Source organism: Cupriavidus sp. PB-02 (assembly GCF_058252315.1).
The window spans coordinates 111,376-556,056 of sequence record NZ_CM177694.1; the positions used below are offsets into that span (position 1 = coordinate 111,376).

Below are 444,681 nucleotides of genomic sequence, written 5' to 3' on the forward strand. Positions count from 1 at the left end.
GCAGGTCCTCGGGCACGCTGACCCCGGTTTCCCAGTTGTTGCGCGCGCCTACTTCCTCCACCAGCTGGCACACCGCCGCGCGCAGACCCAGGTTGAGCAGCACCGTCGGGCGCAGGTCCTCGATCAGGCGGCGCTTGATCTGGATGCCCTGGTCCACGTGCAGCATCACGCGCGTGAGCCGCTCGGCGGCCACCGCGTGTTCCTGCTGTATCTGACGGCGCACCCAGTGCAGGTCCAGCTTGATCGCGGTCAGGATCGCGCCCAGCTCGTCGTGCAGCTCGCGCGCCAGGCGCGTTTTCTCGTCTTCGGTCACGCGCTGCAGGTGGCCCGCCAGTGCCGACAGCTGGCGCGTGCGCGCGCGCACCTTGCGGTCCAGCTTCACGCTTTCCTCTTCCAGCTGGGTGCGCGCCGCCTCGGCCATCGACAGCCGCTTGGCATGGCCCACGCCCACGGCCATCAGCAGGATGATGTTGATCGCCGTCAGCAGGCCGATGCCGTAGCGCGACAGCTGCACATCGTTCTCGGCGCCTTCGAGCCGGTGCGAAACCGAGCCCGCCTCGCGCGCCTGCAGCTGGTCCAGCCCGCGGCGCGCGTTGTCCATGGTCTGCTTGCCGTAGTCGGTGCGGATCAGCTCCAGCGCCACTTCCAGGTCGCGCTTGCCGTACACCAGCGTCAGCGCCATTTCGTTGAGCTTGCTGTTGATCAGCTTGGAGGTGTCGCCGAAGAGCTTCAGCGCCTCCGGGTCGTTGGCGTAGTCGGCGCGGACCTGCGCCATCAGCTCGGCAATGCGGGGCAGGGCCTTGTAGTACGGCTCCAGGTAGCTTTCCTTGCCGGTCAGCAGGAAGCCGCGCTGACCCGCCTCGGCGTTGACCAGCTCGCCGTTGAGCGCGGCCAGCTCGGTCTGCACGCGCTGCGAACGAATCACGTCGGTATAGCTTTCGCGCAGGCGGATATTGCCGGTCTCGGACGCCACCAGCACTACCAGCGTCAGGACGATGCCGCCCGCGAGCAGCAGCGTGTGGGGAAGGAAGGACTGCTTGAACATAGGGCAATTCCTGTAGTGGAGGCGCGCCGCCTGCCCGCGCAGCGCCAGGGAGCGCTTATGGAATCACATCGATTGCCATGGGGCAACAGCGGCGCCGTGGTTGCGCGGCCACGGCGCTGTCGGGGCTATAGGGTGGTTGTAGGACTCGGCTGACAGCGGAATCGGCTCCCTGTCGGTATTGGCGCGCCGGCTGGCTTCCTACGATGAGGCTATGAGCTTGCACCGCTTGGCGCAAGCCCTCACATGGGCCCGGCCAGTGCGCTGGCGTGGTCCGACATTTTCCGGAGCCTAGCCATGCTGCAGTATGCACTCGTATTTTTCGTCATTGCCCTGATCGCCGCGATCTTCGGCTTCGGCGGTATTGCCGCCGGTGCAGTGGAAATCGCCAAGATCCTGTTCTTCATCTTCCTGGTCGTGGCGCTGGTTGCGGCCGTGATGGGCCTGGTCCGCAGAGGACGCTAAGTACCGGCCGCGAGCCGGTTTCTCCCCGCCGACCGACACCTGAGGAGCCCGTATGCTGACGCAGAACCCGAAAGTCCGAAAGGAACTGAACCACTTGTCCGACAGTGCCGACAGCGCTATCAGCCATATCAAGCACGCCGCGCGCGACACGCGCGAAGCGGCGGCGCCGGTATCGGGCGAGGTCAAGGCCCTGATCACCCAGCTGGAGCACACCATTCAAGTGCTGGCGCACGAAGGCTCGGCCGAGAGCCTGCGTGCGGGGCAGCGCCTGCGCGAACGGGCCTCGGAAATGGCCCAGCGCCTGCGCGCCCAGACCACCGACGGCGTGATGCGCGCACGCGAACGCATGGACGGTGCCGTGGAGCACTCGCGCCAGCGTGTGGCTGAATCCCCTCTCAAGGCAGTGGCGCTCGCCGCTGCCGTGGGGGCGCTGATCGGTTTGCTGCTGGCCAACGGCCGCCACCATAGCGATGAGGAATAGGCCCGGCCAGCGATAAGACGAATGACTGGGGGCCGACGGCTCCCGGCAGGAATCCCCCTTTCCGGAACCCTCGTCCGGAAGCCCGGCAACCCTACTGCGGAGCCGGGCGTTTTTTTGTGCGCGCGGCAATCCGTGCCGGGCGCAACCGGGCGTCTTATCCCGTCACACACCCCACATCACGTTGGTCCCCTCACGCTGCGAGGCGCGCAGCATGTCCAGGAACGGGTAGGCGCGCTGGCCCAGGTGCAGCGGTTCTTCCTCTTCTTCGTCCTTGCCAGTTTCCGCTGCGACGGCCGAGTCGGCGGGATGGGGCTTGCGGGCATCGGCGACCGCGGCTTCCAGCTTGTGGATCGCGGTTGGAAGCTCTTCAACGGTGATCACCCCTCGTTCCCCGAGACGCTTGCCGATGATGCCCAGCAGCGTCATCGCCAGATCCTTCATCATGATCAGGTCCTGCGCGGCATGGGATTTGAAGGTGATCAGCATGATGTGTATTCCTTTCACGGAAGTGCGGCGCGCGGCGGTCCCGGGGGCGGGATGCCACGCCGATAGTGGCCCCGAATGTGGCCCGGATTGTGGCCCGGGGCCATCATCGCGCATGATGTCAGCATAGCACCTGATAAAATTCGGCGTTCCCGATTCCAATGCCTGTCACGCGGCGCGGCGCGGCGTTCACTGTTCCTTTGCCGTCACTTGCCGCCTTCCTGGCGACGGCGCCGCCCAAGGCGGCGCCTGAATACCTAGCCCACAGGGCTTCCGACATCCATGCTGCCTGTTCAGACCTCCAATCTCGCCGCTGCGTTCACCGATGCCGTGCGCGCGCTCGCCCCGGCCGATGCCACCCTGCCCGCCGTCACCTTCGAGCGGCCCAAGGTGGCCGCCCATGGCGACCTCGCCTGCAATGTCGCCATGCAGGTCGCGCGTGCGCTCAAGAGCAACCCGCGCGAGCTGGCGCAGCGTATCGTCGCCGCCGTGCAGGCCGACGCGCGCGCGCAGGGCCTGGTCGAGGGCCTGGAGATCGCCGGCCCCGGCTTCATCAACCTGCGCCTGACGCCCGCGGCCAAGGCCGACGTGCTGCGCGCGGTGCTGACCGAGGGCGACCACTACGGCGCGCGCGAACGCGGCGTGCACGGCCAGGTGCTGGTGGAGTTCGTCTCGGCCAACCCGACCGGCCCGCTGCACGTCGGCCACGGCCGCCAGGCGGCGCTGGGCGATGCGCTGGCCAACCTGCTGTCCTGGCAGGGCTTCCACGTGCACCGCGAGTTCTACTACAACGACGCCGGCGTGCAGATCCAGACCCTGGCGCTGTCGGTGCAGGCGCGCGCGCGCGGCCTGAAGCCGGGCGACGCCGACTGGCCCGAGGCCGCCTACAACGGCGACTACATCGCCGATATCGCCGCTGACTTCCTCGCTGGCAAGACCGTCAGCGCCTCCGATGGCGAGCCGGTCACCGCCTCGGGCAACGTCGAGGACATCGACTCGATCCGCAAGTTTGCCGTCACCTACCTGCGCAACGAGCAGGACATCGATCTGCAGGCCTTCGGCGTCAAGTTCGACCGCTACTACCTGGAGTCGTCGCTGTACAGCGACGGCCGCGTCGAAGCCGCGGTGCAGTCGCTGGTTGCCAAGGGCAAGACCTACGAGAGCGAGGGCGCGCTGTGGCTGCGCACCACCGACGACGGCGACGACAAGGACCGCGTGATGAAGAAGAGCGACGGCACCTATACGTACTTCGTGCCGGATGTGGCCTACCACACCACCAAGTGGGAGCGCGGCTTCACCAAGGTCATCAACGTGCAGGGCAGCGACCACCACGGCACCATCGCGCGCGTGCGCGCTGGCCTGCAGGGCCTGGACATGGGCATCCCGCAGGGCTACCCCGACTACGTGCTGCACAAGATGGTCACCGTGATGAAGGACGGCGAGGAGGTCAAGATCTCCAAACGCGCCGGCTCCTATGTCACCGTGCGCGACCTGATCGAATGGTCCAACGGCGGCGACGAGACTATCCGCGGCTGCCTGGAGCAGGGCGTCGCCGACTGGGCGGAGCACTTCACCCGCGGCCGCGACGCAGTGCGCTTCTTCCTGCTGTCGCGCAAGGCCGATACCGAGTTCGTGTTCGACGTCGACCTGGCGCTCAAGCAGAACGACGAGAACCCGGTGTACTACGTGCAGTACGCGCATGCCCGGATCTGCTCGATCTTCGAGTCGTGGGGTGGCGCGGACTGGGAAGGCTGCCTGGCCGAACTGGCCGGCGCCGACCTGTCGGCCGTGACCGGTCCCGAGGCCAGCGCGCAGGCGCAGGCGCTGGGCCGCCGCCTGGCGGAATTCCCGGACATGCTGTCGGCCGCCGCCGCCGAGCTGGCGCCGCACGCGGTCGCCTTCTACCTGCGCGACCTGGCTGGCGACTTCCACGCCTTCTACAACGCCGACCGCGTGCTGGTGGACGACGAGGCCGTCAAGCGCGCCCGGCTGGCGCTGCTGGCCGCCACGCGCCAGGTGCTGCGCAACGGCCTGGCGGTGATCGGCGTCTCGGCGCCGCGCCGCATGTAAGGAAGCGCCCGGCGCCACGCCGGGTGCGCAAATGGGGCCGCGCGGAGCGCGCAGCCCCGGGGAAACAGCCGGTGCTGCCCGTGGCGGCACTGGCCCTATAATCCCGGCATCACCAAAGAGGACTTCATGCAACAGCAACGCAAGCGCGACGCGCGCAAGGTCCGCCGCAGCCAGCAGCGCGGCGGTACGTTCCTGGGCCTGGTGCTCGGGCTGATCGTCGGGCTGGCCATCGCCGTGGTGGTCGCCCTGTACATCACCAAGTCGCCGACGCCGTTCCAGCAGAAGAGCGCCCCGCGGCCGAGCGAGCCCGGCAATGTCGCCAGCCAGCTCCCGCCGCCGGCCCAGCGTGCCGACGAGGGCCCGAGCGACCCCAACAAGCCGCTGTGGAGCAAGACGCCGGCCAAGCCGGTGGGCCAGGCGCCCGAGCCGGAACCGAAGCAGAACGGCCAGCAACCCCCGGTGGCCGTCGCCCGTCCGCCCGAGAAGCCGGTGGAAAAGCCCGTGGAGAAGCCGGCTGACAAGCCCGTCGCCACCAAGCCGGCCGAGAAGCCGGTGGCCGACCCGATCGCCGAGATCGCCCAGGCCGACGCCAACAAGGTGGGCTACCTGCTGCAGGTGGGCGCGTTTCGCTCGTCGGACGACGCCGACCGCCAGAAAGCCAATCTGGCGATGCAGGGCTTTGAAGCCAGGATCACCGAGCGCGACGTCAACGGCGTCAAGATGTACCGCGTGCGCATGGGGCCGTTCAATCGCATCGAGGACATGAACAAGACGCGCGAGCGGCTGCAGTCGTCGGGCTTCGAGGCCTCCGTGATCCGCTTTACCAAGCAGTAAGCCGGACCGCAGGGTCAGGCGTTATCCCGGGTGGCTGTGGCGGATTGCCGCAGCGCCTGGTGGCTGATTAATACCCGGTAACCACCGCAACACCTTGTCACGGCCGCGGCCGGCGTCCCGCTGAACCGGACGCCGCCGCCGCTGTCATACGCTCATCGTCCAAACCGCAAGGCCGCACCAAATGAAGAAACTCGCCGCACTATTCGCCATGTTCGCCGCCGTGGGCGGCCTGCTGATGTCCGCCCCGTCCCAGGCGGCGCCCGCCGAGGGCAAGGAATACCAGGTCCTGAAGACGGCCCAGCCGGTCACGCCGGGCAAGATCGAGGTCACCGAGTTCTTCTGGTACGGCTGCCCGCACTGCTTTGAATTCGAGCCCGACCTGGAAGCCTGGGTCAAGAAGCAGGGCAACAACGTGGTGTTCAAGCGCGTGCCGGTCGCCTTCCGCGACGACCTGATGCCGCACACCAAGATCTTCTATGCGCTGGAAGCCATCGGCAAGCTCGACGCGATGCACCTCAAGGTCTTCAACGCCATCCACGTCGACCGCAAGCGCATGCTCGACCCCAACGAGATCGCCGACTTCATGGCCAAGAACGGCGTGGACCGCAAGGCCTTCCTGGACGCGTACAACTCGTTCACGGTGACCACCAACTCGCAGCGCGCCAACAAGATCGCCGACGCCTACAAGATCGACGGCGTGCCGACCGTGGTGGTGCAGGGCAAGTACGTGACCTCGCCGTCGATCGCCGGCAACAAGACCAGCGCGGTCCAGGCCATGGATTACCTGGTGGAGCAGGTCAAGGCCAAGAAGATGTAATGGTTGCCGGCGGCCTCCCGCAGGCCGCTGGTTTTCTCCTCTCTCCCGCTTGCGTCGCTTGCGGGAGAGGGAGCCCACCAGTGGTATTGTCAGGGTAACCGAAACTCCCCGCACCCCGACGATGCGTCCCCTGAAAGTCTTCCTCACCGGCGCCTCCAGCGGACTAGGCCAGGCCCTCGCGCGCGAATACGCGTCGCAAGGCGCCATCCTCGGCCTGGTGGCGCGCCGCGAGGACGCGTTGCGCGAGTTCGTCGCCACGCTGCCCAACCCGGGCGCGGTGCGCGTCTATGGTGCCGATGTGCGCGACGCCGACGCCATGGCGCGCGCGGCGGAAGACTTCCTCGGCCATTTCGGCTGCCCTGACGTGGTGATTGCCAATGCCGGCGTCTCGGTCGGCACGGTCGCCAGCGAGCGCGAAGATCTCGACGCCTTCCGCCAGGTGATGGACACCAACTGGTTCGGCCTGCTGACCACCTTCCAGCCCTTCATGCATGCGATGCAGGCGCGCGAGCCCGGGCACTTCGGGCGGCGCGGCACGCTGGTGGGCATCGCCAGCGTCGCCGGCGTGCGCGGCTTGCCGGGCGCTGGCGCATACAGCGCCTCCAAGTCGGCGGTGATCAAGCTGCTGGAGAGCCTGCGCCTGGAGCAACGCGAGCACGGCATCCGCGTGGTCACGATCGCGCCGGGCTATATCCGTACGCCGATGACCGCGCACAACCCCTACCGGATGCCGTTCCTGACCGATGCCGACGTGTTCGCGCGCAAGGCGGTCCGCGTCATTGCCGCCGGACGGCGCTTCCGTGTGATTCCGTGGCCGATGGGTGTGGTGGCGGCGCTGCTGCACGTGATGCCGCGTTGGCTGTATGACGCGCTGGCCGCGGGCGCACCGCGCAAGCCCCGGCGCGCAGAAAGCCAGGAGCCCTGACCATGTGGCGCGACGCCATCGGCCAACAGCACGCCGCCGCCAGCGGCGAGGTGCGCATCGCCTCGCTGGTGCCGTCAGTGACCGAGCTGCTGTTTGCGCTCGGGCTGGGCGAGCAGATGGTGGCGCGCACCGGCTTCTGCATCCACCCGGAGCCGGCCGTGCGCGCGGTGCCCAAGGTGGGCGGCACCAAGGACGTGAAAATGGCGCGGCTGCGCGAGCTGGCGCCCACGCACGTGGTGGTCAATATCGACGAGAACCGGCGCGAGACCGTGGATGAGATCCGCAGCTTCGTGCCCAACGTGATCGTCACCCATCCGTGCGCGCCGGAAGACAACCTCGGCCTGTACCGGCTGCTCGGCAGCATCTTCGGACGCCACACCCAGGCCGAGGCGCTCTGCACCGCGCTGCAAGCCGAGCTGGATGCGATCCGCGCACGCCCCTGGCCGCCGCGCCGCGTACTGTACGCAATCTGGCAGGACCCGTGGATGACGGTGTCGCGCGACACCTATATCAGCCGCATGCTGGCGCTGGCCAACTGGCAGACCTGGCCGGAGCCCGCCGACGGCACGCCGCAGGCGTGCGTCGATGGCGATTGCAGCCGCCCCAACACGCCCGGCGAACGCTATCCCACCTTCCGCTGGAGCGACGCCCTGGTGCGCGAGCTCGACCTGGTGATGCTGTCGACCGAGCCCTACCGCTTTACCGAAGACCACGCCGACGCGCTCGAGCGCCAGCTCGGCAAGCCGGTGCTGCTGGTCGATGGCGAGATGCTGTCGTGGTACGGCAGCCGCGCCGTGGACGGCGTGCACTACCTGGCGGCGCTGGCCGCCGCCAACTAGGGTCCCGGCTCAGGTTCAGGCCGCGCGGAAGCGGATCACGCCGTCATCGCCCGTTTCCCTTACCAGTTCGCCGCGGTGCCACAGGCAATGCAGGTGCGCCAGCGACTCGCCCATGGCGAAGGTCATCTGGTGGATATCGAACTGGCGCTTGAAGATCACGCTGACGATGTCGTGCGCGCTGCAGGCTTTCTCGCGGCACGCTTCCAGTGTCTCGGCGAGCCGGTCGACATGGTGCTCGCGCAGCTGGGTGATACGGGTATGCAGGTTGCGGAAGGGGCGGCCGTGCGAGGGCAGGATCAGCACGTCCTGCGGCAGCGGCTCGTACTTGCCGAGCGAATCCAGGTAGAGCTGCAGCGAATTGCCTTCGGGCTCCATGTCGAACACGCTGACGTTGGTCGAGATGCGCGGCAGCACCATGTCGCCGGAGATCAGCACGTTGGTGGCTTCGTTATACAGCGCCACGTGCTCGGGCGAATGGCCGAAGCCGGTGATCACGCGCCAGCCGGACGTGGCCGCATCGGTGCCGATGCGCACCGTGTCGCCCGCCATCATCCGGCGGTACTGCGCCGGCAGGTCGGGCACCAGCGACGGGTAGTAGGTCTTGCGCGCGCGCAGCTTTTCCTGGCTGTCTGGATCGGTCAGGCCGTGCAGCGCGAAGTGCGCGGCGGCTGCTTCGCCGCCCGCGCTGGAGCCGGCGCCGGTGCCGCTGCCCATCACGCGCGCGCTCATGTAGTCGCCCAGGCTCATCCACAGCCGCACGCCGAAGCGCTTGCACAGCCAGTGCGCCAGGCCGACGTGGTCGGGGTGGCTGTGCGTGACCAGCACGCGCACCACCGGCAGGCCATCCAGCTCATTGGCGAAAATGGTCTCCCAGTGGCCCTTGATGACATCGTTGGTGATGCCGCAATCGATGATGGTCCAGCCCTCGCGGCCGTCCAGGCGGTCGCGCACCAGCCACAGGTTGATATGGTCGAGCGCGAACGGCAGCGGCATGCGCAGCCAGTAGACGCCGGGGGCGACCTGTTGTTTGGTGCCGGGCTCGGGCATGGTGTCGCCGAACGGGTATTGGAGCTGGTGTTCGAGTGCGTTCATGAGGAGTCTCTTGGTCGAAGCCTTGTGCCGGAGGATCGGGGATCGGGGGCAGGCGGGCTTTCTCGTTGCTGCGTCAGGCCCTGGGGGCGTATAAGCGCTAGTTGCCAGTCGCCGGAGTTGACGCTAACGTAAACGTCAATTCAAGCGGTTCGTCTCCATCTTAAGCGAAAACTTGATTCCGCAACGAACGACCGTTCACTTCCTGGGCGCACCATGGCAGTCACGCAATCCCCCGGCTCCGCCACCTACACCATCACCGATCTCGCCCGCGAGTTCGACGTCACGCCCCGCGCCATTCGTTTCTACGAGGACCAGGGCCTGCTGTCGCCGGAGCGCGAGGGTCCGGGCGGGCGCAAGCGCGTCTACAACGGCCGTGAGCGCACCAGGCTGAAGCTGACGCTGCGCGGCAAGCGGTTAGGGCTCACTCTCAATGAGATCCGTGAGATCCTTGATCTTTACGAGTCGCCGCGCGACACCGCCCCGCAACTGGAGCGCTTCCTGCACTCGCTGGCTGACCACCGCCGCGCGCTCGAGCGCCAGTTGGAAGACCTGCAGGCACAATTGGCCGAGATCGACCAGCACGAGCGCCAGTGCAGGGCGCTGCTGGCCGCGCAGACCGGCGGCAAGACCTCGCCGGCGGAGGGCGGCGATGCGCCGGCCCGCAACCGATCGGCCTGATACAGCACTTCGTCCGGCATCCGTGCCGGACGGGATTGACGTTTACGTAAACGTAAATAGAATACCCGGACAGCCCGCCACTACGGCGGCGCGCCGTGCCTTAACGCCTTCATCGGCCTTCACACCGGAAACCCGCCATGACGTCCTCCAACGCCTGTGCCGTCCCCGCTGAACCCGAAGCACTGTCCGCCACGCGCGCCGACGCCATCGCCACCAGTTTCTCGCGCCAGGGGCTGATGACCAGCTTCGGCGCCACGCTGCAGCGGGTGGAGCGCGGCGAGGTCGAGATCGCGATGCCGTGGTCCGAGGGCGTGACCCAGCAGCACGGCTTCTTCCACGGCGGCGCGGTGGGCGCGCTGGCCGACAGCGCCTGCGGCTACGCCGCGCTGTCGATGGTGGGCGAGGGCGAGGCGGGCCTGACCGCCGAATACAAGATCAACCTGCTGTCCCCCGCCCAGGGCGAACGCCTGGTGGCGGTGGGCCGCGTCCTCAAGCCCGGGCGCACGCTGATCGTGGCGCAGGGCGAGGTCTACGTCGAGCAGGCCGGCCGCCGCAAGCAGGTGGCCACCATGCTGATGACGCTTTGCGTGGTCCGCACCCTGGACCACGTCTGAACCGCCTATCCGGCGACAAAAACACGACACACACCGAATCCAACAGGAGACCATCATGACCGAACTGCCAGGCCTGAAATTCGATCTGGGCGAAGACATCGAGATGCTGCGCGATTCCGTGCGCGCCTGGGCCCAGGCCGAACTGGCCCCGCGCGCTGCCGAGATCGACCGCACCGACCAGTTCCCGATGGACGCCTGGAAGAAGATGGGCGACCTCGGCGTGCTCGGCATCACCGTGGCCGAGGAATACGGCGGCGCCAACATGGGCTACCTGGCGCACATGATCGCGATGGAAGAAATCAGCCGCGCCTCGGCCTCGGTCGGCCTGTCCTACGGCGCGCACTCCAACCTGTGCGTGAACCAGATCCACCGCAACGGCACGCCGGCGCAGAAGGCCAAGTACCTGCCCAAGCTGGTGTCGGGCGAATGGATCGGCGCGCTGGCGATGAGCGAGCCCAACGCCGGCTCGGACGTGGTCAGCATGAAGCTGCGCGCGGAGCTCAAGGGCGACCGCTACGTGCTCAACGGCACCAAGATGTGGATCACCAACGGCCCGGACTGCGATGTGCTGGTGGTTTACGCCAAGACCGAGCCCGACCTGGGCGCGCGCGGCATGACCGCGTTTATCGTCGAGAAGGGCATGAAGGGCTTCTCGGTGGCGCAAAAGCTGGACAAGCTGGGCATGCGCGGCTCGCATACCGGCGAGCTGGTGTTCCAGGACGTGGAAGTGCCGGTCGAGAACATCCTGGGCGCCGAGAATGGCGGCGCCAAGGTGCTGATGAGCGGGCTGGACTATGAGCGCGCGGTGTTGTCGGGCGGCCCGGTCGGCATCATGCAGGCCTGCATGGACGTGGTTACGCCGTATATCCATGACCGCAAGCAGTTCGGCCAGAGCATCGGCGAGTTCCAGCTGATCCAGGGCAAGGTGGCGGACATGTACACCACGCTGCAGGCCGCGCGCAGCTACCTGTACACGGTCGGCAAGAACCTGGACGGACTCGGCAGCGACCACGTGCGCCAGGTGCGCAAGGACTGCGCCGCGGTGATCCTGTACACGGCCGAGAAGGCCACCTGGATGGCGGGTGAGACCGTACAAATCCTGGGCGGCAACGGCTATATCAATGAGTACCCCGCCGGCCGGCTGTGGCGCGACGCCAAGCTGTACGAGATCGGCGCCGGTACCTCGGAGATCCGCCGGATGCTGATCGGCCGCGAACTGTTCGCCGAAACGATGTAAGCCAGGCCAGTCATACGGCGCGGGGCGCCGAAATCACCCGGAGCCCCCGCCCGAACCCATTTACAATCTCACTACCCGTCGCAAGACCGCCGCGCCAGCCGCCCCCCGTCGACCCATGTCCCACTTCCCCAAACTGCTTTCCTCGCAGATTGCCTACGATGTGGCGAGAACGATGCTCGACGGGTTCGACAAGCACTACCGTTTGTTCCGCGAGGTCAGCCACCAGGCCAAGATCAAGTTCGAGGCCGGCGACTGGCACGGGCTGCAGCAGATCCAGCGCGACCGCATCGCGTTCTACAACGAGCGCGTGCGCGAGTCGAGCGTCATCCTCGAAGACGAATACGACGCCGAGAATATCGAGGACGAGATCTGGCAGCAGATCAAGCTGCACTACATCGGCCTGCTGACCAACCATCACCAGCCCGAACTGGCCGAGACCTTCTTCAACTCGGTCTGTACGCGCATCCTGCACCGCTCGTACTTCAACAACGGTTTCATCTTCGTGCGCCCGGCGATCTCGACCGAATACATCGAGAACGAGGAATCGCCCACGCGCCCGACTTTCCGTGCCTACTATCCGGGCAGCCGCGAGGGCATGGCGGCGTGCTTCGAGCGCATCGTGCACAACTTCCAGCTCGAGCGCCCGTTCGAAGACCTTCAGCGCGACATCAGCTACGTGGTGCGCGCGGTCGGCGAGCATTTCGGCGACCTGCGCATCGCGCCGAATTTCCAGATCCATACGCTGTCGTCGCTGTTCTTCCGCAACAAGGCGGCCTTCATCATCGGCCGCATCCTGAACGGCGACCGCACTTTCCCGCTGGCGATTCCGGTGCTGCATGGCCCCTCGGGCAAGCTGATGCTGGACACGGTGCTGCTGAAAAAGGAACAGCTGCTGATCCTGTTTTCGTTCACGCATTCCTACTTCATGGTCGACATGGAGATCCCGTCGGCCTACGTGACCTTCCTGCGCGACATCATGCCGCGCAAGCCGCGCGCGGAGATCTATACCTCGCTGGGTCTGCAGAAGCAGGGCAAGAACCTGTTCTACCGCGACTTCCTGCACCACCTGCAGCATTCGTCGGACAAGTTCATCGTCGCGCCCGGCATCCGCGGGCTGGTGATGCTGGTGTTCACGCTGCCGTCGTACCCGTACGTGTTCAAGGTCATCAAGGACTTTTTCCCGGCGCCCAAGGAAACCACGCGCGAGCTGGTCAAGTCCAAGTACCAGCTGGTCAAGCAGCACGACCGCGTCGGCCGCATGGCGGATACGCTGGAGTACTCCGACGTGGCCTTCCCGCGGTCGCGCTTCGACGATGCGCTGGTGCGCGAGTTCGAGCAGCACGCGCCGTCGATGATCGAATACCAGCGCGGCAAGGACGGCGGCGAGGAGATCGTGGTGCGCCACGTCTATATCGAGCGTCGCATGACGCCGTTGAACATCTACCTGCAGGAGGGCACCGACGAGCAGGTCGAGCACGGCGTGCTCGAATACGGCAACGCCATCAAGGAGCTGATGGACGCGAACATCTTCCCCGGCGACATGCTGTACAAGAACTTCGGCGTCACGCGCCACGGGCGCGTGGTGTTCTACGACTACGACGAGATCGAGTACCTGACCGACTGCAATATCCGCCACGTGCCGCAGCCGCGCAACGAGGAAGAGGAGATGTCGGGCGAAGTCTGGTACACGGTGCGTCCGCACGATATTTTCCCAGAGACCTTCCGCACCTTCCTGCTGGGCGATCCGCGCGTGCGCGCGGCGTTCCTGCGCCATCATGCGGATTTTTTCGAGCCTGCCATGTGGCAGGGCCACAAGGACCGGCTGCTGGCCGGACATGTTCATGACTTCTTTGCCTATCAGAGTACAGAGCGATTCATCCACCGTTACGGCGACACTGGCGGCGCACCTGGTGCCGCAGCTGACGCCGGTCCTGCAAGGAGAGTCGCATGATTGACGCCATTGCCCAGCTGTTCCGCAACAACCGTGAGTGGGTCGACCGTGTCAACGCGGAGGACCCGACGTTCTTCACCCGGCTGGCCAACCAGCAGGCGCCGGAATACCTGTGGATCGGCTGCTCCGATTCGCGCGTGCCGGCCAACCAGATCCTGGGGCTCGCTCCGGGCGAAGTGTTCGTCCACCGCAATATCGCCAACGTGGTCGCGCACAGTGACCTGAACGCGCTGTCGGTGATCCAGTTCGCGGTGGAAGTGCTGAAGGTGCGCCACATCACCGTGGTCGGCCACTACGGCTGCGGTGGCGTCAAGGTAGCGCTCAAGCGCGAGCGCATCGGGCTGGCCGACAACTGGCTGCGCCATGTGCGCGACGTCGCCGACAAGCACGAGGCTTACCTCGGCACGCTGCTGCGCGAAGACGACGCCCATACCCGGCTGTGCGAGCTCAACGTGATCGAGCAGGTCAACAACGTCTGCCAGACCACGGTGATCCAGGACGCCTGGTCGCGCGGCCAGGCCGTGACCGTGCATGGCTGGGTCTACGGCGTGTCCGATGGCCTGCTGCGCGACCTGGGCATGGCCGCCAGCAACAACGACGAACTGCACGCGCAACTGGCCGCGGCTTACCGCCAGTACGGCGACCCGCCGCAGGCATCGATCCGCTGACCGCTGCCGCAACGAATACCGCTTCATCAACACCGATCCAGGAGACCCGACATGGAAGAGATCGTCATCGTTTCAGCCGCCCGCACGCCAATGGCTGCGTTCCAGGGCGAATTCGCCAGCGTCACCGCGCCGCAACTGGGCGCCGTGGCCATCCGCGCCGCCGTCGAGCGCGCCGGCCTGAAGCCCGAGCAGGTGGAAGAAGTGGTGTTCGGCTGCGTGCTGCCCGCCGGCCAGGGCCAGGCGCCGGCGCGTCAGGCGGCGCTGGGCGCGGGCCTGCCGCTGGGCGTGGGCTGCACCACCGTCAACAAGATGTGCGGCTCGGGCATGCGCGCGGCGATGACCGTCTTTGACGGCCTCATTGCAGGCTCGTTCGAGGTCGCCGTCGCCGGCGGCATGGAGAGCATGACCAACGCCCCGTACCTGATTCCGAAGGGGCGCGGCGGCTACCGCATCGGCCACGGCATGATCTATGACCACATGATGCTGGACGGCCTGGAAGACGCCTATGAGAAGGGCCGCGCCATGGGCACCTTCGGCGAGGACTGCGCCGCCAAGTACGGTTTCACGCGCGAGCAGCAGGACACCTTTGCGATGGAAAGCGTGCGCCGCGCGCAGCAGGCTACCGAGAACGGCGACTTCCGCTGGGAGATCGCGCCGGTGACCGTGTCCGGCAAGGGCGGCGACACCGTGATCGACACCGACGAAGGCCCGCGCCGCATTAAGCTGGACAAGATCCCGTCGCTGAAGCCTGCCTTCGCCAAAGACGGCACCATCACCGCCGCCTCGTCGTCGTCCATCAACGACGGCGCCTCGGCGCTGGTGATGATGCGCGCCTCCACCGCGAAAAAGCTCGGCCTGCAGCCGATCGCCCGCATGCTCGGCCACACCACCCATGCGCAGGCACCGGGCTTGTTTGCCACCGCACCGGTGGAGGCCATCGCCAAGCTGTACCGCAAGCTGGACTGGACCACCGACAGCGTCGACCTGTTCGAGATCAACGAGGCTTTCGCCGTGGTGCCGATGGCCGCCATGCAGGACCTCAAGATCCCGCGCGACAAGGTCAATATCAACGGCGGCGCCTGCGCGCTGGGCCACCCGATCGGCGCCTCCGGCGCGCGCATCATGACCACGCTGATCGGCGCGCTGCGCAAGACGGGTGGCAAGCGTGGTGTGGCGAGCTTGTGCATTGGTGGTGGTGAAGCGACCGCGGTGGGGATCGAAATCCTCTAACACGCCCTCTCCCGCTTGTATTCTCCCCTCTCCCGCTCGCGGGAGAGGGGTGCAAAGACCCAGGCAGTCCGCTGAACCTACGCACCCAGACAAAGGAGCACAGCCTTGCCAACCGTCCTGATCCTCGGTGCCTCGCGCGGCATCGGCCTTGAATTCGTGCGCCAGTACCGTGCCGACGGCTGGCGCGTCATTGCGGCGGCACGCACGCCCGAAGGCGTCGGCGCGCTGCAGGCGCTCGGCGCCGAAGCCCACCAGGTCGACCTGTCCGATGCCGGCGCGGTCGCGGGCCTGGGCTGGAAGCTCGACGGCGAAGCCCTCGACGTGGCGATCTACAACGCCGGCGTGCTGGGTCCGCGCACGGAAGGCGCGCAACCGGTCACGCCGCAGGAGTTCGACCAGGTGATGCACGTCAACGTGCTGGGCCCGATGATGGCGCTGCCGCTGCTGCTGCCTTATGTCGAAGCCGGCCAGTCCGGCCATGGCGGCGTGCTGGCGGTGCTGTCCTCGCGCATGGGCAGCATCGGCGCGATGGAGCACAACACCAGCTGGCTGTACCGCGTCAGCAAGGCCGGCGCCAATGCGGCGCTGCGCGCGGTGTCGCTGGATGCGCGCCACGCCACCTGCGTCGCGCTGCACCCGGGCTGGGTCAAGACCGACATGGGCGGCCAGGAAGCCGACCTGACCGTGCAGCAGAGCGTCAAAGGCATGCGCCAGGTGCTGGCCGGCGTCAAGCGGCGCGATAACGGCACTTTCCATAACTACGACGGCACGCCCATCCCCTGGTAAGCGCGCCCGCATACCGATCACCGAACCGACATGCTGCTGACCCCCGAACAGGAAATGATCCGCGACGCCGTGCGCCAGTTCGCGCAGGAGGTGATCGCGCCGCAGGCCGCGCAATGGGACCGCGACAAGACCTTCCCCAAGGATGTCCACCGCGAGCTGGCCGCGCTCGGAGCGTACGGCGTGGCCGTGCCCGAGGAATACGGCGGTGCCGGTCTCGACTACCTGTCACTGGCGCTGATCCTGGAAGAGATCGCGGCCGGCGACGGCGGCACCTCCACCGTGATCAGCGTCAACAACTGCCCCGTGTGCAGCATGCTGATGTCGTTCGCCAGCGAGGCGCAGAAGCAGCAATGGCTGGTGCCGCTGGCGCGCGGCGAGATGCTGGGCGCGTTCTGCCTGACCGAGCCGCACGTCGGCTCGGACGCGTCGGCGCTGCGTACTACCGCCGTCCGCGACGGCGGCGATTACGTGCTCAACGGCGTCAAGCAGTTCATCACCAGCGGCAAGAACGCCGATGTGGCGATCGTTCTGGCCGTGACCGACAAGGCCGCCGGCAAGCGCGGCATCAGCGCCTTTATCGTGCCGACTACCACGCCCGGCTACGTGGTGGCGCGCCTGGAAGACAAGCTCGGCCAGCATTCGTCGGACACCGCGCAGATCCTGCTCGAGGATTGCCGCGTGCCGGCGGCCAACTTGCTGGGCGACGAGGGCGGCGGCTACAAGATGGCGCTGTCCGGGCTGGAAGGCGGGCGCATCGGCATCGCCTCGCAAAGCATCGGCATGGCGCGCGCCGCGTTCGAGGCGGCGCTGGCGTATGCCAAGGAACGCGAGAGTTTCGGTCAGCCGCTGTTCCAGCACCAGGCGGTGCAGTTCCGCCTGGCCGAGATGGCGACCCGCATCGACGTGGCGCGCCAGATGGTGTGGCACGCCGCCGCGCTGCGCGATGGCGGCCGGCCCTGCCTGAAAGAGGCCGCGATGGCCAAGTTGTTTGCCAGCGAGATGGCCGAGCGGGTGTGCTCGGATGCGATCCAGGTGTTCGGCGGCTATGGCTATGTCAGCGACTTCCCGGTGGAGCGCATCTACCGCGACGTGCGCGTTTGCCAGATCTATGAGGGCACCAGCGATATCCAGAAGATCCTGATCGCACGAGCGCTCGCCTAGTCCACAGATAAGCGCGTACGATGGGGGCATGCCGTGAAAGCGGCACACCTCCCTGACCCGAGTACCGGCAACCCCAACAAGAAGGGCCCCCGACATGACCGCAGCGATCGACTTCTATTTCGACTTCTCATCGCCCTACGGCTATTTCGCCAGTACCCGCATCGACGAGCTGGCGCAGAAGTACGGACGCATCGTCGCCTGGCATCCGATCTTGCTGGGCGTGGTGTTCAAGACCACCGGCGCCTCGCCGCTGCCGCAGCTGCCGCTCAAGGGCGACTACTCGTGGCGCGACTTCGAGCGCACCGCGCGCTTCCATGGCATCGAATACAAGCGCCCCACGCATTTCCCGCTGCCGACCACGCACGCCGCGCGCGCGATGCTGTGGCTGCAGAACCATCACGGCGACGACATCGCGGCGGCGTTCGCCAAGTCGGTGTACCGCGCGCTGTTCGCCGACGACATCAATATCGCCGAGCCGGCCGAGATCATGAAGCTGGCCGAGCCGCTGGGCGTCGATGTGCAGGCGCTGGACGCCGGCGCCACCAGCTACCAGATCAAGGACCAGCTCAAGGCCGAGATCGAGGTGGCGATGGCCAAGGGCGTGTTCGGTTCGCCCTTCGTCATTGTCGACGGCGAGCCGTTCTGGGGCTTCGACCGCTTCGACCAGGTCGAGGCGCACCTGAAGAGCCGCCGTCAGACTGAACTCCGGGCCGTACCCAGTGTCGGGAGCCTGGACAACATGGAAAAGAAACCCGCATGACTGCAGTAACCCGTGGCCATTCCGGCCGATTCGATTGCGTGATCTTCGACTGCGACGGCGTGCTTGTCGACAGCGAGCCCATCGTCAACCGCGTGCTCAACCAGATGCTGAACGAACTCGGCATCGAGATCTCGCTGGAAGACTCCACGCGCCTGTTCCTCGGCCGCGCCGTGCGCGAGGAACTGGAGATGATCGAACGCATGCGCGGCGCGCCGCTCCCCGAGAACTGGCTGTCGACCTGGCTCGCCCGCCGCAACGCGGTGCTGGAAGCCGAGGTCGCCGCGGTGGCGCACGTGCGCGACGCCATCGGCAAGATCGCGGCCACCGGCATGCCGGTGTGCGTGGCCTCGGGCGCGGACCGCATCAAGGTCAAGCTGCAACTGACCAAGACCGGCCTGGTCGAGCTGTTCCAGCAGGATGAGCGCGAGCATATCTTCTCCGCCACCGAAGTGGCGCGCAGCAAGCCCGCGCCCGATGTTTACCTGCTGGCGGCGCGCACCATGGGCGTGGCGCCGGGGCGCTGCGCCGTGGTGGAAGACAGTCCGACCGGCGTGACCGCTGGCGTGGCCGCCGGCATGACGGTGTTGGGCTACGCCGAGCGCAACGATGCCGCGCTGCTGCGCGGGGCCGGCGCGCACACCATCTTTACCGACATGCGCGACCTGCCGGAGCTGGTGGGATGACCAGGGGAAAGGCGGCAGAGAACGCGGTACGCCGGCTGCCTAAGGCCGGACCGGTGCCGTGCCCGTGCGGCAGCGCGGACTATGCCGCCTGCTGCGGCCGCTTTCACCGCGGCGAAGCGCTGCCGCCCAACGCCGAGGCGCTGATGCGCTCGCGCTACAGCGCCTATGTGCTGAGCGATATGGACTGGCTGCAGCAGACCTGGCATCCGTCCACCTGCCCGGCCGATCTCTTGCCGGACACCGCCACGCGCTGGCTCGGGTTGGCGGTCAAGTCGCATGCGCAGCAGGACGACACGCATGCCGAAGTGGAATTCGTGGCGCGCTACAAGGTAGGCGGGCGCGCCATGCGGCTGCATGAACGCAGCCGCTTTGTGCGCGAGCCGCGCGCGCCTGGCGAGGCGCCGCGCTGGCTCTATGTGGATGGCGACATGATCGGGGAGACATCATGAGCACCGAAAAGCAGAACCAGCCGGAGTACCTGCTGTATTGCTTCGCCCAGTCCGGCAACGCCTACAAGGTGGCGCTGCTGCTGGAGACGGTCGGCGTGCAGCGCGGCCAGCGCCTGTGGCAGCCGCGCTTCGTCGACTTCTTCAACGGCGAGACCCGCACCCCCGAGTACCGGGCCATCAACGTGATGGGCGAGGTGCCGGTGCTGGAGTTCGGCGGCCAGCGCCTGTCGCAGTCCGGCGTCATCCTGGAATCACTGGCCGCGCGGCTCGATGCCTACGGTCCGCGCGACGACGCTGAACGTGCCGAGGTGCTGCGCTGGCTGCTGTTCGACAACCACAAGTTCACCTCCTACACCGCTACCTACCGCTTCATGCGCAACTTCGCCAGGACGCCGGACCCGGCCGTGCTGGAGTTTTTCCGCGCGCGCTGCGAAGGCGCGTGGAACGTGCTCAATGCGCATCTGGCGGGGCGTGCCTTCGTGGTGGGCGAGCGCACCACCATCGCCGACTTCTCGCTGGCGGGCTATGTGTTCTTCGACGACGAGATCGGCGTGCACTGGCGCAAGGAGTATCCGCATATCCATGCCTGGGCGGAGCGCATGCGCGCGTTGCCGGGCTGGAAGCACCCCTATGACCTGATGCCGGGACATCCTCTCAATCGGCGGTAAAAAGAAGCAGGAAGGGACAAACCATGCCCACGCTGGAAACCAAGCTCAACGCCCGCTCCGAATCGTTCAAGACCAACGCCGAGGCCATGCAGGCCGTGGTGGCCGACCTCAAGGCGAAGATCGCGAAGCTCGCGGAGGGCGGCGGCGAAGACGCGCGCAACAAGCACCTGTCGCGCGGCAAGCTGCTGCCGCGCGACCGGGTGCAGCAACTGCTCGATCCGGGCACGCCGTTCCTGGAGCTGTCGCAGCTCGCGGCCTATGACATGTACGACGATGCCGCGCCCGGCGCGGGCATCATCACCGGCATCGGCCGCGTGGCCGGGCAGGAATGCGTGATCGTCTGCAACGACGCCACCGTCAAGGGCGGCACCTACTACCCGATGACGGTCAAGAAGCACGTGCGCGCGCAGGAGATCGCCGAGCAGAACAACCTGCCCTGCATCTACTTGGTCGATTCCGGCGGCGCCAACCTGCCCAACCAGGACGACGTGTTTCCCGACCGCGACCACTTCGGCCGCATCTTCTACAACCAGGCCAACCTGTCCAGGCAGGGTATTCCGCAGATCGCGGTGGTGATGGGTTCGTGCACCGCCGGCGGCGCCTACGTGCCGGCGATGAGCGACGAGTCCATCATCGTCAAGAACCAGGGCACCATCTTCCTGGGCGGCCCGCCGCTGGTGAAGGCCGCCACCGGCGAGGAAGTCAGCGCCGAGGACCTGGGCGGCGCCGACGTGCATACGCGCCTGTCGGGCGTGGCCGACTACTTCGCGCAGAACGACCACCATGCGCTGTCGCTGGCGCGCAATATCGTGCAGCACCTGAACCGCCGCAAGCCGGACCAGATCCGCCTGCACGAGCCGGTGGAGCCGCTGTACCCGGTGCAAGAGCTGTACGGTGTGATCCCCACCGACACGCGCAAGCCCTATGACGTGCGCGAGGTGATCGCGCGCCTGGTCGACGGCTCCGAGTTCGACGAGTTCAAGGCACGCTACGGCACCACGCTGGTGTGCGGCTTCGCGCGCATCTGGGGCTACCCGGTCGGCATCATCGCCAACAACGGCATCCTGTTCTCGGAGTCGGCGCTCAAGGGCGCCCACTTTATCGAGCTGTGCTGCCAGCGCAAGATCCCGCTGGTGTTCCTGCAGAACATCACCGGCTTCATGGTCGGCCGCAAGTACGAGAACGAAGGCATCGCCCGCAACGGCGCCAAGATGGTGACTGCGGTCGCGACCGCGCAGGTGCCCAAGTTTACCGTGATCATCGGCGGCTCGTTCGGCGCCGGCAACTACGGCATGTGCGGACGCGCCTATTCGCCGCGCTTCCTGTGGATGTGGCCGAACGCGCGCATCTCGGTGATGGGCGGCGAGCAGGCCGCGAGCGTGCTGGCGACGGTGCGCCGCGACGGCATCGAGGCCAAGGGCGGCAAGTGGAGCGCGGAGGAGGAAGACGCCTTCAAGCAGCCGATCCGCGACCAGTACGAACACCAGGGCCATCCCTATTACGCCAGTGCGCGCCTGTGGGACGACGGCGTGATCGATCCCGCGCAGACCCGCACTGTGCTGGGCCTGGGCCTGTCCGCGAGCCTGAACGCGCCGATCGAGGACATGAAGTTCGGCGTGTTCCGCATGTAATCACCACGCCGTCGCAGCCGTACCCATCACCATGCGCAGTGTCGCCCGCCTGTTTCGCAGTCTTGCCCTGGTAGCGGTGCTCGCCGTGCTGCAGCCGCCGGCGGGCCATGCGCAGTACGCCAACGGCGATGGCACGGGCAAGGCGGCGCCGCGCATGCGTTTCACCGAGCAGGTGATGATGCTGCCCAAGGCGGCGATCCCGTCGCGCATCGACCTGGAAGCCACGGTGTTCAAGCCTTCGGGCGAGGGGCCGTTCCCGCTGGTGGTGATCAACCACGGCAAGGCGCCGGGCCGGCCGTTCATGCAGGGGCGCGCGCGCTTTGCGGCGCAGAGCGCCGAGTTCCTGCGGCGCGGCTATGTGGTGGTGCTGCCGATGCGGCAGGGCTTTGCGCGCTCGGGCGGCGCCTATGTGGGCGGCAGCTGTGACATCGAGACCAACGGCCTGATGCAGGCCGACGATGTCGTCGCCACGCTCGACTACATGGCCACGCTGCCTTACGTGGACATGGAGCGCATCGTCGTGATCGGCCAGTCGCAGGGCGGGCTGACCACGATGGCGTTCAGCACCATCGGCTATCCCGGCGTGCGCGGCGTGGTCAACTTTGCCGGCGGGCTGCGCAACCTGAACTGCCCGGACTGGGAAGAGCGGCTGGTCGATGTCTTTGCCAGCTATGGCAGCCTGGCCCGGTACCCGTCGCTATGGGTGTACGGCGACAACGACAGCTACTGGCCGGTGCCCTTGCCCGGCCGCTTGTTCAACGCCTTCAAGTCGCGCGCCACCGGCCCCGGGGCCAATGCGCGGATGTTCGATGTGGGCGAGTTCGGCATGGACTCGCACCGCCTGTTCAGCCAGCGCGAGGGCATCCCAGTGTGGCTGCCGGAAGTCGGCGACTTCTTCCGCTCGCTGGGGCTGCCGTTCGATAGTGGCACCTGAGCGGCACCCCCGATAACTATCTGTCTACGGAGACGAACCATGGAATTCACCACCCTGACTGTCAATATCGCCAGCCACGTCGCCACCGTCACGCTGAACCGGCCTGACGTGCGCAATGCGTTCAACGAGACCGTGATCGCCGAGCTGACCGGGGCCTTCCGCGCCCTCGGCGACATGGACGAAGTGCGCGCCGTCGTGCTAGCCGGAAATGGTCCCGCCTTCTGTGCCGGCGCCGACCTGAACTGGATGAAGAAGATGGCCGGCTACTCCGACGACCAGAACCGCGCCGATGCGCTGACGCTGGCGCAGATGCTGCACACCATCTGGTCCTGCCCGCGTCCCGTGATCGCACGCATCCAGGGCGACACCTACGCCGGCGGCATGGGGCTGGTGGCCGCGTGCGATATCGCGGTGGCGGCCGAGCACGCGCATTTCTGCCTGTCCGAGGCGCGCTTGGGCCTGCTGCCCGCCACCATCAGCCCGTATGTGATCCGTGCGATGGGCGAGCAGGCGGCGCGCCGCTATTTCATCACTGCGGAGCGCTTCGATGCGGCCGAGGCGCTGCGGCTGGGGTTCGTGCATGCGGTGGTGCCGGCGGAGGGGCTCGATGCCAAGGTCAGCGAGCTGGCTACGGCGCTGGTCGCCAACAGTCCCAATGCCGTGCGCGAGAGCAAGCGGCTGGTGCAGGACGTGTCGGGGCGGGTGATCGACAACGACCTGCTGGCGGATACGGCGGACCGGATTGCGAAGATCCGGGCGTCGGCAGAGGGGCGGGAAGGAGTGAAGTCGTTTTTGGAGAAGCGTACGCCGTCGTGGCGGCCGGCTTGAGGATGGCGCTTAGCTTGCGGGGTGTTTGCTCCCCTCGCCCGCGCGCGGGAGAGGGGAGTCCCGCAGCAGCATGCGAAAGCGTGCCGCACTGAAAAAAAGACTTGCGTGGAGATCGCAGCACGCTAGCGACAAGAGGGCCGCTTCACCCCCGTAACATCCATCAAGTCCAGCTAAACCACCGCTAACGCAAAAATCCCGCCGCCATTGCCAACATCCAGGAGACATTCCTAACATGACCCTCCCCAACCAGTCCGCCTTCGTCGCACTGCCCGGCCCAGCCGGCAGCGCCACGCACACGGACGGTCAACAAAGGAGGGCTACCTTGGATCACCTGTCCCTTTCCCCAGGCAGCGACGCGCAGGCCCTGGGCCAGCGCAGCCGCAACGCGGTCTGGCACCCCTGCACGCGCCTGCGCCCCGACGACGACGCCGTACCGCTGGCGATCGTGCGCGGCGAAGGCCCGTGGCTGCATGACGCCAGCGGCCGCCGTTATTTCGACGCCACCAGCTCGTGGTGGGTCAACCTGTTTGGCCACGCCAACCCGCGCATCAACGCCGCGCTGGCAAGCCAGCTGGAGACGCTCGAACACGTGATGCTCGCCGGCTGCACCCACGCACCAGCGGTCGAACTGGCCGAGCGCCTGTCCGCACTGACCGGCGGCGCGCTCGGTAATGTCTTCTATGCCTCGGACGGGGCCTCGGCCGTCGAGATCGCGCTGAAGATGAGCTTTCACTACTGGCGCAACACCGGCCTGCCGGCCAAGCGCGAGTTTGTCTGCCTGCGCCACGGCTACCACGGTGAAACCGTGGGCGCGCTCGCCGTGACCGACGTGGAGGTCTTCCGCGACGCCTACGACGCGCTGATCCGCCGCGCGCACGTGGTGATGTCGCCCGACGCACGCCAGGCCGCGCCCGGCGAGTCGGCGGCGGATGTTGCCGCCCGTGCGCTGGCGGAACTGGAAGCGCTGCTGCGAGAACGCGCCGGCCAGATTGCCGCGCTGATCGTCGAGCCGCTGGTGCAGGGCGCCGCCGGCATGGCGATGTATGATCCGTCCTACCTCGACGGCGCACGCGCGCTGTGCGACCGCTACCGGGTCCACCTGATTGCCGACGAGATCGCGGTCGGCTGCGGCCGCACCGGCACCTTCTTCGCGTGGGAACAGTCGCGCGCCGCGGCCGAGGACATGGCGGTGCTGCCCGCGCACCTGTGGCCCGACTTCCTGTGCCTGTCCAAGGGCATCAGCGGCGGCTACCTGCCGCTGTCGCTGGTGTTGTCGCGCCCGGAGATCCAGCGCGCCTTCGTCGCCGACGAGCTGGCGCGCAGCTTCCTGCATTCGCATTCCTATACCGGTAACCCGCTGGCCTGCCGCGCCGCGCTGGCCACGCTCGACCTGTTCGCGCAGGACGACGTGCTCGCGCGCAACCGCGAACGTGCGCAGTGGCTGGCGGAGGCGATGTCCACCCTGGCCGCCGACCCGCGCCTGCGGCACGTGCGCCAGCGGGGCCTGATCTGGGCCGCCGATGTGCGCGATGACGCCGCGGGCGCTGACTTTGCCTCGCGCTTCCACCACGCCGCGCGTGCGCGCGAGCTGCTGGTGCGCCCGATCGGCAATACGCTGTACGTGATGCCGCCCTACGTTTTCGATGCCGCGCAGGCGCGCTGGCTGGGCGAGCAACTGCTGGCCGCGCTCGACGATGTGACCACGCTGGTGAACGGGGAGGTGCGCCATGCTGCTTGAACAACTGAAGCGGGCTGCCGAGCAACGCCACGCGCTGGCCCTGACGCGCCGCCGCCGCATCGCGCACACCGCGTGCGCGCCGCACCAGGCCGTGGGCGAAGTGGAAGAGACGCGGCCGGAATCGCTGCTGACCTTCTGCAGCAACGACTACATGGGGCTGGCCAACCATCCCGACGTGATCGCCGCGCTGGCCGAAGGCGCGCATCGCTATGGCGCGGGCAGCGGCGCCTCGCACCTGGTCAGCGGCCATTCGCTGGCGCATGCGCAGCTCGAAGCGGAACTGGCGCGCTGGTTCGCGCCGCATATCCCGCACGCGCGCACGCTGTATTTCTGCACCGGCTACATGGCCAACATGGCGGTGCTGACCGCGCTGGGCGCGGCGGACGCGACGCTGTTCTGCGAATCGCTCAACCATGCCTCGCTGATCGACGGCGCCCGGCTGGCGCGCGCGGACGTGCAGCGCTACCCGCACTGCGATACCGCCGCGCTGGAAGCCCTGCTGGCGGCCAGCACCAGCGAACGCAAGCTGATCGTCACCGACAGCGTGTTCAGCATGGACGGCGACGTCGCACCGCTGCGCGAACTGCTGGCGCTGGCCGACCGCTATGACGCGTGGATCATCGTCGACGATGCGCACGGCTTCGGCGTGCTGGGCGAGCAGGGCCGCGGCGTGCTGGAGGCGCTGGGGCTCTCGTCCGAGCGCTTTATCTATATCGGCACGCTCGGCAAGGCCGCGGGCGTGGCGGGGGCGTTCGTCGCCGCGCACGAGACCATCATCGAGCACCTGGTCAACACCGCGCGGCCATATATCTACACCACGGCCGCGCCGCCGGCGGTCGCGCATGCATTGCTGACCAGCCTGGCGATCATCGAAGGCGAAGAGGGCAGGCAACGCCGCGCCCAACTGACGCGCTGCATCGCCATGCTGCGCGGCGGGCTGGCGCAACTGGCCGCGATCGCGGGCTGGACGCTCGGCGACAGCGAGACTGCGATCCAGCCGCTGATCGTCGGCGACAACGGCGCCGCGCTCGCGCTGTCGGCAACGCTGGAGGGCGACGGCATCCGCGTCGGCGCGATCCGCCCGCCGACGGTGCCCGAGGGCACGGCGCGGCTGCGTATCACGCTGTCGGCCTCGCACACCGAAGCCGACGTGCAGCGCCTGCTGGATGTACTGAGCGCCGCGGTGGCGCAGCGGGAGGCGGCATGACAGCACGCCAGCCTTTCGCCTGCTTTGTCACTGGCACCGATACCGGCGTCGGCAAGACCCACGCCAGCGCCACGCTGCTGCACGCGTTGAACGCCGCCGGCTACCGCACCGCGGGCATGAAGCCCGTGGCCAGCGGCAGCGAATGGCGCGACGGCCACTGGCACAACGATGACGTGGCGCAGCTGCGCGCCGCCAGCTCGGTGACGGTGCCGCTTGGCCATACCTGTCCGTTCCTGCTGCGCACGCCGTGCTCGCCGCACCTCGCCGCCGCGCAGGAGGGTGTGCGCATTACACGCGCACCGATCCGCGAAGCGTTCGACGCGCTGCGCCACCAGGCCGAGGCCGTGGTGGTGGAGGGCGTGGGCGGTTTCCACGTGCCACTGGATGTCGGCGCGGTGCGCTGGAGCACCGCCGACCTGGCGGTCATGCTCGGCCTGCCGGTCGTGATGGTGGTCGGCATCCGGCTTGGCTGCCTGAACCACGCCGTGCTGACCGCCCAGGCCATCCGAGCGCGCGGCCTCAACCTGGCCGGCTGGATCGCCAACCGGGTCGACCCGGACATGCTGCTCGCCGACGAGAACATCGCCACTTTGCATGCGTCGCTGGACGCGCCATGCCTGGGTGAACTGCCCTGGCAACAGGAACCCGCCGCTGCCGCTTCCAGGCTCGATCTCGCGCCGCTGCTTGCCGCCAATCAATACCAAGCCGAGGCCGCTGGCCTCGCCGCCTGAACCAGAATTCGAATCCAATCATGACCCAAGCTCACACCGTTACCACCGTTTCCGTTGACGCCCTGCGCCAGACCGCGCGCTCGCATGCCCTGCCCGATGACGCCGAGTGGCGCGTCGATGACGTGGCCGCACTGTTCGCGCTGCCGTTCAACGACCTGCTGTTCCGCGCCCAGCAAGTGCATCGCGAGAACTTCGACGCTAACACCGTGCAGCTGTCCACGCTGCTGTCGATCAAGACCGGCGGCTGCGAGGAGGATTGTGGCTACTGCCCGCAGAGCGCGCACCACGATGCCGGCGTCAAGGCCGAGAAGCTGATGGCGCTGGACGAGGTGCTCGACGCCGCGCGTGCGGCCAAGGCCAACGGCGCCACGCGCTTCTGCATGGGCGCCGCCTGGCGCAGCCCGAAGGACCGCCACCTGGAACCTGTGATGGACATGGTGCGCGAGGTGAAGGCCATGGGCCTGGAAACCTGCGTGACGCTGGGCATGCTCAAGGCCGAACAGGCGCAGCAACTCAAGGAAGCCGGCCTCGACTACTACAACCACAACCTGGATACCTCGCCGGAGTTTTACGGGAAGATCATCACCACGCGCACCTACCAGGACCGGCTCGACACCATCGGCCATGTGCGTGACGCCGGCATCAACGTCTGCTGCGGCGGCATCGTCGGCATGGGCGAGGCGCGCGAGGCGCGCGCCGGGCTGATCGCGCAGCTGGCCAATATGGACCCGTACCCGGAGTCGGTACCCATCAACAACCTGGTGCAGGTCGAAGGCACGCCGCTGGCCGGCACCGAAGCGCTGGACCCGTTCGAGTTCGTCCGCACGATCGCCGTGGCCCGCATCACCATGCCGCGTGCGATGGTGCGCCTGTCCGCCGGCCGCGAGGCCATGGACGAAGCGTTGCAGGCGCTGTGCTTCATGGCCGGCGCCAATTCTATTTTCTACGGCGAAAAGCTGCTGACCACCGGCAATCCGCAGGCCGACCGCGATCGCGCCCTGCTGGCCCGCCTCGATATCCGCGCAGAGGGTTACGCGGGATGACAAGGTAGGAGATAGCCCGCTGGACAGCTCGCCGCCGTAAGATCCCAATAACAGGGATAACAAGGAGGGAGCCATGTTCAACAAGATCCTGATCGCTAACCGCGGTGAAATCGCCTGCCGCGTGGCCGCCACCTGCCGCCGGCTCGGCATCCGCACCGTCGCGGTGTACTCGGACGCCGACGCCGACGCGCGCCACGTCGCCTTCTGCGACGAGGCCGTGCATATCGGCGGCGCGGCCGCGCGCGACAGCTACCTGCGCGCCGACCACATCATCGAGATGGCGAAGGAGACCGGCGCCCAGGCCATCCACCCGGGCTACGGCTTCCTTTCCGAGAACGAGGCCTTTGCCGAGGCCTGCGCCGCGGCCGGGCTGGTCTTTATCGGCCCGCCCGCGTCGGCCATCAATGCGATGGGCAGCAAGAGCGCGGCCAAGCAGCTGATGGAGAAGGCTTCGGTGCCGCTGGTGCCGGGCTACCATGGCGAGGACCAGGATCCGGCCCTGCTGCGCCGCGAGTCCGATCGCATCGGCTACCCGGTGCTGCTCAAGGCCAGCGCGGGCGGCGGCGGCAAGGGCATGCGCGTGGTCGAGTCTGGCGATGGCTTCGAGGCCGCGCTGGCCTCGGTCAAGCGCGAGGCGTCGGCCAGCTTCGGCGACGACAAGGTGCTGGTGGAGAAATACCTGACCCGCCCGCGCCACATCGAGATCCAGGTGTTCGCCGATACCCACGGCAACTGCGTCTACCTGTTCGAGCGCGACTGCTCGGTGCAGCGCCGCCACCAGAAGGTGCTGGAAGAAGCGCCGGCACCGGGCATGACCGAAGCACGCCGCCGCGCCATGGGCGAGGCCGCGGTCGCCGCGGCCAAAGCCGTAGGCTATGTCGGCGCCGGCACGGTGGAGTTCATCGCCAACCAGGACGGCTCCTTCTACTTCATGGAGATGAACACGCGCCTGCAGGTCGAGCATCCGGTCACCGAGATGATCACCGGGCAGGACCTGGTCGAGTGGCAGCTGCGCGTCGCCGCCGGCGAGCCGCTGCCGCTGACGCAGGAGCAATTGCGCATCGACGGCCACGCGCTGGAAGCGCGTATCTACGCCGAGAATCCCGACAAGCAGTTCCTGCCCTCCACCGGCACGCTGCGCTTCCTGCGCACGCCGCCGGCGGTGCAGTTCATGCGCGGCGGTGATACGCACGGCCCGGCCGGCATCCGCATCGATGCCGGCGTGCGCGAGGGCGACACCATCAGCCCGTTCTACGACCCGATGATCGCCAAGCTGATCGTCTGGGGCAAGGATCGCGACGAAGCGCTGGCACGCATGCGCCAGGCGCTGGCGTCGTATCACGTGGTGGGGCTGTCGACCAACGTCGCCTTCCTGCAGAGGCTGGTGTCGTCGCAGGCGTTTCGCACCGCCGATCTCGATACCGGCCTGATCGAGCGCAACGAGAAGGTCCTGTTCCCGGCGCCGGCGCCGGTCGGCATGGAGATCATCGCGCTGGCCGTGGCCGCGCTGATGGATCGCGAGAACCGCGAGCGCCGCATCGACGCCGCCGACCAGCATTCGCCGTGGACCCACGGCGGCGCGTGGCGGCTGAACGGTGGCGCGACGCGCCAGTTGCGCTTCGGCTATGGCGAGCAGGTGCTCGACGTCACGCTGCACATCAATGAGCACCGCAGCACGCTGATCTATGCCGACCAGGCCGCGCCATTCGCCTGCACCTGCCAGGCGGGCGATATCCGCGTCGACCTCGGCACGCGCCGCGCGCATGGGCAGGTACATGTCGATGGCGAGGCGTTCCATGTCTTCAATGCCGGGCGGCATGTCAGCCTGACCTGGCTCGATCCGCTCGCGCACGCGGGCGAAGCCGAGAGCGAAGGCGGCAAGCTGACCGCGCCGATGCCGGGCAAGGTCATCGCGGTGATGGTCGAGGCCGGCAGCACCGTCACGCGCGGCGCGCCGCTGCTGGTGATGGAAGCGATGAAGATGGAGCACACCATCAGCGCACCGGCCGACGGCGTGGTCAGCGAAGTGCTGTACGGCGTCGGCGAGCAGGTGGCCGAAGGGGCGCAGCTGCTGGCGTTCGAAGGGAAGTAAGTCTGCCCATGGGGGCCGGGATCGCCGAGCGCGGTCCCGCGCCGTCCATGGCGGTTGGCGTGCGTCAACGCCAACCCCATTACTCTGCCAGAATAGCTGTTTACCCCACCACCAGAATCCCCCTGGAGACAAAATGAAGTTGCAGTTGTACGTCCCTGACGGCCGCTATGATCCGTGGATCGAAGGCTTCGCCGAAGCACTCCCCGAAGCCGAATGCGTGACGTGGGAGGGCAGCCGTGGCGAACCAGCCGACTACGCCGTGGTCTGGCGCCCGCCGGTGGAAATGCTGCGTGGCCGTACCGACCTGAAGGCGGTATTCAACCTCGGGGCCGGTGTCGACGGCATCCTGCGCCTGCGCGACGAAGCGCCGGATGCGTTGCCTGCCGGCGTACCGATCGTGCGGCTCGACGATGCCGGCATGGCCGCGCAGATGGCCGAGTACGTCACCCACGCCGCGCTGCGCTATTTCCGCAAGCTCGATGCCTATGAAGCGCAGCAACGCGCCGGCACCTGGAAATTCCTCAAGCCGCACCGCCGCGCCGACTTCACCATCGGCGTGATGGGCGTGGGCACGCTGGGCACGCATATCGCCCGCGCGCTGGCGGGCTTCGGCTTCCCGGTGCGTGGCTGGAGCCGCACCGCGCGCGCCATCGAAGGCGTAAGCGGTTTCTATGGCGATGCCGGCCAGGCGCCGTTCCTCGACGGCCTGCGCGTGCTGGTCAATGTGCTGCCGCTGACACCGCAGACCGAGAACATCCTGAACGCAGGGCTGTTCGCGCGGCTGGCGCAGGGCGCGTATGTGATCAACGTGGCGCGCGGCCAGCACCTGGTCGAAGAGGACCTGTTGGCCGCGGTCCAATCGGGACAGATCGGTGGTGCCACGCTCGACGTGTTCCGCACCGAGCCGCTGCCGGCGGAGCACCCGTTCTGGCAGGAGCCGCGCATCACCATCACGCCGCATATCTCGGCGCTGACGCTGCGCGAGGACAGCATCACCCAGATCGCCGGCAAGATTCGCGCAATGCGCGCGGGCCAGCCGATCGCGGGCGTGGTCGACGTGCAGCGCGGCTACTGACGCCGCCACTGCGCGCCACCAACATAACGAACAACGGACAGGAGACAGCCATGACCATCCCGAACTACGTGAAGATCGTTGAAGTCGGCCCGCGCGACGGCCTGCAGAACGAAAAGGCGATGGTGCCGACCGACGTCAAGGTCGCGCTGATCAACCAGCTCACCGACGCCGGCTTCGTCAATATCGAGGCGGCGTCGTTCGTCTCGCCCAAGTGGGTGCCGCAGATGGCCGACGGTGCCGAGGTGATGGCGCGCATCCAGCGCCGGCCGGGCACGCTGTACTCGGCGCTGACGCCGAACATGAAGGGCTTCGAGGGCGCGATCGCCGCCGGTGCCGACGAGGTGGTGATCTTTGGCGCGGCCAGTGAGGCGTTCTCGCAGAAGAACATCAACTGCTCGATCGCGGAATCGATCGCGCGCTTCGAGCCCGTTGCCGCCGCGGCGAAAGACAAGGGCGTGCGCCTGCGCGGCAGCATCTCGTGCGCGCTGGGCTGCCCGTACCAGGGCGAAGTGCCGGTACACGCGGTGGTCGACGTGGTGCGCCGCATGCGCGAGCTGGGCTGCGACGAGATCGACATTGCCGACACCATCGGCGTGGGTACCCCCGTGCGCGTGCAGGAAGTGATGCGCGCAGCCGCGGCGGAGTTTGCGCTCGACCGGCTGTCGGGCCATTTCCACGACACCTACGGACAGGCGCTGTCCAACATCCTGGCCAGCCTGGAAGTGGGCATCTCGATCTTCCACGCCTCGGTGGCGGGGCTGGGCGGCTGCCCCTACGCCAAGGGCGCGACCGGAAACGTGGCGACCGAGGACGTGCTGTACATGCTGCACGGCATGGGTATCCACACCGGCATCGACCTGGAAGCGATGGTGCGCACCGGCGACTACATCTCGCAGGCGATCGGCCGCGCCAACAGTTCGCGCGTGGGCCGCGCCATGCTGACCAAATGGGCCGCCGCCAGCGATGCGGCGCCCGCCTGCGTCTGACTGTTGGACACAGCACAAGGAGAATGCATGACGGCAAGTAACGAAGCACTGCCGGAGTCCGCGCAGCGCGTCGCGGACCTGCTGGCCGAACTTGGCCACGATCGCCCGGTAGTGTTGCTGCCCGCGACCGGTAAGACTTCCGCGGAAGCCGCGGCGGGCCTGGGCTGCAGCGTGGCCGAGATCGCCAAGTCCATCATCTTCCGGCGCGTGGCCGACGATGTGCCGGTGCTGGTGATCGCCAGCGGCAGCAACCGCGTCGACGAGGCCAAGGTGGCCGCCCGCGTGGGCGCGCTGGGCAAGGCTGACGCGCGCTTCGTGCGCGAGAAGACCGGCTATGCCATCGGCGGCGTCTGCCCGATCGGCCATGCGGTGGCGCCGGTGATGCTGCTGGACCAGGACCTGTTCCGCTATGACAGCCTGTGGGCGGCGGCGGGGCATCCGCACGCGGTGTTCAACCTGACGCCGCATCAGCTGCAGCAGATGACCGGTGCGGAAGTGGCCGACGTGGCCGCGGGATCCGCGGCATGAGCCCCGAACTTCGCCCCGGCCTGACCTTCCGGTGGCAGTACACAGTGCCGCCCAAGGCCACGGTGCCGCAGCTGTATGACGACATCCCTTGCTGCCCGGAGATGCCCGACGTGCTGGCCACCGGCTATATGGTCGGCATCATGGAATGCGCCTGCCTGCAGATGCTGCGCGATCACCTGGACTGGCCGCGCGAGCAGTCGCTCGGCACGCTGGTCAGCTTCTCGCACCTGGCGCTGACGCCGCCGGGCATGACTGTGACGGTGAAGGGCGAACTGGTCGAGGTGGACGGGCGCCGGTTGCGCTTTGAACTGAGCGCGTGGGACGGCGAGGACAAGATCTCCGAAGGCGTGCATGAGCGCCACCTGATCGACGCCGGCCGCTTTAATCAGAAGGTGGCGGCCAAGGCCGCCCACGCGGCGGCCTGAGTGCCGCCTGACTGCATCGACATGGCTGACATGCCCGCGCCCGTGACGTCCGCTGCAGAGATAGCCGTGCAGGCCGACGCGGCGCTGCGGGCCGCGCCCGTGCCGTCGCCGTGCCGCAACGTCTGCCGCATGGACGCGGCCAGCGGCTTCTGCGAGGGCTGCCTGCGCACCATCGAAGAGATCGCCGGCTGGTCGTCAGCCAGCGACGAAGACAAGCGCCGCATCTGGGCGCAACTGCCCCAGCGCGCCGCATGGCTGGCAGGCGAGGAGGCATCCCCTTGAGCGAAGCACCCGTTCCGCAGCTGCCAGCCACGATGCGCGTGTTCGAGCGCGGCTGGCTGTCGGCCAACAATATCCTGTTTGTCGACGGTGAAGACACGGTGCTGGTGGACACCGGCTACGTCACGCACGCGCCGCAGACCGTGGCACTGGTGGCGGCCGCGCTGCAAGGCCGCCCGCTCGCGCGCATCTTCAACACGCACCTGCATTCCGACCACTGCGGCGGCAACGCCGCGCTGCAGGCGCGCTGGCAGCCGCGAACCGCGATCCCCGCGGCCGAGGCTGAAGCCGTGGCCGCCTGGGATATCGATGCGCTGAGCTATATTGCCACGGGGCAGCAGTGCGACCGCTTTACCTTCGACAGCGTGCTGCAGGATGGCGACACGCTGCGCCTCGGCGGCATCGACTGGCAGGTGGTGGCCGCGCCCGGGCACGATCCGCATGCGGTGATGTTGTTCGCGCCGGCGCAGCGCATCTTGATTTCGGGCGATGCGCTGTGGGAGAACGGCTTCGGCGTGATCTTTCCCGAGCTCGAAGGCGAGAGCGGGTTTGCCGAGCAGGCGGCGGTGCTGGAGCGGATCGCGGAGCTCGATGCGAGGGTGGTGATCCCGGGGCATGGGCGGATGTTTGACGATGTGGCAGCCGCGGTGGAACGCGCGAAAGGGCGTCTTGGCTACCTCAGTGCCGACCCGGCGCGCAATGCCAGCCATGCGGTCAAGGTGCTGGTGAAGTTCAAGCTGCTCGAGCAGCAGCGCATGGCGCAGGCTGAGCTGGTGGCATGGATGGAGGCGGCGCCGTTGATGGTGCGGATCCGGGAGCGGTTCATGCCGGGGCAGGCGATGGCGGAGATTTATGCGCAGACGGTGCGGGCGCTGGCGGGTGTGGGAGCGCTGCAGGTTGATGGGGAGTGGGTGGTGAATCGGGATTGAGCTGGTTCGGACGGCCCCGGGATGGACGTGCCTGCCCTCTCCCCCCGCCCCTCTCCCGCCTGCGGGAGAGGGGCCGGGGGAGAGGGCAGGCGCTGCAACGAAGTAGCGCCGCCGCCATGCCGAGCTCACCTCAGAACGTCGTCCTGAACCCCACCTTCACACTGCGCCCGGCCAGCGGCGCGATATCCCGCAAAATCGACGCCGCATTGCGCGCATCCTGGTTGGTCAGGTTGTCCCCGCGCAGGTACACCAGCGTCTGCGTGCCCGCCGTCTTGAACTTGTAGGTCAGCGCCAGGCTCAGCAGCGTATAGGCATCGGTCGGTGTGTCATTCACCGGCACCCGTGTCTGCTTTGCCGCATAGGTGACATCCACGCGCGCGCCCCACGGCCCGGCGCCATACACCAGCGCGCCGCCCAGGCGCAGCGGCGCCAGCCGCGGCAGCGGCTCGCCGGTATCGCGGTTCTCGCCGCGCACGTAGTCGGCACGCGCTTCGAAGTCGAGCGTATCGCTGGTCGTCAGCATCTTCTGCCACAGCCGCGTCTTGCCTTCGGCCTCGAAGCCATACAGCGTGGCCGGCACGCCCAGGTACTGGAACTCAGGCAGCGAGTCGGGACTGCCGGCGGCGACCACGTCGCCCGCTTCATCGCGCGCGCGGCCGGTCGAGGTCAGCGCCAGGTAGTTGGCAAAGCGGCTGTAGTAGCCCGACAAGCTTGCGCTGTGCGCCCCGGACTTGAAACGCACGCCGAGGTCGATCGAGGTGGCGCGCTCCTTGTTGGCGTTGGGGTCGCCCAACTCCCACGCGCCGGTGGCGACGTGCGGGCCGTTGGCGTACAACTCATAGAACGTCGGCGCGCGCTCGGTGTACGACAGGTTGCTGGTCAGCGACCACAGCGGATTGACCTTGTACAGCAGGCCCGCCGAGGCACTGGTGGCATTGAAGCTGCGGTTGGCATCGGCAAAGCGGTCGTTGCCGTTGGCGCTGGCCTTGATGCTGCTGTGGTCGAGGCGCCCGCCCAGGTTGAGCTTGAGGTCGCCGGAGGCCGTCAGCGGCAGTTCCTCGAACACGAACAGCGCAGCGTTGTCGGTGTTGGTGCTGGGCACGAACGCCTCTTCGCCCAGCGCCGAGAAATCGGTGTGGCCAAACTGCGTGCCGATCACGCCGGTCATGTTGCCGATCCTGGCGTGCTTGGCCTCGAAGCGCGCGTCCCAGCCGCGGTTCTTGAAGATCGTGCCGGTCTCGCCGTCTTCGATCTCCTTGTGTTCGTAGTCGGTGTAGCTGAACTTGCCCTTGACCGATTCGATCCAGCCGCCTGTGTTGCCGGCGAGGTTGCGCGCCTCGCTTTCCAGCGCAAAGCGGTCCTGGCGCATCTTCAGCCGCACGTTGTCTTCGGCGGGGGTGCCGTACTCGTTGCGGTAGGCACTGTAGTTGGCGCCGATAAAGCCGTCGGCCCAGGTGTAGGAGCCGCCCAGCGAGCCGCCTTCCTGCTGCGCGCTGGTGTTGGGCAGGCGGCCGTAGGCTTCGCTTTCGCCCTCGGGCAGCGGTTCAGCGGCGCGCAGGCGGTCGCTGCGGGCGAAGCCGGGGATGCGCAGGTCGCTGGTCTTGCGGGCAAAGGCGTCGGCGTGCACGGCGAACTTGCCGTTGCCGGCCTCGATCAGCGCACTGGCATTGCGCGCCTGGTCACCGCCCGCGGTGGCGCTGGCGTCCACCGCGCCGCCGATGCCTTCGATCGGCTCCTTGGGAATGCGGTTGTCGATCACGTTGACCACGCCGCCGATGGCGTTGCCGCCGTATATCAGCGCGGCGGGGCCGCGCACGACTTCGATGCGCTCGGCCACCAGCGGATCGACGGGCACGGCGTGGTCGTAGGATAGCGTGGAGGCGTCGACGGTGGTGCCGCCGTTCTGCAGCACCTTGATACGGTCGCCATCCAGGCCGCGGATCACCGGCCGGCTGGCGTTGGGCCCGAAGTAAGTGGACGAGACCCCGGGCAGCTTGTCGAGGGTCTCGCCCAGCGTGCTGGCCTGGCGCACGGCAAGGGCGTCGCCGCCCAGCGTCGATACGGGCGCCACCATGTCGTTGAGGTCGCTGCCGAGCGGGTTGGCGGTGACCACGACTTCGCGCAGGGTTGCGCCGGCAGGCGCGGTGGCAGGCGCCGCAGGCGTGGCAGGAGCGGTGTCGGCAGCGGGCGCCGCGGGCGGCGTGGCATTCTGCGCCAGCGCGGCGGGCGCCACGAAGGCGGTCGCCATGGTGGCGGTGAGCGAAGCGGCAAGGGCTGCCAGCGGGGTCAGGCGCGGTGCGCTGGTTTGCGGGTGTGAGCGGTTAGACATGGCGCGCGGAGAGAGGCAGTGGCAATCGGCCCGGCTGGCACGGCGGTCGCCCAGCGCCGGCCGGCCCGCAATGGGCGTGGCCGCGCAGCCGGAGTGGCAGGCGTTCAGCACGGATATTCATGGGCCGGGCGCGCGGCGAGGGCCGCGTCCCGGATCAGGCGAGGGCGATGGCCGGCGCCGGTGGCGCGCGCGAATGGAAGGGTTGTGCAGCGGGCAGGTCGGGCCAGCGCCAGGCCAGGTTGGCCGGCTTGACCGGTTTGCCGAAGGCGAGATCCGGCAGCGGCAGCTTGCCGCACAGGGTGTCGGCAACGGTGGCGCCGTCGAACAGCACGCACGAGTGGCCGGTGAAGGTCTGCGCCTGCGAGTGCGGGTCGGTATCGGCCGCTGGCGCGGTGTCAGTTGCCGTGGCCGTGGCGGCCAGGGCGGCCGCCGGCGGCAGCACGCCGCCGTGCACGATACGGTGGGTCAGCCCGGCATGCTGCGCGAGCAGCAGGCACAGCGCCAGCCACAGCGCGGAGAAGAGGCCCGGGCCGTGCGTGCGCAGGCGGGCGAACCAGTCAGTGCGCATGCCGATGGCCGCCGTGGCTGCCGTGGTCATGGTCGGGGTCGCCGCAGCCGCAGTCATCGCCATGGTCATGGTCATGGCTGTGGCCGTCTTCGTCGTCGAAGTCGTCGACCCAGGCAGGGAAGGGGTCCGGGTAAGCCGCCCAGGCGTCCGCGCCCGCCGCCATCTCGGCGTCGGTCAGCAGGCAGGCATCGAGCCGTGCCCACAGCGCGGCAGGGTCCAGTTCCACGCCGGTCAGCACCAGTTCCTGGCGGCGGTCGCCGAACGGCGCCAGGGCGCCGTCGACCAACATGTCGGCTTCCACTTCGGCGCGCTGCGCCGGGTCGCTCGGCCATTCGGCCGGGTCCAGCGCGGCCCACCAGGCGCCGGCGCCACCGTGGCGGCAGACGCCGCCGGCCTGGTTCCAGTCGCCGGCGGTTTCCATGCGGCTGGCCAGCCAGAACAGGCCCTTGGAGCGCAGCACGCTGCCGTGTTCGCGCAGCCACTCGGTGTGGATCAGGTCCGCGAAGCGTTGCGGATGGAACGGGCGCCGTCGCCGGTAGACCAGGGTGGACACACCGGTGGCGGCGTCGGCAGCGGGCACCTCGCCACGCAGCGCGGCGAGCCAGCCCGGGGCGTCGGCGGCGGCCTCGAAGTCGAAGCGGCCGGTGCCTTGCACGCGCTGCGGTGGCACCTTGCCGAAGCTGGCCTCGATGATGTCGGCACGCGGGTTGAGCGCATGCAGCACCGCATGCAGGCGCGCCAGTTCGGCGGCTTCGGCCAGGTCGGCCTTGTTCAGCACGATCACGTCGCAGAACTCGACCTGCGCGAGCAGCACTTCGGCCACGGTGCGGTCGTCGCCACCACCTTGCGCCAGCCCGCGGTCGCCGAGGAACTCGGCCTCGTTGAGGTCGCGCAGGAAGGTGGCGGCATCGATGACCGTCACCAGCGTGTCGGGCTGCACTGCGGCATCAGGCCCCGCGCCATGCTCGGCCTCGAACAGGAAGCCTTCGGCGATGGCCAGTGGCTCGTCCAGGCCGTCGGCTTCCACCAGCAGCGCGTCGAAGCGGCCTTCGGCGGCGAGCCGCGCCGCTTCGGCGAGCATGGCGTCACCCGACGGCAGAACGGTGGCCTCGCAGCCCGGCGGCAGCGGCGCCAGCGTCTGCCCGTCCTGCGCGCCGCAGACCAGCACGGCCACGCGGCTGCCCGCGCTATGCGCAAGCAGGTGGTTCAGCAGCGTGGTCTTGCCGGCGCCGGGGAAACCGGACAGCACGGCGACGGGCAGGCGATCGGCCATGGCAGGAGGGCAGAAAGACAGAAAATACGGCAGGCAGCGGGCGCACCTCGGCGGCCGTTGCCTCGTTGTTGCAACAAAGTTGCGAATTTACCAGAAAGGCCGGGCCGGCGACAGCCGGAGGATTCTGACAATGGTAGGCCGTGGCGACGCCACGACAAAGCGCCGCCAGGCCGTGAGTAAGCGCAAACACAAACGGCCCGGAGAACCGGGCCGTCACGTCGCGCCTGCCGCGCCGGCGTTGCCGGCGCGCGGCGTCTCAGTCGCCGAACAGCTTCTGGCGCAGTTCGCGGCGTTGCTGGGCTTCCAGCGATAGCGTGGCGGTGGGCCGGGCCAGCAGGCGCGGCACGCCGATCGGCTCGCCGGTTTCCTCGCACCAGCCGTAGTCGCCCGATTCGATGCGCTGCAGCGATTGCTCGACCTTCTTCAGCAGCTTGCGCTCGCGGTCGCGCGTGCGCAGTTCCAGCGCATGCTCTTCCTCGATGGTGGCGCGGTCGGCCGGATCCGGCACGATGACCGTTTCGCGCAGGTGTTCCGTGGTCTGGTCAGCGTTCTTCAGGATTTCGTCGCGCAGCTGCTCCAGGCGATGCTTGAAGAAGGCGAGCTGCGCTTCGTTCATGTAATCCTTGTCGCTCATCTTCAGGATTTCAGCTTCAGTCAGAAGTTTGTTGCTGCTCATGGTTGCTGCTGATTCTCTTGTTGATGCGGCCGGCGGCGTCTGGGTCCGCTCGGGTGCGCTGTCCGCGGGCTTGCGCGCCACGGTTGTTTCACTCTGGCTGGCTGCAGTCTTGCTGCTTCGCAGGCCTCCCTTCGTTGCGCCCGCTTCGGCGTTCGCCGTACTGCCGCGGGGAGCGGGCGCGGCCTTCACAGGCTGCGCCTTGAGCGTCTCTGCCGCTGCACTACCAGTCTTGCTGCGGCTTTCTTTTGTCTTCGTTGCGGCTGTCATGGGGACACCTCTCTCTCGCGTCAGTCAGTGACGGCGCGTGCCGGGGTACCCCAAGCGGAAAGGCGGTCTCCGCACGAAGCACTGCGACCGCACCTGCCCGGCGGCCTGCCTCATGCTGACGACAACCGCCGCCCTGCAAGATATCGGTAGCGGAAAAAAGGTGCGCCACCGGTATCAAATCCGGCCTATTGTACTTGAACAAATTTTTCCGAGATACGGGGGAAAGCCAGCCAGCACTTCGGTATTTCCCCGGTACCCCGAATGAGAGGGCCGCCGCAGGGCGGTATCTGGAGGCAGCCGCCCCGAGGGGCGGCTGGTGCACTCAGGCCAGGCAGTTCTCCAGGCCCTTGAGGATGGCTTCGCGGGGCAGGTCCACGCCGATGAACACCATCCGGGTGCCCGGGGTCTCGTCTTCCCACTTGCCGCCGATATCGCTGCCCATCAGTTGGTGGACCCCCTGGAATACCACTTTGCGGTCCACGCCCTCCATATATAGTACGCCCTTGTAGCGCAGTAGTTTTTCCCCGTACACCGCCAGGATTCCGGACAGGAATTCCTCCAGCTTGCCGTAGTGGAAGGGCTTGTCGCTGCGGAAGACAAACGACGCGATGCGGTCGGTATGGTGGTGGTGATGGTGGTGGTCGTGCTCGTGGCCATGATCGTGGTCGTGATCGTGGCCGCAGTCGGTGCCGCAGTGCTCGCCGTGGTCGTGATCATGGTCGTGGTCGTGATCCTCCGCGCGCAGGAACTCCGGGTCCAGCTCCAGCTTGGCGTTCAGGTTGAAACCGCGCAGGTCGAAGATGGTGTCGATCGGCGCCTCGCCGAAGTTGACCAGGCGGATCGGCGCGCGCGGGTTCATACGCACCAGCCGGTGGCGCAGCCCGGTCACGTCGTCCTTGCCGACCAGGTCGGACTTGGTGATGAAGATGGCGTCGGCAAAGCCCACCTGGCGCTGCGCTTCCTCCTGCTTGTCGAGTTGCATATGCGCATGCTTGGCGTCGACCAGCGTGATCACCGCATCCAGCAGGTAGCGCGAGGCGATTTCCTCGTCCATGAAGAAGGTCTGCGCCACCGGGCCGGGGTTGGCCACGCCGGTGGTCTCGATCACCACGCGGTCGAAGTCGATCTCGCCGGCGTCGCGCCGCGTCAGCAGCCCGGACAGCGCCTGCACCAGGTCGCCGCGGATGGTGCAGCAGATGCAGCCGTTGCTCATCTGCACGATCTGCTCGCGGCCGTCCTGTACCAGGATCTCGTTGTCGATGTTCTCTTCGCCGAACTCGTTCTCGATCACGGCGATCTTCATGCCGTGCGGCTCGTTCAGGATGCGCTTGAGCAGGGTGGTCTTGCCGCTGCCGAGGAAGCCCGTCAGGATCGTGACCGGGGTCAGTTTGGACATTTGTTGTTCTCCGGGAATTTGAGAAGGCCGTGTTCAGTGCGCGGGCGCGCGCTTGCCGCACTCGGCGCAGACGCCGTTCACGGTCAGTTCGACATGTTCGATGGCAAAGCCGCTGGGCACGCGCGGCGCGACCGGCTGCGCCGGCGCACTGGCATCGTCCAGGCAAAAGGTGCGGTCGCAGCGGGTGCAGTGGAAATGACTGTGCTGGCGATGCTCCTGCGCGCGCGCGGCCTCGTGCTCGACCAAGCTGAAGCGGAACACGCGGTCGTTGCCGGCGCGCTTCTGCGCCACGCCCTGTTCCACCAGCCAGTCCAGCACGCGGTAAACGGTGACGCGGTCGACGGTCTCGCCTTGCTCGGGCAGGCGGTCGATCACGGCCTGGTGCGTCAGCGCCTCGTCGCTGCCGATCAGGCAGGCCAGGATGCACAGCCGCGGCTGCGTCACGCGCGCGCCCAACTGGCGCAGGCGCTCGTGGGCGGCCTCCAGGGGCGGGGGGATCGCCGGTTCCGGCGCAAGGGCCGGCCGGTCCGGGCTGGGACGGGTCATGGGGCGATTTAACCATAGGGCCCCGGTTGATGCAATTCAGTTGCGTCAGCGGGACTTCCCGGGGGCGGCGTTGTATTGCCGGCTCCACCTCCGTGCGACCAAGCCGAAGGTGCTGTTTGTCGCCTATGATCGGCACAGAGATGTCCGTCAAACAGAGCAGACACACATGGAGACACCCATGCTGAACGACGCCAGCGCGCTGCTGTTCCCCAATTTCGAGCCCTTCCGGCGCCACGTCGGCGAAATCGAGATCGCCGGCGTGCAGGGCGGCTCGGGCCCGCCGCTGCTGCTGTTGCACGGCCATCCGCAGAGCCACCTGATCTGGCACCGCGTGGCGCCGGCGCTGGCCGACCACTTCACCGTGATCGCCACCGACCTGCGCGGCTACGGTAGCAGTTCCGCGCCGCCGGGCAACCCCGGGCACGAGGGGTACAGCAAGCGCAACATGGCGCAGGACCAGGTCGCGCTGATGGCCGCGTTCGGCTTCGAGCGCTTTGCGCTGTGCGGCCACGACCGCGGCGCGCGCGTGGCACACCGGCTGTGCGCCGACCATCCCGAGGCGGTCAGCCGGGCGATGCTGCTGGACATCGCGCCCACGCTGGCGATGTACGAACGCACCAGCATGGCCTTCGCCGCCGCCTACTGGCACTGGTTCTTCCTGATCCAGCCGGCGCCCTTTCCCGAGACGCTGATCAACGCCGAGCCGGAGTTCTACCTGCAGAAACTGATGGGCCTGCGCCAGGCCGGCCCAAGCCCGTTCGCCCCCGATGCCATGGCCGCCTACGTCGCCGCCATGCGCGACCCCGCGCACGTGCATGCCATGTGCGAGGACTACCGCGCCGCCGCCACCATCGACCTGGAACACGACCGCGCCGACCGCGAGGCCGGGCGCCGGCTGGAGCTGCCGCTGCGCGTGCTGTGGGGCGAGCACGGCGTGGTGGCGCGCTGCTTCGAGCCGATGGCGCTGTGGCAGGAGGTGGCTGCCGACGTCAGCGGCCGCGCGCTCCCGTGCGGGCATTACATTCCGGAGGAAGCCCCCGAGCCGCTGCTTGAAGAAATGCTCGGTTTTTTCCGCTAGCGCCCCGCCGCTGCGAACCCCGCGTTTTTCCGTGCATTCCTCCCATATCTTCGGCGTATCTCGCCATATGTGCAGCGTTGCAGGCGGGTTAGCCCCTATACCTGCACATTGTCTGGCGTTGCTAACATCATCCCCCCGCCCATGCCGCTGCGTGCGGCGGGGCGGCGGTGCCTGCCGGCATGGTCAAAGCGCGGCCAAAGAGCCTGCGCAATCAGCGCCCCCACAGCCGGGGCCGGGCCGGCGGCAACGCCTTGCAGACGGGTATTTGAAGGGAACCAGGAGAAGAGAGCATGAAACGAGTGGCAAAGATGGTCGCGGCAGCGCTGGCAGTCAGCGCAATGGGTGTGGTGTCGGGCGCGTACGCCCAGGAATATCCCGGCAGCAAGCCGGTGTCGGCGGTGGTGCCGTTTGCCGCAGGTGGTCCGACCGACAAGCTCTCGCGCGAGCTGACCGCGATCATGTCCAAGCATCTGGGCGCGACCATCATCATCGAGAACCTTGGCGGCGCCGGCGGCACCATCGGGGCCAAGAAGGTGGTGCAGGCCAAGAACGACGGCCACACCGTGCTGATCCACCATATCGGCATGTCCACCGCGCCGGCGCTGTACCGCAACCTGGGCTTCGATCCCCTGAAGGACTTCGAGATGGTGGGCGAGATCGCCGACGTGCCGATGATCCTGGTGGGCAACAAGTCGCTGCCGCCGAACAACTTCAAGGATCTGCTGCCGTACATCAAGGCCAACGCCAGCAAGCTGTCGCTGGCCAACGCCGGCATCGGCTCGGCCTCGCACCTGTGCGGCCTGCTGTTCCAGAGCGCGATCCAGACCGAGCTGACCACCGTGCCGTACAAGGGCACCGCGCCGGCGCTGACCGACATCCTGGGCGGCCAGGTCAACCTGATGTGCGACCAGACCACCAATATCGCCGGCCAGCTCAAGGCCAACGCGCTCAAGCCGTACGCGGCCATGCAGTCGCGCCGCGTGGAAGCGTTCAAGGACATTCCGACCGCGGCCGAGCAGGGCCTGCCGGGCGTGGAAGTCAAGATCTGGCACGCCATGTATGCCCCCAAGGGCACGCCCAAGCCGGTGATCGACAAGCTGTCGGCGGCACTGCAGAAGGCCGTGACCGACCCGACCTTCCGCGCCAAGATGGCCGAGCTGGGCGCCGAGGCCGTGCCGGCGCAGCGCGCCACGCCGGATTCGCTGCGCACCTTCCTGACCGCCGAAATCAACAAGTGGACCCCGGTGATCAAGAAAGCCGGCGTGTACGCGGACTGATCTGATGGAGTGATGTGCGAGGCGCGCGGGCCGCTGGCCCCGCGCGTTGCGGACAAGGGCCATGCGGCAACGCATGGCCCTTTTTGTTTGGGCGCGGCGCCGGGCAACGTGGCGGCAGGCATCCTATATTGGTCAGACCGCGCCCGGCGCACGCGAGGGCCTTGAAACCGGCCGGAGGCGTCGCCAACTACGGTCCTGACATATTCACGGAAGCCACCATGGAACAGTATCACGGCACTACCATCGTCAGCGTCCGCCGCGGCAATCAGGTCGCACTCGGCGGTGATGGTCAGGTCACTCTCGGCAATATCGTGATGAAGGGCACCGCGCGCAAGGTGCGCCGCATCTACAACGGCAAGGTGCTGGTCGGGTTTGCCGGCAGCACGGCCGATGCCTTCTCGCTGCTGGATCGCTTCGAGGCCAAGCTGGAGAAGTACCAGGGCAACCTGACCCGCGCCGCGGTCGACCTCGCCAAGGACTGGCGCTCGGACCGCGCGCTGCGCCGGCTGGAAGCCATGCTGATCACCGCCGACCGCGACACCACGCTGGTCATCACCGGTAACGGCGACGTGCTCGACCCCGAGGGCGGCATCGCCGCCATCGGCTCGGGCGGCGCGTATGCGCAGTCCGCCGCCAAGGCGCTGGTGGAAAACACCGAACTGCCGCCGAAGGACGTGGTCGAGAAGGCGCTGACCATTGCCGGTGAACTCTGCATCTATACCAACACCAACTTCGTCATCGAGACGCTGGAATAAGCGAAGGCCAGCCACTGCCAGCTTTTGCCACGCCCGGCTGGCCGCACGCCCCACCGCGCCCCAACTGAACGGATACCATGTCGCACACCATGACCCCGTCGGAAATCGTTTCCGAACTCGACAAGCACATCATCGGCCAGAACAAGGCCAAGAAGGCCGTGGCCGTGGCGCTGCGCAACCGCTGGCGCCGCCAGCAGGTGGCCGAGCCCCTGCGCCAGGAAATCACTCCCAAGAACATCCTGATGATCGGCCCGACCGGGGTCGGCAAGACCGAGATCGCACGTCGCCTGGCCAAGCTGGCCGACGCGCCGTTCATCAAGATCGAGGCGACCAAGTTCACTGAGGTGGGCTATGTGGGCCGCGACGTCGACACCATCGTGCGCGACCTGGCCGAGATGGCGATCAAGCAGACCCGCGAATCCGAGATGAAGAAGGTGCGCACCAAGGCCGAGGACGCGGCCGAGGACCGCCTGCTCGACGTGTTGCTGCCGCCGCCGCGCGATATCGGCTTTACGCAGCCGGAAGAAAAGGATTCCAACACGCGCCAGGTGTTCCGCAAGAAGCTGCGCGAAGGCCAGCTCGACGACAAGGAAATCGAGCTGGAGCTGGCCGCCGGCATGCCGAGCATGGACATCATGGGCCCGCCGGGCATGGAAGACATGACCGAGCAGATCCGCTCGATGTTCGCCGGCCTGGGCCAGGGCAAGAAGGCGCGCCGCAAGATGAAGGTCAAGGAAGCCTTCAAGCTGCTGATCGACGAAGAGGCCGCCAAGCTCGTCAATGACGATGAGCTCAAGCACAAGGCCATTACCAACGTCGAGCAGAACGGCATCGTGTTCCTGGACGAGATCGATAAGATCGCCAGCCGCAGCGATATCGGCGGCGGCGAGGTGTCGCGCCAGGGCGTGCAGCGCGACCTGCTACCGCTGGTGGAAGGCACCACGGTGAGCACCAAGTACGGCATGATCAAGACGGACCATATCCTGTTCATTGCCTCGGGTGCGTTCCACCTGTCCAAGCCGAGCGACCTGATCCCCGAACTGCAGGGCCGCTTCCCGATCCGCGTGGAGCTGGACTCGCTGTCCGTGCAAGACTTCGAGGCCATCCTGACGCAGACCGACGCGAGCCTGACCAAGCAGTACCAGGCGCTGCTGAGCACGGAAGCGGTCGAACTGGTGTTTGCCGATGACGGCATCCGCCGGCTGGCGGAGATCGCCTTCTCGGTCAATGAAAAGGTGGAGAACATCGGCGCGCGCCGGCTGTACACGGTGATGGAGCGGTTGCTGGAAGACCTGTCGTTCCATGCGACCAAGTCGTCGGGCGAGACCGTGACCATCAATGCCGCGTATGTCGATGAGCGCCTGGGCGACCTGGCCGGCAATGAGGATCTGTCGCGCTACGTGCTGTAAGTCGGTACTGTCGGCAAGCGGGAAGGGCGCACCACGGTGCGCCCTTTTTGCATCTGTGGGTCAGTTTCCGTCCCCTGGCGGGAACGGATTTCTCATATCCGTGCGTATCCGGCTGCCACATGCCGGTAAGGCGCGTAAGCATTGGTAAGCACGCTGGCGCGCGAAGGCGCGTCAATGCGACCCTTCGTCACCTTGACGGTCGATTGACCGGTGCGGGAGCCACCGCATCCCACTCAACTCACTGGCAGGAGAAATCCAATGATCCAATACAAGACCCGCCGTGTGGTGCTCGCCACAGGAGGCCTGCTGGCCGCGCTGGCCGCCGCGACGGCCTTTCTCTGCATCCGTCCCGCCGTGCCCGCCGCCGAGGCGGCGCAATCGGGTTCGCGCGGCGCGGCCACTGCCGCGGCAGCGACGCTGGCGCTGGATTCGGGCGCGCTGTTCACGCTGGCCGACCGGCATGCCGGCGACGCCATGCGCATCGTCGCGCAAGGCAGCACGCCGCAGGACAGCGCCGACGGGCTGGACTGGGACTACGTCCAGTTGCGCCTGTAAAACACCGGCAGCATTTGTCACCGGAAAGGCCGCGCAATACGCGCGGCCTTTTCCTTTAGCCCGAAGTTCCCCAACCCCCTGGGCGAGTTTCCCCTTGTACGACAGGCACTTGGCGTAATTCCCGGGTTCCGATTTCTGTCTACACGCGGATTTGCTGAAGCAATTCCAGAGCCTGCTTCTGTTTCGCGTTGGCCGTGGTGACGAGTTCGAACGTCGGCACTTCAGCGCCAGCGCTGGGTGTGCGGCAGGTGTTACGCACGATCGTGGCGAGTTCGGCCATCAGGCTCGAGAAGCTGTGCACGGGCGTGCCGTCGTCAAGTGTGTGGCGCGCCGCCTTGGCCAGCGCTGCCGCAGAGCGCACGGCAGGCGCCACCGGATCACGCGTGGCCTTGGCGGCCTGATCCGGGTCGGCGAACATCAGTTCGCGCCAAGCCTCACGCATGTGCCATTCGACGTAGTAGGCCAGCATGCACAGCAGGATATGCGCACGCACCCGATCGGCCGTGCGGTGATGGATTGGCCGCACCTTCAGGTCCACCGTTTTTAGCGAACGGAACGCGCGCTCCACGTTGGCCAGCGCCTTGTAGTTGCGCACGCACTCGGCCGAGTCCATCTGCGCCGCACTCACCGAAGTGCGGATGATGTAGAGGCCGTCGAGCGCCGCCTCGCGGGCGATGCCCTCGCTGTTGCGGCTGAACGTGAAGGCCGCGTCGTCGATGCTTAGCGCAAAGTGCTTGGCCACCTTGTACTTGTCGATCACCTTGCCCACGCGCAGGCCGATCTGATCGCGCCCGGCAAGCTTGCCCGCCTGCACGCGGGCAACGATCGGCTGCAGGCACGCCTCGGTGGCCGCCAGCAACTCTTCTCGCTTGTGGGCACGTAGCCTGGCCAGTTCCGGATTGCGGCACGCCACCAGCCGCTCGCCCGGATAGTCCGGTGAACTCAGCTCCAGCAGATTGCGCTCGTCGAACAGGCCAAGCTGCAGTTGCCCTTGCTCGAGCAGCGGGCGGATCGAGGCGCTCTTGAGCGCGGTGATCCAGCCCAGGTCACCGCCCTCACGCATCTGGTCGATGGCCTTGCTGGAGATCATGCCGCGATCGCCCACCATGACCAATCGGGAGAGACCAAATTCCTCTTGCAGGCGCCGCACCTCGGGCATGAAGGTCTGGCTGTCGGCCACGTTGCCCTCATGCACCGACACCGCCACTGGGCAGCCGCGCGCATCGGTGAGCAAGCCGTAGTTGACCTGTAGCAGCCCCTTCTTGCCATCGCGGCTATAGCCAAGCTTGGCCAGCGGACAGGTGCTGCCCTCGAAGTAGCTGGAGCTCAGGTCATACAGCACCAGGCCACCGTCGCTCAAGTGGCGCGCGGCGAGCTTCTTCTGGATCGTGTCTTGGCGTGCGAGCAGCCAGTCCATCGCCGCGTACAGGTCATCCTCGTTGGCCTCGGCCACACCGAAGTCCTCCGCCAGGGTGCTGGTGTGCCACCAGCGTGTGGTGGCCAGCTTCGTGTGCGGCGCCGCGATGCGCGCGGCCACCATCGCCAGTACCAGGTCGCGCTCGCGCGAAGGCTTGGTGGCGATCAGCGAGGCAAAGCCCAAGCGCTGCATGGCCGTGGTCACCGCCTGCACGTGGCCGTGAGCGCGCGAGCGCGTCACCTCGAATGCCTCGCCCAGCGGCACGAAGGTCTCGCCCTTGAGCGAGCGGCGGATGATCTCGATCAGTGCCTCGGGCAAGTGGGACAGGTTGCCCAGCGTCTCGTTCTTGACCACGCCGTCCTCGCGGTAACTGCGCCGCAACAGGTGGGTGCGATAGACCTGGTCCTTGTACTTGCGGGTCGTCGTAACGACGTGAGCGGTTCCGGTTCGTGCTGGCATAGCCAGAAGAATAGGAGAAAACACGCCTATGTCAAGTATTTTTAGTGACTACAAAATGAAGACATCGAACACCCCCTGATGAGCCGATTCCTCAATCAGGAAAAGGGATTCGCGACGCCGCAGCCGCGGCGTCGGCATGGAACTTCGGTTTAGCGTGACACCGGCCGCTTGCCCAGCTTGCGCTGCAAGGTGCGCCGGTGCATGTTCAGCGCCCGCGCCGTGGCGGAGATATTTCCGCCGTGCTCGGCCAGCACGCGCTGGATGTGTTCCCACTCGAGCCGCGCCACCGACAGCGGCACCGGCTCTTCCATTGCGGCCTGCGCCGCCTCTTCCGACACGCCCGCCATCAGCGCGGTCAGGATCGAATCGACATTGGCCGGTTTGGCCAGGTACTCGTCCGCGCCCTGCTTGACCGCCGCCACCGCGGTGGCAATGCTGGCGTAGCCGGTCAGGATCAGGATGCGCGCGTCGGGCAGCGCCTGGCGCAGCGGCGATACCAGTTGCAGGCCCGATTCGGCCGGCGCGGTGCTGCCGGCTTCGGGCGGCGGTTCCAGGTGCAGGTCCAGCGTGACGTAGGCAAAGGCCGTGCGCGACGCCAGCGCGAGCGCGCTGCGGCCGTCGTGCGCGACCTGCACCGAATAGCCGCGGCGCGTGAGCGCGCGCGCCAGCGTGCCGGCGAAGACTTCATCGTCGTCGATGAGCAGGAAGGACGTGCCTGCGGGTGCGGTGGCTTCAGGTACCGGGTGGAAGGTGTCGGTCATGTTCAGTGGTGGCGCGATGGTTCCGGATGCGCGGCAGGCGCGGAAAACGTCGATAGCGCGGACAGCGCGGGCAGGCGCAGCTCGGCCACGGTGCCGCCGCCGGGGCGGTCGTGCCAGGCCAGTTCGCCGCCCATCTGGCGGGCGGCGCTTTGCGCCAGGTACAGGCCGATACCCTGGCCGCCGTGCTGGCTGGCCACCGGCGTTTCGCCGAGCTGGCCGCGCAGGGATTCGGGGATGCCGTCGCCGTGGTCGGCCACGCGGAAGGACAGCCACGGCGCGGTGTAGCCGGGCTCCATCGCGATCTGCAGCTGCAGCGGTTCGTTGCCGCGGCCGGCGGCCTGCTGGCTGCGCGCGGCGTTGTCGAGCAGGATGGTCAGGATCTGGCCGACGCGGGCAGTTTCTACCGCTTGCGCGCCGGCGCCCGGGGTGGTGCCGGCCTGCAGGCCGGCGCCGGGATGGCGCAGCTGCCAGCGTTCGGCAAAGGCCGGCAGCCAGCCGTCGATGCGCTGTGGCGCCAGTGTGGCGGGATCTTCGCGCAGCCTTGCCAGCGTGGTGCGGCACAGCCCGAGCTGCTGCTCCATGGTCTGCAGGTCGGGCAGATAGGCGTTGATCGCGGTGGCGCCGCGGCCGGGGTCGGAGGCATCCGCGCGCAGTTCGCCGGCGATCACCGCGAGCGTGGCCAGCGGCGTGCCGATCTCATGTGCCACGGCGGCCGCCTGGCCGTTGAGGTCTTCCACGCGCGCCTCGCGCAGCAACTGCTCGCGCGCCAGGTTGAGCTGCGCCTCGCGCTGGCGCAGCACGCCCGACAGGCGCGCGACGAACAGCGCGATCATCACCGCGCTGGCGACGAAATTCAGCCACATGCCCGCCAGGTGGTAGTTCACCGCGTTGTCGGGGTTGTGCAGGTCCAGCGGCACGTACTCGAACAGCAGCACCGTGTAGCAGGCCAGCGCGTACAGCGCCAGCGCGATCACCTGGCGCCAGGGCAGGATCGCCGCGGCAATGGCGAGGCCGGGCAGGTAGAACGAGACGAAGGGGTTGGTGGCGCCGCCGGTAAAGAACAGGATCGCCGACAGCGCGGTCAGGTCCACCAGCAACTGGCCCATCAGTTCGGCCTCGCCGGGCGCGCTGTTGCGCCGCGTGTGCTGGCGCAGGCGCAGGCCGGTGAGCAGGTTGAACAGCGCCTGCAGCCCGAACACCACCAGCAGCGGCCCGTAGGGCAGCCGGATGCCGGCCATCGGGTCGCAGCTCAGCATGGTCAGCGCCTGCCCGGCCAGCAGCGCCCAGCGCAGCCAGAACAGCCGGCGCAGCGTCACCTGGCCGTGGCGGGCGGAGGAGCCGGCCGGCAGCGGCGTCAGGAAGGGGAGTTCGGGCAGGCTTGGCACGACGGCGCGGGTGGTCATGGCGCGAGTGTATCAATGCCGCCGCGGGGCACCTGCGCGTGCGACACCTTGCCGCATTGGCGGCGCGCCGCGCGGCCTGCCAGACTAGCCGGCTATGCGCCGCGCCGGCGCTCCCCGGCCTGCCGCGCCGGCGCCCCCCTTGCCGGGCACGGCCAGGCATCGGCATGGTCTAATGTCTGCTTTCAGGAGAGCCTTACATGCAAGCCAAGATCCGCGCGGCCACGGTGGCCGCATCGTTCGCCGCGCTCGCCGCCACGCTGGCTTCGGGCGCCGTGCTGGCCCAGGTCGATGTCAGCAATGCCTGGGTGCGCGGCACCGTGCCGACCCAGGCCGCATCGGGCGCCTTCATGGTGCTGCACGCGCACGAGAACGCGAAGCTGGTCGGCGTATCGTCGCCGGTGGGCACGGCCGAGCTGCACGAGATGAAGATGGAAGGCAACGTGATGCGCATGCGGCAGATCAAGTCGCTGGACCTGCCAAAGATGAAGGACGTCGAGCTGAAGCCCGGCGGCTACCATGTGATGCTGATGGACCTGAAGTCGCAGCTGAAGAAGGGCGACACCGTGCCCATCACGCTGAAGATCGAGCAGGGCGGCAAGGTGACCGAGCAGAAGGTCACGGCAGAAGTGCGCGACATGGTGCCCGCTGCCGCCGGCGCGAGCGGCGGCCACGGCGAGCACAAGCACTGATCGCCTGACGGGCCCGGCCTCGTCCATCCACTCATCCAGCCAACATGGCCAACAAGCAGCACGGCACCCGGCAGAAGCTGGTCTTTCGCGGGGACACGCGGCCCGCCAGGCCAGCCACCGGCGCCACCCAGCGTCGTGATGCCAGACCGCAGCCACCGAATCCGGGTGGCGGCAAGCCCGCCAAGCCCGCACTCCGCCGTCAGCCGCGCAAGCTGATCGGCTCTTCCGATTCCTGATTGGCAGCCGCCGCCAGTACGCGCTCGCGCAGCCACGCGTGGGCCGGATCGGCCTCGGTGCGCTCGTGCCAGATCATGCTGAAGGTGAAGTCGTCCAACGCAAACGGCGGCGTGAATACGGCATAGCGGGGGTCGTCTTCCAGCGCGGCCAGGCTGCGTCGCGCGGTGGTGAGCACCAGGTTGGTCCCGGCGATCAGCGCCGGCGCCACGCTCCAGTGCGGCACCACGCAGGCGATCTTGCGGCGCCCGCCGAGCTTGGCGACGGCCGTGTCGATCGCATCCATGCGTTCGCTGTGCGTGGCCACCAGCACGTGCGAGCGCGCCAGGTAAGCCACCTGGTCGAGCCGGCCGGAATCGCGCACGGTCGCCGCATCCACCGCGCAGGCGTAGCTCTCCCGGAACAGCTCGGCGGATTTGACGCCTTCGGGCTGGTAGGTGAACACGCCCAGCGCCATGTCGATCTCGCCGTCGGCCACCTGCGCGGTCATGCCCTCGCGGCTGGCCTGCGACACCACCAGGTCGATATTGGGCGCGGCCTTGCGCACCGCGCGCAGCAGCCGCGGCAGCACCACCAGCGCGCCATAGTCGGACATCGCCAGGCGGAAGGTACGGCGCGTGGTGGCGGGCTGGAAGCCGCTCGGCCCCAGCAGGATGCGCACCTGCGCCAGCGCCTCGGCCAGCGGGCCGGTCAGTTCATGGGCGCGCGCGCTCAGCACCAGTCCACCCTTGCCGCGCACCAGGATAGGATCGTCGAGCAGCTGCCGCAGGCGGCCCAGCGCGTGGCTCACCGCCGGCTGGCTCAGGTGCAGCCGCAGCGCGGCGCGGGAGATATGGCGCTCGGCCAGCAGTGCTTCCAGCACCACCAGCAGGTTGAGGTCGATTCCGCGTAGGCTATTCATTCGGCGAATATTAAACGTACGAAAGCAGAATTGGGAATTCGCTTTGCGATATTTCACACTGGCAGGCATCGCATATTGCCTCACGGAGCGCACCATGTCAGTCACTCAGGTCCCGTTTTCGATCCCCGTTTCGCTGTTGCTGCCGCTTGCCACGGCGGTACTGGCCGGTGCCGTGATCCCGTTCCAGGCGGGTGCCAACGCCACGCTGGGGCGCACGCTGGGCCATCCGCTGTCGGCCACGCTGGTGTCGTTGCTGGTCAGCCTGGCAGCAATCCTGCCGGTGCTGTGCCTGCTGCGGGTGCCGCTGCCGGCGCCGTCGCAGCTGGCGCGCGCGCCGGGCTGGATCTGGATCGGCGGGGTGCTGGGGGTGTTTTATATCTCGGCCGCGCTGATGATGGCGCCGAAACTGGGCGCCGCCGGCTTTATCGCCGCGGTGGTGGCGGGGCAGGTGCTGGCGGCGCTGCTCGTGGACCAGTTCGGGCTGGCCGGGTTTGCCGTGCGTGTGCTGACGCCGGCGCGGCTGGCGGGCGCGGTGCTGATCGTGGCCGGGATGCTGGTGATGCAGTGGGGCAGTGCGCCGGCTCAGCCGGCCGGCGTGCCCACGGCCGGGGCCGGCGCCTGATCCTCGCTCCGGCGCGCCGCCAGGCAGGCGGGGCACAGGCAGTGCTGGCCGGGCACGATCTGCCGCGCCGGCAGCAGCGGCTGGCTGGCGCACCAGCACTCGGGCAGCCCGGCCACGTAGCCACAGACGAAACCGGCGCCACAGCGGCTGCAATGCTCGACCGGGCGCAGCTGGCCGGTGAGGACCGTGCGAGCGTCGCTCATCGGCGGCACGCCGGCGCCGGGGCCGGGATCGGAGGGGGCAACGCGGGGTTGGTTTCTGGCATGGTGGGAACTGGTGCGCGGAGTGGCTTGCCAAATGGGCACAGTGATCGGGGCACAGTGATCGGGCTCAGGTGACCGAGTGCGGGGCGGCTGTTGCGCGGACGGAACGCCGGCGCGCTGTCTGGTGCCCCGTGGGGCGCTTGCCGGCGGCTTGCGCGCGCAGCTTGGGCCGGCAGGCTCGCGCCCCGCGCGGTTTCTTGTAAAATCGGCGCCTGCCGTGGCCGGATGGCGCACTTTCGGGCGATCCCCGTTGGTTTCCCCCGGGTACGCGGCCGATTAGCCATCATACCTGTTGAATCTCACGGATGTCCCCCATGAACGCCGACAACCCCGGGCCTGCCGCAACGACGGTGGCCGCCATTGCCCCCGCGCTGAAAGCCGAGATCCTCGCCGAGGCGCTGCCGTATATCCGCAAGTTCCACGGCAAGACCATCGTGGTCAAGTACGGCGGCAATGCCATGACCGAAGAGAAGCTCAAGCACGGCTTCGCGCGCGACGTGATCCTGCTGAAGCTGGTCGGCATGAATCCGGTGGTGGTGCACGGCGGCGGCCCGCAGATCGATGAGGCGCTGAAGAAGGTCGGCAAGGTCGGCACCTTCGTGCAGGGCATGCGCGTCACCGACGAAGAGACCATGGAAGTGGTCGAGTGGGTGCTGGGCGGCGAAGTCCAGCAGGACATCGTGATGCTGATCAACCAGTACGGCGGCCAGGCCGTGGGCCTGACCGGCAAGGACGGCGGCCTGATCCGCGCCAAGCGCCTGCAGATGCCGGATCGCGAGAACCCGGGCGCCTTCATCGATATCGGCTACGTGGGCGATATCGAGGCGATCAACCCGGCGGTGGTCAAGGCGCTGCAGGACGATGCCTTTATCCCGGTGATCTCGCCGATCGGCTTCTCCGACGATGGCCAGGCCTACAACATCAACGCCGACGTGGTCGCCGGCAAGATGGCCGAGATCCTGAAGGCCGAGAAGCTGGTGATGATGACCAACATCCCCGGCGTGATGGACAAGAAGGGCAACCTGCTGACCGACCTGACCGCGCGCGAGATCGAAGAGCTGTTCGCCGACGGCACCATCTCGGGCGGCATGCTGCCGAAGATCTCGTCGGCGCTGGATGCGGCCAAGAGCGGTGTGCATTCGGTGCACATCGTGGACGGCCGCATCGAGCATTCGCTGCTGCTGGAAATCCTGACCGAGCAGGCGTTCGGCACCATGATCCGCTCGCACTGAGCGGAGCCGCCGGGGCGGCCCTGGCCACAACCAGCCGCCCCGGAACACCCCCATATCCTCCGAGTCGTCCGGCGTGCCTTCCAGTCTTCCTCCTCCGCGCCGTGTCCGCGCTCGCCTGCGCCGCCGCCCGGCGGGCGACAACTCAGGCCGCACGGTCTGGCTGTTCGACCTCGACAACACGCTGCACGACGCGTCGCACGCGATCTTCCCGGCCATCAACCGGCTGATGACCGCCTACGTGGCGCGCGTGCTCGGTTGCGACGAGGCCACCGCCAGCCGCGTGCGCGTGGACTACTGGCAGCGCTACGGCGCCACGCTGCTCGGCATGATCCGCCACCATGGCGTCGATCCCGCGGACTTCCTGCGCGCCGCGCATGAATTCCCGGCGCTGGCCGAGATGGTGCGCGTGCGGCGTGGGCTGGCCGCGCACCTGCGGAGCCTGCCCGGGCGCAAGATCCTGGTCACCAATGCGCCGCAGGACTATGCGCATGCGGTGATGGAGATTGCCGGCATCCGCCATTGCTTCGAGCGCGTGGTGGCGATCGAGCAGATGTGGGTGCACGGCCACCTGCGGCCCAAGCCGGACCGGCGCATGCTGCGCCGGTTGCTGGTGCAGACGGGCATCGCGCCCCATCGCGCGGTGCTGGTGGAAGACACCGTGTCGCACCTGAAGCGCTATGCGGGCACCGGTATCCGCACGGCATGGGTGACCGGCTACCTGCGCACGATCGCGCCGTCGCGCCCGCACGAGGCGCTTGCTGTGTCCACTGCGGCGCGCGACGACGGCAGCCGGCGCGATGCCGCGGTACGCTCCACGCTGGAGGCCGAGGACCGGCGCCATGTCGGCCACGCCGCGCAGGAGCAGTCGGTCACGCTGGTGGCGGCAGAGACCCAGGCGCCGCAGGCGCAGCCCGACAACGTGCCGCGCGTACGTGCCCGCGTGCCGAACCGGCCGGCCTATGTGGACATAAAAGTACAATCCATGCATCAACTCAAACGACGAATGCGGAGAACCGGGTCATGACGCAGAGCAACGGGGACCAGCCGGAGGCTGTCATTTCAGGCAGGGCCGAGGACATCGACATGCCGGCGGGCGAACAGGCGCCGGCCGCGCCCGTGCGCAAGCGCCCGCGCCCGGGCGAGCGCCGCGTGCAGATCCTGCAGACGCTGGCCACCATGCTGGAACACCCGCGCGGGGAAAAGATCACCACCGCCGCGCTGGCCGCGCGCCTGAACGTGTCCGAGGCGGCCCTGTATCGCCACTTCGCCAGCAAGGCGCAGATGTACGAGGGCCTGATCGGCTTTATCGAGCAGACCGTGTTCGGCCTGATCAACCAGATCGCCGACAAGGAAGAGCATGGCCTGCGCCAGGTCCATGCGATTGTGCGCATGCTGCTGTCGTTCGCCGAGAAGAACCCGGGCATGACGCGCGTGCTGACCGGCGAGGCGCTGGTGGGTGAGCACGAACGCCTGCAGGAACGCATCAACCAGGTGGTGGACCGCATCGAGGCCTCGCTGCGCCAGTGCCTGAAGGTGGCGGTGACACAGGCCGCGTTCCCCGCGGACGCCGATATCCCGGCACGCGCCGCGCTGATCATGGCGGCGGTGCAGGGCCAGTGGCACCGCTATGCCAAGAGCGGCTTCCGCAAGTCGCCGTCGGACCATGTCGAGGCGCACCTGAGGGTCTTGCTGGGCTGAAAACAACATGCCGGGCCGATTGCTCTATAATTGCCCGGTCGCGCCGATTTGATGACTGGCTTGCGGGCGCGCGGCAGCCAAGGGACCAAGGTCCGGGTTGCCACTATAAATGCGGCTAAAGAGGTTGGGTCGGCGCCCCATGTCACCACTGCAATGGATGGCGCCGGCACGCGGAATCCCGCAAGGAATCCAGTGAATCCCGACTTGGCTGCGATGCTGCATACGCAAATGCCGGTCGGGTTTTTTTATGCCCGTTCGCCACGGGCCCGGATTCCATGACTGATGTCGCCCTGCCGTCTGCCGCGCCCAGCGCGCTCGCCCTGCCGCCCGATTCGGTCGGCGTGGTCACGCCGCAGCGCATGCATTTCGCCGAGCCGCTGAAGCTGCGCAACGGCACGTCCATCGCCGGCTACGACCTGATGGTCGAGACCTACGGCACGCTCAATGCGGCCCGCTCCAACGCGGTGCTGGTCTGCCACGCGCTCAATGCCTCGCACCATGTGGCCGGCGTCTATGCTGACGACCCGCGCGACGTGGGCTGGTGGGACAACATGGTCGGCCCCGGCAAGCCGCTCGATACCAACCGCTTCTTCGTCATCGGCGTCAACAACCTGGGCTCGTGTTTTGGCTCGACCGGACCGATGAGCGTGAACCCCGCCACCGGCCAGCCCTATGGCGCGAGCTTCCCGGTGGTGACGGTGGAAGACTGGGTCAACGCGCAGGCGCGCGTGGCCGACGCGTTCGGCATCACGCAGTTCGCCGCAGTGATGGGCGGCAGCCTCGGCGGCATGCAGGCGGTGGCCTGGAGCCTGATGTACCCGGACCGGCTGCGCCACTGCATCGTGGTCGCATCCACGCCCAAGCTGTCGGCGCAGAACATTGCCTTCAACGAGGTCGCGCGCAGCGCCATCCTGTCCGACCCCGACTTCCACGGCGGCAACTACTACGCGCATGGCGTCAAGCCCAAGCGCGGCCTGCGCGTGGCCCGCATGATCGGCCATATCACCTACCTGTCGGACGAGGACATGGCCGAGAAATTCGGCCGCGAGCTCAAGACCGACGACATCCGCTTCTCGTTCGATGTCGAGTTCCAGGTGGAGAGCTACCTGCGCTACCAGGGCGACAAGTTCGCCGAGTACTTCGACGCCAACACCTACCTGCTGATTACGCGAGCGCTCGACTACTTCGACCCGGCGCTGGCCTACGGCGGCGACCTGACGCGCGCCATCGCGCAGACCCAGGCCAGCTTCCTGGTGGCGAGCTTTGGCACCGACTGGCGCTTCGCGCCCAGCCGCAGCCGCGAACTGGTCAAGGCGCTGCTGGACAACAAGCGCCCGGTCTCGTACGCCGAGATCGACGCGCCGCATGGTCACGACGCCTTCCTGCTCGACGACCCGCGCTATCACAACCTGATGCGCGCCTATTACGACCGTATCGCAGAGGAGATCGGCGCATGAACGCCCTGGCCAATCCCAATATCCTGGCGCTGCGCCCCGACTTCCGCGCGATCGCGCGCTGGATCGAACCCAATTCCACGGTGCTCGACCTGGGCTGCGGCGACGGCAGCCTGCTGCGCGTGCTGCAGGACGAACTCGATGTGCAGGCCTACGGCATCGAGATCCGCGACGAAGGCGTGCTGGCGTGCGCGCAGAAGGGCGTGCATGTCATCCAGCAAAACCTGGAGGGCGGGCTGGCGCTGTTCGAGGACAAGAGCTTCGACACCGTGATCCTGTCGCAGACGCTGCAGACCATCCACAACACCGCGCAGGTGCTGCGCGACACGCTGCGGGTGGGGCGCGAGTGCATCGTCTCGTTCCCGAACTTTGGCTACTGGCCGCACCGGCTGTCGGTGTTCCGCGGGCGCATGCCGGTGTCGGAGTCGCTGCCTTACCAGTGGTACAACACGCCCAACGTGCGCGTGCTGACCATCAGCGACTTCGAGGCGCTCGCGCCCAAGGTCGGGCTGCGCGTGATCGACCGCGTGGTGATGCACGAGGGCGTGACCGTCAGCTGGGGCGTCAACTGGCGCGGCAGCCTGGCGGTGTACCGGGTCTGCGCGGCCTGAGCGGGGCCCATCGGCTTCAGCCCGGCAGCGCGCCGGCCTCGTACTGCGCCGCAAATTCTCCCGACGGCGGGATCGGCTTGATGATGTCGATCAGCACGCCGTTGGGGTCGGCGGTGATGAAATGGCGCTGCCCGAAAGCCTCGTCGCGCAGCGGCAGCAGGATTGGCAGCCCGGCCGCCCGCAGGCGGTCATGGATCGCATCGGGGTCTTCCACTTCAAAATTCAGCAGCAAGCCCTTCGCGCACTGGCCGCGCGCCAGAGCGGGGATGGTCTCGTGGCTGCCGTCCAGCACCGCCAGGTTGACCGCCGGGTCGTCCGCTAGCTGCAGGTGTACGTACCAGTCGCTGGTGAAGAGGGCCACGAAGCCGAAGTGGCGCTGGTAGAACGCGGCCGTGCCGGCAACGTCGCCGGTCATGATGACGGGGTAGTAGCTGGTGACTTTCACGATGCCGCTCCTTTCGGTTGTTAGATACATGCAGACTGTATGTAAATTGATATTAAGATACAGGCTGCATGTATGCAAGGAGGAAATGCGTGGCCCGCTCGAACCGAGAACGTACCGAGGCAACCCGGCAGGCGCTGCTCGATGCCGCGCGCACGCTGTTCGTCAGCCGCGGCTATGGCGAGACTTCGACGCCTGACGTCTGCGCCGCCGCCGGCATCACGCGCGGCGCGCTGTACCACCATTTCGCCGACAAGCGCGACCTGTTCCGGCACGTGCTGGCCGAGGAAGCGGCGGCGGTCGCCGCCGATATCGAGGCGGCCACGCCCGATGGGCAGGACCCTGCCGAGGCCCTGATCGCCGGCGCGCAGGCCTACCTGGATGCGATGACCGTGCCGGGCCGCACGCGGCTGCTGCTGGTGGAGGGGCCGGCGGCGCTGGGGCTGCGCGAAACGCTGGCGCTGGACGAGGCCAACGCCGCCCGCACGCTGCGCGAGGGGCTGGATACCGCGGGTGTCGGCCAGCGGTGCGACATGGCAGTGCGCGCGCTAGCGCCGCTGCTGTCGGCGGCGTTCGACCGCGCGGCATTGGAGATCGAGGCGGGCGCCGATGCAGCACGCGTGCGCGAGGCCATGCTGTGGTTGCTGCGGCGGGTCCTCGGCAAGGGGTGAGGCTCAGCTAGACCGGCGCGTCGCCGGCGGTCGCGGCGAGGTGGTCGACAAAGGCCCGCGCCTTGGGCGGCACGTGCCGCGTCGGCGTATACACCGCGTAGGCGGTGCCGATGTAGGGCTCGAGGATGTCCCAGTCCGGCAGCACTGTCACCACGCGGCCATCCTCGAGGGCGCTGCCCAGCGAGAAGTCCGGCACCAGCCCGATGCCGGCATCGCGCTCCACCATGGTCATGATCGCCAGGCTGTTGTTCAGCGTCAGGCGCGGCGGGATGCGCACCACCACGGTCTCGCCGCCGGCCTGGCGGCGCATGGTCCAGCGTTCGCCGAAGTTGCCGTAGCCGAGGTAGAGGCAGCGCGCGGCCGCCAGTTCGGCGGGCGTGGCCGGGGTGCCGTGGCGGTCCAGGTGGCCGGGCGAGGCCACCAGCCGGTAGCGCACCTCGCGCAGCGGCCGCGCGGCCAGCCCTGGCGCCAGTTCGCGGGCGATGCGCACGGCCACGTCCAGGCCTTCCTCGACCAGGTCGACCATGCGGTCGGCCAGCGTCAGCTGCAGGTCCAGCCCCGGGTACCTGGCAAGCAGCGCCGGCAACCGCGGCGCCAGCCAGGCTTGCCCGAACGAAACCGGGGCGCTGACGCGCAGCACTCCGTGCGGCGTACCGCCGTGCTCGCCGGCCAGCGCGGTGACCTCGCGCGCGGCGGCGGTCATGCGTGCGCAGGCGGCATAGACCGACTGGCCCAGCTCGGTCAGCGCAAAGGCGCGCGTGGTCCGCTGCAGCAGGCTCGCGCCCAGCGTCGCTTCCAGCCGCGACACGTGGCGGCTGACCGCCGACGGGGTCATGCCGAGGTCCTGCGCGGCGGCCGAGAAGCTGCCGCACTCGACCACGCGCGCAAATACGGCCATCGCATTAAGTGGTGCATCCAGCATCGCACGTCCTCATTCTTTGACTTCAGATCAAATACTAATTGAGCTGAGACGGGATTGTTGAGCGGATTGCATGGTGGAACAATGCGGCCATCACTCTGAGCGGAGTCCCTCATGCCCTCCCAACAACCCTTGCCAGGCGGCGCCTGGCGCATGGTCGCGGCCATGCTGCTGTCCGGCACCATCGGCTGGTTCGTGGTCACCAGCGGCCAGGCGCCGCTCGATGTGGTGTTCTTCCGCTGCCTGTTCGGCGGCGCGGCGCTGCTGGGCGTGCTGACGCTGCAGCGCGGCTGGGTGCGGATGACCCGCGCGCAGCTCGGCTGGCTGGTGCTGGGCGGTGTCACGCTGGTGCTCAACTGGCTGGCGCTGTTCTCGGCGTACGCTTACAGCGGCATCGCCATTGCCACCGTGGTCTATCACACCCAGCCGTTCTTCCTGCTGTTGCTGACCTCGGTGGTCCAGCGCGAGCCGTTCCCGTTCGCGCGGCTGCCGTGGCTGGTGCTGGCCTTTGCCGGTGTAATGCTGATCACCGGGCTCGAGCACGGCGCCACCGGCGCGGCGATGCTGGCCGGCATCGGCCTGGGCCTGCTGGCCGCGCTGCTGTACGCGGTGACGACCCTGGCCACGCGCCGGCTGCAGGCGATCCCTCCTGGCCAGATCGCCGGGCTGCAGATGGTGCTGGGCGTGATGATGCTGGCGCCGCTGGCCCATCCCGCGGCAGGCAGCTACGACGCTGGCACCTGGGCCGCGCTGCTGGCGCTGGGGCTGGTCCATACCGGCGTGATGTACACACTGCTGTATGGCGCCTTCCAGCGGCTCAACGTGGTGTCGATCGCGACGCTGTCCTTCATCTACCCGCTGGTGGCGATCGTGATCGACGTGCTGGTGTTCGACGTGGTGCTGGGCCCGCTGCAGGTCGCCGGCATGGCGCTGGTGCTGCTGGGCGTGATCGCCAACCAGTTGGGCTGGAGCCTGCCGCTGCGGCGGCGGGCGGAGGGCTGATGCGGCACCCCGAGGACGCTGGACGGGCGCCTGATGCATGATCGTGTTGACCAAATGTCTGACTACGGCTAGTGTAGGCAGCTCATCGAACGATCGTGCTATTCGCCCCCATCGCCATGTCAGCTATCGCTCCCCAGACTGCCGCCGCTCCTGCTGCGCTCCATTCCTTTGACGATGCGATCGCGCTGGAGGCCGCCGGCGAGCACCGTTTCCTCGGCCGCACCACGCCGGCGTACTGGAACATGATCGGTCCGTTCGGCGGCATCACCGCCGCCACGCTGCTGCAGGCGGCGCTGGACCATCCGCAGCGGCTGGGCGACCCGGTTTCGCTGACCGTCAACTTTGCCGGACCGATCGCCGAAGGACCGTTCGAGATCGAGGCGCGCCCGGTGCGCACCAACCGCTCGACTCAGCACTGGACCCTGGAACTGCGCCAGGGCGATGGTGTGGCCACCACCGCCACCGCCATGTTTGCCGTGCGCCGCGAGACCTGGGACTGCGGCGAGGCGGTGATGCCGGAGGTCCCGGCCGCCGACACGCTGCCGGCCATGGGCGGGTTTGCGCCGGTGCGCTGGCTCAAATCCTACGACATGCGCCCGGTGCGCGGCGCCAAGCCGACCGCCGAGCCCGGCACCGAGCACCCGGACAGCCTGACGCAGTTCTGGTTGCGCGATGCGCCGGCACGCACGCCAGACTTCGCCGCGGTGGCGGCGTGGGCGGACAGCTTCTACCCGCGCATCTTCCTCAAGCGCGCGGGCTTCGTGCCGGCCGGCACGGTGTCGATGACCACCTATTTCCATGCCGATGCGCAGACGCTGGCGGCGCTGGGCGACAGCCACGTGCTGGCCAGCGCGCAGGCGCAGGTGTTCCGCCAGGGCTTCTTCGACCAGCGCGCGCAGCTGTGGAGCCCGGCCGGCGAGCTGATCGCCAGTTCGCACCAGATCGTCTACTACAAGGAATAAGGCTCAGGCGATCGCTTCGCGCGCCTGGGCCTCGTAGCGGTGCACGGTGTTGCGCATGACCCAGAGCAGCATCACGCCCGGCAGCGCCACCGCCACCGTGCCGAGGTAGAACGGCGCCCAGCCCCAGGCCTCGACCATATAGCCGGAGGTGGGGCCCACATAGACCCGGCCCACCGAAGCCAATGCCGACAGCAGCGCGTACTGCGTCGCCGAGAACGAGCGGTTGCACAGCGTCATCAGCAGCGCCACGAAGGCCGCCGTGCCCATGCCGCCGCACAGGTTCTCCACGGCGATGGTCGCGCCCATGGTCCACAGGTGCGCCGGCGTCACCGCCAGGATCCAGTAGCCCAGGTTCGACACCGCCTGCAGCATGCCGAACAGCATCAGCGAGCGGTACAGCCCCAGCCGCACCATCAGCGTGCCGCCGAACAGCGCGCCGATGATGGTGGCGGCCAGCCCGAGGGTCTTGTTGACGATGCCGACCTCGCCCGCCGAGAAGCCCACGCCGCGGATCAGGAAGGTGGTCGACAGGCTGCCGGCAAAGGCGTCGCCGAGCTTGTACAGCACGATCAGCAGCAGCAGCCACCATGCGCCCGGGCGCGCAAAGAAGTCGCGCAGCGGGCCGAGTATGGCCTCTTCCAGCGTGCGCGGCGCGCGCGCCGGCACGTCCGGTTCGGGGGCCCACAGCAGGGTGACGATACCCACGCCCATCAGCGCCGCCATCAGCAGGTAGGTCTGCTGCCAGCCGAGCACGCGGTCGGCCAGCCACAGCGCCAGGCCGCCCGAGACCAGCATCGCCAGCCGGTAGCCCAGCACCTTGACCGCCGCACCGGCGCCGCGCTCGGCGGGGCGCAGCACGTCGGTGCTGTAGGCATCGAAGACGATGTCCTGCGAGGCCGACAGGAAGGCCACCAGCGTGGCCAACGCCGCCAGTGTCCACAACGCCTCGCGCGGCGGGCAGAAGGCCATGGCGGCAATGCCCAGCACCAGGCCCACCTGCGTCACCAGCAGCCAGCCGCGCCGGCGCCCCATCAGCGGCGGCGTGTAGCGGTCCATCAGCGGCGCCCACAGGAACTTGAAGATATAGGCCTGCCCGACCAGCGAGAAGAAGCCGATGGTCTTGATATCCAGCCCCTCGACCGTCATCCACGCCTGCAAGGTGCCGGAAGTCAGCGCCAGCGGCAGCCCGGAGGCGAAGCCCAGCGCCAGCATGGCGCCAATGCGGCGGTTGCGGAAGATGTCGAGATACGATTGGAAAGTCATGAACGGGGCAGGCGTGTGGCGCCGCGCGGCTGCGCGGGCGCCGTGTATTATTGCATCACCCGTCCGCCTCGCCGCCACATGCGGCACTGCGCGGCGGGCTTTTCCGCTTCCTGACTGCGCCCGAGGAACCGCACATGCTCCGCCGCTTGCAAGGTGTTCAGCGTCCCGCCCGTACCCGGCTGGCCCGCGCGCTGGCGCTGGCCGCGGTGGCGTTGCCCATGGCCTGGAGCCAGCCCGCGCCGGCGCAGGAAGGCGATGCCGACGGCATCCGGCTCAACCGCGGCGGCTCGGCGGTGCGCAACATCGTGCCGGCCGAGGCCATCGAGCAGCAGGCCACGCAGGAGTACGAACAGCTCAAGCAGGAGGCCATCGCCAAGCATGCACTGGCCGCCGACAACAACCCGCAGCTGATCCGCCTGCGCGCCATCGGCAAGCGGCTGCTGCCGCATACCGTGCGCTGGAACGAGCGCGCGCGCCAGTGGCAGTGGGAGGTCAACCTGATCGGCTCCAAGCAGGTCAATGCCTTTTGCATGCCCGGCGGCAAGATCGCCGTCTATACCGGGCTGCTCGACCAGCTCAAGCTCACCGACGACGAGGTCGCGATGGTGATGGGCCACGAGATCGCCCACGCGCTGCAGGAGCACGCGCGCGAGCGCGCCGCCAAGTCCGAGATCACCAACCTGGGCGCCAACGTGATTTCCCAGCTGTTCGGCTTCGGCAACCTGGGCAATATGGCGCTGGGCACCGGCGCGCACCTGCTGACGCTGCGCTTCTCGCGCGCGGATGAATCCGAAGCGGACCTGATCGGCATGGATGTTGCCGCGCGGGCAGGCTTCGACCCGCGCGCAGCGATCACGCTGTGGCAGAAAATGGGCAAGGTGTCGCAGTCCGGCGCCGAGTTCCTGTCCACGCACCCTTCCGGGCGCAGCCGCATCGCCGACCTGGAAAAGCACCTGCCCGAGGTGCTCCCGCTCTACGCGCGCGCGATCAACTCGACGGTGGACAAGCTGCCGCCGTACCGCGCCAATATGGCGGGCCTGGGCGATGCGCCAGTGGACAGCGGCGACGACGACCGGCAGAAGCCGCTGAAGCGCTGAGGCGCATTCCGCTGCAAAAGAAAAAAGCCGGCATTGCCGGCTTTTCTCGTTCAGGGTTGCCGCCGCTTCAGGCGCTCAGACCCGTGGCCTCATCGGCGCCCACATGCACGTTCATGCACTGCACCGCCGCACCGGCCGCGCCCTTGCCCAGGTTGTCCAGGCGGGCAACCAGGTTCAGGCGCTCGGGCGTGCCGAACACGAACAGGTCGACACGGTTGGTGTCGTTGTTGGCCTGCACGTCGAAGAAGCCGTCGTCGAGGTTCTCTTCGCTGTTGTACGGCAGCACGCGCACGAACTGCTCGCCCTCATAGTGCTTGCGGTAGATCTCGACGATCTGCTCCGGGCTTACCTTGCGCGCCAGGCGCTCGCCGAAGACCGGCACCGTCACCGCCAGGCCCTTGAGGAAGTTGCCGACGATCGGGTTGAAGATCGGGTCCTGCGACAGGCCGCCCTGCACGCGCATCTCGGGCAGGTGCTTGTGCTGCAGCGCGAGCGCGTAGGGGCGCGGGCTGTGCAGCTTCGGGTTACCGCCGGCTTCGAAGTCGGCAATCATCTTCTTGCCGCCGCCGCTGTAGCCGGTCAGGGAGAACGCCGACACCGGGTAGTCCGGCGGCAGCACGCCGGCATCCACCAGCGGGCGCACCGCCATCACGAAGGCGCTGGCGTGGCAGCCCGGCACCGCGATGCGCTTGCTGGCGCGGATCTTCTCGCGCTGGCCGCGCACCAGTTCGGGCAGGCCGTAGGCCCAGTTGTCGGAGGTGCGGAACGCCGTGCTGGCGTCGATCACGCAGGTATTCGGGTTGGTCACCAGCGACACCGCCTCGCGCGAGGCCACGTCGGGCAGGCACAGGAAGGCAACGTCGGCGGCGTTCAGGAAGCGTGCTCGCTCGGCCGGGTCCTTGCGCTTGTCATCGGCAATGCGCAGCAGTTCCACGTCGGGACGACCGGAAAGATAGTCAAGCAGCCGGAGACCGGTGGTGCCTTCCTGACCATCGACGAACACTTTGAAAACCATGGCGGACTCGCTCAATGAAATGCGGGATATGCGCGGGATATGCGAAATGTCCCCTGCCGGACCCGGTGGGGACCCTGCATTGTAGCGGGGATGGGGGCGGGTCGCAGGGTTTGCACCGGTTGGAATATTGCGATCTGGCACAGTTCGGCGCTTGCAGAATATAACCAAGTAGGTTAATTTGCATGGAGAAGGGGACGGCGCATTACTCGCTGTGGCGGGTGCGGGAGCTTCTGGCAGCACGGCGGGTCACGGTCACGCGAACCGCCCGCGATGGGGCCGTGGCGCTGGGGCTGGACATGGCAGGGCTGGCCGAGGTAATCGGCGCGCTGCGTCCGGCCCACTTACGCCGACCACACCGTCTGGCAGGACGTCTACCGTCCGGTTACGCGGTATGGCGGGGTGTACCTGAAGCTGACGGTGACCGAAGGCCTGCTGGTCGTGTCGTTCAAGGCGCGATGAAAGGAGCTGTGCAGTGAAATGCCCCGAATGCGGCGCGGCCGAACTGCTGGCCGATGTCCGCGACATCCCTTACACCTATCGCGGCGAAACCACCGTGCTAGAAAAAGTGCGCGGACAGTCCTGCCCGGCCTGCGGTGAGTCCGTGACCGACTGGCAGGAAAGCGACCGGGTGATGAAACTGATGAACGCGTTCAGCCGGCAGGTGAATGCCGCGTTCGTCGATCCGGCCTACATCACCGGCGTGCGCAAGAAGCTCCGCCTCGACCAGCGCGAAGCCGCCGAGATCTTTGGCGGCGGCGTCAACGCGTTCTCGCGCTATGAAACCGGCAAGACCAAGCCGCCGCTGGCGCTGGTCAAGCTGCTGAAGCTGCTCGACCGCCACCCGGAGCTGCTTGAAGAAGTCCGGGCGGCTTGATGGCAACCGCTCAGAGCGGATAGTCGTAATCGATCGACAGCGGCGCGTGATCGCTGAACTTTTCGTCCTTGTAGATCGAGCAGATATGCGCGGTCTCGGCGAGCTTCGGCGTGGCCAGGTGATAGTCGATGCGCCACCCCACGTTCTTGGCATAGGCCTGCCCGCGGTTGCTCCACCACGTGTACTGGTCCGGGCGCGGGTCCAGCCTGCGGAACACGTCGACATAGCCGTGGGTGTCGAACAGCTCGCCGATCCATGCACGCTCTTCCGGCAGGAAGCCTGAGTTCTTCAGGTTGCCCTTCCAGTTCTTGATATCGATTTCCTTGTGCGCGATGTTGACGTCGCCGCACAGCACGATCTCGCGCCCGCTCGCCTTCAGTTGCAGCAGGTGTGGCAGGAACGATTCCATGAAGCGGAACTTGGCCTGCTGGCGCTCCTCGCTGCTGGAGCCGGACGGCACGTACACCGATATCACCGCCAGGTGCGGATACTGCACTTCGACATAGCGGCCTTCGCTGTCGAATTCCGTATTGCCGAAGCCGGTGACCACACGCTCAGGCTTGTGGCGCGTATATAGGCCCACGCCGCTGTAGCCCTTCTTCTCGGCGTAGTGGAAATAACCGTGGTAGCCATGTGGCGCAAGGAACGCTTCGGTCATGTCGGCGGCCTGCGCCTTCAGTTCCTGCACGCAGACCATGTCCGCGTCCTGCTTGCCCATCCAGTCGAAAAAGCCCTTCTTGGACGCGGAGCGGATGCCGTTGAGGTTGGCGCTGATAATCCGTAACATCTCGGGAAATTTTGAATTCAGAGAGAAATGATGACGCAGAACACGCCTGCAAGCACGCAAGAGGGCGCCGACCTCAGCCAGACCTTTATCCGCTTTGCGCTCGATGCCGGCGTGCTGTCGTTTGGCGAGTTCGTCACCAAGGCTGGCCGCAAGTCGCCGTACTTCTTCAACGCCGGCCTGTTCAACCAGGGCGCGATGCTCGGCCAGGTGGCGCAATTCTATGCGAAAACCCTGCTGGGCTCGGGCGTGCAGTTCGACGTGCTGTTCGGGCCGGCCTACAAGGGCATCACGCTGGCGTCGGCCACCGCAGTGGCGCTGGCGGGCATGGGACGTGACGTCGGCTTCGCCTACAACCGCAAGGAAGCCAAGGACCATGGCGAAGGCGGCACGCTGGTGGGCGCGAAGCTGCAGGGCAAGGTCGTCATCGTCGACGACGTGATTTCGGCCGGCACCTCGGTGCGCGAGTCCGTCAACATGATCCGGGCCGCCGGTGCCGAGCCCGCCGCGGTGCTGATCGCGCTGGACCGCATGGAGAAGAGCGGCACCGCCGAGCAGGTCGGCACGCATTCCGCCGTGCAGGACGTGCAGCGTGAATTCGGCATCCCGGTGATCGCGATCGCCAGCCTGAAGGACTTGCTGGCCTACCTCGATGCGTCGCAGGATCCGGCGCTGTCCGCCTCGCGCGAGGCGGTGGCGGCCTACCGTCAGCGCTACGGCGTCTGAAGCCGTTGATGGCGGTGGGCGCTGACAGCAGCGTCCCATCATCGGATAGCGGGGCAGGCGGACTTTCTAACTGGCAGGGAGCGCGGCGTGGCGGCAAAAGAGCGGCAGGAACGGCAAGAGCAACAAGAAAAGGCAGGGCAGGCGGCAACGCCATCCGCCCAGGCTGAAAACGGCAACCAGGCCGATTCCCTCGCCGAGCGCGGCGCCCAAGTGCGCCCGCGCAAGCCGGTGCGCCAGGCCGCCAAGGCCCCGGACCGTCCCGCGCATGAAGCCTATGCCGTGCGCGCGCTGGTGCTGCAGGGTGGCGGGGCGCTGGGCGCCTACCAGGCCGGCGTGTACCAGGGACTGGCCGAGGGCGGCATCTACCCGAACTGGGTCGCCGGCATCTCCATCGGCGCGCTCAATGCCGCGGTGATCGCCGGCAATCCGCCGGAGCGCCGGGTCGAGCAGCTGTGCGCCTTCTGGGAGCACATCTGCGCGCAGCCGTGGCTGCCGAGCCTGTCGCATACCTGGCTGATCGATCATGCAGAAACCTGGCCGGAGCCGCTGCGCATCTGGTTCGACGGCCTGCACGCCGCGCGCGCGATGTTCGAAGGCCAGCGCGGCTTCTTCCAGCCGCGCAGCTGGCCGGAGCTGTTGTCGCGCTATGCCGAGCCAACCCGCGCCAGCTTCTACGACACTACGCCGCTGAAGGCGACGCTGGAGCGCTTTGCCGACTTCGACCTGATCAACCACCGCCCCGACCTGATGCGTGTTTCGGTGGGCGCGGTCAATGTGCGCACCGGCAATTTCGCCTATTTCGACAACACCCGCGACAAACTCCGCCCCGAGCATTTCATGGCTTCGGGCGCGCTGCCACCAGGCTTCCCGGCGGTGGAAATCGATGGCGAGTACTACTGGGACGGCGGCCTGGTCTCCAACACACCGCTGGCCGAGGTGCTGACCGCGCAGCCGCGGCGCGACGCGCTGATCTTCCAGGTAGACTTGTGGAGCGCGCGCGGCAAGCTGCCGCACGACCTGATCGACGTGGCCGAGCGCGAGAAGGACATCCGCTATTCCAGCCGCACGCGCGCCATTACGGACTACATGCGCGAGCAGCAGAACATGCGCCGCATGCTCAATGAAGTGATGGCGCTGGTGCCGCAGGCAAAGCGCGACAACGCGTGGTACCGGCGCGCCGCCGAGCAGGCCTGCGACGCGCGCCGCAACGTGATCCAGCTGATCTACCGCGACAAGTCGTTCGAGAACATGGCCAAGGATTACCAGTTCGGCTCGCTGACCATGCATGAGCACTGGACCAGCGGGCTGGACGATATCCGCCAGACGCTGCGCCACCCGCAATGGCTGGCCATGCCCAGCCGCGAGCATCCCTTCGTCACCCACGACGTGCACCGCGGCAACGGCGGCTGAGCCGCGCCGGCGCCGGCCGCGCTACTCGACCTTCACCTGCGCCAGTTCGGGCCGCGGCGGCGGATAGGCGGGTTTCAGTTCTGCGAACACCTGTGTCAGGATTTCCGCCACCATCAGGTTGCGGTGAGTCTTGGAGTCGGCCGGCACCACGTACCATGGGCATTCGGGCGTGCTGGTCGCCAGGATCGCCGCCTCGTAGGCGTCCATGTAGGCCTTCCAGCGCTTGCGCTCGGCCAGGTCGGTGGTATCGAACTTCCAGTGCTTCTCCGGATCCGCCAGGCGAGCCTCCAACCGCGCCTTCTGCTCGTCGCGCGAAATATGCAGGAAGCACTTGACGATGGTGGTACCGGTCTCGGTCAGCATGGCCTCAAACGCGCGGATCTGGCGGAAGCGGCGCTCGCATTCGGCATTGTCGATCCAGCCGTGCACGCGCGTGATCAGCACGTCTTCGTAATGGCTGCGGTTGAACACCACGATTTCGCCCGCCTTGGGCACTTGCAGGTGGATGCGCCACAGGTAGTCGCGCGCCAGTTCTTCCGGCGACGGGGCCTTGAAGCCCACCACGCGGATGCCCAGCGGATCGAAGCTGCGGAACACGCCGCGCACGGTGCCGTCCTTGCCGCTGGTGTCCATGCCCTGCAGCACCACCAGCAGCTTGCGGCGGTGCTCGGCATAGAAGATGTCCTGCTGCGCGTCGAGCGCGTTGCTCAGTTCGATGATGCGGGCGAGATCTTCCTCTTTCTTGCCGCACGAGAGCGGCTTGCTGCCCGGGTCGAAGTCAGCAAGGCGGAATCGCTTGCCTGAAGTAATTCGGAAATCGTCCAGCGGCATGGGGCGCTCCATCGGTCTGACCTGCAAGATCAAAAGGACTGGGCGCGCCGCCGGCTGCCGTCGGCGGTAAGGCGGAAGAGAGGACGGAAAGGGGCGCGCAGCCCCTATGGTCAGGCCGGCAGGGCTGCCAGGTCAATGCTGCCTTCGAACACGGTGGTCGCCGGACCGGTCATGCGCACCGGCTCCGAACCGCCATCCCAGGCGATGGTCAGTTCGCCGCCGTGGGTGTGCACCCGCACCGGCGAGTCCAGCAGCCCGCGCCGGATGCCGGCCACCACCGCCGCGCAGGCGCCGGTGCCGCAGGCCAGCGTCTCGCCGGCGCCGCGCTCGTAGACGCGCAGCCGGATGGTGTGGCGGTCTTCCACCTGCATGAAGCCGGCGTTGACGCGGTTGGGGAAGGCGGAGTGGTATTCCAACACCGGGCCGTCCTGCAGCACCGGGAAGTTCTCCACGTCGTCCACCGCCTGCACCGCGTGCGGATTGCCCATCGACACGGCCGAGATCCATTCGGTGCGGCCGTTGACTTCCAGGCCGTAGAGCGTGTCGGCGCCTTGGCTGCGGGTCGGCAGGCCTTCGGCACGGAACGGCACGCGCGCCGGTTCCAGCTCGGGCGCACCCATGTCGACCGTGACCTGGCCGTCGTCCTGCAGCGTCAGCGTAATCACGCCGTTCATCACCTCCACGCGCACCGAGCGCTTGTCGGTCATGCCCTTGTCGGTGACAAAGCGCACGAAGCAGCGCGCGCCGTTGCCGCAGTGCTCGACCTCGCTGCCGTCGGCATTGAAGATGCGGTAGCGGAAGTCGACATCCGCGCGCGAGGGTTTCTCGACCACCAGCATCTGGTCGGCGCCCACGCCGAAGTGCCGGCTGGCGAGCGCGCGCCACTGCGCGGGGGTCAGGTCGATCTGCTGGCCGATGCCGTCGAGCACGACAAAGTCGTTGCCGGCGCCATGCATCTTGGTGAACTGGAGTTTCATGAGGGGGATTGTAGTCGTGGGGCGCAGGGCGTGCCGGCGCGCTCAGTAGATCTCGGGCTCGCCCGGCAGGCGGTGCTTGAAGCGCTTGTGCACCCAGTAGTACTCGGGCACGCGCGGGCGGATGCAGTCCTCGAAGAAGGTGTTCATGCGGCGCGTGTCGTCGGTGACGCTTTCGCCGGGGTAGTCTTGCCAGGCCGGCAGGATGCGCAGCACGTAGCCCTGGTAGTCGGGCAGCATCTCGGTATAGATCGGCACCACCCTGGCCCCGGTCAGCCGTGCCAGCCGCGACACCGAGGTCAGCGTCAGCGCCTGCACGCCGAAGAACGGCACGAACTCCGAATCGCGCTCGCCGAAGTCCATGTCGGCGATCAGTTGCAGCGCCTCGCCCTTCTTCAGGCAGCGCAGGATGTCGCGCGCGCTGTCATTGCGCGCAATCATGTTGGCGCCGAAGCGCCCGCGCGCGTGCTTCAGGAAGCCGTCGAACAGGGCGTTCTTCTGCTTGGTATAGAGCGATGCGCCGGAGCGCCCCACGTGCTCGCGCAGGTGGATGGTCAGCCGTATCGCGCCGGCCTCCACGCCCGACAGGTGTAGCGTCACCAGGATATGGGGAGTGCCGTCCAGCGCCACCAGGTCGGCCTGGTCGTCGATCTGCACCCAGCGGCGCATCTGCGCCTCGTTGCCGGTCCAGAAGATGCCGCGCTCGGCAAAGCTGCGGAACAGGATGCGAAAGCCTTCGCGCGACAGCGCGTCGATCTCGGCCTCGGTCTTGTCCGGGAAGCACAGGCGCAGGTTGGCCTGCACCACGCGCCGGCGGCTGCTCGGGACCACGTACAGCAGGCTGCCCAGCGCTTCGCCAAAGCGGGCAACGAGTGGATATGGCAGTTTGCCCAGCACCGTCAGCAGGCCGATGCCGAGCCAGGTGAACACGCGGCTCATGAAAGGGATGGATCAGTGGTCGTCTTGGTCGCGGTGCTGGTGGTGGGGTCAGGCGGCAGTTCGGCCCCGGCCGGATGCTTGTAGCGGTTGTAGCCCCACAGGTACTGCGTGGGCGCCATGGCCACCAGTTGCTCGATATTGCGGTTGATCACGGCGGCGGCCTGGGTCGGATCCTCGGGCAGCAGGCCGCCGTCGTTGAGCACGCGGAAATGGCCGCGGTAGCCGGCGCCGCGCGGCAGCCGCTCGGCGAACACCGCCACCACCGGCGCCTGGGTCAGCTGTTGCATCCGGTGCACCAGCGCCATGGTGTAGGCCGGCTTGCCGAAGAATGGCGCCCAGTGACCCTCGCCGCCGGTCGGCACCTGGTCGGGCAGGATGCCCACCGCCTGGCCGCGCTTGAGGGCCTTGACCAGCATGCGCACCCCGCGCGGCGTGGCCGGCGCCATATGCAGGTTCGGGCGGGTGCGCATCTTTTCGATCCAGTCGCGCAGCCAGGGCTGGTGCGGCGGCTTGAACAACGCGGTGACCGGGCGCAGCAATGCGTGGGACTGCGGCAGCACTTCAAAGCAGCCCAGGTGCGGCGTCAGGATGATGAGGCCTTTGCCGCGCGCTTGCAGCGCCTCCAAGGCCGGCCACATGTCGTCGTCAAAGCCGTACAGCTTCGCGCCGATCTTGCGGCGACTCCAGAAGTAGGGCATCTCGACGATCATGCGCCCCGCCGAGCGGGCGGCTTCGTCGATCATCGCGTCGGTGGCGTCCGGAAACGCCAGGCGGAAGTTTTCTCTGAGGCGCTGGCGGTAGCGGCCGGGCAGGCGCCCCGCCAGAAGCCCGAGTGCGCCGCCCACGGCTTGCAGCAGGCGTAGGGGAAGGCGGGAGATCAGCCAGAAAAGAAAGGTCATCAGGCGCGAAAAGGAAGCCTGTGCCAGGTCTGCGCCGGGGAACAGACGGGAAACAGGCGATTTTTTCGATTGCGGTGTTCAGTTCCGCGCGCAGCGTGCCGTCATCGGGAGACCAGCACGGGGGCCAGCGGCGAAGTGTTGCTTTGGTCCCGTTGGTGCGCTGCAAGAGCCCGGCAGGCGCGTATAATAGCGTGTATCGCCGAGTTAACTGACAACTTGCGGGGCGATGCGGCTCTAACCGGGCTGCTTGAAATACCGCTAAAGCGTCGCCGCCATGGACCGAACGGGCTGGCACGCAATAGCCAACCTGGAGAATAAGTTCGTGGCAAACGACTTCCTTTTTACTTCGGAATCCGTCTCCGAAGGCCATCCCGATAAGGTCGCCGACCAGATTTCCGACGCCGTCCTCGACGCCATCCTGGCGCAGGACAAGTATGCGCGTGTGGCGGCCGAGACGCTTTGCAACACCGGTCTGGTGGTGCTGGCGGGGGAAATCACCACGACCGCCAACGTCGACTACATCCAGATCGCGCGCGACACGATCAAGCGCATCGGCTACGACAATACCGAGTACGGGATCGACTACAAGGGCTGCGCAGTGCTGGTCGCCTATGACAAGCAATCGCCCGACATCGCCCAGGGCGTTGACCGCGCCTCCGATGACTACCTGAACCAGGGTGCCGGCGACCAGGGCCTGATGTTCGGCTACGCCTGCGACGAGACCCCGGAACTGATGCCGTTCCCGATCTACTACGCCCACCGCCTGGTCGAGCGCCAGTCGCTGCTGCGCCGCGACGGCCGCCTGCCCTGGCTGCGCCCGGACGCCAAGTCGCAGGTCACGGTGCGCTATGTCGACGGCAAGCCGCACAGCGTGGATACCGTGGTGCTGTCGACCCAGCATGCGCCGGACATCACCCAGGCCCAGATCCGTGAAGCGGTGATCGAGGAGATCATCAAGGCGGTGCTGCCGGCCGAGATGCTGAAGGAAACCAAGTACCTGGTGAACCCGACCGGGCGCTTCGTCATCGGCGGCCCGCAGGGCGATTGCGGCCTGACCGGCCGCAAGATCATCGTCGATACCTACGGCGGCGCTTCGCCGCACGGCGGTGGCGCGTTCTCGGGCAAGGACCCGTCCAAGGTCGACCGCTCGGCCGCCTATGCCGCGCGCTACGTGGCCAAGAACGTGGTGGCCTCGGGCCTGGCGCGCCAGTGCCAGGTGCAGGTCAGCTACGCCATCGGCGTGGCCCGCCCGATCAACGTGACGGTCTACACCGAAGGCACCGGCAAGATCCCCGACGCCAAGATCGCCGAGCTGGTGCAGGAACACTTCGACCTGCGCCCGAAGGGCATCGTGCAGATGCTGGACCTGCTGCGCCCGATCTACGAGAAGACCGCTGCCTACGGCCACTTCGGCCGCGAAGAGCCGGAATTCTCGTGGGAAGCCACCGACAAGGCGGCTGCCCTGCGCGCCGCGGCCGGTCTGTAAGCCGTACCCGCCTTCACTGCAAGCCCCGCCGGCCCGCCAGGGCCCGCGGGGTTTTTTCATGTGGGTTTGATCCCGGTCGGCTCCATGTGTGGCGCCGCCGCCACTGCGGGCCGCAGGGAGTAAAATCCAGCCATTCCCGACCCGCCGCCGCAGGCGGCCGATCCCCTTGCTGGTGACCGTTCCCAGAGGATGCCATGTCTGAAGCGCCTGTCCTTGCCACTGCCACATCGCCGAGCCGCCCGGCTGCCGCCGGCACGCTCAACCTGATCCGCCCGCAGCCTTACACCGACTGGGCGCCGCAGGTCACGGCCGAGGAGCGTGCCACGCTGCGCCGCGAGCTGGAGCAGGGCGCCGTGCTGTACTTCCCGAACCTGAATTTCCGCTTCGAGCCGGGCGAAGAGCGCTTTCTCGACAGCCGCTATTCCGACGGCAAGTCCAAGAACATCAACCTGCGCGCCGACGACACCGCGGTGCGCGGCGCCCAGGGCAGCCAGCAGGACCTGGCGGACCTGTACAAGCTGATTCGCCGCTACGCCGACAGCAGCGAGGCGCTGGTGAGTACGCTCTTCCCCGAGTACGTGCCGCACATGACGCGCGCCGGCACCTCGCTGCGCCCGAGCGAGATCGCCGGCCGCCCGGTCAGCTGGCGCAAGGACGACACCCGGCTGCACGTCGATTCCTTCCCGTCCAACCCGATGCTGGGCAAGCGCCTGCTGCGCGTATTCCACAACATCGACCCGGCCGCGCCGCGGGTGTGGCGCGTGGGCGAGCCGTTCGCCGACTTTGCGCAGAAGTTCGTGCCCAAGACGCACAGCTTGTGGCCGGGGCAGGCAGCGCTGATGAAGCTGCTGCATATCACCAAGCGCACGCGCTCGGAATACGACCACCGCATGCTGCAGCTGCATGACCTGGCCAAGGCCGACCTGGACTACCAGGCCAATGTGCCGCAGCAGGAATTCCACTTCCCGCCGGGCTCGACCTGGATCGTGTTCAGCGACCAGCTGCTGCACGCCGCCATGCGCGGGCGCGCGATGATGGAGCAGACCATCTACCTCGAACCGCAGGCGATCTCCGACCACACCCATTCGCCCGAGGCGGTGCTGTCGCGCATGCTCGGGCGTCCGATGCTGGTGTCCTGATCAGGCGTGATCAACGCCTGATCAACGCAGAAGCAGCTTCAGCATCGTCTCGAAGGTCTTGCCATAGGGCGGCTTGAGCAGGCCGGCGCCATTCAGCGCCGCCTGGTGGAACACCGGCTTCACCTTGGAAAAGGTGTCGAAGCCCGCCTGGCCGTGATAGGCCCCCATGCCGCTGGCGCCGACGCCGCCGAACGGCAGCCCGTCCTGGGCGATATGGAACAACGTGTCGTTGACGGTGACGCCGCCGGCAACGGTCTGGCGCATCACATGGCCGATCGCGCCGCGGTCGCGCTCGAACAGATAAAGCGCAAGCGGGCGCGGGCGCGCATTGATGTAGTCGACCGCTTCATCCAGCGTGCGGTACGTCACCACCGGCAGCACCGGCCCGAAGATCTCCTCGCGCATCGCCGTCACGCCCTCGGGCGCATCCAGCAGCAGCACCGGCGGCAGGCGGCGCGCCTGCGCGTCGGGTTGCGCGTCCGAGAGCGGCACCACGATCGCGCCCTGCGCCGCCGCTTCGTCAACCAGCCCTGCCAGCCGCGCAAAGTGGCGCGGGCTGATGATGCTGGTGTAGTCCGGGTTGCACGCCAGGTCGGGATAGAGCCGGTTCACGCACTGCCGCGCGGCTTGCACCAGGCCATCGCGCAGGTCTTCCGGCACCAGCACATAGTCCGGCGCGATGCAGGTCTGGCCCGCGTTCATCAGCTTGCCCACCAGGATGCGCTCCACCGCACGCGCCAGGTCCGCGCCGGCGCCGACGATGGCCGGCGACTTGCCGCCCAGTTCCAGCGTCACCGGCGTCAGGTTGGCGGCCGCCGCGCGCATCACATGGTGGCCGACCGCGGTCGAGCCGGTGAACAGGAGGTGGTCGAAGGGCAGCGCGGTAAAGGCGCTGGCGACCTCGGCATCGCCGTTGACCACCACGATCTCGTCCGGCGCGAATTCCTGCTGTGCCAGTTGCGCAAACAGCGCCGCGAAGCGAGGTGTGTATTCCGACAGCTTCACCATGGCGCGGTTGCCCGCGGCCAGCGCGCCCGCCAGCGGCCCCACCGTCAGGTACAGCGGATAGTTCCAGGGCACCATGATGCCCACCACACCCAGCGGCTGCGGCACCAGGCGCGAGCGGCCCGGGCGGAACCAGAAGCCGGTGGCGGCGCGGCGCACGCGCATCCAGCGCTTGCCGTGGCGCAGTGCATCATCGATGGCGGCCACGCTCGGGAACACTTCCAGCAGCGCGGTTTCCTGCCGCGGCCGGTTGGTGAAGTCTTCATTGATCGCGGCGGCAATCGCGGCCTGGTTCGCGGTCACCAGGCGCCGCAGCCGTTGCAGGCGATCGGCGCGCAGGGTCCAGGCCGGCAGCTGGTCACGCCGTGACGCGGCCGTGCATGGCGCCAAAGACGGACGACAGGTCGGGAACTTCTCGCATTGCTGCGCTCCTGGGCAATCGGTGTACGGGAAATGGAAACGGATCGCGGCAGCCGGCCAGGCAGACGCTCGCGCCTTTGGCTGCGCAATTGGATCCGATCCGCGTGCGCCCGCGCAAGATAAGGTAGCGCGCCAGCGGTGGCAATGGAAGTTTGCCACCGGACGGACGATTCAAACGGCCGTCTGCATCGCGCCGCGGGTCATCCCTACTGTCCTTCTCCACCCCTGCGGCCAGCGTCTACACTGAATCTCACGGCTTGCCATCCGCTGGACGGACAGGGCGCGCGCGGCCGGTCAGTCCGGCCCCGCCCGGCTCACGCATGCGCGCCGCCTGCGGACTCGCGGGGAGACAGATGGAAACCACCTATGACTTCGTCATCGTCGGCGCGGGCTCGGCGGGCTGTGCGCTGGCCGGACGGCTCGCCGACAGCGGCGACGACACCATTGCCCTCCTCGAGGCCGGGCACCACGATCACCATGTGCTGGTACGAACACCCGCCGCGGCAGCCGCGATGCTGCCGCGCGCCGGCGCGCGCAATTATGGGTACCAGACCGTGCCGCAGCCCGGCCTGAACGGCCGCCGCGGCTACCAGCCGCGCGGGCGCGGGCTGGGCGGCTCGTCGTCGATCAACGCCATGATCTACACGCGCGGCCGGCCCGCCGACTATGACGCGTGGGCCGACGCCGGCTGCGACGGCTGGTCATGGGACGACGTGCTGCCGTACTTCCGCCGGGCCGAATGCAACCAGCGCCTGGCCGGCAGCGACGACGACCCGCTGCACGGCGGCAACGGCCCGCTGCACGTTTCCGACCTGCGCAGCCCCAACCCCTTCGGCGAACGCTTTATCGAAGCCGCGCAGCAGGCTGGCTTCCCGCGCAACGACGACTTCAACGGCGAAGAGCAAGAAGGCGTGGGCTGGTACCAGGTCACGCAGCACGCGGGCGAGCGCTGGAACGCGGCGCGCGCCTACCTGCACGGCGGCAACGTGCGCGACAAGGCCTGCAACGGCGGTCGCGCGCGGCTGCATGTGCTGACCGGCACGCAGGCACTGCGTATCGTGTTCGAAGGCCGCCATGCGGCCGGCGTGCTGGTCGCGCGCGACGGTCGCCAGCACCTGCTGCGCGCGCGCCGCGACGTGATCGTCTGCGCCGGCACGTTCGGCTCTCCGCAATTGCTGATGGTGTCGGGCGTCGGCCCCGCGGCGCAGCTGCGCGAACTCGGCATCGGCGTCGTGCACGACCTGCCCGGCGTGGGCACCAACCTGCAGGACCATCTCGACGTCATCCTGCACAAGCGCGTGGCGGCGCCCGAACTGTTCGGCGTGTCGTTCGGCGGGCTGGCGCGGCTGTTCTCGGAAATCCTGCGCTACCGGCGCGAGCGCACCGGCATGCTGTCGAGCAACTTCGCCGAGGCGGGCGGCTTTTTGCGCAGCCGCCCGGACCTGCCCGAGCCCGATTTGCAGCTGCATTTCGTGGTCGGCATGGCCGACGACCACATGCGCAAGCTCAACAGCGGCCACGGCTATTCCTGTCACGTCTGCGTGCTGCGCCCGCGCAGCCGCGGCGAGGTGCGCCTGGCATCGGGCGATATCCGGCGCGCGCCATTGATCGACCCGCGCTACCTGAGCGATGTGCGCGACCTGGACGACATGGTGGCCGGCGTGCGCATCGTGCGCAGGATCTTCGCGCAGCCGCAGCTGGCGTGCTTCGGCGGACGCGAACTGTATTCCGCCCACCTGCGTGCCGATGGCAGCGACGACGCCGACGTGCGCGAGATGATCCGCGAGCATGCCGATACCATCTACCACCCGGTGGGTACCTGCCGCATGGGCATGGACGCGATGGCGGTGGTCGATCCGCAGCTGCGCGTGCGCGGCGTGGAGGGTTTGCGCGTGGTCGACGCCTCGATCATGCCGACGCTGATCGGCGGCAATACCAATGCGCCGGCGATCATGATCGGTGAGCGCGCGCACGACTTGATCCGCTACGCGCCGCGGGTGATGTTGCGGGTACTGGAGTCGATGGAGGCGTGAATACCCGCGTGCAGCGCTAACCTTCGAAGCCGCGCGAGAACACTCGCTTAAGCGTATCGGCGTCGCTGTCGAGCGTGCCGAACACGCGCCCATGCTGCCGCCCCAGCCGGCTGGCGACAAACAGCTCAGCGTTCTCCGTATCGGCATGCGCCAGCATCAGCGCCGCCTGCGCGGTCAGCACCAGGCCCTGCGCAAAGCGGCGCGCATGCGTTTCGAGATGCTCCGGCGCCTCGCGCAGCATTGCCTGCAGCGAGGCCAGCTCCGCGCGCACTGCGGGATGGCCGCCGGCGCGGCGCGACAGGTCGTGCAGCAGCCGCGCCGCATCGTCGGGATTGCGCTGAATCGCGCGCATCACGTCCAGGCACATGATGTTTCCCGAGCCTTCCCAGATCGAATTGACCGGCGCCTCGCGATAGAGCCGCGCCATCGGGCCTTCCTCGACATAACCGTTGCCGCCCCACACCTCCATCGCTTCGCCGGTGGCTTCGAGGGTGCGCTTGCACACCCAGAACTTGGCCGCGGGCGTGACCACGCGCTTCCACGCGGCGGCGAGCGGATCGTCGTCGGCGTGCTCGAAGGCGTGGCCCAGTTCCATCATCATCAGCGTGGCTGCTTCCGCTTCCAGCGCCAGATCGGCCAGCACATTGCGCATCAGCGGCTGGTCGGCCAGCAGGCGCCCGAAGGCGCTGCGGTGGCGCGTGTGGTGCAACGCCTGCACGAAGGCCGCGCGCAGGATCGCGGCGCTGCCGATCACGCAGTCTAGCCGCGTGCTGGTGGCCATTTCGATAATGGTCGGGATGCCGCGGCCTTCCTCGCCGATCAGGATGCCGGTGGCGTCGCGGAATTCGACCTCGCTGCTCGCGTTGGAGCGATTGCCCAGCTTGTCCTTCAGGCGCTGGATCAGGATCGGGTTCTTGCTGCCGTCATCGCGAAAGCGCGGCACGAAGAAGCACGACAGCGGCCCGTCTTCGGCGCCCATGCGCGCGACCACCAGGTGCGCATCGCACATCGGCGCGGAGAAGAACCACTTGTGGCCGGTCAGCGCATATTCCGCGCCGCGGCCCTCGCCGCCCACCGGGCGCGCCACGGTGGTATTGGCGCGCACGTCGGACCCGCCCTGTTTCTCAGTCATGCCCATGCCGATCATGATCGCCGTCTTGTCGCGCCAGGGCAGGTCGCGCGCATCGTGTTCGGCCGAATACAGCCGCGGCTCCAGTTCGGCAAACAGCGCGGTTTCCTTGCGCAGCACGGGGATGCTCGCCAGGGTCATGGTGGGCGGGCACAGCGAGCCTGATTCCACCTGCGCCTGCAGGAAGTAGCCTGCCGTGCGCGCCGCCCACGCGCCCGCGCGCGGCTGCGCGAAGGGCAGCGACTGCAACTGCTGGCTGCGCAGCAGCGACAGCAGCGCATGCCAGCTCGGGTGGAAGCTCACCACGTCGATGCGCTCGCCCGTGCGGCTGTGCGTATGCAGCTCGGGCGTGTAGCGGTTGGCGTCCGCCGCCCATTGCTGGACCTCCGGCTCGCCCAGGCGCGCGCCGAACTGGCCGAGCGCATCGGCGTGCCAGTCGCCGCCGAGCCGCGCCAGCGCACCGCGCAGGGCGGGATCGGTGGCGAACAGGTTGTAGTGCACGAGATCGGGCACCTGGTTGAACACGCGGTGGGTGGCAGCTTCGGTCATGGCGGCATGGAAGATGGACACGGTCTTACTGCATGGTAGAGCACGTAACAAGCGTTTGAGTGCCGGGGGATGCCCTTGGCTGCGGCGCAAGCCGCATGACGCGTTGCAGCATGGCGCATTGGATACGTTGGCGCACGTCAGTTGCGACCGAATTAGGGGTGGCGCCTGCCGGGGGCTTGTGCTTAAATTCACCCCGTTGGATGAAACAGGGGTGCCGTACGGATGGGCCGTGCGGCTGAGAGAGTCCCTTCGAACCCGATCCGGTTAGTACCGGCGTGGGAAGTTTCACAAGACCAAGTCTCTTGTCCCTCCGGGACTCGCTACACCGGCCCCAGGCCGAGGCAGCGCTCACAGGGCTCCTGGTTTCGTCCACCCCGCAAGAGAGAGGACGACACCCATGGCCCGTACTGCCCCCGCAGCTTCCTTCGAATCGCTCGAAAGCGACCTCGACCAGAAATTCGCCTACCCGGCTTCCAGCAAGACCTACCTGACGGGCAGCCGCCCCGATATCCGCGTGCCGCTGCGCACCATCCTGCAGACCTCCACGCGCACCGACAAGGGCGAGATGCAGAATCCGCCGATCCCGGTGTACGACACCTCGGGTCCGTACAGCGATCCGGACGTGCACATCGACCTGAAGGCCGGCCTGCCTGCGCTGCGCGCCAAGTGGATCGACGAGCGCGGCGACACCGAAGTGCTGCCGGGCCTGTCGTCGGAATACGGCCGCGACCGTGCCAACGATCCCGCCACCGCGCACCTGCGCTTTGCCCAGCTGACCAACCCGCGCCGCGCCAAGGCCGGCGCCAACGTGTCGCAGATGCACTATGCGCGCAAGGGCATCATCACGCCGGAAATGGAGTATGTGGCGCTGCGCGAGTCGCTGAACCTGCAGGCGCTGTACGACAAGCCCGAATACAAGGCGCTGCTGCGCCAGCACCCCGGCAACGCGCTGGGCGCCGGCCTGCCGCTGCGTCCGGAAGACATCACGCCGGAATTCGTGCGCCAGGAAATCGCCTCGGGCCGCGCCATCATTCCGGCCAACATCAACCACACCGAACTGGAGCCGATGGCGATCGGGCGCAATTTCCGCGTCAAGATCAACGGCAACCTGGGCAACTCGGCGGTGACCTCGTCGCTGGCCGAGGAAGTGGAAAAGATGGTGTGGTCGATCCGCTGGGGCGCCGACACCATCATGGACCTGTCCACCGGCAAGCACATCCACGAAACGCGTGAATGGATCCTGCGCAATTCGCCGGTGCCCATCGGCACGGTGCCAATCTACCAGGCGCTGGACAAGACCGGCGGCATCGCCGAGGACCTGACCTGGGAAATGTTCCGCGACACGCTGATCGAGCAGGCGGAGCAGGGCGTGGACTACTTCACCATCCACGCCGGCGTGCTGCTGCGCTATGTGCCGATGACCGCCGACCGCGTCACGGGCATCGTCTCGCGTGGCGGTTCGATCATGGCCAAGTGGTGCCTGGCGCACCACAAGGAAAACTTCCTGTACACGCACTTCGACGAGATCTGCGAGATCATGAAGGCCTATGACGTGTCGTTCAGCCTCGGCGACGGCCTGCGTCCGGGTTGCATCGCCGACTCGAACGACGATGCCCAGTTCGGCGAACTGCGCACGCTCGGCGAGCTGACCGCCAAGGCCTGGAAGCACGACGTGCAGGTGATGATCGAAGGCCCGGGCCATGTGCCGCTGCAGCGCATCCAGGCCAATATGGACGAAGAACTCAAGCATTGCTACGAGGCGCCGTTCTATACCCTGGGACCGCTGGTGACGGACATCGCCCCCGGCTACGACCACATCACCAGCGGCATCGGCGCGGCCAATATCGGCTGGATGGGCACCGCCATGCTGTGCTACGTCACGCCCAAGGAGCATCTGGGCCTGCCGGACAAGGAAGACGTGCGCGAAGGCATCATCACCTACAAGATCGCGGCCCACGCTGCCGACCTTGCCAAGGGCTGGCCCGGCGCGCAACTGCGCGACAACGCGCTGTCCAAGGCACGCTTCGAGTTCCGCTGGGAAGACCAGTTCAACCTGGGCCTCGATCCGGAACGCGCGCGCTCGTACCACGACGCAACGCTGCCGGCCGAGGGCGCCAAGATCGCCCACTTCTGCTCGATGTGCGGGCCGAAGTTCTGCTCGATGAAGATCACGCAGGAAGTGCGCGACTACGCGGCCTCGCTGCCCAAGGAAGCGAAGCAGGGCATGGAAGAGAAGTCGATCGAGTTCCTGAAGAAAGGCAGCAAGATCTACTCGTAAGGCAGTGACAGGCAGTACGGGCATGGCTTCGCACCCATGCCCGCTCGTGTTTCGCCGCCGCGCAGCGCCTCGCGCGGCGGCACCGACAACAAGGAGGCCGGCGCGGCCGCACGCCCCGTCCGGCACAAACACCCCTCATGACAGCAGTGCAGTCGTTTGACGTCGCCATCCTCGGGGCCGGTCTAGCCGGCCGCCTGGCCGCCTGGCAACTGGTACGCAGCGGCGCCCGCGTGGCGCTGGTGGAGCGGGCCGGTCCGGACGGCGCGGGCTCGGCCGCCTATGTGGCAGCGGCCATGCTCGCGCCGCTGGCGGAGTCGGCCATTGCCGAGCGCCGCATCGTCGACCTGGGTATCGCCAGCGTCGACCTGTGGCGCGCGTGGCTGGCCGAGTTGCCGGAGCCGGTCTTCTTCCAGGAGGACGGCACGCTAGTGGTCTGGCATGCGCGCGACCGCGGCGAGATGTCGCTGTTCACCAGCCGCATGCGCGCGGTGGCGCCGCCGGAACTGGTGGCGCAGCGGCTACGCGTGCTGGATGGCAAGGGTGTGGGCGAGGTCGAGCCCGCGCTGGCGGGCCGTTTCCCGCAGGGCTTGCTGCTCGCGGGCGAAGGCCAGCTCGACAACCGCGGCGTGCTGCGCGCGCTGCTGTCGTGCGCGGTCAGCGAAGGCGTCCACTGCGTCTGGGAAGCCGGCGAAGTCGATGCCGCGACGCTGCCCACGCTCGGTATCCGTGCCGACGTGGTGCTGGATTGCCGCGGCCTGGGCGCGCGCTCGGCCTGGCCTGCGCAGCCGGGCGGCGACAAGCCGGGCCTGCGCGGCCTGCGTGGCGAAGTGGTGCGCGTGCATGCGCCCGACGTCAAGCTGCACCGGCCGGTGCGGCTGCTGCATCCGCGCTATCCGATCTATATCGCGCCCAAGCCCAACGACCTGTACGTGATCGGCGCCACCGAACTGGAAAGCGAGGACGAATCGCCGATGAGCGTGCGTTCCGCGCTGGAACTGCTGTCGGCGGCGCATTCGTTGCATCCCGCCTTTGGCGAGGCGCGCGTGCTGGAACTGAACGTGCAGCGGCGCCCGACACGGCCCGACCACCTGCCGGCGATCCGCGTCGACCAGCGTGCGCGCGTGGTGCGCGTCAACGGCCTGTACCGCCACGGCTTCCTGATCGCGCCGGCGGTGACCGAGGCCGCGTGCGCGGTGGTCGGTGCGCTGCTCAAGGGCGATCCCGCCGCGCATGCGGTGCCGGCGGCGCTGCGCTGGCCCGGCATGATCGAGGCGGTCACCGAAGCGCCCGCAGCCACCATGGTCGCGCCCGCCGGGCTGCTGCACTAACGCATGACTGACATGGAAATCCTGCTCAACGGCCGACCGCTCGCGCTTACCGAATCCGCCACGCTGGCGGACGCGGTGACCGCGGCGCAGATCGCGCCCCCCTTTGCCGCGGCGGTCAACGGCCAGTTCGTGCCGCGCGCCGCGCACGCCAACACCCCCCTTGCGGCCGGCGACCGCATCGACCTCGTGCAACCCGTAACGGGAGGCTGACCCATGACATTCGAACCTTCCGAAACCTTGCGCGACCCGTTCGTGCTGTATGGCGAGTCGTTCGGCTCGCGCCTGCTGCTGGGCACCGCGCGCTATCCGTCGCCGGCCACGCTTGAAGCGGCCGTGCAGGCGTCGACGCCCGCCATGATCACCGTCGCGCTGCGCCGCCAGGGCGCGGTCGGCAATGGCGAAGGCGGCCAGGCCTTCTGGCAGATGCTCAAGGCGCTCAACGTGCCGGTGCTGCCCAACACCGCCGGCTGCTTCACCGCGCAGGAGGTCATCGCCACCGCGATGATGGCGCGCGAGGTCTTCGAAACGCCGTGGATCAAGCTCGAGCTGATCGGCGACGACTACACGCTGCAGCCCGACACGCTGAACCTGCCCGCCGTGGCCGAGACCCTGATCAAGGAAGGCTTCAAGGTGCTGCCGTACTGCACCGAAGACCTGGTGCTGTGCCGCCGCCTGCTCGACGTTGGCTGCCAGGCGCTGATGCCCTGGGCCGCCCCGATCGGCACCGGCCGCGGCGCGGTCAACCCGCATGCTATGCGCGTGCTGCGTGAGCGGCTGCCGGACACGCCGCTGATCGTTGACGCCGGCCTGGGCCTGCCGTCGCATGCGGCGCAGGTGATGGAGTGGGGCTACGACGGCGTGCTGCTGAACACTGCCGTGGCGCAGGCCGCTTATCCGGTCAACATGGCGCGCGCCTTCGCGCAGGCCGTGGAAGCGGGTCGCACTGCTTATCTGGCCGGGCCGATGCCCGAGCGCGAGGTCGCGCAGGCCAGCACGCCGGTGGTCGGCATGCCGTTCTGGCATGCGGATACGGAGCAGCGGGCATGACGCGCCGCCCCGTGCATGCCGCCAGTGACGGCCCGCTGCGTGCGGCGGTGCTCGAACACTATGGCGAGACCTTCGGCGTCGACGACAAGCCCTGGCAGGCTTGGCGTCTGGAAGATGCCCCGGCGCAGCCGGGCGCGCATGACGTGCTGCTGTCCGACGGCGAAGCCACCGAGGACGTGATCGCACGCGTCGCCGCCAGCGGCGCCACGCTGCTCGAGACCGACCGCGAAGGCGGCCAGTGGATCGACACGGTGCGCTCGCCGATGGGCACATGGGTGTTCTCTGTCACCGCGGACACCGACCAGCCGCATTCGCCCGCGTTCGTCGCGGTGCTGCTGGCGAGCCTGTCGCTGCATTTCCCCGCGCATGACGCACTGTGCCTGGCGCGCGCCTGGGAGCCAGGCTCGGCCGATTGGCCGTCGGACTTTGCCCGCTTCCCGCACGTGCGGCATGCCGCGCTGGTGGCGCCGGAGCAAACGGCCGCCCCGTTCGTGCCGTGTCCCGCGCTGGGTCTGTACGTGGTGGTGCCGACTGCCGAGTGGATCGAGCGGCTGGCACCGCTGAACGTGCCGACGGTGCAGCTTCGCTTCAAGTCGGATGACTCCGCCGCAGTGCGCGCCGAGATCGCGCGCGCTGCCAAGGCCATGCGGGGGTCGACCTCGCGCCTGTTCATCAACGACCACTGGCAGGCCGCGATCGACTACCGCGCGGCCAACGGCGGCGACCAGAGCGGCATCTACGGCATCCACCTCGGCCAGGAAGACCTGGACGACGCCGACCTGGACGCGATCCGTGCCTCCGGCCTGCGGCTGGGCGTCTCCACCCACGGCTACGCCGAGATGCTGCGCGTGGCCGCGATCCGCCCGAGCTACCTGGCGCTGGGCGCGATCTTCCCGACCACTACCAAGGTGATGCCGACCCAGCCGCAAGGCATGGGCCGCTTCCGCGCCTATGTGAAGCTGATGCAGCCGGTGATCCCGTCGCTGGTCGGGATCGGCGGCGTCAACGCGACCAATATGCGCGAAGTGCTGGCGGTGGGCGTCGGCAGTGCGGCGGTGGTGCGCGCCGTGACCGAAGCCGACGACGTGCCGGCCGCGGTGGCTCACCTGGTCAGCTTGTTCCCGGCCGCCTGAGCGCCGCCCCGCGATGGCGCCGACCGCCGCCGCGCCCCGCATTCGCCTGGCGGTGGAAGACGACCTGCCGCGCCTGCCCGAGATCGAGCTGGCCGCGGCGGCGCTGTTCCCGGATGCCGACCTGCCGGCGCTGCTGCGGTTGGTCAGCACACCGGCTTCGGCACTTGCAGCCGCGCAGCGCGAACGCCGCCTGTGGGTGGCCGAGCGCGGCGGCGCACTGGCCGGCTTTGCGCTGGCCAGCAGCAAAGGCGAGTGCGGTTATCTCGATGAAATGGATGTCCACCCGGAGCACGGGCGCCGCGGCATCGGGCGCTCGCTGGTTGGGGCGGTGCAGGTCTGGGCGCGGGCGGGTGGCTTGCGCTCGCTGAACCTGACCACGTTTGCGCATTTGCCGTGGAATGCGCCGTTCTATGCATCGCTGGGGTTTCGCCAGTTGCGCGATGAGGAGCTTTGTCCGCTGCTGGCGTATGCACTGGCGGCGCAACGGGCGGCGGGATTGCGGCAGCGGGTGGCGATGCGGCAGGTATTCTGACGGCATGACCCCATCGTTGCTATACTTGTATAGCAATCACTTTGGAGGGGCTGCGATGCTCGCCATCCGACTACCCGAGGACATCGAAGAACGCCTGGAAGTCCTTGCCAAACGCACCGGCCGCACCAAGACGTTTTATGCGCGTGAGGCCATCATGCAGCACCTGGATGACCTTGAAGACCTGTATCTGGCAGACAAGGTTGCCGCGCGTGTTCGCTCCGGCGAGGAATCCACGGTAACGCTGGATGAGCTGGAGGCGCGGCTTGGCCTGGCGGATTGAAATCACGCAAACGGCAGAGAAACAACTTGCCAAACTGGACCGCCCGGTCGCCAGGCGTATTGTTACGTTCTTGCGCGAGCGGGTCGCGGCATCCGCCGACCCCCGCTCGCTTGGCGAAGCCCTGAAGGGCAGCGAGCTTGGCGAATACCGGAAATACCGGGTCGGCGACTGGCGCTTGATTTGCCAGATCGAAGACGCGCGCATCACTGTTGTCGTGCTGCGTCTTGGGAACCGCAGGAACGTGTATCGCTAGCGCCAAGATTTGTGCGACATTCGCCCAGCCGCCAAAACCGAGCGGCAGCCCGCCGCTATGATGGCAGGCAGCATTCCCCGCCCACCATCCCCGCCATCCCGACCATGTCCTCCCAGCCCTCCGCCGAAATCATCCCCGCCGCGCCCGGCACGCTCGAGAAGCCCTACTTCGGCATCGACGTCCCGCTGATGCGTTATTTCGGCCTGCAGCCGGAGCTTATCGAGGAGGGCTATTGCCGCACGCGGCTGCCGGCGCACCCGCAGCTGGTGAACAGCCGTGGCGATGTGCATGGCGGGACGCTGATGGCGACGCTGGACTTCACGCTGAGTGGTGCCGCGCGCTCACATGCGCCCACGGAAACCGGCGTGATCACCATCGACATGTCGACCCACTTCCTGGCCGCCGCGCGCGGCGAGCTGACGCTGGAGGCGCGCTGCCTGCGCCGTGGCGCACGCATCGCATTCTGCGAGGGGGAAGTGAAGGATGCGGCCGGCACCGTGGTGTGCGTGGCGCGGGCCGCGTTCAAGCTGGTGCCGCTGTCCAGCGGCGGCAACTGATCCCTTCCTGAAGGCCGGCCGCTCAGTCCTGCAGCGGCCGGTACACCTGTTCGAACCTTGCGCGCTCGGTGATGCCAAAGTCGCCGGGCGCGTATTGCATCAGCCAGTCGCCCGGCTTGCCATGGAGCACGTCGCCACCGGCACTACGTTCGATGCTGAAGGCATCGTGCATCTCGCGCGCCAGCACCGGGATCGGCTTGTTGCGGTAGGCGCCGTCCTGGCCGTGCGCGAGCGGCGGCACGGCTTCGTACTTGGGGTCGAAGCGGTCGCGCGACACGCACCAGCGATCGCCGGTGCGGCTGGTGATCAGCGCGTCGCCCGGCCGGTAGCGGTTGGGGCCTTCGCGGCTGATCAGCTCGCCGGCTTCGGAGGCGAACACCACGTCGACGACTTCATGCTTGAGGTAGAAGGCGGCTTCGGGATCGCTGCGCAGGTCGATATCGGTCAGCATCGTCATGTGGCCCTCAACCCAGCGCCCGCGGCGCGAAAGCGTGGTTCAGCGGACCGTTCCCGCTGCCCAGCCGCAGCCCGGCGCCGGCCGCGATAGCCTGCGCCACGTAGTCCAGCGCCTTGCCGGCCGCCACTTCCAGCGCATCGCCGCGCGCCAGCTGCGACGCGATCGCCGCCGCGAGCGTGCAGCCGGTGCCATGCAGGTTGCGGGTATCGATGCGTGGATGCGTGAACACGCGCACCGTGCCGTCCTTCAGCATCAACAAGTCGTCCAGCCCGCCGGCACCGCTGGCCGGGCCATCGTCTTCCAGATGGCCGCCCTTGAGCAGCACGGCGGGGCAGCCCATCGCGATCAGGTCGGCGGCAGCCTGCTCCATCTCGGCGCGGCGGGTGATCTTGCGGCCCAGCAGGTAGGAGGCCTCGGGCAGGTTGGGCGTGACCAGCAACGCGCGCGGGAACAGCAGCCGCACCATCGCCTGCGTGGTGGCGTCGTCCGACAGCGTCGCGCCCGAGGTCGAGATCATCACCGGATCCACCACCAGCTTGCGGATGCCATGCCGGTCCGCCGCCGCGGCCACGGCCTCGACGATGGCGGCGGTGCCGAGCATGCCGGTCTTGGCCGCGTCGACGCCGATATCGCTGGCCACCGCGTCGATCTGCGCGGCCACCATGTCGGCCGGAATGGCGTGCACGCCGGTCACGCCCAGCGTGTTCTGCGCGGTGATCGCGGTGATGGCGCTCATGCCGAAGCAGCCCAGCGCGGAAAAGGTCTTCAGGTCGGCCTGGATGCCGGCGCCGCCGCCGGAGTCGGAACCGGCGATGGTCAGGGTGCGGGGTGGCGTTGAGATCATCTGGGAAGGGAATCGGGGAGCCGGCGCAGGCGCGCAGGCAAATCGCCGGTGCGCAAGGCAGCCGGGCACGCTACAATACCGCCACTCCGAGGAGCGTTGCAACGGATGGGGCCAGGGCAGAGCACATTGCCCGGCCGGCGGGAAAGCCGCCCCATGCCATCCGCCAGGCTCGGACTGTCTTCAACGGCGCTCGCTGATCCGTGGTTTCGCACGGAGGCGAGTCGACCTATCCGCCCGCCATGCATGCTTTTTGTCATGCAATTGGCGCGGCCCATCTCCCGTACTCGTCACCTGCGTGCCACTCTTCACCGGAGTGAAACATGAACGCTGTGACCGACCTGAAGCAAGACTACATCGTCGCCGATATCGGCCTGGCCGCCTGGGGCCACAAGGAAATCGCCATTGCCGAGACCGAAATGCCCGGCCTGATGGCGATCCGCGATGAATTCGCCGCCGCGCAGCCGCTCAAGGGCGCACGCATCGCCGGCTCGCTGCACATGACGATCCAGACCGCGGTGCTGATCGATACGCTCAAGGCACTGGGCGCCGACGTGCGCTGGGCCTCGTGCAACATCTTCTCGACGCAGGACCACGCCGCTGCCGCCATCGCTGCCGGCGGTACGCCCGTGTTCGCTTTCAAGGGCGAATCGCTGAAGGAATACTGGGACTTCACCCACCGCATCTTCGACTGGTCTGACGGCGGCACGCCCAACATGATCCTCGACGACGGCGGCGACGCCACGCTGCTGTTGCACCTGGGGGCGCGCGCCGAGAAAGACGAGTCCGTCATCGCCAAGGCGACCAGCGAGGAAGAAACCTACCTGTTCGCCGCGATCAAGGAAAAGCTGGCCAAGGACCCGAGCTGGTACAGCCGCAACCTGGAAGCCATCCGCGGCGTGACCGAGGAAACCACCACCGGCGTGCACCGCCTGTACCAGATGGCGCAAAAGGGTGAACTCCGTTTTCCGGCGATCAACGTCAACGACTCGGTCACCAAGAGCAAGTTCGACAACCTGTACGGCTGCCGCGAGTCGCTGGTGGACGGCATCAAGCGCGCCACCGACGTGATGATCGCCGGCAAGGTTGCCATCGTGGCCGGCTACGGCGACGTGGGCAAGGGCAGCGCGCAGGCGCTGCGCGCGCTGTCGGCCCAGGTGTGGGTGACCGAGATCGACCCGATCTGCGCGCTGCAGGCCGCGATGGAAGGCTACCGCGTGGTGACCATGGACTACGCTGCCGAGCACGGCGATATCTTCGTCACCTGCACCGGCAACTACCACGTCATCACCCATGACCACATGGCCAAGATGAAGGACCAGGCCATCGTCTGCAATATCGGCCACTTCGACAACGAGATCGACATCGCCTCGATCGAGAAGTACGAGTGGGACGAGATCAAGCCGCAGGTCGACCACGTCAAGTTCCCGGACGGCAAGAAGCTGATCATCCTGGCCAAGGGCCGCCTCGTGAACCTGGGCTGCGCCACTGGCCACCCGTCGTACGTGATGAGCAGCTCGTTTGCCAACCAGACCATCGCCCAGATCGAACTCTGGCAGGAACGCGACAGCGGCAAATACCCGGTCGGCGTCTACACGCTGCCCAAGCACCTGGACGAGAAGGTGGCGCGCCTGCAGCTGCGCAAGCTGAACGCGCAGCTGACCGAGCTGACCGACCAGCAGGCCGCGTATATCGGCGTGAAGAAGGAAGGCCCGTACAAGGCGGATCACTACCGCTACTGATACGGTTCACCGTTCGCAGCTTGCCGGACTCCCCTCTCCCGCTTGTGGGAGAGGGGAGGAACCACCTTCAAGGAGCCGTCATGAGACTACTGGTCGTCTGGGTCATCAACGCCGTTGCGCTGTTCGTGCTGCCGTACATCATCTCGTCGATCCACATCAAGAGCTTCGGCTCGGCGATGCTGGCGGCGCTGGTGCTGGGCCTGGTCAACACGCTGATCCGTCCGATCCTGGTGATCCTGACGCTGCCGGTGACACTGCTGACGCTGGGGCTGTTTATCTTCGTCATCAACGCGCTGCTGTTCCTGTTTGTCGGCAACCTGCTCTCGGGCTTTACGGTCGGCGGCTTCTGGGCGGCCCTGCTGGGCTCCATCCTGTACAGCGTGATCTCGTGGCTGCTGTCCAGTCTGCTGCTGGGCGACCGCAACGACTGAAGCGGACCACGAATCCATACCGCGCGCCGCGCCAACGCGGCGCGCCACCATCATGCAAGACCGCTACTTCAGCTTTGAATTCTTCCCGCCCAAGACGGCGGAGGGCACGGAAAAACTGCGCAACACGCGTGCGCAGCTGGCCCCGCTCAAGCCCAAGTACATCTCGGTGACGTTCGGCGCCGGCGGCACCACGCAGCAAGGCACGCTCGACGCGGTGCTGGAAATCCAGCGCGAAGGCATCGAGGCCGCGCCGCACCTGTCGTGCGTGGGCTCGTCGCGCGACAGCATCCGCGAGATCCTGAAAAAATACCGCGAGGGCGGAATCCGCCACATCGTCGCGCTGCGCGGCGACATGCCCTCGGGCATGGGCGAGATCGGCGAGTTCCGCTACGCCAACGAACTGGTCGAGTTCATCCGCGCCGAGACCGGCGACTGGTTCAACATCGAAGTCGCGGCCTACCCCGAGTACCACCCGCAGGCCAAGTCCCCGCGCCACGACCTGGAGAACTTCGTGCGCAAGGTCAATGCCGGCGCCAACTCCGCCATCACGCAGTACTTCTACAACGCCGACGCGTACTTCCGCTTCGTCGACGATGTGCGTGCGATGGGCGTGGAGGTACCGATCGTGGCGGGCATCATGCCGATCACCAACTACTCGCAGCTGATGCGCTTCTCCGATATGTGCGGCGCCGAAGTGCCGCGCTGGGTGGCCAAGCGGCTGGAGAGCTTCGGCGACGACCGCGAATCGATCCGCGCCTTCGGCCTGGACGTGGTCACCGCCCTGTGCGAGCGGCTGCTGGCCGCGGGCGTGCCGGGGCTGCATTTCTACACGCTCAACGCGGCCGGTGCGACCAAGGCGATCTGGCAGCGGCTGAAGCTGTAAGGCGCAACATGGCCACGCGCCGCCCGGATCCCTTCATCGAACACCTGCTCGAACTGATGGGCCCGCTGGCGGCGCGCATCGGGCCTGTCACGGCGAAGCGGATGTTCGGCGGGCACGGGCTGTTCTATGACGGGCTGATGTTTGCACTGGTGTCGGATGGCACTTGCTACCTGAAGGCCGATGACGCGACGCTGGCGAAGTTCGAGGCCGAGGGCAGCGAGCCGTTCCGCTACCAGTCGGCGAAGCGCGTGGTCACCATGCGGCACTACCTGAGCCTGCCGCCCGCGGCGCTGGAATCGCCGGCGGCGATGACGCCGTGGGCGAAGCTGGCGGTGGAGGCGGCGCTGCGGTTGGGGAACCAGGCCGGCTGAGTCCGCGCACGCAGCGCGAAAACGGTGCCATACTCGCCCCCATGGTCACCGCCACCTTCCGCTTCTACGAGGAACTGAACGACTTCCTCGCGCCGGACCAGCGCCGGCGTGACCTCCCCTGCGCCTGCGCACGCGCCGCCACCGTCAAGCACATGATCGAAGCACTGGGCGTGCCGCACACCGAGGTCGAGCTGATCCTGGTCAACGGCGAATCCTCCGGCTTCGAGCGGCTGCTGCAAGACGGCGACCGCGTCTCCGTCTATCCCAAGTTCGAACGCCTCGACGTCTCGCCGCTGCTGCGGGTCCGCGAGCAGCCGCTGCGCGTGATGTGCTTTGTCGCCGATGCCCACCTGGGCGGACTGGCGCACCTGCTGCGCATGACCGGCTTCGACACCCTCTACGACAACCACTTCGAAGACAGCGAGATCGAGCGCATCGCCGTCGACGAAGGCCGCGTCGTGCTGACGCGCGACCGCGAGCTGCTCAAGCGCCGCGGCATCACACACGGCTGCTATGTGCGCGCGATCAAATCCAGGCAGCAGGTGCGCGAGATCTTTGCGCGGCTGGACCTGGCGCGCAGCGCGCGGCCGTTCTCGCTGTGCCTGGACTGCAACGCGCCGCTGCGCACGCTCGATGCCACCGCCGCCGCGGGACGCGTGCCGGATGGCGTGCTCGAGCGCCATCGCAGCTTTTCCACCTGCGACCACTGCCGGCGCGTGTTCTGGGAGGGCTCGCACTGGCGCTGCATGCGCGCGCTGGTGGACGAGCTGGTGCAGGGGGGCTGAGCGCCGCCCGGGCTCCCGTCAGCCTGCCAGGCTAGAACGTCCCCGTTTCCGTCACGATCCAGTCCATCGCGATGTCATGCGGCTGCGCCAGCAGCGCGATGCGGCAGGACTCGTAGCCGATGCCGATCGCCACCGGACGCTGCGGCATGGCCGCCAGCGTGCGGTCGTAGAAGCCGCCGCCGTAGCCCAGGCGGAACTTGTCCGGGCTGAAACCGACACAGGGAATGACCAGCGCATCGGGCGTCACGGCCTCGGTGCCGTCGGGCACCGGGATGCCGTAGTGGCCGGTGGCCATCGGCGTATCGGGCGCCCACAGGTGGAAGTCCAGCGGCGCGCCCGGGCGGCTGACCGCGGGCAGGGCGGCCTGGCGGCCCGGTACGGCGGCGAGCCAGCGCGCGACGGCGTCGCGGGCGTCGAATTCCTGCTGGATCGGCCAGTAGAAGCCCAGGCAGCGCACGGCCAGCCCGGCCAGCAGTTTGGCCAGCGCGGCGGCGATGCGGGCATCGGCCTCGGCGCGCGACGCCAGGCCGGCGCGCAGGGCCAGCAGCCGCGAGCGCAGCGCGCGGCGGTCGCCGTCGGCGGTGTCCGGGGAAGGGATGGCAGGAGTGGAAGACATGGCGTGGGATAATGCCTGCGTCCGAACCAACACGGACGGTGGATGCGGTAGCCTTGCACGACGTTGCGGGCGCCGGCGCCGCCGTCATCGACAAGGAAGCAAAGAATGCTGAAGGGAGTATATCTGCAGCGTGCAGGGCGGGCCGCCTGGATCGCCCTTGCATGTGCACTGCTTGTCACGCCGGTCCACGCGCAGAAGCGCCCGCAGCCCGTGGCACGCCAGCAGCCCGCGGCGATCCCGGGCGATCCCGACGACGCCTTCGCGCAGTTGCGCGAAGCCGCGCGCAAGAACGACGTGGAGCGTGCCTATGCGATCTCGGCCACGCTGGTCGATTACCCGATCCCGTCCTATGTCGAGTACTTCCGCATCAAGCCGCAGCTGTTCGACGCCAGCGGCCTGGCGCGCATCGACGCGCCCGACGACCAGGTGCGCGCATTCCTGCAGCGCTACAAGGGCGAGGCCATTGCCGACCGCATGCGCAACGACTGGCTGCTGGTGCTGGGCAAGAAGCGCGACTGGGCCAACTTCGATGTCGAGTACCCGCAGTTCGCGCTGAAGGACGACACCCAGGTCGAGTGCTATGCGCTGCTGTCGCGCGCGCTCAAGGGCCAGAACGTGGCCGCCGAGGCACGCAGCGTGCTGAGCGACCCCAGGTACTACGGCGAAGGCTGCGTCGACCTGATCGGCTACCTGGTGCAGAGCCGGCAGATCCAGCCCAGCGACGCCGCCTTCCAGGCGCGCCTGGCGCTGGAGCAGAACTTCATCACGCTGGCCGGCAGGATTGCCGCGCTGGTGCCCGACGCACGCGCCGACGGCGACACGCTCGCCACCATCGTCAAGATGGCGCGCAGCGACCCGTCGCAGGCGGCAGCCTACCTCAGCACCGCGCAGGGAACGCTCTCGCGCGACGAGCAGGGCGCGGCCTGGGGCGTGATCGGTCAGTTCGCGGCCAAGAAGCTGCTGCCCGAGGCGGCCGGCTACTACCGCCGCCAGATGGAGCAGGGCGGTAACCAGTGGCTGTCCGATGACACGCAGGAATGGCGCGTGCGCGCCGCGCTGCGCCAGGGCGACTGGAAGCAGGTGCGCCAGGCGGTCGAGCTGATGCGTCCGGAGCTGCGCGCCAAGGATCCGGCCTGGCTCTACTGGTACGGCCGCGCGCTCAAGGCCGAGGGCCGCGATACCGAGGCGCAGCAGAACTTCCAGCAGATCGCCGGCCAGTTCAACTTCTACGGCCAGCTCGCCAGCGAAGAACTGGGCAACCGCATCACGCTGCCCGCGCGTACCAGCGTCAGCGACGCCGAGGCCATGGCCATGCGCACGCGCCCGGGTTTCCAGCGCGCGCAGAAGTTCTATGCGATGAACCTGCGCTTCGAGGGCAACCGGGAGTGGAACTGGGAGCTGCGCGGCATGAACGACCGCGAGCTGCTGGCCGCGGCCGAGTACGCGCGCCGCATCGAACTGCTGGATCGCACCGTCAACACCGCCGACCGCACTCGCAACGAGCATGACTTCACGTTGCGCTTCCTGATGCCGTACCGCGACATCATGCAGCGCGCCACCGACGACGTTGGCCTGGACATGGCGTGGGTGTACGGCCTGATCCGCCAGGAATCGCGCTTCCTGATGAGCGCACGCTCCTCCGCCGGCGCGCACGGCCTGATGCAGGTGATGCCGGCTACGGCCAAGTACGTGGCGCGCAAGATCGGCATGAACGATTTCTCGCCAACGATGATGGGCGATCCCAATATCAACATCCTGCTCGGCACCAACTACCTGAGCATGGTGCTGACCGACCTTGACAGCTCCTGGACGCTGGCTTCGGCCGCGTACAACGCCGGTCCGGGCCGGCCCAAGGCCTGGCGCAGCACGCTGGCGAAGCCGGTGGAAGGCGCGATCTTTGCAGAGACCATCCCGTTCAATGAAACGCGCGGCTATGTGAAGAATGTGCTTTCCAACGCTACGTACTATGCTGCATTGATGAGTGGCCGGCCGCAGTCGCTGAAATCGCGCCTGGGCACGGTTGCGCCGTCGCCGGTGACCACCACCAGCCTGCCCTGACGGGGCCGGCGCCGGGATGCGTTCCCGGCGCAGGGCCTTGCTGGCGCGGGTGCCGCGGCGTGCAGTTCTCTTGGCACGGAGGCATTCATGCAGACCAGCAACGTCCTTGTCATCGGTGGTGCCGGCTTTATCGGCAGCCACCTTGTCTCGCGCCTGGCCGGGGCTGCCTCGGCCTCGGGCGCGCCGCTGGAGCCGGGCAGCAACCCGGATTCCCCGATCGCCCCGCAGCGCATCGTGGCCGGCACGCGCAATGTCGAGCACGCGCAGCACCTGCTGCTACTGCCGCGCGTGGAGGTGGTCGAACTGGGCCTGGCCGACAATGCCGCGCTCGATGACGCGATCGGCTCGCTGGGCGTCGACGGCATCGTCGTCAACCTGGTGGGCGTCCTGCACGGCGAGCGCGCCGAACCCTACGGCGAAGCCTTCGCCAGCGCGCATGTGGAAATGGTGCGGCAGATCGTGGCCTCGTGCCTGTCTACCGGCGTGCGCCGGCTATTGCATATGAGCGCGCTGGGCGCGGACAGCCAGGGCCCGTCGATGTACCTGCGCAGCAAGGGTGACGGCGAGCGCATCGTGCGCGCCAGCGGCCTGGATTGGACCATATTCCGGCCCTCGGTGGTGTTCGGCCCCGACGACCACTTCCTGAACCTGTTCGCCCATATGCAGCAGATGGCACCGGTGGTGCCGCTGGCATGCGCGCATGCGCGCTTCCAGCCGATATTCGTGCAGGACGTGGTGCAGGCCTACCTGAATGCAATGGTGAACCCCGCTACGATTGGCCATGGCTATGAGCTGGGTGGGCCGCAGGTCTACACGCTGGAAGAGCTGGTGCGCTTTGCCGGCCGTGCCTCGGGCCATCCGCGCCCGGTGATCGCGCTGCCCGATGCGCTGGCGCGCGTGCAGGCCACCATCATGGAGCACATGCCGGGCGATCCGCTGCTGTCGCGCGACAACCTGGACTCGATGCAGCTCGACAACGTGCTGGAACGCCCGCTCGCGCCCGAACTGAACCTGCATCCCGCCAGCCTGGAGTCGGTGATGACCGACGCGCTGGCCGGGCGCAATCGCGACAAGGCGCTGACGCATATGCGCGCCAGCGTGCATCGCTGACGTCGCGGGATCGGCCTGTCCGGCCTGTCCGCTATGTGACCGGAATTCATATCGGTTGCGAGTGCAATTCACTTTGATACGCGCGGCCGGGCTGGCAAAATGACCGATCCGGCGCGCGGCTGCCACGCCGACCGTGCGCAGGGGCACCGCCCCGTGCGCAGGCCGCTGGCGCCGCGCCTGCGCCGTCTCCCTCCGTCTCCTCCCCCAAGGATCCCACGATGAAGCTCATCATCGGCAACAAGAACTATTCTTCCTGGTCGCTGCGCCCGTGGCTGCTGCTGCGCCAGGCCGGCATCGAATTCGAAGAGGTGCAGGTGCGCCTGTTCACCGGGAACTTCGCCGCCGAGATCGCGCGCTATTCGCCCGCGGGCAAGGTGCCGGTGCTGATCGATGGCGAGGTCACCGTGTGGGACTCGCTGGCGATCGCCGAATACCTGGCCGAGCGCTTCCCGGAAAAAAACCTGTGGCCGGCCGACCGCGCCGCGCGCGCGGTGGCGCGCGCGGTCTGCGCCGAGATGCATTCGGGGTTCGGCAACCTGCGCAACCAGTTGCCGATGAACGTGACCGCGGTGCTGCCCGGGTGCGGCTGGAACGTCGCCGTGCAGCGCGACGTCGACCGCATCGCCGCGATCTGGGGCGGGCTGCGCGCGCAGCATGGCGCCGCCGGCCCGTTCCTGTTCGGCGAGTTCACGGTGGCGGATGCGTTCTTCGCGCCGGTAGTGAGCCGTTTTGCCACCTACGGCATCCATCTTCCCGATGAAGCGGAGGAGGCCAAGGCCTATGCCGACTTCATGCTGGCGCTGCCGACCATGCAGGAATGGATCGTCGCCGCGCGCGAGGAACGCGACTTCCTCGCCGACGACGAGCCCTACCGCCTGGCCCCCGATCGCCCCGATGCGATAATCGTCAACCACTAGCAACACCGCCGGCGCCGGGGCTGTGCCCCGCGCGCCCGGCACTTGACGAGGCCAGAACGATGCAGGTGTATGCCGTCGGCGGCGCGATCCGCGACGAATTGCTGGGCAAGCCCAGCCAGGACCGCGACTACGTAGTCGTCGGCGCGACCCCGCACGAGATGGAAGCCGCGGGCTATCGCCCGGTCGGCAAGGATTTCCCGGTCTTCCTGCATCCTGAGACCCATGAGGAATACGCGCTGGCGCGCACCGAGCGCAAGACCGCAATGGGCTACAAGGGCTTTGCCTTCTATTGCGAGCCCGATGTCACGCTCGAGGACGACCTGGTCCGGCGCGACCTGACCATCAACGCGATGGCGCGCGCCGTCGATGCCGACGGCAACCTGGTCGGGCCGGTGATCGATCCGCATGGCGGCCAGCGCGACCTGCAGGCCCGGCTGTTCCGCCATGTCTCCGACGCCTTTGCCGAAGACCCCGTGCGCATCCTGCGGCTGGCACGCTTCGCCGCGCGCTTCCACGATTTCACCGTCGCTGCCGAAACCATGCGGCTGATGCGCGAGATGGTCGCCGCCGGCGAAGTCGACGCGCTGGTGGCCGAACGCGTGTGGCAGGAGCTGGCGCGCGGACTGATGGAAGCGCGCCCGTCGCGCATGTTCGAGGTGCTGCGCGAATGCGGCGCGCTGGCGCGGCTGCTGCCCGAGCTCGATCGCCTGTGGGGCGTGCCGCAGCGCGCCGACTACCACCCCGAGGTCGATACCGGCGTGCATGTGATGATGGTGATCGACTGCGCCGCCGCGATGGGCACGCCGCTGCCGGTGCGCTTTGCCGCGCTGGTGCACGACCTGGGCAAGGGCACCACGCCCGAGGACGTGCTGCCGCGCCATACCGGCCACGAGATGCGCAGCGTGAAATTGCTGGAGGACGTCTGCACGCGCCTGCGCGTGCCCAACGAGTGCCGCGACCTGGCGCTGGTGGTGGCGCGCGAGCACGGCAATATCCACCGCTCGCTGGAGATCGGCGCGGCGGCCGTGATGCGCCTGCTCGAACGCTGCGATGCATTGCGCAAGCCGGCCCGCTTTGCCGAAGCGCTGCAGGCCTGCGAGGCCGACATGCGCGGACGCAAGGGCTTTGAATCGAGCGCGTACCCCCAGGCGGCGCGCTTGCTGACCGCGCTGGACGCAGCGGCGGCCGTCGACGCCGGCGCGATCGCGCGCGCATGCGCCGACGATGTCAGCCAGATCCGCGACCGCGTTCATGCGGCGCGCGTAGCGGCGGTGGCGCAGCGGCTCGGGAGCTAGCGATAAACCAGCACCGGAATCTTCGTATGCGTCAGCACCTTTTGCGTTTCGCTGCCGAGGACCAGTGCCTGCACCCCGCGGCGCCCGTGCGATGCCATCACGATCAGGTCGCAGCCCCTGGCCCCGGCCGTATCGATGATGGTCTCGTAGACGTGGTCGCCAGTGACGCAGGTGGTTTCACACTTCACGCCCGCCGCAGCTGATTCCTCTGCGATCTTCGCCAGGTATGCCTCGGCCTGGCTGTACATCTCCTTCATGTAGTGCTCCGCGATTTCCCGCCGCGTAGGGGTTTGCAGGCGGAACGTGTCGTAGTGGCTCACGACCTGTATCGCCGTGATGCTGGCGTGGATTCCCTGGGCCAGCGCGATCGCTTTGCGGTAGGTCGCCTCGGACAGTTCTGAGCCGTCGACCGCCAGCAGCATATGCTTGAACATTTGGGTCTCCTTGCAAACCGGCGCCTGCCATCCCGTCCGGGTCAGGCACCGAGAAACAGCCGGCCGACCTCCGGGTCCCGGCTCACTTCGCCTCCGGTGCCGGCCATGGCCAGCTGCCCGGCCACCAGGACATAGCCGAGGTCGGCGAAGGCGAGCCCTTTGCGGGCGTTCTGCTCGACGAGGAGGATGGTCTTGCCCTCGTCTTGCTGCAGTTGGCGCAGGAGTTCGAACACCAGATCGACATAGCGCGGCTCCAGCCCGATCGAGGGCTCGTCCACCAGCAGCACGGCGGGGTCCATCATCAGCGCGCGCGAGATTTCCAGCAGCCTGCGCTCCCCACCGGAGAGCACGCTGGCGCGCTGGCCGCGCCGTTGCGCGAGCGCGCCATGGCGCTGGAAGATGCGCTCGGCGGCGGCCGCGGCGTCTCGCGGGTGCCGCATCAGGTACCCGCCCATCAGCAGGTTTTCTTCCACCGTCATGTCGGGGAAGATCGAACCCTCCTGCAGCACATAGGCCACGCCTGCCTGCCGCAGCTTCTGCTCGGCACGCAGGTGGGTGACCGGCGCGCCGGCCACGGCGATGGTCCCCGACATGACCCGGGCCAGGCCGTAGATGGCGCGCAGCACCGTTGACTTGCCCGCGCCGTTCGGGCCGATCAGGCACAGCGAACTGCCGCGCGCCACGCGCAGGCTGAAGCCGTGCAGGATCTCCATGCCGCCATAGCCGGCGACCAGGTTGTCCACGGCGACCATCGGCGTGCCGCCGGCCAGTCGTTCGAGTTGCGCGACGGTTGGCCGGGGGCGCGAGAGGGCGGCGGCGAGCGTGGCGGCGGGCGCGTGGGCAACCGGCCGGGCCGCGGTGCGCGCGGTGATCATGGCTGTCCTCCCAGGTAGGCCTCGATCACTGCGCGGTTGGCGGTGATCTGCGCCGGCGAACCCTGCGCCAGCATCTCGCCATGCGCCAGGCAATAGACGTGGCCGGCCAACTGCATCATGACCCGCATATTGTGTTCGATCACCAGCAGTGCGATGCCGAGCCGCGCATTGATGTCCCTGAGCAGCGCGATCAGGCTGTCGATCATCACCGGGTTCACGCCAGCGGTCGGCTCATCGAGCAGCAGCAGCCTGGGCTCGTTCATCAGGGCCATGGCGATCTCGAGCAGCTTCTGCTGTCCGAACGAGAGGTCGGCACCGCGCTGGTCCAGGTGGTCCTCCAGGCCGGCAAAGCGCAGGATCTGCCGGGCCCGTTCCGTCACCGCCGGCGTCTGCCGCGTGCACATCGCGCCGAGTCCTTCATGCACATGGGGCACGCTGACCAACAGGTTCTGCAGGCAGTTCATCTTGCCGAACACCCGGGTCTGCTGGAAGGTGCGCACCAGGCCCAGGCGGGCGATCTCGGGGACGCGCAGGCGCGAGATCTCGCGCCCGTCGAACATGATCGATCCGCCATCGATCGGGTGGTAACCGACGATGGAATTGAACAGGGTCGTCTTGCCCGAACCGTTCGGCCCGATCAGGCCCACGATGCTGCCGTGCGGCACCTGCAGGGAGATCTCATGGTTGGCGACGACACCGCCGAAGCGCTTGGTGACGTCGCGCACCGCAAGCAGGTCGGTCATGGCGCGGCGCTCCCCGTCATGTGGCGGCGCTTTGCACTGGGTTCGCGCAGCCAGCCCATGATGCCGGTCGGGAACAGCACCACGATCAGCACGATCAGCACGCCCAGCGCAACGCGCTGCCAGTTCAGCAGGTAAGTCCAGAACAGCTCCTGGGTGAGGTGGAACAGCGCGGCGCCGATCACCGGCCCCCACAGCGTGCCCTTGCCGCCCAGGATTGCCATCACCACCATCCACACGCCGAAAGTAGCGCCGGCAAAGGCCAGCTCGCGCGGATCGATGAAGCCCACCAGGTTGCCCGTCAGGGCGCCCGCCATGCCGAGGAAGACGGCGCAGACGCACCAGGCCAGGATCTTGTAGCGCGTCGTGTGCAGGCCGAGCGCCTCGGCCTTGTCCTCGTCGTCGCGAATGGCATTGAGCGCGAGCCCGAACGGGCGCGCGTAGAGCCAGCGCAGTGACAGCAGGGTCGCCACGGCCAGCACCAGCATCGCGTAGTAGAAGAACGGCTCGCGGCTGCCTGCCGCGCCCGGGAATAGCGGCAGCGTCATGCCCGATCCCGCGCCGATGAAATCCCAGCCGGCGGCGGCATCGGCGCAGGCGATGCCCAGGCCCAGCGTTCCGATGGCGAAGTAGTGGCCGCGCAAGCCCAGCATGGCCGGACCCAGCGCAAGCGCCGCAGCCACAGCCGCCAGCGCCGCCAGGCCGGTACCCGCGGCCAGGCCGGCGAAGTATCCCAGCCCGAAGTCGCGCTGCGCCACCGCGCAGACATAGGCGCCCACGCCGAAGAATACGATGTTGCCGAAGGAGTTGTAGCCCATCTGCCCGCCCATCACGTCCCACGTCAGCGCGAACAGCACCATCAGCCAGAGAAAGGTCAGTTGCGTGGTGATACCGGCGAACAGCCACGGCGCGATCAGCGCGCCCAGGCTGCCCGCCAGCAGCGCCAGCCAGGCAGCCCGGGCGGCCGGGGTGACCGGGACCTCCGATGCGGGCCGGCGCGCGCCGCGCAGGTGCGGGTTCATCTCAGGTAGCCGCGCCGCCGGCGCAGCATCAGGTTGCGGCTCACCAGGATCGCCACCAGCAGGGCATACAGGAAGGCGGTCTGGTATTCGGTACCGAGCAGGAAGCCGGCGTAGTTCTCGGCAATGCCCAGCCCACCCCCGGCGCCGAGCACCGGCAGCATGCTGCCAAGCCCGGCCACCACCACGATCATGAAGGCGCGCACGGTATAGGGCAGGCCCAGGTAGGGGTGGATGATCCAGGTCATTGCCACCAGTCCGCCGGCCGCGCCGCAGATGGCGGCATTGAGGGCGAAGGTCGAGGCGTAGATACGATCGGCGTCCACCCCCAGCACACGGGCAGCGCGCGCGTTCTGGGCGATTGCCCGGATCGCCTGGCCGCGGCGGGAATGCCTGAGGAACAGCATCAGGCTGGCGCCCAGCGCCAGGGCTGCGGCGAACGCCGCCAGCTTGATCTTCGGCACCACCAGTCCGCCCGGCAGCAGCAGGCTGCCCAGCCCCGCATCGACCGTGCGCACATTGGCGCCGAATACCAGGTTGGCGAGCTGCTGCAGCACGATGCTCAGGCCGAAGGTGGCCAGCACCGAGACAAAGAGATCGCGCTCGACCAGGCGGAAGATGACGATGCGATAGAGTCCCCAGCCCACGCAGTACATCACCGCCGCGGCAACCGGCACGGCCAGCATCGGGGGCACGCCCTTGCCGACCAGCCAGATCACGATATAGCCGCCCAGCATCACCAGCTCGCCCTGGGCCACGTTGATGAGGTTCATCACGCCCCATACCAGCGCCATGCCGTAGGCGGCCAGCGCGAAGATCGCGCCGGCCAGCAGGCCATCCACCACGAGCTGCAGGTTAAGCTCGGGGCTCTGGACGAGGACCGCGAGATTGGTCATCTGCGTCAGGCCGCGCAGCAGCCCCTTATTTGCGCCGCGCCCAGGCAGGTGCCGGATAGATGACCTTCGACGACGCCCACTTGGCCGGCGCGACCACCTTGAACTTGCCGTCCTGTACCTGGTACAGCACCATCGACTTGGCGATGTTCTTGCCGCTCTGGTCGAACTTGAGCGGGCCGTAGAACGTCATCAGGTCGGAGGCGGCAAGCGCGTCGCGGACCTTTTCCGTATCGAACGAGCCGGCGCGCTCGAAGGCATCGGCGAAAGCCAGCACCGCGGCGCTGGATTCGGCCGCCTGGTAGGGTGCCTCGTAGCGAAACTCCTGCTCGAAGCGCCGCGCATACTGGTCGGCCGTGCCGAACCAGCGGTCCTTGTAGCTCAGCGAGCGGTCCCATTGCGAGCCGCACACCGCGAATTCCGCGCTCTTGCCGAACTTCTCGATGATTTGCGCGGAGTCGCAGTGGGTCAGGGCCAGCATCGGCACGTCGATGCGCATCTCCGCCACTTGCCGCACCGCCAGCACCGCGCCCTTTTCATGGCCGGATACCACCAGGATGTCCGGCTTGAGCGCCTTTACCTTGGCCAGCGTGGCCGACATGTCGTTCAGCTCGGGCGGCAGCTTGTCGTCTATTACCACCTGCATGCCAAGGCGTTTCGCATCCTCTGCCACGCCGTCGCGCACGTCCTGCGAGAAGTTGTCGTTCTCGATGGCGATGGCTACCTTCAGGTTCTTCGGCGCCTTGCCCGCCCGCTGCGCTTCTTCGGCGGCAAGGTTGATGGCCGCACGCAGGTAATAGTCGGATGTGTTGAGCACGGCGAACATATAGCGGTAGCCCTGCGTGAACAGGTTGCGGTCCGCGCCGTTGCCCTCGACCATCGGAATCCTGTACTTCTCAGTGACCGGGGCGATGGCCTTGGTCAACCCGGAACTGTAGGGCCCCAGGACGAACTTCACGCCGTCCTGGCCGATCAGCCGCTCGGCCAGTTGCGCGCCGCGTGCCGAGGTGGATTCGTCGTCGTAGTAGAGGACCTTCAACTGATAGGCCTTGCCTCCGACCTTGACGCCCCCCATCTCATTGACGCGCTTCACGGCAAGGTTGTAGCCGTCCTGGGTGTTCTTGCCATTGGTGGAGTACTTGCCGGTCAGGGAGACCGCGGCACCGAGGATGATGGTGTTGCCCTCCACCTTGGCGGCGGCGGGGACCGACACGGCCAGGCCAAGACCGGCCAGGGCGCAGACGGTGGCATGGCGTAAATGGATAGCGTGCCTGGGATCGCCTGGCGAGCTTCGTGCAGATGCGTTTTTCATGGCACCTCCTCACTCTCTCCAACGTAGGACTCATTTCTGAAAGCGGAAGTGCCGTATGTCACGGGTCCATCACTCCATGAGGTGTTCCCGGGATTCCCTAATCATGAAATGAGGCCTACGCTTGAGTTGATCAGGTAGATCGTTGCTCGACCGGGATGGGAGCCGACCGCTTTCTCGCATAAGGAGATAGCCATGGCCAAGACAGCGCATCCAGGTGGTACCCACGTGGCAGTCGCCACCAGCCCCAATCCGCATACCAATACCGGCCGGCGCAGATTCATTCGGACCGCAGGGGCCGCTAGCCTCGTTGCCGGCGTCGGCCCCTTCCTGATCCCGCACTACGCCCGCGCGGCAAAGCACACGCTCAAGATCCTGCAGTGGAACCACTTCGTGCCGGGCTACGACAAGTGGTTCGATGACACCTATGTGAAGGAGTGGGGCCAGAAGAACGACACCGAGGTGGTGGTCGACCACGTCGGCATTCCGGCGCTGGCCACGCGCGCGGCGGCCGAAGTGTCGGCGCAGAAGGGGCATGACCTGTTCATGTTCCTGTCGCCGCCGCCGGTCTACGAGGAGCAGGTGATCGACCATCGCGAGCTTTATGAGGAATGCCAGCGCAAGCATGGCAAGCCGATGGAGCTGGCGATCAAGAGCACGTACAACCCGAAGACGAAGAAGTACTTCGGCTTCTCGGACAGCTTCGTGCCGGACCCGATCAACTACCGCAAGGACCTCTGGGACGACGTCGGCATGAAGCCGCCGGACACCTGGCTGGACGTCCTCGCCGCCGGCCGCAAGATCAAGGCCAAGCGCGGCATTCCGGTTGGCGTCGGGCTGTCCGCGGAACTCGACACCGCGATGGCGATGCGCGCCATCCTTTATGCCTTCGGCGGCTCGATCCAGGATGACCGGCACACCGTGGTGCTGAACTCGAAGAACACCCTGGAAGCGGTGAAGTTCGTCAAGGCGCTGTTCCAGGAGACCATGACGCCGGAAGTGCTGGCATGGGACCCGTCGTCCAACAACCGCGCCATGCTGGCGGGCAAGATCTCGCTCTGCCTGAACGCCATCTCCATCACCCGCGAGGCCGAGAACAAGAACCTGCCGATCGGGCGGGACATCTGGCTCACGCAGGCCCTGCAGGGGCCGGTGCGGCGCATCGCGCTGGAGCACGTGATGGACTGCTACGTGATCTGGAAATTCGCCGAGAACATCGCCGGCGCGAAGAAGTTCCTGGTCGACTATATCGACAACTTCCGGCAGGGCTTCCTGGGCAGCGAGTTCTACAACTTCCCCTGCTTCCTCAGCACCGTGCCCGACCTGCAGAAGCTGATCGCCGACGACCAGAAGGCCACGCCGCGCGACAAGTACAAGGTGCTCGGCGCGCTGATGAACCAGGCGACCAATGTCGGCTACCCCGGCTACGCCAACGCGGCCGTCGACGAGATCTTCAATACCTGGGTCCTCAACACCATGTTCGCCAAGGCAGCCACGGGCGACGAGACGCCGGAGAACGCGGTCCGGATCGCCGATGCCGCGTGCAAGCGCATCTTCTCCAAGTGGCGAGACAAGGGCATGGTGTAGCGCGCGGCTGGATATGGCTTCAGTAGAAGTTCGCTCGCTCACCAAGCATTTCGACGGTGCCAACGCGGTCGATAACGTCGACCTTGGCGCCCGCGATGCCGAGTTCCTGGTCCTGCTGGGGCCGTCCGGCTCCGGCAAGACCACGCTGCTGCGCCTGATTGCCGGGCTCGAGGCGCCGAGCCGCGGCGACATCCTGGTGGACGGCCGCGTCGTCACGGCGCTGCCGCCCAGGCTGCGCAACATGGCGATGGTGTTCCAGAGCTACGCCCTGTACCCGCACCTCAATGTGTTCGACAACATCGCCTTTCCGCTGCGGGCCAGGCACATGTCGCGCGACGAGGTCGGGCGCAAGGTGGACTGGGCCGCGCAATTGTTCGGCATCGGCCATCTGCTGCAGCGCAAGCCGCGCCAGCTGTCCGGCGGCGAGCGCCAGCGGGTGGCGCTGGCGCGCGCGGTGGTGCGCGAGCCGGTGGCGTTCCTGCTCGACGAGCCCTTGTCCAATCTCGACGCCAAGCTCCGGACCTCGGCGCGCGACGAGCTGCAGCGCTTCCAGCGCCGGCTGGCCATCACCACCATCTATGTCACCCACGACCAGATCGAGGCGCTGGGCCTGGGGGACCGCATCGCCATCCTCGACCATGGCAGGATTCACCAGATCGGCACGCCGCAGGAGGTCTATGAACATCCCGCCAATCTCTTCGTCGCCACCTTTATCGGCTCGCCGCCGATGAACCTGATGGAGGCCGACGGGGTCGTGACCGGATTCCGGCCTGAGCATTTCCTGCCGCGCGAAGCCTATCCCGCAGGGGATGCGCTGCGAGCCTTTGTTGTGGACGTGACGCGCATCGAGAACCTGGGCTCGGACCGCCTGGTGTACGGCAAGCTGGAAGCGCCGCTGCCGACGGCCAGCGTGGTCTCGCGCATTCCCTGCACGGTGACGGTCCCGATCGAGGCCGGCACCGGCCACCGGTTCGTGGTGCGCGAGCGCGACCTGCGCCGCTTCGATGCGAAATCCGGAGCCAGCCTGGGAGCCGCGCCGTGAAGCCGCAGCACATCGCCACTGGGCAGCCTGCGCAGGACGTAGCGCGACAGCCCGCGCAGCGCCTGGCCGACGACGACCGCTGGCTCGGCCGCGCCATGCTCGCCCCGGCGGTGATCTACATCGCCTTGCTGGTCGGCTTTCCGTTCATGCTGTCGATCTACTACAGCCTTTCGGATGCCACGGTAGGCAGCCAGGTGCTGCACTTCGTCGGCCTGGAGAACTTCCGGCGCGTGCTGGAAAGCAATACGTTCTGGCGTTCGCTGCGCAATGCGCTGGTCTTCACGCTGGTGTCGCAGGCGCTGGTGGTGGTGCTGGCCAAGATACTGGCAATGGCCCTGTACCAGGACTTCCGCGGCAAATGGCTGGTGCGCCTGCTGATCCTGCTCCCGTGGGTGGCGCCGATCTCGCTCGGCACCATCGGCTGGCTGTGGATCTTCGATCCGGTCTACAGCATCATCAACTGGACCCTGGCCGCGGTCGGGGTTCTGGGGCCGCACAACTGGCCGGTGTGGCTCGGCCAGCCGGAACTGGCGATGGCCTCGGTCATCGTGGTGGACGTCTGGCGCCTGCTGCCGCTGGCCACGGTGATCATCCTCGCCGGGCTGAGCGGCATCCCGCAGGACATCCACGACGCCGCCGCCATGGATGGCGCCGGCTTCTGGAGGCACCTGTTCCTCATCAACATTCCGCTGTTGATGCCCATCATGCTGGTGGCGCTGCTGTTCGGCATCGTGTTCACCTTCACCGACATGATCATCATCTACGTGCTGACCCGCGGCGGGCCATACGACACCACCCAGGTGCTGGCCAGCCTGGCCTTCTTCACCGGCATCCAGGGCGGCGACCTGGCGGAAGGGGCCGCCATCTCGCTGTTCCTGTTCCCGGTGCTGGTGGCGGTCGTGATCGTGCTGCTGACCGTGGCGCGCCGCACCGAGGTGACCTGAAATGCGCCCCGCTGCCATCACCTGGCGACGCTGGGCCGCGCGCGGCGCCCATTTCGGCGTCATCGCCGCATTTGCGACGTTCTGCGCGTTTCCCTTCTACTGGATGCTGATCACGACCTTCAAGGATGTGCACGACCTGATCAACACCGCCAACAACCCGTTCCTGTTCAACCTGCCGCCGACGATGGAGAACCTGCGGATACTGTTCGGCGAGACCCGCTATTTGCGCTGGGTGTTCAATACCCTGGTCGTGTCCGTAGGTGTAGTGCTGATCACGCTGCTCCTGGCCGTGCCCGCCGGCTACAGCCTGGCCCGGCTGTCGGGGCGATGGGGCCGGCAGTGGGCCATCGGCATCTTCCTGACCTACCTGATTCCGCCCACCATCCTGTTCATCCCGTTTTCGCGCATCATCGGCACACTGGGCCTGCAGGATTCGCTGTGGTCGCTGGTGCTGGTGTACCCCAGCTTCACGGTGCCGTTCTGCAGCTGGCTGATGATGGGGTTTTTCAAGGCTGTGCCGCGCGACATCGAGGAAGCCGCGATGATGGACGGCCTGAGCCGCTTCGGCGCGTTCCTGAAGGTGGTGGTGCCGCTGTCGTCGAGCGGGATACTGACCGTGGTCATCTTCAGCGCCACGCTGGCGATGCAGGAATTCGTCTATGCGCTGACCTTCATCACCAGTTCGTCGCAGTACACGGTGAGCGTCGGCGTGCCGACCTTCCTGGTGCGGGGCGATGTCTATTTCTGGGGTTCCCTGATGGGCGCCTGCCTGATCGTCAGCGTGCCGGTCGCTGCGCTCTGCAACAGTTTCCTTGACCGTTTCGTTGCCGGGTTTACCGTCGGCGCGATCAAGTGATTCCGTAAAACTAAAGCAGCTTGCCGATCACCAGCGCGATCAGCGAAATCAGGATCGTCGATGCAAACGGCAGCACGAATTCGCGTCCGAACACGCGGAAGCGCACGTCGCCGGGCAGTTTTCCCAGCCCGATCTTCTGCAGCCACGGCAGCGCCGCGGACAACACGATCACGCTCAGGAAGATGGTGAGGGTCCAGCGCAGCATGGCGGCCTCCGGTGCCGTTACAGCGTGTGGCAGCGGTCGCCGCGGGCAAAGCCGTCCATCGGCTCACTGTCATCCAGGCCGCGCGTGAGCGCGATCACCTTGAACAGCTCGCCCATTTCGGCTTCGGACAGCAGCTTCTGCACGGCGTTGGCCTGCGGCAGGAAGGCGCGCGCGTCGGACGGATCCAGTGCCGTCAGCAGCTCGGTGATGCCGGCGTTCATCAGGAAGCGCGCCTGCGAGGCAAAGCCCGACACTGTCAGGCCCGCATCCACGGCGGCCAGGGCGATGCCGCTGAAGTTCACGTGCGCGGTGATGTCCTGCAAGCCGGGGTAGAGGAACGGATCCGGGTGCGCATGATGGCGGTAGTGGCACATCAGCGTGCCGCCGGCGCGCTGCGGGTGGTAGTACTCGCCGGCCGGGAAACCGTAGTCGATGAAGAAGGCGGCGCCACTTGCCAGCATGGCGCCCACCGCGCGCGTGAAGCCCTCGGCTTCGGCGTGGGTCTCGGTGACCAGGTCGTGGTTGCCTGGGATGGCGCGCAGGGTCTCCGGCACGTCGGCGTCGGCCAGCGAGCGGTCCTCGAAGCGGAAGGCGCGTTCGCCATCGTCGCTGCGCACCACGCCGCGCTCATGCCAGCGGCCGCCGTTGCGCGCGTAGAGCTGCACCGGCATCGCATCCAGCACTTCATTGCCGACGATCACGCCTGCGAAAGTGTCCGGCAGCGTGTCGAGCCAGGTGACCCGGTCCGCCAGGTGCGGTGCGCGCTGCGCCAGCGTGGCCTGCTGGCGCGCGCGCAGTTCGCCCGACAGCTCGACGATGGCGTACGACTCCGGCAACCGGCCTTCCTGCTCCAGCCCCAGCAGCAAATCCGCCGCCAGCCGCCCGGTGCCGGCACCGAATTCCATCACGCCCGGCAGGCCCCGGGCCAGCAGCGGCGCGAACTGGCGCGCCAGCGTGCGCGCGAAGAAGGGGCTCAGTTCGGGGGCGGTGATGAAGTCGCTGCCGTCGCGGGCGTCGCGCCCGAACTTGGCCGAGCCGCCGCTGTAATAGCCCAGGCCCGGCGCGTACAGCGCCAGCGCCATGTAGCGGTCAAAGCCGATCCAGCCGCCGGCTGTATCGATGGTTTCGCCAATACGGGCCGTAAGGGTATCGGAGGCGGCCTGCGCGTCGGCGGGGGGAAGGGGTAAACTAGCGGCTTTCTGCATCCCGCGATTGTAGCAATGCCCGCATCCAATACTCCGGCCGGCCAACCGCCCGCCCAGCCAGGCCAGCCCGCCACGCGCGGCGTGGCGCTCGTGACCGGCGGCGCGCGCCGTCTGGGCCGCGCCATCGCGCTCGAACTGGCCGCGCAGGGCTGGGACGTGGCCGTGCACTGCCATCGCTCGGTGGACGAGGCCGAGGCCCTGGCCACGCAGATCCGCGCCCTCGGCCGCCGCGCCGCGGTGCTGCGCGCCGACCTGGCCGACGAAGCCGCCACCGGCCGCCTGGTGGCCGACTGCACGGCCGTGCTGGGCGTGCCCACCTGCCTGGTCAACAATGCCTCGTTGTTCCAGTACGACGTGGCGACCAGTTTCTCGTATGCGTCGCTCGATACGCATATGCGCACCAATGTGGCGGCGCCGTTGCTGCTGGCGCGCGAACTGCACAAGGCCCTCACTGCCGCAGCCGGCTCTGACAAGGCCGCCGAGCCGCGCGGCGTGGTGATCAACCTGCTCGACCAGAAGCTGGATAACCTGAACCCCGATTTCCTGTCGTACACGCTGTCCAAGGCCGCGCTGCAGACCGCCACGGTGCAGCTGGCGCAGGCGCTGGCGCCGCGCCTGCGCGTGGTCGGCGTGGCACCGGGCATCACGCTGGTGTCGGGCGAGCAGTCCGAGCAGAGCTTCCGCCGCGCGCACCGGGTGACGCCGCTGGGCCAGTCGTCCACGCCCGAGGATATCGCCCAGGCGGTGGCCTACCTGGCGCAGGCGCGCGCCGTGACCGGCACCACGCTTTACGTGGACGGCGGCCAGCACCTGATGCCGCTCGCGCGCGACGTGATGTTCCTGACCGAGTAAGCTGGAAGCCAGCCTTCCACCGAAATTCGGGATTGCCGAAGTACCGATCGATGTGCCGCGCCCGCCGGGCGCGGTTTACTTTTTTTCTCCCTCCGCTGCCGCCATGACCATGCTCGCCGCCCTTTCCCACCCCAGCCTGCAAGACTGCCGACGCATGTTCCTGCGCAACTACGAAGTGCAGATCAATATCGGCGTGCACGAGTTCGAAAAGAAGGGCGAACAGCGGGTGCTGATCAATATCGACCTGTTCGTGCCGCTGGCGCAGAGCACGCCCCAGGCGGACAAGCTCGAAGAAGTGGTCGACTACGACTTCATGCGCAACACCGTGGCCGAGCGCATGGCGCAAGGCCACGTGCACCTGCAGGAAACCTTGTGCGACGACGTCGCGCGCGCCATGCTCAAGCATCCCAAGGTGCGCGCGGTGCGTGTCTCGACCGAAAAGCCCGACGTGTACCCGGACTGCGATTCGGTCGGCGTCGAGGTCTTCCATATCAAGCAGGCCTGAGCCGCGGCCAACTGGCGCCAGCATCGTGCGGGCGCCTAAAGTAAAATGTTGCCCCTTCGCGCCGCGCCGGCCATTCCATCCGGCGGGCGCCACGCAACAGGATGCTCCATGAGCCACTCGAACAACTTCTACCGCCTCGAGACGAGGCTGCAATCGCAAACCGGCAAGGCCATTGGCGACTTCGGCATGATCGAGGACGGCGACACCGTGCTCGTCTGCATGAGTGGCGGCAAGGACTCGTACACCATGCTGTCGGTCCTGATGGCGCTGCAGAAGCGCGCGCCGATCAAGTTCAAGCTGATCGCGATGAACCTGGACCAGAAGCAGCCCGGCTTCCCGGAGCACGTGCTGCCGGAGTACCTGAAGTCGGTGGGGGTGGAATACCTGATCGTCGAGGCGGACACCTACTCGATCGTCAAGGAGAAGGTGCCCGAGGGCAAGACCACCTGCTCGCTTTGCTCGCGCCTGCGCCGCGGCGTGATCTACCGCACCGCCAAGGAGCTGGGCGCCAACAAGATCGCGCTGGGCCACCACCGTGACGACATCGTCCAGACCTTCTTCCTGAACATGTTCTTCGGCGGCAAGATGAAGGCGATGCCGCCCAAGCTGTCGACCGACGACGGCCAGCACATCGTGATCCGCCCGCTGGCCTACTGCTCGGAGAAGGACATCGCCGCGTATGCGCGTGCGATGGAATTCCCGATCATCCCGTGCAACCTGTGCGGCTCGCAGGAGAACCTGCAGCGCAAGAAGGTCAGCGAGATGCTGCAGCAGTGGGAGCGCGAGAACCCGGGGCGCATCGACAATATCTTCTCGGCGCTGCGCAACGTGGTGCCGTCGCACCTGGCCGATACCGAGTTGTTCCCGTTCACGGGCCTGGCCACCGGGCTGGCCAAGGTGGACGAGGCCTCCCTGTTCGGCGAGACCACCTTCCAGCAGCAGCCGCTGGTGTTCGCCGGCAGCGTGGAAGAGAACCGGATGGAGTTCGTGCGCTTCGAGCGCCCGGCCGCGGCAGCAACGCCCGCGGCGGAGCAGGCCGGCACGCAGTAACGCTGCGCCAGCCCCCCGCTTGCGCGGACCGCTTGCGCGGGCGTTTTGCCTTGGGCGAGGCCGTGGCTTAGTTGGCCGCTGCCGCCCGCACCGGCCCGCTCGCCTTATCGCGCATCAGCGCATGCGTATCGTCGATCCACTTCTGGAAGCGGTCTTCGGCGTGCGCCTTCTGCTTGGGCGTGGTCATGTTGGCGATAGCCACGGTCAGCGCAACGCCGGCGTTGTTGGTGGCCTCGTGGCTGACGGCGCGCCTGCCCGGCGGGTTTTGCCAGTATTCGCGGAAGCGCCGCAGCAGGTCCATCACCTGCGCCTTGGGCGGTTGCGTAGTCTGCACGTAGCGCACCAGCTTGATCCATTCCTGCTGCCGGGCCACGCGCTCGGCATAGCGGGCGTCGGCGTTCTGCACCACCGGGGCGAGCGCGGCGCGGATCGCCTTCTCCTGTTCGTTGGAAAAGCTGCCGTAGACCAGCTTGGCGTATTCCATCACCTTGTCAAAGCGCGCCTCTTCGCGCTCGGCCGGCTTGGAACTCAGGAATGTCTTGCGGTACTTGGCATTGCCGTCGGCGAACTTCTTCTCCATCCGGCTGATCTGCTCAGGCGTCAGCGTCAGCAGCAGGTCGGCCATGTCGGGCATCGCATAGTCAAATGACTGGCGCGCGAGCCGCTGCGAAGCGTCCTGGAAGTGCTCGACCATGGCCGGGGTGACCGGCTGGCGCACCTCGGCCTTGGCGTGCTGCAGCAGGCTGGCGATCTCCGGAAGCTGCGCCTTGCGGTGCCAGGCGAAGAAGCGCGCGATGGCCTCGCGCGTGTGCGGTTCCTGCTCGGAACTGACGTCGACATAGTTGTCGATCCACCAGTACGCCAGGTGGTCGCCCTGCTGGTATCCCAGCTTCATGGCGCTGCATGCGCACAGTGCCGCCGCACCCAGAAACACGAAAATCCGCCGTGCCCAGCGATTGTGAGTTTCAGAAACAGCGGCGCGTTGCGCAGAATGCGCCATGTTAAAATCGGCGCGCATCGCCCCGGGCTTGTTTCGCTGGCCGCCAGCCCAGTGCTGGCAAGGGTTTGCGGGATTTTTCGCGGACCCGGCGGCGCTGTTCCGCCAACCCTGGCGGTACATTCCGCGAAACACCCGGCCGGCGTTTTCCAGAATATTTTTGGACACACTCACTTAGGGGTCTCCTTGTGAATATCGTCATTCTCGCCGCGGGCATGGGCAAGCGGATGTATTCCGATTTGCCCAAGGTGCTGCACCCGGTTGCGGGGCGGCCCATGCTGGCCCACGTCCTGGATACGGCTCGTGCGCTGTCGCCGTCGCGGCTGGTCGTCGTCGTCGGTCACGGTGCCGCGCGCGTGCGCGAGGCCGTTGCCGCAGACGATGTCGCCTTCGCCGAGCAGGCCCAGCAGCTCGGCACGGGCCATGCGGTGATGCAGGCACTTCCATTGTTGGACGACAGCCAGCCTACATTGGTTCTGTATGGTGACGTGCCGCTCACTACCGCCGCCACGCTCAAGGCACTGGTGGCCGAAGCCGGCGCACGGCGCTTCGGGGTGCTGACGGTGGAAATGCCCGATCCGACCGGCTATGGTCGCATCGTGCGCGACGCCGCCGGCAACGTCGTCCGCATTGTCGAGCAAAAGGACGCCAGCGACGCGGTCAAGGCGATCCGCGAGATCAACACCGGCATTATCGTGTGCCCGACCGGCCACCTGCGCAAGTGGCTTTCCACACTGCGCAACGACAACGCCCAGGGCGAGTACTATCTGACGGACACCGTCGAGCGCGCCGCCACCGAAGGCGTGGAGATCGTCTCGGCCCAGCCTGCGGCGATCTGGGAGACGCTTGGCGTCAACAGCAAGCTGCAACTGGCGGAGGTCGAGCGCATCCACCAGGGCAACCAGGCCCGCCGCCTGCTGGAAGCCGGCGTGACGCTGCTGGATCCGGCCCGCATCGACGTGCGCGGCGAGCTGACCTGCGGCCGCGACGTCACCATCGACGTCGGCTGCGTGTTCGAAGGCCGCGTGCACCTGGAGGACGGTGCCCGGATCGGCGCCAATTGCGTGATCCGCAACAGCACCGTGGGTGCCGGCGCGCTGGTGCACCCGTTCTGCCATATCGACGAGGCCAGGATCGGCCCGGCCGGCCGCATCGGCCCGTACGCGCGCCTGCGCCCCGGCACCGAGCTGGGCGAGGACGTGCATATCGGCAATTTCGTCGAAGTCAAGAACGCACAGGTGGCTGCGCACAGCAAGGCCAACCACCTGGCCTATGTGGGCGACGCCACAGTGGGGTCGCGCGTCAACATTGGCGCGGGTACCATCACCTGCAACTATGACGGTGTGAACAAGCACCGCACGGTGATCGAGGACGATGTCTTTATCGGGTCCGACACGCAGCTGGTGGCGCCGGTGACGGTGCGCCGCGGCGCCACGTTGGGCGCCGGCACCACGCTGACCAAGGAGGCGCCCGCCGACAAGCTGACGCTGTCGCGGGCCAAGCAGCTGACCATCGACGCCTGGCAGCGTCCGGTCAAGCAGCCGAAGAAGTAATCGTCAGGCCGCCGCTTGAGCGGCCAGGGAAACGCCGCCTCCGCCTCGCCGGGGCGGCGTCAGTGGTTTGATACCGGCGCCGCACAGGCGGCGCCTGAAACGGGGGTTCACCATGTGTGGCATCGTCGGCGCGGTTTCAACGCGCAATATCGTTCCGGTCCTGATCGAAGGGCTGCGCCGCCTGGAGTATCGCGGCTATGACTCGTGCGGCGTCGCCGTCGTGCGCGACGATGCGGTCGAGCGCGCGCGCACCGTGTCGCGCGTGGCCGACCTGGACGCGCAGACCCAGGCCTCGGGCCTGTCCGGCTTTACCGGCGTCGCGCATACCCGCTGGGCCACCCACGGCAAGCCCGATACCGTCAACGCGCACCCGCACCTGTCGGGCGAGACCATCGCGCTGGTGCACAACGGCATCATCGAGAACTACGAGCCGCTGCGCGAGGAACTGCGCGCGGTCGGCTACGGCTTCGAGTCGCAGACTGACTCGGAAGTGGTCGCCCACCTGATCCACCAGGCCTACACCTACCCGAGCAGCGCCACGCGCGGCGACCTGTTCGGCTCGGTGCGCGCGGTGACCAAGCGCCTGCACGGCGCCTACGCCATCGCCGTATTCGCCAAGGACCTGCCCGGCGTCGTGGTCGGCGCGCGCGCCGGTTCGCCGCTGGTGGTGGCGCTGGGCGAGAACGAGGCCTTCCTCGCCTCCGACGCGCTTGCCGTGGCCGGCACCGCCAACCGCATCATCTACCTGGAAGAGGGTGATGTGGTCGAGATCTCGCTGGATGGCGTGGCCATCCACGACGCACAAGACCACGCGGTCGAGCGCGAGGCGCACTTGGTCGAAGCCCACGCCGCGTCGGTCGAACTGGGCCCATACCGCCACTTCATGCAGAAGGAAATCTTCGAGCAGCCGCGCGCGCTGGGCGACACGCTGGAAGGCATCGATACCATCTCGCCGGCACTGTTCGGCCCAGGCGCCGCCGAGGTCTTTGCCGGCATCGACAGCATCCTGATCCTGGCCTGCGGCACCAGCTACTACTCCGGCTGCACCGCCAAGTACTGGCTGGAAAGCATCGCCAAGATCCCGACCCAGGTCGAGGTTGCCAGCGAATACCGCTACCGCGACACCGTGCCGAATCCGCGCGCGCTGGTGGTGGTGATCTCGCAGTCCGGCGAGACCGCGGACACCATGGCCGCGCTGCGCCACGCACGCGCGCTCGGCCATGTCCATACGCTGGCGGTGTGCAACGTCGCCACCAGCGCGATGGTGCGCGAAACCGAACTGCGCTTCCTGACCCGCGCCGGCACCGAGATCGGCGTGGCCTCGACCAAGGCCTTCACCACGCAGCTGGCCGCGCTGTACATGCTGACGCTGGCGCTGGCCAAGACGCGCGGCCTGCTGACCGATGAGGCCGAGGCTCGCGACCTGGCCAACCTGCGCCACCTGCCCGCCGCGCTGCACGGCGTGCTGGCGCTGGAGCCGCAGATCATCGCCTGGTCGGAAGACTTCGCGCGCCGCGAGAACGCGCTGTTCCTGGGCCGTGGCCTGCACTACCCGATCGCGCTGGAAGGCGCGCTCAAGCTCAAGGAAATCTCGTATATCCATGCCGAGGCCTATCCGGCGGGCGAACTGAAGCACGGGCCGCTGGCGCTGGTGACCGAGGCGATGCCGGTGGTCACGGTCGCGCCCAATGACGCGCTGCTGGAAAAGCTCAAGTCCAATATCCAGGAAGTGCGCGCGCGCGGTGGCCGGCTCTATGTGTTTGCCGACAGCGATACGCAGATCCAGTCGTCGGACGGCATCCAGGTGATCCGCATGCCTGAGCACTATGGCGACCTGTCGCCGATCCTGCATGTGGTGCCGCTGCAGCTGCTGGCGTATCACACGGCGTGTGCGCGGGGAACGGATGTGGACAAGCCGCGCAACCTGGCGAAGTCGGTGACGGTGGAGTAAGTCGGCGCATCATCATGCAAAAGAGGCCCTTCCGGGCCTCTTTGCTTTGGTGCGCAGGCTCACGCCACATACAGCAGGCACGCCCGCGCTGTCAGCGGATACACCAAGCTTGTGCCAGTGAGCCACGGGCGGGTCAGCCTGCATGCGGCGGCGCACCTTGGCTTTGCGCCAGCACTTCATGCACCAGCGCCGCGAACGCGCGTACGGCCGGCGAGGGCGAGTGCCCGGCCAGCGACACGATGCCGTACTGCGCCCTGAGTTCGCTGGGCGGGCGCATCGGCAGGGCCACCGCCGCGCCTTGCGCACAGGCGTCGGCCATCATCGCCGCCGGTACCAGCGCCACGGCGTCGGTGCCCAGCATCAGCGTGCGCAGCGCGTGCATGTCGTTGCAGGTGACGGTCAACAGGGCGGGGGCGTCTTCGCCGGCCGGGCCGGCATTCTCACCAGCATCGTGCAGCGCTTGCCGGAAGAAATCGCGGATATGCGGCGGCAGCCGCGGCCCCGCCACCGGGAAGGCCGTCAGCGCGGGGAGGCTGACTTCGCGCAACTGCGCCAGCGGATGCGCGCGGCGCACGAAGAACCCGGTCTCGAGCGCCGGCAGCCGCTCGATCTGCAGGTGGCCGAGCGCCGCCAGGCTGCGGCTTTCTCCGACGAAGATGTCGAGCCGCTCGGCTTCCAGCGCGCGCAGCATGGCCGGGGTGTCGGCGGTCTCCACGTCGATGCGCAGGCGCGGGTAGCGCCGCACCAGCGCCTCCAGCACCGGATCGAGCAGGAACGACGCGGCGAACGGCCCGAAACCGGCGCGGATCTCGCCGATCTCCACGTCCTCCAGCAGCTGCAGGTCGCGCCGCAGCTCGCGGCCCTCGCGCAGCATGCGCCGCGCGCGTTCCAGCACCAGCGCGCCGGCTGCGGTCGGGCGCACTTTGCCGTAGCTGCGGTCGATCAGCTGGCCCAGGTCGGCTTCCAGCGCCTGGATGCTGCGCGTCAGTGCCGGCTGCGACAGGTGCAGTGCGGTGGCGGCGCGGGCAAAGCTGCCCTGTTCGACCAGGGTGACGAAGTGATGCAGCTGCCTTATTCCCATCAAGCCCATGAACTTAACCGTTTCTGCATGGAAATATGAAAAATATTGCATTGGACGTGGTTTCTCAAGCCCGCTACCGTTGTCCTCCAAAACCATAAAGACGACCTGGAGACGACGACATGAACCGACGCGCAATGCTCGCGCTCGCACTCGGCGGGCTTACGCTCAGCCTGGCCCTGCCGGCCGCGGCGCAAACCTATCCCGTCAAGCCCATCCGCATCGTGGTGCCCTATGTGGCCGGCGGCGGCACCGACACCATTGCCCGCGCCATGGGTGAGAAGCTCAGCAAGCGGCTGGGCCAGCCCGTGGTGGTGGACAACAAGGCCGGCGCCTCCGGCATCATCGGCACCGACGCCGTGGCCAAGGCCGCGCCCGACGGCTACACGCTGCTGCTGACGATCACGCAGTCGGTGCTGACCAACCAGTTCCTGTACGAGAAGCTGCCCTACGCCCCGCGCAAGGACCTGACCATGATCAGCGTGCTGGCCGATGCGCAACTGGTGCTGGTGGTGCATCCGTCGGTGCCGGCGCGCACGGTGCGTGAGCTGGGCGACTACGCGCGCGCCCGGCCGGGCAAGGTCACCTATGCCTCGTGGGGCGTGGGCTCGCTGTCGCATCTGAGCGGCGCCTACTTCAGCAAGCTCACGCGCGGCGATGCCACGCACGTGCCGTACAAGGGCGAGGCGCCAATGATGCAGGACCTGCTGGGCGGCCAGGTGCAGTTCGGCTTTGCCAGCATCCTGACGGCCAAGCCGTATATCCAGAGCGGCAAGCTCAAGGCCCTGGCAGTCACCGGCACGCAGCGTAGCAGCGCGCTGCCGGAGATGCCGACCTTTGCCGAATCCGGCATGCAGGACAGCGCCTTCAAGACGCTGGGATGGATCGGCCTGCTGGCGCCGGTGGGGGTGCCCGCGCCGGTGGTCGCAAAGCTGGAAGGCGAGGTGCGCGCAATCCTGCAGACGCCGGATATGCAGGCGCGGCTGGTGGCGCTGGGACTGCGCACCGTGGGCAGTTCGCCGGCCGAGGCGCAGGCGCTTTATGCGCGCGACTGGCCGGTGCTGAAAACGCTGGTGGCGGATTCGGGCGCGAAGCTGGACTGATTATTCCTGCCTGAATCCCGAGGACGGGCGGCGCGGCGGATACCGCGTCCGCCCGTTTTTCATTTGGTTATCGTGTGCGAATCGGACGAATAGAGGGCGAATAGAAACTATTGCCATTCGCATCCTCAATTAGCCCGGGGAAACTGGAAAACCCGCCGAATTCGCTTGATGTACGCCTTGGCCGGACTACCATGAAAGCCACGACGGGAGATTCCCTGCGGATATTCCGTGTGCATGAAAATAATAATTGATCCACCCGTATCGAGGGGTCGTTAGGGGTTGCCATGAAAAGCGACAAAAAGGTGATCCAGTTGCTCAATGGCCAGCTCAGGCATGAGCTCACCGCGATCAACCAGTATTTCCTGCATGCCCGCATGTACGGGCATTGGGGGCTCAATGCCCTGGGCAAGCACGAATACGAGGAATCGATCGAGGAAATGAAGCATGCCGACAAGCTGATCGAGCGCATCCTGCTGCTTGACGGCCTGCCCAACCTGCAGGACCTGAACAAGCTGCTGATCGGCGAAAACACCGAGGAAATGCTCGGCTGCGACCTGAAGCTGGAGCAGGTCTCGCAGGCAAGCTGCAAGGATGCGATCAAGTATTTCGAATCGGTCGGCGACTACGTGTCGCGCAAGGTCGTGGTCGATATCCTGGAGGCCACCGAAGAGCATATCGACTGGCTTGAAGCGCAGCTCGAACTGATTGGCAAGGTCGGCGCGCAGAACTATATCCAGTCCGCCATGGGCGACATCGGCTAGCCGCTCCGGGGCAGCGCCTGCGCGGTGCCCTGCAGACTTTTCCATTTCCCGCTACACTGCGGCCCGCAACCCGACGCGCCTGTATGACGCGTCGTCCACGGCGGGGTGGCAGAGTGGTGATGCAACGGCCTGCAAAGCCGTGTACGACGGTTCGATTCCGTATCCCCGCCTCCAGTATTCTCTTGCCGGCGCATTGCCGCCGGGCGTGAACGGCATCCCGTTCCTTTGCGCTGCGCGACGCTCCTGCAACGCTCTCATCTCTCAGCGTTTTCCCGCATACCACTCCGGCCGCGTGAACGCGCAGCCATGCGCGCGCCTGCGCCAAAATAACCTACGTATTTCCGTACACCCCCCTTATTCGGTTTCATCCCTGATAGATCAAAGCGGGCGGATCGAGTAGTGTTGCGCGTCAGGCCAAAACGGCCTGCGTGCATAGCGCGCCGCCTGCCGGCAGCGCAACCATGACCGGGCTTCCATGGTGTTCCCGTCGCTAAGTGATGTGAAGAAGAGAGGCTCCAGATGATCAAGGACCTGCGGATCCGGGCGGCCATGCCCTCGGACGCGCCAGCCGTGGGCGCAGTGCTCGAGCGTTGCGGCCTGCCGACAGACGATGTGTTCCGCTTGCTGGAGCACTTCCACGTCGCCATTCTCGAATCGCAGATCATCGGCTGCGCTGCCGGTGAGCTGTTCGGTCAGACCGTGGTCATCCGCTCGGTCGCCGTGCTGCCAGAGCACCGCGACCAGGGCGTGGCCACGCACGTGGTGCATGCCGCGCTGATGCGCGCGCGTGCCAACGGCGCGCGGCGCGCGGTGCTGCTGGCCTCGAGTTGCCCCAGCTATTTCGCCCGCTACGGCTTTACGCTGGTGCCGGCCGCCAAGCTGCCGCAGGAGGTGATGTCCTCCAGCGAATTCCATCGCCATACGGATACGCCGCCGCTGTGCATGTGGTGCGAGTTGAGCTGAGCCCGCACCAGGTGGAGTGAGCGGGAGATGCGCGCGTCAGTGCGCGCCATCCTCGCAGCGGCTGATCTCCACCGTCACGTGCACCAGTTCCTCGTGCACGGACAGCGCCTGCCGCACGCGTTGCGGCGTCAGCGCCTGGTCATGCGTCACCAGGCTGACGATGCAGGCGAACTTCTGCCGGCCTACGCGCCATACATGCAGGTCGGTCACGCTGGTAGGTTGCTCACCCTGGTTGTGGCCATGGTCGAGGCTCGCCAGCACCTCGCGCACTTCTTCCACCACTGGGTGGTCCATCTCGCGGTCCAGCAGCACCGTGCCGCTCTGGCGCAGCAGGCCGATCGCCCACTTGCCCACCAGCGCCGCGCCCACCAGCCCCATCACCGGGTCCAGCCAGGCCAAGCCCAGCCACCAGCCGCCGGCCAGCGCGACGAGCGCGAGCACCGAGGTCGCGGCATCGGCCAGCACGTGCATATAGGCGGCGCGCAGGTTGATGTCGTGGTGGTGCTGGCCGTCGTGGTCATGGTGATGGTGGCCATGCCCGTGATCGTGGCCATGATCGTGCCCGTGTGAATGCCCGCCGAGGATCAGCGCGCAGCCCAGGTTGACCAGCAGTCCCAGCGCGGTCACGGCCATGGCCTCGCGGTAGTGGATTGCCTGCGGGCTGAACAGCCGCTCGACCGAGCCCGCCGCCATCAGCGCCGCGATGCCCAGCAGGAACACCGCGCTGGCAAAGCCGGCCAGCACCTCGATCTTCCAGGTGCCGAAGGCAAAGCGCCAGTCGCCGGCATAGCGCCGCGCGGCCGCATAGGCAAAGGCCGACAGGCCGATGGCAAGGGCGTGCGAACTCATGTGCCAGCCATCGGCCAGCAGCGCCATCGAGTTGAACCAGAGGCCAGCGGCGATTTCCACCACCATGGTGACGGCGGTGATCGCCATCACCAGGCGCGTGCCGCGCTCGGCGGCGCGGTTGCCGGTGTCGAAGGCGTGGCTGTGGGTCCACGCTGACAGGTCGTGGGTGTGCATCGTCAGGTCCTGCTCAGAGCTTGAAGTCGGTCAGTCGCGACCCTGCGGGGCGGCCATTCACTCAGGCAAGGGTAGCAGAGCACCAGTGCGCCAACGGCTACATCCCTGACGGGCGCAGGGGCGGGTAGCCGGCCCAGATTGATGAATGCCTGGAACGAATGAGTGTCGCCAGAGGAAATCATTTCCATGGATTTCGTGATTACACTTAGCCATCGGACGCCAATGCCAGCGGCCAGCACAGGAGACAGACGATGTTCGAAGGATTCACGCCGCACCGGATCGATTGCGGCGAGGTAGCCATACACGCGGTGGCGGGCGGGCAGGGCCCGGGTTTGCTGCTGCTGCACGGCCACCCGCAGACGCATGTGATCTGGCACAAGGTGGTGCCGGTGCTGGCGCAGCACTTCACCGTGGTGGCGGCCGACCTGCGCGGCTATGGCGACAGCGACAAGCCCGCCGGCCTGCCTGACCACGCCAACTACAGCAAGCGCACCATGGCCGCCGACCAGCTCGCGGTAATGCGCGCGCTGGGTTTCGACCAGTTCAGCGTGCTGGCGCACGATCGCGGCGCGCGCGTGGCGCACCGGCTGGCGGTCGACCATCCCGAGGCCGTGCAAAAGCTGGTGACGCTCGACATCGCGCCCACGCTGGCCATGTACGAGCAGACCCACGAGGCCTTTGCCCGCGCCTACTGGCACTGGTTCTTCCTGATCCGCCCGGCGCCGTTCCCCGAGACCCTGATCGAGGCCGATCCCGCGCTCTACCTGCGCCAGACCATGGGCAGCCGCAGCGCCGGGCTGGCGCCGTTCACCGACGCCGCCATGGCCGAGTACCTGCGCTGCCTGAGCCTGCCTGGCGCCGCCCACGGCCTGTGCGAGGACTACCGCGCCAGCGCCTCGATCGACCTGGAACATGACCGCGCGGACCTCGCTGCGGGGCGCATGGTCGAGTGCGAGATGCTGGCGCTGTGGGGCGAGCACGGCGCGGTGGGCCAGTGTTTCCGGCCGCTGGAAGCGTGGCGCGAGGTGGCGCGCCGGGTGCGCGGCCATGCGCTGCCGAGCGGGCACTACATCGCCGAAGAGATTCCTGAGCGCCTGCTCGAGGAAGTGCTGCCTTTCCTGCGCGGCTGACGGCGCCGCCGGCTGCTGCTGCCTTGCGGCGCAGCCGGTTTCCTCATGCCGGGTAGGCCCGGCACCTTTCCAAGCGCCCGGTTTCTGGAAGCGGTGTGTTTTCCACGTTGTGAAATATCCCAGTGTTTTGCTGGGATATTTCCGACGCCCTTACATACATTCATGAATGGATGTATGATTCGGCGAAGAATTCACATTGCCACAACATCTTTGTTGTCGTTTCCGAGATGAGCTACCGATTCATTGCCATTTGCCTCACCTCCTGGGTGGCCGTCTGCGCCACCGCGGGCTGGGTCGTCGAGCGCCTCTGGAGCTGACGCCGCGCCGGGGAGCGGCGCCGGTCATGCTCCCGCCAGAATAAAAAAAGCAGCACCCGAATCAGAAGAAGACGGCTCGCATGCGTACCCTCACCGCCTTGCTCGACCGGCTGGCCAGTAAGGCTGCCATTGCCGTGGCTGCGGCATTTACCCTGTGCGGCACCGCCTACGCCGACCCCGCCGTGTACGTCGCCTTCGGGCGCGACCCTGGCCACGACATCAACAAGTACGAGATCGGGCTGAACTGAGATTCCGGCTTTGCCTGGGGCAATCCACAGGGGTGGCTGGCCAGGCTGCAGTGGGAAGTGGAACTGGCCGAGTGGAACACGCGCAGCGGCACCAACCGCCGCAACATCACCGAGCTGGGCTTCTCGCCGATCTTGCGCGTGGAAAAGCGCGGCGGCGCGCTGGTGCCGTTCCTGGAGGCGTCGGTGGGCGCGCGCGTGCTCAGCCATACCAGCACCTCCGGCGAGCACCAGTTCAGCACCGCCTTCCAGTTCTCGGACATGATCGGCGTGGGCGTGGCCTTCGGCCCCAAGCAGGCGGCCGAGGCCGGCTTCCGCTTCCAGCACATCTCCAATGCCGGTATCAAGAATCCCAACCCGGGCTCCAACTTCTACACCGGCTACCTGCGCTATCGCTTCTGATTCTTTCCGTTGACATCCTCCCCGACCTGAAGGCCGGAGATTCCTACGGCGCTCAGACGCGGCATTGAGCCGCCCCTGAGTCGCTTCGGTGGGTTCCTGCTGCTGACGCCGTTACCGCAGCGTTCACTTCACAGGCTAACCGGGCGTGTCCCGCCCTTAGAACATTGATCGCGCCGACCACATCGGCATTTTCCTCGAAACCGCATTCCACGCACTCGAACCGGGCTTGCGTCTGGCGGTTGTCTGCCGAGACATGGCCGCAGCATGGACAGGTGCGGCTCGTGTTCTGCGGTGGCACGGCGATGAGATAGCCACCGTTCCAAGCCAGCTTGTAGTCCAGTTGGCGGCGGAACTCGAACCAGCCTTGATCGAGGATGGCTTTGTTCAGGCCGGACTTGGCCTGAACCTGCTTACCCGGCTGTTCGGTGCTGCCTGCCGCCGACCTGGACATGTTCCGTACCTGCAAGTCCTCGATACACACCATCGCGTGGTTTTGGCTGATCGTGGTGGAGCACTTGTGGAGGTAGTCGCGGCGGGCATTGCCGAGGCGGGAATGGATGCGCTGGACGCGGGCTTTCGCCTTCTTCCAGTTGCTGCTGAACTTCTGTTTGCGGCTCATCGCCTGCTGCGCTTTGCGCAGCGCGGCCTCTTGCCGCTTGAAACTATTGAGCGGGGCGTAGAACGTCCCGTCCGAAAGCGTGGCGAACCGGGCAACACCCATGTCGATGCCAACCGCGCTCGCGGCCCGTGCCACCGGCTGTTCGACCTCACGCTCGGTCTGGATCGACACGAACCACTTGCCGCAGGACTGCCTGACTGTGACGTTCTTCACCACCCCCAGCACCTTCCGGCTGTTGCGGTATCGCAGCCAGCCCAGCTTGGGCAAAAACAGGCGGCTGCTGGCCTGGTCGAGCTTGATTTGCTTGGGGTCGGGATAGCGGAAACTGTCGCCCTGGCCCTTCTTCTTGAAGCGCGGAAAGTCGGCCCGCTTGGCAAAGAAGTTGCCGTAGGCCCGCTCCAAATCTTTGAGCGTCTGTTGCAGCGGATGAACCGGCGCATCGGCCAGCCATGCGGTTTCCGTGCTGTTGCGCCACTCGGTGAGCAGCTTGCACAGTCCGGCGTAGCCGTGCTTCTTCTCGCCTTGCTCGTAACGAGCCTTCTGCAACGCCAGTGCCTTGTTGAAGACGAACCGGCACGAACCAGAAAAGCGACGCATGTTGCGTTGCTGCTCGCCGGTCGGCATCAGTTCGTACTTGTAGGCTTGAAGTCGCTGCATGGCTCAATCATACTCTTGGCCTATGAGCGATGACAACGATATTAGACACGGAAGACACTGTGTTTTCAAGATGCACGTCCATTTGGTCTTCGTGGCGAAATACCGCCGCAGAGTGTTCGACGGCGACGCCATCAAACGGCTGCACGCCATCTTCGACAAGGTATGCGCCGACTTCGAGGCGAACTTGATCGAGATGGACGGCGAGGACGATCACGTTCACCTGCTGGTGGAGTACCCGCCAAAGGTCGCGGTGTCGAATCTGGTGAACAGCCTCAAGGGCGTGTCCAGCCGCCTGCTGCGCAAGGAAAGACCCGACATCCAGAAACGCTACTGGAAGGGCGTGCTGTGGTCGCCTTCCTACTTCGCATCATCCTGTGGCGGCGCACCGATCGCCATCGTGCGCCAGTACATCGAACAACAGCAGACCCCACACTGAAAAACCAACAGCAAGGACGGCTACGCCGTCCGCGCTATCCTTCCCCACCATGAATGGCGGGGCTTGCCGCGCACTGGGTCAGGCCGCCGCCGCGCGCGGCGCCTGCGCCAGGCTGTCGAAGAACTGCCATAGCTGCGGCGCATCGCCGGTGGCCACGTTGAAGCGGATCCACGGCGAATCGGTCTCGTCCGGCTCGAAGTACGAGCCCGGGGCCAGCCAGATGCCGTGTTCCAGCGCCAGCGTCGCCAGCCGGTTGCCGTGCAGCGGCTCGCCGCGCCTGCTGGCCTGCAGCCGCGCCTGTACCGCCTCGCTCAGCCGCGCCCACGCGAACATCCCGCCTTCCGGGCGCAGCAGCACTTCCAGCCCGTGGGCTTCCATCTTCTCGGTCACACGGTCCTGCTGCGCGCGCAGCCGTTCGGCCAGCGCCGCCACGTGGCGGCCGTAGTGGCCGCTGGTCAGCACCGAATAGACCAGCCGCTCCGTCACCTCCGACGAGGTCAGGCCGACCGCCATCTTGGTGCGCGCGAAGGCCTTGGCCAGGTCCGGGCTGGCGGCGAGATAGCCGACGCGCAGCGAAGGCGTGATGGTCTTGGAGAACCCGTTGACGTAGACCACCTGCGACAGTCCGTCCATGGCCGCCAGCATCGGCGAGCCGGCGGGCGCCAGTTCGCGATAGATGTCGTCTTCCACCACCAGCAGCCGGTGTTGCTCGGCCAGTTGCAGCACGCGGAAGGCGTTCATGCTGCTCAGGCTGGCGCCGGTCGGGTTCTGCAGCACGGTGTTGACGAACAGCGCGCGCGGCGCGTGCGCGCGGATGGCATCGTCCAGCGCATCGGTATCGAGCCCCGCCGCCGAGCGCGGCACGCCGACCACGCGCAAGCCAGCCAGCCGCAGGATCTGCAAGAGATTGCAGTAGCAGGGGGATTCCACCAGCACCGTGTCGCCGGCGCGCAGCAGCGTGCGCACCACCAGGTCCAGCGCCTGCGTCGCGCCCTGCGTCAGCACCACCTGCTGCGCCTGCAGCGGGATGCCGTACTGGCCCAGGCTGGTGGCGATATGCTCGCGCAGCGGCGCGAAACCGTACGGGTGGCCATAGCCCGATAGTTGCGCCGCCGGTACCCGCGCCGAGGCGCGCATGGCCTGGTGCAGCCCTTCCTCGTTGAGCCAGTCGCCGGGCAGCCAGCCCGCGCCCGCCTTGATCGGCACGGAGTGGTCGGCAAACACATCGGAGAGCAGCCACGCCGCGTTCAGCCCCGGTGCTTCCCATTGCGGCGCGCGTGCGTGGCCGGTGGGCGCATGGCGGTGCGCCACGGTATAGCCCGAGCCGGCACGCGCCGCCAGGTAGCCCAGCGCGGTCAGCCGGCCATAGGCCTCGGCCACGGTGAAGGTGCTGACGTGATGGTGCTGCGCAAAGCGGCGCACCGAGGGCAGCGCGGTGCCGGCGCGCAGCGCGCGCTGCTCCACCAGCTCGGCGATACCGGCCACGATCTGCTCGGTCAGGGTTTCGCCGCCGCGGCGGCTGCGGGTCAGGTTCAGGGTCAGCATCAGGCACTCTGGCAGGCACGAACCTGTACAGTTTAGCGGCCCGCACCGGGGCTCGCTCAGGCCCGCGTTCCGCCACGCGAAATTTGCCGCAGTGCAGCGTGGGATGCCGCACGGCGGTCCGGTGCGGCATGTGGCACGGTGGTGGGCCGGCCACACCCCGGCAACGCTTGCCTGTACGGTTGCGCGTGAGCAAACTGTACGGTAAGGCAGTGCTGTCAGGACTGTATATTTTGTCGGCCAGAGGCCGCCGGTAGAGTGGCCGTCATTGCCGCCGTTTCCTTGCCTGCACCTTTTTACGAGCAAGGCGGCACAAGATCGCCGCTGCGCAACCAGCCAGCGCGCCAACCAGATTTCCCCGAGGAGGACGTATGGACGCCGCCAAGACCGTGATTCCCGATCTCGATGCCCTGTGGATGCCCTTTACCGCCAACCGCCAGTACAAGGCGGCGCCACGCCTGCTGGCGTCGGCCAGCGGCATGTACTACACCACCCACGACGGCCGCCAGATCCTGGACGGATGCGCGGGCCTGTGGTGCGTCGCCGCCGGTCACTGCCGCAAGGAGATCGCAGAGGCCGTGGCGCGCCAGGCCGCCACGCTGGACTATGCACCGCCGTTCCAGATGGGCCACCCGCTGTCGTTCGAGGCTGCCTCCAAGGTCGCCGCGATCATGCCGCAGGGGCTGGACCGCATCTTCTTCACCAACTCGGGCTCCGAGTCGGTCGACACCGCACTGAAGATCGCGCTGGCCTACCACCGCGCGCGCGGCGAAGGCCAGCGCACGCGCTTTATTGGCCGCGAGCGCGGCTACCACGGCGTGGGCTTCGGCGGCATGGCGGTGGGCGGCATCGGCCCCAACCGCAAGGCCTACTCGGCCAATCTGATGCCGGGCACCGACCACCTGCCGGCCACGCTCAACATCGCCGAGGCAGCCTTCTCCAAGGGCCAGCCGCAATGGGGCGCGCACCTGGCCGACGAGCTGGAACGCATCCTGGCGCTGCATGACCCGGCCAACGTCGCCGCCGTGATCGTCGAGCCGCTGGCCGGCTCCGCTGGCGTGCTGGTGCCGCCGGTCGGCTACCTGGAAAAGCTGCGCGAGATCACCAGCAAGCACGGCATCCTGCTGATCTTCGACGAGGTGATCACCGCCTTCGGCCGCCTGGGCGCCGCCACCGCGGCCGAGCGCTTCAACGTGACGCCGGACCTGATCACCATGGCCAAGGCGATCAACAACGCCGCCGTGCCGATGGGCGCCGTGGCCGTGCGCCGCGAAGTCCATGACACTGTGGTCAACGCCGCCGCGCCGGGCACGATCGAACTGATGCATGGCTACACCTACTCCGGCCACCCGCTGGCTGCCGCGGCCACGATCGCGACGCTCGACCTGTACGAGCGCGAGAACCTGTTCGGCCGCGCCGCCGAACTGGCGCCGGTGTTCGAAGCGGCGGTGCACGGCGTGCGTGGCGCGCCGCACGTGAAGGACATCCGCAATTACGGGCTGGTGGCAGGCATCGAGCTGGAGTCGCGTCCGGGCCAGCCCGGCGCGCGCGCCTACGAGGCCTTCCTGAAATGCCTGGAGCGCGGCGTGCTGGTGCGCTACACCGGCGACATCCTGGCGTTCTCGCCGCCGCTGATCATCTCGGAAGCGCAGATCGCCGAGCTGTTCGATACCGTCAAGCTGGCGCTGCAGGACGTCAAGTAAGCGGCCCGGGCCGCCATGCATCCTTGCCGGGCCTGAGGGCCCGGCAGTCTCTCGTTTTCAAGGGCCCGTAGGCGTCGCACGCCTGCGGCCATCGAGGAAAAATCCAGTGAATATCGCAGAAAACCGGCAGCTGGCCGAGATCCACCATTACATCGGCGGCGCCGTGCGCCGCGCCGGCGGGCAGCGCCTGGCCGACGTCTTCAATCCCGCCACCGGCGAGGTCAGCGCTCGCGTCGCGCTCGGCACCACGCAGGATGTGGCCGACGCCGTGGCTGCCGCCAAGGCCGCCTTCCCGGCATGGTCGGAAACCCCGCCGCTGCGCCGCGCGCGCATCCTGTTCAAGTTCAAGGAGTTGCTCGACCAGCACCACGACGACCTGGCCGCGCTGATCACGCGCGAGCACGGCAAGGTGTTCTCGGACGCCAAGGGCGAAGTCACGCGCGGCGTCGAGGTGGTGGAGTTCGCCTGCGGCATCCCCAACCTGCTCAAGACCGACTTCACCGACAACATCGGCGGCGGCATCGACAACTGGAACCTGCGCCAGCCGCTGGGCGTGGTGGCCGGCATCACGCCGTTCAACTTCCCGGTGATGGTGCCGATGTGGATGTTCCCGGTGGCGATCGCCTGCGGCAATACCTTCGTGCTGAAGCCTTCGGAACGCGATCCGTCGCCGAGCCTGCTGATTGCCGATCTGCTGCGCCAGGCCGGCTTGCCCGATGGCGTGTTCAACGTGGTGCAGGGCGACAAGGAAGCGGTCGATGCGCTGCTGGCGCATCCGGATGTGCAGGCGCTGTCGTTCGTCGGTTCGACGCCGATTGCGGAGTACATCTATACGGAAGGCACCAGGCACGGCAAGCGCGTGCAGGCGCTGGGCGGTGCCAAGAACCACCTGGTGGTGATGCCCGATGCGGATCTCGACCAGGCGGTGGATGCGCTGATCGGCGCGGCCTACGGCTCCGCCGGCGAGCGCTGCATGGCGATCTCGGTGGCGGTGGCGGTTGGCGACGTGGCCGACAAGCTCGTGCCGCGACTCGCCGAACGCGCCAGCTCGCTGAAGATCCGCAACGGCATGGAGACGGACGCCGAAATGGGTCCGCTGGTGACCGCTGCGCACAAGGCGAAGGTGGAGGGCTATATCGCCAAGGGCGTGGAAGAGGGCGCGACGCTGGTGACCGATGGCCGCGGCCACAAGGTCGAAGGGCATGAGAACGGCTTCTATGTCGGCGGCACGCTGTTCGACAACGTCAAGCCGGACATGACGATCTACAAGGAAGAGATCTTCGGCCCAGTGCTGTCGGTGGTGCGCGTGCATGACTTTGCCGATGCCGTGGCGCTGATCAATGCGCATGAATACGGCAACGGCGTATCTTGCTACACCAGCGATGGCGGCATCGCCCGCGCCTTTGCGCGGCAGATCCAGGTGGGCATGGTCGGCATCAACGTGCCGATCCCGGTGCCGATGGCCTGGCATTCGTTCGGCGGCTGGAAGCGCTCGCTGTTCGGTGATCACCACGCCTATGGCGAAGAAGGCGTGCGCTTCTACACGCGCTACAAGAGCGTGATGCAGCGCTGGCCGGATTCGATTGCCAAAGGCGCTGAGTTCACGATGCCGGTGGCCAAGTAACCGGCGCGCGGGCATGAGGGTCAACCGGATCGTTGCCAACATTGCCGCCGCCGACCCGGCCGGTGCCCGCGCTTTCTACCAGGACATCCTGGGCCTGGACGTGTTGATGGACCACGGCTGGCTCCAGACCTACGGCAGCACCGCGACCATGACCGTCCAGCTCAGTGTCGCCACGGAAGGTGGCAACGGCACGCCGGTGCCGGACCTGTCGATCGAAGTCGATGACGTCGACGAGGCGCACCGGCGCATGCTGGCCGCCGGCATTGCCATCGAGTACGGTCCCGCCGACGAGCCGTGGGGCGTGCGCCGCTTCTACGTGCGCGATCCGTTCGGCCGGCTGGTCAATATCCTGATGCACACCTGAGCGCAGTCATTCCGCGCTGCCGGCGCGGGCTTGCCGGTATGCCTTAGGCGTGGACGGCTCGGCTTTGTTCCAGCAGGCGCGGAAGGCCTGCACGCTACCGAAGCCGCTTTTCAGCGCAATCTCTTCTACCGGCAATGTCGATGCCGCCAGCAGCTTGCGCGCGCGCGCCATGCGTAGCGTGAGTTGGTACTGCTTGGGCGTGAGGCCGGTTTCTTCATGGAACATGCGGGACAGGTGCCGCACGCTGATGGCGAAGCGGTCGGCGAAGCGCGGGTCGGCAACATTGGTGTCGAGCTCCCGCGAGATCGCGTCCTGTACCGCATGCACCAGCGCGTTGCCATGCGAGCGCGCGCGGAACTGCGGAGCGAGCTGCGGATCGCCGCTGAAGCGGCGGAAGGGCACCACGTTGTCGCGTGCCACGGCGATGGCGGCTTCGTCGCCGTAGGCGTCGGCCACCAGACGCAGCGCCAGGTCGATGCCCGAAGCCACGCCGGCTGACGTCCACACATTGCCATCGCGAACGAACACCCGGTTGTCGACGACCGAGGCGGCGGGGTGCCGCGTGCGCAGGCGGCGGGTGTGGGCATGGTGGGTGGTGCACAGGCGGCCGTCGAGCAGGCCGGCGGCGCCCAGCAGGAAGGCACCGGTGCAGACGGCGGCGACTTGTACGTCGGCGTTCCTGCCGTCGCCGAAAGACGCCTTCAGCCAACTCGCGGTATCGTGCCATGCGGGCGAGGTAGTCAGCGTGTCCAGAAGTTTGCTGCCGATGGCCAGCACCACGTCGCCGGGGGAGAGTCGTGCAGGCAGGCGTTCGACCTGGCCCAGTGCCGGCCCCTGGAACGAAGTGACGCTCGAATGCGGCCCGACGCAGCGCACCTTGAGCGGCGCAACGCCCAGCTCCGATACGCTCGACAGGATCTGCAGCGGGCCGCCAAGGTCGAGCATGTGGACGTTGGGCAGCACCAGGAGATAGGCGGTAGTCATCGCGGCAAGGGAAGAGCGAGCGATACGATGCCGTCATTCTCGCGCGATTCCAGCGCAACGCAACAGTGATGGCCGAAAATTTGCTTTTCTGGTCCAGGCGGTTGCCGTGGCGAGGGGGCGGGCTTGCTTAGCATGCCACCAAGCCTCGCACGACTGAGAGATCGACATGCCCCGCACCCGCATCCCCGCCATCACCCTTGCCCTGGTCGCTATCGGCTTTGCCGCGATGTTCGTCTCGACCGCGGTCAAGGGCCTCTACCAGGTGTATTTCGTCGACCTAGCGGCGCACTTCGGCCAGGGCCGGGCGCAGTTCGCCTGGTCCGGCAGCGTATTCATGCTGGCCACCGGGCTGATGTCGCCGGTGGTCGGCGCGCTCAGCGACCGGATCGGTCCGTTGCGCACCTCGGCGGCCGGTGCGCTGGCGGCGGGGCTGGCGCTCGCCGGGGTGGCGCTATGGCAGCAGTCGCTGGCGTTCTTCGTGCTGATGTTCGGACTCGCCGGTGCCTTCGGTCTGGCGGCGATGACCTTCGTGCCGATGGGCATCCTGGTCGACCGCCTGTTCGAGGAACGCAAGAAGGGGCTGGCCTATGCGGTCGTCACCAACGGCACCGCGATCGGCTTTATTGTGCTGTCGCCGCTGTGGATCTGGCTGCAGCCGCAGGCAAGCTGGGGCGCGGCCTTCGGCGTGGCCGGAGCGGTGTTCGCCGTGCCGGTTGCCATGGCGTTGTGGCTGGCATCGCACTGGGAACCGGCGTCGGGGCAGCGCACGGCGGCAGTGGAAGCCTCGGCATGGACGGTGGTGCGGCGCGATCCGGTCTTCTACGCGCTGGCGGCCAGCTTCTTCGGCTGCGGCGCGACCATGGCCTTTATCGACGTGCACCTGATCGCGCACTGGCAAGGGCAGGGTGAGCCGCGCCTGGCGATGGGCTATGGCATGAGCACGCTCGGCGTGCTGGAGCTGGCCAGCGGCATCGCCTCCGGCGCGCTGGCGCTGCGCTTTGACAAGCACCGGCTGCTGGCCGGGTTCTACGCGCTGCGCTCGGCGTCGATGCTGTTGCTGCTGCTGCCGGGGCTGGGCGTGCTGCCGTTCGCGATCGGCTTCGGCGCCAGCTACCTGGGCACGGTGGTCCTGACCTCGATGTTCTGCTTCGAGCGCTACGGCAGCCGGATCAAGGGCAAGGTGTTCGGCCTGCTGTTCCTTGGGCATCAGCTGGGCGCTTTCCTGACCGTGCAACTCGGGGCGTGGTCGTTCGACGCAACCCGCAGTTACCAGCACACGATCGCGGCGCTGGTCGCGGTGACGCTGTGCTCGGCCGCCTGGGCGTGGTTCGGCCTGCGCCGCGCGGGACCGCTGCCCGCGCTGGCCGACCTCCCGGCGATGCCGGAAGCCGCCAGCCGTTGAGGCCCGGGCCATGATCGCGCCGGCGTTGCTGCGCATCGTCTTTGCCGGAGTCACCCTGCTGCCTCTGGCGCTGGCAGCGTGGGCGCTGCCATGGCCGCTGCGCGCAAGAATCGCGGCGCTGGCCTTGCTTGCGCTCTGTGCCGCCGCCGTGCTGGCGCTCGATCCCCTGGCCGCCGCATTCGCGCGTGTGGACGGCATCCTCTCGGCGCCGGGCTGCGGCGGTTGATCGGTCGGCGGTCAGCACCCTGATTTTCCTATCATTTCGCGGACCTGCACCGCGGCGCTTCCATCCCAAAAGTGATTGCCTTTACGCTGATCTCCGTGGCGGTGCTGGTGCTGCGCAAGACGCGCCCGGAACTGCCGAGCGCGTTCCGCTGCCCGGGCGTGCCGGTGGTGCCGCTGCTGTCGATCGGCTTCTGCCTGTTCCTGATGGCGCACCTGCAGGCGCTGACGTGGATCGCCTTCCTGGTGTGGCTGGCGGTGGGGCTGGTGACCTACTTTGCCTATGCGCGGCGCAATGCCGTCCTGCATAACCACGGAGGCTAGACCCCATCAACCACCGCGCTCGGCGGCGGCCTTCATGAAGGCCACCGCGCGCGGTTCGTTGGCATAGGCGGCGTTGATCCGGATCCAGGCCGAGGTCTCGCCGCCGGGGCGGAAGTAATTGCCTGGTGCCAGCGTCACGCCGTATTCCTCGCCCAGCGTCACCAGCTCGCGCGAATCTTCGATGCCGGGCGGGCGCGCCCACAGGAAGTTGCCGCCCGACGGCTCGCAGAACACTTCCCAGCCGCAGCCGGTGAGCTGCCGCACCGCATTGGCCGATGCCTCGCGCACGCGCAGCCGCAGCCGCTCCACAAACTTGCGATAGCCGCCACGTTCCAGCAGCGCCGCCGTGACCGCCTCCGCAAAGTGCGAGCCGGCCACGCTGGTCAGCACCTTCACGTCGACCAGGTCCTTGATCAGCGCCTTGTCCGCCACCAGGTAGCCGATCCGCAGCGAGGCCGACACCGTCTTGGAAAAGCCGCCGATGTAGATCACGTGCTCTAGCTGGTCCAGCGTCGCCAGCCGGTCAGTGAAGTGCGTCTGGAAGTCCGAGAAGATATCGTCCTCGACAAAGCGGAAGCCATGCCGGCGCGCCAGCTCCAGCAGGCGGAACGCCACCGGCGGCGCCAGCGTCGAGCCGGTCGGGTTCTGCAGCACGCTGTTGGTGAAGAACAGCTTGGGCTTGTGCTGGCGCAGCAGCGCCTCGGTGGCGTCCGGGTCGGGGCCGTTGCGCGTGTGCGGCACGCCCACCAGCTGCACGCCGTGCAGCCGCAGCAGGCCGAACAGGTTGTAGTAGCCGGGGTCTTCGACGAAGACCGTGTCGCCGGGCTTGAGCAGGTGGCGCACCACGAGGTCCAGTGCCTGGCTGGCGCCGCTGGTGATCAGTACCTGTGGCAGCTCCGCCGCGATGCCCAGCTGGCGCACGCGCAGCAGCACCTGGCGGCGCAACTCCGGGTGGCCCGTGGGCGTGGCGTAGTGGATCACGCTGTCGATCTCGTTGCGCGAGATTGCGCGGATCGCCTGCTGCAGCCCTTCCACGTCGCGCCAGGTCTCGGGAACGAAGCCGCCGGCCAGCTTGAGCGTGCCGCTGGGGTGGTTGAACTGCTCGATGATGTGGTCCGACAGGTCTTCGGCCAGGCTCGGGTCCGACCAGCCGCGCGCCGAGCGCCCCGCCAGTGGACTGTCCGCCACATAGAAGCCCGAACCCTGGCGCGAATCCAGCAGCCCTTGCGACACCAGCCGGTCATAGGCCTCGATCACCGGGAAGCGGCTGATGCCGTTCTCGGCCGCCAGCTGCCGGATCGACGGCAGCTTTGCGCCAGGCCGAGCCTCGCGGTTGCCGATCCACGACTTCACGCCGTTGACGATCTGATCGGTCAGTGGAATTCCGGTAGAAGCATCTAAGATTAGTTTCATAGGCAGGGCAGCCGGGGGAAACCGGAGAACGCAACTGTCAGAAAAAACTACTGAACAGTTCATCGAAAACTGTTCACAACTGTACATGGGATTGTAGTGAGGGATGCGAATAATGGAAGCATGGCGGAGAAAGGCGCCGGCTCCTGTGGTCATTCGGCATCCAGGCGTCGGCACCGGACCAGACCGCCGGGCTGATGAGGAGTGCAACATGCGCGAACTACGGACTTTAGAACTGGATGAGCCCGGACAGCCAGTGAGCTGGCGCGCCGGTTACGGGCAGACCGTCTGCGCGGCGGCGGGCAAGCTGTGGGTGACGGTCGAGGGCAATCCCAACGATATCTGGCTGGAGCCGGGCGCCGAGCTCGCGCTGCCGGAGGGCTATCGTGTATGGCTGTCGGGCGACGGCCCGGGTGCGCGCTTCACGCTGGCGCAGACGCCGGCACCGTGGTCGCTGCGGCGGCTGGCGGCGTGGCTGCGTGTGATGCGGCATCGTGTGGAAGAGCACAGCACGGATGCGTTCGGGGAGTGCCCGAGGATTTGGGCGTTATGCCGATAGACCGGCCACCGCCGGCGGTTTGCGCCCCTCTCCCATAAACGAGAGAGGGGAGGCAACACTCCCAGCTTTTGTTAGCAACCTCAGGCCACCGACAGGTGGCCTTTTGCTTGCCCGACAGTCGCCCCGGACACCTACTCTATAAGGACACCGAAACCCTGCCCTCGGGGTTCCAACCCATTGATTTACGTTAACGTCAACGTCATATAATCGATCGGCCCCAACCCCCGGGGCGCAGCCCGCGCATCTTCAGCCAAGCCGGCACAGACCAGCACCCCAGGCGGACGCCGCGGTGGCAGCCAACACCAGAAACGGTGGAGACAATGACCGACCTTTCCGATGTGCATGATGTGCGCCGCGGCGCGCCGCAGCCCAAGCCCACCGCGCAGGGCCGCGGTCCGGTCAACAAGGTTCGCTTTGTCACGGCGGCGTCGCTGTTCGACGGCCATGACGCCTCGATCAACATCATGCGCCGCATCCTGCAGTCGCACGGCTGCGAGGTGGTCCACCTTGGCCACAACCGTTCCGTCGAGGAAGTGGTGACGGCGGCGCTGCAGGAAGACGCGCAGGGCATTGCGATCTCCAGCTACCAGGGCGGCCATGTCGAGTACTTCAAGTACATGGTCGACCTGCTGCGCGAGAAAGGTGGCGAGCACGTGCAGGTCTTTGGCGGTGGCGGCGGCGTGATCGTGCCGGACGAGATCCGCGAGCTGCAAGCCTACGGCGTGGCGCGCATCTTCAGCCCCGAGGACGGCCAGCGCATGGGCCTGGCCGGCATGATTGCCGACATGGTGCAGCGCTGCGATATCGACCTGTCGCGCTATGCGCCGGCCTCGCTCGAACCCGTCGCCGGCGGCAACCGCCGCGCGCTGGCGCAGCTCATCACCGCGCTGGAGAACGGCAAGGCCGATCCGGCGCTGGTGCAGGCGATGCATTCGCAAGCGGCAGCCGCATCGATCCCGGTGCTCGGCATCACCGGCACCGGTGGCGCGGGCAAGTCGTCGCTGACCGACGAGCTGATCCGCCGCTTCCGGCTCGACCAGCAGGATGCGCTGTCGATCGCCGTGATCTCGATCGACCCGTCGCGGCGCAAGTCTGGGGGCGCGCTGCTGGGCGACCGCATCCGCATGAACGCGATCAACCATCCGAACATCTTCATGCGCTCGATGGCGACGCGCGAGGCGGGCTCGGAGATCTCGCAGGCATTGCCGGACGTGATCGCCGCGTGCAAGGTGGCGGGCTTCGACCTGGTGATCGTCGAGACCTCGGGCATCGGCCAGGGCGACGCGGCCATCGTGCCGCATGTGGACCGGTCGCTGTACGTGATGACGCCGGAGTTCGGCGCGGCCAGCCAGCTCGAGAAGATCGACATGCTGGACTTCGCCGACTTCGTCGCCATCAACAAGTTCGACCGCAAGGGTGCGCAGGACGCCTGGCGCGACGTCGCCAAGCAGGTGCAGCGCAACCGCGAGCAATGGCATGGCAAGGCCGAAGACATGCCGGTGTACGGCACGCAGGCCTCGCGCTTCAATGACGACGGCGTCACCATGCTGTATCAGGGCCTGCGCGAGGCGCTGGCCGAACGCGGACTGAAGCTGCAGCCGGGCACGCTGCCCGCGCTGTGGGGGCGCATTTCCACCGGCCAGAACGTGATCGTGCCGCCCGCGCGCAGCCGCTACCTGGCGGAACTGGCCGACACGGTGCGCGGCTACCACCGCCGCGTGATGGAGCAGAGCCGCATCGCCCGCGAGCGCCAGCAGCTGCGCGCATCGAGCGCCATGCTGCAGGCCGCGCAAGGCGATGGCGCCGCGCTGGATGCGCTGGCGGCTGAGCGCGACACCGCCCTCGGACAGGTCGAGCGCAAGCTGCTGGCGATGTGGCCGCAGATGCGCGAAGCCTACGGCGGCGACGAGTACGTGGTGAAGATCCGCGACAGGGAGATCCGCACGGGGCTGGTCACCACCACGCTGTCCGGCACCAAGGTGCGCAAGGTGGTGCTGCCGCGCTTCGAGGACGACGGCGAGGTGCTGAAGTGGCTGATGCGCGAGAACGTGCCCGGCAGCTTCCCGTACACCGCCGGCGTGTTCGCCTTCAAGCGCGAGAATGAGGATCCCACGCGCATGTTCGCCGGCGAGGGCGATGCGTTCCGCACCAACCGGCGCTTCAAGCTGGTGTCCGAGGGCATGGACGCCAAGCGCCTGTCCACGGCCTTCGATTCGGTCACGCTGTATGGCGAAGACCCGCACGTGCGGCCCGATATCTACGGCAAGGTCGGCAACTCCGGCGTGTCGATCGCCACGCTCGACGACATGAAGGTGCTGTACGACGGCTTCGACCTGACCAGTCCGTCGACCTCGGTGTCGATGACCATCAACGGCCCGGCGCCGACCATCCTGGCGATGTTCATGAACACCGCCATCGACCAGCAGTTCGACAAGTTCCGCGCCGACAACCAGCGCGAGCCCACCGCCGACGAAGAAGCCAAGACCCGCGCGTGGGTGCTGCAGAACGTGCGCGGCACGGTGCAGGCCGACATCCTCAAGGAAGACCAGGGCCAGAACACCTGCATCTTCTCTACCGAGTTCTCGCTAAAGGTGATGGGCGATATCCAGGAGTACTTTGTCCACCACCAGGTGCGCAACTTCTACTCGGTGTCGATCTCGGGCTACCACATCGCCGAGGCCGGTGCGAACCCGATCTCGCAGCTCGCCTTCACGCTCGCCAACGGCTTCACCTATGTGGAGGCCTACCTGGCACGCGGCATGCATATCGATGACTTCGCGCCCAACCTGTCGTTCTTCTTCTCCAACGGCATGGACCCGGAGTACAGCGTGCTGGGCCGCGTGGCGCGCCGCATCTGGGCGGTGACCATGCGCGACAAGTACGGCGCCAACGAACGCAGCCAGAAGCTCAAGTACCACATCCAGACCTCGGGCCGCTCGCTGCACGCGCAGGAGATCGACTTCAACGATATTCGCACCACGCTGCAGGCGCTGATCGCGATCTACGACAACTGCAATTCGCTGCACACCAATGCCTACAACGAGGCCATCACCACGCCCACCGGTGAATCGGTGCGCCGCGCGCTGGCGATCCAGCTGATCATCAACCGCGAATGGGGCGTGGCCAAGTGCGAGAACCCGAACCAGGGCAGCTTCCTGATCGAGGAACTGACCGACCTGGTGGAAGAGGCGGTGCTGCAGGAGTTCGAGCGCATCGCCGAGCGCGGCGGCGTGCTGGGCGCGATGGAAACCGGCTACCAGCGAGGCAAGATCCAGGAAGAGTCGCTCTACTACGAGCAGCTCAAGCACGATGGCACGCTGCCCATCATCGGCGTCAACACCTTCCGCAATCCTGAGGGCGACCCGATCCCGCAGAAGCTGGAGCTGGCGCGCTCGAGCGAGGCCGAGAAGCAGAGCCAGCTCGACCGGCTGCAGGCCTTCCAGCAGGCGCATGTGGACGAGGCACCTGCGATGCTGCAGCGGCTGCGCCAGGCGGTGATCGACAACCAGAACGTGTTCGCGGTGCTGATGGACGCGGTGCGGGTTTGCTCGCTTGGGCAGGTCACGCATGCGCTGTTCGAGGTGGGCGGGCAGTACCGGCGCAATATGTAGACCCGGGCTCACGCAGGGAGCGCCTCAGTGCGCGTTTATCGCGCAGGGCGGCCGCAGTGAACGGCCGCCCTGCGTTACACTCGAATGCTGCGCCGCGGCGATTCCAGCATCGCGCCGGCTACGAAATCCGAGATAACCGCAATACAAGACCATGGACAGCCAGTACAACCCGAACAACATCTTCGCGAAGATCCTGCGCGGCGAGATGCCGTGCATCAAGGTGTACGAGGACGACGACACCATCGCCTTCATGGACATCATGCCGCAGGCCGATGGCCATACGCTGGTGGTGCCCAAGGAAGCCGCGGTCAACCTGTTCGACTTGTCCGAGCAGGGCGCGCAGGCGGCCATCCGCGCCACGCAGCGCGTGGCGCGCGCGGTGCGTGCCGCGTTCTCGCCGGACGGCATCTCGATCGGCCAGTTCAACGGCGCGGCCGCGGGGCAGACCGTGCCGCACGTGCATTTCCATATCGTGCCGCGCTATAACGATCACGCCCTGCGCGGTCACGCGCGCGAGATGCAGGACCCGGACCTGCTCAAGGGGCACGCCGAGCGCATCATCGCCGCGCTGCGCGAGCAGGCGGCCTGATCCGGAACAATCCAACACAATCCAACCAGCAGACAGAGGAAGACAAGATGGCAATCAGGACAGTGGGCATCGTCGGTGCCGGCACCATGGGCAATGGCATCGCCCAGGCCTGCGCGGTAGTGGGTCTCAAGGTGGTGATGGTGGACATCAGCGACGCCGCCGTGCAGAAGGGCGTGGCCACCGTGGCGGGCAGCCTGGATCGGCTGATCAAGAAAGAAAAGGCGACCGAGGCCGACAAGGCCGCGGCGCTGGCGCGCATCAAGGGCAGCACGTCGTATGACGATCTGAAGGCCACCGATATCGTGATCGAGGCCGCCACCGAGAACTACGACCTGAAGGTCAAGATCCTCAAGCAGATCGACGACATCGTCGGCGAGAACGTGATCATCGCGTCCAACACCTCGTCGATCTCGATCACCAAGCTGGCCGCGGTGACCTCGCGCGCCGACCGCTTTATCGGCATGCACTTCTTCAACCCGGTGCCGGTGATGGCGCTGGTGGAACTGATCCGCGGGCTGCAGACCAGCGACGCCACGCACGCCGCCGTGGAAGCGCTGGCCAAGGAGCTGGGCAAGTACCCGATCACGGTCAAGAACAGCCCGGGCTTCGTCGTCAATCGCATCCTGTGCCCGATGATCAATGAGGCTTTCTGCGTGCTGGGCGAAGGCCTGGCGTCGCCGGAAGAAATCGATGAAGGCATGAAGCTGGGTTGCAACCACCCGATTGGGCCGCTGGCGCTGGCCGACATGATTGGCCTGGACACCATGCTGGCGGTGATGGAAGTGCTGTACACGGAATTTGCCGATCCGAAGTACCGCCCGGCGATGCTGATGCGTGAGATGGTGGCCGCCGGCTACCTGGGCCGCAAGACCGGCCGCGGCGTGTACGTCTACAGCAAGTAATCCAGGCGGCACCTGCCGCATGTGACAGGCCCCGCTGCCCCACGGCGGCGGGCAATGAGTACCGGCGGCCGCTTCGCGCGGCCGCCGGCCATTCCGGGCCGTCCCGCTGCCGGGCTGCCAAATCCCGCTTACACGGCGTTATATGCCGAAACAATCCGCCGCATCCAGTAACAGGAATGCGCGGTAGAGTGCACCCATTCCATTTACAACAAGAGAATCACAATGGCCCATCCGGTTCTTTTTGCCGCGCTGCTCGCCGGTGCGTTGTCCCTGCTGGCTGCCCGCTCCGCGATGGCCCACGTCGATGTGGGCGTGCATGTCGGCGCGCCGGTCTATGTGGCGCCCGCGCCGGTCTATGTGGCACCCGCGCCGGTCTATGTGGCACCCCCGCCGCACGTGGTCTATGCGCCGCGCTACCACGGCTGGCATGGTGACCGCTACTGGGACGGCCGGCGCTGGTATGGCCGCCATGAGTGGCGCGGCCACCGCCATCACCACCACCATCGCCACCACGGCTATCACGGTCACTATCGTGGCCACGGGCACGGCGGACACCACGGGCACCATGGCCACGGCGGCCATGGCGGCCATGGCGGCCATGGCGGCCACCGAGGCCACGGTCACTGATTGCCATGCCGGCTGACGCGCCGGCAGGCAACGCCTGACAGGCGCGCGGCGCTCAGCGCAGCAGCACCAGTCGCGGCACCGCGTCCGCGCCGCTCCACACCAGCGCGTTCTGCCCGTATTTCTCCCCCAGCGCCCTGGCATCGGCCAGCGACAAACCGGGCACCAGCAAGCTCGGCTCGGCCGGCCAGCCGTTGCACGGATGCTCGCCGGCGGCGTCGATCGCACGCAATCCCATCTGAGTCACGTCCTGCGCCAGCGCCTGCTGGCGGCGCGCGTTGGCGGCATCGTCGCAGCGCTGGCTGAACGGGTTGGCGGCGGTGATGAAGGCGCTCGCTGCCACACCATGGGCGCGGTGCAGCGCTGCCAGCGGGGCGCTGGCCTGGTCGATGCGCAAGGTCATCGGCATATCGCCCAGCACGCGATAGTGCGTCTCGCGGTAGGCGCGCAGCGTGGCGTCGTCGATGGCGGTGGCCATGCTATTCGCCGTACTGCCGCAACCCCTCCAGATCCAGTACCTCGATCACGCCGTAGTCCACCCGCACCAGCCCCTGCTGCTCCAGCACCTTCAGTGCCTGGTTGGCGCGCTGGCGCGAAATGCCGGCGAGCAGGCCGATTTCTTCCTGCGAAATCTCCAGCGTCTTTCCGATCCCCGGATACAGGTGCTCGTTAAAGAGCGACGACACCGCGCGCGCCACGCGCGAATCGATATCGAGCAGCCGCTCGTATTCCACCGCCGCGATGAACTGCCCCAGGCGCTCGTTGAACTGCGTCAGTAAAAAGCGCGTGAACGGCAGGCTGGTATCCAGCAACCACTGAAAAGTGTCGCGCGGCAGGAAGGCGATGGTCGAGCGGCGCAGCGCCATCACGTCGTACTTGCGGATCTCCGACTTGAGCACCGCGCCTTCGCCGAACCAGCCGCCGGTGGGCACGCCGGTGAAGGTGACCGACTTCCCTGACGGCGACACCGTGGTGATCTTGACGATGCCTTCGAGCACGCCCATCCAGTGCTCGGCGATGTCGCCCTTGTGGCAGACGTAGTCGCCCTGGCTGTACTCGTGCACGAACATCGCGCGGCGCACGCGCTCGCGCTGCTCCGGGCTCAGGTCTGCTGCCCACACGCAGCGGTCGACAAAATCGTTCAGCATGGCCTGGAATTGCTCCGGTAGGGATTAACCCGGAATTGTCACCGGCGTGACAACCCGGGTGGTTGGCATGGGCTATCGTACGATCACAACGGAACCGCGGGTGCCACACGGGGCACGCCGGGGAAAGACGAAAAAGCTTTCCCGGCCCCCCTCAGAACAGGCACAGACGGGCTTGATGCGATGCGGCAGATGCCGCCGGGCAAAGCAAGCCAAGTATAACGACCGGACCGGCGCTTGACACCGCGCGTGGACCCCCACGCCGGAGGGACAGGAGACAGCGATGCAGGAATCGTCGGCGACGACCTTCCCGCGATGGCTGCTGGCGCACGCCCAGCAGCGGCCGGATCATCCGGCTTATCGCGAGAAGGATCTCGGCATCTGGCAGACATACAGCTGGGCCCAGGCGGCACAGCAGGTGAGGGCGCTGGCTTGTGGGCTGGCCGCACTCGGTTTCAGGCGCGGCATGAACCTGGCAGTGGTGGGCGACAACCGCCCACGCCTGTACTGGGCCATGACCGCGGCGCAGGCCCTCGGCGCCGTACCGGTACCGCTGTACCAGGACGCGATCGCCAACGAGATGGTCTACGTGCTCAACGATGCGGAGATCGAGTTCGCCGTCGTCGAGGACCAGGAGCAGGTCGACAAGCTGCTCGAGGTCGAAGCGCAGCTGGCCACTTCCGGCCGTGCCGTGCGCCACATCATCTATGAAGACCCGCGCGGCCTGCTCGACTATGACCATCCGTCGCTGATCTCGTATGAACGGCTGCAGGAACTGGGCCGCGAGTTCGACCAGGCGCATCCGGGCTTCTATGACGAGGCGATCGCCGCGGGCCAGTCCGACGACACCGCGATCATCCTCTATACCTCCGGCACAACCGGCAAGCCCAAGGGCGTGTGCCATTCGCATGCGGGCCTGATCGGCGCGGCGCGCAATGGCTGTGCCTTCGACAAGCTCGGCGCCGACGATGACGTGCTCTCCTACCTGCCGATGGCGTGGGTGGGCGACAACCTGTTCTCGTATGCGCAGGCGATGGTGGCGGGCTTCACCGTGAACTGCCCGGAGTCGCGCGAAACGGTGATGACCGACCTGCGCGAGATCGGCCCCACCTATTACTTTGCGCCCCCGCGCATCTATGAAGGGCTGCTGACGCAGGTGATGATCCGCATGGAGGATGCCGGCTGGATCAAGCGCAAGCTGTTCCACTGGGCCATGGACGTGGCGCGCCGCTGCGGTGCCGACATCCTCGACGGCCGCCCTGTGTCCTATGCCGACCGCATGCGCTATGCGCTGGGCGAAGGGCTGGTCTACGGCCCGCTGCGCAACGTGCTCGGCATGAGCCGCATCCGCGTCGGCTATACCGCGGGCGAGGCGATCGGGCCGGACCTGTTCCGCTTCTACCGCTCGATCGGCGTGAACCTGAAGCAGTTCTACGGCCAGACCGAGACCTGCGCCTACGTGTGCCTGCAGCCCGACGGTCAGGTCAAGTTCGACTCCGTGGGACCGGCCGCGCCGGGCATGGAAATCCGCATCGCAGAGAACGGCGAAGTGCTGGTGCGCGGCGTGGGCCTGCTCAAGTCCTACTACAAGCGTGACGACGCCACGCGCGAGGCCATCAACGACGAGGGCTACTTCATGACCGGCGACGCCGGCGTGCTCGATGCCGACGGGCACCTGAAGATCATCGACCGCGCCAAGGACGTGGGCAAGCTGGCCGATGGCTCGATGTTCGCGCCCAAGTACATCGAGAACAAGCTCAAGTTTTTCCCGTACATCAAGGAAGCGGTGGCGTTCGGCAACGACCGCGACAACGTCTGCGCCTTTATCAACATCGACTTCGAGGCGGTCGGCAACTGGGCCGAGCGGCGCCACCTGCCGTATGCCGGCTATGTCGACCTGGCCGCGCAGCCGGACGTGATCGAGATGATCGGCGAATGCGTGAACCAGGTGAACGCAGACCTCGCCAACGACCCGATGCTGGCCGGTTCGCAGGTTGCGCGCTTCCTGATCCTGCACAAGGAGCTGGACCCGGACGACGACGAGCTGACACGCACGCGCAAGGTGCGGCGCGGCTTTATCGCCGAGAAATACGGCGTACTGGTGGAGGCGCTCTATGCGGGCAAGTCCGAGCAGTTCATCGAGACGCGCGTCAAGTTTGAAGACGGGCGCGAGGGCAGCGTGTCGGCCACGCTGAAGCTGGTAGATGCGAAGCGCCTGCCTGTGGCGGCGCGCGCGGCATAAGCGGAGGCAGCAACATGACGCAAGTGGCCTGGCAAGGCGCTGGACAGCGCAAATGGACGGGGACAGCACGCACGGATGCCAGCGGCGCGGGGGGCAGCGGTGCGATCGCCCCGGCGGGCCCGCTATCTCCGGCAGGACTGGCTGACGACAGCGGCGCACAACCCGGTACGCGCCACGCGCAGCGCACCGGCGAGCACGCGCGTACCGGCGGCGAGGTGATCCTGGACCTGCAGCATATCTCGCTGGCGTTCGGCGGCGTGAAGGCGCTGACCGACATCTCGTTCGACGTGTGCGAGCACGAGGTGCGCGCCATCATCGGTCCCAACGGCGCGGGCAAGAGTTCGATGCTGAACGTGATCAACGGCGTGTACCACCCGCAGCAAGGGCGCATCGTGTTCCGCGGCGAGGAGCGCAAGCAGATGCACCCCACCGCCGCCGCGCGCCAGGGCATCGCGCGAACGTTCCAGAACATCGCGCTGTTCAAGGGCATGACGGTGCTGGACAACATCATGACCGGGCGCAACACCCAGTTCCGCACGGGCTTGTTCGCGCATGCGCTGTGGTGGGGCCCGGCGCGCAACGAAGAGATGCGCCATCGCCAGAAGGTCGAGGAGGTGATCGACTTCCTGGAGATCCAGTCGATCCGCAAGACCCCGGTCGGGCGCCTGCCGTATGGCCTGCAGAAGCGCGTGGAGCTGGCGCGCGCACTGGCGGCCGAGCCGTCGATGCTGCTGCTGGACGAGCCCATGGCCGGCATGAACGTGGAAGAGAAGCAGGACATGTGCCGCTTCATCCTCGATGTGAACCGGCAGTTCGGCACCACCATCGTGCTGATCGAGCACGACATGGGGGTGGTGATGGATATCTCCGACCGCGTGGTCGTGCTCGACTACGGCAAGAAGATCGGCGACGGCACGCCCGAGGAAGTCAAGGGCAATCCGGACGTGATCAAGGCGTACCTGGGCACATCGCACTGAGGGGTTCCAAACCATGACGTTCTTCTTTGAAATCCTGATCGGCGGCCTCTTGTCCGGCTTGATGTACTCGCTGGTGGCGCTGGGCTTCGTGCTGATCTACAAGGCCTCGGGCGTGTTCAACTTCGCCCAGGGCGCGATGGTCTACTTTGCCGCGCTGGCGGTGGTGGGGCTGATGGACAAGGGCATGCCGATGTGGGCGGCGGTGATCGGCGCCTTCGTGGTGATGATCCTGGTCGGCATGAGCACCGAGCGTTTCGTGCTGCGCAAGCTGGTCAACCAGCCACCGATCACGCTGTTCATGGCGACCATCGGGCTGTCGTTCTTCCTGGAAGGGCTGGGGCCGCTCTTGTTCGGCAACGAAGTGCGCCCGATCAACCTGGGCATCGTCGACGAGCCGATCGAGTCGATCATGACCAACTTCAATATCGTGCTCTCCAAGTTCGATATTGCGGCGGCGGCCATTGCCGGTGTGCTGGTCGGATCGCTGGCGCTGTTCTTCCAGTACACCAAGGTCGGCCGCGCGCTGCGCGCTGTCGCCGACGACCACCAGGCGGCGCTGTCACTGGGCATCCCGCTGCAGAACATCTGGGCGATCGTGTGGGGCGTGGCGGGTTTCGTCGCACTCGTGGCCGGCATGCTGTGGGGCTCGCGCAATGGCGTGCAGTTCGCGCTGACGCTGACCGCGCTCAAGGCGCTGCCGGTGCTGATCCTGGGCGGCTTCACCTCGGTGCCCGGCGCCATCGTCGGCGGGCTGATCATCGGCGCCTCGGAGAAGCTGGCCGAGATCTATATCCCGCCGGTGTTCCAGTCGATGTTCGGCGGCAACTTCGGCGGCATCGAAGGCTGGTTCCCGTATGTGTTTGCCCTGCTGTTTCTGCTGGTGCGGCCCGAAGGGCTGTTCGGCGAGAAACACATCGATCGCGTCTGACCGACTTCGCACAGGAGACTTGCCATGTTTTATCGTGAAGCCGGCCAGTTCAAGACCAGCTACGTCGCCGACAGCCAGATCTTCCCGATCCGCCAGGACCGCATCGGCTTTGCGCTGCTGATGGCCGTGGCGTTCGTGGTGATCCCGCTGACGGGATCGGAATATTGGTTCTCGGCCATCCTGATCCCGTTCCTGATTTTTTCGCTGGCGGCGCTGGGGCTGAATATCCTGACCGGCTATGCCGGACAGCTGTCATTGGGCACCGCGGCCTTCATGGCGGTGGGTGCCTACGCCGCCTACAACTTCCAGCTGCGCGTGGAAGGCATGCCGGTGCTGCTGACGTTCGTGATGGCGGGCCTTTCCGCCGCGCTTGTGGGTGTGGCCTTTGGCTTGCCGTCGCTGCGCATCAAGGGCTTCTACCTGGCGGTGGCGACGCTGGCGGCGCAGTTCTTCGTGGTGTGGGCGCTGACCAAGTTTCCCTGGTTCTCGAACAACAGCTCCTCGGGCGTGATCACCGCGCAGCGGCTGGACCTGTTCGGCTTCGCCATCGACACCCCGGTGAAGAAATACCTGTTCGTGCTGGGCATCGTCACGGTGCTGGCGCTGGTGGCCAAGAACCTGGTGCGCTCGGCCACCGGCCGCGCCTGGATGTCGGTGCGCGACATGGACGTGGCGGCCGAGGTGATCGGCATCCCGCTGATGCGCACCAAGCTGCTGGCGTTCGCGGTCAGCTCGTTCTACTGCGGCGTGGCCGGCGCGCTGTACGCGTTCTGCTACCTCGGCTCGGTCGAGCCGGACGGCTTCTCGCTGGACCTGTCGTTCCGCGTGCTGTTCATGATCATCATCGGCGGCGTGGGCAGCATCCTGGGCTCGTTCCTGGGTGCGGCATTCATCCTGCTGCTGCCGATCTTCCTGGACAACGTGCTGCCGCCGCTGGCCGCGCTGCTGCACCTGCCGTTCACCAATGCCACCGTGTCGCACATCCAGCTGATGGTGTTCGGCGGGCTGATCATCTTCTTCCTGATCGTGGAGCCGCACGGGCTGGCCCGGCTGTGGCAGATCGCCAAGGAGAAGCTGAGGCTGTGGCCGTTCCCTCACTGACGGGGAGGGAAGCAAGGGATTACCGCAGTACCTGCATGTCATCCGAAGCATTGACGCTTCAGCATAACGAAACGCTCCACCGAGGGCGAAGGAGACTGTCATGACCAACCTGATTCGCAACGTGCAACGCGCCGCCCTGGTGGTCAGCGCCGCGGCTGCACTGCTGGCGCCGGCGGCGCCGGCCATGGCGCAGAGCAACGAGCAGTTCGTCGCGCTGCCGAGCTATCGCGTGGGGCCGTATGGCGCCAACGGGCAGTCCTGGTATGGCGGCTTCATCGACTACCTCAACTACGTCAACCTGAAGGACGGCGGCGTCAACGGCGTCAAGCTATCGTGGGAAGAGTGCGAGACCGAGTACAACAACGCCAAGGGCGTGGAGTGCTACGAGCGCCTGAAGTCCAAGAACGCCACCACCAAGGGCACGGCCTACCACGCGATGTCGACCGGCATCTCGTACGCGCTGGTCGACAAGACTGCCGCCGACAAGGTGCCGCTGGTGATGATGGGCTACGGCCGCACCGACGCGGTGGACGGCTCGGTGTTCCCATATGCGTTCCCGCTGGTGACGACGTACCAGATGCAGGTGTCGGCCATCGTCAAGTACCTGGCCTCGAAGAGCGGTGGCTCGCTCGCCGGCAAGAAGATCGTCTACCTGTACCACGACTCGGCCTATGGCAAGGAGCCGATCGTGGCGCTGCAGGCTGAGGCGAAGCTGGGCAAGTTCAACCTGGTCGAGATCCCGGTGGCGCACCCCGGCAACGAGCAGGGCGCGCAGTGGCTGAAAATCCGTCAGGAGAACCCCGACTACGTGATCTTCTGGGGCTGGGGCGTGATGAACCAGACCGCGCTGAAGGCCGCGCAGAAGGTCGGCTTCTCGCGCGACAAGATGATTGGTTCGTGGTGGGCAGGCTCGGAGGAAGACACGGTGCCGGCCGGTGATGCCTCCAAGGGCTACATGAGCGCGACCTGGAACGTCGCGGGCAAGAGCGTGCCGCTGATCGCCGATATCGAGAAGGTGGTCTACGGCGCCGGCAAGGGCAATATGCAGGACAAGAACAAGGTGGGGTCGGTGCTGTACAACCGCGGCGTGTCGGCGGCGGTGGTGACGGTGGAAGCGGTCCGCGTGGCGCAGGCCAAGTTCGGCAAGGGCAAGGCCATGACCGGCGAGCAGATGCGCTGGGCCTTCGAGAACCTGAACCTGACCAACGCTCGCTTGCAGCAACTGGGTGCCACCGGCCTGCTGCCTGAGATCAAGACCAGCTGCGACAACCACGAGGGCTCGGGCAAGGTGAAGATCCAGCAGTGGGACGGCAGCAAGTGGGTGGTGGTGTCGGACTGGATCGAGGGCAACAAGAGCCTGATCCACCCGCTGTTCAAGGCCACGGCGGCGCAGTACGCGAAGGAGAAGGGGATTACGCCGGCTTGTTCGAAGTCTTGACAGCAACCTGGCGGGCGTGCGGTGCCTGGCGCCGCATGCCCGCCGCAGCCGACTGCAACACCAACCGAGCCGCACCATGAGCCTCCTCTCCGTCAACAATATCGAAGTCATCTACGATCACGTGATCCTGGTGCTCAAGGGCGTTTCGCTCGAAGTGCCGGAGGGCCGCATCGTGGCACTGCTCGGGGCCAACGGCGCGGGCAAGACCACCACGCTGAAGGCCATTTCCAACCTGTTGCAGGCCGAGCGCGGCGACGTCACCAAGGGCTCGATCGAGTATCGCGGCGACCGCGTCGACCAGCTCACGCCCAACGACCTGGTGCGCCGCGGCGTGATCCAGGTGATGGAAGGCCGCCACTGCTTCGCGCACCTGACCATCGAGGAAAACCTGCTCACCGGCGCCTATACGCGCGGCCTGTCGCGCGCGCAGACGCGCGACGAGCTGGAGAAGATCTACGCCTACTTCCCGCGGCTGAAGACGCGCCGCAAGTCGCAGGCGGGCTACACCTCCGGCGGCGAGCAGCAGATGTGCGCGATCGGCCGGGCCATGATGGCCAAGCCCGCGATGATCCTGCTGGACGAACCGTCGATGGGCCTGGCGCCGCAGATCGTCGAGGAGATCTTCGAGATCGTGCGCGACCTGAACTCGCGCGAGAAGGTCAGCTTCCTGCTGGCCGAGCAGAACACCATGGTGGCGCTGCGCTATGCCGACTACGGCTACATCCTGGAAAACGGCCGCGTGGTGATGGACGGCGACGCCGAGTCGCTGCGCACCAACGAGGACGTGAAGGAGTTCTACCTGGGCGTGGCGGCCAACGATGCGGACGACGGTGCCGGGCGCAAGTCGTTCCGCGACGTGAAGAGCTACCGGCGCAGGAAGCGCTGGCTGGCCTGAGCCGACATAAGCCGACCCAATTTATCCGGCATTGCCACCACGCGCCGGCGGCGCGGCGGCAAGCCGCATCCATTTCCCTGACGCACAGCACCATGCCAGAACACTTCGATTCGCTCGAAACCCGCGCGCCGGAAGTCCGCGAGCAGGCGCTCCTTGCCGCCCTGGCACGCCAGGTAGCCCATGCGCGCGACAACGCGCCTTACTTTGCCGAGATGCTGAGCGACGTCGACCCGCGCTTGCTGACCTCGCGCGCGGCGCTGGCCGCGCTGCCGGTCACGCGCAAGTCAGAACTGTCGGCACGCCAGCGCGCGTTGCCGCCGCTGGGCGGGCTCAACGCGACGCCCCTTGGCGGCCTGCGCCACGTGTTCCAGTCGCCCGGCCCGATCCACGAACCCGACGGCAAAGATGCGGACTGGTGGCGCGTGGCGCGCGCGATGTTCGCGGCGGGCTTCCGCGCCGGCGATCTGGTCTACAACACCTTCTCCTATCACTTCACGCCGGCCGGCATGATGATGGAAACCGGCGCGCACCGGCTCGGCTGCTGCGTGTTCCCCGCGGGCGTGGGCCAGACCGAATCGCAGGTACAGGCGCTGGCCAGCCTGCAGCCGGCCGCGTATGCGGGCACGCCGTCGTTCCTGAAGCTGCTGCTGGAGCGTGGCGACGAGTTGGGCACGCCCTGCACCAGCCTGACCAAGGCGCTGGTGTCGGGCGAGGCGCTGCCGCCGTCGCTGCGCGCCTGGTTCAAGGAGCGGGGCGTGCGCGTGCAGCAGATGTATGGCACCGCGGATGTCGGCTTGATCGCTTATGAAACCGAAGGCGGCGACGGCTGGGTCGTGGACGAGGGCGTGCTGGTGGAGATCGTCGAACCCGGCGGCTCGCGGCCGATGGCCGAGGGCGAAACTGGCGAGGTGGTGGTGACGGTGCTGGGGAATGGCGACTATCCGTTGATCCGCTTCGGCACCGGCGATTTGTCGGCGATCGTGGCGGAGTCGTCGCAGCGGCCGAGCCCGTGCGGGCGCACCAATATCCGCCTCAAAGGGTGGCTCGGTCGCGCCGACCAGGCGACCAAGGTCAAGGGGATGTTTGTGCATCCGGGGCAGGTGGCGGACGTGATGCGGCGCCATCCGGAGATCCGCGCTGCGCGGCTGGTGGTGACCGGAGAACTCGGCGCCGACGTAATGACGCTGCACTGCGATGCCACGCGCGAGGACGAGGCGTTGCAGCGCGCGGTGGCGGAGTCGCTGCGCGAGGTGATGCGGCTGCGCGGCGCGGTGGCGTTCGTGGCGGCGGGGTCATTGCCGCAGGATGGGAAGGTGATCGAGGACGCGCGGCGGTACGATTGAGGCAAGCAAAAGGCCCCGCATCGGCGGGGCCAGTCACGCGCGGCAGCTCAGGACTTGCGCCCTTCCGGCGGCCGCGTCGGCAACCGGACCATCCACACACTCACCCCCACGGCACACGCCAGCAACGCCGCCGACGCCAGCGGCCGCCCGCGCAGCAACCACGCCGTAGTCCCCATCGACACCCACATCATCGACAAGGCCAGGCACTTCGCCCGAAATGGAATGCTGCGATGCCGCTGCCAGTCGCTGACCAGCGGCCCGAAGCGCGGATGCCCCATCAGCCATTCATGAAAGCGCCGCGAGCCGCGCGCAAAGCACGCCGCGGCCAGCAGCACGAACGGGGTGGTTGGCAACACCGGCAGGAAGATGCCGATCACCCCAAGCAAGAGGCAGATGCCGCCCAGCGCCACCCAGAGGGCGCGCAGCGCCCTCTGGCGGCGGCTCAGCGCGGCTTCAGGATCGGGCGAGGTGGCGGGACGAGTCAGGGGCAATGGGCGAACAAAGGGCCGCAAGGCGGCCCGGTAATGGTTCGTTCAGCGCGCGATACCCAGCCGCGCCTTGGCCTCATCGTACTCCGCTTTCATGCGCGCAACGATTTCCCCGGCGGTGGGAATGTCATGGATTTGCCCCACGCCCTGGCCGGCGCCCCAGATATCCTTCCACGCCTTGGCCTTGGAGCTGCCGCTGGAGAAGTCCATCTTGCTCTTGTCGGCGATGGGCAGGTTGTCCGGGTCCAGGCCGGCGTTGCTGATGCTCTCGCGGATGTAGTTGCCGTGCACGCCGGTGAACAGGTTGGTATAGACGATATCGGCGGCGGCCGAGCTGGTGATCGACTGCTTGTACGATTCGGCCGCATGCGCCTCCTGCGACGCGATAAAGCGCGTGCCCACGTAGGCAAAGTCAGCGCCCATCGCCTGCGCCGCCAGCACCGCCTCGCCGGTGGCGATCGAACCCGACAGCGCGATCGGGCCGTCGAAGAGCTTGCGCACTTCGCCCACCAGCGCAAACGGCGACAGCATGCCGGCATGGCCGCCGGCGCCGGCCGCCACCAGGATCAGGCCGTCGACACCGGCCTCGATCGCCTTCTCGGCATGGCGCATGCTGATCACGTCGTGCAGCACGATGCCGCCGTAGCTGTGCACCGCGTCGATCATCTCCTTGACCGGCGCGCGCAGCGAGGTGATGAAGATCGGCACCTTGTGCTCCACGCACACCTTGATGTCATGCTCGAGCCGGGCGTTTGACGTGTGCACGATCTGGTTGACCGCGACCGGGCCTACCGGCGCGCCCGGGTTGGCGGCCTTGAACGCGGCGAGTTCGTCCTGGATCTGGGTGAGCCACTCGTCGAGCAGCTCCGCCGGGCGCGCGTTGAGCGCCGGGAACGATCCGACGATGCCGGCCTTGCACTGCGCCAGCACCAGCTCCGGATAGCTGACGATAAACATGGGCGAGGCAATGACGGGCAGGGCCAGGTTCTGCAGGACCTGGGGCAGTTGCTTGGCGGCGGGCATGGTGTCTCCTGAACCACTGGCGGGCACGTTGCCGTGCCCTAAATGAACGGTCGTTCGATTATAGGGAGTTTCAGCGGCGCATCGCTAGAAGCCACAGTCTATGCCGATCCTGCGGTGCTAGGCGGCCGGCAGCGTCAGTTCTGCCAGCGCGCCGCCGCCGGGGCGGTTTGCCAGCGTCACATCGCCATGATGCAGCGTCGCCACCTCGCGCGCAAAGCACAGGCCCAGGCCGGTACTCTTGTCCGCGCCGTGCGGGCGCGGCAGCGAGTAGAAGCGCTCGAACACGCGCGGCAGCGCGTAGTCCGGGATGCCGGGGCCCTGGTCGGCCACGGCGATGGCGACGGCGTTGTTGCGCCGTTCCAGCCGCATCGTGACTTCGCTGCCCGCCGGCGCGAAGTCGATGGCGTTTTCCAGCAGGTTGGCGATCGCCTGGCGCAGCAGGAACGGATCGCCGGCCACCAGGTCCGGCCCGCCGTCCGCGGCCAGCCGCAGCGTGACGCCGCGCTGGCGCGCACGGGGTTCCAGTTCGTCGCACAGTTCGGCCAGCAGCGGCGCCAGCCGCACCGGCTCGCGCACTTCTAGGCGCTGGCGCTGCTCCACGTCGGCCAGCGCCAGCAGCTTGCGGATCATGGTCTCGAGCCGCCCGGACTGGGCGCGGATATTGGCGACGAAGCGCTGGCGGTCCGCCGCCGGCATCTCTTCCTGCAGCAGTTCGGCCGCGCCGCCGATCGCGGCCAGCGGGCTCTTCATCTCGTGCGTCAGCGTATGGATGTAGTGCTCGACATACTGCTTGTCCTCCAGCCGCTCGCGCATGCCCTGCACCGCGCGGCCCAGCTCGGCCAGTTCGCCGGCGCCGCGCAGCGGCATCTCGGCGCGCTCGCCGGCGGCCACCGCGCGCGCATAGCTGCGCAGCCGCTGCAGTCCATGCACCAGCCACAGCGTGCAGGCGATGCCGATCACGCAGGCGGCGCCGATCAGCAGCCCGCCATAGAGCAGGATCTTGTGCTGGCTGCGCTCGATAAAGGGCGCCATCGCCGCATTGGGCTTGGCCACGGTGAGCACGCCGATGATGCGCTCGCCGTCGCGCACCGGTGCAGCCACGTGCATCACGGTCGTGGCCTCGTCGTTGGGATCGGTGCGCGTGCTGCGCGCGCCGTAGCGGCCGCGCAGCGTCAGGTAGACATCGTTCCAGCGCGAATAGTCCCGGCCCACGTCGGTGCCGGTCGAGTCGAAACGCACGATGCCGTTGGCGTCGGTGACATAGACCCGGTAGCCGATGCTGTCCTTGTGCAGGCCCCACACTTCGGCATCGACCGGCGCGGTGCGCAGCGCCGCCATGCGTCGCGCGAAGTCGCCGTCGGCGATGCGGCCGGCCTTCATGTCGTCGGCGGCGAGTGCCGCCAGCACGTGCGCGGTATCGATCAGCGTGTCTTCCATGGCCTGGCGCACGCCGGGCTTGACCTCCTGCACGAACACGCGCAGCGTCAGCACGGTCGCCAGCCCGACGATCAGGAAGAAGCCGAAGAAGATGCGCAGGCCGATATGCATGGCGCGCGCTCAGGGTTCCAGCGAATAGCCCATGCCGCGATGGGTGCGGATGCGCTCGGCGGCGTCCGGGGTGGTGTCGCGCAGCTTGGCCCGCAGGGTCTTGATATGGGTGTCGACGGTGCGGTCGCTGGTGTCGAGCGCGTCTTGCCAGACGATCTCCATCAGCTGCGCGCGCGAGTAGATGCGGCTCGGGTGCGTCACCAGCAATGCCAGAAGCAAGTACTCGTAGCGGGTCAGGTCGAGCCAGTGGCCGCGATAGGCGAGGCGCGCGCCAGCCTTGTCGTGGGTGAAGCCGGCGCTGTCTTTGGTCTTCGCCACGGCGTTGCCGCCGCGCGCCCGGCGAATGATGGCGCGCACGCGCGCGGCCAGCTCGCGCGGCGAGAACGGCTTGACTACATAATCGTCGGCGCCGATCTCCAGCCCGACGATGCGGTCGATTTCCTCGTGGCGTGCGGTCAGGAAGATCACCGGCGCATCGCAGAAGGTGCGTAGCATGCGGCAGACCTCGAAGCCGTTGATGTCGGGCAATCCCACGTCGAGGATCACCAGGTCGGCCGGGCTGGCGCGCATCTGTTCGAGCGCCGCATTGCCGAGCGTGCAGTGCTCGGCCTGCATGCCATCGGTGCGCAGCGCATAGAGAATGGTGTCGGCGATGGCCTGTTCGTCTTCCACCACCAGGATCCGCGGTTGTTCCATGCCCGGCATTCTAGTCCAGGCTGACCGCCGTGCGCGGCGGCGGCGCGGGCTTGTCGCCGCGACGCTTGTGGAAGTAGATCTGCTCGGCCGCCCAGCGCAGCGGGGACGAATACAGCAGCAGGTCGAAGGGCCAGTCGCACTGGAAGCGATCGAACATCCAGCGCAACGCGCGTTTGGCGCGAAAGCGCGGCGCGCTGGCAGTGGCGACGGCTTCCGGCGCCGGGCCGCCGCGCAGCAGGTGCCCGGCGATGGCACGGCCGACCGACTCGCCATGGGCAAAGGCGTAGTGGATACCGCCCGCAGTGACCGGCGAGACGATGCCGGCGGCATCGCCGGTCAGGATCACGCCGTCGCGTGCGAGCGGAAAGGCCGGGCCGCCGCCGCACGGGATCAGGCCCGCGCGCGTCGCTGCCGGCCGTGCCAGCTCCGGCAGCCCGGCGCGTTCGCGCACATGCGCCAGCAGCCCGTCGAGATCCGGCGCGCGGCCGCGCCGCGGCAGATGGCGCAGCGCCAGGCCGGCCTGCACGCCGGTGGGGTTCTGCGCGATCCAGCCGATATAGCCGGGCGCGAAGCGGCGGGTGAGGAAGCAGTGCAGCGCGCCGGGTTCGGGCAGTGACAGGCCGGGGAACTCGTATTCAACGCCGTACAGGAAGCTCTCCACCCGTCCCAGCCCGGCACACTGCGCCACGCGCGACTTCGCGCCATCCGCGCCGATGAGGTAGCGCGTATTGCCCACGCCGGACACATGCCAGCCGCCGTTGCGCGGCACCGCGCCGACGAACGCCTGCCCGAGCCGCAGCTCCACGCCATGCCGCACCAGCTTGGCCGCGAGCCAGCGCATCAGCCTGGGCGTATCGGTGGTGTGGAAGTAGTAGCCCGGTGCGCTCAGGTCGATGCTGCGCAGCCGGGGCGAGTACAGCCGCACGCGCTCCACACGGTGCACGCAGTCGGTGGGAGCGCGTCCCAGCCAGGTTCGTTCGATGGCTTCCTTGACCAGGATGCCGGTGGTGTGGAGCTTGTCGCCCGGATCGTCCTTGCGTTCGAGCACCAGCACGCGCAGGCCGGCGCGCGCGGCGGCAAGGGCGCAGGCAGCGCCGGCGAAGCTGGCGCCGGCGACGACGACGTCATAGTCGAAGAGGGGCATGGCAGGTCCCGGAGATTGAGAGTCTCCAGTGTGGCCAGCCGGGGTGAGGGCAATGTGTGGCCAGTGTGAAGCTTGCGTCAGCCAAAAAAAATGCCCCGCGACACCGCGGGGCCATCAATTACCACGAAGATTGATACAGACGGCGGGCACCTGCCAATGCCGCAACCGCATGCGAAGGATAGGCAGCCAATGTGACGCCTGCATGGCAGAGTGGTGAAAGCGGCGTGACAGGGGCCGGCCTCAGAGCCCGTAGCGCTTGATCTTGTCGTACAGCGTGGCCTTGCCGACCTGCAGCAAGTCGGCTGCCTGACTCACCGCGCCGCCGGTACGCGCCAGCGCATCGGCGATCACTGCGCGCTCGTAGTGCTCCATCCGTTCGCGCAGCGGGGTGGTCTCGTCGGGCGCGGCACCCTGCGCGCCGGCTTGCCCGCCCTCGGGCACACCCAGCACCAGCCGGTCAGCGGCGTTGCGCAGCTCGCGCACATTGCCCGGCCACGGCCGCTGCGCCAGCGCCTGGCGCTGCGCCTCGGACAGGATCGGCGCCGGCCGCTGGTAGCGCACCGCGGCCACCAGCATGAAATGCTCGAACAGCGCCACGATGTCCTCGCGCCGCTCGCGCAGCGGCGGCAGCGCGATGGTGACCACGTTCAGGCGGTAGTAGAGGTCTTCGCGGAAGGTGCCTTGTGCCACCAGCGCGTCCATGTCGCCCTTGGCCGCAGCCACGATGCGCACGTCGATCTTGATCGAGGCGTTTGAGCCCAGCCGCTCCAGCGTGCCTTCCTGCAGCACGCGCAGCAGTTTGACCTGCAGCGCCAGCGGCATGCTTTCGATCTCGTCGAGGAAGAGCGTGCCGCCGGACGCGTGTTCGAGCTTGCCGACGCGGCGCTTGCCCGCGCCGGTGAAGGCGCCGGCCTCGTGGCCGAACATCTCGCTCTCGAAGATCGCTTCGGGTACCGCGCCGCAGTTCAGCGCAATAAAGGGGCCCTCGGCGCGGCCGGACAGCGCGTGCAGGCTGCGCGCCACCAGTTCCTTGCCGGTGCCGGTCTCGCCGTTGATCATCACCGGCACGTCGGTGGGCGCGACGTTGGCCACCAGCGCGCGCACCTGCTCGATCGCGGGAGAGCGGCCGATGATGCGGGTGCCCGCGGCAGGGCCGGCCAGTTCGCGGCGCAGCGCCTGGTTTTCCAGCTCCAGCGCGCGCCGTTCCAGCGCGCGGCGCACGGTGTCGGTCAGGCGGTCGGCGCCGAAGGGTTTCTCGATAAAGTCGTAGGCGCCCTCGCGCATGGCCTGCACGGCCATGGTGATGTCGCCGTGGCCGGTCACCAGCACCACCGGCACGCCCGGCGCGGCGTTGCGGCAGTGCTGCAGCAGGTCCAGGCCGCTGGCGCCGGGCAGGCGCACGTCGGTCACCACCACGCCGGGAAAGGCGCCGTGCAGGTGGGGAAGGGCGGCTTCGGCCGAGGGCAGCGCCAGCACGGAGAAGCCGGCCAGCTCCAGGCTCTGCGCGGTGGCCTGGCGTACCAGCGGCTCGTCTTCGACAAACAGGACACGCAGACCGTCTTGCATGGCAATACTCATTGGGGTGCGGAAACCGTACGCACGGGATCGGCGGCATCGCTGGCCGGCGCGCGCGCCAGCACCAGCGCGAACTGCGCGCCGCCGCCGCCGGGGACGTTGGCCACGCTGAGCTGGCCGCCGAACTCGCGCACGATCGACGAAGAGATCGCCAGCCCCAGCCCCAGGCCTTGCCCGGTTTCCTTGGTGGTGAAGAAAGGTTCGAACAGGCGTGGCAGCGCTTCCGGCGCAATGCCGGTGCCGTTGTCGCGCACGATGATGATGACGGCTTGGCCGTCGGCCTGCACGTCGAGTTCGATGCGGCCTTGCTGCGGCGCCGCCGTGGCGATGGCGTCGAGCGCGTTGCCCAGCAGGTTCAGCAGTACCTGCTCGAGCTTCAGTTCGTCGGCACGCACCGCCAGCCCCGGCACATCATCCAATCCGGTGACGCTGACCGTCACTGTGGCCAGCCGCGGCGCCAGCAGTGCCAGCACGTGATCGACCGCCGCGCGCACCACCACCGGACGTCGCACCGGCCGTGCCTTGCCGGCAAACAGCTTGAGCTGGCTGGTGATCTTGCCCATGCGCTCGGTCAGGTCGGCGATCGCGGTGAGGTTGCCTTCGGCGGCGGCAAGCTGCCCGCGCTCCAGCAGCACGCGGGTGTTGTCGGAGAAGGTGCGCAGCGCCGCCAGCGGCTGGTTCAGCTCATGTGTGATGCCCGCCGCCATCTGCCCCAGCGCGGCCAGCTTGCTGGCCTGCACCAGTTCGTCCTGGGCCGCGCGCAGCTCGCTTTCGGCGCGGGTGCGCTCGGCCACCTGTTCTTCCAGCTTCTCGTTGATGGCCATCAGGTCGGCGGTGCGCGCTTCCACGCGGCGTTCCAGCTCGTCGTAGGCGGCCTCCAGCAGGCGGCGGCTGTACAGCATGTCGCGCGCGCGCTGGCGGCGCTGGCGCCAGTTGACCAGCAGCAGGCAGATGCAGGCGTAGGCCAGCGCGGCGGCCACGGTGGCGTTGCGCGCATTGGCCAGCACCGGTTCCAGCGGCGCCATCACCTGCATGGTCCAGCCGGCGGGGCCCACGGTGCGGCCGAGTTCGAGGTAGCGGTCGGCGCGCTCGGCGCCGTCGGGGGCGAATGTGGTTTTGGTCGTGGGTGCGTCGTTGCGCACGCGCACCAGCCGCGCGCCGGCGTCCAGCGTGGTGTCGGCCAGCCAGCGCGTGACCGGGGAGGTGAGCGGCTCCAGCGGCAGCGGCGTCACCGCGCGGCCGTGGTACTGGCGCGTATTCTCCAGCTCAGCCTGCAGCGCTGGCGCCAGCGGGCGCAGCGTGCGGTACTGCCATGCCGGGACCGACGACAGGAAGATCACGCCGTTGTCGTCGCTGACCATCAGCGGCTCGGCGCCGCTGCCGGCGCGCTGGAACCACTCCAGGTTGAGCTTGACCACGGTCACGCCGATCACCTTGCCGCCGGACTCGACCGGCTGTGCGATGTAGTAGCCGGGCTCGTCGCTGGTGATGCCGATGGCATAGAAGCGCCCCAGCTTGCCGCCCGAGGCGATCTGGAAATAGGGGCGGAAGCGGTAGTCGGTGCCGACGAAGCTGCCGGGCTGGCCGTGGTTGCTGGCCGCCAGCGCGATGCCGTTGGCGGCGATCACATAGGTGGCGGACGCGTGCGCGCGGCGGTTGACCTCCGCCAGGTATTGGTTGGCGGCGGCGACGCGGTCCGGGTCGTTAGGGGATTCGAGCAGCCCGCGCACGAAGGGGTGCAGCGACACCAGTGCGGGCAGGAATTCGTAGCGGTCGAGGGTGCTTTCAAGCGTGGCGGCGTAGCGGTCGGCACGCGTGGCGGTGCTTTGCTGCAGGCTTGCCAGGCCGCGCTGGACCGAGACCAGCCAGGTCAGCCCGCACAGCAGCAGCAGGCCGGTGGCGAGCAGCACGGCAAAGCCCCACCACCGGCCGCTGCCGGCGTCCGGCGCGTGGGCCGGACGGGTGGCGGCGGGGTCATGCACGGCGAGAAAGTCGTCGGAGTGGGGCATCGGCGCGCGCGAGGGCTGTCGCGCCGATGATACTCGCTGGCGGGCGGCCGGGGCAGCCGCCCGCACAGCGGTGGCGCGCTTAGCGGGCGCCCTGGCCGACGTCGGCAAGATCCGCCACATCGTCGCTGCCGCCTTGCAGCACGCGGGCCATGCGCTTGCGGTCCAGCTCGCGTTCCCAGGCCGACACCACCACCGTGGCCACGCCGTTGCCGATGATGTTGGTCAGCGCGCGGCATTCGCTCATGAAGCGGTCGATGCCCAGGATCAGCACCATGCCCGCGACCGGGATGGTCGGCACCACCGCCAGCGTCGCCGCCAGCGTGATAAAGCCCGAGCCGGTCACGCCGCTGGCGCCCTTGGAGGTGATCATCGCCACCGCCAGGATGGTCAGCTGTTGCAACAGCGTCAGTTCGATGCCGGTGGCCTGCGCGATAAAGATCACCGCCATCGTCATGTAGATGTTGGTGCCGTCCAGGTTGAACGAATAGCCGGTCGGCACGACCAGGCCCACCACCGACTTGGAGCAGCCCAGCTTCTCCAGCTTCTCCATCATGTGCGGCAGCGCGGCTTCCGACGAGCTGGTGCCCAGCACGATCAGCAGCTCTTCCTTGATGTACGAGATAAAGCGCACGATGCTGAAGCCGGTCATGCGCGCGATCGAGCCCAGCACCACCAGCACGAAGATGATGGCCGTGAAGTAGAAGGTGCCGATCAGCTTGAGCAGCGGCACCAGCGAGCCCAGGCCGTACTTGCCGATGGTGAACGCCATCGCGCCGAAGGCGCCGATCGGCGCGACCTTGGTGATCACGTGGACGATATGGAAGAACACCCTGGAGAGCTGCTCGATCAGATCCACCACGATGCGCGCGCGCTCGCCGATCACCGCCAGCGCGGTGCCGAAGAACAGCGACACCAGCAGGATCTGCAGGATGTCACCGTTGGCAAAGGCGCTGAAGACCGTGTCCGGGATGATGTGCATGAAGAACTCGACCGTGCTCTGGCCGTGCGCCTTGGACACGTATTGCGCGATGGCCTTGGTGTCCAGCGTCGACGGGTCGATATTGAAGCCCACGCCCGGCTTGAGCAGGTGCGCGGCGCCCAGGCCGATCAGCAACGCGAAGGTCGACACCACCTCGAAGTACAGCAGCGCCTTGCCGCCGACGCGGCCGACCTTCTTCATGTCGCTCATGCCGGCCATGCCGGTCACCACGGTACAGAAGATGATCGGGCCGATGATCATCTTGATCAGCTTGATAAAGCCATCGCCCAGCGGCTTCATGGCCACGCCGGTGTCGGGCACGAAATGGCCGAGCAGGATGCCGACCAGGATGGCGAACAGCACCTGCACGTACAGGATCTTGTAGAAGGGTTTCTTCATGATGTCGTCCTCGGTTTTGACCGTACCCGGCGCGGTGGTGGCCGGGGTGGCGCGCCGTCACGGTTGCGGCGCGTTCGGGACGTGGATTCGCAATCGACATGCCAGTCCAACCGGTGTGGCTAACTGCCTGATTCACAAGGAAACACGGGTCTTGCGGAGGCGCCCGGCCTCCGGGATTCCGGAAATCCGGACTGCGCGTCTCCGGGGATTCGGAACGCCGAATCCGCGCAAGGTGCGCGAGGCGCCACCCGGTGGGTGCGGATTGGCGACGACGATAGCGGCGCAGGCCTGCCGGATGCGCGGCTACACCCCCGCGACGCCGTATAATTCCGAGCTTCCGTTCCAATGCCATCCGGCCGACCCTTGTCCGGGGCCCGCTTTTCTCACCGCACACCGCACGCATGAGCAGCTACTACCAGCATCACGTCTTCTTCTGCCTGAACCAGCGCGACGCCGGCGAGGACTGCTGCGCCAACCACAACGCCAAGGCGATGCAGGAATACGCCAAGAAGCGTTGCAAGGAACTGGGCATCGCCGGTGGCGAAGGCCGCGTGCGCATCAACAAGGCGGGCTGCCTGAACCGCTGTGAACTCGGCCCGGTGCTGGTGGTCTACCCCGAAGCCATCTGGTACACCTTTGTCGACGAGCACGACATCGATGAAATCATCGACAGCCACCTGCTCAACGGCAAGCCGGTGGAGCGGCTGATGGTGGATCGCTGAACGGACACGCATGCCGGCGGCGGCCGGCGCGGCAAACGCTGCGCCGGCCGCCGCATTGTTGTTTTACGGACTTGGCGTCGAGCTGAAGTCCACGTTTGAAGTCTTACCTCGCCGCCCGCCAGCCGGACGGTTTTTTCATTTTTTGCCCCGGACGATTCCGGGCCTGAGCCAGCCAGTTCCTCGCCATCCTGACCGCCCATCATGAACGCGCATACCCAGGTACTCTCCATTGCCGGTCCCGCCGGTGCGATCGATCTTTCGGTGGACCTGCCCCAGGGAGAGCCGCGCGGCCTGGCGCTGGTGGCGCACCCGCATCCGCTCTTTGGTGGCACCAAGGACAACAAGGTCGCGCAGACGCTGGCGCGCGCCTTCGTGCAGCTGGGCTACGCCACGGTGCGCCCGAACTTCCGCGGCGTGGGCGGCACCGCCGGCGAACATGACAACGGCATCGGCGAGCAGGACGACCAGCTCGCCGTGATCGCGTGGATGCGCGAGCAGACCGCATGGTCGGCGCAGGCCGCCACGCTGCCGCTGGCATTGGGCGGCTTCTCGTTCGGCAGCTTCGTCACCACGCACGTGGCGCGCCGTCTCGCCGAAGCCGGCACGCCCGCGCAACGCCTGGTGCTGGTAGGCACCGCCGCCAGCCGCTGGCAAGTGGCCGAGGTGCCGGCCGACACCATTGTCATCCACGGCGAGCAGGATGACACCGTGCCGCTCGCGAGCGTGTTCGACTGGGCCCGCCCGCAGGAGCTGCCGGTGATCGTGATCCCCGGCGCCGACCATTTCTTTCACCGCAAGCTGCACCTGATCAAGCAGCTCGTCGTCAACGCGTGGGACCGGTAACGCTGGCCGTTTCGCGCCGCTGCACCGCATGTCCCGCACGATCCCTTTCTTGTCGGAAACTGAAACAATGCTGAATAGAGCCACGACACGTCTTTCGTCCGCTTTTGCACCCGCCGCCATCGTCGCGGCCGTTGCGCTGGCCGCCGCGCCTGCCGCCGTCCTTGCGCAGGGCGTGCCGATGCCGCAGGTCGCAGCCAAGTCGTGGATGCTGTATGACGTGACCAGCGGCCAGGCCCTGGCGTCGCAGAACGCCGATGCGCGCATCGAGCCGGCCTCGCTGACCAAGCTGATGACCGCCTACCTGGCGTTCGAGGCACTCAAGGAAAAGCGCCTGACGCTGGAACAGACCGTGGTGCCGACCAACCTGGTGCTCAAGGTCAAAAGCGACGAGTCGCGCATGTTCATCGAGCCCAACAAGCCGGTCAGCGTGCAGGACCTGCTGCTGGGCCTGATCGTGCAGTCGGGCAACGACGCCGCGCTGGCGCTGGCCGAGGCCGTGGGCGGCTCGGAAGAGGGCTTCGTCGCGATGATGAACCGCGAGGCCCAGCGCATGGGCATGAAGAACACCCACTTCACCAACACCGACGGCATCCCCGACCCGAACCACTACACCACCGCGGTCGACCTGGCCACGCTGACCACGCGCCTGATCAAGGACTTCCCCGAGTACTACAGCATGTACTCGCAGAAGGAGTTCACCTATAACAAGATCAGGCAGCCCAACCGCAACCGCCTGCTGTATATCGACCCGACCGTGGACGGCGTCAAGACCGGCCACACCAAGTCCGCCGGCTACTGCCTGATCTCGTCGGCCAAGCGGCCGCTGGCCAACGTGCCCAACGGCTCGCGCCGCCTGATCTCCATCGTGATCGGCACCACCACCGAACAGGTGCGCACGCAGGAAAGCCTGAAGGTCCTCAACTACGGCTTCCAGTTCTTCGACACGCTGCGCCTGTACGACAAGGGCCAGGTGCTGGCCACGCCGGAGATCTACAAGGGCAAGAACGGCGCGGTCAAGATCGGCGTGCAGGAAGAGACCTTCGTCACCGTGCCCAAGGGCACCGGTGGCCGCCTGAAGCCGGTGCTGGAGCGCCAGGAACTGCTGATCGCGCCGATCGCGGCGGGCCAGCAGGTGGGCATGGTCAAGCTGATGGACGGTGCCAACAAGGTGGCGGAGTTCCCGGTGGTGGCGCTGGAAGACGTGCCCGAGGCCGGCTTCTTCGGCCGCCTGTGGGACACCATCCGCCTGTGGTTCAAGCGCAAGTGACCTGAATGCGCGGGGCCCGGCGCGCCATGCAGCGTGCCGGGCCGCGCCGGAGAATCCGACATGACAGCCGACAACCAGGGCAGCGGCAGCAAGCCCGGCGATATCCCGCCGGAGCAGTCGCTGATCGAATACCCGAGCCACTTCCCGATCAAGGTGATGGGCTCGATGCAGGACGGCTTTGCCGAGGCCATCGTTACGCTGGTGCAGGAGTTCGATCCTGACTTCCATGCGGGCAAGATGGAGATGCGCCCGTCGCGCAATGGCAATTACCTGGGCCTGACCGTGACGGTCTGGGTGACCAGCCGTGAGCAGCTTGATGATTTGTATCGGGCGCTGACTGCGCATCCGATGGTGAAGGTGGTGCTTTAACGCTTCGTTCCCGCTTTGTTTTCTCCCCTCTCCCGCGCGCGGGAGAGGGGTGTCGCCTTGACGCATTCTCGCCAGCCTCTGCTGCCGCGGGCCTGCTGTTTCCCCATACCGACATGAACACCATCACCCTGAAACCCGGCAAGGAAAAATCCCTGCTGCGCCGTCACCCGTGGATCTATGCCACCGGCATCGCCACCACCGAAGGCCGCTGCGAGCCGGGCGCCACCGTGACCGTGCGCGCCGCCGACGGCCGCTTCCTGGCCAAGGCTGCCTACAGCCCCGAATCGCAGATCCGCGCGCGCGTGTGGACCTTCGACGAGAACGAGCCGGTCGACCACGCCCTGTTCAAGCGCCGCGTGGCCGCGGCGATCGCGTACCGGCAGCAATGGGTGAAGGACAGCGATGCGGTGCGCCTGATCTTCGGCGAGTCGGACCGGCTGCCCGGCCTGATCGTCGACTACTACGGCAACGGCGCGCAGGGCCAACTGGTGTGTCAGTTCAATTCCGCGGGCGTGGAGCACTGGAAGGCCGCGATCGTGCAGGCGCTGGTGAAGGAAACCGGCTGCCCCAACGTCTACGAGCGCTCCGACGCCGCCGTGCGCCAGCGCGAAGGGCTGGAGCTGGTGACGGGCGTGCTGGCCGGCGCCGAGCCGGATCCGGCGCTGTCGGTGACCGAGCATGGCGTGCGCTACTACGTCGATGTGCGCAGCGGCCACAAGACCGGCTTCTACGTCGACCAGCGCGACAACCGCAAGCTGGTCGGCGACCTGGCCGAAGGCCGCGAAGTGCTGAACTGCTTCTGCTACACCGGTGGCTTCTCGCTGGCCGCACTGCGCGGCGGCGCGACATCGGTGACCTCGATCGATTCGTCGGGCGAGGCGCTGAAGATCGCCGCGGGCAATGTCGCGCTCAACGGCTTCGATCCAGAGCGTGCTACCTGGCTCGATGCCGACGTGTTCAAGACGCTGCGCGAATTCCGCGCCGAGGGCCGCCAGTTCGACCTGATCGTGCTGGACCCGCCCAAGTTCGCGCCGTCGGCGCAGCATATCGACCGCGCCGCGCGCGCCTACAAGGAGATCAACCTGGTCGGCATGCAGCTGCTGCGGCCGGGCGGGTTGCTGTTCACGTACTCTTGCTCGGGTGCGATCAGCATGGAGTTGTTCCAGAAGATCGTGGCGGGCGCGGTTACCGATGCGCGTGCCGATGCGCGCATCCTGCGCAGGCTGTCGGCGGGGACCGATCACCCGATGCTGGCGGCGTTCCCGGAAGGGGAGTACCTGAAGGGATTGCTGCTGGAGAAGGTGGCTTAAGTCGACGCGTGGCGCAGGTCAGCGCCACATATTCCGCATTCTGCTAGCCAGATCCACCGGCGCCAACGCCGGCTTGACCGGCCCCTCCCCCGGCATCGGCGGCGGCGGCCACGCACGGCTGTGGAAGTTCGGCATCACGCGATTAGGCAAAAAACGCGTGCGCGACGCATAAACATGCCGGTCGCCAAAGCCCACCTGCTGGTGCACATAGAAACGCTGCGGCACGACGATGTCGAGATGGTCCTTGGCCCGCGTCATCGCCACGTACATCAGCCGCCGTTCTTCCTCGATCTCCTCGGTCGTACCCGTTGCCAGGTCGGACGGCATGCAGCCGTCCACCGCATTGAGCACATACACCGCCTTCCACTCCTGCCCCTTGGCCGAGTGGATGGTCGACAGGATCAGGTAGTCCTCGTCGCGCGAGGGCACGCCAGACTCATCACTCGACGCGCTTGGCGGATCCAGCGTCAATTCAGTCAGGAAGCGCTCACGCGCCCCATAGGTGGCGGCGATGCGCTCGAGCTGCTGCAGGTCGGCCTGGCGCGCGGCGGCATCGTCATGCAGGCGTTCCAGGTGCGGCGCGTACCAGGCCAGCACCTGCTCGAATTCCGACGGCCATGGCGAGGTCGGCGCCATCAGCGCGCGCGCCAGCGCCAGCAGGTCGGCCCACGCCGGCGCGGCAGCAGGCGGGGGCTCGAATGCTTCCAGCGAGAACAGCGGCTCGGTGGCCAGCGCCAGCGCATCGAGCACGCGTGCCGCGGTCTTGGGGCCGATGCCGGGCAGCAGCTGCAGCGTGCGGAAGCCTGCCATGCGGTCGCGCGGGTTTTCCAGCCAGCGCACCACGGCCAGCACATCCTTCACGTGCGTCGATTCCAGGAATTTCAGCCCGCCGAACTTCACGAACGGGATATTGCGCCGCGCCAGCTCGATCTCGACCTGCGCGCTGTGGTCGGCGGCACGGAACAACACAGCCTGCGCCATCAGCGCCAGCCCGGCCTCGCGCCGCGCCAGCACCTGCTCGACCACGTAGCGGGCCTGGTCGGCCTCATCGTTGACGACGATCACGCCGGGCTTTTCCGCCGAGGCGCGGTCGGACCACAAATCCTTGGTATAGCGCTCCGCAGCCAGCCCGATCACCGCGTTGGCGGCCTGCAGGATCGGCTGCGTCGAACGGTAGTTCTGCGATAGCGTGACCTGCTGCGCCGCCGGCGTGAACTGCTGCGGGAAATCGAGGATATTGCGCACGGTGGCGCCGCGGAAGGCGTAGATCGACTGCGCGTCGTCGCCCACCACGGTCAGGCTGCGGCCATCGGGGCGCATGGCCAGCAGGATCGATGCCTGCAGCGCGTTGGTGTCCTGGTATTCGTCGACCAGGATATGGTCGAAACGCGCGCCCATGTCCTGCGCGATGGTGGGCTCGGCCATCGCCTGCGCCCAGTACAGCAGCAGGTCGTCGTAGTCGAGCACGTGCTGCTTCTGCTTGGCCTCGACATAGCCGGCAAAGAGCGTGCGCAGCGCATCGGCCCACATCGCGTAGCGCGGGAACTGCTGCTTGAGCACGTCTTCCAGCGGCGCCTGCGTGTTGACCACGCGCGAGTAGATCGCCAGGCAGGTTTCCTTCTTGGGGAAGCGGCTGGCGGTTTCGGACAGGCCCAGGTCGTGGCGCACCACGTGCATCAGGTCGGCCGAATCGCCACGGTCGCTGATGGTGAAGGCGGGCGACAGGCCCAGCGTCTCGGCGTATTCGCGCAGCAGGCGCGCGCCGATGGCGTGGAAGGTGCCGGACCACTGCAGCGCGGCACGCCCGGCGCCGGTCTGGGTGCCGAGCGCCTGGTCGACGATGCGTTCGACCCGGCGGCCCATCTCGGCGGCGGCGCGGCGCGAGAAGGTCAGCAGCAGGATGCGGCGCGGGTCGGCGCCGCCCAGCACCAGGTGGGCCACGCGGTGCGCCAGCGTATTGGTCTTGCCCGAGCCGGCGCCGGCGATGATCAGCAGCGGCGCGCCGCTGCCGTGCTGGACCGCGGCGCGCTGCTCCGGGTTGAGCCGGGAGAGGTAGGCGGGGGCCGCATCGGCTTCCGGGGCCGCGAGGTCCGCAAGGTTCGAAGCAGGGGCAAGATCCAGTGACACAGGCAGGGCTCGAGGGTCGGGCAGGGCGCGGCCCGCGCATGCGCACGGATCGCCACCAGGATGGAAAGGCTGGGAAAAAGCTGGCGCTAACTGTATATCCATACAGGCCGGCTGCGCAAGCTTGGGAACGCCTGAGCTGGCATCGAAAAAGAAAAAAGGTGCTCGATGAGCACCTTTTCGCGGCCGTTGCAGGCGGTAGCGTTACGCAGACTTTGCCAGGGCCCCGTCCAGCAGCTTGTGCAGCGCATCCCACTCGGGCTCGCCCACATAGCGCTTCAGGATGCGGCCGTCCTTGTCGACCACGAAGGTGGTAGGCGTCAGCTGCACATTGCCAAAGGCCTTGGCCGCGCTGCCGTCCGAATCCATCGCCACCTTGAACGGCAGGGCGCGCGTCTTGGCGTAGTTCACCACGTACATCGGCGGATCGTAGTTCATCGCCACGGCGACGAATTCCAGGCCCTTGTCCTTGAACTGCTCGTAGGTCTTGACCATGTCGGGCATTTCCTTGACGCAGGTGGCGCAGCTGGTGGCCCAGAAGTTGACCATGTAGACCTTGCCCTTCAGGTCGGCGGTGCTGACCTTTTCGCCCGACAGCAGCGTGAAGGTGGCCGCCGGCGCCGCATTGGCCGGCGAAAGCGCGCGGTAGCCGAACCAGCCCAGCAGCGCGAGTACGACAACGGCCGCGACGATGGGCCAGGGCTTGCGGGCGGGTCTGGCGGCGGGAGGGGAAGTCGTCATGGGATGCGGTCAGGCGGATTCGATCGGCAATGGGACATTCTAATGCCGCTGGCGCCCGGGCGCTGCGCGCGGCGTGGCTGCGGCAATCTGCCGCAACCGCATCAGCGCCGGGTGGCGACGGCGGCGCGTGCCTGGTCCAGTGCCTGTTCCAGGTAGGCGCCGTAGAAGTCCGGCTGCATGCCGCGCAGCGACGGGGCGGCGGCGCGGCCCTGCCGGTCGAGGAACAGTACCGTGGGCGCCACGCGCACCTGGTGCGCCCGCGCCCAGGCGCGTGCGGTGGTCAGGTTGCCGTCGGCATCGCGCAGCGGCGTGTCGGCAGTCAGGTCGAGTTCGCGCACCACGGCGATCTCGCCGGCGGCAGCCTGCGGTCCGAGGTAGTTGCGGCGCACGGTCTCGCAATAACTGCAGCCCGGCATCGACACCAGCACCACCACCGGCTCGCCGCGGCGCGCGGCTTCGGCGCCGTGGGCGGCCAGGTCGGTGGCCGGAGACAGGTGCGCCGACCCTGCCGCGGCCTGCACGCCGGTTGCGGCCATCAACGCGCACGCGGCCAGCCAGCAGCGGCAAAGCCTGGCGGATGCGCGGAGGGCGATGTTGGCGGGCATGGCGAAAGCGTCGGGCAAAGGTGTCGGGGGCAATGGAGCGGCGCGGCAAGCACTGGCGGGCCGCTTCCGGGATAATACCGGTTTCCGCCCGCAGGCGACGGCAGCCCCCGAGAGCCGCCCCGGCCTGTGCGCGCTGTCCGCAATCGCTCCCCCATGCGTCCTGTGCCGCCCCCGCCGAGCCTTCCCGCCGCCGCCCGCAAGCCCTTGATGTCGTCGTGCGCCGCCGCGCTGCTGGCGCTGGTCCTGTGCGCCTGCTCGCCGCGCTATGACTGGCGCACCATCCAGTCCGGCGAAGGCGGCTACGCCGCGCTCTATCCCGGCAAGCCAACCAGCGCCGCACGCGACGTGACCATCGCCGGCCGCAAGCTGCCGATGACGATGGAAGCCGCGCGGGTCGACGATACGCTGTTCGCCGTCGGCGTGGTCACGCTGCCCGCCGACGATCCCGAGCTGCGGCGCGAGGCGCTGGCCGCGATGCAGACTGGCTTGCTGGCCAACCTCGGCACGCCGTCGGGCGAGCCCGCGCGCACCCGTCCGGTCACGATCATGACCGCGGACCGCCCGGGCCGTCCGCTCGAAGGCGTGGAAGTGCAGGCCAGCGGCGTGTCGCCGCAGGACCAGTCGCCGCGGCGGCTGACCGCCCGGCTGGTGGCCGTGGGTATCCGTGCGTACCAGGCCGTGGTGCTGGAGGCGGGCGATGCGGCGCGCGATCTGCGCCAGGCCGAGCAGGTGGAGCAGTTCCTGACCGGCTTCCACCCGCTCTGACAGCGAGCGCCGCGCCGAAGGAAATGTTCGTTTTTTTCAGCCGTTGCCGGCAACATGGGGCAGCGACAGGGTTGTCGTCAAAGGAGAGTCGTAATGCGTTGGGAAGTCTGGCTGGCTTATTTCGCGGCGTGCTGGGTGATCGCCGTGTCGCCGGGATCGGGGGCGGTGCTGTCGATGAGCCACGGGCTGTCGTACGGCTTGCGCAAGACCAGCACCACCATCTTTGGCCTGCAGAGCGGGCTGGTGATCGTGCTGCTGGTGGCTGGGGGCGGGCTGGGCGCGCTGCTGCTGGCTTCGGAGCAGGCCTTCATGGTGGTCAAGACCGTCGGCGCCCTGTACCTGATCTACCTGGGCGTGCAGCAGTGGCGCGCGAAAGTGGAGAGCAGCGAGGGCTCGGCAGCGGATGCCGGCCCCGCGCGCGTGGCCGTGATGAGCCCGCGCCGGCGCTTTGCCACTGGCCTGCTGACCAATGTGACCAATCCCAAGGGCATCATCTTCATGGTCGCGGTGCTGCCGCAGTTTATCAATCCCAACCATGCGCTGGCGCCGCAGCTGGCGATCCTGGCCGCCACCATGTGCGGCGTTGACCTGATCGTGATGCACGGCTATGCGCTGCTGGCCTCGCGTATGCAAGGGCTGTTCCGCAATGCGCGCGCGGTGCGCTGGCAGAACCGCTTCTTCGGCAGCGTGCTGATGGCGGTGGGCGCGGCGCTGTTCTTCGTGCGCCGGCACCACGCCTGAGGCGCTCGCCCCGGCAAGGCTGCGCGACGGCACTGGCGCCCACCGGCCGGGTTTGCTTCAATGAGGAGGAACCCCGGCCACGGAGACCCCGCATGCCAGCCTCGCTGAACCCCCATGGCGCGCACGCGCTGCCGCGCCATACCGTGCCACCGTCGGAAGAGCCGTCGCCGCCGGGCGTGCCTCCCGACCTGCCATTGCCGCCCGAGGAAGACCCGACCCCGCCGCCGGTGGAGCCTCCAGTCGCCGGGCGCTATTGCTTCAACTCGTAGAAATCGTTCAGGCAATAGCCGTCGGTCAGCTCGACCGGCTTGTCGCCGTGGGTGTAGTCGGTGCGCAGGATATGCAGCAGCGGCTCGCCCGGGGCGATGTTCAGGCGTGCCGCCAGTTCGTCGCTGGCGACGATGGCGCGTAGCTTCTCGGTGACGCGCAGCACCGGCTTGCCAATCCGTTCCAGGTAGGCGTAGAGCGACTCGCCGATGGCGCTGGCGTCCGGCAGCACCGCCAGCGCCAGCGTGGTCACATCCATCCAGTAGGTCTGGCCGTCGGCCTTGCGCAGCAGGGTCAGCCTGACAATCTCTTCCCCTTCCTGCAACGCCAGAGCCGCGGCTTCCTGCGGCGTGGCGCGGCGGCGCTCGAACGCCACCAGTTCGCTGGCCGGCGTCATGCCGCGCCGGCGCGCCAGCTCGCTGAAGTTGTCCAGCCGCGCCGGCTTCGGCTCCGGACTCAGCAAGGGGAGAGTGCGGCTGTCGAGACCGCCCCCACGCAAGCGACATCGCCGGCAAGCTTCGATCCCGACTGGTGGCTCGACACGCTGGGCGGCGCCGCCAATATCGCCTCGGTCGGCGTGGTCGCGCAGATGCGGCTGCGCGTGGTGGTGCGCGAGCGCGCCCGCGTGCGCGCCGGGCAGTTGGCCAGCCCCGCCGGCAGCCAGCTGATGTGGGCCGGCGACGACACCGCGCATATCGCCTTCGGCCAGTCCGCCAACGGACCCGCCGCCGCATTCCAGCGCGCACTGCAAGCCGCCGTGCCGACCTGACCCCCGCCGCCGCAGCCGTGCGCGGCTGCGGTCGAACACCGCCATCGGCAGCCAGCGCGATCACAACGACAGCGCCGATGGCGACCGCCTACCCATCAAGGAGCCAATTGATCGTGAAACGCATTGCACTGACGACGCTGCTCGCGGCGTCGGCTGGCAGCGCCTGCGCGCAAGCCGCCAGTCCCACCGGCATCACCCTGTATGGCCGCGCCGTGGCCGGCCTCGACTATGTCAACGGCATTGCCCGACCCGGCGGCGATGTCGATACCTTCCGCTTCGGCAGCAATCAGTATGGGGTCAGCTTCTGGGGCATGCGCGGCGCCGAGGACCTGGGCGGCGGCATGCACGCGGTGTTCAACCTGGAGGGCATGATCACTTCCGGCACTGGCCGCTCCGATCCGCTGTTCAACCGCCGTGCGCAAGTGGGCCTGGCCGGCAACGACTGGGGCACGCTGCTGCTCGGGCGCGCCATGCGCCTGACCGATGACGAGAGCGGCGCGATCGACCCGATGGGCCTGCAGGCCAGCTCGGTGGCCACGCTGGTCTATGGCCGCAACTGGGGCTCGCGTCCCAATGCCGTGACCTACAACTCGCCGGTGTGGAGCGGGCTGAGCGTGCGCGCGCAGGCCGGCAGCAACGGCGAGGCCGGCAGCTTCAACAGCGGCAAGCAGCTGAGCGCGGCACTCAAGTACGCGCAGGGCAACTTCAACCTCACCGGCATCTACGAAGAACTGCGCGACGACCAGGGCCGCATGAACAACCTTTATGTCAATTCGCGCCAGTACACGCTGGGTGGCAGCTATGCGCTCAACAACCTGCGCCTGTTCGCCGGCTACAACCTGACCGTGTCGTCGGGCGATACCGTGGCCACGCCCGAGATCCCGTATGCGGCCACGCGCAGCCAGATGGCGTGGATCGGCGCCAACCACCGCGTGCTGCCGGCGCTTACGCTGCTGTCCGGTGTCTATTACGCCACCCTAAACAAAAGCGGCGGGCATGGCACGCTTGTCACACTGGGCGCAAAGTATGACTTGTCGAAGCGCACCTCGCTCTACGGCACGGTCGCCTCGGTGTTCAACTCGCGCAACGCCACCTTTTCGGTCGAGGCCTCGCCGGACAACCATGCCGCGCGCGGGGGCGAACCAGCAGGGCGCGTACGCCGGCATCATCCACCTGTTCTGATGGGGGCGTGCCGGCGATGTTGCGGAAGTGGAGAGTGATGCCATGAAAGGAAACATCCTGACGCCCGCCGGCTGGGTCTTGGGCGAGATCCACGCCGGCCCGGACGGACGCATCGCGCGCATCGAGGGCGTGCCCGCCACGCCCGACGGCAACGATGCCCCGTACGTGCTGCCGGGGTTTGTCGACCTGCTCAACCACGGCGGCGGCGGCAAGGACTTCATGGACGGCGAGGCGGCGGTGCCGGTGATCCTGCGCGCGCATGTGCGCTTTGGCACCACCAGCCTGCTGGGCAGCACCATGACGGCGCCGCACGACGTGCTGCTGCCGGCACTGCAGGCGCTGGGCCGCGCCTGCGCGCAACGCCCGCGCGGCGCGGCGCGGATGCTCGGTGTCCACCTGGAAGGGCCATATATCAACCCCGGCAAGCTTGGCGCGCAACCCGACACGTCAGCCATCGCCACGCAGGAAGAACTGGAGCAGTACCTGGGCGCGGCGCCGCTGAAGGTGGTGACGCTGGCGCCCGAACTGCCGGGCCACCTCGACATCATCCGCGCGCTGGCCGCGCGCGGCGTGCGCGTGCAGCTGGGCCATACGCTGGGCACCTATGAAGACGCGGTGGCGGCGCTGGAGGCCGGCGCCAGCGGCTTCACCCACCTGTTCAACGCGATGACGCCGCTGCAGCATCGCGCGCCCGGCATGGTGGCCGCGGCGCTGGCGCACGCCGAGTTCGCCGAGCTGATCCCCGACCTGCTGCACGTGCATCCCGGCGCCATCCGCGCGGCGCTGCGCGCAATACCGCGCCTGTACGCGGTGACCGATGCCACCGCCGCGGCCGGCATGCCCGATGGCGTGTACCACCTGGGCAGCCAGACCGTCTACAAGTCGGACGGCAGCGTGCGGCTGGCCGACGGCACGCTGGCCGGCAGCGTGCTGACCATGGACCAGGCGCTGCGCAACTTTGTCGCGATCGGGCTGGAACTGGCCGAGGCTTCGCGGCGCGTGTCGCTGTATCCATCCCAATACCTGGGCCTTTCCAACCGCGGCATGCTGGCTGCCGGCTGCTGGGCCGATATGGTGGTGCTGGACCGCTCGCTGTCGGTACATACCGTCTATGTCGAAGGAGAGTGTTGTGTCGAGAATGCTTGAAGAGGCGCTGAGCGCGCCGGGCGTGGTGGCCGCGCAGCTGGCCGATGCGCCGCGCGTGGCCGCGCTGGCGGCGGAACTGGCCGCGCAGCCGTGGCCCGCGGTACTGACCGTGGCGCGTGGCAGCTCGGACCATGCCGCCAGCTACTTCGCCGCGCTGGTGACCCGCCGCCTGGGCGTGCCGGTGGCCTCGCTGCCGATGTCGACGGTCACGCTGCATGGCAGCTCGCTGCGCGTCGCGGGGCAACTGGCGGTGGCTTTCTCGCAGTCGGGACGCAGCCCGGACCTGGTCGAGACCATGCAGGCGCTGCGCGACGGCGGCGCCACCACGCTGGCGCTGGTCAACGCCCCGGACTCGCCGCTGGCGCAGGCGTGCGCGCACGAGTTGCCCCTGCGTGCCGGGCCCGAGCAGAGCGTAGCGGCGACCAAGAGCTATATCGCCATGCTGTCGATCTCGGCTTTGCTGGTCGGCCATCTCGAAGCGGCGCGCACCGGCGAGCGCGAACTGGTCGCGGCCTGCGAGGGGCTGCCCGCGGTGTTGCGCGAGGCCGCCGCGCAGGACTGGATGCCGCTGGTGCCCGCGTTGCGCGGCGCGCAGCGCATGATCGTACTGGGCCGCGGCGCAGGGCTGGCAATCGCGCAGGAGGCCGCGCTCAAGCTGAAGGAAACCTCCGGCATCCAGGCCGAGGCGTTTTCCGGTGCGGAAGTGCGGCACGGCCCGATGGAGATTATCGGCGACGGCTATCCGCTGCTGGTATTCGCGCCGCGTGGGCCGGAACAGGCCGGGCTGCTGGCGCTGGCGGCGGAGATGCGCGCCCGCGGCGCGCGCGTGCTGCTGGCCGCGCCGCCTGGCACGGAGGATGCGAATCTGGCGGTGGAATTGCCGCTGGTGACGGCCGGCCATCCGCTGCTCGACCCGATCGCCGCGATCCAGAGCTTCTACGTCGCCGCGCAGGCGCTGGCCCTGGCGCGCGGCCGCAACCCCGACCAGCCGCAATACCTGCGCAAGGTGACTGAGACGCGCTGAAACCGCTGCGCGCGTCAATTACAACCAATACGCCCCACGCCGGCAACCCGGCAAGCAAGGAGTCCGCCATGCCAACCACCCGATCCGCCTCTTCTTTGGGCCGTGCCGACGCGCGGCCGCTGGACCTCGTCATCTTCGGCGGCGCCGGCGACCTGTCGGCGCGCAAGCTGCTGCCCTCGCTCTACATGTGCCATCGCGACGGCAACCTTCCCGACGGCACCCGGGTCATCGGCGTGGGCCGCCACGCGTGGGACCGCGAGGCCTTTGTCGGTTTTGCCGACGAGAAGGCGAAGCCGTTCGTGGACGCGCGCTATCTCGACGCGGCCAAGTGGCAGACTTTTCTGGAGCGGCTCGACTTCGTGCGCCTGGATGCGTCGCAGCCGGCCGACTATGAGGCGCTGGCGGAGAAGCTGCGCGACGAGGCGCTGCGCATCTACTACATGGCGATGCCGCCGGGACTGTTCGCCGCCACCTGCGACAACCTCGCGGGCCACGGCCTGATCGCCGACGACACGCGCCTGGTGCTGGAAAAGCCGCTGGGCGTGGACCTGGCCTCGGCCATCGCCATCAGCGAAGTGGTGAACCGCTATTTCACCGAGGATCGCACTTACCGCATCGACCACTACCTCGGCAAGGAGACCGTGCAGAACCTGCTGGCGCTGCGCTTCGGCAACTCGATCTTCGAGCCGCTGTGGCGCACGCCGTTCGTCTGCAGCGTGCAGATCACCGTGGCCGAGACCGTGGGCGTGGGCAGCCGCGGCGGCTTCTACGATGAGGCCGGCGCGATGCGCGACATGATCCAGAACCACCTGCTGCAACTGGTCAGCATCCTGGCGATGGAACCGCCCGCGGCACTCAACTCCGACGCCGTGCGCGACGAGAAACTCAAGGTGCTGCGCTCGCTGCGGCCGATGTCGCCCGAGGACGTGCGCCGCAATACGGTGCGCGGCCAGTACACCGCCGGTGCCATCGCCGGCGAACTGGTGCGCGGCTACCTGCAGGAAGACGGCATCCCGCCCGACAGCCGCACCGAGACCTTTGTCGCGATGCGCGCCGAGCTGGGCACGTGGCGCTGGAACAAGGTGCCGTTCTACCTGCGCACCGGCAAGCGCATGCAGGAGCGCGTGACCGAGGTGGTGATCAACTTCGCCCAGGTGCCGCATTCGATCTTCGATCCGGGCAGCACGTTGCAGCCCAACCGCATGGTGATCCGGCTGCAGCCGGAAGAGTCGGTGCGGCTCACGCTGATGGTCAAGCAGCCCGGTGAGGGCATGAAGCTGAAGCCGCTGAGCCTGGCGCTGAACCTCGACTCGGCCTTCACCACGCGGCGCGCCGAGGCTTACGAGCGCCTGCTGCTCGACGTGATCCGCGGGCGGCTGGCGTTGTTCGTGCGGCGCGATGAACTGCAGGCGGCCTGGACCTGGGTCGATCCGATCCTGGAAGCGTGGCGCCAGCAGGACGAAGGGCCACGGCCCTATACGGCGGGGACGTGGGGACCGGCGGCATCGTCGGCGTTCATGGCGCGCGAGGGCATGCAATGGTCGGAGGAGGCATGACACCGCTTACCGAACGCGCCGCATGGCGGACGCTCGCCGCGCTAGCGGCGCGGCCGCAGCCGCATCTGCGCGAACGGCTGCACGAGCCGGGACGCGGCGACTACGCGCGGCTGGACGCGGCCGGCATCGAACTGGATTTCACGCGGCAGCGCATCGATCGCACGATCCGTGACGCGCTGCTGGCGCTGGCGGGCGGACCTGCAGGCATGCCTGGCGCGGGGGGAGGTTCCGGCAGGGCTTGACCCGGCGGCGCGGGCGACGATGGCCGCGCTGATGGTCTGAATCGCCGCGCTCACCCAGCCGCCATCCGCAACGCCCGCCGGTACTGGATCGCCTCGCCCACATGCGCGACGGTCAGCACGTCGGCGCCCTCCAGATCCGCAATGATCCGTGCCACCTTCAGCACCCGGAAATACGACCGCGCTGACCACGCCAGCCGCGTCATTGCCCCCCGAAGCAGCGCCTGCGCCTGCGGCGCAAGCATGCTGTGCAGCTCGATCTCCCGCCCGCCCAACTCGCTGTTGGGCTTGCCCTGGCGCGCAAGCTGTCGCTCGCGCGCAGCCAGCACGCGAACGCGTACCGAGGCGCTGGGTTCGCCGGGCGGGCCGTCCAGCATTTCGCCCTGGTCCTGCGCGGGAACTTCCACCTGCAGGTCGATGCGGTCCAGCATCGGTCCGGAGATCCGCGACTGGTAGCGCCGCACCTGCTCCGGCGTGCAGCGGCAGGGGCGGTCGGGGTGGCCGAGGTAGCCGCAAGGGCACGGGTTCATCGCCGCGATGAACTGGAAGCAGGCCGGGAAGTCGGCGTGCCCGGCGGCGCGGGCGATGGTGATGCGGCTGGATTCCAGCGGCTCGCGGAGGACTTCAAGCACCCGGCGGTCGAATTCAGGAAGCTCGTCGAGAAACAGCACGCCGTGGTGGGCCAGCGAGATCTCGCCTGGGCGCGGGTTGCCGCCGCCGCCGACCATCGCCGGTCCGGACGCGGTGTGGTGCGGCGCGCGGCAGGGGCGCTGCGCCCATAGTTCGGCGCGGAAGCCGCCTGGCGTCAGGCTCATGACCGCGGCCGACTCCAGCGCTTCCTGCAGCGACATCGGCGGCAGCAGTCCCGGCAGCCGTTGCGCCAGCATCGACTTGCCGGTGCCGGGCGGGCCAACCAACAGCGCGGAGTGCTGGCCTGCCGCCGCGACTTCCATCGCCCGGCGCGCCTGCATCTGGCCGCGCACGTCGCGCATGTCGGGGCCGCCGCTGGCGGGCGTGGAAAGCAGGGCAGGCGCGGCGCGGGGCAGGCGGGCGTCGGGCAGGGGGGCGAGGTGGTCGCACGCCTGGCGCAGCGTGGCGGCGGCGTGTACTGCGAGGTCTTCGATCAGCGCGGCCTCGGCACCGTTGCCTGCCGCCACCATGAAGGCGCGCGGCGCTTCGCCGGCGGCCGCGCGCGCGGCGTTGTCGCGTGCCAGGCCCATCGCCATGGCGAGCGCGCCGCGCACCGGGCGCAGTTCGCCGGACAGCGACAGCTCGGCGGCATATTCATGGGCGTCGAGCGCCTCGGACGGGATCTGGCCGCTGGCGGCCAGGATGCCCAGTGCGATCGCCATAACGAAGCGGCCGGATTCCTTGGGCAGGTCCGCCGGCGCCAGGTTGACAGTGATGCGGCGGTTGGGAAACTCGTAGCCGCTGTTGAGGATGGCGGCGCGCACGCGCTCGCGGCTTTCACGCACGCCGGTGTCGGCCATGCCGACGATGGTGAACGCCGGCAGGCCATTGGCCAGGTGGGTCTCGACGCGCACCGGCGGGGCCGGGCGTGCCCGATGGACAACTACTAACAAAAAAGGCCGCCAGGATTGGCGGCCTTCAGGCAGGCGGGCTTGGTCCGGCCGGCGCGGCGCGGTCATGCGCCCCCGGTCGAGTCCACCGACCCGGCGCCGGGCGGGATGCCGGCCCGGCGCTCCAGCTCGGCCACGCGGCTTTCCAGTTCCTCCAGGCGGGCGCGGGTGCGGGCCAGCACCTGCGACTGGACGTCGAATTCCTCGCGCGTGACCAGGTCGAGGCGGGCGAAGCCCTGCGTCATCATGCTGCGCACGTTCTTTTCGATGTCCCTTGCCGGCGAATTGCGCAGCGCCTCGCTGACCTTGTTTTGCAGGTCGTTGAAGAGATCGGTCGGTTTCATGGTTTCTCCTTTGTGCACCTAACTGGTGCCAATTCGGGTGGGCATCTGGCGTATAGCGCGCTTTCGCACAGGTTTTGGGCGCCCTCAATCCGGGCGGATCGCTCGTGCGTTTGCTGCTTCCGGCCACCGTCAGGACTTGATTATCGCCCTTGCGCCACGCCGGCGAAAGCTCCGGCCTACCGACGTTCACACCTTTTAACCCGATCTGGCTTTGCCGCAAGGCAGATTCAAGCGCGCCTTTGTTCACTGCGGGGCGCTGGCCGCCGCCTGTCATCGCCGTTTTCCGAGGGGCTGGCACGGCTGTTGCAGTAGTGATCCCGCCTGCCTTACAGAAATCCCAATAAACGAAATCCGAGCCATCAGGAAAAAGGAGAAGAAATCCATGAAGAAGTTGGCCCTTGCAGTCAGCGCGGTCGTCTTGTCCGGCGCCGCCGCCACCGCGTACGCGCAGAGCACCGACGCGGCGGCAGCCCCGGCGCCCGCCGCCGCCGCTGCCGAGCCGGCATCGCCGCATACGTTTACGGCCAACGTGTCGCTGGTCTCGGACTACCGCTATCGCGGTATCAGCCAGACCAACCTGCGGCCCGCGATCCAGGGTGGCTTTGACTACGCGCACGAAAGCGGCTTCTACGTGGGTAACTGGAACTCCAGCATCAGCTGGCTCGAGGATGCCAACCCGGCGGTCTCGGCACCGGTCGAGATGGACTTCTATGGCGGCTTCAAGAACACCTTCAAGGTCGCCGGCACCGAATTCAACTATGACCTGGGCGTGCTCGAGTACTACTACCCGGGCGGCTACAACAATCCGCGCCCGTACACCACGGAACTGTACGCCGGCATCGGCTGGGGCCCGGTCATGCTCAAGTACTCGCACTCGGTCACCAACCTGTTTGGCTGGGCCGACAGCAAGAACAGCTACTACGTCGACCTGAGCGCCAACGTCCCGCTGAACTTCTGGGACCTGACGCTGAACGCGCACGTCGGCTACCAGGGCGTGAAGCACAACAGCGATGCCTCCTATACCGACTGGAAGATCGGCCTGACCAAGGACCTGGGCAAGGGCTTTGCGCTGGCGGTCGCCTATGTTGACACCAACGCCAAGGAAGTGGCCTACACCAGCGCCAACCGTGGCCGCTACCTGGGCAAGGCAGCGGCGTGGGCCTCGATCACCAAGACTTTCTAACTCTGACGCAGCCCGGGCGGGCTGATGCCGGCCCTCCCCCAGGAGAATCCTGATGAAACTCATCATTGCAGTCATCAAGCCGTTCAAGCTCGACGAGGTGCGCGAAGCACTGTCGGACGTGGGCGTGTCCGGCATCACCGTGACCGAAGTGAAAGGCTTCGGCCGCCAGAAGGGCCACACCGAGCTGTACCGCGGCGCGGAGTACATCGTCGACTTCCTGCCCAAGGTGAAGATCGAAGTGGCGGTACCCGACGACGTAGTCGAGCGCGCCATCGAGGCGGTCGAGAAATCGGCCCGCACCGGCAAGATCGGCGACGGCAAGATCTTCGTGGCACCGATCGAGCAGGTCATCCGCATCCGCACCGGCGAGACCGGCGGCGATGCCCTGTGACCCCGAGACAGCACAACACAAGAGGTTAATCAAATGAAAACCTGGTTCAAGCGATTCCTGACAGCCGGCGCAATGGCGCTGGCCATCGGCACGGCGGGCGTGGGCGTATCCACGCCCGCCGCCGCACAGGACAAGCCGGCGGCGGAGGCATCTGCCCCGGCCGCCTCCGCCGCGCCCGCGGCTGCTGCCCAAGCTCCGGCTACCCCGGCTGCAGCGGCACCTGCCGCCGCTGCCCCGGCCGCCGCCCCCGCGGAAGCCGCTGCCGCGCCGGCCGCTGCCGCACCGGTGCCCAACAAGGGTGACACCGCCTGGCTGCTGGTCGCCACGGCCTTCGTCATCCTGATGACGCTGCCGGGCCTGGCACTGTTCTACGGCGGCCTGGTCCGCTCCAAGAACATGCTGTCGGTGCTGATGCAGTGCCTGGTGATCTTCTCGCTGGTGGCGCTGCTGTGGGCGGTCTACGGCTACAGCTTTGCCTTCACCGAGGGCAACGCTTTCTTCGGCGGCACCGACCGGCTCTTCATGAAGGGCCTGACGGTGGAAGCCATGGCGGCCACCTTCAGCAAGGGCGTGGTGATCCCGGAACTGGGCTTCTTCGCCTTCCAGTGCGCCTTCGCCTGCATCACCTGCGGCCTGATCATCGGCGCCTTCGCGGAGCGTGCGCGCTTCTCGGCCGTGCTGGTGTTCGTGGTGCTGTGGTTCACCTTCTCCTACATCCCGATGGCGCACATGGTCTGGTTCTGGCCGGGTCCTGACGCCTACACCGACGCCGCCGCCGGCGCTGCCGCGACCGCCAAGTCGGGCTGGCTGTTCCAGAAGGGCGCGCTCGACTACGCGGGCGGCACCGTGGTGCACATCAACGCCGCCGTGGCGGGCCTGGTGGGCGCCTACATGTTTGGCAAGCGCATCGGCTTTGGCCGCGAGGCGATCCGTCCGCACAGCCTGACCTTCACCATGGTCGGTGCCTCGTTGCTGTGGTTCGGCTGGTTCGGCTTCAACGCCGGCTCGGGCCTGGAAGCCAGCGCTGGTGCTGCCCTGGCCTTCGTCAACACGCTGCTGGCCACCTGCGCCGCGGTGCTGGCGTGGACCTTCGGCGAGTGGATCGGCAAGGGCAAGCCCTCGATGCTCGGCGGCGCCTCGGGCGCGGTGGCCGGCCTGGTGGCGATCACCCCGGCGGCCGGCTTCGTCGGCCCGATGGGCTCGATCGTGATCGGCCTGATCGCCGGCCTGCTGTGCCTGTGGGGCGTAACCGGCCTGAAGCGCATGCTGGGCATGGACGACTCGCTGGACGTGTTCGGCGTGCACGGCGTGGGCGGCATCGTGGGTGCGCTGCTGACCGGCGTGTTCGCTTCCCCCAGCCTGGGCGGCACGGGCATCTACGATTACGTGGCGAACAAGGTGGCGGATGACTATTCGATCGCCGGCCAGCTGTGGATCCAGTTCGAAGGGGTGCTGACCACGGTGGTGTGGTCGGGCGTGGTGGCCTTTGTGGCCTACAAGCTGGTGGACATGCTGATCGGACTGCGGGTGCCGGAAGACGAAGAGCGCGAGGGCCTGGATATCACCTCGCACGGCGAGACCGCATATGAAGTCTGATCACAAAGGTGTTGTGCTGGAGAGCTGATTGGGAATCGACTCTCAGGAGTTTGGCCCGGCCCTGTGCCGGGCTTTTTTATGTTCAGCGGGCGCGGCCCAGGCTCGGATTATGCTCGCCAGTGCCCGAAGTCGCGATTATGTGCAAAAGGCTTCCGAAGCCGCATCCGGCCGGCTTTGCCGGGGCTCCACGGGGTTATCCAGGACCCGCGCCAAAGTCAGCCAGCCCAGTGCCGGCGCCGCCTCGCGGGTATCTCCCCGCACCGCACACGGGCTTTTCGCAAAGTGCTTAACTCCGATCTTAAAAAGCTTCAATTGTCTTTAATGTGCGGGGCACATACATTGCCAGTGAGGCAGTTTCCTCCACCTGCAGAACGCTCCCCGTATCTGTCAGGCCATTTGAAAGCGCGGCATCGCCGCGCTTTTTTTTTGCCTGTACGAATGGCGTCCGGGCGGGTTGCCGCCTCAAGCCCCGGCCGGCAACCGCGGACACCGGCCGCCGCGCGGGCCGGCCCTTTATTTCCGCACGCCCATCCCCATATCGTTATCCCTTACGCCATGGCCTGCATATCCTTATAAAGGGTGTGCCAGCGCCTGTTTGGCCGTTCCTCTACAATCGGGGCGAACGATAAAGACGATCTATAGGATGGATATGGTCCCGCATCTCATCACCGCGCTGAACGGTCCGCTGCTCGAACTGGAAAAGAAGATCCTGGACGCCACGCCGTCCATCGAGCGCTGGTTCAGGCTGGAATGGCAGGAGCATACCCCTCCGTTCTATTGCTCGGTGGACCTGCGCAATGCCGGCTTCAAGCTGGCGCCGGTCGATACCAACTTGTTCCCCGGCGGCTTCAACAACCTGGCGCCCGAAATGCTGCCGCTGGCGGTGCAGGCGGCGATGGCGGCGATCGAGAAGATCTGCCCGGACGCCAAGAACCTGCTGCTGATCCCGGAGCGTCACACCCGCAACATGTTCTACCTCCAGAACGTGGCGCGGCTGTCGCTGATCATGCGCCAGGCGGGCCTGAACGTGCGCCTGGGCTCGCTCTCCGAGGAAATCACCGAACCGACCCCGATCGAACTGCCCGACGGCCAGACCCTGGTGGTCGAGCCGCTGGCGCGCCTGGGCACCAAGGGCCGCCGCCTGGGGCTGAAGGACTTCGATCCCTGTTCGATCCTGCTGAACAACGACCTGTCGGCCGGGATCCCGCCGATCCTGGAAAACATCAACGAGCAGTACCTGCTGCCGCCGCTGCACGCCGGCTGGTCCACCCGCCGCAAGAGCAGCCACTTTGCCGCCTATGACGAGGTGGCGAAGAAGTTCGCCAAGCTGATCGACATCGACCAGTGGATGGTCAACCCGTACTTTGCGCGCACCACCGGCGTGAATTTCCACGAGCGCGTGGGCGAGGAAGAACTGGCCGACGCGGTGGAAGGCGTGCTCAAGAAAATCGCCAAGAAGTACCGCGAGTATGGCATCAAGGAAACGCCGTACGTGGTGGTCAAGGCCGATGCCGGCACTTACGGCATGGGCATCATGACCGTGCGCGACCCGTCCGAGGTCAAGGGCCTGAACCGGAAGGAGCGCAACAAGATGAGCGTCGTCAAGGAAGGCCTCGAGGTCAGCGACGTGATCATCCAGGAAGGCGTGCACACTTTCGAGAAGGTCAACGAGGCGGTGGCCGAGCCGGTGGTCTACATGATCGACCGCTACGTAGTCGGCGGCTTCTACCGCGTGCACACCGGCCGCGGCAACGACGAGAACCTGAACGCCCCGGGCATGCACTTCGTGCCGCTGGCGTTCGCCCCGAACGGCATCCCTGACAGCCACGCCAAGCCCGGCGCGGCGGTGCCTAACCGGTTCTACATGTACGGCGTGGTGGCGCGATTGGCGCTGCTGGCGGCGTCGCTGGAACTCGAGAAAACCGACCCGAACCCGATCCTGTGACGAGCCCCATGCGCATCCTCTTCATCACTGACCCGCTGGAGACCTTCAAGACCTACAAGGACTCCACCTACGCCATGATGACCGAGGCCGCCGCGCGCGGCCACGAGCTGTACTGGTGCCTGCAGCCGCAGCTGACGCTGTCCGGCCGCGTGGTCGAGACCATGGCCACGCGGCTGCACCTGACCGGCGACGACCATGCCTGGTACCGCGAAGGCAACAGCGCGCTGGAGCCGCTGTCCGCCTTCGACGCGGTGCTGATGCGCAAGGATCCGCCGTTCGACATGGAATACGTCACCAGCACCTGGCTGCTGGAACTGGCCGAGTCGCAGGGCGCGCGGGTCTTCAACAAGCCGCGCGCGATCCGCGACCATTCCGAGAAGCTGGCGATCGCCCAGTACCCGGAATTCATCACGCCGACGCTGGTGACGCGCGACCTGGCGCGCATCCGCGATTTCCACGCTGAGCACCGCGACATCATCGTCAAGCCGCTCGACGGCATGGGCGGCATGGGCGTGTTCCGCGTCGGCGCGGACGGCATGAACCTGGCCGCGATCGTCGAGACGCTGGGCCATGACGGAGCGCGCACTCTGATGGTGCAGCGCTATATCCCGGCGATCAAGGACGGCGACAAGCGCATCTTGCTGATCGGCGGCGTGCCGGTGCCATATTCGCTGGCGCGGGTGCCGATGGCCGGCGAAGTGCGCGGCAACCTGGCCGCCGGCGGCACCGGACGCGCCCAGGAGCTGAGCAAGCGCGACCGCGAGATCGCCGAGGCGCTGGCGCCGGGGCTGTGGGAGCAGGGCTTGCTGCTGGTGGGGCTGGATGTGATCGGCGACTACCTCACCGAAGTCAATGTGACGAGTCCGACCTGTTTCCAGGAGATCACCCAGCAGACCGGCTTCCATGTCGCGGCGATGTTCATCGACGCGCTGGAGCATGCCGTGGGCGCCGCCGGCAGCTAAACCTGACCGCCCCGGACGTGAGCGGGAGTGCGGGGGCCGCCTGCTACAATCTGGGCAATCCAACGGATTCACCATCATGGCAGGCATCCTGATCATCGCGCACACCCCGCTGGCTTCGGCCCTGCGCGATTGCGCCGCCCACGTCTACTGCGGCCAGCCGCAGCGGCTGGAAGCCATCGACGTCCTTCCCGACGCGGATCCCGCCGCCGTGCTGGCTGAAGCCAGGCGCCGGCTGGCCGCGATCTGCGAAGACAACGGCGCGCTGGTACTTACCGACATCTTCGGCGCCACCCCCGCCAATATCGCCGCGCGCCTGGCCGAGCCGGGCCGCGTGCGCGTGCTGGCCGGCGTCAACCTTCCCATGCTCGTGCGCGCGATCTGCTACCGCGGCGAAAAGCTCGACCAGCTCGCCACCAAGGCGCTGGCCGGCGGCTCGCAGGGCGTGCTGCAGGTCGGCACCACCACCGTACAGAACCAAACCGCCAATCATCCCGACAAATATGCTGCAGAGGGACACCACCATCATCAATAAGCTCGGACTGCATGCTCGCGCGTCCGCAAAGCTGACCCAGCTCGCAGGCAGCTTTGTCAGCCAGGTCAAGATGTCCCGCAACGGACGCCAGGTCGATGCCAAGAGCATCATGGGCGTGATGATGCTGGCGGCCGGGATCGGCTCGACCATCACCCTGGAGACCGACGGGCCCGACGAGCAGGAGGCGATGGACGCGCTGCTGGCGCTGATCGCCAATCGTTTTGGTGAGGGAGAGTGAGGCCGGCGGCCTCGACATAAATTCTTAAACGTTCCTGACGGAGCGGTACATGCCTTTCGCCTTGCACGGCATCCCGGTCTCGCGTGGCGTCGCCATCGGGCGCGCGCACCTGCTCGCGCCCGCGGCGCTGGATGTGACGCATTACCTGGTCGATGAAGACCGGCTCGACGCCGAGGTCGAACGGCTGCGCGCCGCGCGCGCCGCGGTACGGGCGGAACTGGCGGCGCTCAAGCGCGACCTGCCGCGCGACGCGCCCGAGGAGCTGGGTGCCTTCCTCGACGTGCACGCGATGATCCTCGACGACGAGGCGCTGGCGCGCGAGCCCGAGGGGCTGATCCGGGGCCGCCGCTACAACGCTGAGTGGGCACTCACCACGCGCCTCGAAGAGCTGATGCGCCAGTTCGAGGAAATCGAGGACGAGTACCTGCGCGAGCGCAAGACCGATATCCGGCAGGTTGTGGAGCGCATCCTGAAGGCGCTGGCGGGGGCCCCCGTGCTGGTGCCCGCGCCAGTGCCGGCGCTGGCCGCCGACGGCGAAGCCGCGCCTGGCGTGATCGTGGTCGCCCACGACATCGCCCCGGCCGACATGCTGCAGTTCCGCCACACCATCTTCCACGGGTTTGTGACCGACATGGGCGGGCGCACCTCGCATACCGCCATCGTCGCGCGCAGCCTGGATATCCCGGCCGCGGTCGGCGTGCAGAGCGCGAGCGAGCTGATCCGCCAGGACGACTGGATCATCATCGACGGCGACGCCGGGCTGGTGATCGTCGACCCGACCGCCATCATCCTCGAGGAATACCGCCACCGGCAGAGCGAGCGCGCGCTGGAAAAGAAGCGCCTGCAACGCTTGCGGCACACGCCGGCAGTAACACTGGACGGGCTCGAGATCGAGCTGCTGGCCAATATCGAGATGGCCGAGGACGCTGGCGCGGCGCTAGTGGCCGGCGCGGTCGGCGTGGGCCTGTTCCGTTCCGAATTCCTGTTCATGAACCGGCGCGACGAGCTGCCGGACGAGGACGAGCAGTTCCAGGCCTACCGCGGCGCGGTCGACGCCATGCACGGCCTGCCGGTGACCATCCGCACCATCGATGTCGGCGCCGACAAGCCGCTGGATGGCCGTGATGGCCGTGGCGACGGCCGCGGCGACGAGTTCGAGACCGCGCTGAACCCGGCGCTGGGCCTGCGCGCGATCCGCTGGTCGCTGTCCGAGCCGGGCATGTTCCTGACCCAGTTGCGCGCGCTGCTGCGCGCCTCGGCCTTCGGCCCGGTGCGGCTGCTGGTGCCGATGCTGGCGCATGCCAGCGAGATCGACCAGACCCTGGCGCTGATCGCGAAGGCCAAGCGCCAGCTGGATGAGCGCGGCGAGCCCTACGACCCGGGCATGAAGGTCGGCGCCATGATCGAGATCCCGGCAGCGGTGCTGCTGCTGCCGCTCTTCCTGCGCAAGATGGACTTCCTCTCCATCGGCACCAACGACCTGATCCAGTACACGCTGGCGATCGACCGCGCCGACAACGCGGTGGCGCATCTGTTCGACCCGCTGCACCCGGCGGTGCTACAACTGGTGGCGCGCACCATCCGCGAAGCCAACCGTGCCGGCGTGCCGGTGGCGGTGTGCGGCGAGATGGCGGGCGACCCGTCGATGACGCGGCTGCTGCTGGGCATGGGCCTGCGCGAGTTCTCGATGCACCCGGCGCAGTTGCTGCGGGTCAAGCAGGAGATCCTGCACGCCAACTGCCAGCTGCTCGAGCCGCTGGTCGACCAGGTGCTCAATGCCTACGACCCGGAGGAGCAGGCCGCAGCCCTGCGGCTGCTCGCGAGACCATGACGACGTCAGGGTTTTTTGATGACTGAATGCGGCATATGCGTCACAATTCACGCTTCGAAAGTGCCGCCATCGCCGCCTTCTTTTCCTGCCTTGTGCCGTTCTCCCGACCTCCTCGCGTGTGGCTTAATGGGAATTGTTATCATTTTGCATCTCTGATATTCTGACGTTCATTCGCAGTGGCATGCCGGTGCCACGCGCCCCACAGGAGGGAGTTGTGTACGTCTGTATCTGCAACCAGATCACCGATCGTGAGATTCACGGTGCCGCACACCTTGGCATCGAAACCCTCGACGAACTGGCCGAAACGCTTGGCGTTGGCACGTGCTGCGGCCGCTGCCGTGAGTGCGCGCACCAGGTGTTGCAGGAAGGCGTGGCAGCGGTGCGCAACGTCACCGTGGCGACCCTCGCCAACATCCAGGTTGTGGAGATTTCTTCCTGTTCCGCATCAGGCCCATGTACCATAATGGACACTCGGGACCCGGCAGTCGCGAACGACCAGCGCAAGGCGTTGGTTGCCTGAACGCGCCCATATGAACTGAAAGCCAGTTCACGGCGCGTTTTGCGCATTTCCTTTTTCACCGACTGCACGCGGCGCCATTGGCGCCGCTTCGTGTTTTTGCGCGGGCCCGATGCAACAGGAGCCGCCAATGAAAGGTGACAAGAAGGTCATCCAGCATCTGAACGCCCAGCTCAAGAACGAGCTGACCGCGATCAACCAGTATTTCCTGCACGCCCGTATGTATCGCCACTGGGGCCTGAAAAAGCTCGGCGACGTGGAGTACAAGGAATCGATCGGCGAAATGAAGCACGCCGACCGCCTGATCGAGCGCATCCTGATGCTGGACGGCCTGCCCAACCTGCAGGACCTGCACAAGCTGCTTTTGGGTGAAGACACGCCCGAGATGCTCAAGTGCGACCTGAAGCTGGAGCAGAGCGCGCACGCCACCGTCAAGGAAGGCATTGCCTACTGCGAATCCGTCGGCGATTACGTCAGCCGCGAAATCCTGGTCGATATCCTCACCGATACGGAGGAACATATCGAATACCTGGAAACGCAGCTGGACCTGATCGACAAGGTCGGGCTGCAGAACTACCTGCAGTCGCAGATGGAGCCAGGCGAGCAGTAAGCCGCCGTCTCCGGCGCGGCCGCTGCACAGGCGGCCCGCCCCAGCGCGCGGCGCCACCCGGCGCTGCCACCTTGCTTGCCTGTTTGCAGTAACCCTTCTCATTCCAATTCCTTTCTTCATCCAGGCGTGCCTGACCGGGTAGTGGCTCCTGCCCGGACAGGGCGCCGCGACGGAGCCAACCATGACCGATCCCATCCGCCTGACGCAGTACAGCCACGGCGCCGGCTGCGGCTGCAAGATATCTCCGAAAGTGCTCGACGTGATCCTCGCGGGCAGTGGTGCGCAGCATCTGGACCCGCGCCTGTGGGTCGGCAATGCCTCGCGCGACGATGCGGCGGTGTATGCGCTGGATGGCGCCGACGGCGAGCGGGGCGTGGTGTCCACTACCGACTTCTTCATGCCCATCGTCGACGATCCGTTCGACTTCGGGCGTATCGCCGCCACCAATGCCATCAGCGATATCTACGCGATGGGCGGCGATCCGCTGATGGCGATCGCCATCCTCGGCTGGCCCGTCAACGTGCTGCCACCCGAGGTGGCGCGCGAAGTGGTGGCGGGCGGGCGCCGCGCCTGCGACGACGCCGGCATTCCGCTGGCGGGCGGGCATTCGATCGATGCGCCGGAGCCGATCTTCGGGCTGGCGGTGACCGGCATCGTCGAACGCGCGCACCTGAAGCGCAACGACACGGCCACGCCCGGTTCGCGCTTGTACCTGACCAAGCCACTGGGCATCGGCGTGCTGACCACCGCCGAAAAGAAGGGTTTGCTGCGCGCCGACAACTGCCACCTTGCGCGGGACTGGATGTGCGTGCTGAACCGGCCCGGCAGCGCGTTCGGGCGCCTGGCGGGCGTGTGCGCGATGACTGACGTCACCGGGTTCGGCCTGCTCGGCCACCTGGTGGAGATGGCCGACGGCAGTGGCCTGACCGCGCGGCTGGACTATGCCGCGGTGCCGGTGCTGGATGACGTGGTCGACTACATCGGCCAGGGCTGCGTGCCGGGCGGCACGCAGCGCAACTTCGACAGCTACGGCCACCGCATCATGCCGCTCACCGACGTGCAGCGCGCGGTCCTGTGCGATCCGCAGACCAGTGGTGGCCTGCTGGTGGCGGTCGAGCCTGCCGGCGAAGCCGAGTTCGTGGCTGAGTGCGCTCGTCTGGGACTGGCGCTGACGCCGGTCGGCGAGATGGTTGCGCGCGCCTCGCTTGCGGTCGAGATCCAGTGATGCGCGCAGACACCGCCGACCTCCGTACCCTGTTCCTCAGCGGCGTGGCAATGATGGATGTGCGCGCACCGCTGGAATTCGCGCGCGGCGCCTTCCCGGGCGCCGTGAATCTGCCGCTGATGGACGATGCCGAGCGGCACGAGGTTGGCCTGTGCTACGCGCAGAAGGGCCAGCAGGCGGCGATCGTGCTGGGCCACCAGCTGGTGTCGGGCGAACGCAAGGCGGCGCGGATCGCGGCGTGGGCGGAGTTTGCGCGCGCGCATCCGGATGGCTACCTGTACTGCTTCCGCGGCGGGCTGCGCTCGCAGCTGGTGCAGCAGTGGCTGCGTGAAGCCGGTGTCGACTACCCGCGCGTGACCGGCGGCTACAAGGCGATGCGAGGCTTCCTGATCTCGGCCATCGATACAGCCGCCGCCGAGCAGCGCTGGTTCGTGCTCGGCGGCCTGACCGGCAGCGGCAAGACCGACGTGCTGGCCGACGTGCCCGCTGCGATCGACCTGGAGGGCCATGCGCGCCATCGCGGCTCGGCATTCGGGCGCCGCGCGCTGGCGCAGCCGCAGCAGGTCGACTTCGAGAACGCGCTGGCGATCGACCTGCTGCGCCATATCGACACAGGCTTCCACGCGCTGGTGGTGGAAGACGAAGGCCGCTATATCGGCAGCCGCGACGTGCCGCAGGCGCTGACGCAGCGCATTCAGGCGAGCCCGCTGGTATGGCTGGAGGCGTCGTTCGAGCAACGCGTGGAGCGCGTGCTGCGCGACTATGTGCAGGGACTGGCGGCGGAATTTCTCGCGGAGAAGGGTACGGCGGAGGGCTTCGAGGCCTACGCCGCGCGTCTGCGCGAAGCGATGGCCGCTATCGCTCCAAGGCTGGGCGGAGCGCGCTATGGCAAGTTATCGAGCCTGCTGGAGCAGGCGCTGGCGCGGCAGGCGGCATCCGGCGAGGTGGCATTGCACCGCGGCTGGATCGAAGTGCTGCTGCGCGATTACTACGATCCGATGTACGACTACCAGCGCGAGCAGCGCACGGCGCGCATCGTCTTCCGTGGTGACCGCGCCGCCGTCACCGACTGGCTGCTGGCGCACGCGGCGCCCAAGGAGTAGCTGCGCTCAGCGCCCCGCGCAGACCGGGCAATCCGGCGTGCGCGCCAGCCGCATCGTGGTCCATTCCATCGACAGCGCATTGACCATCAGCAGCCGGCCCGCCAGGCTGTCGCCGACGCCGGCGAGCAGCTTGAGCGCTTCGGCCGCCTGCACCGTGCCGACCATGCCGACCAGCGGCGCGAACACGCCCATGGTGGCGCAGGCCACTTCCGGCGCGGGCTCGGCCGGCGGGAACAGGCAGGCGTAGCAGGGCGCATCCGGCTGGCGGCGGTCGAACACGCTGATCTGGCCGTCGAAGCGCAGCGCCGCGCCCGACACCAGCGGCACCTTGTGGCGCACGCAGGCGCGGTTGACCGCCTGGCGCGTGGCGAAGTTGTCGCAGCAATCCAGCACCACGTCGGCCGTGGCCACCAGTTGGTCGAGCTCGGCATCGCCCACGCGCGCGGCCACCGTCACGATCTCCAGGCCCGGGTTGATGCGCAGCATGCCCTCGCGCGCGGAATCGACCTTGGGCCGACCCACGTTGGCGGTGGTGTGGATGATCTGGCGCTGCAGGTTGGTCAGGTCGACCTCGTCGTTGTCGACCACGGTGATGCGGCCCACGCCGGCCGAAGCGAGGAAGGGCAGCGCGGCCGCGCCCAGCCCGCCCGCGCCGATTACCAGCGCGTGGCCGGCCAGCAGCCGGCGCTGGCCTTCGATGCCGAGTTCGTCCAGCAGGATATGGCGCGAGTAGCGCAATAGCTGTTCGTCGTTGAGGCCGTCGTCGCTCATGAGGTAATCCCTCGAGTGCTGAAGAGGAGGGCGGTCTTGGGTGCTCCAAAGCCGCCCGAGCTAGCCTAAGCAAGGTGTTCTCCCTCTCCCCTCAGGGGGAGAGGGAGAACACCCGCAGCCTTGTGCAGGCCTCAGGGCGCCTTGCCCGTCGGCGTACCCAGCGGCTCGCCGATCGGCGCGCTGGCTGGCGGCTGCTTGCCGGGGGGCGGAGCGGCCGGCTTGGCGGCCGGGGCGCTGGCACCCTTGGCGCCGCTCTTGCCCGAGGGCTTGGCTGCCTTGCCGTTGTCGGCCGGCGGATTGGTTTCCAGTCGCGACTTGGAGCGCTTGACCGGCTGGCCATTGAGCTGGGCCACGGCTTGCTGCAGCATGAAGTCGTCGGCCGAGCCGAATTCCACCGGCTTCTTGCGGCGTTCCTTCTCGCGCTCTTCCGGCGTCTTCTTCGCGTTCTCTTCTTCCAGGCGGCGCAGTTCTTCCACCCGGCGCTGCTCGCGTTCGGTCATTTCCGGCTCTTCCGATTCCTGCTTGTTGTGCAGGTGGCGCTCGGTATCGATCTCCCGCGTGATCAGCGCGTCGTCCGGATCGCCTTCGGGGTTCTGGTCGACCGGGATGTCCGGGCGAATGCCCTTGGCCTGGATCGACTTGCCGCTCGGCGTGTAGTAGTACGCGATGGTCAGCTTGATGCCGGTGTCGTTGGTGAGCGGACGCACGGTCTGCACCGAGCCCTTGCCGAAGGTGGTCTTGCCCATGATCTGCGCGCGGTGATGGTCCTGCAGCGCGCCCGCCACGATCTCGGAAGCCGAGGCCGAGTAGGCGTTGGTCAGCACCACCATCGGGATCTTCTTGTAGATCGCGGGCAGGTCCTTGAGCGGATCGTCTTCCAGCGAGGACAGGCGGTAGTTGTTGTACGCCGCCTTGTAGACGCGCTTGGCATCGGGCACCTGGCCGTTGGTCGACACCACCGTGGCGTCGTTCGGCAGGAAGGCCGCGGCCACGCCGACCGCGCCCTGCAGTACGCCGCCGCCGTTGTTGCGCAGGTCCAGGATCAGCCCCTTCATGTTCGGGTTCTTCTGCGCCATCTCGGCCAGCTTGCGGGCCAGGTCGGAGACGGTGCGTTCCTGGAAGCTGGTGAGGCGAATCCAGCCGATATTGTTGTCGAGCATCTTGGCCTTGACCGACTGCACGCGGATCTCGGCGCGCGTGATCGAGACCGGGAAGGTGCGTTCCTCGCTCTTGCGGTAGATGGTCAGCGTGACCTTGGTGCCGGGCTCGCCGCGCATGCGCTTGACCGCTTGCTCAAGCGGCAGGCCGCGCACGGGTTTGTCGTCGATACGGGTGATCAGGTCGCCCGGCTGGATGCCGGCGCGGAACGCCGGCGTGTCCTCGATCGGGTTGATCACCTTGACCAGGCCTTCTTCCTGCGAGATCTCGATGCCGAGGCCGGCAAAGCGGCCGCGCGTGCCTTCCTGCAGTTCCTTGAAGTCTTTCTCGTCGAGATAGGACGAGTGCGGGTCGAGGCTGGCGACCATGCCCTTGATGGCTTCGGTCAGCAGCTTCTTGTCATCGACCGGCTCCACGTACTCGCGCTTGATCTGCCCGAAAATATCGGCCATCAGCCGCAGCTGGTCCAGCGGCAAGGGCCCCGATGAATTCTGGGCGGTCGCCGAGATCTGCAGCGTGGCGAGCACGCCGGCGACGAGGCCGACAGAGACTAGGCTGATGTTCTTGAGCGTCTTGCGCATGAGGGCTGCCTGAACGTGTACTTGGTGTACGGAGTGTACGTGTGGGGATTATGCCGGCTGCGGCCGCCCGGCGCTGGGCGGTTTGTCCGACAGTATAAGTCCGAGCGTAGAACGGGGCCTGCCGTGCCCCGGTTCAGGGTGGGCGGCCGCACATGCGCGTACACATGCGCCTGTGGGGGCCGCCCGGACCAGCTTCAGCGTGCCTTGCCCTGGTTGGCCACGGCCGCCAGCGAGGCGGCGATGGCTTCCTGGTCGCCCAGGTAGTAGTGGCGCAGGGGGTGCAGGTCGGCGTCCAGCTCGTACACGAGGGGGGTGCCGTTGGGAATGTTGAGTCCGACGATTTCGTCATCCGAGATCTGGTCCAGGTACTTTACCAGCGCGCGGATACTGTTGCCGTGCGCGGCAATGACCACACGCTTGCCGGATTGGATGTCGGGGGCGATGGATTCGTTCCACAGCGGCAGCACGCGCGCGACCGTGTCCTTCAGGCATTCGGTCAGCGGGATCTCGTTGCGCGGCACATTGGCGTAGCGCGGATCATTGAACGAGGCGCGCGGATCGGTCGGCTCCAGCGCGGGCGGCGGGGTGTCATAGCTGCGGCGCCACACCAGCACCTGCTCGTCGCCGAACTTGGCCGCGGTTTCGGCCTTGTTCAGGCCGGCCAGCGCGCCGTAGTGGCGCTCGTTCAGGCGCCATTCGTTGCGCAGCGGGATCCACATCAGGTCCATTTCGTCCTGCACGTGCCACAGCGTGCGGATGGCGCGCTTGAGCACCGAGGTGTAGGCGATATCGAAGCTGAAGCCGGCATCCTTGAGCAGCTTGCCGGCCAGGTTGGCCTGGGCCGCGCCGGTTTCGGTCAGGTCGACGTCGACCCAGCCGGTGAAGCGGTTTTCAAGGTTCCACGTGGATTCGCCGTGGCGGATAAGGACGAGCTTGTACATGCTGCTGCTTCCAGAGAGTAGATAACCTGTGCGTGCGTCCGCGCCGTCACCCCGAGTGAGCTCATGGCTTTCTAATGTGAACTCCATGTCTCAGGCAGGCGACAATGGCGGCTGGCCATGCAGCGGCAGGCCCCGGACGCCAAACCGCGTATTTTATAATGCCGCCGACCCAACCTACCGGAATGCCAACGTGAATTTCTTTGCCGACTATAACAACCTTGCCCTGATCGCCCTAGCCGTGGTCTCGGGCGGCCTGCTGGCCTGGCCCGCGATCTCGCGCAGCACCGGCGGCAAGACCGTCAATACGGCCGCCGCCACCCAGCTGATCAACAAGCGCGGGGCGGTGGTGGTCGACATCCGCGAGCCCGCCGAGTATGCCAAGGGTCACCTGCCGCAGGCCAAAAGCGCCCCGCTTGCCGAGCTGGCCTCGCGCGCGGCCGGCCTTGCAAAGGACAAGTCGGCCCCAATCATCGTCGTATGCCAGACCGGCCAGCGCTCGGGCAAGGCCCAGGCAGCGCTGAAGGAAGCCGGTTACAGTGAGATCTACGCGCTCGAGGGCGGCATCGCCGCCTGGCAGCAGGCAGGTCTGCCGCTGGTGAAGTAATCCCGGCAACTCCGGCCCGTATTCCGTTACACCGTGCGCCGCCCGGCCCAAAGCCGGTGCGCGCGCCGCATTGCATTCAAGGAGAACCCGCATGGCCCGCGTCGTCATGTACAGCACCGTGGTGTGTCCGTTTTGCGTTATGGCTGAACGCCTGCTGAAGTCCCGCGGCGTGGAAGCAATCGAGAAGATCCTGATCGACCGCGAACCCGGCAAGCGCGAAGAGATGATGTCTCGCACCGGCCGCCGCACCGTACCGCAGATCTACATCGACGATACCCACGTGGGCGGCTTCGACGACCTGTCGGCGCTGGACCGCCAGGGTGGCCTGGTGCCGCTGCTGGCTGCCTGAGCGCCCCGCGACTGCTGCTCGCTCGGAACCGTCTGATTCCGGGCCGGCTTTGTCCCGGCGCGGGTGAAATCGCCACCCGCGTCATGTACCATATGCGTTTTCCAACCGGGCACCGGCCAGCCCTGCACCCATCAGGGGCTGCCGCCGCCGCGCCCAACGCCCATCTTCCCGGAAGCCTTTCATGAGCGACCAGCAAAACACCCAGCAGGACGATCAACCCTTCTTCAATATCCAGCGCGTCTACCTGAAGGACATGTCGCTGGAGCAGCCCAACTCGCCGGGCATCTTCCTGGAATCGGAAGCCCCGTCGGTGGAAGTGCAGGTCAACGTCGGCGCTTCGCAGCTGCAGGAAGGCATCTTCGAGGTGGTGGTGACTGGCACCGTGACGACCAAGGTGCAGGACAAGGTCGCCTTCCTGGTGGAAGCGCACCAGGCCGGCATCTTCGATATCCGCAACGTGCCGGTGGAGCAGCTCGACCCGCTGCTGGGCATCGCCTGCCCGACCATCCTGTATCCGTACCTGCGCAGCAATATCGCCGACGTGATCACCCGCGCCGGCTTCCAGGCCATCCACCTGTCGGAAATCAACTTCCAGGCGCTGTACGAGCAACGCCTGCAGGCGGCCATGGAAGAAGCCCAGGGTGCCGAAGGCGGCAGCAGCGGCATCGTGATGCCCGACGGCAGCCAGGCTCGCCACTGATTCCGGCGTCCGGAGTCATGCATCGGAACGGGGCTGCGGCCCCGTTTCGCCTTTTGGGCTCCGGGACTACTATCGACTGCGCCCATCCTCCGTGCGAGCTCCCATGAAACTGACCTTCCTTGGTGCCGGTGCCTGGGGCACCGCCCTCGCCAGCCATGCCGCGGCCACCAATGACGTGGTGCTGTGGGGGCGTGACCCCGCCCAGCTCGCCACCATCGCCGCCACGCGCGAGAATGCTGCCTACCTGCCGGGCGTGACGTTGTCCGAGCGGCTCGCGGTGCAGGCGGATTTCGAGCTTGCGGTGGCGCATGCCGCGGACGATCCGGACGGCATCGTGGTGGTGGCCACGCCGGTGTCGGGCCTGCGCGAGATGACGCGCCGGCTCGCCACGCGCAGCGCGCGGCCGGTGACGATGCTGTGGCTGTGCAAGGGCTTCGAGTCCGGCACGCACCTGCTGCCGCACCAGATGGTGCGCGCCGAGCTGGACACCGCCGGGCGCACCGATGGCTTCGACTACGGCGTGCTGACCGGCCCGAGCTTCGCCCGCGAAGTGGCGCAGGGCCTGCCGTGCGCGCTGACGGTGGCGGGCAGCGTGCCGTCGCTGGCCGAGCGCGCGCAGGCGGCCTTCCACCACCACGCCATGCGCATCTACGGCAGCGACGACCTGACCGGCGTGGAAGTGGGCGGCGCGGTCAAGAACGTGCTGGCGATCGCCACCGGCGCCAGCGACGGGCTGGGCCTGGGCCTGAACGCGCGCGCCGCGCTGGTGACGCGCGGGCTGGCCGAGATGACGCGGCTGGGCCTGGCGCTGGGCGGGCGGGTCGAGACCTTCATGGGCCTGGCTGGCGTCGGCGACCTGATCCTGACCGCCACCGGCGACCTGTCGCGCAACCGCAAGGTGGGGCAGCAACTGGCGGCGGGGCAGAGCCTGGACCAGATCCTGGCCGAACTGGGCCATGTGGCCGAGGGCGTGCGTTGCGCGCAGGCGGTGGCCGAGCTTGCCGCCGCGAACGGTGTCGAGATGCCGATCGCCCGCGCGGTGTGCGCGGTGCTGTTCGACGGGCTGAGCGCCGCCGACGCGGTGGCGCAGCTGCTCCAGCGCGACGCGCGCGACGAGTGACAGCGCGCGCGACCCAACCTTCCTGACGATACTTCCCGCATGCCTACCCGCCGACACGTGCTGATCGCGCTTGCCGCTGCCTGCGCTGCCGGCGCTTCCGCCAGCGTGCTCGCCCAACCCTGGCCCGCCCGGCCCATCCGCATGGTGGTGCCGTTCCCGCCGGGCTCGTCGCCCGACCTGATCGCGCGGATCGTGACCGAGAAGCTTGCGACTGCGCTGGGCCAGCCGGTGGTCGTGGAAAACCGCCCTGGCGCCGGCGGCAATATCGGCACCGGCATGGTGGCGCGCGCCACGCCCGATGGCTACACGCTGGTGTTCACCATCAACGGCCCGCTGGTCACCGCGCCGACGCTGTCGCGCAACCTGAACTACGATCCGTTCCGCCAGCTCGCGCCGGTGACGCTGGTGGCGACCTCGCCCAACGTGCTGGTGGTCGACGCACGCCTGCCGGTCCACAACCTGCGTGAATTCGTCGCCCTGGCCCGGTCGAAACCGGGCGAACTGAACTATGGCTCGCCCGGCAATGGCAGCGCCTCGCACCTGGCGATGGAGCAGCTCAAGGCGATGGCGGGCATCGAGCTGCAGCACGTGCCGTATCCCGGCTTCCCGCAGGTCACCACCGCGATGGTAGGGGGGCAGGTGCAGGCGGGCTTCATGGTGCCGGCGATCGCGATGCCGCAGGTCAATGCCGGCAAGCTGCGCGTGCTGGCCGTGACCACTACGGGCCGCACCGCGGTGCTGCCGTCGGTGCCGACGGTGGCGGAATCCGGCTATCCGGGTTTCGAAGCGATTTCGTGGCAGGCAGTGCTGGCACCGGCGGGCACGCCGCAGCCAGTGATCGACCGGCTCTACCGCGAACTGGTGGCGATCATCGGCAGCGCCGACGTGCGCGACAAGATGCGCGCGCAGTATTTCGTGCCGGCCGGCACCGCGCCGGCGTCGCTGCGCCAGACCATGGCGAGCGAAAAGGCGCGCTGGGACAAGGTGATCCGGGCGGCCGGGGTGCAGCCGGAATAAACGGTGCGGCGGCGTTCAGCTTCCGCCCGCGAACCCATTCTGCCGCCACGCTTCAAACACCACCACCGCGACCGTATTTGACAGGTTCAGGCTGCGGTTGTCGGGCCGCATCGGCAGCCTTATGCGTTGCGCCGGCGGGAACCACTCGCGCCGCTCGGGTGACAGGCCGCGCGTCTCGGAACCGAACACGAACCAGTCGCCCGGCCGGAATTCCACCTGGCCGAACGGTGTCGAGCCGCGCGTGGTCAGCGCGAACATGCGCGTGGGATCTGGCTGTTCGCTGGCCATCAGCGCGTCCCAGCTGTCGTGCACACGCATGGTGGCGTACTCGTGGTAATCCAGCCCGGCGCGGCGCATGCGCGCGTCTTCCAGCGGAAATCCCAACGGTTTGATCAGATGCAGCTGTGCACCGGTGTTGGCGCACAGGCGGATCACATTGCCGGTGTTGGGTGGGATTTCCGGTTCGACCAGGACGACGTTGAACATGATGCGGGGGGTATCTCGGGCGCCGGGTGCCGCCCTTCGTCAGAACGGTGCGCAGCTTACCGCGCGCACCGCTCACTGTCATCCCGGCCCTATGGCGTGCGCAGCGCCACGATTACGCTGACGTGGGCAGCGCCGTGCGCTTTGAGCACGCGGGCCGCTTCGTGCAAGGTGGTGCCGGAAGTCATGACATCGTCGACCAGCGCCACATGCAGCCCGTCCAGCCGTGCGGGACGCGCCAGCCGGAACGCATCGCGCAGGTTCACCTGCCGTGCCGCCAGGTCCAGCGCACGTTGGCTGCCGGTACCCCGCTTGCGCTGCAGCAGCACCGGATCGGCGCGCAGGCCAAGACCGCGCGCCAGCGGCCGCGCGATCTCCCAGGCCTGGTTGAAGCCGCGCGCGGCGAGGCGCTGTGGCGACAGCGGAATGGGTGCAACCAGGTCGGGCGGCCCAAGCCGGGCGCTGGGCCACGCCGCCGGCAGCCCGGCCGCGAGCCGGGCCGCCAGCCAGCCCGCCAGCGGCAGCGCCTGGCCAAACTTGAGCGCCAGCACCAGCTGGTCCTGCGGCGAGGCATAGTCGCCCAGCGTGCAGGCGTGGTCGAACGCGGGCGGCATCGCGGCGCACGCCGGGCAGCTGAAATGGCGCCCCAGCGCCAGCGCGCAAGCGGGGCAGCGCCGCACCGGCCGCAGCAGGTCGCCGGCGCAGGGCGCGCACACCACGTCGCGCTGCACCGCGCCGCACAGCGCGCAGGCGCTCGGCAGCAGCGCCGGGCCGGCGCCGGCCAGCGCGCTCCGGGCGGCCAGCGCGGCGCGCGCGTATACTTGCCGTCCGGCCGCGGCCCATCGGGCAAGGCGGCCGCGTTCGCCCGGCGCCCGTGCCTGCACCTGTGCCGCTTCCTGGTCTTCTTGCTGCCCTGTCTGTCCGTGTCCCTGCATGCCGCTGAATCCCCCGATGCTTTCCTGCCGCCCGCGCGCCTGACCCGGCTCGCCTTTGACCGGCGCAGCCGCGGCTTCGGCCAGCTGGACTTCCTGCTGGGCGAGATCGGCCGCCGCATGCAGGAGCGCATGGAGGGGATCCGCCTGGCGCCGCAGCGTGCGCTGGATATCGGCTGCGGCCACGGCCAGGGCCTGGCGGGGCTGCGCGCGCGCTTTCCCGATGCGCAGATCGCGGGGCTCGATATTTCCGGCGCGATGCTGGCCGAAGCCGGCCAGCGCGACCCGCAGCGCCGTCCGGGCTGGCTTGGGCGCATGCTAGGCAAGCGGCCCCTGTTCGACCTGGTCCAGGGCGATCTTGCCACACTGCCTTTTGCGCCCGCGAGCTTCGACCTGCTGTGGTCCAACCTGGCGCTGCACTGGCATCCGGAGCCGCACCGTGTGTTCCCGGAGTGGCACCGCGTCACGCGCGACGAGGGGCTGGTGCTGTTCTCGCTGTTCGGCCCGGATACGCTCAAGGAGCTGCGCGCGGCCTTTGCCGAAGTCGACGACGCGCCCCATACGTTGCGCTTTGTCGACATGCACGATATCGGCGACATGCTGGTGCACAGCGGCTGGTCCACGCCGGTGATGGACATGGAAACGCTGACCGTGACCTACGAGTCGCCCGCCACGCTGCTGCGCGAGGTGCAGGCCTTCGGCGGCCTGCGCGGCCCGGCGGGCGCGTTGTCGCAGGGCCTGCGCGGCCGCAGCTGGTACCAGGCGCTGACCCAGGCGCTGGAGCGCCGGCGCAACGCCGATGGCGTGATCCCGCTGACCTTCGAGATCGTCTACGGCCATGCGTGGAAGCTGGCGCCGCGCGGCGGCCAGGCGCTGGACGAGCAGGGCCGCGCCGTGGTGCCGCTGGACCAGATCGGCCGTGCAAGGCCGCGCAAGGCAGGTTAAAACAGAGTTAACTTGCGCGTGCGACAGATTGCCGCAGAGTGAGCGCTAGCGCGGCGTGCAGGGAGATCGCGGGGCGTTTGTGCATGCACAGAATCAAGCGGGGCGCAAGCCTTCCGGTCAAGGTGCGCCCTTGTCCGTGTAGGGGAAGCGCCCTATAATGCGCCAGTTTGTCGCAGTGGTCCCCTGGCACAAGAACGTCCTGGTATTGCACCCGCACTGTGCAACCCGGGCGCCATCGTCCCGGGTGTGCATCCGATGCAGAGTGGTTGGCGATGCAAGACTTGGGTATCGCACTCCAGACGGCAGGTGGTGACTCCGGCGGAAATCTCGACGGACCTCTCCCCGCGCCCCACGACTGGCTGATGAAGCGAAATTGCTCGCTGTCTCCACGCCAGGTCGGCTGGTTTTACCTCTCGATCCTCACGGTTTCGCTTGCCATCGCGTTGTTTTTCGCGTGGCAAGGGTCCTGGCTCGTGCTGCCGTTTGCCAGCATCGAGCTGATCGGGCTGGGGATCGCGCTGCTGGTGTATGCGCGCCATGCGACAGACTATGAGCGCGTCAGCATTACCGACGGCATGCTGGTCGTGGAGACAGCCAGCGGCACAAAGGTGACGCGCCAGGAATTCAACCCGCGCTGGGTGCGGGTCGAACTGGGTGAATCGTTCCGCGCGCTGGTGACGCTGCGCTCGGGCGGGCGTGAGGTACAGGTGGGGTGTTACGTGGACCCGTACCGGCGACGCAAGTTCGCGCAGGAGCTCGCAGCGGTCCTGCGTCGCCTCTGAGGAGGCGGCGGGGGCGGAGGCGGGGACAGATCTGAATCTGTAAATTGGGTAGATAACAAATGAAAATGTGGAAGAAGGCATCCGCAGTTTGTCTGGCAGGTGTGTCCCTGCTTGCCAGCCAGGCGGCGTCCGCGGTGAGCGACATGCCGGGCGGCCCCGCCGTGCGCCAGCTCAACCTGACCGAGCCGGTTACCAAGATCGCCGAACAGATTCACTGGCTGAACTGGATGATGCTGATCATCTGCACGGTGATCTTCGTCGCGGTGTTCGCCGTGATGTTCTATTCCATCTTCACGCACCGCAAGGCCAAGGGCTCCAAGCCGGCTTCCTTCCACGAGAGCATCACGGTGGAAGTGGTCTGGACCATCGTCCCGTTCCTGATCGTGATCGCGATGGCCCTGCCGGCCACCAAGACCGTGGTGGCGATGAAGGACACCACCAACTCCGACATCACCATCAAGGCCACCGGCTACCAGTGGAAGTGGGGCTATGACTACCTGAAGGGCCAGGGCGAAGGCATTTCCTTCGTGTCGACCCTGACCACCCCGCGCGAGCAGATCAACAACGAGCAGCCCAAGTCCAACACCTACCTGATGGAGGTGGACAACGAGCTGGTCGTGCCGGTCAACAAGAAGATCCGCATCGTCACCACCGCCAACGACGTGATCCACGCCTGGATGGTCCCGGCCTTCGGTGTCAAGCAGGATGCGATCCCGGGCTTTGTGCGCGACACCTGGTTCAAGGCTGAGAAGGTCGGCGTGTACCGCGGCCAGTGCGCCGAGCTGTGCGGCAAGGAGCACGCCTTCATGCCGATCGTGGTGCGCGTGGTCTCCGACGCCGACTACACCAAGTGGGTCGACGGCAAGAAGAAGGAGCTGGCGGCCAAGGCCGACGACCCCAACAAGACCTGGACGCTGGACGAGTCGAAGGTGCGCGGCGAGAAGATCTACGCCGCCAACTGCGCGGTCTGCCACCAGCCCAACGGCAAGGGCGGCGGCGCGTTCCCGGCGCTGGACGGCGCCAAGCTGGTCAACGGCCCCAAGGCCGGCCAGATGCACATCCTGCTCGAAGGCAAGGGCGGCATGCCCTCGTGGAAGCAGCTCTCGGATACAGAGCTGGCCACGGTGATGACCTATACACGCAACGCCTGGAGCAACAAGACGGGTGAAGTGATCCAGCCGAGCGACTTCGTGGGTGCCCGCGCGGGCAAGTTCCCGGAAGGCGGCGGCGCGGCAGGCGGCGTGGCTCCCAAGGCCGAAGCCAAGCCTGCAGACAAGCAGGCCAGCCTCGCGGGCGACCGCGTCGCGGGCTGACCCGCTGAAGACAGAACAGGATTAGAGGAGCATTTGCGATGAGTACTGCTACCCCGGACGCGCTCGCCCATCCGCACGATCATGCGCATGACGACCACGCGCACGATCACCCGCATGGCTGGCGCCGCTGGCTGTTCGCCACCAACCACAAGGACATCGGCACGCTGTACCTGCTGTTCTCGTTCATCATGCTGCTGTCCGGTGGCGTGCTGGCGCTGCTGATCCGCCTGGAGCTGTTCGAGCCCGGCCTGCAGTTCTTCCGCCCCGAGCTGTTCAACCAGTTCACCACCATGCACGGGCTGGTGATGGTGTTCGGCGCGATCATGCCGGCCTTCGTGGGCTTTGCGAACTGGATGATCCCGCTGCAGGTCGGCGCGTCCGACATGGCGTTCGCGCGCATGAACAACTTCAGCTTCTGGCTGCTGCCGCCCGCCGCGCTGCTGCTGGCCGGCTCGTTCTTCGCCCCGGGCGGCGCCACCGCCGCCGGCTGGACCCTGTACGCGCCGCTGTCGGTGCAGATGGGCCCGGGCATGGACATGGCCATCTTCGCCATGCACATCATGGGCGCGTCGTCGATCATGGGCTCGATCAACATCATCGTGACCATCCTCAACATGCGTGCCCCCGGCATGACGCTGATGAGGATGCCGATGTTCTGCTGGACCTGGCTGATCACCGCCTACCTGCTGATCGCCGTGATGCCCGTGCTGGCCGGCGCCATCACCATGGTGCTGACCGACCGCCACTTCGGCACGAGCTTCTTCTCGGCCGCCGGCGGCGGCGACCCGGTGATGTACCAGCATATCTTCTGGTTCTTCGGCCACCCCGAGGTTTACATCATGATCCTGCCGGCGTTCGGGATCGTCTCGCACGTGGTGCCGGCGTTCTCGCGCAAGCGCCTGTTCGGCTACAGCTCGATGGTGTACGCCACCGCCTCGATCGCCATCCTGTCGTTTATCGTGTGGGCCCACCACATGTTCACGACCGGCATGCCGGTGACCGGCCAGCTGTTCTTCATGTACGCGACCATGCTGATCGCGGTGCCGACGGCCGTGAAGATCTTCAACTGGATCGCCACCATGTGGCGTGGCTCGATGACGTTCGAGACCCCGATGCTGTTCGCGATCGGCTTTATCTTCGTGTTCACCATCGGCGGCTTCACCGGCCTGATGCCGGCGGTGGCTCCGATCGACATCCAGCTGCAGGACACCTACTTCATCGTGGCGCACTTCCACTATGTGCTGGTGGCCGGCTCGCTGTTCGCGCTGTTCGCGGGCTTCTACTACTGGGGTCCGAAGTGGAGCGGGTTCATGTACAACGAGACCCGCGGCCAGATCCACTTCTGGGGTTCGCTGATCTTCTTCAACGTGACCTTCTTCCCGATGCACTTCCTGGGCCTGGCCGGCATGCCGCGCCGCTATGCCGACTACCCGACCCAGTTCGCGGATTTCAACGCGATCGCGTCGCTCGGTGCGCTGGGCTTCGGCCTGATGCAGGTGTATTTCTTCTTCTTCGTGGTGCTGCCGTCGTACCGTGGCGGCGAGAAGGCCGCGGACAAGCCGTGGGAAGGTGCCGAGGGCCTGGAGTGGACCGTGCCGTCGCCGGCGCCGTTCCACACCTTTGAAGTGCCCCCGCAGGTCCGCTGAAGCGGCACCAGCGTAATCAGGCAGCGGGAGGTGGCAGCGTCCGCCTCCCGCGCCAGCAGGTAAGCAAATGATGCAGGCTCCAGACAAAAACCCATCACACCCGGACCAGAAAGCCGCCAACCGGCGCCTTGGCCTGATCCTGCTGTCGATCGTGGTGGTTTTCTTTTTGGGGTTCTTCGCCAAGATGGTGTTCCTTGGCTGAAGTGGCCGGGTAGCTGCAGGATAGCGAGATGAGCATCGACCAGCAGGGCAGGGAAGCAGACAAGCGGTTCAACCGCGGCATGATGCTGCGGCTGGTCGTGATCGTGGCCGTGATGTTCGGCTTCGGCTATGCGCTGGTGCCGCTGTACAAGAAGATCTGCGAGATCACCGGCATCAACGTGATCACCACGCGCGAGCTGCACGGCGCGGTGAAGAACACGCAGGTCGACAAGAGCCGCACCATCACGGTGGAGTTCGACTCCAATGCGCGCGGGCCTTTCGCCTTCCGGCCGGTGAAGAACAGCATGGAAGTGCATCCTGGCGAGATGGCGACGATCGTCTATGAAGTTGCCAACGGGCAGCCGCGCGATATCTCGGCGCAGGCGATCCCGAGCTACGCGCCCAAGCAGGCGACCCAGTATTTCATGAAGCTGGAGTGCTTCTGCTTCAAGCAGCAGACGCTCAAGGCAAAAGAGGCGCGCGAGATGCCGGTGGTGTTCGTGATCGATCCCGCGCTGCCCAAGGATGTGAAGAACATTACGCTGTCGTACACCTTCTTCGAGGTGGGCACGCCGGTGGCGCAGGCGCCCGAGGGCCTGCTGGCGCCGCAGCCGGCGCCGGCAGGCAAGGGCATCTGAAGCCGGCCGGCGCGGCATGCCGGCGTTGCGGAGGACGGGCGATGGATGAGATGAAGGACGCGGTCAAGCGCAAGATGTCGTTCGCGCAGACCATGCGCGCGGTGCTGTGGTCGTTCATCGGCCTGCGCAAGGGCGCGGAGCACGAGCGCGACATGGCCAGGCTGAACCCGGTGCACGTAGTCATCGCCGGGGTGATCGCGGCGGCCATCTTCATCGCGGTGCTGGTCGTCATCGTGCGCATGGTGGTGAGCCAGGCGGCGGGGTAGCAGGGCAGGAAGGGTAGACAACAAAAGCAGTCGCAGGCAGTCGCAGAAAAAAACAGCCGCAGCGGCGCGGCCGGCCCAGAGGAGGCGGGCGGCCCGGAGCGCCGAAGCGCGGATAACGAATACCGAATCAAAGACTCTGAGCTGGAGATAAAAGAATGAGTGCGAATCGCGCAAACGCTCCGTACTACTTCATACCGGGCCCGTCGCGCCACCCGATCACGGCGAGCTTCGGCCTGCTGCTGACGGGCGCGGGCGCCTCCGGTTGGGTAAACGGGCAGCCCTGGGCGCCGTACGTGTGCGGCTTCGGCCTGCTGTGGTTTCTGTTCGTGCTCAAGAGCTGGTTCGGCGACGCCATCAGCGAGTCCGAAGGCGGCCTGTACGGCAAGAACATCGACTTGTCGTTCCGCTGGTCGATGGGCTGGTTCATCTTCTCCGAAGTGATGTTCTTTGCCGCCTTCTTCGGCGCGCTGTTCTACGCCCGCGCCATTGCCATGCCGTGGCTGGGCGACCTGAACAACAAGATCCTGTGGCCCGACTTTGCCGCGGTGTGGCCCAACCTCGGGCCGGCCGGCGTGGTGGAGTCGTTCCAGACCATGGGTCCGTGGCCGATCCCGACCATCAACACCGCGCTGCTGCTGATGTCCGGCGTGACGCTGACCTGGGCGCACCACGCGCTGCTGGCCGGCAAGCGCAGCCAGCTGATCCAGGGCATGGTGCTGACCATCCTGCTGGGCGCGATCTTCATGTGCCTGCAGGTGTACGAGTACATGCACGCCTACGGCGATCTGAACCTGAAGCTGACCTCGGGCATCTACGGTTCGACCTTTTTCCTGCTGACCGGCTTCCACGGCTTCCACGTGACCATGGGCGCGATCATGCTGGCGGTGGTGCTGGGCCGCGTGCTCAAGGGCCATTTCACGCCGGAGAACCACTTCGCGTTCGAAGGCGCAGCCTGGTACTGGCACTTCGTTGACGTGGTGTGGCTGTTGCTCTACGTCGTGGTGTACTGGCTGTAAGTTACGCTGCTGTACCCGCCGGCAGGGCCCCGACCGGGGCCGCCGGCGCCGACGTAAAAGAGAAACGCCGCAGGGGGTCGACCAGCCTGCGGCGTTTGTCTTTTGCGTCCCGGGTGTTTCAGGGCGTCATGCGGATGCCCGTGCTGTGGATCCAGCCCATCCAGTTCGAGAACAGGATGAACAGGAACAGCGCCACCGAAAAGCCCACGCGCAGCATCAGCGAGCGCATCATGTTGGGCGTCTTGCCGCGGTCGCGCATCATGAAGAACAGGGCGGAAGCCAGGCTGGCAATGATCAGGACAAAGGCGACGATGATGACAAAGCGCATGGCGGGGCAGGTTGGCTGCGGATCGGGCCGCGGTCTCGTTGGGGTAGCCGCGATGGGCATCGGAAGCGCCCATTATCGCACCGGCCTCGCGCGCGCGGCGCTGACGGGCATGACCGGGCGATGACGGCACGCCGTATCTTCAGCCCGCTGCCACTGGCCGCCGCGCTGGTGGTGGTCGCCATCACCTGCGCGCTCGGCAACTGGCAGCTCAATCGCGCGCATGAGAAAGAAGGCCGCGCCGCGCGGCTGCAGGCGCTGGCGGCACAGCCGCCGGTGGTGCTGGGCCCGGCGCCGCTGTCACAAGTTGTGACGGACCGCACCGTGCGCGTGACGGGGCGTTTCGACACAGCGCGCACCGTATTGCTGGATAATCGCCCCCACGGCAATGGCAGCGACAGCCGCGCCGGCTTCCTGGTGCTGACGCCGCTGCGCATCAACGCCCCTGCAAGTGATCGGGGCGCCATGCAAGCGGTGCTGGTGCTACGCGGCTGGCTGCCGCGCGACGCGCAGGACCGCACCCGGATCGCGCCGTTCCCGACGCCCGAGGGGGAGGTGACCATCGAGGGCACGGCATTGGCGGCCGTGCCGCGGGTCTATAGCCTGGGCCAGCCGGCCAGCGCCGAGGCCGGCAGCAAGATCCGCCAGAACGTGGAAATTGCGGCGTATGCCGCCGAAACCGGACTGGCTCTGCATCCGCTGGTGGTCGAGCAGCGCAGCGATACCGGCGACGGTCTGGCGCGCGACTGGGCCCCGGCCGACCTGGGCGCAGACCGGCACTACGGCTACGCCTTCCAGTGGTTCGGGCTGGCCGTGCTGACGGTGGTGCTGGTGGTCGTATTCGGCTGGCGCCGCGCGCGCCGGCCGGCGGCGGGCTCGACCACACCCCGAACCGAATGAACTGACCGCACGCGCCTTCTCCGGGGCGTGCGCTTGCCGAAACAAAGGACAGACGTACCCATGGCACAGCAAGACTCCGCTCCGGCTCCGGCCGTCACGGCTACGCCGCCGGATCCCCGCATCGACGCGCGCACGCGCCGCGGCCGCTTCCAGATGCTGATGCTGCTGCTGGTGTGCGCCTCGCCGGTGATTGCCTCGTATTTCACCTACTACGTCATCAAGCCGCGCGGTGGCGCCACCAACTACGGCGCGCTGGTCGACCCGCAGCGGCCAATGCCGCCGGTGCGCGTCACCGACGAGCGCGGTCAGGCCGTGCCGCTGGAGCAGTTCCGCGGCAAATGGCTGCTGGTGACTTCCGATCCGTCGGCCTGCGACGAGGCCTGCGCCAAAAAGCTCTTTACCATCCGCCAGATACGCGCCGGCCAGGGGCAGGACCGCGAGCGCATCGTGCCGGTGTGGCTGATCACCGACGAGGGCAAGGTCGACGAACGCCTCAGCGCCGCCTACAACGAGCCCTATGCCGGCGTGCGCTTCCTGCGCATCGACCGCCAGGCCGCGCAGCAGTGGCTGCCGGCCGAGACCGGAAAGCGCGCCGAGGACACGATCTTCCTGGTCGACCCGCTCGGCAACCTGATGATGCGCTTCCCGCAGGACCCGGACCCCAAGAAGATGAGCGGCGACCTGAAGAAGCTGCTCAAGGTCTCGCGCATCGGTTGAGGGAGACGGCATGCTGCTGCAACTGGCCATTATCGGCATCCTGATCGCGCTGCTGCCCCTGTGCTACGTGCTGGTCAAGGGCGATCGCAACAAATACCGCAAGCTGGTCTGGATCACCGCATTCCTGACGCTGGACCTGATCATGTTCGGCAGCTTCACGCGGCTGACCGACTCCGGCCTGGGCTGCCCGGACTGGCCCGGCTGCTACGGCCACTCCAACCCGCACTCGGCGATGGAGCCGATCCGCGCGGCCGAGACCGCGCTGCCCAGCGGACCGGTGACGCTGGTGAAGGCGTGGATCGAGATGATCCACCGCTATTTCGCCATGGCGGTCGGCGTGCTGATCATCGCGCTGATGGTGTTGGCGTGGGTCAAGCGGCGCGAGCTGAAGCAGTCGCCGTGGTTCGCCACCGGCGTGCTGCTGCTGGTGTGTGTGCAGGGCGCGTTCGGCGCCTTTACCGTGACCATGAAGCTGCAGCCGATCATCGTGGTCACGCACCTGATGCTGGGCATGAGCCTGCTGGCGGCGTTGATCTGGCTGGGCTCGCGCAACGATCCGCCGCACCCGGTCGCGCCGCAGGCCGCGCGGCTGCGATGGCCGGTGCGCATCGGCCTGCTGCTGCTGGTGATCCAGATCTTCCTGGGCGGCTGGGTCAGCACCAACTACGCGGTGCTGGCCTGCACCGACTTCCCGCTGTGCAACGGCCAGCTGGTGCCGGAGATGGACTTCGCGCACGGCTTCACGCTGTGGCGCCAGCTGGGCATGACCGCCGACGGCGACTACATCCCGCACGCGGCGCTGGTGGCGATCCACTGGGTGCACCGCGGCTTCGCTTTTATCGTGCTCGGCTACCTGGCGTGGTTCGGGCTGCGCGCGCGCCGGCTCGAAGGGCTGGACCGCGCCGCCGGCTGGCTGCTCGGCACGCTGGTGCTGCAACTGGCGACCGGGATGTCCAATATCGTGTTCGACTGGCCCCTGGTGGCCGCGGTCGCGCACAACGGCGGGGCGGCGGTGCTCCTGCTGCTGCTCGTCCGCCTCCACTACAATATAGGGCTCGCGACCCGGGCCGCCCGCGCTCCTGCCCCCGTGCCGAACGCCGCCCGCGCCACATGAAAGACAAGACCCCTTCCGTGGTTACCGCTACACATACCCATTCACTGGGCAAGCTGAGCCGGATACGGCACCTTGCCCGCCAATATGCCGCCCTGACCAAGCCCCGCGTGACGCAGCTGGCGGTGTTCTGCGCCATCATCGGCATGTTCCTGGCCACGCCTGGCATGGTGCCGTGGCGCGTGCTGATCGGCGGTGCCGCCGGCATCTGGCTGCTGGCCGGCGCCGCGTTTGCCATCAATTGCCTGGTCGAGCAGAAGATCGATGCGCTGATGCGCCGCACGGCCTGGCGCCCGTCCGCCACCGGCGAGATCACAACGCCGCAGACGCTGGTGTTCTCCGCCATCCTCGGCGGCGCGGGCATGTGGCTGCTGCACGAGTTCGCCAACGACCTGACCATGTGGCTGACCTTCGCTACCTTCCTGGGCTACGCGGTGGTCTACACCATCCTGCTCAAGCCGGCCACGCCGCAGAACATCGTGATCGGCGGGCTGTCCGGGGCGATGCCGCCGGCGCTGGGCTGGGCCGCGGTGGCAGGCGAGGTGCCGGCCGAGGCCTGGTTCCTGGTGCTGATCATCTTCACCTGGACGCCGCCGCACTTCTGGGCGCTGGCGCTGTACCGCCGCGCCGATTACGCCAAGTCTGGCCTGCCGATGCTGCCGATCACGCACGGTGAGCGCTACACGCTGCTGCATATCCTGCTGTACACGCTGGTCATGATCGCCGCGACGCTGCTGCCGTTCGTCTACGGCATGAGCGGCTACATCTACCTGGCGGCCGCGCTGGCGCTGGGCGCCGGCTTCCTGGCCTACGCCTGGAAGATGTACCGCAACTACTCGGACGAACTGGCGCAGCGCACCTTCCGCTTCTCGATCCTGTACCTGTCGCTGCTGTTCGCGGCGTTGCTGGTCGATCACTACTTCAAGTTCGTTCCGCAGGTCTGACCTGCGCCAACTGGCTGCTCGGCTGCGTCATCTTGTCGCGGCCGGCGCAGCGCGGCGGTGCGATCGGCGATACTGCAAGCTGTCGCCGCGCGCCTCCGGCGCCGCTGGTTCCCTCCCACCCCCTGACCGGTTCCCGCCGCATGCCCCGCCCCAGTCCTGCCTCCGGCCTGTTTTCCGCCTTCCGCCGCTTCTCCCTGCTGGCCGTGCTTGCGCTGGCCGTGGCCGCCTGCGGGCAGCAGAAGGCATCGTTCCGCAATGTCGACATCAGCGGTGCCGCCGACTTCGGCAAGGACTTCTCGCTGACCGACCATACCGGCAAGGTGCGCCATATCGCCGACTTCAAAGGCAAGGCGGTGGTGATGTTCTTCGGCTACACCCATTGCCCGGACGTGTGCCCGACCACCATGGCCGAGCTCAAGGCCGTGATGGAGAAGATGGGCCCAGACGCCGACCGCGTGCAGGTGCTGTTCGTGACGGTCGACCCGGAGCGCGACACGCAGGCGCTGCTGGCCCAGTACGTGCCTGCCTTCGATCCGCGCTTCCTGGGCCTGCGCCCGGCCGACGAAGCCGCGTTGCAGAAGGTGACCAAGGACTTCAAGGTGTTCTACGCCAAGGTGCCGGGCTCGTCGCCGAACAACTACACGGTGGATCATTCCGCCGGCAGCTATGTATTCGACCCGGATGGCCGCCTGCGCCTGTTTATCCGCCACGGCCAGGGCCCGGAACCGATCGCGCACGACCTGAAACAGCTGCTGTCCTGATGCCCCGGGGTGCGGCATAACGCCGCAGCCGCGCCCAGCAGGCAAACAAAAAGGCCGGTCCAGTGGACCGGCCTTTTTGCTTCTGGCGGGGCAGCGGGATCAGGCAAAGGCCTGCAGCGCGCCCTTCATCTTCTTCATTGCCGCGGCCTCGATCTGGCGGATGCGCTCGGCCGAGACGCCGAACTCGGCGGCCAGCTCATGCAGCGTGGCGCCGCCCGAGCCGTCGTCCTCGACGTTCAGCCAGCGCGCCTCGATGATGCGGCGGCTGCGCTCGTCCAGCTTGGCCAGCGCTTCTTCCAGGCCTTCGACCTGCATGCGGTCGTGGCGCTTGGCTTCCATCACGCGCGTGGGCTCGTTATGGTTGTCCGCCAGGTAGGCGATGGGGGCGAATTCCTCCTCGCCGTCGTCGATCTGGCCTTCCAGCGCCAGGTCGCCGCCCGACAGGCGGGTTTCCATCTCCATCACTTCTTCGGGCTTGACGTTCAGCTCGCGCGCCACCGCCTCGACCTGCTCCGGCGTGAACGTGTGCGAGCCCTGCTTGTGGCTGCGCAGGTTGAAGAACAGCTTGCGCTGGGCCTTGGTGGTCGCCACCTTGACCATGCGCCAGTTCTTCAGCACGTACTCGTGGATTTCGGCCTTGATCCAGTGCATCGCGTACGACACCAGGCGCACGCCCTGGTCGGGGTCGAAGCGCTTGACCGCCTTCATCAGGCCGATATTGCCTTCCTGGATCAGGTCGGCGTGCGGCAGGCCGTAGCCCAGGTACTGGCGGGCGATCGACACGACCAGGCGCAGGTGGGACATCACCAGGCGGCGGGCCGCGTCAACGGAATCGTGGTCGCGGAGTTCGCGCGCCAGGCGCTGCTCTTCCTCCGCGGTCAACAGCGGAATTCGGTGGACAGCCTGGATATAGCTGTCGAGATTGCCCAGCGTGGCCGGGAAGGTCAGCGCCAGGCTACCCCCGTGCTTCGGGGCCGTCGGCAGACGGCTGGGGGTCAGATTTTGGTCAGCAGACAAGACTGCGTTCACTCAATGGCTCCTTTCGCATCCGGCGGTTCGGTTGCCGGTGCGCCGCGCACCTTCTCTTGGGATGGGCGGCGGCACTGCAACGCATCTTAGCACTCAGGCCGGGTGAGTGCTAATTGGAGTCCTGACTGTTGCGATAGTTCCCGACGATTGTCATAGCATATTGGATAGCTATTTCGCAATCAAGCGTCGTCGGGGATACTCGCAGCAGGGCGCACTCAGTATTAGAGCAAAGCGTGCCCCGCCGGTTCTGCCCGCTGGTGGAATGATTTGTTGCACCAGCGGCTACACTCGACGCAAGCGGCGCCACGCTGGCATGCTTGCGAGCCTCTCTTATTCCACCGGAGAAGTTATGTCTGCTATCGAACACTTGCTCAAGCCGCATGTGCGCGACCTGGGCGATTTCACCGTACGGCGGCTGCTGCCTGCAGCGGCAACCCAGACGGTAGGGCCGTTTATTTTCTTCGACCATATGGGGCCGGTGCAACTGCCGCCCGGGGAGGGAGCCGATGTGCGCCCCCATCCGCATATCGGCCTGGCCACCGTTACCTATATGTTCGAGGGCGAGATCATCCACCGCGACAGCCTGGGCAGCGAGCAGGCGATCCGTCCGGGCGACGTCAACTGGATGACCGCCGGCCACGGCATCGTGCACTCCGAGCGTTCGCCGGACCATGTGCGCGCGGCGGGCGCGCGGCTGCACGGCATCCAGACCTGGGTGGCGCTGCCGCAATCGCATGAAACCGACGAGCCGTCGTTCTTCCACCATCCGGCCGAGACCCTGCCACGCATCGAGCGGCCCGGCGTGCGCATGACCGTGATCGCCGGCGATGCATTCGGCAAGACCTCGCCCGTCAAGGTGTTCAGCCGCACGCTGTATGTGGCGATCGAACTGGACGCGGGCGCCAGCGTGGAAATCCCGGCCGAGCATGCCCAGCGTGGCATCTACCCGGTGGACGGCGCCGTCACGCTGGACGGCGAGCCGCTGCCGGCGGAACACATGGTGGTGCTGACGCCCGGCCAGAGCGCCACGCTGCTGGCCACGGCGCCGTCGCGCGTGATGCTGCTGGGCGGCGATCCGACCGACGGCCGCCGCTTTATCTACTGGAATTTCGTCGCGAGCAGCAAGGAAGCGATCGAGGCCGCCGCCAGGCGCTGGGAGGATGACCAGTTCCCACGGGTGCCGGGAGACGAGAACGAGCGCATCCCGCTGCCGCCGCGCAAGCCTTAAGGGAAGGAAAGGGGCCGGCTCAGACCGGGCTGGCCCAGGTCACCCGGGTGCCCTGCCGCAGGCATTCCCGGATCGCCTCGATCTGCGTGGCGATCGGCGCCGGTACCGGCACGGCGCCATCCAGCACGCGCCGGATCCAGGCCGCGGTCTGATCGACATCGCTGCCGGGTGGCAGCTCCGGCACTTCAGCCAGCGAGCCCCCGACAGGATCGACCAGCGTCTGCTGGTGCCCTTCATGCAGCCAGTCGATGCGGCTGTTGCGGCGCGCATCGGCCACCACTTCGCCTTCGGTCCCGCGTGCCAGCAGCACGTTGGCGGGTTCGTTCGAGAAGTAGTCGGTCAGCGTCTCGCGGTATTCCGGGTGCGTATAGCTGTACAGCCGCAGCCCTTCGGCGGGGGAGTGCTCGCCCACCGGTTGCAGCATCTTGGCGACCGTGTGCGAGGAATTGCGCAGCCCGATCACGGTGCGCCGGTCCAGCAGCTGCGACAGGCCGGGCGACAGCACGTCGACCGGCAGCACCGCCAGCGGCCCGTGGTCGGTGCCATCGCGCAGCAGCGCCGAAGCCTCGGCCGTGGTGCCGCACAGGGGAACGCCCAGCGCCGCGAACAGCGTCATGCTGGTCACGCGGCCGTTGAACTCGCGCGAGCCATGCACCAGCACGGGGATGCCTTCATGCGCCAGCAGCAGCGCCAGCAGCGGCACCAGGTTGGGCTGCTTGCGCGCGCCGTTGTAGCTGGGGATCACCACCACCTGCCGGTCCGGCGGCCCGGGCAGCGGCTCGCAGTGCGCATGGGCGGCCTCGAGCATGCCGGCGAGTTCGTGCGGCGCCTCGCCCTTGATGCGGTAGGCCATCAGCACGGCGCCGAGTTCGACGTCGGATACGCGCCCGGCCAGCATGGCGTCGAACAAGGCCTGGGCATCCTCGCGCGGCAGCGCGCGGGCGCCGTTGACGCCGCGGCCGATCTCCTTGATATAGCGGGCGGCAGGGAAGGGTGCGGCAAGCGTGGCGGCAGGCGTGGTCATGGCGGCGGGGGGTAGGAGTCTGTTCTGGGTTCATGATAGCGGAGCAGGGCCGCCGCGCCCATCGCCGCCGATGGGTGCGGCGGTCGGGCGAGCCTAGGCCGCCTCCCGCAGCGCCGGATTGCGCTGCTTGCGGTAGAGGAAATCCAGTACCGCGGTGCGGCAAGCGTGGTAGCTCTTGTCGTCGGCCAGCGCGACGCGGTCGCGCGGGCGCGGCAGGTCCACCTTCAGGATCTCACCGATGGTCGCGGCGGGGCCATTGGTCGTCATCACGATGCGGTCGGCCAGCAGCACGGCCTCGTCGACATCGTGGGTCACCATCACCACCGTGCTCTGCGTGCGCGCGACGATCTTGATCAGTTCGTCCTGCAGGTGCGCGCGGGTGAGCGCATCGAGCGCGCCGAAGGGCTCGTCCATCAGCAGCACCTTGGGCGCCATCGCCAGCGCGCGGGCAATGCCCACCCGTTGCTTCATGCCGCCGGAGATCTCGTGCGGGTACTTGTTCTCGGCATGCGTCAGGCCCACCAGCGACAGCGTGTCGTGCGTGCGCGCTTTCAGTTGCGCCTTGCTTTCGCTGGCGGCGAACACGCGCTCCACGCCCAGGTAGACGTTCTCGAAGCATGTCAGCCACGGTAGCAGCGAATGGTTCTGGAATACCACCGCGCGTTCCGGCCCCGGGCCGGCGATCTCGCGCCCGGCGCAGATCAGCGCGCCGGTGGTCGGCATGGCCAGGCCCGCGATCAGGTTCAACAGCGTGGACTTGCCGCAGCCGGAATGGCCGATCAGCGTAATGAACTCGCCCTCGGCGATATGCAGGTTGATATCGCGCAGTGCCACGAACGGCCCCTTGCGCGTCTTGAAGGTCTGTCCGACGTTCTCGATGCTGACGAACTTTTCCATGGCGTTTCTCCCCGCGTATCAGTTGGTGCCGTAGCTGAAGCGCCGGGCCAGCGCCAGCAGCGCGTGCTCGAGCAGCAGCCCGATGATGCCGATCACGAAGATCGCGATCACGATGTGCTCGACCTTCAGGTTGTTCCACTCGTCCCACAGCCAGAAGCCGATGCCGGTGCCGCCGGTCAGCATCTCGGCCGCGACGATCACCAGCCACGCGGTGCCGATCGACAGCCGCACGCCGGTCAGCATGTACGGCAGCACCGCCGGGAACAGCACGCGGGTGAAGACCTTCCACTCCGACAGATCCAGCACGCGCGCCACGTTCAGGTAGTCCTGCGGCACGCGCGTGACGCCGACCGCGGTGTTGATCACCATCGGCCAGATCGAGCAGATAAAGATCGCCCAGATCGCGGCCGGGTTGGCAGCCTTGAACAGGAGCAGCCCGATCGGCAGCCACGCCAGCGGTGAGACCGGGCGCAGCAGGCTGATCACCGGGGCGGTCATCGCGTTCAGAAAGGCGAAGCGCCCGATCAGGAAGCCGGCCGGGATGCCGATCACCGCCGCGAGGCCGAAGCCTGCGGCCACGCGCGCCAGCGACGCCAGCACGTTCCAGCCGATGCCCTGGTCATTGGGCCCGTTGCGGTAGAACGGGTCGGCAAACAGCGGCACTGCGGCGTTCCACGTCGCACCCGGCGTGGGGATGGCCGGGATCAGCGTGGCGATGCCATGCCAGGCCAGCACGAACAGGGCGAAGCCCAGTACCGGCGGCACGGTTTTCAGCACCAGCGCGCCGAGCGCGTCGCGGCGCTGCGCGCGCCGTTCCTGCGCGGCGAGTTCCTGCTCGCGCCGGCGGGCCCGTTCCTTGATGTCGGGATCGGCCGCAGTGGCCGCGGTTGCGCCTTTGGGCGCGGTATGGGCGATGGCATTCACGTCTGGCTCCTTTTTGTCAGGGGCACTGCGGATCAGTGGGGAAGTGGCGGCCCGAACTTCGTCAGGCCTTGATCTTGAAGCCATCGGCGTAGGCCTTCGGGTCCTTGGCATCCCAGACCACGCCGTCGATCAGCTTGGCAGTGCGGAAGTCGCTCTTGGGCAGCGGCACCTGCGCCGCGGCGGCGGCCTGCTTGTAGACGTCGATGCGGTTCACCTGTTTCGCCACCGCGAGGTAGTCCGGATGCTCCTTCAGCAGGCCCCAGCGCTTGTGCTGGGTCAGGAACCACATGCCGTCGGACAGATACGGGTAGTTGGCGCTGCCGTCCTGGTAGAACTTCATCGCGTCGGGGTCGTCCCAGGTCTTGCCCAGGCCGTTGTTGTAGCGGCCAAGCATGCGGTCCAGGATGATGTCCATGTCGGTGTTGACGTAGGACTTGGCGGCGATGGTCTCGGCGGTCTTGCGGCGGTTGGAGGCCGACGCGTCGATGTACTTGGACGCCTCCAGTATCGCGGCCACCATGGCGCGCGCGGTGTTGGGGTGCTTCTGCACGAAGTCCGCGGTGGTGCCGAGCGTTTTCTCCGGGTGGTTCTTCCAGATCGCCTGCGTGGTCTCGGCGGTGAAGCCGATCTTGTCGGCGATGGCGCGCGCGCCCCAGGGCTCGCCCACGCAGAAGCCGTCCATGTTGCCCACGCGCATGTTGGCCACCATCTGCGGCGGCGGCACGGTGATGGCCTTGGCGTCCTGCATCGGGTTGATGCCGTTGGCCGCCAGCCAGTAGTACAGCCACATCGCGTGCGTGCCGGTGGGGAAGGTCTGGGCGAAGGTGTAGTCGCGCTTCTCCTTCATCATCAGCGCCTTCAGGCTGGCACCGTCCTTGACGCCCTTTTCCGCCAGCTTGGACGACAGCGTGATGGCCTGGCCGTTGTTGTTCAGGTTCATCAGCACCGCCATGTCTTTCTTGGGGCCGCCAATGCCGAGCTGCACGCCGTAGATCAGGCCATACAGCACGTGCGCGGCATCGAGCTCGCCGTTGACCAGCTTGTCGCGCACGCCGGCCCAGGAGGCTTCCTTGGTCGGCGTGATCTTGATGCCGTATTTCTTGTCGATGCCGAGCGTGGACGCCATCACCACGGAGGCGCAGTCGGTCAGCGGGATAAAGCCGATGCGCACATCGGTCTTCTCCGGTGCGTCGGAGCCCGCTGCCCACGCCCCGGCGCGCACCAGCGGGTCGACCAGCGTCATCACGCTGGCGCCTGCAATGGTGGCGAGCACACGGCGGCGGCCGCTGCTGGCCGGCACTGCATCGGCAGTAGCGTCGGAAACGTGGACGGCTGCGTGCAGCGGCTTGGTAATCCTGAGGCGAGAGGGCATTGCATGGCTCCAAAAAAAAAGAAAAAAGCGTCCCCTTCCGCAGCCGGCTTCTCCAGAAGACCGTTGCGGCGCAGGGACGCCGTTGTCCGTGGCGTGACGCGGCCCGCGTTGGCCGTGTCCGCCGAAATTGTCGATCGGCCGCCGTTGGCCGATACCTGCATAACGCAAGGCGTGTGCCAGCCTGTGCAGTGCAACATTTGCGGGCGTGATTGTGGCGGCGAGGTTGCTGCGGGACGCGATTTGGTGAGGAATGTCCGAACGCGGTGCGTGCGTGATCGACACCGCCGTATCAGGGGGAGTGAGAGGGAGACAGCGGGAAGGGAAGGCACCGCTTCAGCGGCGCCAGGATCGTGCAATGCACCAGCCCCGTGCGGCCGCGCACTGCGGGCTGGCGAATCAGCCCATCACGTCGATCACGCGCTGTGCGGCATCCACCAGCTTCAGTCCACGCTCCATCGCCATGCTGCGCAGGCGCTTATAGGCTTCGTCCTCGGTGATGCCGCGCGCCTGCATCAGCAGGCCCTTGGCGCGCTCGACCACCTTGCGCTCGGCCAGCTTGAGGCGTGTGGCGTCGAGCTCGGCGCGCAGCTGCTGGTCGAGTTCGAAGCGGGCATAGGCCACGTCGAGCACCGTCTTGACGCGCTCGGCACGCAGGCCGTCGACGATATAGGCGGTGATGCCGGCCGTTAGCGCGGCCTTGATGCGCTGGCTGTCGTCGTTGTCGGTGAACAGTACGATCGGCCGCGGGGCGTGCTGGGTCGACACGCAGACGTGCTCGATGGTGTCGCGTGCGGCGGATTCCGAGGCGATGATCAGCATGTCCGGCTGGGTGGCCGTGATGACGTCAGGCAGGCGCAGGTCGGCGTCGACGATCTGAATCTCGGCAAAGCCCGCGCTGACCAGGCCGCTGCGAATAGTCTCTACATTCAGCGGATTGGCGTCGAGCGGGTCGCGCACGAGAAGGATGCGCAGCACCCGGCCTCCGGTGGAGGTGGCTGGTGCGGCATTCGGCGTGGGCGAGGGGGGCGGATGGCGTCGGGTCATGGCTAGGCTCTGTTGCAGTGCGCCATGCAAGATTCGCGCCGGGTGAGAGTGGGTCACGCTGCGCCAGGCCGGTGCGGCTCGGCTGCGAGGATGCCTGGATTCATTGTATGCCGTTGTACGCGGCCAACCCGCGCGGTGTATCCTGTTGCCCTGCTGCGCCGGGCGCGTCTGCTGGCGACGCCGCAATGCTGCCCTCTGCAACCCGTGACGCAGTACTGATCAGAAAACATCTGGAGAGATGCATGACCGAATTCGTGTTCGCCCCGCCGGCTCCCGTTGGCGTGCCGGTGCGTGGCAGCAACGCTAGCTTCCCGGTCCGGCGCGTGTACTGCGTCGGCCGCAACTACGCTGCCCATGCCCGTGAAATGGGCTCGGACCCCGACCGCGAGCCGCCGTTCTTCTTCTGCAAGCCCTCCGACGCGGTCAGCTACGTCGCCGACGGCACCGAAGGCACCTTCCCGTATCCGCCGGGCACCGGCAACTGCCACTATGAGGTGGAGATGGTGGTCGCCATCGGCAAGGGCGGCCGCGATATCCCGGTGGACAAGGCTGCCGAGCATGTGTTCGGCTACGCCGTGGGCCTGGACATGACCCGCCGCGACCTGCAGAACGAATCGAAGAAGACGGGCCGCCCCTGGGAGACCGGCAAGGCCTTCGACCAGTCCGCGCCGATCGGCCCGATCGTGCCGGTCTCGGCCATCGGCCATCCGGAGAAGGGCGAGGTCACGCTGACAGTCAATGGCGTCGAGAAGCAGCGCGGCGACCTGTCCGACCTGATCTGGTCGGTGCCGGAGATGGTGTCGTACCTGTCCAGGCTGTTCGAGCTGCAGCCGGGCGATCTGATCTACAGCGGCACGCCCGAGGGCGTGGGCCCGGTGGTCAAGGGCGATGTCATGCAATGCCACGTCGGCGGCGTGGGCGATCTCACCATCAAGGTAGTCTGATCCGATGCTGAAGCTTTACAGCTACTTCCGCAGCTCGGCCTCGTTCCGCGTGCGCATCGCGCTGGAGCTGAAGGGCCTGCCATATGAGTACGTGCCGGTGCACCTGCTCAAGGAGGGGGGCCAGCAGCTCAAGCCGGAGTTCCGTGCGGTGAACCCGGACGGCCTGGTGCCGGCGCTGGTCGACGGCGACCACGTGCTGCAGCAATCGATGGCGATTGTCGAGTACCTGGACGAAGTCCATCCCGAGCCGAAGCTGCTGCCCGGCACGGCGCTGGACCGTGCCTACGTGCGCGGCCTGGCGCAGGAGATCGCGTGCGAGATCCACCCGCTGAACAACCTGCGCGTGCTGAAGTACCTGAAGCACACCGTGGGCGCGAGCGACGAGGTCAAGGACGGGTGGTACCGCCACTGGATCGAGCTGGGCTTCGAGTCGCTGCAGGCCAATTTGGAGCGCGGCGGCACGGCCGGGCGCTTCTGCTTTGGCGACACGCCGACGCTGGCCGATATCTGCCTGGTGCCGCAGGTGTTCAACGCGCAGCGCTTCAATGTCGACGTGAGCCGCTATCCGGCGATCGCGAAGATCTATGAGGCCTGCATGGAACTGCCGGCGTTCCAGAAGGCGGAGCCGAAGTCGCAGCCTGACGCGGAATAGTCGTCGCAGGACTGCAATGCAAAGCGCCCCGGCACTGGCCGGGGCGCTTTGCTTTCCGCGCGTGCGCGGGGATTATCCCAGCAGCGCCTCGGCAAACTCATCCGCCCTGAACGGCTGCAGGTCCTCCACCTTCTCGCCCACGCCGATGAAGTAGACCGGCACCGGCCGCTGGCGCGCGATCGCCGCCAGGATGCCGCCCTTGGCAGTACCGTCGAGCTTGGTCACGATCAGCCCGGTCAGGCCCAGCGCGTCGTCGAAGGCGCGGGTTTGCTGCAGGGCGTTCTGGCCGGTATTGGCGTCGATCACCAGCAACACCTCGTGCGGCGCGCTCGGCATGGCCTTGCTGATCACGCGCTTGACCTTCTTCAGCTCTTCCATCAGGTGCAGCTGTGTCGGCAGGCGGCCGGCGGTGTCGGCCATCACGATGTCGATGCCCCGCGCCTTGGCCGCGTTGACCGCGTCGAAGATCACCGCGGCCGGGTCGCCGCTTTCCTGCGCCACCACGGTGACGTTGTTGCGCTCGCCCCAGATCGTCAGCTGCTCGCGCGCGGCGGCGCGGAAGGTGTCGCCTGCGGCCAGCAGCACCTTCTGGTCGTAGCGCTGGAAGTGCTTGCACAGCTTGCCGATGCTGGTGGTCTTGCCGGCACCGTTGACACCCGCGATCATCATCACCAGCGGTTGCTCGCGGCCCAGCGCCATGGTCTTTTCCAGCGGGCGCAGCAGCTGCGTCAGCAGGTCGCGCAGCGCGGCCTTGACGCCTTCGGCCGACTCGATGCGCTCGGACTTGACCCGCTTGCGCAGCTCGCCCAGCAGGTATTCGGTGGCTTCAACGCCGGCATCGGCCATCAGCAGCGCGGTTTCCAGCTCCTCGAACAGCGCCTCGTCGACCTTGACGCCGACGAACAGCGTGCCGATGTTGCGGCTGGTCTTGGACAGTCCCGTGCGCAAGCGGTGCATCCAGCCCTGTCTGGCTTCGGCCGTGGGCGCGGGCGGTGGGACCAGTTCCAGCGCCTCGGCCGGCGTCGGGACCGGCACCGGAATGGGTGCGGGCGCTGGCGCGGGGATCGGAGCCGCCACGGGGGCCGGGGCCGGTGGTGGCACCTGCGCGGGGACTGGCGTCGGGACCGGAACGGGGACGGGTGTCGGCGCAGGGATTGGCGCCGGCGCGGGCGCAGGGGTTGGGGCGGGCGCAGGCGCCTCGGCCGGAGCGGGTGCCGGGGCGGGGGCCTCGACAGGCGCGGGCTCGGCCTTGCGCTTCTTCCAGAAACTAAACATTGGGGAATGGGGTCAATACCGGGGCCGAGACCCTGGCGGCAGCCATGCCAGCAGGCGACCGGTTAATAATCAAGGAGTTACGCAGGCATCGCGGTGGCAGGGGAGAAACCGTTGTAGTCCCGGCCGGCGATTGCGTATAGTTCGCTACATGGCAGATCCGTGGGCGCACGCATGCACACATGGATCGATCGGCAAAATTCTAGCAGACGGGGTCGCATGAACCATTGCGCTGTCCTGACCGCAGCGGGCGCCGAAGGCGCCCAAACGCGCATTCAACGCCTCTCACAACCGCCCTTCGCACCACTCCAATCGCTTCCCGCCCGCGCCGCGCGTCTCGCGCGGCGTGTCATTCCCACGTTGCTGCTGGCGTTGCTGCCCTGGTCGATGCCGGCCGGGGCGCAGGGCGTGGTTGCCTCGCCGATGCCGGGTACGCAGACCGCGCCGGCCGGCGCAACCGCGCAGGGCACCACCGAGTACCGGCTCTCCAACGGCCTGCGGCTGATCGTCAAGGAAGACCACCGCGCGCCCACGGTGGCGCACCAGATCTGGTACCGCGTGGGCGGCATCGATGAGGTGAGCGGCACCACGGGCGTGGCGCATATGCTCGAGCACATGATGTTCAAGGGCACGCCCAAGGTCGGGGTGGGGGAGTTCTCCAAGCAGGTCGCCGCACTGGGCGGGCGCGAGAACGCCATGACCAACCGCGACTTCACCATGTACTACCAGCAGATCGGCAAGCAGTACCTGCCCAGGATGATGGAGCTGGAGGCCGATCGCATGGCCAACCTCATCATCAGGAAGGACGAGTTCGAGCGCGAGATGAAGGTGGTGATGGAAGAACGCCGCCTGCGCACCGACGACTCCGCGCGCGGCAACGTCTACGAGCAGCTGCTGGCCACGGTCTATACCGCCGCCGGCTACCGCCACCCGGTGATCGGCTGGATGGACGACCTGGTCAATATGCGCGTGGACGACGTCAAGGACTGGTACCGCCACTGGTACGTGCCCAACAACGCGCTGGTGATCGTCACCGGCGACGTCAAGGCCGAGGAAGTGCGCGCGCTGGCCGAGCGCTACTATGGCAAGCTCAAGCCGCGCACGCTGCCGCTGCGCAAGGACCAGGAAGAGCCGGAGCAGAAGGGCATCAAGCGCATCTGGGTCAAGGCACCGGCCGAGAACCAGTACATGGTGATGGCCTACAAGGTGCCGCGCCTGCGCGATGTCGAAAAGGACGTCGATCCCTACGCGCTGGAGGTGCTGTCGGCCGTTCTCAACGGCTATGACAACGCGCGCCTGACGCGCGAGCTGGTGCGCGAGCAGCGCCTGGCCGACGACGTCAATGTCGGTTACGACAGCATCAACCGCGGCGAGTCGCTGTTCGTGCTCGACGGCACGCCAGCCGCGGGCCACAACACCGACGAGATCGAGCGTGCGCTGCGCGCCGAGATCCAGCGCATCGCGAAAGAGGGCGTCTCGCCTGAAGAGCTCAAGCGCGTCAAGGCGCAGGTGGTGGCCGGCCAGATCTACAAGCGCGATTCGGTGTTCGGGCAGGGCATGGAGATCGGCGTTTCCGAGATTTCCGATATCTCCTGGCGCCAGATCGACCGCATGCTTGACAAGATCAAGGCCGTCACGCCGGCCCAGGTGCAGGCCGTTGCAGCAAAGTACTTTAGCGACGACAACCTGACCGTGGCCACGCTGGTGCCGCAGCCGATCGACCCGAACAAGCCCAAGACCCAGGCCCCGTCGGGCCTGCGCCACTGAGGAAAGGCGATGTCTCAATTCGTCACCGCATTTGCTACCCCGCAGCGCGCGCTGCGCAAACTGGCAGGCGCCGCGCTCGGCGCCGCCGTGCTGCTGGTCGCGCAACTGGCGCAGGCCGCCATCCCGATCGAGCACTGGACCGCCTCCACCGGCGCGCGTGTCTTCTTCGTGCACAGCCCGTCGATCCCGATGCTCGACATCAATATCGACTTCGACGCCGGCAGCCGCTATGACCCGCCGGGCAAGGCAGGGCTGGCCACGCTGACCGCCGCGCTGCTCGACAAGGGTGCGGCCGCGCAGGACGGCCAGCCGGCACGCGACGAAGCGCAGGTCGCCGACGGCTTTGCCGATACCGGGGCCGCCTTTGGCGGTGCGGCCGGCGGCGACCGCGGCGGCATCGGCCTGCGCACGTTGACGGCGCAGCCGGAACTGGACCAGTCGGTCGCGCTGGCGGCCCAGCTGATCAAGGCGCCGACCTACCCGGACGCCGTGGTCGGCCGCGAGAAGCAGCGCCTGATCACCGCCATCCGCGAAGCCGACACCAAGCCGGGCGTGATTGCCGACAAGGCACTGGCCAAGGCCATGTACCCCGACCATCCCTATGGCGTGGCGGCGACGCCGGACAGCGTGGCGTCGATCAAGCGCGACGACATCGTCAAGTTCTGGCGCGACAACTACAACGCGCAGCGCGCGGTGGTCACGCTGATTGGCGCCGTCGATCGCAAGCAGGCCGAGGCCATCGCCGAACTGCTTACGCGCGGGCTGCCGCAGGGCACTGCCGCGCCGGCGATGCCGCAAGTCAAGCTGAACATCCCCGCCACCGAACAGCGCGTGCCACACCCGGCGCAGCAATCCAGCGTGGTCATCGGACAGCCCTCGATCGCACGCGGCGATCCCGATTATTTCGCGCTGCTGGTGGGTAACTACGTGCTGGGCGGCGGCGGCTTCAGTTCGCGTCTGACTGACGAGGTGCGGGAGAAGCGCGGCCTGACCTACGGCGTCGACAGCTATTTCGCGCCGTCCAAGCAGCCCGGGCCGTTCGGCATCAGCCTGCAGACCAAGAAGGCACAGACCGACGAGGCGCTGGCGCTGGTGCGCCAGGTGCTGGCGCGCTTTGTTGCCGAGGGACCGACCGAGAAGGAGCTGCGCGCGGCCAAGGACAATCTGATCAACGGCTTCCCGCTGCGCATCGACAACAACCGCAAGCTGCTGACCAACGTGGCCAATATCGGCTGGTACGGGCTGCCGCTGGACTACCTGGATACCTGGACCGCGCAAGTGGGCAAGGTCACGCGCGAGCAGGTCAGGGCGGCGTTCCAGCGCCATGTGCGCCCGGACGGCATGGCCACGGTGATCGTCGGCGGCCCGGTGACCGCGCCAGCCACCACAGCCAAGCAGTGACGGCCACGCCGCATCGGGCCGGTTTGTCGATGCGCCGCCGCACACCCGAGCGTGCGGCAGAACGGCCCGCAGGCTCTACAATCACGGGATGAATTCGCGCTCCCGATTGCCATCGCCCGCCCCTGGCGGGCGAACCGCTACCCCCGCCACCGGCGGGCGGCCCACTGCATCCCCGGCCCCGCGCCCGGCACCCCGCCAGGCGCCATCTCAAGTCCGCATCATTGGCGGACGCTGGAAGCGCACCTTGCTGCCCGTACCCGATGCCCAGGGCCTGCGCCCGACGCCCGACCGCGTGCGCGAGACGCTCTTCAACTGGCTCGGCCAGGACCTGACCGGCATGGAATGCCTGGACCTGTTCGCAGGCTCGGGCGCACTTGGCTTCGAGGCCGCGTCGCGCGGCGCGGCCGCGGTCACGCTGGTGGAGTCCAACGCGCGCGTGGCCAAGCAGCTGCGCGACAACCAGTACCGGCTCGACGCCGGCACGGTGCGCGTGGTGCAGGGCGATGCCTTTGCCGTAGCCGCGCAGATGCCCGATGCCAGCTTCGACGTGATCTTCCTGGACCCGCCCTTTGCCGAGGACTGGATCGGCCCAGCGCTGGAACATGCGGCGCGGCTGTCGCGTCCGGGCGGCGCGGTCTATGTGGAAACCGACCATGCGCTGACCGGTGCCGATGCGCCAGTGCCTGCGTCGCTTGAGATCGTGCGGCACGCGCGCGCCGGCGCGGTGCATTTTCACCTGCTCTTGCACCGCAGCCCTGGCAACGGCGCCGCCTGAGGTTCCAATCAGGCTCCACGAAGGCCCTCTATGCCCTGAAGCGGGGCGCCCGGTGACGGTGCGCTGCAGCAAAAGGGAGCGTCAGGGGCCTTCCAAGTGGCGGATTTAGGGTTACACTACGCCGCTGTCACAACGCTCGCGACGCAGCACCCGCGCCGGTCCGGCCGGCGAACGAGGCGGCCCACATACGGCCGGCAGCGGGCAGATCAAGGAGGAAGTATGGTCATCGCGGTCTATCCCGGCACCTTCGATCCAATGACCCGGGGACACGAGGATCTGGTCCGCCGTGCGTCGAATATCTTCGACGAACTGGTGGTCGGCGTGGCGCAGAGCCCCAACAAGCGCCCGTTCTTTGCGCTCGAAGAGCGCATCGCCATCGCCCGTGAAGTGCTCGGGCACTATCCCAATGTGCGCGTCGAGGGTTTTTCCGGCCTGCTCAAGGACTTTGTGCGCAAGAACAATGCGCGCGTGATCGTGCGCGGCCTGCGCGCGGTGTCCGACTTCGAGTACGAGTTCCAGATGGCGGGCATGAACCGCTACCTGTTGCCCGACGTGGAAACCATGTTCCTGACTCCGTCCGACCAGTACCAGTTCATCTCCGGCACCTTCGTGCGCGAGATCGCGGTGCTGGGCGGCGACGTCAGCAAGTTCGTGTTCCCGTCGGTGGAACGCTGGCTGCAAGAGAAAATCGGTAAACCGGAATAAAATAGCAGTTTCAGATACGTCGATTCGCGGCCAGTCGGGCGCGGGCGTGTCCGCAGGAAGGAAACACCATGGCGCTGATGATCACCGACGACTGCATCAACTGCGACGTTTGTGAACCCGAGTGCCCGAACGAAGCCATTTCGATGGGGCCCGAGATCTATGAAATCGACCCCAACAAGTGCACCGAGTGCGTCGGGCACTTCGACGAGCCGCAATGCCAGCAGGTCTGCCCGGTGGCCTGCATTCCCAAGGATCCGAACAGGGTCGAGACGCATGAGGTGCTGATGCAGCGTTACCGGCTGTTGACGGCTGCCAAACACACGGCCTGAACGGTTCCCTCGGCAAGGCAAAAAAAGCCCCCGCCACCGCAAGGTGACGGGGGTTTAACTTTTCCCCTTTACTACTTACTACTTACGACACTGCGCGGTCAGGCACCCATCGGCTTGCCGTCGGTACGGCGCACCACGATGGTGGACGAGCGCGGCGGCCTGGCCGCGTCCGGCCACTTGCCGGTGGGGTGCTGGATATTGATGAAGCAGGTGGTCAGGTCCGGCGTGTAGGCGATGCCGGTGATTTCGCAGCCGGTCGGACCCACCAGGAAGCGCTTGGACTGACCCGTCGGCGAGACGTAGTACATGCTGTTGTTGCCGAAGGTGTTGATGAAGCTGGCGCTGGTGCTGGAGTCGGTCTGCACCCACAGGCGGCCCTTCGGGTCGACGCGCAGGCCGTCCGGGCTGGAGAAGGTGTCGCCGTTGATATTGCCCTTCAGGTTGTCGGTGGCCAGCGATGGGTCGCCGGCCTGCAGCAGGATGCTCCACGTAAAGGTGGTGGCCAGCGGCGAATTGCCGGCTTCGATCCACTTGATGATATGGCCGTGCAGGTTGTTCTTGCGCGGGTTGGCGGCGTCGGTCTGCTGGCGGCCGCTGTTGTTGGTCAGCGTGCAGTAGAGCGTATTGTCCGGTGCGGCCGTGATCCACTCGGGACGGTCCATCAGCGTGCCGCCGGCCACGCGCGCAGCGGCCTTGGTGTTGACCAGCACGTCGGCCTGGCTGGTGAAGTCGACCGTGGTCGGCGCCGGCGAGGTGGCCGACTGGGTCCAGTTGCCAGGATCCGAAGCGCCGACGGTCAGGCCGTTCTTGCCCTGCGTCAGCTCGATCCACTGGCCGCTGCCGTCGGCGTTGAATTTGGCGACGTAGAGCGTGCCGCTGTCCAGCAGGTTGGCGTTGGCGGCGCGGTTGTTCGGATCGAAGGCCTTGCTGGGTACGAACTTGTAGATGCAGCCCGGCGTGCCGTCGTCGCCCATGTAGAAGGCGACGTTGTTGCTGGCGTCGGTCAGGAAGGCGACGTTCTCATGGTCGAAGCGGCCCATCGCGGTGCGCTTGGACGGCGCGCCCAGCGTGCCGTACGGATCGACTTCCACCACCCAGCCGTAGCCGTTGTCGGCCTGGTTCGGGTCGATGTAGTTGTCCGTGCTTTCTTCGCAGGTCAGGTAGGTGCCCCACGGCGTGTAGCCGCTCGAGCAGTTGTTGAGCATGCCGACCACGGTCGAACCCACCACCGAGGCAGCCGGGCCGCCCACGCGGTACAGCGTGTTGCCGGTGTAGCGCTTGTTGTAGATCGAGTCGCGCTTGACCTGCCACTTGCCGCTGGCGGCCAGTTCGACCTCGATCACCGAAATGCCGACGGCCGACAGCGCGATGCGCTTCTGCTCCGGGCTGGCAGTGGCGGCGTCGTAGGCGGTCGGGAACAGGATGTTGTAGTCCGGCAGCTCGTGGTTGATGGCGAGCAGGCCGCCCTTCTGCGGATCGACGCCCGGCAGCGCGAAGAAGTGCATGCCGTCGTGGTTGCCGCCGGCCTGGCGCTCGGTCTCGGCGGACGACTGGAAGGCGCCGGCATAACCGGTGGCGCCGGCTTCCACCGGATCGCCGGCGGAGAACAGCACGTCGATGCTGTAGCCGTTGGGCACCACCACGGCATCGGCGGTGGACTTGGCGACCGGCTCGAAGGTGACTTCATAGCTCGGGGTGACCGGGCCGGTGGGCGCCGGCCCTGGGGCGGGTGCAGGGGCCGGGGCGGGATCGTCACCGCCGCCGCAGGCGGCCAGCAGGCCGCTGCCGAAGGCCGAGACCAGCGACAGGCCGAGGCCGCCGCGGAGCACCCGGCGGCGCGCCGGGTTGGCGGCGACGATGTCTTCGAGCATCTGGCCGGGCACGTCAACGTCGGGCTTGGCGGCGCGGCCGGCGGCACGCGCTTCGTCGGTCAGGTACGACATGGGCTTTTCCTCCTGTGGGTTTGTCATGGGCGCAAGCCATCATGGGATGCCGGCGCGGTGGGAAGCCCGCAATGTAGGTGCCGCCTGTGTAACTTTGATGACCGGATGTCTGCGACAGCAGAGTTTTGGATCGGAACGCGACAACAATTGAAAAAGGCCGCTTTTGCGGCCCGTTTTCATGCTGTTGTCGCAGGAGTGTGCCTGCGTGCGCTCCCGTCAGCGCGCGGTATGCAGCTGCGCCATCGCGCGCTCGGCATCGCCGCGCGCGAGCAGCCCCAGCGGGTCGATGCTGCGGTCGATGGCTCCCTCGATCGCTTCCTGCTCCTCACGCCGGGGCGGCTTGAGCACGAAGCTGACCACGTCCTCGCGGCCCGCACCGGCGCCGCCCGGCGCGTTGCGCGGATGGCCCACGCCCAGGCGCAGGCGCCAGTATTCCTGCGTGGTCAGGTGGGCCGAGATGTCCTTGAGCCCGTTGTGGCCGCCCGCGCCGCCGCCGCGCTTGAGTTTCACGGTGCCCGCCGGCAGGTCCATCTCGTCGTGGGCCACGACGATCTCGTCGGGCAGGATCTTGTAGAAGCGCGCCAGCGACACCACGGCCAGCCCGGAGCGGTTCATGAAGGTCGACGGCTTGAGCAGCCAGATATCCTGGTCCCACAACCGCGCACGCGCGGCCAGGCCATGGAAGCGGCCCTCCACGCGCAGCGTGGCGCCGCCCATGCGGGCGAGCTGGTCCACCAGCCAGAAGCCGGCGTTGTGTCGGGTGGCCTCGTACTCCGCACCGGGATTGCCGAGGCCGACGATGAGCTTGATCATGCGTGTTGAACAGGTTGGGTGGCAGCGGCTACTGCGTGCAACAACGGCGTACCGCCTGCAGGCGCCAAGCATACGCCAAAAAAAACCGCCGGCAGGGCCGGCGGCTTTTGGCTGCGTGCGGCCAGGGCCGCCACGGCGCAACGACAGCTTAGGCAGCCGGCGTCTCGCCTTCGCCTTCGGCAGCGCCTTCGGCGGCCGAAGCGGCGCCAGCCGGCAGCGAGATGCTGGCGATGGCGGGATTGTCGTCACCGTGGGTGATGACGGTCAGGCCTGCCGGCAGCTTCAGATCGCTCAGGTGCAGGGTCTGGCCCAGCTCCATGGTGCCGACGTCCACTTCGATGAACTCAGGCAGGTCGGCCGGCAGGCACGACACTTCCAGGTCGTTCACGATGTGGTTGACCAGGCCGTGGCCCAGCTTCACGCCAGGAGCGGTCTCCTGGTTCATGAAGTGCAGGGGCACCTTGACGTGGATCTTGTCGTTGGCCGACACGCGCTGGAAATCGACGTGCAGCACCAGCGGCTTGAATGGGTGCATCTGGAATGCACGCAGCAGGGCCTGTTCCGACTTGCCGGCGACTTCCAGTTCCAGGATCGACGAGTGGAACGCTTCCTTCTTCAGGGCGTGCCACAGCGCGTTGTGATCCAGTTCGATCATCTTCGGTTCGGCGGCGCCGCCGTAGATGATGCCGGGGGTCTTGCCCGAATTGCGCAGGCGGCGGCTCGCACCCGTTCCCTGTACGCTACGCTCGAAAGCGACAACTTTCATGATGACTCCAAAGTAAGAAGGCTGTCCGCGACCAGACAGCCCCGTTGCGGCGCAAAGATAGATATGCGCCGATCAAGCCACGTTGACCGCCAAAATCTGGCAATCAACGTGGTAAACCAAAAATTTTATCAGGATCCCGCGAACAGCGACATGATCGAGTCGCCCTTGACGATGCGGGTGAAGGTCTCGGCCAGCAGCGGGGCGGTCGAGAGTTGACGGATCTTGGTGCACTTGGCGGCTTCCTCGGACAGCGGGATGGTGTCGCACACCACCACTTCGTCCAGTGCCGACTCGGCGATGCGGGCAGCGGCGCCGCCCGACAGCACGGGGTGCGTGCAGTAGGCGAAGACCTTCAATGCGCCGCGCTCCTTCAGCACCTGGGCAGCCTTGCACAGTGTGCCGCCGGTGTCGATCATGTCGTCCATGATCACGCAGTTGCGGCCGTCGACTTCACCGATGATGTTCATCACCTCGGCCACGTTGGCCTTGGGACGACGCTTGTCGATGATCGCCAGGTCGCAGTTCAGTTCCTTGGCCAGCGCGCGGGCACGGACCACGCCGCCGACGTCCGGCGACACCACCAGCAGGTCGCCGTAGTTCTTCTCGCGCAGGTCGCCCAGCAGTACCGGCGAAGCGTAGATGTTGTCGACGGGGATATCGAAGAAGCCCTGGATCTGGTCGGCGTGCAGGTCCATCGTCAGCACGCGCTCGACACCAGCGACTTCCAGCATGTTGGCCACGACCTTGGCCGAGATCGCCACGCGCGCCGAACGCGGGCGGCGGTCCTGGCGGGCATAGCCGAAGTAGGGCATGGCGGCGGTGATGCTGCGTGCCGAGGCGCGCTTGAGCGCGTCGACCATCACCATCAGTTCCATCAGGTTGTCGTTGGTCGGCGCGCAGGTGGACTGCAGCACGATGACGTGCTTGCCGCGAACATTTTCCTGGATGTCGACCTGGACTTCTCCGTCGGAGAAACGGCCAACGAGCGCCTTGCCCAGCGGAATGCCGAGGTGCTGTACGACAGCCTCCGCGAGTTTGGGGTTGGCGTTGCCGGTAAATACCATCAAGCCTTCGCTGCTCATTCGGGGCACCTGTCTTGCTGCTGGGGGAGCTTGGCGTCACCGGCAAAGCCGGTGACTGATACAGAGGGTCCGTAAGGACACTATAGGAATGTAATGGCAGGGGAAGAAGGATTCGAACCTTCGAATGCCGGAATCAAAATCCGGTGCCTTGACCAACTTGGCGACTCCCCTACACAACCGGGCCGTTCTTCGTGGTACCACACTGCCGTACCGCGCCGAACGATAACTTGCTATGCGAGCGCTGCGAGCGGGTGACGTGCCAGACTGCGCACACACCTGCCATCCCACTCGGGAGGCAACCTTTCCAAAACCTGCTGCGCTGTTGTTGCGTCGGGAAAACGCGCAAACACACAGGCTCCGGAACCGGTCATCCTGGCATGCTGATTGTGTTGCTTCAGCCATGCAAGGGCTCGGGCGACTTCGCCGAACTTCGCTGTTGCTATCGGTTCCAGGTCGTTGCGACCGAAATCGAATTTGTTTGTGCGAGCAGCGAAGACCGCAATTATGGAGAGCGGCGTATCCCTTGTCAAGCAGCTGTCCGAAAAAATTTCAGCGGTCGGCACGTGTTGTTTCGGGTGGATGACGACGAACCAACTGTCGGGCAAATCGACCGGCGTCAGTTGCTCGCCAACGCCTTCGGCAAACGCGTTATGCCCGAGCACGAACACAGGCACGTCGGCCCCCAGCGTCAGGCCGATGCGCATCAATTCGGCACGCGAAAAGCCGAGGCCCCACAGGTGGTTCAGCGCCAGCAGCGTGGTGGCCGCGTCGGACGATCCGCCGCCGATGCCGCCGCCCATGGGCAGCACCTTGTCGATGGCGATGTCGGCGCCGAAGGCGGTGCCGCTGGCCGCCTGCAAGGCGCGCGCGGCGCGCACTGCCAGGTCGGTGTCGGCCGGCACGCCGGGCACATCGGTGACACGCGCGATGACGCCGTCATCGCGCCTGCGGAAATGCAGCGTGTCGGACCAGTCGACCAGCTGGAACACGGTCTGCAGCGTGTGGTAGCCGTCAGGGCGGCGGCCGGTGACATGCAGGAACAGGTTGAGCTTGGCCGGCGCCGGGCAGTCGCGCAGCTCGGGCGGGGGCAGGGCAGCGGTTCGGGTCATGGCGTTCGCGGATCGATCACCAGGCGTACCGACAGCGGATTGGCGGCGGAATCGCGCGCCAGGTCGATACGGCGCGGCACCGGGCGGGCAGCCGCATCGGGCGCAGAGGTGTCCTGCCACGCGACATAGCGCACGGTCCAGCCGTTCTGCGCGAGCGTTGCGAGGCGTCCCTGCTCGTCGCGCGTGGTGCGCGCGGGCGAGCCCTGCGCGGCGCGGCCATGCAGCCAGTCGCGCATGCCTGCCACCGGCAGCGCGAAGCCGAGCGCCTCTTCCATCAGCGTGTCGACCTCGGGCGCATTGCGCGGCGGCTGGTTGGGCAGGTCGAGCGTGGCGCCCGATGGCGTGGCGGTCACCACGGCCAGCGTCTGGCCAAGCGGGGAGACCAGGTCCAGGCGCACGTTACGGCCCTGCTCCTCCCAGCGGAAGCTGCCCTGCACGCCTTCGTCGCGCCCGTAGCGCACGTAGTTGGCGGAGAAGCGGCCAGTGTATTGCTGGCTCGCGGCGGTTCCATCGGCATCGAAATTGCGCGACGGCGCCACGCTGGCGCAAGCCTGCAGCAGCAGGGGGGCGCCAAGGCAAAGCAGTGCCAGGCGTCGGGTTCGGTTCATGGGCATTGTCGGGAAGCGGCGGCGCGCTGCGGCAGCCGCCGGCGGACATGAGTCCGGCGCCGCGGGCCTCCAGCGAGGCCGCGGTGCGCGGAGGTTACTTGGACGTCTGTACGTTGACCTTGTAGCGGCGCAGCGTGTCGATCAGGGTCTCGTTCTCCGGATCGATGCGCACGGCCTCGGTCCAGGTCTTGCGCGCTTCGTCGTGCTCGCCGAGCTGCCACAGCACCTCGCCCAGGTGCGCGCCGATCTCGGCTTCGGGCGCCTTGGCGTAGGCGTTGCGCAGCAGGTCCGCCGCGGGGCGCAGGTCGCCCATGCGGAATTTGACCCAGGCCAGGCTGTCCATGATGTACGGATCGTCCGGGCCCAGTTCGGAGGCGCGCTCCAGCAGCTTGAGCGCCTCGGGCAGCCGCTCGTTGCGGTCGGCCAGCGAGTAGCCCAGCGCGTTGTAGCCTTGCTTCTGCTCGGGCAGCAGCGCGATGACCTTGCGCAGGCCTCTTTCCATGCTGTCGTAGCGCTTCTGGCGCTCGTCCAGCATGGCCAGCTCGTAGATCCAGTCGGCGTTCTCGGGCTCGGCCGTGATGCGTTCGTCCAGCACCTTGCGGGCGCGGTCGTAGGCCTTGGTCTCCATCAGCGTGGCGACCTCGGCCTGACGGATGGCGGTCATGCGCTGCGAGCGCTGGCCTGGATCGGGGATGTCCTCGGCGTCGGAAAGCATATCGCCGAAAAGCGCCTGCGCGTCGTCGAGCTTGCCCATGCGTGCCAGCAGCTGCGCACGCTTGGCGGTCGCCGCGGGTGCCAGCCGGATGTCCTCGATGCGGTCCAGCCACTGGATCGCGCCGGCATAGTCCTTCCGTTCCTCAGCGATCTGCGCCAGGTACTGGTAAGCAATGTCGGGATTGGCGGTGGGCTGCTTCTGGACCAGCTGCAGGTATTCCTTCAGGTACTGCTCGGCCTCGGTGTAGTTCCTGGCCTGCAGGCTGGTCAGACCCAGCGCCAGCGGCACGCGCGGGTCTGCCGGTGCCACCTTGCGCAGCGTCTCGAACTCTTGCCGGGCCGCCTGCATGTCATTGCGCAGCAGGTACAGCCGCGCCAGCGTGATATGGCCGTTGACCGAGTCGGGAGACTTGTCGAGGAAGCGCTTGAGGATGGCGACGGCTTCGTCGGGCTCCTTCTCGGCGCGCAGCTCGGCGGCCATCAGTGCCGCGGCTTCATAGCCGGGCCGCAGCTTCAGCGCCTGGTCCAGCGCGGCAAGCGAGCCCGGCACGTCGCCGGCGACTTCCTTGGCGCGCGCCAGCGCGAGTTGGGTCTCGGGCAGACGCGTATCGTTCCTGGTCAGCTCCTGCAGCAGCGTAGCGGCGCCGGCGGGATCGCTGGTGCGCGACAGCTGCTGCTGCAGTTGCAGGATGGCATCGCCGCGATGGGTGGCCGGCACCGAAGCCAGTTGCTGCTGCAGCAGCGGCCGGGCATCGTCCCAGCGACCGTTGAGTACCAGCAGCGTCGACAGCACCTGGGTGGCGGCGGGCGAGTTCGGCGAGATCTCGCGCCACAGCCGCGCAGCGTCCAGCGCCTGCTGCGGGACGCGCGCGTTGAAGGCGATCTCGGTGGCGCGCTGCGCGAAGCGCGGGTCGCGTGTCTGCCGCGCCAGTTCCAGGTAGGTGCGGTAAGCCGGGCCGACCAGGCCGCGCTGCATGGAAATCTCGGCGGCGAGCACCATATAGACGATGTCGTCGGTCAGCTCGACCGACGGCAGCGCACTGCGTGCCGCCTTGGCGGCCGCGGCGCGGTCGCCCTCGGCGGCGGCCAGCTGCAGCCTGGGCAGCGGGGCCTCGGCGGGCGGTGCGGCATGGGCCGCTCCCGCGGCCACGGCGAGCAGTGCCGAGGCGGCCAGCGCACCCACATGGCGGCGGTGACTTTGCCGGAACACGGCGAGTGCGCTAGCGGCCCGCGCTGTGCGGGAAACGGCGCCTATGGCTGCGGCCAGTGGATTACCCGCGGCGTGCCTGGCGTGCCCGACGTGCTCAGTGAGGGGATGCGACGTGGTGTCCGGCATCTGGTCCGGAATAAGGTCCGACATGTATTGAGTGCTCCGGCGCACGCTGGCGAAGGATTGGATAAGGGCATTGTAGCCTGCCGCTACAATGCGCTGCTCGGCGCCCGCGGGCTTGCGCACGCAGGGCCGGCAGGAGTTTGGAGCGGTAACAAACGGAGAGGTTCGATGCCTGAATTGCCCGAGGTCGAGGTGACCCGGCGCGGCCTGCTGCCGCATGTGGTGGGCCGGCGCATCGCCGCGGTGACGGTACGCCACCGGGGCCTGCGCTGGCCGGTCGATCCGGAGCTGGAAAGCCGTCTGGCGCAGCGCGTGGTACGCCGGATCGAGCGCCGCGGCAAGTACCTGCTGCTCGAATGCGTCAGCGCCGATGGGGAGGCAGCCACCGGCTGGCTGCTGGTGCATCTGGGCATGACCGGCACGCTGCGGGTGCTGCCCGATGCGCCGCCGCCCGGCACGCACGATCACCTGGACCTGCTGCTCACGGCCGAACCTGGCGCCGGGCCTGGCCCGGTGGTGCTGCGCTTTCGCGATCCGCGCCGCTTCGGCGCGATCTTGTGGACCACGCTGCCCGAGGCCGAACTGCAGCAACACCCGCTGCTGCGCACGCTCGGCATCGAGCCCTTCGATGCCGCCTTCGACGGCGCCTGGCTGCACCGCCACACGCGCGGGCGCAGTGCCGCAATCAAGACAGTGCTGCTGGCGGGCGGCATCGTGGTGGGCGTGGGCAACATCTATGCATCGGAAAGCCTGTTCCGCGCCGGCATCCGCCCGACCACGCCGGCCGGGCGCCTCAGCCGCGCGCGCTGCGACCGCCTGGCGCAGGCCGTGCGCGAAACGCTGGCGCAGGCGATCGAGCGCGGCGGCAGCACGCTGCGCGACTTTGTCGGCAGCGACGGCGCCAGCGGCTACTTCCAGCTCGATTGTTTTGTCTATGACCGCGCCGGGCAGCCGTGCCGGGTCTGCAGCACGCCGGTGCGCCAGATCGTGCAGGGCCAGCGCTCGACTTTCTACTGCCCGAACTGCCAGCACTGAGCTGCTGCGACATGCGCTGTGTGGCGCACAATGCGCGCCGCTGCGGATTGTCGATGGGTCGGCGCAACACTCCTCGTCCGCGGAACCCACAAGGGGCGTGAATTCCACAAAACCGCCGTGGAAACCTGTATCGTGTGCGCAGTCATAAAAAGTTACAAAAATGGCCCAACCGTCTGAAAGATTCGCGGCGGCGGCCGGCATTGCGTGAACACGGGCACGCCACCCGGTGGCCAGCCCCGAGGTAGAAACCGAGTCAGCCAAACAGCTCCATGACAACGCTCGCCCACCAATTCGAACAATACGGCGCCTGGAGAACGGGGGTCCTCCAGTCACTGGCCGAATTCCAATCCTGGCTGCAGCAGCACGACCTGTACGACGCACAGGCCGATGACCGCGTGCAGCGCATCCAGAACGTACTGCGCGGCGACCGCCTCAAGGTCGCCTTTATTGCCGAGTTCTCGCGCGGCAAGAGCGAGCTGATCAACGCCATCTTCTTTGCCGACTACGGGCGCCGCATCCTGCCGTCGTCGGCTGGGCGCACCACCATGTGCCCGACCGAGCTGCGCTATGACGAGGCCGAGCCGCCGTGCATCCGCCTGCTGCCGATCGAAACGCGCCTGCAGGAAGCCTCGACCGCGGACTTTCTCGAGGCCGGCACCTCGGCCGCGCACTGGCATTCTGTGCCGCTCGACCCGTCTTCGCCCGAAGGTATGCTGGAAGCCTTCCAGCACGTGGTGCAGACCGTGCGCGTGCCGCCGCAGCAGGCCGAGGCGCTTGGCCTGTACCACGAGAACGATCCCGACGCCGCCTACGCGGTCGATGCCGAAGGCATGGTCGAGATCTCGCGCTGGCGCCACGCCGTCATCAATTTCCCGCACCCGCTGCTGCGCCAGGGCCTGGTGATCCTCGACACGCCCGGGCTGAACGCGATCGGCACCGAGCCCGAACTGACGCTGCGGCTGATCCCGGACGCGCACGTAGTGGTGTTCGTGCTGGCGGCGGACGCCGGCGTCACCAAGAGCGACCTGGAGCTGTGGCGCAGCCATGTCGGCGCCGGCCACCGGCGCGGCTGCCTGGCGGTGCTCAACAAGATCGACGGGCTGTGGGACCCGCTGCGCCAGCCGGCCGAGATCGCGCAGGAGATCGCGCGGCAGGTCTCCACCACCGGGAAGGTGCTGGGCATCGAGCAGTCACGCATTTATCCGGTATCCGCGCAGAAGGGCCTGGTGGCCAAGGTCACGCACGACGACGCGCTGCTCGCGCGCAGCGGCCTGCCCGAGTTCGAGCATGTGTTGTCCAACCAGTTGATCCCGCGCCGGCGCGAGATCGTCTCGGACCAGGCGCACCGGCTGGTGCAGGACATGGCGCGCGCCGCGCAGCAACTGCTGCAGAGCCGTCGCCGCGACATCGTCGAGCAGTTGTTCGAGCTGCGCGGCCTGCGCGGCAAGAACCACGCGATGGTCAAGCACATGCTGATGCGCGTGCAGGGCGAGAAGGAAGAGTTCGAGCAGAGCATCAGCAAGTTCCAGGCGCTACGGCTGGTGTTCGGGCGCCACAGCGCCGACATCATCAAGAGCCTGCAGCTGCGCGACGTGCGCCACACCATGCGCACCGCGCGCGAGCAGATGAAGGAGCGCTTCTTCTCGCGCGGCCTGCGCGAGGACATGGACGCGCTGCTCGCGCAACTGACCGCGCTGGTGACCGATGCCGACAACAAGATCGGCCAGCTGCATCAGCTGATCGAAAGCATGTACCGGCGCTTCAATGCCGAGCACGGCTTCACGTTGCCCGCGCCGATGCAGTTCACCGCCGAGCGCTACATTGCCGAGCTGCAGGAAACGCTGCGGCTGGTGCATGCGCATTTCGGCACGGTCAGCATGCTGACCCGCTCGCGGCCGCAGCTGGTGCAGAACGCGTTCAGCACCATGGCCAGCCGCGTGCTGGAGAACTTCCGCGACCTCAATCGCGATATCGAGGTGTGGCTCAAGTCGGTAATGACGCCGCTGGAAGCGCAGGTGCGCGAGCACCAGAAGCAGCTGCGCCGCCGTGTCGATTCGATCGAGCGCATCCACGAAGCCACCGACACGCTGGAAAGCCGCATCGCCCAGCTCGAGGAAGTGCTCAACGGCCTGGACGAACGCAGCGGGCATATCGAGAACTTCGCGCAGCGGTTGCTGCGGCCGACAGCCAATCCCGCCGGGGTGGACCTGGCAGTGGCCTAGCGCGGGGCACCGTCGCCGGGCGGTATATCATGTGGCGCCGCGCGTAGCGGCGCCATTTTTATTTGGTGCGCCCGCGACCGCAGCGCCCCCACGTTCTACACCAGTCTCACCCGATGCCCCGCAAGCCCGCCCCCCGTGCCGCTCCAGCCGTTCCCGCCGTGCCTGACGACATCCACGTCCCCCCCGATTTCGGCGCGCGCGTGGTCGACTGGCAGCGCGTGCATGGCCGGCACGACCTGCCGTGGCAGAACACGCGCGACCCATACCGCATCTGGCTGTCGGAGATCATGCTGCAGCAGACGCAGGTCAGCGCGGTGATCGACTACTTCCAGCGCTTTATCTTGCAGTTGCCCACGGTACAGGCGCTGGCCGCGGCGCCGGCCGACCAGGTGATGGCGTTGTGGGCGGGGCTGGGCTACTACTCGCGTGCGCGCAACCTGCACCGGTGCGCGATGCAGGTGGTCAGCGAACATGGTGGCGAGTTCCCGACCGACCCGGCGGTGCTGGCGACGCTGCCCGGCATCGGCCGCTCCACCGCCGCGGCGATCGCCGCGTTCAGCGCCGGCGTGCGCTCGCCGATCCTGGACGGCAACGTCAAGCGTGTGTTCGCGCGCTTCTTCGGCATCCACGGGCATCCGGGCGAACGCGCGGTGGAAGCGCGCATGTGGCAGCTGGCCGAGGCGGCGCTGCCGGCCCCGGGTCCGCGCCAGGCCGAGGACATGATCGCCTACACGCAGGGCCTGATGGACCTGGGTGCAACCGTATGCTCGCGTGGCAAGCCTGCATGCCTGGCCAATGCGGGTGCGTGCCCGCTGTCCACCGATTGCGTGGCGCGCCGCGACGGCCTCACCGCCGTGCTGCCCACGCCCAAGCCGCGCGCAGCCATCCCCGAGCGCAGCACCGTGATGCTGCTGGTGCGGCGCGAGCGTGAAGTGCTGCTGCGCCTGCGCCCGGACAGTGGCGTGTGGGGCGGCCTGTGGAGCCTGCCGGAGATGCCGGTCGACGCCGTGCCGTTCGATGCCGAAGCCGCGGAAGAGGCGGCGCTCGACTATGCGCGCGCCTTCGGCAAGCCGACGCGTGCCGCGCTGACCGGCGAGCTGACCCACGTGTTCACGCATTTCCGCCTGCTGATCCGTGCCATCCGGGTCGATGTCAGCACCGACCCCGGCAACCTGATGGTGCGGGACAGCGCCGCGGAAGCCGCGCAACGCTGGATTTCGCTCGATGATCTCGATGCGCTGGGCACGCCCGCGCCGGTGCGCAGGCTGCTGGAAGACCAGGCGCGCGGCGGGCTGTTTTGATTGATGTGGGGAACTGCGCCTAGACCATGTGGTTCTGGCGCATATACCGGTGCACGATCTCGATGCGCATGCCCGCATCGGGCAGTGCCATCAGCATCTGCTTGGCCTTGAGCGGCACCGGCAGCAGTTCGCACAGCCGGTTGGCGACCCAGCTCGGGTCGTCCCACAGGTAGGGCTCGTCAAAGGGCAGGCGGTCTGGCTGCTCGGCATGCAGCCGGGTCACGATGCGCCGCAGCGCGTCCAGGCATTCACCCAGCAGTTCCAGCTTACAGTCGATGATGTCGGCGGGCAGCACTTCGGCGCGCGCCACCAGCAGGCCGTCGTCGCGCGTCTCGTGGCTGATGATGCGGAAGCGTTCGCGGCCGCGCGCGCGGATCAGCAGCACACCCAGTTGCTCCATATTGCAATCGACGATGTCGGCGAGGCAGCCGATCGGCTCGGGCACGGTGGCCTGGTCGGGGCGCGCCACCTCTTCCCCGCTTTCGATCAGGCATACGCCAAAGGGCGTGCTGTCGCGCAGGCAGTTGCGCACCATGTCGACATAGCGCGCCTCGAACACGCGCAACGGCAGCCGTCCACCGGGAAACAGCACGGTGTGCAAGGGGAACAGCGGCAGGTTGTCGAGCGTCTGCGTTGGGTCGTCGGACCCTGCAGACGCGGTATGACGGTAGAGATCGGTCGAAGACATGCGGTGCCAGCTTGCGTAGGGGACGCTGTTCGGGCAGCAATGGCGCGCCGCCAGGCAAACGCTGCGCGCCACCGCCCGCAGGCAGGCACGTTTCGCGTCAGCCCGCCGGCGCGAGCTCTCGGTGTCTCACCAGCACATTACCATGCGCCCGGAAATAGTTGGCGAGCCTTTCCGCAATATAGACCGAGCGATGCTGGCCGCCGGTGCAGCCGATCGCCACGGTCAGGTAGCTGCGGTTGTCAGCAATGAAACTCGGCAGCCACTTTTCGACATAGGCGCGGATATCCTCGGCCATCGCCAGCACCATCGGCTGCCCCTGCAGGAAGTCGATCACCGGCTTGTCGCGGCCCGTCAGCGGGCGCAGCGCCAGGTCGTAGTAGGGGTTGGGCAGTGAGCGCACGTCGAACACCATGTCGGCGTCGCTGGGCACACCGTGCTTGAAGCCGAAGGACTCGAACAGCAGCGTCAGCCGTTCGCTGTCGTCGCGGATCAGCTCCTTGATCCAGCTGCGCAGCGTATTGGTGCGCACATTGCTGGTGTCGATCCGGTGCGCGGCCTCGGCCAGCGGGCTCAGCAGCTCGCGCTCCATTTCGATCGCTTCCATCAGCGCGGTGTCGTTGAGGGCGGGCTCGCCGCCCGGGCCGGGCGTGCCTTCGGTGCGGATCGACAGCGGATGGCGGCGGCGCGTCTCGGAGTAGCGTTGCACCAGCGCGTCGGTGCTCGCCGTCAGGAACACCACCTCGACCTGGTGCTCGGGCGCGAGCGCGCGCACGGTGTCGGGCAGCTCGTCGAGCGATTCGCGGCTGCGGATGTCGGTGGCCACCCCCAGGTGCGTATAGCCTTGGCTGGCGAGATAGCGGGTCAGTTCCGGGATGAACTGCGCCGGCAGGTTGTCGACGCAGTAATAGCCTGCATCTTCGAGGACGTTCAGGGCGACGGACTTGCCGGAACCGGAAATGCCGGTGATGAGAATGATGCGCATAGCAAGTGAAGCATAGCATCAGGTGATGGCCGCGTCATGACAGTCGCCGCAAGCAAAAATGGCGAGCCTCGCGGTTCGCCATTCATTGTGCGTCAGCTGGACATTGGTCAGGCCGACTTGGACAGGCATTCCTTCATGTACGCCTTGTATTCGTCGCCCTTCTTGCCCTTGCCCTCCTTGCTGCAGGCCGCCATCTTTTCCTGCTGGGTCTTGGGCACGGCCGACTTGTTGGCCGACAGGCATTCCTTCATGAACGCCTTGCGCTCGTCGCCCTTCTTGTCGCCGGCCTGGGTGTTGCAGGCCTTCATCTTTTCCTGCTGCGCGGTCGGGGCCTTGGCTTCCTTGGCGGGAGCGGCCGGTGCCGACGCCGTCTGGGCAAAGGCCACGGACGCCATCAGCGGGGTCACCAGCGCGCAAATCGCGATCAGTTTTTTCATGCTTGCTCTCCTGGCTGTGGAAAACATCATGGCCGCGCGGGTATGGGGGCTCGTGGCGGCCTGTGGATGGGCTCGATGCCCATTACAGCACAAAACGTAGGACGTCCCAAGCACGTTGACGGCAGCGCCTGCCGCCGTTGTAAGCAATTGAAAGCGCAGTGCGGAAGGGTCAGAGCAGCCGGCCCTGGCCGCGCGAAACCGCGTCGGCCTGCATCGCCGCGCGCTGGCGGTCCATGAAGTCGCGCAGCGTGTCGATGCCGCGCAGGCGCAGGATGGTGTTGCGCACCGCGGCCTCGACCAGCACGGCAAGGTTGCGGCCGGCCGCAACCTGGATCTTGACCATATGGATCGGCAGGCCGAGCACGTCGAGGTATTGCGAATCGAGCGGCAGACGCTCGAATTCGCCGTCGTTGCGCCGCACCAGCTGCACCACCAGCTTGATCTTCATCTTCCGCCGCACCGCGGTCTCGCCGAAGATGGTCTTGATATCGAGCAGGCCCAGGCCGCGCACTTCCAGCAGGTTCTGCAGCAGCGGCGGGCAGCGCCCCTCGATGAAGTCCGGCCCCAGGCGCACGAAGTCGACCGCATCGTCGGCCACCAGCCCGTGGCCGCGCGAGATCAGTTCCAGCCCGAGCTCGCTCTTGCCCAGGCCCGATTCACCCATGATCAGCACGCCCATGCCGAGGATGTCGAGGAACACCCCGTGCATGGTCACGCGCGGCGCGGAAATGCGCGACAGGTACAGGCGCAGGTGGTCGATCACCGCGGCCGACGACACCGGCGTGGTGAACAGCGGCGTGGACGAGCGCGTGCAGCGCAGTTCCAGGTCGGGCGGCGGCTCCATGCCGTCGGCGATCACCAGGAAGGGCGGCTCGAGCAGGATCAGCTCGCCCATCTGGCGCTTGCGGGTCTCGTCGTCCAGGCGCTGGTAGTAGGTGATCTCGGGCTTGCCGAGCACCTGGATGCGGTTGGGGTGGATCAGGTTCAGGTGGCCCACCAGGTCCGCGGCGGAGGTGGCCTCGCGGGCGAATTCCACGTCGAAGGCGCGATCCGCCCCTTCCAGGCCGGCCACCCACGAGAGTTTGAGGTCGGCTGCGTTGTCGTCGAAGATCGACTGGGAGGTGACGCCGGTGAGTTCCATGCGGTATGACTGGTGAGGCGGTGTGCGAAGCGTCTTGCGCCTGCCCGGTCTGGTGCCGGCCCGCTCTGGGGATCAGTGGATCAGGGGTGCCATGCAATCAGCAACTGGTGCACGGCATCGGGCGTGGGCAGGGTTGCCAGCCCTTCGCGCATGTCCCGGTCCGACAGCAGTTGCGCGATTTCAGAAAGGATTTCCAGGTGCTGCTGCGTGGCCTGCTCGGGCACCAGCAGGAAGATCAGCAGCGACACCGGCTTGCCGTCCGGCGACTCGAACGGGATCGGCTCGGCCAGCCGCATGAAGGCGGCCAGCGGCTGCTTCAGGCCCTTGATGCGGCCATGCGGGATCGCCACGCCGGCGCCCAGGCCGGTGGAGCCCAGCGATTCGCGCGCGAACAGGTTGTCCGTCACAGTAGCGCGCGCCACGCCATGGTTGTTCTCGAAGAGGAGCCCGGCCTGCTCGAACACACGCTTCTTGCTGGTGACGCTTACATCGAGGTTGATGTTGCCGGGTGGCAGCAATTTGGCCAAACGATTCATGGGCGATGCGCAGGATTTCAGTTAGCGGGGCGGATCAGCCGTTCCGGCCGGGCAGTGGGCTGCTGCGGGCGGCTGCAAAGTCACTCGACGCCGGGCCGTCAGCCGCCCGCGGGCGTCCGGCCATTATAGAGCAGCGGCTTCCTCCCCATTGTGCAGCGCAGCGCCGGATTCGGGTGCAAAACGACACAAGGTCACGCACCGGGTTGGATGCAAAAAATGCCCGCCTGCCATGTATGGCGCAGCATACACCTTGCCGCCGTCGTTGCGAACACCCTCGCCCAATCGGGTGGTACTAGTTTGCACCGCCGCCACAGCCAGGGCGCTTTATGCTCATTTTCTGGCGCCAGGGCGCAAAAAAGCCGCGTTTGAGCGCGGCTTGCCTGTCTAGTCTCGGATTCGACGGCTCGCTGGGAGCCGCCGGGCACGGTCATTGCTGCATTTGCGCTGCGGCCATCTGATATTTGACCGCCTCGCGGTCGTGGCTTTGCACGCGGTCCTTGTAGCGGATCACCTGACGGTCGAGCTTGTCGACGAGCGCGTCGATTGCCGCATACAGGTCTTCGTGATGCGCTTCAACAAAGATGTCCTTGCCCCTGAGATGTAGATTGATTTCCGCGTACTGGCGCCGGTCCTTTTCTTTGTGATTATCGACAGAGAGCAGCACGCTAACGCCAATGACTTGATCGAAATGCCTGACGATTCGCTCCAGCTTCGTTTCCACGTACTCACGCAATGCCGGCGTGATGTCAAGGTGGTGTCCACTGATCTTGAAGTTCATAGCGCTTCTCCTTCTGAAAGAGCCTCACCAGGCAGGCGGTGGGCTCGGCTACAAAGACTTGCGGAGATTGACTGCGGGGATTTTCAGGGCTTCGCGATACTTGGCAACGGTGCGGCGTGCGACAACGAAGCCTTGTTCGCCCAGCAGTTCGGCAATGCGACTGTCGGAAAGGGGATTCCTCGGGTCTTCGGCTCCTATCAGTTGCTTGATCAAGGCGCGGATGGCCGTTGATGAAGCCGCGCCACCGGTTTCGGTGGACACGTGGCTGCCGAAGAAGTACTTCAGTTCGAAAGTACCCATCGGCGTTGCCATGTATTTATTGGTCGTCACCCGGGAGATGGTTGACTCGTGTAAACCCAGTGTATCGGCAATCTCCCTCAAAACCAAGGGGCGCATGGCGATTTCGCCGTGGGTGAAAAAGTTCTTTTGACGCTCGACAATGGCCTGTGAGACACGCAGGATGGTGTCGAACCGTTGCTGGATGTTCTTGATCAGCCACCGCGCTTCCTGCAGCTTCTGCTGCAGGCCGGCCGTGCCCGACTCGCCCTTGGCGCCGCGCAGGATCTGCGCGTACATATCGTTGATGCGCAGCCGCGGCATCACATCCGGGTTGAGTTGCGCGGTCCAGCCGCCGCCGCTCTTGCGCACGAATACATCGGGCACCACGAAATCGGCTTCCGGGCGGCTGTAGGCATGGCCGGGATAGGGCGCGAGCGAGCGGATCAGTTCATGCGCCGCCTTCAGCGCCGCTTCGTCCACCTGCAGCGCCTTCTTCAGCCGCGTGTAGTCGCGCACTGCCAGCAGTTCCAGGTGGTTGGTGACGATGACCAGCGCCAGGTCGCGCTGCGGGTGCTTCAGGCGCCGCAATTGCAGCGCGAGGCACTCGGCGGCATTGCGCGCGCCCACGCCGGGCGGATCGAAGCTCTGCAGCAGCGTCAGGATCGCGTGGACTTCCTCGATCTCGAATTCGAGTTCTTCCGGCAGCTCGGTGCAGATTTCCTCGAGCGACGCGCTCAGGTAGCCGTCGTCGTCCAGCGATTCGATCAGGAAGATCGCCAGGCCCTTGTCGCGCGTCGAGATCTTCAGCGGCGCGAGCTGCTCCATCAGGTATTCGCGCAGCGTCGGCTCGGCGTCGCGCAGCTGCATCGGCGTCTTTTCGTCATCGTCGCCTTGCGGCCGGCGGGCGAAGTCGTCAAGGCTCCAGTCGCTGCCATAGTCGTCGCCGCTGCTGCTGTCGCCGTAGCTGTCATTGTCGCCCGCGGCGTCGGTGCGCGCGTCACCGTTTCCTTGCGGCTCGGCCGGCGCGGGTGCGGGCGCGCTCTGCAGGTTGACCGAGCCGTCGGCGGCCACGCGCAGCGGGCTTTCGATCCAGTCGTTCTCACGCTCGAGCAGGGGGTTTTCCGTCAGCGCCTGTTCGACTTCCTGCTGCAGTTCCAGCGTTGAAAGCTGCAGCAGCCGGATCGACTGCTGCAGTTGCGGGGTGAGTGCCAGGTGCTGGGAGAGGCGGAGCTGTAGCGACGGTTTCATGCGACCTATTTTATGCGCATCTTTCCGTTGTTGGAACGGAAATTGCTATCGCTGATGCGCTCTGATCGCCGCACGCTGTGGGGTATCCCACGCGCTGCCTGAACAAAACCTGCCGTGTGTGGTAGCGCTCGAGACAACGCTTCTGACCACTTTCAGCAGGCCGGTACATCACATGCGGAAGTTCTCGCCCAGGTAGACGCGCCGCACCGATTCGTTGGCGATGATCTCTTCGGGCTCGCCCGCGGCCAGCACCGTGCCTTCGCTGATGATGTAGGCGTGGTCGCAGATGCCGAGCGTTTCGCGCACGTTGTGATCGGTAATCAGCACGCCGATATTGCGCGCCTTCAGGAAGCTGACGATGCGCTGGATCTCGCCCACCGCGATCGGATCCACGCCGGCGAAGGGCTCGTCCAGCAGGATGAAGCGCGGCGACGAGGCCAGTGCGCGCGCGATCTCCACGCGGCGGCGCTCGCCACCCGACAGCGACAGCGCCGGGTTGTTGCGCAGGTGCGCGATCTGCAGGTCGTCGAGCAGCGAATCGAGGCGGCGGTCGATCTCGGCCTTGCCCAGCGGCTTGCCGTTTTCCACCTGCAGCTCCAGCACGGCGCGGATGTTCTCCTCGACGTTGAGCTTGCGGAAGACCGAGGCCTCCTGCGGCAGGTAGGACAGCCCCATGCGTGCGCGCTCGTGGATCGGCAGGCCGCTGATATGGTCGCCGTCGAGCACGATATCGCCCTCGTCCAGCGCCACCAGGCCGACGATCATGTAGAACGAGGTGGTCTTGCCCGCGCCGTTGGGGCCGAGCAGCCCGACCACCTCGCCGCTCTTCACGTCCAGCGAGACATCCTTGACCACCGTGCGCGTGCCATAGCGCTTCCTCAGGTGGCGCACGACCAGCGTGCTGCCCCCGGCTAGGACGGTGGAGGCTTCGACGAAAGGCTTTTCGGCAATCGTTGCGGTATCGGTCATTGGCTCAGGCATTCATTCAGGCGGCGGCGCAGGGGATGTCGTATGCGGCGCCGGCGTCAGGGTTTGTTGGCCGGCGCGGGCGCGGACTTCAGGTTCAGCGGCGAGCCGCCGGCACCGGGCGCGCCTTGGGCGCCCTGGTCCTGGCGCGGCGACAGCACTGCGCGCACGCGGCCGGAAGGATTGGCGGGCGAGCCCTCGCCGCCGCTACCGGCAGCCGTGTAGAACTCCTTGCGGCTGTCGTAGGTCAGCACCGCGCCGCGGATCTCGTCGACCATCTTGGCACCCTGCAGGCGGGCCATGCGGGCATTGCCGATCAGCTTGGACAGTTCCTGCTTGCCGTCGTATTCGATGCGGTCGCCCCAGCCGTCGATATATTCATCGACACCCTCGCGCTTCTGCCGGATATACGCCTGCTTGCCCGGCTTGGCGGTGGCCACGGCGAACTGATAACCCTCCGGGTCGGTGCGCAGCTCGGCCGCGTCCGACTTCAGGATCATGGTGCCCTTGGTCAGCACCACGTTGCCGGTGAGCGTATAGATCTGCTTGACGTCGTCGTAGCTGGCGTTGTCGGCCTCCAGCACCATCGGCTTGTCGCGGTCCGCGCGCTCGGCAAGGGCGGGCTGGGCCAGCAGCAGGCCGAAGGCCACTGCCGAAGCCAGCAGGGCAGGGGCGGTGCGTCGACGGGACGATGTCGTCAGGAAAGCAGTCATGTTGGCAGGGGTCGCTGGAGGGCGTCTTGGTACGTTTTGGTACGTGTTGGTGGTGCCTGGGGCGGGCGGGGTTCGTTGCAGCCTTGCTGCCAACGGGGCCCCGTGCCGGGATCATCACCGGCCCGGCGACGGTCCGGTGATGATGGTGCCGCGTACATTGCCGAGCAATTGTACTTCGCGGGTGACGTTGTTGAAGATCAGGCCGTTGGCTGTCATCACCGAGGGGCCGCGCGTGAGCTTGACCGCCTTGTCGGTCTTGACGATGTCGTCGTTGAGCAGCAGCTGGAAGTAGCTCGACGCCGCGGTCAACTGCGGGTCCTTGGACGCGTCGGGCCCCTGCTGGCGCAGGATGAAGCCGTTGCCGTACAGGTCGATCACCGAGCCTTCGGCGTTCATGCGGCCGATGTCGGCGCGCGCGGTGACGGGCGGGCGGTCGGGCTGGTAGGCGCGCATCGCGGGACGGGTCACCTCGTAGGTCTGGTCGTCCTCGAAATGGACCATGCGATCGCCGGTGAAGCGGATCTTGGTGCTGCCGTCCGGTGCCAGCTCGGTGGCCGAGAAGCGGTCGATGAAGTAGTCCGGCTCGTGTTTCTTGGTGGTCTGCGCGGCCTGGTCTTCCTTGGGCGAGTTGATCTGGACCAGCCAGAACGTGCTGCCCGCCACGAAGGCCATCAGCAGCAGCGGCAGCAGCCGCATCACGATGCCGCTGAGGGAGGCGAGTAGTGCCTGCATGGTGTCCTTGCTTGCGCCCCGTTCAGATGACCTTGGCGCGGGTCAGGTCGTGGATATGGAGCGCGCCGGTGAGGCGGCCGTCGTCGTCCACCACCAGCAGCTGGTTGATGCGGTTGGCTTCCATCACCTGTACCGCTTCCACGGCGAGCTGGTTCTCGTTGACCACGTGCGGGTTGCGGTGCATGACCTCGCCGATGGGCACGGTCTTCCAGTCGCGCGGGGTTTCCAGCAGGCGGCGCAGGTCGCCGTCGGTGAAGACCCCGATGGCGTGGCCGTCGGGGTCAACCACCGCGGTCATGGCCATGCCCTTGCGGGTAATTTCCATCAGTGCCTGCGCCAGCGGGGTGTTCTCGCGTACCTCGGGCACGGCGTTGCCGGTGCGCATCACGTCGCGCACGTGCGTCAGCAGCTTGCGCCCCAGCGCGCCGCCCGGGTGCGAGCGGGCGAAGTCTTCCTCGCCGAAGCCGCGCGCGTCCAGCACCGCCACTGCCAGCGCGTCGCCGAGCGCCAGCGCCGCGGTGGTGCTTGCCGTTGGCGCCAGGTTCAGCGGGCAGGCTTCCTTTTCCACGGCGGCGTCCAAGTGCACATCGGCCAGCTTGGCCAGGTTGGACTCGGGGTTGCCGGTGACCGAGATCAGCCGGGCGCCGATGCGCTTGACGATCGGGATGATCGACAGCAGCTCGCCGGTCTCGCCGGAATTGGAAAAGGCGATCAGCACGTCGTCGCGCGTGACCATGCCCAGGTCGCCATGGCTGGCCTCGGCCGGGTGCACGAAGAACGCGGGAGTGCCGGTGGAGGCCAGCGTGGCCGCCACCTTGCGCCCGATATGACCGGACTTGCCGATGCCGGAGACCACTACGCGCCCGTTGCATTGCAGGATCAACTGCACCGCGTGGGCAAAGTCAAGGGTCAGGCGGCCCGAAAGTGCGGAAACCGCATCGGCTTCGGTCTGGAGGGTATTGCGCGCGAGCCGGAGTGCTCGATCCGCATCGAAATTGGCTATCATGGCGACGAAGTATACCAACGAATGCGACGGCGCCTTGGTCGCCTCCGGGCGCCCGCCGCGCTTGCCGTGTTGCCCCGGCAGGGTGCCCGTGCCGGGTCGGACGCGTGCCTGGCCGGTCACTCCGCTAGCCTGGCTTCCCTATCGCCTGACTGCCTGACCGCCCGACCGCCTGAAACACGCCTGATGCATTCTCCGCTGGAACTGACCCTGGTGCTGCTGGCCGCTGCCGTATTCGGCGTGGTCGCTTTCCGCATGCTGCAGTTGCCGCCAATGCTCGGCTACCTCGCCGTGGGCATCCTGATTGGCCCGCATGCGCTCGGACTGGCCAGCGACACCGCGCAGACCAAGTACCTGGCCGAATTCGGCGTGGTCTTCCTGATGTTCTCGATCGGCCTGGAGTTCAGCCTGAGCAAGCTGCGCTCGATGAAGCGCCTGGTGTTCGGGCTGGGCGGCTCGCAGGTGGTGCTGTCGATGCTGGCGGTGGTGGCGGCGAGCTGGGCCTTCAACTGGCTGTTTGCGCTGTCGTGGCAGGCCTCGGTGGCGCTGGGCGGGGCGCTGGCGATGTCCTCCACGGCGATCGTGTCCAAGATGCTGTCCGAGCGCATGGAGCTGGAAAGCGAGCACGGCCGCAACATCATCAGCATCCTGCTGTTCCAGGACCTGGCCGTGGTGCCGCTGCTGATCGTGATCCCGGCGCTGTCGCAGGACCCGGGCGACCTGGTGAAGGCCCTGGCCCTGGCCACGGTCAAGATCGTGGTCGCACTGAGCGTGATCTTCTTCCTCGGCCAGCGCCTGATGAGCCGGTGGTTCCATGTGGTGGCAGCGCGCCGCTCGCAGGAACTGTTCATGCTGAACCTGCTGCTGGTCACGCTGGGCATGGCGGCGCTGACCGAGCGGCTCGGGCTGTCGATGGCGCTGGGCGCGTTCATGGCCGGCATGCTGATCTCCGAGACGCCGTACCGCCACCAGGTGGAAGAAGACATCAAGCCGTTCCGCGACGTGCTGCTGGGCCTGTTCTTCGTCACCATCGGCATGCTGCTCAATATCCGCGTGGTGCTCGACCACCTGTGGCTGGTGCTGGCGCTGCTGGTGGTGCCGGTGGTGTTCAAGCTGGTGCTGATCACGGTGCTGGCGCGGCTCTTTGGCTCGCGCCAGGGCGTGGCCATCCGCACCGGGCTCGGGCTGGCGCAGGCGGGCGAGTTTGGCTTCGTGCTGCTGAACCAGATCGACGGGCTCAACCTGGTCGACCCGGTGCTGATCCAGGTGATCCTGGCGTCGATGCTGCTGTCGATGCTGGCGGCGCCCTTCCTGATCCAGTACAGCGACGCCGTGGTGCTGCGCTTTGCCGCCAACGAATGGCTGATGCAGTCGCTGAACATGACGCGCATCGCCGCGCAGAGCCTGCAGACCGAGAAGCACGCGATCATCTGCGGCTTCGGCCGCAGCGGGCAGAACCTGGCGCATATGCTCGAGCGGGAGGGCATCACCTACGTCGCGCTCGACCTCGACCCCGACCGCGTGCGCGAGGCCGCCGCCGCCGGCGATACCGTGGTCTACGGCGATGCCGGCAGGCGTGAGGCGCTGATCGCCGCCGGCATCCACCGCGCCGCCGCGCTGATCGTCACCTACGCCAACACGCCGTCGGCGCTCAAGGTGCTGCACCACGTGCAGGAACTGGCGCCGGCGCTGCCGGTGATCGTGCGCACCGTCGACGATTCCGAACTGGACACGCTGCAGAAGGCCGGCGCCACCGAGGTGGTGCCCGAAATCATCGAAGGCAGCCTGATGCTGGCCTCGCACGCGCTGGTGCTGCTGGGTGTGCCGATGCGCCGCGTGGTGCGCGGCGTGCAGGAGGCGCGCGACGCGCGCTACAGCCTGCTGCGCGGCTACTTCCATGGCCGCGACGATGACGACGACATGGTCGAGCGCGATTCGGTGCGGCTGCATTCGGTATCGCTCGGGCCGCAGTCCACCGCGGTCGGGCGGCGCCTGGGCGTGCTGGGCCTGGACCGCATCGGCGTAGAGGTGACCGCGGTGCGCCGGCGCGGCATCCGCGCCTTCGACCCCGAGCCCGAGACCGTGCTGGAGCCGGGCGATATCGTCGTGCTGCGCGGCCCGCCTGAAGCGCTGGAAGCGGCCGAAACGCGCATCCTGAACGGTTGAGACAGCCGCCCGCCGGTATCAATGCGGACGCGTTTCCGCCCAGGACTCAGGCAGATTGTCGAGCACCGCGCGCGCGTCCAGCGAGCGGATCGGCACGGCGGGGTCGGCGGGGATGCGGCCTTCGCCTTGCAACATCAGGTAGCGCAGGCAGCACACTCGCAGAAAGGACGAGAAATTGCCGGCGACGGCCTCGGCGCCGCGATGGGCGCTCAGCTCGTCATGCAGGCGGGTGATCAGCTGGTTGACGGTCATGCCGTCGCGCCGCGCCAGTTCTTCCAGCACTTCCCAGAAGAGGCTTTCCAGCCGGATGCTGGTAGCCACGCCGCGCAGGCGCAGCGAGCGCGCCTGGCTCTGGTAAGAGGCCGGGTTGGCGCGGATAAATATTTCACACATCAAAGTCCCCTGCAGGCGGCACGGCCGGCGTGCGGGTGCGCCGCCCGTCGCATGGGCCGCGCACTGCCGTGACGCCGGCACTGGCGCCGCGTTCGGAAGGCTCTAATGTACGATCCGCGTGCCCAGCACCGCAAGAAACTGCGCCAGCCATGCCGGATGCGCCGGCCAGGCCGGGGCGGTGACGAGGTTGCCGTCGGTATGGGCCTGGTCGACCGGGATCTCGGCATAGGTGCCGCCGGCCAACTTTACTTCCGGCGCGCAGGCGGGGTAGGCGGAGCAGGTCTTGCCTTCCAGCACGCCGGCCGCGGCCAGCAGCTGGGCGCCGTGGCAGACCGCGGCGATCGGCTTGTCCGCCTGGGCGAAGTGGCGCACGATCTCCAGCACGCGCGCATTCAGCCGCAGGTATTCCGGCGCGCGGCCGCCGGGGATGACCAGCGCGTCATACGCGGCGGGGTCGATCTCGGCAAAGGTCGCGTTCAGCGTGAAGTTGTGGCCGCGCTTCTCGGTGTAGGTCTGGTCCCCCTCGAAATCGTGGATGGCGGTGGCGCAGGCGTCGCCCGCCTTCTTGTCGGGGCATACGGCATCAACGGTATGGCCGACCATCTGCAGCGCCTGGAACGGCACCATGGTTTCGTAGTCTTCGGCGTAGTCGCCGACCAGCATCAGAATCTTCTTTGCCATCGCGGTCTCCTGTATGGTTACGGGTGTCCGGCAGGTGCCGGACCCGGCAGCCCGGCGCGGCGGCCGGCAGGGTCATTGTGCTGGCCGGTGCCACGGCGCGGGTGGTAATGGGTTACCGCAGGGGTTACCGCAGCTGGCGTCACTTGCGGCCCGATACCGCGAACAGCTTTCCTACCGGCGCGCGACATAGCGCGCGTTCCGTTTCCAGATTCCTATGGCAGATTCCATCATCCAGTCCCCCGACCTCGGCGACGTCACCGGCTACCTGCGCGACCGCATCAGGACCGTGCCGGACTGGCCCGCGCCCGGGGTGATGTTCCGCGACATCACCCCGCTGTTGCAGAACCCCAAGACCCTGCGCGTGCTGATCGACGTCTTTGTGCACCGCTACATGGATGCGCAGCTCGACCTGGTAGCGGGCATCGACGCGCGCGGCTTTATCCTGGGTGCGATCGTCGCGTACGAGCTGAACCTGGGCTTCGTGCCGATCCGCAAGAAGGGCAAGCTGCCGTTCCAGACCGTGGCCGAGGAGTATGAGCTGGAATACGGCAGCGCCACCGTCGAGATCCATGCCGATGCCTGCAAGGCCGGTGACCGCGTGCTGCTGGTCGACGACCTGATCGCCACCGGCGGCACCATGATGGCAGGGCGCAAGCTGCTGGAGCGGCTGGGCGCGACCGTGGTGGAAGGCGCTGCCATCGTCGACCTGCCCGAGCTGGGCGGCTCCAGGCTGCTGCAGGACGGCGGGCTGCCGCTGTTCACGGTGTGCCGCTTTGAGGGGCATTGAATTTCAGACACTGAGAGACCGGACTTTGCGCTGAAGGAGACGCCATGCCAGACCTGTTGCTGTTCCTGCTGACCTCGATCGCCGTCACGGTGGCGCCCGGCCCCGACAACCTGCAGGTGCTGGCGCGCGGCATGGCGCAGGGACGGCGCGCAGGACTGGTGGCGGCGCTGGGGTTCTCGGTCGGCTGCCTGTTCCATACCGTGATCGCCGCGGTCGGGCTGGCGGCGGTGTTGCGCTCGTCGCCGCTGGCGTTCCAGCTGATCAAGTACGCGGGCGCAGCCTACCTGATCTGGATTGGCATCCAGGCGCTGCGCGCCAAGGGCGGGCTGGCGCAGGGCGGCGATGTCGATGCGGTGCCGCTGGCGCGCGTGTTCCGCCAGAGCGTGCTCGGCAACGTGATGAACCCCAAGGTCACGCTGTTCTTCCTGGTGTTCCTGCCGCAGTTCGTGCGCGCCGATGCCGCGCATCCGGGGCTGCAGTTCCTGCTGCTGGGCGTGGTCTTCATGCTGCAGACCGCGGTGGTGTTCTCGCTGTTCGGCCTGTGCGCTGGCTGGCTCGGCGCCTGGCTGCGCCGCCGCCCGGCTACTGGACGCTGGCTGGACCGCGCCGCCGGGGCCATCTTCGTCGGGCTCGGGATCAAGGTCGCGCTGCCCTGAGGTTGTCCTGGTCCCGCCCTGATGCCGCGGCGGGCGCTTCGCTGCGGCCTTCCCGCCTTGTGTTGCCTGTGTGTTGCCTGCGGCCCGCAGCGCCTGGCCCCTCCGTTGCCGCTGTCGGGTGACGGGCGCATAATGAGCCCTTGACAACGACACGATGATCGGGCCGAGCCTCCTGGCAGTATTTCGGCACCGGTCACACAAAGGCGCACAATGGGCGTACTCCTTCACCTGTTATCAGGCGTGGCCCTCCTTGTCTGGGGCACGAACATCGTCAAGGTCGGCATCCTGCGCGTCTACGGCGCCAACCTGCGCCACGTCCTGTCGACCAGCGTCTCCAATCGCTTCACCGCCTTTGCTGCCGGCCTCGGCGTCACCGGGCTGGTCCAGAGCAGCAACGCCACCGCGGTCATCGTCAGTTCCTTCGTCGGCCAGGGCCTGATCGCCGTGGCACCGGCGCTGGCCATCATGCTCGGCGCCAACGTCGGCACCGCGCTGATGGTGCAGGTGTTCTCGCTGGACCTGTCGTGGCTGTCGCCGCTGCTGATCTTCGTTGGCGTGATCTGCCATCTGAGCTGGAAGGGCAGCAAGCCGGGCCACGTCGGGCGCGTGCTGATCGGGCTGGGCCTGATCACGCTGGCGCTCGAGCTGATCTCCATCGCGACGCGCCCCGTGGTCCAGGCCGCCGGCGTCAAGGTGCTGTTCAGCACGCTGACCGGCGACACCGCGCTCGACATGCTGATCGGCGCCTTCCTGACCATCCTGTGCTATTCCAGCCTGGCCGTGGTGCTGTTCTGCGGCGCGCTGGCCTCTGCCGGCGTGGTGTCGATCCACGTGGCGCTGGCGCTGGTGCTGGGCGCCAACCTGGGCTCGGGCATATCGGCGCTGCTGACCACCTCGGGCAACAACCAGCCGGGCAAGCGCGTGACGCTGGGCAATCTGCTGTCGCGCCTGCTGGGCTGCCTGGTCGCGCTGCCGCTGCTGGGTCAGGCCGAAGAACTGCTGGCGCTGCTCGACCATGACCCGCAACGGCTGATCGTCAACTTCCACCTGCTCTTCAACGTCACGCTGGCGGTGCTGCTGCTGGGCGCGACCGGGCCGCTGGCGCGCCTGTGCGAGAAGGTGCTACCCGGACGCAATACCGGCGACAGCCAGGTCACGCCGCGCCATCTCGACACCGCCGCGCTGTCCACGCCCACGCTGGCGCTGTCCAACGCCTCGCGCGAAGTGCTGCGCATCGGCGACCGCGTCGAGCAGATGCTCGACAACATGCTGCGCGTGCTGCGCACCAACGACGCCAAGCTGGCCACCGCCACCTGCCGCATCGACAACGAGGTCGATGATCTCTACACCGCGATCAAGCTCTACCTGACCCGCATCAGCCTGGAAGCGCTGGACGAGCGCGACGGCCAGCGCTGGACCGAAATCATCTCGCTGACCATCAACCTGGAACACGCCGGCGACATCATCGAGCGCATCCTGCTCGATACCAAGGACAAGAAGATCGCCCACAACCTGATGTTCTCCGAGGCGGGCATGCAGGAGATCGCCGAGATGCATGCGCGGCTGGTCGCCAACCTGCGGCTGGGTTTGTCGGTGTTCCTCAACGGCGATCTCAAGAGCGCGCAGGCGCTGATGGCCGAAAAGGCCAACTTCCGCGAACTGGAGCGCAAGTACGCGCGCACCCATCTGCAGCGCGTGGCGGTGCAGACCGCGGAGAGCATTGAAACCAGCTCGCTGCACCTGGACGTGATCAGCGAGCTGAAGCGGCTGAATTCGCTGTTCTGTGCGACGGCTTATCCGGTGCTGGAGCAGGCTGGGGTGTTGAACCGGAGCCGGATGAAGGAAGACGACGTGCCGCCGGTGCCGAGGGTGCAGGCGGCGCAGCACGAAGCGCTGCGCTAGAGCTTGTAGCCGAACTTCCGCAACAACGCCTTCCGCTCGGCCACATCCGCCTCGGTTTCGATCCCCAGCGGCGAGGCGCCATCAATGACGCCAACCACGCCACGCCCGGCATCGGTCTCGGCGATGATCACCTGCGTCGGATTGGCCGTCGCGCAGAAAATCCTGCACACCTCCGGCACCGCCCGCACCGCGGGCAGCACGTTCACCGGAAAGAAACCGTCGCCGAGGAAGATCAGGAAGCTATGCCCCGCGCCGATGGCGCGCGCATTCTCACAGGCCAGGTCAATCAGGCTTTCGTCCGTTCCCGACCACCGCACCAGGCGCTTGCCCGAGGCCTCGCAGAACGCCAGCCCGAAGCGGATACCGGGCACGGTGCCCACCAGCGCCTCGTGCAGGTCCTCCACGGTCTTGATGAAGTGCGACTGACCGAGGATGAAGTTGGTGGCTTCCGGCTTGGTCACCGGTACGACCGTCAGTTCCATGGCTGGCTCCTGAATTGCGGCGCGGCTTGCCGTCGTCCGGTTCATGGTAGGGCGCGGGGTGGTGAATGCAAGCGGGCAGGGCGATCTTTGCCTGGCACGCGTACCTGCTATACAGGATGGACTGGCCCGTCACCGGAGACGCCGATGCCGCTTCTTCGCCTCTTCCTTGCATGGCTTGCCATGGCGCCATCCGTGGCCGCCGCCCAGGTCGTTCCGGCATCACAGGGCGAAATCGCCGTTAGTGAGCTGAAGCGCCCCAATGTCGTCGTCGTGCTGCGGCATGCGAGTGCGCCGGGAGTCGGAGATCCACCGGGTTTCAAACTGGACGACTGTTCGACCCAACGCAACCTGGACGTGAATGGCCGGCAGCAGGCGGCCAGGCTCGGTAGCAGCTGGAAGGCGGCAGGCTTCCGGCCGACGCAGGTCTACAGCAGCGCCTGGTGCCGTTGCCAGGACACCGCACGCCTGATCGACCTGGGTCCGGTGCGGGTCCAGCCATTGCTCAATTCATTTTTTGGCGCAGATGCGCAGCGCCGCGAAGCACAGACCGCGCAGCTGTCGCGCTTTATCGACGGCCTCGACCCGCGCGGCGGGCCTTACCTGCTGGTCACGCACCAGGTAGTGATCACCGCGCTGACCGGGCACGGCGCGGACAGCGGCGGCGGCGTCGCGATCGAGCTGCAGTCCGGCGGCGCCGCGCGGCGCACGCGCGTGCTGCCAGCCGCCGGGCTGGACTGAACTCAGGCCCGCTTGAGCAGCGGCGCCAGGTACTTGCCGGTAAAGCTGGCCTTGCTCCTGGCGACATCCTCCGGCGTGCCGCGCGCGATCACCTGCCCACCGCCCGCACCGCCTTCCGGGCCCATGTCGATCAGCCAGTCCGCGGTCTTTATGACATCGAGGTTGTGCTCGATGATGACCACGGTATTGCCCTGGTCGCGCAGCTTGTGGATGACCTTGAGCAGCAGCTCGATATCGTGGAAGTGCAACCCGGTGGTGGGTTCGTCCAGGATGTAGAGCGTGCGCCCGGTATCGCGCTTGGACAGCTCCAGCGACAGCTTGACGCGCTGCGCCTCGCCGCCCGACAGCGTGGTCGCCGACTGCCCCAGTCGGATATAACCCAGGCCCACGTCCAGCAGCGTCTGCAGCTTGCGCCGCACCACCGGCACCGCGCTGAAGAATTCATGCGCCTGTTCGACGGTCAGGTCCAGCACCTCGGAAATGTTCTTGCCCTTGTACAGCACCTCCAGCGTCTCGCGGTTATAGCGCTTGCCGTGGCAGACGTCGCAAGGCACGTAGACGTCGGGCAGGAAGTGCATCTCGACCTTGAGCACGCCGTCGCCCTGGCAGGACTCGCAGCGCCCGCCCTTGACGTTGAACGAGAAGCGGCCCGGATCGTAGCCGCGCTCCTTGGCCGACGGCACGCCGGCGAACAGTTCGCGGATCGGCGTGAACAGGCCGGTGTAGGTAGCCGGGTTGGAGCGCGGCGTGCGGCCGATCGGGCTCTGGTCGACGTTGATGACCTTGTCGAAATGCTCCAGCCCCTCGATACGGTCGTGCGCGGCCGGTTCCGGCGTGGAGCCGTACAGGTGGCGCGCCACCGCGTGGTAAAGCGTGTCGTTGATCAGCGTCGACTTGCCTGAGCCGGAAACGCCGGTGATGCAGGTCAACAGGCCGACCGGTACCTCGGCGGTGACGTTGCGCAGGTTGTTGCCACTGGCGTTGACGATGCGCAGCAGCCGTTCGTCGTCCGGCGCGGAGCGCTTCTTCGGCACCTCGATGCGGCGCTGGCCCGACAGGTACTGTCCCGTCAGCGATGCCGGCGATTCCTCGATCTGCCGCGGCGTGCCCTCGGCCACGATCATGCCGCCGTGCACGCCGGCACCCGGGCCGATATCGACCACATAGTCGCAGGCGCGGATCATGTCCTCGTCATGCTCGACCACCAGCACCGAGTTGCCGATATCTCGCAGGTGCTTGAGCGTGCCGATCAGGCGGTCGTTGTCGCGCTGGTGCAGGCCGATCGAGGGCTCGTCCAGCACGTACATCACGCCGGTCAGGCCCGAGCCGATCTGCGACGCCAGCCGGATGCGCTGCGCCTCGCCGCCCGACAGCGTATCGGCACTGCGCTCCAGCGACAGGTAATCCAGCCCGACGTTGTTCAGGAAGTTCAGCCGCGCGGAGATCTCCTTGATGATCTTGTCGCCGATCTCGCGCTTGGCGCCGTGCATGTCCAGCGTCAGGAAGTACGTCAGCGCGTCGCGCAGCGGCCAGCCGTTGATCTCGAAGATCGCGCGCGCCTGCTCGCCCTCGCCCAGCTTGACGTGGCGCGCCTCGGTGCGCAGGCGCGTGCCGTGACAGGCCGGGCAGGGCTGGTTGTTCTGGTACTTGGCCAGTTCCTCGCGCACGGCGACGGAATCGGTTTCGCGGTAGCGCCGCTCCAGGTTGGGGATGATCCCTTCGAACACATGCGCGCGCACGGTGGTGCGCCCACGTTCGTTGATATAAGTGAACGGGATTTCCTGCTCGCCCGAGCCGTGCAGCACCACCTGCTGCACGTTCTCCGGCAGCTCCTCGAACGCCGTCTCGGTGTCGAAGTCATAGTACGCCGCCAGGCTCTGCAGCATCTGGAAGTAGAACTGGTTGCGGCGGTCCCAGCCCTTGATCGCGCCCGAGGCCAGCGACAGGTTGGGGAAGGCCACCACGCGCTTGGGATCGAAGAAGGTGATCTGGCCCAGCCCGTCGCAGCTCGGGCAGGCGCCCATCGGGTTGTTGAACGAGAACAGCCGCGGCTCCAGCTCCTGCAGCGAGTACGAGCAGATCGGGCAGGCAAAGCGCGAGCTGAAGGTGTGCTCCTTGCCGGTATCCATCTCCAGCGCCAGCGCGCGGCCATCGGCCAGGCGCAGCGCGGTCTCGAACGATTCGGCCAGGCGCTGCTTGATGTCGGCGCGGACCTTCACGCGGTCGACCACCACGTCGATGCTGTGCTTCTCGGTCTTCTTCAGCTTGGGCAGCGCGTCGACCTCGTAGACCCTGGCCTCGGCCTCGTGCGCGGTGCCGCCGCCCGAGCGGATGCGAAAGCGCACGAAGCCCTGCGCCTGCATGCTGTCGAACAGGTCCGAATGCTCGCCTTTGCGGTCGACCACCACCGGCGCCAGGATCATCAGCTTGGTGTCCTCCGGCAGCGCCAGTGCCGCATCCACCATCTGCGACACGCTCTGCGCCTGCAGTGGCAGGTTGTGGTCGGGGCAGTAGGGGGTGCCGGCGCGGGCATACAGCAGGCGCAGGTAGTCGTGGATCTCGGTGACGGTGCCGACCGTCGAGCGCGGGTTGTGGCTGGTGGCCTTCTGCTCGATCGAGATCGCCGGCGACAGGCCTTCGATCAGGTCCACGTCCGGCTTTTCCATCAGCTGCAGGAACTGGCGGGCATAGGCGGACAGCGACTCCACGTAGCGGCGCTGGCCCTCGGCATAGAGCGTGTCGAAGGCGAGCGAGGACTTGCCCGAGCCCGACAGGCCGGTGATCACGATCAGCCGGTTGCGCGGCAGGTCGAGATTGATGTTCTTCAGGTTGTGGGTACGCGCCCCACGGATCTTGATTTCTTCCATATGCCGAAAAGTCGTCGCCAGACAGGCCGTTCCCCGCCGGAGGTGGCAGAGTTGTCTGAAGGAATGGCAGAAACAAGTGCCTCGATTGGCACTTCCGACCGCTGGCGACGGCCGGAATGCGCGCCCGGGCACACGCCGGGGGCCAGCTGGCATGGCCAGGTGACCCGGGAAGCGCGAAGGAGCAAACCTGTTAATATACCCAACTTCGGTTTCCGCGGTTGTCCGCCCGGACAGGGCTTGCACCGGAAACCCGGCACAGCCGCCGCCGGCCCGGCCCCGAAAGCGGGGGCCACGACCTCCGCGAGCCGACCAAAACAGGCAACCGCGCGCCGCCAGCCCGATCCTCAGCTGACCCGATTCCGAGAACACCAAGATCACCCCGATCGCAATGCCGCCGATCCAGTCTTCTTCCCCGGATGCGAGCCCTGCCGGCGCATCCCAGGCTCCCGCCCGCGAACGCATGACGCGCACCGAGCTGCGCGCCAGCGTGTCGCTGGCCAGCATTTTCGCGCTGCGCATGCTGGGCCTGTTCCTGATCCTGCCAGTCTTTGCCGAATACGCGCTCACCCTGCCCGACGGGCAGGATGCCCAGCGCGTGGGCCTGGCCATGGGCATCTACGGCCTGATGCAGGCCTTCCTGCACATTCCGCTGGGCTGGCTGTCCGACCGCGTCGGGCGCAAGCCGGTGATGGTGGCCGGCTTGCTGTTGTTCATCGCGGGCGGGCTGGTAGCCGCGTTCTCGGACACGCTCACCGGCATCATCGCCGGCCGCGCGCTGCAGGGCATGGGCGCGATTTCCGCGGCTATCACCGCCTGCATCGCCGACCTGACGCGCGAGCGCCATCGCACCAAGGCCATGGCGATGGTCGGCGGCAGCATCGGCCTGACCTTTGCGCTATCGCTGGTGATCGCCTCGCCACTGCTGCACAGCATCGGCATGTCGGGCATCTTCGGCCTGATGTCGGTGCTGGGCGTGGTCGCCATTGCCGTGACGCTGTTCCTGGTGCCGAGCCCGCCGGCGCCGCACCCGGTGCGCCTGCCGTTCCGCCACGTGCTGCTCAATGCCGACCTGGCGCGGCTGAACGTCGGCGTGCTCGCGCTGCATGCCTCGCAGGTCGCGATGTTCATGGTGGTGCCGACCATGCTGAGCGATGCCGGCATGCCGCTGGACCAGCACTGGAAGGTCTACCTGCCGGTGGTGCTGGTGTCGTTCGTGCTGATGCTGGGCCCGATGATGGCGGCCGAGCGCTACGGGCGCGTGCGTCCGGTGCTGCTCGGCGCGGTCGCGCTGATGACGGCGGTGCAACTGCTGTTCGCCGCCGTGCATGGCCTGTGGGCCATCGTCGGCGTGCTGCTGCTCTTCTTTGTCGCGTTCAACGTGCTGGAAGCGATGCAGCCGTCGCTGGTATCGCGCTATGCCGCGGCTGCGCGGGGGGCGGCGCTGGGGGTGTACAACACCACGCAGGCGCTGGGCCTGTTCCTGGGCGGCGCCGGGGGCGGCTGGCTGCTCAAGCATGAAGGGCGCAGCGCGGTGTTCGTCGGCTGCGCGGCGGTGCTGCTGCTCTGGCTTATAATCGCCTGGAGCATGAAGGCGCCGCCGGCCCGTGGACAGGAAGGCGCGCCGGCAGCAGCGGCCTGAATCTGCACCCGAAGCTGGCCCAAGCCGCATCGAACCGTAAAGAATTCCGGCCTGAAAATGGCCTAGCATGATCGCGCCACCCGACGTCCGGCCGGGGGCGCGATGTTCGTTTACGTTGCTGCGCCTGGCGGCGCCGCGGTGACGGGCAAGGCAGCCGGATGCGGTAGCCGCTGGCGCAGTATCGGGTCACACTACAGTTAGCTTCACCCTTATCGTATTGCCACGCTTTTCAACACAGCGCGTGGCTTTTGGAGAACATTCAAATGGCATCGGTCAACAAAGTCATTCTCGTCGGCAACCTCGGCGCAGACCCCGAGACGCGCTACATGCCCAGCGGCGACGCCGTCACCAATATCCGCCTGGCGACCACCGACCGCTACAAGGAAAAGGGGTCCGGCGAGATGAAGGAAGCCACCGAGTGGCACCGCATCGCCTTCTTCGGCAAGCTCGCGGAGATCGCCGGCCAGTACCTGCGCAAGGGCTCGTCGGTCTATATCGAAGGCCGCATCCGCACCCGCAAGTGGCAGGACCAGTCCGGCCAGGATAAGTACTCGACGGAAATCGTCGCCGACCAGATGCAAATGCTGGGTGCGCGCCAGGGTGGCGGCGGCGGTGGTGACGAAGGTGGCTACGGCGGCGCTGGTGGCGGTGGCTACAGCCGTGAAGCCTCGGGCGGCGGCGGTAGCGGCTATGGCGGCGGCCGTGGCGCCCAGGGTGGCGGCCAGGGTGGCGGCCAGGGTGGTGGTCAGAGTGGCGGTGCGCGCCGTCCGCAGCAGGCGCCGTCGAATGGCTTCGAGGATATGGACGACGATATTCCGTTCTGAGCCCTGCCTGGCAGGTCTTGCAAGGATTCATCTCCGAGCCCGCAATCTTGCGGGCTTTTTTGCGCCTGGGTTTGCCCCGCCCAAGCTTGCGCCGGTTGCGCCAATGCCTCTACAGTTCGACAAATGAAGAACGAAACCGCCGTCGCAGCGCTGGCTGCACTTGCCCAGGATTCCCGACTCGCGATCTTCCGCTTGCTGGTGCAGGCCGGCCTGGAAGGCGTCAGCGCGGGCCGGATCGGCGAAGCGTTAGGCGTGCCGCCCGCCACGCTGTCTTTCCATCTGAAAGAACTGGTCCACGCCGGTCTGATCAAGAGCACCCAGGAAGGGAAGTTCGTGATTTACCGGGCACAGTTCGACAAGATGAACGAACTCATTGCCTTCCTGATGGAGCATTGCTGCGAGGGCAGTCCTGAGGGCTGCGGCGTGGCGAAGGTGGAATGCAAGCCGGAAGTTGCAAAGCGGCGCCGCGTCTCGTCCCAGACGGCCTGAGCACTACGATCGCCGACGCAGGCCAGCCGGCGCTGCCGTAGCCTGGTTGCGGTCGGGACAGGCGGCACCTGCGCGACATCCCTGATCGGGTCGCCGCAATCAGCAACACCAGCGACAGACTTGCCAGCGCTGACAGCGCCAACACCCGCCATACGAAAGGCGCGCCGCTCGACGCCACAAAGGCATAGCACAGCGGCGCCAGCGCCATCGCCAGCGTCCCCAGTGCCAGCGCGGCGAGGAGGGAACCGGCGCACAGGATGCGCTTGCCGCCAAAGCGGTCGATCGCACCGGGGCGCTGTCAGCGCGGACACCAGCAGTGCCAGCGTGAACGCCCCGAAGAGAACCGGCTGATCGATCTGCAGTTCAGCCTGGATCGGCCCGGACAACACCGCAAACGCATAGTAGAGGCTGCCCCACGAGGCAATCTGCGCAATGCCCAACGCAGGCACAACCACGGCTAGCCGTACCGGCGGTGCGGGTGAGGCGGTCACTTGCCTGCCATCGATGGCGCTGCGCATACCGGGCCCTCCTTGGGCGGAAACAAAAAACGCCCGGGACCAGGGCCGGGCGTTAAGCAGTTCTTGTTGTTTGCCTGGGGGCAAGCGTCAGGCCTTCGACCCCGCTTCATACCAGGATTGGGTCCGATTGACGATGCTGACGAACAGCAGCATGACCGGCACTTCAATCAGCACGCCGACCACCGTCGCGAGCGCTGCCCCCGACTTGAAGCCGAACAGGCTGATCGCCGTCGCCACGGCCAGCTCGAGAAGTTGCTGGCGCCGATCAGCGACGATGGGCCCGCCACGCAGTGCGCGACACCCAGCTTGCGGTTTTCGAACTGACGCGCGAGGCCATTAGCTACCGCATGCTGCAATTGCTGGCGTTGCCGCTGGAAACCATGAGCAACGCCGAACTGCAGGACGCGCTCAACGCGATCGCGAAGAACTGAAGGCGCCGGAACTCATGAATCAAAACGCCACCACCCACGCCCCCATTTCGACCAAGCCCGCCATTGGCTTCTTCGAACGCTACCTGACCATCTGGGTCGCCCTGTGCGACATCGTTTTCTTCCATTATTCCACAATAATGGAAATGTAGAAGAATAGATATGGGAAAAATGCCCCGGCTGACGATGCCTGTGACATTTTGACGCGGCAACGTACACGGCGACCAAGACATCGTGATGACAGGGAGGCAGCGCCTCTGCCGCGGTATCGCGGGGCGCAGGGCCAGTAAGAGAACGAGCGGCCCGTTGGCGATGAAGCCTTGCAGCCAGAGGTGCCACGGCCTGCCACGCAGCCGGGTTGCAACGCCCGCAAAAGACAGTATGCTTGCGACTATCTCGCCCACGGCACTGCAAAGCTTGCGTTATTCCGCCTGCCGGCGGCCATGGTTCGCCGGCGTCCTCCTCGTTGTCTTCCTGGCAGTCCAACTGGCAGCGGCGACGTACGCCTGCGCCGGAAGCCGCTACCAGATGGCGAGCAGCGGCGCGATGGCGGCAATGACCGAGTCGTGTCCCGACATGGCCGCGAGTGAGGACAACAAGCGTATCGACCAGAGTGGTCTTTGCCTGGCGCACTGCCAGGCCGATTCCAAGAGTGCCGATCATGTATCGCCGCAACTTCCGGCCTTCATGCCGGTACTGATGCGCGTCATTGAGCCGACGCCCGTGGAGCTCGCGGAGGTACGCGTCGCTCTGCACGCCAAGGCGGAGGCACGCGGTCCGCCACCGCTCAACATCCTTCACTGCAGTTTCCAGACTTAGCCTCCGGTTCGACGTCACCTGGTGCTGCCCGCTTCCCGTGCGGGCGGCAGTTGTCGCTCCCGGAGGCTTTATGCATTTTCTACGTCACCTGACCGTGGCGCTGCTTAGCGCGCCTGCTGTCGGCCTGGCCGCGCCGCAGGGCGCCCCCGCGCAATCTTCGCTGTCCCTCGCGGAAACCGTTGCGATCGCGAGCGGTCATGCAGGCGACGCCGAATCCTCGCGCGGCGCCGTCGAGGCCGCCGTGCAAATGGCGGTCGCCGCCGGCCAGCTGCCGGACCCCGTGCTCAAGCTCGGGATCAACAATGTTCCTGTCAACGGCTCTGACCAGTTCTCGCTGAGCCGAGACTCCATGACCATGCGCTCCGTCAGCGTGACACAGGAATTCACGCGCGCGGACAAGCGTCGCGCCAAAGCGGCGCGTTTCGAAGCGGAAGCCGCCGCCGCCGAGGCGCAGCGCGCAGTCGGACTGGCCAACGTGCAGCGCAATGCCGTAAGTGCCTGGCTCGACCGCTGGTATGCCGAACAGGCCGGCGTCCTGCTCGGCCATCACAGCCAGCCGCTTGAACTGGCGGTGCAGGCGGCCACTGCTGCCTACCGGGGCGGGCGCGGCTCGCGCGCGGACGTACTGGCGATGGAGCTGGAAATCCAGAAACTGCATGACCGCGAGGACGAGAACCGGGCCGCCCTGGCTACCGCCACGCTCAACCTGGAACGCTGGATCGGCGCCGCGGCCCGGCGGCCGCTATCGGACCGGCCGCTGCTCGACGTGCCGCAGGGCGCCTTGCAACTGGCGCAGGGCGAATTCGAGGCCGTGCCCGAACTCTCGGCTGCGCAGCGCGACGTGGCCCTGGCGGAATCGGAGATCCAGCTGGCCAGGCAAGCCGCCAGGCCCGATGTGACGGTCGAGCTGATGTACAGCCAGCGCGGCTCGGCCTACTCCAATATGGGATCGCTCAATGTCAGCTTCCCGGTGCCGTGGGACCAGGGCAATCGCCAGGACCGGGATATATCGGCGCGGCTGGCGCAGGCAGGCGAAGCGCGGGCCAGGCTGGAAGTGATCCGGCGCAATACCCAGGCCATGGTCGGCGCCCGGCTTGCCGAACTGCAGCGCAACCTTGAGCGCCTGCGACGCTACGACGACAAGACCTTGCCGCTCGCCCGCGCGCAGGCGGAGGCGGCGCTGACGGCCTACCGGGCCAACACGGGCCCGCTGCTGGCCGTCGCCGAAGCGAACCATCGCGCCATCGATACCGCCATGGATCGCCTGCTGCTCGAGGCAAAGACCGCGAAGCTGTGGGCCGACCTGAACTACCTGGTGCCGCTGCCCACCGCGCAGACCGAGCCCGCCATGAAGGAAGCCAAATGAAAAAGCACGCCATTGCAGCGATGGCCGGGCTGTTTGTCGTCTGCGCCGCTCTCTACGGCGCCTACCGGCTCGGGCTTGCACGGGGAACGCAGTCCGCGCAGACGTCGGCCGTGCCCGGTGCGGAATCCGCCCTTAAAGCCGGCGACACCGACCCCCGAACCGGCAAGAAGATCCTGTACTGGCACGATCCCATGGTGCCCGGCCAGCGCTTCGACAAACCGGGCAAGTCCCCATTCATGGACATGCAGCTGGTGCCGGTCTACGCGGACGGTGATGGCGGCGGGAGTGGTGTCACGGTGGACAGCCACGTCGCCCAGAACCTGGGTATTCGCACGGCCGAGGTCAAGTCCGGGCGGCTGGGCGCCGTGCTCCAGGCGCCCGGCAATGTCGCCATCGACGAGCGCAGCGTGCGCGTGATCCAGGCGCGCACCAACGCCTTCGTCCAGCAGGTTGCGGTCAGGGCCACCCTCGACCCCGTCCGGCGGGGCCAGCCGCTGGCGACCTTGTATTCGCCCGACTGGGTCGCGGCCCAGGAGGAGTTTCTTGCCGTCTCGCGCATGGCGGCGGGCGAGCATTCTGGCGACCTGCGCGGTGCCGCAAGGGCCCGCATGCTGCAGGCGGGCATGACGCCGGACCAGGTCCGCGCGGTGGAGTCCTCGGGCAAGCTGCAGCCCAATCTTGCCGTCGTGAGCCCGGTCGATGGGCTCGTGACCGAGGTGGGGGTGCGCGAGGGCATGACCGTCTCGCCTGGCATGACCCTCTTCCGCCTGGCCGACCTCAGCCAGGTGTGGGTGATTGCCGAGATCCCGTCGGGGCAGGCCGGCGCGATCCGCCCTGGCGTCGGGGCCAGGGTACAGCCGGGCGGCGCGGCCGATGCCATCGCCGGCAAGGTCGACGCCATCCTCCCCGACGTCAATCCGGCGACACGAACGGTCAGGGCCCGCATTGTCCTGCCCAACAAGGGCAGGCAGCTGTTGCCGGGGATGTTCGTGACGGTCAGCTTTGACAGCGGCGCCGGAAAGGACGCGCTGCTGATCCCGGCGGAGTCGGTCATTCGCACAGGGCAGCGCAACATCGTCATGGTGGATGCAGGCAAGGCGGGCTTTGTCGCGACCGAAATCAAGACCGGCCAAGAGGCCGAGGGCATGGTCGAGGTGCTGGACGGACTGAAGCCGGGGCAGAAAGTGGTCACGTCCGGCCAGTTCCTGCTCGACTCTGAAGCCAGCCTGCGCGGCACCGCCGCACGCATGTCGACCGCGCCTGCGGCGCCGGCCGTGCCGGCCGCCGAGCATGAAGGCACCGGCCGCATCGAAGCCGTGAACGGCGCCGAGAGCGTCACGATCTCGCACGGTCCGATTCCGTCGGCACAGTGGGGCGCGATGACCATGGACTTCGCCGCGCCACCAACGGGCCTGCCCAACGGACTGAAGGCAGGCGACAACATCCGCTTCCGCTTTCATCTCGACAACGATGGCGTGGCCAGGCTGTCGTCGGTCGAGCCGGCAGCCAGCGCCCAAGGGAGCCGGCAATGATCGCGCGCCTGATCCTGGCCTCGATTCGCCACCGCTTCCTCGTGCTGCTGGCCACGGTCCTGCTGACCGCATGGGGCCTGTGGGCCGTGCGCAGCACGCCGCTCGACGCCCTGCCTGACCTGTCCGACGTGCAGGTCATCATCCGCACGCCGTTTCCCGGCCAGGCGCCGCAGATCGTCGAGAACCAGGTCACGTATCCGCTGACCACCACGATGATGTCGGTACCCGGCGCCAGGACGGTGCGAGGCTATTCTTTCTTCGGCGATTCCTTTGTCTACGTGCTGTTCGAGGATGGCACCGACCTGTACTGGGCGCGCTCGCGCGTGCTGGAATACCTGAACCAGGTGCAATCCCGCCTGCCCGCGGCGGCCAGGCCGGCGCTGGGGCCCGACGCCACCGGCGTCGGCTGGATCTACGAGTACGCGCTGGTGGACAAGACCGGCCAGCATGACCTCGGCCAGTTGCGCGCACTGCAGGACTGGTTCCTGCGCTTCGAGCTCAAATCGCTGCCCAACGTCGCCGAGGTCGCGTCGCTCGGCGGCATGGTGAAGCAGTTCCAGGTCGTGCTGATGCCGGACCGGATGCGCGCCTACAACCTGTCGCAAGGCAAGGTGCTGGCTGCGCTCAAAGGCGCCAACCAGGAAGCCGGCGGGTCGGTGCTGGAAATGGGCGAGGCCGAGTACATGGTCCGCGCCAGCGGCTACCTGAAGACGCTCGACGACTTCCGGCAGATCCCGCTGGTGACCAGCGACGCCGGGATTCCGGTGCGGCTGGGCGATGTCGCTACCGTGCAGCTCGGTCCGGAGACGCGGCGCGGCATCGCCGAACTCGATGGCCAGGGCGAGGTTGCCGGCGGCGTCATCGTGATGCGCTCGGGCAAGAACGCGCTGGAAACCATCGAGGCGGTCAAGGCCAGGCTCGCCACGCTGCAGAAGAGCCTGCCGGCCGGCGTGCAGATCGTGAGCACCTACGACCGCTCCGCGCTGATACACCGCGCGGTGCAAAACCTGACCCACAAGCTGGTCGAAGAGTTCATCGTTGTCGCGCTGGTCTGCCTGCTGTTCCTGTTCCACCTGCGTTCCGCGCTGGTGGCCATCGTCTCGCTGCCGCTGGGTGTGCTGGCGGCCTTCCTGGTGATGCGCTACCAGGGCATCAACGCCAACATCATGTCACTGGGCGGCATCGCCATTGCCATCGGTGCCATGGTCGATGCCGCGGTCGTCATGATCGAGAACGCGCACAAGCACCTGGAGCACTGGCATACGGACCAACCCGGCCGCAAGCTGACGGGCAGCGAGCGCTGGAGCGTGATCGGGCAAGCGGCGGCCGAGGTGGGACCGGCGCTGTTCTTCTCGCTGCTGATCATCACGCTGTCGTTTATCCCGGTATTTACGCTGGAGGCGCAGGAGGGCCGGTTGTTCTCGCCGCTGGCCTTTACCAAGACCTATTCAATGGCGGCGGCGGCAGGCCTGTCGGTAACGCTGGTCCCGGTGCTGATGGGCTACCTGATCCGCGGCCGGATTCCGTCGGAGCAGTCCAATCCGTTGAGCCGATGGCTGATCCGCGCCTATCGCCCGGTGCTGGCGCGGGTGCTGGCCTGGCCCAAGACCACCCTGGCGATCGCCGCGGTGCTGCTAGCCGCGACGGCGTGGCCGGCCATGCGAATCGGCGGCGAGTTCATGCCGCCGCTCGACGAGGGCGACTTGCTCTATATGCCGTCGGCGTTGCCGGGGCTATCCGCCGGCAAAGCGGCGCAGTTGCTGCAACAGACCGATCGCCTGATCAGGACCGTGCCGGAGGTGGCAACCGTATTCGGCAAGGCAGGCCGCGCCGATACCGCGACCGATCCGGCGCCACTGGAGATGTTCGAGACCACCATCCAGTTCAAGCCGCGCGACCAGTGGCGTGCCGGCATGACCACCGACAAGCTGGTGGAGGAACTCGACCGCGTGGTGAAGGTGCCGGGTTTGTCCAATATCTGGGTGCCGCCGATCCGCAACCGGATCGACATGCTGGCCACCGGCATCAAGAGCCCAGTCGGGATCAAGGTGGCGGGCGCCGACCTGAGGGAGATCGACCGCCTGGCGACGCGCATCGAGGAGGCCGTCAAGACCGTGCCGGGCGTCACGTCGGCGCTGGCCGAGCGCCTGGCGGGCGGGCGCTACGTCGACATCGATATCGACCGGCTGGCAGCCGCCAGGTACGGCCTCAATATCGCGGACGTGCAGAGCGTGGTCTCGTCGGCCATCGGCGGCGACAATGTGGGCGAGGTGGTCGACGGCCTGGCGCGCTTCCCCATCAATGTCCGCTATCCGCGCGATTACCGCGATTCGGTGGAGCAATTGCGCAGCCTGCCCATCGTCACCGACAGGGGCCAGCAGATCGTGCTGTCCGACGTGGCGCGCATCCAGGTGGTGCAGGGGCCGCCGATGCTGCGCAGCGAGAACGCCCGCCTGTCCGGCTGGGTGTACGTCGACATCCGCGGGCGCGACCTGCGTTCGGCCGTCCACGATATGCAGGCCGCCGTCGCCAGGGTGGTCCCGATGCCGGCCGGCTACTCAGTGAGTTGGTCGGGGCAGTTCGAATACCTGGAGCGGGCAGCCGCCAGGCTGAAGGTGGTGGTGCCGTTCACGCTGCTGATCATCTTCGTGCTGCTTTACCTGGTGTTCGGCCGTCTCGATGAAGCGCTGCTGATCATGGGCACGCTGCCGCTGGCGCTGATCGGCGGCTTCTGGCTGCTTTACCTGCTCGGCTACAACCTGTCGGTTGCCGGCGTGGTCGGCTTTATCGCGCTGGCAGGCGTGGCGGCGGAATTCGGCGTCATCATGCTCCTCTACCTGAAGCAGGCATGGACCGCGCGCGAGGCTCGGGGCGACGCCAGCCTGTCCGCGCTGCTTGACGCCATCCAGGAAGGCGCAGTGCTGCGCGTGCGCCCCAAGGCCATGACCGTCGCCGTCATCCTTGCCGGCCTGCTGCCGATCATGTGGTCGCATGGCACCGGCTCGGAGGTCATGCAGCGTATTGCAGCGCCGATGGTCGGCGGCATGCTTACGGCGCCTTTGCTTTCGTTGTTCGTGGTGCCGGCGGTGTACCTGCTGCTACGTCGGCGCCACATCACAACGCCTTCTGGTTCCACCCATCCTTCACTTCAACGGAAACCGCAATGAAATCCGCCAAGACTCTCGCATTCGTACTGGCTTTCGCCACCATGCCGGCCGCATTCGCGGCGGGCTCGATGGGCGGCATGGACATGAAGCCGTCCGCCTCCTCGCAACCGGCGCCGCAACCCGTGGCGGCCGAGATCAGGAAGATCGATGTGCAGGCCGGCAAGGTCACGCTGAAGCATGGTCCTATCGCCAACCTCGGAATGGGCCCGATGACCATGGCATTTCCGGTCAAGGACCGCGCTTCGCTGAAGAACTTCAAGGAGGGCGATGCGGTATCGGCAACCTTCGACAGCGTCGACGGAAAACCGACTGTCGTAGAGATGCAGCACAAGTAAATCGCGGGGGTGACGTGCAACCGCTGCGGAGAGCGGTTGTGCAGCGCTCCCCCGCTCAGTACGGCAGACTGAGGTAATACCGCCCAAGCTCCGTCAGTGCTCCATCGGCGGCCAGCAGGCTGGTGAAATGGACGTCATGGCTCCACCTGCCCGTGAACCACGCGTACCGGAACACGTCAGCGCGCTGTTCGCACGTCGCCACCATCTCCTGCATCTGCCGCTTCTGCTTGTCCAGCGTGTCGATCTGCGCGCCGTCGTTGCCTGCGTGCCAGTTGGCAAACTCCGTGACCCAGAACGGCTTGCCGTACTTGGCCAGGCGATCGAGCTGGCCGCCGAGGCCATAGTCGTACCAGTGGAAGGCGAGGTAATCGATGCGTGGGTCGCGGTTGCCGTTGGCGGCACGATACGCAGCGTAGAACGCATCCAGCCACGCTACCGGGTCTTCATAGCCTGGCATCGTTCCCCATGTGATCGCGGGGCCAACCAGTTTCACGCCGGTGCGAGCGGCGATGCTCTCGTAGCGGGGCCATGCGGCGGCGGCGGCGGCCGGCGAGAGATTGGCCTGGTCGAGCAGGTTCGGCTCATTCATCAGCAGCAGGTACCGGATACCCGGACGGGCAAGCAGGTAAGCCTCGACGGCGACGGCGTCGAAGTTGTCGTTCCAGAGCATGGGAATGTAGTCCATGCCGTAGGCGGACCTGGCATCGGCAGGCGCCGCGCCGTTCGGCTGCGAGGCCCAGTTGTACCACCATGAAACGCCGGGGGCCAGGGCGGCAAAGTCGGCCGCGCTGGCGAGATCGTAGGCGATGCCTCGCTTGGCGCTCTTGCCGGTCGCCGGTGTCGAAGCAGGGGGCGTGGTGGGCGCCATGACCGGTGGCGTGCCTCCATTGCTGTCGTTGCCATTCTTCGTGGTGTTGTCTTCCCCGCCACCGCCGCACGCGGCGAGTGCGAATGCCATCATCACTGCCAGCAGGCAGTGGCCAATACGTTTGCGCACGCTCATTTGTAATTCAGGAATGGGATCGGTCTGCGAGACCAGCCGTCACGCTTGTGCACGCCTGCCCGCTCCGGAGAGCGGGCAGGCACCCGGGATTACAGCGACTGCAGGAACGCCGCGATGGCATTGCGGTCAGCCTTCGGCAGCGCTTCAAAGCGCGTCCGGCTGTCCGTTGCCTCGCCACCGTGCCACAGGATCGCTTCCAGCAGGTTGCGCGCGCGGCCGTCGTGGAGCAGGCGCACGTTCTGGTCGCCGCCCTGGACGAAGCGCAGCGAGCCGATGCCCCACAGCGGCGCGGTACGCCATTGGCTCGGATAGGCGCGCCCCTCGCTGAGGGAGTCGGCCAGGCCGGGGCCCATGTCGTGCAGCAGCAGGTCGCTGTACGGATGGATGGTCTGTTCGCGCAGTTCGGCAAACGGGTGCGTGTTGCCCGTTTTCATGGTCGGGGTGTGGCAGGCCACGCACCGGACTTGCGCGAACAGCTCGCTGCCGCGCGCGATCTGCGCGGGATTCACGTCATGCTCCGGCGACACCCGGATGCCATCCGGGAAGCCGCTGCGCAGGCTGCGCTGGGCCGGCACGCCGATCAGCGACAGGTAGTGCGACAGGCGCTGCAGCTCGGTTTCATTGACCGCGGTGGGCGCGGTCGAGCCGCGGCAATCCGGTGCGCCACGCTGGCAACCCCGGTCCGGGAAGACCGGAGAGGTCACGCCCATGTCCTTCAGCAGCGCGTCCGCGACCTGTTGCCTGAGGCTTCCCTTCGAGGCCTTCCAGCCGAAGCGCCCAAGGTGGGTCTTGCCAGTCTCCGGATCGACGACCCAGTTCGGGATGCCCCGCACGCCGTCGCCATTGGCATCGTTCGGGTCGGCCAGCGCCAGGATGGTGGGCTCGGCAACGGCCTCGAGCAGGCCCATGCCGATCACCTGCGGCGCCTGGCGCGTCGAGAAGCGCGCCGGCACCGGTCCCTTGAACGCATAGACCGGCTTGACCAGTTCCACCTTCTCGCCATCGGGCAAGGTGCGCACCGTGGTCTCGTACGACTGCACGGTCACGTCATAGGCAGGCGCAGCGGGATCCTGCGCGTGCTGCTGCACGTTGTGGCCGTAGACGGGATCGGCCTTGCCGTCGGCCGTGGCGGTCAGGAACGAAAGCGTATCGAGCTTGGCGCCGATGCCCGCGGCCACGCTGCGGCCATTGTTGGTATGGCACTCGATACAGCGCGGCTGGTTGTAGCGTGGGCCGAGCTGGCCGATGTGCGCGGTGAATTTCGGGTTGTCGACATCGTGTTCCGAGTGCGTGCCGTCCAGGAACGAGGTGTGGAACAGGCGCCGGCCCTCGACAAAGCGCTGGGTGTTGGCGATGCCGATATTGTTCGCCATCTGCTGGAACACCCGCATCGGTTCTTCCGAGTAGTTGTACGAGATGCTGGCCTGGCCGCCGAGCAGCGTCTCGTCAGGCAGGACCTCGGAGTCCAGGTTCGGGACGATGCCGTACCACGGCCGCATGCCGACGCCCACGACGTAGAGCTGCTCGAACGAGTAGTAGCGGCTGCCGCCGCCATCGACCACCGGATCGCGCTTGAGCCTGGGTGCCGGCGCCAGCTCGATCCTGTCGCCGATCTTCAGCGTACTGTGCGGATCGGTACGCCAGTTGGAATCGACCACCATCATGCAATCCTCGCGCGGCTGCCCCTCGCGGCAGATCGGCAGGCCGCCTTCCTTCGGATTGTTGAACCCGAAGTTCAGCGCCCAGCCGTAGTCGCGCACGTTGGGATCGAGCACATTGCGGAACAGGCTGAAGGTGGTGCCGTCGAAGATGCCCTGGTTCACCCGCAGATAAATCTCGATGCGCTGGCGCCCGGCCGGCACATGGTCGCGGATCTCGAGGCCGAAGGTGCGGTTCTGGAAGTAGAAGGTGGGGAAGGTCAGGTAACGGCCCGGACCCGCATCGGGGGCGTCCCACGGCTCGCCGCGTTCGCGTGCGTGGCGCTCGGTCGGGCGCGAGCCCATCAGCGTGACCAGCGTGCCGTCAGGTTCGCGGTACTGGATCTGCTCCATCAGCGGCGTATCGGCCGCGAACAATGGCGTATAGGCCAGCGGCTCCTGCACGGGTGGTGGTGGTGGCGGTGTCGAAGCACTGTCACCGCCACCACCACCGCAGGCGGTTGCCAGCAGTATTGCAGCCAGCATCGAGACCGACGCGCGCACGGCGCGGGATGCCGCGCTGCCAGGCGCGCGGCATTGAGCAAGGAACTTCATGTTTTGACCCCTCTTTTTCTTTTTGTGAAACGCATGATCGATGTACGACTCTTATGCGGGCGCGCGAACGTCGTGCGCCGCGGCCGTCGAGGATGATGATTGACATCTAAATGGATGTCAATCATCATCCTTTCGCGCGAATCAATCGTGCGGGATCAATGAGGTATGCGCATGAAGCGCGCCGGGGATCTTCGTGAGAGGAGGGGCCGACGGAATGCTGAAGCGCAGACGCGGCCCTTAGGGGACCTGCTTAGTCGTCCGTGGCGGACGCCGAATCGAACTGCGCGAGCAGGAATTCCTGTACCGAGGCCAGTATCTTTCCCGACAGCGCTGGATCATCCACCGCCCGAGCCAGGCCAAGCGCGCCGACCATGGTGCTCAGGGCGACGATCGCTCCGGCATCGTGGCCAGCATCGGCAGCCGCGGCCAGCAGCCCGCCGATAGTTCCCAGGCTCTTGCGTACCTGCTCGGTATATAGCGCGCGCGCCTCCTCGTTGGCGCGGCCCATGTCGTTGACCACCGCCGCAACGGCGCAGCCGTTGCCCGGAGAGTCGCGGTGCCTCTTGCTCAGGTACGCCGACACCATCGCCTCGAAGGTGGCTCGCGCGGCCGAGCGTGCCTGGGTGCTTGCGAAAGCAGAGGCAAGGGCTTCGGCGACCAGTTCGTCGCGGGATTCGAAATGCTTGTAAAAGCCCCCGTGCGTCAGGCCAACCTCCTTCATCAGGTTGGCGATGCTCAGCCCTTCCAGGCCATGCTCGCATAAACGCCGCGCGGCAACCTCCACGATGCGCTCATGCGTCTGCTGCTTCTGCGATTGCGAATGCCCCATTCCTCTTGCGTCATTTGATGGTTCGCGGCCGAGGCGGCCGGTGCCGGCTGATGATAGCACCCGATTACCCCTGAATTTCTGCCAGTTTTCGCGGAATGGGACACAGCTCGCATGGTGTCAGGCCGGCATGCGATGCAACGCGCACAGCTTGTTGCCATCCGGATCGCGCATGTAGGCGAGATACAACGCCCCGGCAGGGGTGTTGCGGATGCCGGGCGGATCCTCGACCGATGTGCCGCCATTGGCCAGGCCGGCGGCGTGCCAGCGCTCGATCTGCTCGGCCGACTGGCAGGCAAAGCCGACGGTGCCACCGTTGGCATGCGTGGCCGGCTTCCCGTCGACCGGCGGCGTCACGATGAAAAGGCCGCTGTCGGAGGCGTAGACATAGTCGCCCTTGGGGCGCAGTACCCCTTCGCCATAGCCGAGCGCACCCAGCACGGCATCGTAGAATTTCTTGGCGCGTTCGAGGTCGTTGGTGCCGACCGCTACATGACTGAACATGGTTTTGCTCCTTGCGTGATGGACCATCGCCGACGGAAGCCGTCGGGCTACGGCACGTATTTCAAAGGAGCGATGTATCGCGGATGTTGCGGCTGGTGGCTGTTTCTGTTGCCCAACGTATCGTCGCCGCAGCGGGATACATAGCCATACAAAAGCGGGGCCAAGGCGCGAAGTTGCCCGGCGCGCCTGCGCGGTAGCGTTCCTGGGGGGCCTCAGTAGTTCAACACCACGTTGAGCATCGTCGTGCGCGGATTGCCCACGGGACGCAGGCCTTCCGAACGTTCAGTCCTTACCGAATCTATGCAAACCAAAGCCCCGGCAAACCGCGCTTGCCGGGGCTATTCTTTTTGCATGCCATGCAGCGCGGGCGCGAACGCTAATCCGGTTGGCGCGCCGCGCACGCACCCACTACGACGGGGCGATCCGATGAAACCCACCGATACCAGCGCAGTGCGCGAGCAGGCCGCCGAGACCCGCCCGGTCAACCCGCGCCTGCTCGCAGCCATGAGCCACGAGATCCGGACCCCGCTGTACGGCATGCTCGGCACGCTTGAGCTGCTGTCGATGACGGAACTGACGGCCGTGCAGCGGCAGCAGGTGGCCACGATCACGTCATCGTCGCGCGTGCTGCTGCAGTTGCTTGATGACCTGCTCGACTATTCGCGCATTGAAGCCGGCCAGCTGGCGCTCGACGCCGTGCCGTTCGATCCGGTGGAGCTGGCGGAATCGGTCGCGCGTGCGCAGGCACCGCTGGCCCTGGGCAAAGGCCTGGCGCTTTCCTGCGAGCCGCAGCCAGGCCTGCCGTGGCTGGTGGGCGATCCTCTGCGCGTGAGGCAGGTGCTCGCCAACCTGGTGCGCAATGCGATCAAGTTCACCGCGCAGGGGCGCGTCACTATCCGCATGTGGCACGAACCGCTGCCGCCGCCTGCCGACAGGGTCCGGCTGATGCTGGAGGTCGCCGATACCGGCATCGGCATCGCCGAAGAACTCCAGCCCTGCCTGTTCGAGCCCTTTGTGCAAGGCGATGCCGCGAGCGCGCCTCGCCAGGGCGGCGCAGGACTTGGCCTGGCCATCTGCAGGCGGCTGGCCAGGCGGATGGGCGGCGACGTGGCGTTCGCCAGCACGCCGGGCGAGGGCAGCCGCTTTGCGGTGACGCTGGTGCTTGGCACCAGCTCGCGTGAGACGGCGGCGGTGCCGATCGTGGCACTGACGGCCAGTGCCGACGGTGGTGAAGCCAAGCGTTGCCAGGCCGCTGGCATGGATCGCTGCCTCAGCAAGCCGGTTTTGCTGCCGGCGCTGGCCGCATGCCTGCAGGATCTGGCGCCGACGCGCGCTGCGTCCGTCGCCGCCATGCCAGCTGCCGTGGATGACGCCGACGCGGCGCCAGCGCTGCTCGTGCAGACCACGCACGCTGATCTCGATGCCCTGCACGCGGCCGCGGGCGGTGGCGACATGCATGCGGTGCAGGCGCATGCGCACCGCATGCGGGGTGCCCTGGCGCAGGTCGACGGCGCGCAGGAGGCGGCCGAATTGTGCCGGGAGCTGGAAGCCGGTGCAGCCTGGGCCGTGCAGGCCGCGCGGGATCGCATCGGTGATCTCAGGCTTTACCTGGAAGCCTGCCTCGCACGGTCAGGTTCCGGAGACGCTTAACCATGATCAGGGTCGTGATCGCAGATGATCACCCGGTCGTGCTCAGTGGCATCCTGCGCGCGCTGGCGTGCGAGGTGGGGCTCAGCGTAGTGGGCCACGCCGCCGACTCCGGCGAACTGGTGGCGCACCTGGACAGCACGCCCTGCGATGTGATCGTGACGGACTACTCGATGCCCGGCGGCGAGCACGGCGATGGCCTGCCGATGCTGCAGATGCTGCGCAGGCGCTATCCGCACACACGCATCGTCGTCATTACCATGCTCGACAACCCGGCGCTGATCCGCAATATCCAGCAGGCCGGCGTCTCGGGCATTCTCAGCAAGACCGATCCGGTCCGGCACCTGGTGCCGGCAATTCATGCCGCCTTCCGTGGCCATAGCTACCTGCCGCCCTCGGTGCAGGCGCTGCTCGCTGCCAGAGGGCTGGACTCGCCGAAGCCGCGGGCGCGGCTGTCCCGGCGCGAGCCGGAAGTGCTGCGCCAGTGCGCGGCCGGCGTGCCGCTGGTCGAGATCGCGCGCCAGTCCAATCGCAGCAGCAAGACCATCAGCGCGCAGAAGAGCGTGGCGATGAAGAAGCTCGGGCTCAGCAATGACCACGAGCTGTACGAATACGCCAGGGCCAACGGCCTGCTGGGCGGCGCGCAGTAAGCGCTGGGCGCCGCTGGAAGCGCGCAGCGGCGGCCTGCCCGCGCATTTGCCGCGTGCTTTAAGGCATGCCTGATCCCAGCCGTGCTGCAGGCGGGCGACCGCGACCGAGTTTTGCGCAACGACGGCAAGGCGGTCACGTGGGTGTCCAACGGGCAACTCGCGCGCGGCCGCACCTTTCTCGTGGGCGGCGAGGTCTCGGCCGGCCTGGCCAGGCTGGGTGAACTGCCGGGCGCCAGCGCGATCCAGCTTGAAGGCATGGCCACCATCGAGGTGATCTACCTGTAGCCCGGACCAGCCCTGGTGCGGTGCAGCACCCCGGCATATGCGTTGGCCGGTGCGCACTTTTGTGTTCTAACCTTGTAGGTGCTGTCCGGATCCTCCGGCAGTTCGGTTTTCCCGTACGCAAGGAGATCACGATGAATACCAAGAAAGCGATACCGGCACTGTGGCTGGCCGCGAGCGTGCTGGCAGCGCCGCTGGCCCTGGCGCAGGCACAGGGCGGCGCCACAGCCTCCGGCGCTGCTGGCGCCACCGGCGCCGGCGGCACCCCAGACACGACCACCACGCCTGGCATGACAGGCGCCCCAGGCCCGACAACCACCCCAGGCATGACAGGCAGCCCTGGCACGACAGCCATGCCTGACGCCACCGGCACGACCAAACCCCCGGGCGCTACCGGAACCACCGGTACCCGGAGCACCAAGGGGACCACCAGGCCGACGACGGGCTCCACGGCCGCGCCGCCTGCCGCGCAAAGCTCGCCGTATATGCAGGTGCAGCAATGGAAGAAAGGCGACCGCCTGCCGACCGAGTTCAGGGACCGCCAGTATGTGATCGACGACTACAAGCAATACAACCTGCCGGCGCCGCGCAAGGGCACGCGCTGGGTCGGTGTTGGCGCGGAGTATTACCTGGTGGCGCCCAATGGCGTGATCCAGCAGGTCGGCTCGGGTTCCTGAGCGGCTCCGGTCACCGTCCACCCGTCCGGCAACACGGGCAGACAAGGCAAAGCCGCCGCGCATGGCTGCGCGGCGGCTCTTTTTTGCCGCAGGGATCACATACCCAGGATCTTCTTGGCGTCGAGCAGCGATTTCATCGCTTCGTCATGCTTGCCGGCCTTGTGATACGCCTCGCCATCGGCGCGCAGCTTGGCGACCTTGGCTGCGTCGTCCGGCGACAGCGCCGGCTTGGTCGACAGCTTGCCATCAATGGCCTTCATCTCGTTGGGACAATTGTGGGCGAGCGCCAGGCCGGAGGCGCCGCACAGCAGCAGTGCCGCGAGGATCGAAATGGATTTGCGCACGTTGGCCTCCGCCGGGAGCAGTTGAAATTTCCAGCATAGTGCATCGCGCGCGGTCCACAAGCGCTTCCGACCCCGGGCATAATCACCGGCCGGTTTTCCGGGCTCGCTTCAAATACCCTCTCGAAGGGGTATATGGCGATTATTTGATGCGCGGCTGAAACGCCTGCAAACCGCTGCCAAGCGCTCATCCCATCCGGAATTCAGCCATTCGGGCGAGGCTATGCATTGGCGGCACGGAACAGCACGCGGCGCGAATACCGTGCCGCGAGACGTGGTCTGCGCAAGCCGCCATGCGTCCGTTCCGAACGTCCCTTCACGCTCACCCTTTGCGCTGCGCAGGTATTACGGCGTTTGCATCTTTCATTTCGGCGCACTCGCGGTTTCAAGCGTCCGCTCGCCCAGGCCATTTCCGGATACTGCGCTTGGTGGATTTTCCTGGCGCGCGCGGCTGCGCTTCATTCCTGAAACAGCCCGTGCGGATGCCCGATTTAAAGGGCGCGCGGCAGGACTTAAATTGAACTCGCCCGGTACGTATCCGGGCCGGTCATTAAAAAAAAGACGGGGGGCTCCATCATGCAACGCATCAACCTGAAACTTGCGGCGATCCCGGTCGCCTGCCTCGCCATCCTGGTCGCCGGCTGCGGCGGGGGCGGCGGCGATTCCGCGCCGGCCAGCAACGCCGTCCCGTCCGAAAGCGTGCCCGGCCCGTCTGGCGTCAACGGCAAGACCATCCTGTCCGGCGCCAATGCGCCGAGCGCCGATATCGGCACGGACGGGGACTTCTACCTCAATGTATCGACCTCGACACTGTACGGTCCCAAGGCCAACGGCGCCTGGCCCGCAGGCGTGGCGCTGATCGGGCCGCAGGGCGTGGCCGGCGCGCCCGGGGCGATGCTGCTGCACGGTCCGGCGGACCCGGCCGCGGCGGACGGCTCGGAAGGCAGCTTCTACCTGAATACGACGACCAACACGCTGTTCGGGCCGAAGACCGGCGATAGCTGGCCGACCGGGATTTCCGTGGTCGGCCTGACCGGCCCTGTGGGCCCGGCCGGCCCCGCCGGTGCCGATGGCGCAACGGGTGCGCAGGGCCCGCAGGGAGAGAACGGCGAGAAGGGGGACAAGGGCGACAAGGGCGACAGCGGTGAGAAGGGCGACAGCGGCGCCTCGGGCCCTCAGGGTGAGCAGGGCGAACAAGGCGAGACGGGGGCGCAGGGACCGCAAGGCGAGCAGGGCGAGCCCGGCGGCGCGTTGATCTACACCGCCAACTTCGCGGTATCGACCGCCCCAGGCGGCAACGGTACCTATGTGATGAACGGCAGCGGGCTGGACCTGCAGAGCGCCGATCCCTATTTCGGCGCGATGATGCCGGTGGGCTGCACCGGCGGGCTGACCATGACCGCCAGCCTGGCCGGGACGGTGCCGGACAGCGCGCTGTACTCGGTGGTGGCGTACCGCGTTGCCAGCGGCACAGCGCTGGAAACGCTGAGCCCGCTGGCCATCACCGACGGGTACGCATGCAAGCTCAGCGGCACCAACCGGACCTGCGCGACGGCGGCCACGACGGCGGTGGCGGCCAATGACATCATCCAGATCCAGGTCAGCGGCAACCGCCCCTTCAACTGGGGCGGCGGGCTGTACGTCAACCTGGCCTGCAAGAGCAACTGAGCGCACGGGGACAGCGGCCCCCGCCGCCGTCCCGCCAGCCGACCACCCCAACACATTCCCTCAGCCAGGGCAGGCGGTACAACAACGAACTGTCACGAGCCCGCGAGCACCGCAACGCGCCGTTACAAGCCATTCGCCCGCCCCGGTTTTCCCACACGCCTTCCAGTGCTATTTTGGAGGGCGTCGTTTTTTGCCCTGCGCCAATTACCAGTCGCCTGCGCCCGCCCCCGATCCGCCCAACCCTTTGCGCATGGAACCCTCCACCGCCACACACTATTCCCTGGCCCTGCTATGCGCCGCCGTGCTGACCGTGGCGGTTGTCGGCATCCACTACGAAGCGCTGCGGCTGTTGTCGGGGCTGCATCCGAGGCGCTGGAGCGGGCGCGTGAATATCGGCGTGCTGATCGTCTGCATCATCGTGGTCCATTGCCTGGAGGCGATGGTGTTCGCATTGGGGTTCTGGTTCGCTGACAACGTGCTCGGGCTCGGCTGGCTGGCCGGGTCCACTGCGCCGGGCATGCCCACCCGGCACGGCGAGCCGTCGCTGCTGGTCTATGCCTACTTTGCGCTGGAGACCTTCACCACGCAGAGCCTGGGCGATCTGTCCCCGGTCGGCGCGACCCGGCTGATCGCCAGCATCGAGCCGCTGGTGGGGCTGATCCTGATCGGCTGGTCTGCCTCGTTCACCTATGTGATGATGCGCCGCGACTGGCTGCTGGACGAGGAGGACGAGCACCGCGGCAGGCACTAGCGGGGCCACGCAGCGGTACGGGCGACGGCTTAACTGCCCGAAATGCCGGTACTACCCGGACTACCAGCAATGCCGCTGGTGCCAGACCGGCCGGGAACGACTAAGCTGGCAGCTTGCCCCGGCCATCGGGCCACAGACCAAAGGAGCCATCCATCATGCGGAGCCCCCAGCGATCCCTGATCCGCCTTGCCGCCATCGCCGCACTCGCCATGGCCGGCAGCGCCCACGCGCAGAAGCCGGACGGCCAGGGTGCCGCCGCCGCCGCGATCAACGAGGCGGTGCAGGAAGGCACCACGCCGTACCGGCCCGATCCCGCCGCGACGCCCGGCAGCATCCAGTCGGCCGAATGCCGCGAACTGGCAGACCAGATCGCCACGGCGCCAAAGCGTGAATACCGCACCTCCGGGCAGGGCATCGAAACCGCCCAGGGCCGGACCATGCCCGAACTGGAACGCGAGCGGCCGCGCAAGACGCTGCAGCAGGCGTACCAGGAGAAGTGCCTGTAGCAAGCCACTCCGGCGGGCGGCGGCTCCACGCGTCCGCCGCCTGGCCCGCGCCATCCCGCCAAGAGCCGCACCGGCAAAGTCTTTCCCCCGCCATTTCCCGCCTGCCGCGCCCTGCACACGCCCGGCGCATGGCTGCCCCATGCCCGCGCGTCCGGGCGGGTGCTCGCGGCATCTGTTTCATTGCGCCGGGGGAAAATACATATGTTTCATGGTTATCCATTATGGAACACTTGTTTCTCATTGGCTAGGATTCCCCTCGCGATGGCGCATCGCGTGAACGCTACCCAAGGAGAGCCTGTCATGAAAGCAGCAGAAGTCACTCGCCAGCGCAGTGGTTGCCGGAGCCGCCGGGCGTTGCTCGCACCGTTCGCCGCCGCCGTGGTGCTTTGCGCTGGCGCCGCCGGCGTCGCGCACGCCGCCGACGTTGCGGCCAGCCCCACGCTTTCCAAGGTCAAATCCTCGGGCACGATCGCCATCGGCCACCGCACCTCGTCGATCCCGTTTTCGTATTACGACGCCAACCAGAAGGTGATCGGCTTCTCGCAGGACATCTGCGACCGCGTGATCGATGCGGTGAAGCGCGAAACCGGCGTGCAGAACCTGCAGGTGCGCATGGTGCCGGTGACCTCGCAGAACCGGATCTCGCTGGTGCAGAACGGCACCGTGGACCTGGAGTGCGGCGTCACCACCAACCTGAAGTCGCGCCAGCAGCAGGTGGCGTTCTCGACCACGTTCTTTGTCGCCGGCACGCGGCTGCTGGTGAAGAAGGGCAGCCCTGTGCATGACTTCGGCGACCTGTCGGGCAAGGCGGTGGTGACCAATGCCGGCACGACCTCCGAGCGCATCCTGCGCCGGCTCAATGACGAGAAGCGCGCCAATATCAGCATCCAGAGCGCCAAGGACTATGGCGAGTCGTTTCTGATCCTGCAGTCGGGGCGGGTGGCGGCGTTCATGATGGACGACGTGCTGCTGTCGGGCGCACGCACGCTGGCGCCGAACCCGGCGGAATGGACGGTGGTGGGCACGCCGCAGTCGTTCGAGGCCTACGCGTTCATGATGCGCAAGGACGACCCGGGCTTCAAGCAGGTGGTCGATGGCGCCATCACCGGGCTGATCAGGAGCGGCGAGATCAACAAGCTCTACGCCAGATGGTTCGCCGCGCCGGTGCCGCCCAAGCATGTCAATTTCGAGCTGCCGATGAGCGAGCCGCTGAAGAAGGCCTACGCCAGTCCCAACGACGAAGCCTTCGAATAATCGCGCTCAGCCGAACTCAGCCGCGCCCGGCCGGCACGTAGGCGCCGGTGCGGTGCAGCTCGCCCTCGGCCTGCTCCAGCGCGCGAATCGCACCCTTGCCCTTGCGCGCCAGCAACTGTTCGACCAGCGCCTCGACCACGGCGACGCCGGCCGTGATCGACGGGAAGAACGACGGGCTCTCGACCGGGAACAGCAGCGTGCAGTCCGCCGCCAGCGCGATCGGCGCCACCGTGCTGTCGGTGAGCGCGATCACCTTGCAGCCGCACTCGCGCGCGGCCGTGGCCACGCGGATGCTTTCCTGCGAGTAGGGGGCGAAGCTGACCACCAGCACCGCATCCTTGGGCGTGAGGCCGCGCAACTCCATCTCCAGCGTGCCGGCCTCGGCGCGGATCAGGTGCACCGTGCTGCGGAACAGCCGGTAGACGTATTGGAAAGTGAACGCGATCGGGAAGCACGCGCGAAAGCCGGCCACATGCACGCACGCCGCCTGCGACAGCAGTTCCGCCGCATGCTGCAGCGTCTGGTCGTTGTTGGCCGCGATCATGTCCAGGTTGTGGTGCTGCGCGTCCAGCATCTCGCCCAGCATGCGGCTGGCGCTGCTCTCGCGCACCACCTTGCGCGCACGGCGCGCGTACGGCTGGGTGCCGCCACGCAGCGCATCGACGAACAGCTCACGCAGCCCCTGCCAGCCCTCGAAGCCCAGATGCTGCGACAGCCGCACCAGCGTGGCCGGCTGCACCCCCGCGCTGGCGGCGATCTTGCGCATCGACAGCACCGGGACTTCCTGCGGATGGTCGAGCAGGTAGCGCGCGCCGCTCTGGAACTGCGTGCTGAGCGCGGGGAAGCTGCTGCGCAACAGCGCGAGCAGGGCCTCCAGGTCCTGCGGCGGCTGGGTAGGGTGGTCGGACGGCATGGGTACTCCGGATTCGGTGTTGTAACGATTGTTGCACAGCTGCGCCCCGGGGCGCGCTTGCCGGCCCGCTGCCGGTTGATTTCCGCTTGATGTCCAACTGGCGTCCGGTTAACGTCCGCCGCGGCCCAAAGCTGTATGCCCTGCGATGTGCGCAAGCCCCCTTTTGTGGGATTGCCGCAACGCTGCTGCACCGCCTTCAGAAATTTCTTCACCCTTTAAAAAGTCGTGACTTACACTGCCCGCCATAACCTCCGGAAATAGGTCGTCCGGGACATAATGAGTATCGGAGCGCGAGCATGGGACATAGAAGCCCTGCAGTGCGACACGGCGGGATGGTCAACCTGCCGTTTCGGGTCAAGGGTCAAATCACGTCCGGGGGCGGGAGCCGGGTCAGGTTCCGCACCAGGGGTGCCATCGATATGGCACAGGGGGCCGGCGGCATGCCATGCCGTGGCAGGCCCGCGCGCGGCTTCACGCTGATCGAGCTGATGATCGCCGTGGCGGTCATCGCCATCCTCGCCGCCGTCGCCATTCCCAACTACAGCCGTTACGTCGTGCGCTCGAACCGCGCGGCGATCGAGTCCTTCATGCTCGAGGTCTCGGGCGCGCAGGAGCGTTTCCTGGTCGACAACCGCGCCTATGCCGCCAACCTCGGCGCGCTCGGCATGGCCGTGCCGGCGGGGCTGGCGGGACGCTACCAGGTCACCGTGGCGCCCACCGTGGCGCCGCCGCCCGGCTACACCATCGTGGCCACGCCGCTGGGCAGCCAGCTCAGCGGCGACACCGACTGCGGCACGCTGACGCTGACCAGTGCCGGCGCCAAGACCGCGTCGGGCGCCGCCACCAACTGCTGGAACTGATCATGCGGCGCGCCACTTCACTGATGCGGTTGCCGCGGCGCGCGGACACGCGCGGCTTCACCCTGGTCGAACTGCTGTGCGCGCTGAGCGTGCTGGCGATCCTGGCGGTCGCGGCGGCGCCGTCGTTCGCGTCGCTGGTGGCGGGCCAGCGCGTGCGCGGTGCCTCGTTGGAGCTGGCGTCAGCGCTGGTGCTGGCGCGCAGCGAAGCGGTCAAGCGCAACGCCACCGTCAGCCTGGCCGCCACCGGCGCCGCGTGGACCGCCGGCTGGGCGGTCACCGCCGGCGCCGAGACGGTGCGCACCTTCGGGCCCTACAGCGGCCTGACCATCACCCCCAGCGCCGCCGGGGCACTGGCCATCGGCAACGACGGCCGGCTCACCGGTGCGGCAATGACCTTCGAGGTCGCGCCAAGCGGCGATACCTCCGCCAACTCACGCGTCTGCGTGCAGGTCAGCGAGACCGGCCGCGTCGCCTCGGCCACGGGAGCCTGCACATGACGCACAGAACCTCGCGGCCGCGGCCGCGTTTGCCTGTCCGCCGGCAGCAGGGTGGCTTCCTGCTGATCGAAGTGCTGGTGGCAGTGGTGATCCTGCTGGTCGCGCTGCTCGGCACGGCGGGGCTGGTGACGCGCTCTGGCCAGACCGAGATGGAGTCCTACCAGCGCGTGCAGGCGCTGGCGCTGCTGCAGGACATGGCGGTGCGCATCAACGCCAACCGCCAGGTCGCCACCTGCTACGCCAACGGTGCCAACGGCATGCTGCTGGGCACCACCGCGGCGCCGCCCGCAGGCTGCACGCAAGGCACCGCGGCGCAGCAGGCCACCGCCAACGCCGACCTGCAGGCCTGGAACACCGCGCTGCTTGGCAGCGCCGAGCAGCGCCCTGGCGCCAGCGGCGCCCCCGCGCAGGCGGTGGGCGCCATGATCGGCGCGCGCGGCTGCATCGAGACCGTCGATGCCGTCAGCCAGGTCTACCGTATCACCGTCGCCTGGCAGGGCCTGGCCACCACCGGCGCGCCCGCGCTCGGCTGTGGCAAGGACCAGTACGGCAACGATGCCTATCGCCGCGCGGTCAGCACGCAGATCCGCATCGGCACACTGGGGACCGTGTCATGAACACGCTGCGCATTGCCAACGGGCGCCTGCGGCGGCGCCAGCGCGGCGTCTCGCTGATCGAGCTGATGATCGGCATCACCATCGGCCTGGTGCTGCTGACCGCGCTGGCCAGCCTGTACTACGCCAACAGCCTGTCGCGCACCGAGTTCGTCAAGTCGGCCGAGCAGGTGGAGAACGGCCGCTACGCGTTGGACCAGATTCGGCGCGAGGTGGAACTGGCGGGTTTCTTCGGCGCTGGCAGCATCGCGCGCGGCGCCACCGTGGCCGAGCCCGCGCTGTGCGCGGCAGACCCGGCGGCGCTGGGCTTCTCCGCGGCAGGCTTGACCGTGCCGCTGGCACTGGCGGGCTATGGGCCCGGCGTGGCGGCGCCATGCCTGCCTGACCTGGCGGCGACCTCCGAGGTGCTGGTGGTGCGGCGCGTTTCGACCACGCCGGTGGCCGCGCCCACGCCGGGCGTGCCCTACCTGCAGGTCTCGGCCTGCCCGCAGGACGCCAATTCCTTCGTCTTCGACGCCAGCGCCGCGGCGGCCTTCGGTCTGCGCACCAAGGCCTGCGATCCCGCCCAGCCCGCCGCGCTGCGCCAGGCCGTGGTGCGCGTGTTCTACCTGGCCGGCTGCGACCGCTGCACCAACGGCGGCGACGGCATCCCCACGCTGAAGATGGCCGAACTGGTGGGCGGTGCGTTCCAGTCGCGCTCGGTTGCGCAGGGCGTGCAGGACATGCACCTGCTGTACGGCGTGGACCTGGACAGCAACGGCTCGGCCGACTGCTACGTGGACGACCCGGGCAGCAACAACGCCGCCGCCTGCGCCACCGTGCCGGGCTACGACTGGACCAATGCGCTCGCCAACTGGGGCAACGTCACCACCGTGCGCGTGAACCTGCTGGCGCGCACGCTGCGGCCCTCCGGCGGCCAGTCCGACAACCGCACCTACGACCTTGGCCGCGCCGCCGCCAGCGGGCCGTTCAATGACGGCTTCAAGCGCCACGTCTACGCCCAGGTGGCGCGGCTGGTCAACGTGGCCGGGCTGCGCGAGCAATGACCTCATACCGCAAAGAGCAAGCCATGATCACGCTACCGGGTCATAAACGGCAGGGCCGGCCACTGCGCCGCAGGCAGGAGGGCGTCACGCTGGTGGTCACGCTGGTGTTCATGGTCCTTTTCCTGCTGATCGCCGTGGCCATGGTCAATTCCGGGCTGGTCAACGTGAAGGTGGCCGCCAACCAGCAGCACACCGCCGAAGCGCGCGACGTGGCGCAGCAGGCGATCGAGCAGGTGATCAGCAACGATTTCACCAAGGCGCCGGCGGCGGTTGCCGTGCCGGTGGACGTCAGCGGCGACGGCAAGGCGGACTATGTGGCGCAGGTGGCGCAGCCGGAGTGCGTGACAAGCAAGCCGATGAAGAACGTCGAGCTTGACCTGAGCGACGCCGACGACGTGTCTTGCCTGATCGGCAGCGGCGTGCAGAACACCGGGATCGTGACGGCGGGCAACAACGGCGGCAATTCGCTGTGCAATGCCACGCAATGGGATGTGGCGGCCACCGTCAACGATGCCGCCAACACCGGCACGGTTGCCACCGTGCACCAGGGCGTGGCGGTGCGCATGCCAACCGGTTCGGCCTGTCCGTGAACGCGCAGGACACCACGACCTTTTCACTATCGATCGGACGGGAACCAGCATGACGACCAACGCCTGCCGGCAGCGCCGCCTTGCGGCCTTCGCAATCGCCTTGCTTACCTTTGCGGGCGTGAACAGCGCGCGCGCCGAGGACATCGACTTGTTCACCGGCCTGCAGTCCAACGCCGGCACCAAGCCCAACGTGCTGCTGCTGCTGGACAACGCGTCCACATGGAACGCCAGCACCATCATCAAGGGCTGCGACACGCCCGATGTGGTCAGCGCCAACAATGCCGGCACCGATGTGGGCGCGATCCAGTGCGCGCTGTACCGCGCGGTCAACACGCTGGTGACCAACGAGCAGTTGGCCGGCAACATCAACATGGGCTTGATGATGTTCGGCACCGGCACAAACGTCGGCGGCCAGTTCCGCCATCCGGCGGCGGCGCCCTACACCCTGCCGCTGATGGATAAGACCAACGGCCCCCAGTTCCTCGAGTACATCAAGAGCATCGACCGCCAGGCCGACAACGCGAACAATTCGCAGGTGGGCTCCGGCATGCAGGAGGCGTGGGCCTTCTTTGCCGGCAAGAAGGGTTTGTCGGGCACGCAGTACACATCGCCGATCACCAACCCCTGCCAGAAGAACTTCGTCATCTATATCGCCAACGCGGTCAACAACGGCAAGCCGCAGGACACCGGAACCGTGGCCAAGGATGCGCTGGTGGCGGCGGGAGCCAATGCAACGCAGCTCACGCAGCTCAAGCTCGATTCGGCCGCCAACAAGTACGAGAGCAACTGGGGCGATGAATGGGCGCGGTTCATGTACCAGACGGACGTGAACGGCAACGTCGATAACAACCAGAACATCATCACCTACACCATCGCTGTCACGGACGGCAAGAATCCGGACTATGTCGAGTCGACCCGCAGCATGGCCGACAACGCCGGTGGCAAGCGCTACGTGGTGGAGCTGGGCGACGTGCAGGCGCTGGTCGATGCGCTGCTGCAGATCTTCAACGAGATGCAGGCAGTCAACAACGTGTTCTCGTCGGTGAGCCTGCCGGTCAGCGTGAACGGGCAGGGCTCGTACCTGAACCAGATCTACATCGGCATGTTCCGTCCCGACGCCACCGCGGCGCCGCGCTGGATGGGCAACCTGAAGCAATACAAGCTCGGCTACGACAGCAACAAGCAGATCGTGGTGCTGGACGCGAACCCGAGCGGGCCCAACCAGAAGAGCGCGATCAGCAACGCCGGCACGGGCTTTATCTCGCCCAATGCCAAGAGCTTCTGGACCGCGGAGCCGCCGCTGGCGTTCAGCGGCAGCAGCTATTCCGGCAGCGCCGTCGCCGGCTGGCCCGCCAAGGGCTTCTGGGTCAATAGCCCCTCGGGCGCGGCCGGGCCGCTGGACTCCGCGGACGGCGTGGCCGGTGTCACCGGCGGCGACGGCGAGATCGTCGAGAAGGGCGGCGCCGGCGAAATGCTGCGCGCGCAGATCGTCACCGACCAGGCCGCGCGCAAGCTCTACACCTGCCCGTCGGGCGCGTGCACCACCACGGCCCTGGCGTCGTTCGATACCGCCAACACCTGGCTGACCGACACCACCGGTCAGACGGCGCTGAACAGCAGTGCTGCCGACGTGAAGAGCCTGATCAACTGGGTGCGCGGTCGCGACGTGCAGGCGCTGGGCGAGAGCACAGTGGCCAGCAAGGAGCAGCAGAAGGGCCCCGGCGGCGGCGTCACGGTGCGTGGCTCGGTGCACGGCGATGTGCTGCACTCGCGCCCGGTGGTGATCAACTATGGCGGCACCACCGGCGTGGTGGTCTTCTATGGCGCCAATGACGGCGTCTTCCATGCGGTCAACGGCAATCAGACCACCGGCATCAATGGCGTGCGCCCCGGCGGCGAGCTGTGGGGCTTCGTGCCGCCGGAGTTCTACGGCAAGCTCGGCCGCCTCTACACCAACGCGCCCGAGGTGCAGCTGAGCGGCTCGCCGACCGGCTCAGGCGCCAAGCCGCGCGACTATTTCTTCGACGGCACCACCACGGTGTTCCAGGACCTGCGCGACCCGGCCAATCCGCGCGTGGTGATCTACCTGACGGCGCGGCGCGGCGGGCGGCTGGTCTATGCGCTGGACGTGACCAACCCGGTGGCGCCCGAGTTCCTGTGGAAGTCCGACAGCAACCAGATCGCCGAACTGGGCCAGACCTGGTCGCAGCCGCGCGTGATCCGCGTCAAGGGCTACACCAACCCGCTGGTGGTGATGGGCGCCGGCTACGATACCGCCGAAGACGCCGAGCCGTCGCAGGGCGGCGGCGCAACGGGGCAGGGGCGCGGCGTGATCGTGTTCGACGCGCTCAAGGGCACTGTGGTGCGGGCGTGGCTGGCCGATTGCACCGGCCTCGACGCCACCGTCTGCTCGGTACCCACCGGCCTGAACCGCGCCATCCCGTCAGACGTCGCGGTGGTGGACCGCAATGGCGACGGCCTGATCGACAAGGGCTATGTCGGCGACATGGGCGGCAATGTCTGGCGCCTGGATTTCGAGACCGCCACCGGCACGGGCCCGGCGGCCTGGACGCTGGGCAAGTTCGCCTCGCTGGGCGGCGCGCAGAGCAGCAACGATGCGCGCAAGTTCATGTACCCGCCCGACGTCATCACCACCGGCGCCTACGACGCGGTGATGATCGGCAGCGGCGACCGCGAGCATCCGCTATACACCACCAGCAACGTGGCGGGCCTCGCCTATAACGTCACCAACCGTTTCTACATGCTGAAGGACACCGCGCTCACCGGCGGGCTGCCGGCGGCATGGACGCCGCTGACCGACAGCAGCCTGTTCAACGCCACCGCCACGGTGTATGCGGATTCGGGTACCAGCAAGGGCTTCTACCTGACGCTGGGGACCGGTGAGAAGGTGGTCAACGCGCCGCTGACGGTGGCCGGCTACACCTACTTCGGCACCAATACTCCCAGCGTGCCAAAGACCGGGGTCTGCTATCCGGACCTCGGCATCGCGAGGGGCTATGCGGTGTCGTTCCTGACGGGCAAGGGGCTTAACGACAACCGCTATGTCCAGTTCAACAACGGCGGCCTGCCGCCGTCGCCGGTGTTCGGCGTGGTGGCGGTGAGCGATGCTCAGGGCAACACCAGCAACGTGCCGGTGCTGATCGGCGGCGGCAACCAGACCGGGCCGGGCGGTGGCGACAATACCTCGTCGCTCGGTGCGCAGAAGATCTCGCCGCCGGGGATCGGCAAGCGCAAGCGGACTTACTGGTACACGCAGGCCGACAAGCAGTAGGTCGCAGTTACGGCGCCGCTGCCACGGCGCCGTTTTCTTCCTGCCACCACCCACCCCCCAACGCCTGCAGCAACGCCGCCGAATCCGCCAGCCGGTCGGCGCGCGCCTGCGCCAGTTCCAGCGAAGCCTGCCGGGATTGCCGTTCCGCATCCAGCACCGTCAGCTGGCTGACGCCGCCCAGCTGGTACTGCTCCGACACCACCGCCAGCGTGTCGCGCGCCTGGCGTGCGCTGTCGGCGCGTTCGCGCAGCGCGGCGGCGTCGGCTTCGAGGGCGCGGAGTGAGTCGGCCACGTTCTGCAATCCCTGCAGCACGGCTTGCCGATACGCGGCCAGCGACTGCTCATAAGCCGCCTCCGCCGCGCGCTTGCGCGCCTGCAATTCACCGCCGCGGAACACCGGCTGCACCAGCCCCGCGGCAAGGCTCCATACATTGAGGCTGCTGAACAGGTCGCGCGCGGCGGTGGCCTGGGTGCCGCCGCTGGCGCTCAGCGTCACCTGCGGATAGAGGTTGGCGGTGGCCACGCCGATATTGGCCGAGGCCTGGTGCAGCAGCGCCTCGGCCGCGCGGATGTCGGGGCGGCGGCGCGCCAGCGAGGAGGGCAGGCTGACTGGCAGCGTGTCGGGCAGGTGCAGGTCGTCGAGGCGGAATTCCGGCAACTGGGCCGCGGCCGGCGTCTGGCCGGTGTAGACCGCGAGCTGGTGGCGCGTGGTCTCGAGTTGTCGCTGCAGCGATGGCACCAGCGCCTGCGTCTGCGCCAGTTCCGCGCGCTGGCGCTGCACTTCCACACGCGCCACGCCGCCTGCGTGCAGGCGTTCTTCGGTGATGCCGAGCTGGCGCTGCTGGGCTTGCGCGACCGCGACCGTATCGGCCAGCTGCGCGCGCAAGCCCGCTTCGCGGATCGCCGCGGTGGCGACGTTGGCGGCCAGCGCCAGGCGCGCGGCTTCGAGTTCGTAGCGCTGGTAGTCCACCGCCGCCTGCAATCCCTCCAGTTCGCGTCGCTGGCCGCCAAACAGGTCGAGCACGTATGACACCTGCACCGTGGCGCCGTACAGCGTGAACGGGCCGGGGCTGGGAAACGCAGTGATGCCCAGCGATTGGAAATCGACCTGCTGACGGGTGGTATTGAGCGTTGCGTCGACCGCGGGCCAACGTGTGGCCCCGGTGCGCGCGGCCAGGTTCTCCTGCGCCTCGCGCAGCCGGGCGCGGGCCTGGGCGAGCGTGGGGCTGGCGTCGAGCGCGGTGCGGATGGTGGCGTCAAGCGCCGGGCTGCGGAACAGGGACCACCACTGCGCCGGCACGTCAGCGCCGGCGGCCAGTGTCTGTGCGTGCGCCTGGCCGGGCGCGTCCGCGGTGTCGGCGGCAACCGTTGCCACCGGCTGCGGGCCCCGCACATAGCCGGCGTCATCCGGCGGCGCGGGGGCGTGGAAATCCGGTCCGACGGCGCAGCCGCACAACAGCGCGGCGGCGGCGAACACAGGTGTCAGTCGAGACATGGCGAACTCCTTCAGTCCAGCGTGCGGCGATAGAAACGCACCGCGATCGCCATCACCACCACGATGAACAGCGCCATCGGCCAGACCTGGGGCCATAGTTCGACCCAGCCGTTGCCTTTGAGCAGGATGCCGCGCACCATGCGATTGAAATACGTCATCGGCAGGATGTTGCCGATGACCTGCGCCCAGCCGGGCATGCCGGCGAACGGGAACATAAAGCCCGACAGCAGGATATTGGGCAGGAAGTAGAAGAAGGTGAGCTGCATCGCCTGCAGCTGGTTCTGCGCCAGCGACGACAGCGTGATGCCCACGGTCAGGTTGGCCGCGATAAACAGCAGCGCGGCCAGGTACACCGCCGTTACCGAGCCGACGAAGGGCACGTCGAAAACCCAGCGTGCGGCCAGCAGCACGATGGTCGACTGCAGCAGCCCGATGAAGATGTAAGGCACGATCTTCCCGGTCATCACCTCGATCGGCCGCACTGGCGTGGCCAGCAGGTTTTCCATGGTGCCGCGCTCGCGTTCGCGCGTCATTGCCAGCCCGGTCATCATCACCATCGTCATCGACAGGATCACGCCCATCAGGCCGGGGATGATGTTGTACTGGGTCAGTCCCTCCGGGTTGTACAGACGCTGCACCTGTACGTCGAACGGCGCCTTGCCGCCGGCCAGCGGCGCCAGCGCTCCCTTCAGGTCATGGGTGCCGACGCTGTAGGGCAGCTGCGGCAGCGCCGCGATGGCCTGGCCGGTGGCCGAGGGGTCGGTGGCGTCGGCCTCGACCAGCAGTGCGGGGCGTTCGCCGCGCAGCAGCTTGCGCGTGAAGTCGGGTGGGATGCTGAGCACGAACTGCACCTCGCCCTTCATCAGGGCCTGGCGCCCCGCGGCTTCGTCGGGCAGCGTGGCGACCACCTTGAAGTAGGTCGAGTTCTGCATGCTGGCGATGAACGAGCGCGTGAATTCGCTCTGGTCGGCGGCGATCACCGCGGTCGGCAGGTGGCGCGGGTCGGTGTTGATGGCAAAGCCGAACAGCAGCAGCTGCATGATCGGCAGGCCGACGATCATGCCGAAGGTGACGCGGTCGCGACGCAGCTGCAGGAATTCCTTCAACACGATGCTCCACCAGCGCTGGACCGAGAAGCGCGTGGCGGTGCCATTGCCGGCAGCGGGTTTGCGGGAGGCGGCGGTCATGTCGGCTCCTTTGCTTTGCGCGTGCCCATGTTGTCTTCGGCCCGGCTCATCATATGGATGAACACGTCCTCCAGGCTGGTCTGGGTCTGCGCTACGCGCCGGCCGGGACCGGCCAGGCGCGACAGCGTATCCGCGAGCGCCTGCGCATCGCGCCCGGTCACGTGCAGCGCGGTGCCGAAGGCCACGGTCTGCTCCACGCCCGGCGCGCCCTGTAGTTGCTCGGATAGCGTGGCGAGGTCGTCGCCTTCCACGCTCCAGGTCGACAGCTGCTGGCTGGCTACCACTTCATCGGCGGTGCCCTGCGCCAGCAGCTTGCCGTAGGCGATATAGGCGAGCTTGTGGCAGCGCTCGGCCTCGTCCATGTAGTGCGTGCTGACCAGCACCGAGATGCCGCGCGCGGCGAGCTGGTGCAACTGCTCCCAGAAGTCGCGCCGCGCCTTGGGATCGACGCCCGCGGTCGGTTCGTCGAGCAGCAGCAGTTCGGGCTCGTGCAGCAGGCAGGCCGCCAGCGCCAGCCGCTGCTTCCAGCCGCCAGACAGCGAGCCGGCGAGCTGCGCCGAACGCGTGGCCAGGCCCAGGTCCTCGAGGGCACGGTCGACAGCCTCGCGCCGGTTCGGCATGCCATAGACGCGGGCGACGAAGTCCAGGTTCTCGCGGATCGACAGGTCGTCCCAGTACGAGAACTTCTGCGTCATGTAGCCGACGCGGCGCTTGATCTCGTCAGCCTCGCGCAGGATGTCGTAGCCCAGGCAGGTGCCCGCGCCGGAGTCGGGCGTCAGCAGCCCGCACATCATGCGGATGGACGTCGTCTTGCCGCTGCCGTTGGGGCCGAGGAAGCCGAAGATCTCGCCGCGCGCGACCTGCATGCTGAGGTCGTTGACCACGTGCTTGTCGCCGAAGTGCTTGTTCAGGCCGCGCACGTCGATGGCGAGTTCGGCTGGCCGGCCGTTGGTGGTTGTGTTGGCTGTCGTGTTCATTGCCGCACCACTTCGACGGGCTGGCCGGGCCGCAGCTTCGGGGCGTCGGCGGTCGACGGGCGAGCCTCCACCAGGAACACCAGCTTGCGGCGGGTCTCGTTGCTGTAGATCACCGGCGGCGTGTATTCGGCCTCGTTGGCCACATAGGTGATGCTGGCTGCCACGGGCGCGGCGCAGCCGTCGCAGCGCACCTGGACCGCCTGCCCGTTGCGCAGCGCGCCAACCACAGTCTCGGGCACGTAGAAGCGCACCTTGACGTTGCCCGGCGGCAGCATGCGCACCACCGGGCTGCCGGCCGGCACCCATTCGCCCAGCCGGTAGGGCGTGTCATAGACCAGGCCCGCCTGCGTGGCGGCGACAGTCTTGCGCGACAACTTCCAGTCCGCCTGCGCCAGCGCCGCGCGCGCGGCCGCCACTTGCGCGGCTTGCGCAGCTTGTTGCGCGTCGCGCCCGGGCAGGCGTGCCACGTCGATATCGCGCTGCAGCTCGCGCACGCGCGCGGCGTCGCTGTGGGCCTGTGCGCGCGTTTCGTCGAGCTGCGCCTGCGCGATGCCGCCGATCTCGTACTGGCGCTCGTCGCGCCGCAGGGCTGCGGCACTGCGCTGCGCCTGGGCCTGCGCCTGCGCCAGCTGGGCGCGGCTGACGTCGACTTCCACCGGGCGCTTGCCGGTCTTCATGTCTTGCAGCTGGGCTTCGGCCGCGCGCAGCTGGTCTTCGGCCTGCTGCCGCGCGGCGCGCTCGTCGTCGGATTCGAGCGCGAACAGCGCGGCGCCCTGGCTGACCTGCTGGCCGCGCTGCACCGACAGGGTGTCGAGGCGCCCAGCAAAGGGCGAGGCCACGCTGACGAACTCGCCTTCGACATAGCCTTGCCAGCTATCGGTGCGCTGGTTGCCGCAACCGGCAACGAGCAGCGCGGCAAACGTTGCTGCCAGCCCCGGCAGGGGGCGTTTGTGGTGTGCGTACTTCATGGTGACTCCGGGGAATGCTTGGGCTTGCCGGCGTTTGCGGCGGGCACGGGTGCCAGGCCGTGCGTCAGCAGCGCGGATACATGGCGTACCAGCGCGTCGGTATCGATCGCCTCGGCGCCGGGCAGCCGCCGCCAGATATGCGCGGTGGCCAGCGGCAGCAGCGTCAGGCCGACCAGCGACGGCATCAGCAGCACCGGCTCCAGTCCGCTGTTGAGCTGCCCGCGCGCGATCGCGGCCGCCAGCGGAGCGCTCAGTGCGCCGACGCGCTGCAGCGCGAAGCGGTCCAGCACGCGCTCGCGCAGGGCGCCGTCGGCGCTGGCGACTTCGCGGATCCACAGGCCGGGAAACCACGGCGTGGCGGCCGCGGCGCGGATCAGCGCGCTGGCGAGGCCGATCAGCATCGCCAGCGGCTCCGTGTCGCCGCCCGCGGAGGCGAAGACGCCGGCGATCAGCGGCTGCAGCTTTTCCTCGGTCACGGCGTCGAGCAGCAACTCGCGGTCGCTGAAGTAGTAGTGGACCAGCGCCGGCGTCACGCCGGCCTGCGCGGCGATCGCCTTGACCGGCGTGCCGGCCACGCCCTGGCGCGAGAACAGCTCGGTGGCCGCATCGAGGATGCGTTCGCGCTGGCCGGGCTGGCCCGCGGCGGGGCGGCCGGGGCTGCGGCGGGCGGAAGGTTTCGGTTTGGCGGGTTGGCGCGGCATGGGGGGCAAGTGAGTGCGTGGGCGGTGTCGATGAAATATTAATTGTTGCATTAATTAATTCAAGCGCGGTTACAACGTCGGCCTTGCCGCACACGGTAGACATGTCATGGGGCTTGGCTATGCTGCGGGCGCCGAAGCGCGCCGCCCCCGGCACATCCTTTCCACCATCCTCCAGCCGATGCCGTTTCCGCCACTTGCCGCCGCGCGCTCGCGCCGACCGTTCCGTTTCCGTCGCTGGCTGGCGGCACTGGCCTGTTGCGCATGCCTGCCGGCGATGGCACAGCAGTCGGTGCCGGCACAGGATTCCGGCGGCGCGGAGAATCCCTTCGCCTTCCACGGTCAGAGCACCTACATTTGGCAGCGCAAGCCGGCCTTCAACGCGGCCTATTCCGGCCCGAACAGCCTTGGCACCGAACGGGCCAAGAGCTATTCCTTCAGCGCGACGCTGGACCTGGGACTGAAGCTGTGGCGCGGTGCGGAATTCCACTTCAACCCGGAGGCGACGCAAGGGGTACCGTTCTCCGGATTGCACGGACTGGGCGGCTTGTCCAACGGCGAGCTCGGCAAGGCAGCCAGCACCAGCCCGGTGTTCTACCGGGCGCGCGCGTTTGTCCGGCAGACATGGGACATGGGCGGCGGCAGCGAAACGCTGGACGCGGACTTCAACCAGTTCGCGCGCACCGTCGACCGGCAGCGGCTGGTGCTGACCGCGGGCAATTTCGGCGTGCTCGATGTGTTCGACCAGAACGAGTTCGGTTCGGACCCGCGCACGCAGTTCATGAACTGGGCGTTCATGACGCACGGTGCGTTCGACTATCCGGCCGATGCGCGCGGCTATAGCTGGGGCCTGGCGCTGGAGTACATCGGCGACGGCTGGTCGGCGCGCATCGGGCGCTTTTTGCAGCCGCTGGAGTCCAACGGGCTGGAGCTGGACACGCGCATGTTCCAGCACTACGGCGACATCATCGAACTGGAAAAGCGCTATGAGCTGGCGGGCCGCCCCGGCACCGCACGTCTGCTCTGGTTCCGCAACAAGGCGCGCATGGGCGCGTTCAACGACGCGATCCAGTTCGGCATCGCCAACAACACCACGCCCGACCTCGCCGACGTGCGGCGCGAGCACGCCAAGAGCGGCGTGGGCGTGACGCTGCTGCAGCAGGTCACCGATTCACTGGGGCTGTTTGCGCGCGCCAGCTTGTCGGACGACAAGACCGAGACTTACGCCTTTACCGAGATCGGGCGGCAGGTGTCAGCGGGCGGCGTGCTGAAGGGCGATGCGTGGGGACGGGGGCGCGATGCGCTGGGGGTGGCGGTGGCGATCAATATGCTGGGGGCCCACCATCGCAACTACCTGGCCGCGGGCGGGCAGGGGGCGTTTCTCGGGGACGGTGCGCTGCGCTATGGGCCGGAGCAGATACTGGAGATCTACTACAGCTTCCAGCCGGTGCAGTACCTGAGCATCAGCCCGGATTTCCAGTACGTGCGCAATCCGGGGTACAACCGCGACCGGGGGCCGGTGAAGTTTTTCGGGGTGCGGTTTCACGGGGAGTTTTGATCCTCCCCGCCTGGCTTACTGCCGCGCGTTGCGCTTGTTATCCGGCCACGCCGTATTGAAGTTGGTCCGGAACGGATTGATATCCAGTCCGCCCCGCCGCGTATAGCGCGCGTACACCGCCAGCTTGACCGGCTTGCACTGGCGCAACACGTCCATGAAGATCCGCTCCACGCACTGCTCGTGGAACTCGTTGTGGTTGCGGAACGAGATCAGGTACTTCAGCAACCCTTCCTGGTTGATCGGGGCGCCCACATAGCGGATCTGCACGCTGCCCCAGTCCGGCTGCCCGGTCACCAGGCAGTTGGACTTCAGCAGGTGCGACACCAGCGTTTCCTCCACCGGCGTTTCTTCCTGGTCGGCACGCAGCAGCTCGGGCGCCGGCTCGTAGCGGTCCACCTCGATATCGAGACGGTCCAGCAGCAGCCCGTCGAGTTCGCCCATCTGCTGCTTGCCCAGCTCGGGCTCGGTCACCAGCCGCACCTGCACGGTACCGCCAGTGGCCTCGGACAGGTCGTGGTGCAGCAGCTGCTGCAACGCCTCGGGCGAAGCGATCTTCGACTGGTTGAACGAGTTCAGGTAAAGCTTGAACGACTTTGACTCGATGATATTGGGCGTGTCCGACGGGATGATGAAGGTGGCCAGCGCCACCTGCGGCTTGCCTTTCAGGTTCAGCCACGAGAGCTCGTACGCATTCCAGATATCGACGCCGAAGAACGGCACCGGCTTGCCTTCGGGCAGGCCGATCTCGGTGCGCTTGGGCTGGCGCGGGATCGGGAACAGCAGCGAGGCGTCGTATTCGGTCTTGTAGGCCGAGGGCTTGCCCAGCGGCGAATGTTCAGGGAGGCTCATGGGGCGCTCAGCAGGGTCGGTCAGGACAGGAACAGCTTGTACACCGGGTTGTCCGTTTCGTCCCAGTGTACGTAACCCAGCGTCGAAAGGAAGGCGCGGAAGGCCCGCATCTCGTTCTTGGGCACCTGGATGCCGACTAGGATGTTGGAGGTGTCCGCGCCCTGGTTGCGGTAGTGGAACAGGCTGATGTTCCAGTTCGGGCTCATGCTCGACAGGAACTTCATCAGCGCGCCCGGCCGCTCCGGGAACTCGAAGCGGAACAGCAGTTCGTCATGCGCCAGCGGCGAGCGCCCGCCCACCATGTAGCGGATATGCTGCTTGGCCAGCTCGTCGTTGGACAGGTCGAGCGTGTCGAAGCCGTGCTTGCGGAAGCTGGCGGCGATCTTGTCGTTCTCCGCGCGGCTGGCGATCTGCACGCCGACGAAGATATGCGCCACGTTGGTGTCGGCGATGCGGTAGTTGAACTCGGTGACGCTGCGCGTGCCCACCAGCTCGCAGAAGCGCTTAAAGCTGCCGCGCTCCTCGGGGATGGTCACGGCGAACACGCCTTCGCGCGCCTCGCCCACTTCGGCGCGCTCGGCGACGAAGCGCAGGCGGTCGAAGTTCATGTTGGCGCCGCAGGCGATCGCCACCAGGTGCTGGCCCTTGAGCTTCTCGCGCTCCGCATAGGCCTTGAGGCCGGCCACGGCGAGCGCACCGGCCGGTTCCAGGATGCTGCGCGTATCCTGGAACACGTCCTTCACGCCCGCGCAGATGGCGTCGGTATCGACCAGGATGATCTCGTCGACCAGCTCGCGCGTGATGCGGAAGGTTTCCTTGCCGACCAGCTTGACCGCGGTGCCGTCCGAGAACAGCCCCACTTCCTTCAGCTCGATGCGCTTGCCTGCGTCGACAGAGCGCTTCATCGCGTCCGAATCCACCGTCTGCACGCCGATCACCTTGATCTCCGGACGCACCGCCTTGATGTAGGCCGCGATTCCCGAGATCAGCCCGCCGCCGCCGATGGCGACAAAGATCGCATGGATCGGGCCCGGGTGCTGGCGCAGGATTTCCATGGCGATGGTGCCCTGGCCGGCGATCACTTCGGGGTCGTCGAACGGGTGGATGAAGGTCAGCTTGTGCTTCTTCTCCAGCACCGCGGCGTGGGTGTAGGCGTCGCTGTAGGACTCGCCGTGCAGCACGATCTCGACCCACTGGCCGCCGCGTTCGCGCACGGCGTCGATCTTCACCTGCGGCGTCGTCACCGGCATGGCGATGATCGCCTTGCATTGCAGCCGCGCCGCGGCCAGCGCCACGCCCTGCGCATGGTTGCCCGCCGAGGCGGCGATCACGCCGCGCTTGAGCTCCTCCGGCGTGAGCGACGCCATCTTGTTGTACGCGCCACGCAGCTTGAAGGAGAACACCGGCTGGGTGTCCTCGCGCTTGAACCAGACCGAATTGCCGGTGCGCGCCGAGAGCTGGTGCGCATAGGTTAGCTCAGTCTCCTGTGCCACGTCATAGACCTTGGCGGTCAGGATCTTCTTCAAATAATCGGGTTTGGCGGCGGAGGCGGCGGACTTGCGGGTCATGGTGTCTGGGCAGGGGCCTTGGGGCGGCGAATAAAAGCGGCGCAAAAAAAGGCGGAAATTCTGGCTGAAACCGTCAATGATAAAGGATGGCGGCGCCTTCCACCCGGCCCGGGCGACGCGCGCGCCGCCCGCGGTGCGTCGTCCGGGCCGGGTCCAGGGCGCTCTTTGTGTGCGGGGCGGCGCACTCGCGCGGACAGGGTTTGCGGGAAGCGACTGGTTGTCCCGGACTTGCATCCGCGCCAGGTTGCGCCCACGCCATGTAGGACGAAGCCCGGTGGACGCCTGTCAAAACGACGTGTTACGGTTTAACGCGATGCCTCACCTACCGCTTATCGAACCCAATACCGCCCTGTTTCTCGACTTCGACGGCACGCTGGCCGACCTGGCCCCGCGCCCGGAACTGGTGCAGGTCGAACCCGAACTGGTCGGCACGCTACGTACGCTGTACCAGCGACTGGACGGCGCGCTGGCCGTCATCTCCGGGCGGCCCGTGATCGAACTGGACCACTTCCTGCGACCGCTGCAGCTCCCGGCCGCCGGCGTGCACGGCGCCGAATTCCGCACCGACGGCGGCATGGTGTCCAAGACGCCCGCGCCGGGGCTGGAACCGCTGATCCCCCACCTGGAAGCGCTGGTGCGCGCCTATCCGGCGCTGATGCTGGAGCGCAAGTCAGTCGCCGTCGCCATCCACTACCGCCAGGCGCCCGAACTGGCCGGCGTGGTCGAAGCCGCGGTCACTGACGTATTGCGCCATGCCGTCGGGCTGGAGGCGCTGCCGGGCAAGATGGTGGTCGAGATCAAGCCCGCCGGCGTCGACAAGGGCGACGCCATCGCCGCATTCATGAAGGCGCCGCCGTTTGCCAAGCGCGTGCCGCTCTTTGCCGGCGACGACCTGACCGACGAGCCCGGCTTTGCCGCCGTGCGCAAGCTCGGCGGCCTGGGCGTGCTGGTGGGCCAGCGCCAGACGCTGGCCGGCACCACCGTGGCCGGGCCAGCCGCGCTGCGCAGCTGGCTGCATCGCTCGGCCAGGGCACTTGACGACGCTGCACGCGCCACCGGCAAGCCGGGCGCCGTGCCTCACACAACGACATCCTGAGGGAGGTATCGCTGTGACCAACAATACAAGCAGCCCCGGGGAACTGGGCAGGCAGCCGCGCGAAGGCGTGCACAAGACCATGGATGGCAGTGGCCGCTTTGCCAATCCGTCGCTGTCGCTTGGCATGATCGGCAACTGTTCCATCTCCGCGCTGGTGGATTGCCGCGGGCGCATCGTCTGGTCGTGCCTGCCGCGCTTCGACGGCGATCCGGTGTTCAACGCACTGCTGGACCCGAGCGAGAACGCCGGCCATTTCTCGATCGAGATCGAGGATTTCCACAGCGCCAGCCAGTGGTACGAGCCCAATACCGCGGTGCTGCGCACAAGGCTGACGGACACGCACGGCAACTGCCTGGAGATCACCGACTTCGCGCCGCGCTTCTTCCGGCTCGGGCGCTATTTCCGCCCGACTGCGCTGATCCGGCGCATCCGCCCGGTGCGCGGCGCGCCGCGCGTGCGCGTGGCGGTGGCGCCGCGCTTCGAATGGGGCCGCAAGGCGCCCGAGATCACGCGCGGCAGCAGCCATGTGCGCTACATCGGCGACTCCATGACGCTGCGCATGACCACCGACGCGCCGCTGGCCTACGTGCTGTCGCAGACGCCGTTCCTGGTGACGCGCGGGTACAACTTCATCCTCGGCCCGGACGAGACGCTGGCGCACGGCGTGGAAGAAACCGCACGCGATTTCGAGCAAGAGACCACCGCGTACTGGCGCCTGTGGAGCCGCCGGCTCGCGGTGCCGCGCGAATGGCAGGACGCGGTGATCCGCGCCGCCATCACGCTGAAGATGTCGCTGTACGAAGAGACCGGCGCCATTGTCGCCGCCATGACCACAAGCATTCCCGAAGCCCCGGGCAGCGGGCGCAACTGGGACTACCGCTTCTGCTGGCTGCGTGACGCCTTCTTTGTCGTGCGCGCGCTCAACAGCCTGTCTGAAGTCGGCACGATGGAGGATTACCTGCGCTGGCTGGCAAACGTGGTGATGCAGTCGCAGGACGGGCATATCCAGCCGCTGTACGGCATTGGCCTGGAGCGGGAGCTGCCCGAAAGCATGCTCGACCACCTGGCCGGCTACCGCGGCATGGGCCCGGTGCGCGTCGGCAACCAGGCGCAGGAGCACTTCCAGCACGATGTCTACGGCAACGTGGTGCTGGGCGCGGCGCAGGCCTTCCATGACCACCGGCTGCTGCATCGCGGCGGGGCGGCTGAATTCCACCGGCTGGAACAGGTTGGCGAGCAGGCAGTCAAGGTGTTCGGCACGCCTGACGCCGGCATGTGGGAACTGCGTACCCGGGCGCGCGTGCATACCTCGTCGGCGCTGATGAGCTGGGCCGCTTGCGACCGCCTGGCCAAGATCGCCGAGAAGCTGCAGATCCCGGACCGTGCCGCCTACTGGCACGACCACGCCAGCCGGATGAACGAACGCATCCTGGCCGAATCGTGGAGCGAATCGCGCCAGTCTTTTGCCGAGAGCTTCGGCGGGCGCGAACTGGATGCCAGCGTGCTGTTGATGGCCGAGGTCAATTTCATCGACCCGCACGACGAGCGCTTTATCGCCACGGTCAAGGCGCTGGAGACGTCGCTGTGCGACGGCCCGTACATGCGCCGCTACGAGGCGCCGGACGATTTCGGCAAGCCCGAGACCGCCTTCAACATCTGCACCTTCTGGCGCATCGACGCGCTGGCGCGCATCGGCCGGCGCGACGAGGCGCGCGAGATCTTCGAATCGATGCTCGCCGCGCGCAACCCGCTGGGCCTGCTGTCCGAGGACACCCACCCCGTGACCGGCGAGATGTGGGGCAACTTCCCGCAGACGTATTCGATGGTCGGCCTGATCAACGGCGCCATGCGGCTGTCGGCGCCGTGGGATTCGGTGATCTGACCCACGCAACCTGGCACGGCAACAAGAACAGAGGACTCCAGAAAACAACATATGCCCAGACTTGTAGCGGTATCCAACCGGGTCGCCGATCCCCGCAACGTGGCGGCGGGCGGCCTTGCCGTCGCGCTCTCCGAGGCCTTGCGCCAGACCGGCGGCTTGTGGTTCGGCTGGAGCGGCAAGGCGCTGGAAACCGCCCAGGGCGGCACCCCCGGCGAAGGCGACCTGCACCTGCAGCAAGCCGGCAATGTCACGCTGGCCACTGTCGACCTGAGCCGCGAAGACCATGATGCCTACTACCTGGGATACAGCAACGGGGTATTGTGGCCGGTATTCCACTACCGGCTCGACCTGGCGGATTTCGACTCCAACTTCCTGAACGGCTACCGGCGCGTGAACCAGCTGTTCGCGCGCAAGCTGGCCCCGCTGCTCGAGCCCGACGACGTCATCTGGATCCACGACTACCACCTGATCCCGCTGGCGTCAGAGCTGCGCGCGATCGGCTGCGGCCAGAAGATCGGCTTTTTCCTGCACGTGCCGCTGCCGCCGCCGCTGATCCTGGCGGCCATCCCGCAGCATGAATGGCTGATGCGCGCGCTGTTCGCCTATGACCTGCTCGGCTTCCAGAGCCATGCCGACGTGGAGCACTTCTCGCGCTACGTCCAGGCAGAGGCCCAGGCCGAGCCCATGGGCGAGCATCGCTACCGCGCTTTCCACCGCACGGTGCGCGCGCAGGCCTTTCCGATCGGCATCGACGTCGACGAGTTCATGGAACTGGGCCGCGGCGACGAGGCGAAGGAAACCTTCGAGATGATGTGCGCACAATATGCGCGCCGCCGGTTGCTGCTCGGCATCGACCGGCTCGATTATTCCAAGGGGCTGCCGCACCGGCTCAAGGCGTTCTACCGGCTACTGGCGGAATACCCCGAGAACCGGATGAGCGCGACGCTGGTGCAGATTGCTGCGCCCTCGCGCGAGTCGGTCGACGCCTATGTCGACCTGCGCAGCGAGATGGAGCGCCTGAGCGGCGCCATCAACGGCGAGTTCGGCGAACTGGACTGGATGCCGGTGCGCTATATCCATCGCACCACCGCGCGCAAGCGCCTGCCGGGCCTGTGCCGTGCCAGCCGCGTGGCCCTGGTGACACCGTTGCGCGACGGCATGAACCTGGTGGCCAAGGAATTCATCGCCGCGCAGGACCCGGAAGACCCGGGCGTGCTGGTGTTGTCGCGCTTTGCCGGTGCGGCCGAGCAGTTGCGCGAGGCGCTGCTGGTCAATCCCTACGACACGCGCGCCACCGCGCAGGCGATCCAGCAAGCGCTGCACATGCCGCTGGCCGAACGCCAGCAGCGCCACCAGAAGCTGCTGGAGCGCATCCGCGCGCAGGATGTGCACTGGTGGAGCAGCGAGTTCTTGCGCGCACTGACAGAGACCGAAGGCGCCTGATCCTCCGGTCGGGGAGCAAGACCATGAGTGAAGACCTGGCAGCGCAATCGTGCACGCCTTGCCGCGGCGGGGTGCCGCCGTTGACGCCGGATGAAGCTGAAGCTCTGATGCAGCAGGCGCCTGGCTGGGATTTGTTCGATGGAGCGACCCGGCTGGAGCGGCGCTTTACCTTCGGGAATTTTGCGCAGGCGCTGGCGTTCGTGAATGGCGTCGGGCAACTGGCCGAGGCGCAGGGACATCATCCGGAGATCAGTTTTGGCTGGGGGCATGCCACGGTGTCGTGGCGGACCAAGAAGATCAAGGGACTGCACCGGAATGATTTCATCATGGCGGTGAAGACTAGTGAGATAGCGGCGGGGCAGGGCGAGGCGACGTAAGCCGCATTGGGCTAGCGCAAATCCCCCGGCGTATCGATATCCCGAAACGCCCCGTCATCGTCAGTCAGGATCCGCGTAACGGGTTTGTCCTTCAGCAACGCCCGCGCCCCCTCATCACCGTCCAGCTTCAGCAGTTCCTCGCGCCAGGCGGCCCCGAACCCGACCGGATGCCCGCGCTGCCCATTGCGCCACGGCGCAGCGATGGTCTCCGGGGTGGTGATCGTCAGCGCCACTGCCCGGATGAGTTCCATCGGCAGCCAGGGCATATCGGCCAGCGCCACCACCCAGCCGCGCGCTTCGGGCGTTGCCGCCACCGCAGCCCGCAGCGCCGCACCCATGCCCGCGTCGGCTTCGGCGGATTCCAGCACGCGGCAGCCGCCGCGGCGCAGTTCCTCCGCCAGCGCCGGATTGCCCGGGCGAATGACCGCAATCGATTCCGGCAGTGCTGCCGCCAGCGTGCGCGCACTGCGCCACGCTACCGTGCGTCCGCCGGGCAGCGTTTCCAGCAGCTTGTTGCGTTTGCCCGCCGCATCGAAGCGGCGGCCGAAACCCGCGGCCAGCAGGATGCCGGTAGGCAGGTCGGTGCGGAGCAGGGGAGCGTTGGGGGCGGCGGTCATGGCGTCATGCTGTCCTCAGGTGGCCGGGCCGGGCGCGACTTCGCAGCTGCTGCCGGTGCTGGCTGCCATCTCGCGCGCAGCCTTGGCGCCTTCGACCTGCAGGATGTCGGGCAGCGACACATGGTTCTTGGCCGCGATCACTTCGGCCAGGATCGAGATCGCGATCTCCGGCGGCGTGCGGCTGCCGATGTAGATGCCTACCGGGCCGTGCAGCCGCGCGAGCTGCAGGTCGGTCAGGTCGAACTCCTTGAGCCGTTCGCGCCGTGCCTGGTTGTTGCGGCGCGAACCGAGCGCACCGACGTAGAAAGCATTCGTGCGCAGCGCCTCCATCAGCGCGAGGTCGTCCAGCTTGGGATCGTGCGTCAGCGCGATCACCGCGCAGCGCTCGTCCAGCTTCAAGTCCATGACCGTGTCGTCCGGCATGGTGCGCACCATGGTGATGCCGGAGATGTCCCAGGTCTCGGTGTATTCCTCGCGTGGGTCGCACACGGTGACCTGGAAGCCGAGGCCCACGGCGATCTGGCACAGGTACTTGGAAAGCTGACCCGCGCCGATCACCAGCATGCGGTAGCGCGGGCCGTGGATGGTCAGCAGCGTCTTGCCATCGAACACCAGCCCGTCGGTGGCGTTGGCCGGGCCCAGCGTGGCGGCGCCCGTCGCCATGTCGAGCGTACGCGCGACCAGGCGGCCGTTCTCGACCGCGTCGAGCAGTTCGGCGATGCCGCTGGCCGGGGTCAGCGGCTCGGTCACCAGTTCGATCGTGCCGCCGCAAGGCAGGCCGAAACGGTGCGCTTCCTCGGCGCTGATGCCGTACTTGATCGCTTCGGGGTGGTCGGCGGTGATGCCTTGCCGGCGCACGCGGTCGATGATGTCGTCCTCGATGCAGCCGCCCGAAACCGAGCCGACCACCAGGCCGTCGTCGCGTACCGCCAGCATCGCGCCTTCGGGGCGGGGCGACGAGCCCCAGGTGCGCACTACCGTGACCAGCAGCACGCGGTGGCCCTGTTGCTGCCACTGCACGCTGTTCTTCAGGACTTCGAGATCCACGCTCTCCATGATCGTTTCCGCTTCGGTTCCTCTGTCTGTTCATTGTCGCCGGCGGCTGCGGCGGGGGCGCCCTCGGCCGCTGGCGTGTCTTCTGTATTGTCCGGCGTGACCGCCTCGGTGAAGCGCGTAAAGAAGGTATCCGCCATCTTGCGCGCCGCGGCATCCACCAGCCGCGAGCCGATCTGCGCGAGCTTACCGCCGACGTGGGCATCGACGGTGTAGCTCAGCACGGTCTCGTCGCCATCCGGTTCCAGCCTGACGCGGGCGGTGCCCTTGCCGAAGCCCGCCGCGCCACCCTGGCCGTCAAAGCGGATGGTGTAGCTGTCGGGGGCCTGGATGTCCTCCAGCGCCATCCGTCCCTTGAAGCGCGCCTTGACCGGCCCCACCGCAGCCGTCAGGGCCAGCGCGTAGGCGTTTTCGCCGTCGGGCTCGATACTCTCACATCCCGGGATGCATTGCTTGAGCAGCTCGGTGTCGTTGAGCGCTTCCCATGCCACTTGCTGCGGCACCGGCAGGCGCTGGCTCTGGTTCATTTCCATGGCGGGGCTTCCTTGTCTGGCTTGGCGGGGGCGGCCCGGGGAGGGCCGCCATGATCGGACAGCAGGGTCTCCAGCGCGAGCAGGCTGTCCAGGTTATGCGCGGGGCGCAGCGCGTCGACATGCGGCAGGATCGCCTGCACGCCGCGCGCCTGCGGGGTGAAGCCGGGATAGCGCAGCAGCGGGTTGAGCCAGACAATGCGGTGCGCAAAGCGGCGCAGCCGCGCCATCTCGTCCCCCAGCAGGTCGATCTGCTCATGATCGAGGCCGTCGGTGACCAGCAGCACGGTGGCGCGCCCGGACAGCGTGCGGCGTGCCCAGTGGCGGTTGAAGCTCGCCAGCGCGGCGCCGATGCGGGTGCCGCCCGCCCAGTCGCGCACCTGGCCGGTGATGACCGCGACCGCTTCGTCCGGATCGCGTTCGCGCAGCGAGCGGGTGATATTGGTCAGCCGCGTCCCGAACAGGAACACCGACAGCCGCTCGCGCGACTGCATCAGCGCATGGCAGAAATACAGCACCGCGCGCGAGTACTGGCTCATCGAGCCGGAAATGTCGAGCAGTAGCACCACCGGCGGCTTGCGCTCGGCGTGCTTGCGGAATTTCCAGCGCAGCCACTCGCCATGCTGGCGCACCGCCAGGCGCGCGCTGGCGCGCAGGTCGGCATGGGTGCCGCAGGTGGCGGCGCGCAGCCGGCGTGTGCGCTGTAGTGCAAGATGGGCGCGGCGCGTGCGCACCAGGTGCTGCAGCGCGCGCCATTCCTGCGCGGTCAGGGTCTCGAAGTCGCGTTGCGCCAGCCGCTCCTGGTCGGAGAAGGTCAGCGGCACGTGGACGCGCTCGGCCTCGGTCTGCGCAGGGCGCGATGGCGCCTCGGGCTGGCGCGCGGCCAGCGCGTCGGCCAGCCGGTTGCTGCGCTTTGGCGGCGGCGCGCCGGCATCGACGCGCGGCAGCAGCAGCGCGCGCAGCTTGCCTTCCCAGTCGGGGTCACGCCAGAACAGGTCGAAGGCGGCGTCGAACAGCGGGCGCTGGTCGGGGCCCGACAGCACCAGCGCGGCCAGCGCGGCGCGCACCTCGTCGCGGCGGCCGATATCGACATGGCGCAGCGCGCTGAGCGCATCGACCGCATGCGCCGGCGACAGCGCAAAGCCGCCGTCGCGCAGCAGCCGCATGAAGTGGGTAACGTTGCGCGCCAATACCGGCAGGCCGGTTTGCGGTCCGCCGGTACGTGCCGCGGCGTGCAGCGTGGCCACGGTCACCCTCCCGGTGCGGCGCCGGCCAGCAACTCCGCCACGGTGGGGCCGTCGGCGCGTGCGAGGTCGTCCTGGTACTTGAGCAGCACGCCCAGCGTGTCGCGCACCGACTGCGGATCCAGCTCGGTCACGCCCAGCGCGGCCAGCGCGCGGCACCAGTCGATGGCCTCGGCGATACCGGGCGCCTTGAACAGGTCGATGCCGCGCAGCCGGTGCACGAAGTCGATCGCCTGCGCCTGCAGCGCGGCGGCGGCCTCGGGCGCGCGCGCGGCGACGATCTGCAGCTCGCGGTCGCGCTCGGGGTAGCCCATCCACTGGTACAGGCAGCGGCGCTTGAGCGCGTCATGCACTTCGCGCGTGCGGTTGGAGGTGATCACGATCAGCGGCGGGCGCTCGGCGCGGATCACGCCGATCTCGGGGATCGAGACCTGGAATTCGGACAGAACTTCCAGAAGGAAGGCTTCGAAGGGTTCGTCGGCACGGTCGATCTCGTCGATCAGCAGCACGCGCGGGACTTCCGGTGCAGCAGGGTCGGGCAGCAGTGATTCCAGCAGCGGGCGCTTGAGCAGGTAGTCATCGTGGTACAGCGACTGCGCCTCGGGACGTTCGCCGCGCGCTTCGGCCAGGCGCAGCGCCATGATCTGGCGCGGATAGTCCCACTCGTACAGCGCGCTGGCGGCATCGAGCCCTTCATAGCATTGCAGCCGCAGCAGCCGGGTGCCGAGCACGCCCGCCATCGCCTGCGCCAGCGCGGTCTTGCCGACGCCGGGCTCGCCTTCGAGGAACAGCGGGCGCTGCATGCGCAGCGCGAGGTAGAGCACCGTGGCGGTTTCGCGGTCGGCGTAGTACTGCTGGCGTTCGAGCTGGGCGAGGGTGTCGTCGATGGAGGTGGGGAGCATGAGCAATCTTGTGTGCCGACGCGGCAAAATGCGCCGGCGGTTTGCTCCCCTCTCCCGCTTGCGGGAGAGGGGCTGGGGGAGAGGGCAGGAGGTTCGCGTGCGAAAACGCTTGATTCAAGCGCCGGCCCTCTCCCCCGACCCCTCACCGCTGGGCGAGAGAGGGGAGACCACAGCGGGCGATGGACAGGCACTACCCCTTCGTCGCCTCCTCCACCGCCCGCGCCGCCAGCACCGGAATCAAGTGCGCCCGGTACTCCGCCGACGCATGCAGGTCGGCATTCAGGTTCGCCGCATCGACCTTCACGCCACGCGCAGCCTGTGCAGTGAAATTGCCCGACAGCGCGTGCTCCAGCGGCTGGCAGCGGAACACACTGTCGCCCGCGCCGGTGACCGCCACCCGCACCGTATTGCCGGTGCGCGCCACCATCACCCCGACCAGCGCAAAGCGCGAAGCCGGATTGCGGAACTTGACGTAGGCAGCCTGCTCGGGGATCGGGAAGCGCACCGCGGTGATCAGCTCATCCGGTTCCAGCGCGGTTTCATAAAGGCCCTTGAAGAAGTCATCGGCCGCGATGGTGCGGCGGTCGGTGACTACGGTTGCGCCGAGCCCCAGCACGCCCGCGGGATAGCAGGCCGCAGGATCGTCGTTGGCCAGCGCGCCACCCAGCGTGCCCATCGCACGCACCTGTCGATCGCCGATGCCGCCGGCCAGTGCCGCCAGCGCCGGAATGCGCTTGCGCACCTCGGCATTGGTTTCCACGTCGGCATGGCGCGCAGCCGCGCCGACCACGATCTCGTTGTTCTCGACGCGGATCTCGGCCATGCCGGGAATGCGCACCACGTCCACCAGCACGGAAGGCGAGGCCAGCCGCAGCTTCATCGCGGCCAGCAGGCTCTGGCCGCCGCCGAGGAACTTGGCGTCAGGGTCGGCCTTGAGCCTGGCCACCGCCGCCTTGGCATCCGCGGCACGTTCAAACTGGAATGTGTACATGTCGGTTTCCTTTCCGGTTCGTCGGTCCGTGGCGCTCAGGGGCGAGCGGCCTGGATGGCCTGCCATACACGGTGCGGGGTCGCCGGCATCTGCACATCCTTGACGCCCAGCGGCGACAGCGCATCCACCAGCGCATTGATAAACGCTGGCGGCGAGCCGATCGCGCCGGCCTCGCCGCAGCCCTTCACGCCCAGCGGGTTGTGCGTGCAGGGCGTGCCGCTGGCGGTCTCGACGGTGAAGTCGGGCAGGTCGGCGGCGCGCGGCATGGCGTAGTCCATGTAGGATCCGGTCAGCAGCTGGCCGCTGTCGGGATCGTAGACGCACTGCTCCAGCATGGCCTGGCCCAGGCCCTGGCCGATGCCGCCATGCACCTGGCCCTCGACGATCATCGGGTTGATGATGTTGCCGAAGTCATCCACGGCGGTGAACTTCACCACCTTCGATTCACCGGTATCCGGATCCACCTCCACTTCGCACACATAGGCGCCGGACGGATAGGTGAAGTTGGTCGGGTCGTAGAACGCGTTTTCGTTCAGGCCCGGCTCCAGCTTGTCGAGCGGGTAGTTGTGCGGCACGTAGGCGGTCAGCGCAACTTCGCCGAAGGTCTTGGTGCGGTCGGTGCCAGCCACGCGGAACACGCCGTTGCTGAACTCGATGTCCGTGTCCGATGCTTCCAGCAGGTGCGCGGCGATCTTCTTGGCCTTTGCCTCGATCTTGTCGAGCGCCTTCATGATCGCCGATCCCCCCACTGCCAGCGAACGCGAGCCGTAGGTGCCCATGCCGAACGGCACGCGGCCGGTGTCGCCGTGCACGATTTCGACCTGGTCGAGCTGCAGCCCGAGCCGGTCGGCGACGATCTGCGCGAAGGTGGTCTCGTGGCCCTGGCCGTGGCTGTGCGAGCCGGTGAAGACCGTCACGGTGCCGGTCGGGTGCACGCGGATCTCGCCCACCTCGAACAGCCCCGCGCGCGCGCCCAGCGCGCCGGCGATATTCGACGGCGCCAGCCCGCAAGCTTCGATGTAGCAGGAGTAGCCCAGGCCGCGCAGCTTGCCGCGTTGCTTGGCTTCGTCGCGCCGGGCCGGGAAGCCCTTGACGTCGGCCAGCTCCTGCGCGCGCGCCAGGCATGGCTCGTAGTCGCCGGTGTCATAGGTCAGGCCCACCGGCGTGGCGTACGGGAACTGGCGGATGAAGTTCTTGCGGCGCAGTTCGGCGGGATCCGTGTTGAGCTCGTGCGCTGCGGTTTCCACCAGGCGCTCGACCACATATGTGGCTTCGGGACGGCCGGCGCCGCGGTAGGCATCGACCGGCGCGGTGTTGGTGAACACCGCCTGCACCTCGGCATAGATCGCGGGCGTGGCGTACTGGCCGGCCAGCAGCGTCGCATACAGGATGGTCGGCACGCTGCTGGCGAAGGTCGACAGGTAGGCGCCCATATTGGCGACCGTGTGTACGCGCAGCGCCAGGAACTTGCCGTCGGCATCGAGCGCCAGCTCGGCCTTGGTGACGTGGTCGCGCCCGTGCGCGTCGGTCAGGAAGGATTCGGAACGGTCCGCGGTCCACTTGACCGGCCGGCCAACCTTCTTCGATGCCCACGTCAGCGCCACGTCTTCCGGATACAGGAAGATCTTGGAGCCGAAGCCGCCGCCAACGTCCGGCGCGATGATGCGCAGTCGCGATTCCGGCAGCCCCAGCACGAAGGCGCCCATCAGCAGCCGCTCCACGTGCGGGTTCTGGTTGGCCACGTAGACGGTGTAGCTGTCGTCCTGGCGCGTGTAGCTGGCGTTGACCGCGCGCGGCTCGATCGCGTTGGGGATCAGCCGGTTGTTGACGATGTCCAGCGTGGTCACGTGCGCGGCCTTGGCAAAGGCGGCGTCGGTGGCGGCCTTGTCGCCATGGTCCCAGGTGTAGCAGGTGTTGGCTGGCACGTCGTCATGCACCAGCGTCGAAGCTGAAGCAGCGTCCGCGGCGTTGACCACCGCGGGCAGCTCTTCATAGTCGACGTCGATCTTCTCGGCGGCGTCGCGCGCCTGCTGCAGCGTCTCGGCGATGACCAGCGCCACCTGGTCGCCGACGTGGCGCACCTTGTCGTGCGCGATCACCGGGTGCGGCGGCTCCTTCATCGGCGAGCCGTCCATGCTGTGGATCAGCCAGCCGCAGGGCAGGCCGCCCACTTTATCGGCGGCCAGTTCGTCGCCGGTCAGCACGGCGATCACGCCGGGCGCGGCGAGCGCCTCGCTCTTGTCGATCGAACGGATGCGCGCGTGCGCGTGCGGCGAGCGCAGGAAAAATGCATAGCTTTGCTGCGGCAGCACGATGTCGTCGGTGTACTGGCCGCTGCCGGTCAGGTAGCGGAAGTCTTCCTTGCGCTTGACCGGCGCGCCTACCAGGCGCTGGTTCTCGGGTGCGTTCATGGCCTGTCCCCCTTATTCCGCGCTGGCGGCGGCGCCCTGCATGGCCGCCTGGCCCTGCTGCACTGCCCGGACGATGTTGTGGTAGCCCGTGCAGCGGCACAGGTTGCCTTCCAGGTGGGCGCGGATGGTGGCGGCGTCGGCGCCCGGGTGCTCCTGCACCAGCGCGGTGGCGCTCATCACCATGCCCGGCGTACAGAAGCCGCATTGCAGGCCGTGGCATTCACGGAAGGCTTCCTGCATCGGGTGCAGCGTGCCGGGCGCGGCCAGGCCCTCGATGGTGGTGACCTTGGCGCCGTCGGCCTGTACCACCAGCAGGTTGCACGACTTGACCGCCCGGCCGTCCAGGTGGACCGTGCAGGCGCCGCACTGCGCAGTGTCGCAGCCGACGTGGGTGCCGGTCAGGCGCAACTGTTCGCGCAGGAACTGGACCAGGAGGGTGTTGGGTTCTACCTGGGCGTCAACGGGCTTGCCGTTGACCGTCAGGCGGATCGGAATCGCCATGCTTGTCTCCATGTGGGGTGGACGCGCATGACCAATTGCCCGAAATCCCGAAAGAACTGCGCGGGACTGGCCACGACGCGGTACTGCCGCTTAAGACGGCTATAGGACGGCTAATTCGTGATATTGGTGCTGCCGCTACAACTGCTGTAGGTGCGCCAGCGCACGCGGCGAGCGGCTTCAATGCTGGCGCAAATGCCGCGGCCGGCGAACGATCGGTCGCAACAGGCTCTAACAGTTAATCACAAATCCCGCACAGGTGCCATGAGGTTTGCCCGCCCCATCCGGGGGGCGGGGGCCTCGGATGGGCCGCTGCTAGAATGGCCCGACCCCCTCGCCCACCCCGACATGGAAGCGTTCTTCGACTGGCTGTTTGAAACCGTCGCCCTGCCCAAGGTGGGCCTGTCCGCGATCTTCGTGGTCAGCCTGATCTCGGCCACGCTATTGCCACTGGGCTCCGAGCCGGCCGTGTTCGGCTACGTCAAGCTCAACCCGCAGATGTTCTGGCCGGCGATCCTGGTGGCCACGCTCGGCAACACGGTCGGCGGCGCGATCGACTGGTGGCTGGGCTACGCCGCCAAGCTGGCGCTGGTGCGCTACCACAAGCGGCGCCGGGCGCGCGAACACGAAATTGAGCACCTCGAGCACCGCGAACACACGCGCAAGCCGCCCAAGCCCAAGCTCGACGTGCGCTACTTCCGGTGGATGCGCCGGCTCGGCCCGCCCACGCTGCTGTTTTCCTGGCTGCCCGGCATTGGTGATCCATTGTGCACTTTGGCTGGCTGGCTGCGGCTCTCTTTCTGGCCCAGCCTGGCCTGGATGGCAGTCGGAAAATTCATCCGCTACCTGTTCATGACGGCCAGCCTGCTGTGGATCCCGGACAGTTTTTGGCACAACATTGCGCAAACGTGGAAGGCCTGGTTCTGATCCGGTGCGCCGCCGGCACCACGGCAGGGCGCCACTGCCACCGCCCAAAGATCGCCTAATCCCTTGTTCCGACAAGGATTCCCTGATGCTGCGGTGCGGCGAAACCGGGCCTTGCAGTACAATCGCCCTTTAATGAACGATTCGCGCACTGTCCCCGTGCGCAGCAGGAAGCGGTCCCCCAATGAACGCCCCACTCGTGCTCGACGCCAAGCTCGCCGCGCAGGACGCCCCCCCGCGCCTGCGTGAGATTCCCTATAACTACACGTCCTTCTCGGACCGCGAGATTGTCATCCGCCTGCTGGGCGAGGAAGCCTGGCGCATCCTAGACGAGCTGCGCAGCGAGCGCCGCACCGGCCGCTCCGCCCGCATGCTGTACGAGGTGCTGGGCGATATCTGGGTGGTTCGCCGCAATCCCTACCTGCAGGACGACCTGCTGGAAAATCCCAAGCGCCGCCAGATGCTGGTCAGCGCGCTGCATCACCGCCTGAACGAGATCGAGAAGCGCCGCGCCGCCGACCGTGCCGAGCACGCCGAGCCCGCCGCCGAGGACCGTTCGCACCGCGTGGAGCAACTGGTCGCCTTCGCCAAGCAGGCGATCGAGGATTTCAAGAACGAATTCGCCGCGGCCTATGACCTGCGCAAGCGCGCGCAGCGCGTGCTGGGCAAGGTCACGCAGAAGGACAACATCAAGTTCGACGGCCTGTCGCGCGTCTCGCACGTGACCGACGCTACCGACTGGCGCGTGGAATACCCGTTCGTCGTGCTGACGCCCGACACCGAGGAAGAGATCGCCGGCCTGGTCAAGGGCTGCTTCGAGTTGGGCCTGACCATCATCCCGCGCGGGGGCGGCACCGGCTATACCGGCGGCGCCGTGCCGCTGACGCCGATGAGCGCGGTGATCAATACCGAGAAGCTGGAGCAGCTCGGCCCGGTCGAGGAAACTGACCTGCCCGGCGTGTCGCGCAAGGTTGCGACCATCTTCTCCGGCGCCGGCGTGGTGACGCGCCGCGTGGCCGACGCGGCCGACAAGGCCGGCCTGGTGTTCGCGGTCGACCCGACCTCGATCGATGCCTCGTGCATCGGCGGCAACGTGGCCATGAATGCCGGCGGCAAGAAGGCCGTGCTGTGGGGCACCGCGCTGGACAACCTGGCCTGGTGGCGCATGGTGGACCCGGAGGGCAACTGGCTGGAAATCACCCGGCTGGACCACAACCTGGGCAAGATCCACGACGTGCCGGTGGCCACCTTCGAGCTGAAGTGGTCGGACGGCAACCGTGCGCCGGGCGAGAAGGTGCTGCGCACCGAGACGCTGGCCATCGAGGGCCGCAAGTTCCGCAAGGAAGGCCTGGGCAAGGACGTCACCGACAAGTTCCTGGCCGGCCTGCCGGGCGTGCAGAAGGAAGGCTGCGACGGCATCATCACCAGCGCGCGCTGGATCCTGCACCGCATGCCGAAGTTCATCCGCACGGTGTGCCTGGAGTTCTTCGGCCAGGCGCGCGACGCCATCCCGAGCATCGTCGAGATCAAGGACTTCCTCGACGCCGAGACCAGGAAGCCCGGCGGCGCCATCCTGGCCGGCCTGGAGCACCTGGACGAGCGCTACCTGCGCGCGGTCGGCTACGCCACCAAGAGCAAGCGCAACGCCTTCCCGAAGATGGTGCTGATCGGCGATATCGTCGGCGACGATGAAGACGCCGTGGCGCGCGCCACCTCGGAAGTGATCCGCATGGCCAACGGCAAGAGCGGCGAAGGCTTTATCGCCGTCAGCCCCGAGGCGCGCAAGAAATTCTGGCTCGACCGTTCGCGTACCGCAGCGATTGCGAAGCATACCAACGCCTTCAAGATCAACGAAGACGTGGTGATCCCGCTGAACCGCATGGGCGAGTACACCGACGGCATCGAGCGCATCAATATCGAGCTGTCGATCAAGAGCAAGCTCAAGCTGGTCGACACGCTGGAAGCGTTTTTCGCGCGCGGCAACCTGCCGCTGGGCCGCAGCGACGACGCCAACGAGATCCCCAGCGCCGAATTGCTGGAAGACCGTGTGCAGCACGCGCTGACGCTGCTGCGCGAGATCCGCGCGCGCTGGCGTTACCTGCAGGACCATATGGACGTGCCGCTGACGCAGGCCAAGGCCTCGCTGATCGGGCATGGACTGGGGCTGCTGGGGCAGGAGTTCGATGCGCGCCTGCAGCATCAGCCTGACGCCACCGTGTTCCACCTGCTGCAGGACCGCACCATCCGCGTGTCGTGGAAGGCCGAGATCCGCGCCGAGCTGCGCAAGATCTTCAACGGCGGCGAGTTCAAGCCGATCCTGGACGAGGCCCAGAAGATCCACAAGCAGGTGCTGCGCGGCCGCGTCTTCGTGGCACTGCACATGCACGCCGGCGACGGCAATGTGCACACCAATATCCCGGTGAACTCCGACGACTACGACATGCTGCAGGACGCGCACCGCGCGGTGGCCCGCATCATGGCGCTGGCGCGTTCGCTCGACGGCGTGATCTCGGGCGAGCACGGCATCGGCATCACCAAGCTGGAATTCCTCACCGAGGAAGAGATCGGCGACTTCCGCGCCTACAAGGCCAAGGTCGACCCGCAGGGCCGCTTCAACAAGGGCAAGCTGCTGCCCGGCGCCGACCTGCGCAATGCCTACACGCCGTCGTTCGGCCTGATGGGGCATGAGTCGATCATCATGCAGCAGAGCGATATCGGCGCCATTGCCGAGAGCGTCAAGGACTGCCTGCGCTGCGGCAAGTGCAAGCCGGTGTGCGCCACGCACGTGCCGCGCGCCAACCTGCTGTACAGCCCGCGCAACAAGATCCTGGCGACTTCGCTGCTGATCGAGGCCTTCCTGTATGAAGAGCAGACCCGCCGCGGCATCTCGGTCAAGCACTGGGACGAGTTCTCCGACGTGGCCGACCATTGCACGGTCTGCCACAAGTGCGTGACGCCGTGCCCGGTCAAGATCGACTTCGGCGACGTGTCGATGAACATGCGCAACCTGCTGCGCAAGATGGGGCAGAAGAAGTTCAACCCCGGCACCGCGGCGTCGATGTTCTTCCTGAACGCCACCAACCCCGAGACCATCAACCTGACCCGCAAGGTCATGATCGACTGGGGCTACAAGGCGCAGCGCCTGGGCAACGAGGTGCTGAAGAAGTTCGCCAGGAAGCAGACCGCGCATCCGCCCGCGACCGTGGGCAAGCCGCCGGTGCGCGAGCAGGTGATCCACTTCATTAACAAGAAGATGCCGGGCAACCTGCCCAAGAAGACCGCGCGCGCACTGCTCGATATCGAGGACAACGAGATCGTGCCGATCATCCGCGACCCGAAGGCGACCACGCCGGAATCGGAAGCGGTGTTCTACTTTCCGGGCTGCGGCTCGGAGCGGCTGTTCTCGCAGGTCGGGCTGGCCACGCAGGCGATGCTGTGGCACGTCGGTGTGCAGACCGTGCTGCCGCCTGGCTACCTGTGCTGCGGCTATCCGCAGCGCGGCAACGGCCAGTACGACAAGGCCGAGAAGATCGTCACCGACAACCGCGTGCTGTTCCACCGCGTGGCCAACACGCTTAACTACCTCGACATCAAGACCGTGGTGGTCAGCTGCGGCACCTGCTACGACCAGCTCGCCGGGTATGAATTCGACAAGATCTTCCCGGGCTGCCGCATCATCGACATCCACGAATACCTGCTCGAGAAGGGCGTGAAGCTGGAAGGCGTGACCGGTACGCGCTACATGTACCACGATCCCTGCCACACCCCGATCAAGACCATGGACCCGACCAAGCTGGTCAACGACCTGATGGGCGGGAACACCGGTCTGGGCAAGATCGAGAAGAACGAGCGCTGCTGCGGCGAGTCCGGCACGCTGGCGGTGACGCGTCCGGACATCTCGACGCAGGTCCGCTTCCGCAAGGAAGAGGAGATGACCAAGGGCGCCGACAAGCTGCGCGCCGACGGCTTCACTGGCGACGTCAAGATCCTGACCAGCTGCCCGTCCTGCCTGCAGGGGCTTTCGCGCTACAACGAAGATGCTTCGGTGCAGGCGGATTACATCGTGATCGAGATGGCCAAGCACCTGCTGGGCGAGAACTGGATGCCCGAGTACGTGGCCAAGGCCAATGCGGGTGGCATCGAGCGGGTGCTGGTGTAAGTCGCGACGATGGCGCGTTCTGCTAACTGCCCGCTCTGCCAGACCGACGGCGGCGAACTGGTCTGGATGGGCGACCGCGCCCGGCTGATCCTGGTCGAGCATGACCGCTTCCCGGGCTTCTGCCGCATCGTCTGGAACGATCACGTGGCCGAGCTCAGCGACCTGGACGATGCCGACCAGGCCTGGCTGATGCGGCTGGTGGCGCGCGTGGAGCGGGTGGTGCGCGAGGTGATGACGCCGGACAAGGTCAACCTGGCCGCATTCGGCAACATGGTGCCGCACCTGCACTGGCATATCATCCCGCGCTATCGCTGGGACACGCATTTCCCTGAGGCGATCTGGGCTGCGCCGCAACGCGCGGCGGATGCCGTGCGCGTGCAGGAGCTGGCCAGCCGGCTGCCCGCGCTGCGTACGGCACTTTCGCTGCTTGAATCGGATGATGCCTGAGGCTTGACGCGGAACCCGCGCCTGCCCGCAACCGTCTGACTGCTGTCGCAGCCGTGGCCAGCCGCCGCGGCATCCAGAACAACAAGCCCGGCCCGCATCCGCTGGCGGGCCAAGAGCTGCCGCTATGTCCTCGACCACCCCGACTTCCGTCACCGTACCGGGCCCGGCCGTCCCTGCCAGGGCCCTCAAGATCCAGAGCCGGCTGCGCATGGCCGCGACCTGGGCGTTGATCAAGCCCTACTGGAAATCCGAAGACCGCGTGGCGGGCCTTGGCCTGCTCACCCTGGTGATCGCGCTGAACCTGGGCATCGTCTATATCAACGTGCTGCTCAACGAGTGGAACCGCGTGTTCTACAACGCGCTGGAGCAGCGCGACTATGCCTCGTTCAAGGTCCTGCTGCTGCGTTTCTCGTGGATTGCCGGCTTCTATATCGTTGCCTACCTGTCCCGCCAGTACTACACGATGATGCTGCAGATGCGCTGGCGTACCTGGATGACCGGCCAGTTCATGGACCGGTGGCTCGGGCACCAGGCGTACTACCGCATCGAACAGACCCACACCACCGACAACCCCGACCAGCGGATCGCGGACGACCTGCGCCTGTTCACCGACGGTGGCCTGTCGCTGTCGCTGGGACTTCTCAACTCGGTGGTGACGCTGATCTCCTTCGTCGGCATCCTGTGGACATTGTCGGGGCCGATCAGTTTTGCGCTGGGTGGCAGCGAGCTGATGATCCCGGGCTACATGGTCTGGTTTGCGGCAGGCTACGCCGTGGTCGGATCGCTGGTCGCGCACTTCGTCGGGCGTCCGCTGATCGGCCTGAACTTCCAGCAGGAACAGTACGAGGCGGATTTCCGTTTTACGCTGGTGCGGCTGCGCGAGAACAGCGAGCCCGTGGCGCTGTACCGCGGCGAGCCGACCGAGAAGGCAGGGCTGCGCGCACGCTTCGACCGCATCCGCGCCAACTGGAACCAGCTCATGCTGTACACGCGGCGCCTTAACTTCGTCAGCTCCGGCTATGCCCAGTTCGCCATCATCTTCCCGATCCTGGTGGCCGCGCCGCGCTACTTCGCCGGCAAGATGACGCTGGGCGGGCTGATGCAGATCAGCTCCGCCTTCGGCCAGGTGCAGGGCGCGCTGTCCTGGTTCGTCGACAGCTACGCCACGCTGGTGGGCTGGAAGGCGGCGGCCAACCGCCTGATCGATTTCCAGGAAGCGATCCGCGTGGCCGAGCGCCAGGACCTGGCGCCGGGCGGCACGCGCGATATCGAGGTGGTGCACACCGGCAAGCCGCAGGACGGCATCACCATCGACGGCCTCGCCCTGGCGTTGCCGGTGCGGGCGGCGCGCGGCGCGGCCGTGGGCCAGCGGCCGCTGGTGGCGCCGTTCTCGCTGTCGGTGGCGCCGGGCGAGCGCTGGCTGGTCAGCGGCCCGTCGGGCTGCGGCAAGAGCGTGCTGTTCCGCGCGCTGGCCGGGATCTGGCCGTACGGCAGCGGCACGGTGACCATGCCCGAGGGTGCGCGCATGCTGTTCCTGCCGCAGCGCAGCTACCTGCCGATTGGCACGCTGGCCGATGCGCTGGCCTACCCGGACGCCGGCACCGCGCACGACAAGGAAGCGCTGCAGGTGGCGCTGCGCCAGGCGCGGCTGGCCGCGCTGGTGGACCAGCTCGACGTGTTCGACAACTGGTCGCTGCGGCTGTCGCCGGGCGAGCAGCAGCGGCTGGCCTTTGCGCGCGCGCTGCTGCAGAAGCCCGACTACCTGTTCCTGGACGAGGCCACCAGCGCGCTCGACGAGGAAACCGAGGGCGCCATGTACAAGCTGATGGTGGAGTCGCTGCCCGGCGCGGCGATCATCAGCATCGCGCACCGCAGCACCGTCGCGGCTTACCACGGCCGGCGCCTGCGCTATGTGCCGCAGGATGGGGAGGCCGCCCGGGCTGCGCAAGCCGGCGAGCCTGGGGTAAGCTATCGAGTTGTATGCGAAGCGTGAGGCGGCGCGGCGGCGTTCCCGGCGCCGCACCTGTCCTGTCACGCTGAAATCACCCTATCAGGAGCGCCCGTAGCACGGGCCGCGATCATCATGGCAGGCCTGGACAAAGACACCCCCCATCCCACTGCGCTGACGGTCCACACGCAATCCCGCGTGCTGGAGATCGGCTTCGACAACGGCCGCAGCTTCCGGCTGCCGTTCGAGCTGCTGCGCGTGTATTCGCCGTCCGCTGAAGTCCAGGGCCACGGCCCGGGGCAAGAAGTGCTGCAGACCGGCAAGCGCGAGGTCGGCGTCGCCGCGGTCGAGCCGGTCGGCAACTACGCCATCCTGATCCGCTTTTCCGACGGCCATGACACCGGCATCTATTCCTGGGACCTGCTGTACCGCCTCGGCGACAACCAGGATGCGCTCTGGCAGGACTACCTGCAGCGCCTGGAAGCCGCCGGCGCGGACCGCGACACCCCGATGCCTGCCGCCGGCGCCGCCGGCGGCCACGGCTGCGGCCATCATTGAGCCGCCCCCGACAATCCTGGAGTCTTGAGAGATGAGTGAAACCCACTTCGGGTTCGAAAAGGTCGACGAAGAGGAGAAGGCCGGCAAGGTCGCCGGCGTGTTCCATTCGGTGGCGAGCAAGTACGACGTGATGAACGACCTGATGTCGGGCGGCATGCACCGGCTCTGGAAGATGTTCACCATCGCCCAGGCGGGCGTGCGGCCCGGCCACAAGGTGCTGGACATCGCCGGCGGCACCGGCGACCTGGCCAAGGCCTTCGCGAAGCAGGCCGGCCCGACCGGGCAGGTCTGGCTGACCGATATCAACGAGTCGATGCTGCGCGTGGGCCGTGACCGGCTGCTGAACAAGGGCATCGTCACCCCGGTATGCCTGTGCGACGCCGAGCACATCCCGTTCCCGGACAATTACTTCGACCTGGTCACGGTGGCCTTCGGCCTGCGCAACATGACGCACAAGGATGCCGCGCTGGCCGAGATGCGCCGGGTGGTCAAGCCGGGCGGCAAGGTCATGGTGCTGGAGTTCTCCAAGGTGTGGAAACCCCTGGAGAAGGCCTACGACGTCTATTCTTTCAAGGTGCTCCCCTGGTTGGGGGAGCGCGTGGCAGGGGATGCCCCCAGCTATCGCTATCTCGCGGAATCGATCAGAATGCATCCAGACCAGGTCTCACTTGTACGCTTGATGGAACATGCCGGCCTGGATAATGTCGAATACTTCAATCTGACGGCCGGAGTGGTGGCGCTCCACGTCGGGCGGAAGTATTAGAAAGAACTTGAAATCGCCATGCCTCGCCCCAAGATAGGGTGAAACTGACAGGGGATAACAGAATATGTCGTCAATTCGTGGGAAGTTCCTGGTGGGGTCGCTGATTACCGCGATTGCCTTGGGAGTGATGTTCGACGCCAATGCCAAGCGCATGGGCGGTTCGCGCAGCATCGGGAAGCAATCTGAGTCGGTCACGCAGCGCCAGCAGGCGCCGCAGCCCACTTCGCCGACCCAGCAGGCGCAGCAGCCCGCACAACAGGCAGCTCCGGCAACGGCCGGCGCAGCCGGCGCGGCCGCGGCCGCGGCGCCCAAGCGCAACTGGGGCGGCATCCTGGGCGGCATCGCCGCCGGCCTGGGTATTGGCTGGCTGCTGTCGCACTTCGGCCTGGGCGGCGCGGCGCTGAGCTTCCTGTCCAACCTGATCCTGATCGCGCTGGTCGCGTTCGCCGCGATCTGGCTGATCCGCAAGTTCCGCGGCGGCAGCAAGCGCACCCAGCAGCCGGCCTTCGCTGGTGCCGGTAACGCCCCGAACCTGGGCCGCAACGCCGAGCCCATGCTCCGTGAGCCGACGCCCGTCCCTTCGGCTAGCCCGGCCACCAACACGGTACTGCCCGCGGCGGCAGCCGCACCGCTGGCAGCCGATGCCGTGGCCCAGCAGCCGTGGGGCGTGCCGGCCGACTTCGACACCGAAGCCTTCATGCGCAACGCCAAGGTCCACTTCGTGCGCCTGCAGGCCGCGTGGGACGCCGGCAACCTGGAGGACATCCGCGAGTTCACCACGCCGGAAATGTTCGCCGAGATCAAGATGGACCTGGCCGAGCGCGGCGCCGAAGTCAACAAGACCGACGTGGTCACGCTGGAAGGCCAGCTGCTCGGCATCGAGTCGACGCCGGCCCAGCATATCGCCAGCGTGCGCTTCTCGGGCATGATCCGCGAGAAGGCCGGCGAGGTGGCCCAGCCGTTCGGCGAGGTGTGGAACCTGGCCAAGCCCGCCAGCGGTACCGGCGGCTGGCTGCTGGCCGGCATCCAGCAAGAGTCCTGATGCCGCACCCCCCCTGGCGATGATGCGCCGGGGGGAGTAGCTTAGAATGGAGGCCCACGTGAAAGCGTGGGCCTTTTTGTTTGGGACGCCCGACGTGCAGCGTCGCTGCCCGTCTGCCAGCCAACCCACGCCACCATGAACACTCTGCCTACCGCCCTGGCCACGCCCGCCGTCTCGGCGCTGAACCACCTGCTCGAGCAGGAGCCGTGGGCCCGCAACCAGCTGGCGCCGTTTGCCGGGCGCGTGATCCGTTTCGATGCGGCCGCCTTCGTGCTGTCGCTGAAAGTCACCGAGCACGGCTGCACGGAAATGGCGCCCGAGGTCGAAGCGCCCGCGGTGACGCTGCGCGTGCCATTGCAGCAGTGGCCGCTGGTGGCCGCCGATGTGGCCGAAGGCGGGCAGGCCGCCGCCATGCGCCACGTGCGCATCGAGGGCGATGCCGAACTGGCCAACACCGTGTCGACGCTGGCGCGCAACGTGCGCTGGGACGCCGCCGAGGACCTGTCGCGCGCGTTGCGCGGCATCCTGGGCGGGCCCGTCAGCGACAGCGTGGCGCAACGCGTGGTCGACGGCGCGCGCCAGGTGCATGAGCAGGCCACGCGCGTGGGCCGCGCGCTGGTGGACAACGTCACCGACTACCTGCTGGACGAGCATCCGACGCTGGTGCGGCATGCCGCGCTGGAGGAATTCGGCACCGAGGTGGGCCGGGTTCGCGACAGCCTGGCCCGGCTCGAGAAACGGCTGGAGCGCCTGGAGCGCGGCGGCCCGGCCGGCCAGGCCACCAGGCTGCCGTCCCCGCACCGCTGAGCGGGCTGCGCCCGCGTATCCATCAACCCACAACGTGACTGCCCGCCCGGCCTCGTGAAGACTCCCGAATGACCCGCCTCCTGCGCCTTGGCAAGATTCTCTTCGTCATCCTTTACTACGGCCTGGACGAGCTGGTGCTCTCCGGCTTCCGCAGCCGCCGGATCCGCTTCCTGGTGCGCGTCATCACCATCGGCCGCAAGCTCGACGTGCCGCGCGGCGTGCGGCTGCGGCTGGCGCTGACGCGGCTGGGCCCGATCTTCGTCAAGTTCGGCCAGGTGTTGTCGACCCGGCGCGACCTGATGCCGCCGGATATCGCCGACGAACTGGCCAAGCTGCAGGACCAGGTGCCGCCGTTCGATTCGGTGGTGGCGGTGAAGATCATCGAACGCGCGCTGGGGCGCCCGCTTAACGAATTGTTCGAAACCTTCGAGCACCAGCCGGTGGCCAGCGCCTCGATCGCACAGGTCCACTTCGCCACGCTCAAGGGCGGCCCCAGCCACGGCCGCGAAGTTGCGGTGAAGGTGCTGCGCCCCGGCATGTTGCCGGTGATCGACAGCGACCTGGCGCTGATGCGCGACATGGCGACCTGGCTGGAACGCTTCTGGGCCGACGGCAAGCGCCTCAAGCCGCGCGAGGTGGTGGCCGAGTTCGACAAGTACCTGCACGACGAACTCGACCTGATGATCGAGGCGGCCAACGCCAGCCAGCTGCGCCGCAACTTTTCCGACACCAGCCTGCTGCTGGTGCCCGAGGTGTTCTGGGACTGGTGCAGCAGCACCGTGTTCGTGATGGAGCGCATGCACGGCATCCCGATCTCGCGCACCGAATCGCTGAAGGCCGCGGGCGTCGACATGGACCTGCTGGCGGAAGAGGGCGTCGAGATCTTCTTCACCCAGGTGTTCCGCGATGGCTTCTTCCATGCCGACATGCACCCGGGCAACATCCTGGTGTCGGTGCAGCCCGAGACCTTCGGCCGCTATATCGCGCTGGACTTCGGTATCGTCGGCGCGCTGTCCGAGTTCGACAAGAACTACCTGGCGCAGAACTTCATCGCCTTCTTTCGGCGCGACTACCACCGCGTGGCGCTGCTGCACGTGGAGTCCGGCTGGGTGCCGCCCGAGACCCGCGTCGAAGAGCTGGAAAGCGCGGTGCGGGCCTGCTGCGAGCCGTACTTCGACAAGCCGCTCAAGGAAATCTCGCTGGGCATGGTGCTGATGCGCCTGTTCCAGACCTCGCGCCGCTTCAATGTCGAGATCCAGCCGCAACTGGTGCTGCTGCAGAAGACGCTGCTCAATATCGAAGGGCTGGGCCGCCAGCTCAACCCCGACCTGGACTTGTGGAAGACCGCCAAGCCCTTCCTGGAACGCTGGATGCACGAGCAGGTGGGCTGGAAGGGCGCGTGGGAACGGGTCCAGGTGGAGGCGCCCCTGTGGGCCAAGATGCTGCCCGACTTCCCGCGCCTGGCGCACCAGTTCCTGGAGCGGCGCGCGCTGACCAGCAACGGCGAGCAGGACAAGCTGCTGGCGATGCTGGTCCTGGAGCAGCGCCGCACCAACCGGTTGATCGGCACCACGCTGCTGCTGGTGGGCGGCTTTGTCGCCGGCATCGTGCTGACGCATGTGCTGGCCTGGGCCGGGTACTGGTAGACCCGCGGCAGGCATTGATTGACCGAACAGAGGAGACCATGACCGATCCCGCCAAGCCGGCACCCCAGTTCGCCACCCGCAACGCCGCCGATCCCGCCTTCTGGGACGAGCGCTTCGAACAGGGCTTCACGCCCTGGGACCTGGGCGGCGTGCCCGAGGAATTCCGCCAGTTTATCGATAGCCGAGCGCCTTGCCCCACGCTGGTGCCCGGCTGCGGCAACGGCTGGGAGGCCGCCTGGCTGTTCGAGCGCGGCTGGCCGGTGACGGCGATCGACTTCTCGCCGCAGGCGGTGGCCTCGGCCCGGCGGGCGCTGGGTGCCGCCGGCGAGGTGGTGCAGCAGGGGGATTTCTTCACCTTCACGCCGCAGCCACCGTGCCAGCTGGTCTACGAGCGCGCCTTCCTGTGCGCGCTGCCGCCGGCGATGCGTGCCGCCTATGCCGCCCGGGTGGCCGAATTGCTGCCGCCGGGCGGGCTGCTGGCCGGCTACTTCTACCTGGGCGAAATCCAGGGCGGGCCACCCTTCGCGATGCCGGCGGCCGAGCTGGACGCGCTGCTGGCGCCGGCCTTCGGGCGCATCGAGGACCAGCCCTCGGCCGCGCCGCTGCCGGTCTTCCAGGGGCAGGAGCGCTGGCAGGTCTGGCGCCGGCTGGCCGGCTGAGCGGGTCCGCCGGCCAGCCCTTGTGGCGGCAGCGATGCATCGCGTGGCGCATTTGCGCCATCGGGGAATTTTTTTCGCCCACGCTGGTCTGCGTCGCTATAATCCGCGTTTTGATTCGGCTACGACCGCAGGCCCGGCCGCGTTATCCGCCCCCAGCGCGGGAACGCCAAGCAGCTCTTTATGCGGCCCCGACCGATGAATTGGACTCCGGGCAGATGTATACCCATGCGCCGCCCGGCATTCGGTTTTTCGCCACAAGGGCACTTTCTGCATAGGGCAGCGGCATGCTGATCTGGTTCGTCATCATCTACTGGGTAATCTCGGTCGGCATCGGCCTGTGGGCGGCGCTGCGCGTGCGCAATACCACCGATTTCGCCGTCGCCGGGCGCAGCCTGCCGTTCCACATTGTCACCGCCACCGTCTTCGCCACCTGGTTCGGCTCCGAGACCGTGCTGGGCATCCCCGCCGTATTCCTGAAAGAAGGCCTGTCGGGTGTCGTTTCCGATCCCTTCGGCTCGTCGCTGTGCCTGATCCTGGTAGGCCTGTTCTTCGCCCGGCCGCTGTACCGGATGAACCTGCTGACCATCGGCGACTACTACCACAACCGCTATGGGCGGCTGGCCGAGGTGCTGACCACGCTCTGCATCGTGGTGTCCTACCTGGGCTGGGTCGCGGCGCAGATCAAGGCGCTGGGGCTGGTGTTCTATACCGTGTCGGACGGCGCGCTGTCGCAGGAGGCCGGCATGATGATCGGCGCGGCCAGCGTGCTGGTCTATACGCTGTTCGGCGGCATGTGGTCGGTGGCGATCACCGACTTCATCCAGATGATCATCATCGTGATCGGCATGCTCTATATCGGCTACGAGGTCAGCGGCCAGGCCGGCGGCGTCACCGCCGTGGTCTCGCACGCGGCCGCAGCCGGCAAGCTCGAGTTCCTGCCATCGCTCGATATCGTGCAGATCATCGGCTTTGCGGCGGCGCTGTTCACCATGATGCTGGGCTCGATCCCGCAGCAGGACGTGTTCCAGCGCGTGACTTCCTCGCGCACCGAGCAGATCGCCGGGCGCGCCTCGGTGCTGGGCGGCGTGCTGTATTTTTGCTTCGCCTTTATCCCGATGTTCCTGGCGTATTCGGCCACGCTGATCGACCCGGGCATGGTCGGCAAGTACATCGATACCGATTCGCAACTGATCCTGCCGCAGCTGATCCTGCAGCACGCGCCGATGTTCGCGCAGGTGATGTTCTTCGGCGCGCTGCTGTCGGCAATCAAGAGCTGCGCCTCGGCCACGCTGCTGGCTCCGTCGGTGACCTTTGCCGAGAACATCCTGCGCCCGTACTTCCGCCACCTGGATGACAAGCAGTTCCTGCGCGTGATGCAGGCCGTGGTGCTGGTATTCACCACGCTGGTGACGCTGTTCGCGCTGAACTCGCACCTGTCGATCTTCCATATGGTCGAAAATGCCTACAAGGTCACGCTGGTGTCGTCGTTCGTGCCGCTGGCCTTTGGCATGTTCTGGAAGCACGCCACCCGCCAGGGCGGGCTGGCGGCGATCCTGCTGGGCCTGTCGTCGTGGCTGACCTGCGAGGTCGCTTTTGCCGATGCGGTGGTGCCGCCGCAGATGGTGGGCCTGATGCTCTCGATCAGCGGCATGGTGGTCGGTTCGCTGCTGCCGCAGTGGATTGCGGATCACGCGCCGGTCAAGGAAGTGCATATCGCCTGACCGCGCCTGACGGGCAGCCCGGCCCCGCCGCCGTGCCCGGCGCCCGGAACCCCCTCATTTCCGGCCATCAGCCAGCCCCGGAACGGTTTATAATTCAAGGCTTTGCATCGCCATGTGGGTCGGCGGGCGCGCGGTTTTCCGCGGTCCACGCAGTTTCCGGCCCCGGCGGCGATGCCCGCCTTTGTACCGATCCCGACGTTTTTCTCGCGAAATTAACACCATGCCGATCTATGCCTACCGTTGCGACGCCTGCGGCCACGGGCGCGATGTGCTGCAGAAAATGAGCGATGCCCCGCTGACCGACTGCCCGTCGTGCGGCACCGCTGGCGCGTTCAAGAAGCAGCTGACCGCAGCCGGTTTCCAGCTCAAGGGCTCCGGCTGGTACGTGACCGACTTCCGCGGCGGCAGCGGCGGTGCCAGCGCGCCCGCCAAGGCCGCTGATGCCGCTGGTGCGGGTGGCGCGGCCGCGGCCAGCGCCCCGGCCGCGGCTGAGTCGTCGACCAGCACCGCCTCGGCCACGCCGGCCGCCGGCGGTTGCGGCAGCGCCTGCGCTTGCCACTGAGCCGGACCCGCCCCGTGGTCGCAAAGAAGACTTCTGCCCTCAAGACCTGGTTCCTGACCGGGCTGCTGGTGCTGGTGCCGCTGGGCATCACGCTGTGGGTGCTCAGCCTGATCATCGGCACGATGGACCAGAGCCTGGCGCTGCTGCCCGAGGCCTGGCGCCCGGACCAACTGCTGTTCGGCAAGCGCGTCACCGGCCTGGGCGCCATCCTGACGCTGCTGGTCATCCTGCTGGTCGGGCTGCTGGCGCACAACTTCATCGGCCAGCGCCTGGTGCGTTGGTGGGAAGCGCTGCTGGGCCATATCCCGGTGGTGGGCCCGATCTACACCAGCGTCAAGCAGGTCTCCGACACGCTGCTGTCGTCCTCCGGCAATGCTTTCCGCAAGGCGCTGCTGGTGCAGTACCCGCGCGAGGGCTCGTGGACCATCGCCTTCCTGACCGGGCGCCCCGGCGGCGACGTGCAGAACCACCTGCAGGGCGAGTACGTCAGCGTCTACGTGCCGACCACGCCCAACCCGACCTCGGGCTTCTTCCTGATGATGCCCAAGGCCGACACCATCGAACTCGACATGACCGTCGACGCCGCGCTCAAGTACATCGTCTCGATGGGCGTGGTGGCACCGGCCGAACTGCCCCGCAAGAACGGCGGCGCGGGCCGCCCGGACCATCCGGCAGCCGCTACCAATCCGGCGGGCAAGGCCAGCAGCGAGGAAGCGGTCGAGACCACCGATCCTTAAGCACTCAAACTGATCACGGGCCGTCCGGGTTACACCATGCGCTTCGGGCGGCCGCGTTTTACCGGGAATCTCCTTATGTCCTCCATGCGTACTCACTACTGCGGTCTGGTGACCGAACAATTCTCGGGCCAGGAAGTGGCCCTGACCGGCTGGGTCCAGCGCCGCCGCGACCATGGCGGCGTGATCTTCATCGACCTGCGTGACCGCGAAGGCCTGGTGCAGGTGGTGTGCGACCCGGACCGCCCGGAGATGTTCAAGGCCGCCGAAGAGATCCGCAATGAGTTCTGCATCCGCGTCACCGGCAAGGTCCGTCCGCGTCCGGCCGGCACCGAGAACGCCAACCTGACCTCGGGCAAGATCGAAGTGCTGTGCCACGAGCTGACCGTGCTGAACCCGTCGGTCACACCCCCGTTCCAGCTCGACGACGACAACCTGTCGGAAACCACGCGCCTGACGCACCGCGTGCTGGACCTGCGCCGCCCGCAGATGCAGTACAACCTGCGCCTGCGCTACAAGGTGGCGATGGAAGTGCGCAAGTACCTGGACGCCCAGGGCTTTATCGACATCGAGACCCCGATGCTGGGCAAGAGCACGCCCGAAGGCGCGCGCGACTACCTGGTGCCGTCGCGGGTGAACCCGGGCCACTTCTTCGCGCTGCCGCAGTCGCCGCAGATCTTCAAGCAGATGCTGATGGTCTCGGGCTTCGACCGCTACTACCAGATCACCAAGTGCTTCCGCGACGAAGACCTGCGCGCCGACCGCCAGCCCGAGTTCACGCAGATCGACTGCGAGACCTCGTTCCTGAGCGAGCAGGAGATCCGCGACCTGTTCGAGGACATGATGCGCACGGTGTTCAAGAACGCGATCGACGTCGACCTGGACGCCTTCCCGGTGATGGAGTTCCGCGAGGCCATGGCCCGCTTCGGCTCGGACAAGCCTGACCTGCGCGTCAAGCTGGAATTCACCGAGCTGACCGAAGTGATGAAGGACGTCGACTTCAAGGTGTTCTCGGGTCCGGCCAACAGCGACAACGGCCGCGTGGTCGGCCTGCGCGTGCCGGGCGGCGGCCAGATCTCGCGCGGCGAAATCGACGCCTACACCCAGTTCGTCGGCATCTACGGCGCCAAGGGCCTGGCCTGGATCAAGGTCAACGAAGTGGCCAAGGGCCGCGACGGCCTGCAGTCGCCGATCGTCAAGAACCTGCACGATGCCGCCATCGATGAAATCCTGAAGCGCACCGGCGCCCAGGACGGCGACATCATCTTCTTCGGCGCCGACAAGGCCAAGGTCGTCAACGACTCGATCGGCGCGCTGCGCCTGAAGATCGGCCATTCCGACTTCGGCAAGGCAAACGGCCTGTTCGAGGACGCCTGGAAGCCGCTGTGGGTGGTCGACTTCCCGATGTTCGAGTACGACGAGGAAGACGCCCGCTGGGTGGCGATGCACCACCCGTTCACCAGCCCCAAGGACGAGCACCTGGAATACCTGGAGACCGACCCGGGCAAGTGCCTGGCCAAGGCCTACGACATGGTGCTGAACGGCTGGGAAATGGGCGGCGGCTCGGTGCGGATCTTCCGTGCCGACGTGCAGAGCAAGGTGTTCCGCGCGCTCAACATCAACGACGATGAAGCCCGCGCCAAGTTCGGCTACCTGCTGGACGCGCTGCAGTACGGCGCGCCCCCGCACGGCGGCCTGGCCTTCGGCCTCGACCGTATCGTCACGATGATGGCCGGCGCCGACTCGATCCGCGACGTGATCGCCTTCCCCAAGACCCAGCGTGCCCAGGACCTGCTGACCCAGGCCCCGAGCTCGGTCGACGAGAAGCAGTTGCGCGAGCTGCATATCCGCCTGCGCGCCGCCGAGCCCAAGCCGACGGCCTGAGCCGACTGACGTCTGTCGCAAGGAAGCCGCGCATTTGCGCGGCTTTTTTGCTTTGTGCGCAACGTCGGACCGCCACACAGTGGTGCCGGCGGCGCATTAGTTTCGATTTGTTACCGGTCGGAACGAAGGGCGCCGCCACCGGGTCTGCTTTCTTTGACACGTAATTTGCCGAGGGGCCGCGCGATGAAGGCTCCCGGCACTCGGGAGAAATTCGTGAACCTGGATGTCGACCTGATCCGCCAGTTCCTGCTGGCCCATGACCAAACCATCATCACCTGGCTGGTGGCGGGATTGCTGATGATGCTGCTGGCGCGCTTCGAACTGCGCCGCGCCGTGCGCCGCTCGGCGCAGGCGATGTCCGAATCGGTGGCCACCACCGTGGCGGCGTGCGTGCCCGATATCGCCCACGCGGTGCAGTCGGCTGCGCCCGCGGCGGCGGCCGAGCCGGTGGAACAGCAGCGCGCCGATGCGCTGCGCCGGCTGGCGCTGGATACCGTCGGCGCGGTGATGACGCGCGGCCGCTGGCTCGACGAACTGGGCAACCTGCGGCTGGCCGATGACGCGCTGCTGCCCGGCCAGCGTGCCGGCGGCGCCGACCCGCTGCTGGTGGTAGCGCCGCAGCCAGTGGTGCAGGCCTACCTGGGCGCGCAGCGCGTGTTCGAGGACGAGGCCGCCCAAGTGCAGGGGCTGCGCCGCGACGCCCAGAGGCTGCAGGAATCTTTGCACGCCCTGGACGCCGAAGCCGCGCATATCGAGCACGAAACCGGCAGCATCGTGCTGCGTTTCGAGCAGGTCAACGCGCAGGCCGCGCAGGGTGTGGATGGCGGCGATTACCAGCGCTTCCTGATCCAGAAGTACAACACGCTGGGCCAGCGCGAGAAGGAGATCGCACAGGAGCGGGGCCGGCTGCAGGCCGAAGCCCGGCACCGCGCCGATGCACTGGCCGAGCAGGCCCATGCCGCATCGCAACGCTACCGCCGCGCGCTCGCGCCGCTGATGGACCAGTTGCGCGCCGCATGGGGCCATGGCGATTCGCCGCAGGTGTTCGATACCTGGCAACGCAGTACCGATCCTTTCTACATCCCACCACACAGCGCACCACACAGCGCGCGCGACGCCGCATAAGGGAAGATGGAGCAGGGCAGCGCGGCGCTTTCGCGTGGCAAGCGGGCGCGGCTGCGCTATCCTTGGGTTTGTCCTATCGCCCAGTCCCATGCCCTACAAGATCCCGGAATCCGTGCTGGTGGTGATTTACACGCCAGATCTTCAAGTCCTGCTGCTGGAACGCGCCGACCGCCCCGGCTTCTGGCAATCCGTGACCGGCAGCCTCGATACCCTGGATGAACCGCTGGCACTGACCGCGGCGCGCGAAGTGGCCGAGGAAACCGGCATCATCGCCAGCGAGCACCAGCTCACCGACTGGGGCCATTCGATCCAGTACGAAATCTACCCGCAGTGGCGCCACCGCTACGCCGATGGCATCACGCGCAATACCGAACACTGGTTCGGCCTGCGCGTGCATGAGGTGCTGCCGGTGACGCTGGCGCCGCTCGAACACCTGCAATACCAGTGGCTGCCATGGGAGCAGGCCGCGCAGCAGTGCTTTTCCAGCAGCAATGCGGAAGCGATCCGCCAGCTCGCCTGGCGCGCTGAAGGGGCTGAAGGGTCCGGCGGGCGGCAGGCGGCGTGCGGAGCGCAACCATGAAGCTGCGCGTGGTCACCTACAACATCCACAAGGGGGTGACCGGCATCTCGCGGCGACCGCGCATCCAGAACGTGCGCGCGGGCCTGCATGCGATGGATGCGGACATCGTGTTCCTGCAGGAAGTGCAGGACCGCAACGACCGGCTGGTGGCGGCGGCGCTGTTCGATCCCGAGCACACCCAGCTCAACTACCTGGCCACCGATGCCTACCCGCATTCCGTCTACGGGCGCAATGCGGTCTATGAGCACGGCCATCACGGCAACGCGATCCTGTCGCGCCATCCGATCCTGATGTCCGAAAACCTCGATATTTCCGATCACCGTTTCGAACAGCGCGGGCTGCTGCATGCGGTGGCCGATGTCCATGGCATCGAAACCCACCTGATCTGCGTGCACTTCGGCCTGTTCGCCCGCAGCCGCGCGCGCCAGGCCGAGGCGCTGGTCGAGCGCGTGCGCACCGTGGTGCCGAACGGCGTGCCGCTGGTCATCGCCGGCGATTTCAACGACTGGAACCACCGCCTCGACGCGCAGATCTGCAATACGCTTGGCGCAGTGGAGGCCTCGCACGCGCGCGGCGGGCGGCTGCACACTTTTCCCAGCCATATGCCGTGGTGGCAGCTCGACCGCATCTATGTGCGCGGCTACGAGATCGAGCGTGCACACGCCCTGACGGGCCGCGACTGGGCCCAGCGCTCGGACCACGTGCCGCTGGTGGCGGAGCTGGGCCATCCGCAGGGCGAAGGGGACGTAACGCCGGCACCGGCCGACAAGGCGGCCTGAAGCCGCGGCGTCAGCGTCCGACGGCCGGGTAGTCGCGGATAAAGGCGAACACCGCCTGCGTGTCGTTCAGATCCAGCACCGGCAGCGAGGTCATTGCCGAGACCGCCGCCGGCTCGTCGCTGGCCACGGCCACCACGCCCGGTACCTCGTCCCACAGCGGCGTGCGTCCCAGCGCCGGGCGGTAGACCTCCAGCTTCGGGAAATCACTGCGCTTGTAGCCCTCCACCAGCACCAGGTCGGTATCCGGCGGGAGCACCGCCAGCGCGTCGTCCAGTTCGGGCGAGGGCACCGCTTCCGGGTAGTGGCGCATCAGCGTCAGATGGCGCGCGCCGACCAGCACGACATTGGCGCAGCCGGCCTCGCGCATGCGCCAGGAATCCTTGCCGGGCGTGTCGGGATCGAAGCCGTGATGGGTGTGCTTGACGCCGGCCACGCGCAGGCCGGCGGCGACGAAGCAGGGAATGAGCTGGTCGAGCAGCGTAGTCTTGCCGCTGCCGGACGAGCCGGTAATGCCGAATACCTTCACGATCGGTTCCGTTGGGGCGTCTTTGGTCGGATGCCTGGCGAGATTGCCCGCCGGCAATGCATCGGCATCGACGATAGCAGAGATGCGAGGGCAATGTGCATGCGGCGCCTTCCGTCGGGAAATCTGTCCGATAATCTCGGCATGTCACGGATATCCCCCTCCGCCCCCGCCGCGCGTCCAGGGGCTCCGGCGGACCGTGCGGCCGGCCAGACCGCGCACGACCTCGCCGCCGCCGCCGATGCCGCCATGCGCGACCCGGCAGCCCATGGCGATCCCGCGCAGCGCCACCGCATGCTGCGCTGGACCTGGCGCCGCGGCAGGCCCACCTCCGGCAACACGGTGCGGCTGCTGCGCGGCGGCCAGGACTTCTTCCCGGCGCTGATCGCCGCGATCGACCAGGCCGTGTTCCAGGTGATCCTGGAAACCTACATCTATGCTGATGACGAGGTTGGCCGCGCGGTCAGCGACGCGCTGATCCGCGCCGCCGCGCGCGGCGTGTCGGTGCGCGTGACGGTGGACGGCTTCGGCGCCGGCGACATGCCCGCCGAGATGGCCGAGCGGCTGAGCGCCAGCGGCGTGCAGTTGCGCGTCTACCGCGTGCTGCGCGGCTTCCGGCTGGCGCGGCGCCACCTGCGTCGCCTGCACCGCAAGCTCGCGGTGATCGACCGGCGCGAGGCCTTTGTCGGCGGCATCAATATCATCGACGACCACAACCACGGCCCGTTCGAGGGAGCCAATCTCGGGCCGCGCTACGACTTCGCCGTGCAAGTGAGCGGGCCGCTGGTGGACCACATCGCGCTGACCGCCGAGCGGCTCTGGTGGCGGCTGTCGCTGCGCGACGTGCACGGCAGCGACCGCGCCGCCGCGGTGGCCGAATACCCTCTTGTCACCGACCTGCCGCCGCGACCGGAGCCGCAAGGCGGCGTGCGCGCGGCGCTGCTGCTGCGCGACAACCTGCGCAACCGCCGCACCATCGAGCGTGAATACCTGCGCGCGCTGGGCGCCGCGCGCCACGACGTGATCCTCGCCAACGCCTACTTCCTGCCCGGCCACAAGATGCGCCGCGCGCTGCTGGCCTGCCGCCGGCGCGGCGTGCGCGTGCGACTGCTGTTGCAGGGGATGGTCGAATACCGGCTGCAGCACTACGCCACGCACGCGCTGTACGCCTCGCTGCTCGAGGCCGGCGTCGAGATCTACGAATATGCCGACAGCTTCCTGCATGCCAAGGTCGGCGTGGTCGACGAAGCCTGGGCCACGGTGGGATCGAGCAATATGGACCCGTTCAGCCTGCTGCTGGCGCGCGAAGCCAATGTCGCCGTTTATGATGCGGCCTTTGCCGCGGAGCTGCGCGCGGCGCTGGAGCGCGCCATTGCGCACCGCAGTGTGCGCGTGATGCCCGAGGTGCATGCGCGCCGCTCGCCGCTGCACCGGTTCGCCAACTGGTCGGCCTATATGTTGTTGCGCCTGGGTGTCATCATTGCGGGCGTGACCGGCCGCTACTGAACGACGCCGCAGTGTGCGTTTGCTGCCATGCGACAACGGTTCCGCTGCGATGCGGCTGAAACCGGGTGCTGCGCAAGCGGTGACGGACATGCTGCATTGCAGTCCGTTTAGAAACACCGGTCTAATTAAAAGCTTGATGGTCGACTGCTGCGCCAGAATAATCTGAACGACCGTTCTTTTTTGGCTTAGACTGCGTGCATTCGCGGTATGCACCGGCAAATCCGCCGGTCGGCCGCAAGCAAGAAATGCAACGTCAGGGTCATACGCGATGCCGCAGCAGGGCACCGCAGAACGGAGAAAAAACATGCGACACCAGTCAGCCCGTCTCGAATCCGCCGCCGCTTCCCCCGCGCCCATGCGCAAGGGTGAGATGACGCGCGTGGCGATTTTGGATGCCGCACTGGAACTGTCGTCCCGCGACGGGCTCGAGGGTCTGACCATCGGCCTGCTCGCGGAACGCATGCAGATGAGCAAGAGCGGTGTCTTCGCGCACTTCGGTTCGCGCGAAGACCTGCAGGTGGAGGTGGTGCGGGAGTATCACCGCCGGTTCGAGCAGGAGGTCTTCTACCCTTCCTTGCAGGAACCGCGCGGACTGCCCCGGCTGTGGTCGATGGTGCGGCGCTGGATGGAGAAGCGCATCCAGGAAGTGACGACGGGATGCATCTACATCAGCGGCGCCGTGGAGTACGACGACCGCGCCGGCAGCCTGGTGCGTGACGAACTGGTCAAGAGCGTCACCATCTGGCGGGCAGCGATCACACGCGCCATCAACCAGGCCAAGGAAGAGGGGCACCTGCGCGCGGACTGCGATCCGCGCCTGATGCTGTTCGAGATGTACAGCCTTGAACTAGGCTTGCATCATGACGCCCGTTTCCTGCGCCTGCCTGACAGTGCCGAGCTTGCCATGGTCGCGCTCAACAAACTGATTCAGTCTTACCGTACCTGAGGTCGCCGGTCGGGCCGTCGCGCGCAAGCGGGGCGGGCGGGTGGCGGCATCGCACAACTCCAAGGAGTCTCAGATGGGCCAGTACACCGCACCGTTGCGCGACATGCAGTTCGTGCTCCATGAACTGCTCGGCGCCGAAGCCGAACTCAAGGCGATGCCGCCGCACGCGGACATCGACGCGGACACCATCAACCAGGTCATCGAGGAAGCCGGCAAGTTCTGCTCGGACGTCGTGTTCCCGCTCAACCAGGTGGGCGACCTTGAGGGCTGCACCTACGCCGGCGACGGCGTGGTCAAGGCCCCCACCGGCTTCAAGGAAGCCTATCAGCAGTACGTCGAGGCCGGCTGGCCTGCGCTGGCGTGCGACCCGGCCTTCGGCGGCCAGGGCCTGCCGATCGTGGTCAACAACGTGGTGTACGAGATGTTCAACTCGGCCAACCAGGCGTGGACCATGTACCCGGGCCTGTCGCACGGCGCGTATGAGGCGCTGCATGCGCACGGCACGCCCGAACTGCAGCAGGCCTACCTGCCCAAGCTGGTGTCCGGCGTCTGGACCGGCACCATGTGCCTGACCGAGCCGCACTGCGGCACCGACCTGGGCATCCTGCGCACCAAGGCCGAGCCGCAGGCCGATGGCTCCTACCTCCTGACCGGCACCAAGATCTTCATCTCCGCGGGCGAGCACGACCTGGCCGAGAACATCATCCACCTGGTGCTGGCCCGCCTGCCGGACGCGCCGGGCGGCACCAAGGGCATCTCGCTGTTCGTCGTGCCCAAGTTCATTCCCGATGCCAGCGGCAACCCGGGCGAGCGCAACGGCATCAAGTGCGGCTCGATCGAGCACAAGATGGGCATCCACGGCAACGCCACCTGCGTGATGAACCTGGACGGCGCACGCGGCTGGCTGGTGGGCGAGCCCAACAAGGGCCTGAACGCCATGTTCGTGATGATGAACGCCGCCCGCCTGGGCGTGGGCGCGCAGGGCCTGGGCCTGACCGAGGTGGCGTACCAGAACTCGGTCACCTACGCCAAGGACCGCCTGCAGATGCGCGCGCTGACCGGCCCGAAGGCGCCGGAGAAGGCCGCCGACCCGATCATCGTGCACCCCGACGTGCGCCGCATGCTGCTGACGCAGAAGGCCTATGCCGAGGGCGGTCGCGCCTTCAGCTACTGGACCGCGCTGCAGATCGACCGCGAGCTGTCGCACCCGGACGAAGCCGTGCGCAAGCAGGCCGGCGACCTGGTCGCGCTGCTGACGCCGGTGATCAAGGCCTTCCTGACCGACAATGCCTTCACCTCGACCAATGAGGGCATGCAGGTGTTCGGTGGCCACGGCTACATCTCCGAATGGGGCATGGAGCAGTACGTGCGCGACGCCCGCATCAACATGATCTACGAAGGCACCAACACCATCCAGGCGTTGGACCTGCTGGGCCGCAAGATCCTGGGCGACATGGGCGCCAGGATGAAGGCCTTCGGCAAGATCGTGCAGGAGTTCGTGGAAGAAGAGGGCACCAACGAAGCCATGCAGGAGTTCGTCAACCCGCTGGCCGACCTGGGCGACAAGGTGCAGAAGCTCACCATGGAAATCGGCATGAAGGCGATGGGCAATGCCGACGAAGTGGGCGCCGCCGCGGTGCCGTACCTGCGCGTGGTGGGCCACCTGGTGTTCTCGTACTTCTGGGCCCGCATGGCCAAGATCGCGCTGGAGAAGGAAGGCAGCGGCGACAAGTTCTACACCGCCAAGCTGGCCACGGCGCGCTTCTATTTTGCCAAGCTGCTGCCGGAAACGGCCGCCGAGATCCGCAAGGCGCGCGCCGGCTCGGCCACGTTGATGGCGCTGGACGCAGACCTGTTCTGATCTGACCTGCATGGCCGACCCCTTCTGAGGGTTGCTCCCCTCTCCCAAAGGGAGAGGGGAGCAACCACCCAGCAATGGAAAAGCCCACACTCTCATCTCAACGCTCACTAATCTAGGAGCGCGCATGTCCAATTTCATCGTCAAGAAAGTCGCCGTGCTGGGTGCCGGCGTCATGGGGGCGCAGATCGCCGCCCACCTGATCAACGCGCGCGTGCCCGTGGTGCTGTTCGACCTGCCCGCCAAGGAAGGCCCGAAAAACGGCATCGCGCTGCGCGCCATCGAGAACCTGAAGAAGCTTTCGCCCGCGCCGCTGGGCATCAAGGACGAGGCCGGCCTGATCCAGGCGGCCAACTACGAAGACGACATCGCCCTGCTGAAGGAGTGCGACCTGGTGATCGAGGCGATCGCCGAGCGCATGGACTGGAAGCACGACCTGTACAAGAAGGTGGCGCCGCACCTGGCCACGCACGCGATTTTCGCGACCAACACCTCGGGCCTGTCGATCACGTCGTTGTCCGATGGGTTTGATGCGGACCTGAAGTCGCGCTTCTGCGGCGTGCACTTCTTCAACCCGCCGCGCTACATGCACCTGGTCGAACTGATTCCGACCGCGACCACGCAGCCGGAGATCCTCGACCAGCTGGAAGCCTTCCTGACCACCACGCTCGGCAAGGGTGTGGTGCGTGCCAAGGACACGCCCAACTTCATCGCCAACCGCGTCGGCATCTTCTCGATCCTGGCCGTGTTTGCCGAGGCTGACAAGTTCGGCATCCCGTTCGACGTGGTCGACGACCTGACCGGCTCCAAGCTGGGGCGCGCCAAGTCCGCCACTTTCCGCACCGCGGACGTGGTCGGCCTGGATACCATGGCGCACGTGATCAAGACCATGCAGGACAACCTGCACGACGACCCGTTCGCGCCGGTGTACAAGACCCCGGCCGTGCTCAAGGGCCTGGTCGATGCGGGCGCGCTGGGCCAGAAGACCGGCGCCGGCTTCTACAAGAAGGAAGGCAAGGCGATCAAGGTGCTCGACGCCAAGACTGGCCAGTACGTCGAGTCCGGCAAGAAGGCCGACGAGATCGTCGTGCGCATGCTGAAGAAGGAACCGGCCGAGCGCATCAGGCTGCTGCGTGAATCGACCAACCCGCAGGCACAGTTCCTGTGGTCGGTGTTCCGCGACGTGTTCCACTACATTGCCGTGTACCTGGAGCAGATCGCCGGTTCCGCCGCCGATATCGACCTGGCGATCCGCTGGGGCTTCGGCTGGAACTCGGGTCCGTTCGAGGACTGGCAAGCGGCCGGCTGGAAGCAGGTGGCCGAGTGGGTGAAGGAAGATGTGGAAGCCGGCAAGGCACTGTCCGCCGCGCCGCTGCCCGCATGGGTATTCGAAGGTCCCGTGGCCGAGAACGAGGGCGTGCATGCCGCCGCCGGCTCGTGGTCGCCGGCCACGCAGTCGTTCGTCGCGCGCAGCACGCTGCCGGTGTATCAGCGCCAGGCGTTCCGTGCCTCGCTCAAGGGCACGGCCGAGATGGATCCGCGCAAGGCCGGCCGCACCATCGAAGAGAACGACGCCGTGCGCATCTGGGTCAGCGAAGGCCAGGACGACGTGCTGGTGGTCTCGTTCAAAAGCAAGATGAACACCATCGGGCCGGACGTGATCGACGGCCTGACGCGCGCCATCGACCTCGCCGAGGCGGCCTACAAGGGCGTGGTGGTGTGGCAGCCGACCTCGCTGCAGCTCGGCGCGCCGGGCGGCCCGTTCTCCGCGGGTGCCAACCTGGAAGCGGCGATGCCCGCCTTCATGATGGGTGGTGCCAAGGGCATCGAACCGTTCGTCAAGAAGTTCCAGGACGGCATGATGCGTGTTAAGTACGCCTCGGTGCCGGTGGTGTCGGCGGCGTCCGGTATCGCGCTGGGTGGCGGCTGCGAGTTGATGCTGCACTCGGCTGCACGCGTGGCGGCGCTGGAAACGTACGTGGGCCTCGTCGAAGTTGGCGTAGGCCTGGTCCCGGCTGGCGGCGGCCTGAAGGAATCCGCGCTGGCAGCCGCTCGTGCCGCACAGGCAGCGGGCAGCACCAACTACCTGCAGTTCCTGACCAGCCGCTTCCAGAGCGCGGCGATGGCCAAGGTCTCGGCCTCGGCGCTGGAAGCGCGCCAGATGGGCTATCTGCAGCCGTCCGACAAGATCACCTTCAATGTGCACGAACTGCTCTATGTGGCGCAAAACGAAGTGCGTGCGCTGGCCAACGCCGGCTACCGCGCGCCGCTGCCGACGTTGATCCCGGTGGCCGGCCGCTCCGGCGTCGCCACGATCAAGGCGTCGCTGGTCAATATGCGCGACGGCGGCTTTATCTCCGCCCACGACTTCCTGATCGCTACCCGCATCGCCGAAGTGGTCTGCGGCGGCGACGTCGAGGCAGGCTCGCTGGTGAGCGAGGAATGGCTGCTGGCGCTGGAGCGCAAGGCCTTCATCGACCTGCTCGGCACCGCCAAGACGCAGGAGCGCATCATGGGCATGCTGCAGACCGGCAAGCCGGTGCGCAACTAATCAGGCAAGCGAGGAACCGACATCATGAAACAACTGCAAGACGCATACATCGTTGCGGCCACGCGCTCGCCGATCGGCAAGGCCCCCAAGGGCGCGTTCAGGAACACGCGCCCGGACGACCTGCTGGCCACCATCCTGAAAGCCGCCGTGGCGCAGGTGCCCGACCTGGACCCGAAGCTGATCGAAGACGCCATCGTCGGCTGCGCGATTCCTGAAGCGCAGCAGGGCCTGAACGTGGCCCGTATCGGTGCGCTGCTGTCCGGCCTGCCCAACACCGTGGGCGGCATCACCGTCAACCGTTTCTGCGCCTCGGGCGTGAGCGCGGTGGCGATGGCGGCCGACCGCATCCGCGTGGGCGAGTCCGATGTGATGATCGCCGCCGGCGTGGAATCGATGAGCATGGTGCCGATGATGGGCAACACGCCGTCGATGTCGCCAGAGATCTTCACTCGCGACGAGAACGTGGGCATCGCCTACGGCATGGGCCTGACCGCCGAGAAAGTGGCGCAGCAATGGAAGGTCAGCCGCGAAGACCAGGACGCCTTCTCGCTGGCCTCGCACCAGAAGGCCATCGCCGCGCAGCAGGCGGGCGAGTTCAAGGACGAGATCACGCCGATCGAGATCGTCGAGCGCTTCCCCGACCTCGCCAGCGGCCAGGTCAGCGTGAAGACGCGCACCATCGCGCTGGACGAAGGCCCGCGCCCGGATACGTCGCTGGATGGCCTTGGCAAGCTGCGCCCGGTGTTTGCCAACAAGGGCAGCGTCACCGCCGGCAACAGCTCGCAGACCTCGGACGGCGCCGGCGCGCTGATCCTGGTTTCGGAAAAGATCCTCAAGCAGTTCAACCTGGTGCCGCTGGCGCGCTTTGTCTCGTTCGCGGTGCGCGGCGTGCCGCCGGAGATCATGGGTATTGGCCCCAAGGAAGCGATTCCGGCCGCGCTGAAGGCCGCGGGCCTGACCCAGGACCAGATCGACTGGATCGAGCTGAACGAGGCCTTTGCCGCGCAGTCGCTGGCGGTGATGCGCGACCTGGAGCTGGATCCGGCCAAGGTGAACCGCATGGGCGGCGCGATTGCGCTGGGCCACCCGCTGGGTGCGACCGGTGCGATCCGTTCGGCTACGGTGGTGCATGCGCTGCGCCGCCATAACCTGAAGTACGGCATGGTGACAATGTGCGTCGGCACGGGCATGGGCGCGGCAGGGATCTTCGAGCGCGTTTAAACGCGCCAGCGGGACGGCCGGGGGGCCGTTCCGCCCTTCTGTCAGGTGAGGAAAGCAGGACCGGGGCTGCCGCCCGCGACGCGGGTCACCAGGTAGGGGAGACAACAATATGCAGGAGACAGCTATCCTGGCCGATGCCGCGTGCGATCTGCCGTGCGACGTCATGGCCGAGCTGAAGGTCCAGACCATTCCATTCCGCATCCGCGCCGGCGAGCATTTCGTCGCCGACACGCGCGATGAGGCGGCGCTGCCAACGCTCTACGAGCAATACCTGGTCGGCCGCCAGGACCACTACGCCGAATCGATCCCGCTGCTCGAGCGCGAACTGGAAGAACACCTGCTGCGCAACGTGGTGGCCCACTGCGACCGCGCCATCCTGTTCACCATCGCCAGCGCGCGCAGCAAGCTGTATGCGCATGCGACCGGAGCGGTGATCGGCACTGTTGCGCGCAGCGTGCGCCTGCGCAAGGAAGCAGGGCGTTCAGGCCTGTTCGACCTGACCGTGATCGATACCGGCGCGATTGGCCCGGGCCAGGCATTGATCGTACGCGAAGCCGCGCGCATGGCCGCCGCCGGCGCCAGCCCGCAGGCGGTGCAGGAAGCGGTTGAAACGCGCCTGCGCGATGCGGCGCACATGTTCCTGGTGCCCGACGAACTGCTCTACATGTACACGCGCGCGCGCCAGAAGGGCGAAGGCAGCATTACCTGGGGCCGCTACGTGATGGGCAGCGCCTTCAATATCCGCCCGGTGGTGCGCATGCACCGCGGGCATACCGAGGCGATCGCCAAGGCGCGCGGCTCGGAGGAGGGGGCGCGCCGCGTGTTGCAGCATGCCGTGCAGTGCCTCCGCGGCGGCGACTTGCTGGTGCCGGCGATCTCGGTCTGCTACGCCGGGCCGCTGGACGCGGTGCGCGCGATGCCGGCCTACCAGTCGCTGGAACGCACCGCGCGCAGCGGAGGCGTGGAACTGATGCTGGCGCCAATGAGCCTGACGGTGGCGCTCAACGTCGGTGCGCGCGCGTTCGCGCTGAGCTATCTTTCCGAGTCGCCGCCGCCGTTCGAATAACCCTCCAGCAATGCATCCACAGACGAGGTAACCATGAGCATCCTTACCAGCATCGAGCAGGGCATCCTGACGATGGAGTTCGACCGCATCGACAAGAAGAACGCCATTACCGCGGCCATGTACCAGGCCATGGCCGACGCGCTGCGCGCGGCCGAGACCGACCGCAACGTGCGCGCCATCTTGCTACGCGGCAAGCCGGAGGTTTTCACCGCAGGCAACGACCTGGAAGACTTCATGCAGCGCCCGCCCACCACCGGCGCGGGCGCGGAATCGGCACCGGTATTCCAGTTCCTGTACCAGATCAGCCATGCCACCAAGCCCATCGTCGCGGCGGTAAGCGGTGCTGCGGTGGGCGTGGGCACCACCATGCTGCTGCATTGCGACCTGGTCTATGCGTCCGACACCGCCAAGCTGTCGCTGCCGTTCGTACAGCTCGGACTGTGCCCCGAGGCCGCGTCGAGCCTGCTGCTGCCGCGTCTGGTCGGCTACCAGCGTGCTGCCGAGAAGCTGCTGCTGGGCGAAGCGTTCAGCGCGCAGGAAGCACTGGAGATCGGGCTGGTCACGCGCGTGCTGCCGGTCGTCGAACTGCACGACTTTGCACGACAACAGGCGCGCAAGCTGGCGGCACTGCCGGCGTCTTCGCTTCGCGAGACGAAGCGGCTGATGAAGGCGGGCGATGTGGCCGAAGTGGAAAAGCAGATGGCCGATGAAGGCGCGGTGTTCCGGCGCATGCTGGTGGCGCCGGAAGCGAAAGAGGCGTTTGCGGCGTTCTTTGAGAAGCGGAGGCCGGATTTTACGAAGTTTGAGTAAGGCGCCCTGCGTCCATCCAATCTCGCTTGTTTTCTTCCCTCCCGCTTGCGGGAGGGAGGAGAAAACCGCTGGTGGTTTCAGGCTTGCCAGCCGCTTCCTCAAGCCGACGGCAACACCCTCGGCTGGCGCGACTCATCCGTCGCCACATAAGTCAACGTAGCCTCCGTCACCTTGACGATCTCGTTGCTATGCCGCATCCGCTGCGCATACACCTCCACCGCAACCGTGATTGACGTGCGCCCGGTCTTGACGATATCGGCGTAGAAACTCACCAGGTCCCCAACAAACACCGGGTGCTTGAACAGGAACGAATTGACCGCCACGGTCGCCACGCGTCCTTGGGCGCGCTCCACCGCGGGAATCGACCCCGCAATATCCACCTGCGCCATGATCCACCCGCCAAACACATCGCCATGCACGTTGGCATCGGCAGGCATCGGCACGACACGCAGGGCGGGGTTCTTGCCGGCAGGCAGGGCAGGGACGGTATGGGGAGCATTCATGGCGGTGTGCGGGTGAACAGCGGAAGGAGGGAGGCGCGGGCCGGGGCGAAAAACCCTTCGCCTGCCGCGCAACGCGATCTCTGCGACAATCGCGCATTGGCCCGAATTCTAACGTATGCGCCGCTATTCCACGACCGCCGAGCAGGCCCCCGACCCCACTTCCGTCAAGCTGTTTCCCGGTCAGCGCGCCCCCCGCAGCGACTGGCAGACGGTGCGCAACCTGCTGCCCTACGTCTGGCACTACAAGTGGCGCGTGATGCTGGCGCTGGCGTTCCTGGTGGCCGCCAAGGTGGCCAACCTGGGCGTGCCGGTGCTGATGAAGCGCCTGATCGACAGCATGAACCTGCACGCGGGCGATCCGCGTGCGCTGCTGGTGGTGCCGGTGGGGCTGATCGTGGCCTACGGGATGTTGCGGCTGTCGGCGACGCTGTTCACCGAGTTGCGGGAGATCCTCTTTTCCAAGGTCACGCAGAGCGCCGTGCGCGAGATCGCGCTGCAGGTCTTCCGCCACTTGCACGCGCTGTCGCTGCGCTTCCACCTGGACCGGCAGACCGGCGGCATGAGCCGCGACATCGAGCGCGGCACGCGCGGGATCCAGTCGCTGATCTCGTATTCGCTGTACAGCATCCTGCCCACGCTGGTGGAGATGGGGCTGGTGATCGGCTTCTTCATCCTGCATTACGACATCTGGTTCGCGGCGATCACGGGCTGCGCATTGGTAGGCTATATCGTCTTCACCATCGTCGTGACGGAATGGCGCACGCATTTCCGCCGCAAGATGAACGAGCTGGATTCGCGCGCCAACCAGAAGGCGATCGATTCGCTGCTCAACTTCGAGACCGTCAAGTACTTCGGCAATGAAGAGTACGAGGCGCAGCGCTACGACGAGAACCTGCGCAAGTACCGCACCGCCGCGATCCGCTCGCAGAACTCGCTGTCGTTCCTCAACTTCGGCCAGCAGACCATCATCGCGGCCGGGCTGATCCTGATCCTTTGGCGCGCCACCGTGGGCGTGGTCGATGGCAAGCTGACGCTGGGCGACCTGGTGCTGGTCAACACGCTGATGATCCAGCTCTATATCCCGCTGAACTTCCTTGGCGTGATCTACCGCGAGATCAAGCAGGCCACCACCGACATGGACCGCATGTTCGTGCTGCTGGGGACGCACCAGGAGGTAGCCGACACGCCTGGCGCGCAGCCGCTGCAGGTCAACGGTGCGCAGGTGCGTTTCCGCGACGTGCGCTTCAGCTACGAGCCCGATCGCGTGATCCTGGACGGCGTGGATTTCACCATCGCGGCCGGCACCACCACCGCGGTGGTGGGGCACAGCGGTTCGGGCAAGTCGACGCTGGCGCGGCTGCTGTTCCGCTTCTACGACGTCAATGATGGCGCCATCGAGATCGATGGCCAGGATATCCGCGCGATCACGCAGGACAGCCTGCGCCGGGCCATCGGCATCGTGCCGCAGGACACGGTGCTGTTCAACGACAGCATCTTCTACAACATCGCCTACGGCCGGCCCGAGGCCAACCGCGACGAGGTCATCGCCGCCGCGAGTGCCGCGCAGATCGACAGCTTTATCCGCGAGCTGCCGCAGGGCTACGACACGCCCGTGGGCGAGCGCGGCCTGAAGCTGTCCGGCGGCGAGAAGCAGCGCGTGGCGATCGCGCGCACTCTGCTGAAGAACCCGCCGGTGCTGGTGTTCGACGAGGCCACCTCGGCGCTGGACTCGCGCACCGAGCAGGCGATCCAGGCCGAGCTGATGCGGCTGGCGCAGAACCGCACCACGCTGCTGATTGCGCACCGGCTTTCCACCGTGGTCCACGCCGACCAGATCCTGGTGATGGACCGCGGCCGCATTGTCGAGCGCGGCACGCATGCCGAGCTGATGCGCGCGCGCGGCCGCTACGCCGAGATGTGGGACATCCAGGCGCGCGCCGCGGCGCAGGGCGACGAGGCCGTCGGCGCGGATGCGCTCGCGGTCGACGTGGGCGACGCGACGCAGGACGCCTGAGCGCATGGCCAGCCGTGCCGGCCGCGCCTGACAACGCGGCCAGGCAGGTGACGCACCCCCCGGCGCCGGTGGATAATCCGCGTCATGGAAATCAAATGGCTTGAAGACTTCGTCAGCCTGGCCGAGACGCACAGCTTCTCGCGCTCGGCCGAACTGCGCCACGTCACGCAGCCGGCGTTCTCGCGCCGGATCCAGTCGCTGGAGGCGTGGGTCGGCACCGAGCTGATCGATCGCTCGAGCTATCCCACCAGCCTGACGGCGGCCGGCAAGGTGTTCTACGAACAGGCGCTGGCGATGCTGGCGCAGGTCAGCGAGACCCGCGCGCTGATGCGCGGCCAGCGCTCGGCCAATGCGCAGGTGCTGGAATTCGCGGTGCCGCATACGCTGTCGCTGACCTTCTTCCCCGAATGGCTCAAGGCGCTGGAGCGCAAGATCGGCACGCTGCCGTGCCGGCTGCGCGCGCTCAACGTCCATGACGCGGTGCTGATGCTGGTGGAGGGCGGTTGCGACCTGGTGATGGTCTACCACCACGCGCGCCAGGCGATCCAGCTCGACCCGGCCCGCTACGACATGCTGGTGCTGGGTACCGAGCGGCTGTCGCCGTACAGCGTGCCGGACGCCGCCGGCAAGCCGCTGTTCCGGCTGCCGGGCACCGACAAGAAGCCGGTGCCGTTTCTCAGCTACACCCCCAACGCCTTCCTCGGCCGCATGGTCGAGCTGCTGCTGGCGGACACCTCGGAAGCGCTCAAGCTCGACAAATGCTACGAGACCGATATGGCCGAGGCGCTCAAGGTGATGGCGCTGGCCGGCCACGGCATGGCCTTCCTGCCTGAAAGCGCAGTGCGCGAGGACGTCGCCGCCGGCCGGCTGGTGCGGGCCGAGTCGGCGCGCGGGCTGCCGCTGTCGATCGACATGGAGATCCGGCTGTACCGGGAGCAGCCGGGCGAGAACGGCGGCGAGCGGCGCGGCGCCGGGGCACGGCGCAAGCGCCAGCTGGTCGACCAGGTGTGGTCGACCCTGACGGCGGGTCAGATCACCCCGGGGGGCATTTCCCAAGGATGACAAGGTTATGCAGGTTTTGCATGACCGGATGAGCAAACGGCATTGGATTCGGGCCCGGCGCCAAGCCTAAGCTTGCGGGCATTCTCCACACCGGAACCAACTGATGTCTTCCGCTGCACCGACCAATCCCGCTATCGCCAAGCACGCACTCCCGTCTTACCTCAATGCCGACAATCTCGGCCCCTGGGGCATCTACCTGCAACAGGTCGACCGCGTCACGCCGTACCTGGGCTCGCTGGCACGCTGGGTGGAAACCCTGAAGCGCCCCAAGCGGGCGATGGTCGTCGACGTACCCATCGAGCTGGATAATGGCACCATCGCCCACTACGAGGGCTATCGCGTGCAGCACAACCTGTCGCGCGGCCCGGGCAAGGGCGGCGTGCGCTTCCACCAGGACGTGACCCTGTCCGAGGTGATGGCGTTGTCGGCCTGGATGTCGGTGAAGAACGCCGCGGTCAACGTGCCCTACGGTGGTGCCAAGGGCGGCATCCGCGTCGACCCGCGCACGCTGTCGCACGCCGAACTGGAACGCCTGACCCGCCGCTATACCAGCGAAATCAACATCATCATCGGGCCGAGCAAGGACATCCCGGCGCCGGACGTGAACACCAACGCCCAGGTCATGGCCTGGATGATGGACACGTACTCGATGAACTCCGGCAGCACGGCCACCGGCGTGGTGACCGGCAAGCCGATCTCGCTGGGCGGTTCGCTGGGCCGTCACGAAGCCACGGGCCGGGGCGTGTTCGTGGTCGGCTCGGAAGCCGCGCGCAACCTGGGCCTGGAGATCAAGGGCGCAAGCGTGGCGGTGCAGGGCTTCGGCAATGTGGGCGCCGTGGCCGCCAAGCTGTTCCATGAGGCCGGCGCCAAGGTGGTGGCGGTGCAGGACCACCGCACCACGCTGTTCGACCCGGCCGGCCTGGACGTGCCGGCGCTGATGGAATACACCTCGCACAGCGGCACCATCGAAGGCTTCCGCGGCGAAGTCCTGCGCACCGAGCAGTTCTGGGAAGTCGACTGCGACATCCTGATCCCGGCCGCGCTGGAAGGCCAGATCACGGCCAAGAACGCGCCGCTGATCAAGGCCCGCCTGGTGATCGAGGGCGCCAACGGCCCGACCACCCCGGAAGCGGACGACATCCTGCGCGAGCGCAATATCCTGGTGGCGCCGGACGTGATCGCCAACGCCGGCGGCGTGACCGTGTCCTACTTCGAGTGGGTGCAGGATTTCTCCTCCTTCTTCTGGACCGAGGAAGAAATCAACCAGCGCCTGGTACGGATCATGCAAGAGGCCTTCCGGGCAATCTGGCAAGTGGCACAGGACAACAAGGTGACGCTGCGCACGGCGGCGTTTATCGTGGCCTGTACGCGGATCCTGCAGGCGCGCGAGATGCGCGGCCTGTATCCCTGATAGCGGGATCGGGTCGAACCGGGATGCGATGCGGAGCACTGGCATGGTGCATTGCAGCAATCCTCCCGGGTCGCCAGGAACATGACCGCCAGACGCGGCCTCCGGCATATGCCGGAGGCCGCGTTGTCGTATCCGGAAGCCGTGCACAGCTATTGCCCTGAATCGGGGTTCTAGGAGAAAACCCAGTTGTATTGCGGCGGATGCTGCGCAATACTGTTTCATCAGTGGGGGTTTTGTCTCTAGAATCCCGCTTTCTCTTCATGGTCAAGGAGATGTTATGAATTTTGCCAAGTTGGCTGCCCTGATGATTGTCGGGGGTGTGATGTGCGGGACGGCACAGGCAGCTGAACAACTGACGGGCACGCTCAAGAAAATCAAGGACACCGGCGTGATCACGCTGGGCGTGCGCGAGTCGTCGATCCCGTTCAACTACAACCTGGGCGGCGTGCGCCAGGTCGGCTATTCCTACGATATCAACACGAAGATCGTGGAAGCCGTCAAGGAACAGCTGAAGGTGCCGAACCTGCAGGTGAAGGAAATCCCGATCACTTCGCAGAACCGCATCACGCTGCTGCAGAACGGCACCATCGACATGGAGTGCGGTTCGACCACGAACAACGTCGAGCGCCAGAAGCAGGTCGCCTTCACCAACTCCATCTTCATCATCGGCACGCGCATCATGGTGAAGAAGGACGGCGGCATCAAGGACTGGGCCGACCTGAAGGGCAAGAACGTCGTCACCACCGCCGGCACCACGTCGGAGCGCCTGCTGCGCAAGATGAACGACGACCAGAAGCTGGGCGTGAACATCATCAGCACCAAGGACCACGGCCAGTCGTTCCTGACGCTGGAATCGGGCCGCGCGGTCGCGTTCATGATGGACGACGCGCTGCTGTACGGCGAGCGCGCCAAGGCCAAGAACCCGGCCGACTGGATCGTGGTGGGCAAGCCCCAGTCGCGCGAGTCCTATGGCTGCATGATCCGCAAGGATGATCCGCAGTTCAAGAAGCTGTCCGACACCGTGATCGCCGGCATGATGAAGGACGGCTCGATCAACACGCTGTACACCAAGTGGTTCATGCAACCGGTGCCGCCGAAGGGCCTCAACCTGGACTTCCCGCTGTCCGAAGACATGAAGGCGCTGTTCAAGACGCCGAACGACAAGGCGCTGGACTGACCTGACGGTGACAGCAGTGCGAAACGGAAGGCATGTCCTTCCGTTTCTTTTTGAGGACGCAACATGAACTACAACTGGCATTGGGGAGTATTCCTCGAACAGGCCGCCCAGAACGAGACCTACCTGGACTGGATGATTTCCGGGCTGAAGGTGACGCTCGCGCTGGGGCTCTCGTCCTGGGTCATTGCCCTGGTCATCGGCTCGGTGCTCGGCGTTTTGCGCACCGTGCCCAACAAGTGGCTGGCGGGCATCGCCGCCACCTATGTGGAAATCTTCCGCAACATCCCGCTGCTGGTGCAGCTGTTCATCTGGTATTTCGTCATGCCCGAGCTGCTGCCCGGCGGCGAGGCGATCAAGCAGATGAACCCCTTCGCCCAGCAGTTCATCGCGGCAATGCTGTGCCTGGGCACCTTTACCGCGGCGCGGGTCTGCGAGCAGGTGCGCTCGGGCATCAACTCGCTGGCGCGCGGGCAAAAGAACGCAGGCCTGGCGATGGGCTTCACGCTGCCGCAGACGTACCGGCACGTGCTGCTGCCGATGGCCTTCCGCGTGATCGTGCCGCCGCTGACTTCCGAGTTCCTGAATATCTTCAAGAACTCGGCAGTGGCGTCGACCATCGGCCTGCTGGAGCTGGCGGCGCAGGGCCGGCAGCTGGTGGACTACACCGCGCGCCCATATGAATCGTTCATCGCGGTGACGCTGATGTACGCGCTGATCAACGTGACGGTGATGCTGATCATGCGCTGGGTCGAGGCCCGCACCCGCGTGCCCGGCTTTATCGGCGGCAAGTAAGGGGGCGCCATGGCTTATTCATTCGATTTCACCTCCATCAACGTCAATACGCTCGAGGTGCTGGGCGAGGGCATGATGGTCTCGCTCAAGATCACCGTTACCGCGGTGGTGGTCGGGATCATCTGGGGCACCATCCTGGCGATGATGCGGCTGTCGTCGTTCAGGCTGCTGAACTGGTTTGCGCAGGGCTATGTGACCATCTTCCGCTCCATCCCGCTGGTGATGGTGCTGCTGTGGTTCTTCCTGATCATTCCGCAGGTGCTGCAGAACCTCTTCAACCTGTCGCCGGCCACTGACCTGCGTATGACCTCCGCGCTGGTGGCGTTCGCGCTGTTCGAGGCGGCGTACTACTCCGAGATTATCCGGGCGGGTATCCAGAGCGTGTCGCGCGGGCAGATGTTCGCCGCGCAGGCGCTGGGCATGACCTATGGACAGTCGATGCGGCTGGTGATCCTGCCGCAGGCGTTCCGCAACATGGTGCCGCTGCTGCTGACCCAGGGCATCATCCTGTTCCAGGATACGTCGCTGGTCTATGTCAGCGCGCTGGCCGACTTCTTTGGCCAGGCCTATGGCATCGGCGAGCGTGATGGCCGTATCGTCGAGTTGCTGCTGTTTGCCGGCCTGGTGTACTTCCTTATCTGCTTCTCCGCTTCGCTGCTGGTCAAGCGTTACCAGAAAAAGGTGGCTGTATGATCGAAATCAACAATGTCTCCAAGTGGTATGGCGCCTTCCAGGTGCTGACCGACTGCACCACCAAGGTTGCCAAGGGCGAAGTGGTGGTGGTGTGCGGCCCGTCCGGTTCGGGCAAGTCCACGCTGATCAAGACCGTCAATGCGCTCGAGCCGTTCCAGAAGGGCGACATCCTGGTCGACGGCACCTCGGTGGGCAATCCCAAGACCAACCTGCCCAAGCTGCGATCGCGCGTGGGCATGGTGTTCCAGAACTTCGAGCTGTTCCCGCACCTGTCGATCACCGAGAACCTGACCATCGCGCAGATGAAGGTGCTCGGCCGCTCCAAGGAAGAGGCCACCGCCAAGGGCCTGAAGTACCTGGAGCGCGTGGGCCTGAAGGACCAGGCGGCGAAGTATCCCGGCCAGTTGTCCGGCGGCCAGCAGCAGCGCGTGGCGATTGCGCGCGCGCTGTCAATGGACCCGATCTGCATGCTGTTCGACGAGCCGACCTCGGCGCTGGATCCCGAGATGGTCAACGAAGTGCTGGACGTGATGGTGCAGCTGGCGCACGAAGGCATGACCATGATGTGCGTGACCCACGAAATGGGCTTCGCGCGCAAGGTGGCCAACCGCGTGATCTTCATGGACCAGGGCAAGATCGTCGAAGACGCCGACAAGGAAGAGTTCTTCGGCAATATCGACGCGCGCTCGGATCGGGCGCGGCAGTTCCTGTCGAAGATCCTGCATCACTGACCGGCCTGGCCTTGCATGCAAAAAGGGACGCCTCGGCGTCCCTTTTTGCATGATCCAACCAGCGCCTCACGTGCAGGCCGTATTGGCCGCATTCTTCGCCTGCACCTCCGGCGGAATCGGCACCGTCAGCGTCATGGTCGGCCGGCCGTCCTCGAACATGATCAGCTCGCCCGGTGCGAAGCGGGTCCAGGTCTCGTTGTCGGTCAGCGGCTGGGTGGCGATCACCGCCACGCGGTCGTCCGGCGTGGTGACCTGGGCGAAGTCGATGGACAGGTCGGCGTCGATCAAATGCGCGGTCGAGAACGGCCACTGCCGCACGATGTAGTACAGGTGCGTGGAGCAGTGCGCGAACTGGGCCTGGCCGTTGCACAGCAGGTAGTTGAACACGCCGTGCAGCGTGATCTCGCGCGTGATGTCGGCCAGCGCGTGGCACAACTCGTTCAGCGGCGGCTGTGAGCCGGGGAAGCGCTTGCGCAGGCCCTGCATCAGCGTGCAGAAGGCGAGTTCGCTGTCGGTATCGCCCACCGGCTGGTAGACGCCGGACAGGAACGGGGAGAAACCTTTCAGGTCGCCGTTATGGGCGAAGATCCAGTGCCGGCCCCACAGCTCGCGCATGAAAGGGTGGCAGTTCTCCAGCAGCACGGTGCCCTGCGTGGCCTTGCGGATATGCGAGATGACGTTCTTGGACTTGATTGGGTAGCGCTTGATCAGGTCTGCCACCGGCGAGGTGCCGGCGGACTGGTTGTCGATAAACAGGCGGCAGGCCTTGTCTTCGAAGAACGCCACGCCGAAGCCGTCGGCGTGGTGGTCGGTCAGGCCACCGCGGGCGGCGAAGCCGGTGAAGGAGAACGTCACGTCGGTTGGCGTGGCGCAGTTCATGCCTAGCAACTGGCACATAGCGGGGCACCGGTCGGCAGCAGGCTGCCGCTTTGCAATAGAATGCAGACATTATCCCGCGCGTTCGGGCCGCTGCCAAGCGCGCTCCGGGCCGCGCGCGCCACGGCCATCTGCTCGTACCTCCCCAAAGAACTATGCGCCAATACAAGATTGCCGTGATTCCCGGAGACGGAATCGGCACGGAAGTCATGCCCGAGGGCATTCGCGTGATGGATGCCGCGGCACGCCGCTTCGGCATCGACTTCCAGTGGGACCACTTCGACTTTTCCAGCTGCGACTACTACGCGCGCCACGGCAAGATGCTGCCTGACGACTGGTTCGACACGCTGGTGAAGTACGACGCCATCTATTTCGGCGCGGTGGGCTGGCCCGATACCGTGCCTGACCACGTTTCGCTGTGGGGTTCGCTGCTGCAGTTCCGGCGCTCGTTCGACCAGTATGTGAACCTGCGCCCGGTGCGGCTGATGCCGGGCATCAGGAGCCCGCTCGCCGGCCGCCAGCCGGGCGACATCGACTTCTACGTGGTGCGCGAGAACACCGAGGGCGAGTACTCGAGCATCGGCGGGCGCATGTTCCCGGGCACCGAGCGCGAGATCGTGGTGCAGGAAACCGTGATGAGCCGCACCGGCGTCGATCGCATCCTGAAGTTCGCCTTCGAGCTGGCGCAGAAGCGCCCCAAGAAGCACCTGACCTCGGCGACCAAGTCCAACGGCATCTCGATCACGATGCCTTACTGGGACGAGCGTGTCGAGGCGATGGCGGCCAGCTATCCCGGCATCAAGGTCGACAAGTACCACATTGATATCCTGACCGCCCACTTCGTCCAGCACCCTGACTGGTTCGATGTGGTGGTGGCCAGCAACCTGTTCGGCGACATCCTGTCCGACCTGGGCCCGGCCTGTACCGGCACCATTGGCATCGCGCCGTCGGGCAATATCAACCCGGACCGCACCTTCCCCAGCCTGTTCGAGCCGGTGCATGGCTCGGCCCCGGACATTGCCGGGCGCGGCGTGGCCAACCCGATCGGCCAGATCTGGTGCGGCGCCATGATGCTGGAGCACCTGGGCCATGATGACGCCGGCGGCGCCGTGCTGGGCGCGATCGAGAAGGTGCTGGCCGCCGGGCCGGAGCATGCGCCGCTGACGCGCGATATCGGCGGCAAGGCCGGTACCGCCGACCTGGGCCGCGCCATCGCGGAGGCACTGTGAGCGCCGGTTTCGCGGGCGATCCCCGCGCCTTGCTGCTGGAAAGCTTCCGGGCCGCCGTGGCGGCGGCCGATCCGCTGCAGATCGTGGCACAGCACCTGCCGCCGCCGCACGCGGGCGGCCGCACGCTGGTGGTCGGCGCGGGCAAGGCCGCCGCGTCGATGGCCGCGGCGGTGGAGCGTGCCTATGACGGCAAGGCCACGCTGGAAGGACTGGTGGTCACCCGCTACGTGCACGGCATGCCGACCGACCACGTGCGCGTGATCGAGGCCGGCCACCCGGTGCCCGACGAGTCCGGCGAGCAGGCCGCGGCCGAGATCCTGGCCAGCGTGCAGGCACTGACCGAGCAAGACCGGCTGCTGGTGCTGGTCTCGGGCGGCGGATCCAGCCTGCTGTCGCTGCCGGCCGAAGGCATCCCGATGACCGACCTGAAGGCCACCACCAAGGAACTGCTCCGTTGTGGCGCGCCGATCACCGAGATGAATATCGTGCGCAAGCACATCTCGCGCATCCAGGGCGGGCGGCTGGCACAGGCGAGCCGCGCGCCGGTGACCACCCTGATCGTCTCGGACGTGGCCGGCGACGATCCCAGCGCAATCGCCTCGGGCCCGACCGTGGCAGACCCCAGCACCTTTGCCGAGGCGCTGGAGATCCTGCGCCGCTACGGCGCGCAGGTGCCGGCCAGCGTGCAGTTGCACCTGGAGCGCGGTGCGCGCGGCGAGGTGCCGGAGACACCCAAGCCGGGCGATGCGCTGTTCGAGCGGGTCGACAACCGCATGATCGCGACCGCCCACGGCAGCCTGGAGGCGGCCGCGGCGCTGTTCCGCGAACGCGGCATCACCCCGGTGGTGCTTGGCGATACCGTGACCGGCGAAGCGCGCGAAGTGGCGCGGGTCTACGCCGCGCTGGTGCGTGAGATTCGCGCGTACAATGCCCCGTTTGCCGCGCCCGTGGTGCTGATTTCCGGGGGTGAGTGCACGGTCACTTTGCCTGCCGGTGGCGGCGCGAAGGCGCGCGGCGGGCGCTGCTCGGAGTTCCTGCTGTCGCTCGCGGTCGAACTGGGCGGCATGCCCGGCGTGCACGCGATCGCGGCCGACACCGACGGCATCGACGGCTCGGAAGACAACGCCGGCGCACTCGCCGACCCGACCACGCTGGCGCGCGCCGAAGCCGCCGGCCTGCCGGGGCAGCGCCAGCTCGACGCGCACGACGCCTGGGGCCTGTTCGACGCCATCGGCGACCTGGTGGTCACCGGACCGACCCGCACCAACGTGAACGACTACCGCGCCATCCTGATTCTCTGATTTCGACGAACGCCTGCCGCCGCCCGGCGGCCGGCCCAAGCAAGCCATGACCCAGAAGCTCACCATCACCCGCCCGGACGACTGGCACCTGCACCTGCGCGACGGCGCTGCGCTGGCCGCCGTGCTGCCCGACACCGCCCGCCAGTTCGCGCGCGCCATCATCATGCCCAACCTGAAGCCGCCGGTGACCACGGTGGCGCAGGCCCAGGCCTACCGGGCCCGCATCCTGGCCGCGCTGCCGGCCGGCATGCAGTTCGAGCCGCTGATGACGCTGTACCTGACCGACAACACCACGGCCGAAGAGATCGTCGCGGCCAAGGCGAGCGGCTTCGTGCACGGCGTCAAGCTGTATCCGGCTGGCGCCACCACCAACAGCGACGCCGGCGTGACCGATATCCGCCGCTGCTACGCCGCGCTGGAAGCGATGCAGCGCGAGGGCCTGCCGCTGCAGGTGCACGGCGAGGTGACCGATCCGAGCATCGATATCTTCGACCGCGAAGCCGTCTTTATCGAGCGCGTGATGACGCCGCTGCGCCGCGACATGCCCGAGCTCAAGGTGGTGTTCGAGCACATCACCACCAAGGATGCTGCCCAGTACGTGCTGGAAGCCAGCGGCCCGGTCGGCGCGACCATCACCGCGCACCATCTGCTGTACAACCGCAACGCCATCTTCACCGGCGGCATCCGCCCGCATTACTACTGCCTGCCGGTGCTCAAGCGCGAAACCCACCGCGAGGCGCTGGTGGCGGCCGCCGTCTCGGGCAGCCCGCGCTTCTTCCTTGGCACCGACAGCGCGCCGCACGCGCGCGGGCTGAAGGAACACGCCTGCGGCTGCGCCGGCTGCTATACCGCGCTGCATGCGATGGAGCTGTATGCCGAGGCCTTCGACGCCGCCGGCGCGCTCGACAAGCTGGAGGCTTTCGCCAGCTTCAACGGTCCCGCCTTCTACGGCCTGCCGCGCAACACCGGCACGCTGACGCTGGAGCGCGAGGACTGGGAACTGCCGGCCGAGTTGCCCTACGGCGACACCACGCTGGTGCCGCTGCGCGGCGGCGAGACGCTGCGCTGGAAGGCCCGCTGAGGCCTTGCGCATGCAGGCTTGCGCGGCGGACGAACCCTTCGCCGCTGCGCTGGCCGGGATCGACTGGTCCCGGCCGTGGTTCCAGCCTTTTGCCGTGCAAGGCGCCGCACTGGCCGCGGCGGTGCAGGGCGGCGCCGACCTGCGTGCGCTGCTCGACGCGCAGGCTGAAGCGCTGGACCTGCGCAACGCGCGCGGGCTGCCACTGCGCTTTATCGCCCAGCAGGCCCTGCCGGATGGCAGCGCCTACGAGGCGCATATCCACGCCACCGGCGAAGTCCCGACCCGGGACAATCTCCACGATTTCTTCAACGCGCTGATCTGGCTGCATTTCCCGCGGACCAAGCGTTTGCTCAACGAGGTCCAGGCCGAGGTCATCGCGCGCGAGGGCGTGCAGACCACGCGCGGGGGCGTGCGCGACGCGGCCACATTGTTCGATGAGAACGCGGTGCTGTTTGTCACTACCGACGCGGGACTGGCCGATGCGCTCAAGGGGTTTGCATGGCAGCGGCTCTTTGTCGAGAACCGGCCCGCGTGGGGTGAGTCCTGCGCGGTAGCGCCGTTCGGGCATGCGCTGCTCGAAAAGCTGGTGCAGCCATACAAGGCGGTAACGGCGCATGCGTGGGTACTGCCGCTTGCTCCGGGCGCGGTGGCAGACGCGAAGCTGGACGGTGTGCTGGATGAATCACTGGAGACAGCAGTCCATGCCGGTGCGCTGCGCGGCGGGCGCAGCTTCGCACCGCTGCCGGTCATGGGCGTCCCCGGCTGGTGCGACGCGAATGCAGCGCCGGATTTCTATGCCGACACCACGGTATTCCGCCCGGGACGGCGCCGCGACCTGGCCGCGGGCTGACGGCAGCGACCTTCGCCGTGATTCGGTGTTAGACTGCGGGCCGCAAAGCAGGCCAGGCAACCGCTGCCTGCACCGCAAGGTGCAGGGGGAGGAAAGTCCGGACTCCATAGGGCAGGGTGTTGGCTAACAGCCATCCACGGCAACGTGCGGAATAGGGCCACAGAGACGAGTCTTCCCACCGGGTACGCCCGGTAGGAAGGGTGAAACGCGGTAACCTCCACCTGGAGCAATCCCAAATAGGCAGGCGATGAAGCGGCCCGCTGAGCCTGCGGGTAGGGAGCTGGAGCCGGCTGGTAACAGCCGGCCTAGAGGAATGGTTGTCACGCGCCGCAAGCCGCAAGGCGGGCGGCGCGCACAGAATCCGGCTTATCGGCCTGCTTTGCTTCTGTCTTCGGCATGACCCGGCCGCCTGCGCGGCGCACCGGGTTTGCGACATCCCCTCAGCCTTCGACGATTTCCAGCGTGTGCGTGATCTCGGCCGTCTTGGCCAGCATGATCGACGCCGAGCAGTACTTCTCGTGCGACAGCTTGATCGCGCGCTCGACCGTGGCGGGGTTGAGATTCTTGCCGGTCACCACAAAATGGAAGTTGATGCGGGTGAAGACCTTGGGGTCCTCGCCGGCGCGCTCGGCCTGCAGCTGCACGCTGCAGCCGGTCACGTCCTGGCGGCCGCGCTTGAGGATCAGCACCACGTCGTAGGCGGTGCAGCCGCCGGTGCCGAGCAGCACCATCTCCATCGGCCGCGGCGCCAGGTTATGGCCGCCGCCCTCGGGCGCGCCGTCCATCGCAACGATATGGCCGCTGCCGGTCTGGGCGACGAAGCTCATGCCGTCCGCGCCCATCCATGTTACTTTGCATTCCATTTTGTTCGTTCCTGTCGTTTGTATTGTGAGTTTCCGGTCACAAGCGAGTGATCTCGAATCTTGCAATTCTGAGTATATGGCATCGTCAAGTTTGGGCCCGGGATGCCGATATCCTTAGGAAATCTGAGGGTTTCCTCTAATCCGACAGCTTGGTATGCCGTCACGGATGTAGTTAGTTTGTTGATTTAAAACGGAATTCTAGTCTTTGGCAAAGATTGTCCCGCTTTCCGCAATATGGAATTGCATTTCGCAGTACAAATTTCACTTGCATCCGGGAAAACCCCATGTATAATTTCAATCATTGAACGACGGCGCTGACAGCGCGCCAGAGTGCGAAAGCGAAGCCTCCCGGCCAAGCCCTCCGCACCGCCCGCAGGCTCCCGTCGATCTCCAAGTGTCTCCTCCACCCTCCTCCTTTGGTGGATTCAAACCCAAGCTCAACGGCTTGGGTTTTTTTTCGCCCCTACGGTCCGGCTAGACGGCCGTCGGAAAGTGCTCGAGGCTGCCCAGGCGCGGCGCCAAGCCCACGATCTTGACGAAAAGATCAGTCTTTGCTTGTGCCACTCCGGCAGGCGCCAGTATAATCGACGGCTTTTCCGTCATGCCCGCGGAAGAAGAAAGCAGGACCAGGCCAGTCCCAGGGACCGGCCACAAGACTTGCAGGGGCGAGTACAAGCCTTCGCGAGTCGGATTACGGGCACGAACCAATAGTCAGGAAAAATCATGAAGACCTTTTCCGCCAAGCCTCATGAGGTAAAGCGCGACTGGTACGTGATTGACGCGACGGACAAAGTCCTCGGCCGTGTCGCCAGCGAAGTGGCACGCCGTCTGCGCGGCAAGCACAAGCCGGAATTCACTCCGCACGTCGACACGGGTGATTACATCATCATCGTCAATGCAGCCAAGCTGCGTGTCACGGGTACCAAGGAAACGGACAAGAAGTACTATCGCCATTCGGGTTACCCGGGCGGTATCTACGAAACGACGTTCGGCAAGATGCAGCAGCGTTTCCCGGGCCGTGCCCTGGAAAAGGCTGTGAAGGGCATGCTGCCGAAGGGTCCGCTGGGCTACGCGATGATCAAGAAGCTGAAGGTTTACGCCGAAGCCGAGCATCCGCACGAAGCGCAGCAGCCCAAGGCGCTGGAAATCTAAGGAGGCCAATCCATGATCGGTAACTGGAATTACGGTACTGGCCGCCGCAAGAGCGCTGTGGCTCGTGTCTTCATCAAGTCGGGCAAGGGCGACATCGTCGTCAACGGCAAGCCCATCAAAGAGTATTTCGCTCGCGAAACCTCGCTGATGATCGTGCGCCAACCCCTGGAACTGACCGCCCACGGCGAAACGTTCGACATCAAGGTCAACGTGACCGGCGGTGGCGAAACCGGCCAGGCCGGCGCAGTGCGCCATGGCATCACTCGTGCCCTGATCGACTACGATGCGACCCTGAAGTCGGCCCTGTCGAAGGCTGGCTACGTCACGCGCGATGCACGTGAAGTGGAACGTAAGAAGGTCGGTCTGCACAAGGCGCGTCGTCGCAAGCAGTTCTCGAAGCGCTGATGCGTTTTCGCGGATCCGGTACTGCCGGATCTTGCGAAGCCGGAAAAAACCGCACGCTGGTCGTGCGGTTTTTTTTCGTCCGTGTGGGTACGAAAACGCAACAGCCTGCCGAAATAGCGGATTGGCCGCCATACTTTTGTGGGGTATTCGCTGCACGCGGATACAATCACGCCCTGTCGCCAACGGCAAGCCGTCTGCCGCTGGCGATTGCGCCCCGGTCCGGAGGGCCCGGTACGAACCAGAGAGGAGTGAGAGCGATGCTGTTTTCGAAAAAGAAAGGCCTTTCGATCGATACGCTGCTCGGCGAAGACACCGCCATCGACGGCGACCTGGTGTTTGCCGGCGGCCTGCGCCTGGACGGGCGCGTGCGCGGCAATATCACCGCGGCGCCCGGCAAGCCGAGCATGCTGGTGGTCAGCGAAAAGGGCATGGTCGAAGGCCAGATCAGCGTGGGACACCTGGTGCTGAACGGCACCGTCAAGGGTCCAGTGCAGGCCACCGACCTGCTTGAACTGCAGCCGAACGCCCGCGTACTGGGTGACGTGCGTTATGCGGCGCTGGAAATGCACCAGGGCGCGCTGGTGGAGGGCCGCCTGATGCCGCTGGCGCAAGGCGAGATCAAGGTGCTGCCGAACCTCGTCGAGGCGGGACCGGTGACCGATGTGACGGAAGCGTTGGATGGCGCTGTGGGCAAGGACAAAGAAACTCCCACGGACGAGTCCAGTCCTACTGAAAAGGTCGCCTGAGCGGCTCCCGATACGCCGGGAATCCCTTGAAAACACAGGGTTTCGGCACGATCTTCCAGTAGCGCTTAGAATAAGGCGTATCTAAACAGGAGAACACCCCATGAACGCAGTCGCAGAGGCACCCGTTACCGAGGACGTGCCGGCACCGTTCGTCTTTACCGACAGCGCCGCCGACAAGGTCAAGCAGTTGATCGAGGAAGAGGGCAATGCCGAACTGAAACTGCGCGTGTTCGTGCAGGGCGGCGGCTGCTCTGGCTTCCAGTATGGCTTCACCTTCGACGAGGAAGTCAACGAAGACGACACCACCATGGTCAAGAATGGCGTCACCCTGCTGATCGACTCGATGAGCTACCAATACCTGGTTGGCGCCGAGATCGACTACAAGGAAGACATCAACGGCGCCCAGTTCGTGATCAAGAACCCGAATGCCTCGACCACCTGCGGTTGCGGCTCGTCGTTCTCGGTCTGACCTGCCTGGTCCCCAGGAAAAACGCAGCTTCGGCTGCGTTTTTCTTTTGCGGCGGCGGATTACCGCGCGGCGCGCCAGACCACCGGGAACCAGTCCTCGCGCATGCGTTCGCCGGTCTGCTGGCCGATGCCGGGGAAAGGCGGTGAGGTGCGGCCGGGCCGCTGCATGAAACGCACGTCGTCGCCGAGGAAGCGTGCCGAGAACGCGCGCCGCCTGCCGGTGCCGGTGTTGCCCGCGGCGCCGTGCACGGTGCGGAAGTCGAACACCACCGCATCGCCTGGCTCCAGTTCGGGCGCGTGCAGCGTATGGCTGCCGTCCTCCACGTCGGGCATTTCCATAAAGGTATCGTCGCCACCGTAGAAGTTCTCATTGCTGGCCCAGCGCTTGGGCCGCACCAGCCGCGGCCAGCGGTGCGAGCCGGCCACCACGCGCAGCGTATTGGCCTGCGTTACCGGGTCCAGCGGGATCCAGTAGCTCGCGGTCTGGGTGCCATCAACGCAGTAATAGGGCAGGTCCTGGTGCCAAGGCGTGGGCTTGGCCGTGCCGGGCTCTTTGACCAGGATGTGTTCATGGAACACCTGCACCGCCTGTGACTGCATGATGCGGCCGGCGATCTCCGCCGCCGCTGACTGGCGGATAAAGGCATCGAACGGCGCGATGCGCTGCCAGTTGCAGTAGTCCTCGAAGAAGCGGCCGCTCTCGCCGGGCCGCACGTTCTCGATGGCAAAGGGACCGGGCTCGGCCAGGTTCTGTGCAAAGCCATCGCGCAGGCGCTCGACCCACTCCGCGAACACGCCGCGCAGCACCAGTACGCCGTCGCGCTGGTAGGTATCGATCTGTTCTTTTGTGATGTCCATGCCGGGGGCTCCGTGTGGGGATTCTGGTCAGTATCGACACCCGGCAAGGATAGGAAAAGCATATATTTCCTATGTTGCGATATAGGAAATCATGATTGCTTTCTCTTTCCGCCAGCTGGAATACTTCGTCGCCGCCGCCGAGCACGGCAGCATCAGCGCCGCGGCCCGCGCGCGCCATGTGTCGCAGCCGTCCGTGTCCACCGCGATCGCACAGCTCGAAGACACGCTGGGCGAGCCGCTGTTCAAGCGCCAGGTCAGCCGCGGGCTGGTCCTGACGCCGGCCGGCCAGCGCCTGCTGGGCCGTGCGCGCGACATCCTGGCGCTGGCGGCAGGCCTCACCGCCGACGATGCCGGCGCGGGCCTCAGCGGCCAGTTGTCGCTCACCTGCTTCCAGGACCTGGGGCCGTATTTCGTGCCGCGCCTGCTGGCGGGATTCCGGCAGCGCCATCCAGGCGTATCGGTCACGCTGTTCGAAGCCGACCTCGCCACCGTGCACCGCTCGCTGCACGCCGGCAAGGCCGAGCTGGCGCTGACCTATGACCTCGGCCTCGACGCGCGCACCGAGCGCCGCACGCTGGCGCAGTTGCCGCCCTATGCGCTGCTGCCCGCCAGCCATCGGCTGGCGCATGGCGCGGACGTGAGTCTGGCCGACCTCGCCGGCGAGCAGCTGATCCTTGAGGACATCCCCCAGACGCGCGAGTACTTCCTGTCGCTGTTCTGGGCGCACGACCTGCATCCGACCCTGCACCAGTACACGCAGACCTTCGAGATGCAGCGCGGGCTGGTGGCGCACGGCTATGGCGTGGCGCTGTCGTGCACGCGCCCCGCCGGCGACCACAGCTACGACGGCATGCCGATCGCCTGCCTGCCGCTGCGCGAGCCGGTGACGCCGCAACGCGTGGTGCTGGCGCGCTCGCCGGCGATGCGGGCCTCGCCGCTGGCGCAGGCGTTCATGGACTGGGTGGAGGTGGGCGGCGCAGCGCCGCAGGCGTAGCGCTCAGCGCGGATAGATCGCGCCCAGCACGCGCGGCCCGGCGGCGCCGGTCACGGTGGGCACGTTGCCCGGCAGGCGCAGCACGCACTGGCGCGCCAGCCAGGCAAAGGCGATGGCCTCGACCTGCGAGACGGGCACGCCGTAGTCTTCGGAAGTTTCGATGGCTACGCCCGGCAGCGCCTGCGCCAGCCGCACCATCACGTAGGCGTTGCGGGCCCCGCCGCCGCAGACGATCAGGCGGCGCGCCTCGGGCGCATGCGTGCGCACATCGCGCGCGATGGCCTCGGCGGTCAGTGCCGCCAGCGTGGCCTGCACGTCGGCGGGTGGGAGATGTTGGAACGATGCGAGACGGGCTTCGAGCCAGCCCGGATGGAACAGGTCACGCCCCGTGCTCTTGGGCGGCGGCGCGCTGAAATAAGGCTCCGCCAGGCACTGTGCCAGCAGCGCCGCGTCGACGCGGCCGCTGGCTGCCCAGTCGCCGTTGCTGTCGAACGGCAGCCCCTGGTGGCGTCCGATCCAGTAGTCGAGCAGCGCGTTGCCCGGGCCGCAGTCGAAGCCGCTGACGGCGCCGCCCGCAGCGGGCAGGATGCTGATGTTGGAAATGCCGCCGATATTGCACGCGACGCGGGTCTCGGCATCGCTGCCGAACAATGCGTGGTGCAGCGCCGGCACCAGCGGTGCGCCCTGGCCGCCGGCAGCCACGTCGCGGCTGCGGAAGTCCGCGACCACGTCGATGCCCGTCAGCTCGGCGAGTCGTGCCGGATGCTGGCTCTGGCGCGTGTAGCCGATGCCGTCGTACAGGCCCGGCCGGTGGCGGATGGTCTGCCCGTGCGCGCCGAGGGCGACGACCGTATCGGCCCCGACCCGCGCCTCGCGCAGCAGCATGGCCACGCAGTCTGCATAGACCTTTGCCAGCGCATTGGCGGCCAGCGCCTCGCGATGGATCTCGTCCTCGCCCGGCTGCTGCAGGGCGGAGAACGCCGCGCGCAGGGTTTCTGGAAACGGCTGGCTGGCAGCCGCCAGTACCGCAGGCCGTGCGCCGCTGAAATCCACCAGCACGGCATCGGCACCGTCCATGCTGGTGCCGGACATGATGCCGATGTAACGTTCGCTGCCAGTCGCGGCCAGGGTCACGGTCAGTTGGAGGCGGTCAGCACGTTGTAGGTGCGCAGCGCATTGATGCGGCTGAGCAGCCCGCTGGTGTAGGTCTGGAACTCCTGGCGCGACTTGCCGCTCAACGCCGGCGATTCCATCAGCGTGATGGTCAGCGGGTTCTGCGGCACGTCGTTGAAGCGGAACTCATAGTGCAGGTGCGGGCCGGTGGCCCAGCCGGTCGAGCCGACATAGCCGATCAGCTGCCCCTGCCGCACCGGCTGGCCCTGGCGCATGCCGGCAAAGCCGGACAAATGCGCGTAGTAGGTCGAGTAGCCGTTGGCGTGGTTCAGGATGACGATATTGCCGTAGCCGTTCTGCTGGCCGACGAACTCGACCACGCCGTCGCCGGTGGCGAGCACCTTGGTGCCGGTCGGGGCCGCAAAGTCCACGCCCTTGTGCTGGGCCCAGTCGTGATGCAGCGGATGCTCGCGGCCGCCGAAGCCCGACGACACCCGCGAGAACTCCACCGGCGAACGCAGGAACGGCCGCTTCATGCTGCGTCCGTCGAAGGTGTAATAGGCGCCAGTGCCGTCCTTGCTGTCCTCGGGCGAGAACCACAGCGCCTGGTGCAGCTGGTTGCGGTTGATCAGCTCGACTGCGATCACGCGGCCGTTGCGCACGAAGGTGCCGTCGCGAAAGCCCGCTTCGTAGATGATGCGGAAGCGGTCGCCGCTGGCGATATCGTGGTGGAAGTCGATCACGCCGGAGAAGATCGACAGCATTTGCTGCACGACCTCGTCGGGCACGTTGGCCGCGTCCATGGCCTTGAAGAAACCGCCGCCGGAAATCGCGCCGGAGGCCATCTCGTATTGCACGTCGTTGTCCACGCGCAGGACCTTGGCCTTGTAGGTGGCGTTGGTGTTGTCGACGGCCGGGCGCACGCGTTCGATCACCAGCTCGCGCGAAGCCGCGGCGTCGCCGCCGAGGTTGGCCTGCAGCGACACCAGCATATTGCTTTCGTCGATCTCAGCCTGCACCGCCTGGCCCGGGTTCAGGTTGAACAGGCCGCGCGCGGTGGGGTTCTTGACGATAAAGGCCTGCGCATCGGGATCGTCCACGCCGAGACGGCGCAGCAGGCTGCCAATGGTGTCGCCGCGCTGCATGCGCTCTTCGCGCACGTAGACGGCCTCGGAATCGGTAAGCTGTTCGAGTTGCTCGCGCACGTCGGGCATGCGCAGCGTCTGCTGCGTGCGCGGGGCGAGCGGATCGTCAAAGGCGCTGCGTGGTGCAACGCCCATCGCCGCGGCCATGCCGAGCGTGAAGATCGCGCCCACCGAGGCCGTCAGTTGCTTGCGCCGGCGCGCATGCTGGGGGTTGGTCGGGTCAACGAGAACCACCAACTCGCGCGCGAAAACTTCGCGGAGTCTGGACCACATCACGTAAAATTCAACCTTGGTCTGAGCACCGCTGCCGGAACGATGTGTCTCGTCTACCTTCCTCCCCCGAGGTGCGGCGCGTGCTGTTCACTTATTGGCCACCGGCATTACTGCAATGATTTCGCAGCAACAAGAAGTGGCGGGTGGCGCACTGGAAAGCCTTCCGCTGGCGCCCGGGAACGCGGATTATACCAAAATCCTGTCTTGGCGGCTGTCGGAATCTTTCCTAAAATTTCATGTTTTTCAAAGACTTACGTCATGACTGAAGTTTCCCAGGGCCCCGAGGCCAAATACCCCCTGACGCCGTCGGTGATGCAAGCCCTGGAAGTCTCCAGGCGTGGCTGCGACGAACTGCTGATCGAATCCGAATGGGCGCAGAAGCTGGCGCGCAGCGAAGCCACCGGCGTGCCGCTGCGCATCAAGCTGGGGCTGGACCCGACCGCGCCGGACATCCACATTGGCCATACCGTGGTGCTGAACAAGCTGCGCCAGCTGCAGGACCTCGGCCACCAGGTCATCTTCCTGATCGGCGATTTCACCTCGACCATCGGCGACCCGTCGGGCCGCAACAGCACGCGACCGCCGCTCACGCGCGAGCAGATCGAGGCCAACGCGCAGACCTACTACCGCCAGGCCAGCCTGGTGCTTGACCCCGCCAGGACCGAGATCCGCTACAACAGCGAATGGTGCGATCCGCTGGGCGCGCGCGGCATGATCCAGCTGGCCGCCAAGTACACCGTGGCGCGGATGATGGAGCGCGACGACTTCACCAAGCGCTTCCGCTCCGGGATCCCGATTTCCGTCCACGAGTTCCTCTACCCGCTGATGCAGGGCTACGACTCGGTCGCGCTGAAGTCGGACCTGGAGCTGGGCGGTACCGACCAGAAGTTCAACCTGCTGGTCGGGCGCGAGCTGCAGAAGGAATACGGCCAGGAGCCGCAGTGCATCCTGACCATGCCGCTGCTGGTGGGCCTGGACGGCGTCGAGAAGATGTCCAAGTCCAAGGGCAACTATGTCGGCGTGACCGAGGCGCCCAACGAGATGTTCGGCAAGCTGATGAGCATCTCGGACGACCTGATGTGGCAGTACTTCACGCTGCTGTCGTTCCGGCCGATGAACGAGATCGAGCTGATGAAGCAGGAAATCGCGCAGGGCCGCAACCCGCGCGACTGCAAGGTGATGCTGGCGCAGGAGATCGTGGCGCGCTTTCACAGCCAGGCCGATGCCGAAAAGGCGCTGGAAGACTTCAACCACCGCGCGCGCGGCGGCGTGCCGGACGATATCCCGGCGGTCAGCCTGACGGGCGCGCCGCTGGGCATCGCCCAGTTGCTCAAGCAGGCCAATCTGGTGCCGTCAACCTCGGAAGCCAACCGTAATATCGACCAGGGCGGCGTCAAGATCGACGGCGCCACGGTCAGCGACAAGGCCACCAAGGTTGCCGCCGGCACCTACGTCGTGCAGGTCGGCAAGCGCCGCTTCGCGCGCGTCACGCTGGCCTGAGGCGGTCGGGATGATCGCACTGATCCAGCGGGTGGCACAGGCTCGCGTGACGGTCGAGGGGCGCACCACCGGCGAGATCGGCGCCGGCCTGCTGGCGCTGGTCTGCGCCGAGCGCGGCGACACCGAGGCGCAGGCCGAGCGGCTGCTGGCCAAGATGCTGTCGTACCGGGTGTTTTCGGACGCGGCCGGCAAGATGAACCTGCCGGTGCAGAACATGGACGGCAACGGCAACCCGGGCGGGTTGCTGGTGGTGTCGCAGTTCACGCTGGCGGCCGATACCAACAGCGGCACGCGCCCGAGCTTCACGCCGGCGGCGTCGCCAGAAGACGGCAAGCGCCTGTACGAGCATTTCGTGGCGCAGGCGCGCGCTGCGCACCCGCACGTGCAGACTGGCGAGTTCGGCGCGATGATGCAGGTCAGCCTGGTCAACGACGGCCCGGTCACGTTCTGGCTGCGCGTAGCGCCGGCCGGGGCTGGCCAGGCGTAGCGGCGCGCGCGCCGCACGGATTCCAAGTTGCCGCGCCCTGGCGCGGCACCAAGACAGGAGAGACAAATGAAACTCTGGAGCAAGTCCTTCAACGACAACGCGCCGATTCCCGGCGAGTTCGCCTTCTGCGTGCCCGACGCTGCTGCCCACGTGGCCCTGTCGACCAACCGCAACCCCGACCTGCATTGGGAAGATGCGCCGGTTGAGACGCGCTCGTTCGTGCTGATCTGCCACGACCGCGACGTGCCCAGCAAGGGCGACGACGTCAACCAGGAAGGCCGCGAAGTGCCGGCCTCGTTGCCGCGCGTGGACTTCTTCCACTGGGTGCTGGTCGATATCCCGCCCGGCCTGACCTCGATCGCGGCCGGTTCGCACAGCGATGGCGTGATCGCGCGCGGCAAGCCCGGCCCCGAGGCCACCGGCGGCACCGCCACCGCGGGCGGCCTGCGCCATGGCATCAACGACTACACCGGCTGGTTCGCCAGCGACGCCGACATGAAGGGCGACTACTACGGCTATGACGGCCCGTGCCCCCCGTGGAACGACACGCTGCTGCACCACTACGTGTTCACGCTGTACGCGCTGGACATCGACCGCCTGCCGCTGGACGGCACCTTCACCGGTGCGCAGGTGCGCGAGGCGATCCAGGGCCACGTGCTGGCGCAGGCCAGCCTGACCGGCACCTATACGCTGAACCCGAAGCTGGCGAAATAACGCCGGGCCGCCGCCGGCGCGAGCCGCGCGGCACAGGCCTCAAGGAAACCGAAGGAAACGGCATGTCGCAAAGCCCCGGGCTGCATTCACTGGCCTATACCCACCTGATCGTGATCCGCCATGGCGAGACGGCCTGGAACCGGGAGCGCCGGCTGCAGGGCCAGCTCGACATTCCGCTGAACGACACCGGCCGCGCCCAGGCGCGCGCGCTGGCCGCCGCGCTGGCGGGCGAGCCGATCGATGCGGTGTATTCGAGCGACCTGTCGCGCGCGATGGAGACTGCCACGCCGCTGGCCGAGGCGCTCGGCTTGCAGGTGCGGCCCGATCCGCGCCTGCGCGAGCGCAGCTATGGCACGCTGCAGGGCAAGACTTACGCCGAAGTGGCCGAGCACCTGCCCGAGGATTTCGCCCGCTGGCAGGCGCGCGTGCCGGACTACGCGCCGCCTCAAGGCGAGTCGCTATTGGGTTTCCACGAGCGCGCCGTCGAAGCCGCGCTGGCGCTGTCGCGCCGGCATCCGGGCGAGCGCATCGCGCTGGTGGCGCATGGCGGGGTGCTGGATTGCCTGTACCGCGAGGCCACGGGCATGACGCTGGAGGCGCCGCGTCAGCATGAGCTGCTTAACGCCAGTGTCAACCGGCTGCGCAGCGACAGTTCGCATCTGACGCTGGCGCAGTGGGGGGATGTCAGCCATCTGGAGAATCTGGCGCTGGATGAGGTGGATCGGCGGGTGCCGTAGGCGGCGGTGTCTCATGCACCGCGGGTTTGCTCCCTCTCCCGCTTGCGGGAGAGGGAGAACACCTTGCTCAGGCTAGTTCGGGGGGCTTTGGCGCACCCAAAACCGCTGTCCTTTTCGGCGCTGGCGCCTCAAACCCTCACCCTGAACGGCGTGAAGTTCGTATTCCGGTCAAACCAGTCCTCGTTCTCCGCCCGCTTCAGAAACCCCACCACCTTGTACGTCACCGGCGTCATCACCACCTCCCAGCCGGTCTTCAGCACATACTGCGCCACCGCCACCTGGATCACCTTCTCCAGAGGCCAGATCCCATAGAAGGCGATCACATAGAACAGCGACGAATCTACCAGCTCCCCGGCCAGCGTGGAGCCGATCGTGCGCGTCCACAGCCAGCGCCCGCCGGTCCACAGCTTCATCTTCGCCAGCACGTAGCTGTTGGTAAAGCTGCCGCAGCAGAACGCGATCAGCGAGCCCAGCGCGATGCGCCAGGTGTTGCCGAACACGTCCTGCAGGCTCTTCTGGTAGTCCGCCATGAATGGCGCCACCGGCATGTTCAGCACCACCAGGCTCATGAAGGTGGCGAAGGCCAGCGCGGCAAAGCCGGCCCAGACCACGCGCCGGTCGCGTCCATAGCCGTAGACCTCGGTCAGCACGTCACCAAAGATGTATGAGATCGGGAAGAACAGCACCCCGGCGCCGAAGGTCACCGTCCCGATCAGCGGCAGCGTCACCTGCGCCGCCTTGGCCGCGCCGATCAGGTTGGAGCACAGCAGCACGGTGACGAACGCCACCATGACAAGGTCGTAGTAGCGGTAGACGCGCCCGGCCTGGGCCGTGCTGGCGGGTATGGCGGACATGGGGGCTCCCGGTCAAGTGCGCTGGCGCGCACGGTGTTTTGGGCGCGATTATGCCAGCGAGGGTCCGTTACTGTCGGCGGGAGGGCGCAGGACAAAAAAATCCCGGCCGCAGCCGGGAAACTCGTCCTTGGAGAAATCAGGTCAGGCCGGGCAGCCCCGCGGGCGCCCGCTGCCCGTATCAGATATTCAGCTTGGAGATCTTGGAACCGTTCAGCGACACATCGAACATCAGCCCCGCGTTGGTCTGCACGAAGCCGACCACCGGCTGCTGCGTGGTCAGCGTGTCGAGCTGGCCGTTTGCGCCAATCTTGGCCAGCGCCACGTTGGCATCGGCGCCAGCGGTCCAGCCTTTGCTGTTGAGGAATTTGTTGTACGCCTCCGGCGTCATGAACATGATGACGACGGACTTGGACTGGCCGCCGGCGGTCAGGCCTACCGAAGCCTGGGCGGTGCTGTAGTAGCCCACCGTCGAGCCTTGGGAGCGCAGCGCGCCCTCGCCATACTCGCCGCCGACCACGAGGCCGGCCGAGATCACGCGCGGGAACACCAGGACGCCCTGCGCGCGCTGAGCCAGCTCGCGCGAGCCGTTGGCCGAGGAATAGAGCCGGTTCAGCGCGCCATCGACGCCCGCATCGATCTCTTTCTTCTTGGCGGCCGGGTCGCTCGAGGCGCTGGTGCCGGTGGTGCTGCAGCCCGCGGCCATCACGGTGGCGACAAGCAGGCCCGAGCCGGCAACCCGGGTAACAAAATGGCGACGATTCATAGGTAACCTCCTGGTAGAAAAGTACCGCGCCCGGCGCGGCGGCTCAGTTGGCTGTGGCCGACGCCGGCGCCTTGACCGTAATGGCCACGACTTCGCGGTAGACGACCTTGGCCATCTGGCCGCGCTTGATCTTGTTGAGGTCGATCGCCGGGTCCTCGATCTTGACGGTGCGCAGGGTCTCGCGCGGGCCGCGGAAGGTGATGAGCTTCTTGGCCGGATCGATCTTGGTGATTTCCGCGGTCACGGTGGTGGTGACCTCGCGCATGATGCCGGGCTTGCCGCCTTCGGCCGCGCGCGAGGTGCGTTCGACCTGCTCGGCCAGCGCCGTGGCCTTGCTGTCGATCGGCTCCAGCGATGCCACCACGGCGGCGCCCCGAGCCACGGTGACGATGTCGCCCTTGCGCACCTGGCCGAAGTTGCGGGCTTCGTCGCCGGCGATCAGTTCCACCACGTTGCCACGCGGGCCCTGCACCAGCACGGCCTTGGAGTCGGGGTCGATATCGATGATCTTGCCGCTGATCACGGCCTCTTCCCCCACCATGACGGGGGCGGGCGTGCGCTGGGCATAGGCGCTGCCCATGGTCAGGACGGCGCCCGCGATGGCGGTGGCAAGGAGGGTGGAATGACGGCGGATGCTGCGGCTCATGACTTTCCTCAGGGTGGGAATCAGGTCATAACGGCACCGCTTACCAGCCGGCGCGGTCATCGGAGGCACCTGTCAGGTGCTGATGAAGCCATTGTGGACAATCGACCACGGCCCAGCAATCCACTTCGAAAAAATTTGGGGGGCGAAATTAAAACGTTTAATTGGCGCCCGCATGGCCTCTGGAAGGGGCGGGGGAGAGCAGTCGCCGCCGCGCCGCCGCTACCGCCGCTACCGCCGCGGCTGGCTTACTGGCCGTCGAACAGCTCGCCGGCGCCGCCGGCCTGGGGGGAGGCCAGCCCGAAATGCCGGTAGGCCGCGGCGGTGGCTACGCGCCCGCGCGGCGTGCGCTGCAGGTAGCCCTGCTGGATCAGGTAAGGCTCGAGCACGTCCTCGATGGTGTCGCGCTCCTCGCCGATGGCCGCGGCCAGGTTGTCCACCCCCACCGGGCCGCCGCCGAACTTGTGCAGCACGGCCTCCAGCAGCTTGCGGTCCATCAGGTCGAAACCCACGCGGTCCACGTCCAGCATTGCCAGTGCGGCGTCGGCCATCTCGCGCGTGATGGTGCCGTCGCCCTTGACCTCGGCGTAGTCGCGCACGCGGCGCAGCAGCCGGTTGGCGATACGGGGCGTGCCGCGCGCGCGGCGGGCGATTTCCAGCGCGCCGTGCGGGTCGATGCGGGCGTGCAGCAGTTGCGCCGAGCGCGTGACGATGCGCGCCAGCTCCTCGGCGGTATAGAACTCCAGCCGCGCCACGATGCCGAAGCGGTCGCGCAGCGGATTGGTCAGCATGCCGGCGCGGGTGGTCGCGCCCACCAGCGTGAACGGCTGCAGGTCCAGCTTGACCGAGCGGGCCGCCGGGCCTTCGCCGATCATGATGTCGATCTGGTAGTCCTCCAGCGCCGGGTACAGGATTTCCTCGACGACCGGCGAGAGCCGGTGGATCTCGTCGATGAACAGCACGTCGTTGGCTTCCAGGTTGGTCAGCAGCGCGGCCAGGTCGCCCGGGCGCTCCAGCACCGGGCCTGAGGTCTGGCGCAGGCTCACGCCCATTTCGCGCGCGATGATGTGGGCCAGCGTGGTCTTGCCCAGCCCGGGCGGGCCGAACAGCAGCACATGATCCAGCGCCTCGCGCCGGTTGCGCGCCGCGTGCATGAAGATATCGAGCTGCCCGCGCACCTTTTCCTGGCCGACATATTCGTCCAGCAGCTTGGGCCGCAGCGCGCGCTCGTACGCCTCCTCCTGCGACGAGGCGGGGGTGGCGGAGATCACGCGGGCGGGGGCGGAAAGCTTGTCGGTTTCGATCATGGCGGTCAGGGACCAAACAGCGGCAATAACCCCGTCATTCTACGCCTCAGCCCTTGGACAGCGACTTGAGCGCCAGCTTGATGCCCTCGGACACGCCGGTTCCGGCCGGCACTTGCTTGATCGCCAGGGCCGCTTCCTTCTCCGAATAGCCCAGCGCCAGCAGCGCATTGAGCACGTCGATGGCGCTGTCGGGCACGACCTGTGCCCCCGGCGCGTGGCCCAGCTCAGCGCCCAGCTTGCCCTTGAGTTCCAGCATCAGCCGCTCGGCGGTCTTCTTGCCGATGCCGGGCACGCGCGTGAGCCGGCCTGCCTCCTGCAGCGTGATTGCCTGCGCCAACTCCGATACCGACATGCCCGACAGCACCGCCAGCGCCATGCGTGCGCCGATGCCGGTGATCTTGATCAGCTCGCGGAAGGTGTTGCGTTCCGAGGCGGTGCCGAAGCCGTACAGCAGGTGCGCGTCCTCGCGCACGATCAGCTGCGTCAGCAGCGTCACCGGCTGGCCCACCGCGGGCAGGTTGTAGAAGGTGCTCATCGGCACGTCGACCTCGTAGCCGACGCCGTGGCAGTCGACCAGCAGGTGCGGGGGATTCTTCTCGATTAGGGTGCCGGCGATGCGTCCGATCATGGTGCGGTGTGGTGTGTCAGGTAGGGGATGGGGCGGCCGCAAGTGTACCCCGCGGCCGCCTGCCGGCCTCAGCGCGCCGGCGTATCGACCGCGCGCCGGCCCAGCGCCGGGTCGTCGGTGAAGAAGCCGTCCACGCCGGCGGCGATGAAGGCCTGCACCTCGCGCACCATGCCGGCGGGGCTGCGCGTGGCGTCGTCCCCGCCGGTCTGCAGCGCCTTGGGCAGGAAGCTGTTTTCCGGGCGGAAAGTGTAGGGGTGGACGAAGAGGCCCGCCGCATGCGCATTGCGGACTACCGCCGTTGGCGCAGCCAGCGCGCCTTGCGCATCGCGCGGTACCACGCTGCTCTTCTCCGGGCCAATGCCGTCGGCGTAGGCCGCCACTTCGCGCAGGCCGGTCGTGCTCAGCATGTCGTCGAAGGTGCGCGGGTCGCCGGCCAGCTTCCAGTCGGCGGGGCCCTTGCGCGGGTTGCCGACCAGTTGGACCAGCTTAACGTTGGGCAGCCCGCGGCCCAGCGTGCGCCGCATCGCGCGCAGGCTGCCGCTCTCGAAGCACTGGATAAAGACCGGTGCCTGACGCAGGTAGGGCTGCGCGCGTACGGCAGCCGCCAGCTTGTCTTCGAGCGGCAGGCCGATGCCGCGGAAATAGCTCGGATGCTTCAGCTCGGCATAGATGCCGATGGGTTTGCCGGTGCGCAGCGAGGCCTGCTCGGCCAGGCGCACGATCTCGTCGAAGGTCGGCACTTCGAACTGGTCGTTCAGCCGCGCATTGGCCGGCCGCACGCGCGGGATGCGCTCGCGTGCGCGCAATGTCTTGAGCTCGGCCAGCGTGAAGTCTTCGGTGAACCAGCCGGTCAGGCGCTCGCCGTCGATGACCTTGGTGCGCTTGCGCTCGGCAAACTGCGCCAGCTCGGCGACGTTGGTGGTACCGGTGATGTCATTCTCGTGGCGCGCCACCAGCACGCCGTCGCGGGTCATCACCAGGTCGGGCTCGATCACGTCGGCGCCGTCCTCGATCGCCTTGGTGTAGGCGGCGAGCGTGTGTTCGGGGCGCAGCGCGCTGGCGCCGCGGTGCGCGATCACCAGCGCCTTGGGCTTTTCCGCAGCGGGCGGCGGTGCGCTCGGGGTGGGTGCCGGAGCCGGTGCCGGCGGCGCGGGCTTGTGGCGCGGCGCGGTGGCGCAGCCGGCGAGCAGCACGGCGCAGGCCGCGGCGGCCGCGGCCGGGAACAGCCATCGTCGGGAAGCAGGGAAGATGAGGCCGGCGGCGCGCGAGCGCGGCGCGCTCAGTCGGGACTGGCTTGGCATGCAGCGTTCCTGTGGAAAGACGAATGCCCGATTGTAAAAGACGCGGGCCGGGCGACCCCGTAATCGGCCAATCAGCCGATCAGCCGGCCTCGGCGCACACGCATGCCCTTGCGCGCCAGGTCGGGCGCCAGGCCCGCCAGCGTGCCCAGGGTATCGCCGCCATTGGCATGGCAGATCGCCACGCCGAGCGCATCGGCCGCATCGCTGCCGGGCTGGCCGGGCAGCATCAGCAACCGTGTCACCATCTCCTGAACCTGCGCCTTGTTGGCGCGGCCATAGCCGACCACCGCCACCTTGAGCTGCAGCGCGGTGTACTCGAACACCGGCAACCCGTAACTGACCAGCCCGCAGATCGCCGCGCCGCGGGCCTGGCCGAGCAGCAGCGTCGATTGCGGGTTGACGTTGACGAACACCTTCTCGATCGCCGCGCAGTCGGGCGCGTAGGTACGGGACACTTCGCTGATGCCGTCGTACAGCGTCTTCAGTCGTTCCGGCAGCGGCGAGTTGCCGTCGCTCCTGATCGTGCCCGAGGCCACGTAGGCAAGCTTGTTGCCGTGCTTCTCGATCACGCCGAAGCCGGTGGTGCGCAGGCCGGGGTCGATGCCTAGGATTCGCATGGGCTGGGTAGGGTGGATGCCGTCGCTAGTGTATTGCTTTTTGCGCCGGCACCTAATGCAAAAAGCGGTTTCGCTTTCCCTTGCAGGAGAACGAAACCGCTTCGGGAGCCGGCGGTCTTGCGCTGCAAGACCAGCGAGCTGGCCAGTGCTCAGTGGCGGAAGTGGCGCGTGCCGGTCACCACCATGGCGATGCCACGCTCGTCGGCGGCGGCGATCACTTCGTCGTCGCGCACCGAGCCGCCCGGCTGGATCACGCAGGTCGCGCCCGCGTCGACCACCACGTCCAGGCCGTCACGGAACGGGAAGAACGCGTCCGAGGCCACCGCCGAGCCGGCCAGCGTCAGGCCGGCGTTCTGTGCCTTGATGCTGGCGATGCGGGCCGAATCCACGCGGCTCATCTGGCCCGCGCCGACGCCCAGCGTCATGCCGCCGCCGCAGAACACGATGGCGTTGGACTTGACGAACTTGGCCACGCGCCAGGCGAACATCAGGTCGTCCATTTCCTTCGGGGTCGGGTGACGGCGCGTCACCACGCGCAGCTCGGACGGCTGCACGTTCTTGGCGTCCGGGCTCTGCACCAGCAGGCCGCCGCCGACACGTTTGAAGTCAAACTGGTTGATGCCCTTGCCCAGCGGGATCTCGAGCAGGCGTACGTTCTGCTTGGCCGCGAACACGGCACGCGCGCCGGCGCTGAACGACGGGGCGATCAGCACTTCGACGAACTGCTTGGCCACGGCTTGCGCGGCGGTTTCGTCCAGTTCGACGTTGAAGGCGATGATGCCGCCGAAGGCCGAGGTCGAATCGGTCTTGAAGGCCTTGTCATACGCTTCGAGCGCGTTCGCGCCCAGCGCCACGCCGCACGGGTTGGCGTGCTTGATGATGACGCAGGCGGCGGCCGTGGCGGCATCGAACGACTTGACGCATTCCCAGGCGGCGTCGGCGTCGGCGATGTTGTTGTACGACAGCTCCTTGCCCTGCAGCTGCACGTAGTTGGCCAGTGCGCCGTCCACGGCCTTCAGGTCGCGGTAGAAGGCGGCCGACTGGTGCGGGTTCTCGCCGTAGCGCATTTCCTGCACCTTGTCGAAGGCCAGGTTCAGCGTCTGCGGGTAGGCGCTGCGGCCCTGGTGCGACTTGTCGGCACCCAGGCTGGTCAGGTAGTTGGTGATGGCGCCGTCGTACTGCGCGGTGTGCGCGAACACCTTGGTGGCCAGGCGGAAGTTGGTGTCATAGCCGACGCTGTTGCCGCTGGCGCGCATTTCGTCCAGCACCACCGCGTAGTCGGCCGGGTCGACGATCACGGTCACGTCGCGGTGGTTCTTGGCCGCCGAGCGCAGCATGGTCGGGCCGCCGATGTCGATGTTCTCGATCGCGTCGGGCAGCGTGCAGTCATCCTTGGCCACGGTCTGCTGGAACGGGTACAGGTTCACCACCAGCAGGTCGATCGTCGGGATGTTGTGCTCGGCCAGCGCAGCCATGTGCTCGGGCAGGTCGCGGCGCGCCAGGATGCCGCCGTGGACCTTGGGGTGCAGCGTCTTCACGCGGCCGTCGAGCATTTCCGGGAAGCCGGTGTAGTCGGCCACCTCCGTCACGGGCAGGCCGCTGTCGGCCAGCAGCTTGGCGGTGCCGCCGGTGGAAAGCAGCGTGACGCCGAGCGCATTCAGTTCGCGCGCGAAGTCGACGATACCGGTCTTGTCGGAAACAGAGAGTAGGGCTTGCTTGATCATGGCTGTGGGAGATGCTTCAAATTCAAAGTAAACCGTGCTGCTGCAGCTTCTTGCGCAGCGTATTGCGATTGATGCCGAGGTAGGCGGCAGCCAGCGACTGGTTGCGCTCGGCGCGCAGCATCACGGCCTCGAGCAGTGGCCTTTCCACCGCCTCGAGCACCATGTTGTACATATTGGACGGCTCTTCGCCGTCCAGGTCGCGAAAGTACGTGTCCAGGCTTTCCCGGATGCACTGGTCGATAGCGTTGCGGCTCATGCGGCAAGCAACTCCCCGTTTTTGTTGTTGTTCGCTTCGTCTTTTTCGTTTGCCTGCGGTGCGGCGTCGTCCACGTACACCAGCCGGTCCGAGAACTGCGCCTGCTCGTCGAAGAACGCGTTGACCGCTGCCAGTTGCTCGGTGGTGGATTCCAGCGTGTTCATGCGATGGCGGAACAGGTTCGCGCCGCGCAGCCCGCGCGTGTACCAGGCAATATGCTTGCGCGCGGTGCGCACGCCGGTGAACTCGCCGTAGAAGGCGTAGTGGTCCTCCAGGTGCGCGTTCATGATCGCGCGGATCTCGGCCACTTCCGGCGACGGCAGCAACTCACCGGTCTTCAGGAAGTGTTCGATCTCACGGAACAGCCACGGCCGGCCCTGCGCCGCGCGGCCGATCATGATCGCGTCCGCGCCGGTCAGTGCCAGCACCTCTTTGGCCTTGTGCGGCGTGGTGATGTCGCCGTTGGCGACCACCGGGATCGAGAGCGCTGCCTTGACCGCGGCAATGGTCTCGTACTCGGCGTCGCCGTGGTACAGGTCGGCGCGGGTGCGCCCGTGGATGGTGAGCATGCTGATGCCCGCGTCCTGCACCATGCGCGCGATGCGCAGCGCGTTGCGGTTCTCGCGGTTCCAGCCGGTGCGGATCTTCAGCGTGACCGGCACGCGCTCGCCGACGGCGGCGACCACCGCCTCGACGATGCGCACCACCAGCGGCTCGTTCTGCAGCAGCGCCGAGCCGGCGGCGACGTTGCACACCTTCTTGGCCGGGCAGCCCATGTTGATGTCGATGATCTGCGCGCCGCGGTCCACGTTGTAGCGTGCGGCCTCGGCCATCATCGACGGTTCGGCGCCGGCGATCTGCACGGCGATGGGCTCGACCTCGCCGGCATGGTTGGCGCGGCGCATGGTCTTCTCGCTCTTCCACAACTGTGCGTTGGACGCCACCATCTCCGAGACCGCATAGCCCGCACCGAGCTGCTTGCACAGCTGGCGGAACGGCCGGTCCGTCACGCCCGCCATCGGGGCGACGAACAGGTTATTGCGGAGTTGATGCGGTCCGATCTGCACGATTGGGCGGTGGTGGTGTGGCGATCCTGCGGGCCATGCCGTCCTTGCCGCGCGTTTTGCGCCATGAGGGAACCGGACAGCCTGCTTTGAAACGGAAGACGAAACGGTAAAACATGCCCCTGCCGAAACTGCGGCCGGCGGTGGATCGGGGCATGTGCGAGGGCAGGATTCTACCGCCAAACGGCCGCGACTGCCCAATATTTGAGCATCCATGACCGTTTTGCAGACAGAACGTGGCGCAAATGCCGCCGCATGGGCGGCGCCGGGGCAATGATGGCGGGGCGGGCGGGCGGACCGTTGCGCGGGGCGGGGCAATTCGCTTGCCCCTGGCGGAGCCACCCCGCGCGTGGCGCCCGCGCCACTGGCGCTGGCTCAGCGCCGCATGCCGAACATCATATGGCGCGCCAGTGCGTGCCGCAGCGGCGGCAGGCAGGCCAGCGCCGCCAGCGACGCGCCCCGGGCATGGGCGGCCAGCGGGTAGGAGACGCCGAACAGGCGCGGCAGCAGGTCGGTGACGCCGATCGTGACCGCGCGGTCCAGCCGGTGCCGGCTGGCAAAGGCCTGCAGCGCCTGCGGCGTACAGGCGGTGCGCAGCGAGTCGGCCAGCGCGAACGCATCGCGCAGGCCCAGGTTAAGCCCCTGGCCTGCCACCGGGTGCAGCGTCTGCGCCGCATTGCCGACCGCGGCCACGCGGCCGTTGACGGTGACCGGCGCGGCGTTCAGCCCCAGCGGAAAGGCATGGCGCTTGCCCGCCAGCGTGAAATGTCCCATGCGGTCGCCGAACGCCTTGCCCAACTCCTCGGCGAACTCGGCTTCGGGCAGCGCAATGCGGCGCGCCGCCTGTTCCGACGGGCAGCACCACACCAGCGCGTAGCCTTGCACGCCGTGCTCGTCGTGCGGCAGCAGCGCCAGCGGGCCTTCCTCGGTAAAGCGCTCCCAGGCCCAGCCCGGCTGCGGACGCGAGCAGGCGACATGGGCGATCACCGCGGTCTGGCGATAGTCGCGCGTGCGCGCGCCGCGCCCCTGGTGCGCGGCCTGCTCGTGGAACAGCCCGCCCTCGGCCTGCACCACCAGGCACGTGGCAAAGCGCGCCAGCTGGCCGTCGTGGGCGGTGCCGGTCAGGTGCACGTGGCCGGTATCGGCGTCATCCGCGGCGCGTGGCAGCGGATCCTGCTCGATCTGGTCGATGCGGGTCTCGAACACGCGCAGCAGACGGTCCTCCCCGGCGGCCTGCGCGGCGCGGCCGAGAGCGCGTTCCAGCACGTCGCAAAGCTCGCCATAGCGCACCACGTAGCCGAGCGCTGGCACGTCGTAGTCGTCATGGTGCAGCCGTACGTGGCCGAAGCGGCCGCGCTGCGACACATGGATATGTTCGATCGGGCTGCCGGCCACGGGCCAGGCGCCGATCTGCTCCAGCAGCTGGCGGCTGCCGTGCGACAGCGCGATTGCGCGCGGGTCGCGTGCGGCGCGTGCCGGCGTGGCGGCATCGATCAGCGTGACGCGCCAGTCGGTGGTGTGCAGCAGCTGGCAGGCCAGCGCCAGCCCGACCGGGCCGCCGCCGACGATGGCGATATCGCGGATATCAGCTTGCGCTGCCGGCATTGTTGCTGCCTCCTGCATCGCCTCCCGCATTTGCGCCTTCAGTGCCGGCCCCGGCGCCGCGCTTCCAGCAGAGCGCGTCCGAGCGCGACTTGCCGGCCGCGGCATCGCGCAGCGCATTGTCGAGCTTCTGCTGGTTGAAGCCCGGCAGCGCGCGCAGCCGCTCGACCAGCTCAGCATGGTTGGCGGCATCGAGCGGCACCACGCAGCCCTGGCCGCTATCCTCCGCGCCGATCAGGATCAGCCAGGCGTTGCCGGCCCATGGCGCACGGTTCGACACGCGCACCACCGCGCGCTCGAGGATGTCCCACGCGACTTCCTCGCGCTGGCCGTCGGGGCGGTGCACCACCACGCGGTCGTCATACAGGTTGATGATGAAGGGGTCGGACGGATCGTGCCGGGTCCCGGCATTGCTGCCGGCGGTGTCCTGGCCGGGAAAGATCCTGCGCAGCCAGCCGATCATCGCGGGTCTCCGGAAGCAGGTTGTTGGTCGCGCATCAGCGCCTCGATTTCGTCGGCGCGCACCGGCACGCCGCGCGTGATCAGCTCGCAATCGCCGTCGGTGACGATGGCATCGTCCTCGATGCGGATGCCGATATGCCAGTAGCGCTCGGGCACGTCCTCGGCCGGGCGCACGTAAATGCCGGGCTCGATGGTCAGCACCATGCCGGGCTGCAGCGGGCGCCACGGGCGCTCGCCTTCACCGGTGTGGCTGGCCACGCGGTATTCGCCCACGTCGTGCACATCCATGCCGAGCCAGTGGCCGGTGCGGTGCATGTAGAAGCGGCGGTAATTGCCGCTGGCGAGCACGTCATCGAGCGTGCCTTCCTTGTTGCGGTCGAGCAGGCCGGTATCGAGCATGCCCTGCGCCAGCACGCGCACGGCGGCGTCGTGCGGCACGTTGTAGGGGACGCCCGCGCGGGTTTCGGCGATGGCGGCTTCCTGGGCGGCCACCACCAGGTCGTACAGCTCGCGCTGCGCCGGCGAGAAGCGGCCCGACACCGGGAATGTGCGGGTGATATCCGAGGCGTAGCCGTCCAGCTCGCAGCCGGCGTCGATCAGGCACAGGTCGCCGTCCTTCAGCTCGGCCGGGCCGGCGCGGTAGTGCAGCACGCAGGCGTTGGGGCCGGCCGCGACGATCGAGTTGTAGGCCACGCTCTGCGCGCCGTGGCGACGGAATTCATAGAGCAGCTCGGCTTCGAGGTGGTACTCGCGCAGCCCGGCGCGCGTGGCCTGCATCGCGCGCACATGGGCGCCGGCGGAGATTTCGCCGGCCCGGCGCATGATGGCCAGCTCGCCCGCGTCCTTGAACAGGCGCATCTCGTCGAGCAGCTTGCGGATATCGAGCGCGACCGAGGGCGCGGCCACGCCGGCGCGGCCCTGCATGCGCACGGCGTCCATCCAGCGGCGCATCTGCACGTCGGTGCGGGTCGAGTTGGCGAGCGGGTAGGCCAGCTGGGCGCGGTTGGCCAGCAGCGACGGCAGCGTGGCGTCGATCTCTTCGACCGAATGCGCTTCATCGAAGCCGAATGCGGCGCGCGCGCCTTCCGGGCCGAAGCGGAAACCGTCCCAGATCTCGCGCTCTTCGTGCTTGGGGCGGCAGAACAGGATGCTGCGGTCGGCGTCGGCGGGGTCGCCGGGCGCGCCGGCCACCAGCACCAGCACGGCCTCGGGCTCGGTAAAGCCGGTCAGGTAGTAGAAATAGCTGTCGTGCCGGTACGGGTAGTCGCTGTCGCGGTTGCGCATGGCTTCCGGCGCGGTGGGCAGGATCGCCACGCCACCGCCACCGGCGCGCAGGTGCTGCAGCACACGGGCGCGGCGGTCGCGACAGGCGGCGAGGAGGGCGTTGTCGGGTGCGGACATGTCAGGGCCTGGATGAGGAGGATCAGGCCGATTCTACCGCCGCTGGGCGTCCCGCTGCGTCGGTGGAGCGAAAGCCTTGTGGCGCGGCGGGGTCCTGGCGTGCGCGCTAGCGCCCTTGCGCGGCGGCGCGGGCGGGTACCAGCGAGGCATCCAACTCGGCCAGCTGCCCCGGCGTCCCCACGTTCTCCCAGCGCCCGTCAAAACGCTCAGCGCTTGCGGTGCCGGCAGCGATGGCGGCGTGATAGGTCGGCGTCATCGCCACCCGGGTGCCGGGCGCGATGGCGGTGAAGAAGCGCGTGTCATACAGCCCGATGTTGCCGAAGGTGAGCCGTTCGCCATTTGCCGGATGCTCGTCCAGCGACAGCCGGCCTTGCGCATCCATCGCGAAGTCGCCGCGCGGATGGAACGGCGGGTTCGGCACCATCACCAGGTGCATGCGCGGCTCGGCCGCGCCGGCCAGCGCCGCGGCGCGCGGCAGCAGCGCGCGGAAGGCGTAGTCGCAGAAGATATCGCCGGACACGGCCAGGAAGATCTCGCCGCGCTCCGGGGCGTGCGACAGCAGCGGCAGGGCCTTGGCGATGCCGCCGGCGGTTTCCAGCGCCTCGCCTTCGGGCGAGTATGCAATGCGCACGCCGAAACGGCTGCCGTCGCCCAGCGCCGCCTCGATCTGCTCGCCCAGCCAGGCGTGGTTGATGACAATGTCGCGCAGGCCGGCACGCGCCAGCGCCTCGATCTTCCAGACGATCAGCGGCTTGCCGCCCACCGCCAGCAGCGGCTTGGGACGGCTATCGGTCAGCGGCCGCATGCGGTCGCCGCGGCCGGCGGCGAAGATCATGGTCTTTATCAAAACAGGGCCTCCAGGGCGAGCAGCGTGGCCATGCCGCCGGCAATGGTCCAGCCTACGCTGCGGGTACGTGCGGCAATCAGGATGGCGACCACGCCGGCCACCAGCCGCGCGTTGGTCGGGCTCAGGGCGAGCTCGCCGTGCTGCATCAGCAGGTCGGGCGCGATCAGCGCCGACAGCATGGCCGCCGGCACGAACTGCAGCGCGGTGCGGAACCACGATGGCAGCCGCACGCGGCCTTCCACGGCGATAAACGACAGGCGAATCAGGAAAGTGGCCAGGCCCGCGGCAAGGAAGACCCACAGCAGGGTCATCGAATTCATGCAGCCTCCTTGCCGGCCGACCCGGCATGGCTGGCTGCACGCGGACCCGGGCGGTTGCCGCGGCCCAGCACCAGCATGCCCACGGCAATGCCGCCAAGCGCAGCCACCATCAGGCCGAGCTTGTGCGGCAGGCTGTAGCAGGCCACCGCCAGCACAGTCGCAGCCAGCGCTGCGGCCACGTGCGAACGATGCTTCAGGCCCGGCACGATGATGCCGATGAAGGTCAGCGGCAGGAAGAAGTCCAGCGGCCAGTCGCGCGGCACCTGCGCGCCGACCAGCACGCCTGCCAGCGTCGACAGCTGCCAGCTGGCCCACAGCGCAAAGCCGCCGCCAAAGTAATACCAGTGGCGATACTGCGCACGCGGGCCGGTATCACCCAGCCGGTGCGTCATCGCGGCGAAGGCTTCGTCGGTCAGCAGGTAGGCGATCAGCGCCTTCCAGCGCCGCGGCAGGTGCGCCAGCGTGGGCGCGATGGTGGCGGAATACAGCGCGTGGCGCAGGTTGACCATCGCCACCGTCAGCGTGATCACCACCGCCGGCGTGCCGGCGGTCCACAGCTGGGTCAGGATCATCTGCGAGGCGCCCCCGAACACGATCGCGCTCATGGCGCAGGCCAGCCAGGCGGGCATGCCGGCACCGACGGCCAGCACGCCGTAGATCAGCCCGAACGGCACCACGCCCAGCAGCATCGGGGCGAGGGCGCGCGCGCCGGCCAGCCATTCGCCGGCGGCGGTGATGGCGGGCGCGCCATCGGGGTTCGGGCGGTTGGCTTCAGGCACGGCGCGTCAGAAGGTGTAGCCGGCCGGGCTGGCCACGCCTTCGAGCGCGTCCAGCAGCCGGATCAGCTTGCGCAGCTCAGTGTAGCGGCCGGCCACCTGGCGCGTGTACTTGAGCACCAGCGGCAGGTTGGCCAGGTAGCCGTCCTTGCCGTCGCGATGGTACAGGCGCGCGAAGATGCCCAGCACCTTCAGATGGCGCTGCAGGCCCATCCACTCGAAGTCGCGGTAGAACTCGCCGAAGTCGGCATTGACCGGCAGGCCGGCCTTGCGCGCGCGCTCCCAGTAGCGGATCAGCCAGTCCAGCTGCTGCTCCTCGTCCCATTCGATATAGGCGTCGCGCCACAGCGAGACCGCGTCATAGGTAATCGGGCCGATCACCGCGTCCTGGAAGTCCAGCACGCCCGGGTTGGCGCCGCCGTCGAGCACCATCAGGTTGCGCGAGTGGTAATCCCGGTGCACGTAGACCTGCGGCTGCGCCAGGTTGTTGGCAAGCAGCGTGTCCATCACTTCGCGCAGGTCGGCCTGCTGACCGTCGCTCAGCGTGGCCCCCAAATGTCTGGCTACATACCACTGCGGGAACAGGTCGAGCTCGCGCTGCAGCAGGGCGCGGTCGTAGGCCGGCAGCTCGCCGGGGCGCGTGGCGGCCTGGATGCGCACCAGCGCGGCGGCGGCGTCGGCATACATGCCGTGGGCGGTGGAATCGTCCAGCCGCGACAGGTAAGTCTGGCTGCCCAGGTCGGCCAGCAGCAGGAAGCCCTGCTCCAGGTCCTGCGCCAGCACCGTCGGCACGCTCACGCCGGCATCGCCAAAGCGCTTGCACACATGGATGAACGGACGGCAGTCCTCGTGCGCCGGCGGCGCGTCCATCACGATGGCGGTAGGGTGCGCCGGATGGCCGGTGCTGACGCGGAAATAGCGCCGGAAGCTGGCGTCGGCCGAGGCGGGGGCGCAGGAGTCAGGATCGGCGGACCATGCCGGTCCGAGTCCGGACACCCAGGCCTTGAGCTGGTCCAGGCGCGGGTCGTGGGGGAGAGCTGCCATACAGGAGGGGCGCGGAAATAAAGAAATGAAACCGAACGTAAGCCGGAAGAGGAGCTTTGGTTGCCCCGTATAATACCCGACCAGACCCGGGCGCCGGGCGGCCCCCGGGAGGGGCCTTTCGGTGCCCCGCAGCCTGCTCCCGGCGGGAGCTGGCGGCTTGCAGGCGGGCCGCAGCCGACGCCGAGACTGACAACCCGTGCGAATGACCGAACAACGACGAACACCGAATAACAGGGCCTTGCCTTCGCCTGCCATCGGCGCCGCCCCCCGGGCCAGGCGCGCCGCCGGCCTGCACGCGGGCGCGCTGCGGCCGCTGGTGCTGGCCATGGCCGGCTTGTCGGCCGGGGCCCAGGCGCAGATGTCCAGCTCGGCGATCCCCGACCTGGACCAGGCCGAGCCGGTGTTCGAAGCCGCGCCGGCCGTGCCCCAACTGCCCGCGGTCTCCGGCGAAATCGTGCCGCGGCTTGCCGAGCCCCCCGCGAAGAGCGAGCCCGATTCCAACGCTCCCGTCTTTATCGAGGGCGACCGCATGACCGGCTACAGCGAGCGCGGGGTCGAGCTCGAAGGCCATGCCGAGCTGCGCCGCGACGGCGGCGTGATCAAGGGCGACAAGCTCAGCTACGACCAGGACACCGACGAGGCCTTTGCCCAGGGCAACGTGCGCATGTCGCGCAGCGGCACGCTGGCGGTCGGCCCCGAGGCCCGGGTGAAAGTCGAGGCCAACGAAGGCTACATGCTGTCGCCGGACTATTACTTCCAGCAGACCGGCGGCACCGGCAAGGCCGAGCGCATCGACTTCCTGGACAAGGATCGCAGCACCATCAAGCGCGCGTCGTACACCACCTGCTCGCCGGACAATGCCGACTGGTACTTCAGCGCGAACCAGATCGACCTGGACAGCGACCGCCAGGTGGGCGTGGCTTACGGCGGCGTGCTGAATTTCTTCGGCGTGCCGGTCGCGGCGGCGCCGGTGTTCAGCTTCCCGCTCAACGACGATCGCCGCAGCGGTTTCCTGCCCCCGCTGATGGGCTACGGCTCGCGCTCGGGCTTCGACCTGACGACGCCGTACTACGTCAATATCGCGCCCAACCGCGACCTGACGATCTACCCGCGCCTGATGACCGAGCGCGGCCTGCAACTTGGCGGCGAGTACCGCTACCTGGGCCAGGGCTACTCCGGGCGCGTGCGCGCCGAGTTCCTGCCCGACGACCAGAAGACCAACTCGAACCGCTGGGCCTACTCGATCCAGCACAACCAGAACCTGGCCAAGGGGCTCAACGCCTACCTGAATATCAACCGGGTCTCCGACGACCAGTACCCGGACGATTTCAACCGCAGCGTGGCGCAGTCCGCGCAACGCCAGTACCTGCAGGAAGGCGGCGTCACCTACAACTGGCAGGATTTCTTCCTGATGGCGCGGGTGCAGAAGTTCCAGACCCTGCGCCCGAGCGAGCCGTCCTACGAGCGCGTGCCGCAGCTCAACGGCAAGTACCTGCGCTATGACCTGGGCGGCTTTGACGTGCAGGTCGAGGCGGACTACACGCGTTTCCGCATCCCGCTGACGTCCACCGGCTTCCAGCAGCCGCAGGGCGAGCGCATGTTCATCCAGCCGAGCATCAGCTACCCGATCGTGCGTGCGGGCTGGTACGTGACGCCGAAGGTCACCTTCAACGCGACCCAGTACCAGATGGAGTCGGCCACCAACACGCCGACCGCGCAGGACAACTTTTCGCGCGTGCTGCCGACCGTCAGCCTGGACTCGGGCATGACCTTCGAGCGCGATGCGCCCAGCATCAGCCGGATGTTCGGCGTGAACTACGTGCAGACGCTGGAACCGCGTTTGTTCTACGTCTACACGCCGTTCCGCGACCAGAGCCAGTTCCCGCTGTTCGATACGGTGCAGTCGGACTTCGGCTACGGGCAGATCTTCAGCGAGAACCCGTTCACCGGCTATGACCGCATCGCCGACAACAACAAGCTGACCGGCGGCCTGAGCACGCGCCTGATTGAGTCCGACTCCGGCATCGAGCGCTTCCGCGGCACCATCGCGCAGCGCTATGACTTCACCGGCCAGCGCGTGCAGATCAACGGCACTGTGGCCGATCCCAAGCCGGGTGCCTCGGACCTGCTGGCCGCGACCACCATCCAGCTGTTCCGCGGCTATTACCTCGACGCGGGCGTACAGTACAACCTGGATACGGACCGGATCAACTACGGCAACGTGGCGTTCGCGTACCGCCCGGAGCCGCGCAAGCTGATCAACGCTGGTTACCGCTATCGCCGCCCGACCTCGGTGACGGACAATACCGCGATCGACCAGTTCGAGGTGTCGGGCCAGTGGCCGATCACGCGCCGGGCCTATGGCATCGCGCGCTTTGCCTTCGACCTGGCCGCCAGCCAGATGGTCGACACGCTGGCCGGCATCGAGTACGCGGCGGACTGCTGGGTCGGCCGCGTGGTCTACCAGCGTTTCCGCAACACCACGCAGGGTTACACCGGGCGGGTCTTCCTGCAGGTGGAGTTCCGTGGCCTTTCCAAGATCGGTTCCAACCCGTTGAATATCCTCCGCCTGAACGTGCCGGGCTACGAGCCCGTGACCGCCAAGCCGGTGCCAACGACCCAGTTCGATCACTATGAATGACGGATTAAGATGAAACGTCAAGAATTCGCTGTGTTTTCCTTTCTCCTGACGTCGTGGCACCGCCTGCTGCTGCCCGCCGTGCTGGCGGCGCTGGCCCTGCCCGCCGCCGCCCAGCTCAAGGCGCCCGGGGCGTCGCGCGCCACTGGCATCTTCGTGCCGCAGTCCTCCGACGTCACCGCGCCGGCGAGCCAGCCCAAGCTGGGCGTGCCGCAAGCCGGCGGCCAGAAGCGTTCGCAACTGGTCGACGAAGTGGTCGCGGTGGTCAATAACGGCGTGATCACGCGGCGCGAGCTGCTCGACCGCGCCGACGAGATCGAAGGCCAGCTGCGCGCCGCCGGCCGCCCGGTGCCGCAGCGCCCCGACCTGCTGGGTGAGGTGCTGGAGCGCCTGGTGATGGAGCGCGTGCAGATCCAGGCCGCGCAGGACGCCGGCATCCGCGTGACCGACCAGGAAATCGACCGCGCCATCGAATCGGTGGCGCAGCAGAACCGCATGAACGCCACCGAGCTGCGCCGCCGCGTGGAAGGCAGCGGCATGACCTGGACCAAGTACCGCGATGAGCTGCGCAAGCAGGTGCAGGTGATCCGCCTGCGCGAGCGCGAGGTCGATTCGAAGGTGCAGGTCTACGACGGCGAGATCGACAACTACCTGGCAGCCCGCGGCGGCCAGGGCGCCACCGGCGGCCCGACCGAGTACAACGTGGCGCAGATCCTCGTGCGCGTGCCCGAGAACGCCTCGGACGCGCAGAAGCAGGCACTGCGCGCCAAGGCCGAAGGGTTGCTCAAGCAGGCCCAGGGCGGCGCCGATTTCGCGCAGCTGGCGCAGGCCAATTCCGAAGGTGCAGAGGCCGCCCAGGGCGGTTCGATGGGCTTCCGCGAGATCGGCCGCCTGCCGACGCAGTTCGCCAATGCGGTGGTCGACCTGCAGGCCGGCGGCGTTGCGCCGCAGGTGGTGGAGAGCGCCGCCGGCTTCCACGTGGTCAAGCTGGTGGCCAAGCGCGCGGGCGCGCCATCCGACCCGGCCGCGGCAGGGAAGATCACCCAGACCCAGGTGCGCCATATCCTGATCCGCACCGGCCCCAACATGCCCGAGGCCGAGGCGCGCCGCCAGCTCAACACGCTGCGCGACCGCATCACCCACGGCGGCGATTTTGCCGACGCGGCCAAGCGCTTCTCGCAGGACGGCTCTGCGCAGAACGGCGGCGACCTCGGCTGGGTCTCGCCGGGCGAGCTGGTGCCCGAGTTCGAGCAGGCCATGAGCCGCCTGCGCCCGAACGAGATCTCGGAGCCGGTGGTCACGCAGTTCGGCGTGCACCTGATCCAGGTGCTGAACCGCCGCGAGACCGAGCTCTCGCCCGAGAAGCAGCGCGACTTTGCCCGCGCGGAAGTCCGCGAACAGAAGCTGCGCGCCGCGTATGATGACTGGGTACGCCAGCTGCGCTCGCAGGCGTACGTGGAGTACCGCGTCAACCGCCAGCGCTGAAGCGCGCGCCGGATCTGCCCCGACCTGCCATGCCCGACCCCCTAGCCCTGGCCATCTCGACCGGTGAACCCGCCGGCATCGGCCCCGATATCACCATCGGGGCGTTGCTGCAGCTCACCGGCGCCAACAACGGCGGCAATGGCGGCAGCGGACACTACCGCTTCCATGTGCTGGGCGATGCCCGCCTGCTGGCCGATCGCGCCGCGGCGCTGGGCGCCACCCACGCCTGGGAGCGGCGCATTGCCGACGGCGATGTGGTGATCGAGCACATCCCGCTGGCCGTGGCGTGCGAGCCCGGGCGGCTCGATGCGCGCAACGGCCGCTATGTGCTGGCGCTGCTGGATGCCGCCATCGCCGGCTGCCGCGCGCATGGCAAGCGCGCGCCCCGATATGCAGCGATGGTCACGGCGCCGGTGCAGAAGAGCACCATCAACGACGCCGGCGTGCCCTTCACCGGCCATACCGAATACCTGGCCGAGAGCGCCCGCGTGCCGCGCGTGGTGATGATGCTGGCCGGCCCGCAGCCCGCGCACGACGGCGCCATGCTGCGCGTGGCGCTGGCCACCACCCACCTGCCGCTGCGCGCGGTGCCCGACGCGCTTTCCATCCCGCTGCTGCGGCAGACGCTGACGATCGTCGACGCCGACCTGCGCCGCTACTTCGGCATCGGGCGTCCGCGCATCCTGGTGACGGGGCTGAACCCGCACGCCGGCGAAAGCGGCCATATGGGCCGCGAAGAGATCGACATCATCGAGCCGGCGCTGGCGCAGGCGCGCGACGCCGGCATCGACGCGCGCGGCCCGTACCCGGCCGACACGCTGTTCCAGCCGCGCCACCTGCGCGATGCCGACTGCGTGCTGGCGATGTACCATGACCAGGGGCTGGCGCCGCTGAAATACGGCACTTTCGGCCACGGCGTGAACATCACGCTGGGGCTGCCCTTTATCCGTACCTCGGTGGACCACGGCACCGCGCTGGACCTGGCCGGTACCGGCCAGGCCGAGCACGGCAGCATGATCGAGGCCATCCGCAGTGCGGTCACCATGGCCGGCCACGCCAACGGCCGGCACCCCGGCGGCAACGGCGCTACGGGCCATCCCGCCCATACCAGTTCCGGCATGCAGCCGCCATGCTGAAGCCGGACGAATAAACCCCATGCGTTCAAACGTGCACCAGGGCCATGTGGCCCGCAAACGATTCGGGCAGAACTTCCTGGTCGACGACACCATCATCCACGGCATCGTCAATGCCATCAGCCCGCAGGGCGACGACGTGCTGGTCGAGATCGGCCCCGGCCTGGGTGCGCTGACCACCCCGCTGCTCGAACGGATCCCGCAGATGCAGGTGGTGGAACTCGACCGCGACCTGGTCGAGCGCCTGCGCCGCCGCTACGGCGAGCGCCTGCAGGTCCACGCCGGCGATGCGCTGGACTTCGACTTCGGCAAGCTGGAGGTGCCCGGGCGGCCGCTGCGCATCGTCGGCAACCTGCCGTACAACATTTCCAGCCCGCTCCTGTTCCACCTGATGGAGTTCGCCGATCAGGTGCGCGACCAGCACTTCATGCTGCAGAAGGAAGTGGTGGAGCGCATGGTGGCCGAGCCCGGCAGCAAGGCCTTCGGGCGGCTGTCGATCATGCTGCAGGTCCGCTACTACATGGAGCATGTGCTCGACGTGCCGCCGGGCAGCTTCAACCCGCCGCCCAAGGTCGATTCCGCCGTGGTGCGCATGATCCCTTGGCCGCGCCACCCCGATGGCCGGCTGCGCTCGCCGCATGCCGATTGCGACATTACCGTGCTGGGCGACGTGGTTACCGCGGCGTTCTCGCAGCGGCGCAAGGTGCTGCGCAATACGCTGTCGTTCCTGCGCGACCAGGTCGACTTCGACGCGATGGGCTTCGACCTGGGCCGCCGTGCCGAGGAAGTGCCCGTCGGCGAGTATGTCGAACTGGCCCGGCGCCTTGGTGGTGCAGCGCCAGGACAGGCCGGACAGGCCGCCTGACGCATCCGAATTCCGAATTTCCCGCGACTCTTTCGTGCAAGACCGTCCCATGACAGCCCAGACCCAAACCAACCGGCGTCCCGTGATCCTGACCGGCGACCGTCCCACCGGCCCGCTGCACCTCGGCCACTATGTCGGCTCGCTGAAGAGCCGCTTGGCGCTGCAGGACTCGCATGAGCAGTACCTGCTGCTGGCCGACACCCAGGCCATGACCGACAACGCGCACGATCCCGACAAGGTGCGCCGCAACGTGCTGGAAGTGGCGCTGGACTACCTGGCCGTCGGCATCGACCCGGCCAAGACCACCATCACCGTGCAGTCGCACCTGCCCGCGCTGGCCGAGCTGACGCTGATGTACCTGAACTTCGTCACGGTGGCGCGGCTCGAGCGCAACCCGACCATCAAGGAAGAGATCCAGGCGCGTGGTTTCGGGCGCGATATCCCGGCCGGCTTCCTGTGCTACCCGGCCTCGCAGGCCGCGGACATCACCGCCTTCAAGGCCCACGTGGTGCCGGTGGGCGAAGACCAGGCGCCGCTGATCGAGCAGACCAACGAGATCGTGCGCCGCATCAACCACCAGGTCGGCCGCGACGTGCTGCCCGAGTGCAAGGCCCTGATCCCCGAGTTCGGCCGCCTGCCCGGCGTGGACGGCAAGGCCAAGATGAGCAAGTCGATGGGCAACGCGATCGCGTTGGGCGCCTCGCCCGAGCAGATCAAGGCCGCGGTGCACAGCATGTACACCGACCCCAACCACCTGCGCGTGTCGGATCCGGGCCAGGTCGAGGGCAACGTGGTCTTCACCTACCTGGATGCGTTCGATCCCAATACCGAGGAAGTCAAGGGGCTGAAGGAGCACTACCAGCGCGGCGGCCTGGGCGACATGGTGCTCAAGCGCCGCATCGAGGGCATCCTGCAGGACATGCTGGCCCCGATCCGCGCGCGTCGCGAAGAGCTGGCCAAGGATCCGGACTATATATTTGACATCCTGCGCACGGGCACCGAAAAGGCGCGTGCGCTGACCCAGCAGACGCTGGACGAGGTGCGCGACGCGCTGGGGATGTTCTCGTTCGAGGCGCGCCGCTGAGGCGCGAGCAGGGCGGCGGCCCACGGCCGCCGCGGTGATAGCAGTACCCGCGGCCGCTCAGGCGCGGCGGTTGACCAGCACGATCCCCGCTAGCACCAGCAAGGCCGCCACCGCAAAGCGCGGCCCCACCGCGTCGTGCATCAGCACCACGCCGAAGGCCACGCCAAACAGCGGCGTCAGGAAGGAAAACACCGACAGCCGCGACGCCAGGTAGCGCCGCAGCAGCCAGAACCAGGTCAGGTAGCTGGCAAAGGCGATCAGCACCGACTGGTAGAACAGGCTCGCCAGCACCACGCCATCGATCTGCACGGTCGCGGTCTGGCCCGCGGCCACCGCCATCGCCAGCAGCATCACCGCCGATACCGCCAGCTGGTACAGCAGCGTCTTGCTGGCCGGTGCGCTCGCCAGCGGGCTGGCGCGCACCACCACGGTGGTCGCCGCCCACAGCGCTCCCGCCAGGATGCCCAGCGCATCGCCCAGCAGCGTACCGCCATGCGCGGACGGCGTGGCGATGCCATCGGCAAACGCGAGCGCCATCCCCACGAAAGCCAGCGCCACGCCCAGCCATTGCCCGGTGTGCAGCCGCTCGCCGGGCACCACGAAATGCAGCCCCAGCGCGGTGAAGATCGGTGCGGTGTACAGGAACACCGCCATGCGCGAGGCCGTGGTATGCCCCAGCCCGACGAAGATGCAGAAAAACTCGGCGCCGAACAGCAGCCCGGCCAGCAGCCCGGCGTTGAACGTGCCGTCGCGCCGCCAGATCGGCGTGCCGCGCCAGGCGGCAAAGCCGAACACCAGCAGCGCCGCCACCGCCGAGCGCACGCCGGCCTGCAGCACCGCGCCCATTAGCGGCGCGGTCACCTTGATCACCACCTGTTGCAGGCCCCAGGCGGCGCACAGCACCACCATCAGGCCCACCGCCATGCCGTCAAGCGGCCGGCGGGTCAGGGTTTGGGCGTCCACGGCCGGGACGCTCAGGGACGGCTGGCGTCGCGGGTGGAGTGGCGCTCGATCAGCTCGATCTTGTAGCCGTCCGGGTCTTCGACGAAGGCGATCACGGTGGTGCCGCCCTTGACCGGACCGGCTTCGCGGGTGATCTTGCCGCCGGCAGCGCGGATGCGCTCGCAGGCTGCCGCGGCGTTGTCGGTTTCCAGCGCGATATGGCCGTAGGCGGTGCCCAGGTCGTACTTGTCGACGCCGTAGTTGTAGGTCAGCTCCAGCACCGCGGTCTCGCTCTCCGGGCCGTAGCCGACGAAGGCGAGGCGGTACTTGTATTCGGAATTGTCGCTCTCGCGCAGCAGCTGCATGCCGAGAATGCGGGTGTAGAAATCGATCGAGCGCTGCAGGTCGCCGACGCGCAGCATGGTGTGGAGGAGTCGCATTTGAGGGGCCTTCAGGCGTTGTAGGTATTTGAAGGCGCCATTTTAGTGCGTTTGCGGGAAACGCACCGGCGAGCGGGCGCGCGGCGCCCGGCTCGCTCAGAATGTCGGCAACAGCTCGGGCGGATGCGCACGCAGTTGCGCCCGCGCGTCGCGGAACTCCGGGAAGATCGATTCCACGGTCTCCCAGAAACGCGGCCCGTGGTTCATCTCTTTCAGGTGCGCCAGCTCGTGCGCCGCAACGTAGTCGATCATCGACAGCGGGAAATGCATCAGCCGCCAGTTCAGCCGGATCTTGCCATCCGCGGTGCAACTGCCCCAGCGCGTCGCGGCCGAGGTCAGTGCAAAGCCGGAATGACGTACGCCGAGCTTGTCGGCATAGACCTCCAGCCGCTCGGGCAGCAGCCGGCGCGCCTGCTGCTGCAGCCAGCCCTGCACGCGGTCCTTGATCTGCTGCTCGTCGGCATGCCCGGGCAGTGCCAGGTGCAGCATGCGGCGGTCGGCGTCGAACAGCAGCCCGCCGATCGGCGATTCCAGCGCCAGCGTCAGCGGCTGCCCGAGGAAGGGCAGGCTGGCGCCGTCGCGCCACTGCACCGTGGGCAGGATGCGGCGCGACTCGCGGTGGCGCCACTCGCCCATCTTGTTGAAGATCCAGCGCTGCTTTTCCAGGATGGCCGATTCGATGTCGGCCAGCGTGACCCAGCGCGGCGCGGTGATCGACAGCCCGCGGTCGTCGATGGTGAAGCCGATGGTGCGGCGCGACGAGCGCTTGAGCGTGTAGTGCAGCGGGCGCTCGCCGATATGCAGCAGGCGCGCGTTGGGTTGCGGCACCGGCCAGGCCGTCAGTTGCGGCGGTTCCTGGGCGAGCGGGGCAGCAGGCTGCGGCGCGTGGGCGGTTTCCGCCAGCGGCAGCTCCAGCTGTGCGCCGTCGGCGTCGGTGGCGGGGCGCAGCAGCTTCATGCGGCTGGCTCGCTCCGGAGTTCGCTACGGTAGCTCTCGGCGTCGATGCGGCGCATGTCGCGCTCGATCCATGCCGCGACTTCCTGGTTGAGCTGGTCGGCGGTCTTGTTGGCCGAGGCGATCGGCGGGCCGACCGAGATCGTCACCGTGCCCGGATACTTCAGGAACGAATTGCGCGGCCACATGCGGCCCGAGTTGACGGCCATCGGCAGCACCCAGGCACCGGTTTCCACTGCCAGGCGCGCGCCGCCGCTCTTGTAGCGCGGCCTTTCCTCGCCCGACCGCGTGCGCGTGCCCTCCGGGAACATGATGATCCAGGCGCCTTCGGCGAGCCGCTCGCGGCCCTGGCGCACGGCCGAGGCAAAGGCGCGCGTGCCTTCCTTGCGGTTGATATGGACCATCTTCAGCATGCCCAGCGCCCAGCCGAAGAACGGCACCAGCAGCAGCTCGCGCTTGAACACGAAGCACAGCGGCTTGGGCATCAGCGCCACGTAGGCTACCGTCTCCCAGGCCGACTGGTGCTTGGACAGCAGCACCACCGGCTTGTCGAGCATGCGGTCCATATGCTCATGCCCTTCGATGCGGTAATCGATGCCGCAGATGCCGCGTGCGGCCCGGATCACCATCCGCGGCCAGCCGCGCACGAAGCGGAAGCGCTGGTCGGCATTCATGAAGGGGAACACCAGGAAGCAGGCGCACGCGTAGGGCGGCGTCAGCACCAGCAGGTACAGCGCAAACAACAGGGAACGGAGAAACGTCATGCGGGGGGCGCAATTAGGGAAAAGGTGCGGGCGGTCAGCCGGCGTTCTGTGCGGGCGGGCGCTCGGCGCCGTCGTTGCCGGTCAGCCAGCGCGCGAACGCGCGCAGGTCGTCATGCACCCGCGTGCCGGGCGGCAGGCCGCCCTTGTCGAGGGTCTTGCGGCCCTTGCCGCTGAGCACCAGGTGCGGTGCGCAGCCGATCGCGACGCCGGCTTCCAGGTCGCGCAGCGAATCGCCCACGATCGGCACGCCCCGGAGCTCGATGCCGAAGCGCTCGCTGATCTCCTCGAGCATGCCCGGCTTGGGCTTGCGGCAGTCGCAGCCGTCGGCCGCCGTATGCGGGCAGAAAAACACCGCGTCGACACGCCCGCCCACGCGCGCGAGCGAGGTGTGCATCTTCTCGTGCATGGCGTTGAGCGCGCTCATCTCGAACAGCCCGCGGCCGATGCCGGACTGGTTGCTGGCGATCACCACGCGAAAGCCGGCCTGGTTGAGCGCGGCGACGGCTTCCAGGCTGCCGTCGATGGGCACCCATTCATCGGGCGTCTTGATGAACTGGTCGCTGTCGAGGTTGATCACCCCGTCGCGGTCCAGGATGACGAACTTGGGCGGCGTCTGCGGCATGTGCGGCTCCGGTGTGGCTGAGGCTGGCGCTGCTCAGGCGGCCAGCTTGGAGATGTCGGCCACGCGGTTGGCCAGCGTATGCAGCGAGGCCAGCAGCGCCAGGCGGTTGGCGCGCAGCTGCGCGTCCTCTGCCATCACCATCACGTCGTCGAAGAAGCGGTCGACCGCTTCGCGCAGCTGCGCCAGGTCGCGCAGCGCGGCGGTGAAGTCGCCGCTGGCAAAGGCCGCTTCCACCGCCGGCCGCACGCGCTCGATGGCGGCATGCAGCACGCCTTCAGCCTCTTCCTGGAGCAGCGCCGGGTTGACCGCGCCGACCGGCTCGGTGTTCTTGCGCAGGATGTTGGTGATGCGCTTGTTGGCGGCGGCCAGGGCTTCGGCCTCGGGCAGCGCGGCAAAGGTTCGCACCGCTTCCATGCGGCCGAGGATGTCGTGCAGCGTGTCGGGGCGCAGGCTGACCACGGCCTCGACCTCGTTGGTGGTGTAGCCCTTGTCCTTCAGGTAGCCGCGCACGCGGTCGTACAGGAAGTCGGTGATGGCCTCGGGCGCCGGCTTGACCGCGGCGACGCCGGCAAAGGACTGCTGCGTCAGCGCCAGCAGCGAGGCCATCGACAGCGCCAGCGGCTTCTCGATCAGCATGCGCAGGATGCCCAGCGCGTGGCGGCGCAGCGCGAACGGGTCTTTCTCGCCGGTGGGCTGCAGGCCGATGCCCCAGATCCCGACCAGGGTTTCGAGCTTGTCGGCCAGCGCCACGGCGGTGCTGACGGCGCCCTCGGGCAGCGCGTCGCCGGCAAAGCGGGGGCGGTAGTGTTCGGAGCAGGCCAGCGCCACGTCTTCGGCTTCGTCGTCGTGGCGGGCGTAGTAGGTGCCCATGGTGCCCTGCAGCTCGGGGAACTCGCCGACCATGTCGGTCAGCAGGTCGGCCTTGGCCAGCTCGGCGCCGCGCATCGCGGCGGCCTTGTCGGTCGGCACGCCGGCAGCGTTGAGCGCGTCGGCGATATGGCCGGCGATCTGCTGCAGGCGCTGCACCCGATCCAGCTGCGTGCCGATCTTGTTGTGGTAGACCACGCTGGCCAGCTGCGGCACGCGCGAGGCGAGCGTCTTCTTGCGGTCCTGGTCGAAGAAGAACTTGGCATCGGCCAGGCGCGGGCGCACCACGCGCTCGTTGCCGGTGATGATCGACTGCGGCGTCTCGGTGGCCAGGTTGGACACGATCAGGAAGCGGTTGCGCAGGTGCCCGTCGGCATCGGTCAGCGCAAAGTACTTCTGGTTGGTCTGCATGGTCAGGATCAGGCATTCCTGCGGCACTGCCAGGAAGGCTTCCTCGAAATGGCAGGCGTAGACCACCGGCCATTCCACCAGCGAATTGACCTCGTCCAGCAGCGACTCAGGCATGATCACCTGGTCGGCGCCGGCTTCGGCCAGCAGCGCGGTGCGCATGCGCTCGCGGCGCTCGGCATAACTGGCGACCACGCGGCCGGCGGACTCGAGCTGCCTGGCATAGTCGTTGGCATGGGCGATCTCGATCGCGCCATGCGACAGGAAGCGGTGGCCCTGGGTCAGGTTGCTCGCCTGCAGGCCCAGCACCGACACCGGCAGGATCTCGCTGCCGAACAGCGCGATCAGGCTGTGCGCCGGGCGCACGAAATTCACCGTGTTGCCGTCCGGGCGCTGGTAGCTCATTACCTTGGGGATCGGCAGTTTGGCGATGGTGTCTTCCAGCGCCGCCTGCAGCCCGGCGGCCAGCTCGGCGCCGCGCGCGGTGTAGCGGTAGAAGAAGGCCTCGGCCTTGCCGTCGGAGGCGCGCTCCAGCGACTGCCAGTCGATCTCGGCCACGCCGACGGACTTGGCCAGCGCGGCCAGTTTCTTGGCCAGCGGCGGGGTGGGCTCGCCGTTGGCGCCGAGTGCTACCGACAGCGGCAGGACCTTCTCACGCTGCTCGCGGTCCGGCGCGTTGCGGCGCACGCCGGAAACCAGCGCGGCCAGCCGGCGCGGCGTGGCGAACGGCGTCACGGTGGCGCCCGTCTCAAGCAAGTCGCGCTCGCCCAGGCCTGCGAACAGGCCCTGCGCGAAGGCGTCGCCCAGACGCGCCAGCGCCTTGGGAGGCAGCTCTTCGGTGAACAGTTCGATCAGCAGCGAGTCGGTCATGGGTTGCGACATGAATCGTATCCAACAGGTTGTAGCGCGCGTCGCTGGATCAGCAGCGCGGCGAAAGATTAGGTTCCACTCCGGACAGCAGCCACAGGCCGTTCTGTTGCCGGAATTGCAGCGTGGTGTAGGCGCATTGCGCGGCCGCCGCGGCGCTGGCCGCGCCGTTGCTGCCGCCGCGACTGCCCGCGGCCGGGAAGCGCGCATCGATGCGGCGCTGGCGCTTGTCGTAGCGGATCTCGTCGATGCGCCCGCCCACCCAGAAATCGATCTTCGGCGGCAGCTGCGCGGCCGAGTAGTACGTCTTGACCTTGCGGCGGGTGCGGCCGTCGCGCGTTTCCACCTCGACCCAGGTCAGCGGATAGCGGATCGCGCTCTCATAGGCGCGCAGCGGCACGCGGTGCCAGCCCAGGTCGCGCTGGCCGGACAGGTCGCACGAGAACGAGCGCACCAGCTGCGTCCACTGGTCGAGCGAATTCAGTGACGGACGCCAGTGGCGCGCCATGGCCAGTTGCAGCGCCTGCGGGTCGGCCTCGCACACATTGCTCAGTTCCGCCGGCAGCAGCAGCGCCTGCGGGGCGGGTGCGGCCTGCGCGCGCGCGCCGGCGGCATTGCCCGCGGCGGCCAGCGCGGCGAGCGCCATGGCGCAGCACAGCGCGCTGCGCGCCAGTTGCGTCATGCCTTGGCTCCGCCGTTGGCGCTGTTGCCGCCACACATCGGAAAGCCGAGGGCTTCGCGCGAGTCGTAGTAGGCCTGCGCCACCGCGCGCGACAGGTTGCGGATGCGGCCGATATACGCCGCACGCTCGGTCACCGAGATCGCGCCGCGCGCATCCAGCAGGTTGAAGGTGTGCGCGGCCTTGAGCACCTGCTCGTAGGCGGGCAGCGCCAGGCGCGTACCGGACGCGGCCTGGCCTTCCTCGCCGCCTTCGCCATTGCCCATCAGGCGCTTGGCCTCGCCTTCGTGCTCGGCGAAATGGCGGAACAGGATTTCGGTATTGCTGTGCTCAAAGTTGTAGGTCGACTGCTCGACCTCGTTCTGGTGGTACACGTCGCCGTACGTAAGGCGGCGCGTCTCGCCGTTCTCGACCCATTCGGTCCAGACCAGGTCGTAGACGTTCTCGACCTTCTGCAGGTACATCGCCAGGCGCTCGATGCCGTAGGTGATTTCGCCGGTGATGGGCTTGCAGTCGATGCCGCCGACCTGCTGGAAGTAGGTGAACTGGGTCACTTCCATGCCGTTGAGCCAGACTTCCCAGCCCAGGCCCCAGGCGCCCAGTGTGGGGTTCTCCCAGTCGTCCTCGACGAAGCGGATGTCGTTCTGCTTCAGGTCCAGGCCCAGCGCCTCGAGCGAGCCCAGGTACAGCTCCAGGATGTTCTCCGGCGCGGGCTTGAGCACCACCTGGTACTGGTAGTAGTGCTGCAGGCGGTTGGGGTTCTCGCCATAGCGCCCGTCCTTCGGGCGGCGCGACGGCTGCACGTAGGCGGCACGCCACGGCTCGGGGCCGATCGCGCGCAGGAAGGTGTGCACGTGCGAAGTCCCGGCGCCGACCTCCAGATCGATGGGTTGCAACAGCGCGCAGCCCTGCCGGTCCCAGTAGGCCTGCAGGGTCAGAATCATTTGTTGGAAGGTCAGCATATGAAGACTAGGTAGAGGCGCCCGGGGCGATGGCGCCGCCCGGCATGGTGGCCGCGCAGCGCGTGCCGTGGCCGCCGCATTCGGATTTCGCCAAACCCTGAATTCTATCGGCTTTTTGGCCGGGCGCCCCGTTTGGCGGGGCCGGGGAGGGGGCCGATCGAACTTCCGGGAGCCCGCCGGATGTCGGCCTTACGCAACGCTTCGGGAAAATACCGACCCGTTTTTCAAGTGGATCGGGCGCTTGCCGATAAAGTTTTTGTATACAGTATGAGTAAGCAACCCGTTCGAGCGTTGCGATTGACATCCGTGCCGGCATGGCTGGCACGGCCGGCTGACTGCTTCAGGCAGCGGCCGGTTGTCGGTGACTGATTATCGATGGGGACTTTGACCATGACACTTCTTTCTCGCAAACCTTACCTGGTCGCAATCGCGGTCATGATCGCCGCGGCCGCCGTGTCGGTGGCGACCGGCCTGATGGGCTGAAGCGGCCCACGCGAGCCGCGCGAATTGCGCGCCTTGCGCCTATAGCGGACCCGGAAGCGTAGCGGCGATCCCGCCGCCTCCGGCGCCCTCAGCTTGCCCGGCGCACCCGCCAGGCAGCCACCCCCAGCACCAGCGCAAACAGCGCCAGCACCGGCGCATTCCCCCAGCGGATATAAGGCGTCAGCCCCTGCATGCCCTGCACCTCGGCAGTGAGCGTGCCGCCCGTGAAGGTCGGCAGCCGCGCCTGCACCGTGCCGTCCGGGCGCACCACCGCGGTCATTCCGGTATTGGTCGAACGCAGCATCGGCCGGCGCGTCTCCAGTGCGCGCATGCGCGAGATCTGCAGATGCTGGTCCAGCGCGATGGTGTCGCCGAACCAGGCCAGGTTGGTCAGGTTGGCCAGGATATTGGCCGGCGCCACCTGCTGGCGCAGGGTCTGCGCAATCTCCTCGCCGAACAAATCCTCATAACAGATATTGGGCGCCACGCGCACGCCGCGCACCGGCAGCGGCTCCTGGTCGAGCCCGCCGCGGCGGAAGTCGCCCAGCGGCATCTTCATCATGTCGACGAACCAGCGGAAGCCCAGCGGGATGAACTCGCCGAACGGCACCAGGTGGTGCTTGTTGTAGCGGTACAGCCGCTCGGTCTGCGGCCCGATGCCGAACACGCTGTTGGTGAAGTCCACCGGCGAATCCGCACCCGCCGCGCCGAACAGCACCGAGGTGCCGCTGCCCAGTGCGAAGTCGCGCACCGCCACCGCCACCTCGACCGGCAGCTCCTGAAGGATCACCGGGAAGGCGGTCTCGGGCGTCACCACCAGGTCGGCCGGCTGCGCGGTGATCATGTCGCGGTACAGCTCGAGCGAACGCTGGATGCCGGCGGCCTCGAACTTGATGTCCTGCGCCACATTGCCCTGCAGCAGCCGCACCGACAGCGGCTTGCCGGCGGGCGTGGTCCACGCCAGCGGTGCCAGTGCCGCGCCCGCCGCGGGCAGGATCAGCGCAAGCGCCAGCGCCGTCAGCGCGCGGCCGCGCGCGCCCTGGCCCAGGCTGCGCACCGCGGCTGCCAGCAGCGCCGCCACCGCGGCCGCCAGCGCGCCGATGCCGTAGACGCCGGCCAGCGGCGCAAAGCCCGCCAGCGGGCCGTCGGTATGGGCATAGCCGCCCGACAGCCACGGGAATCCGGTGAACACCACGCCGCGCAGCCATTCCGTCAGGCCCCAGGCGGCGCCGAACGCAAGCGCCGCCAGCAGCCCGGCCTGGGGCAGGCGCGCCGTCAGCCGGTGCCACAGCGCGCCGGCCAGCGCGGGCCACAGCGACAGGTAGCCCGAGAACAGCACCACTGCCAGCGCCGCCATCCACGCCGGCATCTCACCGTAGACGTGCATGCTGATATAGAGCCACCAGATGCCGGACAGGAACCAGCCCAGCCCGAAGGCAAAGCCGGTGGCCGCGGCCATGCGCGCGCGCGGCGCATCGGCCATCAGCGCGGCCAGGCCCGCCAGCGACAGGATCTGCAGCCACCACCAGTCATGCGGGGCAAAAGCTTGCGTATGGGCGATGCCGAGCACGCCGGCCAGCAGCAGCCGCGCCATGGCGGCGGCGCGCGACCGCGCTTGCGTGCCAGGCACGCCGGCAGTGTCGGCGTCGGCAGCGGCGGCGCCGTTGAGGATCGGGGCGGGACGCTTCATGCGCCGGCCACGCTCAAGCTGTCGGATTGGGATTCGCGGTGCACCTGCAGCAGGTGTACCTGCCGCGCGTCGGCGCGCAGCACTTCGAAGCGGATCGGCGGCAGGGTGATGATCTCGCCGCGGTGGGGCACATGGCCCACGTGGTTGGACAACAGCCCGCCCACGGTATCGACGTCGTGGTCGGAGAAGGCGGTGCCAAAGGCCTCGTTGAACTGGGCGATCTCGGTCAGGCCGTGCACGCGCCAGCTCCCGTCGGGCATCGGCAGGATATTGTCCTGGTCTTCGTCGAGGTCGAACTCGTCCTCGATATCGCCCACGATCTGCTCCAGCACGTCCTCGATCGTCACCAGTCCGGCCACGCCGCCGTACTCGTCCACGACGATGGCGATATGGTTGCGGTTGATGCGGAATTCGCGCAGCAGGATGTTCAGGCGCTTGGACTCGGGGATGAACACCGCCGGGCGCAGCGTTTCGCGCAGGTCGAAGGCGGGGTCGGTGTAGTAGCGCAGCAGGTCCTTGGCCAGCAGGATGCCGATGATGTTGTCACGGCTGCCTTCATAGACCGGGAAGCGCGAGTGCGCGGTCAGCTGCATGAACGGGATGAAGGTCTCCGGCGCGTCGGCGATGTTGACCATATCCATCTGCGCACGCGGCACCATGATGTCGCGCGCGGTCAGTTCGGAGACCTGGAACACGCCCTCGATCATGGAGAGCGAATCGGCATCGATCAGGTTGCGCTCATGCGCTTCCTGGAGCACTTCGAGCAGTTCCGCGCGGGTGTCCGGTTCGGGGGAAATCAGGTCTGACAGGCGTTCGAGAAGCGATCTGGGACGATCGGTCTGCCTCAGATAGGCGGGCTTCGAACTGGGATAGGGGTCGTTCATTTCGCGGCGAGCGCGTGGTGGAGATCGTCTGAAGGATACACTAAAAGCCTGACCGTCCCGTGACGGTGGGCGGGCCGCCGACGCAACAAGTGATGCAGGCGGCGCCCGTCAGGACGCCGCCTGTGCGGGCGGCATCACGCGGTCGCGATGCGCTCCGCAAGATAGGGATCGGCATAACCCAGCGCCTGCAGCGTCTCGGTCTCGATCGCCTCCATTTCCTCGGCCTCGGCCTCGTCCTCATGCTCATAGCCCTGCGCATGCAGCACGCCGTGCACGATCAGGTGCGCATAGTGCGCTTCCAGCGGCTTGTGCTGCTCGCGCGCCTCGGCTTCCACCACCGGGCAGCACAGCACGATATCGCCCGTGACCGGGTCTTCCTCGTTCTCCGCATAGGCAAAGGTCAGCACGTTGGTGGCGTAGTCCTTGCCGCGATAGGTGCGGTTCAGCGTGCGGCCTTCTTCCTCGCCGACAAAGCGGATGGTCAGCGTGGCGTCGGCGTACAGCGCCGACTTGACCCAGGTTTCGATCTTGCGGCGCGGCGGCAGGCCGGCGCGCTTGCCGACACCGTCGCCATTCTGGATCTCGAGTTCCAGGGCGGGCGGGGTGGCCGGGGTGCCCGTGGTGGTGACCACCGGCGTGGCGGTCACGGCCACCGACAGTGCGTCATGGTTGTCCGGGCGCACCAGCAGGCCGGCCTGCTGGTTGGTATCGGTATGCTCGGCCAGCAGCGCGAGCACGCCGTCGGCGGCCTGCGACAGGTCCAGGGTGATGCTGCGGCCGTCGGCCAGCTGCACGCGCAGCGCGTGCGCGGCGCTCTTGCGCGCGCGGCCTTCGTTATCGAACAGGGTCAGGCTGACGCCGGAAGACTTGGATTTCTGGGATTTCAATTACGCGTCCTTGTGCTGGGCGTGGTATTCGTCATAGGCATCGACGATGCGCGCCACCAGCGGATGGCGCACCACGTCGATGCTGGTAAAGCGGGTGCAGGCGATGCCGCGCACGTCGCGCAGCACGTGCTGCGCCTCCACCAGGCCGCTCTTCTGGCCCTTGGGCAGGTCGATCTGCGTGATGTCGCCGGTGATCACCGCCTTCGAGCCGAATCCTATGCGCGTGAGGAACATCTTCATCTGCTCGGGCGTGGTGTTCTGCGCCTCGTCCAGGATGATGAAGGCATGGTTCAGCGTGCGCCCGCGCATATAGGCCAGCGGCGCGATCTCGATCATCTGGCGCTCGAACATCTTCTGCGTGCGGTCGAAGCCGAGCAGGTCGTACAGCGCGTCATACAGGGGGCGCAGGTAGGGATCGACCTTCTGCGCCAGGTCGCCGGGCAGGAAGCCCAGGCGCTCGCCGGCTTCCACCGCCGGGCGCGTCAGCACGATGCGCTTGACCGCATCGCGCTCCAGCGCGTCGACCGCGCACGCCACCGCCAGGTAGGTCTTGCCGGTGCCGGCCGGGCCGATGCCCATGGTCAGGTCGTGCGACAGGATATTGCGCAGGTAGTCGCGCTGCGCCACGGTGCGGCCCTGCAGGCCGGGGCGGCGGGTGTGCAGCACCGGCGATTCGTCGCCGATCTCGCGCTCTTCGACATCGTCGCCGTTGCCGGGCAGGTAGCTGCCGTGGGCGGACAGCTGGCGCGTTTCCACCAGGCCCAGCTGCACGTCGTCGATCGACAGCGGCGTGCGCGCCTGGTTGTAGAAGCGCTCCAGCGCCGCCGCGGTGTCTTGCGCATTGTTGCCGCGCACCGTCATGCGGTGGCCGCGCCGCTGGATGGTCACGTCGAGCGCCTGCTCGATCTGGCGCAGGTTTTCGTCGAGCGGCCCGCACAGGTTTTGCAGCCGGGTGTTGTCGTCCCTGGGGGCGACGAATTCTGCGGAAGGGATCTTCATCGGTTGGCGATGGCCTCGCTGAAAGCTGCGTGGATTACTGGCGTACCACGATCTCGCCGCGCAGAGAGTGCGGGAACGCCTGCGTGATGCTGACATCGACCAGCTGGCCGACCAGCCGGTCGCGGCCGGCCTGGCCGTCGTCTGTAAGGCCCGGCAGCGCGAAGTTGACCACGCGGTTGTTCTCGGTGCGTCCGTGCAGCTCGGTCGGGTCCTTGCGCGCGGGCCCTTCCACCAGGATGCGCTGCACCGAGCCGACCATGTTCCGGCTGATGCGCTGCACGTTTTCCTCGATCGTGGCCTGCAGCCGTTGCAGCCGGCGCAGCTTGACTTCGTGCGGGGTGTCGTCGTGCAGGTTGGCCGCGGGCGTGCCGGGGCGCGGGCTGAAGATAAACGAGAACGAGGTGTCGTAGCCGATCTCCTCGATCATCGCCATCAGCTTCTCGAAGTCGGCATCGGTCTCGCCGGGGAAGCCGACGATGAAGTCCGACGACATCGACATGTCCGGGCGCAGCACGCGCAGCTTGCGGATGATGCTCTTGTACTCCAGCACGCTGTAGCCGCGCTTCATCGCCATCAGGATGCGGTCGGACGCATGCTGCACCGGCAGGTGCAAATGGTTTACCAGCTTTCCGCAGCGGCCGTACAGCTCGACCAGGCGCGAGGTGAATTCCTTCGGGTGGCTGGTGGTGTAGCGGATGCGCTCGATGCCGGGGATCTCGGCCACGTACTCGATCAGCAGCGCAAAGTCGGCGATCTCGGTGGTATCGCCCATCTTGCCGCGATAGGCGTTGACGTTCTGGCCCAGCAGCGTGACTTCGCGCACGCCTTGCTCGGCCAGGCCGGCGACTTCGGCCAGCACGTCTTCGAACGGGCGCGACACTTCCTCGCCGCGGGTGTAGGGCACCACGCAGTAGCTGCAGTACTTGGAGCAGCCTTCCATGATCGAGACAAAGGCGCTCGGGCCATCGACGCGTGCCGGCGGCAGGTGGTCGAACTTCTCGATCTCGGGGAAGGAGATATCCACCTGCGACTGGCCGGTGCGCTGGCGCCGCGCGATCAGGTCGGGCAGGCGGTGCAGCGTCTGCGGGCCGAACACCACGTCGACATACGGCGCGCGCGAGACGATGCTGGCGCCTTCCTGGCTGGCCACGCAGCCGCCCACGCCGATCACCAGGTCAGGCTTGACGGCCTTGAGTGCCTTCATCCGGCCCAGTTCCGAGAACACCTTCTCCTGCGCCTTCTCGCGCACCGAGCAGGTGTTGAACAGGATCACGTCGGCGTCTTCGACGTTGTCGGTGGGTTCCAGCCCCTGGCTGGCGTGGAGGACGTCGACCATCTTGTCCGAGTCGTACTCGTTCATCTGGCAGCCGTACGTCTTGACGAAAACTTTCTTCATATGCCGATCTCAGTGGTTGACCTGGGGGCATCAGGGTGTTGCAACAACGCGGCCGGCGCGTGGGGCACGCCGGTCGCACTTCTGGGGCGAACTTCAAGGGGGACTACGATTTTGCTTTCAGCGCCTTCTGTTCGGGCTCGCTCAGCACCCAGGCCGTCAGCAGCTGGCCGTACAGGTCCAGCTTGTACCGCACCGGCAGCTTCTGGCCCGCCACCGCGGTCTTGGCCAGCAACTGGTTGTCGGTGCCGAACAGGCGCAGCCCCGGCGCCACGCCCACGGTCTTGCCGTCCAGCGTGGCCGTCTGCGGCGCGCCGGCCGACGGTGTGGCGATGACCAGCTTTGCCGCCTGCGCATCGTCCGGGATCACCCGCACCGGCTGGGCCGCCGCGCTGGCCGCGCCGAGCAGCAGGGCGCCGGCGCAGGCCAGCGCACGCCTCCGCCCGCGCGAGGGTTTGACAGACTCCGGCGCCTGGCGGCGCGCATCATGACCTGCTGGCATGGGGGGAACTCCGACAAAAAGGACGAAGCGTTGGCGGGATGGCCCGAAGGCGGGCGCAACCCGCCATTTTACCCGCTCTTTTCCCCGCTGACGGGCCTGGCGATGCGGGGATCGGGTTTGTGCTCAGAACAGGCAGGATGCCTCTTGCAGCACACGCTGCTTGGACACCGTGCCCATCAGTTCGCGGCTGGTGGTGTCGCGCACCAGCGGGATGCGGTTGATGCCGTGCTCGGCGAACACCGCCAGCGCGTCGCGCAGCCGCGAATCGGGTGTCAGCGCCGGAAAGTCGCGCTCGGCCAGTGCCAGTACGTCATCCGGCGCGCCCTCGCGCTGGGCGCGCTGCAAGGCATGGATCGACAACGCGCCCAGCAGGCGGCCGTCAGGTTCCACCAGATAGAGATAGCGCGTGCCGGTTTCGGCGAACTTGTCCGCCGCCGCGCCCAGCGTGGCGTTGGGGTCGAGCACGGTGTCGGTCGGGTCGCACAGGCCGGCCAGCGTCAGCGTGCGCGCATGCTCGGCCGCGGCCGAGGCTTGCGCGCGCTCGGCGATCACGCTGTACAGCGACAGCGTCTGGCAGCGCGACGCCGTGTAGTACGCCGCCACCGCGCCGATCATCGACGGCAGCAGCAGCGCCGGCGCCAGCGTCATCTCGAACACCATCAGCACCGACATCAGCGGCGCCTGGCTGGTGGCGGCCAGGAAGGCACTCATGCCGACCAGCGGCAGCAGCGGCGCCGCGCCGGCCGCCGTCCCCTGCATCCCGATCGCCAGCAACTGCCCGAGTGCCGCGCCGACGAACAGCGAGGGCGTGAACACGCCGCCGACCGCACCCGAGCCCATGCTGATCACGGTCGCCACCAGCTTGGCCAGCAGCACGCCGGCCACCGGCACGCTCAGCGGCTGCTCCTGCAGGATGGTCTGGATGGTGGAGTAGCCGTTGCCCACCACCTCCGGCACCGCCATCGCCAGCACGCCGACCAGCGCCCCGCCAAGCGCCAGCCGCGCCACCGGCCCGCCTGGCACGCCGGCGAAGCGGCTGCGCGCAAAGCCGGCCGCACGCATGAAGAGCGCGCCCGCGATGCCGGCGGCCACGCCCAGCGCGGCCGCGGCCAGCAGGATGTGGGGGCGAAGGTCGGGCGCGATGTCCAGGCCGGGATAGAGCGGCTGCAGGCCGCCGTGCCACTGGCTGACCATGGCGCCGGCCACCGACGCGAGGAACAACGGCATCAGCCGCTGCACCGCTAGTGCCCCGAACACCACTTCGGCAACGAAGACCGCGGCGGAAAAAGGGGTGTGATAGACGGTGGCGAGGCCCGCCGCGGCACCGCATGCGGTCAGCATGCGCCGCATATTGGAGCCGCCGCCGCGCTCCAGCCGCGTCGACGGGAACAGCGAGCCGCACAGCGCGGCCAGCTGGATCATCGCGCCTTCCTTGCCGACCGAGCTGCCGCTGACGATCGAGAAGAACGACGACAGCGCGCGCAGCAGCGTGATGCGCACCGGCAGGCGGCCGCTGCCATTGGCCACCGCCTCCATATAGTCAGTGGCGCCGCGGTGGCTGCCGGCCAGGCGGTTGGCCAGCACCAGCAGCGCCCCGGCGAGCGCGCCACCGACCGCCGGCACCACCACGCGCCACACCAGCGCCAGCGTGGCGAAGACGGCAACCACGTCGGCGTGGCTGGAAAACAGCACCACGCCGGCGCCTTCCAGCGCCTCCTTGAATAAAGTGGTGGCGATGGCCGCGACGATCCCGACCGGGATGGCCGCGAACAGGGTAACTTCCTGGTCTTCGAGGAATCGCAAGCGCATGGCGGCTTTCCGGGGCGCCGGGCAGGGCCGGGCAGGGGGCCGGGATAGTGGCCGGGGGAGGCAGCCATGATAGCGCAGCGCCACCCGCTTCGGACCAGTGTGCGCCGCCGTGCATACGGGCCTGGGCCATGTGCAGAACCGGCTCGCCCCGGGCTGGTACACTAGCGACCTTTCTTGCGCGGCCGGGCCCCGATGGTCCCGCCAGGCTGGCCCCCGGCCACTTTCGCCCTTTTCTGATCCGATAGCGCTATCGATTACACGAGCCATCCGGCGTTAGGCGCACCACGTGCGCAGCGATGGCCGAAGCAGCAATTCATGTCTTTCTCTGAACTCGGTTTGTCCGAAAAGATTGTGCGTGCCGTGGCCGAACAGGGCTACACCACGCCGACCCCCATCCAGGCCCAGGCGATCCCCGCCATCCTCAAGGGCGGCGACCTGCTCGCCGGCGCCCAGACCGGCACCGGCAAGACCGCCGGCTTTACGCTGCCGATGCTGCAGCTGCTGTCCGACACCGCCGCGGCCCGTGCCGCCAATGGTGCGCCGCGCCCGGCCCGGGTGCCGGTGCGCGCGCTGGTGTTGACGCCCACGCGGGAACTGGCCGCCCAGGTCGAGGAGAGCGTGCGCAACTACGGCAAGTACCTGCGCTTGCGCTCCATGGTGATGTTCGGCGGCGTCGGCATCAACCCGCAGATCGAGCAACTCAAGCGCGGCGTCGAGATCGTGGTGGCCACGCCCGGCCGCCTGCTGGACCACGTGTCCCAGCGCACCATCGACCTGTCGCAGGTGGAGCTGCTGGTGCTCGATGAAGCCGACCGCATGCTCGACATGGGCTTCATCCATGACATCCGCAAGATCCTCAACGTGCTGCCGGCCAAGCGCCAGAACCTGCTGTTCTCGGCGACGTTCTCGGACGATATCCGCGCGCTGGCCGACCGGCTGCTGAACAACCCGGCCTCGATCGAGGTGGCGCGCCGCAACACCACCGCCGAAACCGTGGACCAGCGCGTCTACCCGGTGGACCGCGAGCGCAAGCGCGAACTGCTGGCCCACCTGGTGCGCCAGCATGACTGGCACCAGGTGCTGGTGTTCACGCGCACCAAGCACGGCGCCAACCGCCTGGCCGAGCAGTTGACCAAGGATGGCCTGTCGGCGCTGGCGATCCACGGCAACAAGAGCCAGTCGGCGCGCACGCGCGCGCTGTCCGAGTTCAAGGCCGGCACGCTGCGCCTGCTGGTGGCGACCGATATCGCCGCGCGCGGCATCGATATCGACCAGCTGCCGCACGTGGTCAACTTCGACCTGCCCAACGTGCCGGAAGACTACGTGCACCGCATCGGCCGCACCGGCCGCGCCGGCGCCGAGGGCGAGGCGATCTCGCTGGTCTGCGTGGACGAGCATGCGCTGTTGCGCGATATCGAACGGCTGATCAAGCGCAAGCTTGAGCAGACCGCGCTGCCGGGCTTCGAAGTCGACCCCAGCATCGCGCCCGAGCCGATCCAGAAGGGCCGCCAGCAGCGCGGCGGTGGCGGCCAGGCACCAAGCCAGGGCCGCGGACGCGGCCAGGCACGTCCGGCCGGCAATGGCGCCGAAGGTGAGAGCGCCCCACGCCAGCGTCCTGCGCGCGAGCCGCGCCAGGGGCAGGGCGGCCAGCCGCAAGGCCAGCCGCGCACGCGCGCTGCCGAAGGCGGCTCGCGCGGCAACGGTTCCGGCAACGGCAACCGCACCGGCCAGCCCACCGGCGCGCGTAGCCCCGCCCCGCGCCGCGACGGCCAGGACCCGGCGCGCGGCCAGCAGCGCGCCGCGGCCCAGCCCGCGCGCCCGGCGCACGACGCCGCGCCGGCTCCCGCACGCAACCGCCGCCCTGCGCCGCAGGCCGCGCTGCTCGGCGGCAACCGCAAGCCGGCGCGCTGAGCGGACCAGGCTGACACCATGCACGCGTCCGACGCCCCGGCCGACCCCGGCGTACCCTACGCCGGCCTGACGCCGGAGCTGATGCTGGACGCGCTCGAAGCCGCCGGCCTGCGCCCCGATGGGCGCCTGCTGGCGCTCAACAGCTACGAGAACCGCGTCTGGCAGATAGGCATCGAGGATGCCGCGCCGGTCGTTGCCAAGTTCTACCGCCCCGGCCGCTGGACTGACGCGGCCATCCTCGAAGAACACGCCTTGGTGCAGCAACTGGCCGATGCCGAGATCCCGGCAGTGCCCGCCATGGCGCTGGCGCCGGGCCAAGCCGGTACGCTGCTGCACCACGCCGGCTTCCGCTTCGCGGTATTTCCCCGCTGCGGCGGCCGTGATCCCGCGCTGGACCGCTCCGACACGCTGACCTGGCTCGGCCGCTTTATCGGCCGCATCCACGGGCTCGGCGCCGCGCAGCCTTACCAGGCCCGCCCCGCACTCGACCTCGACACCTTCGGCATCGCCCCGCGCGACTGGCTGCTGGCCAGCGGCTGCATCCCCGCCGACCTGCTGCCCGCGTGGCAGTCGGTGGCGGACCTGGCGCTGGACGGCGTGCGCCGCTGCTACGAGCGCGCCGGCGATGTGCGCCTGCTGCGCGTGCATGGCGACTGCCACCGCGGCAACGTGCTGTGGATCGACGAGGACGACGCGCGCGGCGGCACTCACGGTGCGCCGGGCCCGCATTTCGTGGATTTCGACGACAGCCGCATGGCACCGGCCATCCAGGACATCTGGATGCTGCTCGAAGGCGACCGCGCGGCCATGCAGGACCAGCTGGCCGATATCGTCGCCGGCTATGAAGACTTTGCCGAGTTCCGCGCGCGCGAGCTATGGCTGGTGGAAGCGCTGCGCACACTGCGGCTGCTGCACTACAGCGCCTGGCTTGCCAGCCGCTGGGCCGACCCGGCGTTTCCCGCCGCCTTCCCGTGGTTTGGCACGGCGCGCTACTGGCAGGACCGGATCCTGGAATTGCGCGAACAGGTGGCGCTGATGGACGAAGCGCCCCTCTGGGGCGCTTGAGGTTGAGTCGCTGGCACCTCTGACGGTGCCGGTTTTCCTGCCGCTCAGATCATCCCTTTTTTTCCGGCGCTTTCACCAGCAGCACCGGGCATTGCGCCTGCGCCAGCACGCGCCCCGCCACCGAACCAATCACCGCATCGAAGAACGAGCCGCGCCCATGCGTGCCCATCACGATGGCCTGCGCATCGACCGAGCGCGCATAGGCGACGATCTTCTCCGGCGCAAAGCCGTGTAGCGCGTGCCGCTCGAATGGCACATTGGCCGCCGCCAGGATGTCGCACACGCCGACCATCGCCTTGTCGCTGGCTTCCCTGTGCCAGTCGTCGATGGTTTCCTTGCTGACAAAGGCGCGCACCTGGCCGCTCACTTCCGGCGCCACATGCACGACATGCACGGTAAAACCGCTCTGCAGCAGCTTGCCTTCGGCGATAAAGCGCGCCGCGGCGTCGCTGAAGGCCGAGCCGTCGGTGGCGAGCACGATATTGGTCATGACGGAAATCTCCTGGATGGGGGCTGTCGGACGAGTCAGGTTAAGGAACACCGCCGCATGGCGGGGATCGGTGAATGGGCGGCGCAGCGGTGCGGCGCCGCCGCCATCTGGAACCATCATGGCAGGTAGTTTCCTGCTCGGACACGATTTAGATCAAGTTGGTTCGGAAATCGGCGATGCGGCAGTGCGATAGCCGGACGCCGCCTTCGGCATGACAAATACGTCAACCTGCCTGAAACATTTGGCCATTGCCGCGCCGGCGCCGTGGCGCGTAGCATGCTCCCGAGCCCCCCGCGCCCGCTGGCGCGGCGCATCCGACCATCCAACCCATAGCGAATACAAGCCGCCGCCGCGCCCATGGCGCGGGCGGACGGCGACCCCGGAGACAACGATCATGAGTGAGCAAGGCATGCTGCCCCTGCGCGGCATCAAGGTGGTGGAGTTCGAAGGCATCGGCCCCGGCCCCTTGTGCGGTGCGATGCTGGCCGGCCTGGGCGCCGAGGTCACGCTGGTGACGCGCCCGGTCGCGCCGGACGCGCGCCGCATCCTGCGCGGCCAGCCCGTGCCGGCCGAGATGGAACTCGAGCATGGCAAGCGCGTGGTGCAGTTGAACCTGAAGTCGCCCGAAGGCGTAGCCGCCGCGCTGGACCTGGTCGCCGGCGCCGATGCGCTGATCGAAGGGCTGCGCCCTGGCGCGATGGAACGGCTCGGCCTGGGCCCCAAGGCCTGCCACGCGCGCAACCCGCGCCTGGTCTACGGCCGCATGACCGGCTGGGGCCAGACCGGCCCGCTGTCGCAGAGCGCCGGCCATGACCTGAACTACATCGCGCTGACCGGGCTGCTGTCGATGGCCGCGCGCGACGACGCGCTGCCGATGGTGCCGCCGACGGTGATGGGCGATGCCACCGGTGCGCTCGGCCTTGCCTTCGGCCTGACCAGCGCGATCCTGAGCGCGCGCGCCAACGGCGAGGGCTGCGTGGTCGATGCGGCGATCACCGATATCGTCGCCATGCTGGGCTCGCTGGTGCAGGTCTCGCGCGCCGCGGGCACGCTGGGCGGTCCGCAGCCCAGTCCCTTCCACGATTCGCCGTTCTATGACGTCTACCGTTGCGCCGACGGCCGCGCCATCACGCTGGGCGCGCTCGAGCCGCAGTTCTACCGCGAGCTGCTCGAGCGGCTGGAGCTGACCGACATCGACCCGGCAGCGCAGTACGACCGCACCCTGTGGCCGGCGGTCAAGGCTCGCATTGCGGCTTGCATCGCGGCGCAGCCGAGCACGCACTGGGAAGCGGTGCTGGGCGGCACCGACGTGTGCTTCGCGCGCGTGCTGACCCTGGACGAGGCCGCACGCCATCCGCACAACCAGGCGCGCGGCACCTATCGCCTGTACCAGCAGGACGAGCGGGAGGTCCCGCGCTCGGCACCGGCGCCGCGCTTCCTGCCAGCCGGCACGGAGTGACCGCCGCGGCCATTCGCACCGGTTCGGCTACCATGCGCTATCCCCTTGCACCGGAGACACATGCCATGGCCGAACCCACCCAACCTTCCGCCTATACCCCGACGCCCGCCTTCGAGGCCGGCCTTGACGTGCGCACCGAGGTGCTCGGGCCCACCCACGTCCAGCGCGCGCTGGACGCCGCCGCGCAGCAGGGCGACACCAGCCTGCAGCAGCTCGTCACGGAATTCGCCTGGGGCACGGTCTGGACCCGCGAGGGCCTGGACCGCAAGCAGCGCAGCCTGGCCACGGTGTCGATGCTGATCGCGCTGAACCGGCCGCAGGAACTGGCCGGGCACCTGCGCGGCGCGCTTGCCAACGGCGTCACGCCACGGGAGCTGCGTGAGCTGATGGTGCACAGCGCGGTCTACTGCGGCTTCCCCGCGGCGCTGGACGCCAGCCGCAAGCTCACCGAGGTGCTCGACGCCGCCAACGGCTAGCCCATTGTCCGCTACGGAACCATCCGACGGCGGCGCAGAGATTGCTGCAACCGCGCAGCGAGGATTCGGCGCTTCAGGACTGGGGAGGGCCCTTAACCTTGGCAGCAAGCCACACTGTCAAGGAGCCCGAAATTGCATCACGCGCTGATCGTCGACGAACCCTCCAGCTTCCGCGCGACCTTGTCCGCCCGGCTCGCCACCGAGCTGGACGCCGACCGGGTGCTGGAAACGGAGGGCATGCCCGAAGCCTTCCGCCTGGTGCGCGAGCACCAGGCCGGGGCTGGTGCTGGTCGATGCGGAATGGTTCGGCTACCCCGGCACCGAGTTCGTGCGGCGCATCTCGGCGGCGTTTCCGATGGTGCATGTGCTGGTGCTGTCCGGCAGCGATACCACGCTGGCGCCGGTGCGCGCGCTGCGCGCCGGCGCGCACGGCTTCGTCGCCAAGCAGCGCGGGCTCGCCGAGGTGCTGCAGGCGGTGCGCGGCGTGCTAAGCGGCTACCTGGTGTTCCCGATGCAGACGCTGGAGGCCGCGCGCCAGATCGGCGAGGAGCAGGATGCCGGCATGCCGCGCCTGAGCAACCGCGAGGTCACCATCCTGCAATACCTGGCGCGTGGCCATTCCAACAAGTCCATCGCGGCCGAGCTGCTGATCAGCAGCAAGACCGTCAGCACGCACAAGGCCAATATCATGGCCAAGCTCAATGTCGGCTCGCTGGTGGAGTTGGTCGACTATGCGCGCCGGCACCAGATGGTGTGGTGAGCAGCGCCCTGAGTCTGAGGTGCGCAAATTGCGTCGGCCCACGCCGTTTTGGGGGGTGGGCCTGGCAGCCGGCTGCGTGCCTGCGCAGCTCAGGGATACGTGATCGTGTACAGCACGCTGGAATTGGCGGCGCCGACGGTGGCGGCACCGGTGGCGACGTACCGCACGGTGCACTGGTTGCGCCCGCTGCCGCCGGGCATCGCGCTGGACGGTGCGCCGCGCCATCGCGCCAACGCGGGTAGACTGTGGTGGTGTACGACGAATGTGACCCGTCCGCTCGATGCCTCTGATCCTGACTGCGGCAGCACCCCACACCGGCGCCACCTCAGCGGCCACGGCTGCCCGAAAACCTTCCGTTCTGGCTGCGCACGAGGCCGCCATGCGTGGCCGCGGCGCGTGGCTCGCGCGCAGTCTTGCCGCCGCGGTGCTGGCCTGTGCAGCCGCGGCGCTGGTGCCGGTCGCATTCGCGCAAGCGCCGGCGCAGGCGCCGGCGACGGTGCAGGGGCCACTGTGGTTCGCCCAGGGACGCCCGGTGCCGGAAGCCCGCCAGGCGGTCGACGCGCTCGCCGGTGTCGCCGCCGATGGGCTGGATCCCCGCGACTACGATGCCGACGCGCTGCGCCAGGCGGTGACCCAGGCGGCCACCGGCCCCGTGCTGCCACCCGACGCCGCGGCGCGCCTCGATGCCGCGCTGACTGGCGCGATGGAGCGGATGCTGGCCGACCTGCACGCCGGCCGCGTCAACCCGCGCGCCGTCCACGCCAACTTCAGCCCGCAGGCCGACCGCCCCTTCGACGCCGCCATGGTGCTGCGCGATGCCGTGGCGCAGCACCGGCTCCCCGACGCCGTCCAGCAGGCCGCGCCGTCATTCCCGCTGTACGGCACGCTGCGCCAGGCGCTGGGCCGGTATCGCGAGATCGCCAGGCAGCCGGTCTGGTTGCAGCCACTGCCGGCGCTGCCCGGCAGCAAGCTCACGCCGGGCCAGCGGTGGGCTGGCAACGTGGCGCTGGCCGCCCGCCTGGCCGGACTGGGCGACCTGCCGGGGGGGACGCCGGTGCCGCCGCGCTATGAAGGCGCGCTGGTCGACGGCGTCAAGGCGTTCCAGTCGCGGCACGGCCTGCAGCCCGATGGCGTGATCGGGCAGGCCACGCTGGCGCAGCTCAACGCACCCATCGCCAGCCGTGTGCGGCAGATCGAACTGACCATGGAGCGCATGCGCTGGACGCCGCTGGACGGTCCGCGCATGATCGTGGTCAACGTCCCCGAGTTCATGCTGCGCGCCTATGAAGTGCGCGACGGCAAGCTCGATATCAAGCTGGAAATGAAGGTGATCGTCGGCAAGGCGCTCGATACGCGCACGCCGCTGTTCAGTGAAGACATGCGCTATATCGAGTTCAGCCCGTACTGGAACGTGCCGCCGTCGATTGCCAAACGCGAGACCATCCCGCGCCTGCGCCAGGACCCCGGCTACTTCGACCGGCAAGGGCTGGAGTTCGTGACCGGCGACGGCAAGGCGGTGACCACGCTGTCAGAGGAGAACCTGGACGCGGTGCTCAATGGCCGCATGCGCATCCGCCAGCGCCCCGGCCCGGCGAATGCGCTGGGCGACATCAAGTTCGCGTTCCCCAACAACGAGAACATCTACCTGCACCACACGCCCACGCCGCAGCTGTTCAAGCGCGACCGGCGCGACTTCAGCCACGGTTGCATCCGCGTCGAGTCGCCGGTTGCGCTGGCGCAGTTCGTGATGCAGGACATGCCGGAGTGGACCGAAGCGCGCATCCGCGATGCGATGGCGAGCCGCAAGTCGAAAACCGTGCGCCTGCAACAGCCCTTGCCCGTGGTGCTGGCCTACGGCACGGTCATCGCGCGGGCCGATGGTCGTGTATCCTTTCTCCCTGACATCTACGGTCACGATAAATTGCTGGACAACGCGCTGCGGCAACGCACCGGGCGCGCCACGCCGCCGGCACTCGCACGCGCCAGGGGCTCGACGCCATGAGGCGCGACTCGCACATCTAGAGGAAGTACCATGACTGATGCGACGCGCAAGGCACGCCGCCGCTTTCTTCATACCACCGGGACTCTGGCGCTGGCCGCGGGCCTGATGCCGCTCGCGCCGCGCAATGCGCTGGCCAGCCTGCCGGATGGACGCTCGCTGGCAAGCCTGCCAGACGCCCGCAAGCTCACTTTCGACCATACCCACACCGGCGAGCATATTTCGCTGGTCTACGCCGTGGGCGACCGCTTCCTGCCGGATGCGCTGAGTTCGCTCAACGGCTTCCTGCGCGACCATTATTCCGGCGCCGTAGGGGTGATCGATCCGCAGCTTTTCGAGGTGCTGTTCCGCGTGCGCCGCGAACTCGCCACCGACAAGCCGTTCCAGGTCATCTCCGGCTACCGCAGCCCGGCTACCAACTCGCGGCTGCGCACCTCGCGCGGCGGCGGCGTGGCGAAGCACAGCCTGCATATGGACGGCAAGGCCATCGATATCCGCGTGCCGGGCGTTGCCCTGTCCGATGTGCGCGATGCCGCCAAGTCGTTGCAGGCCGGCGGCGTCGGTTTCTACCAGGGCGAGCAGTTCGTCCACCTCGACACCGGTCGCGTGCGCTACTGGTAAGCCGGCAAGCCGGTCTTTGTCCCGGGCCCTTGTCGCGGCCTTTGTCCTCTCTTTGCTTCATTCGCCCGCATGCGCCGGGCGAACGCTGACCTGCCTCCAGGGCGGCTGACGCCGCCGCAATTCCCCTTCCTGCCTTCCCATTGACCTCGCCCGCGCAAGCGGCGGCGCAGCATTGCATTTGCTCACTCAACTAAATCATATATATGAGTTGGTTGACATGGATCATACCGTTACCTATGATCAGTTCACCGACGACCCATACCGAGGAGACAACGATGATTCATGTAGTGCTGCACGACGCGAAGGACACCGTGGCGGTCGCCGTGGTGGAGGGGATCCAGTCCGGCACCACGCTGAATGCCTGGATCATGGATGAAGACAAGATCGTGACCGTGAAGGCCCTGCAGCCGATCCCCATCGGGCACAAGGTGGCGCTGCGCGACATGGAGCCCAACGACACCGTCTACAAGTACGGCATCGACATCGGCAAGGTGGTGGCGCCGATCAAGGCGGGCGAGCACGCCCACGTGCACAACATCAAGACCAAGCGCTGGTAAGCCGGCGCGCGCGCTTCCTCTCATCTCCCCACCAAATACCAGAGACCCAAGCCATGTCCGTGATCGACCAAAACACCACCTTCTGGGGCTACCGCCGCGACAACGGTCGCGTCGGTGTGCGCAACCACGTCATCATCCTGCCGCTGGATGACCTGTCCAACGCGGCCGCCGAGGCCGTCGCCGTCGCGATCAAGGGCACCATGGCGATCCCGCACCCGTATGGTCGCCTGCAGTTCGGCCCGGACCTCGACCTGCATTTCCGCACGCTGATCGGCGCGGGCAGCAACCCCAATGTCGCCGCGGTGGTGGTGATCGGCATCGAAGAGGGCTGGACCAAGAAGGTCGTCGATGGCATCGCCAGGACCGGCAAGCCGGTGGTCGGCTTCGGCATCGAAGGCCATGGCGATCACGACACCATCATGCGCGCCTCGAAGGCGGCGAAGGAATACGTGCAGTACGCCACGGCGCTGCACCGCGTGGAGTGCCCGATCAACGAGCTGTGGGTATCGACCAAGTGCGGCGAGTCCGATACCACCTCGGGCTGCGGCGCCAACCCCACCGTCGGCAATGCCTTCGACAAGCTCCATCCGCTCGGCACCACGCTGGTGTTCGGCGAGACCTCGGAGCTCACCGGCGGCGAGCATATCGTCGCCGCGCGCTGCGCCAACGACGAGGTGCGGCACCAGTTCATGGCCATGTTCGAGCGCTACCAGGGCATGATCGACCGCTGGAAGACCTCAGACCTGTCGGAATCGCAACCGACCAAGGGCAATATCGCCGGCGGCCTCACCACCATCGAAGAGAAGGCACTGGGCAACATCCAGAAGATCGGCAAGAAGTGCACGGTCGACGGGGTGCTGGACAAGGCCGAGGAGCCGACGCATCCGGGCCTGTGGTTCATGGATTCATCATCGGCCGCTGCCGAGATGGTGACCCTGTGCGCAGCCGCCGGGTACGTGGTGCATTTCTTCCCCACTGGTCAGGGCAACGTGATCGGCAACCCCATCCTGCCGGTGATCAAGCTGTGCGCCAATCCGCGCACGGTGCGGCTGATGAGCGAGCACATGGACGTGGATTGCTCCGGCCTGCTGCAGCGCGAGCAGACCCTGGACCAGACCGGCGACAAGCTGCTCGAGTGCATGCTCGCCACGATCAACGGTCGCTGGACGGCTGCGGAGGCGCTCGGCCACCGCGAGTTCGTGCTGACCCGCATCCACGAGTCGGCATGATGAAGCGCATCTGCATCAGCGAGTTCATGGACTCGGCCGCGGTGCAGGTGCTGCGCCCGGGCTTCGACCTGCAGTACGAGCCGGCCTGGGTGGAGCGCCGCGCCGAGCTGCTGGGTGCGTTGCCCGGAGCGCACGCGCTGATCGTTCGCAATCGCACCCAGGTCGACGCGGCGCTGCTCGAGCGCGCGCCAGCGCTGCGCGTGGTCGGGCGGCTCGGGGTCGGGCTCGACAATATCGACGTCGAGGCCTGCCGCGAGCGCGGCATTCGCGTGATACCCGCGACTGGCGCCAACGCGCGCTCGGTTGCCGAGTATGTGGTCACCACCGCCGCGATGTTGCTGCGCGGCGCATACGCCAGCAGCGCCGAGCTAGCCGCCGGCCAGTGGCCGCGTGCGCGGTTGTCGGAGGGCAGGGAGGCGCTCGGCAAGACCCTGGGCCTGGTCGGCTTCGGCGACATCGGCAGGCAGGCGGCGGCGCTGGCGCAGGCCTTCGGCATGCAGGTGGTGGCCTGCGATCCGATGCTGGCGTCTGACGACCCGGTGTGGGCGCGCACAGGCGTGCGCAGCGTTTCGCTCGACACGCTGCTGGCGCAAGCCGATGCGGTCAGCCTGCATGTACCGCTGGTCGCCGCCACCCGGCACCTGATCGATGCGCAGCGGATCGCCGGCATGAAGCCGGGGGCCGTGCTGATCAATACCGCGCGCGGTGGCGTGGTCGACGAGGCGGCGCTGGCGCAGGCGCTCCGTGACGGTCACCTGGCCGGTGCGGCACTCGATGTCTTCGAGCGCGAACCGTTGCCCGCGGACAGTGTGCTCGCGGGCGTGCCTAACCTGATCCTGACCCCGCATATCGGCGGCGTGACGCGCGAGGCCAATGTGCGGGTCTCGATGATGATCGCGCAGCAGGTGCGGCAGACGCTGGAGGCCCTGTCATGAGCCGCATGCCGATGGCTGAACTGGGGCGGCTGGCCAACGCCGCATTGCGCCGCGCGGGAGCGAGCGAGCTGCAGGCCAGTGCCACGGCCACGGCGCTGGTGCGGGCCGATGCCGTAGGGCTGGCGTCGCACGGCGTGTCGCGCGTGCCGATGTACGTCGCGCACCTGCGCGAGGATCGTGTCGACGGCAGGGCCAGGCCCGCGGTGCGGTCCGCCCGGGCCAGCGCGGCGCTGGTCGATGCGGGCTGCGGTTTCGCCTTCCCCGCGTGCGACCTGGCTATCGCCGAGGCGATGCGCCGCGCCAGCGAAACCGGCGTGGGCGTCGCGGCTGTCACCAACAGTCACCATTTCGGCGCCGCGGCGCTACCGCTGGATGCCGTCGCGCGGGCCGGCATGGTGGGGATCGCGATGGGCAACTCGCCAGCGGCCATGCCTGCATGGGGCGGGCGGCGCCCGCTGTTCGGCACCAATCCGATTGCGGCCGCCTTTCCGCGCCGGGAACGCTCGCCGGTGGTGATCGACCTGTCGCTCTCGGAAGTGGCGCGCGGCAAGATCATGGTAGCGGCGAAGCAGGGCAAGCCGATCCCGCTCGGCTGGGCGCTGGACGAGGCCGGCCAGCCGACTACCGATGCGCAGGCCGCGCTGCGCGGCTCGATGCTGCCGGCAGGCGGCGTCAAGGGCGCGATGCTCGCGCTGATGGTGGAGTTGCTGGTGACATCTCTGGCGGGTGCGCAGTTCGGCGCCGAGGCCGATTCATTCTTCAGCGATGCCGGCAATCGCCCCCGCATCGGGCAACTGTTCATGGTGCTGGACCCTGGCGCCTTCGCCGGCACCGACGCGTATGCCGAGCGCGTCGAGGCGCTGCTGCAGGCGATGCTGGAAGACGAGGGCACACGCCTGCCCGGCGCGCGGCGCGATGCCGCACAGGCCGATGCCGGGGCCAATGGCATTGAGGTTCCCGACGCCTTGCTCACCGAATTGCGCGCGCTCGCAGGCGAGGAGGGCCGCGCCTAGAAATTCATTCCACAACGACAGCGGACCCGCCACGACGGGGCCGGCAACCACAAAACGGAGACACAGCATGTATCGAGGTTTGATTCGCACCGCGCTCAGGTACGGTACCGGCGCTCTGGTCGTGTTGTCCGCAGTATCCACGCTGGCCGGGCTGGCGTCCGCGCCCGCGGCGGCGCAGGGGAACGCGCAGGCCTCCGTGCCCGCCAGCGATTATCCCGGCAAGCCGATCCGCTATGTCGTGCCATTTTCGGCCGGCGGGCTGACCGATATCATGGCCCGGCTGGTGGGGCATCAGCTGTCCGAGGAGTGGAAGCGGCCCGTGGTCGTCGACAACAAGCCCGGCGGCAACGCCAATATCGGCGCCGACCAGGTCGCCAAGGCGCCGGCCGATGGCTACACCTGGCTGGCGGTCACGCTGACCCATGCGTCCAATGTCACGCTGTTCCCCAAACAGCCATTCAGCATGCAGAAGGACCTGGTGCCCGTGGCGCGCATTGCCTCGTCGCCGATGCTGGTGGTGGTGCCGGCCAGCTCGCCGATCAAGTCGATGAAGGACCTGGCCGCCGCGGCACAGAAGGGCAAGCTCAATGCCGGCTCCAGCGGCAACGGTACGCCGCCGCACCTGACCATGGCGCTGTTCGAAAGCCAGACCGGGACCAGCCTCACCCATGTGCCGTACAAGGGCGGCGCCCCGTCCATGACCGACCTGATCGGCGGGCAGATCGACGTGGTCTTCTCCAACTTCCCGGAGTCGCTGGCCTATGTGAAGGGTGGCAAGCTGCGCGCGCTGGCGGTGACGACGCGGGATCGGCATCCGCTGCTGCCCGATGTCCCCACCGTGGCCGAGGCGGGATTCCCCGACCTGATCGTCGAGAACTGGACCGGGCTGATGATGCCGGCGGGCACGCCCAGGCCGATTGTGGACAAGGTGTCGGCTTCGGTGGCGCGCATGCTGCAGGCCGACGCGCTGCGCGAGCGCATCGTCGCGGCCGGCTTCGCTCCGGCGCCGCAGACCAGCGGGCCCTTTGCCGAGTACTTCAACAGCGAGGTGACGCGCTGGGCGAAGCTGATCGAAGAGAAACATATCCGCGCGGAATGACAGCGGCTGGCCGCCCAGGCGCTCCGGTATGCTCCGGTATGATCTGGCTTATCTAGATGAATCGACCCGCGCAGCAGCCCCGCGAGGCAGGTGGCGGCGCGGGAACTCGGACAAGGAATTCAAGGTGGGTGCCAGATTTGATGCCGGCAGTGCGATCGGCGGGATCCTGTACAAGGATGTGAAGCAGGCCATCCTGTCCGCGCTGGCGGAGGGCGAGTGGAAGCCGGGGGAGGCCATCCCCTCAGAGCGCAAGCTGATCGAGCGCTTTGGCGTTTCGATCGGCACGCTGCGCAAGGCGATCGACGAGCTGGTGGCCGAAGGCATCATGATCCGCCACCAGGGCCGCGGCACCTTCGTGGCCACCCATCGGCAGGAGGACCACTTCTTCCGATTCTTCCGGATCGTGCGCCAGGACGGGCATCGCGAATATCCCACGGTACGGCTGGCGAGGTTTCGCCGCGCCAGGGCGGACAAGGAAGAGGCGGCCGCACTGGCGCTGGCGGTGGGCGATCCCGTGTTCCGCTTCACCAATGTGCTGTCGCTGGAGGGCGCGCCGATGATGATCGACGCCATCACGGTGCCGGAGGAGCGCTTCAAGGGCCTGACCGAAAAGCAGCTGCGCGAGCGGCCCAATACGCTCTACAACTTCTACCAGGACGCCTTCGGCATCAATATCATCCGTACCGAAGAACGCCTGCGCTCAGCACTGGCCGACGAGGACGATCACGCCTTGCTGGGGGTCGCCGTCGGCAGCCCGCTGCTGAAGATCCTGCGCGTTGCCTCGTCGTATCACGACGAGCGGATCGAGTATCGCGTGTCGCGGCTGGATACGAGCCGGCACGAGTTCACGTTGTCGCAGCCGTAAAGCCATCATCGTCACGCGGCAGGCCAGCACCCTGCTGTGTGACACCTTCAGCGATTCGCCAAAGAAAAAAGCCGCGAACCCATGTGGGATCGCGGCTTTTTAAATAGATGGTGGCGAATCAGGGACTCGAACCCCGGACCTGCGGATTATGATTCCGTCGCTCTAACCGACTGAGCTAATTCGCCAACGAAGACTGAGATTATACCTGGCCTTTCTAGGCTGTCAACACCTTCTTGCAAGGTTTTTTTAAAGCGCCGCGCGGCCGCAGGCAACCGCCTAAAAAAACGGCAGGCCGGATGGCCTGCCGTCGTCGTTGCCGGTCGAGCCGGCGTCAGTCGTTGGCGTAGATGTTCACGTCCTTGGTCTCACGGACGAACAGCGCGCCGATCACGAAGGTGATGGCCGCGATGATGATCGGGTACCAGAGGCCGTAGTAGATGTTGCCGTTCTGGGCCACCAGCGCGAACGAGATGGTGGGCAGCAGGCCGCCGAACCAGCCGTTGCCGATGTGATACGGCAGCGACATCGAGGTGTAGCGGATGCGGGTCGGGAACAGCTCAACCAGCATGGCGGCGATCGGGCCGTACACCATCGTGACGTAGATCACCAGGATGACCAGGATCACCAGCACCATGATCGTGTTCATCTGCGCCGGGTCGGCCTTGGCCGGGTAGCCGGCGGCGGACATGGCGCCGCTCACTTCCTTCTTGAACGCCGCGATCTGGGTCTTGCTGGCATCGTCGAAGCTGTGGCCGTTGGCAAGCTTGGCGTCGAAGGCCTTGATCTCCTTGTCGCCGATCTTGACCGTTGCCACCGTGCCGGCCGGGGCTTCCACCACTTCATAGCTGGCCGAAGACTGGGCCAGGGTGCGCTTGGCGATATCGCACGAGCTGCGGAAGTCGATCTCGCGGGCGATCGGGCTGCCCTGGAACGAGCACTGCTTCGGATCCGCGGTCACCACGATCTGGGCGCTCTGCTGGGCGCGCTCTAGCGCCGGGTTGGCGTAGTGGGTCAGCGCCTTGAACAGCGGGAAGTAGGTCAGCACGGCCAGCGCGCAGCCTGCCATGATGATCCACTTGCGGCCGATCTTGTCGGACAGCGCCCCGAAGAAGATGAAGAACGGCGTGCCGATCACCAGTGCGCCGGCAATCAGCAGGTTGGCCGTCTTGGCATCGACCTTGAGTACCTGGGTCAGGAAGAACAGCGCGTAGAACTGGCCGGTGTACCAGACCACGGCCTGGCCGGCGGTCAGGCCGAGCAGGGCCAGGATCACGATCTTCAGGTTACGCCACTGCGCGAAGGACTCGGTCAGCGGGGCCTTGGAGGTCTTGCCCTCTGCCTTCATGCGCTGGAACGCCGGCGATTCATTCATCGACAGGCGGATGTACACCGATACGCCGAGCAGCAGGATCGACAGCAGGAACGGGATGCGCCAGCCCCAGACTTCGAAGTTCGGGCCGGTCAGCTCGCGGCACAGCAGGATCACGATCAGCGACAGGAACAGCCCCAGCGTGGCGGTGGTCTGGATCCACGCGGTATAGGAGCCGCGCTTGCCGTGCGGCGCGTGCTCGGCCACGTAGGTGGCGGCACCGCCATACTCGCCGCCAAGCGCCAGGCCCTGCAGCATGCGCAGGGCGATCAGGATGATCGGAGCCGCCCAGCCGATCGTGGCATAGCCCGGCAGCAGGCCGACGATGAACGTCGACACGCCCATGATCAGGATCGTTACCAGGAAGGTGTACTTGCGCCCGATCATGTCGCCCAGGCGGCCGAACACCAGTGCGCCGAACGGCCGCACGATAAAGCCGGCGGCAAACGCGAGCAGCGCGAAGATGAAGGCCGAGGTCGGATCCAGTCCGGCGAAGAACTGCTTGGCGATGATCGCCGCCAGCGAGCCGTAGAGATAAAAGTCGTACCACTCGAACACCGTGCCCAGCGAAGAGGCAAGGATCACCTTGCGCTCTTCGTGGGTCATCGGTGCGTTCTGCGCGCCCCCTCCGGGCACCGCGACGTTCTGCACGTTTGCCATCTTGTCTCCTCCGTCTGGAATGAATCTCGGGCAAGGCGCGGCGACGCGGGAAAGGCCCGTGCCGCTGGCCGGGGAGCCTGAGTTGCAGTGGATTGTGGGAGGCGAAACTTACTGAGTTCTGACAGATTCGCGCGCAAAAAGGCCGAAATAATCGGGGTATACGCTAGCGGTGCGCGGTGCCTAGCATGCTGCGACGCACTCGCTTTCAGCCGTGCGATGGCTTCGGTGCGCGATTTACCGGCGTGCGGCTATGCAGCATCGATGCCTGCGCCGCGCGAAGCACCCTGCGAAGGGAGGGGGGCGGGCACGGCCTCGCTGTCGGTCGCCCTGTCAGCTTCGTCGTCGGCGCGGTTCATGCGCCAGGCATAGAGCGCGGCCATCAGCACGTACACCACCAGCGCGCCCTGGGCGCCGACCCAGAACGAGAACGGCCAGCCGAAGAAGTCGAAGCGCAGCTCGCGCGCGAACCATGCCACCACGAAGGTGACCACGAACCAGACGCACAGCAGCCCGGCGATCCAGCGCAGGTTGCGATGCCAGGCCTGGCGCTGGCGGGCATCGGGACGATAGGGGACCTGGCTCATTCTGCTGGCGGCTCGGTGGGACGGCGCAGCGTCACGCGGAAATGCGCGCCCGCAAGCCGCGGCGATTGTTGGTAGACGTGGTCGGAAATCTGCACATCGCCGCCGTGCTGCTGCACGATCTCGCGCACGATGGCCAGGCCCAGGCCGCTGCCTTCGGTATTGGTGCCGAGCACGCGGTAGAAACGCTCCATCACGCGTTCGCGCTCGGCCGGCGGGATGCCCGGCCCGGTGTCTTCCACGTCCAGGTAGGCGAAGGGCTCGAATGCATCGGCGCTGACACGCACGGTGGCATGGCCGCCGCGCGGCGTGTAGCGGATGGCATTGTCGAGCAGGTTGTTCAGCATTTCGGTCAGCATCAGCCGGTTGCCCTGCACCATCACCGGATGGTCGCTCGCATCGAGCCCCAGGTCGATCTCGCGCGCCCAGGCCTGCGGCAGCCAGTCCTTGACCACCTCGCGCGCCAGCGCCGACAGGTCCAGCGCCGCCATGCCGCCGGAGCCGGCCAGGTTCTCCATGCGCGCCAGCGACAGCAGTTGCGTGACCAGGTGCGCGGTGCGCTCCGAGCTGCCGGCGATCTGCGCCAGCGAGCGCCGCAGCTCTTCCGGCGACTGCTCGCGCTGGGCCAGCTCGGCCTGCATGCGCAGCCCCGCGAGCGGGGTCTTCATCTGGTGCGCGGCATCGGCGATAAATCGCTTTTGCGTCTGCACCGACTGGTCCAGTCGCGCCAGCAACTCGTTGAACGAGCCCACCAGCGGCGTGATCTCCTGCGGCGCGGCGCGTTCGTCGATGGGGCTGGTGTCGCCCGGGTTGCGCGTGCGGATGCGCTGCTGGATCGCAGTGAGCGGCGCGAGGCCGCGCGACAGCCCGAACCACACCAGCACCACCGCCAGCGGCAGGATCACGAACTGCGGCAGGATCACGCCCTTGATGATTTCGTTGGCCAGCCGCGCGCGCTTGTCCAGGGTCTCGGCCACCTGTACCAGCACCGGCTGCGTGCCGCTGACGTGCTTGAGGTCGATATAGGTATAGGCCACGCGCACGTCGTTGCCCGCCACGCGGTCATCCCGCAGGGACACCAGGCCCGCATGGCCCTGGTCTTCCTCGGACGGCAGCGGCAGGTCGTGGTCGCCGGCGATGTACTCGCCGCGCTTGCCCACCACCTGGTAGTAGATGTTGTCGGTCTCGTCGGCGCGCAGGATCTCGCGCGCCGACAGTGGCAGCTGCAGCGTGACGCGGCCGTTCACCTCGCGCACCTGCTGCGACAGCACGATGGCGCTGGCCTCCAGCGCGCGGTCGAAGGGGCCGTTGGCGATCGACTTGGCCACCAGGTAGGTCACCGCGATGCTCATTGGCCAGAGCAGCAACAGCGGCGCCAGCATCCAGTCGAGGATCTCGCCGAAGAGCGAGCGCGGCGCCGGATGCGCGGTGCTTTCTTCCAGGTGCGGCAGCGCCTCGGCCAGTTCCTGGTCGGCGGCCTCGGCGTCGGGCGCCGCGGTGGGGGAGGGGGGTGGCGCCGCGCGGTGCGGGCGCCGCCAGGGCAGTCGCAGCAGGCTCATCTCGACGGTGTGGCCTCAGGTCCGGTCGCGGGTTCGCCTGCGGAGAAATGAAATCGGCGGACGGGGTTTGTCAGTGTTGGGCAGCGACGGCCGGCTGGAATTTCTCCAGGCAGTAGCCCAGCCCGCGCACCGTGGCGATGCGGATGCCGCCCACCTCGATTTTCTTGCGCAGCCGGTGCACGTAGACCTCGATCGCGTTGTTGCTGACTTCCTCGCCCCACTCGCACAGGTGGTCCACCAGCTGCTCCTTGGATACCAGCCGGCCGCTGCGGGTCAGCAGGATTTCCAGCAGGCCGGTCTCGCGCGCGGACAGGTCCAGCATCTGGTCGTTCAGGTAGGCGATGCGCCCGACCTGGTCGTAGGACAGCGGCCCGTGGCGCATCAGCGTGGCGCCGCCGCCGGCACCGCGCCGCACCAGCGCGCGCACGCGCGCCTCCAACTCGGACAGCGCGAAGGGCTTGGCCATGTAGTCGTCGGCGCCCAGGTCCAGGCCCTTGACGCGCTCGTCGACGCTGTCGGCGGCGGTCAGGATCAGCACCGGCAGCATCGCGCCGCGCGCGCGCAGGCGCTTGAGCACCTCCAGCCCGGACATGCGCGGCAGGCCCAGGTCCAGGATCAGCAGGTCGAAGGTCTGGGTCGACAGCGCCGAATCGGCTTCGAGGCCATTGGCGACGTAGTCGACGGCATAACCCGAGTGGCGTAACGAGCGCGTCAGGCCATCGGCCAGCACGTCGTCATCTTCGGCGATCAGAATGCGCATGGTTTGTCTCCACCTGGCCGGCAGAGCCGGCGCCGGGAATCGGATGAACCGGGCGCGATGGGGCTTGCCAAGCATACTGTTTTTTTATACAGTACCCGCAATTCCGCACGGGCTGCCGGGCGCGTCATAATTTGCATGCCTGCAGCGTGGCCGCGCAGATAGCCGGGCCGGGGCGCTGACCCCGGAAAATGCCGGTACCGCGCCACATGCGGCCTATTTATACACCATTGATTCAAGGACGACCATGGACGACAAGAAGGCAGGTGCCGGCGTGAGCGCCGAGAAGCAGAAGGCGCTTGCCGCCGCGCTCTCCCAGATCGAGAAGCAGTTCGGCAAGGGCTCGATCATGCGCCTGGGCGACGGCGAGGTCGAGAAGGACATCCAGGTGGTATCCACCGGCTCGCTCGGCCTGGACATCGCGCTGGGCGTCGGCGGCCTGCCGCGCGGCCGCGTGGTCGAGATCTATGGTCCGGAATCGTCGGGCAAGACCACGCTGACGCTGCAGGTCGTGGCCGAGATGCAGAAGCTGGGCGGCACCTGCGCCTTTATCGACGCCGAGCACGCGCTGGACGTCAGCTACGCCAACAAGCTGGGCGTCAACGTCGGCGACCTGCTGATCTCGCAGCCGGACACCGGCGAGCAGGCGCTGGAAATCACCGACGCGCTGGTGCGCTCGGGCTCGATCGACCTGATTGTGATCGATTCGGTGGCCGCGCTGGTGCCCAAGGCCGAAATCGAAGGCGAAATGGGCGATTCGCTGCCCGGCCTGCAGGCCCGCCTGATGAGCCAGGCGCTGCGCAAGCTGACCGGCACCATCAAGCGCACCAACTGCCTGGTGATCTTCATCAACCAGATCCGCATGAAGATCGGCGTGATGTTCGGCTCGCCGGAAACCACTACCGGCGGCAACGCGCTCAAGTTCTACGCCTCGGTGCGCCTGGATATCCGCCGCATCGGCTCGATCAAGAAGGGCGACGACGTGATCGGCAACGAGACCAAGGTCAAGGTGGTCAAGAACAAGGTGTCGCCGCCGTTCCGCGAAGCCTTCTTCGACATCCTCTATGGCCAGGGCATTTCGCGGCAGGGCGAGATCATCGACCTGGGCGTGGACGCCAAGATCGTCGAGAAGTCCGGCGCCTGGTACAGCTACAACGGCGACAAGATCGGCCAGGGCAAGGACAACGCGCGCGAATACCTGCGCGAGAACCCGGACATTGCCGACGAGATCGAGAACAAGGTGCGCGCGGCGCTGGGCGTGGTGGCGATGAACCCCGTCGCGGCGGAAGTGGTGGAAGGCTGACCCCCGCCAGCGGCCGCTGCAGCAGCCGGAAGGCCGGAGCATCGCCGATGCGCCGGCCTTTTTGCTTTGGCTGCATGACGCAGTGCCAGCCCATGCCAATGCCCTGACCCCTCGATGGCAACCCGTCCCCCGCTTTCCCTCAAGGCCCGCGCCGTCGGCTACCTGTCGCGCCGCGAGCACAGCCGTACCGAGCTGGCACGCAAGTTGGCGCCGCATGCCGAGTCGCCCGAGCAGCTCGAGCAGTTGCTGGACGCGCTCGAGCGCGAGAACTGGCTGTCCAACCAGCGCTTTGCCGACAGCCTGGTGCACCGCCGCGGCGCCCGCTATGGCACCGCCCGGGTCATGCAGGAAGCCAAGACCCACAAGCTGGGCAGCGAAGAGCTGGGCGAACTGCAGGACCGGCTGCGCGCCACCGAGGCCGAGCGCGCGCGCGAGGTCTGGCGCAAGCGCTTCGGCTCGCCGCCGGCCACGCCCGAGGAGCGGGCCAAGCAGGTCCGCTTCATGGTGGCGCGAGGGTTTTCGCGTTCCGTGGTCGGCAAGATTATCCAGGGGGCGGACGAAGAGTATGGGGACGAGACTTGATACGTCGGTGCTCAAAGCCTCTCATTTTTCTGCCCGATTACCTGCACGGGCGGAAGGGTGTTTTCGCTGCATTGCGCCATTAGTCGTGGCTCCGCAGCCACGCCGCTGTCGTGCGCGACACCACGTAAATCCCCGTTACGGCTGGTGCGTTGCGGAAATACCTCGCGCAATGGCGCGCGGCCCGTGGTCGGCCGACAATGCGGCGCGACAGTCGCCGCACAAGGATGTTCCCGGGCAACGCGGCGCGGCATGTTAAACTCCCCAGGTTATTCGGTGCTCCGGCACCGCCGTTCCCGAGCCCCCAGCGTTTCCGTTATTCCAGCCTGGCCATGCCTCTGTCCCAGCCCGTCAACCGCTCCCCGCGCCACCGCCGTGCCATCACGGCCGATGCGTACCAGAGGGAGGACGGCCTGTGGGATATCGAGGTGCGCCTGACCGACACCAAGCCCCGCGACATCGAACTTGCCGGCGACCGCATCCGCCCGCTGGGCCAGCCCCTGCACGACCTGTGGCTGCGCATCACGATCGACGAGGCAATGACGGTGCTGGATGCCGAGGCCTGCTCCGACTGGGTGCCGTACCCGTCGCAGTGCGACACCATCGGCCCGGCCTACCGCAAGCTGATCGGCCTGAACCTGCGCAAGGGCTTCCGCAAGGCGGTGCGCGAGCGCCTGGGCGGCATCAACGGCTGCTCGCACCTGACCGAGGCCGCCGGCGTGCTGCCCAGCACGGCGATCCAGGCCTTTGCCGGTGAAGTCATCAGTATCCGCGACAACGGCGAGGACGATCCGAATCCGGAGCCGCCCTATCAGTTGAACGGCTGCCACGCCCTGCGTTTCGATGGCGAGGTGGTACGAGAGTTTTACCCGCGCTGGTATGGTCACCAGCCGACGCCCAAGGCACGGGCCGAGGCAGCACCTGCCGTCGCAACCGCGCCTCAGGCGCAGACCGCGGCCAATGGCGACCGCGGCAATCACGGCAATGACGCTGTCCCGGCCGACCGGCCAACCGGCACCTCCGGCTGATTCTCAGGATCGGCCAGCCAGACGAGAGATTTCGTCTCCTTTTTCAGATTCTTCCCTTCTACCTTTTACGCCTACCCGAAAGGAAACACGCATGAATATCCATGAGTATCAAGGCAAGGAAATCCTGCGCAAATACAATGTGCCGGTTCCGCGCGGCATCCCCGCGTTCTCGGTTGACGAGGCCCTGAAGGCCGCAGAACAGCTCGGCGGCCCGGTGTGGGTTGTCAAGGCTCAGATTCATGCGGGTGGCCGCGGCAAGGGCGGCGGTGTCAAGGTTGCCAAGAGCATCGACGACGTCAAGACCTACGCTTCGAACATCCTGGGCATGCAACTGGTCACGCACCAGACCGGCCCGGAAGGCAAGAAGGTCAACCGCCTGCTGATCGAAGAAGGCGCCGACATCAAGAAGGAACTGTACGTTTCGCTGGTGGTGGACCGTGTTTCGCAGAAGGTCGCGCTGATGGCCTCGAGCGAAGGCGGCATGGACATCGAAGAAGTCGCTGCCCACACCCCGGAAAAGATCCACACCCTGATCATCGAGCCGTCGGTTGGCCTGACCGACGCTGAAGCCGACGACATCGCCCGCAAAATCGGCGTGCCCGACGCGAGCGTGGCGCAAGCCCGCCAGGCCCTGCAAGGCCTGTACAAGGCGTTCTATGAAACCGACGCTTCGCTGGCCGAAATCAACCCGCTGATCCTGACCGGCGACGGCAAGGTCATCGCCCTGGACGCCAAGTTCAACTTCGACTCGAACGCGCTGTTCCGTCACCCGGAAATCGTCGCCTACCGCGACCTGGATGAAGAAGACGCCAACGAAATCGAAGCCTCGAAGTTCGACCTGGCCTACATCTCGCTGGACGGCAACATCGGCTGCCTGGTGAACGGCGCCGGCCTGGCCATGGCCACCATGGACACCATCAAGCTGTTCGGCGGCGAGCCGGCCAACTTCCTCGACGTGGGCGGCGGTGCCACCACCGAGAAGGTGACCGAAGCCTTCAAGCTGATGCTGAGCAACCCGAACGTGCAGGCCATCCTGGTCAACATCTTCGGCGGCATCATGCGTTGCGACGTGATCGCCGAAGGCGTGATCTCCGCGTCCAAGGCCGTGCACCTGACGGTGCCGCTGGTCGTGCGCATGAAGGGCACCAACGAAGACCTCGGCAAGAAGATGCTGGCCGACTCGGGCCTGCCCATCATCTCGGCCGACACGATGGAAGAAGCCGCCCAGAAGGTGGTGGCCGCTGCCGCTGGCAAGTAAGCCGTCGCACGAACGCAACCATACGCGAACGCGAGCGGTGCGCAGGCGCTCCCTTGAGCCCTTGCGCGCGCCGCTCGTAGCCAAGCAAAGGATTACAGCATGTCGATTCTGATCAACAAAGACACCAAGGTCATCACCCAGGGCATCACCGGCAAGACCGGCCAGTTCCACACCCGTGGCTGCCGCGACTATGCCAACGGCAAGAACTGCTTCGTCGCAGGCGTGAACCCGAAGAAGGCCGGCGAAGACTTCGAAGGCATTCCCATCTACGCCAGCGTCAAGGACGCCAAGGCCCAGACCGGCGCCACCGTGTCGGTCATCTACGTGCCGCCCGCAGGCGCCGCCGCCGCGATCTGGGAAGCCGTTGACGCCGACCTGGACCTGGTGGTCTGCATTACCGAAGGCATCCCCGTGCGCGACATGATGGAAGTCAAGGACCGCATGCGCCGCGAGAAGAAGAAGACCCTGCTGCTGGGACCGAACTGCCCGGGCCTGATCACGCCGGACGAAATCAAGATCGGCATCATGCCGGGTCACATCCACCGCAAGGGCCGCATCGGCGTGGTGTCGCGCTCGGGCACGCTGACGTACGAAGCCGTGGGCCAGCTGACCGCGCTGGGCCTGGGCCAGTCGTCGGCTGTCGGCATCGGTGGCGACCCCATCAACGGCCTGAAGCACATCGACGTGATGAAGATGTTCAACGACGATCCGGAAACGGACGCCGTGGTCATGATCGGTGAGATCGGCGGTCCGGACGAAGCCAACGCGGCCAACTGGATCAAGGACAACATGAAGAAGCCGGTGGTCGGCTTCATCGCTGGCGTGACCGCGCCTCCGGGCAAGCGCATGGGCCACGCCGGCGCGCTGATCTCGGGCGGTGCCGATACCGCCCAGGCCAAGCTGGAAATCATGGAAGCCTGCGGTATCAAGGTGACCAAGAACCCGTCGGAGATGGGCCGCCTGCTGAAGGCGATGCTGTAAGTCGTACCTCGCCATTCCAGCGAGCGCTGGAATGACGAACCAGGCAAAGCCCCTGCCCGCGCGGGGGCTTTGTCTTTCTGGCGGACGTTTCAGCGTGGCTTCCGGCACGAAACATTACAGAATTGAAATCTAATCGAAAGGTTCGTGCGGTAAACAGTCATGTCCGTGTTTTGAGACATCCGAAACCCCGTCAGATGACGGGTGTGCCACCTATAAAATTCGAGGAGCCCTGCCGTGGAACTGCTGTCTTCCACCACATTCTGGATTGCGTTGGGATCGATCATCCTGACCAACATCGTCCTGTCCGGCGACAACGCGGTGGTGATCGCGCTCGCCTCGCGCAACCTGCCGCCCGCCCAGCAGAAGAAAGCCATCTTCTGGGGCAGCGCCGCCGCCATCATCATGCGCGTGGTGCTGACCGTGGCCGCGGTCAAGCTGCTGAGCCTGCCCTACCTGAAGATCGTGGGCGCAGTGCTGCTGGTCTACATCGGCGTGCAACTGCTGACCGGCGATGACGACGAGGAAGGCCACGACGGCAAGGACGATATCTGGGCCGCCATCCGCACCATCCTGATCGCCGACCTGGTGATGTCGCTGGACAACGTGGTCGCCGTGGCCGCCGCCGCGCAGAAGGGCCCCGAGGGCAGCCAGCTGATGCTGCTGATCATCGGCCTGGGCCTGTCGATTCCGCTGATCGTGTTCGGCAGCACGCTGCTGCTGAAGGTGATGGAACGTTTTCCGGTCATCATCGTGCTGGGCGCCGCGCTCCTGGGCTACCTGGCGGGTGAGATGCTGGTCAGCGATCCGGTTGACGCGGCCTGGTTCGAGGTCCACGTGCCGCATGCCCACCTGGTATTTGGCGCTGCGGGCGCGATTCTGGTGGTGATCATGGGCAAGCTGCTGAGCCGCCGGTCGGCACAGGCGGCCTGACGAGCTCCTCACCGAGGCGAGAAGGGCGGCCTGCTGGCCGCCCTTTTTGTTTGCGGTTGGCGAGGCCCCTGTCGGTGGGGTGGACAACTAACTCATGTGAGTGATCGCACATTTTGTCGCTTTGCCGGGTGCTAAGCGGTGCTGGTGACAAATTTTGGCGCTTGCGGCTGGCAACCCCCTGTTAGGTGACGAATTTTGTCTCTTTTTACGTCTTACGGACGGGGGATGCGGCTGGCACACTTACTGCTCAATGGTTCCCGCGTCACGCAACCGAAGACGTGCAACGCTTAACCAAAATCTCTTCGAGGGGTCAAATCATGCAACGGGTACAACAACTGAAGAAGCTGGGCCGTCGAGTCCAGAAGGGCTTTACGCTGATCGAACTGATGATCGTGGTGGCGATCATTGGTATTTTGGCGGCGATCGCGATTCCTGCCTATCAGGACTACGTGATTCGTGCTCGCGTCACAGAAGGTTTGTCGCTAGCCGATGCGGCGAAAACGTCCGTCACCGAAAACGCAGCCAACGGCGTTGCACTTGCCAATGGCTGGGTCGCCCCTAGCCCAACCCAGAACGTTACCGGTATTGCAGTGGCTGCGAATGGTCAGATCACTATCACTTACGCTGCTCGTGCAGGCGGTGGCACCCTCGTTCTTGTACCGTCCTCTGGCGCCGCAGCATTGGTTGCTGGTACTCCGCCGGCTGGTGGTTCGGTGGATTGGGAGTGCTTCTCGGCAGCCAAGGCAGCTTCAACTCTGCCGACTCCGGGCCCGGCTGGCGTCGCAACCCTCCCGGGCAACGTAGCCCCGGTAAGCTGCCGCACCTAATCGTCCTTAGATCAAGAGAAAAAGCGCCTGCGGGCGCTTTTTCTTTACCTCTACCCCAAGCTATCATGCGCCTTTTCCCCTAAACAGGCGCATCAATGCAGCCGTCCAGGACCCGCCTCCCGTCGGCCGCCCTCATTGCAGCAATCCTTGTCCCGCTGCTGGTTTCACGGCACACACTGCCGCTCGCAACGTTCTATGGTGAATGGGCTGCCGCGCTGTGTGCCATCGCCGCCGTCGCCGTTCAAGCGCTCCGCAGGCCCGCCGCATCGACTTCGGAGCCTTCCGCGTCCCTACCGTGGGTCTCGCTGCTATTCCTCTGGCTGGTCATCGTCAGCCAGATACTCAGCGCCCTCGGCCACGCTGACATCACCGGCAGTCGCACGATCACGATCCTCACGCTGATCCTCGGGGCCGCAGTGACATGCGCCGCATGGTGGTACCGCCGCACGCCGGCAGGCAGCACACAGGACGTTGGCGACGCGTTCGCCATTGCCTTCCTCATTGCCGGCCTGCTTGGCACCATCACCCAATGGGTGCAGCTCTTCCACCTGGAGCCGCGGGCATTCGGCCTCGTCTCCACCTACTTCTACGACGACAACCGCCGCCTGTGGGGCAACCTTAACCAGCCCAACCACCAGGCAACGGTGCACGGGCTCGCGCTGGCCGCCTCGGTATGGCTGGCCTCGCGCGGAAAGCTGCGCTTTCCGATGTGGTTGGCCGCGGTAGCGTTGCTGGAGAGCGGCATCGTGCTGTCGGGCTCGCGCACCGGCGTGCTGCACGTCGGCCTTGCAGCGGGCTACGCGCTGGTCGCTGCCCGGCTGGCACGCGGCACGCCGCGCGAGGCCGATCCGATGCGGCGGACTTCGGGATTGGTGGTGGCCGCGATCGGAATGGTGGCGATGCTGCTGATCCTGCAGCCTGCAATTCGCATAGCGGGGCAGGCTTTCGACTGGCGCCTGTTCGACACCATCGCGCAGCTCGAAGCCCAGGACCAGATGTCCGCACGCAGCGCGTTGTGGGCGCATGCCGTAGCCATGTTCCGCGCACACCCATGGTTCGGCGTCGGCTGGGGCGAGTTCGGCTGGTCACAGTTCCAGCAGCTGCCGCAGGTTGGTGTAAAGGTCGAGATGTCCCTGCATGCCCACAACGCCGTGCTCGACCTGCTGGCCAAGACCGGCATTGCCGGTACGGTCGGCGTCGCGGTCATTCTTGGCGCGTGGCTGTGGCGCGTGGTGCGGGGGGGGCTCTCGAAAGCGGATGCCGATGATCGCCGCCAGATCGTGCTGATGCTCGCCTGGCTGGCGATGCTGTGCGCGCATTCGATGCTCGAATACCCGCTGCATTACCTGTATTTCTTCCTGCCGTTCTGCTTCCTGCTCGGCTGGCTCGAGCCGGCGGGCTTCGGTCACTGGCGCATGCCGGCCTCAGTGGCGAAAGGCCTGGCCATCGCGCTCGCCGTGGTTTCCGTAGCGGTGCTGGCGACGATGTGGCAGGACTATCGCCGTGCCGAGGCGCGCGAATACGCCACCGCCCAGAGCCGCAACGCATTGCCGATGCCGCGCTTCTGGTTCCGCCAGCATGCGCAGGCCGATGCCGCGGGGCTGGCAGTGATCACGCCGGACAATGCCGCAGAGCTGCTGCCCGCGCATATCGCCGCAGTGCACCTACTGCCAACACCGACCATGATCGCGCGCACCGCATGGCTGCTGGCCCTAACCGGCGATCCCGCGCAGGGCCGCCTGTGGATGGAGCGGCTGCGCTGGTACTACCTCGGCGATGAAGTGGCGCAGTACGCGGCGATCGCGCAGGCGTGCCGCGAAGTGAAGCCGGAGCAGCGCCCGCAGGCGTTCTGCGCGTGGGTCAGCGACCGCTCGCGCCGGCTGTCGGAATGGAGCCGCCGGGACTAGTAGTACGGGGCGTAGTAGGCCGGCGGCGGGGGCGCGTAGTAGTAACGCGGCGCCGGAGCCGGCGCCGCGGCCACCCGCCCGCCTACCGGCACGCGGTTGCCGCTGGCATACATGCACTGCACGTAGGCGGCATCGTATTGCCGTTGCGTGCCGTAGCCTGCGTACTGCGCATTGCCGGCCCCGAACGCGGCGCCGGTCAGCAGGCCCAGGCCCGCGCCCACCGCCGCACCCGATCCGCCATCGAAGGCCGCGCCGGCCGCCGCACCCAGCGCGGTGCCGACCACGGCGCTGCCGACAGCCGCATTGTTGGCGGCCTGCGACGACGAGACGCCGCCCACCTGGCCAAGCGCGAACTGGCGGCAGTTGTAGTCGTCGGCGCGAAACTGGTCGAAGCTCTTGCCGGTGCCCGGTAGCGCCATCACGCTGGGGCCCGAGGGCATTACGACGCAGGCGCCGAGGGTCAGGGTGGCCACGGCCAGCGTGGCCCGGGTCAGGGCATGCATGGTGTCACCCCGCGTCAGGAGTTGGGCGGCGGTTGGGCCGGTACGCGCTGCCAGCCGCCGGGACAGGACTGCACGTAGGGGTAGTAGCCTTCGGGCTGGTTGCAGTGGTACCACCAGCCCTGATCCTGCGGCACGGCGCTGTCCGGGCCGGGGGCCGGCACCGGGCCGTTCGGGCCCTGTTCGATGTACTGCGGCGGCGCCGCGGGCACGGCGACCATCGGGGGCTGGTAGTAGTAGGGAGCCGGGTAGGCGTAGGGGTAGCCGCCATAGAACACGCCGGGCCCGAAATAGAGGCCCACGCCGACGCGCGTGCGCGTCTGGACAAAGCCGCCGCGTGCGTCGCTATCGTGCCAAACGGCATCGTGGAAATCGGCCCGCCCGGCGAGGGCGGCGCCGCTCGCGGCCGTCGCCGCCAGTGCCAGGGCCAGTTGGCAGAGCATGCGCCCGTTCATGGTATTCACCTCATCCCCGCACGCGCCATATGGCGCGCCACGGGCAGAGACCGCCGGCCGCGAATTGCGCCGGCCCGCAATCGTATTGAATACCAAATTGTCACGCGCCGGCGCCGGCGCGGCGTACGTGGAAATGCGGCGTTACCTTTATTACCGGGGAACGACAGTGGCGTTAGACGGTGTGATACGGCGCAACGGGGCGCGTGAGTCTCGGGCCAATGGGAAGCATTGCTGGCGGCTGGTTTGTCCCCTGAATGCTTCCCACTGCCTTGCTGCTATTCAGCAAACAGGTCTGGACCAAACACTTCGTAGTGAATGCGAGCCTCATGGATGCCCAGGTTCTTGAGCGCATCATGCTGCATGCGCATAAACGGGATCGGACCGCAGATGTAGTAGTCGGCATCGGGCAGGGAAACCGATTTCTCAATCAGCTTCACATCGACCAGTCCCGGGAAATCGTAATCCCGCCCTTGCGCATCCTGAGGCAGCGGCTGGTCGTAGAACACAAAGAGATCAAAGTTCTCGTATGCCTTAGCCGCCTCACGTAGTCGGTCGCGCATAGCGTGTACTACACTATTGCGTGCGCCATGAACGAACACCACGTGGCGCTGCGGGTCCTGTATGGCCCGCTTAAGCATGCTGATCATCGGTGTCAGCCCCACGCCGCCGCTGATCAGCACAATCGGTGTCTTGGCGTTGACATCGATATGGAAGCTCCCATACGGCGCCGCCAGCTTGACCTCATCCCCGACATTGACGTGATCATGCAGCAGGTTCGAGACATAGCCCGGTGGCTGCGTCCCGCCAGCTTCACGTTTGACGGAGATCCGATAGCTGCGCCCGTTTGGCATGTCCGACAGGCTGTACTGGCGAATCTGCTGCAACCCGAGCGCGGGCACATCCATCGCGACGCTGGTGTATTGGCCGGGTTCGAAGTTCAACACCGGACCACCATCGACCGGCTCAAGGATGAATGACGTGATCACGTCGCTTTCGGGGCGCTTCTCGCGAACCACAAAGGTGCGCCATCCCTTCCAGCCACCCGGTTGCTCCGAAGAACGCTCATATAGATCGCTCTCCATGCCCATCAGGACATCGGCCAGGTTCCCGTAGGCTTGCGCCCATGCCGAAATGATTTCCTCGTTTGCGGCGTCGCCCAGGACTTCCTTGATGGCCGCCAGCAGGTGTTCCCCAACAATGGGGTACTGTTCCGGCCTGACGCCGAGGCTCGCATGCTTGTTGGCAATGTTCTGCAGCACGGCCATCAGGCTGCTCGGGTCCTCGATATTCTCCGCATAGGCGTAGACCGCCCGTGCCAGCGCCTGCTGCTGCTGGCCCTGCTCCTGGTGGGCCATGTTGAACACGTTCTTCAGTTCGGGATGCGCTTCGAACATGCGTTTGTAGAAGCACTTGATGATGTCGAAGCCGTGTTCGGCCAGCACCGGTGCAGTGGCCTTTACGATGTCCTTCGTCTTCTGGGTCAACATGGTCGATCTCCTTTGCGCGGGCGTGGGGGGGCGCCAAATCGCGCGGGGCTGGACGGTGGCCTGCCTCGTCGGTTTGATCGATGTAGTCTAGGTGAGAGGTTCCTGACGGAGCAACGAAGCCGTGGTAATGGACGAGATCGAAGTCGGCTTCGCTGAAGCACTTCCGCGTCTCGCTATTACGATTTACCCCGATACGGGACGTAAGCCGGTTCTCGTAGACTGAGGCCTAAGTCGGAACGAACTTAGCCAAAGGCGGCCACCCATACGGGCCGCAACCCCACGTCTACTTCGTTCCGACCCCCTTTCCATGAACCATTGGTTTCTATGCGGCAGTAGGGAGGGGAACTAGCTCCTGGCCGAGTTGTTTGGCCAGGTGCCTGAGTGCCCGCCGTTTGGTTTCGAGGACGCGGGCCTCGTAGTGTGCCAAGCCACTTTCGACGTACTGCATTCCCTTAACCATGACGCGCCAGAAGAGGATGGCCAGCTTGCGTGCCAACGCAATGTTGGCAATCAGTGCGCCGCGTCGTGCTGCCATGCGTCGGTAGAAGCCACCCAAGGCGATGTCCTTGCTACGCGCCAGACTCCGGGCCATCAGGCAGAACAGTCGACCGGCGCGATTGCGGTGGCGTTTGACGCTGCCGCGGCGCTTGCCGCTTTGGCGGCTTCCCGGTGCCAGGCCCATCCATGCGGTGAAGTGTTTCTCGGTAGGCCATCGAGTTAAATCGGTGCCGACCTCGGAGATCAGTTGCAGCACGCTGTATTCGGTGTGGGCTGGCAAGGTGGTCAAGTCCTGCCCGTGGCATATCTGCGTGAGGATGTGACGCAATTGCCCGATATCTGGGGCGTTGGGACCCGGACGTTTGCGTGGCTTGGTGTTGGCGGGATCGGTTGGAGGCTGTTTGTCGTTGGCCTGAGGTAATAAGGCCTGGATCTGGCGGTCGCACTCGGTGATCTGGTGTTGGTAGTGTTCCCAGCTTTGCAAGGCCTGGCGTAGCGCGAATAGGTGTTTGGCATCCCAGGTGCCGCGCAGTGACTCCTTGACCCGCTCGGCCTTGGCGCGCTGAATCTGGATGTCGCATAGCGACAGCAGTCGATCGGGATTGCGCTCACCGTCGAGGATGGCTCGCACCACGGCCAGGCCGCTAGCACCGGTGAGACTGCTGATGACGTCATGCAGCTTGACGTTCATGCGTTCTAGCGCCTTCTGCATGTGCTGGACGTGGCTGGCGGCCAAGGCAATGTGGTCGGCCCGTAGGCGCATATAGTCTTGCAGGTCGCGAATGTGGGCCGGTGGCACAAAGCCGGCGCGCAGGAGGCCGTGGGCGTGCAGCGTCGCTCCCCACTGGCAGTCGAGCATATCGGTCTTGCGGCCGGGCAGGTTCTTGGTCTGGCGGCCGTTGACCATTACCACCTCCAAACCTGCGGCTTCCAGTACGCCATACAAGGGCAACCAGTACACCCCGGTGGCCTCCATGGCGACCGAGCGCACTTGCTGCGCCAGCAGCCAGTCGCGCAGGGCATGCAATTGCGTCGTCACCGTACCGAAGACTGCTGGTGGCCCCCCTGCAATCGACACATGCATTTGTTCGCTGCCCACGTCTACGAAGGCTGCGTGTGCATCCAGAACTGGTAAATCGCTCATGAGTCACTCCTGGCAAGGTGCAAGTCATGGCGTGTCTTGCCGCCAGCCCGGCCGCGTTCAGGGCATGACAAATCTTTCCAACGGGAAGCAGGTGCTCACCAAAATGCGCAATCGTCCGCGAACGGAGCCAATCTACCCACCGGGCAGCTAGCACCAAAGGGAATGACGGCTACGCTGCTTGCGGCATTCCACGTCCTTGATAACACTACACGGTTCATGGTCCGTGCGCAGTTTTGGACGAAACAGGCAGCTACCCACCAACCCGCTTCGGCGGGTTTCCTGTTTGCGCTTCCTGGTTTTGCCGCGAGCCGGGGGATCGCCGGATCAACTACTTAGTGCCGCCCGCCACCCAGTCGCCCGACTTGCCGCCGTGCTTCTCCAGCAGCTTCACATTGCCCATCACCATGCCCCGGTCCACCGCCTTGCACATGTCGTAGATCGTCAGCAGCGCCACCTGCACGCCGGTCAGCGCCTCCATTTCCACGCCGGTCTGGCCGCGGGTCTCGGTGCGCACGGTGCAGGCGACGGTGGCGGCCGCTTCGTCCAGCGCGAACTCGACCGCGACCTTGGTCAGGCCGATCGGGTGGCACAGCGGGATCAGGTCGGCGGTGCGCTTGGTGGCCATGATCGCCGCCACGCGCGCGATGCCCAGCACGTCGCCCTTCTTGGCGCTGCCGTCGCGCACCAGCGCAAAGGTGGCGGGTTGCATGGTGATGGTGCCGGTGGCCACGGCCACGCGGTGCGTGCTGGCCTTGTCGCCGACGTCGACCATATGGGCTTGTCCGGCGGTATCGAAATGGGTGAGCTGGGACATGGCAGAATTTCCGGCGGGACTTCGGGCGGGTGGCCTTCGGTGTGTGAGAGAACCATCCGATGGGAACGGCTACTGGAGGCCGCTATCATAGCAACATGCCAAAACACCCTTCGCTTCGCAGCTCTGCCGCACGCGGCCGTGACGCCGCGGCGGACGCCGTTCCTGGCGGCTGTGCGTCACATCGTGGCGATGGCGACGCATGGGCGCCCTGGCGGCGGCCGCTGGCGGCGCTGCTGGCGCTGACCTTCGCGGCGCCGGCATGGCCGCAGGGTACGCCCCGGACGCCGGCGGCAGCGGGCACGCCGCCCGCGACGACAGCCGTCAGCCGCCCACCGCCGGCACCGGCGCCGACGGTCTCGTCGGAGGCCAGCGACCAGGTCTACGACAACCTGAACCGCAGCATAAAGGCCGGCCAGAAATCCGAGTTCGGCCTGCGCACCAACAATCCCGTGGTGGAAGCCGGCGGCGTGCAGCTGCCGGACATGGGCGACCCGTCCACCGCCTCGCTGTCGCCGGATATGGAAAAGCGGCTGGGCGACCGCTTCATGCGCGATATCCGCCGCGACCCGCTGTACGTGTCGGACCCGCTGCTGTCCGACTACCTGAACGCGCTCGGCTACCGGCTGGTGCAGGCCGCGCGGCGCCAGAATATTTCCGGCTCGACCGGTGCCGGCACCTTTGCCACCGGCTTCGACCTGTTCGCGGTGCGCGACCGCAGCATCAACGCCTTTGCCATGCCGGGTGGTTATATCGGCGTGCATACCGGGCTGCTGGTGCAGTCCGACACCGAGTCGGAACTGGCCTCGGTGCTCGGCCATGAAATCGGCCACGTGATGCAGCGCCATATCGCGCGCGGCATCACCTCGCAGGACCAGTCGATGTGGATCGCGCTGGCTTCGATGGTGCTGGCGGGGCTGGCCGCCACGCGCAGCCCCGATGCCGCGGCGGCGCTGGCGATGGGCGGGCAGGGCGCGGCCATCGCCAACAAGCTGTCGTTCTCGCGCGGTGCCGAGCGCGAGGCCGACCGCGTCGGCTTCCAGATCATGACCGCGGCGGCCTTCGACCCGCAGGGCATGCCGGACTTCTTCATGCGGCTGCAGCGCGTGTCCGGCACCGCCGAGAACTCGGTGCCGTCCTATGTGCGCACCCACCCGCTGACCTCGGAGCGGATCGCCGACATGCAGGACCGCGTCAGGCATGTCAGCGAACGCAAGGTCGCCAATACGCCGGAGTACGAGTTCGCGCGGATGCGCGCGCGCGTGATCCAGGAGTCGTCGCCGGGCGAGTTGCAGAACCTGCGTTCCGCGCTGCGCGCGCAGTTGCCGGGCGCGTCGGCGGTGCGGGCGCCGGCGCTGCACTACGGTATTGCCTTTGCCGAGCAGCGGCTGGGCCGCTACCCCGCCGGCGAGCAGGAGCTTGCCGAGGCCCGGCGGCTCTATGGCACCATCCCCGGCGCCAGTTCCGGCAGCCCGATGCTGGATGTGATGGCGGTCGAACTGGCCCGCGCGCAGGGCCGCGTGCCCGAGGCGCTCAGCCAGGCCAGCGCGTCGATGAAGGCCTTCCCGCTGTCGCACGCGGTGTCCGTGGTCTATGCCGAGACCCTGGTCGGCTCAGGCCGCTATGACGACGCGGTGCGCTTCCTGCGCGAACGCACGCGCCAGGAAACCACCCGCAGCGAATGGTGGGAGATGCTGGCGCGCGCCTACGCGGGCCAGGGCAAGCGGCTGCAGCAGCACCAGGCGTTGGCCGAGAAGTATGCGATGGACGGCGCCTACCAGGCCGCCATCGAGCAACTACAGATCGCGCGCAAGGCCGGCGACGGCGATTTCTATGCGCTGTCGGAAGTCGATGCGCGGCTGCACCAGTTGGAGCGCCAGTACCGCGAAGACAAGCAGGACAGCAAGGGCATACCGAACTGACAGCGGGTACCGCCGCCTTTCACACTGCATTCAGCACTGCGTTCAGGCCGCCGGCGGCTCCGGCTGGCGTACGAAGCCGAAGCGCTTCGGCACCTCGTCCTCGGCGATCGGCTCGATCGGCAGGTCACGGCCGGCGTGATGGAACACGCCCAGTTCGGTGCCGCAGGCCTCGCCGTGCCACGTGCTGGCGCTGCTGAACAGTTCCAGGTCGTGGTCGTGCAGCAGCGCGGCCTGCAGCGCCGGCGCGGCATCTGCCGCCATGCCTTCCACGGTGCCGGCCAGCACCACGTTGCCATGTTCGTCGGCGTAGCAGGCTTGCAGCGCAAACGGCTGCTGCGTGGTCGTGCGCAGCGTGCCCTCGTGCAGCCGCACGATCCACGGCGC

General features: G+C 67.3%; 428 protein-coding genes, 3 tRNA genes, 1 other RNA gene, 5 pseudogenes and 2 riboswitches (2 of these 439 cut by a window edge). Of the genes and pseudogenes, 269 read left to right on the top strand and 168 right to left on the bottom strand.

Annotated features, from left to right (window positions below; genetic code table 11):
• Positions 1 to 1,045, bottom strand: the 5' portion of a protein-coding gene (locus AC10V3_RS00535; protein ID WP_022533217.1) for a sensor histidine kinase. The gene continues 359 nt to the left of window position 1, outside the view; the window shows 1,045 of its 1,404 coding nt (coding positions 1-1,045); the start codon lies at positions 1,043 to 1,045; its stop codon lies beyond the left edge, outside the window.
• 294 nt (positions 1,046 to 1,339) lie between these two features.
• Between AC10V3_RS00535 and AC10V3_RS00540 the strand changes: the two genes are divergently transcribed.
• Positions 1,340 to 1,507, top strand: a complete 168-nt coding sequence (locus tag AC10V3_RS00540; protein ID WP_010812883.1) for a DUF1328 domain-containing protein — start codon at positions 1,340 to 1,342, stop codon at positions 1,505 to 1,507.
• Between the two features lie 52 nt (positions 1,508 to 1,559).
• Positions 1,560 to 1,988: a DUF883 family protein gene (locus AC10V3_RS00545; protein WP_022533218.1), complete on the top strand. Its 429-nt coding sequence runs from the start codon at positions 1,560 to 1,562 to the stop codon at positions 1,986 to 1,988.
• Positions 1,989 to 2,150: 162 nt separating this feature from the next.
• Here AC10V3_RS00545 and AC10V3_RS00550 read toward each other — a convergent pair whose 3' ends face one another.
• Complete coding sequence (locus AC10V3_RS00550; protein WP_022533219.1) at positions 2,151 to 2,474, bottom strand: DUF1840 domain-containing protein; 324 nt, start codon at positions 2,472 to 2,474, stop codon at positions 2,151 to 2,153.
• Positions 2,475 to 2,753: 279 nt separating this feature from the next.
• Here AC10V3_RS00550 and argS point away from each other — a divergent pair, with 279 nt between their 5' ends.
• The 5 genes from argS to AC10V3_RS00575 all read left to right on the top strand — a co-directional run bounded on the left by argS (position 2,754) and on the right by AC10V3_RS00575 (position 7,956).
• Positions 2,754 to 4,541, top strand: a complete 1,788-nt coding sequence (gene argS, locus AC10V3_RS00555) for an arginine--tRNA ligase (protein ID WP_490922947.1) — start codon at positions 2,754 to 2,756, stop codon at positions 4,539 to 4,541.
• Between the two features lie 126 nt (positions 4,542 to 4,667).
• A complete protein-coding gene (locus tag AC10V3_RS00560; RefSeq protein WP_022533221.1) occupies positions 4,668 to 5,375 on the top strand; it encodes an SPOR domain-containing protein in 708 nt (235 codons plus the stop codon).
• Positions 5,376 to 5,556: 181 nt separating this feature from the next.
• Positions 5,557 to 6,192, top strand: a complete 636-nt coding sequence (locus tag AC10V3_RS00565; RefSeq protein ID WP_022533222.1) for a thiol:disulfide interchange protein DsbA/DsbL — start codon at positions 5,557 to 5,559, stop codon at positions 6,190 to 6,192.
• Positions 6,193 to 6,313: 121 nt separating this feature from the next.
• A complete protein-coding gene (locus tag AC10V3_RS00570; RefSeq protein ID WP_022533223.1) occupies positions 6,314 to 7,117 on the top strand; it encodes an SDR family oxidoreductase in 804 nt (267 codons plus the stop codon).
• A gap of 2 nt (positions 7,118 to 7,119) precedes the next feature.
• Positions 7,120 to 7,956: a helical backbone metal receptor gene (locus tag AC10V3_RS00575; RefSeq protein WP_490922949.1), complete on the top strand. Its 837-nt coding sequence runs from the start codon at positions 7,120 to 7,122 to the stop codon at positions 7,954 to 7,956.
• Positions 7,957 to 7,971: 15 nt separating this feature from the next.
• Here AC10V3_RS00575 and AC10V3_RS00580 read toward each other — a convergent pair whose 3' ends face one another.
• The gene (locus AC10V3_RS00580; protein ID WP_022533225.1) at positions 7,972 to 9,048 is read right to left on the bottom strand and encodes an MBL fold metallo-hydrolase; all 1,077 of its coding nucleotides are present in this window, start codon (positions 9,046 to 9,048) and stop codon (positions 7,972 to 7,974) included.
• 213 nt (positions 9,049 to 9,261) lie between these two features.
• Between AC10V3_RS00580 and AC10V3_RS00585 the strand changes: the two genes are divergently transcribed.
• The 26 genes from AC10V3_RS00585 to AC10V3_RS00710 all read left to right on the top strand — a co-directional run bounded on the left by AC10V3_RS00585 (position 9,262) and on the right by AC10V3_RS00710 (position 34,359).
• Positions 9,262 to 9,726, top strand: a complete 465-nt coding sequence (locus AC10V3_RS00585; protein ID WP_022533226.1) for a MerR family transcriptional regulator — start codon at positions 9,262 to 9,264, stop codon at positions 9,724 to 9,726.
• A 137-nt stretch (positions 9,727 to 9,863) separates the two neighbouring features.
• Positions 9,864 to 10,340 (top strand): PaaI family thioesterase, encoded by a 477-nt coding sequence (locus tag AC10V3_RS00590; RefSeq protein WP_022533227.1) that lies wholly within the window; start codon positions 9,864 to 9,866, stop codon positions 10,338 to 10,340.
• Between the two features lie 55 nt (positions 10,341 to 10,395).
• Positions 10,396 to 11,577 (top strand): isovaleryl-CoA dehydrogenase, encoded by a 1,182-nt coding sequence (locus tag AC10V3_RS00595; protein ID WP_022533228.1) that lies wholly within the window; start codon positions 10,396 to 10,398, stop codon positions 11,575 to 11,577.
• A 115-nt stretch (positions 11,578 to 11,692) separates the two neighbouring features.
• Positions 11,693 to 13,528, top strand: a complete 1,836-nt coding sequence (gene aceK, locus AC10V3_RS00600; protein ID WP_022533229.1) for a bifunctional isocitrate dehydrogenase kinase/phosphatase — start codon at positions 11,693 to 11,695, stop codon at positions 13,526 to 13,528.
• Positions 13,525 to 14,196: a carbonate dehydratase gene (gene can, locus AC10V3_RS00605; RefSeq protein ID WP_022533230.1), complete on the top strand. Its 672-nt coding sequence runs from the start codon at positions 13,525 to 13,527 to the stop codon at positions 14,194 to 14,196. The genes aceK and can overlap by 4 nt, the downstream gene beginning before the upstream one ends.
• Before the next feature lie 51 nt (positions 14,197 to 14,247).
• Positions 14,248 to 15,426 (top strand): acetyl-CoA C-acetyltransferase, encoded by a 1,179-nt coding sequence (locus tag AC10V3_RS00610; protein WP_022533231.1) that lies wholly within the window; start codon positions 14,248 to 14,250, stop codon positions 15,424 to 15,426.
• A gap of 105 nt (positions 15,427 to 15,531) precedes the next feature.
• Complete coding sequence (locus tag AC10V3_RS00615) at positions 15,532 to 16,212, top strand: SDR family oxidoreductase (RefSeq protein WP_022533232.1); 681 nt, start codon at positions 15,532 to 15,534, stop codon at positions 16,210 to 16,212.
• 30 nt (positions 16,213 to 16,242) lie between these two features.
• Positions 16,243 to 17,373 carry an acyl-CoA dehydrogenase family protein gene (locus AC10V3_RS00620; protein ID WP_022533233.1) on the top strand — a complete coding sequence of 377 codons (1,131 nt, stop codon included), beginning with the start codon at positions 16,243 to 16,245 and terminating at the stop codon, positions 17,371 to 17,373.
• A gap of 94 nt (positions 17,374 to 17,467) precedes the next feature.
• Positions 17,468 to 18,133 carry a 2-hydroxychromene-2-carboxylate isomerase gene (locus tag AC10V3_RS00625; RefSeq protein WP_022533234.1) on the top strand — a complete coding sequence of 222 codons (666 nt, stop codon included), beginning with the start codon at positions 17,468 to 17,470 and terminating at the stop codon, positions 18,131 to 18,133.
• Positions 18,130 to 18,816 (top strand): HAD family hydrolase, encoded by a 687-nt coding sequence (locus AC10V3_RS00630; RefSeq protein WP_022533235.1) that lies wholly within the window; start codon positions 18,130 to 18,132, stop codon positions 18,814 to 18,816. The genes AC10V3_RS00625 and AC10V3_RS00630 overlap by 4 nt, the downstream gene beginning before the upstream one ends.
• On the top strand, positions 18,813 to 19,265 hold the full coding sequence (locus AC10V3_RS00635; RefSeq protein ID WP_022533236.1) for a YchJ family protein: 453 nt from the start codon (positions 18,813 to 18,815) through the stop codon (positions 19,263 to 19,265). Before AC10V3_RS00630 ends, AC10V3_RS00635 begins: the two co-directional genes overlap by 4 nt.
• Positions 19,262 to 19,933 (top strand): glutathione S-transferase family protein, encoded by a 672-nt coding sequence (locus tag AC10V3_RS00640; RefSeq protein WP_022533237.1) that lies wholly within the window; start codon positions 19,262 to 19,264, stop codon positions 19,931 to 19,933. The genes AC10V3_RS00635 and AC10V3_RS00640 overlap by 4 nt, the downstream gene beginning before the upstream one ends.
• 23 nt (positions 19,934 to 19,956) lie before the next feature.
• Complete coding sequence (locus AC10V3_RS00645) at positions 19,957 to 21,564, top strand: carboxyl transferase domain-containing protein (RefSeq protein WP_022533238.1); 1,608 nt, start codon at positions 19,957 to 19,959, stop codon at positions 21,562 to 21,564.
• Positions 21,565 to 21,595: 31 nt separating this feature from the next.
• Positions 21,596 to 22,498, top strand: a complete 903-nt coding sequence (locus AC10V3_RS00650; protein WP_022533239.1) for a dienelactone hydrolase family protein — start codon at positions 21,596 to 21,598, stop codon at positions 22,496 to 22,498.
• Positions 22,499 to 22,537: 39 nt separating this feature from the next.
• Complete coding sequence (locus AC10V3_RS00655) at positions 22,538 to 23,326, top strand: enoyl-CoA hydratase/isomerase family protein (protein WP_022533240.1); 789 nt, start codon at positions 22,538 to 22,540, stop codon at positions 23,324 to 23,326.
• A 322-nt stretch (positions 23,327 to 23,648) separates the two neighbouring features.
• On the top strand, positions 23,649 to 25,064 hold the full coding sequence (bioA, locus tag AC10V3_RS00660) for an adenosylmethionine--8-amino-7-oxononanoate transaminase (RefSeq protein ID WP_051369666.1): 1,416 nt from the start codon (positions 23,649 to 23,651) through the stop codon (positions 25,062 to 25,064).
• On the top strand, positions 25,054 to 26,271 hold the full coding sequence (bioF, locus tag AC10V3_RS00665; RefSeq protein ID WP_349605211.1) for an 8-amino-7-oxononanoate synthase: 1,218 nt from the start codon (positions 25,054 to 25,056) through the stop codon (positions 26,269 to 26,271). Before bioA ends, bioF begins: the two co-directional genes overlap by 11 nt.
• Positions 26,268 to 27,002 carry a dethiobiotin synthase gene (gene bioD, locus AC10V3_RS00670; RefSeq protein WP_022533243.1) on the top strand — a complete coding sequence of 245 codons (735 nt, stop codon included), beginning with the start codon at positions 26,268 to 26,270 and terminating at the stop codon, positions 27,000 to 27,002. The genes bioF and bioD overlap by 4 nt, the downstream gene beginning before the upstream one ends.
• Before the next feature lie 20 nt (positions 27,003 to 27,022).
• A complete protein-coding gene (gene bioB / locus AC10V3_RS00675; protein ID WP_022533244.1) occupies positions 27,023 to 28,045 on the top strand; it encodes a biotin synthase BioB in 1,023 nt (340 codons plus the stop codon).
• A 73-nt stretch (positions 28,046 to 28,118) separates the two neighbouring features.
• Complete coding sequence (locus AC10V3_RS00680; RefSeq protein WP_349605209.1) at positions 28,119 to 30,137, top strand: acetyl/propionyl/methylcrotonyl-CoA carboxylase subunit alpha; 2,019 nt, start codon at positions 28,119 to 28,121, stop codon at positions 30,135 to 30,137.
• A gap of 133 nt (positions 30,138 to 30,270) precedes the next feature.
• Entirely contained in the window at positions 30,271 to 31,212 is a 942-nt protein-coding gene (locus AC10V3_RS00685; protein WP_022533246.1) for a 2-hydroxyacid dehydrogenase, read from the top strand.
• Positions 31,213 to 31,262: 50 nt separating this feature from the next.
• Positions 31,263 to 32,198, top strand: coding sequence for a hydroxymethylglutaryl-CoA lyase (locus AC10V3_RS00690; protein ID WP_022533247.1), 936 nt, complete (start codon positions 31,263 to 31,265; stop codon positions 32,196 to 32,198).
• Positions 32,199 to 32,225: 27 nt separating this feature from the next.
• Complete coding sequence (locus AC10V3_RS00695) at positions 32,226 to 32,726, top strand: YbaK/EbsC family protein (RefSeq protein WP_022533248.1); 501 nt, start codon at positions 32,226 to 32,228, stop codon at positions 32,724 to 32,726.
• On the top strand, positions 32,723 to 33,151 hold the full coding sequence (locus AC10V3_RS00700; protein WP_490922954.1) for a thioesterase family protein: 429 nt from the start codon (positions 32,723 to 32,725) through the stop codon (positions 33,149 to 33,151). Before AC10V3_RS00695 ends, AC10V3_RS00700 begins: the two co-directional genes overlap by 4 nt.
• Before the next feature lie 30 nt (positions 33,152 to 33,181).
• Positions 33,182 to 33,433: a DUF1289 domain-containing protein gene (locus AC10V3_RS00705; RefSeq protein ID WP_374063688.1), complete on the top strand. Its 252-nt coding sequence runs from the start codon at positions 33,182 to 33,184 to the stop codon at positions 33,431 to 33,433.
• The gene (locus tag AC10V3_RS00710) at positions 33,403 to 34,359 is read left to right on the top strand and encodes an MBL fold metallo-hydrolase (protein ID WP_051369667.1); all 957 of its coding nucleotides are present in this window, start codon (positions 33,403 to 33,405) and stop codon (positions 34,357 to 34,359) included. The genes AC10V3_RS00705 and AC10V3_RS00710 overlap by 31 nt, the downstream gene beginning before the upstream one ends.
• Before the next feature lie 130 nt (positions 34,360 to 34,489).
• Here the strand turns inward: AC10V3_RS00710 and AC10V3_RS00715 are convergent, their stop codons facing one another.
• The 6 genes from AC10V3_RS00715 to AC10V3_RS00740 form a co-directional block, all read right to left on the bottom strand.
• Positions 34,490 to 36,688 carry a TonB-dependent receptor gene (locus AC10V3_RS00715; RefSeq protein ID WP_041681205.1) on the bottom strand — a complete coding sequence of 733 codons (2,199 nt, stop codon included), beginning with the start codon at positions 36,686 to 36,688 and terminating at the stop codon, positions 34,490 to 34,492.
• A 154-nt stretch (positions 36,689 to 36,842) separates the two neighbouring features.
• Complete coding sequence (locus AC10V3_RS00720; protein ID WP_349604769.1) at positions 36,843 to 37,286, bottom strand: hypothetical protein; 444 nt, start codon at positions 37,284 to 37,286, stop codon at positions 36,843 to 36,845.
• A complete protein-coding gene (locus AC10V3_RS00725; protein ID WP_022533254.1) occupies positions 37,246 to 38,529 on the bottom strand; it encodes a GTP-binding protein in 1,284 nt (427 codons plus the stop codon). The genes AC10V3_RS00720 and AC10V3_RS00725 overlap by 41 nt, the downstream gene beginning before the upstream one ends.
• Before the next feature lie 256 nt (positions 38,530 to 38,785).
• Positions 38,786 to 39,205 (bottom strand): RNA polymerase-binding protein DksA, encoded by a 420-nt coding sequence (gene dksA, locus AC10V3_RS00730; protein WP_010813282.1) that lies wholly within the window; start codon positions 39,203 to 39,205, stop codon positions 38,786 to 38,788.
• 589 nt (positions 39,206 to 39,794) lie between these two features.
• Entirely contained in the window at positions 39,795 to 40,868 is a 1,074-nt protein-coding gene (locus AC10V3_RS00735) for a CobW family GTP-binding protein (RefSeq protein WP_022533255.1), read from the bottom strand.
• A gap of 33 nt (positions 40,869 to 40,901) precedes the next feature.
• Positions 40,902 to 41,414 (bottom strand): Fur family transcriptional regulator, encoded by a 513-nt coding sequence (locus AC10V3_RS00740; RefSeq protein WP_022533256.1) that lies wholly within the window; start codon positions 41,412 to 41,414, stop codon positions 40,902 to 40,904.
• A gap of 178 nt (positions 41,415 to 41,592) precedes the next feature.
• Between AC10V3_RS00740 and AC10V3_RS00745 the strand changes: the two genes are divergently transcribed.
• The 5 genes from AC10V3_RS00745 to AC10V3_RS00765 all read left to right on the top strand — a co-directional run bounded on the left by AC10V3_RS00745 (position 41,593) and on the right by AC10V3_RS00765 (position 46,488).
• Entirely contained in the window at positions 41,593 to 42,492 is a 900-nt protein-coding gene (locus AC10V3_RS00745; RefSeq protein ID WP_022533257.1) for an alpha/beta fold hydrolase, read from the top strand.
• Positions 42,493 to 42,782: 290 nt separating this feature from the next.
• Positions 42,783 to 43,769 carry a tripartite tricarboxylate transporter substrate-binding protein gene (locus AC10V3_RS00750; protein WP_022533258.1) on the top strand — a complete coding sequence of 329 codons (987 nt, stop codon included), beginning with the start codon at positions 42,783 to 42,785 and terminating at the stop codon, positions 43,767 to 43,769.
• 218 nt (positions 43,770 to 43,987) lie between these two features.
• Positions 43,988 to 44,524, top strand: a complete 537-nt coding sequence (gene hslV, locus AC10V3_RS00755; RefSeq protein ID WP_022533259.1) for an ATP-dependent protease subunit HslV — start codon at positions 43,988 to 43,990, stop codon at positions 44,522 to 44,524.
• 77 nt (positions 44,525 to 44,601) lie between these two features.
• Positions 44,602 to 45,933: an ATP-dependent protease ATPase subunit HslU gene (gene hslU, locus AC10V3_RS00760; RefSeq protein ID WP_022533260.1), complete on the top strand. Its 1,332-nt coding sequence runs from the start codon at positions 44,602 to 44,604 to the stop codon at positions 45,931 to 45,933.
• 258 nt (positions 45,934 to 46,191) lie between these two features.
• Positions 46,192 to 46,488: a hypothetical protein gene (locus AC10V3_RS00765; protein ID WP_022533261.1), complete on the top strand. Its 297-nt coding sequence runs from the start codon at positions 46,192 to 46,194 to the stop codon at positions 46,486 to 46,488.
• 139 nt (positions 46,489 to 46,627) lie between these two features.
• On the opposite strand, the gene AC10V3_RS00770 is transcribed toward AC10V3_RS00765, so the two are convergent.
• From AC10V3_RS00770 to AC10V3_RS00780, 3 genes are all read right to left on the bottom strand, one after another.
• Positions 46,628 to 48,364: an IS1634 family transposase gene (locus AC10V3_RS00770; RefSeq protein WP_022537088.1), complete on the bottom strand. Its 1,737-nt coding sequence runs from the start codon at positions 48,362 to 48,364 to the stop codon at positions 46,628 to 46,630.
• Positions 48,365 to 48,513: 149 nt separating this feature from the next.
• Entirely contained in the window at positions 48,514 to 49,125 is a 612-nt protein-coding gene (locus tag AC10V3_RS00775) for a response regulator transcription factor (RefSeq protein WP_022533262.1), read from the bottom strand.
• A gap of 2 nt (positions 49,126 to 49,127) precedes the next feature.
• Positions 49,128 to 50,528, bottom strand: coding sequence for an ATP-binding protein (locus AC10V3_RS00780; RefSeq protein WP_022533263.1), 1,401 nt, complete (start codon positions 50,526 to 50,528; stop codon positions 49,128 to 49,130).
• Positions 50,529 to 50,725: 197 nt separating this feature from the next.
• On the opposite strand from AC10V3_RS00780, the gene AC10V3_RS00785 reads away from it, so the two are divergent.
• Positions 50,726 to 51,217 (top strand): copper chaperone PCu(A)C, encoded by a 492-nt coding sequence (locus AC10V3_RS00785; protein ID WP_022533264.1) that lies wholly within the window; start codon positions 50,726 to 50,728, stop codon positions 51,215 to 51,217.
• A gap of 199 nt (positions 51,218 to 51,416) precedes the next feature.
• On the opposite strand, the gene AC10V3_RS00790 is transcribed toward AC10V3_RS00785, so the two are convergent.
• On the bottom strand, positions 51,417 to 52,352 hold the full coding sequence (locus tag AC10V3_RS00790; RefSeq protein ID WP_022533265.1) for a LysR family transcriptional regulator: 936 nt from the start codon (positions 52,350 to 52,352) through the stop codon (positions 51,417 to 51,419).
• Between the two features lie 94 nt (positions 52,353 to 52,446).
• On the opposite strand from AC10V3_RS00790, the gene AC10V3_RS00795 reads away from it, so the two are divergent.
• Positions 52,447 to 52,974: a DMT family transporter gene (locus AC10V3_RS00795; protein ID WP_022533266.1), complete on the top strand. Its 528-nt coding sequence runs from the start codon at positions 52,447 to 52,449 to the stop codon at positions 52,972 to 52,974.
• Here the strand turns inward: AC10V3_RS00795 and AC10V3_RS00800 are convergent.
• Positions 52,935 to 53,177, bottom strand: coding sequence for a cysteine-rich CWC family protein (locus AC10V3_RS00800; protein ID WP_022533267.1), 243 nt, complete (start codon positions 53,175 to 53,177; stop codon positions 52,935 to 52,937). The genes AC10V3_RS00795 and AC10V3_RS00800 overlap by 40 nt on opposite strands.
• A gap of 374 nt (positions 53,178 to 53,551) precedes the next feature.
• Here AC10V3_RS00800 and argB point away from each other — a divergent pair, with 374 nt between their 5' ends.
• From argB to metW, 5 genes are all read left to right on the top strand, one after another.
• A complete protein-coding gene (gene argB, locus AC10V3_RS00805; RefSeq protein WP_080745243.1) occupies positions 53,552 to 54,469 on the top strand; it encodes an acetylglutamate kinase in 918 nt (305 codons plus the stop codon).
• Between the two features lie 73 nt (positions 54,470 to 54,542).
• Entirely contained in the window at positions 54,543 to 55,493 is a 951-nt protein-coding gene (locus tag AC10V3_RS00810; RefSeq protein ID WP_490922958.1) for a pyrimidine 5'-nucleotidase, read from the top strand.
• A complete protein-coding gene (slmA, locus tag AC10V3_RS00815) occupies positions 55,490 to 56,167 on the top strand; it encodes a nucleoid occlusion factor SlmA (protein WP_022533270.1) in 678 nt (225 codons plus the stop codon). Before AC10V3_RS00810 ends, slmA begins: the two co-directional genes overlap by 4 nt.
• A 275-nt stretch (positions 56,168 to 56,442) precedes the next feature.
• Positions 56,443 to 57,624, top strand: a complete 1,182-nt coding sequence (gene metX, locus AC10V3_RS00820) for a homoserine O-succinyltransferase MetX (RefSeq protein WP_022533271.1) — start codon at positions 56,443 to 56,445, stop codon at positions 57,622 to 57,624.
• Complete coding sequence (gene metW, locus AC10V3_RS00825) at positions 57,621 to 58,232, top strand: methionine biosynthesis protein MetW (RefSeq protein WP_012351496.1); 612 nt, start codon at positions 57,621 to 57,623, stop codon at positions 58,230 to 58,232. The genes metX and metW overlap by 4 nt, the downstream gene beginning before the upstream one ends.
• 16 nt (positions 58,233 to 58,248) lie before the next feature.
• Here the strand turns inward: metW and AC10V3_RS00830 are convergent, their stop codons facing one another.
• Positions 58,249 to 58,677: a VOC family protein gene (locus tag AC10V3_RS00830; RefSeq protein ID WP_022533272.1), complete on the bottom strand. Its 429-nt coding sequence runs from the start codon at positions 58,675 to 58,677 to the stop codon at positions 58,249 to 58,251.
• Between the two features lie 68 nt (positions 58,678 to 58,745).
• Between AC10V3_RS00830 and AC10V3_RS00835 the strand changes: the two genes are divergently transcribed.
• Positions 58,746 to 59,345: a TetR/AcrR family transcriptional regulator gene (locus AC10V3_RS00835; protein ID WP_490922959.1), complete on the top strand. Its 600-nt coding sequence runs from the start codon at positions 58,746 to 58,748 to the stop codon at positions 59,343 to 59,345.
• A gap of 7 nt (positions 59,346 to 59,352) precedes the next feature.
• Here AC10V3_RS00835 and AC10V3_RS00840 read toward each other — a convergent pair whose 3' ends face one another.
• A complete protein-coding gene (locus AC10V3_RS00840) occupies positions 59,353 to 60,267 on the bottom strand; it encodes a LysR family transcriptional regulator (protein WP_490922960.1) in 915 nt (304 codons plus the stop codon).
• 111 nt (positions 60,268 to 60,378) lie between these two features.
• Between AC10V3_RS00840 and AC10V3_RS00845 the strand changes: the two genes are divergently transcribed.
• Positions 60,379 to 61,266 (top strand): DMT family transporter, encoded by an 888-nt coding sequence (locus tag AC10V3_RS00845; protein WP_022533275.1) that lies wholly within the window; start codon positions 60,379 to 60,381, stop codon positions 61,264 to 61,266.
• A 116-nt stretch (positions 61,267 to 61,382) separates the two neighbouring features.
• Positions 61,383 to 62,228, top strand: coding sequence for an acyl-CoA thioesterase (locus tag AC10V3_RS00850; protein ID WP_051369836.1), 846 nt, complete (start codon positions 61,383 to 61,385; stop codon positions 62,226 to 62,228).
• A 3-nt stretch (positions 62,229 to 62,231) separates the two neighbouring features.
• Here AC10V3_RS00850 and AC10V3_RS00855 read toward each other — a convergent pair whose 3' ends face one another.
• Positions 62,232 to 63,491, bottom strand: coding sequence for a muropeptide transporter (locus tag AC10V3_RS00855; RefSeq protein ID WP_022533277.1), 1,260 nt, complete (start codon positions 63,489 to 63,491; stop codon positions 62,232 to 62,234).
• A gap of 134 nt (positions 63,492 to 63,625) precedes the next feature.
• On the opposite strand from AC10V3_RS00855, the gene AC10V3_RS00860 reads away from it, so the two are divergent.
• Positions 63,626 to 64,588, top strand: coding sequence for a M48 family metallopeptidase (locus tag AC10V3_RS00860; RefSeq protein WP_022533278.1), 963 nt, complete (start codon positions 63,626 to 63,628; stop codon positions 64,586 to 64,588).
• Between the two features lie 67 nt (positions 64,589 to 64,655).
• On the opposite strand, the gene argC is transcribed toward AC10V3_RS00860, so the two are convergent.
• On the bottom strand, positions 64,656 to 65,603 hold the full coding sequence (gene argC / locus AC10V3_RS00865) for an N-acetyl-gamma-glutamyl-phosphate reductase (RefSeq protein ID WP_022533279.1): 948 nt from the start codon (positions 65,601 to 65,603) through the stop codon (positions 64,656 to 64,658).
• A 182-nt stretch (positions 65,604 to 65,785) separates the two neighbouring features.
• Between argC and AC10V3_RS00870 the strand changes: the two are divergent.
• Positions 65,786 to 66,062: pseudogene (locus tag AC10V3_RS00870) on the top strand (type II toxin-antitoxin system MqsR family toxin).
• 13 nt (positions 66,063 to 66,075) lie between these two features.
• Positions 66,076 to 66,477: a type II TA system antitoxin MqsA family protein gene (locus AC10V3_RS00875; protein ID WP_022533280.1), complete on the top strand. Its 402-nt coding sequence runs from the start codon at positions 66,076 to 66,078 to the stop codon at positions 66,475 to 66,477.
• A 10-nt stretch (positions 66,478 to 66,487) separates the two neighbouring features.
• Here AC10V3_RS00875 and AC10V3_RS00880 read toward each other — a convergent pair whose 3' ends face one another.
• Positions 66,488 to 67,264, bottom strand: coding sequence for an exodeoxyribonuclease III (locus tag AC10V3_RS00880; protein WP_022533281.1), 777 nt, complete (start codon positions 67,262 to 67,264; stop codon positions 66,488 to 66,490).
• 27 nt (positions 67,265 to 67,291) lie between these two features.
• Here AC10V3_RS00880 and pyrE point away from each other — a divergent pair, with 27 nt between their 5' ends.
• A complete protein-coding gene (gene pyrE, locus AC10V3_RS00885; protein ID WP_349604759.1) occupies positions 67,292 to 67,987 on the top strand; it encodes an orotate phosphoribosyltransferase in 696 nt (231 codons plus the stop codon).
• Positions 67,988 to 68,074: 87 nt separating this feature from the next.
• A complete protein-coding gene (locus AC10V3_RS00890; protein WP_022533283.1) occupies positions 68,075 to 69,397 on the top strand; it encodes a patatin-like phospholipase family protein in 1,323 nt (440 codons plus the stop codon).
• 21 nt (positions 69,398 to 69,418) lie between these two features.
• On the opposite strand, the gene AC10V3_RS00895 is transcribed toward AC10V3_RS00890, so the two are convergent.
• The 4 genes from AC10V3_RS00895 to AC10V3_RS00910 all read right to left on the bottom strand — a co-directional run bounded on the left by AC10V3_RS00895 (position 69,419) and on the right by AC10V3_RS00910 (position 73,040).
• Entirely contained in the window at positions 69,419 to 70,228 is an 810-nt protein-coding gene (locus AC10V3_RS00895) for a polyphosphate kinase 2 family protein (RefSeq protein ID WP_022533284.1), read from the bottom strand.
• Positions 70,229 to 70,338: 110 nt separating this feature from the next.
• On the bottom strand, positions 70,339 to 71,205 hold the full coding sequence (dapF, locus tag AC10V3_RS00900) for a diaminopimelate epimerase (protein WP_022533285.1): 867 nt from the start codon (positions 71,203 to 71,205) through the stop codon (positions 70,339 to 70,341).
• 42 nt (positions 71,206 to 71,247) lie between these two features.
• Positions 71,248 to 72,141 (bottom strand): lipid A biosynthesis lauroyl acyltransferase, encoded by an 894-nt coding sequence (locus AC10V3_RS00905; protein ID WP_022533286.1) that lies wholly within the window; start codon positions 72,139 to 72,141, stop codon positions 71,248 to 71,250.
• Positions 72,138 to 73,040 (bottom strand): lysophospholipid acyltransferase family protein, encoded by a 903-nt coding sequence (locus AC10V3_RS00910; protein ID WP_022533287.1) that lies wholly within the window; start codon positions 73,038 to 73,040, stop codon positions 72,138 to 72,140. Before AC10V3_RS00910 ends, AC10V3_RS00905 begins: the two co-directional genes overlap by 4 nt.
• 322 nt (positions 73,041 to 73,362) lie before the next feature.
• Here AC10V3_RS00910 and metK point away from each other — a divergent pair, with 322 nt between their 5' ends.
• Together metK and kdoO are read left to right on the top strand one after the other, a co-directional pair.
• Positions 73,363 to 74,526 (top strand): methionine adenosyltransferase, encoded by a 1,164-nt coding sequence (gene metK, locus AC10V3_RS00915; RefSeq protein ID WP_454751491.1) that lies wholly within the window; start codon positions 73,363 to 73,365, stop codon positions 74,524 to 74,526.
• Positions 74,527 to 74,720: 194 nt separating this feature from the next.
• Entirely contained in the window at positions 74,721 to 75,665 is a 945-nt protein-coding gene (kdoO, locus tag AC10V3_RS00920; protein ID WP_022533289.1) for a Kdo hydroxylase KdoO, read from the top strand.
• A gap of 21 nt (positions 75,666 to 75,686) precedes the next feature.
• Here kdoO and AC10V3_RS00925 read toward each other — a convergent pair whose 3' ends face one another.
• Positions 75,687 to 77,060, bottom strand: a complete 1,374-nt coding sequence (locus tag AC10V3_RS00925) for a coniferyl aldehyde dehydrogenase (RefSeq protein ID WP_490922965.1) — start codon at positions 77,058 to 77,060, stop codon at positions 75,687 to 75,689.
• 383 nt (positions 77,061 to 77,443) lie between these two features.
• On the opposite strand from AC10V3_RS00925, the gene AC10V3_RS00930 reads away from it, so the two are divergent.
• Positions 77,444 to 79,123 carry a GMC family oxidoreductase gene (locus AC10V3_RS00930; RefSeq protein ID WP_022533291.1) on the top strand — a complete coding sequence of 560 codons (1,680 nt, stop codon included), beginning with the start codon at positions 77,444 to 77,446 and terminating at the stop codon, positions 79,121 to 79,123.
• A gap of 16 nt (positions 79,124 to 79,139) precedes the next feature.
• Here the strand turns inward: AC10V3_RS00930 and AC10V3_RS00935 are convergent, their stop codons facing one another.
• A complete protein-coding gene (locus AC10V3_RS00935; protein WP_454752554.1) occupies positions 79,140 to 80,801 on the bottom strand; it encodes an acyl-CoA dehydrogenase family protein in 1,662 nt (553 codons plus the stop codon).
• Between the two features lie 197 nt (positions 80,802 to 80,998).
• A riboswitch (TPP riboswitch) is annotated at positions 80,999 to 81,100 on the top strand.
• Positions 81,101 to 81,198: 98 nt separating this feature from the next.
• Here AC10V3_RS00935 and thiC point away from each other — a divergent pair.
• The 9 genes from thiC (at position 81,199) to AC10V3_RS00980 (ending at position 88,209) form a co-directional block, all read left to right on the top strand.
• Positions 81,199 to 83,079 carry a phosphomethylpyrimidine synthase ThiC gene (gene thiC, locus AC10V3_RS00940; RefSeq protein ID WP_022533293.1) on the top strand — a complete coding sequence of 627 codons (1,881 nt, stop codon included), beginning with the start codon at positions 81,199 to 81,201 and terminating at the stop codon, positions 83,077 to 83,079.
• A 137-nt stretch (positions 83,080 to 83,216) separates the two neighbouring features.
• A complete protein-coding gene (locus tag AC10V3_RS00945; protein WP_022533294.1) occupies positions 83,217 to 84,407 on the top strand; it encodes an FAD-dependent oxidoreductase in 1,191 nt (396 codons plus the stop codon).
• Positions 84,408 to 84,419: 12 nt separating this feature from the next.
• A complete protein-coding gene (thiS, locus tag AC10V3_RS00950; protein WP_041681209.1) occupies positions 84,420 to 84,617 on the top strand; it encodes a sulfur carrier protein ThiS in 198 nt (65 codons plus the stop codon).
• Between the two features lie 3 nt (positions 84,618 to 84,620).
• On the top strand, positions 84,621 to 85,454 hold the full coding sequence (locus AC10V3_RS00955) for a thiazole synthase (protein WP_022533296.1): 834 nt from the start codon (positions 84,621 to 84,623) through the stop codon (positions 85,452 to 85,454).
• Positions 85,451 to 86,587 carry a thiamine phosphate synthase gene (locus AC10V3_RS00960; protein ID WP_022533297.1) on the top strand — a complete coding sequence of 379 codons (1,137 nt, stop codon included), beginning with the start codon at positions 85,451 to 85,453 and terminating at the stop codon, positions 86,585 to 86,587. Before AC10V3_RS00955 ends, AC10V3_RS00960 begins: the two co-directional genes overlap by 4 nt.
• Positions 86,588 to 86,600: 13 nt before the next feature.
• Positions 86,601 to 87,119: a GNAT family N-acetyltransferase gene (locus AC10V3_RS00965; protein WP_022533298.1), complete on the top strand. Its 519-nt coding sequence runs from the start codon at positions 86,601 to 86,603 to the stop codon at positions 87,117 to 87,119.
• Positions 87,120 to 87,174: 55 nt separating this feature from the next.
• Positions 87,175 to 87,399 carry a type II toxin-antitoxin system RelB family antitoxin gene (gene relB, locus AC10V3_RS00970; protein ID WP_041680920.1) on the top strand — a complete coding sequence of 75 codons (225 nt, stop codon included), beginning with the start codon at positions 87,175 to 87,177 and terminating at the stop codon, positions 87,397 to 87,399.
• Positions 87,383 to 87,652: a type II toxin-antitoxin system RelE family toxin gene (locus tag AC10V3_RS00975; protein ID WP_022533300.1), complete on the top strand. Its 270-nt coding sequence runs from the start codon at positions 87,383 to 87,385 to the stop codon at positions 87,650 to 87,652. Before relB ends, AC10V3_RS00975 begins: the two co-directional genes overlap by 17 nt.
• 104 nt (positions 87,653 to 87,756) lie before the next feature.
• Entirely contained in the window at positions 87,757 to 88,209 is a 453-nt protein-coding gene (locus AC10V3_RS00980) for a PaaI family thioesterase (RefSeq protein WP_041680921.1), read from the top strand.
• 22 nt (positions 88,210 to 88,231) lie between these two features.
• Here AC10V3_RS00980 and AC10V3_RS00985 read toward each other — a convergent pair whose 3' ends face one another.
• Positions 88,232 to 88,666: a PGDYG domain-containing protein gene (locus tag AC10V3_RS00985; protein ID WP_022533302.1), complete on the bottom strand. Its 435-nt coding sequence runs from the start codon at positions 88,664 to 88,666 to the stop codon at positions 88,232 to 88,234.
• 7 nt (positions 88,667 to 88,673) lie between these two features.
• Positions 88,674 to 89,510: a bifunctional hydroxymethylpyrimidine kinase/phosphomethylpyrimidine kinase gene (gene thiD, locus AC10V3_RS00990; RefSeq protein WP_051369669.1), complete on the bottom strand. Its 837-nt coding sequence runs from the start codon at positions 89,508 to 89,510 to the stop codon at positions 88,674 to 88,676.
• 82 nt (positions 89,511 to 89,592) lie between these two features.
• Positions 89,593 to 89,709, top strand: a riboswitch (S-adenosyl-L-homocysteine riboswitch).
• A 121-nt stretch (positions 89,710 to 89,830) separates the two neighbouring features.
• On the opposite strand from thiD, the gene ahcY reads away from it, so the two are divergent.
• The 5 genes from ahcY to AC10V3_RS01015 all read left to right on the top strand — a co-directional run bounded on the left by ahcY (position 89,831) and on the right by AC10V3_RS01015 (position 93,719).
• Positions 89,831 to 91,249, top strand: coding sequence for an adenosylhomocysteinase (gene ahcY, locus AC10V3_RS00995; protein ID WP_022533304.1), 1,419 nt, complete (start codon positions 89,831 to 89,833; stop codon positions 91,247 to 91,249).
• A gap of 80 nt (positions 91,250 to 91,329) precedes the next feature.
• Positions 91,330 to 91,680, top strand: coding sequence for a phage holin family protein (locus AC10V3_RS01000; protein ID WP_022533305.1), 351 nt, complete (start codon positions 91,330 to 91,332; stop codon positions 91,678 to 91,680).
• Positions 91,681 to 91,732: 52 nt separating this feature from the next.
• Positions 91,733 to 92,563 (top strand): methylenetetrahydrofolate reductase [NAD(P)H], encoded by an 831-nt coding sequence (gene metF / locus AC10V3_RS01005; protein WP_022533306.1) that lies wholly within the window; start codon positions 91,733 to 91,735, stop codon positions 92,561 to 92,563.
• Between the two features lie 8 nt (positions 92,564 to 92,571).
• Positions 92,572 to 92,934, top strand: coding sequence for a TfoX/Sxy family protein (locus tag AC10V3_RS01010; protein ID WP_022533307.1), 363 nt, complete (start codon positions 92,572 to 92,574; stop codon positions 92,932 to 92,934).
• Between the two features lie 41 nt (positions 92,935 to 92,975).
• Complete coding sequence (locus tag AC10V3_RS01015; RefSeq protein ID WP_022533308.1) at positions 92,976 to 93,719, top strand: Mut7-C RNAse domain-containing protein; 744 nt, start codon at positions 92,976 to 92,978, stop codon at positions 93,717 to 93,719.
• 31 nt (positions 93,720 to 93,750) lie between these two features.
• On the opposite strand, the gene AC10V3_RS01020 is transcribed toward AC10V3_RS01015, so the two are convergent.
• Complete coding sequence (locus AC10V3_RS01020; RefSeq protein WP_349604750.1) at positions 93,751 to 94,335, bottom strand: 5-formyltetrahydrofolate cyclo-ligase; 585 nt, start codon at positions 94,333 to 94,335, stop codon at positions 93,751 to 93,753.
• A 105-nt stretch (positions 94,336 to 94,440) separates the two neighbouring features.
• On the opposite strand from AC10V3_RS01020, the gene AC10V3_RS01025 reads away from it, so the two are divergent.
• The 4 genes from AC10V3_RS01025 (at position 94,441) to AC10V3_RS01040 (ending at position 99,715) form a co-directional block, all read left to right on the top strand.
• On the top strand, positions 94,441 to 96,393 hold the full coding sequence (locus AC10V3_RS01025; RefSeq protein WP_022533310.1) for a lytic transglycosylase domain-containing protein: 1,953 nt from the start codon (positions 94,441 to 94,443) through the stop codon (positions 96,391 to 96,393).
• Between the two features lie 87 nt (positions 96,394 to 96,480).
• Complete coding sequence (locus AC10V3_RS01030) at positions 96,481 to 97,503, top strand: complex I NDUFA9 subunit family protein (RefSeq protein ID WP_022533311.1); 1,023 nt, start codon at positions 96,481 to 96,483, stop codon at positions 97,501 to 97,503.
• 218 nt (positions 97,504 to 97,721) lie between these two features.
• The gene (locus AC10V3_RS01035) at positions 97,722 to 98,420 is read left to right on the top strand and encodes a glutathione S-transferase family protein (RefSeq protein ID WP_022533312.1); all 699 of its coding nucleotides are present in this window, start codon (positions 97,722 to 97,724) and stop codon (positions 98,418 to 98,420) included.
• 59 nt (positions 98,421 to 98,479) lie between these two features.
• The gene (locus AC10V3_RS01040) at positions 98,480 to 99,715 is read left to right on the top strand and encodes a multifunctional CCA addition/repair protein (protein ID WP_022533313.1); all 1,236 of its coding nucleotides are present in this window, start codon (positions 98,480 to 98,482) and stop codon (positions 99,713 to 99,715) included.
• Here AC10V3_RS01040 and AC10V3_RS01045 read toward each other — a convergent pair.
• From AC10V3_RS01045 to AC10V3_RS01070, 6 genes are read right to left on the bottom strand one after another with little or no spacing between them, the layout of a single operon-like run.
• Positions 99,712 to 100,149, bottom strand: a complete 438-nt coding sequence (locus AC10V3_RS01045) for a universal stress protein (RefSeq protein ID WP_022533314.1) — start codon at positions 100,147 to 100,149, stop codon at positions 99,712 to 99,714. The two genes, AC10V3_RS01040 and AC10V3_RS01045, sit on opposite strands and share 4 nt — an antisense overlap.
• 41 nt (positions 100,150 to 100,190) lie before the next feature.
• Positions 100,191 to 101,024: an ABC transporter ATP-binding protein gene (locus AC10V3_RS01050; protein ID WP_022533315.1), complete on the bottom strand. Its 834-nt coding sequence runs from the start codon at positions 101,022 to 101,024 to the stop codon at positions 100,191 to 100,193.
• Positions 101,021 to 101,767, bottom strand: a complete 747-nt coding sequence (locus AC10V3_RS01055) for an ABC transporter ATP-binding protein (RefSeq protein ID WP_022533316.1) — start codon at positions 101,765 to 101,767, stop codon at positions 101,021 to 101,023. The genes AC10V3_RS01050 and AC10V3_RS01055 overlap by 4 nt, the downstream gene beginning before the upstream one ends.
• Positions 101,764 to 102,786: a branched-chain amino acid ABC transporter permease gene (locus tag AC10V3_RS01060; protein ID WP_022533317.1), complete on the bottom strand. Its 1,023-nt coding sequence runs from the start codon at positions 102,784 to 102,786 to the stop codon at positions 101,764 to 101,766. The genes AC10V3_RS01055 and AC10V3_RS01060 overlap by 4 nt, the downstream gene beginning before the upstream one ends.
• Complete coding sequence (locus AC10V3_RS01065) at positions 102,783 to 103,679, bottom strand: branched-chain amino acid ABC transporter permease (protein WP_022533318.1); 897 nt, start codon at positions 103,677 to 103,679, stop codon at positions 102,783 to 102,785. The genes AC10V3_RS01060 and AC10V3_RS01065 overlap by 4 nt, the downstream gene beginning before the upstream one ends.
• 25 nt (positions 103,680 to 103,704) lie before the next feature.
• Positions 103,705 to 104,988, bottom strand: coding sequence for an amino acid ABC transporter substrate-binding protein (locus AC10V3_RS01070; protein ID WP_022533319.1), 1,284 nt, complete (start codon positions 104,986 to 104,988; stop codon positions 103,705 to 103,707).
• A 192-nt stretch (positions 104,989 to 105,180) separates the two neighbouring features.
• Here AC10V3_RS01070 and AC10V3_RS01075 point away from each other — a divergent pair, with 192 nt between their 5' ends.
• Genes AC10V3_RS01075 through AC10V3_RS01090 form a run of 4 tightly spaced genes read left to right on the top strand, consistent with a single transcriptional unit; the run spans position 105,181 to position 109,414 of the window.
• Positions 105,181 to 106,572 (top strand): ABC transporter substrate-binding protein, encoded by a 1,392-nt coding sequence (locus tag AC10V3_RS01075; RefSeq protein ID WP_022533320.1) that lies wholly within the window; start codon positions 105,181 to 105,183, stop codon positions 106,570 to 106,572.
• Between the two features lie 13 nt (positions 106,573 to 106,585).
• On the top strand, positions 106,586 to 107,614 hold the full coding sequence (locus AC10V3_RS01080) for an ABC transporter ATP-binding protein (protein ID WP_022533321.1): 1,029 nt from the start codon (positions 106,586 to 106,588) through the stop codon (positions 107,612 to 107,614).
• Positions 107,611 to 108,558, top strand: a complete 948-nt coding sequence (locus AC10V3_RS01085; RefSeq protein WP_022533322.1) for a carbohydrate ABC transporter permease — start codon at positions 107,611 to 107,613, stop codon at positions 108,556 to 108,558. The genes AC10V3_RS01080 and AC10V3_RS01085 overlap by 4 nt, the downstream gene beginning before the upstream one ends.
• A gap of 1 nt (position 108,559) precedes the next feature.
• Positions 108,560 to 109,414, top strand: coding sequence for a carbohydrate ABC transporter permease (locus tag AC10V3_RS01090; RefSeq protein ID WP_490922969.1), 855 nt, complete (start codon positions 108,560 to 108,562; stop codon positions 109,412 to 109,414).
• Between the two features lie 10 nt (positions 109,415 to 109,424).
• Here the strand turns inward: AC10V3_RS01090 and AC10V3_RS01095 are convergent, their stop codons facing one another.
• Both AC10V3_RS01095 and AC10V3_RS01100 read right to left on the bottom strand, forming a co-directional pair.
• A complete protein-coding gene (locus tag AC10V3_RS01095; protein WP_022533324.1) occupies positions 109,425 to 109,619 on the bottom strand; it encodes a DUF2905 domain-containing protein in 195 nt (64 codons plus the stop codon).
• A 17-nt stretch (positions 109,620 to 109,636) separates the two neighbouring features.
• Positions 109,637 to 110,824, bottom strand: coding sequence for a class I SAM-dependent methyltransferase (locus tag AC10V3_RS01100; protein WP_022533325.1), 1,188 nt, complete (start codon positions 110,822 to 110,824; stop codon positions 109,637 to 109,639).
• Positions 110,825 to 110,839: 15 nt separating this feature from the next.
• Between AC10V3_RS01100 and AC10V3_RS01105 the strand changes: the two genes are divergently transcribed.
• From AC10V3_RS01105 to ttcA, 3 genes are all read left to right on the top strand, one after another.
• Complete coding sequence (locus AC10V3_RS01105; RefSeq protein ID WP_022533326.1) at positions 110,840 to 111,676, top strand: SDR family oxidoreductase; 837 nt, start codon at positions 110,840 to 110,842, stop codon at positions 111,674 to 111,676.
• A gap of 103 nt (positions 111,677 to 111,779) precedes the next feature.
• Positions 111,780 to 112,181, top strand: a complete 402-nt coding sequence (locus tag AC10V3_RS01110) for a dihydroneopterin aldolase (RefSeq protein ID WP_022533327.1) — start codon at positions 111,780 to 111,782, stop codon at positions 112,179 to 112,181.
• 108 nt (positions 112,182 to 112,289) lie between these two features.
• Positions 112,290 to 113,231: a tRNA 2-thiocytidine(32) synthetase TtcA gene (ttcA, locus tag AC10V3_RS01115; protein WP_022533328.1), complete on the top strand. Its 942-nt coding sequence runs from the start codon at positions 112,290 to 112,292 to the stop codon at positions 113,229 to 113,231.
• Positions 113,232 to 113,298: 67 nt separating this feature from the next.
• Here the strand turns inward: ttcA and AC10V3_RS01120 are convergent, their stop codons facing one another.
• A complete protein-coding gene (locus AC10V3_RS01120; RefSeq protein WP_454751509.1) occupies positions 113,299 to 114,126 on the bottom strand; it encodes a DUF6279 family lipoprotein in 828 nt (275 codons plus the stop codon).
• 290 nt (positions 114,127 to 114,416) lie between these two features.
• Here AC10V3_RS01120 and glmU point away from each other — a divergent pair, with 290 nt between their 5' ends.
• Positions 114,417 to 115,781, top strand: coding sequence for a bifunctional UDP-N-acetylglucosamine diphosphorylase/glucosamine-1-phosphate N-acetyltransferase GlmU (gene glmU / locus AC10V3_RS01125; RefSeq protein ID WP_022533330.1), 1,365 nt, complete (start codon positions 114,417 to 114,419; stop codon positions 115,779 to 115,781).
• A 112-nt stretch (positions 115,782 to 115,893) separates the two neighbouring features.
• Positions 115,894 to 117,732: a glutamine--fructose-6-phosphate transaminase (isomerizing) gene (gene glmS / locus AC10V3_RS01130; protein WP_022533331.1), complete on the top strand. Its 1,839-nt coding sequence runs from the start codon at positions 115,894 to 115,896 to the stop codon at positions 117,730 to 117,732.
• A 133-nt stretch (positions 117,733 to 117,865) separates the two neighbouring features.
• Here the strand turns inward: glmS and AC10V3_RS01135 are convergent, their stop codons facing one another.
• The gene (locus AC10V3_RS01135; RefSeq protein ID WP_349604736.1) at positions 117,866 to 118,864 is read right to left on the bottom strand and encodes a LysR family transcriptional regulator; all 999 of its coding nucleotides are present in this window, start codon (positions 118,862 to 118,864) and stop codon (positions 117,866 to 117,868) included.
• Between the two features lie 68 nt (positions 118,865 to 118,932).
• Here AC10V3_RS01135 and AC10V3_RS01140 point away from each other — a divergent pair, with 68 nt between their 5' ends.
• The 4 genes from AC10V3_RS01140 (at position 118,933) to AC10V3_RS01155 (ending at position 121,637) form a co-directional block, all read left to right on the top strand.
• On the top strand, positions 118,933 to 119,913 hold the full coding sequence (locus AC10V3_RS01140; protein WP_490922972.1) for a Bug family tripartite tricarboxylate transporter substrate binding protein: 981 nt from the start codon (positions 118,933 to 118,935) through the stop codon (positions 119,911 to 119,913).
• Positions 119,914 to 120,197: 284 nt separating this feature from the next.
• The gene (bfr, locus tag AC10V3_RS01145) at positions 120,198 to 120,674 is read left to right on the top strand and encodes a bacterioferritin (protein WP_022533334.1); all 477 of its coding nucleotides are present in this window, start codon (positions 120,198 to 120,200) and stop codon (positions 120,672 to 120,674) included.
• 99 nt (positions 120,675 to 120,773) lie between these two features.
• Positions 120,774 to 120,848: transfer RNA gene (locus AC10V3_RS01150), tRNA-Cys, on the top strand.
• A 345-nt stretch (positions 120,849 to 121,193) separates the two neighbouring features.
• Entirely contained in the window at positions 121,194 to 121,637 is a 444-nt protein-coding gene (locus AC10V3_RS01155) for a GNAT family N-acetyltransferase (protein WP_022533335.1), read from the top strand.
• A gap of 36 nt (positions 121,638 to 121,673) precedes the next feature.
• Here the strand turns inward: AC10V3_RS01155 and dmeF are convergent, their stop codons facing one another.
• A complete protein-coding gene (dmeF, locus tag AC10V3_RS01160; protein ID WP_022533336.1) occupies positions 121,674 to 122,660 on the bottom strand; it encodes a CDF family Co(II)/Ni(II) efflux transporter DmeF in 987 nt (328 codons plus the stop codon).
• Positions 122,661 to 122,911: 251 nt separating this feature from the next.
• Between dmeF and AC10V3_RS01165 the strand changes: the two genes are divergently transcribed.
• Together AC10V3_RS01165 and AC10V3_RS01170 are read left to right on the top strand one after the other, a co-directional pair.
• Positions 122,912 to 123,790 (top strand): alpha/beta fold hydrolase, encoded by an 879-nt coding sequence (locus AC10V3_RS01165; RefSeq protein WP_490922974.1) that lies wholly within the window; start codon positions 122,912 to 122,914, stop codon positions 123,788 to 123,790.
• Between the two features lie 397 nt (positions 123,791 to 124,187).
• Positions 124,188 to 124,754: pseudogene (locus tag AC10V3_RS01170) on the top strand (acyloxyacyl hydrolase).
• A 52-nt stretch (positions 124,755 to 124,806) separates the two neighbouring features.
• Here AC10V3_RS01170 and AC10V3_RS01175 read toward each other — a convergent pair.
• Positions 124,807 to 126,030, bottom strand: coding sequence for an RNA-guided endonuclease InsQ/TnpB family protein (locus AC10V3_RS01175; RefSeq protein ID WP_022533340.1), 1,224 nt, complete (start codon positions 126,028 to 126,030; stop codon positions 124,807 to 124,809).
• 22 nt (positions 126,031 to 126,052) lie between these two features.
• On the opposite strand from AC10V3_RS01175, the gene tnpA reads away from it, so the two are divergent.
• Positions 126,053 to 126,466: an IS200/IS605 family transposase gene (gene tnpA / locus AC10V3_RS01180; protein WP_374063612.1), complete on the top strand. Its 414-nt coding sequence runs from the start codon at positions 126,053 to 126,055 to the stop codon at positions 126,464 to 126,466.
• 78 nt (positions 126,467 to 126,544) lie between these two features.
• Here the strand turns inward: tnpA and AC10V3_RS01185 are convergent, their stop codons facing one another.
• Positions 126,545 to 128,011 carry an aminotransferase-like domain-containing protein gene (locus AC10V3_RS01185; protein WP_022533342.1) on the bottom strand — a complete coding sequence of 489 codons (1,467 nt, stop codon included), beginning with the start codon at positions 128,009 to 128,011 and terminating at the stop codon, positions 126,545 to 126,547.
• 368 nt (positions 128,012 to 128,379) lie between these two features.
• Here AC10V3_RS01185 and aptA point away from each other — a divergent pair, with 368 nt between their 5' ends.
• The 3 genes from aptA to AC10V3_RS01200 all read left to right on the top strand — a co-directional run bounded on the left by aptA (position 128,380) and on the right by AC10V3_RS01200 (position 131,699).
• Positions 128,380 to 129,711: an omega-aminotransferase AptA gene (gene aptA / locus AC10V3_RS01190; protein ID WP_022533343.1), complete on the top strand. Its 1,332-nt coding sequence runs from the start codon at positions 128,380 to 128,382 to the stop codon at positions 129,709 to 129,711.
• Between the two features lie 106 nt (positions 129,712 to 129,817).
• On the top strand, positions 129,818 to 131,335 hold the full coding sequence (locus AC10V3_RS01195; protein ID WP_022533344.1) for a CoA-acylating methylmalonate-semialdehyde dehydrogenase: 1,518 nt from the start codon (positions 129,818 to 129,820) through the stop codon (positions 131,333 to 131,335).
• 13 nt (positions 131,336 to 131,348) lie between these two features.
• Complete coding sequence (locus AC10V3_RS01200) at positions 131,349 to 131,699, top strand: glyoxalase superfamily protein (RefSeq protein ID WP_022533345.1); 351 nt, start codon at positions 131,349 to 131,351, stop codon at positions 131,697 to 131,699.
• 6 nt (positions 131,700 to 131,705) lie between these two features.
• Here AC10V3_RS01200 and AC10V3_RS01205 read toward each other — a convergent pair whose 3' ends face one another.
• Entirely contained in the window at positions 131,706 to 132,683 is a 978-nt protein-coding gene (locus AC10V3_RS01205) for a GlxA family transcriptional regulator (RefSeq protein ID WP_022533346.1), read from the bottom strand.
• A gap of 166 nt (positions 132,684 to 132,849) precedes the next feature.
• Between AC10V3_RS01205 and AC10V3_RS01210 the strand changes: the two genes are divergently transcribed.
• The 3 genes and pseudogenes from AC10V3_RS01210 to AC10V3_RS01220 form a co-directional block, all read left to right on the top strand.
• A complete protein-coding gene (locus AC10V3_RS01210) occupies positions 132,850 to 134,085 on the top strand; it encodes an MFS transporter (protein WP_022533347.1) in 1,236 nt (411 codons plus the stop codon).
• A 10-nt stretch (positions 134,086 to 134,095) separates the two neighbouring features.
• Positions 134,096 to 134,311, top strand: coding sequence for a hypothetical protein (locus AC10V3_RS01215; protein WP_022533348.1), 216 nt, complete (start codon positions 134,096 to 134,098; stop codon positions 134,309 to 134,311).
• A 71-nt stretch (positions 134,312 to 134,382) separates the two neighbouring features.
• Positions 134,383 to 134,631: pseudogene (locus tag AC10V3_RS01220) on the top strand (amino acid permease C-terminal domain-containing protein); the annotation flags it as partial.
• 6 nt (positions 134,632 to 134,637) lie between these two features.
• On the opposite strand, the gene AC10V3_RS01225 reads toward AC10V3_RS01220, so the two are convergent.
• A complete protein-coding gene (locus AC10V3_RS01225; RefSeq protein ID WP_349605398.1) occupies positions 134,638 to 136,044 on the bottom strand; it encodes an aminotransferase-like domain-containing protein in 1,407 nt (468 codons plus the stop codon).
• Positions 136,045 to 136,252: 208 nt separating this feature from the next.
• Here AC10V3_RS01225 and AC10V3_RS01230 point away from each other — a divergent pair, with 208 nt between their 5' ends.
• The 5 genes from AC10V3_RS01230 to AC10V3_RS01250 all read left to right on the top strand — a co-directional run bounded on the left by AC10V3_RS01230 (position 136,253) and on the right by AC10V3_RS01250 (position 142,329).
• Complete coding sequence (locus AC10V3_RS01230) at positions 136,253 to 136,600, top strand: DUF2917 domain-containing protein (RefSeq protein ID WP_349605399.1); 348 nt, start codon at positions 136,253 to 136,255, stop codon at positions 136,598 to 136,600.
• Positions 136,601 to 136,920: 320 nt separating this feature from the next.
• On the top strand, positions 136,921 to 140,211 hold the full coding sequence (gene icmF, locus AC10V3_RS01235; RefSeq protein WP_022533352.1) for a fused isobutyryl-CoA mutase/GTPase IcmF: 3,291 nt from the start codon (positions 136,921 to 136,923) through the stop codon (positions 140,209 to 140,211).
• Positions 140,212 to 140,362: 151 nt separating this feature from the next.
• Positions 140,363 to 140,800, top strand: coding sequence for an HIT family protein (locus tag AC10V3_RS01240; protein ID WP_022533353.1), 438 nt, complete (start codon positions 140,363 to 140,365; stop codon positions 140,798 to 140,800).
• Entirely contained in the window at positions 140,800 to 141,702 is a 903-nt protein-coding gene (locus AC10V3_RS01245) for a 3-hydroxybutyryl-CoA dehydrogenase (RefSeq protein WP_349605690.1), read from the top strand. Before AC10V3_RS01240 ends, AC10V3_RS01245 begins: the two co-directional genes overlap by 1 nt.
• A 222-nt stretch (positions 141,703 to 141,924) precedes the next feature.
• Complete coding sequence (locus tag AC10V3_RS01250; protein WP_349605402.1) at positions 141,925 to 142,329, top strand: hypothetical protein; 405 nt, start codon at positions 141,925 to 141,927, stop codon at positions 142,327 to 142,329.
• A 52-nt stretch (positions 142,330 to 142,381) separates the two neighbouring features.
• On the opposite strand, the gene AC10V3_RS01255 is transcribed toward AC10V3_RS01250, so the two are convergent.
• Complete coding sequence (locus AC10V3_RS01255) at positions 142,382 to 142,804, bottom strand: DUF3293 domain-containing protein (RefSeq protein WP_022533356.1); 423 nt, start codon at positions 142,802 to 142,804, stop codon at positions 142,382 to 142,384.
• Between the two features lies 1 nt (position 142,805).
• Complete coding sequence (locus AC10V3_RS01260) at positions 142,806 to 143,474, bottom strand: Crp/Fnr family transcriptional regulator (protein WP_022533357.1); 669 nt, start codon at positions 143,472 to 143,474, stop codon at positions 142,806 to 142,808.
• Positions 143,475 to 143,754: 280 nt separating this feature from the next.
• Here AC10V3_RS01260 and AC10V3_RS01265 point away from each other — a divergent pair, with 280 nt between their 5' ends.
• The 7 genes from AC10V3_RS01265 (at position 143,755) to AC10V3_RS01295 (ending at position 152,395) form a co-directional block, all read left to right on the top strand.
• Positions 143,755 to 145,713 carry an AMP-dependent synthetase/ligase gene (locus AC10V3_RS01265; RefSeq protein ID WP_022533358.1) on the top strand — a complete coding sequence of 653 codons (1,959 nt, stop codon included), beginning with the start codon at positions 143,755 to 143,757 and terminating at the stop codon, positions 145,711 to 145,713.
• 14 nt (positions 145,714 to 145,727) lie between these two features.
• A complete protein-coding gene (locus AC10V3_RS01270) occupies positions 145,728 to 146,690 on the top strand; it encodes an ABC transporter ATP-binding protein (protein WP_022533359.1) in 963 nt (320 codons plus the stop codon).
• Positions 146,691 to 146,703: 13 nt separating this feature from the next.
• A complete protein-coding gene (locus tag AC10V3_RS01275; protein ID WP_022533360.1) occupies positions 146,704 to 147,618 on the top strand; it encodes a branched-chain amino acid ABC transporter permease in 915 nt (304 codons plus the stop codon).
• Between the two features lie 24 nt (positions 147,619 to 147,642).
• Positions 147,643 to 148,719, top strand: a complete 1,077-nt coding sequence (locus AC10V3_RS01280) for a branched-chain amino acid ABC transporter permease (protein WP_022533361.1) — start codon at positions 147,643 to 147,645, stop codon at positions 148,717 to 148,719.
• Positions 148,720 to 148,819: 100 nt separating this feature from the next.
• Positions 148,820 to 150,157 (top strand): ABC transporter substrate-binding protein, encoded by a 1,338-nt coding sequence (locus tag AC10V3_RS01285; RefSeq protein WP_022533362.1) that lies wholly within the window; start codon positions 148,820 to 148,822, stop codon positions 150,155 to 150,157.
• A gap of 76 nt (positions 150,158 to 150,233) precedes the next feature.
• Positions 150,234 to 151,052 carry an ABC transporter ATP-binding protein gene (locus AC10V3_RS01290; protein WP_022533363.1) on the top strand — a complete coding sequence of 273 codons (819 nt, stop codon included), beginning with the start codon at positions 150,234 to 150,236 and terminating at the stop codon, positions 151,050 to 151,052.
• A gap of 92 nt (positions 151,053 to 151,144) precedes the next feature.
• The gene (locus AC10V3_RS01295) at positions 151,145 to 152,395 is read left to right on the top strand and encodes a phenylacetate--CoA ligase family protein (RefSeq protein WP_022533364.1); all 1,251 of its coding nucleotides are present in this window, start codon (positions 151,145 to 151,147) and stop codon (positions 152,393 to 152,395) included.
• A 47-nt stretch (positions 152,396 to 152,442) separates the two neighbouring features.
• On the opposite strand, the gene AC10V3_RS01300 is transcribed toward AC10V3_RS01295, so the two are convergent.
• The 8 genes from AC10V3_RS01300 to AC10V3_RS01335 all read right to left on the bottom strand — a co-directional run bounded on the left by AC10V3_RS01300 (position 152,443) and on the right by AC10V3_RS01335 (position 162,256).
• Positions 152,443 to 152,880 (bottom strand): YbaN family protein, encoded by a 438-nt coding sequence (locus tag AC10V3_RS01300; protein WP_349605691.1) that lies wholly within the window; start codon positions 152,878 to 152,880, stop codon positions 152,443 to 152,445.
• A gap of 48 nt (positions 152,881 to 152,928) precedes the next feature.
• Positions 152,929 to 153,906: an NAD(P)H-dependent flavin oxidoreductase gene (locus AC10V3_RS01305; protein WP_022533366.1), complete on the bottom strand. Its 978-nt coding sequence runs from the start codon at positions 153,904 to 153,906 to the stop codon at positions 152,929 to 152,931.
• Between the two features lie 117 nt (positions 153,907 to 154,023).
• Positions 154,024 to 155,454, bottom strand: a complete 1,431-nt coding sequence (gene creC / locus AC10V3_RS01310) for a two-component system sensor histidine kinase CreC (RefSeq protein ID WP_022533367.1) — start codon at positions 155,452 to 155,454, stop codon at positions 154,024 to 154,026.
• A 9-nt stretch (positions 155,455 to 155,463) separates the two neighbouring features.
• The gene (gene creB / locus AC10V3_RS01315) at positions 155,464 to 156,159 is read right to left on the bottom strand and encodes a two-component system response regulator CreB (RefSeq protein WP_022533368.1); all 696 of its coding nucleotides are present in this window, start codon (positions 156,157 to 156,159) and stop codon (positions 155,464 to 155,466) included.
• 1 nt (position 156,160) lies between these two features.
• Complete coding sequence (locus AC10V3_RS01320) at positions 156,161 to 157,294, bottom strand: NAD(P)/FAD-dependent oxidoreductase (RefSeq protein ID WP_022533369.1); 1,134 nt, start codon at positions 157,292 to 157,294, stop codon at positions 156,161 to 156,163.
• A gap of 240 nt (positions 157,295 to 157,534) precedes the next feature.
• Entirely contained in the window at positions 157,535 to 158,860 is a 1,326-nt protein-coding gene (locus AC10V3_RS01325) for a sigma-54-dependent transcriptional regulator (RefSeq protein WP_022533370.1), read from the bottom strand.
• Between the two features lie 8 nt (positions 158,861 to 158,868).
• A complete protein-coding gene (locus AC10V3_RS01330) occupies positions 158,869 to 160,878 on the bottom strand; it encodes a sensor histidine kinase (protein WP_022533371.1) in 2,010 nt (669 codons plus the stop codon).
• A gap of 79 nt (positions 160,879 to 160,957) precedes the next feature.
• Positions 160,958 to 162,256: a dicarboxylate/amino acid:cation symporter gene (locus AC10V3_RS01335; RefSeq protein WP_022533372.1), complete on the bottom strand. Its 1,299-nt coding sequence runs from the start codon at positions 162,254 to 162,256 to the stop codon at positions 160,958 to 160,960.
• A gap of 401 nt (positions 162,257 to 162,657) precedes the next feature.
• On the opposite strand from AC10V3_RS01335, the gene AC10V3_RS01340 reads away from it, so the two are divergent.
• From AC10V3_RS01340 to AC10V3_RS01360, 5 genes are all read left to right on the top strand, one after another.
• The gene (locus tag AC10V3_RS01340) at positions 162,658 to 162,978 is read left to right on the top strand and encodes a (2Fe-2S) ferredoxin domain-containing protein (protein WP_022533373.1); all 321 of its coding nucleotides are present in this window, start codon (positions 162,658 to 162,660) and stop codon (positions 162,976 to 162,978) included.
• Positions 162,979 to 163,179: 201 nt separating this feature from the next.
• Positions 163,180 to 163,821 carry an alpha/beta hydrolase gene (locus tag AC10V3_RS01345; protein ID WP_022533374.1) on the top strand — a complete coding sequence of 214 codons (642 nt, stop codon included), beginning with the start codon at positions 163,180 to 163,182 and terminating at the stop codon, positions 163,819 to 163,821.
• Positions 163,822 to 163,888: 67 nt separating this feature from the next.
• Positions 163,889 to 165,088, top strand: a complete 1,200-nt coding sequence (locus AC10V3_RS01350) for a D-alanyl-D-alanine carboxypeptidase family protein (RefSeq protein ID WP_022533375.1) — start codon at positions 163,889 to 163,891, stop codon at positions 165,086 to 165,088.
• A gap of 60 nt (positions 165,089 to 165,148) precedes the next feature.
• Positions 165,149 to 165,457: an HP0495 family protein gene (locus AC10V3_RS01355; RefSeq protein WP_022533376.1), complete on the top strand. Its 309-nt coding sequence runs from the start codon at positions 165,149 to 165,151 to the stop codon at positions 165,455 to 165,457.
• A gap of 113 nt (positions 165,458 to 165,570) precedes the next feature.
• Positions 165,571 to 166,767, top strand: coding sequence for a class I SAM-dependent rRNA methyltransferase (locus tag AC10V3_RS01360; protein ID WP_022533377.1), 1,197 nt, complete (start codon positions 165,571 to 165,573; stop codon positions 166,765 to 166,767).
• Between the two features lie 18 nt (positions 166,768 to 166,785).
• On the opposite strand, the gene AC10V3_RS01365 is transcribed toward AC10V3_RS01360, so the two are convergent.
• From AC10V3_RS01365 to AC10V3_RS01375, 3 genes are all read right to left on the bottom strand, one after another.
• Positions 166,786 to 168,894: an ATP-dependent helicase gene (locus tag AC10V3_RS01365; RefSeq protein ID WP_374063638.1), complete on the bottom strand. Its 2,109-nt coding sequence runs from the start codon at positions 168,892 to 168,894 to the stop codon at positions 166,786 to 166,788.
• Positions 168,895 to 169,095: 201 nt separating this feature from the next.
• Positions 169,096 to 169,632, bottom strand: coding sequence for a TlpA disulfide reductase family protein (locus tag AC10V3_RS01370; RefSeq protein ID WP_022533379.1), 537 nt, complete (start codon positions 169,630 to 169,632; stop codon positions 169,096 to 169,098).
• A 101-nt stretch (positions 169,633 to 169,733) separates the two neighbouring features.
• Positions 169,734 to 170,237: a SoxW family protein gene (locus AC10V3_RS01375; protein ID WP_022533380.1), complete on the bottom strand. Its 504-nt coding sequence runs from the start codon at positions 170,235 to 170,237 to the stop codon at positions 169,734 to 169,736.
• Positions 170,238 to 170,390: 153 nt separating this feature from the next.
• Between AC10V3_RS01375 and AC10V3_RS01380 the strand changes: the two genes are divergently transcribed.
• The 3 genes from AC10V3_RS01380 to AC10V3_RS01390 all read left to right on the top strand — a co-directional run bounded on the left by AC10V3_RS01380 (position 170,391) and on the right by AC10V3_RS01390 (position 172,012).
• Positions 170,391 to 171,002 carry a hypothetical protein gene (locus tag AC10V3_RS01380; protein WP_490922983.1) on the top strand — a complete coding sequence of 204 codons (612 nt, stop codon included), beginning with the start codon at positions 170,391 to 170,393 and terminating at the stop codon, positions 171,000 to 171,002.
• Between the two features lie 93 nt (positions 171,003 to 171,095).
• Positions 171,096 to 171,743, top strand: coding sequence for a LysE family transporter (locus AC10V3_RS01385; RefSeq protein ID WP_022533382.1), 648 nt, complete (start codon positions 171,096 to 171,098; stop codon positions 171,741 to 171,743).
• A 92-nt stretch (positions 171,744 to 171,835) separates the two neighbouring features.
• Positions 171,836 to 172,012, top strand: coding sequence for a hypothetical protein (locus AC10V3_RS01390; protein ID WP_022533383.1), 177 nt, complete (start codon positions 171,836 to 171,838; stop codon positions 172,010 to 172,012).
• Here the strand turns inward: AC10V3_RS01390 and AC10V3_RS01395 are convergent.
• Positions 171,994 to 172,473 carry a GntR family transcriptional regulator gene (locus AC10V3_RS01395; RefSeq protein WP_490922985.1) on the bottom strand — a complete coding sequence of 160 codons (480 nt, stop codon included), beginning with the start codon at positions 172,471 to 172,473 and terminating at the stop codon, positions 171,994 to 171,996. The two genes, AC10V3_RS01390 and AC10V3_RS01395, sit on opposite strands and share 19 nt — an antisense overlap.
• A 114-nt stretch (positions 172,474 to 172,587) precedes the next feature.
• Between AC10V3_RS01395 and AC10V3_RS01400 the strand changes: the two genes are divergently transcribed.
• The 6 genes from AC10V3_RS01400 (at position 172,588) to AC10V3_RS01425 (ending at position 177,929) form a co-directional block, all read left to right on the top strand.
• Positions 172,588 to 172,779, top strand: a complete 192-nt coding sequence (locus AC10V3_RS01400) for a hypothetical protein (protein WP_022533385.1) — start codon at positions 172,588 to 172,590, stop codon at positions 172,777 to 172,779.
• A 113-nt stretch (positions 172,780 to 172,892) separates the two neighbouring features.
• On the top strand, positions 172,893 to 173,999 hold the full coding sequence (locus AC10V3_RS01405; RefSeq protein WP_349605410.1) for a porin: 1,107 nt from the start codon (positions 172,893 to 172,895) through the stop codon (positions 173,997 to 173,999).
• Between the two features lie 4 nt (positions 174,000 to 174,003).
• Complete coding sequence (nagA, locus tag AC10V3_RS01410) at positions 174,004 to 175,107, top strand: N-acetylglucosamine-6-phosphate deacetylase (RefSeq protein ID WP_022533387.1); 1,104 nt, start codon at positions 174,004 to 174,006, stop codon at positions 175,105 to 175,107.
• On the top strand, positions 175,100 to 176,131 hold the full coding sequence (locus AC10V3_RS01415) for an SIS domain-containing protein (protein ID WP_022533388.1): 1,032 nt from the start codon (positions 175,100 to 175,102) through the stop codon (positions 176,129 to 176,131). The genes nagA and AC10V3_RS01415 overlap by 8 nt, the downstream gene beginning before the upstream one ends.
• 68 nt (positions 176,132 to 176,199) lie before the next feature.
• Complete coding sequence (zwf, locus tag AC10V3_RS01420; RefSeq protein WP_022533389.1) at positions 176,200 to 177,687, top strand: glucose-6-phosphate dehydrogenase; 1,488 nt, start codon at positions 176,200 to 176,202, stop codon at positions 177,685 to 177,687.
• A complete protein-coding gene (locus AC10V3_RS01425) occupies positions 177,684 to 177,929 on the top strand; it encodes a hypothetical protein (protein WP_022533390.1) in 246 nt (81 codons plus the stop codon). The genes zwf and AC10V3_RS01425 overlap by 4 nt, the downstream gene beginning before the upstream one ends.
• A 50-nt stretch (positions 177,930 to 177,979) precedes the next feature.
• Here the strand turns inward: AC10V3_RS01425 and AC10V3_RS01430 are convergent, their stop codons facing one another.
• A complete protein-coding gene (locus AC10V3_RS01430) occupies positions 177,980 to 179,509 on the bottom strand; it encodes a YifB family Mg chelatase-like AAA ATPase (RefSeq protein WP_490922987.1) in 1,530 nt (509 codons plus the stop codon).
• A gap of 62 nt (positions 179,510 to 179,571) precedes the next feature.
• Entirely contained in the window at positions 179,572 to 179,850 is a 279-nt protein-coding gene (locus tag AC10V3_RS01435) for an accessory factor UbiK family protein (protein WP_012351595.1), read from the bottom strand.
• A gap of 382 nt (positions 179,851 to 180,232) precedes the next feature.
• On the opposite strand from AC10V3_RS01435, the gene AC10V3_RS01440 reads away from it, so the two are divergent.
• The 12 genes from AC10V3_RS01440 to mnmH all read left to right on the top strand — a co-directional run bounded on the left by AC10V3_RS01440 (position 180,233) and on the right by mnmH (position 191,983).
• The gene (locus AC10V3_RS01440; RefSeq protein WP_022533393.1) at positions 180,233 to 181,033 is read left to right on the top strand and encodes a TorF family putative porin; all 801 of its coding nucleotides are present in this window, start codon (positions 180,233 to 180,235) and stop codon (positions 181,031 to 181,033) included.
• Between the two features lie 52 nt (positions 181,034 to 181,085).
• Positions 181,086 to 181,424, top strand: a complete 339-nt coding sequence (locus tag AC10V3_RS01445; protein ID WP_010814843.1) for a P-II family nitrogen regulator — start codon at positions 181,086 to 181,088, stop codon at positions 181,422 to 181,424.
• Between the two features lie 33 nt (positions 181,425 to 181,457).
• Positions 181,458 to 183,020, top strand: coding sequence for an ammonium transporter (locus tag AC10V3_RS01450; protein WP_349605416.1), 1,563 nt, complete (start codon positions 181,458 to 181,460; stop codon positions 183,018 to 183,020).
• 649 nt (positions 183,021 to 183,669) lie between these two features.
• Positions 183,670 to 184,965: a glutamate--cysteine ligase gene (gene gshA, locus AC10V3_RS01455; protein ID WP_022533395.1), complete on the top strand. Its 1,296-nt coding sequence runs from the start codon at positions 183,670 to 183,672 to the stop codon at positions 184,963 to 184,965.
• 8 nt (positions 184,966 to 184,973) lie between these two features.
• Positions 184,974 to 185,927, top strand: coding sequence for a glutathione synthase (gene gshB / locus AC10V3_RS01460; protein WP_022533396.1), 954 nt, complete (start codon positions 184,974 to 184,976; stop codon positions 185,925 to 185,927).
• Positions 185,928 to 186,003: 76 nt separating this feature from the next.
• Entirely contained in the window at positions 186,004 to 186,459 is a 456-nt protein-coding gene (locus tag AC10V3_RS01465; RefSeq protein ID WP_022533397.1) for a PTS sugar transporter subunit IIA, read from the top strand.
• Complete coding sequence (locus tag AC10V3_RS01470) at positions 186,428 to 186,697, top strand: HPr family phosphocarrier protein (RefSeq protein WP_022533398.1); 270 nt, start codon at positions 186,428 to 186,430, stop codon at positions 186,695 to 186,697. The genes AC10V3_RS01465 and AC10V3_RS01470 overlap by 32 nt, the downstream gene beginning before the upstream one ends.
• A gap of 49 nt (positions 186,698 to 186,746) precedes the next feature.
• Positions 186,747 to 188,528 carry a phosphoenolpyruvate--protein phosphotransferase gene (gene ptsP, locus AC10V3_RS01475; RefSeq protein ID WP_349605419.1) on the top strand — a complete coding sequence of 594 codons (1,782 nt, stop codon included), beginning with the start codon at positions 186,747 to 186,749 and terminating at the stop codon, positions 188,526 to 188,528.
• A 214-nt stretch (positions 188,529 to 188,742) separates the two neighbouring features.
• Complete coding sequence (locus tag AC10V3_RS01480) at positions 188,743 to 189,048, top strand: (2Fe-2S)-binding protein (protein ID WP_010814836.1); 306 nt, start codon at positions 188,743 to 188,745, stop codon at positions 189,046 to 189,048.
• Positions 189,049 to 189,175: 127 nt separating this feature from the next.
• Positions 189,176 to 189,655, top strand: a complete 480-nt coding sequence (bfr, locus tag AC10V3_RS01485; RefSeq protein ID WP_022533401.1) for a bacterioferritin — start codon at positions 189,176 to 189,178, stop codon at positions 189,653 to 189,655.
• Positions 189,656 to 189,836: 181 nt separating this feature from the next.
• Positions 189,837 to 190,880 (top strand): selenide, water dikinase SelD, encoded by a 1,044-nt coding sequence (gene selD, locus AC10V3_RS01490; RefSeq protein ID WP_490922990.1) that lies wholly within the window; start codon positions 189,837 to 189,839, stop codon positions 190,878 to 190,880.
• Positions 190,880 to 191,983 (top strand): tRNA 2-selenouridine(34) synthase MnmH, encoded by a 1,104-nt coding sequence (gene mnmH / locus AC10V3_RS01495; RefSeq protein WP_490922991.1) that lies wholly within the window; start codon positions 190,880 to 190,882, stop codon positions 191,981 to 191,983. Before selD ends, mnmH begins: the two co-directional genes overlap by 1 nt.
• Positions 191,984 to 191,989: 6 nt before the next feature.
• On the opposite strand, the gene AC10V3_RS01500 is transcribed toward mnmH, so the two are convergent.
• From AC10V3_RS01500 to gpmA, 3 genes are all read right to left on the bottom strand, one after another.
• Positions 191,990 to 192,754: a HesA/MoeB/ThiF family protein gene (locus AC10V3_RS01500; RefSeq protein WP_022533404.1), complete on the bottom strand. Its 765-nt coding sequence runs from the start codon at positions 192,752 to 192,754 to the stop codon at positions 191,990 to 191,992.
• A 131-nt stretch (positions 192,755 to 192,885) separates the two neighbouring features.
• Positions 192,886 to 194,493, bottom strand: coding sequence for a S41 family peptidase (locus AC10V3_RS01505; protein WP_022533405.1), 1,608 nt, complete (start codon positions 194,491 to 194,493; stop codon positions 192,886 to 192,888).
• 194 nt (positions 194,494 to 194,687) lie between these two features.
• Complete coding sequence (gene gpmA / locus AC10V3_RS01510; protein ID WP_490922992.1) at positions 194,688 to 195,434, bottom strand: 2,3-diphosphoglycerate-dependent phosphoglycerate mutase; 747 nt, start codon at positions 195,432 to 195,434, stop codon at positions 194,688 to 194,690.
• A 190-nt stretch (positions 195,435 to 195,624) separates the two neighbouring features.
• On the opposite strand from gpmA, the gene AC10V3_RS01515 reads away from it, so the two are divergent.
• The 5 genes from AC10V3_RS01515 (at position 195,625) to AC10V3_RS01535 (ending at position 199,224) form a co-directional block, all read left to right on the top strand.
• Positions 195,625 to 196,038 (top strand): rhodanese-like domain-containing protein, encoded by a 414-nt coding sequence (locus tag AC10V3_RS01515; RefSeq protein ID WP_022533407.1) that lies wholly within the window; start codon positions 195,625 to 195,627, stop codon positions 196,036 to 196,038.
• 91 nt (positions 196,039 to 196,129) lie between these two features.
• Positions 196,130 to 196,387 carry a glutaredoxin 3 gene (gene grxC / locus AC10V3_RS01520; RefSeq protein ID WP_022533408.1) on the top strand — a complete coding sequence of 86 codons (258 nt, stop codon included), beginning with the start codon at positions 196,130 to 196,132 and terminating at the stop codon, positions 196,385 to 196,387.
• A gap of 181 nt (positions 196,388 to 196,568) precedes the next feature.
• On the top strand, positions 196,569 to 197,087 hold the full coding sequence (gene secB / locus AC10V3_RS01525; protein WP_022533409.1) for a protein-export chaperone SecB: 519 nt from the start codon (positions 196,569 to 196,571) through the stop codon (positions 197,085 to 197,087).
• Positions 197,088 to 197,190: 103 nt separating this feature from the next.
• Positions 197,191 to 198,207, top strand: coding sequence for an NAD(P)H-dependent glycerol-3-phosphate dehydrogenase (locus AC10V3_RS01530; protein ID WP_041680929.1), 1,017 nt, complete (start codon positions 197,191 to 197,193; stop codon positions 198,205 to 198,207).
• A gap of 39 nt (positions 198,208 to 198,246) precedes the next feature.
• Complete coding sequence (locus tag AC10V3_RS01535) at positions 198,247 to 199,224, top strand: Bug family tripartite tricarboxylate transporter substrate binding protein (protein WP_022533411.1); 978 nt, start codon at positions 198,247 to 198,249, stop codon at positions 199,222 to 199,224.
• 15 nt (positions 199,225 to 199,239) lie between these two features.
• On the opposite strand, the gene trmL is transcribed toward AC10V3_RS01535, so the two are convergent.
• Both trmL and AC10V3_RS01545 read right to left on the bottom strand, forming a co-directional pair.
• Positions 199,240 to 199,710, bottom strand: a complete 471-nt coding sequence (gene trmL, locus AC10V3_RS01540) for a tRNA (uridine(34)/cytosine(34)/5-carboxymethylaminomethyluridine(34)-2'-O)-methyltransferase TrmL (protein ID WP_022533412.1) — start codon at positions 199,708 to 199,710, stop codon at positions 199,240 to 199,242.
• An 89-nt stretch (positions 199,711 to 199,799) separates the two neighbouring features.
• Positions 199,800 to 200,642, bottom strand: a complete 843-nt coding sequence (locus AC10V3_RS01545) for a ComF family protein (protein ID WP_490922994.1) — start codon at positions 200,640 to 200,642, stop codon at positions 199,800 to 199,802.
• On the opposite strand from AC10V3_RS01545, the gene AC10V3_RS01550 reads away from it, so the two are divergent.
• The 8 genes from AC10V3_RS01550 (at position 200,631) to AC10V3_RS01585 (ending at position 207,446) form a co-directional block, all read left to right on the top strand.
• Entirely contained in the window at positions 200,631 to 201,584 is a 954-nt protein-coding gene (locus tag AC10V3_RS01550) for a methyltransferase domain-containing protein (RefSeq protein WP_490922996.1), read from the top strand. The two genes, AC10V3_RS01545 and AC10V3_RS01550, sit on opposite strands and share 12 nt — an antisense overlap.
• Positions 201,585 to 201,856: 272 nt before the next feature.
• Complete coding sequence (locus AC10V3_RS01555; RefSeq protein WP_022533415.1) at positions 201,857 to 202,366, top strand: DUF2244 domain-containing protein; 510 nt, start codon at positions 201,857 to 201,859, stop codon at positions 202,364 to 202,366.
• Positions 202,367 to 202,425: 59 nt separating this feature from the next.
• Positions 202,426 to 203,679, top strand: coding sequence for a cytochrome c oxidase subunit II (gene coxB / locus AC10V3_RS01560; protein ID WP_022533416.1), 1,254 nt, complete (start codon positions 202,426 to 202,428; stop codon positions 203,677 to 203,679).
• A 38-nt stretch (positions 203,680 to 203,717) separates the two neighbouring features.
• On the top strand, positions 203,718 to 205,325 hold the full coding sequence (gene ctaD / locus AC10V3_RS01565; RefSeq protein ID WP_022533417.1) for a cytochrome c oxidase subunit I: 1,608 nt from the start codon (positions 203,718 to 203,720) through the stop codon (positions 205,323 to 205,325).
• A gap of 70 nt (positions 205,326 to 205,395) precedes the next feature.
• On the top strand, positions 205,396 to 205,527 hold the full coding sequence (locus tag AC10V3_RS01570; RefSeq protein WP_230626368.1) for a cytochrome oxidase small assembly protein: 132 nt from the start codon (positions 205,396 to 205,398) through the stop codon (positions 205,525 to 205,527).
• Positions 205,528 to 205,555: 28 nt separating this feature from the next.
• Complete coding sequence (locus AC10V3_RS01575; protein WP_349605433.1) at positions 205,556 to 206,164, top strand: cytochrome c oxidase assembly protein; 609 nt, start codon at positions 205,556 to 205,558, stop codon at positions 206,162 to 206,164.
• Between the two features lie 41 nt (positions 206,165 to 206,205).
• Positions 206,206 to 206,430 (top strand): DUF2970 domain-containing protein, encoded by a 225-nt coding sequence (locus AC10V3_RS01580; RefSeq protein ID WP_022533420.1) that lies wholly within the window; start codon positions 206,206 to 206,208, stop codon positions 206,428 to 206,430.
• Positions 206,431 to 206,585: 155 nt separating this feature from the next.
• Positions 206,586 to 207,446, top strand: a complete 861-nt coding sequence (locus AC10V3_RS01585) for a cytochrome c oxidase subunit 3 (RefSeq protein ID WP_022533421.1) — start codon at positions 206,586 to 206,588, stop codon at positions 207,444 to 207,446.
• 118 nt (positions 207,447 to 207,564) lie between these two features.
• Here AC10V3_RS01585 and AC10V3_RS01590 read toward each other — a convergent pair whose 3' ends face one another.
• A complete protein-coding gene (locus tag AC10V3_RS01590) occupies positions 207,565 to 207,774 on the bottom strand; it encodes a twin transmembrane helix small protein (protein WP_022533422.1) in 210 nt (69 codons plus the stop codon).
• Positions 207,775 to 207,894: 120 nt separating this feature from the next.
• On the opposite strand from AC10V3_RS01590, the gene AC10V3_RS01595 reads away from it, so the two are divergent.
• The 5 genes from AC10V3_RS01595 (at position 207,895) to AC10V3_RS01615 (ending at position 212,204) form a co-directional block, all read left to right on the top strand.
• Positions 207,895 to 208,671 (top strand): SURF1 family protein, encoded by a 777-nt coding sequence (locus AC10V3_RS01595; RefSeq protein ID WP_022533423.1) that lies wholly within the window; start codon positions 207,895 to 207,897, stop codon positions 208,669 to 208,671.
• Between the two features lie 60 nt (positions 208,672 to 208,731).
• Positions 208,732 to 209,388: an SCO family protein gene (locus AC10V3_RS01600; protein WP_022533424.1), complete on the top strand. Its 657-nt coding sequence runs from the start codon at positions 208,732 to 208,734 to the stop codon at positions 209,386 to 209,388.
• Positions 209,389 to 209,398: 10 nt separating this feature from the next.
• Complete coding sequence (locus tag AC10V3_RS01605) at positions 209,399 to 210,502, top strand: COX15/CtaA family protein (RefSeq protein WP_022533425.1); 1,104 nt, start codon at positions 209,399 to 209,401, stop codon at positions 210,500 to 210,502.
• Positions 210,499 to 211,443, top strand: coding sequence for a heme o synthase (gene cyoE / locus AC10V3_RS01610; protein WP_022533426.1), 945 nt, complete (start codon positions 210,499 to 210,501; stop codon positions 211,441 to 211,443). The genes AC10V3_RS01605 and cyoE overlap by 4 nt, the downstream gene beginning before the upstream one ends.
• A gap of 140 nt (positions 211,444 to 211,583) precedes the next feature.
• Positions 211,584 to 212,204, top strand: a complete 621-nt coding sequence (locus tag AC10V3_RS01615; protein ID WP_041681223.1) for an SCO family protein — start codon at positions 211,584 to 211,586, stop codon at positions 212,202 to 212,204.
• A 99-nt stretch (positions 212,205 to 212,303) separates the two neighbouring features.
• On the opposite strand, the gene rpoH is transcribed toward AC10V3_RS01615, so the two are convergent.
• Entirely contained in the window at positions 212,304 to 213,233 is a 930-nt protein-coding gene (rpoH, locus tag AC10V3_RS01620) for an RNA polymerase sigma factor RpoH (RefSeq protein WP_022533428.1), read from the bottom strand.
• A 349-nt stretch (positions 213,234 to 213,582) separates the two neighbouring features.
• On the opposite strand from rpoH, the gene AC10V3_RS01625 reads away from it, so the two are divergent.
• Entirely contained in the window at positions 213,583 to 214,461 is an 879-nt protein-coding gene (locus AC10V3_RS01625) for a pirin family protein (protein ID WP_022533429.1), read from the top strand.
• A 19-nt stretch (positions 214,462 to 214,480) separates the two neighbouring features.
• Here the strand turns inward: AC10V3_RS01625 and ybiB are convergent, their stop codons facing one another.
• From ybiB to AC10V3_RS01650, 5 genes are all read right to left on the bottom strand, one after another.
• Positions 214,481 to 215,485, bottom strand: a complete 1,005-nt coding sequence (gene ybiB / locus AC10V3_RS01630) for a DNA-binding protein YbiB (protein WP_022533430.1) — start codon at positions 215,483 to 215,485, stop codon at positions 214,481 to 214,483.
• 93 nt (positions 215,486 to 215,578) lie between these two features.
• Entirely contained in the window at positions 215,579 to 216,382 is an 804-nt protein-coding gene (locus AC10V3_RS01635; RefSeq protein WP_490922997.1) for an ABC transporter ATP-binding protein, read from the bottom strand.
• A gap of 18 nt (positions 216,383 to 216,400) precedes the next feature.
• Entirely contained in the window at positions 216,401 to 217,306 is a 906-nt protein-coding gene (gene ntrB, locus AC10V3_RS01640) for a nitrate ABC transporter permease (RefSeq protein ID WP_022533432.1), read from the bottom strand.
• Between the two features lie 61 nt (positions 217,307 to 217,367).
• On the bottom strand, positions 217,368 to 218,678 hold the full coding sequence (locus tag AC10V3_RS01645; protein ID WP_022533433.1) for a CmpA/NrtA family ABC transporter substrate-binding protein: 1,311 nt from the start codon (positions 218,676 to 218,678) through the stop codon (positions 217,368 to 217,370).
• 396 nt (positions 218,679 to 219,074) lie between these two features.
• Positions 219,075 to 219,722, bottom strand: a complete 648-nt coding sequence (locus tag AC10V3_RS01650) for an ANTAR domain-containing response regulator (RefSeq protein WP_349605437.1) — start codon at positions 219,720 to 219,722, stop codon at positions 219,075 to 219,077.
• 242 nt (positions 219,723 to 219,964) lie between these two features.
• Here AC10V3_RS01650 and AC10V3_RS01655 point away from each other — a divergent pair, with 242 nt between their 5' ends.
• Entirely contained in the window at positions 219,965 to 220,666 is a 702-nt protein-coding gene (locus AC10V3_RS01655) for a fumarylacetoacetate hydrolase family protein (RefSeq protein WP_022533435.1), read from the top strand.
• Between the two features lie 4 nt (positions 220,667 to 220,670).
• Complete coding sequence (gene maiA / locus AC10V3_RS01660) at positions 220,671 to 221,318, top strand: maleylacetoacetate isomerase (RefSeq protein WP_022533436.1); 648 nt, start codon at positions 220,671 to 220,673, stop codon at positions 221,316 to 221,318.
• Positions 221,319 to 221,390: 72 nt separating this feature from the next.
• Here maiA and ftsY read toward each other — a convergent pair whose 3' ends face one another.
• Positions 221,391 to 222,593, bottom strand: coding sequence for a signal recognition particle-docking protein FtsY (ftsY, locus tag AC10V3_RS01665; protein WP_349605439.1), 1,203 nt, complete (start codon positions 222,591 to 222,593; stop codon positions 221,391 to 221,393).
• Positions 222,594 to 222,809: 216 nt separating this feature from the next.
• Between ftsY and AC10V3_RS01670 the strand changes: the two genes are divergently transcribed.
• The 5 genes from AC10V3_RS01670 to AC10V3_RS01690 all read left to right on the top strand — a co-directional run bounded on the left by AC10V3_RS01670 (position 222,810) and on the right by AC10V3_RS01690 (position 227,567).
• Positions 222,810 to 224,357, top strand: a complete 1,548-nt coding sequence (locus AC10V3_RS01670; protein ID WP_022533438.1) for a M16 family metallopeptidase — start codon at positions 222,810 to 222,812, stop codon at positions 224,355 to 224,357.
• Positions 224,358 to 224,366: 9 nt separating this feature from the next.
• Positions 224,367 to 225,758: a M16 family metallopeptidase gene (locus AC10V3_RS01675; protein WP_349605440.1), complete on the top strand. Its 1,392-nt coding sequence runs from the start codon at positions 224,367 to 224,369 to the stop codon at positions 225,756 to 225,758.
• An 88-nt stretch (positions 225,759 to 225,846) separates the two neighbouring features.
• Complete coding sequence (gene rsmD, locus AC10V3_RS01680; protein WP_022533440.1) at positions 225,847 to 226,533, top strand: 16S rRNA (guanine(966)-N(2))-methyltransferase RsmD; 687 nt, start codon at positions 225,847 to 225,849, stop codon at positions 226,531 to 226,533.
• Positions 226,534 to 226,752: 219 nt separating this feature from the next.
• On the top strand, positions 226,753 to 227,238 hold the full coding sequence (gene coaD, locus AC10V3_RS01685) for a pantetheine-phosphate adenylyltransferase (protein ID WP_022533441.1): 486 nt from the start codon (positions 226,753 to 226,755) through the stop codon (positions 227,236 to 227,238).
• A 68-nt stretch (positions 227,239 to 227,306) separates the two neighbouring features.
• Positions 227,307 to 227,567 carry a YfhL family 4Fe-4S dicluster ferredoxin gene (locus AC10V3_RS01690; RefSeq protein ID WP_454751526.1) on the top strand — a complete coding sequence of 87 codons (261 nt, stop codon included), beginning with the start codon at positions 227,307 to 227,309 and terminating at the stop codon, positions 227,565 to 227,567.
• Between the two features lie 98 nt (positions 227,568 to 227,665).
• Here the strand turns inward: AC10V3_RS01690 and AC10V3_RS01695 are convergent, their stop codons facing one another.
• The 8 genes from AC10V3_RS01695 to AC10V3_RS01730 form a co-directional block, all read right to left on the bottom strand.
• The gene (locus tag AC10V3_RS01695; protein ID WP_490923000.1) at positions 227,666 to 229,510 is read right to left on the bottom strand and encodes a PhoX family protein; all 1,845 of its coding nucleotides are present in this window, start codon (positions 229,508 to 229,510) and stop codon (positions 227,666 to 227,668) included.
• A 216-nt stretch (positions 229,511 to 229,726) separates the two neighbouring features.
• Entirely contained in the window at positions 229,727 to 230,323 is a 597-nt protein-coding gene (gene pth / locus AC10V3_RS01700; RefSeq protein WP_022533443.1) for an aminoacyl-tRNA hydrolase, read from the bottom strand.
• 148 nt (positions 230,324 to 230,471) lie between these two features.
• Positions 230,472 to 231,089 carry a 50S ribosomal protein L25/general stress protein Ctc gene (locus tag AC10V3_RS01705; protein WP_022533444.1) on the bottom strand — a complete coding sequence of 206 codons (618 nt, stop codon included), beginning with the start codon at positions 231,087 to 231,089 and terminating at the stop codon, positions 230,472 to 230,474.
• Positions 231,090 to 231,217: 128 nt separating this feature from the next.
• Positions 231,218 to 232,171 carry a ribose-phosphate pyrophosphokinase gene (locus tag AC10V3_RS01710; protein WP_022533445.1) on the bottom strand — a complete coding sequence of 318 codons (954 nt, stop codon included), beginning with the start codon at positions 232,169 to 232,171 and terminating at the stop codon, positions 231,218 to 231,220.
• A 94-nt stretch (positions 232,172 to 232,265) separates the two neighbouring features.
• Positions 232,266 to 232,342 (bottom strand) — tRNA-Gln (locus AC10V3_RS01715).
• A 59-nt stretch (positions 232,343 to 232,401) separates the two neighbouring features.
• Positions 232,402 to 233,280, bottom strand: coding sequence for a 4-(cytidine 5'-diphospho)-2-C-methyl-D-erythritol kinase (gene ispE / locus AC10V3_RS01720; protein ID WP_022533446.1), 879 nt, complete (start codon positions 233,278 to 233,280; stop codon positions 232,402 to 232,404).
• Positions 233,277 to 233,888, bottom strand: coding sequence for a lipoprotein insertase outer membrane protein LolB (lolB, locus tag AC10V3_RS01725; protein ID WP_022533447.1), 612 nt, complete (start codon positions 233,886 to 233,888; stop codon positions 233,277 to 233,279). Before lolB ends, ispE begins: the two co-directional genes overlap by 4 nt.
• Before the next feature lie 94 nt (positions 233,889 to 233,982).
• Positions 233,983 to 235,962: a tetratricopeptide repeat protein gene (locus AC10V3_RS01730; protein ID WP_022533448.1), complete on the bottom strand. Its 1,980-nt coding sequence runs from the start codon at positions 235,960 to 235,962 to the stop codon at positions 233,983 to 233,985.
• A 141-nt stretch (positions 235,963 to 236,103) separates the two neighbouring features.
• Here AC10V3_RS01730 and mutM point away from each other — a divergent pair, with 141 nt between their 5' ends.
• The 3 genes from mutM (at position 236,104) to mutY (ending at position 240,493) form a co-directional block, all read left to right on the top strand.
• A complete protein-coding gene (mutM, locus tag AC10V3_RS01735; RefSeq protein ID WP_022533449.1) occupies positions 236,104 to 236,970 on the top strand; it encodes a bifunctional DNA-formamidopyrimidine glycosylase/DNA-(apurinic or apyrimidinic site) lyase in 867 nt (288 codons plus the stop codon).
• Positions 236,971 to 237,239: 269 nt separating this feature from the next.
• Positions 237,240 to 239,192, top strand: coding sequence for a dynamin family protein (locus AC10V3_RS01740; protein ID WP_490923002.1), 1,953 nt, complete (start codon positions 237,240 to 237,242; stop codon positions 239,190 to 239,192).
• A 113-nt stretch (positions 239,193 to 239,305) separates the two neighbouring features.
• Positions 239,306 to 240,493, top strand: a complete 1,188-nt coding sequence (mutY, locus tag AC10V3_RS01745) for an A/G-specific adenine glycosylase (RefSeq protein ID WP_022533451.1) — start codon at positions 239,306 to 239,308, stop codon at positions 240,491 to 240,493.
• A gap of 19 nt (positions 240,494 to 240,512) precedes the next feature.
• On the opposite strand, the gene AC10V3_RS01750 is transcribed toward mutY, so the two are convergent.
• The 11 genes from AC10V3_RS01750 to AC10V3_RS01800 form a co-directional block, all read right to left on the bottom strand.
• The gene (locus tag AC10V3_RS01750) at positions 240,513 to 241,181 is read right to left on the bottom strand and encodes an LON peptidase substrate-binding domain-containing protein (RefSeq protein WP_022533452.1); all 669 of its coding nucleotides are present in this window, start codon (positions 241,179 to 241,181) and stop codon (positions 240,513 to 240,515) included.
• A 97-nt stretch (positions 241,182 to 241,278) separates the two neighbouring features.
• Positions 241,279 to 242,163 carry an RNase adapter RapZ gene (gene rapZ / locus AC10V3_RS01755; RefSeq protein WP_022533453.1) on the bottom strand — a complete coding sequence of 295 codons (885 nt, stop codon included), beginning with the start codon at positions 242,161 to 242,163 and terminating at the stop codon, positions 241,279 to 241,281.
• Positions 242,164 to 242,270: 107 nt separating this feature from the next.
• Positions 242,271 to 242,600, bottom strand: a complete 330-nt coding sequence (locus AC10V3_RS01760; RefSeq protein ID WP_022533454.1) for a PsiF family protein — start codon at positions 242,598 to 242,600, stop codon at positions 242,271 to 242,273.
• 169 nt (positions 242,601 to 242,769) lie between these two features.
• Positions 242,770 to 243,741, bottom strand: a complete 972-nt coding sequence (gene hprK, locus AC10V3_RS01765) for an HPr(Ser) kinase/phosphatase (protein WP_012351664.1) — start codon at positions 243,739 to 243,741, stop codon at positions 242,770 to 242,772.
• Positions 243,742 to 243,821: 80 nt separating this feature from the next.
• Entirely contained in the window at positions 243,822 to 244,277 is a 456-nt protein-coding gene (gene ptsN, locus AC10V3_RS01770; protein ID WP_022533455.1) for a PTS IIA-like nitrogen regulatory protein PtsN, read from the bottom strand.
• A gap of 427 nt (positions 244,278 to 244,704) precedes the next feature.
• Complete coding sequence (hpf, locus tag AC10V3_RS01775; RefSeq protein WP_022533456.1) at positions 244,705 to 245,055, bottom strand: ribosome hibernation-promoting factor, HPF/YfiA family; 351 nt, start codon at positions 245,053 to 245,055, stop codon at positions 244,705 to 244,707.
• Between the two features lie 48 nt (positions 245,056 to 245,103).
• The gene (locus tag AC10V3_RS01780) at positions 245,104 to 246,582 is read right to left on the bottom strand and encodes an RNA polymerase factor sigma-54 (RefSeq protein WP_490923005.1); all 1,479 of its coding nucleotides are present in this window, start codon (positions 246,580 to 246,582) and stop codon (positions 245,104 to 245,106) included.
• 168 nt (positions 246,583 to 246,750) lie between these two features.
• A complete protein-coding gene (gene lptB / locus AC10V3_RS01785; protein ID WP_022533458.1) occupies positions 246,751 to 247,551 on the bottom strand; it encodes an LPS export ABC transporter ATP-binding protein in 801 nt (266 codons plus the stop codon).
• Positions 247,552 to 247,607: 56 nt separating this feature from the next.
• Positions 247,608 to 248,261 carry a lipopolysaccharide transport periplasmic protein LptA gene (gene lptA / locus AC10V3_RS01790; protein WP_490923007.1) on the bottom strand — a complete coding sequence of 218 codons (654 nt, stop codon included), beginning with the start codon at positions 248,259 to 248,261 and terminating at the stop codon, positions 247,608 to 247,610.
• A 114-nt stretch (positions 248,262 to 248,375) separates the two neighbouring features.
• Positions 248,376 to 248,993, bottom strand: coding sequence for an LPS export ABC transporter periplasmic protein LptC (lptC, locus tag AC10V3_RS01795; RefSeq protein ID WP_022533460.1), 618 nt, complete (start codon positions 248,991 to 248,993; stop codon positions 248,376 to 248,378).
• A 22-nt stretch (positions 248,994 to 249,015) separates the two neighbouring features.
• On the bottom strand, positions 249,016 to 249,999 hold the full coding sequence (locus AC10V3_RS01800) for a KpsF/GutQ family sugar-phosphate isomerase (protein ID WP_041681225.1): 984 nt from the start codon (positions 249,997 to 249,999) through the stop codon (positions 249,016 to 249,018).
• Between the two features lie 183 nt (positions 250,000 to 250,182).
• Here AC10V3_RS01800 and AC10V3_RS01805 point away from each other — a divergent pair, with 183 nt between their 5' ends.
• On the top strand, positions 250,183 to 252,162 hold the full coding sequence (locus AC10V3_RS01805) for a monovalent cation:proton antiporter family protein (protein WP_022533462.1): 1,980 nt from the start codon (positions 250,183 to 250,185) through the stop codon (positions 252,160 to 252,162).
• A gap of 18 nt (positions 252,163 to 252,180) precedes the next feature.
• Here AC10V3_RS01805 and AC10V3_RS01810 read toward each other — a convergent pair whose 3' ends face one another.
• On the bottom strand, positions 252,181 to 252,555 hold the full coding sequence (locus AC10V3_RS01810) for a ribbon-helix-helix domain-containing protein (RefSeq protein ID WP_022533463.1): 375 nt from the start codon (positions 252,553 to 252,555) through the stop codon (positions 252,181 to 252,183).
• 102 nt (positions 252,556 to 252,657) lie between these two features.
• Entirely contained in the window at positions 252,658 to 253,236 is a 579-nt protein-coding gene (locus AC10V3_RS01815; RefSeq protein WP_022533464.1) for a DJ-1/PfpI family protein, read from the bottom strand.
• A 214-nt stretch (positions 253,237 to 253,450) separates the two neighbouring features.
• Between AC10V3_RS01815 and AC10V3_RS01820 the strand changes: the two genes are divergently transcribed.
• The 3 genes from AC10V3_RS01820 (at position 253,451) to AC10V3_RS01830 (ending at position 256,581) form a co-directional block, all read left to right on the top strand.
• Positions 253,451 to 254,023 (top strand): adenine phosphoribosyltransferase, encoded by a 573-nt coding sequence (locus tag AC10V3_RS01820; protein ID WP_022533465.1) that lies wholly within the window; start codon positions 253,451 to 253,453, stop codon positions 254,021 to 254,023.
• 44 nt (positions 254,024 to 254,067) lie between these two features.
• Positions 254,068 to 254,679 (top strand): LysE family translocator, encoded by a 612-nt coding sequence (locus tag AC10V3_RS01825; protein WP_022533466.1) that lies wholly within the window; start codon positions 254,068 to 254,070, stop codon positions 254,677 to 254,679.
• Positions 254,680 to 254,889: 210 nt separating this feature from the next.
• Positions 254,890 to 256,581 carry a Na/Pi cotransporter family protein gene (locus AC10V3_RS01830; RefSeq protein WP_022533467.1) on the top strand — a complete coding sequence of 564 codons (1,692 nt, stop codon included), beginning with the start codon at positions 254,890 to 254,892 and terminating at the stop codon, positions 256,579 to 256,581.
• On the opposite strand, the gene AC10V3_RS01835 is transcribed toward AC10V3_RS01830, so the two are convergent.
• A complete protein-coding gene (locus tag AC10V3_RS01835; protein WP_022533468.1) occupies positions 256,578 to 257,063 on the bottom strand; it encodes an adenosine-specific kinase in 486 nt (161 codons plus the stop codon). The two genes, AC10V3_RS01830 and AC10V3_RS01835, sit on opposite strands and share 4 nt — an antisense overlap.
• 144 nt (positions 257,064 to 257,207) lie before the next feature.
• Here AC10V3_RS01835 and AC10V3_RS01840 point away from each other — a divergent pair, with 144 nt between their 5' ends.
• Positions 257,208 to 257,801 carry a histidine phosphatase family protein gene (locus AC10V3_RS01840; RefSeq protein ID WP_022533469.1) on the top strand — a complete coding sequence of 198 codons (594 nt, stop codon included), beginning with the start codon at positions 257,208 to 257,210 and terminating at the stop codon, positions 257,799 to 257,801.
• Positions 257,802 to 257,803: 2 nt separating this feature from the next.
• On the opposite strand, the gene uvrA is transcribed toward AC10V3_RS01840, so the two are convergent.
• Positions 257,804 to 260,668, bottom strand: a complete 2,865-nt coding sequence (gene uvrA / locus AC10V3_RS01845) for an excinuclease ABC subunit UvrA (RefSeq protein WP_022533470.1) — start codon at positions 260,666 to 260,668, stop codon at positions 257,804 to 257,806.
• 388 nt (positions 260,669 to 261,056) lie between these two features.
• On the opposite strand from uvrA, the gene AC10V3_RS01850 reads away from it, so the two are divergent.
• The 3 genes from AC10V3_RS01850 (at position 261,057) to AC10V3_RS01860 (ending at position 263,620) form a co-directional block, all read left to right on the top strand.
• Positions 261,057 to 262,307: an MFS transporter gene (locus tag AC10V3_RS01850; protein ID WP_022533471.1), complete on the top strand. Its 1,251-nt coding sequence runs from the start codon at positions 261,057 to 261,059 to the stop codon at positions 262,305 to 262,307.
• A 263-nt stretch (positions 262,308 to 262,570) separates the two neighbouring features.
• On the top strand, positions 262,571 to 263,131 hold the full coding sequence (locus tag AC10V3_RS01855) for a single-stranded DNA-binding protein (protein ID WP_454751528.1): 561 nt from the start codon (positions 262,571 to 262,573) through the stop codon (positions 263,129 to 263,131).
• 123 nt (positions 263,132 to 263,254) lie between these two features.
• A complete protein-coding gene (locus AC10V3_RS01860; protein WP_022533473.1) occupies positions 263,255 to 263,620 on the top strand; it encodes an ArsR/SmtB family transcription factor in 366 nt (121 codons plus the stop codon).
• Between the two features lie 605 nt (positions 263,621 to 264,225).
• On the opposite strand, the pseudogene AC10V3_RS01865 reads toward AC10V3_RS01860, so the two are convergent.
• Positions 264,226 to 264,452 (bottom strand): annotated as a pseudogene (locus tag AC10V3_RS01865) (arsenic resistance protein); the annotation flags it as partial.
• Between AC10V3_RS01865 and AC10V3_RS01870 the strand changes: the two are divergent.
• From AC10V3_RS01870 to AC10V3_RS01900, 7 genes and pseudogenes are all read left to right on the top strand, one after another.
• A pseudogene (locus AC10V3_RS01870) lies at positions 264,453 to 264,569 on the top strand (arsenate reductase ArsC); the annotation flags it as partial.
• A gap of 14 nt (positions 264,570 to 264,583) precedes the next feature.
• Positions 264,584 to 264,718: a hypothetical protein gene (locus tag AC10V3_RS01875; protein ID WP_022533476.1), complete on the top strand. Its 135-nt coding sequence runs from the start codon at positions 264,584 to 264,586 to the stop codon at positions 264,716 to 264,718.
• A gap of 229 nt (positions 264,719 to 264,947) precedes the next feature.
• Positions 264,948 to 265,385 carry a hypothetical protein gene (locus AC10V3_RS01880; protein ID WP_454751529.1) on the top strand — a complete coding sequence of 146 codons (438 nt, stop codon included), beginning with the start codon at positions 264,948 to 264,950 and terminating at the stop codon, positions 265,383 to 265,385.
• A gap of 70 nt (positions 265,386 to 265,455) precedes the next feature.
• A complete protein-coding gene (locus AC10V3_RS01885; protein ID WP_022533478.1) occupies positions 265,456 to 266,751 on the top strand; it encodes a TolC family protein in 1,296 nt (431 codons plus the stop codon).
• Positions 266,748 to 268,283, top strand: coding sequence for an efflux RND transporter periplasmic adaptor subunit (locus tag AC10V3_RS01890; protein ID WP_022533479.1), 1,536 nt, complete (start codon positions 266,748 to 266,750; stop codon positions 268,281 to 268,283). The genes AC10V3_RS01885 and AC10V3_RS01890 overlap by 4 nt, the downstream gene beginning before the upstream one ends.
• Entirely contained in the window at positions 268,280 to 271,450 is a 3,171-nt protein-coding gene (locus tag AC10V3_RS01895; RefSeq protein WP_022533480.1) for an efflux RND transporter permease subunit, read from the top strand. The genes AC10V3_RS01890 and AC10V3_RS01895 overlap by 4 nt, the downstream gene beginning before the upstream one ends.
• Positions 271,447 to 271,785: a copper-binding protein gene (locus AC10V3_RS01900; RefSeq protein WP_022533481.1), complete on the top strand. Its 339-nt coding sequence runs from the start codon at positions 271,447 to 271,449 to the stop codon at positions 271,783 to 271,785. Before AC10V3_RS01895 ends, AC10V3_RS01900 begins: the two co-directional genes overlap by 4 nt.
• Positions 271,786 to 271,840: 55 nt before the next feature.
• Here AC10V3_RS01900 and AC10V3_RS01905 read toward each other — a convergent pair whose 3' ends face one another.
• From AC10V3_RS01905 to AC10V3_RS01920, 4 genes are all read right to left on the bottom strand, one after another.
• A complete protein-coding gene (locus tag AC10V3_RS01905; RefSeq protein WP_041680930.1) occupies positions 271,841 to 272,788 on the bottom strand; it encodes a glycosyl hydrolase in 948 nt (315 codons plus the stop codon).
• Between the two features lie 89 nt (positions 272,789 to 272,877).
• Positions 272,878 to 275,040: a di-heme oxidoreductase family protein gene (locus AC10V3_RS01910; RefSeq protein ID WP_349605453.1), complete on the bottom strand. Its 2,163-nt coding sequence runs from the start codon at positions 275,038 to 275,040 to the stop codon at positions 272,878 to 272,880.
• Positions 275,041 to 275,290: 250 nt separating this feature from the next.
• Positions 275,291 to 275,869 carry a TetR/AcrR family transcriptional regulator gene (locus AC10V3_RS01915; protein ID WP_349605455.1) on the bottom strand — a complete coding sequence of 193 codons (579 nt, stop codon included), beginning with the start codon at positions 275,867 to 275,869 and terminating at the stop codon, positions 275,291 to 275,293.
• A 117-nt stretch (positions 275,870 to 275,986) separates the two neighbouring features.
• Positions 275,987 to 276,370: a VOC family protein gene (locus tag AC10V3_RS01920; RefSeq protein ID WP_022533485.1), complete on the bottom strand. Its 384-nt coding sequence runs from the start codon at positions 276,368 to 276,370 to the stop codon at positions 275,987 to 275,989.
• A gap of 426 nt (positions 276,371 to 276,796) precedes the next feature.
• On the opposite strand from AC10V3_RS01920, the gene AC10V3_RS01925 reads away from it, so the two are divergent.
• The 4 genes from AC10V3_RS01925 (at position 276,797) to AC10V3_RS01940 (ending at position 279,626) form a co-directional block, all read left to right on the top strand.
• Entirely contained in the window at positions 276,797 to 278,020 is a 1,224-nt protein-coding gene (locus tag AC10V3_RS01925) for a hybrid sensor histidine kinase/response regulator (protein WP_490923014.1), read from the top strand.
• 2 nt (positions 278,021 to 278,022) lie between these two features.
• Positions 278,023 to 278,667 (top strand): response regulator, encoded by a 645-nt coding sequence (locus AC10V3_RS01930; protein ID WP_349605458.1) that lies wholly within the window; start codon positions 278,023 to 278,025, stop codon positions 278,665 to 278,667.
• 81 nt (positions 278,668 to 278,748) lie between these two features.
• Positions 278,749 to 278,952 (top strand): hypothetical protein, encoded by a 204-nt coding sequence (locus AC10V3_RS01935; RefSeq protein WP_349605459.1) that lies wholly within the window; start codon positions 278,749 to 278,751, stop codon positions 278,950 to 278,952.
• A gap of 131 nt (positions 278,953 to 279,083) precedes the next feature.
• Positions 279,084 to 279,626, top strand: coding sequence for an RcnB family protein (locus AC10V3_RS01940; RefSeq protein ID WP_374063640.1), 543 nt, complete (start codon positions 279,084 to 279,086; stop codon positions 279,624 to 279,626).
• A 95-nt stretch (positions 279,627 to 279,721) separates the two neighbouring features.
• On the opposite strand, the gene AC10V3_RS01945 is transcribed toward AC10V3_RS01940, so the two are convergent.
• Positions 279,722 to 279,970, bottom strand: coding sequence for a PA2433 domain-containing protein (locus AC10V3_RS01945; protein ID WP_041680932.1), 249 nt, complete (start codon positions 279,968 to 279,970; stop codon positions 279,722 to 279,724).
• A gap of 573 nt (positions 279,971 to 280,543) precedes the next feature.
• On the opposite strand from AC10V3_RS01945, the gene AC10V3_RS01950 reads away from it, so the two are divergent.
• From AC10V3_RS01950 to AC10V3_RS01965, 4 genes are all read left to right on the top strand, one after another.
• Positions 280,544 to 281,635 carry an ICP22 family protein gene (locus tag AC10V3_RS01950; protein ID WP_349605461.1) on the top strand — a complete coding sequence of 364 codons (1,092 nt, stop codon included), beginning with the start codon at positions 280,544 to 280,546 and terminating at the stop codon, positions 281,633 to 281,635.
• A gap of 250 nt (positions 281,636 to 281,885) precedes the next feature.
• Entirely contained in the window at positions 281,886 to 282,386 is a 501-nt protein-coding gene (locus AC10V3_RS01955) for an ion channel (protein WP_022533492.1), read from the top strand.
• 155 nt (positions 282,387 to 282,541) lie between these two features.
• The gene (locus tag AC10V3_RS01960) at positions 282,542 to 282,892 is read left to right on the top strand and encodes a hypothetical protein (RefSeq protein WP_022533493.1); all 351 of its coding nucleotides are present in this window, start codon (positions 282,542 to 282,544) and stop codon (positions 282,890 to 282,892) included.
• A 300-nt stretch (positions 282,893 to 283,192) separates the two neighbouring features.
• Positions 283,193 to 284,146 carry a glutamate/aspartate ABC transporter substrate-binding protein gene (locus AC10V3_RS01965; RefSeq protein WP_490923015.1) on the top strand — a complete coding sequence of 318 codons (954 nt, stop codon included), beginning with the start codon at positions 283,193 to 283,195 and terminating at the stop codon, positions 284,144 to 284,146.
• Positions 284,147 to 284,162: 16 nt separating this feature from the next.
• Here AC10V3_RS01965 and AC10V3_RS01970 read toward each other — a convergent pair whose 3' ends face one another.
• Complete coding sequence (locus AC10V3_RS01970; protein WP_490923016.1) at positions 284,163 to 285,059, bottom strand: MurR/RpiR family transcriptional regulator; 897 nt, start codon at positions 285,057 to 285,059, stop codon at positions 284,163 to 284,165.
• Between the two features lie 440 nt (positions 285,060 to 285,499).
• Here AC10V3_RS01970 and AC10V3_RS01975 point away from each other — a divergent pair, with 440 nt between their 5' ends.
• The 6 genes from AC10V3_RS01975 to AC10V3_RS02000 are packed head-to-tail and all read left to right on the top strand — an operon-like array spanning position 285,500 to position 291,958.
• On the top strand, positions 285,500 to 285,919 hold the full coding sequence (locus tag AC10V3_RS01975) for a type IV pilin protein (RefSeq protein ID WP_041681229.1): 420 nt from the start codon (positions 285,500 to 285,502) through the stop codon (positions 285,917 to 285,919).
• A 2-nt stretch (positions 285,920 to 285,921) separates the two neighbouring features.
• Complete coding sequence (locus AC10V3_RS01980; RefSeq protein ID WP_022533497.1) at positions 285,922 to 286,416, top strand: GspH/FimT family pseudopilin; 495 nt, start codon at positions 285,922 to 285,924, stop codon at positions 286,414 to 286,416.
• On the top strand, positions 286,413 to 287,033 hold the full coding sequence (gene pilV / locus AC10V3_RS01985; protein WP_022533498.1) for a type IV pilus modification protein PilV: 621 nt from the start codon (positions 286,413 to 286,415) through the stop codon (positions 287,031 to 287,033). Before AC10V3_RS01980 ends, pilV begins: the two co-directional genes overlap by 4 nt.
• Positions 287,030 to 288,076, top strand: coding sequence for a PilW family protein (locus AC10V3_RS01990; RefSeq protein ID WP_349605465.1), 1,047 nt, complete (start codon positions 287,030 to 287,032; stop codon positions 288,074 to 288,076). The genes pilV and AC10V3_RS01990 overlap by 4 nt, the downstream gene beginning before the upstream one ends.
• A gap of 23 nt (positions 288,077 to 288,099) precedes the next feature.
• A complete protein-coding gene (locus tag AC10V3_RS01995) occupies positions 288,100 to 288,666 on the top strand; it encodes a pilus assembly protein (protein WP_490923018.1) in 567 nt (188 codons plus the stop codon).
• 49 nt (positions 288,667 to 288,715) lie between these two features.
• On the top strand, positions 288,716 to 291,958 hold the full coding sequence (locus AC10V3_RS02000) for a pilus assembly protein (protein WP_490923019.1): 3,243 nt from the start codon (positions 288,716 to 288,718) through the stop codon (positions 291,956 to 291,958).
• Between the two features lie 7 nt (positions 291,959 to 291,965).
• Here the strand turns inward: AC10V3_RS02000 and AC10V3_RS02005 are convergent, their stop codons facing one another.
• Genes AC10V3_RS02005 through AC10V3_RS02025 form a run of 5 tightly spaced genes read right to left on the bottom strand, consistent with a single transcriptional unit; the run spans position 291,966 to position 297,286 of the window.
• On the bottom strand, positions 291,966 to 293,453 hold the full coding sequence (locus AC10V3_RS02005) for an efflux transporter outer membrane subunit (protein ID WP_022533502.1): 1,488 nt from the start codon (positions 293,451 to 293,453) through the stop codon (positions 291,966 to 291,968).
• Between the two features lie 11 nt (positions 293,454 to 293,464).
• On the bottom strand, positions 293,465 to 294,640 hold the full coding sequence (locus AC10V3_RS02010; protein WP_022533503.1) for an ABC transporter permease: 1,176 nt from the start codon (positions 294,638 to 294,640) through the stop codon (positions 293,465 to 293,467).
• Positions 294,637 to 295,617, bottom strand: a complete 981-nt coding sequence (locus AC10V3_RS02015) for an ABC transporter ATP-binding protein (protein ID WP_022533504.1) — start codon at positions 295,615 to 295,617, stop codon at positions 294,637 to 294,639. The genes AC10V3_RS02010 and AC10V3_RS02015 overlap by 4 nt, the downstream gene beginning before the upstream one ends.
• Entirely contained in the window at positions 295,614 to 296,585 is a 972-nt protein-coding gene (locus AC10V3_RS02020; RefSeq protein ID WP_490923021.1) for an HlyD family secretion protein, read from the bottom strand. The genes AC10V3_RS02015 and AC10V3_RS02020 overlap by 4 nt, the downstream gene beginning before the upstream one ends.
• Positions 296,582 to 297,286 carry a TetR/AcrR family transcriptional regulator gene (locus AC10V3_RS02025; RefSeq protein ID WP_490923023.1) on the bottom strand — a complete coding sequence of 235 codons (705 nt, stop codon included), beginning with the start codon at positions 297,284 to 297,286 and terminating at the stop codon, positions 296,582 to 296,584. The genes AC10V3_RS02020 and AC10V3_RS02025 overlap by 4 nt, the downstream gene beginning before the upstream one ends.
• A gap of 274 nt (positions 297,287 to 297,560) precedes the next feature.
• Here AC10V3_RS02025 and AC10V3_RS02030 point away from each other — a divergent pair, with 274 nt between their 5' ends.
• Positions 297,561 to 298,841, top strand: coding sequence for a carbohydrate porin (locus tag AC10V3_RS02030; protein WP_041681232.1), 1,281 nt, complete (start codon positions 297,561 to 297,563; stop codon positions 298,839 to 298,841).
• A 15-nt stretch (positions 298,842 to 298,856) separates the two neighbouring features.
• Here AC10V3_RS02030 and queF read toward each other — a convergent pair whose 3' ends face one another.
• Positions 298,857 to 299,690 (bottom strand): NADPH-dependent 7-cyano-7-deazaguanine reductase QueF, encoded by an 834-nt coding sequence (gene queF / locus AC10V3_RS02035; RefSeq protein WP_022533508.1) that lies wholly within the window; start codon positions 299,688 to 299,690, stop codon positions 298,857 to 298,859.
• Between the two features lie 20 nt (positions 299,691 to 299,710).
• Entirely contained in the window at positions 299,711 to 301,258 is a 1,548-nt protein-coding gene (gene ilvA, locus AC10V3_RS02040; protein ID WP_022533509.1) for a threonine ammonia-lyase, biosynthetic, read from the bottom strand.
• Positions 301,259 to 301,571: 313 nt separating this feature from the next.
• On the opposite strand from ilvA, the gene otsB reads away from it, so the two are divergent.
• From otsB to AC10V3_RS02060, 4 genes are all read left to right on the top strand, one after another.
• Complete coding sequence (gene otsB, locus AC10V3_RS02045) at positions 301,572 to 302,354, top strand: trehalose-phosphatase (protein ID WP_349605476.1); 783 nt, start codon at positions 301,572 to 301,574, stop codon at positions 302,352 to 302,354.
• Positions 302,355 to 302,433: 79 nt separating this feature from the next.
• A complete protein-coding gene (locus tag AC10V3_RS02050) occupies positions 302,434 to 304,236 on the top strand; it encodes a glycoside hydrolase family 15 protein (protein ID WP_490923645.1) in 1,803 nt (600 codons plus the stop codon).
• Between the two features lie 51 nt (positions 304,237 to 304,287).
• Positions 304,288 to 305,679: an alpha,alpha-trehalose-phosphate synthase (UDP-forming) gene (gene otsA, locus AC10V3_RS02055; protein WP_349605478.1), complete on the top strand. Its 1,392-nt coding sequence runs from the start codon at positions 304,288 to 304,290 to the stop codon at positions 305,677 to 305,679.
• 23 nt (positions 305,680 to 305,702) lie between these two features.
• The gene (locus AC10V3_RS02060; RefSeq protein WP_349605480.1) at positions 305,703 to 306,056 is read left to right on the top strand and encodes a 4a-hydroxytetrahydrobiopterin dehydratase; all 354 of its coding nucleotides are present in this window, start codon (positions 305,703 to 305,705) and stop codon (positions 306,054 to 306,056) included.
• 11 nt (positions 306,057 to 306,067) lie between these two features.
• Here AC10V3_RS02060 and AC10V3_RS02065 read toward each other — a convergent pair whose 3' ends face one another.
• The 8 genes from AC10V3_RS02065 to AC10V3_RS02100 form a co-directional block, all read right to left on the bottom strand.
• Positions 306,068 to 306,673: a nucleotidyltransferase family protein gene (locus AC10V3_RS02065; RefSeq protein ID WP_349605482.1), complete on the bottom strand. Its 606-nt coding sequence runs from the start codon at positions 306,671 to 306,673 to the stop codon at positions 306,068 to 306,070.
• 15 nt (positions 306,674 to 306,688) lie between these two features.
• The gene (locus AC10V3_RS02070; RefSeq protein ID WP_022533515.1) at positions 306,689 to 307,729 is read right to left on the bottom strand and encodes an XdhC family protein; all 1,041 of its coding nucleotides are present in this window, start codon (positions 307,727 to 307,729) and stop codon (positions 306,689 to 306,691) included.
• Positions 307,702 to 308,259, bottom strand: a complete 558-nt coding sequence (locus AC10V3_RS02075; RefSeq protein WP_022533516.1) for an SRPBCC family protein — start codon at positions 308,257 to 308,259, stop codon at positions 307,702 to 307,704. The genes AC10V3_RS02070 and AC10V3_RS02075 overlap by 28 nt, the downstream gene beginning before the upstream one ends.
• On the bottom strand, positions 308,250 to 309,503 hold the full coding sequence (locus AC10V3_RS02080) for a vWA domain-containing protein (protein WP_022533517.1): 1,254 nt from the start codon (positions 309,501 to 309,503) through the stop codon (positions 308,250 to 308,252). The genes AC10V3_RS02075 and AC10V3_RS02080 overlap by 10 nt, the downstream gene beginning before the upstream one ends.
• Positions 309,504 to 309,505: 2 nt before the next feature.
• Entirely contained in the window at positions 309,506 to 310,402 is an 897-nt protein-coding gene (locus AC10V3_RS02085) for an AAA family ATPase (protein WP_022533518.1), read from the bottom strand.
• A 190-nt stretch (positions 310,403 to 310,592) separates the two neighbouring features.
• The gene (locus AC10V3_RS02090) at positions 310,593 to 311,393 is read right to left on the bottom strand and encodes an FAD binding domain-containing protein (protein ID WP_349605487.1); all 801 of its coding nucleotides are present in this window, start codon (positions 311,391 to 311,393) and stop codon (positions 310,593 to 310,595) included.
• Positions 311,394 to 311,428: 35 nt separating this feature from the next.
• Positions 311,429 to 313,804: a xanthine dehydrogenase family protein molybdopterin-binding subunit gene (locus AC10V3_RS02095; RefSeq protein ID WP_490923026.1), complete on the bottom strand. Its 2,376-nt coding sequence runs from the start codon at positions 313,802 to 313,804 to the stop codon at positions 311,429 to 311,431.
• Between the two features lie 12 nt (positions 313,805 to 313,816).
• Positions 313,817 to 314,305 (bottom strand): (2Fe-2S)-binding protein, encoded by a 489-nt coding sequence (locus AC10V3_RS02100; protein WP_490923027.1) that lies wholly within the window; start codon positions 314,303 to 314,305, stop codon positions 313,817 to 313,819.
• Between the two features lie 345 nt (positions 314,306 to 314,650).
• Here AC10V3_RS02100 and AC10V3_RS02105 point away from each other — a divergent pair, with 345 nt between their 5' ends.
• From AC10V3_RS02105 to AC10V3_RS02185, 17 genes are all read left to right on the top strand, one after another.
• On the top strand, positions 314,651 to 315,229 hold the full coding sequence (locus tag AC10V3_RS02105) for a YqaA family protein (RefSeq protein ID WP_022533522.1): 579 nt from the start codon (positions 314,651 to 314,653) through the stop codon (positions 315,227 to 315,229).
• Between the two features lie 181 nt (positions 315,230 to 315,410).
• Positions 315,411 to 319,385: a DUF3683 domain-containing protein gene (locus tag AC10V3_RS02110; protein WP_022533523.1), complete on the top strand. Its 3,975-nt coding sequence runs from the start codon at positions 315,411 to 315,413 to the stop codon at positions 319,383 to 319,385.
• 9 nt (positions 319,386 to 319,394) lie between these two features.
• Positions 319,395 to 319,832, top strand: coding sequence for an HIT family protein (locus AC10V3_RS02115; RefSeq protein ID WP_022533524.1), 438 nt, complete (start codon positions 319,395 to 319,397; stop codon positions 319,830 to 319,832).
• 124 nt (positions 319,833 to 319,956) lie between these two features.
• The gene (locus tag AC10V3_RS02120) at positions 319,957 to 321,825 is read left to right on the top strand and encodes an ABC transporter ATP-binding protein/permease (protein ID WP_022533525.1); all 1,869 of its coding nucleotides are present in this window, start codon (positions 319,957 to 319,959) and stop codon (positions 321,823 to 321,825) included.
• Positions 321,826 to 321,915: 90 nt separating this feature from the next.
• A complete protein-coding gene (locus tag AC10V3_RS02125) occupies positions 321,916 to 322,338 on the top strand; it encodes a gamma-butyrobetaine hydroxylase family protein (RefSeq protein ID WP_022533526.1) in 423 nt (140 codons plus the stop codon).
• Positions 322,339 to 322,369: 31 nt separating this feature from the next.
• On the top strand, positions 322,370 to 323,101 hold the full coding sequence (ubiE, locus tag AC10V3_RS02130) for a bifunctional demethylmenaquinone methyltransferase/2-methoxy-6-polyprenyl-1,4-benzoquinol methylase UbiE (protein WP_349605492.1): 732 nt from the start codon (positions 322,370 to 322,372) through the stop codon (positions 323,099 to 323,101).
• Between the two features lie 64 nt (positions 323,102 to 323,165).
• Entirely contained in the window at positions 323,166 to 324,143 is a 978-nt protein-coding gene (locus AC10V3_RS02135) for a Tim44 domain-containing protein (RefSeq protein ID WP_022533528.1), read from the top strand.
• A 135-nt stretch (positions 324,144 to 324,278) separates the two neighbouring features.
• On the top strand, positions 324,279 to 324,950 hold the full coding sequence (locus tag AC10V3_RS02140) for a ubiquinone biosynthesis accessory factor UbiJ (protein ID WP_041680936.1): 672 nt from the start codon (positions 324,279 to 324,281) through the stop codon (positions 324,948 to 324,950).
• Between the two features lie 68 nt (positions 324,951 to 325,018).
• Positions 325,019 to 326,596, top strand: a complete 1,578-nt coding sequence (gene ubiB, locus AC10V3_RS02145) for a ubiquinone biosynthesis regulatory protein kinase UbiB (protein ID WP_022533530.1) — start codon at positions 325,019 to 325,021, stop codon at positions 326,594 to 326,596.
• A gap of 38 nt (positions 326,597 to 326,634) precedes the next feature.
• Positions 326,635 to 327,255, top strand: coding sequence for a methyltransferase domain-containing protein (locus AC10V3_RS02150; protein ID WP_022533531.1), 621 nt, complete (start codon positions 326,635 to 326,637; stop codon positions 327,253 to 327,255).
• 284 nt (positions 327,256 to 327,539) lie between these two features.
• Complete coding sequence (locus AC10V3_RS02155; RefSeq protein ID WP_490923031.1) at positions 327,540 to 328,976, top strand: high affinity choline transporter 1; 1,437 nt, start codon at positions 327,540 to 327,542, stop codon at positions 328,974 to 328,976.
• 220 nt (positions 328,977 to 329,196) lie between these two features.
• Positions 329,197 to 329,538 carry an FmdB family zinc ribbon protein gene (locus tag AC10V3_RS02160; RefSeq protein ID WP_349605494.1) on the top strand — a complete coding sequence of 114 codons (342 nt, stop codon included), beginning with the start codon at positions 329,197 to 329,199 and terminating at the stop codon, positions 329,536 to 329,538.
• A 14-nt stretch (positions 329,539 to 329,552) separates the two neighbouring features.
• Positions 329,553 to 330,275: a DUF502 domain-containing protein gene (locus AC10V3_RS02165; protein ID WP_022533534.1), complete on the top strand. Its 723-nt coding sequence runs from the start codon at positions 329,553 to 329,555 to the stop codon at positions 330,273 to 330,275.
• A 75-nt stretch (positions 330,276 to 330,350) separates the two neighbouring features.
• The gene (aspS, locus tag AC10V3_RS02170) at positions 330,351 to 332,156 is read left to right on the top strand and encodes an aspartate--tRNA ligase (protein ID WP_022533535.1); all 1,806 of its coding nucleotides are present in this window, start codon (positions 330,351 to 330,353) and stop codon (positions 332,154 to 332,156) included.
• A gap of 213 nt (positions 332,157 to 332,369) precedes the next feature.
• Positions 332,370 to 333,281, top strand: coding sequence for a hypothetical protein (locus AC10V3_RS02175; protein ID WP_041680938.1), 912 nt, complete (start codon positions 332,370 to 332,372; stop codon positions 333,279 to 333,281).
• 88 nt (positions 333,282 to 333,369) lie between these two features.
• Positions 333,370 to 333,861 (top strand): dihydroneopterin triphosphate diphosphatase, encoded by a 492-nt coding sequence (gene nudB / locus AC10V3_RS02180; protein ID WP_022533537.1) that lies wholly within the window; start codon positions 333,370 to 333,372, stop codon positions 333,859 to 333,861.
• The gene (locus tag AC10V3_RS02185) at positions 333,858 to 334,640 is read left to right on the top strand and encodes an endonuclease/exonuclease/phosphatase family protein (RefSeq protein WP_022533538.1); all 783 of its coding nucleotides are present in this window, start codon (positions 333,858 to 333,860) and stop codon (positions 334,638 to 334,640) included. The genes nudB and AC10V3_RS02185 overlap by 4 nt, the downstream gene beginning before the upstream one ends.
• 10 nt (positions 334,641 to 334,650) lie before the next feature.
• On the opposite strand, the gene mobB is transcribed toward AC10V3_RS02185, so the two are convergent.
• Positions 334,651 to 335,166 carry a molybdopterin-guanine dinucleotide biosynthesis protein B gene (gene mobB, locus AC10V3_RS02190; protein ID WP_022533539.1) on the bottom strand — a complete coding sequence of 172 codons (516 nt, stop codon included), beginning with the start codon at positions 335,164 to 335,166 and terminating at the stop codon, positions 334,651 to 334,653.
• Between the two features lie 93 nt (positions 335,167 to 335,259).
• Here mobB and clsB point away from each other — a divergent pair, with 93 nt between their 5' ends.
• The 7 genes from clsB to AC10V3_RS02225 all read left to right on the top strand — a co-directional run bounded on the left by clsB (position 335,260) and on the right by AC10V3_RS02225 (position 345,121).
• Positions 335,260 to 336,669 (top strand): cardiolipin synthase ClsB, encoded by a 1,410-nt coding sequence (gene clsB / locus AC10V3_RS02195; RefSeq protein ID WP_490923032.1) that lies wholly within the window; start codon positions 335,260 to 335,262, stop codon positions 336,667 to 336,669.
• A gap of 355 nt (positions 336,670 to 337,024) precedes the next feature.
• On the top strand, positions 337,025 to 337,615 hold the full coding sequence (locus AC10V3_RS02200) for a TetR/AcrR family transcriptional regulator (RefSeq protein WP_041680939.1): 591 nt from the start codon (positions 337,025 to 337,027) through the stop codon (positions 337,613 to 337,615).
• A gap of 73 nt (positions 337,616 to 337,688) precedes the next feature.
• Positions 337,689 to 339,476: an acyl-CoA dehydrogenase C-terminal domain-containing protein gene (locus AC10V3_RS02205; RefSeq protein WP_022533542.1), complete on the top strand. Its 1,788-nt coding sequence runs from the start codon at positions 337,689 to 337,691 to the stop codon at positions 339,474 to 339,476.
• A 124-nt stretch (positions 339,477 to 339,600) separates the two neighbouring features.
• Positions 339,601 to 342,024, top strand: a complete 2,424-nt coding sequence (locus tag AC10V3_RS02210) for a 3-hydroxyacyl-CoA dehydrogenase/enoyl-CoA hydratase family protein (protein WP_490923034.1) — start codon at positions 339,601 to 339,603, stop codon at positions 342,022 to 342,024.
• Positions 342,025 to 342,045: 21 nt separating this feature from the next.
• The gene (locus AC10V3_RS02215; protein WP_041680940.1) at positions 342,046 to 343,245 is read left to right on the top strand and encodes an acetyl-CoA C-acyltransferase; all 1,200 of its coding nucleotides are present in this window, start codon (positions 342,046 to 342,048) and stop codon (positions 343,243 to 343,245) included.
• Between the two features lie 109 nt (positions 343,246 to 343,354).
• Positions 343,355 to 344,311, top strand: coding sequence for a DegV family protein (locus AC10V3_RS02220; RefSeq protein ID WP_490923035.1), 957 nt, complete (start codon positions 343,355 to 343,357; stop codon positions 344,309 to 344,311).
• A 33-nt stretch (positions 344,312 to 344,344) separates the two neighbouring features.
• A complete protein-coding gene (locus AC10V3_RS02225; protein ID WP_490923036.1) occupies positions 344,345 to 345,121 on the top strand; it encodes an enoyl-CoA hydratase in 777 nt (258 codons plus the stop codon).
• Positions 345,122 to 345,219: 98 nt separating this feature from the next.
• On the opposite strand, the gene AC10V3_RS02230 is transcribed toward AC10V3_RS02225, so the two are convergent.
• A complete protein-coding gene (locus AC10V3_RS02230) occupies positions 345,220 to 345,624 on the bottom strand; it encodes an acyl-CoA thioesterase (protein ID WP_022533547.1) in 405 nt (134 codons plus the stop codon).
• 115 nt (positions 345,625 to 345,739) lie between these two features.
• On the opposite strand from AC10V3_RS02230, the gene AC10V3_RS02235 reads away from it, so the two are divergent.
• The 7 genes from AC10V3_RS02235 to AC10V3_RS02265 all read left to right on the top strand — a co-directional run bounded on the left by AC10V3_RS02235 (position 345,740) and on the right by AC10V3_RS02265 (position 353,504).
• On the top strand, positions 345,740 to 347,638 hold the full coding sequence (locus AC10V3_RS02235; RefSeq protein ID WP_490923038.1) for an ABCB family ABC transporter ATP-binding protein/permease: 1,899 nt from the start codon (positions 345,740 to 345,742) through the stop codon (positions 347,636 to 347,638).
• 84 nt (positions 347,639 to 347,722) lie between these two features.
• Positions 347,723 to 348,700: a LysR family transcriptional regulator gene (locus tag AC10V3_RS02240; protein ID WP_490923039.1), complete on the top strand. Its 978-nt coding sequence runs from the start codon at positions 347,723 to 347,725 to the stop codon at positions 348,698 to 348,700.
• Positions 348,701 to 348,803: 103 nt separating this feature from the next.
• Positions 348,804 to 350,111, top strand: a complete 1,308-nt coding sequence (locus AC10V3_RS02245; RefSeq protein WP_022533550.1) for a Glu/Leu/Phe/Val family dehydrogenase — start codon at positions 348,804 to 348,806, stop codon at positions 350,109 to 350,111.
• 277 nt (positions 350,112 to 350,388) lie between these two features.
• Positions 350,389 to 351,288 carry a glutamate/aspartate ABC transporter substrate-binding protein gene (locus AC10V3_RS02250; RefSeq protein WP_490923040.1) on the top strand — a complete coding sequence of 300 codons (900 nt, stop codon included), beginning with the start codon at positions 350,389 to 350,391 and terminating at the stop codon, positions 351,286 to 351,288.
• Positions 351,289 to 351,351: 63 nt separating this feature from the next.
• Positions 351,352 to 352,080, top strand: a complete 729-nt coding sequence (locus tag AC10V3_RS02255; RefSeq protein ID WP_490923041.1) for an amino acid ABC transporter permease — start codon at positions 351,352 to 351,354, stop codon at positions 352,078 to 352,080.
• Between the two features lie 9 nt (positions 352,081 to 352,089).
• Positions 352,090 to 352,773, top strand: a complete 684-nt coding sequence (gltK, locus tag AC10V3_RS02260) for a glutamate/aspartate ABC transporter permease GltK (protein WP_022533553.1) — start codon at positions 352,090 to 352,092, stop codon at positions 352,771 to 352,773.
• Positions 352,770 to 353,504 (top strand): amino acid ABC transporter ATP-binding protein, encoded by a 735-nt coding sequence (locus tag AC10V3_RS02265; protein ID WP_042884079.1) that lies wholly within the window; start codon positions 352,770 to 352,772, stop codon positions 353,502 to 353,504. The genes gltK and AC10V3_RS02265 overlap by 4 nt, the downstream gene beginning before the upstream one ends.
• Before the next feature lie 66 nt (positions 353,505 to 353,570).
• On the opposite strand, the gene AC10V3_RS02270 is transcribed toward AC10V3_RS02265, so the two are convergent.
• Entirely contained in the window at positions 353,571 to 354,401 is an 831-nt protein-coding gene (locus tag AC10V3_RS02270; RefSeq protein ID WP_022533555.1) for a class II glutamine amidotransferase, read from the bottom strand.
• Positions 354,402 to 354,535: 134 nt separating this feature from the next.
• Here AC10V3_RS02270 and AC10V3_RS02275 point away from each other — a divergent pair, with 134 nt between their 5' ends.
• From AC10V3_RS02275 to rnpB, 5 genes are all read left to right on the top strand, one after another.
• Entirely contained in the window at positions 354,536 to 355,609 is a 1,074-nt protein-coding gene (locus tag AC10V3_RS02275; RefSeq protein ID WP_490923042.1) for a tartrate dehydrogenase, read from the top strand.
• Positions 355,606 to 356,910, top strand: a complete 1,305-nt coding sequence (locus tag AC10V3_RS02280; protein WP_490923044.1) for a glycerate kinase type-2 family protein — start codon at positions 355,606 to 355,608, stop codon at positions 356,908 to 356,910. The genes AC10V3_RS02275 and AC10V3_RS02280 overlap by 4 nt, the downstream gene beginning before the upstream one ends.
• 46 nt (positions 356,911 to 356,956) lie before the next feature.
• Entirely contained in the window at positions 356,957 to 357,991 is a 1,035-nt protein-coding gene (gene pyrC, locus AC10V3_RS02285) for a dihydroorotase (protein ID WP_022533558.1), read from the top strand.
• Positions 357,992 to 358,001: 10 nt separating this feature from the next.
• Positions 358,002 to 358,841 carry a DUF3025 domain-containing protein gene (locus tag AC10V3_RS02290; protein WP_490923045.1) on the top strand — a complete coding sequence of 280 codons (840 nt, stop codon included), beginning with the start codon at positions 358,002 to 358,004 and terminating at the stop codon, positions 358,839 to 358,841.
• Between the two features lie 44 nt (positions 358,842 to 358,885).
• An RNA gene (rnpB, locus tag AC10V3_RS02295) (RNase P RNA component class A) lies at positions 358,886 to 359,226 on the top strand.
• A gap of 55 nt (positions 359,227 to 359,281) precedes the next feature.
• Here rnpB and AC10V3_RS02300 read toward each other — a convergent pair.
• On the bottom strand, positions 359,282 to 359,704 hold the full coding sequence (locus AC10V3_RS02300) for an OsmC family protein (protein WP_018008793.1): 423 nt from the start codon (positions 359,702 to 359,704) through the stop codon (positions 359,282 to 359,284).
• Positions 359,705 to 360,427: 723 nt separating this feature from the next.
• Between AC10V3_RS02300 and rplM the strand changes: the two genes are divergently transcribed.
• From rplM to erpA, 4 genes are all read left to right on the top strand, one after another.
• Entirely contained in the window at positions 360,428 to 360,856 is a 429-nt protein-coding gene (gene rplM, locus AC10V3_RS02305) for a 50S ribosomal protein L13 (RefSeq protein ID WP_010813907.1), read from the top strand.
• 12 nt (positions 360,857 to 360,868) lie between these two features.
• Positions 360,869 to 361,261, top strand: a complete 393-nt coding sequence (gene rpsI / locus AC10V3_RS02310) for a 30S ribosomal protein S9 (protein WP_019447061.1) — start codon at positions 360,869 to 360,871, stop codon at positions 361,259 to 361,261.
• Positions 361,262 to 361,518: 257 nt separating this feature from the next.
• Entirely contained in the window at positions 361,519 to 362,007 is a 489-nt protein-coding gene (locus AC10V3_RS02315; protein ID WP_490923047.1) for a bactofilin family protein, read from the top strand.
• Positions 362,008 to 362,107: 100 nt separating this feature from the next.
• Complete coding sequence (erpA, locus tag AC10V3_RS02320; protein ID WP_010813904.1) at positions 362,108 to 362,476, top strand: iron-sulfur cluster insertion protein ErpA; 369 nt, start codon at positions 362,108 to 362,110, stop codon at positions 362,474 to 362,476.
• A 59-nt stretch (positions 362,477 to 362,535) separates the two neighbouring features.
• Here erpA and AC10V3_RS02325 read toward each other — a convergent pair whose 3' ends face one another.
• Positions 362,536 to 363,333 (bottom strand): phytanoyl-CoA dioxygenase family protein, encoded by a 798-nt coding sequence (locus AC10V3_RS02325; protein ID WP_022533561.1) that lies wholly within the window; start codon positions 363,331 to 363,333, stop codon positions 362,536 to 362,538.
• A 91-nt stretch (positions 363,334 to 363,424) separates the two neighbouring features.
• On the opposite strand from AC10V3_RS02325, the gene AC10V3_RS02330 reads away from it, so the two are divergent.
• Positions 363,425 to 364,327: a LysR family transcriptional regulator gene (locus tag AC10V3_RS02330; RefSeq protein ID WP_490923048.1), complete on the top strand. Its 903-nt coding sequence runs from the start codon at positions 363,425 to 363,427 to the stop codon at positions 364,325 to 364,327.
• A 3-nt stretch (positions 364,328 to 364,330) separates the two neighbouring features.
• Here the strand turns inward: AC10V3_RS02330 and AC10V3_RS02335 are convergent, their stop codons facing one another.
• Together AC10V3_RS02335 and AC10V3_RS02340 are read right to left on the bottom strand one after the other, a co-directional pair.
• Complete coding sequence (locus tag AC10V3_RS02335) at positions 364,331 to 365,461, bottom strand: anhydro-N-acetylmuramic acid kinase (RefSeq protein ID WP_022533563.1); 1,131 nt, start codon at positions 365,459 to 365,461, stop codon at positions 364,331 to 364,333.
• Positions 365,462 to 365,463: 2 nt separating this feature from the next.
• Positions 365,464 to 366,858, bottom strand: coding sequence for a M23 family metallopeptidase (locus AC10V3_RS02340; protein ID WP_022533564.1), 1,395 nt, complete (start codon positions 366,856 to 366,858; stop codon positions 365,464 to 365,466).
• 258 nt (positions 366,859 to 367,116) lie between these two features.
• On the opposite strand from AC10V3_RS02340, the gene tyrS reads away from it, so the two are divergent.
• The 4 genes from tyrS to AC10V3_RS02360 all read left to right on the top strand — a co-directional run bounded on the left by tyrS (position 367,117) and on the right by AC10V3_RS02360 (position 370,296).
• Positions 367,117 to 368,358 (top strand): tyrosine--tRNA ligase, encoded by a 1,242-nt coding sequence (tyrS, locus tag AC10V3_RS02345; protein WP_022533565.1) that lies wholly within the window; start codon positions 367,117 to 367,119, stop codon positions 368,356 to 368,358.
• 10 nt (positions 368,359 to 368,368) lie between these two features.
• Positions 368,369 to 368,845, top strand: a complete 477-nt coding sequence (dtd, locus tag AC10V3_RS02350; RefSeq protein WP_042884091.1) for a D-aminoacyl-tRNA deacylase — start codon at positions 368,369 to 368,371, stop codon at positions 368,843 to 368,845.
• Positions 368,846 to 368,911: 66 nt separating this feature from the next.
• Positions 368,912 to 369,559: a YbhB/YbcL family Raf kinase inhibitor-like protein gene (locus AC10V3_RS02355; protein ID WP_022533567.1), complete on the top strand. Its 648-nt coding sequence runs from the start codon at positions 368,912 to 368,914 to the stop codon at positions 369,557 to 369,559.
• Positions 369,560 to 369,621: 62 nt separating this feature from the next.
• Entirely contained in the window at positions 369,622 to 370,296 is a 675-nt protein-coding gene (locus AC10V3_RS02360) for a histidine phosphatase family protein (protein WP_022533568.1), read from the top strand.
• A gap of 128 nt (positions 370,297 to 370,424) precedes the next feature.
• On the opposite strand, the gene AC10V3_RS02365 is transcribed toward AC10V3_RS02360, so the two are convergent.
• From AC10V3_RS02365 to AC10V3_RS02445, 17 genes are all read right to left on the bottom strand, one after another.
• Positions 370,425 to 371,150 carry a queuosine precursor transporter gene (locus tag AC10V3_RS02365; RefSeq protein WP_022533569.1) on the bottom strand — a complete coding sequence of 242 codons (726 nt, stop codon included), beginning with the start codon at positions 371,148 to 371,150 and terminating at the stop codon, positions 370,425 to 370,427.
• Positions 371,151 to 371,328: 178 nt separating this feature from the next.
• Positions 371,329 to 371,913 carry a BPSL1445 family SYLF domain-containing lipoprotein gene (locus AC10V3_RS02370; protein WP_022533570.1) on the bottom strand — a complete coding sequence of 195 codons (585 nt, stop codon included), beginning with the start codon at positions 371,911 to 371,913 and terminating at the stop codon, positions 371,329 to 371,331.
• 43 nt (positions 371,914 to 371,956) lie between these two features.
• Positions 371,957 to 372,559, bottom strand: coding sequence for a hypothetical protein (locus tag AC10V3_RS02375; protein ID WP_490923051.1), 603 nt, complete (start codon positions 372,557 to 372,559; stop codon positions 371,957 to 371,959).
• 245 nt (positions 372,560 to 372,804) lie between these two features.
• Positions 372,805 to 373,863: a Holliday junction branch migration DNA helicase RuvB gene (ruvB, locus tag AC10V3_RS02380; RefSeq protein WP_022533572.1), complete on the bottom strand. Its 1,059-nt coding sequence runs from the start codon at positions 373,861 to 373,863 to the stop codon at positions 372,805 to 372,807.
• Positions 373,864 to 373,909: 46 nt separating this feature from the next.
• Positions 373,910 to 374,491 carry a Holliday junction branch migration protein RuvA gene (gene ruvA / locus AC10V3_RS02385; protein WP_454751549.1) on the bottom strand — a complete coding sequence of 194 codons (582 nt, stop codon included), beginning with the start codon at positions 374,489 to 374,491 and terminating at the stop codon, positions 373,910 to 373,912.
• Positions 374,492 to 374,559: 68 nt separating this feature from the next.
• A complete protein-coding gene (locus tag AC10V3_RS02390) occupies positions 374,560 to 375,792 on the bottom strand; it encodes a glycerophosphodiester phosphodiesterase (RefSeq protein ID WP_022533574.1) in 1,233 nt (410 codons plus the stop codon).
• A 71-nt stretch (positions 375,793 to 375,863) separates the two neighbouring features.
• Positions 375,864 to 376,409, bottom strand: coding sequence for a crossover junction endodeoxyribonuclease RuvC (ruvC, locus tag AC10V3_RS02395; protein WP_454751551.1), 546 nt, complete (start codon positions 376,407 to 376,409; stop codon positions 375,864 to 375,866).
• 149 nt (positions 376,410 to 376,558) lie between these two features.
• A complete protein-coding gene (gene purH, locus AC10V3_RS02400; protein WP_490923053.1) occupies positions 376,559 to 378,133 on the bottom strand; it encodes a bifunctional phosphoribosylaminoimidazolecarboxamide formyltransferase/IMP cyclohydrolase in 1,575 nt (524 codons plus the stop codon).
• A gap of 22 nt (positions 378,134 to 378,155) precedes the next feature.
• A complete protein-coding gene (locus AC10V3_RS02405; RefSeq protein ID WP_022533577.1) occupies positions 378,156 to 378,389 on the bottom strand; it encodes a Fis family transcriptional regulator in 234 nt (77 codons plus the stop codon).
• Positions 378,386 to 379,456, bottom strand: coding sequence for a tRNA dihydrouridine synthase DusB (gene dusB, locus AC10V3_RS02410; protein WP_349605516.1), 1,071 nt, complete (start codon positions 379,454 to 379,456; stop codon positions 378,386 to 378,388). The genes AC10V3_RS02405 and dusB overlap by 4 nt, the downstream gene beginning before the upstream one ends.
• Positions 379,457 to 379,828: 372 nt before the next feature.
• Positions 379,829 to 381,058, bottom strand: coding sequence for a UbiH/UbiF/VisC/COQ6 family ubiquinone biosynthesis hydroxylase (locus AC10V3_RS02415; protein ID WP_022533579.1), 1,230 nt, complete (start codon positions 381,056 to 381,058; stop codon positions 379,829 to 379,831).
• The gene (locus AC10V3_RS02420; protein ID WP_490923055.1) at positions 381,039 to 381,518 is read right to left on the bottom strand and encodes a hypothetical protein; all 480 of its coding nucleotides are present in this window, start codon (positions 381,516 to 381,518) and stop codon (positions 381,039 to 381,041) included. The genes AC10V3_RS02415 and AC10V3_RS02420 overlap by 20 nt, the downstream gene beginning before the upstream one ends.
• Positions 381,515 to 382,918, bottom strand: coding sequence for an aminopeptidase P N-terminal domain-containing protein (locus AC10V3_RS02425; protein ID WP_490923057.1), 1,404 nt, complete (start codon positions 382,916 to 382,918; stop codon positions 381,515 to 381,517). The genes AC10V3_RS02420 and AC10V3_RS02425 overlap by 4 nt, the downstream gene beginning before the upstream one ends.
• 106 nt (positions 382,919 to 383,024) lie before the next feature.
• Entirely contained in the window at positions 383,025 to 383,762 is a 738-nt protein-coding gene (gene murU, locus AC10V3_RS02430; protein WP_041681235.1) for an N-acetylmuramate alpha-1-phosphate uridylyltransferase MurU, read from the bottom strand.
• Positions 383,762 to 384,085 (bottom strand): AzlD domain-containing protein, encoded by a 324-nt coding sequence (locus AC10V3_RS02435; protein WP_022533583.1) that lies wholly within the window; start codon positions 384,083 to 384,085, stop codon positions 383,762 to 383,764. The genes murU and AC10V3_RS02435 overlap by 1 nt, the downstream gene beginning before the upstream one ends.
• On the bottom strand, positions 384,082 to 384,774 hold the full coding sequence (locus tag AC10V3_RS02440; protein ID WP_349605703.1) for an AzlC family ABC transporter permease: 693 nt from the start codon (positions 384,772 to 384,774) through the stop codon (positions 384,082 to 384,084). The genes AC10V3_RS02435 and AC10V3_RS02440 overlap by 4 nt, the downstream gene beginning before the upstream one ends.
• Before the next feature lie 96 nt (positions 384,775 to 384,870).
• Positions 384,871 to 385,905, bottom strand: a complete 1,035-nt coding sequence (locus AC10V3_RS02445; RefSeq protein ID WP_454751556.1) for an aminoglycoside phosphotransferase family protein — start codon at positions 385,903 to 385,905, stop codon at positions 384,871 to 384,873.
• 202 nt (positions 385,906 to 386,107) lie between these two features.
• On the opposite strand from AC10V3_RS02445, the gene AC10V3_RS02450 reads away from it, so the two are divergent.
• The 5 genes from AC10V3_RS02450 to trpS are packed head-to-tail and all read left to right on the top strand — an operon-like array spanning position 386,108 to position 393,110.
• Positions 386,108 to 388,546: an LPS-assembly protein LptD gene (locus tag AC10V3_RS02450; protein WP_490923059.1), complete on the top strand. Its 2,439-nt coding sequence runs from the start codon at positions 386,108 to 386,110 to the stop codon at positions 388,544 to 388,546.
• Between the two features lie 9 nt (positions 388,547 to 388,555).
• On the top strand, positions 388,556 to 390,028 hold the full coding sequence (locus tag AC10V3_RS02455; RefSeq protein WP_490923061.1) for a peptidylprolyl isomerase: 1,473 nt from the start codon (positions 388,556 to 388,558) through the stop codon (positions 390,026 to 390,028).
• Positions 390,029 to 390,057: 29 nt separating this feature from the next.
• Entirely contained in the window at positions 390,058 to 391,164 is a 1,107-nt protein-coding gene (gene pdxA / locus AC10V3_RS02460; RefSeq protein ID WP_022533588.1) for a 4-hydroxythreonine-4-phosphate dehydrogenase PdxA, read from the top strand.
• Positions 391,165 to 391,183: 19 nt separating this feature from the next.
• Positions 391,184 to 392,026 (top strand): 16S rRNA (adenine(1518)-N(6)/adenine(1519)-N(6))-dimethyltransferase RsmA, encoded by an 843-nt coding sequence (gene rsmA, locus AC10V3_RS02465; protein ID WP_022533589.1) that lies wholly within the window; start codon positions 391,184 to 391,186, stop codon positions 392,024 to 392,026.
• Between the two features lie 49 nt (positions 392,027 to 392,075).
• Complete coding sequence (trpS, locus tag AC10V3_RS02470) at positions 392,076 to 393,110, top strand: tryptophan--tRNA ligase (RefSeq protein WP_022533590.1); 1,035 nt, start codon at positions 392,076 to 392,078, stop codon at positions 393,108 to 393,110.
• A 57-nt stretch (positions 393,111 to 393,167) separates the two neighbouring features.
• Here the strand turns inward: trpS and AC10V3_RS02475 are convergent, their stop codons facing one another.
• The 15 genes from AC10V3_RS02475 to AC10V3_RS02545 all read right to left on the bottom strand — a co-directional run bounded on the left by AC10V3_RS02475 (position 393,168) and on the right by AC10V3_RS02545 (position 409,262).
• Positions 393,168 to 394,034: a DMT family transporter gene (locus tag AC10V3_RS02475; RefSeq protein ID WP_051369852.1), complete on the bottom strand. Its 867-nt coding sequence runs from the start codon at positions 394,032 to 394,034 to the stop codon at positions 393,168 to 393,170.
• 50 nt (positions 394,035 to 394,084) lie between these two features.
• Positions 394,085 to 394,492, bottom strand: coding sequence for a lactoylglutathione lyase (gloA, locus tag AC10V3_RS02480; RefSeq protein ID WP_022533592.1), 408 nt, complete (start codon positions 394,490 to 394,492; stop codon positions 394,085 to 394,087).
• Between the two features lie 96 nt (positions 394,493 to 394,588).
• Positions 394,589 to 395,449, bottom strand: a complete 861-nt coding sequence (locus AC10V3_RS02485; protein WP_022533593.1) for a M48 family metallopeptidase — start codon at positions 395,447 to 395,449, stop codon at positions 394,589 to 394,591.
• Positions 395,446 to 396,210 (bottom strand): lysophospholipid acyltransferase family protein, encoded by a 765-nt coding sequence (locus AC10V3_RS02490; protein WP_022533594.1) that lies wholly within the window; start codon positions 396,208 to 396,210, stop codon positions 395,446 to 395,448. Before AC10V3_RS02490 ends, AC10V3_RS02485 begins: the two co-directional genes overlap by 4 nt.
• Before the next feature lie 34 nt (positions 396,211 to 396,244).
• On the bottom strand, positions 396,245 to 396,832 hold the full coding sequence (gene gmhB / locus AC10V3_RS02495) for a D-glycero-beta-D-manno-heptose 1,7-bisphosphate 7-phosphatase (protein ID WP_022533595.1): 588 nt from the start codon (positions 396,830 to 396,832) through the stop codon (positions 396,245 to 396,247).
• A 33-nt stretch (positions 396,833 to 396,865) separates the two neighbouring features.
• Entirely contained in the window at positions 396,866 to 398,989 is a 2,124-nt protein-coding gene (gene glyS, locus AC10V3_RS02500) for a glycine--tRNA ligase subunit beta (RefSeq protein WP_022533596.1), read from the bottom strand.
• Between the two features lie 37 nt (positions 398,990 to 399,026).
• Positions 399,027 to 399,656, bottom strand: coding sequence for a hypothetical protein (locus AC10V3_RS02505; protein ID WP_022533597.1), 630 nt, complete (start codon positions 399,654 to 399,656; stop codon positions 399,027 to 399,029).
• Positions 399,653 to 400,615, bottom strand: coding sequence for a glycine--tRNA ligase subunit alpha (gene glyQ, locus AC10V3_RS02510; protein ID WP_454751564.1), 963 nt, complete (start codon positions 400,613 to 400,615; stop codon positions 399,653 to 399,655). The genes AC10V3_RS02505 and glyQ overlap by 4 nt, the downstream gene beginning before the upstream one ends.
• Positions 400,616 to 401,186: 571 nt before the next feature.
• Positions 401,187 to 402,788 (bottom strand): apolipoprotein N-acyltransferase, encoded by a 1,602-nt coding sequence (gene lnt / locus AC10V3_RS02515; RefSeq protein WP_490923063.1) that lies wholly within the window; start codon positions 402,786 to 402,788, stop codon positions 401,187 to 401,189.
• Positions 402,785 to 403,672 carry a CorC family transporter gene (locus AC10V3_RS02520; RefSeq protein WP_022533601.1) on the bottom strand — a complete coding sequence of 296 codons (888 nt, stop codon included), beginning with the start codon at positions 403,670 to 403,672 and terminating at the stop codon, positions 402,785 to 402,787. Before AC10V3_RS02520 ends, lnt begins: the two co-directional genes overlap by 4 nt.
• 134 nt (positions 403,673 to 403,806) lie before the next feature.
• Positions 403,807 to 404,559, bottom strand: coding sequence for an rRNA maturation RNase YbeY (ybeY, locus tag AC10V3_RS02525; RefSeq protein WP_490923064.1), 753 nt, complete (start codon positions 404,557 to 404,559; stop codon positions 403,807 to 403,809).
• On the bottom strand, positions 404,560 to 405,558 hold the full coding sequence (locus tag AC10V3_RS02530) for a PhoH family protein (protein ID WP_022533603.1): 999 nt from the start codon (positions 405,556 to 405,558) through the stop codon (positions 404,560 to 404,562).
• 34 nt (positions 405,559 to 405,592) lie between these two features.
• Positions 405,593 to 406,954 (bottom strand): tRNA (N6-isopentenyl adenosine(37)-C2)-methylthiotransferase MiaB, encoded by a 1,362-nt coding sequence (gene miaB, locus AC10V3_RS02535; protein ID WP_490923065.1) that lies wholly within the window; start codon positions 406,952 to 406,954, stop codon positions 405,593 to 405,595.
• A gap of 103 nt (positions 406,955 to 407,057) precedes the next feature.
• Positions 407,058 to 407,453 (bottom strand): hypothetical protein, encoded by a 396-nt coding sequence (locus tag AC10V3_RS02540; RefSeq protein ID WP_022533605.1) that lies wholly within the window; start codon positions 407,451 to 407,453, stop codon positions 407,058 to 407,060.
• Positions 407,454 to 407,576: 123 nt separating this feature from the next.
• On the bottom strand, positions 407,577 to 409,262 hold the full coding sequence (locus tag AC10V3_RS02545; protein ID WP_041680941.1) for a ClcB-like voltage-gated chloride channel protein: 1,686 nt from the start codon (positions 409,260 to 409,262) through the stop codon (positions 407,577 to 407,579).
• A 315-nt stretch (positions 409,263 to 409,577) separates the two neighbouring features.
• Between AC10V3_RS02545 and AC10V3_RS02550 the strand changes: the two genes are divergently transcribed.
• Both AC10V3_RS02550 and AC10V3_RS02555 read left to right on the top strand, forming a co-directional pair.
• Positions 409,578 to 411,173, top strand: coding sequence for a DEAD/DEAH box helicase (locus AC10V3_RS02550; protein WP_490923066.1), 1,596 nt, complete (start codon positions 409,578 to 409,580; stop codon positions 411,171 to 411,173).
• Between the two features lie 18 nt (positions 411,174 to 411,191).
• Positions 411,192 to 412,238 carry a serine/threonine protein kinase gene (locus tag AC10V3_RS02555; protein ID WP_022533608.1) on the top strand — a complete coding sequence of 349 codons (1,047 nt, stop codon included), beginning with the start codon at positions 411,192 to 411,194 and terminating at the stop codon, positions 412,236 to 412,238.
• Between the two features lie 49 nt (positions 412,239 to 412,287).
• Here AC10V3_RS02555 and AC10V3_RS02560 read toward each other — a convergent pair whose 3' ends face one another.
• Complete coding sequence (locus AC10V3_RS02560; protein WP_022533609.1) at positions 412,288 to 412,728, bottom strand: universal stress protein; 441 nt, start codon at positions 412,726 to 412,728, stop codon at positions 412,288 to 412,290.
• 394 nt (positions 412,729 to 413,122) lie between these two features.
• On the opposite strand from AC10V3_RS02560, the gene AC10V3_RS02565 reads away from it, so the two are divergent.
• The 11 genes from AC10V3_RS02565 to AC10V3_RS02615 all read left to right on the top strand — a co-directional run bounded on the left by AC10V3_RS02565 (position 413,123) and on the right by AC10V3_RS02615 (position 423,741).
• On the top strand, positions 413,123 to 414,187 hold the full coding sequence (locus AC10V3_RS02565; protein WP_349605529.1) for a CaiB/BaiF CoA transferase family protein: 1,065 nt from the start codon (positions 413,123 to 413,125) through the stop codon (positions 414,185 to 414,187).
• 65 nt (positions 414,188 to 414,252) lie between these two features.
• Positions 414,253 to 414,663: a carboxymuconolactone decarboxylase family protein gene (locus tag AC10V3_RS02570; RefSeq protein ID WP_349605530.1), complete on the top strand. Its 411-nt coding sequence runs from the start codon at positions 414,253 to 414,255 to the stop codon at positions 414,661 to 414,663.
• A gap of 283 nt (positions 414,664 to 414,946) precedes the next feature.
• On the top strand, positions 414,947 to 415,423 hold the full coding sequence (locus AC10V3_RS02575) for a LuxR C-terminal-related transcriptional regulator (protein WP_490923067.1): 477 nt from the start codon (positions 414,947 to 414,949) through the stop codon (positions 415,421 to 415,423).
• A gap of 379 nt (positions 415,424 to 415,802) precedes the next feature.
• The gene (locus tag AC10V3_RS02580) at positions 415,803 to 417,425 is read left to right on the top strand and encodes a L,D-transpeptidase family protein (RefSeq protein ID WP_490923068.1); all 1,623 of its coding nucleotides are present in this window, start codon (positions 415,803 to 415,805) and stop codon (positions 417,423 to 417,425) included.
• Positions 417,426 to 417,455: 30 nt separating this feature from the next.
• The gene (locus AC10V3_RS02585; RefSeq protein ID WP_022533616.1) at positions 417,456 to 418,043 is read left to right on the top strand and encodes a YcbK family protein; all 588 of its coding nucleotides are present in this window, start codon (positions 417,456 to 417,458) and stop codon (positions 418,041 to 418,043) included.
• 275 nt (positions 418,044 to 418,318) lie between these two features.
• On the top strand, positions 418,319 to 418,600 hold the full coding sequence (locus AC10V3_RS02590; protein ID WP_022533617.1) for a UxaA family hydrolase: 282 nt from the start codon (positions 418,319 to 418,321) through the stop codon (positions 418,598 to 418,600).
• 53 nt (positions 418,601 to 418,653) lie between these two features.
• The gene (locus tag AC10V3_RS02595; protein ID WP_022533618.1) at positions 418,654 to 419,829 is read left to right on the top strand and encodes a UxaA family hydrolase; all 1,176 of its coding nucleotides are present in this window, start codon (positions 418,654 to 418,656) and stop codon (positions 419,827 to 419,829) included.
• Positions 419,829 to 420,764, top strand: a complete 936-nt coding sequence (locus AC10V3_RS02600) for a hydroxyacid dehydrogenase (protein WP_490923648.1) — start codon at positions 419,829 to 419,831, stop codon at positions 420,762 to 420,764. The genes AC10V3_RS02595 and AC10V3_RS02600 overlap by 1 nt, the downstream gene beginning before the upstream one ends.
• Positions 420,761 to 421,777, top strand: a complete 1,017-nt coding sequence (locus AC10V3_RS02605; protein WP_490923069.1) for an Ldh family oxidoreductase — start codon at positions 420,761 to 420,763, stop codon at positions 421,775 to 421,777. Before AC10V3_RS02600 ends, AC10V3_RS02605 begins: the two co-directional genes overlap by 4 nt.
• Before the next feature lie 67 nt (positions 421,778 to 421,844).
• Positions 421,845 to 422,876: a tripartite tricarboxylate transporter substrate binding protein gene (locus AC10V3_RS02610; protein WP_041680942.1), complete on the top strand. Its 1,032-nt coding sequence runs from the start codon at positions 421,845 to 421,847 to the stop codon at positions 422,874 to 422,876.
• A 124-nt stretch (positions 422,877 to 423,000) separates the two neighbouring features.
• Complete coding sequence (locus tag AC10V3_RS02615) at positions 423,001 to 423,741, top strand: GntR family transcriptional regulator (RefSeq protein ID WP_349605540.1); 741 nt, start codon at positions 423,001 to 423,003, stop codon at positions 423,739 to 423,741.
• A gap of 108 nt (positions 423,742 to 423,849) precedes the next feature.
• Here AC10V3_RS02615 and AC10V3_RS02620 read toward each other — a convergent pair.
• The 5 genes from AC10V3_RS02620 to AC10V3_RS02640 all read right to left on the bottom strand — a co-directional run bounded on the left by AC10V3_RS02620 (position 423,850) and on the right by AC10V3_RS02640 (position 428,670).
• Positions 423,850 to 423,926 (bottom strand) — tRNA-Met (locus AC10V3_RS02620).
• A gap of 146 nt (positions 423,927 to 424,072) precedes the next feature.
• A complete protein-coding gene (locus AC10V3_RS02625) occupies positions 424,073 to 425,770 on the bottom strand; it encodes an MFS transporter (protein WP_454751574.1) in 1,698 nt (565 codons plus the stop codon).
• 248 nt (positions 425,771 to 426,018) lie between these two features.
• Complete coding sequence (locus tag AC10V3_RS02630) at positions 426,019 to 426,354, bottom strand: DUF4212 domain-containing protein (RefSeq protein WP_022533624.1); 336 nt, start codon at positions 426,352 to 426,354, stop codon at positions 426,019 to 426,021.
• On the bottom strand, positions 426,351 to 427,910 hold the full coding sequence (locus tag AC10V3_RS02635) for a sensor histidine kinase (protein WP_022533625.1): 1,560 nt from the start codon (positions 427,908 to 427,910) through the stop codon (positions 426,351 to 426,353). Before AC10V3_RS02635 ends, AC10V3_RS02630 begins: the two co-directional genes overlap by 4 nt.
• Before the next feature lie 70 nt (positions 427,911 to 427,980).
• Positions 427,981 to 428,670 (bottom strand): response regulator, encoded by a 690-nt coding sequence (locus AC10V3_RS02640; protein ID WP_349605546.1) that lies wholly within the window; start codon positions 428,668 to 428,670, stop codon positions 427,981 to 427,983.
• A gap of 244 nt (positions 428,671 to 428,914) precedes the next feature.
• Between AC10V3_RS02640 and recA the strand changes: the two genes are divergently transcribed.
• From recA to AC10V3_RS02680, 8 genes are all read left to right on the top strand, one after another.
• On the top strand, positions 428,915 to 429,970 hold the full coding sequence (gene recA / locus AC10V3_RS02645; protein ID WP_022533627.1) for a recombinase RecA: 1,056 nt from the start codon (positions 428,915 to 428,917) through the stop codon (positions 429,968 to 429,970).
• Positions 429,971 to 430,084: 114 nt separating this feature from the next.
• Positions 430,085 to 430,552 carry a recombination regulator RecX gene (recX, locus tag AC10V3_RS02650; RefSeq protein ID WP_454751575.1) on the top strand — a complete coding sequence of 156 codons (468 nt, stop codon included), beginning with the start codon at positions 430,085 to 430,087 and terminating at the stop codon, positions 430,550 to 430,552.
• Between the two features lie 329 nt (positions 430,553 to 430,881).
• The gene (locus AC10V3_RS02655; RefSeq protein WP_022533629.1) at positions 430,882 to 431,577 is read left to right on the top strand and encodes a DUF2889 domain-containing protein; all 696 of its coding nucleotides are present in this window, start codon (positions 430,882 to 430,884) and stop codon (positions 431,575 to 431,577) included.
• A gap of 91 nt (positions 431,578 to 431,668) precedes the next feature.
• Entirely contained in the window at positions 431,669 to 432,835 is a 1,167-nt protein-coding gene (gene sucC / locus AC10V3_RS02660) for an ADP-forming succinate--CoA ligase subunit beta (protein ID WP_022533630.1), read from the top strand.
• 99 nt (positions 432,836 to 432,934) lie between these two features.
• Positions 432,935 to 433,816, top strand: a complete 882-nt coding sequence (sucD, locus tag AC10V3_RS02665; RefSeq protein WP_022533631.1) for a succinate--CoA ligase subunit alpha — start codon at positions 432,935 to 432,937, stop codon at positions 433,814 to 433,816.
• Positions 433,817 to 434,050: 234 nt separating this feature from the next.
• Complete coding sequence (locus AC10V3_RS02670; RefSeq protein ID WP_022533632.1) at positions 434,051 to 434,746, top strand: TerC family protein; 696 nt, start codon at positions 434,051 to 434,053, stop codon at positions 434,744 to 434,746.
• 317 nt (positions 434,747 to 435,063) lie between these two features.
• On the top strand, positions 435,064 to 435,573 hold the full coding sequence (locus AC10V3_RS02675) for a pilin (protein WP_490923073.1): 510 nt from the start codon (positions 435,064 to 435,066) through the stop codon (positions 435,571 to 435,573).
• A 95-nt stretch (positions 435,574 to 435,668) separates the two neighbouring features.
• Positions 435,669 to 437,480, top strand: a complete 1,812-nt coding sequence (locus AC10V3_RS02680; RefSeq protein ID WP_490923074.1) for a Wzy polymerase domain-containing protein — start codon at positions 435,669 to 435,671, stop codon at positions 437,478 to 437,480.
• Here the strand turns inward: AC10V3_RS02680 and AC10V3_RS02685 are convergent.
• The 5 genes from AC10V3_RS02685 to moaC all read right to left on the bottom strand — a co-directional run bounded on the left by AC10V3_RS02685 (position 437,477) and on the right by moaC (position 442,378).
• The gene (locus AC10V3_RS02685) at positions 437,477 to 437,983 is read right to left on the bottom strand and encodes a glycine zipper family protein (protein ID WP_022533635.1); all 507 of its coding nucleotides are present in this window, start codon (positions 437,981 to 437,983) and stop codon (positions 437,477 to 437,479) included. The genes AC10V3_RS02680 and AC10V3_RS02685 overlap by 4 nt on opposite strands.
• A gap of 14 nt (positions 437,984 to 437,997) precedes the next feature.
• On the bottom strand, positions 437,998 to 438,435 hold the full coding sequence (locus tag AC10V3_RS02690; RefSeq protein ID WP_022533636.1) for a hypothetical protein: 438 nt from the start codon (positions 438,433 to 438,435) through the stop codon (positions 437,998 to 438,000).
• A 275-nt stretch (positions 438,436 to 438,710) separates the two neighbouring features.
• Positions 438,711 to 439,922, bottom strand: coding sequence for an NO-inducible flavohemoprotein (gene hmpA, locus AC10V3_RS02695; protein WP_022533637.1), 1,212 nt, complete (start codon positions 439,920 to 439,922; stop codon positions 438,711 to 438,713).
• A gap of 322 nt (positions 439,923 to 440,244) precedes the next feature.
• Positions 440,245 to 441,564 carry an IS110 family RNA-guided transposase gene (locus AC10V3_RS02700; RefSeq protein ID WP_454752418.1) on the bottom strand — a complete coding sequence of 440 codons (1,320 nt, stop codon included), beginning with the start codon at positions 441,562 to 441,564 and terminating at the stop codon, positions 440,245 to 440,247.
• A gap of 328 nt (positions 441,565 to 441,892) precedes the next feature.
• Positions 441,893 to 442,378 (bottom strand): cyclic pyranopterin monophosphate synthase MoaC, encoded by a 486-nt coding sequence (moaC, locus tag AC10V3_RS02705; RefSeq protein ID WP_022533638.1) that lies wholly within the window; start codon positions 442,376 to 442,378, stop codon positions 441,893 to 441,895.
• 95 nt (positions 442,379 to 442,473) lie between these two features.
• Here moaC and AC10V3_RS02710 point away from each other — a divergent pair, with 95 nt between their 5' ends.
• Positions 442,474 to 444,297, top strand: coding sequence for a beta-barrel assembly-enhancing protease (locus AC10V3_RS02710; RefSeq protein ID WP_490923077.1), 1,824 nt, complete (start codon positions 442,474 to 442,476; stop codon positions 444,295 to 444,297).
• Positions 444,298 to 444,339: 42 nt separating this feature from the next.
• Here AC10V3_RS02710 and AC10V3_RS02715 read toward each other — a convergent pair whose 3' ends face one another.
• Positions 444,340 to 444,681 carry the 3' portion of a DUF2946 family protein gene (locus AC10V3_RS02715; RefSeq protein ID WP_490923078.1) on the bottom strand. The gene runs 249 nt beyond the window's last position, so only the last 342 of its 591 coding nucleotides appear in the window; its start codon lies off the right edge, out of view — the gene reads right to left on this strand; it ends in the stop codon at positions 444,340 to 444,342.

What these genes read in the sequence shown, in the direction of transcription:
- AC10V3_RS02415 (WP_022533579.1), bottom strand. Translation starts at nt 381,058, where the DNA reads ATGCCGGCAGCGCAAGCTGATATCCGCGATATCGCCATCGTCGGCGGC.
- AC10V3_RS01655 (WP_022533435.1), top strand. Translation starts at nt 219,965, where the DNA reads ATGACCGAATTCGTGTTCGCCCCGCCGGCTCCCGTTGGCGTGCCGGTG.
- AC10V3_RS01110 (WP_022533327.1), top strand. Translation starts at nt 111,780, where the DNA reads ATGACCATGCTCGCCGCCCTTTCCCACCCCAGCCTGCAAGACTGCCGA.
- AC10V3_RS00550 (WP_022533219.1), bottom strand. Translation starts at nt 2,474, where the DNA reads ATGCTGATCACCTTCAAATCCCATGCCGCGCAGGACCTGATCATGATG.
- AC10V3_RS01830 (WP_022533467.1), top strand. Translation starts at nt 254,890, where the DNA reads ATGGGCGTACTCCTTCACCTGTTATCAGGCGTGGCCCTCCTTGTCTGG.
- lptC (WP_022533460.1), bottom strand. Translation starts at nt 248,993, where the DNA reads ATGCAGGCACTACTCGCCTCCCTCAGCGGCATCGTGATGCGGCTGCTG.
- ruvB (WP_022533572.1), bottom strand. Translation starts at nt 373,863, where the DNA reads ATGATCGAAACCGACAAGCTTTCCGCCCCCGCCCGCGTGATCTCCGCC.
- AC10V3_RS01010 (WP_022533307.1), top strand. Translation starts at nt 92,572, where the DNA reads ATGGCCACGCGCCGCCCGGATCCCTTCATCGAACACCTGCTCGAACTG.
- hslU (WP_022533260.1), top strand. Translation starts at nt 44,602, where the DNA reads ATGTCGCACACCATGACCCCGTCGGAAATCGTTTCCGAACTCGACAAG.
- selD (WP_490922990.1), top strand. Translation starts at nt 189,837, where the DNA reads ATGACCGATCCCATCCGCCTGACGCAGTACAGCCACGGCGCCGGCTGC.
- AC10V3_RS01335 (WP_022533372.1), bottom strand. Translation starts at nt 162,256, where the DNA reads ATGAAGAAACCCTTCTACAAGATCCTGTACGTGCAGGTGCTGTTCGCC.
- ctaD (WP_022533417.1), top strand. Translation starts at nt 203,718, where the DNA reads ATGAGTACTGCTACCCCGGACGCGCTCGCCCATCCGCACGATCATGCG.
- AC10V3_RS02600 (WP_490923648.1), top strand. Translation starts at nt 419,829, where the DNA reads ATGAAGCGCATCTGCATCAGCGAGTTCATGGACTCGGCCGCGGTGCAG.
- AC10V3_RS01295 (WP_022533364.1), top strand. Translation starts at nt 151,145, where the DNA reads ATGCCAGAACACTTCGATTCGCTCGAAACCCGCGCGCCGGAAGTCCGC.
- miaB (WP_490923065.1), bottom strand. Translation starts at nt 406,954, where the DNA reads ATGAAGAAAGTTTTCGTCAAGACGTACGGCTGCCAGATGAACGAGTAC.
- AC10V3_RS01960 (WP_022533493.1), top strand. Translation starts at nt 282,542, where the DNA reads ATGCGGAGCCCCCAGCGATCCCTGATCCGCCTTGCCGCCATCGCCGCA.
- lptA (WP_490923007.1), bottom strand. Translation starts at nt 248,261, where the DNA reads ATGACTGCTTTCCTGACGACATCGTCCCGTCGACGCACCGCCCCTGCC.
- AC10V3_RS02365 (WP_022533569.1), bottom strand. Translation starts at nt 371,150, where the DNA reads ATGTCCGCCATACCCGCCAGCACGGCCCAGGCCGGGCGCGTCTACCGC.
- AC10V3_RS01035 (WP_022533312.1), top strand. Translation starts at nt 97,722, where the DNA reads ATGAAGCTCATCATCGGCAACAAGAACTATTCTTCCTGGTCGCTGCGC.
- AC10V3_RS01325 (WP_022533370.1), bottom strand. Translation starts at nt 158,860, where the DNA reads ATGCAAGACGGTCTGCGTGTCCTGTTTGTCGAAGACGAGCCGCTGGTA.
- AC10V3_RS02185 (WP_022533538.1), top strand. Translation starts at nt 333,858, where the DNA reads ATGAAGCTGCGCGTGGTCACCTACAACATCCACAAGGGGGTGACCGGC.
- AC10V3_RS00985 (WP_022533302.1), bottom strand. Translation starts at nt 88,666, where the DNA reads ATGACGATGCTGACCGATATCGACCTGCGCAGCGATCCCGAAGCCGCC.
- AC10V3_RS01165 (WP_490922974.1), top strand. Translation starts at nt 122,912, where the DNA reads ATGTTCGAAGGATTCACGCCGCACCGGATCGATTGCGGCGAGGTAGCC.
- dtd (WP_042884091.1), top strand. Translation starts at nt 368,369, where the DNA reads ATGATCGCACTGATCCAGCGGGTGGCACAGGCTCGCGTGACGGTCGAG.
- AC10V3_RS02325 (WP_022533561.1), bottom strand. Translation starts at nt 363,333, where the DNA reads ATGGACATCACAAAAGAACAGATCGATACCTACCAGCGCGACGGCGTA.
- AC10V3_RS02065 (WP_349605482.1), bottom strand. Translation starts at nt 306,673, where the DNA reads ATGACCGCCGCCCCCAACGCTCCCCTGCTCCGCACCGACCTGCCTACC.
- AC10V3_RS00765 (WP_022533261.1), top strand. Translation starts at nt 46,192, where the DNA reads ATGATCCAATACAAGACCCGCCGTGTGGTGCTCGCCACAGGAGGCCTG.
- aceK (WP_022533229.1), top strand. Translation starts at nt 11,693, where the DNA reads ATGTCCCACTTCCCCAAACTGCTTTCCTCGCAGATTGCCTACGATGTG.
- AC10V3_RS00750 (WP_022533258.1), top strand. Translation starts at nt 42,783, where the DNA reads ATGAAACGAGTGGCAAAGATGGTCGCGGCAGCGCTGGCAGTCAGCGCA.
- AC10V3_RS00620 (WP_022533233.1), top strand. Translation starts at nt 16,243, where the DNA reads ATGCTGCTGACCCCCGAACAGGAAATGATCCGCGACGCCGTGCGCCAG.
- sucC (WP_022533630.1), top strand. Translation starts at nt 431,669, where the DNA reads ATGAATATCCATGAGTATCAAGGCAAGGAAATCCTGCGCAAATACAAT.
- gloA (WP_022533592.1), bottom strand. Translation starts at nt 394,492, where the DNA reads ATGCGACTCCTCCACACCATGCTGCGCGTCGGCGACCTGCAGCGCTCG.
- AC10V3_RS02630 (WP_022533624.1), bottom strand. Translation starts at nt 426,354, where the DNA reads ATGAGCCAGGTCCCCTATCGTCCCGATGCCCGCCAGCGCCAGGCCTGG.
- AC10V3_RS02445 (WP_454751556.1), bottom strand. Translation starts at nt 385,905, where the DNA reads ATGGCAGCTCTCCCCCACGACCCGCGCCTGGACCAGCTCAAGGCCTGG.
- AC10V3_RS01595 (WP_022533423.1), top strand. Translation starts at nt 207,895, where the DNA reads ATGACGGCACGCCGTATCTTCAGCCCGCTGCCACTGGCCGCCGCGCTG.
- AC10V3_RS01750 (WP_022533452.1), bottom strand. Translation starts at nt 241,181, where the DNA reads ATGTCTTCGACCGATCTCTACCGTCATACCGCGTCTGCAGGGTCCGAC.
- AC10V3_RS02095 (WP_490923026.1), bottom strand. Translation starts at nt 313,804, where the DNA reads ATGAACGCACCCGAGAACCAGCGCCTGGTAGGCGCGCCGGTCAAGCGC.
- AC10V3_RS02710 (WP_490923077.1), top strand. Translation starts at nt 442,474, where the DNA reads ATGCCAAAACACCCTTCGCTTCGCAGCTCTGCCGCACGCGGCCGTGAC.
- AC10V3_RS02270 (WP_022533555.1), bottom strand. Translation starts at nt 354,401, where the DNA reads ATGTGCCAGTTGCTAGGCATGAACTGCGCCACGCCAACCGACGTGACG.
- AC10V3_RS02000 (WP_490923019.1), top strand. Translation starts at nt 288,716, where the DNA reads ATGACGACCAACGCCTGCCGGCAGCGCCGCCTTGCGGCCTTCGCAATC.
- AC10V3_RS00785 (WP_022533264.1), top strand. Translation starts at nt 50,726, where the DNA reads ATGCAAGCCAAGATCCGCGCGGCCACGGTGGCCGCATCGTTCGCCGCG.
- bioF (WP_349605211.1), top strand. Translation starts at nt 25,054, where the DNA reads ATGCTGCTTGAACAACTGAAGCGGGCTGCCGAGCAACGCCACGCGCTG.
- AC10V3_RS01340 (WP_022533373.1), top strand. Translation starts at nt 162,658, where the DNA reads ATGAGCAGCTACTACCAGCATCACGTCTTCTTCTGCCTGAACCAGCGC.
- AC10V3_RS01210 (WP_022533347.1), top strand. Translation starts at nt 132,850, where the DNA reads ATGCCCCGCACCCGCATCCCCGCCATCACCCTTGCCCTGGTCGCTATC.
- AC10V3_RS01230 (WP_349605399.1), top strand. Translation starts at nt 136,253, where the DNA reads ATGCGCGAACTACGGACTTTAGAACTGGATGAGCCCGGACAGCCAGTG.
- AC10V3_RS01650 (WP_349605437.1), bottom strand. Translation starts at nt 219,722, where the DNA reads ATGACCCGACGCCATCCGCCCCCCTCGCCCACGCCGAATGCCGCACCA.
- AC10V3_RS01570 (WP_230626368.1), top strand. Translation starts at nt 205,396, where the DNA reads ATGCAGGCTCCAGACAAAAACCCATCACACCCGGACCAGAAAGCCGCC.
- coxB (WP_022533416.1), top strand. Translation starts at nt 202,426, where the DNA reads ATGAAAATGTGGAAGAAGGCATCCGCAGTTTGTCTGGCAGGTGTGTCC.
- AC10V3_RS00690 (WP_022533247.1), top strand. Translation starts at nt 31,263, where the DNA reads ATGACCATCCCGAACTACGTGAAGATCGTTGAAGTCGGCCCGCGCGAC.
- AC10V3_RS01880 (WP_454751529.1), top strand. Translation starts at nt 264,948, where the DNA reads ATGCTTGCGACTATCTCGCCCACGGCACTGCAAAGCTTGCGTTATTCC.
- pyrC (WP_022533558.1), top strand. Translation starts at nt 356,957, where the DNA reads ATGACCCAGAAGCTCACCATCACCCGCCCGGACGACTGGCACCTGCAC.
- clsB (WP_490923032.1), top strand. Translation starts at nt 335,260, where the DNA reads ATGTGCATGCGGCGCCTTCCGTCGGGAAATCTGTCCGATAATCTCGGC.
- AC10V3_RS02120 (WP_022533525.1), top strand. Translation starts at nt 319,957, where the DNA reads ATGTCCTCGACCACCCCGACTTCCGTCACCGTACCGGGCCCGGCCGTC.
- AC10V3_RS01995 (WP_490923018.1), top strand. Translation starts at nt 288,100, where the DNA reads ATGATCACGCTACCGGGTCATAAACGGCAGGGCCGGCCACTGCGCCGC.
- AC10V3_RS02605 (WP_490923069.1), top strand. Translation starts at nt 420,761, where the DNA reads ATGAGCCGCATGCCGATGGCTGAACTGGGGCGGCTGGCCAACGCCGCA.
- AC10V3_RS02015 (WP_022533504.1), bottom strand. Translation starts at nt 295,617, where the DNA reads ATGAACACGACAGCCAACACAACCACCAACGGCCGGCCAGCCGAACTC.
- AC10V3_RS02435 (WP_022533583.1), bottom strand. Translation starts at nt 384,085, where the DNA reads ATGAATTCGATGACCCTGCTGTGGGTCTTCCTTGCCGCGGGCCTGGCC.
- AC10V3_RS01050 (WP_022533315.1), bottom strand. Translation starts at nt 101,024, where the DNA reads ATGATCACCGCGCGCACCGCGGCCCGGCCGGTTGCCCACGCGCCCGCC.
- AC10V3_RS01670 (WP_022533438.1), top strand. Translation starts at nt 222,810, where the DNA reads ATGAACCATTGCGCTGTCCTGACCGCAGCGGGCGCCGAAGGCGCCCAA.
- coaD (WP_022533441.1), top strand. Translation starts at nt 226,753, where the DNA reads ATGGTCATCGCGGTCTATCCCGGCACCTTCGATCCAATGACCCGGGGA.
- AC10V3_RS01580 (WP_022533420.1), top strand. Translation starts at nt 206,206, where the DNA reads ATGGATGAGATGAAGGACGCGGTCAAGCGCAAGATGTCGTTCGCGCAG.
- AC10V3_RS02570 (WP_349605530.1), top strand. Translation starts at nt 414,253, where the DNA reads ATGGCCGAACCCACCCAACCTTCCGCCTATACCCCGACGCCCGCCTTC.
- AC10V3_RS01205 (WP_022533346.1), bottom strand. Translation starts at nt 132,683, where the DNA reads ATGACTACCGCCTATCTCCTGGTGCTGCCCAACGTCCACATGCTCGAC.
- lolB (WP_022533447.1), bottom strand. Translation starts at nt 233,888, where the DNA reads ATGAACCGAACCCGACGCCTGGCACTGCTTTGCCTTGGCGCCCCCCTG.
- gltK (WP_022533553.1), top strand. Translation starts at nt 352,090, where the DNA reads ATGGCTTATTCATTCGATTTCACCTCCATCAACGTCAATACGCTCGAG.
- AC10V3_RS01390 (WP_022533383.1), top strand. Translation starts at nt 171,836, where the DNA reads ATGCCAGCCTCGCTGAACCCCCATGGCGCGCACGCGCTGCCGCGCCAT.
- AC10V3_RS00910 (WP_022533287.1), bottom strand. Translation starts at nt 73,040, where the DNA reads ATGACCTTTCTTTTCTGGCTGATCTCCCGCCTTCCCCTACGCCTGCTG.
- bioB (WP_022533244.1), top strand. Translation starts at nt 27,023, where the DNA reads ATGACCCAAGCTCACACCGTTACCACCGTTTCCGTTGACGCCCTGCGC.
- hmpA (WP_022533637.1), bottom strand. Translation starts at nt 439,922, where the DNA reads ATGTTGACCCAGAAGACGAAGGACATCGTAAAGGCCACTGCACCGGTG.
- AC10V3_RS02640 (WP_349605546.1), bottom strand. Translation starts at nt 428,670, where the DNA reads ATGCGCATTCTGATCGCCGAAGATGACGACGTGCTGGCCGATGGCCTG.
- AC10V3_RS02025 (WP_490923023.1), bottom strand. Translation starts at nt 297,286, where the DNA reads ATGCCGCGCCAACCCGCCAAACCGAAACCTTCCGCCCGCCGCAGCCCC.
- AC10V3_RS01450 (WP_349605416.1), top strand. Translation starts at nt 181,458, where the DNA reads ATGAAAACCTGGTTCAAGCGATTCCTGACAGCCGGCGCAATGGCGCTG.
- AC10V3_RS00695 (WP_022533248.1), top strand. Translation starts at nt 32,226, where the DNA reads ATGACGGCAAGTAACGAAGCACTGCCGGAGTCCGCGCAGCGCGTCGCG.
- AC10V3_RS00560 (WP_022533221.1), top strand. Translation starts at nt 4,668, where the DNA reads ATGCAACAGCAACGCAAGCGCGACGCGCGCAAGGTCCGCCGCAGCCAG.
- AC10V3_RS00680 (WP_349605209.1), top strand. Translation starts at nt 28,119, where the DNA reads ATGTTCAACAAGATCCTGATCGCTAACCGCGGTGAAATCGCCTGCCGC.
- AC10V3_RS01760 (WP_022533454.1), bottom strand. Translation starts at nt 242,600, where the DNA reads ATGAAAAAACTGATCGCGATTTGCGCGCTGGTGACCCCGCTGATGGCG.
- AC10V3_RS01040 (WP_022533313.1), top strand. Translation starts at nt 98,480, where the DNA reads ATGCAGGTGTATGCCGTCGGCGGCGCGATCCGCGACGAATTGCTGGGC.
- bfr (WP_022533401.1), top strand. Translation starts at nt 189,176, where the DNA reads ATGAAAGGTGACAAGAAGGTCATCCAGCATCTGAACGCCCAGCTCAAG.
- AC10V3_RS01590 (WP_022533422.1), bottom strand. Translation starts at nt 207,774, where the DNA reads ATGCGCTTTGTCATCATCGTCGCCTTTGTCCTGATCATTGCCAGCCTG.
- AC10V3_RS01100 (WP_022533325.1), bottom strand. Translation starts at nt 110,824, where the DNA reads ATGCAGAAAGCCGCTAGTTTACCCCTTCCCCCCGCCGACGCGCAGGCC.
- purH (WP_490923053.1), bottom strand. Translation starts at nt 378,133, where the DNA reads ATGATCAAGCAAGCCCTACTCTCTGTTTCCGACAAGACCGGTATCGTC.
- AC10V3_RS00565 (WP_022533222.1), top strand. Translation starts at nt 5,557, where the DNA reads ATGAAGAAACTCGCCGCACTATTCGCCATGTTCGCCGCCGTGGGCGGC.
- AC10V3_RS01915 (WP_349605455.1), bottom strand. Translation starts at nt 275,869, where the DNA reads ATGGGGCATTCGCAATCGCAGAAGCAGCAGACGCATGAGCGCATCGTG.
- argS (WP_490922947.1), top strand. Translation starts at nt 2,754, where the DNA reads ATGCTGCCTGTTCAGACCTCCAATCTCGCCGCTGCGTTCACCGATGCC.
- metF (WP_022533306.1), top strand. Translation starts at nt 91,733, where the DNA reads ATGCAAGACCGCTACTTCAGCTTTGAATTCTTCCCGCCCAAGACGGCG.
- pilV (WP_022533498.1), top strand. Translation starts at nt 286,413, where the DNA reads ATGACGCACAGAACCTCGCGGCCGCGGCCGCGTTTGCCTGTCCGCCGG.
- cyoE (WP_022533426.1), top strand. Translation starts at nt 210,499, where the DNA reads ATGAAAGACAAGACCCCTTCCGTGGTTACCGCTACACATACCCATTCA.
- AC10V3_RS02230 (WP_022533547.1), bottom strand. Translation starts at nt 345,624, where the DNA reads ATGAATGCTCCCCATACCGTCCCTGCCCTGCCTGCCGGCAAGAACCCC.
- AC10V3_RS02060 (WP_349605480.1), top strand. Translation starts at nt 305,703, where the DNA reads ATGAGTGAAGACCTGGCAGCGCAATCGTGCACGCCTTGCCGCGGCGGG.
- AC10V3_RS01860 (WP_022533473.1), top strand. Translation starts at nt 263,255, where the DNA reads ATGAAGAACGAAACCGCCGTCGCAGCGCTGGCTGCACTTGCCCAGGAT.
- AC10V3_RS02595 (WP_022533618.1), top strand. Translation starts at nt 418,654, where the DNA reads ATGTCCGTGATCGACCAAAACACCACCTTCTGGGGCTACCGCCGCGAC.
- AC10V3_RS01260 (WP_022533357.1), bottom strand. Translation starts at nt 143,474, where the DNA reads ATGCTGAACGATTTTGTCGACCGCTGCGTGTGGGCAGCAGACCTGAGC.
- AC10V3_RS02205 (WP_022533542.1), top strand. Translation starts at nt 337,689, where the DNA reads ATGGGCCAGTACACCGCACCGTTGCGCGACATGCAGTTCGTGCTCCAT.
- AC10V3_RS01075 (WP_022533320.1), top strand. Translation starts at nt 105,181, where the DNA reads ATGGCCAAGACAGCGCATCCAGGTGGTACCCACGTGGCAGTCGCCACC.
- AC10V3_RS01980 (WP_022533497.1), top strand. Translation starts at nt 285,922, where the DNA reads ATGCGGCGCGCCACTTCACTGATGCGGTTGCCGCGGCGCGCGGACACG.
- AC10V3_RS01940 (WP_374063640.1), top strand. Translation starts at nt 279,084, where the DNA reads ATGAATACCAAGAAAGCGATACCGGCACTGTGGCTGGCCGCGAGCGTG.
- AC10V3_RS00545 (WP_022533218.1), top strand. Translation starts at nt 1,560, where the DNA reads ATGCTGACGCAGAACCCGAAAGTCCGAAAGGAACTGAACCACTTGTCC.
- AC10V3_RS01740 (WP_490923002.1), top strand. Translation starts at nt 237,240, where the DNA reads ATGACAACGCTCGCCCACCAATTCGAACAATACGGCGCCTGGAGAACG.
- tyrS (WP_022533565.1), top strand. Translation starts at nt 367,117, where the DNA reads ATGACTGAAGTTTCCCAGGGCCCCGAGGCCAAATACCCCCTGACGCCG.
- AC10V3_RS01055 (WP_022533316.1), bottom strand. Translation starts at nt 101,767, where the DNA reads ATGACCGACCTGCTTGCGGTGCGCGACGTCACCAAGCGCTTCGGCGGT.
- AC10V3_RS01060 (WP_022533317.1), bottom strand. Translation starts at nt 102,786, where the DNA reads ATGAACCCGCACCTGCGCGGCGCGCGCCGGCCCGCATCGGAGGTCCCG.
- icmF (WP_022533352.1), top strand. Translation starts at nt 136,921, where the DNA reads ATGACCGACCTTTCCGATGTGCATGATGTGCGCCGCGGCGCGCCGCAG.
- AC10V3_RS02580 (WP_490923068.1), top strand. Translation starts at nt 415,803, where the DNA reads ATGCGTGGCCGCGGCGCGTGGCTCGCGCGCAGTCTTGCCGCCGCGGTG.
- AC10V3_RS02520 (WP_022533601.1), bottom strand. Translation starts at nt 403,672, where the DNA reads ATGAACGACCCCTATCCCAGTTCGAAGCCCGCCTATCTGAGGCAGACC.
- AC10V3_RS01600 (WP_022533424.1), top strand. Translation starts at nt 208,732, where the DNA reads ATGGCACAGCAAGACTCCGCTCCGGCTCCGGCCGTCACGGCTACGCCG.
- AC10V3_RS00835 (WP_490922959.1), top strand. Translation starts at nt 58,746, where the DNA reads ATGTATGCAAGGAGGAAATGCGTGGCCCGCTCGAACCGAGAACGTACC.
- AC10V3_RS02155 (WP_490923031.1), top strand. Translation starts at nt 327,540, where the DNA reads ATGCTGATCTGGTTCGTCATCATCTACTGGGTAATCTCGGTCGGCATC.
- AC10V3_RS01185 (WP_022533342.1), bottom strand. Translation starts at nt 128,011, where the DNA reads ATGCTGACCCTGAACCTGACCCGCAGCCGCCGCGGCGGCGAAACCCTG.
- AC10V3_RS02135 (WP_022533528.1), top strand. Translation starts at nt 323,166, where the DNA reads ATGTCGTCAATTCGTGGGAAGTTCCTGGTGGGGTCGCTGATTACCGCG.
- AC10V3_RS02375 (WP_490923051.1), bottom strand. Translation starts at nt 372,559, where the DNA reads ATGAGCCGCAGCATCCGCCGTCATTCCACCCTCCTTGCCACCGCCATC.
- AC10V3_RS01500 (WP_022533404.1), bottom strand. Translation starts at nt 192,754, where the DNA reads ATGAGCGACGACGGCCTCAACGACGAACAGCTATTGCGCTACTCGCGC.
- AC10V3_RS00705 (WP_374063688.1), top strand. Translation starts at nt 33,182, where the DNA reads ATGCCCGCGCCCGTGACGTCCGCTGCAGAGATAGCCGTGCAGGCCGAC.
- AC10V3_RS00905 (WP_022533286.1), bottom strand. Translation starts at nt 72,141, where the DNA reads ATGAGCCGCGTGTTCACCTGGCTCGGCATCGGCCTGCTGACGGTGCTG.
- AC10V3_RS01375 (WP_022533380.1), bottom strand. Translation starts at nt 170,237, where the DNA reads ATGCCCGCCAACATCGCCCTCCGCGCATCCGCCAGGCTTTGCCGCTGC.
- AC10V3_RS02625 (WP_454751574.1), bottom strand. Translation starts at nt 425,770, where the DNA reads ATGGCAAACGTGCAGAACGTCGCGGTGCCCGGAGGGGGCGCGCAGAAC.
- AC10V3_RS02225 (WP_490923036.1), top strand. Translation starts at nt 344,345, where the DNA reads ATGAGCATCCTTACCAGCATCGAGCAGGGCATCCTGACGATGGAGTTC.
- AC10V3_RS00775 (WP_022533262.1), bottom strand. Translation starts at nt 49,125, where the DNA reads ATGACCGACACCTTCCACCCGGTACCTGAAGCCACCGCACCCGCAGGC.
- can (WP_022533230.1), top strand. Translation starts at nt 13,525, where the DNA reads ATGATTGACGCCATTGCCCAGCTGTTCCGCAACAACCGTGAGTGGGTC.
- bfr (WP_022533334.1), top strand. Translation starts at nt 120,198, where the DNA reads ATGAAAAGCGACAAAAAGGTGATCCAGTTGCTCAATGGCCAGCTCAGG.
- thiC (WP_022533293.1), top strand. Translation starts at nt 81,199, where the DNA reads ATGGCCCGTACTGCCCCCGCAGCTTCCTTCGAATCGCTCGAAAGCGAC.
- gshB (WP_022533396.1), top strand. Translation starts at nt 184,974, where the DNA reads ATGCGCATCCTCTTCATCACTGACCCGCTGGAGACCTTCAAGACCTAC.
- AC10V3_RS01805 (WP_022533462.1), top strand. Translation starts at nt 250,183, where the DNA reads ATGCATTCTCCGCTGGAACTGACCCTGGTGCTGCTGGCCGCTGCCGTA.
- AC10V3_RS02450 (WP_490923059.1), top strand. Translation starts at nt 386,108, where the DNA reads ATGACCGAACAACGACGAACACCGAATAACAGGGCCTTGCCTTCGCCT.
- pyrE (WP_349604759.1), top strand. Translation starts at nt 67,292, where the DNA reads ATGATGACGCAGAACACGCCTGCAAGCACGCAAGAGGGCGCCGACCTC.
- ptsP (WP_349605419.1), top strand. Translation starts at nt 186,747, where the DNA reads ATGCCTTTCGCCTTGCACGGCATCCCGGTCTCGCGTGGCGTCGCCATC.
- rplM (WP_010813907.1), top strand. Translation starts at nt 360,428, where the DNA reads ATGAAGACCTTTTCCGCCAAGCCTCATGAGGTAAAGCGCGACTGGTAC.
- secB (WP_022533409.1), top strand. Translation starts at nt 196,569, where the DNA reads ATGAGCGACCAGCAAAACACCCAGCAGGACGATCAACCCTTCTTCAAT.
- metW (WP_012351496.1), top strand. Translation starts at nt 57,621, where the DNA reads ATGAACGCCCTGGCCAATCCCAATATCCTGGCGCTGCGCCCCGACTTC.
- AC10V3_RS02690 (WP_022533636.1), bottom strand. Translation starts at nt 438,435, where the DNA reads ATGAACGGGCGCATGCTCTGCCAACTGGCCCTGGCACTGGCGGCGACG.
- AC10V3_RS00840 (WP_490922960.1), bottom strand. Translation starts at nt 60,267, where the DNA reads ATGCTGGATGCACCACTTAATGCGATGGCCGTATTTGCGCGCGTGGTC.
- AC10V3_RS02140 (WP_041680936.1), top strand. Translation starts at nt 324,279, where the DNA reads ATGAACACTCTGCCTACCGCCCTGGCCACGCCCGCCGTCTCGGCGCTG.
- AC10V3_RS01265 (WP_022533358.1), top strand. Translation starts at nt 143,755, where the DNA reads ATGCAGGAATCGTCGGCGACGACCTTCCCGCGATGGCTGCTGGCGCAC.
- AC10V3_RS01955 (WP_022533492.1), top strand. Translation starts at nt 281,886, where the DNA reads ATGGAACCCTCCACCGCCACACACTATTCCCTGGCCCTGCTATGCGCC.
- AC10V3_RS00710 (WP_051369667.1), top strand. Translation starts at nt 33,403, where the DNA reads ATGGCTGGCAGGCGAGGAGGCATCCCCTTGAGCGAAGCACCCGTTCCG.
- AC10V3_RS01000 (WP_022533305.1), top strand. Translation starts at nt 91,330, where the DNA reads ATGAGACTACTGGTCGTCTGGGTCATCAACGCCGTTGCGCTGTTCGTG.
- AC10V3_RS02005 (WP_022533502.1), bottom strand. Translation starts at nt 293,453, where the DNA reads ATGTCTCGACTGACACCTGTGTTCGCCGCCGCCGCGCTGTTGTGCGGC.
- AC10V3_RS02075 (WP_022533516.1), bottom strand. Translation starts at nt 308,259, where the DNA reads ATGGAAATGAACCAGAGCCAGCGCCTGCCGGTGCCGCAGCAAGTGGCA.
- AC10V3_RS02530 (WP_022533603.1), bottom strand. Translation starts at nt 405,558, where the DNA reads ATGAAGATCCCTTCCGCAGAATTCGTCGCCCCCAGGGACGACAACACC.
- AC10V3_RS01155 (WP_022533335.1), top strand. Translation starts at nt 121,194, where the DNA reads ATGATCAAGGACCTGCGGATCCGGGCGGCCATGCCCTCGGACGCGCCA.
- AC10V3_RS01800 (WP_041681225.1), bottom strand. Translation starts at nt 249,999, where the DNA reads ATGATAGCCAATTTCGATGCGGATCGAGCACTCCGGCTCGCGCGCAAT.
- AC10V3_RS01175 (WP_022533340.1), bottom strand. Translation starts at nt 126,030, where the DNA reads ATGCAGCGACTTCAAGCCTACAAGTACGAACTGATGCCGACCGGCGAG.
- AC10V3_RS01625 (WP_022533429.1), top strand. Translation starts at nt 213,583, where the DNA reads ATGTCTGCTATCGAACACTTGCTCAAGCCGCATGTGCGCGACCTGGGC.
- AC10V3_RS02540 (WP_022533605.1), bottom strand. Translation starts at nt 407,453, where the DNA reads ATGCCAGCAGGTCATGATGCGCGCCGCCAGGCGCCGGAGTCTGTCAAA.
- AC10V3_RS02505 (WP_022533597.1), bottom strand. Translation starts at nt 399,656, where the DNA reads ATGACGCAACTGGCGCGCAGCGCGCTGTGCTGCGCCATGGCGCTCGCC.
- ahcY (WP_022533304.1), top strand. Translation starts at nt 89,831, where the DNA reads ATGAACGCTGTGACCGACCTGAAGCAAGACTACATCGTCGCCGATATC.
- nudB (WP_022533537.1), top strand. Translation starts at nt 333,370, where the DNA reads ATGCCCTACAAGATCCCGGAATCCGTGCTGGTGGTGATTTACACGCCA.
- AC10V3_RS02485 (WP_022533593.1), bottom strand. Translation starts at nt 395,449, where the DNA reads ATGAAGCTGCTGCGCCCCGCCACCGACGCCGACGGCGCACAGCTGGAG.
- AC10V3_RS02360 (WP_022533568.1), top strand. Translation starts at nt 369,622, where the DNA reads ATGTCGCAAAGCCCCGGGCTGCATTCACTGGCCTATACCCACCTGATC.
- AC10V3_RS01045 (WP_022533314.1), bottom strand. Translation starts at nt 100,149, where the DNA reads ATGTTCAAGCATATGCTGCTGGCGGTCGACGGCTCAGAACTGTCCGAG.
- relB (WP_041680920.1), top strand. Translation starts at nt 87,175, where the DNA reads ATGCTCGCCATCCGACTACCCGAGGACATCGAAGAACGCCTGGAAGTC.
- AC10V3_RS02100 (WP_490923027.1), bottom strand. Translation starts at nt 314,305, where the DNA reads ATGGCGATTCCGATCCGCCTGACGGTCAACGGCAAGCCCGTTGACGCC.
- mutY (WP_022533451.1), top strand. Translation starts at nt 239,306, where the DNA reads ATGCCCCGCAAGCCCGCCCCCCGTGCCGCTCCAGCCGTTCCCGCCGTG.
- AC10V3_RS02585 (WP_022533616.1), top strand. Translation starts at nt 417,456, where the DNA reads ATGACTGATGCGACGCGCAAGGCACGCCGCCGCTTTCTTCATACCACC.
- AC10V3_RS00980 (WP_041680921.1), top strand. Translation starts at nt 87,757, where the DNA reads ATGTCCTCCCAGCCCTCCGCCGAAATCATCCCCGCCGCGCCCGGCACG.
- AC10V3_RS01380 (WP_490922983.1), top strand. Translation starts at nt 170,391, where the DNA reads ATGCGTCCTGTGCCGCCCCCGCCGAGCCTTCCCGCCGCCGCCCGCAAG.
- AC10V3_RS02265 (WP_042884079.1), top strand. Translation starts at nt 352,770, where the DNA reads ATGATCGAAATCAACAATGTCTCCAAGTGGTATGGCGCCTTCCAGGTG.
- AC10V3_RS01965 (WP_490923015.1), top strand. Translation starts at nt 283,193, where the DNA reads ATGAAAGCAGCAGAAGTCACTCGCCAGCGCAGTGGTTGCCGGAGCCGC.
- AC10V3_RS01355 (WP_022533376.1), top strand. Translation starts at nt 165,149, where the DNA reads ATGACAGCCGACAACCAGGGCAGCGGCAGCAAGCCCGGCGATATCCCG.
- AC10V3_RS00720 (WP_349604769.1), bottom strand. Translation starts at nt 37,286, where the DNA reads ATGACCACGGCAGCCACGGCGGCCATCGGCATGCGCACTGACTGGTTC.
- maiA (WP_022533436.1), top strand. Translation starts at nt 220,671, where the DNA reads ATGCTGAAGCTTTACAGCTACTTCCGCAGCTCGGCCTCGTTCCGCGTG.
- AC10V3_RS02125 (WP_022533526.1), top strand. Translation starts at nt 321,916, where the DNA reads ATGGCAGGCCTGGACAAAGACACCCCCCATCCCACTGCGCTGACGGTC.
- creB (WP_022533368.1), bottom strand. Translation starts at nt 156,159, where the DNA reads ATGCCGGGCATGGAACAACCGCGGATCCTGGTGGTGGAAGACGAACAG.
- AC10V3_RS01875 (WP_022533476.1), top strand. Translation starts at nt 264,584, where the DNA reads ATGAATCAAAACGCCACCACCCACGCCCCCATTTCGACCAAGCCCGCC.
- AC10V3_RS01730 (WP_022533448.1), bottom strand. Translation starts at nt 235,962, where the DNA reads ATGTCGGACCTTATTCCGGACCAGATGCCGGACACCACGTCGCATCCC.
- otsA (WP_349605478.1), top strand. Translation starts at nt 304,288, where the DNA reads ATGCCCAGACTTGTAGCGGTATCCAACCGGGTCGCCGATCCCCGCAAC.
- AC10V3_RS01690 (WP_454751526.1), top strand. Translation starts at nt 227,307, where the DNA reads ATGGCGCTGATGATCACCGACGACTGCATCAACTGCGACGTTTGTGAA.
- AC10V3_RS02210 (WP_490923034.1), top strand. Translation starts at nt 339,601, where the DNA reads ATGTCCAATTTCATCGTCAAGAAAGTCGCCGTGCTGGGTGCCGGCGTC.
- thiD (WP_051369669.1), bottom strand. Translation starts at nt 89,510, where the DNA reads ATGATCTCAACGCCACCCCGCACCCTGACCATCGCCGGTTCCGACTCC.
- AC10V3_RS02105 (WP_022533522.1), top strand. Translation starts at nt 314,651, where the DNA reads ATGGAAGCGTTCTTCGACTGGCTGTTTGAAACCGTCGCCCTGCCCAAG.
- AC10V3_RS02150 (WP_022533531.1), top strand. Translation starts at nt 326,635, where the DNA reads ATGACCGATCCCGCCAAGCCGGCACCCCAGTTCGCCACCCGCAACGCC.
- AC10V3_RS01885 (WP_022533478.1), top strand. Translation starts at nt 265,456, where the DNA reads ATGCATTTTCTACGTCACCTGACCGTGGCGCTGCTTAGCGCGCCTGCT.
- grxC (WP_022533408.1), top strand. Translation starts at nt 196,130, where the DNA reads ATGGCCCGCGTCGTCATGTACAGCACCGTGGTGTGTCCGTTTTGCGTT.
- AC10V3_RS01900 (WP_022533481.1), top strand. Translation starts at nt 271,447, where the DNA reads ATGAAATCCGCCAAGACTCTCGCATTCGTACTGGCTTTCGCCACCATG.
- AC10V3_RS01930 (WP_349605458.1), top strand. Translation starts at nt 278,023, where the DNA reads ATGATCAGGGTCGTGATCGCAGATGATCACCCGGTCGTGCTCAGTGGC.
- aspS (WP_022533535.1), top strand. Translation starts at nt 330,351, where the DNA reads ATGTCCTCCATGCGTACTCACTACTGCGGTCTGGTGACCGAACAATTC.
- AC10V3_RS01255 (WP_022533356.1), bottom strand. Translation starts at nt 142,804, where the DNA reads ATGGCCACCGCCATCGACGACGCCACGCTGCGCGCCTACCGCGAGACG.
- pth (WP_022533443.1), bottom strand. Translation starts at nt 230,323, where the DNA reads ATGATCAAGCTCATCGTCGGCCTCGGCAATCCCGGTGCGGAGTACGAG.
- ilvA (WP_022533509.1), bottom strand. Translation starts at nt 301,258, where the DNA reads ATGACCCGCAAGTCCGCCGCCTCCGCCGCCAAACCCGATTATTTGAAG.
- AC10V3_RS01015 (WP_022533308.1), top strand. Translation starts at nt 92,976, where the DNA reads ATGGTCACCGCCACCTTCCGCTTCTACGAGGAACTGAACGACTTCCTC.
- AC10V3_RS02425 (WP_490923057.1), bottom strand. Translation starts at nt 382,918, where the DNA reads ATGTCCGCACCCGACAACGCCCTCCTCGCCGCCTGTCGCGACCGCCGC.
- AC10V3_RS01820 (WP_022533465.1), top strand. Translation starts at nt 253,451, where the DNA reads ATGGCAGATTCCATCATCCAGTCCCCCGACCTCGGCGACGTCACCGGC.
- kdoO (WP_022533289.1), top strand. Translation starts at nt 74,721, where the DNA reads ATGTCTGAAGCGCCTGTCCTTGCCACTGCCACATCGCCGAGCCGCCCG.
- AC10V3_RS01445 (WP_010814843.1), top strand. Translation starts at nt 181,086, where the DNA reads ATGAAACTCATCATTGCAGTCATCAAGCCGTTCAAGCTCGACGAGGTG.
- AC10V3_RS02680 (WP_490923074.1), top strand. Translation starts at nt 435,669, where the DNA reads ATGCAGCCGTCCAGGACCCGCCTCCCGTCGGCCGCCCTCATTGCAGCA.
- argC (WP_022533279.1), bottom strand. Translation starts at nt 65,603, where the DNA reads ATGGTTTTCAAAGTGTTCGTCGATGGTCAGGAAGGCACCACCGGTCTC.
- AC10V3_RS02020 (WP_490923021.1), bottom strand. Translation starts at nt 296,585, where the DNA reads ATGAAGTACGCACACCACAAACGCCCCCTGCCGGGGCTGGCAGCAACG.
- AC10V3_RS00595 (WP_022533228.1), top strand. Translation starts at nt 10,396, where the DNA reads ATGACCGAACTGCCAGGCCTGAAATTCGATCTGGGCGAAGACATCGAG.
- AC10V3_RS02235 (WP_490923038.1), top strand. Translation starts at nt 345,740, where the DNA reads ATGCGCCGCTATTCCACGACCGCCGAGCAGGCCCCCGACCCCACTTCC.
- AC10V3_RS01615 (WP_041681223.1), top strand. Translation starts at nt 211,584, where the DNA reads ATGCCCCGCCCCAGTCCTGCCTCCGGCCTGTTTTCCGCCTTCCGCCGC.
- AC10V3_RS02275 (WP_490923042.1), top strand. Translation starts at nt 354,536, where the DNA reads ATGCGCCAATACAAGATTGCCGTGATTCCCGGAGACGGAATCGGCACG.
- AC10V3_RS01850 (WP_022533471.1), top strand. Translation starts at nt 261,057, where the DNA reads ATGCCGCCGATCCAGTCTTCTTCCCCGGATGCGAGCCCTGCCGGCGCA.
- AC10V3_RS02405 (WP_022533577.1), bottom strand. Translation starts at nt 378,389, where the DNA reads ATGAGCCGCAACGCTATCGACCAGTGCATCCGGGAAAGCCTGGACACG.
- queF (WP_022533508.1), bottom strand. Translation starts at nt 299,690, where the DNA reads ATGAGCCTCCCTGAACATTCGCCGCTGGGCAAGCCCTCGGCCTACAAG.
- gpmA (WP_490922992.1), bottom strand. Translation starts at nt 195,434, where the DNA reads ATGTACAAGCTCGTCCTTATCCGCCACGGCGAATCCACGTGGAACCTT.
- AC10V3_RS00790 (WP_022533265.1), bottom strand. Translation starts at nt 52,352, where the DNA reads ATGAATAGCCTACGCGGAATCGACCTCAACCTGCTGGTGGTGCTGGAA.
- ruvA (WP_454751549.1), bottom strand. Translation starts at nt 374,491, where the DNA reads ATGATCGGACGCATCGCCGGCACCCTAATCGAGAAGAATCCCCCGCAC.
- AC10V3_RS00625 (WP_022533234.1), top strand. Translation starts at nt 17,468, where the DNA reads ATGACCGCAGCGATCGACTTCTATTTCGACTTCTCATCGCCCTACGGC.
- AC10V3_RS01120 (WP_454751509.1), bottom strand. Translation starts at nt 114,126, where the DNA reads ATGAAGCTGGGATACCAGCAGGGCGACCACCTGGCGTACTGGTGGATC.
- rsmD (WP_022533440.1), top strand. Translation starts at nt 225,847, where the DNA reads ATGAATTCGCGCTCCCGATTGCCATCGCCCGCCCCTGGCGGGCGAACC.
- AC10V3_RS01635 (WP_490922997.1), bottom strand. Translation starts at nt 216,382, where the DNA reads ATGGAAAAGTTCGTCAGCATCGAGAACGTCGGACAGACCTTCAAGACG.
- AC10V3_RS00965 (WP_022533298.1), top strand. Translation starts at nt 86,601, where the DNA reads ATGGCGCCGACCGCCGCCGCGCCCCGCATTCGCCTGGCGGTGGAAGAC.
- lptB (WP_022533458.1), bottom strand. Translation starts at nt 247,551, where the DNA reads ATGACCGATACCGCAACGATTGCCGAAAAGCCTTTCGTCGAAGCCTCC.
- AC10V3_RS02550 (WP_490923066.1), top strand. Translation starts at nt 409,578, where the DNA reads ATGTCTTTCTCTGAACTCGGTTTGTCCGAAAAGATTGTGCGTGCCGTG.
- AC10V3_RS02245 (WP_022533550.1), top strand. Translation starts at nt 348,804, where the DNA reads ATGTCTTCCGCTGCACCGACCAATCCCGCTATCGCCAAGCACGCACTC.
- sucD (WP_022533631.1), top strand. Translation starts at nt 432,935, where the DNA reads ATGTCGATTCTGATCAACAAAGACACCAAGGTCATCACCCAGGGCATC.
- AC10V3_RS01505 (WP_022533405.1), bottom strand. Translation starts at nt 194,493, where the DNA reads ATGCGCAAGACGCTCAAGAACATCAGCCTAGTCTCTGTCGGCCTCGTC.
- AC10V3_RS01895 (WP_022533480.1), top strand. Translation starts at nt 268,280, where the DNA reads ATGATCGCGCGCCTGATCCTGGCCTCGATTCGCCACCGCTTCCTCGTG.
- AC10V3_RS00895 (WP_022533284.1), bottom strand. Translation starts at nt 70,228, where the DNA reads ATGCCGCTGGACGATTTCCGAATTACTTCAGGCAAGCGATTCCGCCTT.
- AC10V3_RS01345 (WP_022533374.1), top strand. Translation starts at nt 163,180, where the DNA reads ATGAACGCGCATACCCAGGTACTCTCCATTGCCGGTCCCGCCGGTGCG.
- AC10V3_RS02050 (WP_490923645.1), top strand. Translation starts at nt 302,434, where the DNA reads ATGGATGGCAGTGGCCGCTTTGCCAATCCGTCGCTGTCGCTTGGCATG.
- creC (WP_022533367.1), bottom strand. Translation starts at nt 155,454, where the DNA reads ATGCATATCGGCCTGCGCATCTTCTTCGGCTTCTTCCTGATCGTCGGG.
- AC10V3_RS00845 (WP_022533275.1), top strand. Translation starts at nt 60,379, where the DNA reads ATGCCCTCCCAACAACCCTTGCCAGGCGGCGCCTGGCGCATGGTCGCG.
- hprK (WP_012351664.1), bottom strand. Translation starts at nt 243,741, where the DNA reads ATGGAACTCACCGGCGTCACCTCCCAGTCGATCTTCGACGACAACGCA.
- uvrA (WP_022533470.1), bottom strand. Translation starts at nt 260,668, where the DNA reads ATGGAAGAAATCAAGATCCGTGGGGCGCGTACCCACAACCTGAAGAAC.
- AC10V3_RS01280 (WP_022533361.1), top strand. Translation starts at nt 147,643, where the DNA reads ATGTTTTATCGTGAAGCCGGCCAGTTCAAGACCAGCTACGTCGCCGAC.
- ubiB (WP_022533530.1), top strand. Translation starts at nt 325,019, where the DNA reads ATGACCCGCCTCCTGCGCCTTGGCAAGATTCTCTTCGTCATCCTTTAC.
- AC10V3_RS01225 (WP_349605398.1), bottom strand. Translation starts at nt 136,044, where the DNA reads ATGAAACTAATCTTAGATGCTTCTACCGGAATTCCACTGACCGATCAG.
- AC10V3_RS01810 (WP_022533463.1), bottom strand. Translation starts at nt 252,555, where the DNA reads ATGTGTGAAATATTTATCCGCGCCAACCCGGCCTCTTACCAGAGCCAG.
- aptA (WP_022533343.1), top strand. Translation starts at nt 128,380, where the DNA reads ATGGACGCCGCCAAGACCGTGATTCCCGATCTCGATGCCCTGTGGATG.
- AC10V3_RS02255 (WP_490923041.1), top strand. Translation starts at nt 351,352, where the DNA reads ATGAACTACAACTGGCATTGGGGAGTATTCCTCGAACAGGCCGCCCAG.
- AC10V3_RS01250 (WP_349605402.1), top strand. Translation starts at nt 141,925, where the DNA reads ATGGCCCATCCGGTTCTTTTTGCCGCGCTGCTCGCCGGTGCGTTGTCC.
- AC10V3_RS02675 (WP_490923073.1), top strand. Translation starts at nt 435,064, where the DNA reads ATGCAACGGGTACAACAACTGAAGAAGCTGGGCCGTCGAGTCCAGAAG.
- AC10V3_RS00635 (WP_022533236.1), top strand. Translation starts at nt 18,813, where the DNA reads ATGACCAGGGGAAAGGCGGCAGAGAACGCGGTACGCCGGCTGCCTAAG.
- AC10V3_RS00580 (WP_022533225.1), bottom strand. Translation starts at nt 9,048, where the DNA reads ATGAACGCACTCGAACACCAGCTCCAATACCCGTTCGGCGACACCATG.
- gmhB (WP_022533595.1), bottom strand. Translation starts at nt 396,832, where the DNA reads ATGCCGCAGACGCCGCCCAAGTTCGTCATCCTGGACCGCGACGGGGTG.
- AC10V3_RS00800 (WP_022533267.1), bottom strand. Translation starts at nt 53,177, where the DNA reads ATGAGCGACGCTCGCACGGTCCTCACCGGCCAGCTGCGCCCGGTCGAG.
- AC10V3_RS00795 (WP_022533266.1), top strand. Translation starts at nt 52,447, where the DNA reads ATGTCAGTCACTCAGGTCCCGTTTTCGATCCCCGTTTCGCTGTTGCTG.
- AC10V3_RS02200 (WP_041680939.1), top strand. Translation starts at nt 337,025, where the DNA reads ATGCGCAAGGGTGAGATGACGCGCGTGGCGATTTTGGATGCCGCACTG.
- AC10V3_RS01065 (WP_022533318.1), bottom strand. Translation starts at nt 103,679, where the DNA reads ATGACCAATCTCGCGGTCCTCGTCCAGAGCCCCGAGCTTAACCTGCAG.
- AC10V3_RS01545 (WP_490922994.1), bottom strand. Translation starts at nt 200,642, where the DNA reads ATGCAGGGACACGGACAGACAGGGCAGCAAGAAGACCAGGAAGCGGCA.
- AC10V3_RS02590 (WP_022533617.1), top strand. Translation starts at nt 418,319, where the DNA reads ATGATTCATGTAGTGCTGCACGACGCGAAGGACACCGTGGCGGTCGCC.
- AC10V3_RS02030 (WP_041681232.1), top strand. Translation starts at nt 297,561, where the DNA reads ATGGCACAGCAGTCGGTGCCGGCACAGGATTCCGGCGGCGCGGAGAAT.
- AC10V3_RS00540 (WP_010812883.1), top strand. Translation starts at nt 1,340, where the DNA reads ATGCTGCAGTATGCACTCGTATTTTTCGTCATTGCCCTGATCGCCGCG.
- AC10V3_RS02700 (WP_454752418.1), bottom strand. Translation starts at nt 441,564, where the DNA reads ATGAGCGATTTACCAGTTCTGGATGCACACGCAGCCTTCGTAGACGTG.
- AC10V3_RS00935 (WP_454752554.1), bottom strand. Translation starts at nt 80,801, where the DNA reads ATGACCGAAGCTGCCACCCACCGCGTGTTCAACCAGGTGCCCGATCTC.
- AC10V3_RS02090 (WP_349605487.1), bottom strand. Translation starts at nt 311,393, where the DNA reads ATGTACACATTCCAGTTTGAACGTGCCGCGGATGCCAAGGCGGCGGTG.
- dksA (WP_010813282.1), bottom strand. Translation starts at nt 39,205, where the DNA reads ATGAGCAGCAACAAACTTCTGACTGAAGCTGAAATCCTGAAGATGAGC.
- AC10V3_RS02250 (WP_490923040.1), top strand. Translation starts at nt 350,389, where the DNA reads ATGAATTTTGCCAAGTTGGCTGCCCTGATGATTGTCGGGGGTGTGATG.
- argB (WP_080745243.1), top strand. Translation starts at nt 53,552, where the DNA reads ATGAACGCCGACAACCCCGGGCCTGCCGCAACGACGGTGGCCGCCATT.
- AC10V3_RS00575 (WP_490922949.1), top strand. Translation starts at nt 7,120, where the DNA reads ATGTGGCGCGACGCCATCGGCCAACAGCACGCCGCCGCCAGCGGCGAG.
- rapZ (WP_022533453.1), bottom strand. Translation starts at nt 242,163, where the DNA reads ATGCGCATCATTCTCATCACCGGCATTTCCGGTTCCGGCAAGTCCGTC.
- AC10V3_RS01020 (WP_349604750.1), bottom strand. Translation starts at nt 94,335, where the DNA reads ATGTCTTCCACTCCTGCCATCCCTTCCCCGGACACCGCCGACGGCGAC.
- rpsI (WP_019447061.1), top strand. Translation starts at nt 360,869, where the DNA reads ATGATCGGTAACTGGAATTACGGTACTGGCCGCCGCAAGAGCGCTGTG.
- AC10V3_RS00725 (WP_022533254.1), bottom strand. Translation starts at nt 38,529, where the DNA reads ATGGCCGATCGCCTGCCCGTCGCCGTGCTGTCCGGTTTCCCCGGCGCC.
- AC10V3_RS01815 (WP_022533464.1), bottom strand. Translation starts at nt 253,236, where the DNA reads ATGGCAAAGAAGATTCTGATGCTGGTCGGCGACTACGCCGAAGACTAC.
- AC10V3_RS00590 (WP_022533227.1), top strand. Translation starts at nt 9,864, where the DNA reads ATGACGTCCTCCAACGCCTGTGCCGTCCCCGCTGAACCCGAAGCACTG.
- AC10V3_RS01095 (WP_022533324.1), bottom strand. Translation starts at nt 109,619, where the DNA reads ATGCTGCGCTGGACCCTCACCATCTTCCTGAGCGTGATCGTGTTGTCC.
- AC10V3_RS02610 (WP_041680942.1), top strand. Translation starts at nt 421,845, where the DNA reads ATGTATCGAGGTTTGATTCGCACCGCGCTCAGGTACGGTACCGGCGCT.
- AC10V3_RS00740 (WP_022533256.1), bottom strand. Translation starts at nt 41,414, where the DNA reads ATGACCCGTCCCAGCCCGGACCGGCCGGCCCTTGCGCCGGAACCGGCG.
- AC10V3_RS01305 (WP_022533366.1), bottom strand. Translation starts at nt 153,906, where the DNA reads ATGCCCGCCGCCAAGCAACTGCCCCAGGTCCTGCAGAACCTGGCCCTG.
- AC10V3_RS00855 (WP_022533277.1), bottom strand. Translation starts at nt 63,491, where the DNA reads ATGACTTTCCAATCGTATCTCGACATCTTCCGCAACCGCCGCATTGGC.
- AC10V3_RS01275 (WP_022533360.1), top strand. Translation starts at nt 146,704, where the DNA reads ATGACGTTCTTCTTTGAAATCCTGATCGGCGGCCTCTTGTCCGGCTTG.
- hslV (WP_022533259.1), top strand. Translation starts at nt 43,988, where the DNA reads ATGGAACAGTATCACGGCACTACCATCGTCAGCGTCCGCCGCGGCAAT.
- AC10V3_RS01840 (WP_022533469.1), top strand. Translation starts at nt 257,208, where the DNA reads ATGCCGCTTCTTCGCCTCTTCCTTGCATGGCTTGCCATGGCGCCATCC.
- AC10V3_RS01575 (WP_349605433.1), top strand. Translation starts at nt 205,556, where the DNA reads ATGAGCATCGACCAGCAGGGCAGGGAAGCAGACAAGCGGTTCAACCGC.
- AC10V3_RS02560 (WP_022533609.1), bottom strand. Translation starts at nt 412,728, where the DNA reads ATGACCAATATCGTGCTCGCCACCGACGGCTCGGCCTTCAGCGACGCC.
- AC10V3_RS02315 (WP_490923047.1), top strand. Translation starts at nt 361,519, where the DNA reads ATGCTGTTTTCGAAAAAGAAAGGCCTTTCGATCGATACGCTGCTCGGC.
- AC10V3_RS01270 (WP_022533359.1), top strand. Translation starts at nt 145,728, where the DNA reads ATGACGCAAGTGGCCTGGCAAGGCGCTGGACAGCGCAAATGGACGGGG.
- slmA (WP_022533270.1), top strand. Translation starts at nt 55,490, where the DNA reads ATGACGCAGAGCAACGGGGACCAGCCGGAGGCTGTCATTTCAGGCAGG.
- AC10V3_RS01675 (WP_349605440.1), top strand. Translation starts at nt 224,367, where the DNA reads ATGTCTCAATTCGTCACCGCATTTGCTACCCCGCAGCGCGCGCTGCGC.
- AC10V3_RS01385 (WP_022533382.1), top strand. Translation starts at nt 171,096, where the DNA reads ATGCGTTGGGAAGTCTGGCTGGCTTATTTCGCGGCGTGCTGGGTGATC.
- AC10V3_RS00655 (WP_022533240.1), top strand. Translation starts at nt 22,538, where the DNA reads ATGGAATTCACCACCCTGACTGTCAATATCGCCAGCCACGTCGCCACC.
- AC10V3_RS01030 (WP_022533311.1), top strand. Translation starts at nt 96,481, where the DNA reads ATGCAGACCAGCAACGTCCTTGTCATCGGTGGTGCCGGCTTTATCGGC.
- AC10V3_RS02475 (WP_051369852.1), bottom strand. Translation starts at nt 394,034, where the DNA reads ATGGCGGTGGGCCTGATGGTGGTGCTGTGCGCCGCCTGGGGCCTGCAA.
- AC10V3_RS00640 (WP_022533237.1), top strand. Translation starts at nt 19,262, where the DNA reads ATGAGCACCGAAAAGCAGAACCAGCCGGAGTACCTGCTGTATTGCTTC.
- erpA (WP_010813904.1), top strand. Translation starts at nt 362,108, where the DNA reads ATGAACGCAGTCGCAGAGGCACCCGTTACCGAGGACGTGCCGGCACCG.
- ubiE (WP_349605492.1), top strand. Translation starts at nt 322,370, where the DNA reads ATGAGTGAAACCCACTTCGGGTTCGAAAAGGTCGACGAAGAGGAGAAG.
- AC10V3_RS01825 (WP_022533466.1), top strand. Translation starts at nt 254,068, where the DNA reads ATGCCAGACCTGTTGCTGTTCCTGCTGACCTCGATCGCCGTCACGGTG.
- AC10V3_RS01215 (WP_022533348.1), top strand. Translation starts at nt 134,096, where the DNA reads ATGATCGCGCCGGCGTTGCTGCGCATCGTCTTTGCCGGAGTCACCCTG.
- AC10V3_RS02330 (WP_490923048.1), top strand. Translation starts at nt 363,425, where the DNA reads ATGATTGCTTTCTCTTTCCGCCAGCTGGAATACTTCGTCGCCGCCGCC.
- AC10V3_RS01435 (WP_012351595.1), bottom strand. Translation starts at nt 179,850, where the DNA reads ATGAAACCGACCGATCTCTTCAACGACCTGCAAAACAAGGTCAGCGAG.
- AC10V3_RS00945 (WP_022533294.1), top strand. Translation starts at nt 83,217, where the DNA reads ATGACAGCAGTGCAGTCGTTTGACGTCGCCATCCTCGGGGCCGGTCTA.
- AC10V3_RS00645 (WP_022533238.1), top strand. Translation starts at nt 19,957, where the DNA reads ATGCCCACGCTGGAAACCAAGCTCAACGCCCGCTCCGAATCGTTCAAG.
- AC10V3_RS00745 (WP_022533257.1), top strand. Translation starts at nt 41,593, where the DNA reads ATGCTGAACGACGCCAGCGCGCTGCTGTTCCCCAATTTCGAGCCCTTC.
- AC10V3_RS01425 (WP_022533390.1), top strand. Translation starts at nt 177,684, where the DNA reads ATGACACCGCTTACCGAACGCGCCGCATGGCGGACGCTCGCCGCGCTA.
- AC10V3_RS01465 (WP_022533397.1), top strand. Translation starts at nt 186,004, where the DNA reads ATGGCAGGCATCCTGATCATCGCGCACACCCCGCTGGCTTCGGCCCTG.
- AC10V3_RS00735 (WP_022533255.1), bottom strand. Translation starts at nt 40,868, where the DNA reads ATGTCCAAACTGACCCCGGTCACGATCCTGACGGGCTTCCTCGGCAGC.
- AC10V3_RS02555 (WP_022533608.1), top strand. Translation starts at nt 411,192, where the DNA reads ATGCACGCGTCCGACGCCCCGGCCGACCCCGGCGTACCCTACGCCGGC.
- AC10V3_RS00860 (WP_022533278.1), top strand. Translation starts at nt 63,626, where the DNA reads ATGCTCCGCCGCTTGCAAGGTGTTCAGCGTCCCGCCCGTACCCGGCTG.
- AC10V3_RS01855 (WP_454751528.1), top strand. Translation starts at nt 262,571, where the DNA reads ATGGCATCGGTCAACAAAGTCATTCTCGTCGGCAACCTCGGCGCAGAC.
- trmL (WP_022533412.1), bottom strand. Translation starts at nt 199,710, where the DNA reads ATGTTCAACGTCGTCCTGGTCGAACCGGAAATCCCACCCAACACCGGC.
- pdxA (WP_022533588.1), top strand. Translation starts at nt 390,058, where the DNA reads ATGCCCGACCCCCTAGCCCTGGCCATCTCGACCGGTGAACCCGCCGGC.
- thiS (WP_041681209.1), top strand. Translation starts at nt 84,420, where the DNA reads ATGGAAATCCTGCTCAACGGCCGACCGCTCGCGCTTACCGAATCCGCC.
- AC10V3_RS02420 (WP_490923055.1), bottom strand. Translation starts at nt 381,518, where the DNA reads ATGATCGGCTGGCTGCGCAGGATCTTTCCCGGCCAGGACACCGCCGGC.
- AC10V3_RS01370 (WP_022533379.1), bottom strand. Translation starts at nt 169,632, where the DNA reads ATGACGACTTCCCCTCCCGCCGCCAGACCCGCCCGCAAGCCCTGGCCC.
- AC10V3_RS01605 (WP_022533425.1), top strand. Translation starts at nt 209,399, where the DNA reads ATGCTGCTGCAACTGGCCATTATCGGCATCCTGATCGCGCTGCTGCCC.
- otsB (WP_349605476.1), top strand. Translation starts at nt 301,572, where the DNA reads ATGCCTCACCTACCGCTTATCGAACCCAATACCGCCCTGTTTCTCGAC.
- AC10V3_RS02085 (WP_022533518.1), bottom strand. Translation starts at nt 310,402, where the DNA reads ATGCTCCCCACCTCCATCGACGACACCCTCGCCCAGCTCGAACGCCAG.
- AC10V3_RS01105 (WP_022533326.1), top strand. Translation starts at nt 110,840, where the DNA reads ATGCCCGCATCCAATACTCCGGCCGGCCAACCGCCCGCCCAGCCAGGC.
- AC10V3_RS01920 (WP_022533485.1), bottom strand. Translation starts at nt 276,370, where the DNA reads ATGTTCAGTCATGTAGCGGTCGGCACCAACGACCTCGAACGCGCCAAG.
- glyS (WP_022533596.1), bottom strand. Translation starts at nt 398,989, where the DNA reads ATGTCGCAACCCATGACCGACTCGCTGCTGATCGAACTGTTCACCGAA.
- AC10V3_RS02685 (WP_022533635.1), bottom strand. Translation starts at nt 437,983, where the DNA reads ATGCATGCCCTGACCCGGGCCACGCTGGCCGTGGCCACCCTGACCCTC.
- AC10V3_RS01470 (WP_022533398.1), top strand. Translation starts at nt 186,428, where the DNA reads ATGCTGCAGAGGGACACCACCATCATCAATAAGCTCGGACTGCATGCT.
- AC10V3_RS01705 (WP_022533444.1), bottom strand. Translation starts at nt 231,089, where the DNA reads ATGAAAGTTGTCGCTTTCGAGCGTAGCGTACAGGGAACGGGTGCGAGC.
- AC10V3_RS02355 (WP_022533567.1), top strand. Translation starts at nt 368,912, where the DNA reads ATGAAACTCTGGAGCAAGTCCTTCAACGACAACGCGCCGATTCCCGGC.
- AC10V3_RS02160 (WP_349605494.1), top strand. Translation starts at nt 329,197, where the DNA reads ATGCCGATCTATGCCTACCGTTGCGACGCCTGCGGCCACGGGCGCGAT.
- AC10V3_RS00715 (WP_041681205.1), bottom strand. Translation starts at nt 36,688, where the DNA reads ATGTCTAACCGCTCACACCCGCAAACCAGCGCACCGCGCCTGACCCCG.
- AC10V3_RS02455 (WP_490923061.1), top strand. Translation starts at nt 388,556, where the DNA reads ATGAAACGTCAAGAATTCGCTGTGTTTTCCTTTCTCCTGACGTCGTGG.
- AC10V3_RS01285 (WP_022533362.1), top strand. Translation starts at nt 148,820, where the DNA reads ATGACCAACCTGATTCGCAACGTGCAACGCGCCGCCCTGGTGGTCAGC.
- AC10V3_RS01140 (WP_490922972.1), top strand. Translation starts at nt 118,933, where the DNA reads ATGAACCGACGCGCAATGCTCGCGCTCGCACTCGGCGGGCTTACGCTC.
- AC10V3_RS02565 (WP_349605529.1), top strand. Translation starts at nt 413,123, where the DNA reads ATGAGTGAGCAAGGCATGCTGCCCCTGCGCGGCATCAAGGTGGTGGAG.
- ybiB (WP_022533430.1), bottom strand. Translation starts at nt 215,485, where the DNA reads ATGACCACGCCTGCCGCCACGCTTGCCGCACCCTTCCCTGCCGCCCGC.
- AC10V3_RS01535 (WP_022533411.1), top strand. Translation starts at nt 198,247, where the DNA reads ATGCCTACCCGCCGACACGTGCTGATCGCGCTTGCCGCTGCCTGCGCT.
- AC10V3_RS00610 (WP_022533231.1), top strand. Translation starts at nt 14,248, where the DNA reads ATGGAAGAGATCGTCATCGTTTCAGCCGCCCGCACGCCAATGGCTGCG.
- zwf (WP_022533389.1), top strand. Translation starts at nt 176,200, where the DNA reads ATGCCAACCACCCGATCCGCCTCTTCTTTGGGCCGTGCCGACGCGCGG.
- AC10V3_RS00780 (WP_022533263.1), bottom strand. Translation starts at nt 50,528, where the DNA reads ATGACCACCCGCGCCGTCGTGCCAAGCCTGCCCGAACTCCCCTTCCTG.
- hpf (WP_022533456.1), bottom strand. Translation starts at nt 245,055, where the DNA reads ATGAACTTCAAGATCAGTGGACACCACCTTGACATCACGCCGGCATTG.
- AC10V3_RS01320 (WP_022533369.1), bottom strand. Translation starts at nt 157,294, where the DNA reads ATGCCCCTCTTCGACTATGACGTCGTCGTCGCCGGCGCCAGCTTCGCC.
- AC10V3_RS01710 (WP_022533445.1), bottom strand. Translation starts at nt 232,171, where the DNA reads ATGAGCAGCGAAGGCTTGATGGTATTTACCGGCAACGCCAACCCCAAA.
- AC10V3_RS02070 (WP_022533515.1), bottom strand. Translation starts at nt 307,729, where the DNA reads ATGGAGAGCGTGGATCTCGAAGTCCTGAAGAACAGCGTGCAGTGGCAG.
- dapF (WP_022533285.1), bottom strand. Translation starts at nt 71,205, where the DNA reads ATGAAACTCCAGTTCACCAAGATGCATGGCGCCGGCAACGACTTTGTC.
- AC10V3_RS01530 (WP_041680929.1), top strand. Translation starts at nt 197,191, where the DNA reads ATGAAACTGACCTTCCTTGGTGCCGGTGCCTGGGGCACCGCCCTCGCC.
- AC10V3_RS01290 (WP_022533363.1), top strand. Translation starts at nt 150,234, where the DNA reads ATGAGCCTCCTCTCCGTCAACAATATCGAAGTCATCTACGATCACGTG.
- ftsY (WP_349605439.1), bottom strand. Translation starts at nt 222,593, where the DNA reads ATGTTTAGTTTCTGGAAGAAGCGCAAGGCCGAGCCCGCGCCTGTCGAG.
- AC10V3_RS01440 (WP_022533393.1), top strand. Translation starts at nt 180,233, where the DNA reads ATGAAGAAGTTGGCCCTTGCAGTCAGCGCGGTCGTCTTGTCCGGCGCC.
- AC10V3_RS01645 (WP_022533433.1), bottom strand. Translation starts at nt 218,678, where the DNA reads ATGCCCTCTCGCCTCAGGATTACCAAGCCGCTGCACGCAGCCGTCCAC.
- AC10V3_RS02440 (WP_349605703.1), bottom strand. Translation starts at nt 384,774, where the DNA reads ATGCTGCTGGGCGTGGTGCCGTTCGGGCTGATCTACGGCGTGCTGGCC.
- AC10V3_RS02115 (WP_022533524.1), top strand. Translation starts at nt 319,395, where the DNA reads ATGGCGCGTTCTGCTAACTGCCCGCTCTGCCAGACCGACGGCGGCGAA.
- AC10V3_RS01555 (WP_022533415.1), top strand. Translation starts at nt 201,857, where the DNA reads ATGCAAGACTTGGGTATCGCACTCCAGACGGCAGGTGGTGACTCCGGC.
- AC10V3_RS01780 (WP_490923005.1), bottom strand. Translation starts at nt 246,582, where the DNA reads ATGAAACCGTCGCTACAGCTCCGCCTCTCCCAGCACCTGGCACTCACC.
- AC10V3_RS01970 (WP_490923016.1), bottom strand. Translation starts at nt 285,059, where the DNA reads ATGCCGTCCGACCACCCTACCCAGCCGCCGCAGGACCTGGAGGCCCTG.
- AC10V3_RS01990 (WP_349605465.1), top strand. Translation starts at nt 287,030, where the DNA reads ATGAACACGCTGCGCATTGCCAACGGGCGCCTGCGGCGGCGCCAGCGC.
- AC10V3_RS00700 (WP_490922954.1), top strand. Translation starts at nt 32,723, where the DNA reads ATGAGCCCCGAACTTCGCCCCGGCCTGACCTTCCGGTGGCAGTACACA.
- nagA (WP_022533387.1), top strand. Translation starts at nt 174,004, where the DNA reads ATGAAAGGAAACATCCTGACGCCCGCCGGCTGGGTCTTGGGCGAGATC.
- AC10V3_RS02340 (WP_022533564.1), bottom strand. Translation starts at nt 366,858, where the DNA reads ATGTGGTCCAGACTCCGCGAAGTTTTCGCGCGCGAGTTGGTGGTTCTC.
- moaC (WP_022533638.1), bottom strand. Translation starts at nt 442,378, where the DNA reads ATGTCCCAGCTCACCCATTTCGATACCGCCGGACAAGCCCATATGGTC.
- gshA (WP_022533395.1), top strand. Translation starts at nt 183,670, where the DNA reads ATGGTCCCGCATCTCATCACCGCGCTGAACGGTCCGCTGCTCGAACTG.
- AC10V3_RS01090 (WP_490922969.1), top strand. Translation starts at nt 108,560, where the DNA reads ATGCGCCCCGCTGCCATCACCTGGCGACGCTGGGCCGCGCGCGGCGCC.
- AC10V3_RS00570 (WP_022533223.1), top strand. Translation starts at nt 6,314, where the DNA reads ATGCGTCCCCTGAAAGTCTTCCTCACCGGCGCCTCCAGCGGACTAGGC.
- AC10V3_RS01925 (WP_490923014.1), top strand. Translation starts at nt 276,797, where the DNA reads ATGAAACCCACCGATACCAGCGCAGTGCGCGAGCAGGCCGCCGAGACC.
- trpS (WP_022533590.1), top strand. Translation starts at nt 392,076, where the DNA reads ATGACAGCCCAGACCCAAACCAACCGGCGTCCCGTGATCCTGACCGGC.
- AC10V3_RS01910 (WP_349605453.1), bottom strand. Translation starts at nt 275,040, where the DNA reads ATGAAGTTCCTTGCTCAATGCCGCGCGCCTGGCAGCGCGGCATCCCGC.
- AC10V3_RS01890 (WP_022533479.1), top strand. Translation starts at nt 266,748, where the DNA reads ATGAAAAAGCACGCCATTGCAGCGATGGCCGGGCTGTTTGTCGTCTGC.
- AC10V3_RS00650 (WP_022533239.1), top strand. Translation starts at nt 21,596, where the DNA reads ATGCGCAGTGTCGCCCGCCTGTTTCGCAGTCTTGCCCTGGTAGCGGTG.
- AC10V3_RS02300 (WP_018008793.1), bottom strand. Translation starts at nt 359,704, where the DNA reads ATGGAATGCAAAGTAACATGGATGGGCGCGGACGGCATGAGCTTCGTC.
- AC10V3_RS02240 (WP_490923039.1), top strand. Translation starts at nt 347,723, where the DNA reads ATGGAAATCAAATGGCTTGAAGACTTCGTCAGCCTGGCCGAGACGCAC.
- AC10V3_RS01240 (WP_022533353.1), top strand. Translation starts at nt 140,363, where the DNA reads ATGGACAGCCAGTACAACCCGAACAACATCTTCGCGAAGATCCTGCGC.
- AC10V3_RS01330 (WP_022533371.1), bottom strand. Translation starts at nt 160,878, where the DNA reads ATGCCCCACTCCGACGACTTTCTCGCCGTGCATGACCCCGCCGCCACC.
- AC10V3_RS02545 (WP_041680941.1), bottom strand. Translation starts at nt 409,262, where the DNA reads ATGCGCTTGCGATTCCTCGAAGACCAGGAAGTTACCCTGTTCGCGGCC.
- ptsN (WP_022533455.1), bottom strand. Translation starts at nt 244,277, where the DNA reads ATGAATCGTTTGGCCAAATTGCTGCCACCCGGCAACATCAACCTCGAT.
- rsmA (WP_022533589.1), top strand. Translation starts at nt 391,184, where the DNA reads ATGCGTTCAAACGTGCACCAGGGCCATGTGGCCCGCAAACGATTCGGG.
- AC10V3_RS02370 (WP_022533570.1), bottom strand. Translation starts at nt 371,913, where the DNA reads ATGAATCGTCGCCATTTTGTTACCCGGGTTGCCGGCTCGGGCCTGCTT.
- ispE (WP_022533446.1), bottom strand. Translation starts at nt 233,280, where the DNA reads ATGACCCGAACCGCTGCCCTGCCCCCGCCCGAGCTGCGCGACTGCCCG.
- glmS (WP_022533331.1), top strand. Translation starts at nt 115,894, where the DNA reads ATGTGTGGCATCGTCGGCGCGGTTTCAACGCGCAATATCGTTCCGGTC.
- AC10V3_RS01350 (WP_022533375.1), top strand. Translation starts at nt 163,889, where the DNA reads ATGCTGAATAGAGCCACGACACGTCTTTCGTCCGCTTTTGCACCCGCC.
- AC10V3_RS02390 (WP_022533574.1), bottom strand. Translation starts at nt 375,792, where the DNA reads ATGCCAAGCCAGTCCCGACTGAGCGCGCCGCGCTCGCGCGCCGCCGGC.
- AC10V3_RS01695 (WP_490923000.1), bottom strand. Translation starts at nt 229,510, where the DNA reads ATGTCGTACCTGACCGACGAAGCGCGTGCCGCCGGCCGCGCCGCCAAG.
- AC10V3_RS01950 (WP_349605461.1), top strand. Translation starts at nt 280,544, where the DNA reads ATGCAACGCATCAACCTGAAACTTGCGGCGATCCCGGTCGCCTGCCTC.
- AC10V3_RS01585 (WP_022533421.1), top strand. Translation starts at nt 206,586, where the DNA reads ATGAGTGCGAATCGCGCAAACGCTCCGTACTACTTCATACCGGGCCCG.
- AC10V3_RS01905 (WP_041680930.1), bottom strand. Translation starts at nt 272,788, where the DNA reads ATGAGCGTGCGCAAACGTATTGGCCACTGCCTGCTGGCAGTGATGATG.
- mnmH (WP_490922991.1), top strand. Translation starts at nt 190,880, where the DNA reads ATGCGCGCAGACACCGCCGACCTCCGTACCCTGTTCCTCAGCGGCGTG.
- recA (WP_022533627.1), top strand. Translation starts at nt 428,915, where the DNA reads ATGGACGACAAGAAGGCAGGTGCCGGCGTGAGCGCCGAGAAGCAGAAG.
- tnpA (WP_374063612.1), top strand. Translation starts at nt 126,053, where the DNA reads ATGAGCGATGACAACGATATTAGACACGGAAGACACTGTGTTTTCAAG.
- AC10V3_RS01080 (WP_022533321.1), top strand. Translation starts at nt 106,586, where the DNA reads ATGGCTTCAGTAGAAGTTCGCTCGCTCACCAAGCATTTCGACGGTGCC.
- AC10V3_RS02220 (WP_490923035.1), top strand. Translation starts at nt 343,355, where the DNA reads ATGCAGGAGACAGCTATCCTGGCCGATGCCGCGTGCGATCTGCCGTGC.
- ruvC (WP_454751551.1), bottom strand. Translation starts at nt 376,409, where the DNA reads ATGCGAATCCTAGGCATCGACCCCGGCCTGCGCACCACCGGCTTCGGC.
- AC10V3_RS01415 (WP_022533388.1), top strand. Translation starts at nt 175,100, where the DNA reads ATGCTTGAAGAGGCGCTGAGCGCGCCGGGCGTGGTGGCCGCGCAGCTG.
- bioD (WP_022533243.1), top strand. Translation starts at nt 26,268, where the DNA reads ATGACAGCACGCCAGCCTTTCGCCTGCTTTGTCACTGGCACCGATACC.
- AC10V3_RS00850 (WP_051369836.1), top strand. Translation starts at nt 61,383, where the DNA reads ATGTCAGCTATCGCTCCCCAGACTGCCGCCGCTCCTGCTGCGCTCCAT.
- AC10V3_RS00630 (WP_022533235.1), top strand. Translation starts at nt 18,130, where the DNA reads ATGACTGCAGTAACCCGTGGCCATTCCGGCCGATTCGATTGCGTGATC.
- mutM (WP_022533449.1), top strand. Translation starts at nt 236,104, where the DNA reads ATGCCTGAATTGCCCGAGGTCGAGGTGACCCGGCGCGGCCTGCTGCCG.
- AC10V3_RS02010 (WP_022533503.1), bottom strand. Translation starts at nt 294,640, where the DNA reads ATGACCGCCGCCTCCCGCAAACCCGCTGCCGGCAATGGCACCGCCACG.
- metX (WP_022533271.1), top strand. Translation starts at nt 56,443, where the DNA reads ATGACTGATGTCGCCCTGCCGTCTGCCGCGCCCAGCGCGCTCGCCCTG.
- AC10V3_RS00930 (WP_022533291.1), top strand. Translation starts at nt 77,444, where the DNA reads ATGGAAACCACCTATGACTTCGTCATCGTCGGCGCGGGCTCGGCGGGC.
- AC10V3_RS02290 (WP_490923045.1), top strand. Translation starts at nt 358,002, where the DNA reads ATGCAGGCTTGCGCGGCGGACGAACCCTTCGCCGCTGCGCTGGCCGGG.
- ttcA (WP_022533328.1), top strand. Translation starts at nt 112,290, where the DNA reads ATGAGCCACTCGAACAACTTCTACCGCCTCGAGACGAGGCTGCAATCG.
- AC10V3_RS01200 (WP_022533345.1), top strand. Translation starts at nt 131,349, where the DNA reads ATGAGGGTCAACCGGATCGTTGCCAACATTGCCGCCGCCGACCCGGCC.
- AC10V3_RS02655 (WP_022533629.1), top strand. Translation starts at nt 430,882, where the DNA reads ATGCCTCTGTCCCAGCCCGTCAACCGCTCCCCGCGCCACCGCCGTGCC.
- AC10V3_RS00770 (WP_022537088.1), bottom strand. Translation starts at nt 48,364, where the DNA reads ATGCCAGCACGAACCGGAACCGCTCACGTCGTTACGACGACCCGCAAG.
- lnt (WP_490923063.1), bottom strand. Translation starts at nt 402,788, where the DNA reads ATGAAGCGTCCCGCCCCGATCCTCAACGGCGCCGCCGCTGCCGACGCC.
- AC10V3_RS00585 (WP_022533226.1), top strand. Translation starts at nt 9,262, where the DNA reads ATGGCAGTCACGCAATCCCCCGGCTCCGCCACCTACACCATCACCGAT.
- AC10V3_RS01835 (WP_022533468.1), bottom strand. Translation starts at nt 257,063, where the DNA reads ATGGAACTGACGGTCGTACCGGTGACCAAGCCGGAAGCCACCAACTTC.
- AC10V3_RS02635 (WP_022533625.1), bottom strand. Translation starts at nt 427,910, where the DNA reads ATGAGCCTGCTGCGACTGCCCTGGCGGCGCCCGCACCGCGCGGCGCCA.
- recX (WP_454751575.1), top strand. Translation starts at nt 430,085, where the DNA reads ATGGCAACCCGTCCCCCGCTTTCCCTCAAGGCCCGCGCCGTCGGCTAC.
- AC10V3_RS00880 (WP_022533281.1), bottom strand. Translation starts at nt 67,264, where the DNA reads ATGTTACGGATTATCAGCGCCAACCTCAACGGCATCCGCTCCGCGTCC.
- AC10V3_RS00960 (WP_022533297.1), top strand. Translation starts at nt 85,451, where the DNA reads ATGACGCGCCGCCCCGTGCATGCCGCCAGTGACGGCCCGCTGCGTGCG.
- AC10V3_RS00685 (WP_022533246.1), top strand. Translation starts at nt 30,271, where the DNA reads ATGAAGTTGCAGTTGTACGTCCCTGACGGCCGCTATGATCCGTGGATC.
- AC10V3_RS01360 (WP_022533377.1), top strand. Translation starts at nt 165,571, where the DNA reads ATGAACACCATCACCCTGAAACCCGGCAAGGAAAAATCCCTGCTGCGC.
- AC10V3_RS01070 (WP_022533319.1), bottom strand. Translation starts at nt 104,988, where the DNA reads ATGAAAAACGCATCTGCACGAAGCTCGCCAGGCGATCCCAGGCACGCT.
- AC10V3_RS01025 (WP_022533310.1), top strand. Translation starts at nt 94,441, where the DNA reads ATGCTGAAGGGAGTATATCTGCAGCGTGCAGGGCGGGCCGCCTGGATC.
- dmeF (WP_022533336.1), bottom strand. Translation starts at nt 122,660, where the DNA reads ATGCACACCCACGACCTGTCAGCGTGGACCCACAGCCACGCCTTCGAC.
- AC10V3_RS02110 (WP_022533523.1), top strand. Translation starts at nt 315,411, where the DNA reads ATGAACGCCCCACTCGTGCTCGACGCCAAGCTCGCCGCGCAGGACGCC.
- AC10V3_RS01975 (WP_041681229.1), top strand. Translation starts at nt 285,500, where the DNA reads ATGCCATGCCGTGGCAGGCCCGCGCGCGGCTTCACGCTGATCGAGCTG.
- glyQ (WP_454751564.1), bottom strand. Translation starts at nt 400,615, where the DNA reads ATGCTGACCTTCCAACAAATGATTCTGACCCTGCAGGCCTACTGGGAC.
- AC10V3_RS02490 (WP_022533594.1), bottom strand. Translation starts at nt 396,210, where the DNA reads ATGACGTTTCTCCGTTCCCTGTTGTTTGCGCTGTACCTGCTGGTGCTG.
- AC10V3_RS00955 (WP_022533296.1), top strand. Translation starts at nt 84,621, where the DNA reads ATGACATTCGAACCTTCCGAAACCTTGCGCGACCCGTTCGTGCTGTAT.
- AC10V3_RS01135 (WP_349604736.1), bottom strand. Translation starts at nt 118,864, where the DNA reads ATGCAATATTTTTCATATTTCCATGCAGAAACGGTTAAGTTCATGGGC.